The organism is Pseudomonas sp. DCA-1, assembly GCF_046523955.1.
Lineage (GTDB): Bacteria > Pseudomonadota > Gammaproteobacteria > Pseudomonadales > Pseudomonadaceae > Aquipseudomonas > Aquipseudomonas putida_Y.
Genome location: NZ_CP169881.1, coordinates 5,519,057 through 5,962,106, shown reverse-complemented (window position 1 = coordinate 5,962,106; position 443,050 = coordinate 5,519,057). Strand labels below are relative to the sequence as shown.

Sequence of the window (443,050 nt, the reverse complement as noted above, 5' to 3'; positions counted from 1 at the left end):
GCACTGCTGCCAAAGTTCCACTGACACGGATATCCCCTGAGTTTGAAAGCCGGATGAGGCAAAAACAAACCGCCATTGTACCGGTCGAGCGTTCACTTATCCACATGTGGACACGTTAGGAACCATGACAAAACAGCCATTTATCGACCAAAACGGCGCTCCAGCTCTGTGAATAAGGTCTGTGGATAACCATGCCTGAGGTCTATGCACAACCCCAGGCGCAAGCCTGTTGATAACTCACCTGTGGATAACATGCCTTTTCATCCACAGCTTTCGCTCACGATGGGAACAGCCGCAGCACCGGTTCAGAACAAAGTTGTAAAACTCTGTACAGCACGTATTTCATGGCCTAAGGATGGTTATCCACAGAAGGTTATCCACCTAAGATTTATAAGTTCTTCAGAAAAGCTTTTTATATGTCTCTTCTTTTTTTTCATGTTGTCCCCGATGCGGGTGTCCGATCAAGCACCCCGTTGGCACGATCCAGGAGGCACCGTCCATCACAAGCTCTATATGGAATGACTGGTTGGAAATTGACCTATGGGCTTGCTTTCTCTAGAATCGCCGGTCTCTTAAAAAGGGGGCCATCCCGGCCCGTCGTCGACAAACCAGGTAACACGCCATGAAACGTACTTTCCAACCAAGCACCATCAAGCGCGCCCGCACCCACGGTTTCCGTGCCCGTATGGCTACCAAGAACGGCCGTGCTGTTCTGTCGCGTCGTCGTGCCAAAGGCCGTAAGCGTCTGGCCATTTGATTTTTCGGCACAGGTGGTGAGTCAGGACTTCAGTCGGGAAAAGCGACTGCTTACACCCCGGCATTTCAAAGCGGTCTTCGACTCCCCAACCGGCAAGGTTCCAGGGAAAAACCTGCTGATCCTTGCTCGCGAGAACGGCCTCGATCACCCACGCCTTGGCTTGGTAATCGGCAAGAAGAGTGTCAAGCTCGCCGTTCAACGCAACCGCCTCAAGCGCTTGATGCGCGATTCCTTTCGTCTGAACCAGCAATTGCTTGCCGGCCTGGACATCGTGATCGTCGCGCGCAAGGGATTGGGTGAGATAGAAAACCCGGAATTGCACCAACACTTTGGCAAGCTCTGGAAACGCCTGGCGCGCAGCCGGCCGACACCAGCAGTAACCGCCAATTCCGCAGGGGTAGACAGCCAAGATGCGTAAACTGGCACTCGTTCCGATCCAGTTTTACCGTTATGCCATTAGTCCTCTGATGGCCAATCACTGTCGGTTTTTCCCCAGTTGCTCCTGTTACGCGTATGAAGCCATCGAAAACCATGGCATCTGGCGTGGTGGGTGGCTGGCCGTTCGTCGCCTGGGGCGTTGTCATCCGTGGAATGACGGCGGTTTCGACCCCGTTCCACCCGCTCCTTCCTCCCGAACTTCTTCGATAGCCGAGTAATCATGGATATTAAACGCACGATCCTGATCGCCGCGCTGGCAGTCGTGTCCTACGTCATGGTCCTGAAGTGGAACGATGACTACGGCCAGGCTGCCCTGCCGACTCAGAATACTGCTGCCAGCACTGTTGCTCCGGGCTTGCCCGATGGCGTGCCGGCCGGTAACAACGGTGCCAGCGCCGATGTACCGAGCGCCAACGCCGAATCGAGCCCTGCCGAACTGGCACCGGTCGCACTCAGCAAGGACCTGATCCGAGTCAAGACCGACGTTCTGGAACTGGCTATCGATCCGGTCGGTGGTGACATCGTTCAGCTGAACCTGCCGAAGTACCCGCGCCGTCAAGACCACCCGAACATTCCATTCCAGTTGTTCGACAACGGTGGTGAGCGTGTTTACCTGGCACAAAGCGGTCTGACCGGCACCGACGGTCCGGATGCCCGCGCCAGCGGCCGCCCCCTGTATGCCGCCGAACAGAAAAGCTACCAGCTGGCCGACGGCCAGGAACAACTGGTGGTAGACCTGAAGTTCAGTGACAACGGCGTCAACTACATCAAGCGTTTCAGCTTCAAGCGTGGTGAGTACGACCTGAATGTCAGCTATCTGATCGACAACCAGAGCAGCCAGGCGTGGAGCGGCAACATGTTTGCCCAGCTCAAGCGTGATGCCAGCGGCGATCCGTCCTCCAGCACTGCCACCGGTACCGCTACCTACCTGGGTGCCGCCCTGTGGACAGCTTCCGAGCCTTACAAAAAGGTCTCGATGAAGGACATGGACAAAGGTAGTTTGAAAGAAAATGTGTCCGGCGGCTGGGTTGCCTGGCTGCAGCACTACTTCGTGACCGCCTGGATTCCAGCCAAGTCGGACAACAACGTTGTCCAGACCCGCAAGGATAGCCAGGGCAACTACATCATCGGTTACACCGGCCCGGTTATCAGCGTACCGGCTGGCGGCAAGGTCGAAACCAGCGCCATGCTGTACGCCGGTCCGAAGATCCAGTCCAAGCTGAAAGAGTTGTCCCCAGGCCTGGAATTGACCGTCGACTACGGCTTCCTGTGGTTTATCGCCCAGCCGATCTTCTGGCTGCTGCAACATATCCACAGCCTGCTGGGTAACTGGGGCTGGTCGATCATCGTGCTGACCATGTTGATCAAAGGCCTGTTCTTCCCGCTGTCGGCTGCCAGCTACCGCTCCATGGCGCGTATGCGTGCCGTTGCACCTAAGCTCGCCGCACTCAAGGAACGCTTCGGTGACGATCGCCAGAAGATGTCCCAGGCGATGATGGAGCTTTACAAGAAAGAGAAGATCAACCCACTGGGCGGCTGCCTGCCGATCCTGGTGCAGATGCCGGTATTCCTGGCCCTGTACTGGGTATTGCTGGAAAGCGTGGAAATGCGCCAGGCCCCATGGATCCTGTGGATTACCGACCTGTCGATCAAGGATCCGTTCTTCATCCTGCCGATCATCATGGGCGCCACCATGTTCATCCAGCAGCGCCTGAACCCTACACCGCCGGATCCGATGCAGGCCAAGGTGATGAAAATGATGCCGATCATCTTCACCTTCTTCTTCCTGTGGTTCCCTGCCGGTCTGGTGCTGTACTGGGTTGTGAACAACTGCCTGTCGATTTCGCAGCAGTGGTACATCACTCGCCGTATCGAAGCAGCTACCAAAAAAGCTGCTGCTTGACGGGCTAATACGCTAGCCTGTGAATAAAAAACGCCCCCTAGTGGGGCGTTTTTGCTATCTGTCGTTTTGTCGTAGAGGCTTTCGAGCATGAACATTGTGCGTGAAACCATCGCCGCCATCGCCACGGCTCAGGGCCGTGGTGGTGTGGGTATTGTCAGGTTGTCCGGTCCTCTGGCTGCCAAGGCCGGCCAATTGATCACCGGCCGCACCCTGACCCCGCGGCATGCCCATTACGGCCCGTTCCGCGACGATGAGGGGCTGGTGCTGGACGAAGGGATTGCGCTGTTCTTTCCCGGGCCTAATTCATTCACTGGCGAGGACGTGCTGGAACTGCAGGGGCACGGTGGCCCGGTGGTTCTGGACATGCTGCTGCAGCGCTGTGTACAAGTCGGCTGTCGTCTGGCCCGTCCGGGCGAATTCAGCGAGCGCGCCTTCCTCAACGACAAGCTCGACCTGGCTCAGGCCGAAGCCATCGCCGATCTGATCGAGGCCAGTTCCAGCCAGGCAGCGCGAAACGCCTTGCGCTCGCTGCAAGGGGAATTCTCCAAGCGTGTGCACAGCCTTACCGAGGCGTTGATTGCCCTGCGTATTTACGTCGAGGCGGCGATCGATTTTCCTGAGGAAGAGATCGACTTCCTTGCCGATGGCCACGTGCTGTCGATGCTTGATGCTGTGCGCAGCGAGTTATCCACTGTGCAGCGCGAGGCCGGGCAGGGCGCCTTGCTGCGCGACGGCATGACGGTAGTCATTGCCGGTCGGCCGAATGCCGGTAAATCAAGTTTGCTGAACCAGCTGGCCGGACGGGAAGCAGCCATCGTCACGGACATCGCCGGCACCACGCGGGATATCTTGCGCGAACATATCCACATCGACGGCATGCCGCTGCACGTTGTCGATACTGCCGGTTTGCGCGATACCGATGACCATGTGGAAAAGATCGGTGTGGAACGCGCCCTGAAGGCCATTGGCGAGGCAGACCGTGTTCTGCTGGTGGTCGACTCCACTGCGCCCGAGGCCAGCGACCCGTTCGCTTTGTGGCCCGAGTTTCTTGACCAGCGACCCGACCCGGCAAAGGTCACTCTGATACGCAACAAGGCTGACCTGAGTGGGGAGCAGGTGGCGCTGGAGCAGTGCGATGACGGCCACGTGACGATCACCCTAAGCGCCAAGGGCGACGACACAGGGCTGCAACTGCTACGCGACCATCTGAAGGGCTGTATGGGTTACGAACAGACTGCAGAGAGTGGCTTCAGCGCCCGCCGGCGCCATCTGGATGCCTTGCGCCAGGCTAGCGAGCACCTGGAACACGGCCATGCACAATTGACCTTGGCGGGTGCAGGAGAGCTTCTGGCTGAGGACTTGCGTCAGGCACAGCATGCGCTGGGGGAAATCACAGGAGCATTCAGCTCGGATGACCTGCTTGGGCGGATTTTCTCCAGCTTCTGCATCGGCAAGTAATCCACAGCCAGGCAAGGTCAAGCGCCGCTCCTTAGGGAGCGGCTTTTTTTTGCCTGAAATTCATTGCAGAAGATGAGTGCAGGCCGATGACCCAAGCACCTGTGGGAGCGGGTGGGCCCCCGAACAGGCCCTTGCAAGCACTGATTCTCTGCGTATGTACCGGCCTTTTCACGGGCTCGCTCGCTCCAACATTGACCATGGCTGGTCGCCTGCGCGATGAATTTTTCTTACCCAGCGTGAAAACTGTGCTCAGGAGCCCTGTGGAAAACTCGCCTTCAGCTCAGTTGATAAGCAGGCTTTTTTTCTGAGGAAAAACCCCCTTGTGGGTAAATAGCTATTTAATCCACAGGCTAAAAGACGTTATCCATAGCCCTCATGGCACTCCAGCCACAGGGTTTAATTTCTCTCTACATAACGGAAATCGTGGGGTTCAAGACCTTATCCACAGAAAAGCCTGTGCATAAGAATAAACATAAAAACAAAGCTTTTTTAAATTCTTCATCTTTGATTTCTGTTGTCTGCCACTCATCCACAGACTGGTCAAAATTTGCTCAGACGGTTTCTTTACTGGGGGTGAAGTCCCTATACTTGTCCGCTTACCTTCTCTATTCGCAAAAACAGGCACGAGGTGCGTGGTGGATTTCCCTTCCCGTTTTGACGTGATCGTCATCGGCGGCGGCCATGCCGGTACCGAGGCTGCGCTTGCGTCTGCACGCATGGGTGTAAAAACCCTGCTGCTGACCCATAACGTGGAAACCCTCGGTCACATGAGCTGCAACCCCGCCATCGGTGGTATTGGCAAAAGCCATCTGGTCAAAGAGATCGATGCGCTCGGCGGCGCCATGGCGCTGGCCACCGACAAGAGCGGCATCCAGTTCCGCGTTCTGAACAACCGCAAGGGCCCGGCCGTACGTGCCACCCGTGCACAAGCCGACCGCGCCATCTACAAGGCAGTGGTGCGTGAAATCCTGGAAAACCAGCCAAACCTGTGGATATTCCAGCAGTCCTGCGACGACCTGATCGTCGAGCAGGACCAGGTCAAAGGCGTGGTGACCCAGATGGGCCTGCGTTTCTTTGCCGAATCGGTGGTACTGACTACCGGTACCTTCCTCGGCGGCCTTATCCACATTGGTCTGCAAAACCATTCCGGTGGTCGCGCCGGTGATCCACCTTCGATTGCCCTTGCCCACCGCATGCGTGAACTTCCGCTGCGCGTCGGCCGCCTGAAAACCGGTACCCCGCCACGCATCGACGGCCGCTCTGTGGATTTCTCGGTAATGACCGAACAGCCAGGCGATACGCCGATCCCGGTGATGTCGTTCATGGGCAATGCCGAAATGCACCCGCGTCAGGTGAGCTGCTGGATTACCCACACCAATGCGCGCACCCACGAGATCATTGCCTCGAACCTCGACCGCTCACCGATGTACTCGGGCGTGATCGAAGGTGTCGGTCCGCGCTACTGTCCGTCGATCGAAGACAAGATCCACCGCTTCGCCGACAAGGAAAGCCACCAGGTGTTCATTGAGCCGGAAGGCCTGAACACCCATGAGCTGTACCCCAATGGTATTTCCACTTCGCTGCCGTTCGACGTGCAACTGGAGCTGGTCCGTTCGATCCGCGGCATGGAAAACGCCCACATCGTGCGCCCGGGCTATGCCATCGAATACGACTACTTCGATCCCCGTGACCTCAAGTACAGCCTCGAGACCAAAGTCATCGGCGGCCTGTTCTTCGCCGGGCAGATCAACGGCACCACCGGTTACGAAGAAGCCGGTGCCCAAGGTCTGTTGGCCGGGACCAACGCTGCACTGCGTGCGCAAGGTCGCGACAGCTGGTGCCCGCGCCGCGATGAAGCGTACATCGGTGTGCTGGTCGACGACCTGATCACCTTGGGTACTCAGGAGCCGTACCGCATGTTCACTTCGCGCGCCGAGTACCGCCTGATCCTGCGCGAAGACAACGCCGACCTGCGCCTGACCGAAAAGGGCCGTGAACTGGGCCTGATCGATGACCAGCGCTGGGCCGCGTTCTGCGCCAAGCGCGACGGTATCGAGCGTGAGGAACAGCGCCTGAAATCGACCTGGGTTCGGCCGAATACCGAGCAAGGCCAGGCCATTGTGGATAAATTCGGCACTCCGTTGAGCCACGAGTACAGCTTGCTCAACCTGCTGGCGCGCCCGGAAATCGACTACGCCGGCCTGATCGAAGCGACTGGCGGTGACGTAATCGATCCACAGGTTGCCGAGCAGGTCGAGATCCGCACCAAGTACGCCGGCTACATCGACCGCCAGCAGGATGAAATTGCCCGACTGCGCGCCAGCGAAGACACACGCCTGCCTGTGGATATCGACTACACGACGATTTCCGGCCTGTCCAAGGAGATACAGGGCAAGCTGAGCCAGACCCGTCCGGAGACGCTGGGCCAGGCTTCGCGTATCCCGGGTGTGACCCCGGCGGCGATTTCCCTGTTGCTGATTCACTTGAAAAAACGCGGCGCTGGCCGCGAATTGGAGCAAAGCGCTTGAGTTCCCTGGTCACCCCTCAACACGCTGAAGAGTTGTCCACAGGTGCGCGCCAGCTTGGTGTCGAGCTGACTGCCGAGCAGCACGAGAAGCTGCTTGGCTACCTGGCTCTGTTGATCAAATGGAACAAAGCCTACAACCTGACTGCCGTGCGCGACCCGGACGAGATGGTTTCGCGTCATTTGCTCGACAGCCTTAGCGTCATGTCTTTTATCCACAACGACCGTGAAAACTGGCTGGATGTTGGCAGCGGCGGTGGCATGCCCGGCATTCCGCTGGCTATCCTGCATCCACACAAGCGCGTCACCGTGCTGGACGCCAATGGCAAGAAAACCCGTTTCCTGACACAGGTGAAAATGGAACTCAGGCTGGACAACCTCACGGTTATCCACAGCCGGGTCGAGGCCTTCCAGCCGGCACAACCGTTCGACGGAATCATCTCCCGCGCCTTCAGCAGCATGGAGAACTTCACCAACTGGACCCGCCACTTGGGCGACACCGGGACGCAATGGCTTGCAATGAAGGGGCTGCATCCTGCCGATGAACTGGTAGCATTGCCCGCAGACTTCACAGTGGAAAGCGAACAGGCCCTGACCGTTCCGGGTTGCCAGGGCCAGCGCCATCTGCTGATACTGCGCCGCAAGGCATGACTGGGAACACTCGCAACAATGGCTAAGGTATTCGCAATCGCGAACCAGAAAGGTGGTGTGGGCAAGACAACCACCTGTATCAATCTCGCCGCCTCGCTGGCTGCGACCAAGCGTCGTGTCCTGCTGATCGACCTCGATCCGCAGGGCAACGCCACCATGGGCAGCGGTGTGGACAAGCACGAGCTCGAGCATTCGGTCTACGACCTGCTGATCGGGGAGTGCGACTTGGCCCAGGCTATGCACTACTCCGAGCACGGAGGCTTCCAGTTGCTGCCGGCCAACCGCGACCTGACCGCCGCTGAGGTGGTGCTGCTGGAAATGCAGGTCAAGGAGAGCCGTCTGCGCAACGCGCTGGCGCCTATCCGCGATAACTACGACTACATCCTCATCGACTGCCCGCCGTCGCTGTCGATGCTTACGCTCAATGCGCTGGTCGCTTCCGATGGCGTAATTATCCCCATGCAGTGCGAGTATTACGCACTGGAAGGTCTCAGCGACCTTGTGGATAACATCAAGCGCATCGCCGCCCGGTTGAACCCGGAGTTGAAGATCGAGGGCCTGCTGCGGACCATGTACGATCCGCGCCTGAGCCTGAACAACGATGTTTCGGCGCAGTTGAAGGAGCACTTTGGCCCTCAGCTTTACGACACGGTCATTCCGCGCAACATTCGCTTGGCCGAGGCCCCCAGCTTCGGCATGCCGGCCCTTGCTTACGACAAGCAATCGCGGGGCGCGCTGGCTTACCTGGCCCTGGCTGGGGAACTGGTACGCCGTCAACGCCGTCCATCACGCACTGCACAAACAACTTAAGGAATCCGTATGGCCGTCAAGAAACGGGGTCTCGGACGTGGGTTGGATGCACTGCTCAGTGGTCCTTCCGTCAGCGCGCTCGAAGAGCAGGCTGTGAAGATCGACCAGAAAGAACTGCAACACCTGCCGGTCGAGCTGGTCCAGCGTGGCAAGTATCAACCTCGCCGTGACATGGACCCGGAGGCGCTGGAAGAGCTTGCGCACTCGATTCGCAACCATGGTGTGATGCAACCGATCGTGGTACGCCCGATTGGCGACAACCGATACGAGATCATCGCCGGTGAGCGCCGTTGGCGCGCCACCCAGCAGGCCGGTCTGGACACGATCCCGGCCATGGTCCGTGAAGTGCCCGACGAAGCCGCCATCGCCATGGCATTGATCGAGAACATCCAGCGCGAAGACCTCAACCCACTGGAAGAGGCCATGGCCCTGCAGCGCCTGCAACAGGAGTTCGAGCTCACCCAGCAGCAGGTGGCTGACGCTGTGGGCAAGTCGCGGGTGACCGTGGCCAACCTGCTGCGCCTCATTACCCTGCCCGATGCGATCAAGACCATGCTCGCCCACGGTGACCTGGAGATGGGGCACGCCCGTGCATTGCTCGGCCTGGATGAAAATCGTCAGGAGGAGGGGGCGCGTCATGTTGTCGCACGTGGCCTCACCGTGCGCCAAACCGAGGCACTGGTCCGTCAGTGGCTCAGCGACAAGCCTGATCCGGTCGAACCGAGCAAACCTGATCCGGATATCGCACGGCTTGAACAGCGGCTCGCAGAGCGCCTGGGCTCGGCCGTACAGATTCGTCATGGCAACAAGGGCAAAGGCCAGTTGGTTATTCGCTACAACTCGCTTGACGAGTTGCAAGGCGTGCTCGCTCACATCCGCTGAAACAATTCCTGTTGTAGCGCGAAGTCGGAAATCACTACCGAAGAGTTGAATAGGGGTTAATCCACCCCTATACTCTGCGCGCATTTTGTCGGCACAAATTATGCCAAGTCATAGCTGACTTGTTGGTCGACTTCCGAGGAGCAGTTGTGATGGAAATACGCACGCCAAACCGCCTGCCTTTCCATCGCTGGGCGGTTTTTCCGGTACTGCTGGCTCAATTTGTCGTACTGCTGCTGGCAACCTTGGTGTTGTGGCAGTGGAAAGGGGCGGTCAGTGGATATTCAGGCCTTTGCGGAGGTTTGATTGCCTGGCTGCCCAATGTGTATTTCGCCTGGAAGGCTTTTCGCTTCAGCGGGGCTCGGGCGGCACAAGCTATCGTCAAGTCGTTTTACGCGGGCGAGGCAGGCAAGATGATTTTGACGGCAGTGCTTTTTGCACTGACCTTTGCAGGAGTGAAGCCACTGGCGCCGTTAGCAGTATTCGGCGTCTTCGTGTTGACCCTTTTGGTCAGCTGGTTCGCGCCCCTGCTGATGAATAAAAGACTTTCGAGACCTTAGGGCGTTTGAGGCAACCATGGCAGCAGAAACCGCTTCGGGCTATATCCAGCACCACTTGCAGAACCTGACCTACGGTCAACTACCAGACGGCAGCTGGGGCTTCGCCCATTCGGCTGCAGAAGCCAAGGCAATGGGCTTCTGGGCGTTCCACCTGGACACCCTGGGTTGGTCCGTCGCGCTGGGTCTGATCTTCCTGTTGATCTTCCGCATGGCGGCCAAGAAGGCGACTTCCGGCCAACCTGGCGGTCTGCAGAACTTCGTTGAAGTGATGGTCGACTTCGTCAACGGCAGCGTGAAGGACTCCTTCCACGGCCGTAGCCCGGTAATCGCACCGCTGGCGCTGACCATTTTCGTCTGGGTATTCCTGATGAACGCCGTCGACCTGGTACCGGTCGACTGGATTCCTCAGCTGGCCATCCTGATTTCCGGTGACCCGCACATTCCGTTCCGCGCCGTGTCGACCACCGACCCGAACGCGACCCTGGCAATGGCCTTCTGCGTCTTCGCCCTGATCATCTTCTACAGCATCAAGGTCAAGGGACTGGGCGGCTTCATCGGTGAGCTGACCCTGCACCCGTTTGGCAGCAAGAATATCTTCGTGCAGATCCTGCTGATTCCTGTCAACTTCCTGCTGGAATTCGTCACCCTGATCGCCAAGCCGATCTCGTTGGCACTGCGTCTGTTCGGCAACATGTATGCTGGCGAGCTGGTGTTCATCCTGATCGCTGTAATGTTCGGCTCCGGCCTGCTGTGGCTCAGCGGCCTGGGTGTGGTGCTGCAATGGGCGTGGGCTGTGTTCCACATCCTGATCATCACCCTGCAAGCTTTCATCTTCATGATGCTGACCATCGTCTACCTGTCGATGGCTCACGAAGATAACCATTAAGACCGCCTGGCGTGTCTGATAGCCTTCCCTGCCTGTACGGGGGGAGGGCTTAAAAAGTCCGCAAGGGCATGCTGTACCAAACGATTTGTTTTACCGCTTCAAACTAAAAACCTAACCAATACGACGTAAAAGTCGGGAGGAAAGATGGAAACTGTAGTTGGTCTGACCGCTATCGCTGTTGCTCTGCTGATCGGCCTGGGTGCTCTGGGTACCGCCATTGGTTTCGGCCTGCTGGGTGGCAAGTTCCTGGAAGGCGCTGCTCGTCAGCCAGAAATGGTTCCGATGCTGCAGGTCAAAATGTTCATCGTTGCCGGTCTGCTCGACGCCGTAACCATGATCGGTGTTGGTATCGCTCTGTTCTTCACCTTCGCGAATCCGTTCGTTGGTCAGATCGCCGGCTAATCACTCGTCACCACGAGTTGATGGCTGTATGAATTAAGACCGAGCGAGGTGTTGGCGTGAACATTAATGCAACCCTGATTGGCCAATCCGTTGCTTTCCTGATTTTTGTACTCTTCTGCATGAAGTATGTATGGCCTCCGGTCATCACTGCCCTGCAAGAGCGCCAAAAGAAGATTGCCGACGGCTTGGACGCTGCCAACCGCGCAGCTCGCGACCTGGAGCTGGCCCAAGAGAAAGCGGGTCAGCAACTGCGTGAAGCTAAAGCACAGGCAGCCGAAATCATCGAGCAAAGCAAGAAACGCGCTGCTCAGCTTGTCGACGAAGCCCGTGAACAGGCTCGCGTCGAAGCTGACCGTGTGAAGGCTCAGGCTCTGGCCGAGATCGAACAGGAACTGAACAGCGCTAAAGACGCCCTGCGTGCCCAAGTGGGTGCTCTGGCCGTTGGTGGTGCTGAAAAGATCCTTGGCGCCACAATCGATCAAAACGCGCATGCGGAGCTGGTTAACAAACTGGCCGCTGAAATTTAAGCGAGGGCGATCATGGCAGAACTGACCACGTTGGCCCGACCTTACGCTAAGGCTGCCTTTGAGCATGCCCAGGCCCATCAGCAACTGGCCAATTGGTCAGCCATGCTCGGCCTGGCTGCTGCGGTGTCGCAAGACGACACCATGCAGCGCCTGCTCAAGGCCCCGCGACTGACGAGCGCAGAAAAGGCCGCCACGTTCATTGACGTGTGCGGTGACAAGTTCAATGCACAGGCACAGAATTTCATTCATGTTGCCGCGGAAAACGACCGTCTCCTGCTTCTGCCGGAGATTGCCGCCCTGTTCGACCTGTACAAGGCCGAGCAAGAGAAATCCGTGGACGTGGAAGTCACCAGTGCCTTCGCGTTGAACCAAGAACAGCAAGACAAACTCGCCAAGGTTCTCAGTGCACGGTTAGGCCAGGAAGTGCGCCTGCACGCGTCGGAGGATGCCAGCCTGATTGGCGGCGTCGTCATCCGCGCCGGTGACCTGGTAATCGATGGCTCTGTTCGCGGCAAAATCGCGAAACTGGCCGAAGCATTGAAATCTTGAGTTTGAAGGGGCAGCAGAGCAATGCAGCAACTCAATCCTTCCGAAATTAGTGAAATCATCAAGGGCCGCATCGATAACCTCGATGTGAGCTCCCAAGCCCGTAACGAAGGTACCGTTGTTTCGGTATCCGACGGTATCGTGCGGATCCACGGTCTGGCCGACGTCATGTACGGCGAAATGATCGAGTTCCCTGGTGGCGTCTACGGCATGGCCCTGAACCTGGAGCAAGACTCCGTAGGTGCAGTGATCCTGGGTGCATATGACACCCTCGCCGAAGGCATGAGCGCCAAGTGCACCGGCCGCATCCTGGAAGTTCCGGTTGGTAAGGAACTGCTGGGTCGCGTCGTCGACGCACTGGGCAACCCTATCGATGGCAAAGGTCCTCTGGGCAACACCGAGACCGACGCAGTCGAGAAAGTTGCTCCAGGCGTGATCTGGCGTAAGTCGGTAGACCAGCCTGTACAGACTGGTTACAAATCCGTCGACGCCATGATCCCTGTCGGCCGTGGCCAGCGTGAGCTGATCATTGGCGACCGTCAGATCGGCAAGACCGCCATGGCCATCGACGCCATCATCAACCAGAAAGACTCCGGTATTTTCTGTGTTTATGTTGCTGTAGGTCAGAAGCGTTCCACCGTTGCCAACATCGTTCGCAAGCTGGAAGAAAACGGCGCCCTGGCCAACACCATCGTGGTTGTTGCCAGTGCTTCGGAATCCGCCGCACTGCAATTCCTGGCGCCATACGCCGGTTGCACCATGGGCGAGTTCTTCCGCGACCGCGGTGAAGACGCACTGATCGTTTACGATGACCTGTCCAAGCAGGCCGTTGCCTACCGTCAGATCTCCCTGCTGCTGCGCCGTCCACCAGGACGCGAAGCATACCCAGGCGACGTGTTCTATCTCCACTCCCGTCTGCTGGAGCGTGCATCGCGCGTTTCGGAAGAGTACGTCGAGAAGTTCACCAACGGTGCTGTCACTGGCAAAACCGGTTCCCTGACCGCTCTGCCGATCATCGAAACCCAGGCTGGCGACGTTTCTGCGTTCGTTCCGACCAACGTGATTTCCATCACCGACGGTCAGATCTTCCTGGAATCGGCCATGTTCAACTCGGGCATCCGCCCTGCAGTGAACGCCGGTGTTTCGGTATCCCGTGTAGGTGGTGCCGCTCAGACCAAGATCATCAAGAAGCTGTCCGGTGGTATTCGTACCGCTCTGGCTCAGTACCGTGAACTGGCTGCATTCGCCCAGTTCGCGTCCGATCTGGACGAAGCGACCCGCAAGCAGCTGGAGCATGGTCAGCGCGTTACCGAGCTGATGAAGCAGAAGCAGTACGCGCCGATGTCCATTGCGGACATGGCTCTGTCGCTGTACGCCGCTGAGCGTGGCTTCCTGACCGACGTAGAGGTCTCCAAGATCGGCAGCTTCGAGCAAGCACTGATCGCCTTCTTCAACCGTGATCACGCTGAACTGATGGCGAAGATCAACGTGAAGGGTGACTTCAACGACGAAATCGACGCAGGCCTGAAAGCCGGTATCGAGAAGTTCAAGGCCACCCAGACCTGGTAAGCCGCAGCGGGGGCTCAGGCCCCCGCTTGCTAACCTGATAGGTGATACATGGCAGGCGCAAAAGAGATTCGCAGTAAGATTGCGAGCATCAAAAGCACGCAAAAAATTACCAGCGCCATGGAGAAAGTGGCGGTCAGCAAGATGCGCAAGGCACAAATGCGCATGGCTGCTAGCCGTCCTTACGCGGAACGTATCCGCCAGGTGATCGGTCATCTGGCCAACGCCAACCCGGAATACCGCCACCCGTTCATGATCGAGCGCCCTGTAAAGCGCGCCGGTTATATCGTGGTGAGCAGTGACCGTGGTCTGTGCGGTGGCTTGAACACCAACCTGTTCAAGGCCCTGGTCAAGGACATGAGCGCAAACCGCGAACAGGGCGTGGAAATCGACCTGTGCGTGATCGGCAGCAAGGGTGCGACTTTCTTCCGCATCTTTGGCGGCAACGTCGTAGCAGCGATCAGCCATTTGGGCGAAGAGCCATCGATCAACGATCTGATCGGCTCCGTCAAAGTGATGCTGGACGCCTACCTGGACGGCCGTATCGATCGCCTCTCGGTGGTTTCGAACAAGTTCATCAATACCATGACCCAGAAGCCGACGGTCGAGCAATTGGTACCGTTGGTGGCAACCCCGGATCAGGATCTCAAGCATCACTGGGACTACCTGTACGAACCCGACGCAAAAGAGCTGCTGGACGGCTTGATGGTGCGTTACGTGGAGTCGCAGGTATACCAGGCGGTGGTCGAGAACAACGCTGCTGAACAAGCGGCCCGGATGATCGCCATGAAGAACGCCACAGACAACGCCGGTGATTTGATCAAAGAGCTTCAGTTGATCTACAACAAGGCGCGTCAGGCTGCGATCACCCAGGAGATCTCGGAAATCGTCGGCGGCGCTGCCGCGGTTTAACGGTTCACATATTCAGAGGATCCAGCTATGAGTAGCGGACGTATCGTTCAAATCATCGGCGCCGTCATCGACGTGGAATTCCCACGCGACGTCGTGCCGAGTGTATACAACGCGCTTAAAGTACAAGGCGCGGAAACCACCCTGGAAGTTCAGCAGCAGCTGGGCGACGGCGTGGTTCGTACCATTGCGATGGGCTCGACCGAAGGCCTGAAGCGCGGTCTGGATGTCGTCGACACCGGCGCTGCCATTTCCGTTCCAGTTGGTAAGGCCACCCTGGGCCGTATCATGGACGTACTGGGCAACCCGATCGACGAAGCCGGCCCGATCGGCGAAGAAGAGCGTCGCGGTATCCACCAGCCAGCGCCTTCGTTCGCTGACCAGGCAGGCGGCAACGACCTGCTGGAAACCGGCATCAAGGTTATCGACCTGGTTTGCCCGTTCGCCAAGGGTGGTAAGGTTGGTCTGTTCGGTGGTGCCGGTGTCGGCAAGACCGTAAACATGATGGAACTGATCCGTAACATCGCCATGGAACACAGCGGTTACTCCGTGTTCGCTGGTGTGGGTGAGCGTACTCGTGAGGGTAACGACTTCTACCACGAGATGAAGGACTCCAACGTTCTCGACAAGGTAGCGCTGGTCTACGGTCAGATGAACGAGCCACCAGGAAACCGTCTGCGTGTAGCGCTGACCGGCCTGACCATGGCTGAGAAGTTCCGTGACGAAGGTAACGACGTTCTGCTGTTCGTCGACAACATCTATCGTTACACCCTGGCCGGTACCGAAGTATCCGCACTGCTGGGCCGTATGCCTTCGGCAGTAGGTTACCAGCCGACCCTGGCTGAAGAGATGGGCGTTCTGCAAGAGCGCATCACCTCCACCAAGGAAGGTTCGATCACCTCGGTACAGGCCGTATATGTACCTGCGGACGACTTGACCGACCCGTCGCCAGCGACCACCTTCGCCCACTTGGACGCCACCGTCGTTCTGTCTCGTGACATCGCCTCCCTGGGTATCTACCCAGCGGTCGACCCACTGGACTCGACTTCGCGCCAGCTGGACCCGAACGTGATCGGCAACGAGCACTACGAGACCGCTCGTGGCGTTCAGTATGTTCTGCAGCGCTACAAAGAGCTGAAGGACATCATTGCGATCCTGGGTATGGACGAACTGTCCGAAGCCGACAAGCAACTGGTAGCCCGCGCTCGTAAGATCCAGCGCTTCCTGTCGCAGCCGTTCTTCGTGGCAGAAGTCTTCACCGGTTCGCCAGGCAAGTACGTTTCCCTGAAAGACACCATCGCTGGCTTCAGCGGCATCCTCAAAGGTGACTACGACCACCTGCCAGAACAAGCGTTCTACATGGTCGGCAGCATCGACGAAGCGATCGAGAAAGCCAAGAAACTGTAATTCCTGCGCCCCGCAAGGGGCGCTATCAGGTTGAGGCAAGCAGATGGCTATGACAGTCCATTGCGATATCGTCAGCGCGGAAGGAGAGATCTTCTCCGGCCTGGTCGAGATGGTGGTTGCGCACGGTAACCTGGGTGATCTTGGTATCGCTCCAGGCCATGCGCCGCTGATCACCAATCTCAAGCCTGGTCCGATCACGCTGACCAAGCAGGGTGGCGCACAAGAGGTGTTCTACATCTCTGGTGGTTTCCTCGAGGTTCAGCCGAACATGGTCAAGGTGCTTGCCGATACCGTGCAACGTGCTACAGACCTGGATGAAGCTCAGGCTCAGGAGGCCCTCAAGGCCGCCGAGAACGCCCTGAATCTGAAAGGCGCGGACTTCGACTACAGTGCCGCCGCCGCACGTCTGGCCGAGGCCGCAGCTCAGCTGCGTACCGTCCAGCAAATGCGCAGAGGCAAGTAATCGGCCAAGGCTGATAACTGCTGTTGCGATTGAGTAAAAGGGTAGCCTCGGCTACCCTTTTTCTTTTTCTGTTTTCTCCCCACGGTCTTTCACTGACCGCCCAGGATTGGTAGCCAGTAATGTCACTCGATATCGTTATTCTCGCCGCCGGCCAAGGCACCCGCATGCGCTCGGCGCTGCCCAAAGTGTTGCACCCGGTAGCTGGCAATTCCATGCTCGGCCATGTTATCCACAGCGCGCGCCAACTTCAGCCGCAAGGTATTCATGTGGTCATTGGCCATGGTGCCGAACTGGTTCGCGAGCGCCTGGCCGCTGACGACCTGAATTTCGTGATGCAGGATAAACAGCTGGGTACCGGTCATGCTGTTGCCCAGGCACTGCCGGCGCTGACCGCTGACACTGTGCTGGTGTTGTACGGCGACGTGCCGTTGATCGAAGTGGAGACCCTGCAGCGTCTGTTGGCGAAGGCCAACGATCAGCAACTGGGACTGCTTACAGTCACCCTCGATGATCCGACCGGCTATGGCCGGATCGTGCGTGACGAGCAGGGCAAGGTAACTGCCATCGTTGAGCACAAGGACGCCAACGACGCGCAAAAAGCTATCAAGGAAGGCAACACCGGAATTCTGGCACTGCCAGCCGCGCGCCTTGCCGACTGGATGGGCCGCCTGTCGAACAACAACGCTCAGGGCGAGTATTACCTGACCGATGTAATTGCCATGGCAGTGGCCGATGGCTTGGTGGTGGCAACTGAACAGCCGCACGACCCTATGGAAGTGCAGGGCGCCAACGACCGCCGCCAGCTGTCCGAGCTGGAGCGTCACTACCAGTTGCGTGAAGGCCGCCGTCTGATGGCTCAGGGGGTTACCCTGCGTGACCCGGCACGCTTCGATGTTCGTGGTGAAGTAAGCGTTGGTCGTGACGTGCTGATCGACATCAACGTGATTCTCGAAGGCAAGGTGGTCATCGAAGACGATGTGCAGATCGGCCCTAACTGCGTGATCAAGAACACGACCCTGCGCAAAGGCGCGGTGGTCAAGGCCAATAGCCACCTCGAAGGCGCCGTGATGGGAGAAGGCAGCGATGCAGGCCCGTTTGCTCGCCTGCGCCCGGGCAGCGTACTGGACGCCAAGGCCCATGTGGGTAACTTCGTTGAACTGAAAAACGCCCACCTGGGTGAAGGGGCCAAGGCTGGTCACCTGACCTACCTGGGTGATGCCGAAATCGGTGCGCGCACCAATATCGGCGCCGGCACCATCACCTGCAACTACGATGGCGCCAACAAGTTCAAGACCGTGATGGGTGAAGACGTGTTCATCGGTTCGAACAACTCGCTGGTGGCGCCTGTGGAAATCAAAGCCGGCGCGACCACCGCAGCCGGCTCGACCATCACCCAGGTTGTAGAAGCCGGTGACCTGGCTGTAGCTCGTGCACGCCAGCGCAACATTTCGGGCTGGAAGCGCCCTGAGAAGATCAAGAAGAGCTGAGTTATTCACAGCCGTTTCGATCGAAAGCCGACTTATGTGAATAAGTCGGCTTTTTTATTGGCGCTGCCGCGCATAAAGGACCGCGTCAAAGCAGAGGCAAACTATCCACAGGTCAACGACAGCTTGACGGATCGCTCGTCTTAGGTTTTGATTGCAACCATTAACTTTCGAATCGAAACTTAAACGCACATGTCGAAACGAAACACACCACAACGGCGACACAATATTCTGGCTTTGCTCAGCGAGCAGGGCGAGGTAAGTGTGGACGCGTTGGCCAAGCGTTTCGCCACCTCGGAAGTGACTATTCGCAAAGACCTTGCCGCCTTGGAAACCAACGGCTTGTTGTTACGCCGCTACGGTGGTGCGGTGCCGGTGCCGCAAGAGTTGCTCGGTGAACCGGCACAACCCGTCTCTTCTTATAAAAAGGCCATTGCGCGTGCCGCCGTAGGGCGAATCCGTGAACATGCGCGCATTATCATCGACAGCGGCAGTACCACGGCGGCAATGATCCCCGAGCTGGGGCGCCAGCCAGGCCTGGTGGTGATGACCAATTCGCTCAATGTGGCCCGTGCAATCTGCGACCTCGAACACGAGCCGGTGCTGCTGATGACCGGTGGCACCTGGGACCCGCATTCTGAATCGTTCCAGGGCCAGGTCGCGGAGCAGGTACTGCGCTCCTACGATTTCGACCAATTATTCATCGGTGCCGACGGCATCGACCTCGGCCGGGGTACCACTACCTTCAACGAACTGCTTGGGCTGAGCCGGGTCATGGCCGAAGTTGCCCGTGAAGTGATCGTGATGGTCGAGTCGGACAAGGTGGGGCGCAAGATCCCTAACCTCGAGCTGCCCTGGGGCAGCGTACACACCCTTATTACAGATGAACGCCTGCCAGCAGCAGCGCGCGAACAAATTCAAGCCCGCGGCATCAACCTGATCTGCGCCGCGATCAGCCAGGAGCAATAAAACATGTGTGGAATCGTTGGTGCTGTCGCCGAGCGTAATATCACAGCCATCCTGATCGAAGGCCTCAAGCGTCTTGAATACCGCGGTTACGACAGCGCCGGTTTGGCTGTACTCACCCAGACCGGTGAACTGCAGCGCCGCCGCCGCATCGGCAAGGTCAGCGAGCTGGAGGTTGCTGTTGCTGATGAGCCGTTGGCAGGCCAGTTGGGTATTGCCCACACCCGTTGGGCTACCCACGGCGCGCCGACTGAAGGCAACGCCCACCCGCACTTCTCGGGCAATGACGTGGCCGTGGTGCACAACGGCATCATCGAAAACCACGAAGAGCTGCGCGAAGAGCTGAAGGGGCTGGGCTATGTCTTCACTTCGCAGACCGATACCGAAGTCATCGTCCACCTGATCCACCACACCTTGAAGAGCATTCCAGACCTGACCGACGCCCTGAAGGCGGCGGTGAAGCGCCTGCATGGTGCTTACGGCCTGGCGCTGATCAGTGCCAAGCAGCCGGACCGCCTGGTCGCCGCACGCAGTGGCAGCCCGCTGGTAATCGGCCTGGGCCTTGGCGAGAACTTCCTGGCGTCCGACCAGCTGGCGCTGCGTCAGGTTACTGACCGCTTCATGTACCTGGAAGAAGGCGACATCGCTGAAATCCGCCGTGATCAGGTCTCTATCTGGGACCAGGAGGGCAACAAGGTCCAGCGCGAAACCGTGCAGTATCACGAAGGTGCCGAGGCTGCTGACAAGGGCGCTTACCGCCACTTCATGCTCAAGGAAATTCACGAGCAGCCAAGCGTTGTTCAGCGCACGCTTGAAGGCCGCCTGGGCAAGGACAACGTGCTGGTGCAGGCCTTTGGCCCGCAAGCTGCCGACCTGTTTGCCAAGGTGCGCAACGTGCAGATCGTTGCCTGTGGCACTAGCTACCACGCCGGTATGGTTGCGCGTTACTGGCTGGAAAGCCTGGCCGGCATCCCTTGCCAGGTGGAAGTGGCCAGCGAGTTCCGTTACCGCAAGGTGGTGGTGCAGCCGGACACGCTGTTCGTCTCCATCTCGCAGTCCGGCGAAACCGCCGATACCTTGGCCGCACTGCGCAACGCCAAGGAGTTGGGTTTCCTTGGCAGCCTGGCGATCTGCAACGTGGGTATCAGCTCGCTTGTACGCGAGTCGGACTTGACCCTGCTGACCTTGGCCGGCCCTGAAATCGGCGTGGCTTCGACCAAAGCGTTCACCACCCAGCTGGTTTCGCTGATGCTGCTGACCCTGGCCCTGGGTCAGGTGCGCGGTACGCTGGAAGCCGGTGTCGAAGCTGAGCTGGTTGAAGAGCTGCGTCGACTGCCAACCCGCCTGGGCGAAGCCCTGGCCATGGATGCCACCGTCGAGAAAATTGCCGAGCTGTTCGCCGACAAGCACCATACCCTGTTCCTCGGCCGCGGCGCGCAGTACCCGGTGGCGATGGAAGGTGCTCTCAAGCTTAAAGAAATCTCCTACATCCACGCCGAAGCTTACCCAGCAGGCGAGTTGAAGCACGGCCCGCTGGCTCTGGTGGACAACGACATGCCGGTGGTTACCGTTGCACCGAACAACGAACTGCTGGAGAAGCTGAAGTCCAACCTGCAGGAAGTGCGTGCCCGTGGTGGCGAGCTGGTAGTGTTCGCCGACGAGCACGCTGGCATGACCAATGGCGAAGGCACCCACGTGATCAAGGTGCCGCACATTGCCGATGCCCTGGCGCCAATCCTGTACACCATTCCGCTGCAATTGCTGTCTTATTACGTGGCCGTGCTCAAGGGGACCGACGTTGACCAGCCGCGTAATCTGGCCAAGTCGGTGACTGTCGAGTAATGGGTAGTCAGGTGTTGATCAACTTGTGGATTTAGAGAATTAAAACTGTCGCAGGATAATTAAAACTGTCGCAGGAGCCGGTGAGACCTCTCTCCTCCGCTCCTGCGAGCACTGCCCCCTCGCCCAACCCTGCCCCCTTCAGCTATGGACCGGCCAAGTATGCTGTTGAGAATCCAGCCTGATGAATCTCTTCGTTCGTATGTTGAACGACACATTTACCTTGGCCTGAAAAGTAATGAATTAGATATTCTTAAAGGTCTTCATTTTGTTCACTGGAGTGGCTGGGTAGTAAAGTCCATTGCAGACCTTTTGGGTTGGCATGGTTGTTACGGCTACAATAAATTGTTGCATTTGCATACTTCCTTCCCTTTCAGTAGCGTTATAAAAAATAAAAGAGATTTATCGTACTCCGGGAGCAGCTTCATCTCTTTTAACTATATAGATTCTCTCACGAATACGAGATCCTACTGCCCACTGTGTGTGAAAGAAGACATCCTGCGAATAGGTTACTCATACTGGAGACGTCTCCACCATAGTTTAGAAGTCTGCGCCAAGCACGACGTAAAATTGCTTACTTGCTGCCAATTCTGTGATAAGCCTTTCTCGCGCGATGGGCACCTTGGCCGGGTGATGTGGGAGGGCTGCGCCGGCCGTAGCCTTGGTGATGCTGAGCCTACGGTGAACGAGGATCCCCTCGCTCTGCGGCTTGCACAGTTCTTCGAAAAAATTTGCTCGATTGAGCATCATCTCCCCGCGGAAACGGCCTCGCTTCTTTTTACAGAGAAGCTCAAAAATTTCGATTGCTCAGTTTTGGATCAAGAACTCAGACAAGATATAGAGAGCATTGCATTGAAAATTGAGTCGAGCGATCGTAAAAGCAGCGAATATATAGTGTCTGGAGGTCGGACTTACGCGCTGCTTGAATTATTGTCAATCGTTTACGAAAGCTTTTCGCAATTTTTAGATGATCTATTGAATCTAGAGCCTACTCGGTTACCCATCGATTCATTTTGGAGTACTTATACTGTTCGCAGTGGTGGCTTTGATCACTTTGTAGAAGAGGATTATCGTCTTGGCTCAAGCTCATGGATGTGCAGTGATATCGTAGGTTACTTAGGGTATCCATACCTATATTATGCTCGACCACAAATTTATCTCTGCTGTAACCTTCCTTATCCTCGCCGCAAGGGGCATCAATTGCAGCCCGAGCGGGTGAAGGCTGCACTCCCAGCCGTTCCTCGACTGGGGGCGACCGGTTGGGCTCCAGTGGCCAGGCCTATATCCCCGCTAGGCTACCAGTCATCCAGCTCCGGCGCGTGTGACCACGTCTTGCAGTAAGGTTACCCTTAGATTGTGTTGGCATGGTAACGGAGACAGTATGCTTTCGATTGACCTGCTCGGTCCTTGTTCTCCCACACCTAACCATTGCTGGAGCAGTCAGTACCGTTGTTTCGCTGCGCGTCGCAGACAGGTTCTGGGCCAGGCGGCCTACGTTCTCGGCGATGAGCGCCTAGCGGCTGAATGGCTGACGCGGCCTGCGCTCGGCTTAGGAAAACGTACGCCCTACAGCCTGCTGCTGGAGTCGGATGGCTATCGTCAGGTCCGCGTGTTGCTGGTGAGGATTGAGCATGGCGTTTATTGCTGACTCAGAGTGGCGCCCGGTTGTTGGGTGACCCTCCAGGGGCCCCTACGGGTCAGACGCTTGGCCACGCTGTTGGGCACACCAATTTTGCGTGGAACTAAATTGACCGGACAGAGCTATATGCGTTTATAGCATTGATGTTTACGATCTTGTAAGTACTAGGATTTAATATACGGGTAAGCTAAAGCTTGTCCTAACGAGAGGAATTTACAGAGATCGGCAGCTCACGCTGTGAGCTTGCTTTGATACTGTCACAGCACTCTATTAGTAAAAATGATTAAGGAAAAGCTTGGAAAACTAGCAGTCTAGTCTTGGGGTAGTGAGATTTCTGCTGCAGCGAAGAAAAGAGATTAGGCACGATTTGATACAGATCACGTTTACGGATTATCTGCAGATCAGTGGTGGGATTTTCCAAGACCTTCTTAACCAAACTATATAGTTTTTCATCGCGGGCCTCCCAATCCACCGCAACATGATTTCCGCTCCGACCGCTTGGGCGATTCTTTGTCTGCAACATCAGCCATGACCGATCGTTTCGATATAGCCATGCATATACGTTTGGAATTAGCTTTTTGATAGTATTTGCGCTGGCGCTCGGGTGCTGATTCGTAATAGAAAGCCATGCCGACCGCTGCTCTTCACACAGAATGTGGAAGCTATTATTTATGATAAGCAGTTTATGGGCTGGATTTGAGCGGAGCAGTCGATTTACCGTGCTAATAGATAGGTTAAAACGTGAGCAGGCTTCTTCCTTACTGAGGCCAGATACCATTGCATTCAAGATTTCCTCTTTCAAACCATTGAATAGTTTTTTGGGTTTTGGTGCTCCAGGCTGTCTTTTGACATTTGACGACGCGTTGTCAGAATTTGGGGCAAGCATTAATTGGCTATAACACCCATTGTTCGGAGCTTGCAGATCATTCGCATACTGCTTATAGGCGTCCACGAATGACTCCACCTTCCCGAATAGCCACCAAATTAAAGTCAAATGCTTCAGCGGATGGCAGTAACCGCGCGGCTTGCGTCTCATTTGAGAAATGAACCCTATTGCCCACCGCCGCGAGCAGCCTAACGCGGTGAAAGGTGGGAATGGTTGAAGCTCTGAACAACATTGTGCAAAGCAGTCAGCAGCGGATTCGCGCGCTTTCCGCGAAGTCCCCAGCTTACTGAAAGCCTCTTTGTAGACCTGGGCAACCGTCACCGGATCAAAGTGGGCACTGGTGCCCATTTTGCAGAGAGCCACTGCTGAGTCGGACATTGTCTGTAGTGCTGTTAGCGTTGAAGGGTCTATGGAAGTTTGGCCCCTCGTTAGTAGCGAGCCTTGATCTGGAAGCAGCCACTGATAGCGCCTCGACCACTGTCTATTCTCGGTAGATTCCATGAGAAGAGAACCATGTATAGGGCATACGATTACACCAGGGATCTGATGGGATAGATGCCAGTACGTGGTCCCGAAGGTTGATCGATCAGCTCTCATGCATTTCAGACAAGCCTTCAACGGGTGCTCTCCGCCAAACTTACCAGTTACAAGTCCCAGTCTGTATTTTAAAGACCCCAATGATGGGCCTCGCATTGCATCTTTGAAATCTTCAATATGCTCAAATGACTGGAATGGAAAGAATACGGGCGCAATGGTGTGCTTACAAATAATTTCCTCTGAATTACCCCAAGCGGATTTTGCTCCTTCATTTAGAAAGTTGATGTTATTTGGAAGGTCATGCGTGAACGATTTGGCGCTGGCTCCAAAAAGAAAATTCAGCGTTTCTTCCGGGGATTGGTTTCCCAAGAAAATATGTTGGCGGCTACAGATACTGTAAAAGCTTTCGTCCGGTAACCAGTGAAGGAATGGAATCTGCCTGCCGGTGAGGTTCATGTGGGTGAGTTCCAAAGAAACTCAAAATAAACCCTAATTCTTTCGTGCGGAAAGTTCTTTGAGTTATTAAAAAATCTTTCTTAGATTTCAGGTAAATAACCTAGGGCACCTGCTGGGGGCGGCGTGCATTGCCCTGGACCTGGGATAGGACCGGAATCCTGTGTGCGCACCGTATAAGCGGAAATTTGATTGTTGGGCGATTTTGAGGAGTTAGGTGATTGGTGCGCAAACTTGTTGTCAGCTAGGAACAGCCGGCGTTAACATATTCTTTTAACCAATCTCGTAGCGAAGAATGCCTTGTCCGACCTAAGCCTGAATCAAGGCTCGCTGGTGGCAAGGGTTCGCACCGGCGCAGACCACGCCTAAGGTAGATGTATCGAACGAATTTCTGATGTCAGCTAGCCAAACGAGAGAGCTAGAAGTCAGTTAGACAAAGGCCCAAGTGCGACCTTGGGCCCCTGTGGATAAGTCAGATAAGCAGCCTGACGCATCCATTGTCTATCCCATGCATGTGAGACGTCAAGTCTCGCACGGCTTCGCTCATCCACAAGAAGCACCGCGTTATCCACAGCTGGACGCGCGGTTGCCTGCCCGCAGGATAAGGGTTTCGTGGGCATGCTTGTTGTTATCCCCAACACGCATGTCCATAGAAATCCTGATGAGACTGGAATGCTTGGATGAAACCGCAGGAAAGATTTGCCCTGATCATGAGCCGGCAGAGCCGGTTCAAGTGGGGCGGGGAATATGTACCGTCTACGCTGGCGGTTCCCCGAGAGGCGCCAAAGGGGTCGCGCATCAGCCGGCTGCACAGCCAAAGGCTGGGACGGACGCTTCATCTCCTTTCGTGGCCAGAGAAGGTGTTCGCACAATTAGCTCTCTACCACCCTGATTTGTTTGAGATGCATGAGCAGAAAATGCTCTGGCCGATTAATGCAGGTCATCCCCTACGAGGGCATCCGCTGACGAAAGGGACTTTTCCGCCGCCTCTGCGCGGTACTGTCGAAATCGCGGGGGAGATCGGTTTTAAGCACTATGACATCGTAGTGGAAGATGAGAGCGGCAGACATAGAGTCCCGTACCCCTACCAAGGGGATCTTCTACTGTACCTGCTGAATAACCGAGGACAACCTTACGCTGTCAACTGGACAGTTAAGGATCGGGCTGAAGCATTCCGTGAGCGCAGAAGCACATCGCCGAAGACCCTTGTTCAACAACGGGAGGATCGTGAGCATGCCGAGCTCAGGGGTGAGCTGGAACGGCGTTACTACGCCAGCGGCGGCATCAGAACTGTTGAGGTTTCGCGCGATATGGTAACGCCCACGATCCAAGCGAACCTGGATCTTCTGTTTTGCATGCATGACCTAGATTTCACCCTTGAGACGGCCTTGCTGGATGATTTCAGTGGTGAAGTGGTGGATGCGGTGAAGGTTGGCACTCCTGTCGCCTATTTGGCGATCGAATACGGTGCGCGGTGGGGGTTGCGCGACCAGTTCATCGCAAAGATTTATCAGGATATCTGGGACCGTAAGCTTCTCGTCGATTTTAGCGAACCTATCCTGATTGATCGACCGCTCGTCACCGGCGGATGCGATTTGCTTCATGAGTTCAGCTCATTTTTTGAAGAGTCGGCACCGTGAGAGCGGGATCACGGATCATCGCCCCGGAGGGTTTTCTCAACCTCACGCAGAGCACTGTCTATCACTTCCTGGCCAGTGATGGAGCGCGAAATCGAGTTCGTCTGATCGAGTTCAGAGAAGATGGTAAGCGGATAGAAACGCATCTGGTTCAGCTATCCCGCATCGATTTTGAAGAGGCGGTTGAGAATGGATGGCTACAGGAGGATGGCCAGGCAGATTCCTCTCCACCTTGGCTGAAACCTATAGAGGGTATGGGTATCGACTACCTGGAGAATCGTCGGAGCTCGAACAAAGAGAGCTATGAACAAAAGGTCAACAATCGCTTCGCAGCTATCTCAAGCTTGATCAAACGACAAGCTGAGGTTCTCGCCAGTGATAAGCCAGACGCATTCATCAACGCTCACGCTAAGACCCTGCGACCTCATCAGAATGCTGCCCGGGTAAGACTCTGGTTTTATACCTATGTGGTGTTTGGGCAGAACAAATGGTCCCTAATGCCCAACCTTCACCGTATCGGAGCCTGGAATCGTGAAGGGCCTAGTCACAAAAAAAAGCTTGGCCGTCCCTCCCGCAAGGGTAGAAGGCATGGACATCGTTGTGAATCGCCCCTGGTTTCGTAGACACCTCCAAGCCTCATAATGAGGCCCAAATAGGAGGTGCCATGAGTCGTCAGCGTTACCCCGAAGAGTTCAAGATCGAAGCGGTCAAGCAAGTGACCGAGAAAGGCAAACCCGTCGCCGATGTCGCCCAGCGCCTGGGCATGTCCGTACATAGCCTTTACGCCTGGATCAAGGTCTACACCAAGCCCCAAGAGCAGCGTCAGCAAGACGACGATCAGCAGGCCGAATTGCGCAAGCTACGCGCTGAACTCAAGCGCGTGACTGAAGAGCGAGACATCTTAAAAAAGGCCGCCGCGTACTTTGCCAAGGAGTGCGGCTGAAGTACGCCTTCATCAAGAAGCACTCGACTGATTACCCGGTGCGGCGCCTTTGCCAAACCCTCAAGGTGCACCCCAGCGGCTACTACGCCTGGCTGGCCGAGCCTCAATCTGCCCGAGCAAAAGAAGATCAACGTCTGCTTGGCTTGATCAAGCACGCTTGGCTAGAAAGCGGAGGTGTATACGGCTACCGCAAAATTCACGATGACCTACGTGAGCTGGGAGAGGAATGCGGACGAAATCGAGTCGGGCGCTTGATGCAGGCGGAGGGGCTGCGTTCGCAAACGGGCTATCGGCGGCGTCCAGGGTTTTACGGTGGAAAACCAACAGTGGCCTCGCCCAACCACCTCGCGCGGCAGTTCAAGGTCAGTGAGCCGAACAAGGTCTGGGTGACAGATATCACTTACATCCGCACCTATGAAGGATGGCTCTATCTAGCGGTAGTGCTGGATCTGTTCTCACGCCAAGTAATTGGTTGGTCAATGAAGCCAAGGATGTGCAGCGACCTGGCTATCGACGCAATGTTGATGGCTGTGTGGCGACGCAAGCCACAGCAGCAAGTGATGATTCACTCAGATCAAGGTAGTCAGTTCAGTAGCTCAGATTGGCAAAGCTTCTTGAAGGCTAACAATGTAATCAGCAGCATGAGTCGGCGGGGAAACTGCCACGACAATGCCGTAGCCGAGAGCTTTTTCCAACTTTTGAAGCGGGAGCGCATCCGACGAAAGATCTACACAACCCGTGAAGAAGCCCGAAGTGATATTTTCGATTACATCGAAATGTTCTATAACCCTAAACGCCGACACAGCAGTGCTATGCAGCTGTCTCCAATAGAGTATGAGAAACGCTATTTCCTGAGCTTGGAGAGTGTCTAGGAAACCAGGGGCGATTCACTACATGGAGTCGCACTCACCATCGTCTGATCCAAAAAAGCCAAAGTGAATGACACAACTCGAGGTTCCGAGTCAGCGGTCATCCCGGAAAAAGTCATCTTTTGCAGCTAGCCCGAAATTCTCTTCAGATTGCTGCTGATTTTCCTCGAAAAGGTGGACCGTACGCCGCTCTTGCTTGAGGTAGGCAATGGTCGCGAAGAAACAACTCTCGCATAGGTGCACCTCATAGCGTTCGCCGTCGTGAAGGGCACCGTAGCCCCAATGCGCCTGCAGCAGCCCATATTGCAGGTTGCCGTTTGCTAGTCGCGTGGCGGAGTCGCAGACGTCGCAACGTACGTCGATCACAGCTTCAGTTTCTACAAGACCGGTGATTTTCATTCCGACCAAGCCTCAGAGCTTCGAGAGGATGAATGAGAGCGATATCTGTATTCGTCGGGCGAGAATCGTCCATTCAGGCCGAATAGCAGATGAGCTGTAAATTGCTCCAGGTACGTTATGGCTTCCTTCTGGACACAGCTTTCGTAGTAAGCACGTAGGGCGAACGGAATGGCCGCTCGATTTTTCAGGCACAGTACCACCAGCTGCGACAACAGATAGCCGCGAACGTCGTACTTCGCGTCAACCGCCCTGATCACTGTCAAATAGCAATCGGTGTAGGGGGCCGTTGATTGCGGGTGCATCCAGGATTCTTGTTGGCTGCTCATCATGAATTCCTTGAGGCGGCCTTAGGCAACTGCATCATGCTCAGCAGTCTGCGAACGTCGCCTACACTATGGTGAGGTGTACTCAAAATACTGGTCGCTGACTCAGTTCGCCGAACTCTCTTACGCGCGCTGGATTCATGTGCAGAATCTGCATATGACTATTTGGTGAGGCGACCCCGCTTTGGCTTTTTCTTCGCCGCGGCCAACACTCTGTCTGGCGCGAATCGCAGTAGAGCCTTCGGTGCGACACCGCCTAGTGTCGAATTTTCAGTCTGGAACCAAGCTGCCATTGACCATTCGTCCATTCTGGCTGAGAGCTCAGACAAGACATCGGTTAGGCCGATCAGCGGTCGATATCCGCGACTGCCATCCAAGCCGTAGATCGGGAAGTAATTCACCTTGCCTGGTCGGAGCGAGAAGATCTGCTCTTCAGCCAGGAACTGATCAGGGTCAATACGTTCGCCGGTGGAGGATGCAAGCCGCACCCATTGTTTTCCTGATATCCAGTCGCCGCTTTGGAAGACCCTGGCGCGGACTACACCGACAGAAACACCTGTCTCCAAAATACTACGGGGTACCGATTCCGCTGGGAGAAAGCAGTCGATGATGAGGTCGAGTGCTTTCTGGGGATAATCGCTGAGCTTCCACTCAAATAGATCGTTGTACATCTGCAACCCACCGAGGTACGCATCGATCGTCTCACCAGAATTGGCCTCGATCGACAAGGTAGCGATTAAGGCCACCTTGCTCTCCGACGTGCCCGGTTCGACGGCAGTCTCGCGATTAGTCTGGATGCGCGCGAAGGGAGTGGTCATAAGCACCTCCCGCGAAGGGGCTATAGGCGGCTGCAGGTGGGACGGCTCATATCCAGCTGGACTTTTGAAACCGAGGTATCAGTATGCAGCACTCTGCACTCGCCGCTTGGCTTTCCGATCAACCGCGAGAGCTTTGGCTGGGAGGAGTGACCCTTTGAGTGTTTACTGGATGTGAGTAGTTGGCGCGGAGCTGAGGTATGTCGTATGAGCAATATTCAGAGAGCTGCGGATGCTCTGCGCAGGTCCAGGAAGGTTGTCTTTTCCACGGGCGCCGGCATCTCCGCTGAAAGCGGAATACCGACGTTTCGCGACAAGTTGACCGGGCTTTGGTCGAAGCACGATCCTGAGCGTCTCGAAACAGCGGACGCCTTCAGAAAGAACCCGGCTCTAGTGTGGAGCTGGTACCTATGGCGGCGCCACCAGGTGGTCCAGGCCAAACCCAACCCGGCCCACCATTCTATTTCTCAGCTGGCCAACGCCGGGTGGGACGTATCCGTCGTCACTCAGAATATTGATGACTTGCATGAACGAGCCGGCTCCAATCCGGTGTTTCACCTTCACGGCAGTCTGATGGACGTGAAGTGCTTCGCCTGCCATAGGCCTGGGAAGCTATCGCCAGCACAGTTGGAAATTCCCGAAGAAGGACAACTGGTTGAGCCGCCCCGTTGTGCTCGATGCAATGGAAAGCTTCGTCCAGGCATGGTCTGGTTCCGGGAGAACCTTCCGGAAGATGCCTGGCGGTCGGCTGTTCGGGTTGTGAGAAGCTGTGACTTGTTGATTTCAGTAGGTACCTCAGGCGTCGTCATGCCGGCAGCTGCTATTCCGAACATGGCCCTAGCTGCGAGGGCTACCGTGATCCATATCAACCTTGAAGACGTAGGATTAGATGGGGCGGACGAGATAATGCTGATAGGAGGTGCGGGGGTGGTATTACCCGCGTTGCTTGAAGCCGCAGGTATTTCTGGGTAGAGAGCCAAACCTGCCCATCATTCCGCTGAATGACGTGCACATTTTTTTGCGCGGATGTCCTTCCTCGTCACCCCAAGAGATTCGGGTCTTTCACCGCTCTCTTACAGGTTAGTCGCGACTGATTCCTACACATTTTAATGCAGATATTCTTACGTGCTGGTTGGTACTGGCTCTCCCATGAGCCTACAAGGCCAAGCGGGTATGCCATTCAGGACTACCTTGCACTCGCCCCTCGACTGCAACTGGTAGCCTAACCGTCACCCTTCTTGTCACTGCGGCTGAAGATCAACCAGCCATGACCTCGCCGCAGTGAATCTGCTCGATACGCTTGTAGGTCTCGTATAGAGAGATCAGGTCGCCTTGGGCCATGACCTCCAGAGGCGTACGCCCGTTAAAAAACGAATTGGAATTCTTAAAGCCAGGGAACCCACTGACGTTGTCCTGGTTGCTGAATGCCTCCCTCAGAAAACCATGGATTCCGATCACCAATCCGATCCTCTGCTGCTGATCCAGATCAAGCCTACTCCCGCAACGCTCCCCCCGCGCAGCGCGGCGAAAAGTCGATAGAGATATCCGCAAGATGCAACAGGCTTGCCTGGGCGTTGCCCGCCAGGCGTCGATAATTCGAAGCGCGACCTTGAGGCCGACCGAACTTTGTTCACCAGTAAGGTGCTGATTGTTAGCCATGGTCTCGACTCCTCACATTCATACAGCTTACATCCATCCGTTTCTGTAGAACGCCAAGAACCGATGAGAGAACTCCTCGGTTAGCTTCTGTTGTGAGCTTTTGCTAGACCGAATGACAAGGAAGCCCGTATCGACTCTCACAGACAACGGACGTATTTCGAGCCCCTTCCCGACAAAATCCATTGCTGTAGGCGGGTCAACGATACTGACTCCGAGCCCTTGGGCAACGAGCGCGCAAGCGGTATAGGACAAGCTCGTCTCCAGACGCGTGACTCGTGGTACCTGGGCCAAGGCAATCTGCACGCCAGCAGAAAAAATGGTACCAGGTCGGGGGGCAACGAATCTCTGCCCTTCAAAATCTCTCGGCGCCACAACCTCCAACTCGGCCATGAGGTGGCTGCTTGGCATTACTGCAACTGCGTCCATGTTCACAGATTGCATCTCGACACCGTGCGGATTGAGCGGTCCTTCCGCATAACCAATATCGACCTGGCCAGCTGAAACCATTTCTACCACTTGGCTGGATGGGACCCCCAGAATGCTGATCTGAAGGTTCGGTCTGTCCCGAAGAAAATCGGCCAAAAATTTTGGCAGCAACGTGTTCGCCACTGCCGGCATTGCCGCGATTCTTAATGAGCCAGCCGTATTTTCCCTGATCCCAGATGCCAAGCGGCCGATCCGATCCAGACCGATGAACGATCGCTCCACCTCGGGAATGAGAGCTTGCGCTTGAGGTGTAGGGATCAATTGGCTCCCCCGCCTTTCGAATAGCGGTAGACCTACAGCTTCCTCAAAGTCCCTGATTAGACGGGTCACCGCAGGCTGTGTCACTGACATCAGGTTGGCAGCCCCGGTCATGCTGCCCGCTCGCATCACTGCATGGAATGCCTCTACCTGGCGATGGTGGATACGCATGACTCACCTCATAACATTTGCGCATACTGCGAGGGCTTATTATTGATTTTAAATTATGATCCTGGCATGGGAAAGTGCAAAAAAAAAAAACAGAACAAGAAAAAAAACGCGCCTCGATGGCGCCAGTAGCTGCAAGCATCCTGCCGAAAAATCCACCCAGATAAGCGCGCTGTCGCCCGTGGAGTAATACCGTGAATTTTTTAGAAGTAATGAGCTTCGGTGACCAGGGATGGGCGGCCGATATGCTGCTCGCCGCCTTGATGACGTGCGCGATATCGGTTTGCGGATTCCTATGTGGATCGGTCATTGGTTGCCTTGGTTGCTGGGCAAAGCTGTCACGGTCTTACGCCCTGAGATGGATCGCCGACGTGTACACCACCGTGCTGCGTGGGGTGCCAGATCTCTTAGTCATCTACCTCTTCTACTTCGGCAGCAGCATGGTGCTGACCGAGTTGGCTCAGTCCCTCGGACTGAAAGGATTCATGGGGCTACCCGGATTTTTCGTGGGCGTAGTCGCCATCTCTGTAATCAGCGGTGCCTACCAGTTGGAAGTTCTGCGCGGCGCGGTAAACAGCGTTGCAGTTGGCAGCATTGAAGCGGGCCGCTCACTGGGGCTGGGTAAATTCCAGCTGTTCTCACTGATCATCGCCCCTCAAGCGTTAAGGCTCGCTCTACCAGGCCTTGGCAACGTTTGGCTATTGGTTCTTAAAGACTCAGCCCTGATCAGCGTTGTCGGCCTGGTAGAGCTGATGCGCCAATCTCAGATAGGCGCGGGTGCTACCCATCAACCCTTCCTTTTCTATTGCACTGCCGCTGCTCTCTATTTCGTGATCAGCGCCTTCAGCAGCCATTTGATTGCGCGGCTTGAGCACAAGCTCAACAAGCCGATGAGGAGAGCATGATGGACTTCGCATTCTTGCTTGAGTGCTTCGAGCGCCTGCTGTCTGGCGTCCCTCTCACACTAGCTTTATCGCTGTTTTCCTGCGCCATTGGCTTGATACTGGCTTCGGTAATCTGCGCAATGCGCTTGTCCAAAAAGGTGTGGTTGGATTATCCCGCCCGCAGTTTTGTAGCCGTGTTTCGCGGTACACCGCTTCTGGTTCAGCTCTTTGTCATTTACTACGGCCTTGGCCAGTTCGCTTGGCTTCGCGAAAGCTTCGCTTGGCCGTACCTCAGAGAGCCTTACTGGTGCGTCCTTGCGGCACTGGCTTTGAACACTGCTGCCTACACCAGCGAGATTCTTCGTGGAGGTATTAATTCCGTCCAGTATGGGCAGATCGAGTCAGCACATTCTGTTGGGTTACGGAAGGATCAGATCTGGCGCTATGTAATTATCCCGCAAGCCTGGCGACAGATGCTGCCTGCTTACGGAAACGAAATAATCCTACAAATTAAATCTACCTCTCTCGCTTCGATTGTCACCCTGATGGAGGTGACAGGTATTGCGGCGAAGCTGGTATCACAGAGTTATCGGCCTATCGAAGTCTTCGTATGTGCCGGTGCGTTGTACCTGCTGTTCAACTTTATCGTAACTCGTGCAGTGATATTGATGGAATCCCGGCTCACACGGGGTATGCGGCGCTAAAAATTTAGCGGCATAAACCTGCCTAATTTATATTGAGGAAGCTTGCCATGCGATTTAAAAGCCTGACGTTGAGCGCAATTATTCTTTCCGGCGTATGTGCATCGTTTGCCAAAGCCGAGGACTCTCAAGTAATCAGAATTGCCACTGAAGGCGCCTACGCACCGTGGAATTTTGTGAAGCCGGGAGGACAACTCGACGGTTTCGAAATCGAATTGGCTCGCGATCTGTGTGATCGCATGAAAGCTAAATGCGAGATTACTGCGCATGATTGGGAGGGGCTGATTCCATCGCTGAACGGCGGGAAAATTGACGCAATCATGGCTGGCATGAGTATTACGCCAAAACGCCAAGAGGTCATCGGCTTCAGTCGCACATATGCAGCACCACTCAACGGTTTTTTAGTACTCGAAAGCAGCAGCCTTGCCAAATTGCCTGGAGAATCTAAGAGCATCGACCTCGACAAAGATGAGGCAGGTGCCGAGGCCGTTATCAAAGAGATGGCGCCCCTACTGAAGGGCAAGGTTATTGGTGTCCAGGGCTCGACTACCGCATCGGCCTTCGCGGAAAAATACCTTTCAAAAGTTGTGGAAGTCCGCGAATACAAAACTGTTGACTCTCACAACATGGATTTGATGAGCGGTCGCATCGATGCGGTATTGGCCAACGCCGTGGTCCTCAAACTCGCAACTCAAGATGCGTCTTTGAAAGAAGCCAATATGGCTGGCCCGGTATTTTCCGGTGGTGTTTTTGGCCCAGGCATCGGCATTGGATTGCGCAAATCCGACACGGACTTGAAGACAAAGTTTGATGAAGCCATCACGGCTGCGGTCAAGGACGGCACTGTGAAGAAGCTTTCCGAGAAATGGCTGAAATTCGACGTAACTCCACTGGAATAAACCAGATATTCCAGGCTTAGCGGAGCGGCAATTTATGAGTGGTGTAACGATCGTTGTAGGCGGTGGACTGGTCGGCTTGGCGACTGCCTATGGTCTCGCCTGCAAGGGACAGAAGGTTCGGCTTTTGGATCAAGGCGATACTGCCCTTCGAGCAGCGCGAGGGAATTTCGGGCTCGTTTGGGTTCAAGGCAAAGGCTATGGGATGCCTGCCTATGCACGATTGACGCTCCGTTCTGCAGCACGGTGGCCTCGCCTCGCCAACGACTTGCTGGCAGAGACAGGTATCGACGTTCACCTACGCCAACCAGGCGGGTTCACCCTTTGCTTGAGCCAGGAAGACATGGCCGAGGAAGCGCGGCAGCTGCACTGGCTACGTGAAGCGCTGGAGGGCAAGTACCGGTTTGATGAACTTAATCCCGAAGAATTACGACGGCGCTTGCCCGGCATTGGGCCTGATGTGGTTGGGGCTTGCTATTGCCCTGAAGATGGCCACACCAACCCATTGCTGCTCCTAAAAGCACTCACCTCAGCGGTTCAACGACGCGGGGTGAGCTTAGAAACAGGCTGTGATGTCCAGACGATCGAGTCCACGGATTCAGGATACCGATTGACCGGCAACGGGCGAACTTGGGAGGGAGATCAGGTTGTGCTGACTGCAGGACTCGGCAATCAGTCCCTGGCTGAGCAGGTCGGTATATCTCTTGGGCTTTCTCCAAATCGTGGGCAAATCCTCATAACCGAGCGTCTGCCTCAGTTTCTGGATTACCCCACCAATTACGTTCGACAGACCGGTGAAGGTACCGTGCAGCTTGGCTACTCCAATGAATCCACAGGCCTGAATGACGGCGTCAGCGCCAACGTAATGTCTAACATCGCTCGTCGAGCAGTCGCCTGTTTTCCCCGCCTGGCCAATGTTCAGCTGGTCCGGGCGTGGGGTGCACTTAGGGTACTCACTCCCGACGGATTCCCTATTTACCAGCAGTCTCTCAGCATGCCTGGCGTATTTGCGCTCACCTGCCACAGCGGTGTGACGCTGGCAGCGGTACATGCATATGAAGTGGCCCCGTGGATCACGGGCGGGCCGCCACCTTACGAGCTTGATGCATTCAGCGATCAGCGGTTCAAGGATCCTGACTACGAGGTAACCTCCAATGGCCACTAGCCCATTGTTCCGATCTCTGGATGCACGCTCATCCGAGGTTGTCATTGAGTTTGACGGAAAGCAGATAAGTGTCGCCGACGACACGAATTTGGCCGCAGCCCTTCTCGAAGCTGGCGTCGAAGTCACCCGAAAGACAGCCGTGAGCGGTGCCTCTCGTACTGCTTACTGCATGATGGGTGTCTGTTTCGAGTGCCTGGTTGAAATCGATGGAGTCTCCAGACAGGCCTGCCAAGTACGGACTCAAGCTGGCTTAAAGGTCAAAACCCATTGCCCAGCAGCGACCCGAGGTGGCATCCATGGCTAACCACGTGCAAGTAGTAGTTCTCGGAGCCGGCCCTTCTGGAATCGCGGCCGCAATGCGGCTACACGCTGAAGGCGTGAAAGTGATGGTGCTTGATGAACAGGCGACTCCTGGAGGACAGATTTACAGAGAAGTAAGCCTGGCGTCTCCGAAGCGCAAAGAACTGTTGGGCAAAGACTATGCGGCAGGCAACGCATCAGTCGTCGCCTTCATGGAAAGCAGCATCGACTATGTTCCGAATGCCTCCGTGTGGCTGGTAACGGCTGAACGCGAAGTACATTTCCGTGTTGCTGGTCAGACTCGTGTCGTTTCTGCAGATCGCATCTTGTTCTGCAGTGGCGCCTACGAGCGCCCCATGCCCGTTCCGGGCTGGACGCTCCCTGGCGTCATGACAGCAGGCGCAGGCCAGATTCTTCTGAAAACTGGAGCACGCGTTCCCAATGGGGACGTGGTACTCGCTGGCACAGGCCCTTTGCTGTACCTGCTGACCATTCAGTACTTGAAAGCCGGCGTGAAAATAAAAGCTCTCGTGGATACGAGTACCCGCAGCGACTTCATAGCCGCAGCTCGCTACTTGCCTGCTGCGCTGCCGGCCTGGAGACAGCTCTTCAAAGGCATCTCATTGATGGCCCAGATTCGCCAGGCGGGCATTGATTGGTACCAGGGCTCAACCGACATACAGATCGAGGGCAAAGATAAAGCCCAGGCCATTAGTTTCTCCCATGGAGGTTCACAGCACTGGTTGGACTGCGACCTGGTACTGCTGCATCAAGGCGTAGTGCCGAATACTCATCCAACGCTGTCCATCGGAGCGGAGCACCGTTGGGATGAGGGCCAAGTCTGCTGGGTAGCAAAGCAGGATGAGTGGGGAGCACTGAGCGTTCCCGGCTTCTACATTGCGGGGGACGGTGCCGGAGTGAACGGCGCAGAAGCAGCAGCTTTGCAGGGCCGTCTGGTGGGTCTAGGCATCGCGATATCTCTAGAGAAACTGAAGCCCGAAGCAGCAGAACCAGAGGCTCAAAGCATTCGCAGTGCCTGGCATAAATTCCGATGCATCCGCCCGATGCTTGAACGGCTGTATCGCCCCATTCAAAGCCTTCAGGTTCCGGCCAATAACACCATCGTTTGCCGATGCGAAGAGGTCACTGCGGGCGCTATTCGCCAATACGCAGCACTTGGATGTGAGGGGCCAAACCAAACAAAAGCATTCGGCAGATGCGGCATGGGCCCATGCCAAGGTAGGCAATGCGGCCTCTCCGTGACGCAGATTTTGGCTGATGCCCGGCAGGTTCCGCCTTCCGAGGTTGGCTATTACCGAATCCGCCCACCAATGAAGCCGATCACTCTCGCCGAGCTAGCCAATGAAAAATAACCAGGAGCACACCTATATGACTTCCATCAATCGTATAGAAAGCAACGCGCGCTTGAGCCGAGCAGTCGTTCACAACGGCGTGGTCTATCTCGCAGGCATTACCGCCACTGACTGTACTCAGGACATCCGAAATCAAACACGCGACGTGCTGCAAAAAATCGAAGAGCGACTGAGTCAAGCAGGAAGCGATAAAGATCACATCTTGTCCGCTCAAATTTGGCTAGCGAATATCGTTCAGGATTTCGATCCTATGAACGACGAGTGGAGCAACTGGCTTGGATCTGCTGGCCGGCCGGCACGCGCTACATGTCAAGTAGCCTTTGATGATCCTTCATTGTTGATCGAAGTGATCATCACGGCTGCGGTCATCTAAAAGCTGAAAGTTGCTCTGCAGGACCAGGGCAGATCATTTACGTCATCCAGCATTTTCGATGCGCCTAGCAGAATGTGACGTGCGCGAAGATAAAAATAAGGTGTCTTATGTCCATCTCCTCTGAAGCGGCATCCTGGAACTCGAAGAGCAGCAATCAGCCTGCAATAAATGTAGGCGCTGAGGCAAAACTCAGTATCTCAGGCCTCTGCAAGCATTATGGGGAGCACCAAGTTCTCCGCGGCGTATCACTTCATGCTGATAAAGGAGATGTAATCAGCCTTATCGGCGCTAGTGGTTCGGGTAAAAGCACACTTCTGCGCTGCGTGAATTTCCTTGAACAGCCCGACGCTGGCAAGATCAAGCTGGATGACTATTGCTTGGAGATCGGAGGCACTGCTGGTAAACACAGCCTGCCTAAGGCCAAAGAGCTCCAAAAGCTTCGCTCCAGATTGGCGATGGTATTTCAGCACTTCAATCTGTGGAACCATATGACAGTCCTGGACAATGTGTGCTTGGGACCTCAGAAGGTATTGGGCATCTCTAGACAAGAAGCAGTTGCCCGAGCTGAGAAGTATCTGGAAAAAGTAGGTCTGCCTCCCCGCACAGCTCAGCAGTATCCATCGTTTCTTTCCGGTGGTCAGCAGCAACGCGTAGCCATTGCCAGAGCGCTGGCTATGGAACCCGAGGTGTTACTTTTTGACGAGCCCACCTCCGCGCTCGATCCCGAGCTCGTCGGTGAGGTGCTAAAGGTAATTAAGTCGCTCGCGGAAGAAGGCAGAACCATGCTTATGGTAACCCATGAAATGGCTTTTGCTCGCCAAGTTTCAAGCAAGGTTGTATTCCTGCATCAGGGATTAATTGAAGAGCAAGGCAATGCTTCTATTCTTGATGCCCCGCAAAGTGAAAGGCTGCAGAAGTTTTTGGCAAACAACTTAAAGTAAGACTAAGCCAGCCTGGCTTAGCGTGCCAATTCATATTCAAAACCATCAATGAGGTAGGGCTCTGTTATGTCCATCGTGCCGAACTCACAATTTTACGATGCTAGATCCAATAGAGCTGCTAAATCATCGACCAAGCAGGAACTACAGTTCATCAACGGAATGCCATCCCGCTTACTTCTGGTGATCGAGCCTAGGTCGAGCGAGTTTTTAATAGAGAGTGGTGCAACCGTTCGTGTATTGGTTGAGCATCAGTCAACCGAGCAGGCTATAGAGGTTGAATACCTTCCCGGTGGCATGGTGGTCTACACGAGCGATAGTGGGCTGGTAGAGGTGTATCAAAATGGGCGTCGACTCCCGCAAGATAATCAAACTCGGACCATGGCCAATAAACTAAGCCGTTAGCAACAATCCCTTTTTACCGCTACGGTCTAATAATGGCTTGTACCAAGGTAAGAAAATCTGGGGGCAACGGTGATTACGCGATGAGCTCAACGCAGCTCTCCTAACATTCTGATACGAGTGCATTTTTATGCTTCTGAACAAATTCGTATGTACTGTACTCACAGCTGCAGTCTGCGCTTGCAGCACCCTGTCTATAGCCGATGAGAAAGCTCTGCGGATCGGCATTGAAGCCGCCTACCCCCCGTTCGCCTACAAGACGCCAGACAACCAGTTAGCTGGCTTTGACTACGACATTGGTCAAGAGCTCTGCACAAGGATAGCGACGAAATGCGAATGGATTGAGATGGAGTTTGATGGGCTTATCCCTGCGCTCAAGGTCAGAAAAATTGATGCTGCGATCTCATCAGTTTCTATCACTGCTGCAAGAGCCAGGTCCGTCGACTTCACAAATAGCTACTATCTGTTACCCGCCAAGCTGGTCGCACGAAAGGATAGTGGTATCAACGTTGCTCCCGCTGACTTGAAAGGAAAACGCATCGGCGTGCAACGGGCCTCTAACTTTGACCGCTATGCAACTGAAATTTTTGAAAAAGAAGGCGCTGAAGTCGTCAAGTACGGCACACAAAACGAGGTATTCCTCGACTTGGCAGCTGGACGCTTGGATGCGTCGCTTGCCGGTGCCTTAGTCATTGAGGACGGTTTTTTGAAAACGCCTCAAGGCGCAGACTATCATGTGCTTGATCAAAATTTCACAGATGAAACTTATTTTGGTACCGGGGCCGGTATCGCGATACGAAAAAACGACCCACTGGTTGGAAAACTGAATGATGCATTAGCAGCCATCAAAAAGGATGGCACTTATGACAAAATTCAGAAGAGGCACTTTCAATACGATATCTCTGGCGACAATACTCAAGCCTTTCTTATCTACAAGCGCTTAAAGTAGACGTATTGAAGATTGACAAATCATTTGTAGATACGATTGAAACACAGTCGGTTGCTGGGACCGTGACGGCACATATCATAGATATGGCTCACTCATTAGGAGTGGAAATTATTGCCGAGGGTGTAGAAAGTAGACAGCAAGCTGAGTACCTAAAGAATCATGGTGTACAGTACGGTCAAGGATGGCTATTTGGGAAGCCCATGGAGGCGACGGCGCTCAAGGAATATGTAGCCATCAACAAAAACAATACGGCTAGCGAGTTAGAGTCTCGCTAGCCGAGAAGTACCTGCATCCAGAGTTATGATCTCATGGGGTTACAACATTAAACCAAAACGGGAAGTCATCAAGCAAACTGAGAAACTCGGTAAAGGCTTCTCTTTTTCCTTCAATTTCAATTTGCCATTTGCGATTTGTTGTTCGAAAGTGACCTTGCCCATCTGAATGTCATCAAGATCCGACTTGCTTATGCTTAGGTTCGCATCTGCATTGCCCGCGGAGTGAGAACTGTAGTTGAGAACGGCGTTTTCAACTGTCAGAGCATAGGTCTGATCTATGCACGCATGGAGCGGGAAATGGAAAAGCTTTACCACGACTACCGGTTGGTTGAAGACACCCTTGGCGAAACCATGTTGGTACTCGTGGTTGCCAAGGGCTATGTGTCTCGTATGCTGCGCAATCAGACTATCGCAGCTTACTTGGAGCGTTTCGAGCCTGACCTGGTGCGTGAGCTGGCGGGGGTTGTGGAGGCGGTTACCGCCGATGCTCGTAGTCTGGAGCGTGAATAGACCTCTACCGGCTGCGCTGAGTGGGAGGTCATCATTCGTTTCTGGGACATATCGTCAGTGCTATGTTGGCGAGGGCATAGAATCAGGCTGAAATCGTGGCTTCGTCGCACACAGTGGTCGCAATCAGGGGGGACATGGAGACCAAGGCTAGCATTGGCATCAGCTTGTCGCGTTTTGCCGCGAAATCGCAGTGTTGCGCCGTCCTATGGACGCTGAGGTTAAGCAGCGTCAAGTTGCCTAGCATTGGGATGCTCTCATGCCGTTCACGATCAGGAGCTGCCAGAGCGTCAATGTGCCGCGAGAGCGCACTATCACTTCATCTTGAATGCTTCTGAAAGCCGCGTCGTTTGTGGCTGCGACAGTTTTTATTCTCTAGGCCATCTGCTTGGAGGCGCGGTTTCGCCCTGTGCGACAGTTTTGCGTTTTCTCCAAAGGGGCGTGAAAGCCCCATGAAATGGCGCCACTCTGCGACAGTTTTAATTCTCTAAATCCACTTGGTTTCGTTGAATTAAAACAGTCGTCGAACAATTAAAACTGTCGCCGGTAGAGGGGAAGCGCTCGTTTCCCTTCATCGGACGGTTTCAACCGTCTCCCTCGCGTCCCGTCTCCCCCTTGGTCTGGCGTTCGCCTATGCCCCTTCCAATTCAGACTGATGAACCTTTTCTGTCATTACATGAGAAGGAATTTGCTGCTCTCCTGGGCTGATCCCAAGGCAGCAACCTTCGAAATCCTGGCCCCAAGCCATGTGATCAAGAGCTCCGAGTTCCGCATGCTCGCTGCTGAACTCGGGTGACCAGGGTGCTATGGCTTCATCGGCTTGTTCACTGTCACACAATGCACGCCGCGTTCAATGTCATTAAAAGTGATTGGGATATTGCCTATTCAGGGAACGAATATCTTTCTGCAAATGTGCAGTATAGTGAACCGGTTGCTTCGTTCTGCCCTGAATGCGTTAGGGAGGAAACCGCCACTCCAGTGAGCGGATGATAATAAAAATGAGTGGAACCCCTGCCTGTGAAAATCCAGCCTCTTCCGCCGCTCAACAGTCTTCATGCGTTTGAGTCTGCGGCACGCCACTTGAGCTTTACCCTTGCCGCCAAGGAATTGAATGTTACCCAGGGTGCAATTAGCCGTCAGGTTCGCCTTCTTGAGGACTACCTGGGCAAGGCACTATTCACCCGTACCACCCGTAGCATGTCCCTGACCCCCACCGGCGCGCAGTATTACGAAACGGTGCGTGAATGCATGCTTCACCTGGCCCGCGCCACCGGCGATATACGCCAGTGGCAAGGCAACCAACAAGTCACCGTTGCCACCAGTACCGCCATGGCGTCGCTGTGGTTACTGCCCAAGGTGTCGGAATTCCAGAGTGCCCATGAAAACATCGACCTGCGGATCATCGCCCACGATCATGTGAAGGATTACGCCAGGCTCGACAGCGACCTGGCGCTTTACTACTGCAACCCACCGCCCAAGGACATGGCTGTCACGCCGCTGTTCTCGGAAGAAATCTTCCTGGTGTGCAGCCCGGCCTATCTGGCCAGGCATCCGCAACTGAGCAGCATCGAAGGGTTGTCGTCGTGTACCTGGCTCTGGCTTGAAGACTCCCAGCGCGACTGGGTAGGTTGGCCCGAATGGTTCAAGCGCCTGGGATACGAGCCCATGACCCCCAAGCATCGCGTCAATATCAACAGCTACGGTATGCTGATCCAGTCGGCGATCAGTGGCCAGGGCGTGGCCCTGGCCTGGGGCAACCTGGTGGACGATGCGTTGAGCACCGGTGCGCTGGTCAAGCCCAACGATGTGGTACTCCAGACCGACGCCAAGTTCTGCCTGCTGGAGTCGTCCACCGAGCGTGGTCCTCGTGAAAGCGTGCGGCTGTTCCGGGACTGGTTGATGGCCCTGCCTTCGGTGCAGAAATAGCCTGCCCAAAACACAAGACCGACAGCTGATGGCTGTCGGTCTTGTGTCTTCCAGGGTGGCTTTAGGTTAGCTGGCTTTCTTCGCTGTCAGCCCCATATCAAGCCCCTCGCAGGCCAAGGGCCCAGCCACCGGCGTGATGCCTTGCGGGTGAATCCCAGGTATAGGAAGGCGCCCACCCGGCGGCGTATCAAGCAGGCCGTCAGCCATCTCCTGGCGCAAGCTGCGCATCAGGGTGTAACTAATCAGCAGGATGAACCCCGCAATCGGCAATCCCGCCGCAATGCTCGCCATCTGGATCGCCTTGAGCCCCCCCGCCATCAGCAGAGCCATGGCTATAGCACCTTCCAGGATGCACCAGAGCAGGCGGATACTCTGCGGCGGGTTGGCGCTGCCCATGGAGTTCAACGTACACAGCACCTGGGTGCCGGAGTCGGCCGAGGTGATGAAGTACGTCGCCAGCAGGATACAGACCAGCACGCTCAGCACCTTGCCCAACGTACCGGCGTCGATCTTGTGCAGCAGGGTGAACATGGCAGCGGTGGTTTCCTGCTTGGTCGCCAGCAATACCGTGCCACCTTCGAACTTGGCCTTGTCGCCCTGCAGCTCACCACTGGCAACCAGTTCTGCGTGCTGCTGACGATCGAGCTGCTCAGCCTTGAGCGCGGTACCACCGAACACCGACATCCAGATGATCGTCACCAGGGTGGGTACCAACAGCGCGCCGGCGATCAGTTCACGGATGCTGCGGCCTTTGGAAATTCGCGCAATGAACAGACCGACAAACGGGCCCCAGGTCATCCACCACGGCCAGTAGAACGCCGTCCACCAGTTCTGCCAGCCGCTGTCCTTCTGGGTATCGCTCCAAAAGCTCAGACCCACTACATGGCTGGCGTAGTCGCCGGTGCTCTCCAACATCAGGTTGATGATGTAGCGGGTTGGCCCCAGCAGCAGGATCAACACCACCAGCACCACCGACAACAGCATATTCCATTCCGAAAGGCGCTTCATGCCACGCGACACGCCGGCCATCACCGATACGGTAGTAACCAGGGTAATGAGCACGATCAGGGTGATCTGCACCCCCAGGCTGATGGGCAGGTCAAACACCTGGCTCAGCCCGGTGTTCATTTGCACCACGCCCAGGCCCAGCGACTGGGATACACCGAACGCGGTAATCACCACGGCAAGGATGTCCACCACATGTCCGATGGGCCCATAGATGCGCTCACCAATCAGCGGGTAAAGGATCGAGCGCATGCTCAGCGGCAAGCCCTTGCGATAGGCAAAGTAGGCAAGGCCCAGGCCAACGATGGTAAAAATAGCCCAGGGATGCAGGCCCCAGTGGAATAGGGTAATTCGCATAGCTGTGGTGGCGGCTTCGTCGGTGAGGCCGGTGGCGAACGGGTTGCCCGCGTAATGCCACATGGGTTCGGCAACCGACCAGAAGATCAGTCCGATGCCCATGCCGCCACTGAACAACATGGCGATCCAGGAGCCGAAGCTGAACTCGGGTTTGTCGTCGTCTCGCCCAAGCTTCATAGACCCAAACTTGCTGCACATCAGATAGATCAGTAGCCCCAGCACACCCGTGACGGAAATCAGGTAGAACCATTTGAAATTCTGCAGGATGAAGTCGGATGCACGTTGAAAAACCGCTGCTGCATGTTCGGCAAACAGGGCGCAAAACAGCACAAAGGCTACTACGGCCAGTAACGACCAGATCGTCACGGTGGGATTGAGGCCTTTGAGCAGGCCAGATTCGGCACGCATTGGTTATCCCCTATTGTTTTTGTTCAAGGGTTTGATGTCACGGTTTGGGTAGAGCCGCTGCCACAGGCAGGTGCCGGATCCCTGGCGGCGGTCTTCCCGCAGGCCCAAGGCGCGGTACGCTCTCTCGGGCCCTATCAAAATGGGAGAATTACCCGCTCTTCGACAAACCATTTCTAGTCATTAATTGATTACCAAAAGTCATTAATCTGAAAATTCCAGAGCCTGGCAGTTCATCAACGATTATCTACCACTACCGTCATCGACGAATAAATCATTAATGATAAAAACTGATAAATAGCGTTGAAATAAATCGTTTGTCGCGCCCTTCTTCTCTTGCTGAAACTGGCACCAGGCATCAAGGCATTGCCTGCCGTGCATCTAACAAGAGAAAACAAAAAATGACCGTATCGACTGACTCCCGCCTTATTCCCGTCCACGTCTTGGAAACCGTTCTGGCGCCTATCCATGAAGCTCATGGCCTGACCAACGAGTTCTACACCGACCAGCGCTATTTCGAACTCGAGCGCGACGAAGTGCTGGGGCGTAACTGGGCGTGTATAGGTTTTGCAAGCGACTTGCCGACCAACAGCTACGTCAAGCCGGTCGATTTCATGGGCCTGCCGCTGCTGATGATGCGCAACCGTGAAGGCCTGGTGCAGGTGTTTCACAACGTCTGCAGCCACCGCGGCGTGAAACTGGTTCAACAGGCGGGTGAAGTGCAGGGTGTGATCCGCTGCCCCTACCACTCCTGGACTTACGACCTGAACGGAGGTCTCAAAGGCACTCCGCACATTGGCGGGATCAACCAGCACAAAGACGAACGTTTCGCATGCGAGAAACACGGCCTGAAGGCGCTGCGCACCACGATCTGGATGGACATGGTGTTCATCAACCTGTCTGGCGAGGCACCGGCGCTTGAAGAGCAACTGCAGCCGTTGACCGAACGCTGGACTCAGTTCCTGGGCAATGACGGCATGAGTCTGCTGCGTCGTGAAGCGAACGGTGGTGCCATGAGCATCGAGGTCAACTGCAACTGGAAGCTAGCAGTCGAGAACTACTGTGAGGCCTATCACCTGCCGTGGGTGCACCCGAGCCTGAACAGCTACTCGCGCCTGGAAGACCACTACAACATCATGTTCGAGGAATTCGCTGGCCAAGGCAGCCACGCCTACAACCTCTCGGCCGTTGCCGGTACCCATTTGCCGATCTTCCCATCCTGGCCACAGGACCGCCTGCGCACTGCTGAGTACGTGGCGTTCTTCCCCAATGTGCTGCTGGGCATCCAGGCCGACCATGCGTTCGCCATGATGCTCGAGCCTGTGGCGCCGGGTAAAACCATCGAGCACCTGCGCCTGTTCTACGTGGGTGACGAAGCGCTCGACAGCCGTTACGACGCCTCGCGCAAAGCGGTAATGGAATCCTGGCGCGTAGTGTTCGCCGAAGACATCGCCTCGGTCGAAGGCATGCAGAAGGGCCGCTCCTCGCCTGGTTACAGCGGCGGTGCGTTCTCGCCGGAAATGGATCTGCCGACTCACTACTTCCACAAGTGGGCTGCCCGCCAATTGCTTGACTGTGCTCAACGCGCCTGAGGTGATCATCATGCATCCGATAGCTCCGCACTGGCTGAACTTCATCGACGGCCAGTGGACCGACAGTGAGCAGCACCTGAGCATCCACAACCCTGGCACCACGGACCTTGTGGCGACCATCGCCCAAGCCAGTGTGGCCGACGCCGAATGCGCCCTGCAGGCGGCTCGGCGCTGTGCTGACAGCAACGCTCTGAACCGTGTGCGTCCTGCGCAGCGGGTGACCTGGTTGCTTGAGGTTGCCGCGCAGATTCGTGCGATCACCGACGAAGGGGCGTGGGTGCTTTGCCAGGAAAACGGCAAGAGCCTGCGTGATGCCCGTGACGAATTCATCGAGGCCGCGCGCTACTTCGAATACTACGCCGGCATGGCCGACAAGATCGAAGGGAAGTCGATTCCGCTGGGCGACGGCTACATAGATTTCACCGTCTACGACCCCTTGGGCGTGTCGCTGCAGATCGTGCCGTGGAATTTCCCGGTATCCATCTGCGCCCGCTCCCTGGCCCCTGCCTTGGCGGCCGGCAACGCGGTAGTGATCAAGTCGCCGGAACTGTCGCCACTTGGCCTGTGCGTGCTGATGAAGGCCATCGAGCGTGCCGGCCTGCCACAGGGGGCCGTCAATCTGATCTGCGGCCGTGGTCGTGAAGTGGGTGCCTACCTGGCCGGCCATCGCGATGTCGACCAGATCGTCTTCACAGGTTCCGTCGGCACCGGCCAGAGCATTCTGCGCAGTGCCGCCGAACACGCGATTCCCAGCGTCATGGAGCTGGGCGGGAAGTCGGCGGCCCTAGTGTTCCCGGATGCCGATCGTGAGCAACTGATCAGCAGCGTTAAAAGCGGCATCTTCTTCAATGCCGGCCAGGTGTGCTCTGCCATGTCGCGCTTGCTGGTACATCGCTCTATCTACGACGAGGTTGTAGCTGACGTGGTAGCGATGGCCGAGGGGCTGACCGTGGGCCTGGGCCAGGACAACCCTGACCACACACCCGTGATTTCTGCTGCTCAGCTCGAAGGCATCGAGGCCTTGTGCCGACGTGCCCAGCAGCAAGGCGCGGTGGTCGCAACCGGCGGCGAGGCCATCAGCGGCCTGAGCGGGCATTACATGGCGCCAACCGTATTGCGCGATGTGACTGCGCAGATGGAGATAGCCCAGACTGAAGTCTTCGGCCCTGTGCTGGCAGTAATTCCCTTCGACAGCGAAGAGGAGGCCCTCGCCATTGCCAACGGCACCGTGTTCGGTCTGGTGGCCGGCGTATTCACCCAGGACCTCAATCGCGCCCTGCGCTGTGCCCGGCGACTGTGCACCGGCCAGGTGTTCGTCAACGAATGGTATGCCGGTGGCATCGAAACGCCGTTCGGCGGCGTCGGGCTCTCGGGCTTCGGACGGGAAAAAGGCCAGGAGGCGCTCTACAGCTACGTCAGGACCAAGAACCTGGCCGTGCGTATCAAGGGCGAGTGAGGAGGCAGCATAATGAAAACCTGGCTCTGCATCATCTGTGGTCTGATCTACGACGAAGCCAAAGGTTGGCCCGACGACGGCATTGCCCCCGGTACCCGCTGGGAGGACGTGCCCGAAGACTGGCTATGCCCTGAGTGCAAGGTCGGCAAAGCCGACTTTGAAATGATCGAACTCAGCACCCCGATCGCAGCAGTGGCTACCGCGCCGGTTATCCAGGCGCAACCACTGGTTGCCGCTCGTCCCGCCCAACCGGTGGTCATCATCGGTAGCGGCCATGCCGGCTACGGCCTGGCACAGGCCCTGCGCAAGGCCGCCCCGCAGTTGGAGATTCGCGTACTGACCCAGGAGTCGGGCCATCTTTATTCCAAGCCCGCGCTATCCATCGCCCTGGCTCAGGGGCGCACCGCCGCAGCCCTGGCCACCGAAACGCCGCTGGCGATCGAACAGAGGCTTGGCATTCGTATCTATACCGGCTGCAAAGTCGAACGCATCGATGCTCAGGCGCAGCGCTTGTACACCAGCCTCGGCGAAATGGACTACGGCCAACTGGTGCTAGCCAGTGGTGCTTCTCCCGTGCGGTTGCCTATCGAGGGCCGCGCCGAGGCACTGCTCAGTGTCAACAACCTGCAGGATTACCAGGCGTTCCGCCAACGCCTTGATGGCGTGCGCAGAGTGGCCATTCTGGGCGACGGTTTGATCGGCTGCGAGTTTGCCAACGACCTTGCGAGCAATGGCTATCAGGTTCGGGTAATCGGCCTGGGTGCCTGGCCCATGGAACGCCTGCTGCCCGAGGCGGCAGGCCAGCACTTGCAGCAAGCGCTATCGGGGTTGGGGGTGCAATGGAGCCTGCGCACCACCTTGCAGTGCATCGAGCCGGACGGCGAAGGCTACCGACTGACCCTTGCCGACGGTCAGGTCGTCGGTGCAGACCTGGTGCTCAGTGCAGTGGGCTTGCGCCCCAACCTTGAGCTGGCGCTGGAAGCCGGCCTGGACTGTGGCCGCGGGATCAAGGTCGACGCACAACTACAGACCTCACAACCGGGCATCTATGCCTTGGGCGATTGCGTCGAGATCAACGGCCAGTTGCTGCCTTACCTCGCGCCGATCAACGAAGGCATTCGTGCCCTCGCCAAGACCTTGCTGGGCCAACCGACCGCCGCCCACTACCCATTGGCGCCCGTGACGGTGAAAACCCCGGTCGTCCCTCTGTGCCTGCTGACACCTCCCGGTGGTTGCGAGGGCCAATGGCGCTGCGATGCGACCAGCGATGGATTGAGCGCTGCGTTTCATGACCACGCAGGTGCCCTGCGCGGGTTCGTGCTGCTCGGCCGTCAGGCACAAATGCAACGAAATACCTGGCTGCAAAACTGCCAGGACACCCAACAAAATGTGGCCTGAGGCTGAACCATGAACAGTATCGTCAATCTGCCTCATGATGACCGCAATTGCGGCTGGTATGCCGCGCTGCCTGAACAGGCGCCGAGCAAGCGCCTAAGTGGCGAACATAACGCCGATTATGTGGTGATAGGTGCTGGCTTTGCTGGGCTTGCCGCCGCACGGCGCCTGGCCGAGCACCTGCCGCAGTCGCGCATTGTTTTGGTAGATGCCCAGCGAATCGCCTACGGCGCCTCCGGGCGCAACTCGGGTTTCGTCATCGACCTGCCGCACAAATTCGCCCTCGAACATCCCGATCCTCAGCATAAACAACGGCTCTTGGGCCTAAACCGCTCAGCCATCGATCAACTGCAAACATTGATCGGCCGTCACGGCATCGAATGCCAGTGGTCCCATGCGGGAAAATACCAGGGCGCGGTGGGAGAACGTGGCCAGGGTTATCTGGATCACTTTGAAAAACTGATGGCCGACCTAGGTGAGCCCTATCGCGTGGTTGGGCGTGACGAACTAGCCGGTGTACTCGGTAGCCGCTACTACAGCCGCGCCATCTACACCCCCGGTTGCTACCTTATGCAGCCTGCTGCCCTGGTACGTGGCCTGGGTAATTCGCTTCCCGGCAACGTCGAAGTGCTTGAAGAGTCGCCAATCCGCACACTCCAGAAAGACCCCTGCGGCACGTGGCTGGTGCGGGGCGACAACGGGCTGATCCGGAGCCCGCAGGTATTGCTGGGCACGAGCATCTTCACCCAGGAGTTCGGCTACTTGCGCAACCGACTCCTGCCGGTGATGACCTTCGCCAGTTGGACGCGCCCACTGAGCGACGTCGAGATGGCGACGGTTGGTGCCCAGGCCGACTGGGGCCTCACCCCTGCCGACCACGCCGGTACCACCGTACGAATGACCCAGGACCGGCGCCTGATCATCCGCAATACCTACAAGCATGTCCCTCGCTACGGTCGCAGCGTAACCGATGCTACCCGCAACAAGATTCGCGATGACCATCGCAAGGCCTTCGAGGCGCGCTATCCGCAACTGGCCCAAGTGCCGTTTACCCATACCTGGGGTGGGGTCTATGCGATCTCACGAAACTTTACCAACTATTTCGGCCAACTCGATCAGGGTGTTTACGCCACCGCCTGCGACAACGGCGTGGGCGCGGCCTGGGGCACCATTTCCGGAACGCTCCTGGCAGACATGGCGGTGGGGGCGGACTCCCAGCAATTGAGTGACATCCGCGCAGTGACTGGCCTGCCCTCCCGTAACCCGCCTGAGCCGTTCTTGGGTATGGGGGTGCGGGCCCGGATCCGCTGGGCCGCGTTCAACAGTAGGAGCGAAGTATGACCCGCACACTCAGCGGAAAAGGCCCGGTGCGTCTGGTCGACCACCGGAACCTGGACTTTGTCCACCGGGGCGGGCCGCCTGGCGGCGCCTCGGTAGCGCGTGCTGTCAGTAATGAGGTGTCGCCCAACCTGGGTATCGGCTTTGCCCGCTGGGAAGGTGCTGAAGTGGCCTGGACGGTGCTCTATGACGAAGTGATTTTTGTCATTGAGGGCTGTTTTGAACTCCAGGCCAACGGCGAGGTGTACCGCGTGTCGCCAGGTCAGGTGCTGTGGATTCCCGAAGGCACGGAGCTGGTGTACGCAGGCCACGCGCTGTTCGGTTATGTGGTGTACCCGGGTGATTGGAAACAGCGCCACGGCCTTGCCTGACTACCGACCACCCTGGTCTGGGGAATCCAATTGTTCGCATTATCCAAACGTTTCGGCACGATTTATGTCGCTGCCTTGTTGATGCAGCTGGGTTCCAGCCTGCTGATGACCTACCTGGCCCTGCGCCTGAATGCTTCCGGTGTGGCGCAGGTATGGGGTGGTGCGCTTATGGCCGCCAACGCGCTGGGCATGGTGTTGGGAGCCCGCTCCGGTTATTGGCTGATTGGCCTGGTCGGCCATGCTCGGGCCTTTGTGGTGAGCGCCGGGGTGATTGTCACTGCGGTGCTCTCGCACCAGCTCAGTGATGGTTTACTGCTGTGGCTTGCCCTGCGATTTGTCGTTGGTGCGGCAATGATGGGCCAATTGATGGTCATCGAGAGCTGGCTCAATGACTGCGCACCGGTCAGCCGGCGAGGCGGCGCCATGTCGCTGTACATGGTGGCCAGCTATGTCGGTATGATGCTAGGGCAATTGATGCTCAGTCTGGGAGATGGGCTGCACACCTTGGCGTTGACGGGCGTGGCCATCGCTTTTGCCATTGGTTTGATCCCCGTGGCTCTGCACAACGGTACCCAGCCGAGCAACATCAACCAGGCCCGGATCAAACCCATGCTGTACCTGCGTCGACTTCCTCAATCGTTGTTCACGATTCTTGCCTCGGGATTGCTGAACGGTTGCCTGTATGGGCTGACGCCGATCTTTGCTGCGCAACTGGGCTTTAGTCCGGCGCAGGTCGGGCAGTTCATGGCTGTCAGCATTGCCGCCGGGCTTCTAGCACAACTACCGCTGGGTAAACTGTCGGATCATATTTCCCGCATCACCTTGATCCGCGCTACCGCTGCATTGCTGTGCATAGCCTATTTGCCGCTGGCCTTCGGGCTGGCATCAGGGCAGCTGTGGATCATGTTGGCCGGGGCTGCCATCGGCTTCTTGCAGTTCTGTTTGTATCCGCTGGGCGTTGCCCATGCCAATGACAACCTAGAGCCGGAACTGCGTGTATCGCTGGCCGGAGTGCTGCTGATGACCTTTGGTATCGGCGCGACCATCGGCCCGCTGGTTGCAGGGGCGATGATGGAGCATGCCGGTCCACAAGCACTGTATCTGTTCGGCATTGGTGTAACGGCTATGGTTGTTTGCTTTATAAGGAATAAATCCGGCGTTGATGTGTCATTGGCAAGGTTGTCATGAAACGTCGGAGCCCAGGGATATGTCCGCCTCACTCCATTTGATGTCCGAACCAGTCAATTGAGCCCTGTTTTCGCTCTCTATGGTTAAGCGGTGAAGTGCCCCTGGCACTGCACCCTACCCATAACAAGAGCAAAAGCAGGGACCATAATGACTATGACGACGTCTGGGAAAGCCAGCGATCAGTTGGCTCAGGGATTCAAGCCTCGACATGTGACCATGTTGTCGATTGCCGGTGTGATCGGCGCGGCTTTGTTCGTAGGGTCCGAACAAGCGATCGCTGCGGCAGGTCCGGCAGCAATCATTGCCTATGCGCTTGCTGGCGCTCTGATGGTGCTGGTAATGCGAATGCTTGGCGAGATGGCAGTGTCACCGCCGAAAACCATTCGATCATCGGCGGCCTGGGCGAAGCGGTGGCGGGACTGCTGCTGCGCAACGGGGTAACGCCGACATTCCGCCAGATCGCCTTGCCCGATGCCTTCCTCGATGCCGGCGCCTTGCCGACGCGGCATGACCGCTACGGTATCTCCACCGACGCAGTGAGCGCGCAGATCAAGGCTTGGCTGTGACTTGATACCTGAAGATAGAGCCGGCCGGAATTAAAGGCGGCTCTATCCCTGTATGCCCGCCAAGCGAATGCCGAAGGCAAGGGCATGGCCTGAGGCAGCGAATGAGACTCGTCAGATTTGCATGGCCATGCCATCCACATTCATCGCCGCCTGGCGCAGGGCCTCGGAGCGTGTCGGGTGCGGGTGGCAGGTGAGGGCGATATCTTCTGCCGAGGCCGAGAACTCCATAGCCACGCAGAACTCACCAATCATCTCGCTGACGCTTGGGCCCACCAGGTGCACACCCAGTACTTCATCGGTTTCGGCATCGGCGATGACCTTGGCGAATCCTTCGGTCTCGTGGTTGATCTTGGCACGGCTGTTGGCGGTGAAGGGGAACTTGCCAACCTTGTAGGCACGCCCTTCGGCCTTGAGCTGCTCTTCAGTCTTGCCCACGGTGGCCATCTCTGGGCGGGTATAGATCACGCCAGGGATGAGGTTGTAGTTGACCTCGTGGGGCTTGCCGGCGATGCGTTCGATACAGGCCACCGCTTCGTCTTCGGCCTTGTGCGCCAGCATCGGGCCCGAAGTGACGTCGCCAATCACCCAGACACCTGGTACTGAGGTACGGTGGTGCTCGTTGCCGAGCATGCCGCGCTTGTCGGCTTCCAGGCCCACGCTTTCCAGGTTCAGCCCTTTGGTATAAGGGCGACGGCCGATAGCCACCAACACGTAATCGGCTTGCAGCGATTCTGCGGTATCCCCGGCGGCAGGCTCCAGCGTCAGGCTGACGCCATCTGCACCTGCGGTAGCCTGAGTCACTTTACTGCCCAGCTTGAACACCATGCCTTGCTTGGCTAGAGCCTTCTGCAGGGCCTTGGCGGTTTCCGTGTCAGTGCCTGGGCAAATGCGGTCCAGGTATTCGATGACGGTGACCTGGCTACCCAGGCGGCGCCAGACTGAACCCAGCTCAAGACCGATCACGCCAGCACCGATGACGACCAGGTGCTTGGGCACTTGCGGCAGCGACAGCGCGCCGGTCGAGTCAATGATGCGCTGGTTGTCGACGGTCACACCTGGCAGAGGGGTGGGCTCAGAGCCGGTGGCAATGACGATGTCCTTGGCCTGCAACGCTGTTTCGCTGCCGTCTTCGGCCTTGACCACGACCTTGCCGATGCCATCCAGGCGGCCCCAGCCTTTGATCCACTCGACCTTGTTCTTGCGAAACAGGTATTCGATGCCCTTGGTCAGGCCTGCCACGCTCTCATCCTTCTGTTTCATCATCTGGGCGAGGTTGAGGGTAGGCTTGACTTCGATACCGAGGTGGGCGAACTCGTCACCGCTGGCCGCTTCGTAAAGCTCCGAAGCATGCAGCAGTGCCTTGGATGGCATGCAGCCGACGTTCAGGCAGGTACCGCCCAAGGTCGAGCGGCCTTCCACGCAAGCAACGCTCAGGCCCAACTGGCCAGCACGGATGGCTGCGTTGTAGCCGCCAGGGCCACCGCCGATGATCACCACGTCATAGACTTTCATGGGTTCAACTCCAGGATGTAGAAGCGCGAGAGGGGCACAAGGTTAAGCTGAGATGCGGAAATTGTATACAATCTGCTGTGTGGATAAGATCAGTTGGTTCTAGACCATGGTCTTGCTTAGAGGAAACATCCTACAGATGAACTACTCTGATCCGATGACGTTCGAAATATTAGGCGTCGTGGCCAATTACGGACAGGAGGGGTGTTTCATGCTTGCTCAACTTCCACCTGCATTGCAGAGCTTGCATCTGCCGCTGAGGCTGAAGCTGTGGGACGGTAACCATTTTGATCTTGGGCCTAGTCCTCAGGTCACCATTCTGGTCAAGGAACCACAGCTGATCAGCCAGTTGACCCACCCAAGCATGGACCAGCTGGGCACTGCATTCGTCGAAGGCAAGCTGGAGCTTGAAGGCGATATCGGTGAGGCCATCCGCGTGTGCGACGAGCTGAGTGAAGCGCTGCTGGCGGATGAGGATGAAACGCCACCGCAACGTTTGTCTCATGACAAGAGCACCGACGCCAAAGCGATCTCTTACCACTATGACGTGTCCAACGCCTTCTACCAGCTTTGGCTGGACCAGGACATGGCCTATTCTTGCGCCTACTTCCGTGAGCCGGACAATACGCTCGACCAGGCGCAGCAGGACAAGTTCGACCACCTGTGCCGCAAGCTTCGTCTGGATGCTGGTGACTACCTGCTCGATGTCGGCTGTGGCTGGGGTGGGCTGGCGCGGTTCGCTGCCCGTGAGTATGGCGCCAAGGTGTTCGGCATTACCCTGAGCAAGGAGCAATTGAAGTTAGGCCGCAAGCGTGTGCAAGCGGAAGGGCTTGCTGACAAGGTCGACCTGCAGATTCTCGACTACCGCGATCTGCCCCAGGATGGTCGCTTCGACAAGGTTGTCAGCGTGGGTATGTTCGAGCATGTCGGGCATGCCAACCTGGCGCTGTACTGCCAGAAGCTGTTCGGGGCGGTGAGGGAAGGGGGACTGGTGATGAACCACGGCATCACTGCCAAGCACGTCGATGGCCGACCGGTCGGGCGCGGGGCGGGTGAGTTCATCGATCGCTATGTATTCCCCCACGGCGAACTGCCGCACCTGTCGATGATCAGCGCCAGTATCTGTGAAGCCGGGCTGGAGGTAGTGGACGTGGAGAGCCTGCGCCTGCACTACGCTAAAACCTTGCACCACTGGAGCGAGAACCTGGAGAACCAGTTGCACAAGGCAGCAGCGCTGGTGCCTGAGAAGACTCTGCGGATCTGGCGTTTGTACTTGGCCGGGTGTGCCTACGCCTTTCAGAAGGGCTGGATCAACCTGCACCAGATATTGGCAGTGAAGCCATACGCCGACGGGCATCATGACCTGCCTTGGACGCGGGAAGACTTGTACCGCTGAAATCGTAAGCGTCACAGCCCTGATATGGCTTTGCAGGAGCGGCCTTTTTCGCGAAAAGGCCGCTTTCAACGGGTGTGCTCACCCTAAAGAATCGGCGATATCAGTCGCGCAATCCGCATCCCCAATTGCTGTAGTCGATGGGTGTCCTGGGTGTCTTCTGCAGTAATTTCCCGCGCTTGTTCGAAGTCCTCGTGGAGCATGTGCTCGACCTGGTCGGCGAAGCCGCGATCGACTGTCAGCAGGGTAATCTCGAAGTTCAGGCGGAACGAGCGGTTGTCCAGGTTGGCGCTCCCAATGGCGCTGATGTCGTCATCCACCAGTACCACCTTCTGATGCAGAAACCCGGGTTGGTAACGGAACATACGTACCCCCGCGCGAACTGCTTCGAAGGCAAACAGGCTGGAGGCAGCGTAGACGATGCGGTGGTCAGGCCGTGACGGGATCAGCACCCGCACATCGACTCCCCGTAGCACCGCCAGTCGCAAGGCGGCGAACACGGCCTCGTCAGGGATGAAGTAGGGGCTGGTGATCCACACCCTGCGGGTGGCCGAATGAATCGCTTCAAGGAAGAACAGCGAGCAGGTTTCTTGTGGGTCTGCCGGGCCGCTGGCCAAGGCCTGACACAGCACGCCGTTATCCGGGTACGTATCGGGCAGGATCAGCGGCGGTAGCTGGCGCGTGGCCCAGTACCAGTCCTCGGCAAAAGATTCTTGCAAGCAGGCCAGTACCGGCCCGCTGATCTGTACGTGGGTGTCACGCCAGGGGGAAAGCTGTGGATGTTCACCCAGGTACTCGTCTCCCACATTGTGACCGCCGATGAAGCCGAGCAAGCCATCCACCACCACAATCTTGCGATGGTTGCGGAAGTTCACCTGAAAGCGGTTGAACCAGCCGCGACGGGTGGCGAATGCATGGATCTGCACACCACCGTCGCGCAGCACCTGGCTGTAGCTGGCCGGCAGGGCGTGGCTACCGACACGGTCGTACAGCACGAACACCTGCACGCCTTCGGCGGCTTTGCGTAGCAAGAGTCGCTGCAGTGCCTTGCCGAGATTGTCGTCATGAATGATGAAGAACTGCACCAGTACCACATCGCGTGCTTTTTCGATGGCTGCGAAGATGGCATCAAAGGTGGCCTTGCCATTGATCAGCAGTTTCACCTGGTTATTTGCCAGGCATGGCATGCGACCCAGCTTGGGCATGGCGCGCAAGGCTGTGTAGCTTTCGGACTCGCGAGCGGTAAGGGCTTCTTCAACCCAGGGCCGCCAGTTGAGGTTGGCCATGGCCACGTGCATTTCCTGGTTGGCCTGACGCCGAGCCTTGATGTAGGCATAGAACGAGCGGGCACCGAAAATCAGATAGGGGATCAAGGTGAGGTAGGGGATGAAGAGCAAGGGCATCGCCCACGCAATGGCCCCCTGAGCTGTCCGCACCGTGAACAGCGCATGCAGTGCGGCGACCATACCCAGCAGGTGGATCAGGCCGAGTAGGTAACCAAAGAAGTAGGGGCTGTGGTAATCCATATGCATCCTGCTTGCCGAGTACACTTGAGGTAACAGAACACGTTCCCGGTCCGCCTGCAACCTGCAGGTGGATTTGGCGTCTAAGGCTCAGTCCGGCCCGTTTGACCGGCTTTTTTCCAGGAGCGTTCATCCATGAAGATTCGTCTGCCACTGTTGGCGTTGGCCCTAGGCATGAGCAGTCCGCTGGTGCAAGCCCAGATGCTGCAACCGGGTTTGTGGGAGCTGACCACCAGCAACATGCAGGTCGATGGCAAACCGCTACCCGACATGGAATTCATGCTCGGCCAGTTGAAAAACCTGCCGCCCGAGCAGCGCGCAATGATGGAAGGGGTGTTGGCCAAACAAGGGGTCAGTGTAGGTGGCAAGGGTGTGCGTTCGTGCCTGACACCAGAACAGGTGGCAACGAATGACATTCCTCTGCAAGACCCGCAATCGGGCTGCACGCAGAAGATTACCGACCGTACCGGTAACGTTTGGAAGTTCCAGTTCAGCTGCCCGAAGGCGCAGGGAAGTGGTCAGGCTACATTCCTCAGTGATCGGGAATTCACCACCCAGGTCAGTGGCACGTTCAACGCTTCGGGTGTGCAGCAGCAAGGCAGCATGAACACGCGTGCGGTGTGGTTAGGCAATGACTGCGGGGCGGTCAAACCGCGCAGCTGAAGTTCCATTACCAATGGCTGGTGGCAACCCCGTCGTGGGCATGCAGGCCTCTGCTGTCGTTCGAGCAGCCGAGCCTGGGTAGTTCCAGGAGTCGGTCGGGAAACGAATAGTTCCACGTGGAACATTTCATTTTCGGTCCTTGCCTCGATGTGGTTGCGGCTTAGCTTTTCGGCCTGACGGAGAGCTGATCAAGGCCGGCGTTTTCAGCAAGCGCTCGAAGCTGACGTGCAAATAGGCAGCAGAGGAAAAGCCTTCCAAACAAAAGAAGGCGTCAACGGCAACCCTCGATCAAGCTGCAATGCACCTTGAAGCGCTCCCCGCTGGAACTGGATACGCGGTTCAAGGTGGTCCAGCCTACGCGACGGCTGTAACCCACCCAGGTCTCACCATCACTGGCCAAGCCGGTAAAAAAAGTCAACGTGCCATAGCGGCTGTTGGTTTGTGCCCACAGTCGGCGGCTGGTGAAGTCGTAGCCGCGAAGGTAGAAGGTGCTGCCTTCGGTGCGCACGCTGTAGTAGTTGCCTTTGCCGTCCTGGCAGGCGAGTAGCGTCGCGCTTCGCGTACAGAGGGCCAATTTACTGCCTTGCGGCATGGCCAACAGCGAGGCGGGCATGGTGAGCAACAACAATGCCATGACGCGTGGCAGATTCATTTTTCATCCCCTGTGAGCACTCGTCCGTCGAGAACCACTTGGCGAAAGTGTATTGTTATCTTATAACATTATGCAATGCATCGTTTCGAATGCGTCTGCCTGAAGAGGTTCGCCATGTCCAATCGTCTCCCCGTCACCGTGCTGTCCGGCTTTCTCGGCGCCGGCAAGAGCACGCTGCTCAACCATGTGCTGCGCAACCGCGACAACCTTCGGGTCGCGGTTATCGTCAACGATATGAGTGAAATCAACATCGATGCCAGCGAGGTGCAGCGCAATGTGAGCCTCAACCGCGCTGAAGAGAAACTGGTCGAGATGAGCAACGGCTGCATTTGCTGCACGTTGCGCGAAGACCTGCTTGAGGAGGTTGCGCGGCTGGCCGAAGAAGGGCGTTTCGATTATTTGCTGATCGAGTCCACCGGTATCTCTGAGCCATTGCCAGTGGCCGAGACCTTCACTTTCCGCGACGAACAAGGCCGCAGCCTGTCTGATATGGCGCGGCTGGACACCATGGTCACCGTGGTCGATGGCTTGAACTTCCTGCGCGACTATCAGGCAGCAGACAGCCTGGCCAGCCGCGGTGAAACGTTGGGCGAAGAAGACGAGCGGTCGATCAGTGATTTGCTGATCGAGCAGGTCGAGTTCGCAGATGTGCTGCTGCTGAGCAAGATCGACCTGATCAGCCAACATGAGCGCGACGAACTCATCGCCATTTTGCGCAGCCTCAATGCCCGGGCGCAGATCGTACCCATGGTCATGGGCCAAGTGCCGCTGGCACGTATCCTCGACACCGGGCTGTTCGACTTCGATCAGGCGGCCCAAGCACCAGGCTGGTTGCAGGAGCTGCGCGGTGAGCATGTGCCAGAAACCGAAGAGTACGGTATCGCGGCCATGACCTGGCAGGCTCGACGGCCGCTTCATCCACAGCGCTTTTACGACTTTATCCACACGGACTGGAGCAACGGACGGCTGCTGCGTTCCAAAGGCTTTTTCTGGTTGGCCAGCAAATATCAGGAAGCTGGCAGCTGGTCGCAAGCGGGCGGCATGATGCGACAGGGTCTGGCTGGCCGCTGGTGGCGCTTCGTGCCACGCGAGCAGTGGCCACAGGATGTGGATAACACGACCGCGATCTTGAAACACTGGACCGCTGAGACTGGTGACTGCCGCCAGGAGTTGGTGTTTATCGGGCAGAATATCGACTTCGAAAAATTATCCACAGCCCTCGATGCATGCCTGTTGACGGATCAAGAAATGGACTTGGGCCACATGGGCTGGTTGCGCCTACCTGATCCATTTGGCCCATGGCATGAGGAGGCGGCAGCATGAACCTGGCGCACCGGCCTGTGGATATCTTTCAGGTGTTTGGCGAGACGCCTCAGGTGCTGGCCGGAGTGCTGCAGGATGGCGTGAATCTGGCCGTATGGCGGCGGCGCTTGCCTCCACAGTTGGAGGACTTTGCAGCATTGGTGATCAGCCTTGGCCAGCCCTTGGCTGATCAGCGGGTGATCGATGTGGACGAGGAGCAGAAGCCGGTATTGGCAGATCTGCTGCGTGAAGCGGCGGATTTGCATGGATATGAAGCTTTCGTTGCTGATGTGACCTGGTTGGTGGCGGCTTATACCTGTCTGGTTGGCGCCCGACGGATCGGTTTGCGCTTGCGCGTTCTGAACGCTCCGATGTGCCCGCGTTTCCATGTGGATAACGTGCCATTGCGCCTGCTCACCACTTACGTCGGCCCAGGTAGCGAGTGGTTGCAAGAGCAGGATAGCTGTCGTAGTGAGTTACACACAGCTCAGCCATCTGTGGATAACATCCAGCACCTGCAAGCCGGCGAGGTGGCGATACTTAAAGGCGAAAAATGGCGGGGTAATGAAGGGGCAGGCCTGGTTCATCGGTCGCCTTCGGCACAGCAGGGGCGTTTGCTGCTCAGCCTTGACTGGCTGGCCTGACAGCGCATAGTGAGGCATCACCGCCGCCTGAAGCCACGCCATGTTGCAGAACATTCCCACCCATGTAATTGCTGGCCCGCTGGGTGCTGGTAAGACCACTTTGATCCGTAACTTGCTGGCCCAGCGCCCTGCAAACGAGCGCTGGGCGGTATTGATCAACGAGTTCGGCCTGGTCGGCCTGGATGCAGCCTTGCTCAGCCGTGACGAAGACGGCATCGCCATCGGCGAGGTGGCGGGCGGATGCCTGTGCTGCGTCAACGGTATGCCGTTTCAGGTCGGCCTCGGCCGTTTACTGCGCAAATCCCGGCCTGACCGGCTGTTTATCGAACCTTCCGGCCTGGGCCATCCGTTGCAGCTGCTGGCTCAGTTGCAACAGGCGCCTTGGGTTGGAGTGCTGACAATTCAACCACTTCTGATGGTTGTGGATGCCCAGGCCATGGCTCGAAACGAGCCGCTTCCAGAGGCTCAACAGCAGGCTTTCAACGCCTCTGAAAGCGTGGTTTTTAATAAGTCAGAGGCTGTGGATGAAATACATAAATTGTTGATAAGTAATAAATTTAAAGAAAAGAGGATCATGTGGACCGTGCAAGGGCAGCTGCCTTTGGCCGGCCTCCCGACGGTGCCTCCACAGATTGTTGACAGCCCGTTTTTGAAAAGCAGGATTGTCGACAATCCTGCAATCGCCCCAGCAGCACTGTGGGCTGACCCCAGTCAGCCGATTTGCCTTGTCCAGCAAGGGGAGGGCGGTTGGAGTATTGGCTGGCGATGGCACCCTGGCCAACAGTTTTATCCACAGCGGCTAAAGGTTTTCTTATGTGCATGGCCATGGCGACGGGCGAAGGGCGTTATCCACAGCATGGAAGGCTGGTGGTCATTCAATGGGCTGAATGGGGATATGCCCGCTTGGCAGCCCAGCGACTGGCGCAGGGACAGCCGTATCGAGCTGATTTTCGATCAGCCGCAACCGCAACCCGCGTTGCAAGCCGGGTTGAATGAATGTCGCGTCAGTTGATCAGTTGCGCCAGCGGTTGTGTTCCTGGCGCCATTGCTGCATCTCTATGACGTTGTCGGCGCGTGGTGGGGTCTTGATTTCGAACGGGTAGGGCGCCAGTTCGATCTGCACACTGTGGGCGCCGAACTGGGTCGCGGTGCCGGGGTGACGTTGCTCACCCGTGACGGTGAACTCGAAGGCATAGACGCGTGCCAGGCGCTTTCGGCCATTGGCATCCCGGACAAAGGCGATGCGTTTGAGCGCTACGGCATCGTCAAGCAACTCCAGGTCGAGTTTGGCGCAATGCTGTTTGACCCGTTCCAGGGCCTTTTCACGCAACCCATGGTTGTGCCACAACCAAGCGCCTGCCGTGGCTACCAGCATCAGGACGAAGAGGTTCTCCAGGGTCAACATTTGCATATGCTCCAAACAGGTAGATCCAGCTTAACTGCGTTCCTGGCCTGTCGTACAGGTAGCAATCGAGTTCATACTGCGCTGCGCACAATCCTTGAAACAGCTTTGGAAACCTCCCGCATGAAACGTACCCCGCACCTGCTCGCCATTCAGTCCCACGTGGTGTTCGGCCACGCCGGCAACAGCGCCGCGGTATTCCCCATGCAGCGTATCGGGGTCAATGCCTGGCCACTCAATACCGTGCAGTTCTCCAATCACACACAGTATGGCCAGTGGGCGGGTGAAGTGCTTGCCCCAGCGCAAATTCCTGCGTTGGTGGAAGGCATTTCCAACATCGGCGAGCTGGGCCACTGCGATGCAGTGCTTTCCGGCTATTTGGGCAGCGCCGAACAAGGGCGAGCGATCCTGGCCGGCGTCGAGCGGATCAAGGCGGTAAACCCAAAAGCCTTGTACCTGTGCGACCCGGTCATGGGGCACCCGGAAAAAGGCTGCATCGTGCCGCCGGAAGTCAGTGAGTTCCTGCTTGACGAGGCGGCAGCCACGGCGGACATCCTGTGCCCCAACCAGCTGGAGCTGGACAGCTTCTGTGGGCGCCGCGCCCAGTCGCTGGAGGATTGCGTGAACATGGCGCGTAGCCTGCTGCAGCGTGGGCCGCAGGTTGTACTGGTCAAGCACCTGGCGTACCCCGGGCGGGCCGAAGAACAGTTCGAAATGTTGCTGGTGACCGCCGAGCACAGCTGGCACCTGCGCCGCCCGCTGCTGGCGTTCCCGCGTCAGCCGGTTGGGGTGGGTGACCTGACCTCAGGCCTGTTCCTGGCCCGCGTGCTGCTTGGCGACAGCTGGGTGCAGGCATTCGAGTTCACCGCTGCGGCAGTGCATGAAGTGCTGCTGGAAACCCAGGCCTGCGCCAGCTACGAATTGCAGCTGGTACGGGCCCAGGACCGCATTGCGCACCCACGGGTGCGCTTCGAGGCGCAGTTGCTGGCGCTTTAAATGGCGTCGGTTTTCAGGTCCTGGTAGCGCTTTTCCAGTTCCTGGCGGATCTGCCGGCGCTGCTGGCCCTGCAGGAAGCGGCGTTTTTCTTCGCTGCTGTACGGCTGGCGCGGCGGCACCGGCACTGGGCGGCGGTTGTCATCGACCGCGACCATGGTGAAGAAGCAGCTGTTGGAATGGCGCACCGAGCGCTCGCGAATGTTCTCGGTCACAACTTTGATGCCAACTTCCATCGAAGTGTTGCCGGTGTAGTTGACTGACGCCAGGAAGGTCACCAGTTCACCCACATGTACGGGTTCACGGAAGATCACCTGGTCGACCGACAGGGTCACCACATAGCTGCCGGCATAACGGCTGGCGCATGCATAAGCCACTTCGTCGAGGTACTTGAGCAGGGTGCCGCCATGTACGTTGCCAGAAAAGTTGGCCATGTCCGGGGTCATCAGGACGGTCATGCTCAGCTGGGCGTTTCCAGGTTCCATAGTGTGCTCACGGTGAGGTTGCGCTGAATCGGGCGAATGGAGGGCGTTATCTGCTGACACTTCTGTTCCCCTCTTTGAATTTGCCTTGCTGATACGGGACGTTGGCTGGCGCGCTGTCGTCACGCTGATCATGCCATCACGAGCGCTTTTCCAGCCGATCTGTTTCTGCATATTGCACCGACTTTTAGCGGCGGAGTGCGATGTTAACCTGAGTGCGCCCATGCAACATGGGCGTCGCTGCATTCAATACAGTATGTACTTGCTGCTCGCTCAGGGTTGCCTCGGCAGGAGCGGTCTGACCAGGCATTCATAAAAAGACGAGATAAGGAGTATCACGCCATGCATGCCATCAGCTTCATCCAGGACTTGGCAGTCATCATGCTGATCGCTGGCGTCGTCACCATTCTTTTTCACCGCCTCAAACAGCCGGTGGTGCTGGGTTACATTGTCGCCGGCTTCATCATTGGCCCGCACACCCCCCCGTTCGGTCTGATTCATGACGAAGAAACCATCAAGATCCTCGCCGAACTGGGGGTTATATTCTTGATGTTCTGTCTGGGGCTCGAGTTCAGCCTGCGCAAGCTGTTCAAGGTCGGCGCCACGGCATTTATCGCAGCGTTTCTGGAAATCGTGCTGATGATCTGGATCGGCTTCGAGATTGGCCGCTGGTTTGGCTGGAGTACCATGGATTCACTGTTCCTGGGCGCCATCCTGGCCATTTCCTCCACCACCATCATCGTCAAGGCGCTCAACGACTTGAAGATGAAGAACGAGCGCTTTGCCCAGCTGATTTTTGGCGTGTTGATCGTCGAGGACATTCTTGGCATCGGTATCATTGCCCTGCTGTCAGGTATCGCGGTCAGCGGCACGGTCAGCTCGGGTGAGGTGTTCTCCACTGTCGGCAAACTGTCGCTGTTCATGATCGTCGCCCTCGTCATCGGTATTTTGCTGGTGCCGCGGTTATTGGCCTACGTCGCCAGGTTCGAAAGCAACGAAATGTTGCTGATCACCGTTCTGGGCCTGTGTTTCGGCTTCTGCCTGCTGGTAGTGAAGCTGGAATACAGCATGGTGCTAGGCGCTTTCCTGATTGGCGCGATCATGGCCGAATCACGGCAGCTATTGAAAATTGAACGCTTGATCGAGCCCGTACGCGACCTTTTCAGCGCCATCTTCTTCGTCGCCATTGGTCTGATGATTGACCCTCAGGTGCTCCTCGACTATGCCTGGCCGATCGTGGTCATTACGTTGGCGGTGGTACTGGGCAAGATGCTGTCTTGTGGCATGGGGGCGTTCATTGCCGGTAATGATGGGCGCACGTCACTGCGTGTTGGCATGGGGCTTTCGCAGATCGGCGAGTTCTCCTTCATCATTGCCGCGCTGGGCATGACCCTGCAGGTGACCAGCGACTTCCTTTACCCGGTGGCGGTGGCAGTATCGGCAATCACTACGCTGCTGACACCCTACCTGATCCGCGCGGCTGACCCGTTGTCGCAGAAACTGGGCAATGTGGTGCCCGCTCGCCTCGCACGCGTGCTGTCTTTATATGGTGAGTGGTTGCGCAACATCCAGCCGCAGGGCGAGAGTGCCATGCTGGCGGCGATGATCCGGCGCATCCTGTTGCAGGTGGGGGTGAACCTGGCGCTGGTGATCGCCATCTTCTTCAGTGGCGGCTACTTTGCAGGGCGTATCGGCAATTGGCTCAGTGAGTGGGTCAGCGATGTAAGCCAGCAGAAGGCCATCATTTGGGGGGCTGCATTGCTGCTGTCACTGCCTTTCCTGATCGCCGCGTACCGCAAGCTAAAGGCACTCTCGATGCTACTGGCAGAGATGGGCGTGAAGCCGGAAATGGCCGGGCGACATACCCAGCGCGTGCGCCGTGTGATCGCCGAAGTGATCCCGCTGTTGTCGCTGCTGGTGATTTTCCTGCTGCTGTCGGCATTGTCCGCCAGCATTCTGCCCACCAGCGAATTGCTGCTGGTGATTGCCGTGGTGGCTGCGGTGGTGGTGGCGTTGTTGTGGCGCTGGTTCATCCGCGTGCACACGCGCATGCAGATCGCGTTGTTGGAGACGCTGGAGAACAGTCGCGAAAACTCGCACTGAGGGGTTGCGCCCGAGGCAAGATCTCCCGTTCGCCGAGAAGATGGGCTATAGCGATGTCGCCAGGCGTGGAAAGCCTGGCGATTTAACGACCTTGACGCGCTAAGACGTCATTTTTCCTGCCTCAGATCGCGAGCTTCTCTATAGGCTCTAGCGATCAGCTCTCCAGCCAAACATCTCGCGCCCAGTGCCACACCGATTCCCAGCTGTCTTCGCCGACAATTTCCTCTTCGGCATCCCACAGCACCACGGTGCCGTCTTCTTCGACGCAATAGTAATTGTCGCCGTCCTGGCACAGCGGAATCAGGTCACGCGGTACGCCGGCATCCCAGGCATTGGATGCCACATCTGGCAGGTAGGTGTGCGACTGCGGATCAGTGACGGTAACAGGCTCAAGGGAGCCGTAAACCACATCACTTACGGTCAGCAGAAACTCTTTGAACACGAATGGAATATTGATGAACAGCTGCTCTTCGATCTCTACCAGTTGGTCTTCGTCGGGAAGCTCCAAGGGCACCGGTACCGGCTCATTCGCTTCACGGAGTTGTTCGATCACTTCTTCCACGGTTCACTTCCTCTAACCTAGATGACAACGCTGCGCCTTATACCCTAGTAGCCCACTTTGGCAAAAGCAAAAACCCCGGGCAAGCCCGGGGTTCTCTGTTTAGCACGCAGCGATTAGCCGTTTTGACGGATACCGGCTACCAGCCAAGGCTGGTTCTCGCCTTGGGCGCGAACCATGTGCCAGCTTTCGCTGAACACTTCGCCCTGGTCGAAGCGCGAATTCTTCGACACGCCACGGAAGGTCAGGGTAGCGTCGGTGCGGTCGGCGCGATCATCGACACCGTCCAGCTGCACTTCCAGGTTATCGATGTAGGTAGACTGGAAGCCATCACCCAGTTCAGCACGCTCACGCTTGAGGAACTCGAGCATTTGCGGGGTAACGAACTCGCTGATCTTGTCCATTTCGTTGGCATCCCAGTGCTGCTGCAGCGACTGGAAATGGCTACGGGCTGCAGCCAGGAAGCTCTGCTCGTTGAACCAGGCCGGCGCGTTGATCACCGGGGCTGCTGCGGCAGCAGGTGCGGCCGAACCACCGAAAATCGACGGTTGCGCAGGCTGAGCGTGAGCCTCACGCTGCATCGGCGCATGGCCCGGCATGGCCATTTGTGGCTGCTGCTGGCGGCGGCGCGCGGCGATGAAGCGGAACACGAGGAAGGCGATGAGCGCCACGATCAGGAAGTCCATGATCTGGAAGCCTTCGAAACCGTCGCCCATGAACATGGAAGCCAGCAGGCCACCGGCGGCGAGGCCGGCCAGTGGGCCCAACCAGCGCGAAGCACCGCTTGCGGCAGCCGGTGCACGGCCAGGTGCGGTCGGCGCGGCTGCAGGCGTGGTTGGCGTAGCCTGGCGGGTCTGGTGGATAGGCGCGGAGCCCGAGCTCTTGCCGCCGCCGAAACGCTTGGCGCTGGCGTCCAGGCTCAGCGTCAGGCCGACGCAGAGCGCCAGTGCGATGCTAAGAAAACGTTGCATAAGTGGGATATCCCCTGTTGTGGATTGCACGCGCGTCATGGTGCACAGGTTCCCAGGCACATGACCAGCGACATAGTGTTTCGAGCTTTTGCCTGATGTTACAAAGTTGGCAGGCCCGACCCTTGTGGGCTTTAGACAGCCTCGAGCTTGGCATACCCCAGCATCAGCCATTTGCTACCTTCGGCAAAGTTCACCTGCACCCGCGCCTGAGCGCCAGAACCCTCGAAGTTGAGGATCACGCCTTCGCCGAATACTGCATGCTGCACACGCTGGCCAAGGTTGAACGCGGTCTGCGGAATGCTGGCATTGGCGAACAGGTTGCTGTTGGTGGCCGTCTTGGCCCCGCCGAACGGGCGGCTGACACTGTTGGACAGGCGTACTTCCTGAACCAGGCCGGCCGGAATTTCACGCACGAAACGCGACACCTTGTTATACGTCTCGCTGCCATAAAGGCGGCGTGTTTCGGCGTAGGTCATGACCAGCTGGCGCATGGCGCGGGTGATGCCTACATAGGCCAGGCGTCGTTCCTCTTCCAGGCGGCCGGGTTCTTCCAGGCTCATCTTGTGCGGGAACAAGCCTTCTTCCATGCCCACCAGGAACACATAGGGGAACTCAAGGCCTTTGGCGCTGTGCAGGGTCATCAGCTGGATGCTGTCTTCATGCTCGTCAGCCTGAGTATCGCCAGCTTCGAGTGAGGCGTGGCCAAGGAAGGCCGAGAGCGGGGACAGGTCGGCGTCTTCGTCGGTGGACTCGAAGTTGCGTGCGGCACTGACCAGTTCCTCAAGGTTTTCTACCCGTGCCTGGCCCTTTTCACCTTTTTCTTCCTGGTGATAGGTGATCAGGCCGGACTGTTCTATGGCGGTCTGGGTCATGGTATGCAGCGGCATGTCCACGACCTTGGCGGCCAGCCCCTCGATCAGCTCGATAAAGGCCCCCAGGGCACTGGCGGCGCGACCCTTCAGGGCCTTGGCAGCGAGCAGCTGGCACATGGCTTCCCACATGGACAGCTGGCTGTGGCGGGCGTGCTCGCGGATGGCTTCGACAGTTTTTTCGCCAATACCGCGCGGCGGCACGTTGATCACCCGCTCCAGAGCGGCATCGTTGCCACGCCCTTCGATCAGGCGCAGGTACGCCATGGCATTCTTGATTTCGGCGCGCTCGAAGAAGCGCTGGCCGCCATAGATGCGGTAGGGGATACGCTCACGCAGCAGGGCTTCTTCCAGCACTCGCGACTGGGCGTTGGAGCGGTACAGGATGGCGATCTCGTTGCGCGCATTGCCCTGCTTGACCAGGCTCTCGATGGTTTCCACTACATAGCGCGCTTCATCGTGCTCGTTGTAGGCCGCGTACAGGGTCAGTGGTTCGCCTTCGCCCATGTCGGTCCACAGTTCCTTGCCCAGGCGCCCGCTGTTATTGGCGATCAGCGCGTTGGCCGCCTTGAGGATGCCGCCGGTGGAGCGGTAGTTCTGCTCCAGGCGGATCATTTCGGCGTCGGGGAAGTCGGCGGTGTACTGGTGAATGTTTTCGATCTTGGCGCCGCGCCAGCCGTAGATCGACTGGTCGTCATCGCCTACCGCCATCAGGCTGTCGCCGCCGCGTGCCAGCAGGCGCAACCAGGCGTACTGCACGGCGTTGGTATCCTGGAACTCGTCCACCAGCACGTGGCGGAAGCGTCGCTGATAGTGCTCCAGCAGGCCCGGGTGGTCACGCCACAGGTCCAGGGCGCGAAGCAGCAGCTCGGAGAAATCGATGACCCCGGCGCGCTCGCAAGCCTGCTCGTAGGCGGTGTAGACCTCGCGCATGGTCGCCAGGAACAGGTCGCCCCCCGCCTGGATATGCTGCGGGCGCAGGCCTTCGTCTTTCTGCCCGTTGATGAACCACTGGGCCTGGCGTGCCGGCCACTTCTGCTCGTCCAGGCCCAACTCGCGCATCACCCGCTTGATCAGACGCTGCTGGTCGTCGCTGTCGAGGATCTGGAAATTCTGCACCAGCCGTGCTTCCTGCCAGTGGGCCCGCAACAGACGATGGGCCAGGCCGTGGAAGGTGCCGACCCACATGCCTGCCGGGTTGATGCCCAGCAGTTGTTCGATCCGCTGGCGCATTTCTGCTGCGGCCTTGTTGGTGAACGTCACCGACAGGATCGAGTGCGGCGATGCCTGCTCGACCTGGATCAGCCAGGCGATACGGTGTACCAGCACGCGGGTTTTACCGGAACCGGCACCGGCAAGCACCAGTTGACGCCCAAGCGTGGCCGCTACGGCCTGGCGTTGGGCATCGTTGAGGGAGTTCAGCAGGAGAGAGAGGTCGTCTGTGCGCATCGGGCCATTCTAGGGCGATGCCGGGTAAGGGGCAAATATCTACTGTATGAATATTCACCTGGCTGCATCCCGCTCATCGGTCCGGGGTCAGCTACGGCCTGCGCAAGCTGGCTGACGCATGGTCAGTCAATGGCCTTCAAGGCAAAGGACTTCGCCCCTTTGAACTTTATCTGCGCCTGTTTCAGATTGAAGGTAGCGTCAACGCGCAGGTAATTCAGCCATGCCAGTGCCTGCCATGCCTGGCGAGCAGGCTGTTGGCTTGCTCGGGCCCAGAACTGCCAGCCGGGTAGGGGCGGGGCGCCTGGAAGTGCTCTTCACAGCCCTTGATGATTGGATCTACCCAGGCCCAGGCTGCTTCCACTTCATCGCGGCGCATGAACAGTGTCGAATCACCTTCGAGCACATCCAGCAGCAAACGCTCGTAGGCTTCCCAGCGGCGAGTCTGGCTGAACACCTGGGCCAGATTAAGGTCCAGCTCCACGGGCTCCAGGCGCATGCCCTTGCCTGGGCTCTTGGTCATCATGCGCAGGCTGATGCGTTCGTCCGGTTGCAGCTGTATCAGTAGCTGGTTTACCTGGCCGCCACTGAACAGTTCGTGAGGCACTGGCTTGAACTGGATGACGATCTGCGAAGCGCGCCGCGCCATGCGTTTGCCGGTGCGCAGATAGAAGGGCACGCCCGCCCAGCGCCAGTTGTCGATGTGCGCCTCGATGGCCACGAAAGTCTCGGTATCGCTGTCGTTGTCGACATCCTTTTCAAAGTAGTAGGCCGGCACTTCCTGGCCGCCGATACGCCCGGCGCCATATTGGCCGCGTACTGTCTTGTCCTGCACATCCTGGCCAGTGATCGGCTTGAGGGCGCGCAGGATTTTCACCTTTTCGTCGCGTACCGCTTCGGCCTCGAACTGCGCAGGTGGCTCCATGGCCACCAGGCACAGCAGTTGCAGAAGGTGGTTCTGCAGCATGTCGCGAATAGCCCCGGCGCGATCGTAGTAGGCACCGCGGTTTTCTACGCCCAGCGTCTCGCAAACGCTGATCTGGACATGGTCGACCTGGTTGTTGCGCCACACCGGCTCCAGCAGGGCATTGGCAAAACGCAGGGCCATCAGGTTCTGCACGGTTTCCTTGCCCAGGTAGTGGTCGATGCGGAACACCTGGCTTTCTTCGAACACCGTGCCAATCGCTTCATTGATGGCAGTGGCGGATTCCAGCGAATGGCCGATCGGTTTTTCCAGCACGATGCGCGCTTCGGTGTCGGCCAGTCCGGCAATGCGCAGGTGGTTGGCAATCGGCACGAACAGGTTGGGAGCGGTGGCCAGGTAGAAGATGCGCGTCAGCCCACCGGGTTCGCCCAGGTAGCGTGCCAGGCGGCCGAAGTCGGCGCTTTGTGAAGCATCCATCGGGAAGTAGTCGACCCGTGCAGAAAACCGCTGCCACACCTCCTCGTCGAAGTCGCTGCGGGCAATCTGCGCGCGACAATGGCGTTCGGCAAGTTTCAGGTAGTCGAGGCGTGGCAGGTTGCGTCTGGCCAGTGCGATGACCCGCACGGCAGGGTTCAGACGGGCCTCGCGAAACAGGTGGTAGAGCGCCGGAAGCAATTTGTGCAGGGCCAGATCACCGGTGCCGCCGAAGACCAGAATGTCGCAAGGAATAGTCAAACCGCCACTCTCCACGTTCGTTTAACTGGGCGGGTTGGCGTCCATGTAGTATAACTACAAGAAAGCTACAACCCGGCAAGCCGATCATAACCGAGTCCAGCCTGTGAATCTGTTGCAACATATCGCCCAATCGCGCCACCTGCTGCGCAAATCGGAACTGAAAGTGGCCGACCACGTGCTGCTCGACCCGGCTGCCGTCATGCACAGCTCCATGGCCGACTTGGCGCACAGCGTGGGTATCAGTGAGCCGACCATCGTGCGTTTCTGCCGGGCCATTGGCTGCTCGGGTTTCCAGGACCTGAAGCTGAAGCTGGCACAAAGCCTGGCTGCAGGGGCCAGTTTCGGTCAGTTCGCCATCCACGAAGATGACTCGGTCGCCGACTACAGTCTGAAGATCTTCGACACCACCCTGCACACCCTGATGGAAGTGCGCGAGCACCTTGATCCGCAGGCGCTGCAACAAGCAGTGAGCGCCATGGCCCAGGCGCAGCGGGTAGAGTTCTATGGCTTTGGCGCGTCCGGTGCGGTTGCAGCCGATGCCCAGCACAAATTCTTCCGCCTGCTGCTCAGCGCGGCAGCGTATTCCGACCCGCACATGCAAGCGATGTCGGCGGTTACCCTGAAACCGGGTGATGTGGCGGTGTGTATTTCCCAGTCGGGCCGTTCCAAGGACCTGCTGATCACCGCCAACCTGGTGCGTGAGAGCGGCGCCAACCTGATTACCTTGTGCCCCAGCCAGACGCCGCTGGCCGAGCTGTCGACGGTCAACCTGGCGATCGACGTGCATGAAGACACCGAGATCTATACCCCTCTGACCTCGCGTATTGCCCACCTGGTGGTGATCGACGTGCTGGCCATGGGCGTTGCCATGGCGCGCGGGCCTAGCCTGGTCAACCACCTGAAGAGCGTGAAGCGCAGCTTGCGCAGCCTGCGTCTGTCGCCCAAGTCGATCAAGGCTACAGACGACTGAATTCAACCTGTACTGGCCTCTTCGCGGGCTTGCCCGCTTCCACAGGTACTGTGCACCTCTATAAATCGGTGCAATTCCTGTGGAAAGAGGCCGGTACAGGCCGTGAAAATTCACGATTCTGTCACCATTCCACCGCAAAACGGTAAACCATCAAGGCCAGTCTGAAACTCTCGCATCCTATCTGGGAGACAGGCAATGGCTCGTGACTTCGACGGTACGTACCAACCCAACGCCAAGGCTCGCAAGCAGCAGGAAAAGGATCAGCGCCGCATGGAATACCGCCGCGCGATCGAAAGCTATTGCGACCAACGTCAACTGCTCCGCGACCTGGCGGACTACCCTGAGCTGCAAGCACTCACGGTATGGCAGTCATCGGCGGCAACTTCCCCGAAAAACGTTCAACAAGCGCGCTGATCAATGCACGTTCGCCGCGGATGAATGCCAGGAACGCCAAGGCCACCGGCGACTGCCGCTTGGCCTTGGCCTGCACCACGCACCAGCTACGGTACAGCGGCAGTTCCTCGACCGGTAATTCCTTCAGCACACCGGTGGCCAGTTCCAGGTTGACTGCGTGACGGGTCAGCAGGGCGATCCCCAAGCCGGCGATCACGCATTCGCGCTGGGCATCGGCCGAGGCTACCTCAAGCGTCTGGGCGAAATGCACGCGCTTGTCCTTGAAGTACTCTTCGCACGCCTTGCGTGTTCCCGAACCCTGCTCGCGGACTAACAGGGTATGAGGCTCCAGGTCCTGCATGCGCAACTGCTCCAGCTTGCACAGCGGGTGGTTCGGCGGGGCAACCGCAACGATCGGGTTGTTGAGGAACGGCAGAAACTCCAGGCCCATGTCTTGCGGCACCATCGACATGATGATCAGGTCGTCGCGGTTATCGGAAAGGCGGCGGATGGCTTGGGCACGGTTGACTACCGTCAGGGTCAGGTTGACCTCCGGGTGACGCTGCTTGAAGGCGGCGAACAGGTGTGGCACGAAGTACTTGGCACTGGACTCGATCGCCAGTTTCAACTGACCCTGCAATGAGCCCTGCATGTCCGACAGCTGCATGTCCAGGCTTTCCAGGCGCCCGAAGATATCGTGGCTGGCGCGCTGAAGGGCCTCGGCCGCCTCGGTCAGGTATAGCTTCTTGCCCACGTACTCGAACAGTGGCTGGCCGATCAGCTCTTCGAGCTGGCGAATCTGTAGACTAACGGCGGGTTGCGTCAGCGCCATCTCCTCCGCAGCACGGCTGTACGAGCGCAAATCGCACACCTCATTGAAGATCTGGAGTTGACGCAATGTCATACGCATCAAGGACTTACGCATTTTAATCGGCTCTTCGGCAACACCCTGTTACCCAACTATAAGCTTTTACTAATACAGCCTCTAACAAATATTGATTTTTGTTTATCGACCTACAGCGCTAGGGTGAATACGCGACTGGCCAGCAACGTCTGGTCACGCGCCGACCGGTAGAACCGGCTCGACTGTTCCTACGGCTTTGGGAAGACTCCAGTGATAAAAAAAATCCTGATCGCCAACCGAGGTGAAATCGCAGTTCGGATCGTGCGTGCTTGCGCCGAGATGGGCATTCGCTCGGTAGCGATCTTTTCCGACGCCGACCGGCATGCCTTGCACGTCAAGCGCGCTGACGAAGCCCACAGCATCGGTGCCGAGCCGCTGGCCGGTTACCTGAACCCGCGCAAGCTGGTGAACCTGGCTGTGGAAACCGGCTGTGATGCCCTGCACCCGGGCTATGGTTTCCTTTCGGAAAACGCCGAACTGGCAGAGATTTGCGCCGAGCGCGGGATCAAGTTCATTGGCCCGGCCGCCGACGTGATCCGCCGTATGGGCGACAAGACCGAAGCGCGCCGCACCATGATTGCCGCCGGTGTGCCGGTAACCCCGGGCACCGAAGGCAACGTTGCCGATATTCATGAAGCCCTGAGCGAAGGTGACCGCATCGGTTATCCGGTGATGCTCAAGGCCACCTCCGGTGGTGGCGGCCGCGGTATTCGCCGCTGCAATAGCCGTGAAGAACTGGAACAGAACTTCCCGCGGGTAATTTCCGAGGCGACCAAGGCCTTTGGTTCGGCCGAAGTGTTCCTGGAGAAGTGCATCGTCAACCCAAAGCACATCGAGGCGCAAATTCTCGGTGACAGCTTCGGCAACGTAGTGCACCTGTTCGAGCGCGACTGCTCTATCCAGCGCCGTAACCAGAAGCTCATCGAAATTGCCCCGAGCCCACAGCTCACTCCCGAGCAGCGAGCCTACATCGGCGACCTGGCGGTGCGTGCGGCCAAAGCGGTGAATTACGAGAACGCCGGTACTGTGGAGTTCCTGCTCGCCGATGGCGAAGTGTACTTCATGGAAATGAACACCCGGGTGCAGGTGGAACACACCATTACCGAGGAAATCACCGGGATCGACATCGTTCGCGAGCAGATCCGCATTGCCTCGGGGCTGCCACTGTCGGTCAAGCAGGAAGATATTCAGCACCGTGGCTACGCTTTGCAGTTCCGTATCAATGCTGAAGACCCGAAAAACAACTTCCTGCCCAGCTTCGGCAAGATCACCCGTTACTATGCCCCCGGCGGCCCAGGCGTGCGTACCGACACGGCGATCTACACCGGCTATACCATTCCGCCGTTCTACGACTCCATGTGCCTGAAACTGGTGGTGTGGGCGTTGACCTGGGAAGAAGCCATGGACCGCGGCCTGCGGGCCCTGGACGACATGCGCGTGCAAGGGGTGAAGACCACCGCCGCGTACTACCAGGAAATCCTGCGCAATCCGGAATTCCGTAGCGGCCAGTTCAATACCAGCTTCGTCGAAAGCCACCCTGAATTGACCAACTACTCGATCAAGCGCAAACCCGAAGAGCTGGCCCTGGCCATCGCTGCCGCCATCGCCGCCCACGCAGGCCTGTGAGGAACCCCATAATGTCCAAGAAAATTCACGTAACCGACACGATCCTGCGCGACGCTCACCAGTCCCTGCTGGCCACCCGCATGCGTACCGAAGACATGCTGCCGATCTGCGACAAGCTCGACAAGGTTGGCTACTGGTCGCTGGAAGTCTGGGGTGGTGCCACCTTCGACGCCTGCGTGCGCTTCCTCAAGGAAGACCCGTGGGAGCGCCTGCGCAAGCTGCGTGCAGCGCTGCCCAACACCCGCCTGCAAATGCTGCTTCGCGGTCAGAACCTGTTGGGCTACCGCCACTACAGCGACGACGTGGTCAAGGCCTTCGTCGCCAAGGCTGCGGTTAACGGCATTGATGTGTTCCGCATTTTCGACGCCATGAACGACGTGCGTAACCTGCGCGTGGCCATCGAAGCGGTCAAGGCCGCCGGCAAGCACGCCCAGGGCACCATCGCTTACACCACCAGCCCGGTACACACCATCGAAGCCTTCGTGAAGCAGGCCAAGCAGATGGAAGCCATGGGTTGCGACTCGGTGGCGATCAAGGACATGGCTGGCCTGCTGACCCCGTTCGCCACTGGCGAGTTGGTCAAGGCGCTGAAGGCTGAACAGTCGCTGCCGGTGTTCATCCACTCCCACGATACCGCCGGTCTGGCTGCCATGTGCCAGCTCAAGGCCGTGGAAAATGGCGCCGACCACATCGACACCGCCATCTCCAGCTTCGCTTGGGGCACCAGCCACCCGGGTACCGAGTCGATGGTTGCTGCACTCAAGGGCAGCGAATTCGACACCGGCCTGGACCTGGAGCTTCTGCAGGAAATCGGGTTGTACTTCTATGGCGTGCGCAAGAAGTATCACCAGTTCGAAAGCGAGTTCACAACGGTGGACACCCGCGTGCAGGTCAACCAGGTACCGGGCGGCATGATTTCCAACCTGGCCAACCAGCTCAAGGAGCAGGGCGCCCTTAACCGCATGAACGAAGTGCTGGCCGAGATCCCGCGTGTTCGTGAAGACCTCGGCTTCCCGCCGCTGGTCACCCCGACCTCGCAGATCGTCGGCACCCAGGCCTTCTTCAACGTGCTGGCGGGTGAGCGCTACAAGACCATCACCAATGAGGTGAAGCTGTACCTGCAAGGTGGTTATGGCAAGGCCCCGGGTGTGGTCAACGAACAACTGCGTCGCCAGGCTATCGGCAGCGAAGAAGTGATCGATGTGCGCCCGGCTGACCTGCTGAAGCCGGAAATGGCCAAGTTGCGTAGCGACATCGGTGCCCTGGCCCGTTGCGAAGAGGACGTGCTGACCTTCGCCATGTTCCCGGACATTGGCCGCAAGTTCCTCGAAGAACGCGAAGCTGGCACGCTGACGCCTGAAGTTCTGCTGCCGATTCCGGAAGCCGGTGCCGTGGCTGCCCCAGGTGGTGAAGGCGTGCCGACCGAGTTCGTCATCGACGTTCACGGCGAAACCTACCGCGTCGACATCACCGGTGTGGGCGTTAAGGCCGAAGGCAAGCGTCACTTCTACCTGTCGATCGACGGCATGCCGGAAGAAGTGGTATTCGAGCCGCTCAACGAGTTCGTCAGCGGTGGCGGTAGCAAGCGCAAACAAGCTACTGACCCTGGCCACGTAAGCACCACCATGCCAGGGAACATCGTTGATGTGCTGGTCAAGGAAGGTGACATGGTCAAGGCCGGCCAGGCGGTCTTGATCACCGAAGCCATGAAGATGGAAACCGAAGTGCAGGCAGCCATCGCCGGCAAGATCGTGGCCATCCATGTGGCCAAGGGTGATCGCGTGACGCCGGGTGAGATCCTGATCGAGATCGAAGGCTGATTTAAGCCCTCATCTACAAGTGGTTAACCTCTGGGGAGCGGATGCTCCCCTTTTTTTGTGCCGGATTCACTAGCCTCTTCGCGGGTAGTCCACCTCATGACGCGCATCCCCCGCAGGAGCGGGTTCATCCGCGAAAAGGCCAGCTGATTCAGCACACCGTTCAACCTTTGCGGCACACCTCAAGGCTATCCACCTGGCCACCCGGCTGCTGGTTCTCCTCGCTCAGCCATCGCTCAAACCCGGCAGCTACCGCCGGCCATTCATCATCGGTAATCGAGTACCAAGCCGTATCGCGGTTATGGTCCTTGACCACCAGGTGCTTGCGGAACACCCCTTCGTAGACGAAGCCGAATCGTTCTGCCGCGCGTTTGGAGCGGGCATTGGCGTTATTGCACTTCCACTCCAGTCGTCGATTACCCAGCTCGAAGCCCAGCTTGCCCAGCAGATACACCGCCTCGGTACCCTTGGGCGTGCGCTGCATGGCGGCGCCGAAGGCGATGTGCCCGATCTCTATTCGGCCGTGGTCAGGCACGATCGACATCAGGCTGAGAATGCCTTGGGCCTGGCCACTGGCGCGGTCGATGACGGTATAGAAAAGCGGGTCGAGGCCAGCAGCATTGCCTTCCAGCCAGCGGTCAAAGGCGGCACGTTCGGCGAACGGGCCGTAGGGCAAGTAGTCCCACAGCACCGGATCGGAGGCCGGCCCCTGCAGCACCTCCCAGAGGTCTTCGCCATGGCGCTCTGCATCGAGCTTCTCCAGGCGGATGAAGCGACCTTCAATTGGTTCGGCCTTGGGGGTGGCGGCGGGTTTCCAGTTCAATGCGTCTGTCATGTTCGACCTACAAGCCTTTGCGGAATTGGATGAAACCCGAGCGCTCTGCAACCTGCTGGTACAGGCTGATGGCAGTGGCGTTGGTTTCGTGGGTCAGCCAGTGCACCTTGATGCAGTTGTCGGCCTTGGCAGTGGTGTAGACATACTCGATCAGCTGTCGACCAATGCCCAGGCCACGTTGCGTGCTGTCCACATACAGGTCCTGCAGGTAGCAGGAATTCTCGATGCTCCAGTTGGAACGATGGTAGATGAAGTTGACCATCCCCACCGCCTTGCCGTCGACCCAGGCCAGTGCCGAATGGGTTGGCTCGTTGGGGTCGAGCAAGCGTTGCCAGGTGCTCAGGCTGATGGCATCGGCCAGTTTGGTCTCGTAGAAGTGCAAGTAGGCCTGCCACAGGGTGTGCCAGGCGGCGTGATCCTGGGCAGTGACAGGGCGCAGAGTAACGCTGGTCATGGGGCTATTCCTTCAGGCTTGGCGCATGTGCGCCGCGAGTTGTTTGTCCAGTTGATCGGGGCTGGCGGTCAGGCCTTCGCGCACGCCAGCGACGTCTTGCCCGGAGCGGTTCTGGCTGAGCTTGCGTGCACCTTGAAGGCGCGCAATGGGCAGGCGGATGCCGACGATGGCACGCAGCATGCCCTCGATGTAGTCGGCAGGTGCATCGGTGACTTTCCATGGTTCGCTGCGACCCTGTTCGTGGCGGTCGGTCAGGCGGCTTACGATAGCCAGTAGCGGCTCGGCCTCATGGATGACTTCGGCCGGGCCATAAGCGTGCACCGCCAGGTAGTTCCAGGTCGGCACCACCTTGGGGTTATCGGCCTTGCTTGGGTAATAGCTGGGGCTGACATAAGCATCGGCGCCGGGGAATACCAGCAGCGCTTCTGCGCCTTGCTGCAGGTCTTGCCATTGGCGGTTGGCCCGGGCCAGGTGAGCATACACAGTGCCGTAAACGCCCTCGGCGGTATCGACCAGCACCGGCAGGTGTGTGGCCAGAAGGCCCTGCTCGCCTTGGCTGATCAGAACGGCCAGGCGGGTGTCTAGCATGTGCTGGTGCAGGCGGGTGAGGTCGTGTTCCTGGTGGGGCTTACTGGTGTACATGGCGGGATCCTTGTCGAATGGCTCCATCCTAGGCAGGCTATTGGTTCTATGTAAGAGCCATTTATGCCTGTTTTGATAGGTCCAATACCATGAGTGAGTCCCCCCTCATACTGCCTTTCGACCCTGCCGGGATCGCCCTTGATCGCCGCCGCGGGCTTAGCCAGCAGCTGTATCAGGCGTTGCGAGCACGGGTACTGGATGGGCGTCTGAGCAGTGGTACGCGGCTGCCGGCCACGCGCGACCTGGCTGCCATGTTGGCGCTTTCACGCAACAGCGTGGTGCGCGCCTATGATCAGCTGTATGCCGAGGGCTTCATCGAAAGTCGGGTCGGCGATGGCACTTACGTTAGCCTACTGCCCAAACTGTCCACAGAAGTATCCACAGGGTTATCCCTATGCTTATCAACAGGTTTATCCACATTTCCTGAAGAAAATACTGAGGATTTATCCAGCGAGAGACTTTTCCGTGAGCCTCTGCAGCGCCTGAAAAGCAACCATTTACCACCTCCCAGAAGTGGCGCGCCGCGTGCATTTCGAGTCGGCATTCCGGCATTCGACCTGTTCCCGTTTGACGTATGGGCCAAGCTACAGGCGGGTTTCTGGCGCAACCCGTCCCCTGCGCAACTGGGCTATGGTGACCCGGCAGGTGAACCGGCTTTGCGCGATCTGATTGCGGCCTACTTACGCCGCTCGCGGGGGCTGAACTGCACAGCTGAACAAATTGTGATCACAAGCGGTGCGCAGCAGGCCATCAGCCTTTGTGCACAGTTGCTGCTGCAATCGGGCGACGGTGTGGCTGTGGAAAACCCAGGCTATCGGGCGGCCGCGCATGCCTTCACGCTCGCGGGGGGGCGGGTGGTTGGCGTACCTGTGGATGAAGACGGGCTGGACTGCGACCGGCTCGAACAGTTGACGGATTGTCGGCTGACCTATGTCACGCCTGCGCACCAATACCCGACCGGGGTGACCATGAGCCTTGCACGTCGCCTGGCATTGCTGGCCTGGGCTGAACGCAGTGGCGGCTGGATCATCGAGGACGACTACGACGGCGAGTATCGCTACAGCGGTGCCCCGCTGGCCCCGCTGGCGGCGCTCGACCGGCACGGGCGGGTGCTGTATGTCGGTACTTTCGGCAAGATAGCCTTCCCGGCGTTGCGTCTGGGCTACCTGGTGCTACCACCAAGTCTGGTGCAGGCGTTCAGCCAGGGCAAAGCGTTGGCGGTACGGCATTCGGAGGTCAGCAGCCAGTGCGTGATGGCCGAGTTCATGGCGCGAGGGCATTTTCAGCGGCATATCCGCCGCATGCGCAAGGCGGCGTTGAAGCGGCGCGATGTGCTCATGGCCGGTTGGCCTGTGGATATTCCGGGGTTGGGCGCAATGCTGGAAGTGGCGGCTGGGCTGCATGTGAAGGTCGATGTGGATAACTTTGCTCGGGAACAGGAGCTGGTGGCCAAGGCCGAGGCGGTGGGGGTGGAGGTGACGCCACTGAGCAATTTCTGGTTGGCGGACAGCGAGGCGCCTGTGGATAAACGGGCAGGCCTGGTGTTGGGCTTTGCTGCGGTGCCGGAGGGCGAGATAGCCGAGGCCTTGATGAAACTACGCAAAGTCTGGAGAAAATGAAGGGGGCTGCAAAGCAGCCCCCGGTTCAATATCAGGTACCGGACTTTATCCGCGTCCAGGCGCGGGTCCTGGCCCGTTCGGCATTTCGTGTCAAAGGCTTGAGGGTATACAGCTTGGCCATCGCCTCTGCTGTCGGATACAGGTTGGGGTTGTTGCGAATCGTCGGATTCACCTTGTCGGTCGCATCCTTGTTCGGGTTCGGATACCCGACGAAGTCGCTGATCGGCGCAATGACCTCTGGCCGCAGCAGGTAGTTGATGAAGGTATGCGCATCCTCCGGGTTGGCTGCGCCCTTTGGAATCGCCAGCATGTCGAACCAGATTGGCGCGCCTTCCTTGGGCAGGCGCATGTCCACCACCACGCCGTTGTTCGCCTCGCGGGCGCGGTTGGCAGCCTGCGAGAAGCTGCCGCTGTAGCCCACCGCCACGCAGATGTCGCCATTGGCGATATCTGCCATGTACTTCGAGGAGTGGAAGTACGTGATATGCGGACGAATCTTCAGCATCAGCGCCTCGGCCTTCTTGTAGTCGGCCGGTTTGTCGCTGTTCGGCGGCAAGCCCAGGTACTGCAGGGCCACCGGTAGAATCTCCGACGGCGAGTCGAGCAGGGCCACGCCGCACTGCTTGAGCTTGGCGATGTTCTCTTCCTTGAAAATCAGGTCCCAGCTGTCCACCGGCGCGTTGTCGCCGAGTGCAGCCTTGACCTTGGCCGGGTTGAAGCCGATCAGCACGGTGCCGTACATATACGGCACGGCAAACTTGTTGCCCGGGTCATTGGCTTCGATCAGCTTCATCAGCGCCGGGTCCAGGTGTTTCCAATTCGGCAGCTTGCTGCGATCCAGCGGCTGGAACACCCCGGCTTCGATCTGTTTGGCGAGGAACACGTTGGACGGCACTACCACGTCATAACCGGAGTTACCGGTTAGCAGCTTGGCCTCCAGCGCCTCGTTGGTGTCGAAGATGTCGTACACCAGCTTGACGCCACTGTCCTTCTGGAACGCAGTCAAGGTCTGCGGGGTGATGTAATCGAACCAGTTGTATACACGCAGGGTACGCTGCTCGGCTTGCGCATACAGGGCGCCCGCGGACAGGGTGGCAGCGATGAGCGGGGCGAGCAGACGTTTGAGTCGGATCATTATCGGGCTCCTGGCTGGGCGCGCTGGAAGCCTTCCAGCACATTGACCGCGTTGATGCCGATTTCTTCCACAGCGTAGCCGCCTTCCATCACGAACAGGGTCGGCTTGCCGAGTTGGCCGATGCGCTTGCCCATTTCCAGATAGTCCGGGCTGTCCAGCTTGAATTGCGAGATGGGGTCGTCCTTGAAGGTGTCCACACCCAGGGAGATGACCAGCACGTCGGCGTCATAGCTGGCGATGCGCTTGCAGGCATCTTCCAGGGCTGCGCTCCAGGCGGCCCAGTCGCTACCGGCCGGCAAGGGGTAGTTGATGTTGTAGCCCTGGCCTGCGCCTTCGCCGGTTTCATCGGCATAGCCTAGGAAGAACGGGAATTCGTCCTGCGGGTCGCCGTGGATCGAAGCGAAGAACACGTCGTCGCGGCTGTAGAAGATGTCTTGGGTGCCGTTGCCGTGGTGGTAGTCGACGTCAAGGATGGCGACCTTGCTTCGGCCTTGGTCGAGGAAGGCCTGGGCGGCGATGGCGGCGTTATTCAGGTAGCAGTAGCCGCCCATCACTTCACCGGCAGCGTGGTGTCCTGGCGGACGGCACAGGGCGAACGCCGCATGGGCGCCTTGCTCAATCGCTGCCTGTGCGGTCAGGGCAACTTGCGCAGCACTATAGGCCGCCTGCCAGGTACCCGCGGTGATGGGGGCGCCGGCATCGAAGCTGTAGTAACCCAGTTCGCCATGCAGGCCGGTCGGTTTGACCTGGCGCAGTGTGCGGGCCGGCCAGGTGAAGGGCAGCAGGTCACCCTCGTGGCCCAGTGCAGCCCAGCGGGCCCAGGCGCCTTCGAAGAAATTCAGGTAGTCGGCGCTGTGGATGCGCAGCAACGGCGCACGGCCGAAATCGGTGGGGCCCTGGATATCGCCGAGGTCGCGTTTTTTCACCTGGTCGAGCACATGGTCGGCGCGCGAAGGCATTTCGAAACAGGGCATCAGCTTGCCATCGATCAGCTCGCAGCGGCCGTGGTGCAGGCGGTGGTCATCGGAATAGATCGTCAGCATTGTTGTTCTCCGGTGGGGACTGGCGTGGGTCCATTGTTACGGGCTGATCAGCAGGGGAGAACGACGCAAACGGCCAAAAGGGGATCGATGTGGCCAAGGTCTATGGCCAGATGGGCGGTGACCTATCCCAGCCCCGTCGCGGGTAAGGCAGCGGCGGCAACGGTGAACGGCCTTTGGGCATTGGCCGGCAGGTCCGGCCCTTTCGCGGGTGAACCCGCTCCTACAATGGCCACCAAGGCGTCAGGGGTTGTGACGCCCCTGTAGGCGCGGGTTTACCCGCGAAGAGGCCAGAACAGGTCAACCACGAAAATGGCTGGGCGCCACGCCACTCCAGCGCTGGAAGGCATGCCGAAAACTGGCCGTCTCACTGAACCCCAAAGTCTCCGCAATCCGGTAGATCGGCATCTGTTCATCGGCCAGCAACTGCTTGGCCCGCTCGAACCTCAGTTCGTCCAGCAGTTGTTGATAACTGCAGCCCAGCGCCTGCAAATGCCGACGCAGGGTGCGCGACGAGCAGTTCATCTGCCGCGCAAGCCCTTCCAGCCCAGGGGCTGCGTCCAGTTGCTGCGCCAGCAGCTGGCGAATCCGTCCCAGCCATGCCTGGCGACCGGTGAATTCAAGGTTCAGGCGCCGGCAGCGCTCGCTCATGGCTTTGTGAGTAATCGGGTCGGCCAGCGGCAGCGGCATATCTAGCCATCGCCGTTCGAAGGCAAAGGCATTGTCCTCGGCGGCGAAACCGATCGGGCATGGAAACGCTCCGGCATAGAGCGCGTGGTAACCAGGGCGAGGGTGTTCAAAGCGTGCGCCAAGCAGCGGCAACGGACGGCCAAGCAGGTCGTCGCAGATGACTTTCAGCGACACCAGGCAGAACTCGGCGTTGAAAGCGCTCAGCGCCGGGCTGTCCTGGTAATCGCTGGCGCTGAACCAGACACGTTGGCCGTCGTCGAGCAAGCGCAGCTTGAAGACTGTTCCCAGCAGTGCCGGATATTGCAGCGCCAGGCGTAAGGCGTCACCCAAAGTGGCACTGGAGAGCAGCGCGTAACCGAGCATGCCGTAGCACGACACATGCATGCGCTGGCCCAGCTCCAGGCCAATGTCCTCGCGTCGGGCCACCGCATTGGCGCAAACCTGCAACTCCTGCTGTGTGGTGATGCGCGCATCGGCATGCCCCAGGTCTGCCGGGCCAATGCCGCTGCCGGCCAGCAGCGCTGAAGCCTCGCAACCGTCTGCCTGGAAGACGTTGAGAATCAGCGAAACTGCGTTGAGGGTGGTCAGGTGGCTGTGCAGCATGCTGGGTAATCCCGTGGGGCTGGGACGCATTATGGAGCAAGTTGTGTGCCGATATCCGGGGCTGCAGGTAAACCACATACTCTGCAGGCGCGGTCTGGTGTCGCGAAGGCCCGCAAAAGCGGCCCCCAAAACCTTCAGGCAAAAAAAAGGCCCGAAGCAAGCGCTCGGGCCTTGGAAAGGTTGAGAGGTGTCTAGTCCCTCGACCTGGTGAGACTGTTTACAGCGGCCTGATTACGCCTTCAGCGGAACCAGACGTGGAGCGATCATGTTTTCCGGACGCAGGATGTCGTCGAGCATCGCGTCGTCCAGCAGCTTCTCTTCGCGCACCAGTTCCAGTACGCCGCGGCCACTTTCCAGGGCAACGCGGGCGATACGGGTGGCGTTTTCGTAGCCGATGTACGGGTTCAGTGCGGTAACCAGGCCGATCGAGTGCTCGACCAGTTCGCGGCAGCGCTGTTCGTTGGCGGTGATGCCGACGATGCAGTGCTCGCGCAGCATGTCCATGGCGCGTTGCAGCAGGCGGATCGAGTCGAAGATCTTGTAGGCGATCAGCGGCTCCATCACGTTCAGCTGCAGTTGGCCACCTTCGGCGGCGACGGTCAGGGCCAGGTCGTTGCCCATGATGGCGAAGGCCACCTGGTTTACAGCCTCTGGAATAACCGGGTTGACCTTGCCTGGCATGATCGAGCTGCCTGGCTGACGCGCCGGCAGGTTGATCTCGTTGATGCCGGTACGCGGGCCGCTGGACAGCAGGCGCAGGTCGTTGCAGATCTTCGACAGCTTGACCGCTGTGCGCTTGAGCATGCCGGAGAACAGCACGAAAGCGCCCATGTCGGAGGTGGCTTCGATCAGGTCGGCAGCCGGTACCAGCGGATGGCCGCTGATGGTAGCCAGGCGCTGTACGGCCAAGGCCTGGTAGCCAGGGTCGGCGTTGATGCCAGTACCGATGGCGGTACCACCCAGGTTGATTTCGGTCAGCAGTTCCGGAGCCAGCGAGCGCAGGCGCTGCAGGTCTTCGTTCATGGTGGTGGCGAAGGCGCGGAATTCCTGGCCCAGGGTCATTGGTACGGCGTCCTGCAGCTGGGTACGGCCCATCTTCAGTACGTGGTCGAATTCTTTACCCTTGGCAGCAAAGGCCTGGATCAGGCTATCAAGGCTGGCCAGCAGCGCGTCGTGACCCAGCAACAGGCCCAGGCGGATTGCGGTCGGGTAGGCGTCGTTGGTCGACTGCGCCATGTTCACGTCGTTGTTCGGGTGCAGGTACTGGTACTCACCCTTCTGGTGGCCCATGGCCTCCAGCGCAACGTTGGCAATGACTTCGTTGGCGTTCATGTTGGTAGAAGTACCAGCGCCGCCTTGGATCATGTCAACTACGAACTGGTCGTGGTAATCGCCTTTGATCAGGCGGGCGCAGGCTGCAGAAATGGCAGCGTGCTTGGCATCGCTCAGGTGACCCAGCTCACGGTTGGCGTCGGCAGCGGCCTGCTTGACCATGGCCAGGGCCACGACCAGCTTCGGGTAGTGCGACAGCGGAACACCGGAGAGGTGGAAGTTGTTGGCAGCGCGCAGGGTCTGGATGCCGTAGTAGGCATCTGCAGGAACTTCAAGGGTACCCAACAAGTCTTTTTCGACGCGGAACGATGCAGCAGAGGACATGATGTATATCATCTCGATTTTGACCCGGCACCTGCCGGAATGGCGCCAATCCTAGGCCTGAAGGTGTTTTTGCGGCCAATGCTATTGCACGCTAACCTATGCACAAACGGCATAGTGTTTCATGTGACGCCAATTGATATTCGAGCGTGTTCCATTTTGGTGCACGCCGGGAGATGTGCTTTGTGAACCTTGAAAGCAAATGGCTGGAAGACTTCAGCGCTCTGGCCGCTACCCGCAGTTTTTCCCAGGCGGCAGAGCGGCGTTTCGTTACCCAACCGGCCTTCAGCCGGCGCATTCGCAGCCTTGAGGCGGCGTTGGGCCTGCAACTGGTTAACCGCTCTCGCACACCCATCGAGCTGACCGAGGCCGGGCAGCTATTTCTCGTCACAGCGCGTACCGTTGTCGACCAGTTGAGCGAAATTCTCCGTCATTTGCATCATCTTGAAGGCGGGCAGGGCGAAGTGGTGCAAGTCGCTGCGGCGCACTCCTTGGCGTCGGGCTTCTTCCCCCGTTGGGTGGCCCAGTTGCGCAACGACGGTTTGAACATCGCCACCCGCCTGGTTGCGACCAACGTCGGAGATGCCGTACATGCACTGCGCGAAGGCGGCTGCGACCTGATGCTGGCGTTCTACGACCCGGACGCGGCCTTGCAGATGGATGCCGAGATCTTCCCATCGCTGCACATGGGCAACACTGAAATGCTGCCGGTGTGCGCCGTGGGTGCCGATGGCAAGCCGTTGTTCGACCTGGAAGGCGAGGGCAGCGTGCCATTGTTGGCCTATACCGCCGGCGCATTCCTTGGCCGCTCGGTCAACTTACTGCTGCGCCAGCGCAACCTGCGGTATACCACCGTCTATGAAACCGCCATGGCCGACAGCCTCAAGAGCATGGCCCTGGAAGGGATGGGCATCGCCTGGGTGCCGCGCCTGTCCATGCGTGGCGAGCTCGAACGCGGTGAGCTGGCGATCTGCGGCGGTAGCCAATGGCATGTGCCGCTGGAAATCCGCCTGTACCGCTGCGCGCTGGTGCGTAAGGCTAACGTCCGCTTGCTATGGCGCAAGCTGGAGTCGTCTGCAGCACAAGGTGAAGCGTCACTTTGAATTCTCCTTTAGGTAATCAGTGATATTTGCACGATTCCTGTCGCTGTAGCGGTAGCAGTTGGACCGTGCCGGTACACGGGGGTGCGTGTACGTTTCACACACCCAACCATTGAACTTCAGTTCGGCGTCTTCATGGGTGGCGCCTAGAAGATGGCCAATTTCATGAGCTGCAGCACCGTATGCGGCCACAGAGGCAATGGCTGTTTTCTGCTTTAAATAGGCCAAGCCGGCGTTGTAGTTCAGGCCGCTGTGATCGTAGCTGTTGCGGGTGAGCAGGAGATGTTTATCCATGAGGGAGTAGAGTCGGTGTCGCTTTTGTGCATACACCTGCCGGCTGAAAGCATCCAGGAGCTTTTCGGACGGCATTCCTGCATAAGCAATATCGGTTATGTGTTTTATATTGCGTTGAAATATCACTTCGACGGGATGTTGGCTGAAACTGCGCATTTCGTTCAGCCAATGCTGGAAGAAGTCTTCGTTCAATTGCCCGTCGTGCATATCGGCCAGGTCGTCGTGCACATAGACGGTGACGGTGAGCGCTTGGGCTGCCGAAGCACTAGGCAATTGCACGCTGAGTGCCAGACCAAACGAAAGTGCGAAGAAGCATGGAGTTTTCATGTAGACGTACCAAAGTGCTCGAGGAAGGGCTGCGAGCGTGCAGCACTCGTCGACCCCGAGGCAGCAGGAAAAAGTTGTCCCACGAGACAGCTTGCCCTTTGATCCGGCATGTGCTTGTAGGGGTGGGCGGCCAGCCTTTAAATACGTTACAATCCCGCGCCTTCGGCCGACTGGTCGATTCAGAATCCGTATGACAAGCCACGCCGGCCCACCTGCGTGGCTTGTTGCTTTTAGCGCGCCAGAAGGCGCTTGCAGGAGAGGCTCGACGATGAGTGCACTGGTTGGCGTGATCATGGGCTCCAAGTCCGATTGGTCCACCCTTAGCCACACCGCCGATATGCTGGAAAAACTCGGCATTCCCTACGAAGTGAAGGTGGTTTCCGCCCACCGCACCCCGGATCTGCTGTTCCAGTATGCCGAGGAGGCTGAGGGCCGTGGCATCGAGGTGATCATCGCCGGTGCCGGTGGCGCAGCCCACCTGCCAGGCATGTGCGCCGCCAAGACCCACCTGCCGGTGCTGGGCGTGCCGGTTCAGTCGTCGATGCTGTCGGGCGTCGATTCGCTGCTGTCGATCGTGCAGATGCCTGCCGGTGTGCCGGTTGCCACCCTGGCCATCGGCCGTGCCGGTGCAGTCAACGCTGCCCTGTTGTCGGCCAGCATTCTGGGCGCCAAGTACCCGCAGTACCACGCGGCGTTGAAGCAGTTCCGCACGGAACAGACCGACACCGTGCTGGACAACCCAGACCCGCGCCAGGCTTGAGGCTCAACCCATGAAGATCGGTGTAATCGGTGGCGGCCAGCTGGGCCGCATGCTGGCCTTGGCGGGTACCCCGCTGGGCATGAACTTCGCCTTCCTCGACCCGGCACCGGACGCCTGCGCTGCGCCCCTGGGCGAGCACCTGCGTGCCGACTACGGCGACCAGGACCACCTGCGTCAGCTGGCCGACGAAGTCGACCTGGTCACCTTCGAGTTCGAAAGCGTCCCGGCCGAGACCGTCGCCTTCCTTTCGCAGTTCGTGCCGGTGTACCCCAGCGCCGAATCGCTGCGCATCGCCCGTGACCGCCTGTTCGAAAAGAGCATGTTCCGCGACCTGGGCATCCCCACTCCGGCCTTCGCCGACATCCTCTCGCAGGCAGATCTGGACGCCGCAGTGGCCAGCATCGGCCTGCCGGCCGTACTGAAAACCCGCACCCTGGGTTACGACGGCAAGGGCCAGAAGGTGCTGCGCACGCCAGAAGACGTGGTGGGTACCTTCGCCGAGCTGGGCAGCGTGCCATGCCTGCTGGAAGGCTTCGTGCCGTTCACTGGCGAAGTATCGCTGGTGGCCGTGCGTGGCCGCGATGGCGAAACCCGCTTCTACCCGCTGGTGCACAACACCCACGAGAGCGGCATCCTGCGCCTGTCGGTGGCCAGTCAGGCACACCCGCTGCAGGCGCTGGCCGAAGATTACGTCGGCCGCGTGTTGCAGAAGCTGGATTACGTTGGCGTGATGGCCTTCGAGTTCTTCGAAGTTGATGGTGGCTTGAAGGCCAACGAAATAGCCCCGCGTGTGCACAACTCCGGGCACTGGACCATCGAAGGTGCCGAGTGCAGCCAGTTCGAGAACCATCTGCGTGCCGTTGCCGGCCTGCCACTGGGCTCGACCGCCAAGGTGGGCGAGAGCGCGATGCTCAACTTCATCGGTGAAGTGCCGGCCGTGGACAAGGTTCTCGCCATCGGGGACTGCCACCTGCACCACTACGGCAAAGCCTTCAAGGTTGGCCGCAAAGTTGGACACGCCACCCTGCGCTGCGCTGACATGGCCACCCTCGAGCGCAAGATTGCCGAAGTAGAGGCGCTGATCAGCAACTGATCGGGCATCGAATCGAACTTCTGCAAGCGGCACGCCCTCTGAATATGGCAGCAAGCCGAAGCCCGTCTAGGCTTTGGCTTGTTCCAACTTCACTGCAGAGGGATTGCCATGGGTATCATTGGAACCATCTTCATCGGCCTCATCGTCGGCCTGCTGGCCCGCTTCATCAAGCCGGGCGATGACAGCATGGGCTGGATTATGACCATCCTGCTGGGTATTGCCGGCTCCTTGTTGGCTACCTATGGCGGCCAGGCGCTGGGTATATACCAGGCTGGGCAGGCGGCGGGCTTCTTTGGTGCGCTGGTCGGTGCCGTGGTCCTGCTGGTGATCTACGGATTCATCAAGAAACGCTGATTACTGGTTAGAATGCTCGGCAATTCATTCGAGTTGCCGAGCATTTTCATGCGTGCCTTTTTCCTTGTCCCCTTGCTGTTGGCCAGTACGCTGGCCCATGCCGAACTGCCCGAAACCGACTGGCTGGAGCTGATGCCCAGGTCGGACCAGAAGGCGCTGGAACAAATGCCTGAAATCGACCACAACTCACCGGAAGCCATGGGCACTTTTACCGCCAAGGGTGGCCTCAAGCAGAGCGAGGGCCTGCCTGCGGTGATGTATTCGACCAAGACCGTTGCGGCCATGAATGGCAAGGACATCCGCCTAGGTGGCTACCCTGTGCCGCTGGAGAGTGACGCCAAGGGCAACAGCACGTTGTTCTTCCTGGTGCCGTACCCGGGTGCGTGCATCCATGTGCCGCCACCGCCGCCCAACCAGTTGGTACTGGTGCGCTACCCGAAAGGCCTGAAGATCGATGACATCTACACCCCGCTGTGGGTCAGCGGCAAGCTGAAGGTGGAAAAGGTCAGCAATGACCTGGCCGACGCGGCCTATGCGCTGGATGCGGGGAAGGTGAGGGTGGTAGAAGACGCAGACCTTTGATAATTGGCCCGGCCTCTTCGCGGGCTTGCCCGCTCCCACAGGTTCTCCACAAGCCTCGAAAATTGTGGGTTACCTGTGGGAGCGGGCAAGCCCGCGAAGAGGCCGGCAACAAAAGTGCTGGGCTCAGATATTTTCACAACCGATCTGGACGCTCAGCGAATGACTCGCCCCAGGCTTCAACTCCACCAGGTCATCCCACACATTGGCTGTCTCGATGCACAACATCCGCTGCCATCCATCGTCAGCCATGTCCGCCAGCTCCTTGGCCCGCTCGGTCCACGGGTTCCAGATCACCGCTGAGCGCGAGCCGCTGCTGGTCAAGGTAATCCGCCGACTCCAATGCGTGTCGACGATGCTGAGGGTCTGCGGGGTGTTCAGGTAGATCCGGTCCGTCTCCCCGGCAAACGTCAGTGCCCCCAGCTGCTGGCGCTGTTCCCAGCCCGCCAGGGTCTCGATATAACCCAGCCCGTCGACACCCTCGACCCGCGCCTGGCGCACATCGCTGACCGCGAAGTAGCTATGCAGGGCCTGGCTGATGGTCACGGGGGTATTGCCCATGTTGCGGCTGGTCAGGCTCAGTTTTAGCTCTGTGCCCATCTCCACCACCAGTTTCAGCTCGACATCATGAGGCCAACCCGGCAGGTCGCCCTGCGCTTCAGGCAGTTCGAACTCGATCCGCAGGGTTTCGCCCACTTCCTCGATACCCAGCAATTGCCAGTCACGCGTGCGCGCAAGCCCGTGGGCAGGCGCCGGTGTTCCCTGGTACATGGCCTGGACGGCCTGAGGGTTGCGCTGCAGGTTGCCAAACCATGGCCAGCACACTGGTACCCCGGCGCGTACCGACTTGCCCTGGCGGAAGATGGCCTGGTCGCTCAGCCACAGCAGCGGCGGTTCGCCTACCTGCTGGTAGCTGAGGACCTGTGCGCCCTGCTGGGCGATCAGGAGTTCGGCGCGGTCACTGCTGATACGCCAACAGTTGAGTTCGCCATGTTGCTCGGTTACGACCTGAAAGGTAGCCATTGCGTTCGTCCCATTGATTGCCAGTGGGCCTTGGACCCGGGCACATGCAATGAGTTTACCGCCAGCGAGGCTCAGCGACGAGGCACGGAGCGGGTACGGCCACTGCCGTCGATGGCGACGAAGACGAATACCGCTTCGGTGACCTTGCGCCATTCGCTGGACAGCGGGTCGTCGCTCCACACTTCGACCATCATCTGGATCGAGCTGCGGCCGATTTCCAGGGTCTGGGTATAGAAAGACAGCTGTGCGCCTACCGCGACGGGTACCAGGAAGGCCATGCGGTCGATGGCTACGGTGGCTACGCGGCCGCCGGCGACACGGCTGGCCATGGCCGTGCCTGCCAGGTCCATTTGGGCAACCAGCCAACCGCCAAAAATATCGCCAAACCCGTTGGTTTCTCGCGGCAATGCGGTGATTTGCAAGGCCAGGTCGCCTTGCGGGATTGGATCTTCTTGTTCGAGCTCAATCATGCGATGGGGCCTCTGACCCGTGACGCTTTTCGTTGGTGTGGCGCAAAGGCCGGGTAAACGATTCAGCTTGAAACATACTACGCCGATTTCGTTTCACTGGGCGGCCGTAGGGAAACTCTGCGAAACCGCCTGACAATAGTGACCGGCGTTTTCGCACAACATCCCACGTTAGGAGCAACCTAATCCTACGATCTGCCAGTATATAGGGCATAACGGCCAGCGACGACCGCGCATTCATGAATATCTGCGTGGATTTTGTATCGCTTTCGGCGTAGCTCGGCAATTTGCTATCTTCGCCTGTCTCCAATCCAGAAGCCGCGCGCCAAGCGGCCTGCATGCCCTACAAAGAGAACAACGAGCGATGACCTCCGTGCCCAGCAGTATCGAGCAGCCCTCGCGGCCGCTGACCCGCAGCGACTACAAGACCCTCTCACTGTCCGCCTTGGGCGGTGCGCTGGAGTTCTACGATTTCATCATTTTCGTGTTCTTCGCCACGGTGGTGGGCAAGTTGTTCTTCCCGGCCGACATGCCCGAGTGGCTGCGGCTGATGCAAACGTTCGGCATCTTCGCCGCCGGTTACCTGGCGCGGCCGCTGGGCGGCATCATCATGGCCCATTTCGGTGACTTGCTTGGTCGCAAGAAGATGTTCACCTTGAGCATATTCATGATGGCCCTGCCGACCCTGATCATGGGGTTGCTGCCGACGTATGCGCAGATCGGCATGTGGGCACCGATCCTGCTGTTGTTGATGCGCGTCATCCAGGGCGCGGCAATCGGCGGTGAAGTACCGGGTGCATGGGTGTTCGTCTCCGAGCACGTGCCGGCTCGCAACACCGGCTATGCCTGCGGCACCCTGACCGCTGGCCTGACTGCCGGCATCCTGCTGGGCTCGCTGGTAGCGACCCTGATCAACAGCGTGTACAGCGCGGAAGAAGTGGCTGACTACGCCTGGCGTATTCCGTTCCTGCTTGGCGGTGTGTTCGGCCTGTTCTCGGTGTACCTGCGCCGTTGGCTGCACGAAACCCCGGTGTTCGCCGAAATGCAGCAACGCAAGGCACTGGCCGAGGAGCTGCCGCTGCGCGCTGTGCTGCGCGACCACCGTGGCCCGATCATCCTGTCGATGTTGCTGACCTGGATGCTTTCAGCCGGCATCGTGGTGGTCATCCTGATGACCCCGGCGCTGCTGCAGAGCTTCTACCACATCAGCCCGACCGACTCGCTCAAGGCCAACAGCCTGGCCATCGTGTTGCTCAGCTTCGGCTGTATTGGTGCCGGCGGCCTGGCCGACCGCTTTGGTGCGGGCCGCGTGTTCGTGATCGGCAGCCTGCTGCTGCTGGCCAGCTCCTGGACCTTCTACCACAGCCTGCCGACCCGCCCCGATTTGCTGTTCCCACTGTATGCCGTCACCGGCCTGTGCGTGGGCGTGATTGGCGCAGTGCCTTATGTCATGGTCAAGGCGTTCCCGGCGGTGGTGCGTTTCAGCGGGTTGTCGTTCTCGTACAACGTGGCCTACGCCATCTTTGGCGGGCTGACGCCGATGGTGGTGACCGCATTGCTGAAGGTGAGCCCGATGGCGCCTGCCTACTACGTGGCAGGCCTTTGCGCCGTCGGTCTGGCCGTGGGCCTGTACCTGCTCGCCAACAAGCGCTGATCTGCGCTACGGCTACTGGCCTCTTCGCGGCTAAAGCCGATCCTACAGGGGGTTGCACAGGCCTAAAGGCCGACACCGAACCTGTGGGGGGGCTTTAGCCGCGAAGAGGCCGGGCCTGTTTTCAGTGATGGCCTTTCATCCAATTGTCACAATGAAGTCATATCGTATTCATGCGGCCTGCCGATACTTGGGCCCGTTCCATCCAACACCCCAATATTCCTGCTAGGAGCAAGGCATGAAACTGAAGCGTTTGATGGCGGCCCTTACCTTTGCCGCCGCTGGCGTTGCAACCGCCAACGCGGTAGCCGCTGTCGATCCTGCGATCCCGACCTACACCAAGACCACCGGTGTTTCGGGCAACCTCTCCAGCGTCGGTTCCGACACCCTCGCGAACCTCATGACTCTGTGGGCCGAGGCCTACAAGAAGGAATATCCGAACGTAAACATCCAGATCCAGGCTGCCGGCTCTTCTACCGCGCCACCCGCGTTGACCGAAGGCACCGCCAACCTCGGCCCGATGAGCCGCAAGATGAAAGATGTCGAGCTGCAAGCCTTCGAGCAGAAGTACGGCTACAAGCCGACCGCCATCCCGGTCGCCGTCGACGCCCTGGCCGTGTTCGTGCACAAGGACAACCCAATCAAGGGCCTGACCATGGCTCAGGTTGACGCCATCTTCTCCTCCACTCGCCTGTGCGGTGGCAAGGCCGAGATCAAGACCTGGGGCGACGTCGGTGTGACCGGCGACCTGGCCAACAAGCCAATTCAGTTGTTCGGCCGCAACTCGGTATCGGGCACCTACGGCTACTTCAAGGAAGAAGCGCTGTGCAAAGGCGACTTCAAGCCTAACGTCAACGAACAGCCTGGCTCGGCTTCGGTCGTTCAGTCGATCAGCTCCTCGCTGAACGGCATCGGCTACTCGGGCATCGGTTACAAGACCGCCAGCGTCAGGACCGTAGCCCTGGCCAAGAAAGACGGCGGTGAATTTATTGAAGACAATGAAGCCAACGCCCTGAACGGCACCTACCCGCTGTCGCGCTTCCTTTACGTTTATGTCAACAAGGCGCCGAACAAGCCTCTGGCCCCGCTGGAAGCCGAGTTCGTCAAGCTGGTGCTGTCGCAAGCGGGCCAGCAGGTGGTGGTGAAGGATGGTTACATCCCGCTGCCAGCCAAAGTCGTCGACAAGACCCTGGCTGACCTGGGCCTGTCGCACGCCGGTAACGTTGCAAAGAAGTAAGTAATTAAGAAGAGGCCGGTGCCACAGCCCGGCCTCTTCCACGAATTTCCAGTCCGAAGCCAGGTTCCCTGTGCGGCGGGCTTTCGCGCGTCACCACTTTGTAATGTTTTTGTCACACGGGACCGCTAGGGTGTGCGCATGAATGATCTGGCCAATTCCAACATGACCCAAAACTCCCAGCCCGTGCGCATTGATTTCAATACGCCCGAGTTGCAACGCAAGCGTCGCATGCGCGCGCTCAAGGACCGCCTGACCCGCTGGTATGTACTGGTAGGCGGGCTTGCCGTATTGGCGGCAATCACGTTGATCTTCTTCTACCTGGCCTATGTGGTGTTGCCACTGTTCCAGGGTGCCGAGCTGACCAGCAAGAAAGCCCTGGAGCCGACATGGCTGCAGCAGGATGCCGGTAAGCCACTGATGATCGCGCTTGAAGAGCAGAATCAGGTGGGGATGCGTGTTTCGGACAAGGGCCAGGCATTGTTCTTCGATACCAAGACCGGTAACGAACTCAAGCGTGTCGATCTGGCAGTGCCGGCGGACACCCAGGTTACTTCCATCAGTACTGACCAGCCGGGCAGCGCGCTGGTGGTTCTGGGCTTGTCCAATGGTCAGGCCCTGGTGTTCCACCACACCTACAAGATCACCTACCCGGACAACAAGAAAACCATCACCCCTGGCATCGACTATCCGTACGGCGAGCAATCGTTCGTGCTCGACGAGCAGGGGCGTGCGCTGGACCACGTCAGCGTCAACGTCAATGGTGACACTCTGCTGCTGGCCGGCTCTACCGGTGCTCAGCTGCAGGTGGTCGAGCTGACCCGCACGGAAAACATGATGACCGAAGAGGTCACCACCGAGCAGAACCGCATCGAACTGCCGCAAATGACCGAAACGGTGAAGAATATCTTCATCGACCCACGCCAGCACTGGCTGTACGTGATCAACGGTCGCGCCACGGCCGATGTGTTCAGCCTGCGCGACAAGAGCCTCAATGGCCGTTATAAGCTGTCTGAAAGCGCCGACACCGAAATTACCGCCACCGCCCAGCTGGTTGGTGGCATTTCGCTGATCATCGGTGACTCCAAGGGCGGGCTGGCCCAATGGTTCATGGCCCGTGACCCGGATGGAGAATCGCGCTTCAAGCAGATCCGTACCTTCCAGATGGGCAAGGCACCGATCGTGCAGATCGACGCCGAAGAGCGCCGCAAAGGCTTCATCGCCTTGGACGCCGAAGGCAAACTGGGCGTGTTCCACAGCACTGCACACCGAACCCTGCTGGTTGAGCAGGCTGCCGAAGGCCCTGGCACCCTGGCCCTGTCGCCACGCGCCAACCGAATCATTATCGAAGAAGGCGGCAAGTTGTTGCCGTTGAGCCTGCGCAACCCGCACCCGGAGGTTTCGTTCAGCGCGCTGTGGGGCAAGGTGTGGTACGAGAACTATGACGAGCCGAAATACGTCTGGCAATCGACCGCTTCGAACACTGACTTCGAGCCCAAACTGAGCCTGTCGCCGCTGACCTTCGGTACCTTGAAGGCCGCGTTCTACGCCATGATCCTGGCCGCCCCGCTGGCCATTGCTGCAGCCATCTATACCGCCTACTTCATGGCCCCGCGCATGCGCCGCAAGGTCAAGCCGGTGATCGAGCTGATGGAAGCGATGCCGACGGTGATCCTTGGCTTCTTCGCCGGCCTGTTTTTGGCCCCGTACCTGGAAGGCCACTTGCCCGGTGTGTTCAGCCTGTTCCTGCTGATGCCGATCGGTATCCTGCTGGCCGGCTTTGTCTGGAGCCGGCTGCCGGAGTCGATCCGCCTGCGCGTGCCGGATGGTTGGGAAGCGGCGATCCTGATTCCGGTCATCCTGTTTACCGGCTGGTTCGCCCTGACCATGAGCCCGCACCTGGAAAGCTGGTTCTTCGGCGGTGACATGCGCCTGTGGATCACCAACGACTTAGGTATCACCTACGACCAGCGCAACGCCCTGGTGGTCGGTATTGCCATGGGCTTCGCGGTCATTCCGAACATCTACTCGATTGCTGAAGACGCCGTGTTCAGTGTGCCGCGCAGTCTGACCCTGGGCTCGCTGGCCTTGGGCGCGACGCCTTGGCAGACCCTGACCCGTGTGGTGATCCTCACCGCCAGCCCGGGCATCTTCTCAGCGCTGATGATCGGCTTGGGCCGTGCAGTCGGCGAGACCATGATCGTGCTGATGGCCACCGGCAACACACCGGTGATGGAGATGAACCTGTTCGAGGGCATGCGCACCCTGGCCGCCAACGTGGCCGTGGAAATGCCGGAGTCGGAAGTCGGTGGCAGCCACTATCGCGTGCTGTTCCTCGCTGCTTTGGTGCTGCTGATGTTCACCTTCGTCATGAACACCTTGGCCGAGCTGATTCGCCAGCGTCTGCGCAAGAAATACTCGTCGCTTTGATAGAAAGGTAGCGATCCGTGAAAAAGGATTCCCTCAAAGGCTGGTTCAAGAGCGGCGCCCCAGGCGTCTGGATGAGCGGCGGCGCGGTGGCCATGGCCGTGATCATGACCGTCGGCCTGCTGGCGGTGATCGCCGTGCGCGGCCTGGGCCACTTCTGGCCGGCCGATCTTGTCCAGGCCACCTACAAGGTGCCGGGCCAGGCCGATCACGTCGTCATTGGCGAAGTGGTGCAGAAGGAGGAAGTACCCCGGGCTCGTCTGAAGGGGGCTGGCCTGCCGGTGCCTGACCAAGGCCCGGAGTTCATGACCCGGGAGCTTATCAAGGTGGGTAACCGCGACCTCAATGGTAGCGACTTCACCTGGGTGGTCGGCGACTGGCTGGTCGATGAACAGCACCCGGCCGATCTGATGGCCCTGGAGCGCCGCGAGTGGGGCAATTTTTACGGCTACCTGGTCAGCGTCAAGGAAGAAGGCCGCGTAGTCGCCGAGGGGCCTGCCGCCTGGAACGAACTGCAGGCCCGTCTCAAGCGCGCCAACCAACTCAACAACGAGCTGCAAAGCCTCGAGAAGAAGGACATCGGTGCCATCAACCATGGCCTCGAGCGCCTGCGCTTGCAGGCGCGCAAGCTGGAGCTGGACGGCAAGCTGGACGCCGCTGCACAGGCCGATATGGACGCCGACCGTGCCGAACTGAATAGCCGCTACAAGGCCATTGAAGACCGCCTGACCGGCCTGCACCAGGCCTTTGCCCGTGACAGCCTGGTGGCCCGCGATGCCAACGGCCGAGAAGTGGAGATCAACCTGAGCAAAGTGGTGCATGCCATCCGGCCGAACGCGATGTCGGGCTTCACCAAGCTGGGTAGCTACTTCACCAAAGTGTGGGAGTTCCTCAGCGAAGACCCGCGTGAAGCCAACACTGAAGGCGGTATCTTCCCGGCCATATTCGGTACCGTGATGATGACCCTGATCATGGCCGTGATCGTCACCCCGTTCGGCGTGCTGGCTGCTGTGTACCTGCGTGAGTACGCCAGGCAGGGCCCGGTCACCCGGCTTATCCGCATTGCGGTGAACAACCTGGCCGGTGTTCCTGCGATCGTCTACGGTGTGTTCGGTCTGGGTTTCTTTGTCTACGTACTGGGTGGCTCGATCGACCGCCTGTTCTTCCCGGAAGCACTGCCGGCGCCGACGCTGGGTACTCCGGGCCTGCTGTGGGCATCGCTGACCCTGGCATTGCTGGCGGTGCCGGTGGTTATCGTGGCCACCGAAGAAGGCCTGGCGCGTATCCCGCGCACCGTGCGTGAAGGCTCGCTGGCGCTGGGCGCAACCAAGGCCGAGACCCTGTGGAAAATTGTCCTGCCCATGGCCAGCCCGGCCATGATGACCGGCATGATCCTCGCCGTGGCCCGTGCCGCCGGCGAAGTGGCGCCGCTGATGCTGGTGGGTGTGGTAAAGCTGGCGCCGTCGCTGCCCGTGGATGGTAACTACCCGTACCTGCACCTGGACCAGAAGATCATGCACCTGGGCTTCCACATCTATGACGTCGGCTTCCAGAGCCCGAACGTCGAAGCCGCGCGGCCGCTGGTATATGCCACTGCGTTGCTGCTGGTGCTGGTGATCGCGACTCTCAACCTCTCTGCCGTGTGGATCCGCAACCACCTGCGCGAGAAGTACAAGGCGCTGGACAGCTGACCCTGATTGCAAGCGCGCCGCCCGTAAGCCGGGCGGCCCTTTGAAACGACTTGATAGCGTATGGAGTTGACCATGCAGCAAGATTCCCACACCCATGGCATCGACATGTCTGCCTTGGGCCGCAACAAGCAGAGCCTGCGCCTGGCTGAAGAAACCGTGGCCATCGAAGTGCCGGGCCTGAGCCTGTTCTATGGCGACAAGCAAGCGCTGTTCGACGTACAGATGAACATCCCAAAGCAGCGTGTGACCGCCTTCATCGGCCCGTCCGGCTGCGGCAAGTCGACCCTGCTGCGTACCTTCAACCGGATGAACGACCTGGTTGACGGTTGCCGTGTGGAAGGTGCCATCAACCTGTATGGCAACAACATCTACCGCAAGGGCGAAGACGTTGCCGAACTGCGCCGGCGCGTGGGCATGGTGTTCCAGAAGCCGAACCCGTTCCCCAAGACCATCTACGAGAACGTGGTCTACGGCCTGCGCATCCAGGGCATCAACAAGAAGCGCGTGCTTGATGAAGCAGTCGAGTGGGCATTGAAGGGCGCGGCCTTGTGGGACGAAGTCAAGGACCGCCTGCACGAGTCGGCGCTGGGCCTGTCCGGTGGCCAGCAGCAGCGCCTTGTCATCGCCCGCACCATTGCCGTGGAACCAGAGGTGCTGCTGCTTGACGAACCGTGCTCGGCGCTGGACCCGATCTCGACCTTGAAGGTCGAAGAACTGATCTACGAATTGAAATCCAAGTACACCATCGTCATCGTGACCCACAACATGCAGCAGGCGGCGCGTGTTTCGGACTACACCGCGTTCATGTACATGGGCAAGCTGGTCGAATTCGGGGATACCGATACCCTGTTCACCAACCCGGCGAAGAAGCAGACCGAAGACTACATCACCGGTCGCTACGGCTAAGCGCCGCTCGCGAAACAGGCACCTCGGTGTCTGGCACCGGCGTTGCCGGTGTTCGCGAGTGAACCCGCTCCTACAGGGCCGCGCTACCAAAGGACAAAAAGATGATCAACAAAGATAGCCTTACCCATCACATTTCCCAGCAGTTCAACGCCGAGCTCGAAGAGGTGCGTAGCCACCTGCTGGCCATGGGCGGGCTGGTGGAAAAGCAGGTCAACGACGCGGTTACCGCGCTGATCGAAGCCGACTCAGGTCTGGCCCAGCAGGTGCGCGAGGTCGATGAGCAGATCAACCAGATGGAGCGCAACATCGACGAGGAGTGCTTGCGCATCCTCGCTCGCCGACAGCCGGCGGCCTCCGACCTGCGCCTGATCATCAGCATTTCCAAGTCGGTGATCGACCTGGAACGCATCGGTGACGAGTCGACCAAGATCGCCCGCCGCGCCATCCAGCTGTGCGAAGAAGGCGAGTCGCCGCGAGGTTATGTCGAGGTGCGCCACATTGGCGACCAGGTGCGCAACATGGTCCGTGATGCGCTGGACGCCTTTGCCCGCTTCGACGCCGACCTGGCGCTGTCGGTGGCCCAGTACGACAAGACCATCGACCGCGAGTACAAGACCGCGCTGCGTGAGCTGGTGACCTACATGATGGAAGACCCGCGCTCTATCTCGCGGGTGCTGAGCGTGATCTGGGTGCTGCGCTCGCTGGAGCGTATTGGCGACCATGCGCGCAACATCTCCGAACTGGTGATCTACCTGGTGCGCGGCACCGATGTGCGCCACATGGGGCTCAAGCGCATGACGGCAGAGGTGCAGGGCACTGCAGTCGCCAACGGTGAAAAGGCTAATGTTCCGGGCGAATCTGACGATAAGTAAGGTTGCTCCCGAGCATCGACGCCCGGCCTTGGCCGGGCGTTTTCGTTTGCGGTCGAGAGCCGGCAGGCACCCGCGAACGATGTGAAGAAGTCCCGGCGTGACCAGGTTGTAGCAAGTGGCCATCATTGGCAGTAGGCTAGACGGGATTCATAAGGAGTATCGATGAGTAAAGTGAATGTGCTGGTCGTGGATGACGCCCCGTTTATCCGTGATCTGGTCCGCAAGTGTCTGCGCAATGCCTTCCCGGGTATGGCCATCGAAGACGCGGTCAACGGTCGCAAGGCCATGGTCATGCTCGGTAAGGAAGCGTTCGACCTGGTCCTGTGCGACTGGGAGATGCCGGAAATGTCTGGCTTGGAACTGCTGACCTGGTGCCGTCAGCAGCCTGCACTGAAGAACCTGCAGTTCATCATGGTGACCAGCCGTGGCGACAAGGAAAACGTCATTCAGGCGATCCAGGCGGGCGTTTCCGATTTTGTAGGCAAGCCGTTCACCAACGAGCAACTGCTGACCAAGGTTAAGAAAGCCCTGACCAAGATCGGCAAGCTCGACAGCCTGATGGCCATCGGCCCGGCGCGAGCCAACTCGGCGTTTGCCAACGATTCGTTGAACGCGTTGACTGCGGGTAAGCCGGAAGCGGTCAAGGTTGCGGCGCCAGCGCCAGCGTCGGCCAAGCCTTTGGTCGCGGCTCCCGCACCGGCTGCCCCCGCGCCAAGCGGCCGTGGCCAGGGCCAGTTGCGCCTGGCCAGCGGCACGCAGCCATGCGTGATCAAGGCGTTGAGCCTGAAAGAGGCACTGCTGGTGGTACGCCGCAGCGAAGCGCTGCCACAGGTGCTGGAAGGTGCGGTGCTGGACTTGGAGCAGGGCGAAAGTGCCGAAGTCGCTCGCCTGAACGGCTACCTGCATGCTGTCGCGGCGTTGGAGCCAAAACCTGACAGTGACTGGTTACAGTTGACGTTCAAGTTTGTCGACCAGGATGCCCAGAAGCTCGACTACCTTTCTCGGTTGATCGCCCGCGGCACTGCGCAGAAGCACTTCACCCCTGGTGCCTGACCCGGCCCCGCGCCATGCTTTTGGCAGGCGCAGCACAAGGCTGCTCCTGCCAAAAGCCTGCCTCGCCCCATCCGACCAACTGCAATACAGACCGTAAAACCCGCTGCTAGGCTTCGACAGATCATAACTGTCAAAAAGCCACTATCATGCCCGCCCGCCTGCTGCTGTTCTGTGCATTACTCATGGCCTCAGCGTCGAGCCAGGGCGTGACGCTCTACAAGATCACCGACGATTCCGGTGTCATCTCCTATTCTGACCGGCCTGGCCCCGGCGCCAAGCCCTTGGTGCTGCGCGAGCCCATGGTCGAAACGCTCGAAGGCCAAGTGCGGCTGAATGCGAAAACCTTCGACGGTGGTGTGAGCTTTTCCGCACGTAACGAGCTGCACGTGCCGGTAGAGGTAGAGTTGCGGCTGGACAACCTGGTCAACGCACAAGGCGGCGATGCCCCGCGTATTGTGCGTCGGCTGCTGCCGCCGCGCAGCACGCAGATGCTCAGTGTGCTCAGGGGGCGGCCCGGGCTGCTGCTGAACTACCGTTCGACCCTGCTGCAGGCCATGGGTGACCCGGGTAAGCGGCCCCAGGGCTTCCGCTATGCGTTCCCGTGGATTGGCGGGCCGTTCCGCGTCACTCAGGGCCCCAATGGCCGCGTCAGTCATTTTGGACCCAAAGGGCGCTACGCCATGGATGTCGCCATGCCCGAAGGCACCACCATCATCGCCGCGCGGGAAGGGGTGGTGGTGAAGACGGAGAACAGCCAGAGCGGGCGCGGCCCAAACCCCTCGGGCAACTTTGTCAGGATTTTGCACCCGGATGGCACCATGGGCGTATACCTTCACCTGATGCGCGGTTCGGTGGTGGTGGCGGAGGGGCAAAGGGTACGGCAGGGCCAGATGCTGGCCAAGTCGGGCAATACCGGCAACAGCACTGGGCCGCACCTGCATTTTGTGGTGCAGCGCAATGTGGGGTTGGCGCTGGAATCGATACCTTACCGCTTCGCCAGGCCGATCAGCGGGATGCCGGATTTCACTGCCGGCAACCCCTGACCGATTGGACCATCAATCCAGCTTCAGCACCTTGGCCAGTACGATCTTGGGCCCTTTCATCTTCTTGATGATGATGCGCAGCCCTTCGACCTCCAGCACTTCCTCTTCTTCAGGGACGCGCTTGAGCGTCTCGTAGATCAGCCCGGCCAGAGTTTCCGCCTCGATGTGGTCAAGGTCGATACCCAGCAGGCGCTCGACCTTGAACAGCGGGGTGTCCCCGCGCACCAGCAGCTTGCCCGGCTGGTAGGCGAGAATGCCTCGCTCGGTCTTGCGGTGCTCGTCCTGGATGTCGCCCACCAGCACTTCCAGCACGTCTTCCATGGTCAGGTAGCCGATCACCTTGCCATCGGCCTCTTCTACCAGTACGAAGTGCGCCCCGCCCTTACGGAACTGCTCCAGCAACTGGGCCAAGGGCATGTGCCGCGACACGCGTTCGAGTGGCCGGGCAAGGTCCTCCAGGTCGATGGTCTCTGGCAAGTGCTCCAGCTCAGCCAGCTCCAGCAGCAGGTCCTTGATGTGCAGCAGGCCGGTGAATTCTTCGCGCTCGGCGTCGTATACCGGGTAGCGGCTGAACTTGTGGCGGCGCACCAGAGCCAGGATCTGCTTCAGAGGCGCATGGGCGTCGATGCTGATCATGTCCTCACGCGAGTTGGCCCAGTCGACCACTTCCAGCTCGCCCATTTCCACGGCCGAGGCCAGCACGCGCATGCCTTGGTCGCTTGGGTCCTGACCGCGGCTGGAGTGCAGGATCAGCTTGAGCTCTTCGCGGCTGTAGTGGTGTTCGTGGTGCGGGCCAGGCTCGCCCTGGCCGGCAATGCGCAGAATGGTGTTGGCACTGGCATTGAGCAGGTAGATGGCCGGGTACATTGCCCAGTAGAACAGGTAGAGCGGTACCGCAGTCCACAGCGACAGCAGCTCTGGCTTGCGGATGGCCCAGGACTTGGGTGCCAGCTCGCCGACCACGATGTGCAGGTACGAGATGACGAAGAAGGCGACGAAGAACGAGATCCCCTTGACCAGCTCGGCGCTGTCCACGCCGAAATAGGCCAGCAATGGCTCCAGCAGGTGGGCGAAGGCGGGCTCACCCACCCAGCCCAGGCCCAGCGAGGCAAGGGTGATACCCAACTGGCAGGCTGACAGGTAGGCGTCGAGCTGGTTGTGAACCTTGCGCAGGATGTTGCCGCGCCAGCCGTGCTTTTCGGCGATGGCCTCCACGCGTGTGGCGCGCAGCTTGACCATGGCGAACTCCGCAGCAACGAAGAAGCCGTTGAGCAGCACCAGCAGGAAGGCAAAGATGATCATGCCGAAATCGGCGAATAACGAGGTGAGGCTGATACCAGAGGAAGGGTCCATGATGGAGTTTTTACGGGGTCCGTCTTTGAGATAGAGAGAAAAAAAGTGCCAGCTTTTGCTGGCACGGGGAATCCAATGTAGCGGCTGGGGCCGCAAAAGCAAAGGGCAGCGGATTTATTGCGGTCCCTGCGGGAGCGGGCGGGCCCGCGAAGGGCTGCGCATCAGCGCCAATCTCAAGCCTTTTCGTTGGCCAATTGTGCTGGCGCAAAGTGACAGGTAAAGGTGCTGCCATGCCCCGGTACACTGCTGATTTCCAGCTTGCCGCGGTGGCGCATCAGCACATGCTTGACGATTGCGAGCCCCAACCCGGTCCCGCCGGTATTCGATGCACGGCTGGAGTCTACCCGGTAGAAACGCTCGGTCAGGCGTGGCAAGTGCTTGGCATCGATGCCCACCCCCGAGTCCTGCACCGACAGATGAGCGCCCTGGGCATCGACCCACCAGCGGATGCGGATGTTGCCTTCGTCCTGGGTGTACTTGACTGCATTGAACACCAGATTGGAAAAGGCACTGCGCAGTTCCGACTCGCTGCCCTTCAGCTTCACGCCGGGCGCAGCTTCCAGGCTGATGTGCTGGTTGCGCGGCCCGGACAGGGCCTGGGCGTCGTTCTTGATGGCGGCGAGCAGGGCATCGACTGCCACCGGCTGGTTGTCCGATGGGTAATCGGTGGCTTCCAGTTTGGCCAGTAGCAATAAATCGTTGAGCAGGGTTTGCATGCGCGAGCCTTGCTGGCTCATCTGCTGCAGGGCGCGGCTCCACCGCGGGTTCACGTCTTCGACGTTGTCCAGCAGGGTTTCCAGGTAGCCGGTGATTACCGTCAGTGGTGTGCGCAGCTCGTGGGACACGTTGGCGACGAAGTCCTTGCGCATCTGTTCCAGCTGGTGGATGCGGGTGACATCGCGCACCAGCATCAGGTGTTCATTGTTGCCGTAGCGGGTGATGTGCAACTGCACGCGCATGCGGTCATTGATCGGCGAAGGGATTTCCAGCGGTTCGAGGTAGTTTTCCGCCTCGAAGTACTCTTTGAAGAGCGGGTGGCGCACCAGATTGGTCACCTGCTGGCCACCGTCCTGTGGTGTCTTGAAGCCCAGCAGGGTCTCGGCGGCGCGGTTCCACCATTCCAGGTTGCCGTCGCTGTCGAGCATGATTACCGCGTCACGCAGTGCGGCGGTGGACTCCTGCACCCGGTCGATCACTGCCTGTAGGCGGCCCCGCACGCGCTGGTCGCGGCGTTGCAGGTGGTAGATGCTATCGAATACCTCGCCCCACAGGCCGTAGCCATCGGGCGGTGCTTCGTCGGGTTGGTGATTGCGCAGCCAGTCGTGCAAGCGCAGCAGTTGCTTGAGGGTCCAGCCCAGATAGAGCGCCAGGCCAATGGCCAGGCTCCAGCCGTAGTAGCCGCTTACCAGCCCGCCGATCAGGCAGATGGTAATCAGCAACAGCAGATGGCGAATCAGGGTTGCGTGCCAGTTCTGGTTCAATTGACGGTCCTTGTACAACGACGTGCAGCTTGGCGCTCTGGAACTCGATCAGCTCTTGGTCGAGAAGCGGTAGCCAGTGCCCCGGACGGTTTGTACCAGATTCTCGTAAGCCTCACCCAGTGCCTTGCGCAAGCGACGGATGTGCACGTCGACGGTACGTTCCTCGACATAGACGTTGCCGCCCCACACCTGGTCCAGCAGTTGGCCTCGGGTATAGGCGCGTTCCTGGTGGGTCATGAAAAACTGCAGCAGGCGGTATTCGGTAGGGCCCATCTCGGCCGGCTTGCCGTCGATGGTCACGCGGTGGCTGATCGGATCGAGCAGCAGGCCACCGACCTCGATCGGCGCTTCGCTGTCGCTCGGGCCAGTGCGGCGCAGCACGGCTTTCAGTCGCGCGACCAGTTCACGCGGCGAGAACGGTTTGGTGATGTAGTCGTCGGCGCCCACTTCCAGGCCCTGGATCTTGTTGTCCTCTTCACCCTTGGCGGTGAGCATGATGATCGGGATATCACCGGTCAACTCGTCGCGCTTCAGGCGGCGGGCCAGCTCGATGCCGGAGGTGCCCGGCAGCATCCAGTCGAGCAGTATCAGGTCCGGTTTGCGGTCGACGATGATCGCGTGTGCCTGTTGGGAGTTTTCCGCTTCCAGGCAGTCATAGCCGGCCATTTCCAGGGCAACGGCGATCATCTCGCGAATGGGCGCTTCGTCGTCGACGATCAGAATGTTCCTGCCTACCATGCTCAAAACCTCTCCTGGATTCGGTGTCTTGGCCCGCATTAGATAACGGAATTATTGCAGCTGTGTGACAGGGTGTTGGCCGTTCTGGCGACATTCCATGACTGAACTAGGCTACAGAGGGCCGCTTTAATGGCAACCCGAACCCATTTCCCCCCGAAACAATGGTGAATCCAATGACACGACATACGCTGAGCTGGATGGCCCTTTTCACTGCGTTGGCGCTCCCGGGGGTGGCGTTGGCCCACCATGCCATGGAGAAGGATGGCAAGTGGGTCGATCATGCCGGCATGACCCTGTACACCTTTGACAAGGATGCGGGCGGCAAGTCGATGTGCAATGGCGAGTGCGCCAAGAACTGGCCACCTTTGATGGTCAAGAAAGAAGACGAAGCACCTAAGGATAAATGGACCCATGTAACGCGTGACGACGGTTCGATGCAGTGGGCTTACGACGGCAAGCCACTGTATACCTTCATCAAGGACAAGAAGGCCGGTGACATGACCGGTGACGGCATGAAAGACGTCTGGCACGTTGCCAAGCCTTGAGCTAGCCGGGGCTGCACAGCAGCCCCAAACTACTCAGCGCAACGCGTAATCCAGCACCACCCCGATAAACACCAGCATCCCCGCCCAGTGGTTGTGCAGAAACGCCTTGAAGCACGATTCCCGGTCCAGCTTGCGTGTTGACCAGTATTCCCAGGCAAAGCACGCCGCCGCACCCAGCAACCCAAGGTGGAACCAGCCACCCAGGTCGAAGCGGCTACCGGCCAGCAACAGGCAGCCCAGCGACAGCAACTGCAGGGTCAGGATGATGCTGCGATCAGCGTCGCCGAACAGGATCGCAGTGGATTTCACACCAATTTTCAGGTCGTCATCGCGGTCGACCATGGCGTAATAGGTGTCATAACCCACCGTCCACAGCAGGTTGGCGATATACAGCAGCCAGGCGCCGGCCGGCAATTCACCGCCAGCGGCTGTGAAAGCCATGGGAATGCCCCACGAATACGCCGCCCCCAGCACCACCTGCGGGTAGTAGGTGTAGCGCTTCATGAACGGGTAGCAGAACGCCAAGGCCACCGCCCCGAACGACAGCCAGACGGTGCGGCTGTTGGTGCACAGCACCAGCAGGAAACTCACCCCGACCAGAATCGCGAACAGTGTCAGCGCCTCGCGTGGCCGCACCCGGCCACTGGCCAGGGGGCGGTCGGCGGTCCGCTTGACATGGCCGTCAACCTTGCGGTCGGCAAAGTCGTTGATGCAGCAGCCGGCCGCGCGCATCAGCACCACACCAAGGCCGAAAATGAGCACATTGGCCAGGGTTGGTGACCCGTTGCCGGCAATCCACACTGCCGACAGGGTCGGCCACAACAGCAGGTAGATGCCTATCGGTCGGTCCATGCGGCTGAGCTGGACGAAGTCCCAGGCCCGTGGGTGCAGGCGGTTGAGCGACTTGAGCAGTTGCAGGTACATCAGCGGTTTTCCTCCTTGGCCGCTTGCCACAATGCCGGCAGGAACACTTCTGCCACCAGTAGGTCCAGGCCGTTGCGCTCGAAGCGCGAGCGGCGGCCCCAAAGCGCCGCATGTGCTGCTTCGGACGGCAGCCAGGCCTGTGGGTAACTGCACACTTCAAGTGGATGACGGATGAACGCCTGGTCGCAGAACAGCAACTCGCCCAGCGAGCGGCTGCCCAAGCTTTCCAGGTCCAGACCACCACGTTCCAGGGCGCTGCGGCTGGCCACGCTGCGGGCGAATACCCAAGGTTGGCCATGGCCGCGCAGGTACACTTCGCGCACCCAGCCTTCGGAACCGGCAGCGATGCCCAGCGCTTGGCATTCGTCATCGCGCAGCGGCTGCCAGCCCTCGAACAGCGGGGTGACGGAAAAGTGATCAATGGACAGACGGGTCAGGCGGCGGGTCAGCGAGCCCTCGTCGAACAGCCAGTCTAGGGTGGGCTGGTCGATGTCGGTCGCCAGTTGTGAATACGGCAGCCACGCGACAGCGGCTGCTTGCGGGGATTCGTACGACACGTCGGTATGCTTTGTTACTGCCAGAGAGGCGGCGAGCTTAGCATGATTGCCCCAACTGCTTGCATACTGCCGGCAGGGCCGCTACAAAGCCCCCACGCATTGCGTGCTGGCCCCGTTCGCGGGCAAGACCGCCAGGCCCTTCGCGGTCGCTGCAGCAGCGGGCTTGCCCGCGAAGTGGCCATCAGCAGCACAAGCCCCAGCCTGAACCGAGGAAATAGACCTGATGAAAAAGTGGCAATGTATTGTCTGTGGCCTGATCTACGACGAAGCCGAGGGCTGGCCCGACGACGGCATCGCCCCCGGCACCCGTTGGGAGGATGTGCCTGAAGACTGGCTGTGCCCCGACTGTGGCGTCGGCAAAAGCGACTTTGAAATGATCTCCATCGGTTAATCGAGGAAAGCACGACATGACGTCCCCTGTGGTAATCATCGGTACCGGCCTTGCGGGCTACAACCTGGCCCGTGAATTTCGCAAGCTCGATGCGCAGACGCCGCTGTTGCTGATCACCGCCGACGATGGTCGTTCCTACTCCAAGCCGATGCTTTCCATGGGCTTTGCCAAGCAGAAGGACGCCGACGGCCTGTGCATGGCTGAGCCGGGCGCTATGGCCGAGCAACTTAATGCCGAGATCCGCACCCATACCCGCATCAGCGGCATCGACCCGGGGCACAAGCGGCTGTGGATCGGCGAAGAGGCCGTGGAGTACCGCGACCTGGTGCTGGCCTGGGGGGCGCAGACCGTGCAGGTGCCGATCGAGGGTGATGGCGGCCATCTGGTGTTCCCGATCAACGACCTGGAAGACTACGCGCGCTTCCGTGCGGCCGCCGCTGGCAAGCAGCGTGTGCTGATCCTCGGTGCCGGTCTGATCGGCTGCGAATTTGCAAACGACATGAGCCTGGGCGGCTTCGAGGTCGACGTTGTGGCTCCGTGCGAACAGGTCATGCCGACCCTGCTGCACCCGGCCGCTGCGGCGGCAGTGCAGGGTGGGCTGGAGAGCCTGGGTGTGCGCTTCCACTTGGGGCCGGTGCTGACCCGCCTGCAGCAGGTGACCCAAGGCCTGGAGGCACACCTGTCGGATGGCCGCGTGATCGTCTGCGACTTGGTGGTTTCGGCCATCGGCCTTCGCCCACGTACCGACCTGGCTGCCGCGGCCGGCCTGCAGACCAATCGTGGCGTAAGCGTAGACCGCGAGCTACGTACCTCACACGCCAACATCTTCGCCCTTGGCGACTGTGCCGAAGTCGATGGCATCAACCTGCTGTATGTGATGCCGCTGATGAGCTGTGCCCGGGCGCTGGCGCAAACCCTGGCGGGCAAGCCGACGGCCGTTTCCTACGGGCCGATGCCGATCACCGTGAAAACCCCGGCCTGTCCGCTGGTTGTCTCGCCGGCGCCACAGGGCTGCGAAGGCATCTGGCAGGTAGAGGGGCAGGGCAGTGACCTCAAGGTGCTCTGCCTAGATGCCGACGGCAAGCTGCTGGGCTACGCCCTCACCGGAGCGGCGGTGATGGAGAAGCTGGCGCTGAATCGTCAGTTGCCAGCGGTTATGGCGTAAATAGCGCGCGTTCTGTCGGATTTATCCTGTTGTTGCCTGCACAATGGCCGCCCAGATACTGGCGCGGCCCCTGAGCTCGTGCCATTCTCACTCCCGTCTGCCGCAGATTAGAGCCTGCGGTGCCTTGAGCGCTGCTCCCAGAGGCAGCACGGCATAACAACAAGAATTCCGTCAAAGAGGCTTCACTATGCGCAAACCAGAACTCGCCGCCGTCATCGCCGACAAGGCTGACCTGACCAAGGAAAAGGCCAATCAGGTTTTGAACGCGATTCTCGACAGCATCACCGGTGCCCTGGACAAGGACACCGTGACCCTGGTCGGTTTCGGCACCTTCGAAAAACGTCATCGCGGTGCGCGTACCGGCAAGAACCCGCAGACTGGGGAGCCGGTCAAGATCAAAGCCAGCAACACCGTGGCCTTCAAGCCAGGCAAGAACCTGCGCGATGAAGTTAACGAAGCCAAACCTGCCAAGAAGGGCAAGTAATCGCTCCCTGGCAACCCAGTTTCAGCCAAGCGGGCGCCCCGGGGCGCCCGTTGTGCTTTCTGCAGGCAAGATGCTTCTAACTTGCATAAATAGTTCTGGAAAAGGATAGACTGCGCGCCTTAGTCACTTTTCGTTCGAGGCGCGTTGATGAAGTTCCGCTTTCTTCTCTGGGCCATGGGGCTGTTGATGGCCAGGGCCAGCCGTAATAACCCCGCTTTCCAGCAGCAGCTCAAAGGCAAGAACCTGGTATTCCAGATGCAAACCCTGGACGGCAAGGTCGCCCGGCACTTCATCGTCGAGAACGAGCGCATCAGCAGCAAGGGCGGCGCGCACCCCCAGCCGGCGTTCGCCATTGCCTTCAAGGACGCTGCCTACGGCTTCGCCACCATGCAGGCGGGTAACAAGCAGCTGGCCTTCATGCAAGGGATTCAGGACAAGCACATCCAGATCAAGGGCAACCCGGCGTTGGTGATGTGGTTTCAGGGGTTGATGAAATACCTGAAACCGAAGAAGAAAGGTTGAAACCCGACGGGGATGCTGTGGGAGCGGGCGTGCCCGCGAAACAAGCGACGCGGTGCATGGCACCGGCTTCGCCGGTGTTCGCGGGCAAGCCCGCTCCCACAGGGATTGCGCCAGCTTTTAGAAGTTGAGCAAGACAGTTGCTCCCACAGGGTATGCGTTAATGCTTAATGCGGTGCGTGGAACTGCGAAGCCAGCTCACGCAACAGGTTCTCGGCTTCGAGCACCTTGTTCACCACATCCTCAGCCTTGTCCCGGGTAATGCTCAGGCGTTCCAGCAGCTCGTCAGGAATCTCTTCCTGCGGCCCTGAGCCTATGCCTCGCGAGCGCAGCAGACGGGTGGCCAGGCACACCAGGTTGGGGAACGCGAAATATTCGCCTTCGTAGGCCGGGTCGTGCTGAAAGCGCAAGGCAGTCGACAGCTCTTCCGGCATGTCCCACAGCTTCATCAGCCAGGTACCGATCTGTTCGCGGCTGATGCCCAGCAGGTGTTGTTCCACGTAGGTATGGTTCAGATGCGGGTTGACCTCAAGGTGGCGGCAAATCAGCGAGAAGTGAGGCGGGAACACATGCGCCAGCAGCAGATAGCCGAAGTTGTGCAGTAGCCCGGCCAGGTAGGTCAGCCCGGCCTCGGGGCGTTCTGCGCGAGGCATGGCGCGGGTCAGGCCTTCGATGATCGCGGCGGTGTAGATCGACTGTTGCCAGTAGGGCGTGGCCTGCTGTGGGTGGTCTTTTGGCAGGCTCAAGGTCTTGCCCAGCGCCAGGCCCAGGGCCAGGTTGATCACCAGGTCGAAACCCAGCACACGCACGATGGCGTCTTCCACCGAGCGAATCTTGCCCGGCGAACCATAGTAGGGCGATGCGGCCCAGCTCACCACCTGTGCCGCCAGCGCCGGGTCGGTTTCGACCACGCCGGTGATATCGTCGATGCTGGCGTTGGGATCTACCCGCAGCTTGATGATCTTCTGCGCGGTGTCGGCGAGCGGAGGAATTTCGATGGTTTCTTCCAGGCGCTTCTGAATGCGTCGGGCGGTGAAGGCCTGGACGGCATTGGTGATTTCCCGGGTGTCGTCATCGGGGCGGTCGAGGTTGGGGCTGATCGCTTCGACTTGCTGGCCGAAGCTGCTGGCGCTGGCCTTGGCCAGCATGCGCTTGAAGTGTGCGCGTTCGATTTCCAGCAACAGGCCGGCTTCGCCGGACTGGATAAAGACAGTTTCGGTGTCGAGCAGGGCCTTTTCGTACTGACATGGCGAACTGGTCAGCGCCGGGATGCCCGGCAGCGCCTTGAGGTGGTGCTTGTCGAGCATCTGCTTCAGTCGCGGTACCGACACGGCGGTCAGCTTGCGCCCGGTCAGCTCGGCCAGGCGGTTGAGGTCCAGCAGGTGGCTCTGCGGGAACAGCACCATGAGGGCGCCGACCTCGTCGTCGAGAAGGACAGCCTGCACCCGCGAAGCCGCAGGCAGGTGCGGGTGTTCGACCACCTGACGGAAGGGCACGCCAAGTTTGTCGAGCAGCAGCCTGATGACGGAGGGGGCGTGTGGGGTTGCGGTGTCCAGGGCAACTTCAGTCATGGTCCGTATCCACTGATTCTTTTAAACGCGAAGTATAACCAGCCTGCGAGCAAATCTGGATCCATTCTGGGACTGGCGTCACACTTGGCCATATTGTTGGCCATGGCGCAGCCAGCGGTCCAGCAGCGGGCTGACGTGTTCCGGCCAGCGTGATACCAGGGCCTGAGCCGCGTCGCGCACGGCCGGCAGCAGGTCCGCGTCGCGCATCAGGTCGGCGACCTTGAACTGCAGCAGACCGGTCTGGCGGGTGCCGAGCATCTCGCCCGGGCCACGCAGTTCAAGGTCTTTTTCGGCAATGATGAAGCCGTCGTTGGTCTCGCGCATGATCCCCAAGCGCTCGCGGCCTATCTGCGACAGCGGCGGGTGGTACAGCAGCACGCAATGGCTCACGGCGCTGCCCCGACCAACCCGGCCACGCAGCTGGTGCAACTGTGCAAGGCCCAGGCGCTCGGGGTTCTCGATGATCATCAGGCTGGCGTTGGGCACGTCCACACCCACCTCGATGACCGTGGTGGCGACCAGAAGCTGCAGGTTGCCAGCCTTGAACTCGGCCATGATCTCGGCTTTTTCCGCCGGCTTCATGCGCCCGTGGATCAACCCTACCCTCAGCTCGCCAAGCGCGCTGCCAAGCTCCTCGTAAGTGCTTTCGGCGGCCTGGCAGGTGAGTTCTTCGGACTCTTCGATCAGCGTGCATACCCAGTAGGCCTGGCGCCCCTCGGCGCAGGCGGCGCGTACCCGCTCGACCACTTCGAAGCGGCGGCTGTCGGCCACCAGCACGGTGTTCACCGGCGTGCGCCCTGGCGGCAATTCGTCGAGCACCGAAGTGTCCAGGTCGGCGTAGGCGCTCATGGCCAGGGTGCGCGGAATCGGGGTGGCGGTCATGATCAGCTGGTGCGGGCACAACTCGCCGGCCACGCCCTTCTTGCGCAGGGCCAGGCGTTGCTGCACGCCAAACCGGTGCTGTTCGTCGATGATCGCAAGGGCCAGGTGCTTGAACCTCACCTCCTCCTGGAACAGCGCGTGGGTGCCGACCACCATGGGTGCACCGTTGGCGATCTGCTCCAGGGAAGCGGCCCGGGCCTTGCCCTTGAGTTTGCCGGCTAGCCAGGCGACTTCGATGCCCAGCGGTTCCAGCCAGCGCCTGAAGGTAATGTAGTGCTGCTCGGCGAGGATCTCGGTGGGGGCCATCAATGCCACCTGATAGCCAGCCTCCAGCGCCTGCAACGCGGCCAGTGCAGCGACCACGGTCTTGCCGGCACCCACGTCGCCCTGCACCAGGCGCATCATCGGTTCGTGCTGGCTAAGGTCATAGGCAATTTCGTTGGCTACCCGCTGCTGCGCGCCGGTCGGCTGGAAACCCAGGTTGGCCAGGTACTGCGCCTGAAGGTGGGTGGCCTTGGGCAGTACCGGCGCACGCAGGCTGCGCAGGCTTTCGCGCAGGCGTTGCTGCGACAGCTGGTGGGTCAGCAACTCTTCGAAGGCCAGGCGGTGCTGGGCCCAGTGCTGGCCTTCGGCGAGCTCGTCGAGGTCGGCGTCGGCCGGCGGGTTGTGCAGGTAGCGTATGGCTTCGTCCAAGGGTGCCAGCTGGTAGTCCCGGGCAAGTTCGTCAGGCAGCCAGTCGGGCAGGCTGCGCGGGCCAAGCAGGGCAAGGCTCTGCTGGCACAACAGGCGCAGGCGTTGCTGGGTAAGACCTTCGGTGGACGGATAGATCGGCGTCAGTGTCTGTTCCACCGGTGGCGGCGGCTCGCTGCCGTTCAGCGCGCGGTACTCCGGGTGGTAGATTTCCAGGCCGGAAGCGCCGGGGCGGGCTTCTCCATAGCAGCGCAGGTGGGTGCCCCGCTTCAGGCCCTCCTTCTGCGCGTTGCTGAAGTGGTAGAAGCGCAATGTCAGTACACCGCTGCCGTCGCCCAGGCGCACCACCAGGCTGCGGCGCTTGCCCATGGTCACATCGGTACCACTGACCACACCCTCGATAACCGCATCCTGGCCCGGACGCAGCTGGCCGATTGGCACCACGCGCGTGCGGTCCTGGTAGCGCAGGGGCAGGTGGAACAACACGTCCTGCAGGTTTTCCAGGCCGACCTTGGCGAGTTTCTCCGCCATTGCCTCGCCCACACCTTTCAGTACTGTGACCGGGACCTTCGACAGCTCACTCATGACTCAGGCCGGTTGTTCCGCAGGGTTTTTGGCGACCGAGCACAGGCGGATCGAATCGGCGAGGATCTCGATGGCCTTTGGCCGCGGGAAACTGGCGCGCCAGGCGATGGCTACCGTGCGGAATGGTGCCGGTGCCGTCAGCGGGCGCACTTCGATGACGCCGGGGGCGTAGTGATGGCTGTGCACGGCCGACAGCGGCAGGATCGATACGCCAAGGCCCGAAGCCACCATGTGACGGATGGTTTCCAGCGAGCTGGACTCGACCGTGGTGTGCCTTGAGCCTTCACCCCCCTTGTTCAGGGTAGGGCAGGCTTCCAGTACCTGGTCGCGGAAGCAGTGGCCCTCACCGAGCAGCAACAGGCTCTTGTCGTTGAGCATGGCAGTGTCGATGGTCTTCTTCGCCGTCCATGGGTGGTCGGCAGGCATCAGGGCGCAGAACGGTTCGTCGTAGAGCGGTAGCGTCAGCACGTCGGCTTCGTTGAACGGCAGGGCGATGATCACCGCGTCCAGTTCGCCGTTGCGCAGCTTTTCGCGCAGTACGTGGGTGAAATTTTCTTCGATGTACAGCGGCATTTGCGGCGCCACGCGGTGCAGCTGCGGGATCAGGTGCGGGAACAGATAGGGGCCGACGGTGTAGATGGCGCCGACCTTGAGCGGGGCGGTCAGCTGATTCTTGCCGGCCTGGGCCAGTTCACGAATGCCTTGGGCCTGCTCCAGTACCTTCTGCGCTTGGGCGACGATGCTTTCGCCGACCGGGGTCAGACGTACTGCGCTTTTGCTGCGCTCGAAGATCAGAACGCCAAGCTCGTCCTCGAGCTTCTTCACACCGACCGACAGGGTTGGTTGGCTCACGTGACAGCGCTCGGCGGCATGGCCGAAGTGCTGTTCCTGGGCGAGTGTGACGATGTAGCGTAATTCGGTGAGGGTCATAACGTGCGTCCATGAAGTTGCGGGCCCAGCATAGCGGCTGCAATCGATAGACGCACGTTATCAGACTTGCCGAATTGTGACAGAAGCAAAAGTCTCAGCGGCGGTCCAGTGAGTAGACGAACGGTGCCACGACTTCAATCGTGCCATTGTTCAGCAACTCGGGTGGCGGCTTGGGTACCTTGCCGGCCCGACGGATCATTTCCAGGGTCGCCCGATCGAGTGAGGCACTGCCTGAACCACCGGCCATGGAGTACGACACGACCTTGCCTTCGGCGTCGACCACGAAGCGCAGGCGGTTCATGCCTTGCAGGCCGCGACGGCGCGCGTCTTCCGGGTAGCGCTTGTACTTGGCCAGGTGGCGCAGCAGGTCGCTCTGCCAGGTTGGCAGTGCTTTGCTGTTGGACGCAATGCTCGGAGCCGGTGCCGCGGACTTCTGCGGTGGCGTGTTGCTGGGCGGTGCGTCCACCGTTTGCTCGGTGGGTGGCGCTTCCTTCGGCGGCTCAGGCTTTTTCTCGGGCTTGGGCGGCTGGGGCTTGGCCTTCGGCTTGGGCGGCTTGGGGATGGCGATCTTGGGCTTGGGCGCTTCTGCCAGCTTCGGCAACGGTGGTTCCTCGACCGGGGCCGGTGGCTGCGGAGCTGCCTTTGGGGGTGGTGGTGGCGCAGGCTCCGGCAACGGTGCCAGTTCGACCATCATCGCTGCCGGGGGCAGCTCGATGGCCTGGGGCACCGACCAGTTGAGCGTCAGCAGCACGGCGACCACGTGCACGCCCAGCACGATCGCCAGGCTGCCACCGTAGCGCGCCATGTTAGAGCGCGTTTTCATCATTTCTTGGCTGCCGTCTCGAGACCTACAAGACCGACTTTCAGGTAGCCGGCCGCGCGCATGTTGTTCATCACTTCCATCAGGTCGCCGTAATCCACGCCTTTGTCAGCCTGGAAGAAGATGGTGGTTTCCTTGTCACCCTTGGTCTTGGCGTCGAGCATCGGGCCAAGCTGGTCGGGTGCAGCCACCTGGTCGTCTCCGACATACAGCTTCTGGTCGGCCTTGACGCTGACGAACACCGGTTTCTCTGGCCTTGGTGCCGGTTTGGCGGTTGAGGCCGGCAGGTCGACTTTGATGTCGACCGTGGCCAAGGGAGCGGCGACCATGAAGATGATCAGCAGCACCAGCATCACGTCGATGAACGGCGTAACGTTGATTTCGTGGTTTTCGGCGAGGTCGTCGCCACCTTCGTTGAGATGCAGGCCCATGGCTTACCCCACTTTCACCATGTGCGGGGCGGCGCGCTCGCTGCCCTGGTGGTCCAGATCACGGCTGACCAGCAGCAGTACCTGGGCGGAGGCATCGGACACCTGCGCCTTGTAACCGGCAATGGAGCGGGCGAAGACGTTGTAGATGACCACGGCCGGGATTGCCGCGACCAGGCCCAGAGCAGTGGCCAGCAGCGCTTCGGCGATACCTGGGGCAACGACGGCCAGGTTGGTGGTCTGGGTCTTGGCGATGCCGATGAAGCTGTTCATGATGCCCCATACGGTACCGAACAGGCCGACGAACGGCGCGGTGGAACCGATGGTTGCGAGGACGCCGGTGCCGCTGCTCATGGTGCGGCCGCTGGCATGTACCAGGCGCTCCAGACGGAAGCTGACGCGCTCCTTGATGCCTTCTTTTTCGCGAGCGTTAGCCGAAAGGCGCATCTCTTCGAGGGCATCGTGGACCAGGGTATGGGCCAGGGTGCCTTCCTTGTTGGAGACTTCGCTGGCTTCTTTCAGGGTGGTGGACTTCTTCAGCTGGGCGATTTCACCACGCAGGCGGCGCTTGGCGCCCATCAGCTCGAAGCCTTTGGCAATCCAGATGGTCCAGGTGATGATGGAGGCGATGGCCAGGCCGATCATGACGATCTTCACCACGATGTCGGCGTTCTTGTACATGCCCCATGGGGACAGGTCATGGGCCATGCCCAGCGAGGTGTCTTCGACCAGGGCTTGAACGCTCGGGTCTGCTGCGGCCGGTGTATCTGCCGGGGTGGTGGCAGTGGCACCAGGCGCAGGCGCATCGACCGGGGCAGCAGCGGGTGTGGCCGGGGCAGTTGCAGCAGCAGGCGTGGCGGCGTTGGTGGTTGGCTCATCGGCCATGGCCACCGGGGCCAGCACCAGGCTGAGTGTCAGCGCGGCGATGGCGCGCCAGGCGCGCGACGGGGTTGGCGAAGCGGAAGGTTGAGTACGTGTCATGCTGGCCGGACCTGATGAAGAAAAAAGTGAGCGTTCTCCAAGGCCTCGATGCAGGCCGAGAACAATTTGGCGGCCATTATTGCAAGTAATTCTTGTTAACAAAAGTAATATTGTAGCTTTTTTCGCCTATGGTCTAGCCGCCCATCGTGTAGCGTGGCCAGGCTGATCAATTGGTCTAGGGGAGTTTAGAGATGTCAGACCTTTCCGTGATGGTGGTGGGTTGTGGTGATGTGGGTGGGCGTCTGGCCAGGCAGATGTTGGCTAAAGGGTGGAAGGTGAGCGGCCTGCGCCGTTCTGTCGATCAGCTGCCCGCTGGGGTTCAGCCGGTTGCCGCAGACTTGGCCGAACCGTCGATGCCGCTGGCCTGGCCACAGGGCGCGCTGGATTACCTGGTGTACTGCGTGGCGGCCAGCCAGCACGATGAGGCGGGTTACCAAGCAGCCTATGTTGATGGCTTGCGCCATGTATTGGCCTGGTTGGCCGAGCGTGGTCAGCGCCCGCGTCGCCTGTTGTTCGTCTCCAGCAGCAGCGTGTATGCGCAGAAGGATGGCGAGTGGGTAGAGGAGGGCGCTGCCACCGAGCCTGAGGGCTATTCCGGGCGAGTGATGCTGGAGGCTGAGCGGTTGGCACTGGCCAGCGGCATCCCGGCGAGCGTGGTCCGCCTGACCGGTATCTATGGCCCAGGGCGCGAATGGTTGCTGAGCCAGGTGCGTCAGGGTTACCGCGTAGCCGAGGAGCCGCCGCTGTATGGCAACCGCATTCATGCCGAAGATGCCGCCAGCCTGCTGGCGTTTCTGCTGCAGGCCGATGCTGATGGCAAGGTGCTGGACGACTGCTACATTGGCGTTGATGACGACCCCGCGCCGCTGGCCGATGTGGTGGCCTGGCTACGGGCGTATATGGGGGTTACCGAATGGTCCGATGAGCAGCGGGTGCGGCGTACTGGCAGCAAGCGCTGTAGCAATGCCCGGGCGCGGGCGCTGGGCTGGGCGCCTGTATATCCGAGCTACAGGGAAGGCTACGCCGCGATTCTGGCAGGAAAAGCCTAGCTGGCAGGTGGCGCGTTCCCTTGTGGGAGTAACTGTCTTGCTCAATTTCTAAAAGCTGGCGCGACCCTGTGGGAGCGGGCTTGCCCGCGAACACGGGCGAAGCCCGTACCATCCACCGCGGTGTCTTCTTCGCGGGTAAACCCGCTCCTACAGGGACCGCGCATCATCTCAGCTGCGCTCCAGCGCCCACTGACGCTTGCCCGGTGCCAGTTCCGGCATTTCATCCGGCTGCGCACGGTTCACTGCCTGGAAAATCTCCAGCTTGTCGCCATCGCGCTTGATGATGAACGGTGCACCGCGCTGGTTGCGCTCCAGCCACAGGCTGTCATTGCTGCCACCCATGGTCGCACAATCACCCGCCAGGCACAGGGCGAAGCGGTCCGGCCCGGGTAGGCCGGTGACGTTGCCGGTGTCGCTGAAGCGCACGCTGGCACCTTTGCCCTGGCCTTCGACGATCTTCCAGTTACCACCCAGGTAGGCCTGGTACAGCGCCTTCTCGAAGCTGCTGCCCAGTGGTGCATTGGCTGTCGCCGGCACCTTGGCGCGCACGAAGGTTTGCTTGGCGCCACTTTGGTCGACGGCCAGCAGCTCGTCGCCATCGAGCGAAAGCTGCTCGGTCTGGCCGCCATGGAAACGGGCCTGCCATTGCTTGTCATTGGCGCTCAGCTGGCCGTCAGCGGCCTCGAAACCATTGCTATAGCTGGCTTGCTGATTGGCCACATCGAGCTTCCACTCGAACACTGGGCCATGCTCATTCAGGGCCTGGCGCAGGCTGCCGGCTTTGACCGCCGCAGTGATGGCTTCCTGGTTGATCCAGATGCCGTTGAAGTCTTCGGGTTTGTGGCTGGTGCAGCCGCCCAGTAGCAGGGCTGCCAGCGCGAAGGGCAGTGCTTGACGCATGACGGGGTAACCTTGCGGAGTAAGAAGGGTGACGGGCAGGGGCCCGTCACCAGGGCATCATTCGATGACCAGGATGGCGTCCATTTCGACCTGAGAGCCTTTTGGCAGCGCGGCAACGCCGATGGCGGCGCGGGCTGGGTAGGGCTGTTCGAAGTAGCGGCCCATCACCTCGTTGACCTTGGCGAAGTGGCTCAGGTCGGTGAGGAAGATGTTCAGTTTCACGATGTCCTTGAACGAACCGCCAGCGGCTTCAGCCACGGCCTTGAGGTTCTCGAACACCTGCACGGTCTGGGCCTCGAAGCCTTCGACCAGTTCCATGGTCTTCGGGTCCAGAGGGATCTGGCCCGACATGTACACGGTGTTGCCGGCCTTGATCGCCTGCGAGTAGGTGCCGATGGCGGCAGGGGCCTTGTCGCTGTTGATGACGGTTTTGCTCATGATGACTCCTTGCGGTTGGCGGACTACGTACGCATGCGGGTGATGCGGACCACACCGGTCAGGGTACGCAGCTTCTTGATCACACGCGCCAGGTGCACGCGGTCGTGCACGCTGACCACCAGTTGGACCACGCTGATACGGCCGTCGCGTTCGTCCATGCTGATCTTTTCGATGTTGCCGTCGGCGGCGTTGACGCTGCTGGCCAGCAGGGCGATCAGCCCGCGCTGGTGTTCCAGTTCGACACGCAGTTCGACATTGAACTCGCCAGTGATGTCCTTGGCCCAGGAGAGCTGCACACACTTTTCGGGGTTGTGGCGGATTTCACTGATGTTGCGGCAGTTCTCCAGGTGCACGACCATGCCCTTGCCGGCCGACAGGTGGCCGACAATCGGGTCACCCGGGATCGGCGTGCAGCACTTGGCGTAACTCAGCACCAGGCCTTCGGTACCGCGGATCGCCAGCGGGCCTTCTGGCGCCGGCAGCTGTTCGCCTTCGGCCGACAGCAGGCGGCGCGCGACCACGTAGGCCATGCGGTTGCCCAGGCCGATGTCTTCGAGCAGGTCTTCTATCAGCTCCAGGCGGTACTCGGCGAGAATGGACTGGATGCGTTCCTGGGGGATTTTCTCCAGGCTGCTGTCGAAGCCGGTGAGTACCTTGTTCAGCAGGCGCTCGCCCAGGCTGATGGACTCCGAGCGGCGCTGTTGCTTGAGCGCGTGGCGGATATTCGTGCGTGCCTTGCCGGAGACCACAAAGTTGAGCCAGGCCGGGTTTGGCCGAGCGCCCGGGGCGCTGACGATTTCCACGGTCGAGCCGCTTTGTAGCGGTTCGGACAGCGGCGCCAGGCGGCGGTTGATGCGGCACGCGATGCAACTGTTGCCAACGTCGGTGTGCACCGCGTAGGCGAAATCGACGGCCGTGGAGCCTTTTGGCAACTCCATGATCCGGCCTTTGGGCGTGAACACGTAGACCTCGTCCGGGAACAGGTCGATCTTCACGCTCTCGATGAACTCCAGGGAGTTGCCGGCACGTTGCTGCAGTTCGAGGATACCCTTGACCCACTGGCGGGCACGCGCGTGGCTGCCCTTGGGCTGCTCGTCGTCGTTGGACTTGTACAGCCAGTGGGCGGCAATACCGTTGTTGGCCATCTCTTCCATTTCGCGGGTGCGGATCTGGATTTCGATGGGCACGCCGTGCATGCCGAACAGGGTAGTGTGCAGCGACTGGTAGCCGTTGGCCTTGGGGATCGCGATGTAATCCTTGAAGCGCCCGGGCAGCGGCTTGTAGAGGTTGTGCACGGCGCCGAGCACGCGGTAGCAGGTGTCCACCTTGTCGACGATGATGCGGAAGGCATACACGTCCATGATCTCGTTGAAGGCACGGCGCTTGCCGCGCATCTTCTTGTAGATGCCATAGAGGTGTTTCTGCCGACCGCTGACCTCGCCCTCGATGCCGTCGGCGGCCAGGCAGTTGGCCAGCGAGTGTTCGATCTTGGCGACGATTTCTTTGCGATTGCCGCGTGCGCTCTTCACTGCACGGTGAATCAGCGACGAGCGCATCGGGTGCATGGCCTTGAAGCCAAGGTCTTCGAACTCCACGCGCACATTGTGCATCCCCAGGCGGTTGGCGATGGGGGCGTAGATCTCGAGGGTTTCCTTGGCGATGCGACGGCGTTTTTCGCCAGACAGCACTTCCAGGGTGCGCATGTTGTGCAGACGGTCGGCCAGCTTGACCAGGATCACGCGAATGTCGCGGGCCATGGCCATGGCCATCTTCTGGAAGTTTTCCGCCTGCGCCTCGGCCTTGGTCTCGAAGTTCATCTGGGTCAGCTTGCTGACCCCATCGACCAGTTCGGCCACGGTCTCGCCAAACTGCTGGCTGAGGGCTTCCTTGGCGATGCCGGTGTCTTCGATCACATCGTGCAGCATGGCCGCCATCAGGCTCTGATGGTCCATGTGCATGTCGGCGAGGATGCTGGCCACGGCCAGCGGGTGGGTCACGTAGGGCTCGCCGCTGCGGCGGCGTTGCCCATCGTGGGCCTGTTCGGCGTAGAAATAGGCACGCCGGACCAGGTTGACCTGTTCGGGGCCAAGATAGGTCGAAAGCCGTTCGGCCAAGGCTTCTATACCCGGCATGGGTTCACCTCCTGCCGAGGAAGAGGGCCTTGCGCCGTACGACGTCGACCTGGCATCAATCAGACAGCCTCGTTGTTCTCGTCCTCGAACGCGGCGAACACCGGATCCTCGGTGACGATCTCTTCAGCAGCGATGAACTCGTTGGTGACGATGCCTTCAGCAATTTCACGCAGGGCAACAACGGTTGGCTTGTCGTTTTCCCACGCAACGCGTGGCTCTTTGCCGCCGGTCGCCAGCTGGCGAGCGCGCTTGGTCGAGAGCATGACCAGCTCAAAGCGGTTATCCACGTGTTCCAGGCAGTCTTCAACAGTTACGCGGGCCATGGTCTTCCTCAGTAGCAATTGCGGTGGGCGTGCAGCCCATTAGTGGGCAGGCGGACTCGATAGTATAAAAATTCACCAGCCAATAGGGAAGCGCTGTTTTGCCGGGCGGTACCTGCAAACCCTGCGATGCCTTCTTCGCGGGTGAACCCGCTCCTACAGGGACCGCGTAGCTTGTAGCGGCGGGTTTACCCGCGAAAGAGCCGGAACAGACACCCTCAGTGCATGAGCTTGACGATAACCTCAGAGCATCGCGTCACGCAACCGCGGGGTCAGCTCTTCGAACAGGGTCTGCACCGAGCGCAACGCCCGGCAATCCGGCCGGGTCAGCAGCCACAACTGGGTGTCGCAGCCGGCCAGGGGGCCGCTCAGTGCATCCACCCCGGGCAGCGCATGCACCATGTAATCCGGCAGAGCTGCCACGCCCAGGCCGGCCGTGACCAGTTGGGCGATGGTCGACATGCTGCTGCACTGGTAGCGCGGGCTCAGGCCCGGGTATTGTTGGTTGCGCCAGACCACCGTAGGGTGGTCCTGCATCGAGTCGTCAGGTGCGATCCACGGCACGCTGGCAGGCGACTCGCTCAGGCGCTCGCGCCACTGTGGGTGGCCGCAGACTACATAGGAGGTGGAGCCCAGGTTGCGGCCCACCAGGTGCTCCGGTGGCGTGTTGGTCAGGCGCAGGGCAATATCGGCGTCGCGCCGGCTAAGGTTGGCGAAGGTGTTGGAGGTGCCCATCTCCAGCGACAAGGCCGGGTAGTTGGGCATGAACTCGGCCAGCGCCGGCAGCAACAGGCTGTGCATCACCGCCTCGGTGCAGGTCAGGCGCACCGTGCCGCTGACCACTTGCTCGCCACTGGTCATGGCAATGCGCGCCGCTTCGAGCGCCTGCTCGGCACGTTCGGCCTGTTCGGCCAAGGCCTGGGCGGTGTCAGTCGGCAGATAGCCCTTTCGGCTCTTGACGAACAAGGCGGTGCCCAGCGCCGACTCCAATCGGCGGATCGAGCGGAACACGGTCGAAACGTCGACTTTGAGCAGTTCGGCGGCTTTGGCCAGCGAGCGGCCACGTTCCAGTGCCAGGACCAGAGAGAGGTCGGCGTGGGTAATCTGATATTGCATTGATGCACGCTCTGCTTGCCAAATTGCCAATGTCTGTTGCGTCTGGGCCATTTTATAGTGAAACGGCCCCCCGGAATCAATGCGCCCGGTCGGGTAACCAGTCCCCACGATGGGAAAGTGAAAACAACAACAGCTGCAACCATCGTCGCCCGTGAGGCGCCAGCCGTATCCCCACATCGCCGCAGCACATCAAAGGATGTACACCATGACGTCGGTAACCCCGTGCGCCAGTTCTTCCAGCGAGATGAATGACTTCCTCCAGGCCCATCCGGACACGCAGTACGTAGACCTGCTGATCTCCGACATGAATGGCGTGGTACGTGGCAAGCGCATCGAGCGGGCCAGCCTGCACAAGGTGTACGAGAAGGGCATCAACCTGCCCGCATCGCTGTTCGCCCTTGATATCAACGGATCCACTGTCGAAAGCACCGGCCTTGGCCTGGACATCGGCGACGCCGACCGCATCTGTTTCCCGATCCCCGGCACGCTGTCGGACGAGCCGTGGCAGAAGCGCCCCACCGCCCAGCTGCTGATGACCATGCACGAACTGGATGGCCAGCCGTTCTTCGCCGACCCGCGTGAAGTGTTGCGCCAGGTGGTGAGCAAGTTCGACGACCTGGGCCTGGATATTTGCGCCGCTTTCGAACTGGAGTTCTACCTGATCGACCAGGACAACCTCAACGGCCGCCCGCAGCCGCCGCGCTCGCCGATCTCCGGCAAGCGCCCGCATTCAACCCAGGTGTACCTGATCGACGACCTCGACGAGTACGCCGACTGCTTGCAGGACATGCTCGAAGCGGCCAAGGAGCAGGGCCTGCCCGCTGACGCCATCGTCAAGGAAAGCGCACCGGCGCAGTTCGAGGTCAACTTGCACCACGTGGCTGATCCGCTGAAGGCCTGCGACTATGCGATCCTGCTCAAGCGCCTGATCAAGAACATCGCCTACGACCATGAAATGGACACCACCTTCATGGCCAAGCCCTACCCGGGCCAGGCAGGCAACGGCCTGCATGTGCACATTTCATTGCTGGACAAGAAAACCGGCAAGAACATCTTCGCCAGTGACGATCCTCTGCAAAGCGATACGCTGCGCCACGCCATCGGTGGCGTGCTGGAAACCATGCCGGCGTCGATGGCCTTCCTTTGCCCCAACATCAACTCCTATCGCCGCTTCGGCGCGCAGTTCTACGTGCCCAATGCGCCGAGCTGGGGCCTGGACAACCGCACCGTGGCCGTACGCGTGCCCACCGACAGCAGCGACAATGTGCGCCTTGAACACCGTGTAGCAGGCGCCGATGCCAACCCGTACCTGATGCTCGCAGCGATTCTTGCCGGGGTTCACCACGGCCTGACCAACAAGGTCGAGCCTGAGGCGCCGATCGAAGGCAACTCCTACGAACAGCTGGAGCAAAGCCTGCCGAACAACCTGCGCGATGCCCTTCGCGCGCTGGATGACAGCGAAGTCCTCAACCAATACATCAGCCCGGACTACATCGATATCTTCGTGGCCTGCAAGGAAAGCGAACTGGCCGAGTTCGAAGTGTCGATTTCCGACCTCGAGTACAACTGGTACCTGCACACGGTGTAAGCCCATGAGCGCAAATGCGGTCCCCTTGATCGGTGTCAGCGCCTGCCGCCAGCAGGTAGGGAAGAACTCATCGCACACGGTCGGCGACAAATATGTCGAGGCGGCCGGCTTTGCCGGCTTGCCGCTGATCTTGCCGGCCCGTGATGGCGGCAGCGACACCCAAGCGCTGTTGGCTCGCCTGCATGGCATTGTTTTTACCGGCTCGCCTTCAAATATCGAGCCGCATCATTACAATGGCGCCCCCAGTGTGGCGGGTACCCGGCATGATCTGGCGCGTGATCGCCTGACCCTGCCGCTGTTGCAGGCAGCCATTGCCGCCGGTGTGCCCGTATTCTGCATCTGCCGTGGCTACCAGGAACTGAACGTAGCTCTTGGCGGCAGCCTGCACCAGCGTGTGCAGGAACTGCCTGGCTACCTTGACCACCGCGAACCTGAGGACGCCCCCCTGGCGGTGCAATACAGCCCTCGTCACTCGGTCAGTATCGAGCCTGGCGGGTTGTTCGAGCGCCTGGGCCTGGCGGCGCAGTTCGAGGTCAATTCGCTGCACAGTCAGGGCATCGACCGTCTGGCCCCTGGCCTGCGCGTTGAGGCGCGGGCCCCGGATGGCCTGATCGAGGCGGTGTCCATGCCGGCGGCGCCGGGCTTTGTGCTCGGCGTGCAGTGGCACCCGGAATGGCGCTTCAACGAAAACCCGGTCTCGCTGCGTCTGTTTCAGGCGTTTCGCGAGGCCTGCATTGCCTACGCAGTACGGGAGGGCTCACGGCAGGAATGATTCTGACGTCAGCCGAAGGTCTCGGATGACTCGTCCCCGATAGCAAGCTTTCAATGAGTGAAAGCGAGCCTTGTACTCAAGGCTTGTGAAAACAATTCCAAAATCTACGGCAAATACTCATGAGCAATTACACAGAAGCCGGTCGCCCACCCGATGTGGCGGCCGACGCGGGCAGCACTCAGCGCAGCAAAGGCCTGGCCAAGGGCCGCTTGGGCCTGCTGGCCAGCGTGGTGCTGGGCATTTCCACCATCGCCCCGGTCTATACCCTGACCGGCGCCCTTGGCCCTACCGTGCGAGAGGTGGGTGCCCACCTGCCTGCCGTGTTCATCGTGGGCTTCCTGCCGATGCTGCTGGTGGCGCTGGGCTATCGCGAGCTGAACTCGGCGGAGCCTGACAGCGGTACTTCGTTTACCTGGTCGGCGCGTGCATTCGGCCCCATGATCGGCTGGATCGGCGGCTGGGGACTGGTGGTTGCCACCACGATCGTGCTGTCGAACCTGGCAGGGGTGGCGGTGGACTTCTTCTACCTGTTCCTTGGGCAGATCACCGGCAAGCACGAACTGGCGGCGTTGGCCGACAACCTGTTGATCAACATCATTACCTGTTGCGTGTTCATTGGCTTGGCAGTGTGGATCTGCTGTCGGGGTATCGCCACTACAATGACTGTGCAGTACGGCTTGGTGGCCCTGCAGTTGCTGGTGTTGGTCGGCTTTGCTTTCGCCGCGTTCGGCGGCACCACCGCGCCGCCACCGCTGGCGTTCGATTTCGCCTGGTTCAACCCCTTCGGTGTCGAGTCGTTTTCGGCCTTTGCCGCTGGCCTGTCATTGTCGATCTTCATCTTCTGGGGCTGGGACACTTGCCTGACCGTCAGTGAAGAATCGGTGGGCAGCGAAGAGGTGCCGGGCAAGGCCGCTACCTGGACCGTGATGTTGATTCTCGGCCTGTACCTGTTCACCGCCATCGCGACCCTGCAGTTCGCCGGTATCAGCGAGACGGGTCTTGGCCTGAACAACCCGCGCATCCAGGAGAACGTTTTTGCCCACCTGGCCGGCCCGGTCATGGGGCCGCTGGCGATTCTGATGTCCATCGCCGTGCTGGCCAGTACGGCGGCGTCGCTGCAGTCCACCTTCGTGGCGCCGGCGCGCACCCTGTTGGCCATGGGTTATTACGGTGCGGTACCGCAGAAGTTCGCCAGCGTATGTCCACGCTCGCAAACGCCACGCTATGCCACCATCTGTGCTGGCGTGGCCGCAGGCCTGTTCTACGTGACCATGCGTACGCTGAGCGAGAACGTACTGGCAGACACCATCACTGCGCTGGGCATGATGATCTGCTTCTATTATTCGCTGACCGCGTTTGCCTGCGTCTGGTATTTCCGCGACAGCCTGTTCGACAGCCTGCGCCACTTCATCATGCGCGGCCTGTGCCCGCTGGTGGGCGGGGTGATCTTGTCGGTGATCTTCGTGCGTACCGCCATCGACAGCGCCTCGCCGGACTTCGGCAGCGGCTCGCATGTGGGTGGGGTGGGGCTGGTGTTCGTGATTGCCGCGATCATCTCGGTGCTTGGTGTCGGGCTGATGATCCTGTCGCGCATGCGTGCGCCGGCGTACTTCCTCGGGGCTACCCTGCGGCAGCAGGCTACCTTGCCTCTGCAGGAATAAATCATTGGGGCCGCTTTGCGGCCCTTCGCGGGCATGCGCGCTCCCACAGGTACGGCACAAGCCTCAAGTCAGTGATTAACCCGTGGGAGCGGGCGTGCCCGCGAAGGGCTGCAATGCAGCCCCCATCGATCTTTAGCCGATCATTTGCTTCAGCAGCGCCGCATGACGCTGCTGCTGCTTCTTCAACAGCAGCCGATTCGAGCGGAACACCGCTTTCAAGTCTGCCAGCGCCGCGTCGAAATCATCATTGATGATCACGTAGTCATACTCGTCGTAGTGCACCATCTCGCTGACCGCTTCCTTCATGCGCCCGGCGATGATCTCTTCGCTGTCCTGCCCGCGTCCGTCCAGGCGCTGGCGAAGCGCCTCCTGGCTTGGAGGCAGGATGAACACCGACAGCGCCTGCGGCATCAGCCTGCGCACTTGCTGGGCACCTTGCCAGTCGATTTCCAGGATCAGGTCGTAGCCCTGGTCCAGGGTCTGCTGCAACGCGCTGCGCGAAGTACCGTAGAAGTTGCCGAACACTTCGGCATGCTCCAGAAAGTCACCTTGCGCGATCAGCGCCTTGAATTCCTCGTGGACGACGAAGTGATAGTTCACCCCGTGCTGCTCGCCCGGGCGCATGGCGCGGGTAGTGTGCGAGACCGAGACGCGGATCTGCTGGTCGTCCTTGGTCAGGGCGGTGACCAGGCTGGTCTTGCCGGCGCCCGAAGGGGCCGAAACGATGTAGAGGGTGCCGCTGCTGTGGTTCATGGTCGGGGTGGCCTTACTCGATGTTCTGTACTTGTTCACGCATCTGTTCGATCAATACCTTCAGGTTGACCGCCGCTTGCGTGCTGCGTGGGTCGAAGGCCTTGGAGCCGAGAGTGTTGGCCTCGCGGTTGAGTTCCTGCATCAGGAAGTCCAGGCGCCGGCCAGCGGCACCGCCACCCTTGAGCACCCGGCGTACTTCGGTGACGTGGGTGCTGAGGCGGTCGAGCTCCTCTGCCACGTCGCTTTTCTGGGCCAGCAGGACCATCTCCTGCTCCAGGCGCTGCGGGTCGAGCTCGGCTTGCATGTCGCCGAAGCGGTCGAGAATCTTCTGCCGCTGCGCCGCCAGCATCTGCGGCACCAGGGCGCGCAGGGTAGAGACTTCGCTGGCCATGTTGTCCAGGCGTTCGTTGATCAGCCGGGCCAGTTCCAGGCCTTCGCGCTGGCGCCCGGCCTTGAGTTCGGCCAGGGCTTCGTCGAACAGCGCCATGGCTTCGGCATTCAGTGCCTGTGGGTCGCTGGTGTCGGCCACCAGTACGCCTGGCCATGACAGCACTTCAAGCGGGTTCAAGGGGGCCGGCTGCTTGATCAGGCCGGCCACTTCCTCGGCGGCGGCAACCAGTTGCGCGGCGCGCTCATGGTCCACCTTCAGCGGTTTGCCGTTGCTGTCTTCGTTGAGGCGCAAGGTGCATTCCACCTTGCCGCGTGACAGGCCCTGGCGCAGGCCTTCACGTACGCCGCCTTCGAGGTCGCGCAGGGCCTCGGGCAGGCGCAGGTGCGGCTCCAGGTAACGGTGGTTGACCGAGCGCAGCTCCCATACCAGGGTGCCTTGGCTGCCGGCGCGCTCGACACGAGCAAAAGCGGTCATGCTGTGCACCATGGGGAGTACCTCGCGTAGATGAATGAACGGTGGGAGCCTCTCGGCTGCAAGGCGCAGGATTGTAGCGCAGTGTCGCCGTGGCGCCCAATCCACCTATGTTACCGACGGGTGGCTACTGGGGTAGGAAAAGGCGACGGGCTGTGCCGGGCGCGACAATAGGCATGTCTTCCCTGGGCTACGGGCTCTATAATGCTCGGCAGATTCAAAGTCCCAGTACAGGTATCCCAGATGAAACGTCCAAGTGGTCGCGTTGCCGATCAGCTCCGCTCGATCCGCATCACCCGCAACTACACCAAGCACGCCGAAGGGTCGGTACTGGTCGAGTTCGGTGACACCAAAGTCATCTGCACGGTCAGCGTTGAAAACGGTGTACCGCGCTTCCTCAAAGGCCAGGGCCAAGGCTGGCTGACCGCCGAGTACGGCATGCTGCCGCGCTCAACCGGCGAACGTAACCAGCGTGAAGCCAGCCGTGGCAAGCAGGGTGGCCGCACCCTGGAAATCCAGCGCCTGATCGGCCGTTCGCTGCGCGCCGCGCTGGACATGAGCAAGCTCGGTGATATCACCCTTTACGTCGATTGCGACGTGATCCAGGCCGATGGCGGTACCCGCACCGCGTCCATTACCGGCGCCATGGTCGCCTTGTGCGACGCTTTGGCAGTGATCAAGAAGCGCGGCGGCCTCAAGGGCGGCAACCCGCTCAAGCACATGATCGCAGCCGTATCTGTCGGCATGTACCAGGGCGAAGCGGTGCTGGACCTCGACTACCTGGAAGACTCCGCAGCCGAAACCGACCTGAATGTGGTCATGACCAGCGCCGGTGGCTTCATCGAAGTGCAGGGTACTGCCGAAGGCGCACCGTTCCAGCCGGAAGATTTCAACGCCATGCTCGCTCTGGCGCAGAAGGGCATGGACGAGATCTTCGAGCTGCAGCAGGCGGCACTGGCTGACTGAAGCCAGCCCAGGAGGTGCGGGGCATGAGCGATTCGAACCTGTCGGTCCCCCCGCCCAATGCCGAAGTGCGGCAATGGGCGATGCTCTGCCACCTCTCCGCGCTTCTGGGCCTGGTAGTGCCGCTTGGCCACCTGCTGGGCCCGCTGGTGCTATGGCACCTCAAGCGCGAGCAAGACCCTTTTATCGACGCCCAGGGCAAAGAGGCGCTGAACTTTCAGATCAGCGTGACCATTGCAGGGCTCATCTGCTTCCTGCTGATGTTCGTGGTCATCGGGCTGGTGCTGTTTGCCATGCTCGCAGTGGCCGTGATGATCCTGATCATCATCGCGGCGGTGCGGGCGAATGAGGGCAAGCCTTATCGCTACCCGATGATCTGGCGGCCGATCAAATAACCATTGGGGCCGCAATGCAGCCCCAATGGTCTTTTAGATGGTCAGCGTCCAGTCATAGTCGACGATCAGCGGCGCATGCTGGGAGAAGCGTGGCTGACGCGGCAGGCGGGCGTTGCGCACGAAGCGGCGCAGGCCTGGAGTGAGGATCTGGTAGTCGAACCGATACCCCAGGTTGAGCATCTCGGCCTGCTCGTTGTCCGGCCACCAGCTGTACTGGTCACCTTCACGGCTGACTTCGCGCAAGGCATCGACATACCCCATCTCGCCAGTGATTGCATCCATCCAGGCGCGTTCTGGCGCCAGGAAGCCCGGCGACTGCTGGCTGTCACGCCAGTTCTTGATGTCGAGCTTCTGCTGCGCCACGTAGAACGAGCCGCAATAGATGTATTCGCGACGCTTGCGACGCTGCTTGTCCAGGTACTTGGCGAAGTCGTCCATCAACTTGAACTTCTGGTTCAAGTCTTCGTCGCCGTTCATGCCCGAAGGCAGCAGCAGGCTGGCAATACTGACTTTGTCGAAATCTGCTTGCAGGTAACGCCCGTAGCGGTCGGCTGTCTCGAAGCCCAGGCCGGTGATGACTGCCTTGGGCTGCATGCGCGAGTAAAGGGCCACACCACCTTGGGCAGGCACCTCCGCGTCGCAGGCATAAAGGAAATAGCCATCGAGCTGGAAAGCTGGGTCGTCGAGTTCAAAGGCCGAGGCGCGGGTATCCTGAAGGCAGATGACGTCGGCATTCTGGGCTTGCAGCCAGCTGAGCAAACCACGCTCGGCCGCAGCCTGAATGCCATTTACGTTCACACTGATGATCCGCATAAATGGCCCCATAAATCTCGTGCGTGTATGATACCCGAGCTCAACCCATTTAGCTAAATCCGTGGTGTCCGGGACTATTCATGCAGCCGTATCAGCGCGACTTTATCCGTTTTGCCATCGATCGCGGGGTACTGCGTTTCGGTGAATTCACCCTGAAATCGGGGCGTACCAGCCCGTATTTCTTCAATGCCGGCTTGTTCAACACCGGCTCCGCACTGGCTGAGCTGGGGCGTTGCTACGCCGCCGCCATCGTCGACAGCAAGATCCCGTTCGATGTGCTGTTCGGCCCGGCCTACAAGGGTATCCCTTTGGCGGCGACTACCGCCGTAGCCCTTGCCGATCAGCATCAGCTCGACGTGCCATGGTGCTTCAACCGCAAGGAAGCCAAGGACCATGGCGAAGGTGGCAGCCTGGTCGGCGCGCCGCTGGCCGGTGACGTGCTGATCATCGACGACGTGATTACTGCCGGTACCGCCATTCGCGAGGTCATGCAGATCATTAACGCCCAGCAGGCCAAGGCCGCCGGTGTACTGATCGCGCTGAACCGTGAAGAGCGTGGCAATGGCGAACTGTCGGCGATCCAGGAAGTGGAACGCGACTTCGGTATCCCGGTGGTCAGCATCGTTTCGCTGACCCAGGTGCTGGAGTTCCTGGCTGATGACCCAGAGCTGAAACAGCATCTGCCGGCTGTAGAGGCCTATCGGGCGCAGTACGGGATTTGATCCTGGCCTGGAAATGAAAAAGGCGACCTTCACATGAAGGTCGCCTTTTTTGTGTCACCTGTTCCGGCCCTTTCGCGGGTGAACCCGCTCCCACCGGATCTCCACAGCCCTCAAAGGCGGTGCTATCCCCTGTGGGAGCGGGTTTACCCGCGAAGAGGCCGGTGCAGGCTAGCCAATCACTCAGCGTGGCTTGCGGTTGGTAATCAGGGTGCCCACGCCGCTGTCGGTGAAAATCTCCAGCAGCACCGCATTCGGCACGCGGCCATCGATGATGTGCGAGCTGTTCACGCCGCCCTGCACCGCATCCAGCGCGCACTTGATCTTCGGCAGCATGCCGCCATAGATGGTGCCGTCAGCGATCAGTTCGTTGACCTGCTCGGTGGTCAGGCCAGTCAGCACCTGGCCCTGCTTGTCCATCAGGCCGGCGATGTTGGTCAGCAGCATCAGCTTCTCGGCTTTCAACGCCTCGGCCACCTTGCCTGCCACCAGGTCGGCGTTGATGTTGTACGACTCACCATTGGCGCCCACGCCGATCGGCGCGATCACTGGAATGAAATCGCCCTTCACCAGCATGTTCAGCAGGTCGGTGTTCACGCTCACCACTTCGCCCACGTGGCCGATGTCGATAATTTCCGGAGTGGTCATCTCGGGCGTCTGGCGGCTGACAGTCAGCTTGCGGGCGCGAATCAGCTCCGCGTCCTTGCCGGTCAGGCCGATGGCGCTGCCGCCGTGGCGGTTGATCAGGTTGACGATGTCTTTGTTGACCTGGCCGCCCAGCACCATCTCGACAACGTCCATTGTCGCCGAATCGGTGACGCGCATGCCGTCGATGAAGTGGCTTTCGATCGACAGGCGCTTGAGCAGGTCACCGATCTGCGGGCCACCGCCGTGGACCACCACCGGGTTGATGCCCACAGCCTTCATCAGCACGATGTCACGGGCGAAGCCCGTCTTGAGCTCCTCGCTCTCCATCGCGTTGCCGCCGTACTTGATCACCAGGGTCTTGCCGACAAAGCGGCGAATGTAAGGCAGTGCTTCGGACAAAACCTCGGCTACATGGGAAGCGGCATCGCGATCGAGGGTCATGCAGGGCTCCTGTAAGGAACAGATAGTCGGTCAGAACGGCAGTTGCAGCTCAGGCTCTACCCGCAGCAACTGGGTGCGGAAAACATCCTTGATACGTTGTAACTCGGCGTCGCTGTCGGCCTCGAAACGCAGCACCAGCACCGGCGTGGTGTTGGATGCACGAACCAGGCCCCAGCCGTGGGCGTAGTCGACCCGCACACCGTCGATGGTGGTCAGGTTGGCTTCGCCCCAGTCGGCATCGCGTTGCAGTGCATCAATGATGCTGAATTTACCCTCGTCGGTCACATCAATATTGATTTCCGGCGTGGAAATATCGTTCGGGAAGGCGGCAAACAGGTTTTCGGCGCTCTGCTCGGTCTTGCTGAGGATCTCCAGCAGGCGCGCGGCGCTGTAGATGCCGTCGTCAAAACCGTACCAGCGTTCCTTGATGAAGATGTGACCGCTCATCTCGCCTGCCAGCAGCGAACCGGTCTGCTTCATCTTTTTCTTGATCAGCGAATGGCCGGTTTTCCACATCAAGGCGCGGCCACCGTGCTGTTCGATCAGCGGAGTCAGACGGCGGGTGCATTTGACGTCGAAGATGATCTCGGCGCCCGGGTTGCGCGACAGCACATCCTGGGCAAACAGCATCAGCAGGCGGTCGGGGTAGACGATGCTGCCGGTGTTGGTCACCACGCCGACGCGGTCGCCGTCACCGTCGAAGGCCAGGCCGATATCGGCACCGGTTTTCTTGACCTTGGCGATCAGGTCTTCGAGGTTCTCTGGCTTGCCCGGGTCCGGGTGGTGGTTGGGGAAGTTGCCGTCGACCTCGCAGAACAGCGGGATCACCTCGCAGCCCAGGGCTTCGATCAATTGCGGTGCAATCACACCGGCGGCGCCGTTGCCGCAGTCCACCACCACCTTGAGCTTTTTCGCCAGCTTCACGTCGCCGACGATCTGCTGGAAGTAGCGGTCGAGGATCTCGACCTTTTCCACGCGGCCCTGGGCCAGCGTCAGGTCGTTGGTTTTCAGGCGGGTCAGCAGGGCCTGGATCTGTTCGTTGGCCAGGGTGTCACCGGCGATGACGATCTTGAAACCGTTGTAGTCCGACGGGTTATGGCTGCCGGTCAGCATCACACCAGACTTGCCGGCCAGCACGTTGGCGGCGTAGTACAGCGCCGGGGTGGGCACCAGGCCGACGTCGCTGACATGGCAGCCCGCATCGACCAGGCCTTTGATCAGCTGTTCCACCAGCATCGGGCCTGACAGGCGGCCATCGCGCCCTACCGAAACCTGCGGTTCGCCCTGGGCCAGGCTTTGTGCGCCGATGGCGCGGCCGATCCAGTAGGCGGTTTCGGCGTGAAGGGTCTTGCCGACCACGCCGCGTATGTCATAAGCGCGGAAAATGCTGTCGGGCAATGCGGCGGGGACCAGGTGGGCCATGTCGTTCATCTCTGGAAACTCCATTAGTCAAAGGCTTTCTGGGCTGGCGCAAACTGAACGCTTGGACGGTGGTTTCGCCAGAGAGTTCGCCATCCTTGGCCTGAACGGTCATTTGCCGGCTCAGTGGCTACCGGAGTGACCGAAGCCGCCAGCGCCACGCTGGCTTTCGTCGAACGCTTCGACGATGTCGAAGTGAGCCTGTACCACCGGTACCAGCACCAGCTGGGCGATGCGCTCGCCAACCGCGATGGTGAACGGCGTGTTGCCGCGGTTCCAGCACGACACCATCAGCTCGCCCTGGTAGTCCGAATCGATCAGGCCGACCAGGTTGCCCAGCACGATGCCGTGCTTATGGCCCAGGCCTGAGCGCGGCAGGATGACTGCCGCCAGGCCCGGGTCGCCGATGTAGATCGACAGGCCGGTAGGAATCAGGATGGTCTGGCCCGGTTCGAGGATGGTGTCTTCCTTGAGCAGGGCGCGCAGGTCGAGGCCGGCGGAGCCGGGGGTGGCGTACGCGGGTAGCGGGAATTCGCTGCCCAGGCGTGGGTCGAGGATCTTGGCTTGAAGAGCGTGCATGTAACTTATTGAACCTGGTTGAGCCGTTCGGCGATGAAGGCGACCAGTTGCCGGGCGATCTTGCCCTTGCTGGTCTGCGCGAAGAGAGTCTGGTGCTGCTGGCGGTCGATCACGGTCAAGGCGTTTTCTTCGCTGTTGAAGCCGATGCTGGGGTTGGCCACATCATTGGCGACGATCAGGTCGAGGTTCTTGTCCTTGAGCTTGCGCGTGGCGTAATCGAGCAGGTGCTCGGTTTCGGCGGCAAAGCCGACGCTGAATGGGCGGTCGGCGCGGCCAGCAATGGTGGCAAGGATATCGGGATTGCGCACCATCTGCAGCAGCATGCCGTCGCCGGTCGTAGGATCTTTCTTCAGTTTTTGTGTGGCAACCACTTCGGGGCGGTAGTCCGCAACCGCTGCCGAGGCAATGAACAGGTCGCACGGCATGGCCGCTTCACAGGCCGCGAGCATGTCCCGCGCGCTGACGACGTCGATGCGGCTGACCCGGTCAGGGGTTGGCAAGTGCACGGGGCCCGTGACGAGGGTCACCCGAGCCCCTGCTTCGGCGGCCGCTTCGGCCAGGGCGAAGCCCATCTTGCCGGAGCTATGATTGGTGATGTAGCGCACCGGGTCGATGTTTTCCTGGGTCGGCCCGGCGGTGATCAGCACGTGCTTGCCGGTCAGTGCCTGGCGCTTGAAGCTTTCCGCTGCGCACCAGGCCAGGTCGGTGGCTTCGAGCATGCGCCCCAGGCCGACGTCGCCACAGGCCTGGCTGCCGGATGCCGGGCCGAACACCTGAATGCCACGGCTTTTAAGCAGCTCGAGGTTGGCCTGGGTGGCCGGGTCACGCCACATGGCCTGGTTCATCGCCGGTGCCACCGCGACGGTGGCGTCAGTGGCCAGCACCAGCGTGGTCAGCAGGTCGTCTGCCATGCCCTGGGCCATGCGTGCCATGAGGTCGGCGGTGGCTGGCGCGATCAGCACCAGGTCCGCCCACTTGGCCAGTTCGATATGGCCCATGGCTGCTTCGGCGGCCGGGTCGAGCAGGTCCATGTGAACCGGGTGGCCCGACAGCGCCTGCAGGGTCAGCGGGGTGATGAATTCGGCACCACCGCGGGTCATGACGACGCGCACCTGCGCGCCGTGCTCCAGGAGACGGCGAATCAGCTCGGCGCTTTTGTAGGCGGCAATGCCGCCACCCACGCCGAGAACGATGCGCTTGCGATACAGCCGCTGCATAGGCTTGCCTTTTTCCAGTGAGAGCGGGCGACGACGTTTGAAATGCCTGCGGCGGAACGTCGCATGTACGAGGCGAAATAGATTAACACACGGCCGAAAAGGGCCGCAGCAAAGGCAGAGGGGCGGGATGAATATCAGGGAGTGGCCGGCGGAAGAACGGCCGAGGGAGAAGTTGTTGCAGCGTGGGGCAGGGAGCCTGACAGATGCGGAGCTGCTGGCCGTTTTTCTCGGCTCAGGCGTACGTGGGCGTAATGTCGTGGAGCTTTCGCGAGGCTTGTTGGTGAAGTTCGGAAGCTTGCGCCGGTTGCTGGAGGCCGACCGCGAGGCCTTCGTCGGCGAGCTTGGGTTGGGCCCGGTGAGGTACAGCCAACTGCAGGCACTGCTTGAGATTGGCCGCAGGCACCTTGCAACGTCGATTGAGCGGGAGTCTGCCATGGACAGCCCGGCAGCGGTGCGACGCTACTTGAAAGCCATGCTCAGGCATGAGGCCAGCGAGGTGTTCGGGTGTCTGTTTCTCGATACCAAGCACCGGCCACTGGCATTTGAGATCCTGTTCAGGGGCACGATAGATCGGGCGAGTGTCTATCCGAGAGAGGTGGTGCGGCGGGCGTTGGTGCACAACGCTGCGGCATTGATCCTGACGGGTTATGGTGTCAACAGTTTGGTTGCATCGCGCTGAAACATCAGCCGTAGAGCCGAATGAAGCCGATTTCCTAGCTTCCAATGTTGCACTATCAATGTTGCAAATCGTGCCGTCGCTGACGGCCAAGCTGTGATCACTCGGACTCAAATGGTTTGGAACACGCCCATGGGGCCGCGTCCTCACGACTCTCTAGGCAAGGAGGATCAGTAGGCATTTTTGTGTAGTTCTGCGCACCGTCCATGTCCAGGCCTAGGCTGCCTAGAGACGTAAGGGGCATCTAGAGTATCAGATGGACCAGCGTAGGCGTGTACCGCAGCCTTGGTAAATCGACTATGGCGAAATGTGTGTCAACCCAAACGTAATTCGTCCATTTTTAACTAAAATGGTTAATTGTATTAATGCGCTATATCATATTTCCGATAATGACTTGTTATTGACATGCTCAACAAAAAAAGGTGAAATGCCTTGCAATTCCGCCGAACTCCAAGGACGCTTTCGATGCGCCACTCTTTTTCAGGGATCATTGTCAGGTACTTGTCTGATGAGGAGGAGCCCGTTAAGTACGGATCGCCAAAGTCACCGACAACGGCCATCCCTCAGGAAGACCACCAATCCCCATCTAATGTAGAGAATCGAATTAGATATAGGCTGGAGGCTATTAAAGCGCGGAAGGCGAAGGAGGTAGAGAAGCGCAAAAAAACAGGTGAGCTCTGGGAGAGAGAACTTGAAGATGAGTTGCATGTAAACTTGTGGGAAACCGGTCGTGATAGACTGTCTCCCTTCATGGATATCGGGCTTATGATCGGTAAGCGCGACGCTTACTCTGCGGTCGTGGTTGACTTTCCGTGGAAAGTAGAGTTAAAAGACGTAAGCGATCTTGGTTCTAGGCTGAATGGCGAAAAGAGCGTTGCTGCGATTTTTAATGAAGTCGTTCATTATGACGGATTTGGTGAAGGTAATTACGCCAATATAAGTTTTAGGCGAGATGGCGTCGACGAGAAGCCTTTTTCTTTAGTGCGTTTGAATACTCAGCTATTTACAGTCGAACCAATTTTTCTGAGCGACGAAAACGTATGTACTCGCTTGACAATCAGGCTGCCTAGTCGTCCGGCCGGTACATTGACAGAGGATCGTAGAGAGTCCGCTTACATCCGCTTCCGTGTTCGAAATATCCCTCCTACTGTGTACACGATGGATTTCATCCAAAAGGACCGGGCGTTGATCAGCTCCAATACGGAGACTCGGATCATTGATTTTAGGATAAATGTACGACGCGGTGTTCCAGAGGAGCTTCTCAGCGGTAATGATAAGTTGAGATTCCCAAAGTTTCAGAGAATCCACTGTTTTCTGACAACTATTCGAGATGAAGTATGCGTTTCTGATACTAAGGATTATAAGGGCTATCGGTCCCTTATGGACGAAGAGGTATGGAATGAATACATTCGCTTGGACAGTAGTGTGGGTATCTCTGAAGAAACGAGTGTTAAGAACTATTTGGGTTACCAGTGGACCGCTAGCAAGGAGGGTGAATCAGTCAAGGATTTAATCGTTCTTGGGCGCTTTTCAAAAGTTCGATCTGACTACCTTTCAATAGCGCGTTTTGTGACACTCGTTGTGATTTTTGGCGCGTCGGGAAGTGCGTTGTGGGACATCAGCACGACTTGTGTTGCTCTACCGGTACCCGCTGGCTGCGGGTGGAAGGCAATCTGTCTTTCGACATACCTGGTCATCGGTTTCTTTTTGATAGGTGCCCGGCCATTGTTTGAGCACTTGAAGAAAAAAGCTCTCAAGCGGTTAGGTCAAAGAAACTAACTTTCGAGAAAAATTTAAGTTGTTTTCTCTAATGGGCTCAGCTTCGATTAAGCCATTGAAACTGAGCTCGTCTTTCATGGGCCTATAATAATCATGATACTTTTTGGCCAATTCGAAGCCATAGTATTTGAATAATCTGCCGAAAACAGGTTTTTGCTCCTCAGCAATTGATAGCAAAGGCATGCTAGTGCCAAGAGTTTGGAACGAGCGCTCAAACAATTTCAATCCGACCCCAGTATTCTGAAATCTAGGCAAAACTCGTAAGCAGCACAACTTCTTCTCAAGACCATCATTCTTGACTATAGCCAGTCCAGACAAACTACCGCGGTTATGCTCAAGAAGAATGCTTCGCTCACCTGAGAGTAATCCAGGTATTACCTTGTAATCCAACCAAGCGTTGAAGCCAGGATAGTAACCTGAAAGATCGTGAAGATGAGCTATAATAACGGGCAGCACAAGGTCGTGCGCCCAAGGATTGGCGATCAAAAATTTCTGATCAACAGCTTTCAATGAGCTGGTGATCCAGTCTATATCCACCTCTCGCGACAGACTCATCATAATCAATCTATCCTTATCCGAGCTCCAGTTCTCGCTGCTGTTCGCCTTCGTTAGGTTTAATATAGCAGAAAGATTGCGGCGGGGAGATCCCCGCTCCAACTTCAGACAAATTTTTTGGGGATTCATACTGGTGAACAGCTCCAACCGCGATAGCAATCGCTAAATCCTTACCCTTGTAATAGCTGTCAAAATATTTTTTGTCGATGCCTGCCGAGTTTTTGGTCCGCTCCCAAATTTTCGAGGGTGAGTCGCTGTAAATTTTTAAAATCTCAAACTCACCGACTACCTTACCCACAGGTTTAGTAGCATATATAACTACGGTTTTAACGTCGGCATTGGTAAATGAGACCTTTCGGAACTCATATTTTTTCTCGCCGCTAAGAATTTTGCTGGCGTACTCAGGCTTGATGGATAATAAGACTTTCATTAATTTCACCTTCTTTTGCAATCCATCTTAGCTGTTTCTCTGTAAGCTGGGTGAAATCCCACCGAGTACGGGTGCTAATCAGGCATTCCTCGATAAGCCGCTTTCGAATAATTCTTCTTTTCAATGCGGCGTTATACGTAAATTTGATTATATATGATTTCTGCTTATTAGTAAAATAGTCTTTGAGTTGTTCGATAGTAAAGATGCTATAAGGTTTTGTGTATTTTATGAATTGAGATTCGTTTTTAAATGATCTTATCTGTCGTACCTCCTCCACAACGCCCAGTGACGAAACTACGGAACGATAATACGCTTTGCCTTTACCGTCATTTGTTCGATAGATAGCAACAACGTCCCCAGGTTTCAAGCTTTTAGTTCTGTTGATGCCGGAGATATACACCTTGTGTATGCTATTTGTGTGCGACACGTCCTCCAATATGTCGTGACTTTCTCCGTTCAAAATTGAGTCAGGTAAAAATGCTGAGTGATATTCTGGATAAATTGCAAGAAGATAAAAATTTCTATCGGTCAGCTCAAAGTGCGGAAAATCCTTAACCACGTCGCCAGTCACCAGGTGGAGGTCCCTAATGAGGACGTGCTCAGATCCATTTGCCGTAGTTTTAGTGGCGCGCTTTTCGAAACCGTAGCGTTCCAACAAGGCCATAAGGCCTGCATGCTTCTCGAAAACTGTGACATATATGTAGTCGACTTTATGGCTCATTGCATGGTCAAATATTTTTTTAATGAATCTTTCGCCAAGCTTTGTCCCATGAGCATTTATCTTAAGCGTACCTACTTTTAACGCTACGCCAGTTGGAAGGGGAGGGGTGATGCTAGAATCCGGGTTGGTCTCAAGTTTTAGATATAAAAAGCCATCCATCCTCTTACGGCTGTTGTGGAATACATAAGCCTCTTCACCAGTTGCCGCCTTCTTCGCATACCATGCGCAAAACTCACTATAATCTTCCTTTAGTGAGTCAAAAAATGGATCATCTCCATCTGTTTCTGAAAATTTTTTGTATTGCAATCCCTTCATCTGACACTCCTTTATCCATGTATTTTTAAGTGATGATTATTCTTTTTTAGTTAAATATGAGACTATGGCCTGATAATTTTTGTTGTTAAATATTTGTAGAGGTATGCCGGTTTCTTCATGGTAAGCGAGAGCATTATTTCTTTCTGCGTCCATAAGCTCCTTCAAGAGTGGCTCATCCCACTCCATTTTGTCTCGCGTTCTAAGGCGTAACTTTACTTCATGTGTGTCGGACTCAATCAAAATTATTTTATCAATATTTAATTTGCTGAAGACGTTCTTGGGTAGAATGGTTATTTTGGCTTCTGAGTCTATAAGCGCGAAGTGACCATCTAATATAATATTGCTATAGCATGTCTTTAGCTCGGCGACAGCTTCGATCAATATGCTTTGATTGCGCTCAATGTCCTTGGTTTTTTTGGAACTGTTCCAGGTTGCACTCCCTCGACGCGCTCGAATTAACTCACTTGCACTAACGCTTAGATAACCTAAATCTGCTGCCAACCGTGAGCATATGGTAGTTTTTCCAGATCCGTAAACGCCAGCTACAAATATGATCATAGGCACCTACATGGTGATGAAAGCGCAAGCAACATTAAAATATTAACTGCTGAAAGCGCTTGCTGGACGAGACTGCATAGGGTCGTCGAGATGCAGTCAGTCCTTTTTGGACACTACCAATGTGAGCTAGTGCTGTCTACGGCAAGGCTGCTATTACCTGCTTGGCGCCGGAGCGGCGGCAACCCAAACTCCGCGTTGGTCAAAGCGATGAAGCAGCTGCAGTGGTGTCGAAAATTTGTGTGCTCGGGCCGGCTCTGGCCACATATTGTTTGGTCCGCCCAATCTCGTGGGTCCGATCCGGCTCCTCATCGCTCAGGGGAGGGGCGCTCATTCATATTCGGCCCCACCGCTAGGCCATCACTTTAAAGCATGCTCCATTAGCTAAGGCCGCACTAGATCAAGCACGACAACAATGACACGTCCTTCTCGTGATGACTTACTTTCGGTAACAAGAAATTCCCGAAGCTCATCAGCCGTTTGAGGTGTGAGCGCGCCTTTTCCAGGGGGTTTAAGACGCTTATTCGGTGATTTTTGATCGCCAAACCAGAGAACGAGATAGATGCCGCGGCCTTCTGCTCGCCAATCCCGCGTGTAGAGCGCTTCAAGCTGCTTGTCTGCACCTCTCCAGAGTTCCGGGTGCCACTGCCCCTTCACTTCGATGGGCACTCGAAGTGTACCTGCAGAGCAAGCGATATCGACTTCTTTGTCTGCAGCAACGTGTGCCTCCGGATCAAACGTGATCGCTTTGGATCCTTGGCGAAGCAGCCCCAGCAAATGATCACGGCAACGCTCCTCCGCATAAGGAATACCATCGTCGTCATAGAACCCGCGCCACGATTCAGCATCGTCGCTCTTGACCTTCGCTTGGGCGATCAAGAGCTCTTCGAGTACCAACGCCTGCAGATCGGCTGCGGTCACTGGGCGAAGATTGCGCGCAATCGCATTTATCGCCTCAAGTGTAGGAGGGGCATAGACAGCTTCGACACGGATGCGTGATTGCTCGGCAATAACAATCTTGATCGTCTCAGTGTAACCGTCAGTTGGAGCGCTCCTCAAACGCGCCAGCGCAGCGACCGCATCTTCGCAGGTGTCATTTCCTAGGCGATGGATGAGGTGGGTCAAATAGTTGCTCGCGTCCCAAGGATTTGTATCGCCAGAGGTGGTCCCCATTGGACGGTCTACCTTCGGCCAGCGAGGGCGTAACGTAGCGATGATCCATTCAAGCTGCATAGGACTAAGATCGATGATAGCTTCGCCGAAGTGGCCAGCTGTGCGACTCCGCAAATGCCAGAGCAGCTCGGGCTCAATCGAAGAAGCGTTGAGCCGCGCTACAGTCGGCTCATAATCAACAATAAGGCCAATCGCATCCCAGTTTCGCCTTCTCTCATGGTCGGTTAGACCTAAGTGACCTGCCGCTGCACGGCGTAATGACTCGAATCGTCCTGAGCGAACAAGCCGATCGATCAATTCTGCTTCTGGTCCGATCGGCATATTTGGAAAGCGTTCTAACCATTCCGTAGCAAGCTCGACTGCAAGCTCAGCATGGCGCTCGTCTCGCACAAGTGAATAGAGGCCATCTACTGATGTACATCTAGCTTGAAGTTGAGGCTCATGGTAAAGCCGCATTGCATTGCCCCAAATGCCGCGAACCTGGACAGCGGTCTCTATCGCATCCCTTAAGCCAACAATCCCTGCTTGATCGTCGATGTGGGAGCGACGCAGTTCGAACAGTCCTGCCATAAGACGCTCATCAGAAAGGTCATCGAACCCTATACCTTTCCGAAAACGTTCGGCGAGTGCGGCGACGATAATGTAGGCAGCTTCATAGTACCGACCTTGTGCAAGGCTTTCCGCAATGTCGTGCGCCGTGGGATTGGCTGGTTTGAGTACCATGAAGGCTTCAAACCCTACATGCGCCACCTCCCCGATATCGTCTCCAAGCCATTGAGCGACGCGCTTGTGAGCTGGCACATCGTCTCCAATGTCATTAAACAGCTTGAGATAAGCTTTAGCAGGGGCGATGACAGTGCCGTAGTCGCCTGAGCGCATTTCATCGAGATGAAGCGCATAATCGTTTCGCTGTCGTGCGTGCGCAGCTGTTTGCTTTGCTCGGCGAGCGCGCTCCCTTTCATCTTGCTTGGTCTGCCACTCTGACAAAACCGGCGCAACAAGATTTTCGACCCACTCCATTAGCTCAGTGGAGTGCGCAGCGAAGCGTCTTGCGACTGCACGAACCTCAGAGCCATTCTGTTCGTCATGCGGAGTGAGCTGAACCAAATGGCGCCAACGTTCATCGCTGTGATCCGAGTGATCAAGCGTCTCGAGTAACGCAATCACATCAGCGGCGTTCGGCGCAAAAGCGGATGACCGCTCTCTCAACCGCCAGGCTAATTGCCAAAGATTGTGATGACTGGGTCGTTCGAGTAGTACATATCGCTGTACGGCCTGGCGTAAACGATCTTCGCGGCGTATGAGGATCTCGAGCTGCTGGCGAGATTCGCGGTGATATCCGGCGCTAGCATCAAATGGTTCTAGCCAAGACCAGAGCTTTTCGGCGGTGACGCCACCGGTTTCTACGCGACGTGCGGTCAGGTGATATGCCAAATCAGTTAAGACGTCATTTCCGGGACGGTCGTACCGCTTGCCAAGTGTTTCTGCTGCTACGGCTAAGCGGTCAAGTATCCCTTCAATCCTAGAGTCAGGAAGCCGCATTTTTAGGCCTAACAGTACCCCAATCGTACTGCTGTTATTGAGGGCGTGAGCGACCACTAGATCGACGATAAGTCTGTCGTCTACACGCTCGTAACCAATCTCATCAATCAGCTCGATGGCTAGTCGAGTCGAAAGTTCATCTTCATAGCCGTGTAGCGCGTGCAGGATAGTCGACCAATCATCCTCACCATCTATTTCGGAAAGAGCATCACCTGCGGCTCTCCGGATCGCGAAAATGATCTTTGGTTCGAGAATTATCCTTCGCAAATCAACTGTTAACTGTGAAGCAATCTTTTGACCTTTTACTGCTTCGAGCAGAAGGAGGCATAGACCAAATGGCGTGTCCGGCGCTGTAATCAGTCGCCGTATGTCTCCAATGAGCTCGGGTTGTGTGATGCCACGTAACGAATAAGGTTGCCAAGCCCGAAAACGAGGATTGTCGGTAGCCAGTACCTCTAGTGCGGCAAGTAGCGAGCGAGCCTGCTCGACGGTGAGATCGTCTGCATCACCATATTCGATCACGCCCATCGGATCAGTGGAGATTACCGCTTGAGCAAGAGCTGGCTCATGAGCAAGCCACGCATGAATGCCACGTAAACTTGCCGGCACGAGTCCATGGCTGTGAAACATTGAAAGCAGGCGCCTGCGTTTTTGCGGGGTGTCAGCCTGTTTCACGAGCCATTGAGCCCCGAGATATTCGCCGACACGACGATGCACATAGCCAAACCGATCGGCACCATCGGCTTTGAATAACCGTGTGCCAAGCATTTCCCCTATGAACTCTCCGTCAGGAAGGCGAGAAATATCGGCGAGCTGCACCTCGCCTTCAGCGGAGTTGGCTGCGGATGCTCGAACGATGACTTCGCTGCCAGTAAGAATCAAACCAGCAAAGGCAGCGCCTGCGGTGTCAAGACCTGTTTCTCGTGCGAGCTGGATGTGGGCCTTCGCATCCCGGTGCTCGACGCGCAAAACCTCAACTGCTCGACTGAAGAGCTCGCTACGTGTCTCCGGCAGCTTTCCCGATCCGGCGACAGTGGAGATGAGTTTGAGGGTCTGTGGATTGCCAAGTAGCCCGTTGAGCCCGCGCGCGTTGAAATGCTCGACCACCGTTCTGGCGCTCTCGACCCCAAGGGAGACACTTAGAAAGATTGTTGCATCATCTTCATCAAAGGGCTCTAGATGCAGCTCAAGCGGCTCCTCTGGATACTGCTCACGAATAGCCTCTATCCCAGTGGCGCTGCGCCAGTCCGCGACACGGCACGATAGCACGAAGTGCGGGTAGCCAAGTCTTCCAAGCTGGCGTAGCACTAAGTCCACCGCATCACCTTCTTGTTGAGCGTTTACCTCATCAAGTGCATCAATCACCAGCGTCTTGGCGTCGCCCAGTAGTGTTCTCGGGTCATGACGATTGATCAGTTGGCGAGCGGTGCAGCGTGCATAGCCGGGAGCGGTTGCAAGCCATTCGAGCAGATGTGACTTTCCCATTCCCGCTTCCCCGAGAATGAGAAGAGGTTCGTTCCGCTCATGCAGCTCGACTTGAGACAGCTTGGCTCGACCGTTTGGGATTTCGTACCAAAGCGTCCGTTCAACAATCTCGTGCACCGTCAAATTTGCACATTCACTCATGTCTTACCGACGCCTCATCCGGTGCCCAAGCCTGATTCTATCCTGCTGAGATTTAGGGTTGAAAGCTGCCATTCAGCGTGGTGTAACAGCTACCGAGCACCTGTTGATCAATGAGTAGTTCCGCCGCCAATACCTAGGGCTTTCATTTGATAATCGGTTACAGCTTGAAACAGAGACTCTGCAATCAAGCGTAACCTTTCCACTTCGACTGCGGGTGCGCCTGTTTCTTGAGCTACGTGATACCGCCGCATGGCATCAATTGCCTCGGTGTAGGCAGGATGATCGGGAAACAGAATTTTGGGCGGAATGGGCATTTGTGCTCCAGCGTCAGTGCATTGGTTCGGCCAGGCTGTCGGTTTCGATCAACTGGACATTCATCACCACGCTATCGAGAATTTTCGCCAGCAGTCAGAGCCGCGCAAGCCCATATCTAGAGCTTCTCGACGCTCCGTAGCGCTCGAAGGGCCTCGTAAAGCAGCGGCTCCACTGCCATTCAAGGTTCGCTTCTTACTCTTTTGTATAACGCTCTACTACGCCGCGGCGGAATTGAAAGCAGTATCGTAGTGATGGGGGCTGAGCTTTCTTGTACCTGCTCTGTGGCGTCAAGCGCGACGTGTTAACCACTTTTTTGATGTGTTAACCATAGTGCTTTACAGGTCAAAAAAGTGGTTAACAACCAGCGAGTCCAACCCCATGTTCGCATTGCCATCAGTTCTACGGGGAGGGCGGTTTTGGCTGGGAAAGGCTAGCACCAAGATCTAGCTGTTCGGCTTCCATCGCCACCTGCTTGAGCAAATCCGCTACCGATCGATTTTCCTTCAGAGCATAGCTACCTACTAAAAGTGTGACAGGGTGCACGGCTAGGACCGGAGCTATGGAGTCAAGCTTCTCAATCGTGGGTACGTACCTTCCTCTTTCCAGCGTACTGATATAGGTACGGCTGCTGACCGTTGCGAAATCCTCCTGCGTAAGCTTTCGCTTGACTCTCACCCATTGCAGTACCCGACCAAAGGCGCTTTTCAGTTCCACTTTGCATCTTCCGCAAAAGGAAAGATGAGGCACCCGCGAACAGTATATGACTACAATGTATGCTGTTCATTTGAGAGGACGCTGGAATGTTTATCACCAACCGATGGGCAGAGGTGGATCGCTCCCACGCCTGGCTGGCGGAGGATCAGCAGGCTTGGCACTTCGTAGAGCAACGGCTTTCATCGCCCTGGCTCCACATCACGGTTACGAGAGCCCGGGGAGAGGACACGTGTGTCGAAGTCTTCTTTCTGGAGGACATGCGGGGGCTTGAGCATTTCACTCGAATGGCCGCAGGCGGAACAGCTGCGCTATCCCTCCGAATTGTCACCCCTGGATGGATGAATGGTAGCGGGGGGTGGTCAATGGAGCCTCTGGAGGCTATCCATGAAAGCGAGGATGGCTTGCACAGGTGTTACACGGTTCAGAACGGCCGGCGCTATTGCCAGCCTAACAGCACCGATTGCCTGAGCCGGTGTGACTTCAAAGAGCTTTACCGACGAGAATAGGCCTCTTGCTAGGACGTGGCGTCGTCGAAGTACCGCCTAGGGTCAATAGCGTCCTCTGTCATGAGTTGTGCGGCTTTTACAATCGTCTGAATCAATCGATTATTCTCGACCTTCGCTTTTTCGAGCTGCGTTTCGAGAGCGAAAATCCTGGCATCTCTATCCTTTCGTCCTGCCTTTTTTACATCTAAGAGATATGAGTGGGTATCAGCATATAAAGCCCGGATTTCCTGATCCCTCCAGAGAGTTTGGCGACTGACAGCGGTTTTTTGAGCAAGCCCACCTTGTGTGAGCGGCCCCGTAATCCGACCCTCCTTATAATCAGCAAGAATAGACCTCGCAAGCTCCTTCCATTTTTTATCCTGCTTCACGATGACACCTATTTTGATTTTTATATGCATTTAAAGCTGCCTTGCAGCTCTTAACCATATCGCAAACAAACAACACATGCTGATCGAATTCATGGGTGCTGTCGAGTTCAGCCTCGATACTAGCTGTTATATCAATTCGGTTCTCAGAAATCACCTTCATAATTCGCTCATATTCTGTTAGTAAAGTCTCAATGGCGGCCTTTGCTTCTAGATCTTCTGGGTTGAGATGAAAGGATTTGCACCCCGCTTCCGTGCCGAACCCTCTGACGCACATGAGGCCTCTATCACAAGGGCTGATGTACAACTCACGTGAGCATCCGCCCCATGGTGTTAGATTTAAAATGCTCAGCTTCTGGATGATCATTTCTTCAATTAGAACATCAGCGACTTGCTCCTCCCGCCATCGGATGACTAATTTTCCCAAAAAGTCTTCGGGTGGGTGATCGGTCAAGTATAAAGATCTTACATATTCTGCCCGTTCTTTAGCCGTGCGATAGTCATAGTGACGGCTCTGGCGTGGCGTACGCCCCATCCAGAGGTCTACCGCTGTCTCAGAGGGGCCGGCGCGTAGGATGGCCGTGGTAACCCAGCGGCGGATCTGGTGGGGGGTGATGGAAAATATCTTCCCGTTCCGGTCCCTCAGATCAAGGCGTTGAAAAATCGTAGTTTTTGACGAATTGGTAGAAAGGTAGTTGTAAAGGTCCGCCCTGGAAAGCGGGCGCGGGATAATACCTTGCTGTGAGACCGTATTAAATTGGTTCTCCCAGATAACAATCAAATTGTCGCTGAGTTTGTTAGGGTGGCCCTTAGTCGTAAATTTTGCGCTATAAGGTGCTTCTTCTCCGTCATCGGGCATCGAAAATTGTTCGTCAAAGTGGCGTTGCAAATGGGATCTGTACCTTTTTTCTAGAGCCCGCTTGAATAATCTGATGTCTATGGCCAGAGAGGGAACCCCCGCTCCCATCCCTCTTCTAGACAGCATGAGTTTTCTAATGCGGGCCCACTCTCTTTTAATATCGAACAGCTGCACGTATGAGGGCAGGGCACCAGGCTTGAAGAGCCCGCATTTGACCATCCCCTTAAGAAATACTCGAAGCTCGTCATTAAACCACTTGCATTTATTTACCGACGATTTCGATGACTTGGTGTGAACCCCGATGTCTAGCACCGAAACGCTGTAGCGACTCTTTTTGTAACCATTCAGGTATTTAGACCAGTCCCACCTAAGTATTCGTTCGTCTATCCAAACCGCAAAGCGTGCTGCTGTTATTCTAGGAAGTTCAACGGCGCAGCCGTAATATCGCCCGCCGCTGCAAAGCTCTTTGGCTGATATCTCAAAGCAACTCGTTAATTCGTCAACAAAGTAGTGGTGCTCTACGGTTAGGTCCAGCGATGTGAGCTGATCTATAGCTCCGGGCTCTAATGGGTTTTTTTCTCGGTAGATGGTGAGTGCTTTATCTACAAAGGAGAAACCATTTGCTTCGATATCAAGGGCCCGCTCTCTTGCATCATGGCAAAATGCTTGTAAATATTCAAAGGCTTCTGTGAGTGGAGTGCTCCATAAATCTGCGACTGGTACGGCGGCTGGTATAAGATTTTTCTCAACAGGGACCCGCACGAAAGTTGTATGAGTATCATGGTCCTGAAAGAGGCAATTTTTCGGCAAGTTTGTGATTTCACCCACCCTCAAGCCGAGCGCCATGCCGAAACAAGTCGCTTCTAGACGTACTCTGTCGAAGCCATTGATTGGCTCAAGGCTTGGATCATTTTTTATAAGGCATCGGGCTTTCGCGATGCCCTCGTGTAAGTCAGGAGAGAATAGGGTTTCTTCTCTGTGTCTGAATTGTTCAGAGGTGAGCTCAAAGTTGCTGTGTGTCGGGTTAGGTACGCCAGTCTTCCACTTGATGAATCTATCAAGGAACCGAAGCGGTACCCCACTGTTGGTTATGCTGAAGTTGTTGAGGAAATTTAGAAAAGCCCTAAGGGCGTTCGCTCGATGATACACCGTGGCTTCAGAATGATCTTGCCTCATTGAGTCCACGGTGGTGTCAAAAACCTTGCGTGTTATGTCGCTCCATTTGATGTCAGAGTTAAGCATTACGGCTGAGAGCCTTCTGACCGCTGCCATTCGTCCGATGACCAAGGTGGCCGACGGACGCCTAAGCATTTCATGGGCTATGAAACAGCGAGCGAGCTTTCCCGTCACTGTCGGAAGAGCGGGTTGATCTTCATGTCGTTTTTGCACAGAGCCGAGTGACGTAAATGGGATATTACTCGATCTGTATTGCCATACCTTACCCTCAAAATCTCCGGACACGAGGCCACTCGATTTGAGGTCATTGAACTGTTGGCGTGCAAGCTCATAACGTTTATCAAGAACGACCATTGAAACGCTCAATTTTTCAGCTCCTTTACGGCGATAAGAACCGACTTGGCGCCGTGTATAGCTGCTTCGACTTGTTGGACCATGGCGCCACTAGAAGAGCTTCCCAGCATTTGTTTAAATCTAGTGATGTCAGCTAGAGCAGCTTCATGGTCTGCGTGGCGGCTGGGCCTGAATTTAGGGCACGCATAGCAAGTAACTGTAGGGTGAAAAGGGCATGGTTTTTTTGAGCTGCATAATCCCAAGCTGCTTATAGGTGATAATGCAGATCTGTCAGCAGTTTCCTCCATAAACTTTCCACACCACATTTTAACTGCTGCATTGATTTCCGGGCTCGCCATGTGAGTGGTGTTAATGAACTCTTGGAGTTCAAGGTTGTAGCGGAAATAATGCTTTATCGAGTTCAGATTTATATGGTCGAGAGCTTCCGCGACTTCGTCCGGAGACGCCCCAGAAAGGACCATGGAGGTTGCTTTGGTTCTGCGAAGCCGGTACGCGGAAATACGCATAAAAGATGCGCTTTCATTAGCGGTTTTGTGCGGGTCAAGTAACTGGAGTTCCCAAGTAAGCGATCTGAGCTCATAGCTCAAACGATGATTATCTTGATGTAGAGTAAAAGGAGTCAATTTGGGATTGGTTAGATACCGCAGGAGACGAGTTATAGATCTGAAAGGTGCAGGAAACAACGGAATTGGAAGTTCAGGGACGCTGATGCCATGCATTAAGCATAGCTTTTCAATTGCCCCTGATGCAGCCTTGCATTGGTGCTCGGCCAAAACGCACTGTTGCTGAACAGCTTCTGCCGTATCTTTGGAGATGTAGCGTTTCTTCAAATTACTGGGGTGCCTCCTAAGCCTTGAGCGTCGAATCCCTTTCACACTTGGCACCATGACGAAAGCTCCAATTTCGTCAATGCCAAAGTCTGTGATCTGCATAAGAGCCAGCTGGATTGGACGAATTCCCCAATCACGGCACAGGAGAAACATGGTCCGCTGGATGTGCGATACATGCTCACTTGTGGAAATATTCATTTCAATGTGCGTCAGCTGTACCCGAGTAAAGGGCCCGAAGTCATCGTCTCGCATCGTGACCAGGTGCTTGTTATCAAACGCCTTTACAGCCAACTGAGAAAGCTCAAGACTGTCATGCTCATTGAATCCTGAAATTTCTTCGTCTAGGCACCACCGATAGAAAACTCGGAGGGCAACTAACTCGTCATTACGACCGGACGTTTTCAGGTGGATGCATTCGCGTGCAGCAAAGGTTGAGAGTCGATCCCCAATGGTTTCTGCATCCTTGCCCGGAAACTGATGCGCGGCTAGTATTCGCTGCACCAGGATCAGCGGCCTAAGGTCAATATGGGTTTGGACTCGATCTATGAACCATCCTCTGAGAAGCCACTCCACAAACAGATTTTTGTGAAGCGGGTGGCCCCAGGCAATATTCATCGGACCGCACCCAATAATTTCAATGTTTAGATTTTCAAGCCATGCAGTATCGTTGCGAAGCGTTATGGTCTGACCAAAGGTAGATTGCACCCTGAAAGGAAAGTCGTCTGTCTCGATGCCGAATCTACTTTCGATTTTTGCGGTCAATTCAGTCGGCGAACTAATCATCAGTTTTCTCCGCCGGAAGTGTTCTGTCAGATATCCTAAGTATTTCTCCGAGGCGATCTGATATAGCTTGTCGAGAGTATTTTTGCATGCTATCGCTGTTCGGGCTCCATCCGCCCAGATACGCCAGGGCATCTGTTACATTGATGTTGGCAGCGCCGCTTTTTTCAAGTTTTTTGCGAGCTATATTTGCTCCTGTAGCTCTCAAACCATGCGGGTGAATCCGTGTTGAAAAAGTTGGCAGACCGAGGCTGGCTGCAACGGTACGAAGAATGGTGTTTACGGTTCGCGCAGACAACCGCCTTCCATCACGGGAACTCACGAATAGGGCTGTACAGGGTCTTTTAGGTTTGATCAGTTTGTGGCGATGATCGGAAATATATTCGTTCAGTATCGCGGCTACCGACGCGGTAATGGGGACTATCCGACCGCGTGTCTTGAGACTAGCCCCGTCCTGTCTCCGCTCCCTGTTGATATCGCTGGGACGCTTTATGCGAATGGTTGGAGAGGGCCCTAGATCAAGGTCGTCCAACTCAATCAGTACAACCTCGCCACGTCTGGCAAGTGTCTCCAGCATGACCAGAAACAGGCAGTAGTTGCGGACCTGAAGCTGTTCGTTGTGGAACGGATTTCTAAGGTCAGCTGGACGGAGTACGCCTTTGAATAACGCTTGACTCTCGGAATCAAGTGGGGTTGCAGGCATTGGCGGTTCTGATTGCCGCGCAATCTTGATGACCTTTTTTTGAAGATTTCGTAGGTTTTTGGCTTTATTTTTTTCCGCTTGGCTTTGCTCCAGTAGGCCTAGCCGGTTGAGCTCAACGTAGTGCTCGAAGGAAAAATCGATGAATGACTTGACTGCTTCAAGTCGACGGGTACAAGTCGATTGGCTCGCTGCCGCACCGCCTCTGGTGGAGCAGAGGCGCTCGGCCAGCGATGTCAGTTCCGTTGAACTGAACACCGCCAAGCGCTCAAGCTTCGTTTCCAGTGGGGAGTCCCGGCTGAGAGCCCACTCATACGCGATCGCAATGTCACGTAGGTAGTTCTCGACGGTGTTGAGACGCGATCTGTGAAGCAAATCCTCTGCCCAGAGGTTTGCTAGTATCACAGGAACCCCCTCCACCAGCAGATACGGCCTGAGGCCGCTGGAAGCAGTGCGGATCATTCGGATTTCGCAGCAAGGTACGTTCGGCATCGGTATCACCACCTCTGCAACGTTTTCGAACATATACCATAAGTGCCACAACCACCCTTCAGGGATCAGTGAACCGAGTCAGGACGATGTGCATTTGACCCTGTCGTTGAAGCGGGGGCTGGCGTTGATCGATGTGCGGGTGCTGGATCACATCATCATTGGTGATGGGGAGCCGTTGTCGATGGTCGAGCATGGGTGGATTGTGGCGTAGGTAGGTCAATGGGGTCAGGGGTAGCAGGCGCCTGTCTTGAGGTTTGTGGTGCCTGGGAGATCGAGCGCCGCCCGCGCGGCGCATCGCGAGCGAAGCTCGCTCCTACATCTGTTTCGGGCCAGTTATTCCTGGTAGAGAGACGCGCGGCGCCTTGGTGTCCACCTCGATATCGTGCCGGACAAACAAGGCGGTCGCGCACGCTGGCGCAGGCGTTACTGGCCCGAAACAGATGTAGGAGCGAGCTTCGCTCGCGATGCGCCGCGCGGGCGGCGCTCGATCTCCCAGGCGCCACAAACCTCAAGGCGGGCACCCCAGAACTTACTTGCTCACTGTCACCTTGCTGAAATCCAACCGCCCGAACGGGCTCACCTGGTACCCCTCGACGCCTTGGCGCAGCAAGGTCGCCGCCGTCGGGTGCGCCAGTGGCACCCACAGCGCCTGCTGCTGGATCAGTGTCTGCGCCTGCTGGTACAGCCGGCTGCGCACGCTCTGGTCGTTGGTGGTGCGCCCGGCGCTGATCAGCTGGTCGAGGCGGCTGTCGCAGAAGCGTGCGAAGTTGGTCCCTGACTCGACCGCCGCACAGGAAAACTGCGGGCTGAGGAAGTTGTCCGGATCGCCGTTGTCACCTGCCCAGCCCATGAACAGCAAGTCATGCTCGCCGGCCTTGGCGCGGCGGATAAGCTCGCCCCATTCGATCACGCGGATTTCTGCCTTGATACCAATCTTCGCCAGGTCGGCTTGCAGCATCTGCGCGCCAAGGCTGGGGTTGGGGTTGAGCAGGCTACCCGAGGGCCGGGTCCAGATGGTGGTACTGAAGCCTTCGGCCAGCCCGGCCTTGGCCAGCAAGGCTTTGGCTTTCTTCAGGTCCAGCGGGTAGCCAGGCAGGTCCTTGGCGTAGCTCCAGGTGTTGGGCGGATAGGGGCCGTTGGCCGCCACTGCAGAGTCTTCGAACACGGCCTTGAGGTAGGCCTGCTTGTCGAAGGCCAGGTTGATGGCCTGGCGCACTTCCGGCTTGTTCAGGGGTGGGTGCTGGCTGTTGATGGCGACGAAGGCAGTCATGAATGCCGGTGTAGTGGCCACCTTGAGATTACCGTCCTTGCCCGCTTCGGCAATGTCCAGCGGCTTGGGCGACAAGGCAACCTGGCACTCGCCACGCTTGAGCTTCTGCAGGCGAACGTTGGCATCGGTGGTGATGGCGAAGATCAGCGGGTCGACCGCCGGCTTGCCGGCGAAGTAGTCCGGGTTGGCGCGGTAGCGCACCACGGCGTCTTTCTGGAAACGCTGGAACACGAACGGCCCGGTACCGATCGGTTGGCTGTTCAGCTTCTCCGGCGTGCCGGCCTTCAGCAGTTTGTCGGCGTATTCGGCGGAGTAGATCGAGGCGAAGCCCATGCTCAGGGTGGCCAGGAAGGTGGCGTCCGGGTGGCTGAGGGTGAAGCGCACGGTGTTCGGCGCCGGTGCATCGATCGCCTTGATCAGGCTGCCCAGCTGCAGCGACTGGGCGTGCGGGTAGCCGCCCGGCGCAGTCTTGTGCCAGGCATGGGCCGGGTAGAGCATGCGCTGGAAGCTGAACAGCACATCGTCGGCATTCAGCTTGCGGCTTGGCTTGAAATAGGCGGTGCTGTGAAACTTCACGTCATCGCGCAGGGTGAAGTCATACACCAGGCCGTCGTCCGACACCGTCCAGCTGGTCGCCAGGCTGGGCACCACCTTGCCTTGCGCCGCGTCGAACTCCACCAGGCGGTTCATCAGCACGTCGGCGGTGGCGTTGGTGGTGGTGAGCGAATTGTACTGCACCACGTCGAAGCCTTCGGGGCTGGCCTCGCTGCAAACACTCAGCGGAGCGGCCTGGGCAACGCCGGCGGCGAACAGGGAGGTGAACAATAAGGAAAGTGCGGCGGCACGCATGGTGGCTCCTTGGCTGTCAGTGGCCCATCTGCCAGTGCAGTCTGGAAAAAGCCTACCCTAGTGCGCCCGCCGGCAAATGACCACACCCTTTTTTGCAAATCTTGCGACGAGCGGTCGACGACTGGCGGGGCCTGCCGCTATGCTGGCCCGGCGCGTTCTGGAGTGCGGCAATGTGCATCTACTGTTGTTGCAGCCAAGTCTTTCTGGTATAAAGCAGCGCTCTTTTCTAGGGGCTCGGCCTGTCGCATAAGCGGATCCGGTCGATAAGACCTCCAGAATCACGGCGCCCAGGCGCCAAAGACTGAGAGATTAAGCGGCCAACCCATGCCGGGTTGGGCATGTGGTTTTAGAGGGCTGAGTCATGTCGAGAGTCTGTCAAGTTACTGGTAAGGGTCCAGTAACCGGGAACAACATTTCCCACGCAAACAACAAAACCCGTCGTCGTTTCCTGCCGAACCTGCAGCACCACCGTTTCTGGGTTGAATCCGAGAAGCGTTTCGTGCGTCTGCGCGTTTCCGCCAAAGGCATGCGTATCATCGACAAGCGCGGCATCGACGCCGTTCTGGTTGACATCCGTAAAGCTGGCGCCAAGGTTTAAGGGAGAGCATCATGCGTGAATTGATCCGTCTGGTTTCGAGTGCCGGTACCGGCCACTTCTACACCACCGACAAGAACAAGCGCACCACCCCGGACAAAATCGAGATCAAGAAATATGATCCGGTTGTTCGCAAGCACGTGGTGTACAAGGAAGCCAAGATCAAGTAATTGATCGGCGACCTGAAAAAAACCCGCATCCGAAAGGAGGCGGGTTTTTTTATGTCTGCTGCGGGGTCAATTGAAGTCGAAACCCTGGATCAGTAGGTCGGCGCCGGCCCTGATCTGGATGCGCTCGACGTCGTACTCGCGGGTGGACATCTCGTTGGGGCCAACTACCCGGGGGCGGCCGGTGAGGGTGCGGATGGTGTCTTTGAGCGCTGGCGCGTAAGGGGTGCCGACCAGGTGGGCAAGGGTTCGCAGCACTTCTTCGTTGGTCATGGTGTTCTTCCTGATGAAGTTGGATGGCCCGACATGGGCAGGGCCATCCTCACGCATGCCTGCAGACTGCCTGCGCTACATAGATACTTCTGCGGTTACTTCTGCTCGAACATCACATAGATCTTGCGGCACGGCTCCAGCACTTCCCAGGTGCCTTTGAAGCCGGCGGGGATGACAAACCGATCGCCGGCACGCAAGGTTTTCGACCCGCCGTCCTGGTCGCGCAGCACCGAAACTCCATGGATGATCTCGCAGTATTCGTGCTCGGTGTAATTCACCACCCATTGGCCCACCTCACCTTCCCATACGCCGGCGGCAAACTGCCCGCACGGGCTGGAATAATGGTTGTAGACCGCCTGGTCCGGCTCGCCCTTGAGAATTTTCTCTGCAGCCGGGCGGTAGCGTTCGGCTTCGGTGATGACCTGCGCGAAGTCGATGATGCTGTCAATACTCATGGTTCGGCTCCTGTTGTTGTTTAATAAAATGAACATCAGTAGGCTTTTGAGCCTCCCGTGTCAAATATATTGATAGTTTACACCGGCTGGTTTAGGGTATCGCTTGCCAGTGTGCGCTCGGCGCACGGCCAGAATTCTGACAACGCCTGTGAGTCCTCAGTGCGGCGTTGCACCTAAACAAGAGGAGGAGTTTCGTATGACCACCCTGACCCGTGCGGACTGGGAACAACGTGCCCAGCAACTGAAGATCGAAGGCCGTGCCTTCATCAACGGCGAATACACCGATGCCGCATCCGGTGAAACCTTCGAGTGCCTGAGCCCGGTCGACGGACGCTTCCTGGCCAAGGTTGCCAGCTGCGACCTGGCCGATGCCAACCGCGCTGTGGAAAATGCCCGTGCCACCTTCAACTCCGGCGTGTGGTCGCAGCTGGCCCCCGCCAAGCGCAAGGCCAAGCTGATCCGCTTTGCCGACCTGCTGCGCAAGAACGTCGAAGAGCTGGCACTGCTGGAAACGCTGGATATGGGCAAGCCGATCGGTGACTCCTCCAGTATCGATATCCCGGGGGCGGCCAATGCCATCCACTGGACAGCCGAAGCCATCGACAAGGTCTACGACGAAGTCGCCCCGACCCCGCACGACCAGCTTGGCCTGGTTACCCGCGAAGCAGTGGGCGTGGTCGGTGCCATCGTACCGTGGAACTTCCCGCTGCTGATGGCCTGCTGGAAGCTCGGCCCGGCGCTGGCCACCGGTAACTCGGTCGTGCTCAAGCCGTCCGAAAAATCGCCGCTGACCGCCATCCGCATCGCCCAGCTGGCGATCGAAGCTGGCATCCCGGCTGGCGTGCTGAACGTGCTGCCAGGCTACGGCCACACCGTGGGCAAGGCGCTGGCCCTGCACATGGACGTCGATACCCTGGTGTTCACCGGTTCGACCAAGATCGCCAAGCAGCTGATGGTTTATGCGGGCGAGTCGAACATGAAGCGCATCTGGCTGGAAGCCGGCGGCAAGAGCCCGAACATCGTCTTTGCCGACGCCCCGGACCTGCAGGCTGCCGCCGAGGCTGCTGCCAGCGCCATCGCCTTCAACCAGGGCGAAGTGTGCACCGCAGGCTCCCGCCTGCTGGTCGAGCGTTCGATCAAGGACAAGTTCCTGCCGATGGTGGTAGAGGCCCTGAAAGGCTGGAAACCAGGCAACCCGCTGGATCCACAGACCACTGTCGGTGCTCTGGTCGATACTCAGCAGATGAACACCGTGCTGTCTTACATCGAGGCTGGCCACAAGGATGGTGCCAAGCTGCTGGCCGGCGGCAAGCGCACCCTGGAAGAGACCGGCGGCACCTACGTTGAGCCGACCATCTTCGACGGCGTGACCAACGCCATGCGCATTGCTCAGGAAGAAATCTTCGGCCCGGTGCTGTCGGTGATTGCCTTCGACACCGCCGAAGAGGCCGTCGCCATTGCCAACGACACGCCGTATGGCCTGGCGGCGGGTATCTGGACTTCGGATATTTCCAAAGCCCACAAGACCGCCCGTGCCGTGCGTGCTGGCAGCGTCTGGGTCAACCAGTACGATGGTGGCGACATGACCGCGCCGTTCGGTGGTTTCAAACAGTCGGGTAACGGCCGTGACAAGTCGCTGCACGCGCTGGAGAAATACACTGAGCTGAAGGCGACCTGGATCAAGCTGTAATCCAGTAGGTCCTTTTCGCGGGCAAGCCCGCTCCGGCAGGTCTTCGCGACCGTTGCGGGAGCGGGCTTGCCCGCGAATGGGCCTCTAGAAACATTGGCTGGGAGGCTGCAATGCGTTGGGGTACCTACTTCGCCGTACTGGCATCGGTGCTCAGTGTCGGGCTGGCGCTCGGCGTGAGCATGCCGCTGGTGTCCCTGCGCCTGGAGGCCTGGGGCTACGGCAGCTTCGCTATCGGCGTGATGGCGGCAATGCCGGCGTTGGGTGTGCTGGCAGGGGCCAGCCTGGCCAGCCGCCTGGCAGGCTGGGTTGGCGTGCCTTCGGCGATGCGCCTGTGCCTGTGGGGTGGGGCACTGTCGATTGGCCTGCTCGCGCTGCTGCCGAGTTACCCGTTGTGGCTGCTGCTGCGGCTGATGATTGGCATGTCCCTGACCGTGGTGTTCATCCTCGGCGAAAGCTGGATCAACCAACTGGTGGTCGAACAGTGGCGTGGCCGGTTGGTGGCGCTGTATGGCAGCAGCTACGCCCTGAGCCAACTGGCCGGGCCGTTGGTGCTGGGCTTCCTCGGCTCTGATGACGACTTCGGCTTCTGGGCAGCGACCGGCCTGCTGCTGGCCGCGCCGCTGGTTCTGCTGGGGCGTGGTGGAGCACCGAGCACAGAGGCCTGCAGTGTCACCTTTGGCGACCTGTTCGGCTTCTGCCGACGCTTGCCGGTAATTGCCTGGGCCATTGCCCTGTTCGCCTCGTTCGAGGCGATGATCCTCACTTTGCTGCCGGTGTACTGCCTGCAGCAGGGCTTCACCACCGAAATCGCCTTGTTCATGGTAAGTACCGTGGTGGTGGGTGATGCGGTGCTGCAGTTGCCCATCGGCGCGCTGGCCGACCATATGTCGCGACGCACCCTGTTCACTGGCTGTGCGGTGACGCTGCTGGTGTCCAGCCTGGCGATCCCGCTGCTGTTGCACACACCGGTTATCTGGCCACTGTGGGTGTTGTTCGGCGCCAGTGCCGGCGGCTTGTTCACCTTGTCGCTGGTGCTGATCGGTGAGCGCTACCGCGATGATGAGCTGGTGCGGGCCAATGCCCACGTAGCACAGCTGTGGGGTATTGGCTGTTTGCTCGGGCCGTTGTTGGCGGGTGCGGGGAGCCAGTGGATCAGCGGGCATGCGTTGCTGTTCCTGATGGCGGCCGGGGCTGCGGGGTTGGTGGTATTGACCCGACGGCGCGGAGCCTTTGAGCCGGTTTCTGCCTGATGGTTTTTGGGGCTCCAAGGCCCCTCGGCAATCTCAGCTACAGCATCTTCTCCAAGCCAACCGCCTTGCTGATCCAGGCATTGAGCCGCCGCCAGATCCCACCCGGCTCAGACGTCAGCATGTGTCGTTGGCCATTGTCCTCGGTCGCCCACACCAGTTTGTTACCTATCAGTTTCACCTGATAGCTCAGCGCGGGCGCCATACCCTGCTGGGCCAGCTCGCGGGTGTATTCGGCCAGCTCCGGGCTGTCCACCAGTACCCCAACCTCGGTGTTCCACAACACTGAGCGCGGGTCGAAGTTGAATGAGCCGATGAAGGTCTTGCGCCGATCGAGCACGATCGCCTTGGTGTGCAGGCTCGAATCCGAGCTGCCACGGAAACTCAATCGCCCTGCGCTGGGGTCGCCTGGCTGGCGGCGAAGCTCGTAAAGTTGCACCCCGTGCTCAAGCAAGGCACGACGATAGGGTGCATAGCCGCCATGCACCGCCGGCACGTCGGTGGCTTCCAGCGAGTTGGTCAGCAGCTTCACCGAAACGCCAGCGTCGGCGCGGCCGGTCAGGTACAGCAGCCCCGGTTCGCGCGGCACAAAGTAGGCCGATGCCAGGACCAACTCATGGTGCACGTTAGCCAGGTCCGGTGCCAGTTGCTGGCTCAGCAGTAATTGCGGGTCCGGTTCGTCTTCGGCCAACACCTTGCTGGGTGCATCCCATAGCGCCTGGGCGTGAGCCCAGATCAGCTCGTTGCGCCACACGGCCAGGCGCGGCTGCGACTGGTAGGCCATCAAGCGGTCGTACAGGGCCTTGCGCTGGGTTCTGGCTTCGGCCAACGATACTTCCAGGCGATGGCGGCTGGCACGCAGGTCGTTGGCATCCGGGGCCTGCCAGAGGAAGTCGGTGATCGGCCGGCTGAGGGCACTGTTCCAGTACTGGTCGAAGCTGTGCCCCAGCTGCTCGGCCACCGGGCCCACGCCCAGCAGGTCGATGTCGGTGAAGTTGAGGTTGGGCTCGGCATCGAAATACTCGTCGCCAAGGTTGCGCCCGCCGACGATGGCCATGCTGTTGTCCACCAGGAACAGCTTGTTGTGCATGCGCCGGTGCTGGCGCGACAAGTTGAACAGCCGGCCCAGGGCGCGCGTAACGCCGGTACTGCGCCCTAGATGCAGCGGGTTGAACACGCGGATCTGGATGTTCGGGTGGGCATCGAGGGTGCCCATGATGGTGTCCAGGCCGTCGCTGGTGGTGTCGTCGAGCAGGATGCGCACGCGCACGCCACGGTCGGCGGCGCGCAGCAGTTCATGCACAAGGGCGCGAGTACTGAGGCCATCGTGGACGATGTAGTACTGCAGGTCGATACTCGCCTGAGCGTTGCGGATCAGTTCGGCGCGGGCGCGAAATGCCTCGTTGCTGTTGGGCAGCAGGCGGAAGCCCGAGCGGCCGCCATAGGGCGCGGCCTGGCGCAATACCGAGCGGCCAAAGGCCGAGTCGTTGGCAGGCAGCGCCTGACTGGTTTCGCGGGGCGCACTGATGCTTGTGCAGCCGGCAAGGCCGAGCAACAGCACCAGCAGCAGAGGCAAGGCTCGCTGGAGTCTCAAGGGTAGGACCGTCCTGTGCAGCAAGGGCTTTAGGGGTTTGACCGTGACGGGCGGCGCAAAGTTACGCGTCGGCGCTTTCTTCATCCAGTAGACGAAGGGCGGCTTCACCTACCTTGCGTACGGAGGCTTCGATTTGCGGCGTTGGCCTGGCGGCGAAGTTCATGCGCAGGCAGTGGCGAAACTTGCCCGAGGCCGAAAAGATGCTGCCCACGGCAACCTGCACGCCCTGTTCCAGTAAAGCGCGGTTCAGCCGAAGCGTATCGAGATGTTCGGGTAGCTCCACCCACAGCATGAAGCCCCCCTGGGGCCGGCTGACCCGGGTGCCCGCCGGGAAATAGCGGGTCACCCAGTCGCTCATCAGGTCGCGGCCACGCTGGTACTGGCTGCGCATGCGCCGCACATGGGGCTGGTAGTACCCTCCGGCGATGAAGTCAGCGATGGCCAGCTGAGGCTGGCTGGCCGTACTCCCGGTGCTGATGTACTTCATGTGCAGTACTCGTTCCAGATAGCGCCCGGGCGCCACCCAGCCGATCCGCAGGCCGGGTGCGAGGGTTTTAGAGAACGAACTACAGAGCAGCACGCGGCCATCGTCGTCGAACGATTTGAGGGTGCGTGGGCGGGGGTAGGTATACGCCAGGTCGCCGTACACATCATCTTCCAGTATCGCCACGTCATAGCGTTGGGCCAGGCTCAGCAGGGCCTTCTTGCGTGCCTCGGGCATGATGTAGCCCAGCGGGTTGTTGCAGCTTGGGGTGATCTGGATGAGTTTGATCGGCCACTGCTCCAGGGCCAGCTCAAGCGCTTCCAGGCTGATGCCGGTGACCGGGTCGGTGGGGATTTCCAGCGCTTTCATGCCCAAGCCCTTGAGGGTTTGCATGGCGCCGTGGAAGCTGGGCGAGTCGACCGCGACGATGTCGCCTGGCTCGCAGACCGCGCGGATGCTGCAAGACAGCGCCTCATGGCAGCCGGTTGTGATCACCAGGTCGGCCGGCCCCAGTCGGCAGCCGGAGTCGAGCATCAGCCGGGCCACCTGTTCGCGCAGGGCCAGGTGGCCGTGGATGTTGTCGTAGTACAGGCCAGGCATGTCCTGGCGCCGGCTCAACTGGGCGAGGCTGCGCAGCAGCGGCTTCAGGGTAGGGCTGTCGATGTCGGGCATGCCGCGGCCGAGTTGCACCACATCCTGGCGCGGCGTGCTGCGCACCAGTTCCAGTACCTGTTCCCACTGCGAGATGTCCACCGGGCGCTGGGCCGGGCGGCTGACCGCAGGCAGGGCCGGCAGGTGACGGTGGTCGCTGACAAAGTAGCCGGACTTGGGCCGTGGCGAGACCATGCCGCTGTCTTCGAGCATGCGATAGGCCTGCTGCACGGTGCTCAGGCTGACCCCGTGTTCCTCACTCAGTGCGCGCACAGACGGCAGGCGCTGGCCGGGGCGATAGAGGCCCTGCTCGATGCGGGCGCCGAGTATTTCGGCGAGATTCAGGTAGAGGGTCACGGCATACTCCTGCGCTGCATTGGCATAGCGACCGGTACAGTTGGCCCGAAAATACAGCATTCAGTCGGCCGTCGGCCAATTCTGTATGGGAATAATAAGGCTGTATTGGATCTGTATTGCTGACGGTGCCGACGCGCATGCTTTCTCCACGGTAACAACTGAACGGGAGGATGCGGTGATGGGTGGCATGAGCGATGTGCGCTTGCAACTGTTGGCCAAGGAGCTGGAAGCCGGGCAGCAGGCCAAGGTGTTCAACGCGCCGGAGGGTTTGGGGCGTTGGGGGCTGATGCTGCATCGCTGGCATACCCGCAGGGCGTTGCTGCAGCTGACCGATGACGAGCTGCGCGATGTCGGGCTGAGCTCGGAGCAGGCCCGGATCGAAGGGCGGAAAGCCTTCTGGAAGGACTGACAGGGTGGTCGCTGGAGGGCCTGTTGTGCCCCAGACTTGAAACTTGCACCGACCCTGTGTGCGGGCATGCCCGCGAAGCAGGCGTCGCGGAGGATGGCACGGGCTTCGCCCGTGTTCGCGGGCACGCCCGCTCCCTCAGGGGGCTAGTCAGCTTTTAGATTTTAAGCAAGACAGTTGCTGCCACAAGGATGGGGACTTTCAGGCCAGCTCTTTCAGACGATGCCACAGCATCCCCAATGCCAGCAGTGGCGAGCGCAGGTGCTTGCCGCCAGGGAAGGTGATGTGAGGCACCTTGTTGAAAAGGTCGAAGCGCCCGCTTTCCTGGCCACTGATGGCTTCACCCAGCAGGCGCGCGGCCAGGTGGGTGGCGTTGAGCCCATGGCCAGAGTAGGCCTGGGCGTAATACACGTTCGGCTGGCTGGCCAGGCGGCCAACCTGTGGCAGGCGGTTGGCACCAATGCCGATCATGCCGCCCCACTGGTAGTCGATGCGCACGTCGGCAAGCTGCGGGAACACCTTGAGCATCTTCGGCTGCATGTAGGCGGCGATGTCCTTCGGGTCGCGGCCTGAATAGTGGCAGGCACCGCCAAACAGCAGGCGATGATCGGCGGACAGGCGGTAGTAGTCCAGCGCCACGCGCTGGTCACACACCGCCATGTTCTGCGGCAGCAATGCGCGTGCGCGTTCTTCGCCCAGCGGCTCGGTGGCAATGATGTAGCTACCGGCCGGCAGCACCTTGCCGCCCAGTTCGCGGTTGAGGTCGTTGTGGTAGGCGTTGCAGCACAGTACCAGGGTCTTGGCGCGTACTCGGCCTTGTGCGGTATGTACCTGCACTTCAGGGCCATAGTCTATGCGGGTAACCTCGGACTGCTCGAACAGCTTCACGCCCAGACGGCTGGCCACGGCCGCTTCACCCAGCGCCAGGTTGAGCGGGTGCAAGTGCCCAGAGCCCATGTCGATCAGCCCGCCCACATAGCAATCGGCGCCGACCACGCTGTGGATATCGTCCTTGCCGACCAGCCGCAGCTCATGCGCATAGCCCAGGCTGCGCAGTTCCTCTGCGTCTTCGGCAAAGCCCAGCAGCTCGGCGGGTTTGTTGGCCAGGTCGCAGTAGCCCCAGGCCAGGTCGCAGGCGATGGCATGCTTTTCCACCCGCTCGCGCACGATCTGTACGGCCTCCAGGCCCATCAGCTTCAGGGTGCGCACGCCTTCCTCGCCGATGACCGGGAGAAACTGCTCCAGGCCGTGGCCGACCCCACGGATCAGTTGCCCGCCATTGCGCCCACTGGCGCCCCAGCCAAGTTTGCGCGCTTCCAGCAGGATGACCGAGAAACCACGCTCGGCCAGCTCGATGGCGGTGTTCAGGCCCGAGTAACCGCCGCCGATGATGCACACGTCGGCGTTGTGTTCGCCTTGCAGGAAGGCGTGGTCAGGGTGTGGCGCGCTGCTGGCGGCGTAATAGGAGGCGGCGTGCTGCGCGCTGTGGATCATCGGGGCGGCCCTGAAAATTGGAGGGGGGACGAGGATAAGCTTTGCCATCGCGGCCGGGCAACCAGCGAGGGCTGCATCCTCGTTCGCGGGTGGAGCCGCGAATAAGCCTATAATCCAATCACTTTTGTCAGCTTGTATCCCGTCATGTCCTGTAACCGCCACAAGATCCACTTCCTGCGCGAACTCATCCCTTCATTCGAGTGCGAGCCCGGCTGCCATGACTGCTGCGGCCCGGTCACCACCTCGGCGGAGGAAATGGCCCGCCTGCCGCGCAAGTCCCAGGCGGAGCAGGACGCTGCTCTGGAGCGCCTGGACTGCGTGCACCTGGGCCCCAACGGCTGCACGGTGTATGAAGAGCGGCCGATGATATGCCGGCTGTTCGGTACCACCCCGCGCATGGCCTGCCCGCGTGGTCGTGGCCCTGAACCGATGATCGACCCTGCCGCTGAACAGTTGGTCCACCAATTCATTGCCACCACCCGCCAGGTGCTGGTCTAGCCTCAGTCCGGGATCGGCAGGCAGAGGCTTTCCTTCACCTCTTCCATCACGATGTAGCTCTTCGATTCGCGCACGTGCGGCAGTTTCAGCAGGATGTCCCCGAGCAGCTTGCGGTACGAAGCCATTTCCGAAATACGCGCTTTTACCAGGTAGTCGAAGTCGCCCGACACCAGGTGGCATTCCAGCACGTGGGGCAGCTTCAAGACCGCGCGGCGGAACTCCTCGAAGGTGTCGCCCGACTTGTAGTCCAGGCTGATTTCCACGAACACCAGCAGGCTGCCCTTGAGGTGCTGCGGGTTCAGGCGGGCGTTGTAGCCCATGATGATGCCCTCGCGCTCCAGGCGGCGAACCCGCTCGGTGCAAGGGGTGGTGGACAGCCCAACTTTCTCGCCCAGTTCGGTGAAGGAAATACGCCCGTCATTCTGCAGGATACGCAGGATGTTACGGTCGATCTTGTCCAGTTCACGCTTGGTCTGGTGCTGGGTTCTCATAGGGGATGCCCCTCCGTGAAAGGCGTTTTTGCCGAGAATTCTCGCCAATAATAGGCTTTTATATAGTGAATTGCACTGGTCTCAAATTCCTATACTGCGCTCATTCATGCCATTTCAATAAAAGTGTGCGGCGCGCCGCGTGTGAGGGATAAAACGATGCGAGTTCTGGTACTTGGTAGCGGTGTAATCGGAACCGCCAGTGCCTACTACCTGGCCCGGCAAGGTTTCGAAGTCACGGTGGTCGACCGCCAGCCGGCGGTGGCCATGGAAACCAGCTTTGCCAACGCCGGCCAGATCTCGCCCGGCTATGCCTCGCCCTGGGCTGCCCCAGGTGTACCGCTCAAAGCCATCAAATGGCTGCTGGAGCGTCACGCCCCCTTGGCCATCAAGCTCACGGGCGACGTCGACCAGTACCTGTGGATGGCACAGATGCTGCGCAACTGCACCGCCAGCCGTTACGCGGTGAACAAGGAGCGCATGGTGCGCCTGTCCGAGTACAGCCGTGACTGCCTCGACGAGCTGCGCGCCGAAACCGGCATCAACTACGAAAACCGCAGCCTGGGCACCACCCAGCTGTTCCGCACCCAGGCCCAGGTCGATGCAGCGGCCAAGGATATTGCCGTACTCGAACAGTCCGGTGTGCCCTACGAGCTGCTCGATCGCGACGGCATTGCCCGCGTCGAACCCGCCCTGGCCGGCGTGAAAGATATCCTGGCCGGCGCCCTGCGCCTGCCGAACGACCAGACTGGCGACTGCCAGCTGTTTACCACCAAGCTCGCCGACATGGCGTTGAAGCTGGGCGTGGAGTTCCGCTTCGGCCAGGATATCCAGCGCCTGGACTTCGCCGGTGACCGCATCAATGGCGTATGGATCGACGGCAAGCTGGAGACGGCAGACCGCTATGTGCTGGCGCTGGGCAGCTACTCGCCACAGATGCTCAAGCCACTGGGCATCAAGGCCCCGGTGTACCCGCTGAAAGGTTATTCGCTGACCGTGCCGATCACCAACAGCGACATGGCCCCGACTTCGACCATTCTCGACGAGACCTACAAGGTTGCCATCACCCGTTTCGACAACCGCATCCGCGTTGGGGGCATGGCTGAAATCGCCGGTTTTGACCTGTCGCTGAACCCGCGCCGGCGCGAAACGCTGGAGATGATCGTCAACGACCTTTATCCTCGCGGCGGTGACCTGAGCCAGGCCAGCTTCTGGACCGGCTTGCGCCCGGCGACCCCGGACGGTACGCCGATCGTGGGTGCCACGGCGTTCCGCAACCTGTTCCTGAACACCGGTCACGGTACCTTGGGCTGGACCATGGCGTGCGGTTCCGGTCGCTTGCTGGCCGACCTGATTGCGCGCAAGAAGCCGCAGATCAGTGCCGAAGGCCTGGATATTTCCCGTTATGGCAATAGCCGGGAAGTGGCCAAGCACGGGCAAAGCGCGCCGGCTCACCAGCAGTAACAGCCTGTGCCGGCCCATTCGCGGGCTTGCCCGCTCCCACAGGAACACCACAGCTTTTGAAAGCTGTGCACTACTTGTGGGAGCGGGCAAGCCCGCGAAGAATCCACCACCGATTTCAACCCGAACACCATAAGGCAGCCGCCATGCGTCCCGCCCGCGCCCTGATCGACCTCCAGGCCCTGCGCCACAACTACCGTCTGGCCCGTGAACTGACGGGTGCCAAAGCCCTCGCCGTGATCAAGGCCGACGCCTATGGCCACGGCGCCGTGCGCTGCGCCCTGGCCCTGGAGGCCGAAGCCGACGGCTTTGCCGTGGCCTGCATCGAAGAGGCGCTGGAGCTGCGCGCTGCCGGTATCAAAGCCCCGGTGCTGCTGCTGGAAGGTTTTTTCGAAGCCAGCGAACTGGCGCTGATCGCCGAGCACGACCTGTGGTGCGTGGTGCACTCGCTGTGGCAGCTGGAAGCCATCGAGAAAACCCCGCTGCACAAGCCGCTCACCGTCTGGCTGAAGCTGGACAGTGGCATGCACCGCGTAGGCCTGCACCCCAAGGACTACCACGACGCCTACCAGCGACTGTTGGCCAGTGGCAAGGTTTCGCGCATCGTGTTGATGAGCCACTTCGCTCGCGCCGACGAACTGGACGCTGACGCCACCTCCCAGCAGATCGCCGTGTTCGAAGCTGCCCGACAGGGCCTGGCCGCTGAATGCAGCCTGCGTAACTCGCCCGGCGTGCTGGGCTGGCCGCAAGCGCCCAGCGACTGGATACGCCCAGGCCTGATGCTGTACGGCGCCACGCCGTTCGAAGTGGCGCAGGCCGAGGCCGCACGCCTGCAACCGGTGATGACCCTGCAATCGCGGGTGATCAGCGTGCGCGAGCTGCCTGCCGGCGAGCCGGTGGGCTATGGTGCCAAGTTCGTCAGCCCTCGGCCGACCCGCGTGGGTGTGGTTGCCATGGGCTATGCCGATGGCTACCCGCGCCAGGCGCCCAACGGCACTCCGGTGCTGGTGGCCGGCAAGCGCACTCAGCTGATCGGCCGGGTGTCGATGGACATGCTCAGCATTGACCTCACCGACGTACCGGAAGCCGCTGTCGGCAGCCCGGTAGAACTATGGGGCAAGCAGGTGCTGGCCAGTGAGGTGGCCGCGCATGCGGGCACCATTCCGTACCAGATCTTCTGCAACCTGAAGCGAGTACCACGGGACTACATCGGCGAATGACACGCTGAAGCGGACAGGTTGGGGGCGGTGTGTTGTAAATACTGAACGGCATTGCCATGATATCGTTCACAACCACCCCTTTCCCACTGTCTCAGGAGGCTCCAGCTTTGGACGTCGGCGAACGACTGCAAGCCATCCGCAAGCTCAAGGGCCTGTCCCAGCGCGAACTCGCCAAGCGTGCAGGCGTGACCAACAGCACCATCTCGATGATCGAGAAGAACAGCGTAAGCCCCTCTATCAGCTCGCTGCGCAAAGTGCTGAGCGGCATTCCCATGTCCATGGTCGAATTCTTTTCGGTCGAGCTGGAGCCCGAAAGCCCCACTCAGATCGTCTACAAGGCCCACGAGCTGATTGATATTTCGGACGGTGCGGTAACCATGAAGCTGGTTGGCAAGTCGCACCCCAACCGTGCCATCGCTTTTCTGACCGAGGTGTACCCGCCAGGCGCGGACACCGGTGCCGAGATGCTTACCCACGACGGCGAGGAGACCGGTATCCTGCTTGAAGGCCGCCTGGAACTGGTGGTCGGCAACGAGATTTTCGTTCTCGAAGAGGGCGACAGCTACTACTTCGAAAGCACCCGGCCACACCGCTTTCGCAACCCATTCGACCAGCCGGCGCGGCTGATCAGTGCGGCGACGCCTTCAAACTTTTGATCCAGCGCAGTGCATTGAGTCGGCAATACCCCTTTCCTGTGTGGGGTCGTTTCACGGCCTCTGGGTTCCCGCTATACTTTTCAACGCTCGCCGATCCGTGGCCGCGAGCGTGATTAGCCACCATGAGGGTGTTCGCGTGAATCAAATCAAGAAGATGCTGGCCGTACCAGCAGCCGTATTCGCCCTCTGGGCAATGAGCGCAACCGCTGCGACCAATGACGACATCGCCAAACGCCTGGAGCCGGTTGGCCAGGTGTGCGTCCAGGGCCAAGAGTGCAAAGGCATGGAAGTGGCCGCTGCAGCGGGTGGCGGGGGAGCCAAGACGCCGGATGAAATCATCGCCAAGCACTGCAATGCCTGCCATGGCAGCGGGTTGCTCGGCGCGCCTAAAATTGGTGACACCGCCGCGTGGAAAGAACGCGCCGACCACCAGGGCGGCCTGGATGGCATCCTGGCCAAGGCCATTACCGGCATCAACGCCATGCCGCCAAAGGGCACCTGTGCAGACTGCTCGGATGAAGACCTGAAAGGGGCGATCAAGAAAATGTCCGGGCTGTGATTTACAGCTGAATTGCATGAGGCCCGCCGTTGATGGCGGGCTTTGTTTTTTTGTTGTCTGGGCCGGCCTCTTCGCGGGCAAGCCCGCTCCCAAAGGTACTCCACAGGACCTGAAGGTTGTGTTAATCCTGTGGGAGCGGGCTTGCCCGCGAAAGGGCCGGTACAGGCAACCAATTACTTCAGCCCTATGTCCAACCCCTGAACTCGTGGATGTTTCAGGAGGCCCAGATGCACCTCTGCTCCATCGACCAGGCTGTCGAGCAGGTCTTGTCCCGGCTGCCAACCCATATCCATATGGGCCTGCCTTTGGGCCTGGGGAAACCCAACGCCTTCGTCAACGCGCTTTACGCCCGCGTACGCGAGCTGCCCGAACGGCGCCTGACCATCTATACCGCACTTTCCCTCGGCCGCCCGCCACTGGGCAATGGCCTGCAGCGGCGCTTTCTCGAACCCTTCGTCGAGCGAGTGTTCGCTGACTACGAAGAGCTCAGCTACCTCGCAGACCTGCGCAACGACAGCCTGCCGCCAAACATCCGTGTCGAACAGTTCTTCATGCAGCCCGGTAGCCTGCTGCACAGCGAGTCGGCCCAACAGGACTACGTCAGCAGCAACTACAGCCACGCCGCACGCGATATCAACGCCAAGGGCCTGAACCTGATCGCCCAGTTGGTGGCAGCCACCCCTGAAAAGCCCGTGCACCTGAGCCTGGCCTGCAACCCAGACATCACCCTCGACCTGCTGCCGATGATTGCCAAGCGGCGCGCGGCTGGCGAAACCATCCTCATGCTGGGCCAGGTGCATGCCGAACTGCCCTATATGCCAGGCGATTCGGAACTGAGCATGGAGGCATTCGACCTGCTGATTGATGAAGCGGAGCAGCGACGGCTGTTCTCTACGCCGAACATGCCGGTCGGCATCCAGGACCACTGCATTGGCTTGCACGCCAGCACGTTGGTGCGCGATGGCGGCACCCTGCAGATCGGCATCGGGGCCATGGGTGATGCAGTTGCTGCCGCATTGCTGGCTCGCCAAGGTGACAACGCAGGCTACCGAGCCGTGCTTGATGAGCTGGATGTTGGCCCCTGGCATGCGCTGATCGAACGCGAAGGGGGGCTAGGGACGTTTGCCCAAGGCCTGTACGGCTGCAGCGAGATGTTCGTCAATGGCCTGCTGGTGCTGGCCGAAGCAGGGTTGCTACGACGCCCGGCGGACGAGCAGGGCGCAATACTGCATGGCGGCTTTTTCCTCGGCCCGCAAGCGTTCTATCAGCGCTTGCGCGAGATGCCGCTGGAGCAGCGCGCACATTTTGCCATGACCCGCATCAGCTTCATCAACGAGCTATATGGGCAGGAGGAACTCAAGCGCCGCCAACGCCGTGATGCGCGGTTTATCAACACTGCGTTTGCCATGACCTTGCTCGGCGCCGGGGTGGCTGATCAACTTGAAGACGGCCGTGTGCTCAGCGGCGTGGGCGGGCAGTACAACTTTGTCGCCCAGGGCCATGCGCTGGAAGGTGCACGTTCGATTCTGCTTTTGCGCAGCTGGCGCGAGTCAGGCGGGGAGGTGACCTCAAACCTGTTCTGGACCTATGGCCACTGCACCATCCCCCGGCACCTGCGCGATATCGTGGTGACCGAGTACGGTATCGCTGACTTGCGTGGGCAGACCGACAGCGAGGTGATTGCGCGGTTGCTGGCAGTGAGCGATTCGCGGTTCCAGCAGGGGCTCATCGAGCAGGCAAAAGAGGCCGGCAAGCTGGCCAAGGGCTTTCAGCTGGACGCTCGCTTCACCGACAATACGCCGCAGCGGCTGGAAACGATCCGGACGCGGCATGCGCGGCTGTTCCCGGAGTATCCAATGGGCACGGACTTTACGGCCGAGGAGCGGGATCTGTTGCGGGCGCTGAACTGGTTGAAGAGCAAGTTCAAGCTGAGCGAGGTGCTGGAGCTGGGCAAGGCAGCGTTGGATGCACCGGGGCCGGAGGGGTATGAAAGCCACCTGGAGCGGATGCAGTTGGGGCAGCCGCAGGGGCTTAAAGAAGAACTTTACCAGCGCTTGTTGTTGGCGGGGCTGGCGGCAACCAGATAAAAGGGTTGCGGCCATTCGCGGGCATGCCCGCTCCCACAGGTACGGCACAGCGTTCGAGACCTGTGCTGCACCTGTGGGAGCGGGCGTGCCCGCGAAGCAGGTGTCGCGTTTACTCGATGAAGCTGACTACACCACCTTCCAGCGACTTCACCCGGGCCAGCGATTCAACGCGGTAGCCCTGGCTGTCCAGCTCGGCACGGCCGCCCTGGAACGACTTCTCGATCACAATGCCCAGGCCCGCCACGGTGGCGCCAGCCTGCTTGATGATCGAGATCAGCGCCTGCGAGGCCTTGCCGTTGGCCAGGAAGTCGTCGATCACCAGCACGCGGTCGCTGCTGTTGAGGTGACGCGGCGAAATGGCCACAGTGTTCTCGGTCTGCTTGGTGAAGGAATACACCGAGGCGGTCAGCAGGTTTTCGGTCAGGGTCAGCGACTGGTGCTTGCGAGCGAAGATGACCGGCACACCCAGTTTCAGACCGGTCATTACCGCTGGGGCAATGCCCGAGGCTTCGATGGTGACGATCTTGGTCACGCCGGCATCGGCGAACAGGCGGGCAAACTCGTCACCGATCAGCTGCATCAGCGCCGGATCGATCTGGTGGTTGAGAAACGCGTCGACTTTGAGAACCTGATCGGAAAGCACGATGCCTTCTTCGCGAATCTTCTGATGCAGTGCTTCCACTGTGATTTCCTCGATGTAGATAGTGGTCTGTATGGCCGATTTGTGAGCTCAAATCGGCCATACAAACCACCGTGGCCGCTAACAGCGGCAAAGTTAAAGAGTAATGGTTGATCAGCGTTTGAGCATTGCCCGGATATCGGCCAAGGCGTTGTTGCCGCGTGCGGCCTTCACCTCGACCGGCGCATCGTCCAAGCCCTCCCAGGCCAGGTCGTCCGGAGGCAGTTCGTCGAGGAACCGGCTGGGCGTGCAGTCGATGATTTCACCGTACTGCTTGCGCTTGGCGGCGAAGGTGAAGGCCAGGGTCTGGCGCGCGCGGGTGATGCCCACGTAGGCCAGGCGGCGTTCCTCTTCGATGGTGTCGGCCTCGATGCTGGAGCGGTGCGGGAGGATTTCCTCTTCCATGCCCATGATGAACACGTACGGGAACTCCAGGCCCTTGGAGGCATGCAGGGTCATCATCTGCACACCTTCGGCGTTCTCTTCTTCTTCCTGCTGGCGCTCGAGCATGTCGCGCAGCACCAGTTTGCCGATGGCGTCTTCGATGGTCATGTCACCCTCTTCGTCCTTCTCGAGGGTGTTTTTCAGCGCTTCCACCAGGAACCACACGTTGCTGATGCGGAACTCTGCGGCCTTGTCGCTGGCGGTCTGCTGGCGGATCCAGTTCTCGTAGTCGATGTCGCGGATCATCTCGTGCAGCGCGGCAATAGGATCTTCCAGGGCGACCTTGTGGCGTACCCCATCCAGCCAATGCTTGAAGCGCTGCAAGCGCTCGGTGTAGCGGGCGTCCAGATGCTCGCCCAGGCCCAGCTCCTCGCTGGCGGCGTACATCGATATACCGCGCTCAGTGGCGTAATTACCGAGCTTTTCCAGGGTGGTGGAGCCGATTTCCCGGCGCGGTACGTTGATCACACGCAGGTAGGCGTTGTCATCGTCCGGGTTCACCAGCAGGCGCAGGTAGGCCATCAGGTCCTTGACCTCCTGGCGGCCAAAGAAACTGTTACCACCCGACAGACGATACGGTACCTGGTGGTGCTGCAGCTTCAGTTCGATCAGCTTGGCCTGGTAGTTGCCGCGGTAGAGGATGGCGAAGTCGCTGTACGGGCGGTTGGTGCGCAGGTGCAAGGTGAGGATTTCCATGGCCACGCGTTCGGCCTCGGCTTCCTCGTTCTTGCAGCGGATCACGCGGATCTCGTCGCCCACGCCCATTTCGCTCCACAGCTGTTTCTCGAACGCATGCGGGTTGTTGGCGATCAACACGTTGGCACAGCGCAGGATGCGGCTGGTGGAGCGGTAGTTCTGCTCGAGCATGACGATCTTCAGGGAGGGGTAGTCCTCCTTGAGCAGCATCAGGTTCTCAGGGCGTGCACCACGCCAGGCGTAGATCGACTGGTCGTCGTCGCCTACCACGGTGAACTGGTTGCGCATGCCGATCAGCATCTTCACCAGCAGGTACTGGCTGGCGTTGGTGTCCTGATATTCGTCTACCAGCAGGTAGCGCACACGGTTTTGCCAGCGCTCCAGCACCTCGGGGTGCTCCTGGAACAGTTTGACCGGCAGCAGGATCAGGTCGTCGAAGTCCACCGCGTTGAACGCCTTGAGCGTGCGCTGATAGTGGGTGTAGACGATGGCTGCGGTCTGCTCGCGTGGGTTGCGCGCTTTTTCCAGGGCCTCTGGTGGCAGGATAAGGTCGTTCTTCCAGGCACCGATCATGTTCTTGATCTCGTCGATGCCGTCGTCGCCGGAGTATTCCTTCTGCATGATGTCCGACAGCAGCGCTTTGATGTCAGACTCGTCGAAGATCGAGAAACCCGGCTTGTAGCCCAGGCGCTCGTGTTCCTTGCGGATGATGTTCAGGCCAAGGTTGTGGAACGTACACACGGTCAGGCCACGGCCTTCCCCCGGGCGCAGCAAGGTGGCAACCCGCTCCTTCATCTCGCGCGCGGCCTTGTTGGTAAAGGTCATCGCCACGATGTACTGGGCGCGGATGCCGCAGTTCTGGATGAGGTGGGCAATCTTGCGCGTGATCACGCTGGTCTTGCCCGAACCTGCACCGGCGAGCACCAAAAGAGGGCCGCCGACATAGTCACGGGCTTCCTGCTGCCGGGGATTGAGTCGGGACATGCTAGAAACCGGGGGTCGCCAGAAAATAGCCGCGCATTCTAACAGGCATGGGGCCGTTGTGGCGCGACCGTCTGACGTCTGAGTCAGACTTTATGTCCGTCTCACTATTAGTGCCACTAATGCTAGTAGCTGAAAAAATCATATTTGCCGGTTTGTGCCGTTTCGCGCAGGATGCACGACAAAATACGTCGGGATGCTACACCCGAAAAACATGTATAAAATTGAAAATCATTTTCATTGAATACAGTGGCATACCCGCCAGTCTCGTTGCACCGTGAAGCCCTAAGGAGCCCGCTTGTCCACGCCTGTCGAACCTCTGCGTTTGCTGCTGTTGGCCGATGAGCCGGAATGGGCCGCCTTGTTGCACGCCTGCATGCCAGCACTGGGTGGCAGCGCCGTGCTACTGACTGCGCCAAACTGGGAGGCGGTCGACAGCCTGTTCAGTCATGATCGCCAGGCCGTCGTGCTGGCAACGCCAGGCTTGCAGCCCGCCCCCGGGCGTTGCGAGCTGCCGACCATCCTGCTGCTTGACCACGAGCCTGAGGCGGCGCCCAGCGCTGTCAGCGACTGGCTGGTACGCGACCAGCTCAACGCCGATAACCTGCGCCGCTCACTGCGCCATGTGCGAGAGCGCGGTGTGCTGGTCGCCACCTTGCAGCGCCTGGCCGAGCAGGACCCGCTGACCGGCATCGCCAACCGCCAGGGCTTCCAGGCTTTGCTCAATGCGCGCCTGGCCGAAAACGACGGCCGTGGTGTTGCGCTTGGCCACCTGGACCTGGACAACTTCCGCCACGTCAACGACGCCCTCGGCCACCAGTGCGGTGACCGGTTGATCCTGCAGGTGGTGGCACGGCTGAAGCATCAGCTGGAAGCGGGCGACCAGTTGGCACGCCTGGGCAGCGACGAGTTCGCCCTGCTGATCGATACCCGCCGAGATGCCAACCGCGCCGAATGGATGGCCGAACGCATCGTCGAGGCCTTGGCCGAACCTTACTGGATCGACGGCGAAAGCCTGTTGCTGGGCTGCAGCCTGGGCCTGGCCCATGCTCGCGCACAGAGCGGCGCCGATCCGCTGATGTGGCACGCGCATATCGCCATGCGTCAGGCCAAGAGCAGCCAGGGCTGCACCTTCCATGTGTTCAACGAACGCATCAACCGCAACGCCCGCAGCCTTGCCGACCTGGAAGGCGAATTGCGCCGCGCCCTGCGCCGCGACGAGCTGGAGCTGCACTATCAGCCCCGCCTGAACCTGGCCGACGGGCGCATTGTTGGCCTGGAGGCGCTGGTGCGCTGGCGCCATGCCGAGCGCGGGCTGCTGCCGCCCAGCGAGTTCGTGCCACTGGCCGAGCAGAGCGGCCTGATCGTGCCCTTGGGCTACTGGGTTATTTCCCGTGCCCTGCGTGACATGCAGGCACTGTGCGAGCGCGGTCTGGAACCGCTGCACATGGCGGTCAACCTGAGCTTCCGTCAGTTTCAGGACAGCCAGCTACTGGCCACCTTGAGTCGCCTGATCCTTGAGCACGGTGTGGATGCCCGCTGGCTTGAGTTCGAGCTGACCGAGACGGCGGTGATGCGCCGCAACGAGGTGGTGCGCCAGACCATGGACGCGCTGGGTCGCCTGGGCGTGCGCTTCTCGCTCGATGATTTCGGCACCGGGTTTTCTTCGTTCGTGCACCTCAACAGCTTGCCGATCGCCTTGCTCAAGGTGGACCGCAGCTTTGTTGCGGAAATGGAAATGCGTGAAGAGAACCGCAAGCTGGTGCACGCCATGATCAACCTGGCACACAACCTCAGCCTTGAGGTAGTGGCCGAGGGGGTGGAGAGTGAAGAGCAGCTGGCGTTGTTGCGCGGGTTTGGCTGCGACCAGGTGCAAGGTTTCCTGGTCAGCAAACCGCTACCGATAGAGGAATTGATGGCGTATTTGCTGCAGGCGCCCGGCCGCCAGTTGGAGGCTGTCCTGTAGGAGCGGGTTTACCCGCGAATGGACCGGGCCTGCTGGCCAATCTCCACCAGACGTTCACCGTTGCCGCCACCACCGTATTCGCGGGCAAGCCCGCTCCTACAAGGGCCGCGCAATCCTGTAGGCGCGGGTTTACCCGCGAAGAGGCCCCCACGTCAGGCCGAAGCCGTCGCCTTCCCGGCAGCCCAAGCCTTCCCCAACAACCGCTTCATCCGCCACTCAAAGCCAAAGGTCAGCGCCACCGCCGCACATGCCAGCCCCAGCGCCAGCCCCCACCAGATCCCTACTGCACCACCGCCTAGGGTAAAGGTGAACAACCAGGCGCTCGGCGCCCCCACCAGCCAGTAGCACACCAGCCCGATCAGGAAGGTGGTCTTGGCGTCTTTCAGGCCACGGATCGAGCCCATGGCAATCGTCTGCATGCCGTCGAACAGTTCGAACCACGCCGCCACCATCAACAACTGCACGGCCACCTGGAAGATCGCGGCGAAGGCCGGGTCATTACGGTCGATAAACAGCCCCACCAACGCTTCGGGCAGCAGCAGGAACAGGGCGGCGAAGGCAAACATGATCATTGCCCCGAACCCGATGCCCACCCGCCCGGCGCTGCGTGCCGCCAGCAGGTTGCCAGCGCCGTAGTACAGGCCTACGCGCATGGTTACTGCGTACGACAACCCGGTCGGCACCATGAACGCCGTGGACACGATCTGCAGGGCAATCTGGTGCGCCGCCAGCTCGGTGCTGCCCAGTACGCCCATGCACAGCGCGGCGAAGGCGAACAGGCCCACCTCCACCATGTAGGTACCGCCAATCGGCAGGCCCAGCCGCCACAGTTCGCGCAGGGCCGCCAGTGATGGGCGTGACAGGCCCTTGCGCAGCGGGTAGGCGGCATAGGCCGGGTGCCAGCGGATGTACAACGCCAGCGCGATGGCCATGCCCATCGACACCACCGCAGTGACCAGTCCGATACCCATCAGCCCAAGCTTGGGCAGGCCGAACATGCCTTCGATCAGCGCCACGTTGAACAGGTAGTTGAGTACCGTGCCGAACAGGCTGATGACCATCACCGGGGTCGAGCGGCCCAGCGCGCTGGTGAAGCCACGCAAGGCCATGAAGGTCAGATAGCCGGGCAGGGCCAGCGGCAGCAGGGTAAGGAATTGCGCAGCCGACGCCACGTTCTCGGGCTTTTGCCCGAACAGCAGCAGCACCGGTTCAAGGTTCCACAGCACCAGCGCGGCGAACAACGCCAGGCCCCAGGCCAGCCACAGGCCGTTCTGCGCCAGGCGCGTGGCGCCTTCGATGTCGTTGGCGCCCTTGCGAATCGCTACCAGGGTGCCGACTGCGGCGATCACGCCCAGGCAGAAGATCGATACGAACGAATAGCTGGCTGCCCCCAAGCCACCACCCGCCAAAGCCTGAGGGCTGATGCGGGCCATCATCAGGGTGTCGGTCAGCACCATCAGCATGTGCGCCAACTGCGAGGCAATCAGCGGCCCGGCCAGGCGCAGCAAAGCCTTGAGTTCTGTGGTGGGCGCGACGTGCATGGGGCAGTCCTTCATTCTGGGTGATCAACGAACGGCGATTCTGAGGCTTCGGTCAACTTTGCACAAAAGGATAAAAACGATAGTTGGCATGAGTTGAACTCATGTATATAGGTTTCTCGCTGATTTGCTTCACACGCCCATATTGCAGGAGCCTCATGCCACGCCAGCTACCACCGCTGTATGCCCTGCGCGCATTCGAAGCTGCCGCGCGGCTAAGCTCCTTCACCCGTGCGGGCGAAGAGCTTTCTATCACCCAAAGCGCCATCAGCCGGCATATCCGTACGTTGGAAGAGCATTTTGCCTGCCGCCTGTTCGTGCGCAGTGGCCGCAGCCTGCAACTTACCGAAGCGGGGCGGGTACTGCTGCCGGGCGTGCGCGAGGGCTTTGCGGCGTTTGAGCGGGCCTGCGAAACCTTGTGTGGTGAAGACGACATACTGCGTATGAAAGCCCCCTCGACCTTGACCATGCGCTGGTTGCTGGCGTGCCTTAGCCGCTTTCGCCACCTGCAGCCGGGCAATGAGGTGCAACTGACCAGTGCCTGGATGGATGTCGACCATGTGGACTTCAACCAGGAGCCGTTCGATTGCGCGGTTTTGCTCAGTGACGGGGTGTTCCCGGCGGAGTGGGAGGTACGCAAGCTGTTCCCTGAGTTACTGATCCCGGTCGGTGCGCCGGACCTGCTCGACGAGGAGCCCTGGGATGTGTGTAGGCTGGCCTCTGTCGAACTGCTACACCCCACCTTGGACAAGCGTGACTGGCGGGAATGGCTGGAGCGTATGGGGCTTGGCGACAAGGTGTCGCTCAAGGGTGGCCAGGTGTTCGACACCCTGGAGCTGGGCATGATTGCTGCGGCGCGTGGCTACGGAATATCCATGGGCGATTTGCTGATGGTGGCCGAAGATGTGGCGCAGAAACGCTTGAGCCTGCCATGGCCGATAGCGGTGCCCAGCGGCATGGATTACTACCTGGTGTGGCCGCGTACACGCCCGGGTGGCGAGCGTTTGCGGCGATTGAGTGCGTTTCTGGAAGACGAGGTGGCGGCGATGGATTTGCCGGATGTGGAAATCCTGCCGCGTCTTTGATCATCTGCACCGGCCTCTTCGCGGGCTCGCCCGCTCCCACAGGTCTATCGTATGTCTTGACCTGACACGGTACCTGTGGGAGCGGGCAAGCCCGCGAAGAGGCCGCTCCCACAGGTCTATCGTATGCCTTGGCCCGACACGGTACCTGTGGGGAGCGGGCAAGCCCGCGAAGAGGCCGCTCCGACAGGTCTATCGTATGCCTTGGCCCGACACGGTACCTGTGGGAGCGGGCTTGCCCGCGAAGAGGCCGGTACAGTTTTATATCGAACCCAGGTTCAACGCCTGTGCACAGGCCTCCAGCGACCGGCGCTCGCTTTGCGCATACAGCGCCAGCTCATCCTGTACCTGCAACCCCAGCGCGGCTTCGAACGCTTCGCGGTTGGCGTTGCTGCCGTATTCGGCCTGCGCATCGTCGCCCAGGTTGGACTGGAAGATCCCCGCCGCACTCACCGGCAGGAAGTCCTCGTACACCAGCGCCTCGAAATGCACATGGCCCGCGTCGATCAGCCCTTGCAGGGTGGTCGGGCGGCCTTTCTGGTCGCGTGCGGCCAAGCCTTTCTCAGTGGCGAAGTAGCGGAAATATGCAAGACCTTGTTCGCGCATCTGCGCCAGGTCATCCGGGAACTCGGCAAAGTTTGCCTGCAGCAGCGCCATGTAACGCTCGGCATTGGCTTCGGCCGGAGCGCCACCCAGCGCAGCGCGGGTAGCGTCGAGCAACTTGTCGTAGAGCTGGCGACCTTTCGGCGTCAGCGCCGCGCCGCGTTGCTCGATTTCGCCAAAGCGTGCGGTGTGGCTGCCTTTGCTGCCTTGCTGGTCGATGAAGGCGACCGTTTCCTGCAGGGCCTTGAAGCTGGTCTGGCGCAGCAGGATCGGGTGGCGGCGGGTGGGCGGGCCTTCAACCACGGCCTTCGGCGGGATGCCCTTGGCCGGCATGCCGAGCTGGATTGCATCGATATCCAGGGTGCGCGGGGTCAGGTGGTTGATGTGCGGGCCCTTGAAGGCCACCACATCGGCGATCAGGCGGTGTTGGTCGTGCAGCTGCTGGTATTGCTCGGCCGTGACGGTAGCATCCTGGTGCCAGCGGAAGGTGTGCAGCGCCTCCTGCACGAACGTCTCTGCATCCGCGGCGTCAAGACCACCCTCGCGCTCACACTGGGCGATCAGTTCGAGGGCGCGGGCGGTGAAGATCTGGCGCTTGGCCAGGATGCCCTGTGCCAGCTCGCGCAACTGCGGGTTGTCGATCAGCTCCAGGCGCAGCAGCGAGGTGAACACACGGAACGGGCTGACATGCAGCGATTGCTCGTGCACCGCGCGGAAGGCGGTGGAATGCACCGGTACGCCAGCGGAGCTGAGGTCATAGTAGCCGACCGGCTGCATGCCCATGACCGCGAACAGGCGGGCGATGGTGGCCAGTTCTTCGGCGGTGCCGACGCGGATGGCGCCGTGGCGTTCCTGGTCCAGGCGCTCTATTTCGCCGGTCCAGCGCAGGGCCTCGGCCACTTCGGGTTGCTGGGCCATTACCTGCTGGTTGATTTCGCTCACCAGCTCCAGCAGCGTGCCGTACAGCGGCACTTCCTGTTTGTACATAAGCGACATGGCGGCAGAGAACTGCGCGCGGATGCTGTCTGGGCTGACGAAATCGTGGGCTGGCATCGCTAGCTTCCTGGTTGGGTTCGGACGCTTACATGAAAGCTGGGAATGCACTTTGCTCACAAGCGAAAAAAAGTGAGTGTGTCATTCCTTTTTTGATCGACCTCAAGCCTGTAGCTGTTCGTGGATCCACTCCACCAGCGCCCGCACCTTGGGCACTTCCGCCGCATGCTCGGCATACGCCAGGTAATGCGCCCCTGCACTGCGCATCGCGTGGTCCCACGGCACCACCAGGCTACCGTCGGCCAGCTCCTTCGCAGCCAGGTAGCGCGGCACCAGCGCCACCCCGCACCCGGCCTGCGCCGCGCTCAACGCCATATAGAACGTATCGAAGCGCGGCCCGTGGTAGGCGCTGACGCTTTGCAGGCCCTGCTCCAGGAACCATTCATGCCAGGCCTCCGGCCGCGAGGTGCTTTGCAGCAGCACCAGTTCGGCCAGCTCCTCGGCACCGGCCAGCCTGCGTCCGGCCAGCAGCTCTGGCGCACACACCGGCACCACCTCTTCACGGAACAACTCCACGCACGTGGCTCCCGGCCAGGTGCCCTGGCCATAGAAGAACACCACGTCAGCCGAGCCTTGCAGCAGGGCGAACGGCTCCATCTCGTTGCGAATGTCCAAGTGGATATTGCTGTGCCGTTTGCCAAAACCCTTCAGGTGCGGGATCAACCAGCGCACGCCAAAACTCGGTTGAGTGGCTACCTTCAATATCTCGGTCTGCTCGCCGTAGGTGAGTACGTAGCGGCTGGACATGTCCACCTGGGTGAGGATCTTGTTGACCTCGGCCAGGTACAGGCTGCCGGCCGGCGTCAGCTGCAAGCGCCGGCGGATGCGCAGGAACAGGTGGTGGCGCAGCATGTCCTCCAGCTGCGCCACCTGCTTGCTGACCGCGCTCTGGGTCAGGTGCAGTTCTTCGGCAGCACGGGTAAAACTCAGATGGCGGGCTGCAGCTTCAAAGCACTGCAGGGCGGTCATGGAGGGTACCAGGCGTTTTGACATAGCGGTCTCTGCGGCTCAAATCATTACCTGACGGAATGATATGCGGAATAAAGGTCGTTTGTTGTACCTATGTGATCGGATTAATACTGATCCACATCATTTTTCCACCCCATCACCGATGTAGGAGATGCACAAATGGTTGCTGGATTGCTCGAGCGCCTTGGCGTTGCCGCCGAGGCTTACACCCAGGGCGACTACCCTGTTCACACGCCGATCGACGGCAGCCAGATCGCCTCGGTGAAACTGCTCGGCAAGGCCGAGACCATCGCCCGTATCGATCAGGCCCAAAGCGCCTTCGAAGCCTGGCGCAGTGTGCCGGCTCCGCGCCGTGGCGAACTGGTGCGCCTGTTCGGCGAAGTGCTGCGTGAGCACAAGGCCGACCTCGGCGAGCTGGTTTCGATCGAAGCCGGCAAGATTACCCAGGAAGGCCTGGGCGAAGTGCAGGAAATGATCGACATCTGTGACTTCGCGGTTGGCCTGTCGCGCCAGCTGTACGGCCTGACCATCGCTTCCGAGCGCCCGGGCCACCACATGCGTGAAACCTGGCACCCGCTGGGCGTGGTCGGCGTGATCAGCGCCTTCAACTTCCCGGTTGCCGTGTGGGCCTGGAACACCGCGCTGGCGCTGGTGGCCGGCAACTCGGTGGTATGGAAGCCGTCCGAGAAAACTCCTCTGACCGCCCTGGCCTGCCAGGCGCTGTTCGAAAAAGCCCTGAAAGCCTTCGGCGATGCCCCGGCTGGCTTGGCACAACTGGTTATCGGCGGCCGTGAAGCTGGCGAAGCCATGGTTGATGACCCGCGCGTACCGCTGGTCAGCGCTACCGGCAGCACCCGCATGGGTCGCGAAGTCGGCCCACGCGTTGCTGCCCGCTTCGGCCGCAGCATCCTGGAGCTGGGTGGCAACAACGCCATGATCCTGGCCCCGAGCGCAGACCTGGACCTGGCCGTGCGTGGCATCCTGTTCTCGGCTGTTGGCACTGCCGGCCAGCGTTGCACCACCCTGCGTCGCCTGATCGTGCACCGCTCTATCAAGGACGAAGTGGTTGCCCGCGTCAAAGCTGCCTACGGCAAAGTGCGCATCGGCGACCCACGTAAAGACAACCTGGTAGGCCCGCTGATCGACAAGCAGTCGTTCGACGCCATGCAAGGTGCACTGGCCAAGGCCCGCGACGAAGGTGGCCAGGTCTTTGGTGGCGAGCGTCAGCTGGCCGACCAGTACCCGAACGCCTACTACGTTTCACCCGCCATTGCTGAAATGCCGGCGCAAAGTGACGTGGTGCGCCACGAAACCTTCGCCCCGATCCTGTACGTGCTGGCCTATGACGACTTCGAAGAGGCGCTGCGCCTGAACAACGAAGTGCCACAAGGCCTGTCGTCCTGCATCTTCACCACCGACATCCGTGAAGCCGAGCGCTTCCAGAGCGCCTCGGGCAGCGACTGCGGCATCGCCAACGTCAACATCGGCACCAGCGGCGCCGAGATCGGCGGTGCATTTGGTGGCGAGAAGGAAACGGGCGGTGGCCGTGAGTCGGGCTCGGATGCCTGGAAAGGCTACATGCGTCGCCAGACGAACACCGTGAACTACTCGCGCGAGCTGCCGCTGGCGCAGGGTATCGTGTTCGACTGATGTATTGATGCTGCATGGCCGGGGGCCTGGCCCCCGGTTCGCGGGTAGACCCGCTCCTACAGGGTTCGTCCAAGCGACACCGATCCTTGTAGGAGCGGGTTTACCCGCGAATGGGCCGCCCTGCGGCCCCAACAAGAACAAATTGCTGGAGCCGGCCATGTCCGAACTGCGTCAACAATGCTTGTGGGAACACGTCAGCAAACCGACCGTCGCCGCCCAGGCCCTGGCCGGTGAGCACAAGGCCGATATCTGCGTGATCGGCGGCGGTATTACCGGCCTGTCGGCGGCCATCCACCTGCTCGAACAGGGCAAGTCGGTGATCGTGCTGGAGGCCTGGAAGATCGGCCACGGTGGCTCCGGGCGCAACGTCGGCCTGGTCAACGCCGGCACCTGGATCCGCCCCGACGACGTCGAGGCCACCCTTGGCCATAAGCAGGGCAGCCGCCTGAACAAGGTGCTTGGCGAAGCCCCGGCTGAAGTATTCGCCATGATCGAGCGCCTCGGCATCGATTGCCAGGCCCAGCACAAAGGCACGCTGCACATGGCGCACAACGCCACCGGCATCGCCGACCTCGAAGCGCGTCACGAACAATGGCGCCGCCGAGGTGCCGACGTCGAGCTGCTGACCGGCGCCCAGTGCCAGGAATACTGCGGTACCGACAAGATTTCCGCTGCGCTGCTTGATCGCCGTGCTGGCACCATCAACCCCATGGGCTACACCCAGGGCCTGGCGGCTGCCGTGGCGCGCCTGGGCGGCAAGATTTTCCAGCAGTCTTCGGTCGAAGGCCTGGAGCGTGAGGGGGATGGCTGGCAGGTGAAGACTGCGCGTGGCGCTGTGCGCGCCGAAAAGGTGGTCATTTCCACCGGCGCCTACACCGAAGGCGACTGGAGCAACCTGCAGAAGCAGTTCTTCCGTGGTTACTACTATCAGGTAGCCTCCAAACCGCTGCAGGGTATTGCAGCCGACAAGGTGCTGCCACACGGCCAAGGTTCGTGGGACACCCGCACCGTGCTCAGCAGCATCCGCCGCGACGATCAGGGCCGACTGCTGCTCGGCAGCCTGGGCCGGGTAGACAACAAGCCAGCCTGGTTCGTGCGCAGCTGGGCCGACCGCATCCAGAGCCACTATTACCCCGAGCTGGGCAAAGTCGAGTGGGAAATGCACTGGACTGGCTGCATCGACTTCACCCCCGACCACCTGATGCGCCTGTTCGAGCCGGCGCCGGGGCTGGTGGCGGTAACCGGGTACAACGGGCGCGGTAATACCACCGGCACCGTGATTGGCCGGGCGTTTGCCGAGTTCCTGCTCAAGGGCGAGGCTGACAGCCTGCCCATTCCGTTCTCGCCGATGAGCGGTGTGAGCGCGCCTTCGCTGCGGACGGCGTTCTACGAGTCTGGCTTCTCGCTGTACCACGCGGGGCAGTGCCTGAGGGTTGTGTTGTAAGTACTGGCCTATTCGCGGGTAAACCCGCTCCTACAAATTGTTCACCGCCTGAGAGGGCTGTGGTGAACCTGTAGGAGCGGGTTTACCCGCGAAGAGGCCAGCACAGTCTCACTTGTGCAGCCAGCTGAGGAAGCCACCTTTCTTGATCAGGGCCGGCTTTTGCAGCAACAACGACTCCCGGCTCTGCCGCCGGAACCGCTGCAACTTGCTCAACGCCGTCTGCACTTCGCCACGCTGCTGCAAACAGCTCTTCACCTGTTCCTTGTCGATCCGGTACAGCACGCAACTGGTCAGCGTGCGGAATTCGGCCAGCGAGTCTTCGTCGTCGATGATCCCCTCGATCCCAAGCACCTCTCCCGGCCCCATGCGCCCGGCCTCCAGCCGCTTGTCTCCGTCGCGCACCGAGGCCGATACCACACCGCTGGCAATCACCAGCAGATGATCGGAATGCTCGCCCACCCCCAGGATCACCTGGTCCGCCAGGTACTCGACTGCAGTCATGCGCTGGCTCAACGCATCGCGCTCTTCATCACTTAGCGAGCGGAACACTCGAACCTCATTCAGTACCTCGCGCTGGCGGCTGCGCGGCGGCACCGCCAGGTCGACGTTCCACATCACTCCGCTGGCCTCCAGATGCCGGTGTGCCAAGTCGAACAACTGGTTACGTGCATCGCCCTTGGTGCCCGCATCGGCCACGAAGCCGCTAGCCTCGTACTCCACCGATTCCAGAGTCGAGGCCTTTACCGTCACCTTCGGCTTCGGGGTCGCAAGGATGGCACTGACGCCCTGCAAGGCTTTTTCCAGCGCATCGAACACGCGCTTGGGCCGTACCTTGGCCGGGACCACCACGCTGATCGATACCCCGTGCACATCGGCCGGGCGACTGTGGTTGAGCAGCCGCGCCTTGGCCGCCACCGAGTTGGGGATCACCGCCAGGCTGCCGGTACCGGTCAGCAGGCGCGTGGCGCGCCAGTCGATGTCCAGGACCTTGCCTTCGGTGCCGTCGATGGAGATTGAGTCGCCAATCTGATAGGGCCGCGTGGTGTTCAGCACGATGCCGCTGAAGACGTCAGCCAGTGTGCTCTGCAGCGCCAGGCCGATGACGATGGCCATTACCCCGGAGGTGGCCAGCAGGCCCTTCACCGGCAGTTGCAGCACGTAGCCTGCGGCCGCGACCACGGCGGCGAGGAAGATCAACGCCCCCAGCACATCCTGCAGCAAGCGCCCGCCATGGCTGCCACGGGCCACCAGCAACAGGCCGAACACCACGGTCACCGTGCGCGCACCGAACAGCCACCAGCCGATGGCCAATACCGTGGCCATCAGGTTGCGCGAAAGATCGTCGGGCCACGGCGGTGGTTGCAGCGGGCTCATGCCGGCGGCCATCAGCACCGCGCTGAACAGCAGGAAGATCACCAGGCGCGCGCTGATGCGCCAGGCATGGCGCTGAATGGGGATCAGTTGCCAAAGCACGAGGTCGAGCAGGATCAGGGCGCAACCGAGCAACAACGGGGTCGACTGGATGAAGGCCAGCATGGTGGTCTCGGGGGTGAGGGGAGGGCTGTGGGTAGTAATAGAGCAGGTTTGCCGGGCAGGCAATGCAAGCCTGTGCTGGCCCCTTCGCGGGCAAGCCCGCGAAGGGGCCAGCAAAACCAACGCCAATCTATCGTTCCCAAAACAGAACGCTAAAGCCAAAAACTGCTATCTACCGCTCCAAAGGTGATGGTTTTAATCTTCTCCCATCAACGCGAAACACCAACTTACTGAACATCAAAACCCTTAGGAGCTACCCCCATGACCCACTTCAAATACAACCGCCTGAACAAAGACGACGCCGCCGTACTGCTGGTCGATCACCAGGCTGGCCTGCTGTCCCTGGTGCGCGACATCGAGCCGGATGCGTTCAAGAACAACGTGCTGGCCCTGGCCGACCTGGCCAAGTTCTTCAACCTGCCGACCATTCTTACCACCAGCTTCGAGCAAGGCCCCAACGGCCCACTGGTACCGGAGCTGAAAGCCCTGTTCCCGGACGCTCCGTACATTGCCCGCCCTGGCCAGATCAACGCCTGGGACAACGAAGACTTCGTCAAGGCCGTGAAAGCCACTGGCAAGAAGCAGCTGATCATTGCCGGTGTGGTGACTGAGGTCTGTGTAGCTTTCCCGGCCCTGTCGGCCCTGGAAGAAGAGTTCGACGTGTTCGTGGTCACTGATGCCTCCGGCACTTTCAACGCCATGACCCGCGACGCTGCCCACGACCGCATGAGCCAGGCGGGTGCCCAGCTGATGACTTGGTTCGGCGTGGCCTGTGAGCTGCACCGCGACTGGCGCAACGACATCGAAGGCCTGGCCGCGCTGTGCTCCAACCACATCCCGGACTACCGCAACCTGATGACCAGCTACAACGCTTTCAACGCCGGCAAGTAAGCCGACCCGCCCCGGGCGCCGTGAGTCGGTGCCCGCGCAGGGCAGCACACCCATCCAATCCTCCGCCCGTTCGCCGTTGCACAGTGAATGCGGGCAAGCTCATCCCAAGGAACGCCGATGAACACCGCACTCCATGACAACCGCGAAGTGGTGACCGTATGCCTGCAACACAAGGTGCTTGATAGCTCGCCGGGCACCCCGGCAGCGCAACCGCCGCGTTGGAAGCAGGCACTGCTGACCTACCTGGTGATCTGCCCGATGACCATGGTCATCCCGCAACTGCTGGCGCCGCTGTTTGCACGCTTCCCGCAGCTGGGCGGCGTCATCACCGGCAACCTGATCGTCAACCTGTTCGTCATCCTGCCCGTGGTGTTCTACATCATGCCTTGGGTAACCCGCCGCTGCGCCAACTGGCTGCGCGGCTGAGCCGACGCCTTCACCTGGAAACTTTCAAGGAGATACCGTTATGAGTACGTTCGTTACCCGCGATGGCACTTCGATCTATTTCAAGGACTGGGGCAGCGGCAAGCCTGTGCTGTTCAGCCACGGCTGGCCGCTGGACGCCGACATGTGGGATTCCCAGATGGAGTTCCTGGCCAGCCGCGGTTACCGCGCCATCGCCTTCGACCGCCGGGGTTTCGGCCGCTCGAGCCAGCCGTGGAACGGTTACGACTACGACACCTTCGCCGATGACATTGCCCAGCTGATCGAGCACCTCGACCTGCGCGACGTCACCCTGGTGGGCTTCTCGATGGGGGGCGGTGATGTCAGCCGCTACATCGCCCGCCACGGCAGCGAGCGGGTGGCCGGGCTGGTGTTGCTGGGCGCGGTGACGCCAGTGTTCGGCAAGCGTGAGGACAACCCTGACGGTGTCGACCTGTCGGTGTTCGAGGGCATCCAGGCCGGCCTGCGTGCCGACCGCGCGCAGTTCATCGCCGATTTCGCTACGCCGTTCTACGGCCTGAACCATGGGCAGCAGGTGTCCCAGGGTGTGCAGACGCAGACCCTGAACATTGCGCTGATGGCGTCAATCAAAGGCACCCTGGACTGTGTGACGGCATTCTCGGAGACCGATTTCCGTCCCGACATGGCCAAGGTCGATGTGCCGACGTTGGTGATCCATGGCGATGACGACCAGATCGTGCCGTTCGAGACCACTGGCAAGCAGGCGGCGGAGCTGATTCGCGGCGCCGAGCTGAAGGTGTATGCCGGGGCGCCGCACGGTTTTGCAGTGACCCATGCGCAGCAGCTGAATGAGGACTTGCTGGCGTTCCTTCAGCGGTAATTGTGGAAAACATTCGCGGGTAAACCCGCTCCTACAGACGTTGTAGGAGCGGGTTTACCCGCGAAGAGGCCGGCCCAGGCAGCAAAAGGCTTGACCAGGACTAACCTTCTTCAACCCACCGCACATCCATCCAAGCACAGGCCTTGCATCAACCGGCATGCTTTGCAGTCCCCCTGCCGGCCCTAGTCGGAGAAGCCTATGTCCCAGGATCGCAACGACAAGACCCGTCGCCAGTTCCTCGCCACCAGCACTGTGCTCGGTGCTGCCGGCGCGCTCTGGTCCGCATTGCCTTTTACCGGCCAAGCCGGTTTCGCTCACGCATCCACGCAAGGAGGTTCCATGACCGCCGACCTGATTCTGTTCAACGGCAAACTGCACACCGTTGACCGCGAAAAGCCCACCGCGACTGCTGTCGCCATCAAGGACGGCCGCTTCATCGCCGTGGGCAGCGACGCCGAGGCCATGGCCCACAAGGGTGCCGCCTCGCAGATCATCGACCTCAAGCAGCGCACGGTGATCCCCGGCCTCAATGACTCGCACCTGCACCTGATCCGGGGCGGTCTGAACTACAACCTCGAGCTGCGCTGGGAAGGGGTGCCGTCGGTGGCCGATGCCCTGCGTATGCTCAAGGACCAGGCGGCGCGCACGCCTACCCCGCAATGGGTGCGCGTGGTCGGTGGCTGGAATGAATTCCAGTTCGCCGAAAAGCGCATGCCCACCCTTGAGGAAATCAACCAGGCCGCCCCTGACACTCCGGTGTTCCTGCTGCACCTGTACGACCGCGCGCTGCTCAACCGCGCTGCGCTCAAGGCTGTCGGATACACCAAGGACACGCCGAACCCGCCGGGTGGCGAGATCCAGCGCGACAAGTTCGGCAACCCGACCGGCATGCTGATCGCCCGCCCGAACGCGATGATTCTCTACGCCACGCTGGCCAAGGGGCCTAAGCTGCCGCTGGAGTATCAGGTCAACTCCACTCGCCAGTTCATGCGTGAGCTCAACCGCCTGGGCCTGACCAGCGCCATCGACGCCGGTGGCGGCTACCAGAACTTCCCCGATGACTACTCGGTTATCCAGGAACTGGCCGACAATAACCAGCTGACCGTGCGCATCGCCTACAACCTGTTCACCCAGAAGCCCAAGGAAGAGCTGGACGACTTCAAGAAGTGGACGGCCAGCGTCAAGCTGCACAGTGGCACCGACTTCCTGCGCCACAACGGCGCCGGTGAGATGCTGGTGTTCTCCGCCGCCGACTTCGAGGACTTCCTCGAGCCGCGCCCGGACCTGCCGCAGACCATGGAAGAAGAGCTGGAGCCGGTGGTGCGCCACCTGGTCGAGCAGCGCTGGCCGTTCCGCCTGCACGCCACCTACAACGAATCGATCACGCGCATGCTCGACGTGTTCGAGAAGGTCAACCGCGACATCCCGTTCAATGGCCTGCCGTGGTTCTTCGATCACGCCGAAACCATCACCCCGCAGAACATCGAGCGCGTGCGTGCGCTGGGCGGTGGTATTGCCATCCAGGACCGCATGGCCTTCCAGGGTGAATACTTCGTCGACCGCTACGGCGCCAAGGCCGCCGAGCAGACCCCGCCGATCAAGCGCATGCTCGAAATGGGCGTGCCGGTGGGCGCGGGTACCGATGCCACTCGGGTGTCTAGCTACAACCCATGGACCTCACTGTACTGGCTGGTCAGCGGCAAGACGGTCGGTGGCATGGAGCTGTACCCGGAAGGCTTGAGCCGTGACACCGCGCTGCAACTGTTCACCCAGGGCAGCGCCTGGTTTTCCAGCGAGCAAGGCAAGAAAGGCCAGATCAAGGTGGGCCAGCTGGCTGACCTGGCAGCATTGTCGCTGGACTTCTTCAGTGTCGATGAAGAAGCGATCAAGGGCATCGAGTCGGTGCTGACCATCGTTGATGGCAAGGTGGTGTATGGTGCTGGCGAGTTCGACAAGCTAGGCCCGCCGCAGGTGCCGGTGCTGCCGGAGTGGTCGCCGGTGACCAAGGTACCTGGGCACTGGCGTGTCGGTACGCCATCGTTGGCAGCGGCTGTGCACCAGTGCAGCGGGCCTTGCGGTGTGCATGCACACAGCCATGAAAAGGCGCGGCATTCGAGCGTACCGGTAAATGACTTCCAAGGTTTCTGGGGAGCGTTAGGCTGTTCGTGCTTCGCGTTCTAAGCTGAGCTGATGTGAAGAACGGGGGCCAATATCTGGCCCCCGTTCTTGTGCCTCAAGGGCCGCCAAGGCCAGCATCAATGGTGAGCCTTATGCTCCCCGCCAGCCAACAAATGCCGAATTCGCACTTCAATCCCATCGGTCTGCAGCATCCTGACCCGCGCCTCGATCTTCAGCTCACCACGGGTCACCCGGTGGTGATGCCGCAGATGCTCCAGCCACGATTCCTCGAAGAAGAACTCCAGCCACAACGCCGGATCAGCACTGTCCCGCATCAACCCCCACGACAATGCGCCATTGCGCTTGCGCATCGCTTCCAGCTCCCGCGCCGCCTGCTGGAAGGCCTCGGCCTTGGTGGGGGCGATGTGGTACTCGACGGTGACCATCACCGGTCCGACTTCCTTGTCCATGTCATCGCTCAATACCGGCACCGGCCAATGCAGCGACGGCGTCAGCTCTTCTGCCTCGGTTTCCGGCAGCGCCACCTTGCAGGTCAGCAAGGTACCCAGCGCCAGGCCGCCTGCGGCCAGCAGCAGGCTGAAGGTGATCGTTGCATGGCTGGCCAGCGTGCCCCACAGCAGGCCGCCACAGGCCATGGCGCCGAAGAAGATCAGAATGTATACCGACAAAGCCCGCGCCCGTACCCAGGCGGGCACCGAAGTCTGTGCAGCCACCTGCAGGTTGGACAGCACCGCGATCCACGCCGCGCCGCTGAGCAGCATCGCTGGCAGCAGCACATAGAAGTTGCGCACCAGCGCCAGGGCCAGCAGGAACAGGGCATACAGCAGGCTGGCCAGAAACACCAGGCGGTCACGGCTGATGCGTTCACGCAGGCGCGGCAGCAAGGTGGCACCCGCCACTGCGCCAATACCGATGGCCGCCAGCAGCAGGCCGAAGTCCGCTGCGGTGCCGCGCATCTCGCCACGCACGATCAGCGGCAGCAGCGAAGTACCGGCGCTGGCGCAGAAAAAGAACGCCAACGCGCGTAGCATCACGGCCTGCAAAGGCTTGGCGCTGCGGGCAAAGCGCAACCCGGTGCGCATGGCGCCAACGAAGCGTTCGGCCGGCAGCAGTGGTTCCTTCACCTCGCGCTTCCACAGGAACAGCACCAGGATCACCCCCGCGAACGAGATGGCATTCAGGGCGAAGGTCAGCCACGGGCCGACCATGCTCACCACCACCCCCGCCAGTGCCGGGCCGATGGCCCGTGACACGTTGATGCCGACACTGGAAAGCGCCACCGCGTTGGCCAGGTCCTCCTTGCCCACCAGTTCTGGTGTCAGTGCGCTCCACGCTGGCATCATCAGCGCTGTACCAATGCCCAGTGCCAGGGTCAGCACCAGCAGCAAGGTGACGTTCATCATCCCGAGCAACGTCAGGGCCGCCAGCACAACCGCTACACAAGACATCCACAGTTGCACCAGCAACAGGTAGCGGCGTTTGTCGACGATGTCCGCCGCTGCGCCCGCCGGCAGGGCCAGGAAGAACATCGGCAACGAGCCGGCTACCTGGATCAACGCCACGTGCAGCGGGCTGGCCGACAGCGTGGTCATCAGCCAGCCGGCGCCCACCTCGTGCATCCAGGTGCCGATGTTGGAGGCGATGGTGGCGATCCACAGCATGCGGAAGGTGGTGTTACGCAACGGGCTCCAGGCACCTGAAGGGGATGTACTCATGTCAGAAGCTGCCTTTGAGTGGGTATTCGATGATCAGGTAGATGCGGTCGATATCACCGCCCGCCTGGGCCTGGTTGGCGCGGTGGCTGACGTGGGAGAACGACAGGCTCAGGTCCTTGGCAGCCCCCGACTGCACCACGTATTTCAGGTCGATGTCGCGCTCCCAGTGCTTGCCGCCGTCACCGTACTGGTTCACATAGGCGCCGCCCGCAGGCGCATGGCTGCCGTCGATGCCGCGGCCGCTGACATAGCGGCCCATCAGGCTCAGGCCAGGTACGCCAAGGGTGGCGAAGTCCAGGTCGTAGCGCAGTTGCCACGAGTGCTCGCCCGGGCCGTTGAAGTCGGCGTACTTGATCGCGTTGGCCAAGTAGATGGAGTCGCCGCCGACGAAGTCGAACGGGGTGTCGCCCTCGACCTTCTGGTAGGCTAGGCTCAGCGCCTGGGCGCCGAAGCTGTACCTGGCCAGCAGGCTGTAGGCGAGGGTGTCGATCGCCCCTGCGCTGGCGTTACCGGTGTCGCGGGTTTTGTACAGGTTGCCGTCCAGGCGCCAGTTGCCCTTGGCCAGGTTCAGGTTGAGGTAGGCCTGGCGCCAGGTGTTTTCCAGCTTCCCGGCATACAGTGCGGCGCCGAACGGCCCGTTGGGCGCGAAGGTGGCACCGGCCAGGCTGATGGCCCGGTTGTGGGTGCTGGCGCCGTAGCCGCTGAAGTCGTCGTGGGTGGAACTGTTGTCCTGGTTGTTGAAGGCAGTGAAACGCCCGGCCTGCAGGCGCCAGTCGGGCAGGTCGGTGTTTTCCACCAGCCAGCCGGTGGCGTATTCCGGGTGCAGGCGTTTGTCACCGGTGTCGAACACCGGGGTTTCCACCATCATCTCGCCATAGCGCAGCCGGGTGTTGCCCAGGTGCAGTTTGAGCGCGGCACCGGCGCTGGAGTACTCGGACGCGGCGCGGCCATCGCTGTCGCGTGGCAGCAGGCCGGTGCCGCTATGGCCGCGGCCGCCGTCGAGCTTGAGGCCAAGAAAGCCATGGGCATCGATGCCGACGCCGACAGTGCCCTCGGTGAAGCCGGAACGGACCTCGCCGATGAAGCCTTGGGCCCATTCCTGGCGGTAGTTCTGGCCGCTGCCGGAGGGCGAGCGGAAGTCACTGTGCAGGAAATAGTTGCGGCTGAGCAGCGACCAGCCGGGCGCTTCGGCGTGGCTCAGCGCCGGCCAGAGGGCGAGGGTGGCGAGCAGGGCGCGGCCTGGTCCGTGGGTGGCGCGGATCATGAGGGGCTCCGGGGGATGATCCGGGAGTGTGGAAGAAGAGTAGACCCAAGGTCTTGTAAGGGTGTGCTGGGTGGGGATTTGCATTGCCTGTACCGGCCCTTTCGCGGCTAAAGCCGCTCCTACAGGGCCACCACCGGCCCCGAGCCTTGTGCAATACCTGTGGGAGCGGGCATGCCCGCGAAGAGGCCGGCTCAGCCAGTCAGGCACTCAAGCCATGTCGCTGATGGCGAACTCCTCAGCCAGATGATCGATCAGCGCTCGCACCGAAGGCAGCAACCCACGTCGCGATGGGAAGATCGCATGCACGATACCGCAACGCGGGTGCCAGTCCGGAATCAGCTCAACCAGACGTCCCGCCGCCAGATCCTCACGCACCGCCACCCGCGGCAAGTGGGCGATCCCCACTCCGGCCACCACGAAATGGCGCAGGGCAAACAGGTCGTCAGTCACCATGCGTGGTGTATGCGGGATGACGATGCTGCGGCTGTTGTCCTCACCCTGGAACAGTTCCCACTGGTACTCGCGTTGGGCACTGCCCCAATGCACGCTGGGTAGTGTGCCCAGCAGCTGCGGGTCAAACCCGTTGGGCAGTTGTGCCAGATATTGAGGTTGGCCAACCAGGCACTGGGTGCTGTTACTCAGCACCTTCATCACCATGTCAGTGTTCTCCAGCGGCGGAAAGCGCACCCGCAGGGCGATGTCGAAGCCCTCATGCAGCAGGTCGACACGGCGGTTGGTACTTTCGATGAACAGCTCCACCTGCGGGTACTTGAGCATGTAGCGGGTCAGCATCGGCCCGACCCAGGAGTTGAGCAGGGTGGTCGGGCAGCTGATGCGCACCAGGCCGCGCGGTTCGCTGCGGTTGCGCTCGATTATTTCCGCCGCGCCCTCGGCCTCCACGCGCATGGCCAGGCAACGGTTGTAGTAGGCCTGGCCGATCTCGGTCAGCGAGCAGTGCCGGCTGGTGCGGTTCAGCAGCCGCACGCCCAGACGGTCTTCAAGGTCGGCGATTCGCCGGCTGAGCTTTGACTTGGGCATGTCCAGCGCCCGGCCGGCCGGGGCGAAGCCGCCATGTTCGACGACCTGGGTGAAGTAGTAGAGGGAGTTGAGGTCTTCCAATGATCGGTCTCCGGGTATTTGGTTGCCTTTGCCGGCCTCTTCGCGGCTAAAGCCGCTCTTACAGGACACCACAGGCCCGAGGCCTGCGCGGTCCCTGTAGGAGCGGCTTTAGCCGCGAAGAGGCCAGCACAGCCCTTACAAATCCATCGTTCCTAAATCAGAACGCTAAAGCCAGATTCTGCTAACTACCGCCGCAAAGGTGATGATTTTAATCTGTGCCCATCAACGCGAAACACCCCGGATTGCTGAAAAATTCATAACCCTTAGGAGCACAGACCATGAGCAAATTCACCTACAACCGCCTGAACAAAGACGACGCTGCCGTACTGCTGGTCGACCACCAGGCTGGCCTGCTGTCCCTGGTGCGCGATATCGAGCCGGACAAGTTCAAGAACAACGTGCTGGCGCTGGCTGACCTGGCCAAGTTCTTCAACCTGCCGACCATCCTCACCACCAGCTTCGAGCAAGGCCCCAACGGCCCATTGGTGCCGGAACTGAAAGCCCTGTTCCCGGATGCGCCGTACATTGCCCGCCCTGGCCAGATCAACGCCTGGGACAACGAGGATTTCGTCAAGGCGGTGAAGGCGACCGGCAAGAAGCAGCTGATCATTGCAGGTGTTGTGACCGAGGTTTGCGTGGCGTTCCCGGCGCTGTCGGCCTTGGAGGAAGACTTTGACGTGTTCGTGGTGACCGATGCTTCCGGCACCTTCAATGAAATGACCCGTGATGCCGCGCATGACCGCATGAGCCAGGCGGGTGCCCAACTGATGACCTGGTTCGGCGTGGCCTGCGAGCTGCACCGCGACTGGCGCAACGATGTCGAAGGGCTGGCTGCACTATGCTCCAACCACATTCCGGATTATCGCAACCTGATGACCAGCTATAACGCGCTGACTGCGGGTAAGTAATCAACCATCAGCAACGACTCAATTCATGGGCTGTGACTCAATCCCATCCAGCAACGCCTCAACCAAACCTTCTGCCATTTCGAGTGCGTTCAGGTTGCTCCAGAACAGGCTCTTGCCTGTGTCATCCAGATGTTCCAAGGCTTTGTAGCCACAGTCGTAGGCACCGCGCAGGTATTGGGCGACATGCACCAGGGCATCGTGGGCGGAAACGCCTGGGTTTACGGTGAACAATGGGCGATGGCCGGCATCGCAGCGGCTGAAAGAGCGTTGGGTGGTGTTGGGGAGGGGTGGATCGGGGACGATTCTTTTCATGGCAATTCCTTCTCCAGGATTGAACTGCAACCACCCGTTTCCACGCAGAAGGCGGCAGTTGTGCGCGGGGTGGAAAACCGGGGAGAAGGCAAGCCGGTAGGCCAAACGGCCTCACGCGCACAACTGCCATAACGGCAGCCCTTCATCACATCCGGGTTTCCACACCCGATCGCTGAACCGACAGCGACCCGGTTAGCCTAGAGAGCAGGCCTTCCCTGGACAATCAGACGGGCGTCGACACGGTGTGTAGGATAATTCCTTGGGATTGGCGTGAACGTAGGAAATGGTTCGCGGGGAAGTAGGACCCAGCTGATAATTAGGCGATTTGTGATGGTTTTTGTGAGTTCGCGTAATGGCGGCGAGGTGATCGTCAGGAAATTGCAGGATGGCTTCCAGGTGCCTGGCGATAGTTTTTTGGCGCCCATGAGATCGAGCGCCGCCCGCGCGGCGCATCGCGAGCAAGCTCGCTCCTACATTTGTTTCGGGCCAATTATTCCTGGGGCAGACGCGCGCGTCCCCTTGGCGCTCACCTCGATATCGTGGGGGACAAACAGGGCGGTCGCGCGCGCAGGCACAGGCGATACTGGCCCGAAACAGATGTAGGAGCGAGCTTGCTCGCGATGCGCCGCGCGGGCGGCGCTCGATCTCACAGGCACTACAACCCTCAAGGCATGCTCGCCCCTACATTTGTTTCGGGCCAATTATTCCTGGGGCAGACGCGCACGTCCCCTTGGCGCTCACCTCGATATCGTGGGGGACAAACAGGGCGGTCGCGCGCGCAGGCACAGGCGATACTGGCCCGAAACAGATGTAGGAGCGAGCTCGCGATGCGCCGCGCGGGCGGCGCTCGATCTCACAGGCACTACAACCCTCAAGGCAAGCTCGCTCCTACATTTGTTTCGGGCCAATTATTCCTGGGGCAGACGCGCGCGTCCCCTTGGCGCTCACCTCGATATCGTGGGGGACAAACAGGGCGGTCGCGCGCGCAGGCACAGGCGATACTGGCCCGAAACAGATGTAGGAGCGAGCTTGCTCGCGATGCGCCGCGCGGGCGGCGCTCGATCTCACAGGCACTACAACCCTCAAGGCATGCTCGCTCCTACATTTGTTTCGGGCCAATTATTCCTGGGGCAGACGCGCGCGTCCCCTTGGCGCTCACCTCGATATCGTGGGGGACAAACAGGGCGGTCGCGCGCGCAGGCACAGGCGATACTGGCCCGAAACAGATGTAGGAGCGAGCTTGCTCGCGATGCGCCGCGCGGGCGGCGCTCGATCTCACAGGCACTACAACCCTCAAGGCATGCTCGCCCCTACATTTGTTTCGGGCCAATTATTCCTGGGGCAGACGCGCACGTCCCCTTGGCGCTCACCTCGATATCGTGGGGGACAAACAGGGCGGTCGCGCGCGCAGGCACAGGCGATACTGGCCCGAAACAGATGTAGGAGCGAGCTCGCGATGCGCCGCGCGGGCGGCGCTCGATCTCACAGGCACTACAACCCTCAAGGCATGCTCGCTCCTACATTTGTTTCGGGCCAATTATTCCTGGGGCAGACGCGCACGTCCCCTTAGCGCTCACCTCGATCTCACAGGCACTACAACCCTCAAGGCATGCGCCAAAAGGCCTCAACCCGCATCCGATTCAAACAACCGTTCCAGCTCCACCCGCGCCTCCTTGCCCGTCTGCATCACCTTGGCCCGGTCATCACGTACCTGCCCCTGGGCCTCCAGCACCTCTTCGTCATGCTGGGTAAACCGTGCAATGCGGTCCGCCGCCTGTTCATCGCTCAGGCCCAACCCCACCAGTGCCCGGCGGGCCATTTCCAGGCTGGAGTGGTATGTCTCGCGAATCGGCTCGGCGCCCACATCCGCCAGTTTGTGCACGTGCTGGCGGTTACGCGCGCGGGCCAGCACTTTCAGGTGCGGGTACAGGCGTTTCACCCGTTCAGCGCTACGAATGGCGGCCTCCGGGTCATCGATGGTGATGATGAAGTACTCCGCCTCACCCACCTTGGCCGCATGCAGTACTTCGGGGCGCAGCGGGTTACCGTAGAACACCGGCACCTGTTCGAACATACGGGTCATCTCGATGGCATCCACCGAGGTTTCCAGAGCAACGAACGGGATCTTCTGTGCCCGCAGGATACGCGCGACGATCTGGCCCATGCGGCCCATGCCGGCGATTACCACCCGCGGCGTGCCGGCGTCGATGGCCTTGTAATGGTCGGGCACTTCACGCACTGGCTGCGCGCGTTTGAGGGCACGGGCGCAGCCAATCATGAGCAGTGGGGTGATGGCCATCGACAGGGTAATGGTCATCAGCAGCAGGTCGTAGGTCTGGGTATCGAACAGGCCCTGGTCCTTGCCCAGCTTGAACACCACAAAGGCAAACTCGCCGCCAGCGGCCAGCACCATGCCCAGTTGCAGCGCGCTGGCGCCGCTCAGGCCGCCGGCCAGGCGACCGGTGCCGACCAGCAGCACGAGCTTCACGGCCACCAGCAACAGGGTCAGGCCCAGCACCACCAGCGGCATCTCCAGCAGCAGGTGCAGGTTTGCACCCATCCCGACGCTGATGAAGAACAGCCCCAGCAGCAGGCCCTTGAAGGGTTCGATCTGTGATTCCAGCTCGTGGCGGTATTCCGAGTCTGCCAGCAGCAGGCCGGCGAGGAAGGCGCCCAGGGCCATGGAAATACCGGCTTGTTCCATCAGCCAGGCGGTGCCGATCACCACCAGCAGGGCAGTGGCAGTGGACACTTCCGGCAGGCCGGTGCGAGCCACGGTGCGGAACACCGGGCGCAACAGGTAGCGGCCGCCGATGATGACCACGGCGATGCTGGCGAATACCTTCAGGCCATTCTCCAGGCTGTCGCCACTGCTGGTGTCCGGGCCAGTGGCGGCCAGCAGTGGTACCAAGGCGATCAGCGGGATCGCGGCGATGTCCTGGAACAACAGGATGGCGAACGCCAGACGGCCGTGCGGGGCATTGAGTTGTTTGTTCTCGGCCAGGCTCTGCAGGCCAAGGGCGGTGGACGAAAGCGCCAGGCCCAGACCGAGCACGATGGCCGCGGGCAGCGTCTGGCTGAAGCCGAACAGGGCGATGGCGCCGATAACCGCGCCGGTCAGCAACACTTGGGCAGTGCCGACACCAAACACCGACTTGCGCATCAGCCACAAGCGTTTGGGCGACAGCTCCAGGCCGATGATGAACAGCAGCAAGACCACGCCCAGTTCGGAAATGTGCGCCACCCTTTCTGTGTCGTGGACCAGGCCAAGTGCTTGCGGGCCGATGACCACACCGGCGAGCAGGTAGCCGAGCATGGCACCCAGTTGCAAGCGCTTGGCCAGGGGGACGGCGAGGACGGCGGCAAGCAGGAAGATCACCGCAGTTTGCAGAAGGCTGCCTTCGTGTGGCATTGGCTCGTACTCCATGAGCTGCCGGGGCAGCGTTATTACAGGTTGGCCGACGATTCTGGAGGCTGGGGTGGCATTAGACAATCTGATGTCGGGAAGAAACATTGTCCTGAAAAAAGAGACGGTGGCTGTGGTCAGTTGTGTGAGTGGCCCGCGCTCAACCCCCACCAAACTGCGTGCGATACTGCGCCGGCGTCATGCCTATCCGCTCACAGAACACCTTGCGCAAATGCCGGTCGCTGCCAAACCCGCACTGCGCCGCCACAACCTTTAACGGCAGGTCGCTGCCTTCGAGCAGCTTGCGCGCGCGGTCGATGCGCGCATTCTGCAGGTACTGCAGCGGCGTCATTCCCACCTCCCGCAGAAACGTCCGGGCAAAGTTACGCCCGCTCATGGCCACCAGTTCGGCCATTTTCTGCACGGTGAACGCCTGCTCGATGTGGTCGACTATATAGGCCTGCACCCGGGCAATCGGCGAGTCGTCGCGTGGTACCGCAGCCAGCAACGGCCCGTAAGGTGTCTGCCCGCCCTGACGATGACGGGCAACCAGCAGCACCTTGGCCACTTCCAGGGCCAGCGCCTTGCCATGGTCCTCGGCAACCACCGCCAGTGCCAGGTCGATCCCTGCAGTGATACCGCCCGAGGTGATCAGGCAGCGGTCCATCACATAAATCTGCTCGGTCTCCACCTTGGCCTCGGGAAACGCTTGTGCCAGGCGCTCCACGTAATTCCAGTGGGTGGTGCAGCGATAGCCATTGAGTAACCCGGCCCGCCCCAGCAGGAACACTCCGGTGCAGATGGCACCGAAGCGTTTGGCCTGGCGCACGGCCTTGGGTAGCCAGCGCTCGATCCCTGGCAATGCGACGGCATAGGCTCCTGGGCCGCCGGGCACCAGCAACAGGTCGACGGCTTCCGGCAAGTCTTCCAGGCGCCGGTCTGCCACTACCTTAAGGCCGCATGAGCCGCGTACCACCGCTTGTCCCTCGGCCAAGGTCAGCAGCCGATATTGCCGTTCTGCTGGCAAGAATCGGTTGGCGATGGCGAATGCATCCATGGGGCCGGTGACATCCAGCAGTAGCACATCGTTGAACAGCACCATGGCCACGGTGCGGTGGGCGGGTTTTTCCTGCATACCTCTTTCGCCTTGAATGCCGGCCGCTGGTAGCGGCCAAAAGCTGAATACGAAACGCATCTTAAGGTATCGGCAAAACGCTCAGGGCCAGCAGCGCACAATTAACAATAATTCAGGTTTGGCTCAGGACTTCGTCATGTGCCGGGGGCGAGACTTTCTGCATTGAACAGGAGAGTCGCCATGTACCCTGGGACGCCCGAAGCGCCGCTGCAAACCCCCGGCGCACTCACGCCCGCGCGGCTGCGCCGGGCCAAGGAGCTGATGTTGCACAGCCCGTTGTCGATCATTGAGATCGCCGCGGTATGCAACCTTACCCGCAGCCATTTTTCCCGCGCTTTCAAAGTCAACACCGGCCTTTCGCCGCAAGCCTGGCGCCTGCTGGCGCGCATGGAAAAGGCCAAGCGCTTGCTCGCCACTGAGGCACCTATCACCCATGTGAGCCTGGAATGCGGCTTTTGTGACCAGGCCCATTTCACCCGCGCGTTCAGCCGCCTGGTCGGCCAGCCACCCAAGGCCTGGCGGCAGGCGCAGGTACTTTCTTAAGCCGAAGCTATCCACCGGTATAACCCCTGCGGACAGTGCCGGCCCGTTATCCCAACCCAAGGAGTCACCCCCATGAGCCAACCCGATTACAAGCGCCTGAACAAAGACGACGCCGTGGTGCTGCTGGTCGACCACCAGACTGGCCTGATCTCGCTGGTGCAGGATTTTTCGCCCAACGAATTCAAGAACAACGTGCTGGCTTTGGGCGACCTGGCCAAGTTCTTTGGCCTGCCGACCATCCTCACCACCAGCTTCGAGCAAGGCCCGAATGGCCCGTTGGTGCCCGAGCTGAAAGAAATGTTTCCAGATGCGCCGTACATTGCCCGTCCGGGCCAGATCAACGCCTGGGACAACGAAGATTTCGTCAAGGCAATCAAGGCCACGGGCCGCAAGCAACTGATCATCGCTGGTGTGGTGACCGATGTGTGCGTGGCTTTCCCGACCCTGTCGGCGCTGGCGGAAGGCTTTGAAGTGTTCGTGGTGACCGATGCCTCGGGTACCTTCAACGAAACCGTGCAGCAAGCGGCTTGGGTGCGCATGACCCAGGCGGGTGCGCAGATGATGAACTGGTTCTCGGTGGCCTGCGAACTGCACCGCGACTGGCGCAACGATATCGAAGGGCTGGGCAACCTGCTGTCGCAGCGTATTCCCAACTACCGCAACCTGATGAACAGCTACGCAGCGCTCGCCTCGCGATGATGTAAACCTGTATCGGCCTCTTCGCGGGTAAACCCGCCCCTACCATGGCTGCGCCGACTGTAGGAGCGGGTTTACCCGCGAAGAGGCCGGCACAGGTTATGAGTGACTCACAGGCAGAAAGAAGCGAATCCGGCATCCACCCAACTGCGACACCAGCGCCTGCAACTGCCCGCCGTGGGCCTGAGCCACCGAACTGCAGATCGCCAAGCCCATCCCCATGCCACCGGTCTTGGTGGTATGAAACGCATCGAATACACGCTCCCGCTCGTCCGCTACGATCCCCGGTCCGTTGTCGTCCACGCAGATTTCCACCCCATCCTTGACCACCGCCGATCCAATCTTCAGCACCCCGTCACTGCGATACCCAGCCAATGCTTCCAGAGCATTGGTAATCAGGTTGAACACCAGCTGCTGCAACTGCACCGGGTCGGCTGTCACGCAGACCCCGGCCTGTAGCTGCGTCTGCACATTCACCTTGCCCTTGGCGGCATCGGCCGAGGTCAGGCGCACCACCTCGCGGATCAATTCGTCCAGCTTCACTGCCTTGAGTTGCATCGGCGACTGCTTGGCCAAGGACCGTAGCGCCCGCACGATGTTGCCGGCCCGTTCGCTGTCGTTGCGGATATCTTCCAGGCCGGCAATCGCTTCTTCCAGGTCGGGTTTGGCGCGTTTCAGCCAGCGCAGGCTGGCCGCGGCATTGGAGGCGATGCCCAGGAGCGGCTGGCTGATCTCGTGAGCGATGGACGCTGACAGCTCATTCATCGCCTGCAAGTGCGCACTGCGCGCCAGTTCCGCACGCGAGCGGCGCAACTCAGCCTCCATCTGTGCGCGGATCTGGTTCTCCTCGGCCAGGCGCGTGTAGAACTTGGCCGTTTGTAGCGACACCGCCGCCTGAGAGGCGAGGATCTCCAGCATGGCCAGGCGCTGACTGCCGAACAGGTTCGGCACAAGACGGTTTTCCAGGTACACCAGGCCGATCAGCACGCCCTGGATCACCAGCGGCAGGCACAGCACCGAGCGGGCGTTGCGTGCCTGCAGTTGTTGGCGGAAGGCCTCAGGGCACTCATCAAGGGCATCGTTGAGCACCAGCGGTTTGCGGGTGCGCATGGTGGCGTTGATGACTGACAGCGGTGCCTGGGTCATGAACTTCTGGCAGTTGTCCATGCTCACGTGCAGCCCGGCGTCGTCGATGTGGGCCAGGGCAGCCATCTGGAATTCGGCGCCGCTTACAATCAGCAACACGCCGCGATCGGCACCGGAGTGCTGGGTCAGATGGCCCATCAGGGTTTCGATCAGGCCTTCGAGCAGCACTTCCTCGGACAGTGCCCGCGCAGCTTCTATGCCGGCTTCGAGGTCCAGCTTGGCCTGGTGGGTGGCGCGATAGGTCTCCTGAATCGGTTGGGTGCGTAGAAACGGATGCAATGTCTCAAGCTGGTGCACCTTGCCGGTCGCGCCCCAGATATGGAAGCAGTCGCGAGCGATGCGCAGGTGCAGGTTGGCGCCGGAGATCAGGCCGTTGGGGATGCACACCTCGGCCAGCTGTTCATGGGCCAGTGCCTGCTCGTGGATGAAACCGGCAGCGGTGGCGGCAATTTGCGCCTGGTCGAAGCAGCGGATCGCGCCCAGGCCGTCGCCTTCGAGCTTGGCGATGACGCCTTCGATCAGCAACTGCTTGCTGCGGAAGGTGGCCGGGTTGAAGCCGGCCCAGCGGCTGAAGCGCTCGCGCAGGGCCTGTAGCTCGCGCAGCTTGTCGGCAAGGCTGCCGTGGGCTTCGGGGCTGCCCAAGGCCAGGCCGCGGAACAGATGATAGTCGGCCAGGTTGATGTGCGCCGGTGCCGCCCAGCTGTTGTCACCGGCCAATGCCAGGTCGCGCATGGCCTTCGGGATATTGCCCATGTAAAAGGCGCACATGGCGGCGAACAGGTGTTGGAAGAACCGCGTGGTGGGCGACCTGGAGGGGGCGGCCGGGGCCGGGCAGGGCAGGCCACTCAGGTTGGCGACGAACGCTTGCTGGGCCTGCAGGATCTGCTCGACATCGCGGTAGCCGTGGTGACGCACAGTGGCCAGGCCTTGCGCCACTTCCTCGACCACGTCCGGCAGGTAGCGGCCCATGAACAGCGAATCTGATACCAGATGGTTGCAGGCGTAGCAGCTCATCGCCAGGTCGCCGCTCAGGCGCGCCGAGTCGATGGCATCCAACGTGGTACGTCGGGCGAATTCCATGGGTGAGGTCCAGGCGCTGACCTGGTCCAGGGCCAGCAGCGCACTGGTCAAATCAGCTTCGAAACCGTGTCGCTCGATCAGCTTGAGCGCGGCCAGGCAACAGGCATGGCCATCATGGTAAGCGCCGAAACGTTCGGCAATCATCACCCCGTACCAGGCCATGCCGTAGGTGCTACCTGGGGCAACGCCGTGCAGCAGCGACATTTCCATCAGCTTGGCCAGGTGCAGGAAGCAGATGTCATCCTTCACGAAGAACGATGATGACAGGGTGGCCAGCAGGCTGATGGCAACCGTCACTTCCTCCGATTCGGTGCGCGGTAGCGACTCCAGGCAATGCCGACCTTTCTGTTCGACCAACGCCTGTACATGGGCGTGACTGGCCTCGACCTGTTGCCAGTCGACGCCCCGCACCGGGCTTATACCCAGTAAGTCCAGGCCGCTCAGGGCGCTGTCGATGGCTGCCTGATAGTCACCGCGCAAGGTATACAGCAGTGCCTGCAGCCGGCACGCTCGCGCCTGCTCCAACGCCGAGCGGGCACGCTGTCTGCATTCAGTGAGGCGTGCCTCGGCCGCGATCGTTCGTGACAGTTGCATGTCGCACTCCGTCGCCATGCAGGCGATGGCAAAGCCATGCGTGACGCGGCTTTCAAGCGTGGCGCCGTGGTGCAGCAACTGCTCGGCGGTGTGCAGGTAGCCTGCGGCCTGCTCGAAGGCGCCGGCGTCGCGTGCGCGTGATGCGGCCTCGCGTAAAAGCTGCAGGAACGCTTCGCAGTCATCCGCTGTAAACCCGCAGGGGGCGGCACGTTGCAGCTGGCTGGCGAGCTCGAACAGCCCCTCCTGCATGTAGTCTGGCCAAGCCTGGCGCATGGCCAGGGCGATGCGTGCATGCAGCGAGGCGCGCTCGTGCTCGGGCGTTAGTGCATAAGCGGCCTCCATCACCCGGTCATGAGTAAAGCCCAAGCCGTTCTGGCCCGGTTGCACGAAGCCGGCGCCAATCAAGGTTTTCAACGGTTCGCCTGGCGGCTGGGCGAGCAGCTGGCGAAGCAGGCGCTCATCGCAGTGGCTGCCCGCCGCGCTGACGACCCGCACAAGGTCGCGTTGCGGTGCTGGCAGGCGCCCCAGGCGGTGGACCATCAGGTCGGCCACATTGTCGGAATAGCAGTGCCGGGCCACAGCCTGCAGGCACCACGACCAGCGCATGGCCTGGGTGTCGAAGATGAACAGCTGGTCCTCGACCATGGCCCTGAGGATCTGGTTGATGAAAAACGGGTTGCCCGCCGTTTTGTCGTGCACCAGTTCGGCTAGCTGAAATGCCTCCTCGGGGGCAACGTGGTAGCGCTCGCCAATCAGCTCGGCCACCGCTCCAACGGCCAGCGGCCGCAGGTTCAGCGTGGTGCTGCGCACCGTTGCAGGTATGGCCAGCGGTGCGCTGGTGGTGGGCGTATCGTTGCACCGGGTAAAAATCAGCAGCAGGTTGGCCGGCGCTTCAGCCAGCAGTTGGGCCAACAGTTGTCGGGTGGCGTCGTCGGCCCATTGCAGGTCGTCAAAGAACAGCACCAGCGGTTGGCCAGGCCGGGTGAAAACCTGCAGGAATTCAATGATCGCGTGCAGTTCCTTCTGCAGCGCAAGGCGCGTGGGCTTGGCGGGTAATTGGGGCAGTGGGCCGAGAATCAGTTGCAGGTCCGGGGCCAGCTTGCCGAGCAGGCGGCCATGACCTTTGATGCGGCGCAGGATTTCGCGGCGCAGGGTGTCGAGGTCCTGACTGTTCTTGGCCAGCAACTGGGTGGTCAGGGCGCCGAGTACTTCGATCCAGGGCGTGTAGGGCACAGCTTGGGCTTGGCTGTTGCACTTGCCGACGGCCCAGTAACCTTCAGCGTTGACCTTGAGCGCTGCTTCGACAAGGCTCGACTTGCCCATGCCAGCAGCGCCGTTGATGACCAGGGCTTGTGGTTTGCTATGGCGATGCAAGGCCCTGAGCAGCAGGGTAATGGCCTTTTGCTCGGCGCCGCGGCCGTACAGGCGTGCGCGGCCAGGCGCTACCGGGTCGGCGCAACCTGGCGTGAAGGGTGCCAGGATTTTGTGGGCGGCCCACTGCCGCTGGCAGTGAGCCAAGTCCACTGCAAGGGCGCGCGCGCTCTGGTAGCGGGCGTCCGGCTCTTTGGCCAAGGCCTTTGCCAGGATGAGGCTGAGGGGTGGCGGCACGTTGCTGTCCACTTCGCAGGCCGCACGCGGCTTCACACCCGCATGCAGCTGTCGCCAGTGCTGGGTGTCACGCCCGGCCAGTGGCAGCTCGCCCAGCAATAACTGGTAGAGGATCGCGCCCAGGGCATAGATGTCACTGCGTCGGTCGCTGGTGCTACCGTGCGGGCAAACCTGTTCCGGTGCCAGGTAGGCCCAATTGCCGAGCGGGGTGCCCTGTTCGCTGATCCGCTCTGCCGGGTCGGCGCGAAAGAAGCCCAGTCGCACCCGCTGGTGGGCGCCCAGGCACACATGCCCGGGCTGCAGTGTACCGTGCAGCACATTGGCTTCGTGCGCTTGCGCCAACGCGAGGGAGGCGTTCACCGCGATGTCGAGAAACGGCTCCAGCGCCGCAGGGCCTTCCGCGATCAGGTCGGCGACTGAGCGCACGGCCGGGTACACCAGCAATGGGCCCTCAGCCGAGCGCACGAACGCAGAGGGGATCACAGCCCATTGCGGGTCCAGTTGCAGGCGGTAGTCACGTTCCAGGCGCTGACAGGCGGTAGGGGCCTCGAGCGGGGCGCGCACGGCAATCCAAGCCTGATTTGTGGCTGGGTCGCGCAGGCGGAAATAGCTGAGTTCACCTTCCTGGCCCAGCGCGCTGATCTCGCACTGGTTCAGCCAGCCTTCGTCGATTGACTGATCGTAATCGATGGGCCTGTGGGCAAGGCGTTCATCGAGCATAAAGCACCCCCGCTAGCGACATCCTGAGGCGCGAGTATACGCAGCGGGCCCAGCATGAATGCGGGATACAGCCTGCTTGGCAGGAACGGGCACGCTGTTGTCCGTTATCGTCCCCTGAGGGTTGGCGGGCTTTTGTATAGTCCTCAGGCCAACCTATCCCTCGGGATAATTGTCTGAATGCGTATGCTGGCTTAGGCTGCCCATGCAGCGAAAACGCCCGTGCCCGCGCGAGGAAGCCATGATCCGAATAGGCAATGCCCTGGTGTCGCTGGAGCGGCGCGAAGTCTATGTCGACGGCAAGCCGATCCTGTTGGGGGGGCGTGCTTTCGAAGTGCTGGCCACGCTGATCAGGGCCAGGGGCCGCGTGGTCGGCAAGGACGAGCTGTTCAGTCAGGTGTGGGCTGGTACGGTGGTTGAGGACAATAACTTGCAGGTGCAGGTGTCCTTGCTGCGCAAGGCCTTTGGCGACCGCGGCCTGATCCAGACCGTGCCGCGCCGGGGCTACCGTCTGGCCGCGCAGATCAGCCTCGAGGTGCCGGGTCAGGCACTGGGTGGGTCGTTGCTGCACACCATGGCCGAGGCTGTCGAGCCGCTCGATGAGCGCGTGAACGTGCCGGTGCTGGTCGTGGATGACGACCCGTCGGTGCGCACCGCTTTGGGCCGGCTGTTGCGCTCGCAGGACATCCCGCATCACTTGTTTGCCAGCGCCGAGGCCCTGTTCGAGGCCCGCCTGGAAACCCCCTGTGCCTGCCTGCTGCTGGACATGCACTTGCCGGGTACAAGCGGCCTGGAGGTACAGGATGCGCTGTGCCGGCTGGCGCTGCCCTGGCCGATCGTGTTCATGACCGGCTTCGGCACCATCCCGATGACAGTCCAGGCCATGCGCGCCGGAGCGGTGGAGTTCCTGACCAAGCCGTTCGATGAAGACCAGTTGCTGACCTTGTTGCAGACAGTGCGCGCCCGTGCCGTGGCCGAAGGCCGCAAGTGGCTCCATGCGCGGCAGGTCGAGGAAAAGTACCAGCGCCTGACTCAGCGTGAGCGCCAGGTCTTCTCGCTGGTGGTAGGCGGCTTGTCGCACAAGCAGATTGCCAGGCAGATCGGCACCAGTGAGGTGACGACCAAGGTGCACAAGAAGAACATCATGAACAAGATGCAGTCCCGCTCGTTGCTGGAGCTTGCGGCCATGCACAACCTTCTCGGCGCGCGGTCTGAGAGCCTGGGCAGCGCATGAGCAGAGTGGTGTGCATCGTCGACGACGATGCCTCGGTGCGCAAAAGCCTGGCCAACCTGCTGCGCTCGGCGGGGTTCGAGACCTTGTCGTTTTCCGCCGCGGACGCCTTCCTGGCCTCGCCACTGGCGGGCGAGGCGGGCTGTGTGTTGCTTGACCTGAAGATGCCGGGGATGAGCGGGCTGGAGGTACAGCGTGAGCTGGCACAGCGGGGGTGGCGCTTGCCGGTGATTTGCATGTCGGCACATTGGGACGATGGCTCGGTACGGGCAGCGATGGGCCTTGGGGCACTGGCCTGCCTGGGCAAGCCGTTTTCTGAAGAGGTGCTGCTGAAGGTGGTTGAAGAGGCTTTGGCCGGCGGTCAGTGAGGTTAAGCCCGCGAAGAGGCCTTACGCTTTAAGACCCCTCACAGCACACCTGCGCAATCAATCTCTGGATAAATGCGCAATGCTCCGCAGGTTGATCGATTAGCGAGCCCCCTTGCCATGCCACGCTTGAAACCCTTTCTCGACCCCCATCCCCCAACCCTGACCGCCATCGGCCTGCTGTTCATGCGGGTAACGGCTGCCTTGCTGTTGCTGTTCATTCACGGCCTGCCCAAGCTGTTGGACTGGAGCGAGGAATTGCAGCGCATCGAAGACCCCTTCGGCCTGGGCGCGACACTGACCTTGGCCTTGGCTGTGTTTGCCGAGGTGGTTTGCCCACTGCTGCTGCTACTGGGGATCGCTGCACGTCTGGCTTGCCTGCCCGTGCTGGCGGTGTTGCTGGTGGCGCTGGTGGTGGTGCACCCGGACTGGACACTGGAGCAGGGCCAGTTTGCCTGGTTACTGGTGGCGCTTTATGGCGGCTTGGCCTTGACAGGGCCTGGGGTTTACTCAGTTGCCGGATGCATCTGGCGGAACAGGGTTACCTGACCGGTTTCGGGACTGCAAAGCAGCCCGGCAATCTAACTGCTCCCTGGCCGGTACTGCAGGGCCTCGGCCAGGTGCGTCCGGCCAATCGTCTCGCATCCCTCCAGGTCCGCCAACGTCCGCGCCACCTTCAACAACCGGTGCGCCGCCCGTAGCGACAAGGTCAGCCGCTCGCAGGCCCCTTCCAGCCAGACTTGGTCCGCTGCTACCAACCCACAGTGGTGCCTTAAACCTTCAAGGTCTAGAAATGCATTTGCACACCCTTGTCGGCTGTGCTGCAGCTCCCGCGCTTCAGCCACCCTGACGGCGACATCGGCACTGGTTTCACCGCAGGGCTGGTTGTTCAACGTAGTGCTTTCGCGAGCCACGGTCAGGTGCAGGTCGATGCGGTCCAGCAGTGGCCCGGACAGTTTGTTGCGATAGCGCGCGATCTGCTCGGTGCTGCAGCGGCAGCGGCCAGTGGGGTCGCCCAGGTAGCCGCAAGGGCAGGGGTTCATCGCCGCCACCAGCTGGAAGCGCGCAGGAAAACGCACCTTGTCACGGGCACGGGCAATCACGATTTCGCCTGACTCCAGTGGCTCGCGAAGCACTTCCAGTACACGCCGCTCGAACTCCGGAAGTTCGTCGAGAAACAACACGCCGTGATGGGCGAGCGTGATTTCACCTGGTTGCGGTCGGCTACCGCCACCGACCAGCGCCGGGCCGGACGCAGAGTGATGGGGGTGGCGAAAGGGCCGCTGTGGCCAGCTGTTCAGCGGCGCTTTCCCGCTGACTGACTGGATTGCCGCCACTTCCAGCGCTTCGTGCTCGTCCAGCGGTGGCAGCAGCCCGGGCAGGCGGCTGGCGAGCAAGGTTTTGCCGGTGCCGGGCGGCCCGGTGAACAGCAGGTTGTGCGCCCCGGCCGCAGCCAGCAGCAAGGCACGCTTGGCTGCCAGTTGGCCCTGCACTTCGCTCAGATCCGGGTAGGGGCGTTGCTGCAGGATCAGGCCGTTGGCTGCGTAGGGCGGCAGCGGCACCTGGCCGTTCAGGTGGGCGACCAACTCCAGCAGGTGGCCCACCGCATACACCACCAACCCGCCGGCCAGGCTGGCTTCCTCGGCATTTTCCCGTGGTACCACCAGCGCCCGGCCTGCCTCGCGTGCCGCCAGTGCCGCAGGCAGCACGCCCTGCACCGGCCGCAATTTCCCCGACAGCGCCAGTTCGCCCAGGCATTCCATATCGGCCAGGGTGGCAATCGGCACCTGGCCGTCGGCGGCAAGGATGCCCAGGGCAATGGCCAGGTCATATCGGCCGCCATCCTTGGGCAGGTCGGCGGGGGCGAGGTTCTGGGTAATGCGCCGCTGCGGGTACTTCAGCCCGGAGTTGACGATGGCGCTGCGCACCCGGTCCTTGCTTTCCTTGACTGTGGTTTCCGGCAGGCCGACCAGGGTGAGATGAGGCAGGCCGTTGGTCAGGTGGGTTTCGACGCTGACCGCCGGTGCCTGCACGCCTACCTGGGCGCGGCTGTGGACGAGGGCTAGGGACATGAACACTCCGTTGTTGCTGGTAATGCCGCTTCCTGCGGCTGGGCAAAGAATAGCCAGTGCTGCCACGGCAGGCGCAACAAGTGTGCATCGTGGTTTTTCAGGGCAGGGGTTTTCCCTGCGTTTTCATGGGCTTCGGCAAAAATTGATCCAATAGGTTTCGCGCAGGTACCAGCTATGGCTTAGTTTTATGGGCAAATTGCCTTGCGCCGGAGCTTGCGGTGTTCGGCACACCTGTAGCGGTTGAGAAAGGAAATCTGGAACATGATCTGCTTGATGATATACGCCGTTGTGCCCCGGCCATTTCATCGTGTTAGCGCCGGAGGTTGACGAACGAATGAGCTCATTACGGCTTGGCCGCACCGAACACCGCGCTTATCTGGTTAATGCGTTTCGGTACCGGAGCACAGTTCCATCAGTCGCAAGCTAGCTTCTGCTATGGAACTCGTGCGTGAGTCTGATGATTAAAACTCGGCCATTTTCTGTATAGAGCCACACCGAGACACTTAACTGCAAACTATCTTATAGATGTTTTGCAAGTCTTCGTATGGCCCCTTAGCCGAAAGGGGGTATGGTGAAATGACGCAAATAAACCGTGAAAAGGCATAGTTTCGTTTCCAGCATGTTCGCTGCGTCCCACGGATACTGTTCTATAGGTTCCAAATAAAATGTCGCAGTTTAGATTCCCTCATAGCCGCCCTGTTTCTAATTTTGCGCACTGTCGACCCGACCAGTGAACCTAACTTTCGCAGCTACCTAATTATTATCCACTCATGCAGACAAAGATTAAAAACGAGGCTAGCATAAGATTCCACAACACAACCAATAGACACCGCATCGCCATCGGGAACCTATCTACCTCCCTTGAATCAACCAGCCCTCTATACACGAATACCTTTGGCATAGTCAGCAATATCGACACCGTGCAGATCCGCATGACACGCCCAATCAAGCCCGCCCGCGAATACAGATTTTTATTCCCCATCACAAAGCTAGAGTTGGAAAGCATTGTTTCTATAAGCTCTAGGTAACGATACGATAAATACACTAACACCAAGAGCGATAGTGTCGCCAAAACAAAACTACCCAATACAACGAGTTCCGCAATAGTGATTGTCATGGATTTACACTGCGATAAAGTATGTCACCAAAATATTCCCCGCCTTGTCCACCCTTGTCCCCACCAATCTTGCCACCTAAAGTCCCACCCAATACAGCACAAGCTAACGCACCACTACCTCCAGTAGGAATACCCAACACCGCAGTACAAACCACTGTAGCTATAGCACCTCCAACGGCTCCCCCTGCGGCGCTGCCGCCAATGCTGCCTATCAAGGCGCCCCCTTCGACATACCTGGCTTGCACACACTCATCTTCTCGCCCAAGGGTGCACGCTTGATGGATACTCAATCCTGTTGCAGCCACATCTAGCCCGATACCGATATAAGTGCCCTTCTTTATGAGATTAGCAGCCTTGGAAACTCCAGCGATCTTTTCCGCATACCCAACAATTTCACCAGAGTGCAGATAACTCTTCGTGGAAATCCCTAGCGTTCTCTTTGCTTTCCCCTTTTTACGCAATCCCGAACCGTATGCCGCTAGCCTATCCAGCTGCTCCTCCAACCTAATGAACAAAACCATCCGCTTGGCATAAAATTCATCACGCGCTTTGATCGTGCCGCCCCCCAAGTAATCTCGATGAAGCTGCTCAACCTGCCCGAGTGTTTCCTTGATTGCATCGAGATGCCTGCTCCAGCCGTCACTTACTGCGCCTGCCCCCATCGACGCATGAGCAAGAAAACTATTCAACATTTCGTAGTTATCCAATAAAAAATCATCCACCCCAGCACCATTGACCTCGAGTAGATGATGAATCCCTTCTGCCTGAGACATTAAAAATGCTTCATGACTTGTACAGGAGGGCGTGGTTGGATCACCTACAATAACCAGTTCACCACCTACCACCACACTATTGACGATATGCGCATTCAACACATCAAACTTGCCGCGCTGATTGGCCGTCATGGGCGTATCGGCCTTCAGCGAATCATATGACTGCGTGTGCGAATTAATGAAGCTGCGTGCCTCGGACATGGTCGCACCTCACGCATACTTCTTGTTGTTGATACGGTCCCAACCGCCCGTGACGTTGCCGCCCGCGCTGCCGTCGAGGCGCTTCTGCCGCGTGTAGGTGGTTTTGATCCGCCCGTAGTTTAGCTGTACGACTTCCATCGGGACGCCGGAACTGGCGCTCTGGGCGTAGTCGGCGATGATCACTTCTTCGAGAACGACTTCGTAGTACTTGAGCTTGTCGGTACCAGCACGGCATACCACCAGCTTCACTTCCTTTAGGTGCTGGCCGGCACAACTGGCTTCAAGAAGCTTGCAGCTGGCACTGTCCAGGTATTTGGTGAAGGTGAAATTGGTGAGGGTGGTGCGCCCTGAAGATGCACCACCCGCAGAGCTTGCGGTGGCTGAGGTGCTTTGGCTGGCACCGAATTTATAGCCGACGATTTCGATCCAGTTGGCGTATTGCTGGTCCAGCGCTTCGCCAGTGATTTCCGCGATTTGGATATAGGCATCGAAAGCCATGTGTTCCACTCCCTGGTAACAATTGGTCTGAAAATGACAATGACGTTGCTCGGACAGCGTCGTTTAAGGCTTGTTCCTCAAGCACGGCGGATTGGACTGCTTGTGCCGATGGGACTGGTGTAAAATAGTCACACCGAATCGCTGCCGCAAGCAGGCGAGATTAAGTTTGCGAAATTGCCTACAAATTTGCCGATAAATCCCGCTCGATCACATTAGAAGATGTTTCTTGAAAAGTTCTTGGATGGCAGTTCGGCGCTGCGTGGAGCAGGACCCTATTGGGTATGGATATCAAATCGATATCCATTGTTCGAAGGTCTAAATTTTTGGCTTATTGAAGATTTTCTATTCATTGAAAAGTATCGGAGCGTTTGCTAGATGAGAATCTACCTTTGGCAATCTCATGCTCAGCGGTTAGCTCTGTGGAGGATTTGGTGGAGCAGGCTATAGGCTGCTAGCTTTTTGCCTGATTACCATTTTTAAAATGGTCAAGGTGGTATTCAGTTTGATGTGGATGTTGCAGCGTTCTAACTAGTCGTATCTCGTCCGAATTTTCTGCAGCTATTTCGAAAACCTGCTGCCGCCGCCGCCCCGCACCGGGCGCAATTTCCCCGACAGCGCAGGTTCGCCAAGGCATTCCAAATCGGCCAAGGTGGCAATCGGCACTAGGCCGTCGGCAGCTAGGTTCTGGGTAATGCGCCGCTGCGGGTACTTCAGCCCGGAGTTGACGATGGCGCTGCGCACCCGGTCCTTGCTTTCCTTGACTGTGGTTTCCGGCAGGCCGACCAGGGTGAGATGAGGCAGGCCGTTGGTCAGGTGGGTTTCGACGCTGACCGCCGGTGCCTGCACGCCTACCTGGGCGCGGCTGTGGACGAGGGCTAGGGACATGAACACTCCGTTGTTGCTGGAAAATGCCGCTTCCTGCGGCTGGGCAAAGAATAGCCAGTGCTGCCACGGCAGGCGCAACAAGTGTGCGTCGTGGTTTTTCAGGGCAGGGGTTTTCCCTGCGTTTTCATGGGTTTCGGCAAAAATGGATCCAATTGGCTTTGCGCAGTCGTCAGGTATGACTTAGTGTTGTTGGGCAACCGCAGTTGCCATGGGATGGCACTGCTTCTTCTTTCAAATGGATTTGAGGTATTGCTCCGTGCAAACGCTCACCCGCACGCACAAGGTAATTCGCGAACTGGTGCAGGCCAGTGCATTCATTGAACTCAACCGCTTTTTCGACAGGCTCGAGGCTCAGTGGCGCCAAGCCCCGCCCGGCGAGTTCCCGGCCTACCTGGCGGCCATTGAAGGGCACATGCTGCTCGATCAGGAAAACAAGAGTGACAGGGCGCTGAGCCAAGTGCTCAGAGCCTGGATTGACGCCTGCCCCAGGGCTTACCACCCACAAGTGGTAATGGGCATGCACTGCTTCCACCGCGCCTGCCAGGTGCAGGTTGATGGCCCACGCAACGCTGCACGCTTGCTGGCTGTTGCGCAAATTTGTGAATCCGCCACCGCGCACCTGTTGCGTGCAATGGACCGCGCTGCGCGCCCCGTGGCAGCGGCCATTGGCATGCTGCGCATCAGTGCGCAGTTCCATGAGCCAGGTTGGTTGCTCCAACTGTTTCAGGGGGAGCCTGCACGCTTCAGGCCCAGTGCACATGCCGATGTAGAGGTGCAGGAAGCTGCAGCGCCGTTGCTGGTGAGGCATGGGTTGTTGGCCTTGGCCGAGCTGCCACAGGCGCTGCCGCTCTACCTGGGCAAGCGGGTCGATCATGAACACGAAGATCCTCGCCATTACTGGCTGCGCCATGCGCTGATTGCCCGCCCCGGTTGCTTCGAAGCGATCCAGGCCCTTGCTGTGTACCTGCTGCCCCACTGGGGCGGCAGCCTCGATGCGTTCGAGCTGTTGATCAGTGGCCCCTTATGCGCAACCTGGGACGAGCGCTTGCGTAATGCGCTGCGCTGGATGGCCGTCGAAGGCCGCCTGATGCTGCCACACGCTGCCCCGTTGCAGACCGTCACCGACTGGCAGCAGGTGGTCGAAGACTGGTCAGAGCGCCCGTTAAGGCCCAGAGAGCGTACCGTCGTTTTGGCATGGCGGGGGGCGCTGCGCAGCAGGGTATCGGGAGACCATGCTGGCGCTATGCGCGACTTTGCCGCGAGCTTGGCGTGCAATGCCGATCTCGGCGCCATCCGCGCCATGGGCGTGCCTTTTCGCTGTTTGGTCGAGCTGATACTGCGTGATGGTATGGCAGATGAGAAGCAACTGTTACACGGCGCCATTGAGCGCCTGTGTGACGGCCGTTCACATGCTGCTGCCTGTGCATTGCGCGCGGCCGGGCACCGTTTCGGGCTGTGGGCGCTGCCACGCTCGGCCGAGCAGGCAAGGCTATGGTTGCAACGGGCGGTGAATCGCCAGTGCGCGGGTCAGGCACCGGGGTTCGAAGTGCTTGAAGTGGCACGGTTGCTGTGGGCAGCCAACCGCCATGAAGTGGCCTGCTACCTGTATGAACGCTGCGCCGAACTGAACCTGCCGGGTGCTGCCTTAGCCTTGTATGAACTGCACCGTGGCGGCCTGGCCAACACCCCGGCGCATTACCTGGATGACGAGGCAGCCGGGTATTGGCTGCAGCGTGCGGTGGAGGCGGGCAGCAGGCAGGCCAAGTACAACCTCGCCTGCCTGCGCATGGATGGCGATGAGGATTTGAACGAGCGCAGTGCCATGCTGGCGGTCAGGCGACTGCTTGTCGACGCGCTGGGCAACCCGCAGATCAACGCGCGTGCGCGTTTGCATCTGGGGATTCTGTTACGCCGGTTTGGTGAAGTGCAGGAGCGGACCGAGGCGGTTGCTTACCTGCTGAGCCTGGTCGAGCACCCGGACCCGTGGCTTGCCGGGCGTGCCTGCGCCGAACTGGGGCTGGCCTGGATGCAGGGGCGTGGCACCCGCAAGCAAAGCCGCTTTGCCGCCATCGAATGGGTCAACCGAGCGGTCAGCTTGCAGCCACGGGATACGGCCATTGGTGATATCCAGGCCGAGATCCTCAATTCGCACAACCGGGTGAAGACGCTGTTTACTCAGTGCGGGGCGGCGTTGTTCCGCGGCACACTGCATGCAAGTGAGCTACCACCGAAACAGGCCTTCCCCCACACCGGGTCGTTGCGGGTTCAGCCTGCATCGAACCGTCTCAGGCACGTACATAGACCCAGGCTGTCAGGCCCGATGCAAGGGTGACGGCAACGCGCTTGTAGTCGGCAACTTCATAGCGGTCCGCCGCTGCCAGTTCGTCTTCGCTGATCTGGAAGACCATGCCGGCCACGCTGTCGTTGGCCTGGCCGCTGGGGGAAACGATGGGATGATGGGACTTGCCGCTGGTCGCCAGTACGCCAGGGTCGGTGATCTCGACCCAGTCCAGGCGGTAGCCCGGCATACGGTCGGCCTGGCCGTTCAGCTCACGGCCAAAGTTGGCCAGTTGCACGGCTTTATCCTGCAAGGTTCCGTAGGAAAACAACAGTACCGGGTATGCGCTTGAGGGCTGCATTCACTCATCCTGTGAGGTTGGGTTCAGCCGGGCTTCCAGTTCGGCTACCTGTTTTTCCAAGGCCTCGAGGCGTGCGCGGGTACGCGCCAGTACGACCATCTGGCTGTCGAATTCGTCACGGCTGACCAGGTCCAGCTTGCTGAAGGCGCCTTGCATCAACACTTTGAACTGGCTTTCCAGTTCCGCACGGGGCTGGGCGGCATCGCTGCTGAACAGGCGCGAGGCCTGGTCGCTCAGGGCATCGAGAAGGGCTTTGGGCGCGAGCATGGGGCTGTCCACTGAAACGGAGAAATGGCCGCCAGTGTAGCACGCACAAACCTGGCGCCTGAGTGCACATTGGCCTTCGTAGGAGCGGGTTTACCCGCGAAGAAGACACCGCGGTGGATGGCACGGGCTTCGCCCGTGTTCGCGGGCAAGCCCGCTCCCACAGGAATCGCGCCAACTTTTAGAAATTGAGCAAGACAGTTGCTCCCAAAGAATGATCTGCGGTTTCTAATCCGTTGCACATTTTTCGCGCAACTTGCCCCGTTGCTGCGCACCGAAATTGTGCATGTTTCCCATGCTGGCGACTGGCCAATCCCGACCAAATCACATAACGCTCTGTTTTTCGGCGCTTTGTCGGAACTGGCAAGGTTTCTGCAATGACCTGTACGAGCCATGCACTGAAGCAGTTCCTTGTGACCAGGCAGTGCGCACGCGGAGCCGGATGCCGACGACGCGTTACAAAGCCAACCGCTGCGCTTAGACTTGAGACGGGTTTGTTTTCCTGGGGCAAGTCCACCAAATCGGGAGAGAGTTTCATGAAGCTAGTCACAGCCATCATCAAGCCGTTCAAGCTGGACGACGTGCGCGAGTCGCTGTCGGAAATCGGCGTGCAGGGCATCACCGTCACTGAAGTCAAAGGCTTCGGTCGGCAGAAGGGCCACACCGAGCTGTATCGCGGTGCTGAATATGTGGTCGATTTCCTGCCCAAGGTGAAGATCGATGTCGCCATCGATGACAAGGACCTTGATCGGGTAATCGAAGCCATCACCAAGGCAGCCAACACCGGCAAGATCGGTGACGGCAAGATTTTCGTGGTGAATCTGGAGCAGGCAATCCGCATCCGTACCGGCGAAACCGATACCGACGCGATTTAAGCAGCAACAAAGCCTCACCAAACCCAACGCCCCAGGAGAAAACAACATGACTCTGCGTAAGATCGCAGGGCTAGGAGCCCTATTGTCCCTCGTAATGCCCGGGCTTGCCCTGGCAGAGGAAGCTGCCCCAGCGCTGAACTCCGGCGACACCGCCTGGATGCTGACCGCAACGGCGCTGGTGCTGTTCATGACCATTCCGGGCCTGGCCCTGTTCTATGGCGGCATGGTGCGTTCCAAGAACGTGCTGTCGGTGATGATGCAGTGCTTTGCAATTACCGGCCTGATGAGCATTCTCTGGGTCATTTACGGCTACAGCATGGCCTTCGATACCGCCGGTATGGAAAAGGGCGTGCTCAACTTCAACTCCTTCGTTGGCGGCTTCTCCAAGGCCTTCCTCAGCGGCGTCACGCCTGACAGCCTGACCTCGGCCACCGCGCTGTTCCCTGAAGCGGTGTTCATCACCTTCCAGATGACGTTCGCCATCATCACCCCGGCATTGATCGTCGGTGCCTTTGCCGAGCGCATGAAGTTCTCGGCGATGCTCGTATTCATGGGTATCTGGTTCACCCTGGTGTATGCGCCGATCGCCCACATGGTATGGAGCGGTGACGGTGCCCTGATGTGGGACTGGGGCGTACTGGACTTTGCTGGCGGCACCGTGGTGCACATCAACGCCGGTATCGCAGGCCTGGTCTGCTGCCTGGTACTGGGCAAGCGCAAAGGCTACCCGACCACCCCGATGGCCCCGCACAACCTCGGCTATACCCTGATGGGCGCGGCGATGCTGTGGATCGGCTGGTTCGGCTTCAACGCAGGCTCTGCTGCTGCCGCCAACGGCACAGCCGGCATGGCCATGCTGGTCACCCAGATCGCTACCGCCGCCGCCGCACTGGGCTGGATGTTCGCCGAGTGGATCGGTCACGGTAAGCCAAGTGCGCTGGGCATCGCGTCGGGCGTGGTGGCTGGCCTGGTCGCCATCACCCCGGCTGCGGGCACTGTCGGGCCGATTGGCGCGCTGGTGATCGGCCTGGTTTCGGGTGTGATCTGCTACTTCTGCGCTACCACCCTCAAGCGCAAACTCGGCTATGACGATTCGCTGGATGCCTTCGGCGTGCACGGTGTTGGCGGCATCATCGGTGCCATCCTCACGGGTGTGTTTGCAGCCCCGGCACTGGGTGGCTTCGGTACCGTCACCGACATCGGCATGCAAGTCTGGATCCAGGCCAAGGGTGTGATTTTCACTGTGGTCTACACCGCCATCGTCACCTACGTGATCCTCAAGGTGCTGGATGTGGTGATGGGCCTGCGGGTCAACGAAGAAGAAGAGTCGGTCGGCCTCGACCTGGCTCAGCACAACGAACGCGGCTACAACCTGTAACTGCGACGCGGTAAAAACTTGCCCGGCTTGCCGGGCATTTTTTTGCCAGTTTTTCAGCATTTCCCGCACGGCAAACGGTTTATTCGACACGTTCGTGACGTAGGTAAAAAACTTACAAGTCACAGGGCGTTTATGGTGCTTTGCTTTTTCCACGGGCGCGCTAGAATGCGCGCCGAAGGGTGTTTGACGAGTAGTCCACACACTTCGCCAGCCTTTGCTAGGCTTGCCAATAGCGTGTGGCCAGCAGGGGCTAATGGATTTGTCAGGTCCTGCCAGGAGCAGGGCCTGCTGGGTACCGCCTCCCATCAGGAGTGCCGACCCAAGGGCAGTGGCCTAACCCACGGCCAGTTGAATTTTCACTGGTGGCTGCCGGTCTACGGCTGCACTGGTCTATAACCAACCTGCTTTTCGCAAGTCATGAGGTAGAACATGAGCGACGACGATCTGGAAAATGATGACCTCGAAGTAGGCGACGAAGACGAGGGTGATGAGGGCCTCGAGGCGGCGGCTGATGACGGCGTGGAAGACGCTGGCGATGACGACAGCAGCCCGGCACCCGTTGCCAAGGGCAAATCCAAGGCAGCAGTCTCGGTAGACGAGATGCCGAGCATGGAAGCCAAGCAGAAAGAGCGTGATGCACTGGCCAAGGCGATGGAAGAATTCCTTTCTCGCGGTGGCAAGGTGCAGGAAGTCGAGGCCAACGTGGTCGCCGACCCGCCCAAGAAGCCAGACAACAAGTACGGCAGCCGCCCTATCTGAGTGGCTGATCGCAAAAAAGCCCGCCGTCGCTGCGGGCTTTTTTATGCCTGTGGGTTTTGTGTTGCCTGTGCCGGCCTCTTCGCGGGCATGCCCGCTCCCACAGGTTCACCACAGGGTTCAGGACCTGCGCGGTCCCTGTGGGAGCGGGCGTGCCCGCGAAGAGGCCGCAAAGCGGCCCCGTCAGCGCCAGCGCGCGAGCACGTCAGGCAGCTGCGACAGGCGCTGGATCTCGGCATCCGGCGCCTGTTCGCCAGCCCAGGCCTTGCCCTGCGGGTTGAACCACACCGCGCGCAAACCGGCGCGCTGGGCACCGGCAATGTCATCGCCAGGGTGATCGCCGATGTGCACCGCCGCACCCGCGTCCACCTCACCACGGCGTAGCGCTTCGAGGAACGGCGCCGGGTCTGGCTTGCCAATGCCCAGGTCCTCGGCGCACAGGGCAAAGCGGAAGTAATCGGCCAGCCCCAGCCGGCTGACGTCGGCATTGCCGTTGGTGACCACGCCCAGGATGTATTGATGGCGCAAGATCTCAAGCACCGGTTGCACCTCTGGGAAGATCTCCACCTGGTGGCGGGCATGCAGGAACACTTCGAAGCCTTCGTTGGCCAACGCCTGCGCGTGCTGCTCGCTGTAGCCGACCTCTTCCAGGGCATGGAACAGCACACGCCTGCGCAGGGCGCTGATGCGGTGCTTGAGGCCGGGCTCTGCTTGCACCAGGCGCTCGCGGATGGCGAACAGGTGTTCCACCGGCACGCTGCCGAGGGTTGGTGCGTTGGCCTCGAGCCAGTCGCGCAGCACGACTTCCGCGGTGGCAATCACCGGTGCGGTGTCCCACAGGGTGTCGTCGAGGTCGAAGGTGATCAGCTTGATGCTCATGAGTCTGTGCCTTTGCTGCGTTTGGCCCGAGGGTGGGCGCTGTCGTACACCGCGGCCAGGTGCTGGAAGTCCAGGTGGGTGTAGATTTGCGTCGTGCTGATGTCGGCATGGCCGAGCATCTCTTGCACCGCGCGCAGGTCCTGAGACGATTCCAGCACATGGCTGGCGAAAGAATGGCGAAGCATGTGCGGGTGCAGGTGTTGGCCCAGCTCACGCTCACCGGCGGCCTTTACTCGCAGCCGAACGGCCCGGGGGCTGATGCGATTGCCCTGGCGGGTAATGAACACTGCACGGTCGCGCGGGTTGCCGATGCCGCGCAAACGGTACCAGGCCTGCAACGCCTCGCGAGCCTTGCGACCCACCGGCAGCACGCGGGCCTTTCCACCCTTGCCCAGTACCTGCACCAGGCCGGCGGCGAGGTCGAGGTGATCAAGATCGAGGTTGGTCAGCTCGGATAGGCGCAGGCCCGAGGAATAGAACAGCTCGAGGATCGCCTGGTCACGCCGGGCGATGAAGTCGTCGTCCACACCCCCATCGAGCAACTGCAGTGCGCGGTCGGTATCCAGTACTTTGGGCAGCCGACGCTCACCTTTGGGCGCGCTCAGGCCGGTGGCCGGGTCGTGCTGGCACAGGCCTTCGCGGTTGAGATAGCGGTATAGGCCGCGTACTGCCGACAATAGGCGTGCCAGGCTGCGCGGGGACTGGCCATGGTGGTGCAAGCGAGCGACCAGCTGGCGCAGCTGCTGGATTTGCAGCGCCTGCCAGTCGGCAATGCCGTGCTCTTCGCAGTAGGCGATGACTTTTTCCAGGTCGCGACGGTAGCCCTGCGAGGTGTGCTCCGACACCTGGCGCTCGTTGCGCAGGTGTGCGCAATAAGCCTCCAGCTGGCGTTTCATCAGCGTACCGGGCGCAGGGTCTGGGTAACGCGTGGCACAACGCGGCCGAGCACCTCGGCGATATAGCCGAGGAAAAGGGTGCCGACGCTGCTCTTGTAGTGTTGCGGGTCGCGGCTGCCGATGGCCAGCACCCCGTGCAGCCCTTGGTACTCAAGAGCTGCCACGGCGCTGGAGCCCACTTCCTGGCGCTGCTCTTCACCGAACAGGAAAGCCAGCTCGTGCTCGCGCAGGTTGCCACTGACGGTCTTGCCACCGCCCAGCAGGGCACCGATGGCTTGCTGCGCCTCGGCATTGCTGACCCAGCGCCCGACCGGCGCGACGTTATCGCCGAACAGGATCAGGCTGACGAAGGGCACCTGGAATTCCTGGCGCAGGCTGTCTTCGACCGCCATTACCACTTCTTCCAGGCTGCCGGCATCGAGCAGGTCAAGGATCAGCCGGCGGGTCTTGTCGAACAGCCGGTCGTTGTCGCGGGCCACGTCCATCAGTTGCGACAGGCGATGGCGCATTTCGATGTTGCGGTCACGTAGCAGCTTGAGCTGGCGCTCCACCAGCGACACGCTGTCACCTCGCTGGTGCGGGATGTGCTGTTCGATCAGCAGCTCGTCGTGCTCGGCGAAGAAGGTAGGGTGGGCGCGCAGGTAGGCGACCACCGCTTCGGCATCGAGCTCGGCGGACTGCTTGGGTACAATCTTAGGCTGATCGGTCATGGCGGTTACTCGTTTAGAGACGAACCTGTCCTTCGTAGACGCGTACGGCCGGGCCGGTCATCATCACGGGCTTGCCGGGGCCGGCCCATTCGATGTGCAGGCGGCCACCGGGCAGGTCGAGGGACACCGGGGAGTCCATCCAGCCCTGGCTGATCGCCGCCACGGCCGCGGCGCAGGCGCCGGTGCCGCAAGCCTGGGTTTCGCCGGCGCCGCGTTCCCACACGCGCAGGTTGGCGCGGTGGCGGTCGATGACTTGAATGAAGCCGGCATTCACCCGCTGAGGGAAACGTGGGTGGTTTTCGATCTTCGGGCCCAGCTCGTGCACGGGGGCAGTCTGCACGTCGTCGACACGCAGCACGGCGTGCGGGTTACCCATGGATACGGCGGCTATCGAGTACAACTGGCCGTCAACTTCCAGCGGGTAGCTTGGCGCTTGTGCGTCGGCGACAAAGGGAATTTCGGCAGGGATGAAGCGCGGCGGGCCCATGTCGACACTCACCTGGCCGTCGTTCTGCACGTCCAGCACGATGATGCCGCTCTTGGTTTCCACGCGGATGCGCTTTTTCGCGGTCAGGCGCTTGTCCAGCACGAAGCGGGCAAAGCAGCGAGCACCGTTGCCGCATTGCTCGACCTCGGAGCCGTCGGCGTTGAAGATGCGGTAGCGGAAGTCCACTTCCGGGTTGTTCGGCGCCTCGACGATCAGCAACTGGTCGAAGCCGACACCGGTATGGCGGTCACCCCATTGCTTGGCGTGCTTGGGCTGGATGTGCGCGTGCTGGCTGACCAGGTCCAGGACCATGAAGTCGTTGCCCAGCCCATGCATCTTGGTAAAACGCAGCAGCATGGGCTTACTCCGGTAGCAGGCTTTCGCCAGCATACAGTTCGGCGACGGTCTCGCGGCGGCGTACTTCGAACGCCTGGTCGCCGTCGACCAGGATTTCAGCGCAACGGCCGCGGGTGTTGTAGTTGGAACTCATGACAAAACCATAGGCGCCCGCGGACTCTACGGCCAGCAGGTCACCTTCGGCCAGGTTGAGTACGCGGTCCTTGCCGAGGAAGTCGCCAGTCTCGCAGATAGGGCCGACCAGGTCGTAGGCACGGCCTTCGCCTGGACGTGGCTTGACCGCACTGACACCCATCCAGGCCTGGTAAAGGGCCGGGCGGATCAGGTCGTTCATCGCTGCATCGATGATGGCGAAGTCCTTGTGTTCGGTGTGCTTGAGGTATTCCACGCGGGTCAGCAGCACGCCAGCGTTGGCGACGATGTAGCGGCCTGGCTCGAACACCAGGGCCAGGTCGCGTTCACCCACGCGCTCGCGGATGGCCTTGATGTAGTCGGCCACCCGTGGCGGCTGTTCGTCGCGGTAGCGCACGCCGACACCGCCACCCAGGTCCAGGTGGCGCAGGTGTATGCCGCACTCGGCCAGGCGGTCGACCAGCACCAGCAGGCGGTCGAGGGCGTCGAGGAATGGCTCGACGGTGGTCAACTGCGAGCCGATGTGGCAGTCGACACCGACCACTTCCAGGTTCGGTAGCTGAGCGGCGCGCACGTAGATGGCCTCGGCATCGGCAATGGCGATGCCGAACTTGTTTTCTTTAAGGCCGGTGGAGATGTACGGGTGAGTACCGGCATCGACGTCCGGGTTGACCCGCAGCGACACCGGGGCAACCTTGCCCATTTCGGCGGCGACTACTTGCAGGCGCTCCAGCTCGTCAGTGGATTCGACGTTGAAGCAGTGCACGCCAACTTCCAGGGCGCGGCGCATGTCTTCACGGGTTTTGCCAACGCCGGAGAACACCACGCGGTCGGCACGCCCGCCAGCGGCCAGCACACGCTCCAGTTCACCACCGGAGACGATGTCGAAGCCTGCGCCCAGGCGCGCCAGCACGTTCAGCACGCCAAGGTTGGAGTTGGCCTTGACCGCGAAGCACACAAGGTGCTCGGTGCCTTGCAGGGCGTCTGCGTAGCTACGGTACTGGGCCTCGATGTGGGCGCGCGAGTACACGTAGGTGGGGGTGCCGTAACGTTCAGCAATGGCCGACAGGGCCACGCCTTCCGCGAACAGCTCACCGTCGCGGTAGTTGAAAGCGTTCATCTGGTTTCCTTACTGCGCTGGCGACTGCTCGGGCTCGGACTGCAGCTCGGGCTGCTGTTCTTGTTCCGGGGCCGGCTTGGCTTTTGGCTGGTGCTGGTGCGACTTGTGCGCTTTGCCGTTATCGCCATCTTCAGGCAGATACAGCGGGCCTTTCTGGCCACAGGCCGAAACGAGGCAGGCAACAGCGACCAGCGCCGCGAAGGAGGAAATCAGGCGCTTCATGGGTGAAATCCTTAGAAAAATGCAGTATTGCGCCCGAGTATACCGAGCGACCGGCGGCTTGCCTATGCAAGGACCGGTCCGCCGGGCGGGCTATGCTTAGCCTCTGCGCAGCCCCCTGTAGGAGCGGGCTTGCCCGCGAAGAGGCCGGTGAAGGCAACGGCTAAACCTTTGCATTCGGCGGCGAGCGCCCGTATCTTGCCCGGCTTGCCTGTAACGCAGCCAATTTCGAGGTTCCTGCAATGAGTTTGAGTGAAGCGCGTTTCCATGACCTGGTCGACGCGACCCAACAGGCCCTGGAAGATCTGTTCGACGAGAGCGGTCTGGACCTGGACATGGAGAACTCCGCTGGTGTCCTGACCGTCAAGTTCGAGGGCGGCGCCCAGCTGATCTTCAGCCGTCAGGAGCCACTGCGCCAGTTGTGGCTTGCCGACCGCTCCGGTGGTTTCCACTTCGATTACGACGAAGACAGCGGCAAGTGGGTGTGCGAAAAGAGCGAAGAGTTACTGGGTGAAATGCTTGAGCGTATCGTCTGGGAGCGGGCCGGCGAGAAGCTGGACTTCGACGAAATCTGACATGAGTAACGCCCAGGTCCGGCCGCCCAAGCCGCTTTACAGCAACGTCAGCCCGGCAGTGCCGTCACCGTGCATCAGCGTATGCCGGCTGGACGAACAGCGGGTGTGCACCGGTTGCCATCGGCATGTCGAGCACATCCGCGAATGGCGCTCGGCCGATGACGAACGGCGCCGGCAGATCTGCCGCGAGGCCCAGGTCTTGCGCGAGCAGGCTAAGGCACACTGAACGCAGGGGCTTGAGTATTTGCCCGGCTGTGGTAGTGTCGGGTTCTGCGTCGGTGACGCCAAAGCCTTCTCAAACCCCGCCCTTGGGCGGGGTTTTGCTTTATTTGCGCATTGAAAACTGCCTGTTCAAAGGAGTCTGACTGGATCATGAGCACCAAGCCTTCCCTAATCCTCACCCGATTGGACGTACAACGTCTGGAGCGTCTGATCGACAGCCTCGACGAGAGTACGCCGGGTGTGCTCGCCCTGCAGGACGAGCTGGACCGCGCCGAGCAGGTGGTTGGTCACGAGGAAGTGCCGGCGGGCGTGGTGACCATGAACTCGCGGGTGCACTGCCGTGAGGAAGCCAGCGGCAAGGACTACCACCTGACACTGGTGTATCCCAAGGATGCCGGGCCGGAAGGCAAGGTCTCGATCCTGGCGCCGATTGGCTGCGCCTTGCTGGGGCTGTCGGTAGGCGAACAGATCGACTGGCCGGCACCGGGGGGCAAGACCCTCAAGCTGAAGTTGCTGGAAGTGGAGTACCAGCCGGAAGCGGCGGGTGATTTCGACCTGTAAGGGCCAGAGGGCCGCTTCGCGGCCCATTTGCGGCAGAGGGCTAGCCGCCTTGGGCTGCGAATTCACACGGCCTGCGCCAAAACCTGCTGCAGCCCCTCATTCAAAGCCTGCTCCAGTACCCGCTTGTAGCTCAGGTATACCTGCGTTGCCCCCAGCCGGTCATCCAGCAGCTCGGACAAATCCAGGTCGGTGATATAGCACCGGTACTGCTCTGCGCCGCGCCGCTGCCCGATGATCTGTCGGGCCACTACCGCATACAGCTGCTCACCATGTTCCAGCTCGGAAAACTCCTGCTGGTCGCAGTACAGCGTCACATGCGCCACGCCCGCTACACCCGCCTGGATAATCGCCTGTACCTCATAGTAAGGCTGGTCGCTGCCCTCGGCCGGGGCCAGGCGCGGCTCGATGTTGCGTGCCTTGCCTGGGCCAGTGGGCAACAGCTGCGCGTAGTGGATATCCAGCGAGGCGGGTCGCAGGCTATCGAGGGGCAGGCGGGCATCGCGGCGCATCACCACCGAGCGCAGAAAACGTTGCAGTGGCAACAGCAGATGCGCTTCGTCATGCAGCGGTAGGCGTTGTTGCCACAATGCGTTGTATTCATCCAGCACATACACGTCGGCCCAGCCGGCCTGCAGGCGGTAGAACACCTGAATGCAGGCTGGCCGGCCTTGCTCCAGCACCAGGCGCAGGTCGTGGTCCTGCAGCGCATTGGCATCCAGATACAGCGGGCTGTAGGTGCCGCGCTCTTCGCCCAGGTAGGCCAGTAGCGCTTCATGCTCGGCCAGGGTCGTCAGGCTGACATGCTCGGGCAACAGCTCCAGCACATGGGTGTGGTGGGCCACTTGCAGCAGGTAGCGGTGGTGTAGCCCTTGATCCCGCAGCAGCTGCGCAGTGTCGAAAATTTCTTCTACGCGTTGGCCGATAGGCTGGGCGCGGCTTTGGCAGAAGCAGCGTACTCGCACCCGTGGCCGGTGGCCGCGCTGCGCCGGGCTGTTGAGGAAGTCGCGCAGGCAGCGCACCAGCGCGTGTTCGCCGTCATAGCGCTGGACCAGCACCTCGTTCCAGCTGTTGACGGTGACCTGGTCCAGGGTCAGCACCAGGTTTTCGCGCACGCCAGTGTAGCTCAACGCGTCGGTGCGCTCTGTGGTCATCAAAACGTTAAGGTCGCGGTGGTGACGCAGCGGGTCGACGCCGACGTTGACCAGCAACAACACCTCATCGGCAACGCTGGGCTGCAACAGGCGCACTTCGCTGACGGTCGGCAAGGGCAGGGGAATACTTTGCCGCAGACAGCCCAGCAGGTTGAACAGCTCGAATTCCCCGAGGTCGCTGGCCCCTGGATGCAGCGCCATGCGGGTGCTGCTGTCGATCACGCCGTTGCGATGGGCCCAGGTCAGCAGTTCGAGTAGCTCGCGGCAGCGTTTGATCGGGCTGAAGTGCTGCACCTCATGGGTGCTCAGATTGCCGCTGTACAGCTCCCAGTGGTAGCTGCCCGGCTCCTTGCGGTTGGGGGCCTGAACCAGCGTAAGGGTGCCTTCGGCGAGGTCAGGGGCGATGCCGGGGTTGATCACTTCGACCTTGCCGGCGCGGCGCTCGAAGGCGGCGTACAGGCGCCGGCCCAGCACATTGAGGTCGCGCTGGTCGGCGCGGCTGCTGGCGTTCTGGGTGCGGGCGAACTGGCTGAGGAAGCGATAACTGAGGTTAAGCTCGGCCACCAGTTCGCGGCGCTCGACGGCAACCTGCTGCACTTTCCATTGGCTGCGGCTGTCCAGCAGGGCCAGCTGGCGCTGGTCCCAGCCCCACTCGTCGGCCAGGCGCTGCAGCAGCCGGCGTTGCCAGCCTTGGTTGCGGCCTTGGTCGCTGAGCTTCTTGTTCACCTTCAGGTACAGGCTGCGCCTTACCAGCTCCAGGCGCGCGGGTTCGCCGCGTTGCAGCAGGTAACGTTCGATGCGCCGGTAGACCATCACGTAGGGGTCCAGCTCGTCGAGGTCGAGCTGGTTGGCAAACACTGCCTGCTTGTAGTCCAGGCTCAGGCAGCGCACCGCAGGGTGTTCGCCGGCGTAGGCTTCGGTCAACAGCAGTTTGAGCAGCGATTTGTAGGGCGAGTCGATGCCTTTGAACAATTGCCACAGGCCAGCGCCGACGAACTCGCCGGGCGGAATGTGCGCCAGGTTGCCGAGGTCAAGGGCGTCCTGGCTGCGGATGAAGCGCTTGGACAGCAAAGTCTGGGTGTAGCTGTAATAGTTGTGCTCCTCGTACACCGGTACCAGCCACCACAGCGGCGTGCGCCCGGCCAGCCACAGGGTGGTGCGGTAGAACTCATCCAGCAGCAGGTAGTGCTGGGTGGTGCCACAGTCGTCGGAGCCGAGCTGGCCATCGCGCTGACCCTGGGCGAAGCCCTGTGTATCGATCAGGAAAAAGTGTGCTTCGGCCCCCAGGCTTGCCGCCCAGACCTCCAGCAGCTGGCACTTACGGCGCAGCTCACCCAGCAGCTGCTCGGGCAAGCCGGGTGCATGGCACACCCACAGGTCCATGTCGCTTTGCTCAGCCTGCGCCAGCGAACCCAGGCTGCCCATCAGGAACAGGCCGTGGATCGGGCGTGGCGGGTTGCCATGCTGGGCCTTGTAGGTGAACGAGCGGGCAAGCCGTTGGGCATCTGCCACCAGCTCGGCGCTTGGCTCGTAAGCCGATACGCCCGCGGGGGTGCTGCCGGAGACGTAACCCGGCAATAGCGGGTGGTTCACATGAAACAGCAGCGGCAGCAGCGACAGTACCTGTTGCTGGCGTGTTGACAGGCCCTCCTTTGCCCGCTGCAGTCGGCCCTGGTTGAGATGCAGGAAGCGTGCACGCAATGTCGCCAGGACCTTGCGGTCGATGCCTTCGTCCAGGTCAGGGCGTATTTCGTGAGGGTGGTTCATTGCGCGCTCGGGCAGGCCATTGAAACTGTGGCGAGTTTAGCCTGAGTGGCGGGGTCGGATAAGCGGCAATTGAAATTCTGGCGCCATTTTTCCAGCGCCTGCCTGCTCCAGCTTTCGCTGCGCTTCAGGCATGATGGGCGCATTGAGTTCATGTAGAGAGTGTCCAATGCGTGTATGGATCGATGCCGACGCCTGCCCCAAGGCGGCCAAGGATCTGATCGTCAAGTTCGCCCTCAAGCGCAAGTTCGAGGTGGTGATGGTGGCGGGGCAGGCTGTGGCCAAGCCGGCGTTCGCGATCGTGCGCCTGATCGTGGTGCCCAGCGGCATGGATGCGGCCGACGATTACATTGTGGAGCACGCCGTGCCTGGCGAGCTGGTGATATGCAGTGACGTGCCGCTGGCCGACCGCCTGGTGAAAAAGGGCGTAGCCGCACTGGACCCGCGTGGGCGTGAGTTCGACGAGCGCAACATGGGCGACCGCCTGGCGGCGCGCAACCTGTTCACCGAGCTGCGTGAGCAGGGCCAGGTGGGGGGCGGGCAGGCGGCCTATGGCGAACGCGAGAAACAGGCGTTTGCCAATGCACTGGACCGGATCATTGCCCGGCTCTCGAAAAGCTGAGCGCTGACACGGTTCCTGTCGGCGACAGCCCAGCGTGGGGCGGTGGGTGGCACCGGCTTTGCCGGTGTTCGCGGGTAAACCCGCTCCTACAGGCGATCGCGCAGGCTTTTCATAAGTTGCCCCCACAGGTACCGAGTGATCTTGAAGCCTGCGCTGGACCTGTGGGAGCGGGCATGCCCGCGAAGAAGCGAACGCAGTCACTTACTCGTGCGTCAGCTCCAGCACTCTGTCCACCAGCTTGTAGATCCCGCCCGCCGCCTCGCTGATCGACTTGGCCTCCATGTACGCCGGGGTAGTCACGAGCTTGCGCTGGGTGTCTTCGACAATGTCGTGTACATCGCATTCTTCATGGGTGCCGCCCATCTTTTCGACAGCCGCCGCAGTGCCGGCATCGCTCCCGATGGTGCAGACCACGCCCGGCCCGTAGATCTTCGCCGCCAGCGCCGGCGAGATGCAGATCAGGCCAACGGGTTTGCAGGCGTCGGCAAAGGCTTCGGCCAAGGCCAGCACGTCTGGGTTCACGCTGCAGTTGGCGCCTTCCACGGCAAAGTCGGACAGGTTTTTCGCTGCCCCGAAACCGCCCGGCACGATCAGCGCATCGAAGTCTTCGGCCTTGGCCTCACGGATATCCTTGACCTCGCCGCGGGCGATGCGCGCCGACTCCACCAGCACATTGCGCGATTCGGGCATTTCTTCGCCGGTCAGATGGTTGATTACATGCATTTGTGCGATGTTCGGCGCGAAGCACTGCACCTGCGCACCGCGCTGGTCGAGGCGCAGCAGCGTGATCACGCTTTCGTGGATTTCGGCGCCGTCATACACGCCACAGCCGGAAAGAATCACCGCTACTTTTTTTGTCATGCTCATTACTCCAGTGTCGAGGCGCTAAATGTCCTCTAGTTTGGCAGATGTCGCCATAGGGATTCCTGCGGGTGCGGCCTAATCTTGGTGGATAACGCCTGAGGTCGCGCCCATGGACCTGATACTGCTGGCCGTACCGTTCTTTTTTGTGCTGATAGCCGTCGAGCTGGTCGCCGATCGCGTGCGTGGCCAGCGCAATTTCACCCTGGCCGACTCGATCAACAGCCTGAGTACCGGCGCACTGTCGACCAGTACCGGGCTGCTGACCAAAGGCGTAGGGCTGGTCACCTATGCCCTGGCCTTCGAGCACCTGGCGCTGCTGCGATTGCCGGCAGAGGCAGGGTGGGTCTGGTTGCTGGCCTTTGTCCTGTACGACTTCTGTTACTACTGGCTGCACCGCCTGGGGCATGAGCGCAACGTGCTGTGGGCTGCGCACTCGGTGCATCACCAGAGCGAGGAGTACAACCTCACCACGGCGCTGCGCCAGACCAGTAGCGGGTTCATCTTCTCGTGGCTGTTCTACCTGCCGCTGGCGCTGCTGGGCGTGCCGCCACTGGTGTTCATCACCGTGGCCTCGCTCAACCTGCTGTATCAGTTCTGGGTGCATACCCGGCATATCCCCAAACTTGGCTGGCTGGAGTGGGTGTTGATCACGCCATCCAATCATCGCGTCCACCATGCGCAAAACCCTGCTTACTTGGATCGCAATTACGGCGGTGTGTTCATTCTCTGGGACCGTCTGTTCGGCACTTTCAAGGAGGAGGACCCGGCTGAGCCGGTGGTGTTCGGGGTGACCACGCCGCTGGCCAGCTGGAACCCGCTATGGGCAAACCTGCAGTTCTATGCCCAGCTCTGGCACGACGCCCGGCGCACCACCAGCCTGTGGGACAAGCTGCGCATCTGGTTCATGCCTACCGGCTGGCGTCCGGCCGATGTGGCCGCACGCTACCCACAGGCCAAACAGGACCTGGCGCTATTTCGCAAGTTCGAGATTGCCCTGGGGCGCGCGCAGCAAGCCTACGTGGCCGCGCAGTTCGTGGTCTACGTGGCCTTGGGCAGCTACTTGATGGACGTGGCCGAGCACGTGCCGGTCGCCGCGCTGGTGCTCGGTTGGTCACTGATGGCGTTTGGTTTGTTCGTGCTGGGCGCGTTGCTGGAGAACCGGCCCTGGTCTGCACGCCTGGAGGTGGTGCGGCTGTTTCTGAATGCGCCGGCATTGTACCTGGCCGGCGCCTTGGGCTTAGCGGTGGTCGTGCCGCTGGCCTGGCTTCTGCTCGTGGTTTACAGCCTGCTCAGCCTCTGGGGGTTGGGGCTGGCTCGCCGCCCTGCGCTCCGCGCGCAACGCGCGGAAGCGCCGGCGCAGCCAAAGCAGGCCGCCCAGCGCCACCAAACCGCCAAGCACCCATAGCTCGTAACGCTTGACGTTGCCCAGCAAGCCTTCGAGGATGGCGCCGAAGTGGTAGGCAGCGGCGCCCAGGGCCACTGCCCAGATGCCCGCGCCAATCCCGTTCAGCAGCAGGTAGCGGCGTGGCGGGTAACCCGACAGGCCTATGGCCACCGGCATGACCGTGCGCAAACCATAGACAAAGCGGAAGCTCAGCACCCAGATATCAGGATGGCGGCGGATGTGGTCCAGCGCGCGGTCACCCATTGCCTGCCAGCGCGGCTTGCGCGCCAGGATCCTGCGCCCGTGGCGTCGGCCCATGAAGTACCACAACTGGTCGCCCGCGTAGCTGCCGAAGAAGGCCACCAGGCACACCAGATTGATATCCATGTAACCGCGGAACGCAAGGAAACCCGCAAGCACCAGAATGGTCTCGCCTTCAAAGAAGGTGCCTAGAAAAAGGGCGAAGTAGCCGAAATCCTGCAGGAATTGTTGAAGCATTTTCTGAGGTGCTGGCGAAATGAACGCGCAGCCTACCCCTTCGCGCGCGTTCGTGAAAGTGTCCAAATGTGTCTCGACGTGAACAATTTCAGCGCAGACAATGCCAGAGGCCACTTGCCACGGCTTGCCCATGTGTGTAACACGGGCGTCATAATGGGCGCTTATCTTGCCGCTCAATAGATGATAGGGCGTTAACGTCCTCAGGAACGCCAGATGAATAATGAAGTGCTAAGCCCTGTCGCGATCAAGGATGCTCAGGAGCTCCCAGAAGAGATGGTGCAGACCCCGCCCGACCTGCCTCCGGCGGCCGAGCCTGTAGCGGAGCAGGTGGTCGAGCCTGTGGCTCCGGCGCCCGCGCCGTCCCCTGCAATCACCGTCCCTGGCCTGGACGACAGCAGCCTGTATATTCATCGCGAACTCTCGCAACTGCAGTTCAATATCCGGGTGCTGGAGCAGGCACTGGACGAGAGCTACCCGCTGCTGGAACGCCTCAAGTTCCTGTTGATCTTCTCCAGCAACCTCGACGAGTTCTTCGAGATTCGTGTCGCCGGTCTGAAGAAACAGATTAACTTCGCCCGTGAGCAGGCCGGTGCCGATGGCCTGCAGCCGCACCAGGCGCTGGCGCGCATCAGTGAGCTGGTGCACATTGAGGTGGAGCGTCAGTACGCGATCCTCAACGACGTGCTGCTGCCTGAGCTGGAAAAGCATCAGATCCGCTTTATCCGCCGTCGTCACTGGACACCCAAGCTCAAAACCTGGGTGCGCCGGTACTTCCGCGACGAAATTGCCCCGATCATTACCCCGATTGGCCTCGACCCGACTCACCCGTTCCCGCTGCTGGTGAACAAGAGCCTCAACTTCATAGTCGAGCTCGAGGGGGTGGACGCCTTTGGTCGCGACTCGGGTCTGGCGATCATTCCGGCACCACGCCTGCTGCCGCGGGTTATTCGCGTGCCGGAAGAGGTGGGCGGCCCGGGCGCGAACTACGTGTTCCTGTCGTCGATGATCCACGCGCACGCCGACGATCTGTTCCAGGGCATGAAGGTGAAGGGCTGCTACCAGTTCCGTCTGACGCGTAACGCCGACCTGGCGCTGGACTCTGAAGAGGTCGACGACCTGGCTCGCGCGCTGCGCGGTGAGCTGTTCTCGCGCCGCTATGGTGACGCCGTGCGCCTGGAAGTGGCCGATACCTGCCCGAAACACCTGTCGGACTACCTGTTGAAGCAGTTCAGCCTCAGCGAAAGCGAGCTGTACCAGGTCAACGGCCCGGTCAACCTCACCCGCCTGTTCAGCATCACCGGCCTGGACAGCCACCCGGAGCTGCAATACACACCGTTCACCCCAGCGATCCCCAAGCTGCTGGCGAACGCCGACAACATATTCAGTGTGATCAGCAAGCAGGACATCCTGCTGATGCACCCGTTCGAGTCCTTCACACCAGTGGTCGACCTGCTGCGCCAGGCCGCCAAGGACCCGCATGTGCTCGCCGTGCGCCAGACCCTGTACCGCTCGGGGGCTAACTCGGAAATCGTCGACGCCCTGGTGGACGCAGCCCGTAACGGCAAGGAGGTCACTGCGGTGATCGAGTTGCGCGCCCGCTTTGACGAAGAGTCCAACCTGCAGATGGCCAGCCGCCTGCAAGCGGCCGGTGCGGTAGTGATCTACGGTGTGGTCGGGTTCAAGACCCACGCCAAGATGATGCTGATTCTGCGCCGCGAGCAGGGCGAGATCGTGCGTTATGCGCATCTGGGTACCGGTAACTATCACGCCGGCAACGCCCGCCTGTACACCGACTACAGCCTGCTGACCTCTGACGATGCGCTCACCGAGGACGTCGGCAAGTTGTTCAGCCAGTTGATCGGCATGGGCAAGACCTTGCGCATGAAGAAGCTGCTGCATGCGCCGTTCACCCTGAAAAAGGGCATGCTCGACATGATCGCGCGGGAAACCCAGTTTGCCCTCGAAGGCAAGCCGGCGCACATCATCGCCAAGTTCAACTCGCTGACCGACGCCAAAGTCATCAAGGCGCTGTACAAGGCCAGCCAGTCGGGCGTGAAAATCGACTTGGTGGTGCGTGGCATGTGTTGCCTACGCCCGGGCATTCCGGGGGTTTCGCACAACATCCAGGTGCGCTCGATCATTGGCCGCTTCCTCGAGCACACGCGGGTGTTCTACTTCCTCAATGGCGGCGAAGAGCAGATCTACCTGTCCAGCGCCGACTGGATGGAGCGCAACCTCGACAAGCGTGTCGAGACCTGCTTCCCGGTGGAAGGCAAGAAACTGTTGCTGCGGGTGAAGAAGGAGCTGGAAGGCTACCTGACCGACAATACCCACGCCTGGACCTTGCAGCCAGACGGGCGCTACGTGCGCAGTACCCCGACCGGCAACCAGAACCCGCGCAGCGTTCAGGCGACCCTGCTGGAGCGCCTGAGCAACCCGGTCCTCAACGTACGCTGAGGACGAAGCCGACCCGGGCCAGCCACTCCGCCTCGTTGGCGAAGTCGGCCTGGGTCAGCTGATTCTGCTCCAGCCAACCTTCAGGGAAAGCTACATCCAGGCTGTTGTCCCCGCCGTGCAGTTCTACCTTTGGCATTTGCTGGGTGCCGCGGATGTGGTGGAACAGGATGGCAAAGCGCAGTAGCACGCACAGGCGCAGCAGCTTGACCCCTTCATCGCCCAGTTCGGCGTAACGGTCCTTGGGGATGTTGCGGCGGTGGCCGCGCACCAGCAGGGCCATCATCTGCTGATCTTCCCGGGAAAAGCCCGACAGGTCCGAGTGCTCGATCAGATAGGCACCGTGCTTGTGGTAGTGATAATGGGCGATGTCCAGCCCGATTTCGTGCACTTTCGCGGCCCAGCCCAGTAGATCCCGCCAGTTTCCTTCTTTCAGATCCCAGGCGTCGGCCACCTGGTCGAATGCGTGCAACGCCTTGCGCTCGACGCGCGCAGCCTGGCCCTGGTCCACGTGATAGCGCTCCATCAGCGAGTTCAGGGTGCGTTCGCGCACGTCTTCGTGATGGTGGCGGCCGAGCAGATCGAACAGCACGCCTTCGCGCAGGGCGCCGTCGCAATGGTCCATGCGGTTCAGTTCAAGGGCATCGAAGATCGCTTCGAGAATTGCCAGGCCAGCCGGGAAGATGGTGCGGCGGTCTGGCTTGACGCCGTCGAAGTCGATCTTGTCGACCTCGCCCAGCTTGAACAGCTTGCGTTTGACCCAGGCCAGGCCTTCGGCGTTGACCTCGCCATTGCCCAGGCCGCCGGCCTTGATGGCGGCGCCGATGGCGCGAATGGTGCCGGATGAGCCGATCGCCTCATCCCAGGTCAGGCGGTGCAGGGCATTTTCGATGCTCATCAGTTCCAGGCGCGCGGCAGTGTAGGCCTGGGCATAGCGGGCCGGGGTGATCTTGCCGTCGCGGAAGTAGCGCTGGGTAAAGCTGACGCAACCCATCTGCAGGCTTTCGCGCAGCAGCGGCTCGAAGCGCTGGCCAATGATGAACTCGGTGCTGCCGCCGCCGATGTCGGCGACCAGGCGCTTGCCGGGGGTGTCGGCCAGGGTGTGCGACACGCCCAGGTAGATCAGGCGCGCCTCTTCACGGCCGGAGATGACCTCCACCGGGTGGCCGAGGATGGCTTCGGCGCGCTGGATGAATTCGTTACGGTTGCGCGCTTCGCGCAAGGCGTTGGTACCGACGATACGCACGGAGCCTGCCGGCATGCCGTTGATCAGCTGGGAAAAGCGCTTGAGGCAATCCAGGCCTCTTTCCATTGCTTCTTCACTGAGCATGCGTTCTTCGTTGATGCCGGCGGCCAGCTGAACCTTCTCGCCGAGCCGCTCAAGGATGCGGATTTCGGTATGGTGGGCCTTGGCCACGACCATGTGAAAACTGTTGGAGCCAAGGTCGATGGCGGCGATCAGGGACAGGTTCTTCGCGATGGTATGCGGCATGATCTGGTTGTTCTCGGTCGTTAACCTGGCAATCGTGCCACGATAGCAGGCTATCGCCAACGCGTGGCACTCCGCCGTTGTGCTGGCCTTGATGCAAGGCAATGTGCCATTCGATTCTATGACGGTCATATGACAGTTTCGATTCGCGGCGTCTTGCGCAACTATAGTTACACTCAATCGTCCGTGGCTTCCTGTCCGGCGTGGGTGCGGCTATCATGGGCCACGTTTTTTGCTTACGACCCTGGAGATATCCATGAGCAGCGATCTGATCAAACATGTCACCGACGCCTCCTTCGAAGCCGATGTCCTGAAGGCCGAAGGCGCGGTACTGGTCGACTACTGGGCTGAATGGTGCGGTCCATGCAAGATGATCGCTCCGGTTCTGGACGACATCGCTTCCACCTACGCGGGCAAACTGACCGTCGCCAAGCTGAACATCGACGAGAACCAGGAAACCCCGGCCAAGCACGGTGTGCGTGGTATCCCGACGCTGATGCTGTTCAAGAACGGCAACGTCGAAGCCACCAAGGTTGGTGCGCTGTCCAAATCGCAGCTGGCCGCATTCCTCGACGCCCACCTGTGATGTCAGAAGGCCCCGCAAATGCGGGGCTTTTCTTTTCCTGAGCACTAGACGCAGAAAAAAGCAAGTGTTACATTCGGCCTCGCACTGCTTTTCCAGTGCCCTCTACATGCCGTCGCCGAAGCATCCCTAATTCGAATCAGTACGCGATCCTGTCGCCATCCAGCGGCGCGGCCTCATTAAGCCAGAAGCTTAATTCTCCCTTCTTACATGATTACGTCATTCCCCTTATGAACCTGACTGAACTCAAGCAAAAGCCGATTACCGATCTTTTGGAAATGGCCGAACAGATGGGCATCGAAAACATGGCCCGTTCGCGCAAACAGGACGTGATTTTCGCCCTGCTGAAGAAGCATGCGAAAAGCGGCGAAGAGATCTCGGGTGACGGCGTGCTGGAGATTCTCCAGGATGGTTTCGGTTTCCTGCGTTCGGCTGATGCGTCCTACCTGGCCGGCCCAGACGATATCTATGTATCGCCCAGCCAGATCCGCCGTTTCAACCTGCGTACCGGCGACACCATCGTCGGCAAGATCCGCCCACCGAAGGAAGGGGAGCGTTACTTCGCCCTGCTGAAGGTCGATACCATCAACTTCGACCGCCCGGAAAACGCGAAGAACAAGATCCTGTTCGAAAACCTGACGCCGCTGTTCCCGAACAAGCGCCTGAAGATGGAGGCAGGTAACGGCTCCACCGAGGACTTGACCGGTCGCGTCATCGACCTGTGCGCCCCGATCGGCAAAGGCCAGCGCGGCCTGATCGTTGCCCCGCCGAAAGCCGGTAAGACGATCATGCTGCAGAACATTGCGGCCAACATCACCCGCAACAACCCCGAGTGCCACCTGATCGTCCTGCTGATCGACGAGCGCCCGGAAGAAGTGACCGAAATGCAGCGCACCGTGCGTGGCGAAGTGGTCGCTTCCACCTTCGACGAGCCACCAACCCGCCACGTGCAGGTTGCCGAAATGGTGATCGAGAAGGCCAAGCGCCTGGTCGAGCACAAGAAAGACGTGGTTATCTTGCTGGACTCGATCACTCGACTGGCACGTGCCTACAACACCGTGATCCCGAGCTCCGGCAAGGTGCTGACCGGTGGTGTCGACGCTCACGCCCTCGAGAAGCCCAAGCGCTTCTTCGGTGCTGCGCGGAACATCGAGGAGGGCGGCTCGCTGACCATTATCGCCACTGCGCTGGTTGAAACCGGCTCGAAGATGGACGAAGTGATCTACGAAGAGTTCAAGGGCACCGGCAACATGGAGCTGCCGCTGGACCGCCGCATCGCCGAGAAACGTGTGTTCCCGGCCATCAACATCAACCGTTCCGGCACCCGCCGCGAAGAGTTGCTGACCGCTGACGACGAACTGCAGCGTATGTGGATTCTGCGCAAGCTGCTGCACCCGATGGACGAAATCGCCGCCATCGAGTTCCTGGTCGACAAGCTCAAGCAGACCAAGACCAACGATGAGTTCTTCCTGTCGATGAAGCGCAAGTAAGCTTCCCGATCAGGCAGTAATTGGGGCCGCCTTGCGGCTCTTCGCGGGCACGCCCGCTCCCACAGGTTAAATACAATCCTTGTGGGGGCGGGCGTGCCCGCGAAGGGGCGCAAGGCGGCCCCAGTGCATTTTTGCCCCCAAACAGGCCTCGAACGGCGCTACACTCTGCACCCCGACCGATACGGCCAACACGAGGCTCCTGCATGCAGTATCGCGACTTGCGCGACTTCATCCGTGGCCTGGAACAGCGCGGCGAACTCAAGCGCATCCAGGTACCGATCTCCCCCGTCCTGGAAATGACCGAGGTCTGCGACCGCACCCTGCGCGCCAAGGGCCCGGCATTGCTGTTCGAAAAACCCACCGGCTTCGACATTCCCGTGCTGGGCAACCTGTTCGGTACCCCGGAGCGGGTGGCCATGGGCATGGGCGCCGAGTCGGTCAGCGAATTGCGGGAAATCGGCAAGCTGCTGGCCTTCCTCAAAGAGCCCGAGCCGCCCAAGGGCCTGAAGGACGCCTGGTCGAAGCTGCCGATCTTCAAGAAGGTCGTGTCGATGGCGCCAAAAGTGGTCAAGGACGCGGTGTGCCAGGAAGTGGTGGTCGAGGGGGATGATGTCGACCTCGGCGCCCTGCCGATTCAGCACTGCTGGCCTGGCGACGTGGCGCCGCTGATTACCTGGGGCCTCACCGTTACCCGTGGCCCGAACAAGGACCGCCAGAACCTGGGCATCTACCGCCAGCAGGTGATCGGCCGCAACAAGGTGATCATGCGCTGGCTCAGCCACCGTGGCGGCGCCCTCGACTACCGAGAGTGGTGCGAGAAGAACCCCGGCCAGCCGTTTCCGGTCGCCGTGGCGCTGGGCGCTGACCCTGCGACCATTCTCGGCGCCGTGACCCCGGTACCGGACACCCTCTCCGAGTACGCCTTCGCCGGCCTGCTACGAGGCAATCGCACCGAGCTGGTCAAGTGCCGCGGCAGCAACCTGCAGGTACCGGCAACCGCCGAGATCATTCTGGAAGGGGTGATCCACCCGGGCGAAATGGCCCCGGAAGGCCCGTACGGCGATCACACGGGCTACTACAACGAAGTGGACAGTTTCCCGGTGTTCACCGTCGAGCGCATCACCCACCGGCAAAAACCGATCTACCACAGCACCTACACCGGCAGGCCGCCAGATGAGCCGGCCATTCTCGGCGTGGCGCTGAACGAAGTGTTCGTGCCGATCCTGCAGAAGCAGTTCCCGGAAATCACCGACTTCTACCTGCCGCCGGAAGGCTGCTCGTACCGCATGGCGGTGGTGACCATGAAGAAGCAGTACCCAGGCCACGCCAAGCGCGTAATGCTGGGTGTGTGGTCGTTCCTGCGACAGTTCATGTACACCAAGTTCGTTATTGTCACCGATGACGATATCAACGCTCGTGACTGGAACGATGTGATCTGGGCCATTACCACGCGTATGGACCCCAAGCGTGATACGGTAATGATTGACAACACCCCGATCGACTACCTGGACTTTGCGTCTCCGGTGTCGGGGCTGGGTTCGAAGATGGGCCTGGACGCTACTCACAAGTGGCCGGGCGAGACTACACGCGAATGGGGCCGGGTCATCGTCAAGGATGAGGCCGTCACCCGCCGTATCGATGAGCTGTGGGATCAGTTGGGAATAGATTGATGCAGGTAACGTTGCAGCCGTCCGGGGCGGTGCTGGCGCTTGAACCCGGGGAACGGATCCTGGATGGAGCACGGCGGCTGGGCTATGACTGCCCAAACAGCTGCCGCAATGGCAATTGCCATGTTTGCGCCGCGTTGTTGGTTGAAGGACGGGTTCGCCAGGATGGCGAAGTCCGCGACCATGGCGAGTTGTTCACCTGCATTGCCGAACCGCTGGAGGACTGCGTGTTGCTCTGGGACGGTGTGCTTGCCTTGGGCGAGCTGCCAGTGCGCAAGCTGGCGTGCAGCGTCAGTGAGTGCGTCGACGTCGGTGGCGACGTCTGGCGGGTGCGCCTGCGTGCGCCTGCCGGCAAGCCACTGCGCTACCATGCAGGGCAATACCTGATGATCGAACGTGAGGGCGGCAAGCAGGCGGCCTTCTCGCTGGCGTCCGCGCCACATGCCGGGCGCGAGCTGGAGCTGCATGTGCTGGCGCGTGAACCCAGTGCGGTGCAACTGATCGACCAGCTCAGGCGAGATGGCCTGGCGCGCATCGAAATGCCGTTTGGCGACACCCACCTGGCCGAGCTGCCAGACGGGCCGCTGGTGCTGATTGCCGCCGGCACCGGCATGGGCCAGATGCACAGCCTGGTTGAGCACTGCCGGGCCCAGGGCTTCAAGCACCCGGTGCACCTGTACTGGGGAGTGCGCCGGCCTGAGGACTTCTACCAGATCGAGCACTGGGACGAATGGCTGCGCCTGCCCAACCTGTTCCTGCATCAAGTGGTCAGCGACCTGTGCGGCTGGGAAGGCCGCTGCGGCATGCTGCATGAAGCGGTATGCGAAGACATTGCCGACCTCAATAGCGTGCATGTGTATGCCAGTGGCTCACCGAACATGATCTACGCCACACTCGACGCCCTGGTCGAAGCTGGTATGGATGCGCACCGCATGCGTGCCGATGTGTTCGCCTACGCGCCGCGCGGTTAATAACCGAAGTTTGAAAGTATGGGTATAAGGCGGTAATTATTACCGCCTTGGCCAATAACTTTCACCGTTGCTGAAACAGTACTTTCCAGTCGTCGGAGCCGTGCATGAAACGCGTGCTCAAGGGCTTGAGTATTCCTGTAATTCTGGCCTATGGTTACTGCAAGCGCCCTTGGTAAAGCGGCCTCGGGCCGCAGCGTAATCGAATCTCGCTACCTCCGTAGTTCACAGGAATAATGGCGGCAGCTTATGTCGGCTCTTGAAAGTATGTCTTGGGAAGTTTCATACCCTCCAGCACTCGATTTCGGTCAGCAACATACTCGCGAACAGTTGTTCAGCTCCATGAAGACAACCATGTCCAGGCATCAGGGCGGGCCGGTGTGGCTGTTTGCCTATGGCTCGTTGATCTGGCGCCCGGAATGCAATTCGGTGGAGCGTCAGCGCGCGCGGGTACATGGTTATCACCGTGGCTTGTACCTGTGGTCGCATGAACATCGCGGCACCCCGGAAACCCCCGGCCTGGTGTTTGGCCTGGACCGAGGTGGTTCCTGCAGCGGTTTTGCCTACCGGCTGGATGAGCGCAATCTAGACGACTCACTGATGGCCCTGTGGCAGCGCGAGATGCCGTATCCGGCCTACCGGCCGCACTGGCTCCACTGTCGCCTGGGCGATGGTAGCAAGGTGCAGGCCTTGGGCTTTGTGCTGGAGCGGCATTTGCCGTGCTATGCCGGCAACTTGCCGGATACTTTGCTCAGCCAGATCCTGGCCAGTGCCAAGGGGCGTTATGGCACCACGCGCGACTATGTCGAGCAGACCTTGAATGCACTGCGCAGTCACCAGATGCCCGATCGCAATCTGGAAGCGCGATTCAGGCGTTGCCATAATCTGCGCGAAGTGTGAACAACCAGCTCCGGCCTCTTCGCGGGTAAACCCTGCGCGGTCGCCTGTAGGAGCGGGTTTACCCGCGAAGGGGCCGGGCCTGCCGGCCAATTCCACCCGCCGTTAACCGTTGCCGTCACCACCGTATTCGCGGTACTGCCTTACCTGGCCAGCACCACCAACTTACCCACAGCCTGCCGTTGCCCCAGCTTCTCTATAGCAGCCCCGGCTTGTTCCAGTGGATAAGTCTGCGACACCAGCGGCTTCAACTTGCCCTCGGCATGCCAGGCAAACAGCTGGCGGAAGTTGGCGGCATTGTCCTCCGGCTGGCGCTGGGCAAATGCCCCCCAGAACACGCCCAGTACCGCCGCGCCCTTGAGCAGCACCAGGTTGGCCGTCAGCTGTGGAATGCTGCCGCTGGCAAAACCCACCACCAGCAGCCTGCCATTCCAGGCCAACCCGCGCACCGCTTGTTCGAACAGCTCGCCTCCGACCGGGTCGTAGATCACGTCCACGCCTTGGCCGCCGGTCAGACGTTTGATTTCTTCGCGCAGGTTGGCCTGGCTGTAATCGATCAGTTCATCCGCCCCGGCAGCCTTGGCCACGGCCAGTTTCTCGGCGCTGCTGGCCGCCGCGATCACCCGCGCGCCCATGGCCTTGCCGATCTCCACCGCCGCCAGGCCGACCCCACCGGAAGCGCCCAGTACCAGCAGCGTCTCGCCTGCCTGCAACTGGCCACGCTGGCGCAGGGCGTGCATCGAGGTGCCGTAGGTCATGCCGAAGGCCGCAGCGGTGGTGAAGTCCATGCTCGCCGGGATCGGCAGAACGTTATAGAACGGCACCGCCACTTGCTCGGCGAACGCACCCCAGCCGGTGAGCGCCATGACCCGGTCGCCTACCTTGAACGCACCGGCCTTTTCACCGATGGCGGCCACCACGCCCGCTGCCTCTCCACCGGGAGAGAACGGCAGCGGTGGCTGGAACTGGTACTTGCCTTCGATGATCAGGGTGTCGGGGAAGTTGACCCCGGCAGCGTGCACGTCCAGCAGGATCTCGTTTTTCTTCGGCAGTGGGCTGGCCACCTCTTCCAGCACCAGGTTGCGCGCTGGACCCAGGGTTTTGCACAACACAGCTTTCATCGGGGCTATTCCTTTGCGGGTAGTGGCCGATAAGTGTAGGAGGGCCGCTTGGTGGGTCAACGAGCATGGCCCGCCCTGATGGGGCGGCATAAGCCCGGGCTTGGGTTTGAGCGGTGTGCTGGGTAAGCTGGCGCCAATTGTATTGAGGAGCGAATTCGTGAAAGCGTGGATCTTGATGGTGCTGGCGCTGCTGCTGCCGGCTGCGGCCATGGCCGAAGAAGCCAAGGAAGGGGCGCCCAAGGTCGCCTACATCAGTCTGAGCCCGCCCTTTGTTGGCAACTATGCGCTCGACGGCAGCCCGCGGCTGCGCGTGTACAAGGCTGACGTGGCCCTGCGCGTGACGGGTGACGAAGCGGCCAAGACGGTCAAGCACCACGAACCGCTGATCCGTAACCAACTGGTGGCATTGTTCACCCAGCAGACGGTGGACAGCATGAGCAACGTCGAGGCCAAGGAGCATCTTCGCCAAGAGGCGCTGAAACAGGTGCAGCAGGTACTGGAGGCGGAAGAGGGCAAGCCGATCGTTGAGGACCTGCTGTTCAACAACCTGATCGTGCAGTGACCTGAAACAGTGTGAGGTCCATCACTGGTAAGTCGGATTGAATTCAGGCTTACCCCGTGTGTAGGACCCTTCTGTCTTTCCTGTAAGCCATGCTGGGTCAAGTGCGACATGATCTACAGGGTGGCTACCTCCAGATTGGACACCAGCAATTACAGAGCCGGGCAGGTATATGGCGATGACAAGTCGACCTGTCTGTGAGTAGGGCGCCGAAAGGCGCCCTTTGTCTTTGTGCCAGTTTTCCAACTTTCGGCGGACGCTCGCGCATGCCTTCAGGACGCCAGGGTACGGCGGAACCGCGCGAGGGCCACGCTGAAGAACACCAGGCCGATCAGCGTCAGCACCAGGATATCCGGCCATACCACCGCCCACCCGGCATCCCGGAACAGGATTGCGGCACTCAGGCTGACAAAGTGCGTTGAGGGTGACCCCTGCATCACCCACTGCAGCCACTGCGGCATGCTGTCCAGTGGTGTGCTGCCACCGGACAGCAACAGCATCGGGATGATCACCGGGATCGCCAGCAAGCCGAACTGCGGCGTCGAGCGCGCCAGGGTGGCGAGGAAAATACCCAGCGCAGTGCTGGCGAACAGGTACAGCGCGGTCACGGCCAGGAACAGCCCCATCGAGCCAGAAAGCGGCACGCCCAGTGCACCTTTGACGACTACCACCAACGAAATCCAGGTGCAGATCACCACCACCAGCGCGTTGCTGCCGATCTTGGCCAGCATGATCTCCAGCGCGGTCAGCGGCAGCACCAGCAGGTGGTCGAGGGTGCCGTGCTCACGCTCGCGCAGCAGCGCGGTGCCGGTGAGGATGATCGCCAGGATGGTGATGTTGTTGACGATCTGGATCACTGCCAGAAACCAGCCCCCCTCCAGGTTGGGGTTGAACAGCGCCTTGGGGTTGATTAGCACCGGGCTTTGCACGTTGCCACGCTGGCTGTAGTCGAGCAGCTCGCGCTCGAAGATGCGGCCGATGTAGCCGGCGCCCATGAATGCTTGGCTCATGGCCGTGGCGTCGACGTTGATCTGCAGCTCCGGCGAGCGCCCGGCCAGCAGGTCGCTCTGAAAGTTCACCGGTATGTTGATGACGAAGGTGTACTGGCCGCTGTCCATGGCCTGGTCCAGGCGCTGCGGAGGCAGCGGCACGGCTGGCTGGAACTCGGGCGGTTGCAGGGCTTCGCTGAGCTTGCGCGAGAGCAGGCTATGGTCTTCATCCACCACCGCCACGCTGGCGTTGTGTACGCCGATCACCGAGCCGGCTGCCGGCATGTAGATCGCCACGCTGAAGGCATATAGCAGGAACAGCAGCAGTACGCTGTCATGGCGCAGGCTGGTCAGTTCTTTCAGGCCCAGGCGCAGGGTGTGGTTCAGGCGCGACATGTCAGGCCTCCTGTTTCTTCAGCATTGCCAGGCTCAGGCCAGTGAATGCGGCAAAGAAACTGAGCAGGATCAGGCACTGCGGCCACAACTCACGCAGGCCTAACGCCTTGGTGAAGGTGCCGACTGCGATGTCGAGGAAGTAGCCTGCCGGGAACAACTGGCCCATCACCGCTGCCGCGCCGTCTAGCGACGAACGTGGCACGATCAGCCCGGAAAACTGGATGGTCGGCAGGCTGGTAATGATCATGGTGCCGAGAATGGCGGCGATCTGGGTGCGGGTGAATGCCGAGATCAGCAGGCCCAGGCTGGTGGTTGCCAGCAGGTAGGCCATGCCGCCACACGCCAGGGCCAGTACGCTGCCCTTGAGCGGTACGGCGAACAGCCAGCGGTTCATCGCCACCAACAGCGCCAGGTTGACCAGGCTCACAGCCAGGTAGGGCATCTGCTTGCCAAGCAGGAACTCCAGGCGGGTGAGGGGTGTGGCGTAGAAGTTGGTGATGGAGCCGAGCTCCTTCTCGCGCACGATGCCCAGCGCAGTGAGCATGGCCGGAATGAAGGCCAATATCAGCGCCATTACGCCAGGGCCGATGGCGTTCACGCTGACCACATCCTGGTTGTAGCGGAAACGCGTTTCCAGGCGCACCGGGTCCTGGCGTGGCTGCGGTTGTGGGCTGGCCTGTGCCAGTTGCTCCAGGTTGGCCTGGTGCACGGCTTCCACGTAGTTGCGGCTGGTTTCTGCGCGGAACGGCATGCCACCGTCGAGCCAGGCGGCCACCACCGGCTGGCGCCCTGCATACAGGTCGCGGCCAAAGCCGGGCGGAATCTCCAGTGCCAGTTTGATTTCCGAGCGTTGCAGGCGTTGGTGCAGCTCTCTGCTGTCGCGGATTGGCGCTTGTTCAGCGAAGTAGCGTGAGCCACGGAAGGCTTCGAGGTAGGCGCGACTTTGCGGGCTCTGGTCCTGATCGTGCACGGCGAAGGCGAGGTTTTCCACATCCAGTGAAATGCCGTAGCCGAAGATCACCATCATGAACAGTGCACCCAGTAAGGCAAAGGCCAGGCGCACCTTGTCGCGCAGCAGCTCCTTGCCCTCACGGCCGGCCACTGCCAGCAGGCGGCGCAGGCTGAAACCCTGGCGTAGCGGCAGGGTGGGGGTGGACGCCTGTTCCAGCACGCTGCTGTCGGTGGCGGCTGGCGCCAGCTCCTGGGCCTGCTCCAGGCAGCGAACGAACGCGTCCTCCAGCGTGGCGCCCTGGTACTGATGCTGCAGGGCATCGGGTGTGTCGCAGGCCAGCACCCGCCCGGCGTGCATCAGCGAAATACGATCGCAGCGCTGGGCTTCGTTCATGAAGTGGGTGGAGAGGAAAATGGTCACGCCCTGCTCGCGGGACAGCTCTACCAGCAGGCGCCAGAAGTCGTCGCGGGCGGCGGGGTCGACGCCGGAGGTCGGTTCGTCGAGGATCAAGACTTCCGGGCGATGCAGAACCGCCACTGCCAGCGACAGGCGCTGGCGCAAACCAAGGGGCAGGGCGCCAGACGGTTGGTCGGCGATAGCGGCGAGGTCGAAGCGCTCGATCAGCTCATCGATGCGCTGGGCGCTCTCGGCTTTGGGCAAGTCGAACAGGCGGGCATGCAGGGCCAGGTTCTGCCGGGTGCTGAGCTCGCCATACAGAGAGAAACTCTGCGACATGAAGCCGACCCGCTTGCGTGTGGCCAGGTCGCTGGCGTCCACCGGGCGACCCAGCAGGCTAGCGCTGCCCTCGCTGGCCGGCATCAGGCCGGTGAGCACCTTCATGGTGGTGGTCTTGCCGCAACCGTTGGAACCCAGGAAGCCAAAGATCTCCCCTCGGCCAATGGCGAAACTGACCTTGTTCACCGCCGTGAAGTCGCCAAAGCGCAGAGTCAGGTCGTGTGCCTCGATGGCGACCGGGCCGTCCGTGGCTTGGCGCGGCGGGATTGCCAGTGGTTGATGCTGCGCCTTGCCCGCGCCCTGGTAGTGGGTAAAGGCGTCATCCAGCTTGCCGCTGGGGGTTACTGCAGCCAGTTCGTGGCTAGGGCCGGCGGCCAGCAAGTGGCCGCCATCGAGCATCAGGCAATGCTCGAACTGTTCGGCTTCTTCCATGTAGGCGGTAGCCACCAGCAGGGTCAGTTGCGGGCGTTGTGCGCGAACCTGCTCAACCAGCTCCCAGAAGCGCCGCCGCGACAGTGGGTCGACGCCGGTGGTCGGCTCGTCCAGGATCAGCAGGTCTGGCTCGTGGATCAGCGCGCAGCAAAGGCCCAGCTTCTGCTTCATGCCACCCGACAGCTTGCCGGCCGGGCGCTGAGCAAAGCGCTGCAGGTCGGTGGCCTGCAACAGATTGGCCATGCGCTGCTCACACTCGCGGCGGCCCAGCCCGAACAGGGTGGCGAAAAAGCGGATGTTCTCGCTGATCGACAGTTCCGGGTACAGGTTGTTGCCCAGCCCCTGCGGCATGAACGCTACTTTGGGGTATAGCGCGGTGCGATGGCGGCGTTGGCGGATCGAGCCGCCCAGCACCTGCAGCTCTCCCTGCTGCAGGCGTTTTACGCCGGCGATCAACCCCAGCAGGGTCGATTTACCGGCCCCATCGGGGCCGATCAGCGCGCAGCGGGTGCCCACAGGCAGGCTGAAACCTAGCGGGTGCAGGGCTATGAGGTCGCCGTAACGGTGGCTGATGCCTTCGGCCAGCAGCGCCGGGGCGTTCATTGCAGGTTGGCCGGCCAGTCCACCTCAGCCGTGCGTACATAGCCGGCGCCTGGCATGCCTGGCTTGGCTTGCGGCACGGCGCCCGGGTCGCTCAGGCGCAGTTTGACCCGGAACACCAGCTTTTGCCGTTCGTCGCGGGTTTCCACCTGTTTGGGGGTGAACTGGGCCTTGGCTGCGACAAAGGCCACCTTGGCCGGCAGCGCGCGCTCGGGCAGGGCGTCGAGCACGATGCGCGCCTGATCGCCTACGGTCAGTCGGCCGCTGGTGGACGCAGGCAGGTACAGGTTCATGTACTGGTCGCTGGGGTCGATCAGCATCAAGACCCGGCCGCCGGCACCCAGCACTTCACCGGGTTCGGCCAGGCGCAGCTGGATGATGCCGTTGATGGGCGCACGCAGGCTGCTGTCATCGATTTCGCTGGTGAGTTGGGCGACTTGCGCCTCGGCGGCACCGATTGCAGCCTTGATCGCTGCCAGTTGGGCGCGGGCGGCGACTACTGCTGCGTTGGCCGTGTCAAAGCGCGCCTGCTGTTGGTCGAGCAACTGCTGGCTGGCGTACTTGCGCTGGAAAATTTCGCGCACGCGCTTGAGCTCCTGGCTGGCCAGCAGCAGTTCGCTCTGGCGCAGTTGCACGCTGGCCTGGGCGGCGGCGTAGTTTTCCCGGGCGCGCAGCACTTCGGCTTCGGCCTGGCTGCGCTGGGCTTCCATCGTGCGGGTGTCGATGCGTGCCAGTAGCTGACCACGGGTAACGTTGTCGCCTTCATCGACCAGTACTTCGGCCAGGCGACCTGGGATCTTGCTGGCGATCTGCACTTCGGTGGCTTCAAGGCGGCCGTTGCCCATGCTCAGGCCTTCGGGCAACTGGTCGTGGAGCGACTTCCAGTACCCCAGCCCGCCGGCTGCAACGAGCAGTGCGATCAGTGCAGTGGCGAAGATTCTAGGGGCGTATCGGTTCATCGATCTGCATCCTTGCGGTCATGCACAGTCCATCATGCCTGACGGCCATGTATGGCGTGTTGATATTGGTCAAGCCCTTGACCTTAGCTGCGCATTCAGCGCAACGCGACAATCACCGCCCATTGCTCGGGCGTTACCGGCATGACCGACAGGCGGCTGCCTTTTTGCACCAGCGGCAACTCGACCAGCCCAGCCTGCTGTTTCAGCCTCCCCAGTTCCAGCACCCTTGGGAAGGTTTGTACGTGGGCCACATCCACTGCGCTCCACGGGTTCTTGTCGGTCGTGGCCTTGGCATCGTGATAATGGCTTTCCGGGTCCAGCGCGGTAGGGTCCGGGTAGGCCGCGCGGGTGATTCTGGCAATGCCGGCGATGCCGGGTTGCGGGCAGCTGGAGTGGTAGAAGAAAAATTCGTCACCTACGCTCATGGCCCGCAAAAAATTACGCGCCTGATAGTTGCGCACGCCGTCCCAGCGCGCTTCACCCAAGCGTGCGAGGGCTTCGATGGAGAGCTCGTCGGGCTCGGATTTCATCAGCCAGTAGGCCATGAATGCTGCTCCTGAAAAGGTTTGAAATAACCTGTTGCACGAAACCGACAGCCGGTTGGCGTCAAGGTTTGCGTGCGGACGCATGTTGTCGGAAAATGCGCACCGTTTAAAGCGCGTGCACCGGCGGTACCCAGAATATCGCCGAGTACAGAACAGTTTGCCTGGGGGGCAATCTCCGATGAATCAACGTAAAAAGCCGGATCTACTGTGGATCCTGGTGTTCATTTTTGGCCTGGGTGTGGTCACTACCGGTTATGCGCAAGGGTTCTGGGAGCGCAAGCTGGACAGCGCCTATCAGATGCCGGTTGACGCCAGCCAGCCACAACGTTGATATCCCCCGCTGGCGCCGCTCAACGTGGCGCCAGGTACCAGCCACGGTCCGAGACCGTGCCTTGCAGTGGTACGTCCCAACTGGCCTGCGCCAGCCGCTCGACCTTCTGGCATTCATGCGCCAGCCCCAGCAGCAACGGTTTTTTCCAGGTTTGCCGACGCGCCTGGTAGGCCAGGCTGCGATCATAGAAGCCACCGCCCATTCCCAGGCGTCCGCCCACTTCGTCAAAACCGACCAGCGGTAGCAGAATCAGATCCAGCGCCCAGATTGGCCGTTGGCGTTTGCGATCGATTATCGGCTCTGGAATACGGAAGCGATTGGGCTTGAGCTTCTCACCCTGCTCAAAACGCTGGAACACCATGCGCGTGCGCGGCCAGGCGTGCAGCACCGGCAGATAGGTGCGCTTGCCGCGACGCTGTGCTTCGCGTAGCAGTAGGCGAGGGTCGATTTCACCGTCGTTGGGCAGGTACAGGGCGATGTGGCGGGCGCGGCGGAACAAGGGGTGTTGCGCCAACTGGCGGTACAGGCCGAGCGTAGCCTGGCGTTGCTGGGCAGGGGTCAGGGCGCGGCGGGCATTGCGAAGCAGGCGACGTAGCTGGGGGCGGGTGAGCGGCACGGTTTCGGTCATGGCACAGGCGGTCCCAGATGTGCTGCCTTATACGAAAAGTGCCTGCGCGGTGACTATTCGTACAAAGCTTGAATAAAGTCGGCCAAAACGAATTGCCCGCCGGGGAGGGCGGGCAAGAGAATTCAGGCTCCCCGATAAGACCGCTATCGGTGTAGCCCTTGAACCCGAAAGTTCAAGGTGGAGATTGCAGGGGGCGTTAAGGCTTTCCGTCGGGCGGACATGCACACCGGCCCCAGCGTGCAACCCCCGTGGTTGTGCGTATCGGCTCAGGGACATAACCGACTGGCGCATCCCCCAGGGAGTGGCGCCAGTATACCAATCTCAGCCGATTTTGGTATCCGTGTCGTCGGACAAAGCCTTATCTACCCGATCCAGCAGGTCGCGCACCTGTTCGCGGTTTGTGCCGCTGACCGGCGCATCATTGCGGTCTTCCTGGCGGTGCAGCATTTCGTGGGTAATGTTCAACGCTGCCATGACCGCGATGCGGTCGGCACCGATCACCTTGCCGCTGCTGCGGATTTCGCGCATTTTGCCGTCCAGGTAGCGCGCAGCGCTGACCAGGTTGTTGCGCTCTTCCGGCGGGCAGATGATCGAGTATTCCTTGTCGAGGATCTGCACAGTGACGCTATTGCTTGAACTCATGAGTCTTGCTCCAGAGCCTTGAGGCGTAAAATCATCGACTCGACTTTGCGCTTGGCGATCTCGTTCTTTTCGATGAGGTGGGCGCGCTCTTCGCGCCAGGATTTTTCCTGAGCTACTAGGAGTGCATTTTGCCGTTTTAGTTGCTCGATGCGTTCGATCAGCAACTCGAATCGGCTCATCAGTGCCTGCAGGTCGTTCTCTTGCGTGGGTTGCACTCGATTCGCTCCGTCGTTGAGTCCCCTGGCGATGATGCCTCTCCCTGGGCGGCAACGGCCAGTGCCGATAGTCTTGGCGCGCCTGCCGATGCTAGGATACAAGGTCTTCATTCTAGACATTGCGCCGTCTGGCGCCTAGCTGCCCATGCCCAATACTCAATCGCCCTACAACGCCTTCGCCATGCTGCTCTCGAGCAATGGTCATCCCGTCACCCCGGCCGAACTGCACGGCCTGCTGATTGGCCGCAGCTGCGCCGGGGCCGGCTTCGATGCCGATGCCTGGTTGGCCGATGCCGCCCAACTGCTGGAAACCGAGCCTGGTGACAGGGTCCGCAATGCCTTGGTCGGTTTGCAGGAAATGGTCAAGGGCGAGCTGACCAGCGACGACATGGCGATCGTCCTGCTGCTGCCTACCGATGATGCTGCACTGAGCGACCGCGCCACCGCGCTGGGCCAGTGGTGCCAAGGCTTCGTGACCGGTTTCGGCCTGAACGCTGGCGGTAAGGACTTGTCCGACGAGGCCAAGGAAGTGCTGCAGGACCTGGTAGCCATTTCGCAGGTCCAGGAAGCGCTCGAAGAGTCCGAAGACGGCGAGAGCGACTACATGGAAGTCATGGAATACCTGCGCGTGGCGCCCCTGCTGCTGTTCTCCGAACTGGCCAAGCCGGCCGCACCCGCGCCCAAGCCCTCGCTGCACTGATCAACCAGGGGTAGTCTGCCCATGAGCCACATTCCCAAGGCCGAGTATGCCCGTCGGCGCAAGGCGCTGATGGCGCAGATGGTCCCCAACAGCATCGCCATTCTGCCCGCCGCCGCAGTTGCCATCCGCAACCGCGACGTCGAGCACGTGTACCGCCAGGACAGCGACTTCCAGTACCTCAGCGGCTTCCCGGAGCCCGAGGCGGTGATTGCTTTGATTCCGGGGCGCGAGCATGGCGAGTACGTGCTGTTCTGCCGTGAACGCAACCCCGAGCGCGAGCTGTGGGACGGCCTGCGGGCGGGCCAGGAAGGGGCAGTGCGCGATTTCGGCGCTGACGATGCCTTCCCCATCACGGATATCGACGAGATCCTGCCTGGCCTGATCGAAGGCCGCGAGCGGGTCTACAGCGCCATGGGCAGCAACCCGGAGTTCGACCGCCGGCTGATGGATTGGATCAACGTGATCCGCTCCAAGGCACGCCTGGGCGCCCAGCCTCCGAACGAGTTCGTTGCGCTGGATCATCTGTTGCACGATATGCGCCTGTATAAATCGGCGGCGGAAGTGAAGGTGATGCGTGCTGCCGCAGATATTTCTGCGCGAGCCCACGTGCGGGCCATGCAGGCCTGCCGGGCCGGGCTGCACGAGTACAGCCTGGAAGCCGAGCTGGATTACGAATTCCGCAAGGGCGGGGCAAAGATGCCGGCCTACGGCTCGATTGTTGCGGCCGGGCGCAATGGCTGCATCCTGCACTACCAACAGAACGATGCGCCGCTCAAGGATGGCGACCTGGTGCTGATCGACGCCGGCTGCGAAATCGACTGCTATGCCAGCGACATCACCCGCACCTTCCCGGTCAGTGGGCGGTTTTCGCCCGAGCAGAAGGCCATCTACGAGCTGGTGCTCAAGGCGCAGGCGGCGGCGTTTGCCGAAATAGCCCCCGGCAAGCACTGGAACCACGCCCATGAGGCGACCGTGCGGGTCATTACCGCGGGCCTGGTGGAGCTGGGCTTGCTCGACGGGGACGTGCAGGCGCTGATCGACAGCGAAGCGTATCGCGCCTTCTACATGCACCGCGCCGGGCACTGGCTGGGCATGGATGTGCACGACGTGGGCGAGTACAAGGTGGGCGGCGAGTGGCGGGTACTGGAACCTGGCATGGCGCTGACCGTGGAACCGGGGATCTACATTGGCGCCGACAATCAGGCCGTGGCCAAAAAGTGGCGCGGTATTGGGGTAAGGATCGAGGATGACGTGGTAGTGACCAGGCAAGGTTGTGAAATCCTGACTTCGGGCGTGCCGCGTACGGTCGCCGAGATCGAGGCGCTGATGCAGGCTGCCCGCAAGGCCGTGGCATGAGCCGGGTGAACCTGGCGATCATTGGCGGCGGCCTGGTTGGCGCAAGCCTGGCTTTGGCCCTGCAGGCCGGCGCCAAGGCGCGCGGCTGGAAGATCCTGCTGATCGAGCCGTTCGCCCCCGGCGACAGCTACCAGCCCAGTTACGATGCACGCTCGTCGGCGTTGTCATTCGGTACCCAGCAGATTTATCAACAACTGGGCCTGTGGCAGGCCATCGGCCGCCGCGCCGAGCCTATCCGGCAGATTCACGTTTCCGACCGTGGTCGCTTTGGCGCCACCCGCCTGGATGCCCTGGAAGAGGGCGTACCGGCGCTGGGTTACGTGGTGGAAAACGCCTGGCTCGGGCAGTGCCTGTGGCAAGGGCTGGACAGCGAGGTGGTCAGCTGGCGCTGCCCGGCGGAAGTCACCTCGATGCAGGCCACCGAACGCGGTTACCGCCTGCGGCTGAACGACGATACCCAACTGGAATGTGACCTGGCGGTACTGGCCGATGGAGGCCGCTCCGGCTTGCGCGAGCAGTTGGGTATCCATGTGCGCCACACGCCGTACCAGCAGAGCGCGTTGATCGCCAACATTACCCCGGGTGAGGCCCATGGCGGCCAGGCTTTCGAGCGCTTCACCGAAGAGGGCCCCATGGCCTTGCTGCCGTTGCCGGAAAACCGCTGCGCACTGGTATGGACCCGTCAGGGCATGGATGCGCGGCGCCTGGCCGACATCGACGAGCGCAGCTTCCTGCGCGAACTGCAGGGCGTGTTCGGCTACCGCCTGGGCGCGCTGCGCCAGGTGGGCGCACGGCACCTCTACCCGCTGTCCTTGATCGAGGCCCAGGAGCAGGTGCGGCCGCACCTGGTGGTGCTGGGCAACGCAGCACACAGCCTGCACCCCATCGCGGGTCAGGGTTTCAATCTGTCGCTGCGTGACGTGCAATCCCTGGCCGAAGCGCTGCTGGCAGGTCCACAGCAGCCTGGCGACCTGACCACGCTGCAGGCCTATCACCAGCGCCAGCGCCTGGACCAGGCGATGACCATCGGCTTCTCCGACCAGGTCACCCGCCTGTTCGGCAGCAATCAGCCGTTGCTGACTGCCGGGCGCAACCTGGGCCTGCTCGGGCTCGACCTGTTGCCACCGGCAAAAAGCTGGTTCGCCCGCCAGGCCATGGGCCTGGGCACCCGTCCTGATCCGCGGGGCCAGGCATGAGCAACCCGCGTAAACTGGCGCGCCGGGCGCGCATGCTGCGCTGGCTGCTGAACCTCTACCCACCGTACCTGGGTGCCGGTATCCGTGTGCAGCACATCAGCCCGGACCTGCGTAGCGTCAAGGTGGCGATGAAGCTGACCCGCTGGAACCGCAATTACGTCGGCACCCAGTTCGGTGGCAGCCTGTATGCCATGGTCGACCCGTTCTACATGCTGCTGCTGATCGAGCAGCTGGGGCGTGACTACATCGTCTGGGACAAGGCCGCCAGCATCGACTTCATCTCGCCGGGCAAAGGCCCGGTCTATGCCGAGCTTCACGTCGGTGACGCACTGCTGGACGAAATCCGCCAGCAGGCAGCCACCGGCAAGAAATGCCTGCCGCGTTTGCAGGTCGATATCCGCGATGGCGCCGGCGAGTTGGTGGCGCGGGTCGATAAAACCCTATATGTGCGGCTCAAGCCGCAAGCGAGGCTGGCGTAAGGCATGGAAATGCGCGCAGATCTGTTGATTGTCGGTGCCGGTATGGTCGGCAGCGCCCTGGCCCTGGCGTTGCGCCACAGTGGCCTGCAAATCCTGTTGCTCGATGGTGGCCCGCTGACGGTCGTACCCTTCGATGCCCAGGCCCCGTTCGAGCCGCGTGTCAGCGCGCTGTCGGCGGCCAGCCAGCGCATCCTCGAGCGCCTTGGCGCTTGGGACGGCATTGCCCAGCGGCGCGCCACGCCGTACTCCGACATGCATGTGTGGGATGGCAGCGGCACCGGGCAGATTCACTTCTCGGCGGCCAGTGTGCATGCCCAGGTGCTCGGCCATATCGTCGAGAACCGCGTGGTGCAGGACAGCCTGCTGGAGCGCCTGCATGACAGCGACATCGGCCTGCTGGCCAATGCGCGGCTGGAGCAGTTGCGCCGCTCTGGCGATGAGTGGCTACTGACCCTGGCGGATGGCCGGCAACTGCGTGCGCCATTGGTGATTGCTGCCGACGGTGCCAATTCGGCGGTGCGGCGTCTGGCCGGCTGCGAAACCCGCGAATGGGACTACCTGCATCATGCCATTGTCACCAGCGTGCGTTGCAGCGCCGGGCACCAGGCCACGGCTTGGCAGCGCTTCACTGACGAAGGTCCGCTGGCTTTCCTGCCGTTGACCCGCGATGGCCAGCAAGACTGGTGCTCGATCGTCTGGTCGACCACCCCGGAGCAAGCCGAGCAACTGATGGCGCTGGATGAAGCTGCCTTCCGGCAGGCTTTGGAACGTGCCTTCGAGGGCCGTCTGGGCCAAGTGTTGCAGGCCGACCCAAGGGTATGCGTGCCGCTGCGCCAACGCCACGCCAAGCGCTATGTGGGTGAAGGCCTGGCGTTGATCGGCGATGCCGCGCACACCATCCACCCGCTGGCTGGGCAGGGTGTGAACCTCGGCTTCCTCGACGCTGCGGTGCTGGCCGAGGTACTGGTCAATGCTTGCGAGCGTGGCGAGCGGTTGGCGGATGTGAAGGTGCTGAGCCGTTACGAGCGACGGCGTATGCCGCACAACCTGGCGTTGATGGCGGCGATGGAGGGCTTCGAGAGGTTGTTCCAGGCCGATCCGCTGCCGTTGCGCTGGTTGCGCAACAGCGGGTTGAAGCTGGTGGAGCAGATGCCGGAGGCCAAGGCGCTGTTTGTGCGCCAGGCGATGGGTTTGAGTGGTGACCTGCCGGATCTGGCCAAGGCTTGAGAGTGCCGGGGTTGCGTAGCAGCCTTTTGCAACATCCGGTAACGGATAGGTAGATGAGCCGGAAAATGGGATTCACTACCATTCGCACCTCTCATACGATCCGAGGAGTGCTTTTCATGTTGCCACGCAAGCCCCTACTGGCCGCCTTGGCCTTGGCCCTGACCCTGTTCGGCGGCACTGCCCAGGCAGCGGACGAAGTTGTGGTGTACTCCTCGCGCATCGACGAGCTGATCAAGCCGGTGTTCGATGCCTATACCGCCAAGACCGGCGTCAAGATCAAGTTCATTACCGACAAGGAAGCCCCGCTGATGCAGCGCATCAAGGCCGAGGGCGACAACGGCGTGGCCGACCTGCTGCTGACCGTCGATGCAGGCAACCTGTGGCAGGCCGAGCAGATGGGCATCCTGCAGCCGATTGAGTCCGACGTCATCGACCAGAACATCCCGTCGCAGTACCGCGCCTCGTCGCACGACTGGACCGGCCTGAGCCTGCGCGCCCGCACCATCATCTACTCCACCGAGCGGGTCAAACCCGAAGAATTGAGCACCTACGAAGCCCTGGCTGACAAACAGTGGGAAGGCCGTCTGTGCCTGCGCACGGCAAAGAAGGTGTACAACCAGTCGCTGACTGCCACCCTGATTGAAACCCACGGTGAGGCCAAGACCGAGCAAATCGTCAAAGGTTGGGTCAACAACCTGTCCACCGATGTGTTCTCCGACGACAATGCGGTGATCCAGGCCATCGAGGCCGGGCAGTGTGATGTGGGCGTGGTCAACACCTACTACTACGGCCGTCTGCACAAGCAGAACCCGAACCTGCCGGTGAAGATCTTCTGGCCCAACCAGGGTGACCGTGGCGTTCACGTGAACCTCTCGGGTATCGGCCTGACCAAGCACGCGCCACACCCGGAAGCCGCGAAGAAACTGGTTGAATGGATGACCGGCGAAGAAGCGCAGAAGCTGTTTGCCGACATCAACCAGGAATTCCCGGCCAACCCGAAGGTGAAACCATCGGAGGAAGTGGCGGCGTGGGGCAGCTTCAAGGCCGACAGCATTCCGGTGGAAATTGCCGGCAAGCGCCAGGCTGAAGCCATCCGCTTGATGGATCGTGCTGGCTACAACTAAGCGCCAGGCCTTATCCTTCCGGGGCCTGTAAGGGCCTCTTCGCGGGCAAGCCCGCTCCTACAGGATCTGCACTGCCTTTGAAGGTTGCGCAGTCCCTGTAGGAGCGGGTTTACCCGCGAACGACCGCGCAGCGGTCGCAATCGCACTCGAGATTTCAGCCTTGCCCCACACCCCTCAACGCCGCTGGTACCTCCCGGTCTCCCTGATTGCCGCCTTGGTGCTGCTGCCCCTGAGTGTGCTGCTGTTGTCCTGGCAATCCATCGACCTGCAGATCTGGTCCCACCTGCTCGACACCCAGATGGGCCGCCTGCTTGGCAATACCCTGACCCTGGTGGTGGGTGTGGGCATTGGTGTCACCGTGCTGGGCGTCAGCCTGGCCTGGCTCACCAGCCTTTGCGACTTCCCTGGTCGACGCTGGCTGGACTGGGCGCTGATGTTACCGTTCGCCATCCCGGCCTACGTGCTGGCGTTTGTCTTCGTCGGCCTGCTGGACTTTGCCGGTCCGGTGCAAAGCGCCCTGCGTGAGGTGTTCGGGCCAATGCGCCTGCCCCGGGTGCGTTCTACCGCAGGGGTAATCACCGTTCTGGTGCTGGTGTTCTATCCCTATGTCTACTTGTTGGCACGCACGGCCTTCCTGGCTCAGGGCAAGGGGCTGATGGAGGCGGCGCGGGTCCTTGGGTTGTCACCCCTGCAGGCGTTCTGGCGGGTGGCCCTGCCCATGGCGCGGCCGGCGATCGGTGCCGGTATCGCCCTGGCGCTGATGGAAACCCTGGCCGACTTCGGTGCAGTGGCCGTATTCAACTTCGACACCTTCACCACGGCTATCTACAAGACCTGGTACGGCTTCTTCAGCTTGTCCAGTGCGGCCCAGTTGGCCAGCTTGCTGTTGCTGGCGGTGATGCTGGTGCTGTACGGCGAGCGCCGCGCCCGGGGTGCCAGCCGCAGCGGCAACGAGCGACCACGCGTGCAGGCGCTTTATCAACTGCGTGGTCTCAAGGCGCTGCTGGCCAGTGGCTGGTGCCTGCTGGTGTTCGCCTGCGCTTTCGTCATCCCGCTGCTGCAGTTGCTGGCGTGGTTCTGGCAACGCGGCCGGCATGACCTGGATGAGCGTTATGTCGGCCTGGTGCTGCACACCCTGTACCTGGGCAGCATGGCGGCGCTGGTCACGGTAGGCGTGGCGCTGCTGCTGGCCTTTGCCCGGCGCCAGGCACCGACGGGCGGTATCCGCGCCGGGGTTGGCCTGGCCAATCTGGGGTATGCCCTGCCCGGTTCGGTGTTGGCGGTATCGATCATGCTGGCCTTCAGTTATCTCGACAACCACCTGGTCATCCCGCTGTCCAGCTGGATGGGCGGCGCCGGCAAGCCGCTGCTGCTAGGCAGCCTCTCGGCGTTGCTGCTGGCCTACCTGGTGCGCTTCATCGCGGTGGCCTACGGGCCGCTGGAGAGCAGCCTGGAGCGTATCCGCCCGTCACTCCCCGAAGCCTCGCGCAGCCTGGGTGTAGGCGGCGCTAGATTGTTTTTCAAGGTGTATCTGCCGCTGCTGGTACCCGGTGCCCTTAGTGCCGCGCTGCTGGTGTTCGTCGATGTGCTCAAGGAAATGCCCGCCACCTTGCTGATGCGACCGTTCGGCTGGGACACCCTCGCCGTGCGGGTGTTCGAGATGACCAGCGAGGGCGAGTGGGCCCGAGCCTCGCTGCCGGCACTGACCTTGGTATTGGTGGGGCTGCTGCCGGTCATCGGCCTGATTCGCCGTTCGGCACGTCGACCCGGTCACAGTCACTGAGGATGTCAGCTTGCGACCTTGCGGCTACAATGCGCGGCATTCGCGCGGCGGGTGTGAGTAACAAGAAAAGCTGACGACCCAACGTCATCGACCGCCGCCGCTTCGCCACGCCCGGAAGGAGAAACCCATGGGACAGCGCACGCTTTTGTATGACCTGCACCTGGCGCTAGGCGCCAAGACGGTCGATTTCGGTGGCTGGGACATGCCCCTGCACTATGGCTCGCAGGTCGAGGAGCACCACCAGGTGCGCAGCGATTGCGGCGTCTTTGATGTCTCCCATATGACCGTGATCGATGTCGACGGCACTGATGCCACCGTTTGGCTGCAGCGCTTGCTGGCCAACGATGTGGCCCGCCTCGACGATACCGGCAAGGCGTTGTATAGCCCACTGCTGCACGAACAGGGCGGGGTGATCGATGATCTGATCGTCTACCGCACGGAAACTGGCTATCGCCTGGTCACCAATGCCGCCACCCGTGCCAAGGTGCTCGATTGGCTGCAATTGCAGCGTGCCGGTTTTTCCGTGGGCTTCCAGGTCCGGCCTGATCTGGCCATCCTTGCCATCCAGGGGCCGCATGCCCGCGAAAAGGTCGCGGCCCTGCTCAGCGCCGGGCGCGCAGCTCTCATTCGCGAACTGCGCCCGTTTGAAGGCGTTGCCGACGGCGACTGGTTCATTGCCCGCACCGGCTATACCGGTGAGGACGGCCTGGAGATCATCTTCCCAGGCGATCAGGCGGTGGCCTTCTTCAACGACCTGGTCGGCGCCGGTATCGCCCCAAGCGGCCTGGGCGCCCGCGATACCCTGCGCCTGGAAGCTGGCATGAACCTGTACGGCCAGGACATCGACGAAAACCACACCCCGCTCACCTCCAACCTGGGCTGGAGTATCGCCTGGGAACCGGCCGAGCGCGACTTCATCGGCCGTGCCGGCCTGCTTGCGGAAATCGAGCACGGCGTGCAAGAAAAACTGGTGGGTCTGGTGCTGGAAGAGCGCGGTGTACTGCGCGCCCATCAGGTAGTACGTGTAGCCGGTATTGGCGAAGGGGAGATCACCAGTGGTAGTTTCTCGCCTACGCTGAGCAAGTCCATTGCGTTGGCGCGCGTGCCAATGGCTACCGGTGATCGGGCCGAGGTGGAAATTCGCGGCAAGTGGTACCCGGTGCGGGTGGTCAAACCGACCTTCGTGCGCCACGGCAAGATCCTGATCTGAACAATTTATAACCGGCGGGCCTACCGCTGAGCCAATCGAGGAATTCAAGACATGAGCAATATCCCCGCCGACCTGCGTTTTGCCGAAAGCCATGAGTGGGCTCGCCTGGAAGCCGACGGTAGCGTGACCGTGGGTATCAGCGATCACGCCCAGCAAGCCTTGGGTGATGTGGTGTTCGTCGAGCTGGCTGAAGTCGGCAAAGTGTTTGGTGCTGGCGACGCTGCGGGTGTGGTGGAGTCGGTCAAGGCCGCTTCGGACATCTACGCCCCGGTCGGTGGCGAAGTGATTGCGGTCAACGAAGAGCTGGCCGATAGCCCGGAACTGCTCAACGAAGAGCCTTACGGTTCGTGGATCTTCAAATTGAAGCCCAGCAACCCGGCCGAGCTGGACAAGTTGCTGGATGCGGCTGGCTACCAGGCGCTGATTGGCGAGTAAGACCGCGTCGCTTGCTTCGCGGCTAAAGCCGCTCCTACACAGGTACAGCGCTGCATTCGAGACGGGTGCAGCCCCTGTGGGAGCGGCTTTAGCCGCGAAGAGGCCGGGCCTGCAAACAAGTTTCCCCGCACAATCGGCAATCCCTTCCTAGACTTGTAAGTCTCCATGAGGCCTGGTCTAGGAAGAGAGCGTCGTCATGTCCCAGTCGCCATCCCTGCATCAACTGCAAGAGCTCAACCCATTTTTGCGCCGCCACCTGGGCCCCGATGCCACAGAGCAGCAGGCCATGCTCAACGCGCTGGGTATCAACAGCCGCAACGAACTGATCGAGCAAACCGTTCCGCCAGACATCCGCCTCAATCGCCCCCTCGACCTGCCTGCGGCACTGGACGAGCAAGCCGCCCTGGCCAAGCTCGCCGGCTACGCCGAACAGAACCAGGTCTGGACCAGCCTCATCGGCATGGGCTACCACGGCACCATCACCCCCACGGTCATCCTGCGCAACGTGCTGGAGAACCCTGGCTGGTACACCGCCTACACGCCCTACCAACCCGAAATTGCCCAAGGCCGGCTGGAGGCGCTGCTGAACTTCCAGCAAATGGTCATCGACCTCACTGGCCTGGCTCTGGCCAATGCCTCGCTGCTCGATGAAGCCACCGCTGCCGCCGAAGCCATGGCCCTGGCCAAGCGGGTGGCACGCAACAAGAGCAACGCCTTCTTCGCCGACGAGCACTGCCATCCGCAGACCCTTTCGGTACTCAAGACCCGCGCCGAGGGCTTCGGCTTCGAGCTGATCGTCGACTCTGTGGATAACCTTGCCAAACACTCGGTGTTCGGTGCTTTGCTGCAGTACCCCGACACCCACGGTGAAGTGCGCGACTTGCGCCCGCTGATCGACCAGGTGCACAGCCAGCAGGCCTTGGCCTGCGTGGCCGCGGACTTGCTCAGCCTGGTAGTGTTGGCGCCGCCCGGAGAACTGGGCGCCGATGTAGTGCTGGGCTCGACCCAGCGCTTTGGTGTGCCGATGGGTTACGGCGGGCCTCACGCGGCCTACTTCGCCTGTCGCGACGACTACAAGCGGGCTATGCCGGGACGCATCATCGGCGTGTCGCGCGATGCCCGTGGCAACACCGCACTACGTATGGCCCTGCAGACCCGCGAGCAGCATATTCGCCGCGAAAAGGCCAACTCCAACATCTGCACGGCCCAGGTGCTGCTGGCCAACATTGCTGGCTTCTACGCGGTTTACCATGGCCCGGAAGGCCTGCAGCGCATCGCTCAGCGTGTGCACCGGCTGACCTTCATCCTGGCTGCCGGCCTCGAGGCCAAAGGCATCAAACGCCTCAATCAACACTTCTTCGACACCCTTACCCTGGATGTTGGCGGTGCCCAGGCGGCCATCATTGAAAGCGCCGAGGCCGCGCACATCAATTTGCGTATTCTCGGTCGCGGGCACCTGGGGGTGAGCCTGGATGAAACCTGCAACGAACAGACGGTGCTGCGCCTGCTCGACATCTTCCTGGGGGTGGATCATGGCCTGGAAATCACCGCCCTCGACCAGCTGGCCCTGCCTGAAGGTATCCCTGCCAGCCTGGTGCGACGCACGCCATTCCTCGCCCACCCCGTGTTCAACCTGCATCACAGCGAAACAGAGATGCTGCGCTATCTCAAGCAGCTAGAGAACAAGGACCTGGCGCTTAACCAGTCGATGATCCCGTTGGGCTCGTGCACCATGAAACTCAACGCCACCAGTGAGATGATCCCCATCACCTGGCCCGGTTTTGCCCAGCTGCACCCGTTCGCCCCGGCGGCCCAGGCAGCAGGCTACAAGGCGATGATCGACGAACTGGAAAGCTGGCTGTGCGCGATCACCGGCTTCGATGCGATCTGCATGCAGCCTAACTCCGGTGCTCAGGGTGAATACGCCGGCCTGATGGCCATCACGCGCTATCACCGCAGCCGCCATCAGCCGATGCGCACGTTGTGCCTGATCCCGTCGTCGGCCCACGGCACCAACCCGGCGTCGGCACAGATGGCCGGCATGGAAGTGGTGATCGTCGATTGCGACAACGATGGCAACGTCGACCTGGCTGACCTCAAGGCCAAGGCACACGCGGCCGGTGAGCGTCTGTCGTGCCTGATGATCACCTACCCCTCGACCCACGGTGTGTACGAAGAGGGGATACGCGAAATCTGCGAGGTGGTGCACCAGCACGGCGGCCAGGTTTACATGGACGGTGCCAACCTCAATGCCCAGGTGGGCCTGGCGCGCCCCGCAGACATTGGGGCCGATGTTTCACACATGAACCTGCACAAGACGTTCTGCATTCCCCACGGTGGCGGCGGTCCAGGCATGGGGCCGATCGGTATCCGCGCGCACCTCAAGCCGTTCGTCGCCAGCCACCCGGTAGTGCCGGTGCCTGGGTTGGACCCGAACAATAGCGCGGTCAGCGCCGCCCCTTGGGGCAGTGCAAGCATCTTGCCGATAAGCTGGATGTACATCGCCATGATGGGCCCGCAGCTGGCCGACGCCAGCGAGGTGGCTATCCTCTCGGCCAACTATCTCGCCAGCCAGTTGGGCGCGGCGTTCCCGGTGCTCTACCGCGGACGCAACCAGCGTGTGGCGCATGAGTGCATCCTTGACCTACGGCCGTTGAAGGCACTGACAGGCATCAGCGAAGAGGACGTGGCCAAGCGCCTGATGGACTATGGCTTCCACGCACCGACCATGTCCTTCCCGGTGCCGGGCACGCTGATGGTGGAGCCGACCGAGAGTGAATCGAAGGCTGAGCTGGATCGGTTTGTCGAAGCGATGTTGGCGATTCGCGCGGAAATTGACGAAGTACAGCAGGGCAACTGGCCAGCGGAGAACAACCCGCTGAAGCATGCACCGCATACCTTGGCTGATGTGCTGGGGGTATGGGACAGGCCGTATAGCCTGGAGCAGGCGGTGGCCCCCAGTGCTCACGTGCGCCAGCACAAGTACTGGCCGGCGGTGAACCGGGTAGACAACGTGTATGGGGACAGGAACCTGTTCTGTGCGTGTGTGCCGGTGGAGGCTTATCGCTGAGGTTGGTGTTGGATGCTTCGCGGGTTTACCCGCGAAGCAGGCGACGCGGTTACTCGGCTACCGCATTCTTGGCCAGGATGGCATTGGCCAGTTCCATGTCGGATGCCTGCATCCCTGGGTTCTCTGCCCGTGCCTCGCGCATGGCCGCTTCCAGGAACGGCCCGCGGATCTCGCCTTCGCTGGCGACGAAGCTGCTGGCGTCATCCTGCGCGGCCACTACCAGCTTGTGATCCCGCGAGGTCAGGTAGCTCGACGCCGTGGTAGCACCGGACGTCATCACGTTACGCCAGAAGGTATCGGCCATGGCCGAGCCAAGAGGCAGCGAAAGCAAGGTAGCAGCGGCAATGGCGGTTTTGAGACGCATGTTGAAACACCTCGAAGGGTGATGGTTGAAGATGCGCGCTTGGATCTTTTCGGACAAGGCAAGTTCCTTGAATACAAAGGACTTTTCGTCAGTTGCAGACGCGCAGCACTTCCTCGGCACGGGTCTGCCCAGCGGCTACTTTGGCCTCGCCGCAACGGCGCAGGTCAACCAGTCCATCGGCCAGCGCCTGGCGCCGCAAACGGGTCAGGTCGGCATGCGGGCCGATCAATGCGCGCAAGGCATCGCTGGGCTCGAGCAGTTCGAATAATCCCGTGCGCCCCTGAAAGCCGGTACCGCGGCAAGCTCGGCAGGCGGGTGATGAACCTGCCTGGCAGTCGGTGCAGACGGTTCGCACCAGGCGCTGGGCCATCACCCCGATAAGCGTCGCCTTGATCAGGTAGTCGGCCACACCCAGCTCTTGCAAGCGGGTGATGGCTGCGCAGGCATCGTTGGTATGCAGGGTCGACAGCACCAGGTGCCCGGTCAGCGCTGCCTGCACCGCTACCAGGGCGGTTTCGCGGTCGCGGATTTCGCCGATCATGATGATGTCGGGGTCTTGGCGCAGCATGGCCCTGACCGCGTTGGCAAACCCCAGGTCCAGCGCGGGCTGCACCTGCAGCTGGTTGAAGGCTGGTTCCAGACGCTCGATCGGGTCTTCGATGGTGCACAGGTTGACCTGTGGTGTGGCCAGCAGTTTGAGGCTGGTGTACAGCGTGCTGGTCTTGCCGGAGCCGGTGGGGCCGGTGACCAGGATGATGCCTTGGCGTTGACGTAGCAGGCTCTGCCATTGGGCCAGTTGCTGGCCGTGCAAGCCAAGGCGTTCGAAGCCTTCTTGCAACTGTTGCGGGTCGAACAGGCGCAGCACCAGTTTTTCGCCAAACGGGGTGGGCAGGGTCGAAAGCCGCAGCTCCACCTCGCCACCACCGGGCAGGCGGCTTTGCAGCCGGCCGTCCTGCGGCCGGCGCTTCTCTGCAACGTCCATGCGGCCCAGGTGTTTAAGGCGGCTGACGAGGGCCAGGGTGACCCCGGCGGGGAAGGCATAGACGGTGTGCAGCAGGCCGTCGATGCGGTAGCGCAATTGGCCCTGTTCGCGGCGTGGCTCCAGGTGGATATCGCTGGCGCGTTGCTCAATGGCGTACTGCAACAGCCAGTCGACGATATGCACGATATGTGCGTCGTCTGCGCTGGCCTCGGCCTGGCGTTTGCCCAGCTCCAGCAATTGCTCAAGTTCCCCCAGGCTGGCCGACTGCTGGTATTGCGCGCCTTTTACCGACTGGGCCAGGCGGTGGAACGACTGCGCCGACTGACGGATCTGCTGCGGGCTGGCCAGTACGCGACGGATCGACCGGCCGAGGCTGCGGGCCAGGTCGGCTTGCCAGTCATCCTGGAAAGGCTGGGCGCTGGCGACGGTGACGCTGGAGGCATCGGCCGCGACGATGAGGATGCCGTGGCGCTGGGCGAAGGCAGGGGAAATCAGGCCGGTGACCTGGGGCAGGTCGAGTTGCATGGGGTCGATGCGCAGGTAGGGTTGTCCGACCTTGTCGGCCAGCCACTGGCAAAGGTGCTCCAGGTCCAGGGGCTGGCCGGGGCGCTGGCGGCTTTCCAGGCTGCAGGCGGCGATGTGTTCCAGCGGGTGGCTAGCGGGGTGGGTGGCGGCGTGTTCGAGTACTTGCAGGGTATCGCTGGCGTGCAGGTGCTGGTCAGCGAGCAGGGCCTGAAGCACGCGCTTGAGGTCGAGTGCCGGGTTGTCGGGGGTGTGCATGGTTGGCGTCCGTGCCTGATCGGGTAGTGCTGATCAAGGCTAGCCCGGCGGCGGGAGACTATTGGAGGTGAAAGGTTTCGGGATTTTGCTGCGTCTGTACCGGAGCGCTTCGCGGGTGAACCCGCTGCTACTGGGATCGCGCGGGCCTTGAGTGCTATTCGGTACAGGTCCAGCAGAGAGGGTTCAGACCACTGCCAACGCCACCCGCTGGACATTGGTCAGGCTCACCTCACCTACACACACCAGGTTACGCAGTTTTTGTGCAATTACCTCGGCCCGATGCCAGCTCAACCCGCCGATACCGACCTCGATATCCAGCCAGTCATCCTGCTGGCTGACCTGCACGCTATGCGGGGTCAGGAACTGCAAGGCAAACAGGTTGAGCACCCGGCACAGGCTATCGGGCTCGGCCTCGGCCTGCAGGCGATAGTGCACGGTGCTGTGGGCGTTGGTGGCGGCCCAGGCGTCGGTACGGGGCTGTGCGTTCATGCTGGTCTCCGCAAATGAGGGAGAAATTCTTGCACGTTGGTGGCGGTATTTTTTCGCTATGATTGGGTGGTTTCGTCTTATTAGTGAATTCTTTTATTCAAAAAAATCTGATTTGGAGAATAAACAATGCACAGCGAGCTGGACGCCTACGACCGTCGCATCCTCGAACTGCTGCAGGAGGACGCTTCGCTGTCCAGTGCACAGATCGCCGAGCGCGTCGGGCTGTCGCAATCGCCGTGCTGGCGGCGCATTCAGCGCTTGAAGGAAGAGGGGGTGATTCGTGGGCAGGTGACCTTGCTGGACCGCAAGAAGGTCGGCCTGAACACGCAGATTTTCGCCGAAGTGAAACTGAACGCCCACGGGCGCTCCAACTTCACCGAGTTCACCGAGGCGATCCGCGGGTTCCCTGAGGTGCTGGAGTGTTATGTGCTGATGGGAGCTGTGGACTTTCTGCTGCGAATCGTCACGTCGGACATCGAGGCCTACGAGCGGTTCTTCTTCGAAAAACTGTCGAACGTGCCGGGGATTCAGGAGGTGAATTCGATTGTGGCGCTTTCCGAGATCAAGTCCACCACTAGCCTGCCACTATCGCGTTGAGGCCATTCGCGGGTAAACCCGCTCCTACACTGGCCCCACGCCTGGCGCGGATCGTATGTAGGAGCGGGTTTACCCGCGAAGCAGGCGGCGCGGTATCACGCCTTGAGCAGGTGCTTCCAGCCGCGGCTCTGGTCCACCGCCCGAGCCTGTTCGATACGCGCTTCCAGTACTTCATCGCTGATAGGCTGCTCGGCCAGCTCGTGCAGCTTTTTCAGGTCGCCGTACAAGCGGTCCATCTGCGGCGCTTCCAGCACCTGGCGGGCGTGGTGCAGCCAGGCCAGAAGCTGCTCGATACGTGGCAACTGCTCGGCCAGGTCTTCCGGGCGCTGGGTGTACAGCGGCAGCTTCAACGCGCGGCCTTCCTCGCCCAGCAGATGCCCCAGCCAGCTGGCCAGTTGCGCTTTGCCCTGGCGTTCGCCGCGGCCCTTGCGCTCTGCGGTCCAGGTACGGGCCGTCAGCCAGCGTGAGGTTTCCAGCGAGAACTGGCCCCAGCGTACGTCTTCCAGTTCTTCGGCAAACTGCTCGGGTGCGGCGCGACGGATGTCTTCGTCATCGTTGCCGGCCTGCACCAGCGGGCGCCAGTCTTCAAGCAAGGCATCAAGGCTGGTGCGCAGGTCGCGGGTGGTAGCGCGCGGTGCTGCCTGGCCCAGGCTGGCGGTGAGTGCGCGCAGCTCGCTCAGGCACTCGACCCAGTCCTGCAACAGGCGCCAGTGGCCGTTGTGGCGGTACTGCTCGGCCAGGCGCTGGCTGCTGGCCAGCAGCTGCCAGGCGAGGGCGGCATAGGCGTCGTCCAAGGCCATTTCGGCTTCCAACGCGGTGTGCGGCAGGTCCAGCTCGTAGCTGTCCGGTTCCAGCAGGCGGTAACCGCGCTCAGCCTTGCTGATGTCGCACGGCATCAGTGGCAGGCTGGCGGCCAGTTCTGCGGCCAGTTCCAGCAGGGCTTGCGGCTCACCTTCGCGCAGTTCCAGCTCCAGCTCGCAGATCTCTTCCTTGCGCTTGCCGGCGATCACGAAGCCTTGGTCCAGCGCAGCCTCGATCACCACCTTGCTCTTGCCACGGCCCCAGGCGATTTCAGCGTATTCACGGCTGAAATCGGTGGTGAACAGTGGCTTGATGGTTTTCTTGTCCAGGTTGGCCAGTTGCTCGGGCCAGCAGGTGGCGTCCAGTTTCTTCAGGTCGAGCTTGACCTTGTCCAGGTTCCATTCGTACTCGTTGCGCTCGGACAGGCCGGCCACGCTCTGGCCGCGGCACTTGAGGGTTTGAATGATCGCGTCGCCATCGCGGCGCAGGCGCAGGGCGACACGGGCGGCGGACAGTTCACGCTCGGGGGTATCGAAGTACTGGTTGAGCAGTTCACGGGTCTGCCAGCCGGACTTGTTGCGCTTTTTCAGCAGAGGGTGCTCGCGCAGGGCGGCAAGGGTCTCGCGGCTGGCGCGGAGCTTCAGTTCGGTTTCTTTGTGCATCACAGACTCGAAAGAGGGGGCGTGGTTGGCAAGGAGTTTACAGCAGTCGGCTGTCGACTGTTGGATCGTGGTGGCTTCTTCGCGGGCTTGCCCGCTCCCACAGGTAACGCGTAGCACTTGAGGGCAGCGAAACCCTGTAGGAGGGCGAGCCCGCGAAGAAGCCCATGGGGTTGCCCTGCGAACGATAGGCATTGTTATGATGGGCAACGTTTCCGAGGAGTACGCGCATGCCGTTGCCGACGCTGAAAGACCAGTTTGCCGCCTTGATCGCCGCGCCTTCGGTCAGCTGTACCCAACCTGCGCTGGACCAGTCCAACCGCCAGGTTATCGACCTGCTGGCCGGTTGGCTCGGCGACCTGGGTTTCAAGTGCGATATCCAGCAGGTCAGCCCCGGCAAGTTCAACCTGCTGGCCAGCCGTGGCACCGGCCCGGGAGGGCTGGTGCTGGCCGGGCACAGCGATACCGTGCCCTATGACGAACAGCTGTGGGCCAGCGACCCGTTGAAGCTTACCGAGACCGATGGCCGCTGGGTCGGCCTGGGCAGCTGCGACATGAAGGGCTTCTTCGCCCTGGTCATCGAAGCGGTCATCCCGCTGCTGGAGCACGACTTCAAGGAGCCGCTGCTGATCCTTGCCACCTGCGACGAAGAAAGCTCCATGTCCGGCGCCCGTGCCCTGGCCGAGGCCGGCCAGCCTCTGGGCCGTGCAGCGATCATCGGTGAGCCTACCGGGCTGCGGCCGATCCGCATGCACAAGGGCATCCTCATGGACCGCATCGACATCCTCGGTCGCAGCGGCCATTCGTCGGACCCAAGCCTGGGGCGCAGCGCCATGGAGGCCATGCATGCGGTCATGGGTGAGCTGATGGGCCTGCGCCAGCAGTGGCAACAAACCTATAGCAACCCGCAATTCACCGTGCCGACCCCGACCATGAACTTCGGCTGCATCCACGGCGGCGACAACCCCAACCGTATCTGCGGCCAGTGCGCCCTGGAGTTCGACCTGCGGCCACTGCCTGGCATGGACGTGGAGCAACTGCGCGCGGCCATTCGCGAAAAATTGCTGCCGGTTGCAGAGCGCCATGAGGTGCGCATCGACTATGCGCCGCTGTTCCCGGAGGTGCCGCCGTTCGAGCAGGCTGCCGATGTCGAACTGGTACAGGTCGCGGAGCGCCTGACCGGCCATCGCGCTGAAGCGGTGGCGTTCGGCACCGAAGCACCTTATCTTCAGCAACTGGGCTGCCAGACCATTGTGCTGGGCCCTGGCGACATTGCCTGTGCCCACCAGCCCGGCGAATACCTTGAAATGTCACGAATCGAGCCTACCGTGCGTCTATTGCGTGACCTGATCCGGCACTATTGCCTGCACTAAACGTCAATCGAACTGATTCGTTCCTGCCTAGAGGAGACCGCGCGTGACCGCAAGCCTGTTCCGACGATGATCCTGAACGCCCCCTGCATCGCCGTTCTCCGTCCACTTATCCACAGGCTCTGTCATGCCCGATTACGTCAACTGGCTGCGTCATGCATCCCCCTATATCAATGCCCATCGCGACTGCACCTTCGTGGTCATGCTCCCTGGCGATGGGGTGGAACACCCTAATTTCGGCAACATCGTCCACGACCTGGTGCTGCTGCACAGCCTGGGCGTGCGCCTGGTGCTGGTGCATGGCTCGCGCCCGCAGATCGAAAGCCGGCTGGCTGATCGCGGGCTGACCCCGCACTACCACCGGGGCATGCGTATTACTGATGCGGCCACCCTGGACTGCGTGATCGATGCCGTCGGCGCCCTGCGCCTGGCCATTGAAGCGCGGCTGTCGATGGACATCGCCGCTTCGCCCATGCAGGGCTCGCGCCTGCGCGTGGCCTCCGGCAACCTGGTCACTGCGCGGCCGATCGGCGTGCTCGAAGGCGTGGACTACCACCACACTGGCGAAGTGCGCCGGGTCGACCGCAAGGGCATCAGCCGCCTGCTCGACGAGCGCTCCATCGTACTGTTGTCGCCCTTGGGCTACTCGCCTACCGGGGAAATCTTCAACCTGGCCTGCGAAGACGTGGCTACCCGCGCGGCCATCGAACTGGGTGCCGACAAATTGTTGCTGTTCGGCGCCGAGCCGGGCTTGTTGGACGCTGACGGTAGGCTGGTGCGCGAACTGCGCCCGCAGCAGGTTGCCCCGCATCTGCAGCGTCTTGGCAGCGACTACCAGGGCGAACTGCTGGATGCTGCGGCCGAGGCCTGCAAAGGCGGCGTGGCGCGCAGCCATATCGTCAGCTATGCCGAGGACGGCGCGCTGCTCACCGAGCTGTTCACCCGTGGCGGTGGCGGTACGCTGGTGTCGCAGGAACAGTTCGAAGTGGTGCGCGAGGCAACTATCGAGGATGTGGGTGGCTTGCTGGAGTTGATCAGCCCGCTGGAAGAGCAGGGCATCCTGGTGCGCCGTTCGCGCGAAGTGCTGGAGCGAGAGATCGAGCAGTTCAGCGTGGTCGAGCGCGAGGGCATGATCATCGCCTGTGCGGCGCTGTACCCGATTGCCGATTCCGAGGCCGGCGAGCTGGCTTGCCTGGCGGTGAACCCGGAGTACCGCCATGGCGGGCGTGGGGACGAGCTGCTGGAACGGATCGAGAGCCGGGCACGGCAGATGGGCTTGAGCACTTTGTTCGTGCTGACTACGCGCACGGCGCACTGGTTCCGCGAGCGCGGCTTTGCGCCGAGTGGCGTGGAGCGACTGCCGGCGGCGCGGGCTTCGCTGTACAACTACCAGCGCAATTCGAAGATTTTCGAGAAGCCCCTGTAAGCGTGGGCCGCCCACTTCGCGGGCTCGCCCGCTCCCACAGGGTAATTTCGAGGGCTGAAGCCTGTGGCTTACCTGTGGGAGCGTGCGTGCCCCCGAAGCAGGCGACACCGGTCTCAAACAAAAAACGCCGCCCTTGAGGGGCGGCGTTTTTGTTTACACGGTATGCAGGTACCAGTTGTACTCGAGGTCGGAGATCGAGTGCTCGAACTCTTCCAGCTCGCTTTCCTTGCACGCGACAAAGATGTCGATGTACTTCGGATCGATGTACTTGTTCAGGATCTCGCTGTCGTCCAGCTCGCGCAGGGCATCGCGCAGGTTGTTCGGCAGGCTTTGCTCCAGCTGCTCGTACGAGTTGCCTTCGATCGGCTCGCCCGGCTCGACCTTGTTGGTCAGGCCATGGTGTACGCCTGCCAGCACCGCAGCCATCATCAGGTACGGGTTGGCGTCGGCACCGGCTACGCGGTGCTCGATGCGCACGGCGTCCGCAGAACCCGTTGGCACGCGCAGCGCCACGGTGCGGTTGTCCAGGCCCCAGCTTGGCGCGTTCGGCACGTAGAACTGCGCGCCAAAGCGGCGGTACGAGTTGACGTTCGGGCAAAGGAATGCCATGGACGCGGGCAGGGTCTCGAGCACACCGCCGACAGCGTGACGTAGCGCGGCGTTCTGCTCGGGATCCTCGCTGGTGAAGATGTTGTTGCCATCTTTGTCCAGCACGGAAATGTGCACGTGCAGGCCGTTGCCTGCCTGGCCCGGGTAGGGCTTGGCCATGAAAGTGGTGTCCATTTCATGGTCGTAGGCGATGTTCTTGATCAACCGCTTGAGCAGTACCGCGTAGTCGCAGGCCTTGAGCGGGTCGGCCACGTGGTGCAGGTTGACTTCGAACTGCGCCGGGGCGCTTTCCTTGACGATGGCATCGGCCGGGATGCCTTGTTCTTTCGCGCCTTCAAGGATGTCCTGCAGGCAGTCGGCATATTCGTCGAGGTCGTCGATCAGGTACACCTGGGTCGACTGCGGGCGCTTGCCCGAAATTGGCGAGCGTGGTGGCTGCGGGCGGCCGTTCACGTTCTCCTGGTCGATCAGGTAGAACTCCAGTTCGAATGCGGCGCAGATAGTCAGGCCCAGTTCGTCGAACTTGGTCACCACCTGACGCAGCACTTCGCGCGGGTCGGCGAAGAACGGCTCGCCTTCCAGTTCGTGCATGGTCATCAGCAGCTGGGCGGTGGGGCGCTTTTGCCACGGCTCGTTACAGAGCGTGTCGGGGATTGGATAGCAGATGCGGTCAGCATCGCCGATGTCCAGGCCCAGCCCGGTGCTTTCGACGGTGGAACCGTTGATGTCCAGGGCGAAGAGGGAGGCCGGCAGGTTGATGCCTTTCTCGTAAACCTTGTGGAGGCTGGTGCGCTCAATGCGCTTGCCACGCACCACACCATTCATATCTGCAATCAGAAGGTCAACGTAGAGAACCTCAGGATGTTCCTTAAGGAACGCGTTCGCTTCGTTAAGCTGAACGGCACGCGGGGGTACCGACATGATGCAACACCTTTGTTGTTAAAAATATCAATCAAGGGGGGCTTGCAAGACCAGTCAATCGAAAAGCCATACTGATGTCAAGCCAACCCCATGATGCCCTGAAATGGCACATCTACGGCAGATTTGCTGCATATCGGGGCAAACCATTATCCGCTATTTCCTGCGTAAAGGGCTATCTCCGGTGCGCCGTGTTTTATTTTTTACGGAGGTGTTGTGTAAAAAAATGAACAAGGCTAAGCTCGGTCTCAACCCAGAACACAATAATACGAGGGTCACATGGTCCGCTTGCCGCGACCTGAAAGCACTGCCTGCGCAGTGCCAACAGGCACTTCCGTCATTTTTGCAAGCTTCGTCAATGGCGTGGTCGCCCTGGCCGCAATAATTGACGTTTCGCGTTCCCGGACCGGTCCTCGCAGCGGCTTGCCGCCCTTCGCTTCGTCTTCCTGCCTTTTGAACTCATTACGGACACAGCTGATTTCAGTGTATCCACTGTGGCTCTGCGCGTGGGTTTTTGCTTTAGCAATCTACTCCATCCAGAATCAAGTCGTGGACCACCTTACCTCCTGAGGTATTTATGAGTAACAACCTCGACCAGCTCACCGATTGGTTGAAAGAGCACAAGATTACCGAAGTCGAATGCATGATCAGCGACCTGACCGGCATCACGCGCGGCAAGATTTCGCCAACCAACAAATTCATCGCCGAAAAAGGCATGCGGCTGCCCGAGAGCGTGCTGCTGCAGACCGTGACCGGTGACTACGTCGACGACGACATCTATTACGAACTGCTCGACCCGGCAGACATCGACATGATCTGCCGCCCTGACGAGAACGCCGTGTTCCTCGTGCCGTGGGCTATCGAACCGACCGCACAGGTCATCCACGACACCTACGACAAGAAGGGCAACCCGGTCGAACTGTCGCCGCGCAACGTGCTGAAAAAAGTGCTCAAGCTCTACGCCGACAAGGGCTGGCAGCCGATCGTCGCCCCCGAGATGGAGTTCTACCTGACCAAGCGCAGCGAGGACCCGGACTTTCCGTTGCAGCCCCCGGTCGGCCGTTCAGGTCGCCCGGAAACCGGCCGTCAGTCGTTCTCGATCGAAGCTGCCAACGAATTCGACCCGCTGTTCGAAGATGTCTACGACTGGTGCGAGCTGCAGCAACTGGACCTCGACACGCTGATCCACGAAGACGGCACGGCGCAGATGGAAATCAACTTCCGTCACGGCGACGCCCTGCACCTGGCCGACCAGATCCTGGTGTTCAAGCGCACCATGCGCGAGGCGGCGCTCAAGCACAACGTGGCCGCCACCTTCATGGCCAAACCGATGACCGGCGAGCCGGGCAGTGCCATGCATCTTCACCAGAGCGTGGTCGACGTGGCGACCGGCAAGAACATCTTCAGCAATGAAGACGGCAGCATGAGCGAGCTGTTCCTCAACCACATCGGCGGCCTGCAGAAGTTCATCCCCGAGGCGCTGCCGCTGTTCGCGCCCAACGTCAACTCGTTCCGCCGCTTCCTGCCCGACACCTCGGCGCCGGTGAACGTGGAGTGGGGCGAAGAAAACCGCACCGTCGGCCTGCGCGTACCGGATGCCGGCCCGCAAAGCCGGCGCGTCGAAAACCGCCTGCCGGGCGCCGACGCCAACCCTTACCTGGCCATCGCCGCCAGCCTGCTGTGTGGCTACATCGGCATGGTCGAAGGTATCGAGGCCAGCGCGCCAGTGCAGGGCCGTGGTTACGAACGCCGCAACCTGCGCCTGCCCCTGACCATCGAAGACGCCCTGGAACGCATGGAAAACAGCCGTGCGCTGGTGCAGTACCTGGGCAAGAAATTCATTACCGGATATGTCGCCACCAAGCGCGCCGAGCACGAAAACTTCAAGCGCGTCATCAGTTCCTGGGAGCGTGAGTTCCTGCTGTTCGCTGTCTGATCAACCCTGGTGCCGCAGGAGCGCGGCGGTCCAATAACGGAGAAGCACATGAGCGTCAACAACCCGCAAACCCGTGAATGGCAAACCCTGAGCGGGGAGCATCACCTCGCACCCTTCAGTGACTACAAGCAACTGAAGGAGAAGGGGCCGCGCATCATCACCAAGGCCCAGGGTGTGCATTTGTGGGATAGCGAGGGGCACAAGATCCTCGACGGCATGGCCGGTCTATGGTGCGTGGCGGTCGGCTACGGCCGTGAAGAGCTGGTGCAGGCGGCAGAAAAACAGATGCGCGAGCTGCCGTACTACAACCTGTTCTTCCAGACCGCTCACCCGCCGGCGCTCGAGCTGGCCAAAGCGATCACCGAAGTGGCGCCGAAAGGTATGACCCATGTGTTCTTCACCGGCTCCGGCTCCGAAGGCAACGACACTGTGCTGCGCATGGTGCGTCACTACTGGGCGCTTAAGGGCAAACCGCACAAGCAGACCATCATCGGCCGTATCAACGGTTACCACGGTTCCACCTTCGCCGGTGCTTGCCTGGGTGGCATGAGCGGCATGCACGAGCAGGGTGGCTTGCCGATCCCGGGTATCGTTCACATCCCTCAGCCTTACTGGTTCGGCGAGGGCGGCGACATGACCCCTGACGAATTCGGTGTCTGGGCTGCCGAGCAGCTGGAGAAGAAGATCCTCGAAGTCGGCGAAGACAACGTCGCTGCCTTCATCGCCGAGCCGATCCAGGGCGCAGGTGGCGTGATCATCCCGCCGGAAACCTACTGGCCCAAGGTGAAGGAGATCCTTGCCAAGTACGACATCCTGTTCGTCGCCGACGAGGTGATCTGCGGCTTCGGCCGTACCGGCGAGTGGTTCGGCTCTGACTACTACGACCTCAAGCCCGACCTGATGACCATCGCGAAAGGCCTGACCTCTGGTTACATCCCCATGGGCGGTGTGATCGTGCGTGACACCGTGGCCAAGGTGATCAGCGAAGGCGGCGACTTCAACCACGGTTTCACCTACTCCGGCCACCCGGTGGCGGCCGCGGTGGGCCTGGAAAACCTGCGCATCCTGCGTGACGAGAAAATTGTCGAGAAGGCGCGCACGGATACGGCACCGTATTTGCAAAAGCGTTTGCGCGAGCTGCAGGACCATCCTCTGGTGGGTGAAGTGCGCGGCCTGGGCATGCTGGGTGCGATCGAGCTGGTCAAGGACAAGGCCACCCGCAGCCGTTACGAAGGCAAAGGCGTGGGCATGATCTGTCGCACCTTCTGCTTTGAGAACGGCCTGATCATGCGTGCGGTGGGTGACACCATGATCATCGCGCCGCCGCTGGTAATCAGCCATGCGGAGATCGACGAACTGGTGGAAAAGGCACGCAAGTGCCTGGATCTTACCCTTGAGGCGATTCGATAAGCGTTTGCTAGGCTAGCGTTGTGACATTAAGCCGTTACATGGCCCTGCTTTCCTTGATACAGGGCCTTGTAACTTGCCAGACTAGCGGCTGTTTCAGTCGCCGCGCGCTCTGCACCGTGGGTTCTGGCTGCTGGACAGTTGCTAAATAAAAATTCTGGAGCATTACGCATGAATAAAATGGGCAAAACGTTGCTGGCCGCCGCCCTGATGGGCGCCATGGCCTCCGCTGTTCAGGCTGAAGACAAAGTGTTGAACGTCTATAACTGGTCGGACTACATCGCTCCGGACACCATCGCCAAGTTCGAGAAGCAGACGGGTATCAAGGTCAAGTACGACGTCTTCGACAGCAACGAAACCCTGGAAGCCAAGCTGCTGGCAGGCAAGTCGGGCTATGACATCGTCGTGCCGTCGAACAACTTCCTGGCCAAGCAGATCAAGGCGGGTGTGTACGAGGAGCTGGACCGTTCGAAACTACCGAACTGGAAGAACCTTGACCCCGACCTGCTCAAGGCCGTTGGCGATGCCAGCGACAAGGGCAACAAGCATGCCTTCCCTTATATGTGGGGCTCGATCGGCATCGGCTACAACCCGGAGAAGGTCAAGGCTGCGCTGGGTGTGGACAAGATCGATTCGTGGGACGTGGTGTTCAAGCCTGAGAACATCGCCAAGCTCAAGAGCTGCGGCGTGAGTTTCCTCGACGCCCCGACCGAAATGCTCCCGGCTGCGCTGCACTACCTCGGCAAACCGACCGACAGCACCAAGAAAGAAGACCTGAAAGCCGCCGAAGACCTGTTCCTCAAGATCCGTCCTTCGATCACCTATTTCCACTCGTCCAAGTACATTGGCGACATGGCCAACGGCAACATCTGTGTAGCCGTCGGTTACTCGGGTGACCTGGAGCAGTCCAAGGCCCGTGCCCATGAAGCGGGCGACAAGGTAAAAGTGGACTACGTCATTCCGAAGGAAGGTGCCGGTACCTTCTACGACATGGTCGCCATCCCGAAAGATGCCGAGCATAAAGACGCTGCCTACCAGTTCATGAATTTCCTGATGCAGCCGGAAATCATGGCTGAAATCACCAATGCCGTGCGCTTCCCGAACGGGAACGCTGCTGCCACCCAGTTCGTGGACAAAGACATCACCAGCGACCCGAGCATCTACCCGCCTGCCGAAGTGAAGAAGAAGTTGTACGCGATCGCTGCGCCTGACGCTTCTGTGCAGCGAGTGATCACCCGCAGCTGGACGAAGATCAAGTCGGGCAAGTAAGCCTGATGCGACAGCTCTGGGCTGGGTTTCCTGGCCCAGAGCCATTGAAAGGTAATTGATGATTGCGGCATCGAAGCTGCGAAGTTAAGTTGCGCGCCGGTTTTGCGTGTGCGGCAGCATTGTCGCTACCCAGGCACTGATTGTGAGGACCCCCACTTGTCTATTTCTGTATTCCGCAAGGCCTTGATGGCTGGCGCGGGCCTGACGCTGGCATGCAGCGTCCAAGCGGCGCCGACGGTGCACTTCTATAACTGGTCCGACTACATCGGCCCTAACACACTCGCGGACTTCGAGAGCGCCACGGGCATCAAGCCTGTGCAAGACGTGTTCGACTCCAATGAAACCCTGGAAGGCAAGCTGCTGGCCGGTAACACCGGCTATGACGTGGTGGTGCCGTCCAACCATTTCCTCGGCAAGCAGATCAAGGCGGGCGCGTTCCAGAAGCTCGACAAGAACCTGCTGCCCAATTATTCCAACCTCGACCCGGCGCTGATGAAGCGCCTGGAAAAGAACGACCCGGGTAACCAGTACGCGGTGCCTTATCTGTGGGGCACCAACGGCATCGGTTACAACGTCGACAAGGTCAAGGCTGCGCTGGGCGTGGATACCATCGACTCCTGGGCCGTGCTGTTCGAGCCCGAAAACATGAAGAAGCTCTCCAAGTGCGGTGTGGCCTTCCTCGACTCGGCGGACGAAATGCTGCCAGCGGTGCTCAACTACATGGGCCTCAACCCGAACAGCACCGACCCCAAGGATTACGCCAAGGCCGAGCAGAAGCTGCTGGCGGTGCGCCCGTACGTGACCTACTTCCACTCGTCCAAGTACATCAGCGACCTGGCCAACGGCGATATCTGCGTCGCGGCAGGTTTCTCGGGTGATGTGTTCCAGGCCAAGGCTCGCGCTGAAGAAGCGAAGAAGGGCGTGAACCTGGCCTACGCCATTCCCAAGGAAGGCGGCAACCTCTGGTTCGACGTGCTGGCGATCCCCAAGGACGCCAAGAACGTCAAAGAGGCGCATGCCTTCATCAACTATTTGCTGAAACCTGAGGTTATCGCCCAGGTCAGTGATTACGTCGGTTACGCCAACCCGAACCCCAAGGCTGGCGACCTGATGGACCAGGCCGTGAGGACTGACGCTGCGGTTTACCCACCGCAGGAAGTGCTGAACAAGATGTTCGTGAACTCAGAGTTGCCACCCAAGGTGCAACGGCTGATGACCCGTAGCTGGACCAAGGTCAAGTCGGGCAAGTAAAAAATCCAGACCCGCGGCGGCCTTTGCAGGTCTGGCCGCGCGGGCACAAAAATCTTGTTGGGAGTTTCACTCATGGCAGTTGCCTCCGGTGCCTATAAAAAAGCCCTCGAGGGTGACCAGCAACCCAAGCAGGTGCTGGTCAAGATCGACCGGGTCACGAAAAAGTTCGACGAAACGGTAGCCGTGGACGATGTGTCCCTGGAAATTCGCAAGGGTGAGATCTTCGCCTTGCTGGGTGGCTCCGGTTCCGGCAAGTCTACCTTGCTGCGCATGCTGGCCGGCTTCGAGCGCCCTAGCGAAGGGCGGATCTTCCTCGATGGCGTCGACATCACCGACATGCCGCCCTACGAGCGGCCGATCAACATGATGTTCCAGTCCTACGCGTTGTTCCCGCACATGACCGTGGCGCAGAACATCGCCTTCGGCCTGCAGCAGGACAAGCTGCCCAAGGCCGAGATTGATGCGCGCGTGGCCGAGATGCTCAAGCTGGTGCACATGACCCAGTACGCCAAGCGCAAGCCGCACCAGTTGTCGGGCGGCCAGCGTCAGCGTGTGGCGTTGGCCCGCTCGCTGGCCAAGCGCCCCAAGCTGCTGCTGCTCGACGAGCCGATGGGTGCACTGGACAAGAAACTGCGTTCGCAGATGCAGCTGGAGCTGGTCGAGATCATCGAGCGCGTGGGTGTGACCTGCGTGATGGTGACCCACGACCAGGAAGAGGCCATGACCATGGCCCAGCGCATCGCCATCATGCACCTGGGCTGGATCGCCCAGATCGGCTCGCCAGTGGACATCTACGAGACACCTACCAGCCGCCTGGTGTGCGAGTTCATCGGTAACGTCAACCTGTTCGAAGGTGACGTGGTCGATGACGCCGAAGGCTACGCGATCATTGCCAGCCCGGAGCTGGAGCGCAAGATCTACGTGGGCCACGGCATCACCACTTCGGTTGAAGACAAGCACATCACCTACGCCCTGCGCCCGGAGAAACTGCTGGTAACCACCAAGCAGCCCGAGTTCGAGCACAACTGGTCGCGCGGCAAGGTGCACGATATCGCCTACCTGGGTGGCCACTCGGTGTTCTATGTGGAGCTGCCGAGCGGCAAGGTCGTCCAGTCGTTCGTCGCCAACGCCGAGCGCCAGGGTGCTCGTCCTACCTGGGGCGATGAAGTGTACGTGTGGTGGGAAGACGACAGCGGCGTGGTACTGCGGTCATGAAACTGCGCAAGCTCAAGCGAGCCTTCCAGCGTCTGGTCCCGGAGGGGCGGCATCTGGTGATCGGCGTGCCGTTCATCTGGCTGTTCCTGTTCTTCATGCTGCCGTTCTTCATCGTCCTGAAGATCAGTTTTGCCGAAGCTGATGTGGCAATTCCGCCTTATACCGAGATCTACACCTACGTCGAAGACAAGATCCAGCTGGTCCTCAACCTGGCCAACTACGGGCTGTTGACCGAGGATGATCTGTATCTCGCGGCCTATCTGGGTTCGTTGAAGATGGCGTTCTTCAGCACCCTGCTGTGCCTGCTGATCGGCTTCCCGATGGCCTACGCCATCGCCAACGCCAAGAAGGAGACCCAGACGGTCCTGCTGTTGCTGATCATGATGCCAACCTGGACCGCGATCCTGATCCGCGTCTATGCCTGGATGGGTATCCTCAGCAACAATGGCCTGCTCAACGGTTTCCTGCTGTGGACCGGGTTGATCGACCAGCCGTTGCAAATCCTCAACACCAACCTGGCGGTGTACATCGGCGTGGTCTATTCGTACCTGCCGTTCATGATCCTGCCGCTGTTCGCCAACCTTGTGAAGCATGACCCGAGCCTGCTCGAAGCTGCATCCGACCTGGGTTCGAGCACCTTCAACAGCTTCTGGAAGATCACGGTACCGTTGTCGAAAAACGGCATCATCGCCGGCTGCATGCTGGTGTTCATTCCGGTGGTGGGCGAGTTCGTGATCCCGGAACTGCTGGGCGGCCCGGAAACCCTGATGATCGGTAAAGTGCTGTGGCAGGAGTTCTTCAACAACCGTGACTGGCCGGTAGCATCCGCCCTGGCGGTGGTAATGCTGGCGATCCTGATCGTGCCGATCCTGCTGTTCAACCGTAGCCAGGCCAAAGAGATGGAGGGCCGCGCATGAAACGCTTCAGTTTCTCCAAGCTGATGCTGGTGCTCGGCTTGCTGTTCATCTACCTGCCGATGCTGATCCTGGTGATCTACTCGTTCAACGCCTCCAAGCTGGTGACGGTGTGGGGGGGCTGGTCGATCAAGTGGTACGTCGGCCTGCTCGACAACACCCAGCTGATGGGTTCGGTGATGCGCTCGCTGGAAATCGCCTGCTACACGGCGGTGGCAGCGGTGGCGCTGGGTACCCTGGCAGCCTTCGTGCTGACCCGCGTCACCCGCTTCAAGGGCCGCACGCTGTTCGGTGGCCTGGTCACTGCGCCGCTGGTAATGCCCGAGGTGATCACCGGTCTGTCGCTGTTGCTGCTGTTCGTGGCCATGGCGCAGTCGATCGGCTGGCCCCAGGAACGTGGTGTCGTCACCATCTGGATTGCCCACACTACGTTCTGTGCGGCGTACGTCGCGGTGGTGGTGTCGGCTCGCCTGCGTGAGCTGGACCTGTCGATCGAGGAAGCGGCGATGGACCTGGGTGCCAAGCCGTGGAAGGTGTTCTTCCTGATCACCATCCCGATGATCGCACCGTCGCTTGCGGCGGGCGGCATGATGTCGTTCGCCCTGTCGCTGGACGATCTGGTACTGGCCAGCTTCGTCTCCGGGCCTGGCTCGACCACCTTGCCGATGGAAGTGTTCTCGGCGGTGCGCCTGGGCGTGAAACCGGAGATCAACGCCGTGGCCAGCCTGATATTGCTGTCGGTATCGCTGGTGACCTTCTTCGTCTGGTACTTCAGCCGCCAGGCCGAAGAGCGTCGTCGCAAGGCGATTCAGCAGGCGATCGAAGAGGGTGCTGCGGCCAACGCTTCGCAGCCGCAGGTCAAGCGCTCGGCGCAGGTGGCTGCATCGGCCTGAGCCGGCCCTTTCGCGGGCACGCCCGCTCCCACAGTCGTAGTGCACAACCTTTAAAATGTGCGCGGTCGCTGTGGGAGCGGGTTTACCCGCGAATTCCCCCAGCACACATTCAAAGCCAGACTGCATCCCAGTGTGGATAGTCCCTGACACTTCTTGCCAAGCCGGCCCGCAACGGGTTGGCAACTATGTATCTGGCGACATGCACTATGCTTTCCTCCCTTCTCAGTGCCCGGTCCTGATATCCAGGCTGCCATACCGGATGATGCTCAACCCCCGCCTGATGTAACGCGAGACTGGACCTGGACTTGAACCTGCGCATCAAGGTATCCAGCGTTGCTCCTTTCAATTCGATCAGCCAATGCAGATGGTCGGGCATCAACACCCAGGCCAGTGAACGGCAGGCTTGGTCGTGATCGGATTGCCGCAATTGATGAATGACCAAGCGGGCATGGTGGAATTCATCGAATAGCGGCTTGCGCTGATGGGTAATGGTGGTCAGCAGATAGAGTCTGCCGAGCTCTGAATAGCGACCACGACGAAGCAGGTGGGATTGAGCTCTGGGCATCAGGTTCTTCCTTGCAAACAGATGACCTCCCAAAGGTAGTAACTGTGATGCCGGCGCAATGAAGTGGATGGTTTCTGGATATGGCAGAGGTTATATGTACCTGTACCGGCCCATTCGCGGGTGAACCCGCTCCCACAGGTACTGCACAGAATTCAGCATAGGCACGATCTCTGTGGGAGCGGGTTCACCCGCGAAGAGGCCCGCACCGGCTGTGAAAATGCCGGAATGATCCCCGCCAGTGATGTTTATCGAACCCTGAACTACGCTCACAGTCGCATCCCACAAATCATTTGTGCGCAAGCAAGGAGCCAGCATGGCGTTGATGCGTCCGCTGTCGGTCGTCTGTCTGGGGTTGTTGTACATGCTCACCGGCTGTAGCAAGGAAGAGGTCCCCGAGACACTGCCTCGGGTGGGTGTGCAGCAGGTACAACCCACCGATTTCGCTGCCAGGGTCACCCTGACCGGCGACGTACAGGCGCGGGTGCAGACAGATTTGTCATTCCGCGTTGGCGGCAAGATCATTTCGCGTAGCGTCGACGTGGGCGATCACGTCAAGGCCAACCAGGTGCTGGCACGGCTGGACCCGAAAGACTTGCAGAACAATGTCGACTCGGCCAAGGCCGAGGTCTTCGCCGCGCAGGCGCGGGTCACCCAGACCAGTGCGGCCTTCGTGCGCCAGCAGAAACTGCTGCCCAAGGGCTACACCAGCCAGAGCGAATACGATGCTGCTGAAGCCGCGCTGCGCAGCAACCAGAGCGCACTCAAGGCCGCCCAGGCGCAACTGGCCAATGCCAATGAGCAACTCAGCTACACCGCACTGGTCTCCGAGGCCGCCGGGGTGATCACCGAGCGCCAGGCCGAGGTTGGCCAGGTGGTGCAGGCGACCATGCCGATCTTCAGCCTGGCCGTCGATGGCGACCGCGATGCGGTGTTCAACGTCTACGAGTCGCTGCTGGTGGCGCCGCCCAGTGATGCCGGGGTAGTCGTGAGCCTGCTGGACGATCCCAAGGTCCAGGCCCGTGGCTTCGTGCGCGAAATCACCCCCACCGTGTCCGCGCAAAGCGGCACCGTGCAGGTCAAGGTGGGGCTCAAGGACGTGCCGCCCGAGATGCAGTTGGGGGCACCGGTTACTGCCACTACCAATGCCCAGGGCCGGCCCAGCGTCGAGTTGCCATGGTCGGCGCTGACCAAGGCCCTGCATGAGCCTGCCGTGTGGGTGGTGGGCGAGGGCGACAAGGTGGAACTGCGCAAAGTCGAAATCCGCCGCTACCTCACCGGCAAGATTGTGGTCGCCAGCGGCCTGAAAGGCGGCGAGACCGTAGTGGTCAACGGCGGCCAGTTGCTGCACCCCGGCATGCAGGTACAGAAGGTCGACGCCAAGAGCCCAGGGGGTGAGCTATGAAGCGTCTGTTGCTGATGCTCTCGGCCGGTGTGCTGCTGGCGGGTTGTAGTAGTGAAGAAGAGGCACCAGAGCCGATTCGGCCAGTGCTGTCGGTCAAGGTCGAACCTCAGGTGCAGTCGCAGCTGGGCCGTTTCGCCGGCAGTATCCAGGCGCGCTTCGAAAGCACCTTGGGCTTCCGGGTTTCCGGGCGCATTGCCCGGCGCTGGCTGGACGTCGGGGCGCGGGTGAAACCGGGCGACACCTTGGCCACCCTGGACCCGACCGACCAGCAGAACCAGTTGCGCGCTGCCGAAGGCGATCTGGCCAAGGTGCAGGCACAGTGGATCAACGCCCAGGCCGATGCCCGTCGCCAGCAGCAGTTGTATGACCGTGGGGTTGGTGCCCAGGCACAGCTGGATATCGCCCAGACCAACCTAAAAACCACCAGCGCAGCGTTGGAACAGGCCCGCTCCGCCGTCAGCCAGGCCCGTGATCAGCTCGACTACAGCACCCTGCGTTCCGATCACGCTGCCGTGATTACCGCGTGGCAGGCCGAAGCCGGGCAAACTGTAACCGCTGGTCAAGCCGTGGTGACCCTGGCCCGGCCGGACGTGAAGGAAGCGGTCATCGACCTGCCGATCGATCTGGCCGAGCAGTTGAGCAAAGACCTGACCTTCACTGTTGCCTCGCAACTGGACCCGACCATCAACACCACAGCGAGCCTGCGCGAACTGGAGCCTCAGGCTGATGCCACCACCCGTACCCGCCGTGCTCGCCTGACCCTGGCCAGCACACCGGCGGCCTTCCACCTCGGCACCTCCATCAGTGTGACCCTTAGCTCGGAAGTGTCCCCGCGCAGCGAACTGCCCCTGAGTGCCTTGCTTGAGCGTGACGGCAAGACCCAGGTATGGGTGATCGATACGCAGCACAAGACCGTGGCCACCCGTGACGTAGCGCTGATCGACCGCACCGCTGACAGCATCGTACTGAGCTCCGGCGTGCAGCCTGGTGAACGCGTGGTCACAGCCGGCGTCAACAGCCTCAAGCCTGGCCAGAAGGTCACCTTCGACGAGGATGCGCAATGAAAGGAAGCTTCAACCTGTCCGACTGGGCACTCAAGCATCAATCGTTCGTCTGGTACCTGATGTTCGTTAGCCTGTTGATGGGGATTTTTTCCTACTTCAACCTGGGCCGAGAGGAAGACCCGTCGTTCACTATCAAGACCATGGTCATCCAGACCCGCTGGCCCGGTGCGACCCAGGACGAAACCCTGTACCAGGTTACTGACCGCATCGAGAAGAAGCTCGAGGAACTCGACTCGCTCGACTACACCAAAAGCTACACCCGCCCCGGCGAGTCCACGGTCTACGTGTACCTTCGCGACACCACCAAGGCCAAGGACATTCCGGATATCTGGTATCAGGTGCGCAAGAAGATCCAGGATATTCGTGGCGAATTTCCCGCTGGTATTCAGGGGCCGGGCTTCAACGACGAATTCGGTGATGTATTCGGCTCGATCTATGCCTTTACCGCTGACGGCCTGACCCTGCGCCAACTGCGGGACTACGTGGAACAGGCGCGGGCCGAGGTCCGCGATGTACCCAACATCGGCAAGATCGAGCTGGTCGGCACCCAGGACGAAGTGCTGTACCTGAACTTCTCCACCCGCAAGCTGGCAGCCCTGGGCATTGATCAGCGCCAGGTGATGCAGGCACTTCAAGCACAGAATGCGGTGACGCCGGCCGGCATGATCGAGGCCGGCCCGGAGCGCATCTCGGTGCGTACGTCCGGGCAGTTTGCCTCGGAAAAAGACCTGCAATCCGTCAACTTGAGGATCAACGACCGCTTCTTCCGCCTGGCTGATATCGCCGACATCGAGCGCGGCTACGTCGACCCGCCTTCGCCAATGTTCCGTTACAACGGCCAGACAGCCATTGGCCTCGCCATCGGCATGAAGGCCGGCGGCAACATCCAGGTGTTCGGTGCAGCGTTGAAAAAGCGCATGGACCAGGTGGTCCAGGACCTGCCGGTGGGTGTCGGGGTACACACCGTTTCTGACCAGGCCGTGGTGGTCAAGCAGGCGGTCGGCGGTTTCACCAGCGCGCTGTTCGAGGCGGTGGTGATCGTGCTGGCTGTGAGCTTTGTCAGTCTTGGCGTGCGCGCCGGGCTGGTGGTGGCCTGCTCGATCCCGCTGGTGCTGGCCATGGTATTCGTGTTCATGGAGTACAGCGGCATCACCATGCAGCGGATTTCGCTGGGGGCGCTGATCATTGCGCTTGGCCTGCTGGTGGACGATGCGATGATTACCGTGGAGGTGATGGTCACGCGGCTGGAAATGGGCGAAAGTAAGGAGCAGGCGGCGACGTTCGCCTACACCTCCACAGCCTTCCCCATGCTTACCGGCACCTTGGTGACCGTGGCCGGGTTCGTGCCTATCGGTCTCAACGCCAGCTCTGCGGGTGAATACACGTTCACCCTGTTCGCGGTGATCGCCGTGGCCCTGATCGTGTCGTGGGTGGTGGCGGTTTTCTTCGCGCCGGTGCTTGGGGTGCATATTCTCAAAAGCGACAAGATCAAGGCCCACGAAGCTGAGCCTGGCCGGGTCGGGCGGGCATTTGAAGGCGGGTTGCTGTGGTGCATGCGCAACCGCTGGTTGACCATCATCGGCACCGTGGTGCTGTTCGCCCTGTCGATCTTCTGCATGCGTTTTGTGCAGAACCAGTTCTTCCCGTCCTCGGACCGCCCGGAAATTCTCGTCGACCTCAACCTGCCGCAGAACGCTTCGATCGAGGAGACTCGCAAGGTGGTCGACCGCTTCGAGGCGCGGATCAAGGACGACCCGGACCTGGTGCACTGGAGCACCTACATTGGCCAAGGCGCGATCCGCTTCTACCTGCCCCTCGACCAGCAGTTGCAGAACCCGTACTACGCGCAGCTGGTGATCGTCAGCAAGGGCTTCGAAGAGCGTCAGGCCTTGATGGACCGCCTGCAGAAGATCCTGCATGAAGAATTCGTCGGCGTCGGCACCAACGTGCAATCGCTGGAGATGGGCCCGCCAGTGGGCCGGCCGATCCAGTACCGGGTCAGCGGTGCCGACATCGACCAGGTACGCAAACACGCCATCGAGCTGGCCACCTTGCTCGACCAGAACGAGCACATCGGCGAGATGATCTACGACTGGAACGAGCCGGGTAAGGTGCTGCGCGTGGAAATTGCCCAGGACAAGGCACGCCAGCTGGGCCTGTCGTCCGAAGATGTTGCCAATGTGATGAACAGCATCGTCAGTGGCGTGCAGATCACCCAGGTCAACGACAACATCTACCTGGTCGATGTGGTCGCCCGCGCCGAAGACAGCGAGCGTGGCTCGCCTGATACCCTGCAGAACCTGCAAATTCTTACCCCTAACGGCACGTCGATCCCGTTGCTTTCGTTCGCCACCGTGCGCTACGAACTGGAACAGCCGCTGGTATGGCGCCGCGACCGCAAGCCGACCATTACCATCAAGGCCTCGGTCAATGGCGACATTCAGCCCACTGACCTGGTGGCCCAGCTGAAGCCAAAAATTGACGAGTTCGCCAGCAAGCTGCCGGTCGGTTACGAAGTGGCCACGGGTGGTACGGTTGAAGAAAGCAGCAAGGCCCAGGGGCCGATCGCCAAGGTCATCCCACTGATGCTGTTCCTGATGGCGACCTTCCTGATGATCCAGCTGCACAGCGTGCAGAAGCTGTTTCTGGTGGTCAGCGTGGCGCCGCTGGGGTTGATCGGCGTGGTGCTGGCGCTGGTGCCCACGGGGACGCCGATGGGCTTCGTGGCGATCCTCGGCATCCTTGCGCTGGCTGGCATCATTATTCGTAACTCAGTGATTCTGGTGACCCAGATAGACGAGTTCGAAGCCCATGGCCTGTCGCCGTGGGATGCGGTTGTAGAGGCCACCAACCACCGGCGCCGGCCAATCCTGCTGACGGCGGCGGCGGCGAGCCTGGGCATGATCCCGATTGCCCGCGAGGTGTTCTGGGGCCCCATGGCCTACGCCATGATTGGCGGGATCATCGTGGCCACCTTGCTGACGCTGCTGTTCCTGCCGGCGCTGTACGTGGCCTGGTACAAGATTCGCGAGCCTGAAAACAGTACCAAAACCCAGCGCTGAACCCTGTGGGAGCGGGCGTGCCCGCGAATGCGATGGTGGATTCACTGCCGCATTCGCGGGCACGCCCGCTTCCACAGAGGTATTTTGTCGCCTGCAAAATCGTGATCTGATTTTGGTTATATAAAAATGCTTAAACAGTATTTTTAAGAATAACCGCGCCTCACTACTATTGCCCTCAAGCCAGGCGCAAATCCTCTTCAAACCTCTGCCCGGCGCCCTCACTCCAAGGAGAACGAGCATGAGTGCATCTCTGCGTAGCATCGACGGCCAGGACGAAGCCACCCTCTTGCGTGAAATCCAGAGCGCCTTGCGCGACCTGCGTTTCGGTGCGGTGGAGATCACCGTGCACAACGCTCAGGTCGTACAGATCGAGCGCAAGGAGAAGTTCCGCCTGCAACAGCCCGGCAACAAGCCCGGCTGATCGGCGCCACAACATCCAAAACTAGAAAAATGCCAATCGGGAGCTTCACCATGTCCATCCGCCGTTATGCGCTCGCCGCCCTGGCCAGTGCTGTTTTTGCCGGTTCCGCCATCGCCAAGGACTACGAACTGCTCAACGTGTCCTACGACCCGACCCGTGAGCTTTACCAGCAGTACAACGCCGAGTTCATCAAGCACTGGCAACAGGCACACCCGGGCGACAAGGTGAAAATCCAGCAATCCCATGGGGGGTCGGGCAAGCAGGCCCGTGCGGTGATCGACGGTCTGCGCGCTGACGTGGTGACCCTGGCCCTGGCCGGTGACATCGACGAAGTGGCCAAGCTTGGCAAGACCCTGCCCGAGGACTGGCAGACCCGCCTGCCTGACGCCAGCACCCCGTACACCTCGACCATCGTGTTCCTGGTGCGCAAGGGCAACCCGAAAGGCATCAAGGACTGGGGCGACCTGATCAAGAAGGATGTGTCGGTCATCACCCCGAACCCGAAAACCTCTGGCGGTGCCCGCTGGAACTTCCTCGCGGCGTGGGCCTACGGCCTGAAGGCCGGCGGTAGCGAAGAGAAGGCCAAGGCGTATGTGCAGGAGCTGTTCAAGCACGTCCCGGTGCTGGATACCGGCGCCCGTGGTTCGACCATCACCTTCGTCAACAACGGCCAGGGCGACGTGTTGCTGGCCTGGGAAAACGAGGCCTTCCTGGCCCTGAAGGAAGACGGTGGTGCCGACAAGTTCGACATTGTCGTGCCGTCGCTGTCGATCCTGGCCGAGCCGCCAGTGGCCGTGGTCGACAAGAACGCCGAGAAGAAGGGCAATACCGAGATTGCCACCGAATACCTCAAGCACCTGTACAGCCCGGCCGGGCAGAAGATTGCCGCCGAGAACTTCTACCGCCCGCGTGACGAGAAAGTCGCTGCGGAGTTCGGCAAGCAGTTCCCGAAACTGGACCTGGTGACCATCGACAAGGACTTTGGTGGGTGGAAGGCTGCACAACCGAAATTCTTCAATGATGGCGGTGTGTTCGACCAGATCTATCAGGCACAGTAAGGGCCCCAAGATTCAGAAGCCTGCACTTGCCCGGAAACTCTCCGGGCCAAGTGCGTTCAACCAGGGATATTTATGTCACGTCGCATCTCCCCCGTCATACCCGGCTTCGGGCTGACGCTGGGCTACACCTTGGTGTACCTCAGCCTGATCGTGCTGATACCGCTGGCGGCCATGTTCATCCATGCCTCGCAGCTGACCTTCGAGCAGTTCTGGAACATCATCAGTGCGCCGCGGGTGATCGCCGCGCTCAAGCTGAGTTTCGGCACCGCCCTGTTCGCCGCCATCATCAACGGTGTGATCGGTACCCTGCTGGCCTGGGTGCTGGTGCGCTACACCTTCCCCGGGCGCAAGGTCATCGATGCCATGATCGACCTGCCGTTCGCCTTGCCCACCGCCGTTGCCGGTATCGCCCTGACTGCCCTGTACGCGCCGCAGGGCTGGGTCGGCCAGTTCGCCACCGACCTGGGCTTCAAGATCGCCTACACCCCGCTGGGCATCACTCTGGCACTGACCTTCGTGACCCTGCCGTTCGTGGTGCGCACGGTGCAGCCGGTACTGGCCGACATCCCGCGTGAAGTGGAAGAGGCTGCAGCCTGCCTGGGGGCCAAGCCATTGCAGGTGTTCCGCCACATCCTGGCGCCGGCCCTGCTGCCGGCATGGCTCACCGGCTTCGCCCTGGCCTTCGCCCGTGGCGTAGGCGAGTATGGTTCGGTGATCTTCATTGCCGGCAACATGCCGATGAAGACCGAGATCCTGCCGCTGTTGATCATGGTCAAACTCGACCAGTACGACTATACCGGCGCGACCGCCATCGGCGTGCTGATGCTGGTGGTTTCCTTCATCCTGCTGCTGCTGATCAACCTGCTGCAGCGCCGCATCGAAACCCCTTGAAGGAGGCCGGCATGTCCAGTTCATCCCTGAGTGCAAGTGCCGCAGCCAACGCCGCCCGCCGTGGCAGTGCCACAGCGCGGCGTACCCTGATCGGCCTTGGCTGGCTGGTGTTCACCGTGTTCCTGCTGCTGCCGCTGGTGATCGTGGTATCCCAGGCGCTGAAGAACGGTTTTGGCACCTTCTTCGAGGCGATTTTCGAACCCGATGCGTTGTCGGCGCTGAAGTTGACCCTGCTCGCCGTGGCTATCTCGGTGCCGCTGAACCTGGTATTTGGCGTAAGCGCTGCATGGTGCGTGAGCAAGTACACCTTCCGTGGCAAGAGCATCCTGGTCACCCTGATCGACCTGCCGTTCTCGGTGTCGCCCGTGATCGCCGGCTTGGTCTACGTGCTGATGTTTGGCGCGCAAGGCCTGTTCGGTCCGTGGCTGCAGGACCACGATATCCAGATCGTGTTCGCCCTGCCTGGCATTGTCCTGGCGACCATTTTCGTTACCGTACCGTTCGTGGCCCGTGAGCTGATCCCGCTGATGCAGGAGCAGGGCACGCAAGAGGAGGAGGCTGCACGGCTGCTCGGTGCCAACGGCTGGCAGATGTTCTGGCACGTCACACTGCCGAACATCAAATGGGGCCTGATTTACGGCGTGGTGCTGTGCACCGCGAGGGCCATGGGCGAGTTCGGCGCGGTGTCGGTGGTGTCGGGCCACATCCGTGGCGTGACCAACACCTTGCCGCTGCATGTGGAGATTCTCTACAACGAGTACAACTACGTCGCGGCCTTCAGCGTGGCCAGCCTGTTGCTGATCCTGGCGCTCTTCATCCTGCTGCTCAAGCAGTGGAGCGAGAACCGTATTAACCGCCTGCGCCACAGCGCCGCGGAGGAATGATTCATGTCGATCGAAGTTCGTAACGTCAGCAAGCGCTTCAACAGCTTCCAGGCCCTGAACACTATCAACCTGGACATCAACAGCGGCGAGCTGGTGGCCTTGCTCGGCCCGTCCGGCTGTGGCAAGACCACCCTGCTGCGCATCATTGCCGGCCTGGAAACCCCGGACCAGGGCAACATCGTGTTCCATGGCGAGGACGTTTCCGGCCATGACGTGCGTGACCGTAACGTCGGGTTCGTGTTCCAGCACTACGCGCTGTTCCGCCACATGAGCGTGTTCGACAACGTTGCCTTCGGCCTGCGCATGAAGCCCAAGGGCGAGCGCCCGAGCGAGAGCAAGATTGCCGAGAAGGTGCATGAGTTGCTGAACATGGTGCAACTGGACTGGCTGTCCGATCGCTACCCTGAGCAGCTTTCCGGTGGCCAGCGTCAGCGTATCGCCCTGGCCCGGGCCCTGGCGGTGGAGCCGAAGGTGCTGCTGCTGGACGAGCCATTCGGTGCGCTGGATGCCAAGGTGCGCAAGGAGTTGCGTCGCTGGCTGGCGCGGCTGCACGAGGATATAAACCTGACGTCGGTTTTCGTGACCCACGACCAGGAAGAAGCCATGGAAGTAGCCGACCGCATCGTGGTGATGAACAAGGGCGTGATCGAGCAGATCGGCTCGCCGGGCGAGGTGTACGATCAGCCGGCCAACGATTTCGTCTACCACTTCCTGGGGGACTCCAACCGCCTTGCCCTGAGCGAGGGCCACCACGTGTTGTTCCGCCCGCACGAGGTATCGCTGTCGCGGCATGAGACCGAAGGGCACCACGCGGCCGAGGTGCGCGACATTCGGCCGTTGGGCGCGACCACGCGGGTGACCTTGAAGGTGGAAGGGCAGAGCGAGCTGATCGAGGCCGAGGTGGTGAAAGACCATGACAGCCTGACCGGGCTGGCGCGGGGGGAAACGTTGTTCTTCCGGCCGAAGGTCTGGCAGAAGGTAGCGGATATCTGAGTCGCATAAGGTTAAGAGAACCCGGGCATGGTCCCGGGTTTTTCTTACGTGAAAGGTGGACGGGGCGGGTATGCAGCCCTTACGAGAGAGCGACCGCCGCCTGTTATTTATGCCATTAAAGAATTAATAAATATCTTCTTATTCCTTTACGAATATATCGCCCACCCTATACTTGTCTCCAAGCACGCAAACTTACTGGAGGCGTCCCCATGCGCAATGACTCGATTCGCTACCTGATTGTGCCGGGCTGGCGAGGGTCGCCAGACAACCATTGGCAAAGTCACTGGCAGCGCACCCTGCCCAACAGTGCCCGGGTCGAACAGGACGACTGGCTCACCCCGCAGCGGCAGGACTGGGTGCACGCGCTGGAGCAGGCGATTGCCGCCGAGCGCTCGCCAGTGATCCTGATTGCCCACAGCCTTGGTTGCATCACTGTCGCCCATTGGGCAGCGCAGGCAAGCCCGGCCTTGCTGCGGCAGGTGCGTGGTGCACTGCTGGTGGCGCCGGCAGATGTCGAACGGCCCACTTGCGCGTCAGTGCTGCGCAACTTTGCGCCGATCCCTACCGAGGTGCTGCCGTTCCCCAGCCAGGTCGTCAGCTCGGACAACGACCCGGCCGTGAGCGTGCCGAGGGCGCTGTACCTGGCCCAGGCATGGAACGCCGAAGCAGGTTTGCTGAGCAACGCGGGGCACATCAACGTCAAGTCCGGTCATGAGCGCTGGGAACAAGGCTTCGCCTACCTGTATCGCTTGCAGAGCCGGATCGAGCAGCACGCACTGCGCCGCGCCTGATCGACCTTACTGTTCACCCTTTGCCTGACGCCTGGCCATCACGGGCCTGGGGCGGGAGTTCGTCATGACGTTTCACAACCCCTTCGGCCAGCCGCTGCTGACCTTCCCCGAGCTGGACAAGAGCCCGCTGAGCATTCGTGCCAAGGCGCTGGTGTTCATCGACCCGCGCTCGCAGCAGTTGCGCGAGGACCTTGAGCGCCTGGCGCCACAACCTTTGCCGGTGCTGATCCGAGGCGAGACCGGCACCGGCAAGGAGCTGCTGGCTCGGCAGATCCACCGTGCCAGCGACCGTGGAGGGTTGTTCGTGTCGGTCAACTGCGCGGCCATCAGCCCCACCTATGCCGATGCCGAGCTGTTTGGCTATAGCGCTGGCACCCATGGCGGTACGGCCAGCAGCCGCGCCGGCTGGTTCGGTTCGGCCAGCGGCGGCACCTTGTACCTGGACGAGATTGCCGACTTGCCGCTGGCCATCCAGGACAAGCTGCTGGCGGCCCTGGAAAACCGCGAGGTCACTCGGGTGGGTGCGCAGCAGCCACAGCCGGTTGACGTGCGTCTGGTCGCCGCCACCAGCATCGACCTGGCCCGTGTGGTACGTGCAGGGCGCTTCAACGAACGCCTGTACCAGTATCTGCGCGAGGGCGCGCTGGAACTGCCGCCGCTGCGCGAGCGGCCGGGCGATATCCTGCCGCTGGCCGAGTACTTCGTGGGCATCTACAGCGTGCGCCTGCAACGGCCACTGCCCTTGGTGAGCGAGGCGGCGCAGCGGGTGCTGGAGGCGCATTTCTGGCCGGGCAATACCCGCGAACTGGAGAACGTCATCCACTTTGCCTTGCTGGTCAATGACGGCGAAGAGATCCTGCCAGAGGATCTCGAACTGCCTGACCCCGCGCGTTAGACATCGCTCATGGGTAAAGAGAATGCTGGCATTGTGTTTTTGGAATAAGCAGCTAAGTAAAAGATATTGTTGCGGAATAAAAAATTTGGGTATCGTCCGCCTCAAGCCCACTGGTGAACCGGTTGGGCACCCGATTTGCCATCGTCGATGGCCCAGATTCAGAACAAGGACCACCATGAAGAAGACCCTGCTGACCACTGCCCTGGCTGCTGCCCTGTCGTTCTCCGGCCTGGCCGCTGCTGCCGAGAAACTGGTGGTTGCCGCTACCCCGGTACCGCACGCCGAAATTCTTGAACTGATCAAGCCGACCCTGGCAAAAGAAGGCGTGGACCTTCAGATCAAGGTCTTCACCGATTACGTACAGCCGAACGTGCAGGTGGACCAGAAGCGTCTGGATGCCAACTACTTCCAGACTCTGCCGTACCTGCAGAACTTCAACGAAGGCAAGGGCACCCACCTGGAAACCGTGGTGGGTGTACACGTAGAGCCCTTCGGTGGTTACTCGAAGAAGGTCAAGGCCCTGAGCGAGCTGAAAGAAGGCGCAACCGTTGCCATCCCTAACGAGGGCAGCAACAGCGGCCGCGCCTTGCTGCTGCTGCAGAAGGCCGGCCTGATTACCCTTAAAGACCCGAAGAATGCCCTGGCCACCCCCAAGGACATCGCCGAGAACCCGAAGAAGCTGAAGTTCCGCGAGCTTGAGTCGGCGATGCTGCCCCGTGTGCTGGACCAGGTCGACCTGGACATGATCAACACCAACTACGCCCTGGAAGCTGGCCTGAACCCGGCTAAAGATGCACTGGTGATCGAAGGTTCCGATTCGCCCTACGTGAACTTCCTGGTGGCCCGCCCTGACAACAAGGACAGTGAGGCCATCCAGAAACTGGCCAAGGCCCTGACCAGTCCGGAAGTCAAGGCATTCATTGCCAAGAAGTACCAAGGTGCGGTGCTGCCGGCGTTCTGATGCGCTTGCTTCACCTTGCATGACCCGACGCCGACACCTTTGTGTCGGCGTTTTCATTGCTGGGATCTCTGAAAGCTGGCGCGATCCCTGTGGGAGCGGGTTTACCCGCGAAGAATCCAACGCGGTGCATGGCACCGGCTGCGCCGGTGTTCGCGGCTAAATCCCCACAGTGCTCGCGCAAACTTTTGGGTTTTGAGCAAGGCAGCCCCTTACGGCCCTGGCACCAATCGCAAGGTACTCTGCGCCGGAATCACCCCCATCTGCGCCCGCTGATACTGCCCCTGCACATACTCCTCAGCCTGGTCCGCGTAATGTCGGTCGAACGGCACGCCACTCTGCCCGACCGGGTTGATGGTCAGCGCCTGCCCGGCATCGGCAAAGTCGACCAGCCGCCGCGTCGACGGCCCATAGGTCACCGGCCATGGCGCAGAGCTGATCTTCGCCGAGAGGTTGTTCGGCACTTCATGGGTACCGGGTGCGGCGAATGGCCCAACGTTGAACAGCAGGTTCAGCGGTTTTTTCACCCCAAGCGGATGGTTGTGGGTCAGGGTATGGGCCTTGCCCCATTGCCAGCTGGCCGGATCGCGGCCCAGTGTGTCACGCAGATGCTTCAGGCTTTTCTGCCAGGCCATGCGCACGACGGCGGTACGGTCGGTACGCTGGCTGCCGCCACGGGTGTTCCACCAGGGTGAATCGGCTTGCGCTGCCAGGCGTGGCAAGGCGGCGTCGATCACGCGGGTGCTGATCAGCACCGGGAACCAGGTATCGCCCAGCTCGTCATGCAGGGCCGCGAATGCCAGTTCATAGAGGAACTGGTTGAACAGCGTGGCGCTGGTCGAATCGAGCGGGTAGTCCCCAGCCCAAGCTGCCAGTTGCTCGACCAGCTCTTTCTCTTCGTCACCTTCGGCCACTGCACGCAGGGTTGCCAGAAGCGGGGCAAGGGTACGCGGGCCATAGTCACTGGCGGTGTCCAGCTGCAATGCCTGGCTGTTTTGGGTATCCCATTTCACCTCTGGGTTGGCCAAGTGACGATCAAGCTGGCGGCCACGGTCGGGCAGGTTGTAGTAACCCGGTATCGGCACCGCCGCCGGTGGCTGGTAGTTGGCCGAAACGATATAGCCACGGGCCGGGTTCTCCTGCTGCGGGTTGACGCTGAAGGGGTAGAAACCGAGCTTGTCGGCCTGCGCGCTGGCCCCGTCGAGGATGAACGCCGGGTCGACGCCGTCGGGGCGGATTGGCAGCTTTGCCGCTGCCCACCAACCGATATCGCCACGGGCATTGGCCCAGACAAAATTGAGCCCGGGCGCGTGAACCTTGGCGGCGGCCTCGCGCATCTTGCCCAGGGTGTCGGCGCGGTTGAGCTGGTAGAAGCCGTCGAGGATCGGGTTTTCAGTTTCCAGAAATGCCCACCACATGGCGATTGGCGTGGTGCCGGAGGTATTACCCAGCACGTTGTTGACGATCGGGCCGTGGGGCGAGCGGCGCAGGCTGATGGTGACCGGCTGCTCGCCTTTGACGGCAATCTTCTGTTCGGTCGTTTCCAGTGTGTGCCACTGGCCATCGACCATCACCTGATCGGCGTTGGCGGGGTTGGTCTTTTCGGCGACCAGGTCAACGTCATCGTTCTGGAACATGGTCAGGCTCCAGCCAAAGTCACGGTTGTGGCCGAGCAGGGCGAACGGGTTGAGTGCCTGGAAATAGCCGTAGAGGTTGAAGCCGGGCGCTGACAGCTCGGCCTCGTACCACACTGCAGGTACGGCAAAGCTGATGTGCGGGTCGCCAGCCAGCAACGGCTTGCCACTGCGGGTGCGGCTACCCGCGACCGCCCAGGCGTTGCTGCCTTCGAACTGCGGGATGCCGGCGTCGCCCAGCGCCTCATGGCTTAAGCGCGCAAGTGCTTCCAGGCTTTGCCAGTCGGCGGCGGCCAGTGGCGTGCCCAGCGCGCCCTCGGGTTGCCAGCCAAGATCGAATATTTTCAGGTAGTCAGGCCCAAGCTGGTCGCGGATGTAGGTCAGAGCAGGCTCGGTGCGGAACGCGGCGGCAAAACTGTAGGCCAGGTAGCCGGCGATGCTCAGCGTGTCCTCGGCGGTGAACGGGCGCGGGGGGATGCCGAGCAGGTCGAATTCCGTGGGTTTGGGGTGGCTGGCCTGCCAACTGTTGACCCCATCGAGGTAGGCTTGCAGGGCCTGCCATGCCGGCGCCTGCGGATCCTGCCGCTTGGCCATCAGCGCGGCTTGCTCGCGTATGCGCAGGCTGCGGAACAGGGTATCGGTGGGCAGCAGCTTGTCGCCGAGCACTTCAGCCAGTTCGCCCCGGGCCAGGCGGCGCAGGATCTCCATCTGGAACAGCCGGTCCTGGGCATGCACGTAGCCCAGTGCACGGTAAAGGTCCGGCTCGCTCTGTGCCTGCAGGTGTGGCACGCCGCGGGCGTCGTAGCGCACGCTGACCGGGGCTTGCAGACCGGCAACGGCGACCTCGCCCTCGCGCTGCGGCAGCTTGCCCTGCACGTACCAGTAACCGGCGCCAGCGGCCACGGTGACTACCACCGCCAGCAGGGTCAGGCTGCGCTTCATTCAGACTCCTTGTGCATTCAAACGGAAAATGTGGTCCGATCATCGGCGGATTCGCGAACAGAGCATAGCCCCAGGAAGGAGTTTCCATGTCCCTCAGCGAAAAACACAAAATGCTCACCGGTCAGCTCTACCACGCTGGCTGCCCTGAACTGCAGGCCGAGCAGATCGCCAACAAGCACTGGATGCATCGCTACAACAACAGTGTCGAACTGCTCAACGACGCACGCCACGGGCTGCTTGTGGAACACTTTGGCCAGGTTGGCGAAGGCGCGGTGATTCGCCCGCCGTTCTATTGCGACTATGGCTACAACATCAGCGTTGGCCGCAATACCTTCATGAACTTCAACTGCGTGATCCTCGACGTGGTGCCGGTGCGTATCGGCGACGACTGCCAGATCGGCCCCAACGTGCAGATCTACACCGCCGACCATCCGCTCGATCCTGAAGTGCGGCGCAGCGGGCTGGAGAGTGGGCGGCCGGTGACCATCGGCGACAACGTGTGGATCGGCGGTGCGGCGATCATCCTGCCAGGGGTGAGCATCGGTGATAACGCCATCGTCGGCGCCGGCAGTGTGGTGACCCGGGATGTGCCTGCGGGCGCGACGGTGGTGGGTAACCCGGCGAGGGTCCGTCAGCCCGACCAAGGGCAGTAGCAGCCCACCGCCAGGGTATTGGAGGCGCTGACCTGACGGCCGTCGAGCAAAGCCTTGAGGATTGGCTCGATGAAGCTGTTGCTGGCGTTGCACACGGCGCCTTCGCTGTACGGGCCAAAGTAAGCCAGGCGGCCTTGCCGGTCCCAGATGGCCACGGCAGGAGAGGCAGGCAGCTGCTCGCTGCCGGGCAGGTGGGTGATGGGGTGCAAGCTGCCGATATTGGCCGGTAGCTGGCCGTGGCTGCCGGGCTTTTGCAGCACATGGAAGGTAACGTCGTGGCCTGCGAACTGGCTGACAAGGTCGCCCAGGTGCTGCTGGTTGCCGACGTTGCATGGGCAGGCCGGGTCCCAGAAATGCACCACGCGGATAGGGCCAACACCGGCCAGCTCGGCAGGTAGCTGTAATTGGCTACCGTCGAACAGCGTGGCCTGGTTGCCGAACGGGCGCAGGTAGCGAGCCTGAAAGGCGCTGTAGGCCTGCCAGAGGATTACGGCGCCGAGCAACAAGGCGGTTGCCGTGCACAGCGGTTTGATGATTCGGCTATTCATGAAGAGTCGGTGGCCCTTTCGCGACACAAGGCCGCTCCCGCAATTGGATCGATGCTGGTTGTTCGAGGTGAGCAAGCTTGCCATGGCGCCGGCCAGAGCTGAAGATTCCAGATCAATACTTGCTCGATGTGGATGTACCCCGATGCCCCCTGCCTTTCACCCTGACCGCCTGCGCTCCAGCCTGGCGCCGTTGACTGCTCGCCAGCCGCTGTCGGCACAAGCGCAGGACTACCAGCGCTTCTATGGCCTGGACCTGCCGGCACACAGCTGGCTGGGCGGCTTCCAGGCGGCGGGGTTCGACCTGGTCGGGCAGGCCTGGCTACCCGAGCAGCCAAGCGCGACGCTGTTCCTGCTGCACGGCTATTACGACCACATGGGCCTGTACCGACATGTGATCGAGTGGGCACTCAAGCAGGGTTTCGCCGTGATCAGCTGTGACCTGCCCGGCCACGGCCTGTCCAGCGGCGAGCGGGCCAGCATCAATGACTTCGCGGTGTACCAGCAAGTGCTGGAGGCCTTGTTCGAACAGGCGCACACGCTGCAACTGCCGCACCCGTGGCACCTTTGTGGGCAGAGTACGGGAGGGGCGATTGCCGTGGACCATCTGCTGCACCAGGGCGCGCGCAGCCCCGTCGATGGCCAGATCATCCTGCTGGCCCCGCTGGTGCGGCCATGTTCATGGCGCTGGTCGAAGTTCAGTTATTGCGTGCTGCGCCACTTCGTCAATGGCATCGAACGGCGCTTCAGTGAGAACACCAACGACCCGGCCTTCCTGCCGTTCCTGGAGGCCGACCCGCTGCAACCGCGTCGCCTGCCAACGGCCTGGGTAGGCGCACTGATCGCCTGGGTCAAACGCATCGAGGCTGCGCCGCGCAGTGCGCGGCGGCCATTGATCGTGCAGGGGGAGGCGGATGGTACGGTGGACTGGCCCCATAACCTCGAAGTGCTCAAGGCCAAGTTTGCCGAGCCGCAGATACTGATGCTGCCTGAGGCCCGTCACCACCTGGCCAACGAGTTGCCGGGCATCCGTCAGCGCTACTTCGACTTCATCAACCAGCGCCTGGGCTGATCACTTGAGGTCGTTGGCGCTCTGGCCAACCGCCAGGCCGGCGCGCACAGCGGCCAGGGCCGCCTGGTAGTAAGCCTTGCCCTCGGGCGACTCGGCAAAGGTGGCGAACGCTTCCAGCTCGGCATCGGACAGGTCGCGGTAGACGTACAGCAGGGTGTTGTTCAGGTCTTCGCCAATTTGCCCCATCAGCCGCTGGCGCTGGCCATCCAGCAGGCTCTGGGCCTGGCCGCCGCCGAACAGGCCGGGGATCATCGAGCTGAGGCTGTCGGCTGCGACACCGGCGATGGCAAGGCTGACTTCAGCGCCTGCTTCACGCGCAGGCAGGGCTTGGGCCAAGTGGCCGATGACCAGCAGACGATCGTCGCTTGCCTGGATCTTGGGCAGGCCTTTGGCGTTCTTGGCCAGTTCGTCCTTGCGTGTGGCCTTGAGCTCGGCCGCCACCACTTTGCGCCCCAACGGCGACTGGAAGAAGGCCAGGGCCGGTGCCGGGTTGGCCAGGGTGGCACGCAGCTTGGCCTGGGCGCGACGGTCCACTGCCTGGGCCTGGAAGCGCTGGTTGCTGTTGTTGACCAGCGCCTGGTACACGGCAGGAGGCAAACTGTTGCGGTAGCGCTCCTGGGCGGCGGTCAGGGCATCGTTGAAGTGGGCGCGCTGGTCGGGCCAGCCGGCAGCCTTGTACAGTTGATCCAGGTTGTCTGCCCAGACAGGCATGGTACAGATCATCAGCAGAATCAGGGAAAACAGACGGCGCATTCAGGACTCCTGTCGGCAGGGGCCTATTGTCCTTGGCCCGGCGCCGGTTTGTCGAGATATCCGCGTGTTTCTCGGCCAAGTGGCGCTGTGCGGCGACAGGGCGAATGGATATGATGCGCGCCATGCACATCTCCCCTGAATACCCGATGCTTGCGGCCGTCGTCGACGATCTGGCCACCCATGGCTGGTCCCAGCAGGCGCACTTTCTGCCTGCCGACCTGGTACGCGCGCTGGCAGCCGAGTGCCGGCGCCGTGATGCCGAAGGCGAACTTAACCCCGCAGGGGTTGGGCGCGGTGCTACCCAGGAGGTGCGCGAAGCCATTCGCGGTGACCAGATCCAGTGGATTGACCCGGGGCAGGCCGAGGCCTGCGACCAGTACCTGGCGGCCATGGACCAGCTGCGCCTGGCGATCAACCAAGGCCTGTTCCTGGGCCTGGAAGACTTCGAATGCCACTTTGCCCTGTACCCACCGGGGGCGTTCTATCGCCGGCACCTGGACCGCTTCCGCGACGATGACCGGCGCATGGTCTCGGCGGTGCTTTACCTCAATGAAGGCTGGCAGCCGCATGACGGTGGCCAGTTGCGCATGTTCCTGGCCAACGGTGTCGAGCACGATGTCGAGCCAGTGGCCGCTTGCCTGGTGGTATTCCTGTCGGGCGAAGTGCCTCACGAAGTATTGCCGGCCGGGCGCGAGCGGCTGTCGTTGACCGGCTGGTTCAGGCGGCGTGGCAATGACCCGTTCTGATATGCCCAAGGTGCTGGTGAGCGCCTGCCTGTTGGGGCAGCCAGTACGCTATGACGGCCGGGCAAGCGGTCATCCCGATTTGTTGCAGCAGTGGCAGGCCGAAGGGCGCGTGGTGCCGTTGTGCCCAGAGGTAGCCGGCGGCTTGCCGACACCGCGGCCGCCAGCGGAGATACCGGGAGGGCAGGGCAGCGCAGTGCTGGATGGCAACACGCAGGTGCTGACGGTGACGGGGGAAGATGTCAGTGCCGAGTTTCTGGCCGGTGCGCAGTTGGCGCTGGAACTGGTGAACCGGCATGGCATTCGCGTAGCGGTGCTGAAGTCTGGCAGTCCTTCGTGTGGCAACCGGTTGACCTATGATGGCACCTTCAGTGGTGTGAAGGTGGCCGGAGAAGGGGTAACCACGGCGTTGCTGCGGCGGGCGGGGGTGCAGGTGTTCAGCGAGCTGGAACTGGACCAGGCGCAGCGTGCTTTGGGTGATATATCTGTTTGAACCTGTGCTGGCCCTTTCGCGGGTGAACCCGCTCCTACAGGGATCGCACTGTATCCAAGGCGGGCTTACCCGCGAAGAGACCGGTACAGGTTGCAAAGAAGACCTTACTGCCCGGCTGCAGTCTCCTGCACACCCTTGAACCACTTCTGCTCAAGTTCGGCAGTCCGGCCACTGTCTTTCAAGCGCTGCAACGCATTGTTTACGGCGCTTTCAAAAGCTGGGTTGTCCTTCTGGAACGGGATCACCAGTTTCTTCTCGCCAATCGGCCGGCTCACATCGAGTGGGCCGCCGCCTGTGAGCGACTCACTCGACGGGGTGAGTGCGATGTCGTACTTGCCACTCTCGACACCCGCCAGCACTTCGGCAGCTGGAGCTTCGACGAACTCGGCGCGCAAGTCCAGTTCCTTGGCCAGGGCCTGGCCAAATTCGATGTCGAAACCTGTCAGGTGGTCATCTTGTTTAAAAGCGTACGGCGAGTTGTCGGCCTGTACGGCAATGCGCAGTTCGCCCCGGTCGGCGATTTCGTCGATCAGCTCCGCCTGAGCCAATGGACTGATCAGTACTGCCAGCAGTACCCCTATGGTCGAACGCATGTATGCCCCTTTTCTTTTAGCAGATTGAAAACGATCGCCACGGCTTTCTTCCTCGCCGTGATCGAGCGCAGCCTATGACCTTCAAGCCTTGGCATTGTTTAACCCTGACGGAAATATTTCTGTCAGGCAATGTGAACACCTTGGCGATTATTTCAACTAAGGTGAACTACCGCCGCTTTTGGATTACAGGCTGCGGTCAATAAGTGAATCACAGGAGAAGTGAATGAACAGCCTATTTTCGCGTGCTGCCGTTGCCGGTCTGCTGATGGGAGCGTCGGTGTTCGCCAGTGCCGCAGACGCCCTGAAGAGCCAGGAGCCGCCCAAGGAGGCAAAGGTCTTCATCGTTTCCCCCGCCGATGGTGCCACGGTCGACAAGACCTTCACCGTCAAGTTCGGTATCGAGGGTATGGGCCTCAAGCCTGCGGGTGACCAAACGCCGCACACCGGGCACCACCATTTGCTGGTGGATGTCGACAAAGAGCCGGTGGCTGACATGCCACTGCCAACCAGCCTGATGCCAGAGGCCGGCGTCGCACTGCCGGCGGGGGCGCAAGTGCTGCACTTTGGCAAGGCACAGACCGAAACCAGCATTACCCTGACCCCGGGCAAGCACACCCTGCAACTGATTCTGGGTGACCAGTATCATGTGCCGTTCAAGCCTAGCGTCGAGTCGAAGAAGATCACGGTTGAAGTGAAATAAAAAAGGGAGGCCTTCAGGGCCTCCCTTTTTCATGCTGCACCGAGACTTAGAACAGGACGCGGGAACGGATGGTGCCCTTGACCTGTTGCAGTTTCTCTTGCGCAAGGTCCGAGTATTCGGCGTCAACGTCGATTACCACGTAACCGACTTTCTCGTTGGTCTGCAGGAACTGACCGGAGATGTTGATACCGTTCTCGGCGAAGACCTTGTTGATCTCGCTGAGCACGCCGGGGATGTTTTCGTGAATGTGCAGCAGACGGTGTTTGCCTGGATGCGCTGGCAGGGCCACTTCCGGGAAGTTGACCGAAGACACCGAAGTACCGTTGTCGCTGTACTTGACCAGTTTCTCTGCCACTTCCAGGCCGATGTTGGCCTGGGCTTCGGCGGTGGAACCACCAATGTGCGGCGTCAGGATCACGTTGTCGAGGCCGCGCAGCGGGCTCTCGAACTCTTCGTCGTTGGAGCGTGGCTCGACCGGGAACACGTCGATGGCGGCGCCGATCAGGTGCTTGTCCTTGATGGCCGCGGCCAGGTGGTCCAGTTCGACAACGGTTCCACGGGCGGCGTTGATCAGGATCGCACCCTTCTTCATCGAGCGGATTTCCTTCTCGCCGATCATCCACTGGGTGGATGGCAACTCAGGCACGTGCAGCGAGACGATGTCGGCCAGGCCCAGCAGCTCGTTCAGGCTGGTGACCTGCACGGCGTTGCCCAGTGGCAGCTTGGTCAGCGGGTCGAAGAAGTACACCTGCATGCCCATGTTCTCAGCCAGTACCGAAAGCTGGGTACCAATCGAGCCGTAGCCGACGATGCCCAGTTTCTTGCCGCGGATTTCGAACGAGTTGGCAGCGCTCTTGATCCAGCCGCCACGGTGGCAGGAGGCGTTTTTCTCAGGGATGCCGCGCAGCAGCAGGATGGCTTCGGCCAGAACCAGCTCGGCGACCGAGCGGGTGTTGGAGTATGGCGCGTTGAACACGGCGATACCGCGCTCGCGGGCAGCTTCCAGGTCAACCTGGTTGGTACCGATGCAGAAGCAGCCGACAGCGACCAGTTTCTTGGCGCAGTCGAAGATCTCTTCGGTGAGCTGGGTGCGCGAACGGATGCCGATGAAGTGGGCATCGGCGATCTTTTCCTTCAGCTCGGCTTCCGGCAACGAACCAGTGAGGTATTCGATGTTGGTGTAGCCGGCGGCCTTGAGGGTATCGACCGCGTTCTGGTGCACACCTTCAAGAAGAAGGAACCGGATCTTGCTCTTGTCGAGAGAAGTCTTGCTCATCTGCGTAAACCTGTATCCCGGAGATAAAATGGCGAGGGGTGATGCCAGGCGCGAGGGCAGCCTTAGCATGAACAGCGGGAGGGCTATGCTAGCATACGCGACACAATCTGAGCTTATCCCGACAGTTGAAGAGTGCTCAGGGTGACCATGAATAAGTCGAGAGTTCCAGCGATGACCCGCCCCGCTGTTATTGAAGAACTGATGACCCTTGTCGACCCGGGCAAGGTCCTGACTGACCCGGTTTCCCTCGAAGCGTATGGCAAGGACTGGACCAAGCATTACCCGCCCGCGCCCAGCGCCATCGTCTTTCCCAAAACGGTAGAACAGGTGCAAGCCATTGTGCACTGGGCCAATGCGCACCAGGTGGCGCTGGTGCCCTCTGGCGGGCGTACCGGGCTTTCTGCTGGTGCGGTGGCAGCCAATGGCGAGGTTGTGGTCGCCTTCGACTACATGAACCAGATCCTTGGCTTCAATGCCTTCGACCGCACTGTGGTTTGCCAGCCAGGGGTCATCACCCGCCAGTTGCAAACCTTCGCCGAAGAGCAAGGCCTGTATTACCCGGTGGACTTCGCTTCCAGCGGCTCCAGCCAGATTGGCGGCAATATCGGCACCAATGCCGGCGGAATCAAGGTGATTCGCTACGGCATGACCCGCAACTGGGTGGCCGGGCTGAAAGTGGTCACCGGCAAGGGCGAGTTGCTGGAACTGAACAGGGACCTGATCAAGAACGCCACCGGTTACGACCTGCGGCAGCTGTTCATTGGTGCCGAGGGTACGCTGGGCTTCGTGGTCGAGGCCACCATGCGCCTGGACCGCGCACCGCGCAATCTCACCGCCATGGTGCTGGGCACACCGGACTTCGACTCGATCATGCCGGTGCTGCACGCTTTCCAGGGCAAGCTGGACCTGACCGCTTTCGAGTTTTTCTCCGACAAGGGGCTGGCCAAGATCCTTGCGCGCGGCGATGTACCTGCGCCGTTCGCGACTGATTGCCCGTTCTATGCGCTGCTGGAGTTCGAGGCCAGCACTGAAGACGTTGCCAACGAAGCATTGGCTACCTTCGAGCATTGCGTCGAGCAGGGTTGGGTGCTGGATGGGGTGATGAGCCAGAGCGAAACCCAGCTGAAAAACCTGTGGAAGCTGCGCGAGTACCTGTCGGAAACCATCTCGCACTGGACACCGTACAAGAACGACATTTCTGTCACTGTCTCGAAAGTGCCTGCGTTCCTGCGCGATATCGACGCCATCGTCTCAGAACATTATCCGGACTATGAGGTGGTGTGGTACGGCCATATTGGTGACGGCAACCTGCACCTGAACATCCTCAAGCCTGAACATATGAGCAAGGACGACTTCTTCGCTTCGTGTGCCAAGGTCAACAAGTGGGTGTTCGAGATTGTCGAGCGTTACAACGGGTCGATTTCTGCGGAGCATGGCGTAGGCATGACCAAGCGTGACTACCTGGGCTACAGCCGCTCCCCCGAAGAAATCGCCTGCATGAAGGCAATAAAGGCCGTGTTTGACCCTAACGGCATCATGAATCCGGGTAAGATCTTCGCACCTGAATAAAAAGCAGTATCCAGAAGGAGTCGGCCATGAGTTACCAGCACCAGTACGTAGACGGCACGCGCATTCACTTCCCCCTGGGCAAGGTGGTGTGCATCGGCCGTAACTATGCCGAGCATGCCAAGGAACTGGACAACCCGATCCCCACCGAGCCGCTGCTGTTCATCAAGCCAGGCAGCTGCGTGGTGCCGGCCGAAGGTGGCTTCAAGATCCCGGCCGAGCGTGGGTCGGTGCACTATGAGGTTGAAATCGCCGTATTGCTGGGCAAGCCGCTGTCGACCCATCCGAGCGAGGAAGAGGTGCTGGACGCCATTTCCGGTTACGCGCCGGCGCTGGACCTGACCCTGCGCGACGTGCAGGCCAAGCTGAAGGAAAAGGGCCTGCCTTGGGAGCTGGCCAAGTGCTTTGACGGCGCTTGCGTGCTGCCACCGTTCGTCTCGGCCGCCAGCTTCGAGGACGTGACAGACATCCCGGTGCGCCTGACCGTGAATGGCGAAGTGCGCCAGGAGGGTAACAGCGCGATGATGCTTAACCCGATCGTGCCGATGATTCAGTACATGGCAGCGCATTTCTCACTACAAGCGGGGGATGTAATCCTCACCGGTACCCCGGCGGGTGTTGGGCCGTTCAATGTCGGTGACGAGCTGGTGCTGGAACTGCCGGGTGTGAGCCGCTTCGAAAGCCGGGTGCTTTAACTCGAAACCGCGTCGCCTTTTTCGCGGGTAAACCCGCTCCTACAGGGAACGCGTCGCGTTCTTCGCGGGTAAACCCGCTCCTACAGGGATTGCAGCACCTTGGGAGCGGGCATGCCCGCGAATGGGCCGGCACTGTTTACCGATTTTTCACACCCAATCCGGATAATGCGCGCACCTACGCCCATTTCCCCAGGATCACTGCATGCCATCCTCCTCCAGCGCCCCGGTAACCCCCAAGCGTCGCTTCTACCTGCGCTGGCCCTTCGGCCTGGCCGTGGCGGCGGTGATCGGCTATGGCGTGGCGGTGGCCATGCACTGGGATGACCGCGGTGCACTGTGGGTAAAAGAAAGCTTCGAAAGCACCGCCGAGCGTAGCGAGAGCGTTTGGTTGCCGGATTACCAGGTGGACATCGACGCCAAACCGCTGCCGGGCATGGACGATGATGAAGCCTCGGATGTGGCCTTCAACCCGCAAACCCGCACCCTGTTTGCGGTCATGGGCAAGAACCCGATCCTGGTCGAGCTGAGCCTGGAGGGCGATGTACTGCGCAAGATCCCGCTCAACGGCTGGAACAACCCCGAAGGTGTCGCGGTGCTGGAAGACGGCAACCTGGCCATCACTGACGAGCGCCTGCACGATCTGACCGTGGTCAAGGTGGACGCGCAGACCACGGCACTGAATCACGACGACTTCCCGAGCTACGACCTGGGCCCGTCGGTCAAAAGCAACAAGGGCTTTGAGGCCGTCGCCTGGGACCCGCTGCGCCAGCGCCTGATCATTGGCGAGGAGCGCCCGCCCAAGCTGTACACCTGGAGTACCGATGGCCGCAGCCCGCTCCAGGGTGACAAACAGTCGTTGCCGAGCGATGAACTCGACTTGCGCAACCTGTCTGCGCTGGGTGTCGACCCGCGTACTGGCCACTTGCTGGTGCTTTCGGCCGACTCCAACATGCTGCTGGAGCTGGACGAGCAGGGCCAGCAAGTCAGCTTCATGACGCTGCTGGGCGGCTTCAACGGGCTTGAAGACACCATTCCGCGGGCTGAAGGGGTGGCCATGGACGACAAGGGCAACCTTTACATGGTCAGCGAGCCGGCGCTTTTCTATCGTTTCAAGAAGAACTGACAACATCATCAGATTTGCCTGACGCTGGCATTAAGCTTTGCTTCAGCCATTCATGATTAGATTCGCCATCCTTGTGTCGAGTCTGTCCCTATGCGTCGTTTTGTTCGCCTGCTCCTTGTTCTGGCTGCCGTTGGTCTGCTCCTGCTTGGCTGGGCTGGGCAGGAGTTTCGCCTGTTCGAGCGTGGCTGGTTCAATCTGAAGACATGGTGGCAGCCTGTGGAGCGCAGCATTGGCCTGGATCGCTACCGGGTGGTGCTGGAGGCGCAACCGATCGAAGGGCTGGATGATGACATTTCGGCGCTGACCTACGACCCTGACCGCAAAACCCTCTTCACAGTCACCAATGCACGTTCGGAGCTGATCGAGCTGTCGCTGGACGGCCGTATCCTGCGACGTGTGCCGCTGACTGGCTTCGGCGACCCGGAGGCGGTGGAGTACGTTGGGCCAAACAGCTATGTGATTACCGACGAGCGTCAGCAGCGGCTGATTCGCGTACGACTGGAAGACGACACGCTGTTTCTCGATGCCGGTGATGCCGAGCAACTGACCTTGGGCATTGGCCTCAATGGCAACAAGGGCTTCGAGGGCCTGGCCTACGATTCGGCGGGCAAGCGCCTGTTCGTGGCGAAGGAGCGTGACCCGATGCTGATCTATGAGGTGCATGGCTTCCCGCATGACAACCCGGAAAAGCCCTACGCCGTGCATGTGGTGCAGGACCGCAAGCGCGATTCACGGCTATTTGTGAGGGACCTTTCGAGTTTGCAGTTCGATGAGCGCAGTGGGCATCTGCTGGCGCTGTCGGACGAGTCGCGGCTGGTGCTGGAGCTGGATGTACAGGGCCAGCCGCTGAGTACCTTGTCGTTGCGCAAGGGCTTCCAGGGGTTGCAGGCGACGGTGCCGCAGGCAGAGGGTATTGCGATGGATGAAGCGGGGACCATTTACCTGGTCAGTGAGCCGAACCTGTTCTATGTGTTCAAGCAGCCGGCTGACTAATCGCCTGTCAGGGCCTATTCGCGGGTAAACCCGCTCCTACAGGGATCGCCACGGTTCCAGGCTTGTGGGGTACCTGTGGGAGCGGGCTTGCCCGCGAAGAACGTTACTCGGCCTTCAGGCTCTTCACGCCCTCAGCGGTGCCCAGCAACAGCAGATCCGCTGGTCGCGCCGCGAACAGACCATTGGTCACCACGCCGACGATGGCGTTGATCTGCGCTTCCAGCTCCACCGGGTTGGTGATCTGCAGGTTGTACACATCCAGGATCACGTTGCCGTTGTCGGTGACCACGCCTTCACGGTAAACCGGGTCGCCACCCAGCTTCACCAGCTGACGTGCCACGTGGCTGCGGGCCATGGGGATCACTTCGACCGGCAGGGGGAAGGCCCCCAGTACCGGCACCAGCTTGCTGCCGTCGGCGATGCAGATGAAGGTCTTGGCCACGGCTGCGACGATCTTTTCGCGGGTAAGGGCTGCGCCGCCGCCCTTGATCAGGTGCAGGTGTGCGTCGCTCTCATCGGCGCCGTCCACGTAGAACTCAAGCTCGCTGACGCTGTTCAGTTCGTAGACCGGGATGCCATGGCCTTTCAGGCGCTGGGCAGTGGCTTCGGAGCTGGCGACTGCACCGTCGAAAGCGGTCTTGTGCTGAGCCAGGGCATCGATGAAGAAGTTGGCGGTCGAACCGGTACCGACGCCTACGACGCTCTTTTCATCCAGCTTGGGCAGAATGAAGTCGACAGCGGCCTGGGCGACGGCCTGTTTGAGTTGGTCCTGGGTCATGCGGGCTCCGGAAGGGGCAGGGCGGTTTCAAAGTCACCTAGTATAACGGCTCGCACGGCTTTGCTGTGGTCGCCCGACGTAGCGCTAGGGTAGACTCCCAGCCCTCGTCCCGCGGCCCAGTGATGCTTTCCCGATGCTCGAACAGTACGTCAAGAAGATCCTCACCTCGCGCGTCTATGACGTTGCCGTCGAAACCCCGTTGCAGAGCGCCGGGCAGCTGAGCAAGCGCCTGGGCAACCAGATTTTGCTCAAGCGCGAAGACCTGCAGCCAGTGTTCTCGTTCAAGATCCGCGGCGCGTATAACAAGCTGGCCCAGCTGAGCCCGGAAGAACTGGCCCGTGGCGTGGTGACCGCCTCTGCCGGCAACCACGCCCAAGGCCTGGCCCTGGCCGCGCGCGAAATGGGCATCAAGGCCACCATCGTGATGCCCAAGACCACCCCGGAAATCAAGGTCGAAGGCGTGCGCTCGCGCGGTGGCAAGGTTGTGTTGCATGGCGACTCGTTCCCTGAGGCGCTGGCCTATTCGCTGAAACTGGTCGATGAAAAGGGCTTCGTCTACGTTCACCCTTACGACGATCCGCACACCATCGCCGGGCAGGGCACCGTCGCCATGGAAATCCTGCGCCAGCACCCTGGCCAGCTAGACGCGATCTTCGTCCCGGTGGGCGGTGGCGGCCTGATCGCCGGCATTGCCGCCTATGTGAAGTACCTGCGCCCGGAAATCAAGGTAATCGGCGTCGAGCCGGACGATTCCAACTGCCTGCAGGCAGCCATGGCCGCCGGTGAGCGCGTGGTGTTGCCGCAGGTTGGGCTATTCGCCGACGGCGTGGCGGTGGCGCAGATTGGCCAGCACACCTTCGATATCTGCCGCCACCATGTGGACGAAGTCGTTACCGTCAGTACCGATGAAATATGCGCGGCAATCAAGGATATCTACGACGATACCCGCTCGATCACCGAGCCTGCCGGCGCGCTGGGTGTGGCGGGCATCAAGAAGTACGTCGAGCTTTACGGCGTCAGCGGCCAGACCCTGGTGGCCATCGACTCCGGTGCCAACGTCAACTTCGATCGCCTGCGCCATGTGGCCGAGCGTGCCGAGCTGGGTGAGAAGCGCGAGGCGATCATCGCCGTGACCATCCCTGAGCGCCCGGGTAGCTTCAAGGCCTTCTGCGAGGCTATCGGCAAGCGTCAGATCACCGAGTTCAACTACCGCAAGCACACCTCTGACGAAGCGCATATCTTCGTTGGGGTGCAGACCCACCCGGAAAACGACCCCCGCGCGGCGCTGGTGCAGCAACTGACCGAACAGGGTTTCCCGGTTACCGATCTGACCGACAACGAACTGGCCAAGCTGCATATTCGTCATATGGTCGGCGGCCACTCGGCCGGTGCCAGTGACGAAATGGTGCTGCGCTTCGAATTCCCCGAACGGCCAGGGGCGCTGTTCAACTTCCTCAACAAGCTGGGCGGGCGCTGGAACATCTCGATGTTCCACTACCGCAACCATGGCGCGGCTGACGGGCGCGTGGTGGCTGGGCTGCAGGTGCCGGAGGACGAACGTCACCTGGTGCCGGCAGCGCTGGCCAAGATCGGTTACCCGTACTGGGACGAGACCGAAAACCCGGCCTACAAACTGTTCCTGGGCTGAGCGGCTAAGCTAGGGCTGATGGCCCTTTCGCGGGCTTGCCCGCTCCCACAGGTACTGCGCAGGCCTCAAGGCCTGAGATACCTTGGCAGGAGCGGGTAAGCCCGCGAAGAAGCTACCGCAAAATGCCAGTTTAAGGACGACCGAGACATGGAACACCTGACCACGCTCAAGACCTTGCACATCGTTGCCACCGCGCTGCTGTTTCTGGGCGCCCTGGGCCTGGCGATCTGGACCTGGCGCGCCCGCCGCCAGGGCGATGCCGAAGCCTACGCCAAGCTGCTGCGCCGGCCGTTGGTGTTCGTCTGGCTGGTGATGGGCCTGTGCCTGGTGAGCATGCCTTTCACCGGCTGGTGGTTGGTACACCTGGTGGGCTGGCCACTGGGGCAGACCTGGGTGTTGGCATCCAGTGTCATCTATACATTCGGCGCGTTTGCCGTGTGGTGGCTGCTGGTGCGGCTGAACCGGCTGCGCAAGGCCGAGGTGGTGGGGTTGCGGTTTACTCTGGCGCTGGCTGTATTCAGTGGGGTTTGCTTTCTGTCCATTGCCGGGCTGATGGGGGCCAAGCCGGTCTGACAGGCCTGGATTGCCTGTGCCGGCCTCTTCGCGGGCGCGCCCGCTCCCACAGGTACAGCGCAGCCCTCAAGGCCCGTGGTGATTCCTGTGGGAGCGGGCATGCCCGCGAAAAGGCCGGCACGCGAAACCTCAATCCCGCAGCGAGATCACCGGCCACCCGCGCTTATCCGCCTCGACCCGCAGGTCCGGGGCCGGGTCCACTGCCACTGCATGCGTCACCCGCTGCAACAACGGCAGGTCATTCATCGAGTCGCTATAAAAGTAGCTGTCCTCAAGATCAAAGCCGTTCTCCAGCATCCAGCGCTCCAGCCGCGTCACTTTGCCTTCACGGAAACACGGTATATCGGTACTACGCCCGGTATAGCGGCCGTCGCGCACCTCGCATTCGGTTGCCAGCAACACCCGCACCCCCAGGCGCCGGGCGATCGGTGCGGTAACGAAGCGGTTGGTAGCGGTGATGATCACCAGTTGGTCGCCCGCCTCGCGGTGCTGCTGCAGCAAGGCCAGGGCCCTGGGCAGGATGATGGGCTCGATGCAGTCGCGCATGAAGTCGCGGTGCCATTCGTCGAGCTGGGGCATGGGTGTTGCCGCCAGGATTTCCATGGAAAAGGCCAGGTAGGCCTGCAGGTCCAGGGTGCCATTGAGGTAGTCCTGGTAGAAGCTGTCGTTGCGTTGCTTGTAGGCGACCGGGTCGAGAATGCCGCGCTCGCAAAGATAGTCACCCCAGGCATGGTCGCTGTCGCCACCGAGGAGGGTATTGTCCAGGTCGAATAAAGCCAGGCGCATCGCGGTCACTCGCATCAGCCACAGGGTAGGCCCGCAGAATACGGAGTTTTCACGCAGCTGCACATAAGCTTGGCGGGCGCGTTGCTGCGCTCGCAAGCTTTGTGGAACAATGCGTTGACATGCGTTTGCGAGGTTGCTGCCGTGATCGACCCGGATGGTTTTCGCCCCAATGTCGGGATCATTCTCACGAATGATGCCGGGCAGGTGCTATGGGCTCGACGGATCAACCAGGATGCCTGGCAATTCCCCCAGGGTGGTATCAACCCTGACGAGACGCCGGAAGATGCCCTGTACCGCGAGCTGAACGAAGAAGTTGGCCTTGAACGCGATGATGTAGAAATTCTTGCCTGCACCCGTGGCTGGTTGCGTTATCGTTTACCACAGCGGTTGGTACGTACTCACAGCCAGCCGCTGTGCATCGGCCAGAAGCAGAAATGGTTCCTGCTGCGCCTGGTCAGCAATGAACAACGGGTGCGAATGGACCTGACCGGCAAGCCGGAATTCGACGGCTGGCGCTGGGTGAGCTATTGGTATCCGCTGGGCCAGGTTGTGACATTCAAGCGCGAGGTGTACCGACGCGCCCTGAAAGAGCTAGCACCGCGTCTGTTGACGCGCGACTGACGACGGAGTTCGACCCCGAGCCATGCTCAATACGCTGCGCAAGATCGTCCAGGAAGTAAACTCCGCCAAAGATCTCAAGTCGGCGTTGGGGATCATTGTCTTGCGCGTCAAGGAAGCCATGGGCAGCCAGGTCTGCTCGGTCTACCTGCTCGACCCGGAAACCAACCGCTTCGTGCTGATGGCTACCGAAGGCCTGAACAAGCGCTCCATCGGCAAGGTCAGCATGGCCCCCAACGAAGGCCTGGTTGGCCTGGTCGGTACCCGGGAAGAGCCGCTGAACCTGGAAAACGCTGCCGACCACCCGCGTTACCGCTACTTTGCCGAAACCGGCGAAGAGAAATTCGCCTCCTTCCTGGGTGCGCCAATCATCCACCACCGCCGTGTGGTCGGTGTACTGGTCATCCAGCAAAAGGAGCGCCGCCAGTTCGACGAGGGCGAAGAAGCCTTCCTGGTCACCATGAGCGCCCAGCTTGCCGGGGTTATCGCCCACGCCGAGGCTACCGGCTCGATCCGTGGCCTGGGCCGTCAGGGCAAAGGTATCCAGGAGGCGCGCTTCGTGGGTGTGCCGGGGTCGCCTGGCGCCGCCGTGGGGCGTGCGGTGGTAATGTTGCCGCCGGCCGATCTGGAAGTGGTCCCGGACAAGACCGTCGATGATATCGACGCCGAACTCAGGCTGTTCCAGAACGCTCTGGAAGGTGTGCGCGACGACATGCGCAAGCTGTCGGCCAAGCTCGCCACCCAGCTGCGCCCGGAAGAGCGCGCGCTGTTCGATGTGTATCTGATGATGCTTGAAGACGCAGCCTTGGGCGGAGAGGTGACCGAGGTCATCAAGACCGGCCAATGGGCCCAGGGCGCCCTGCGCCAGGTGGTTGGTGAGCACGTCAACCGCTTCGAACTGATGGACGATGACTACCTGCGTGAGCGTGCCTCCGACGTCAAGGACCTGGGGCGGCGCCTGCTGGCGTATCTGCAGGAAGCACGTTCGCAGTCGCTGGTGTATGCCGACAACACCATCCTGGTCAGTGAGGAACTGACACCGGCCATGCTCGGTGAAGTGCCGGAAGGCAAGCTGGTCGGCCTGGTCTCGGTACTCGGCTCGGGCAACTCCCACGTCGCCATCCTCGCGCGGGCCATGGGCATCCCCACGGTGATGGGCCTGGTCGACCTGCCGTACTCCAAAGTCGACGGTATTGAACTGATCGTCGACGGCTACAAGGGCGAAGTGTTCACCAACCCCAGCGAAGTGCTGCGCAAGCAGTACAGCGAAGTGGTCGAGGAGGAGCGCCAGCTTGCCCAAGGGCTGGATGCACTGCGCGAACTTCCGTGCATCACCCCCGACGGCCACCGCATGCCCCTGTGGGTCAACACCGGCCTGCTCGCTGACGTGGCTCGTGCCCAGCAGCGCGGCGCCGAAGGGGTAGGCCTGTACCGCACTGAAGTGCCGTTCATGATCAACCAGCGCTTCCCCAGTGAGAAAGAGCAGCTGGCCATCTACCGTGAGCAGCTGGCGGCCTTTCACCCGCTGCCGGTGACCATGCGAACCCTCGACATCGGTGGTGACAAGGCGCTGTCGTACTTCCCGATCAAGGAAGAAAACCCGTTCCTCGGCTGGCGCGGCATCCGCGTCACCCTCGACCACCCGGAAATCTTCCTGGTACAGACCCGCGCCATGCTCAAGGCCAGCGAGGGCCTGAACAACCTGCGTATCCTGCTGCCGATGATTTCCGGCATTCACGAGCTGGAAGAGGCGCTGCACCTGATCCACCGCGCCTGGGGTGAAGTGCGTGATGAAGGTACCGATGTACCGATGCCGCCCGTGGGTGTGATGGTGGAAATTCCAGCGGCGGTGTACCAGACCAAGGAACTGGCGCGGCAGGTGGACTTCCTGTCGGTCGGCTCCAACGACCTGACCCAGTACCTGCTGGCGGTGGACCGCAACAACCCGCGGGTTGCCGACCTGTACGACTACCTGCACCCGGCGGTGCTGCAGGCGCTGAACACGGTGGTGCGTGACGCCCATGGCGAAGGCAAGCCGGTGAGCATCTGCGGTGAGATGGCCGGTGACCCGGCAGCGTCAGTCCTGTTGATGGCCATGGGCTTTGACAGCCTGTCGATGAACGCCACCAACCTGCCGAAGGTCAAGTGGATGCTTCGCCAGATCAATATGGGCAAGGCCAAGGAACTGCTGGCCGAGGCCTTGAGCCATGACAACCCGCAGGTTATCCACAGCTCGCTGCAACTGGCCTTGAAGAACCTTGGGCTGGCGCGGATGATTGGGCCTGAAGCCAACAAGACCCTCTGACTGAGCGTTTGCCTGTTCGGGCTCTTCGCGGTTAAACCCGCTCCTACGCGCGGAGCGGGGGGCACACATCGGTGGCCCGGCACAGGCCGTTGTAGGAGCGGGTTTACCCGCGAAGAGGCCCGAACAGACAACATCAAATGCTCAGGCCAGCAACTCTATTTCACCCAAATGCCCGCCAAAAGGCCCGAAACTGCGCTCAACCAGCCGCCTTTGCCCCTTTTTATCCACAATCAGCACTGTACTCGCCCGGGTCCCGTAATTCTGGCTGGCGATGAACACGCTCGACAGCAACTTCTCAGTTGCCAACCCCACGCCTGTCTCGGGTAGATCACCATCAGCCGCGGGCTCGTTATCCGCAAGTAATGCCAGCAGCCTGTGCGGCTCCGGTGTGTCCAGCAGGCGCTGCAGCCCGTCACGTGCCTTCACTAGTTTCGGCCACGGTGTATCCAACCCGGCGTTCGAAAGCCCGTAAACCCCAGCCTTCAGCAGGCGCGGCGTGGCCTCACGGGCATGCAGATAACCCAGTTGCTGCCCGTCACCCACCAGCAGGTTGAACCCCGAGTACTGCCCGCTACGGCTGGTTACCTGGTCCAGGTAAGCCTCGACCCCCAGCTCCCCTTGCAGAAACGCCGCCACCAGCTCACCCCGCGAGCGAGGCCCCGGCGCCTGGCCCGGGTCGCGGATGTTGGTCAGCGCGGCAAAGCGCTGCTGTGGGCCTACGCCCAGCCAGGTACCGCCTGCCTCCAGGTCGCGCCCGGCATGCACCCCAGGTGCATCCTCCCAGGCCGCCAAGGGCTGAGTGGGGCGGGCATAGAATTCGTCGCGGTTGGCCGCCACGATCAGCGGCAGGGCGTGCCCCGGCCGCCAGGCAAATACGATCAGGCACATGGGGTGGGCCTCCGTGTTTTTTTGTCACTGTACCCACAGGAGCAGTGCGGATCCATCCTGACACAGAGTTCACTAGAGCCCCGAGCCCGGCTTCCGTTACCATGCCGGATTGATTTTCTAGGGGAAGCCGAATGGAATTCGTGCTCTATCTGTTGTTGGGCGCCTGTGCCGGTGTGCTGGCCGGGCTGTTCGGCGTGGGCGGCGGCATCATCATCGTGCCGGTGCTGGTGTTCAGCTTTACCCTGCAGGGTTTCGACGCTTCGGTGCTGACCCACCTGGCAGTCGGCACGTCGCTGGCCACCATCGTCTTCACTTCTATCAACGCCGTGCTGGAGCACCACCGCAAGGGTGCCGTGCAATGGTCAATCTTCGCCTGGATGACCCTTGGCATCCTGCTCGGGGCGGGTGTCGGCGCCAAGACCGCCTCGCTTATCCAGGGCCCGCTGCTGCAAAAGATCATTGGCGTGTTCGCCCTGGTCATCGCCGCGCAGATGGCGCTGGACCTCAAACCCAAGGCCAGCCGTGGCGTCCCCGGCAAGCCCGCATTGATCGGCGCAGGCGGCGTAATCGGCTGGGCTTCGGCCATATTCGGCATTGGCGGTGGTTCGCTGACGGTGCCGTTCCTCACCTGGCGCAGCCTGCCCATGCAGCAGGCAGTGGCCACGTCCTCGGCCTGTGGCCTACCGATTGCTGTGGCTAGTGCCCTGAGCTTCATGCTGCTGGGGTGGCACGAGGAGCATCTGCCGCCTAACAGCCTGGGTTACGTGTACCTGCCGGCGCTTGTCGGCATTGCCGTGACCAGCATGTTTTTTGCCCGCTTCGGCGCGCGCCTGGCGCACAAGCTGTCGCCCCGTTTGTTGAAACGCCTGTTCGCAGCCCTGCTGTTCTGTGTCGGCCTCAGCTTTTTGATTTGAATCGAGAGGAAGTTCCATGCTGCCTTACCCGCAGATAGACCCCGTGGCCTTGGCCATCGGGCCGCTGAAAATCCATTGGTACGGCCTGATGTACCTGATCGGCATCGGCGGTGCCTGGCTGCTGGCCTCACGCCGGCTGAACCGCTTCGACCCCACCTGGAACCGCGAGAAGCTGTCCGACCTGGTGTTCTGGCTGTCGATGGGGGTGATTGTCGGCGGGCGCCTGGGCTATGTGCTGTTCTACGACCTGCACGCCTACCTGGCCAACCCGACGCTGATCTTCGAAGTGTGGAAGGGCGGTATGTCGTTCCACGGCGGCTTCATCGGCGTGATGCTGGCGGCCTTGTGGTTCGGCAAGCGCAACAACAAGTCGTTCTTCGAGCTGATGGACTTCGTCGCCCCGCTGGTGCCGATTGGCCTGGGCGCCGGGCGTATCGGCAACTTCATCAACGCCGAGCTGTGGGGCAAACCCACCGACGTGCCATGGGCGATGATCTTCCCGCCGTTCAGCGACCCAGCCCAGTTGCCACGCCACCCGTCGCAGCTCTACCAGTTCGCCCTTGAGGGCGTGGCGCTGTTCGTCATCCTGTGGCTGTTCTCGCGCAAGCCACGGCCGACCATGGCGGTGTCGGGAATGTTCTCGCTGTGCTACGGCATCTTCCGCTTTGCCGTGGAGTTTGTCCGGGTGCCGGATGCACAACTCGGTTACATCGCGTTCGGTTGGCTCACTCAAGGCCAGTTGCTGTGCATTCCGATGATAGTCGGTGGCCTCGTCTTGATCTGGTGGGCTTATAATCGCAAGCCCACGGCGAAACCCGCCTGATTAATCCCACGGCAGGGGCGATCCCCCTGCCGTTTTTGCTACAGGTAAGCCATGAAACAGTATCTGGACCTGGTCCGCGACGTCATCGACAACGGCACGTTGCAAGGAAACCGCACCGGCATCCGCACCATCAGCCTGCCGGGCGCGATGCTGCGTTTCGACCTGCAGAAGGGCTTTCCGGCCATTACCACGCGCAAGCTGGCGTTCAAGTCGGCGATTGGTGAAATGGTCGGTTTCCTGCGTGGCGTGAAGAACGCCGGTGAGTTCCGCGAGCTGGGCTGCAAGGTCTGGGACCAGAATGCCAACGAAAACGCCCAGTGGCTGGCCAACCCGTTCCGCCAAGGCCATGACGACCTGGGCGAGATCTATGGTGTGCAATGGCGCCAGTGGCCGGGCTACAAGCGCATCCCGCTGAGCAACCCGGCGGCCATCGAAATGGCCGAGCAAGCCGGTTTCCGCCGCATTGCCCAGGACGAAGAGGACGGCGTCGCGTTCGTCATCCTGTACAAGGCGATCGATCAGGTGCGCCAGTGCCTGGACACCATCGCCAACGACCCGGGTAGCCGCCGCATCCTGTTCCATGGCTGGAACTGCGCGCAACTGGACGAAATGGCACTGCCACCGTGTCACCTGCTGTACCAGTTCCACCCGAATGTCGAGACCAGGGAAATTTCCCTGACCCTCTACATCCGCTCCAACGACCTGGGGCTGGGCACACCGTTCAACCTCACCGAAGGTGCGGCGCTGCTGTCGTTGTTCGGCCGCCTGACCGGCTATACACCGCGCTGGTTCACCTACTTCATCGGCGATGCCCATGTGTATGAAAACCATCTGGACATGCTCAACGAGCAGCTCCAGCGCGAGCCGCTGGAGGCGCCGAAGCTGGTCATCAGCGACCGTGTGCCGGCATTTGCCGAAACTGGCAAGTATGAGCCGGAGTGGCTGGAGAAGATCGAGCCGAGTGATTTCTGGCTGGAAGGTTATGAACACCACGCGCCGATGACAGCGCCGATGGCGGTCTGATAGATCTCCATTGTTTGAACTGGCTTCTTCGCGGGTGAACCCGCTCCACAGGGTACTGCACAGGCCTAAGTCGTGCGCGGTCCCTGTGGGAGCGGGTTCACCCGCGAAGAGTTTGGCTCAATGCCCGTGACTGCGCCCCACATGCGAATGTTCGGTATCCGGCACCGATACCGCCCCGTTCGTCTCCAGTTGCTGCAAGATCGCGCACTCACTCCCCTGCGCATTGCAGCGCCGCCGCAGCTCCACCAACTGCTCTTGCAATGCCACCAAGCCATCGATCCGCGCCTGAACATGCTCGATATGCTCGTCGATCAGCGCATTGACGCTGCCGCACGCGTCGTCGGGGCTGTCGCGCAGGCGTAGCAGGCTGCGAATTTCGTCCAGGGTCATGTCCAGCGTGCGGCAGTTGCGGATAAAGGTCAGCCGCTCCACATGGGCCTGGGTGTATAGCCGGTAGTTGCCGTCGCTGCGCGCTGGCTCCGGCAGCAGGTTTTCACGCTCGTAGTAGCGGATGGTTTCCACCGCGCAGTCGGTGGCTTTGGCCAGTTCTCCGATCTTCATCACGAAATCTCCAGCAAGTGGCTTGACCCTATAGTGGCTACAGGGTGTTCACTTGGCAACAGGCTCAATTTAAGGATGACCCCATGAACCAGCCTGTCAGCCACGAACACAAGCATCCGCACGATCACGATCACGCTCATGGCGATGACGACCATGGCCATGCTGCCCACGGCCACAGCTGCTGCGGCGCCAAAGCCGCACCGCCGCTGGTGCAACTGAGCGAAACGGCCAGCGCCCAGGCGCAACTCAGCCGTTTCCGCATTGATGCGATGGACTGCCCCACCGAGCAGACCCTGATCCAGGACAAGCTGAGCAAGCTGGCCGGTATCGAACAGCTGGAATTCAACCTGATCAACCGCGTGCTTGGCGTGCGCCACACCCTGGATGGCACCGCCGATATCGAGCGGGCTATCGACAGCCTGGGCATGAAGGCCGAGCCGATTGCCGCCCAAGACGATGGCAGCGCCAGCGTGCCACAACCGGCCAAGGCCCGCTGGTGGCCACTGGCATTGTCGGGCGTTGCCGCAATCGCCGCCGAAATCGTGCACTTTGCTGCACTCGCCCCGGAATGGGTGGTGGCGGGCCTGGCACTGGCAGCGATCCTCGGTTGCGGCCTGGGTACTTACAAGAAGGGCTGGATTGCCCTGAAAAACCGTAACCTCAACATCAATGCACTGATGAGTATCGCCGTGACGGGGGCCGTATTGATTGGCCAGTGGCCGGAAGCGGCTATGGTGATGGTGCTGTTCACCGTTGCCGAACTGATCGAAGCGCGCTCGCTGGACCGTGCGCGTAATGCCATCAGCGGCTTGATGCAACTGACCCCGGACATGGCTACGGTGCAGCAGGCCGATGGCCAGTGGCGCGAGCTGGAAGTGCGTGAGGTAGACATCGGCGCACTGGTGCGGGTGCGCCCGGGTGAGCGCATCGGCCTGGACGGTGAAGTGACCAGTGGGCAATCCAGCGTCGATCAGGCACCGATTACCGGCGAAAGCCTGCCTGTGGAGAAGGGGGTGGGCGACAAACTGTTCGCGGGCACCATCAACCAGGCGGGGGCGCTGGAGTTTCGCGTCACCGCCGCTGCCGGGCAGTCGACCCTGGCGCGGATCATCAAGGCGGTGGAGGAAGCACAAGGCGCGCGGGCGCCTACCCAGCGCTTTGTCGACCGTTTTTCGCGCATCTACACCCCGGTGGTGTTCGCCATCGCCTTGGCCGTGGCGCTGATACCACCGCTGTTCATGGCTGGCGCCTGGTTCGACTGGGTTTACCGCGCCTTGGTGCTGCTGGTGGTGGCCTGCCCGTGCGCGCTGGTGATCTCGACCCCGGTGACCATCGTCAGTGGCCTGGCCGCCGCTGCGCGCAAAGGCATCCTGATCAAGGGTGGCGTGTACCTGGAGGGTGGCCGCCACCTTGATTTCCTGGCCCTGGACAAGACCGGCACCATTACCCATGGCAAGCCGGTGCAGACCGACGCCAAGGTGCTGGTGCCGCTGTTCGAAGACCGTGCACAGGCCTTGGCGGCCAGCCTGGGCGAGCGTTCGGACCACCCGGTGTCCCGCGCCATTGCCGAGTTCGGCAAGCAGCAAGGCCTGGCCTTGAGCGAGGTCAGTGACTTCGCCGCCCTGGCCGGGCGTGGCGTGCGTGGCGTGATCGCCGGTGAGGTCTACCACCTGGGCAATCATCGTCTGGTCGAGGAGCTGGGGCTGTGTTCGCCAGCGCTGGAGGCCCAACTGGATGCGCTGGAGCGCCAGGGCAAGACAGTGGTCCTGCTGCTCGACCGCTCCGGGCCACTGGCACTGTTCGCCGTGGCCGACACGGTCAAGGACAGCAGCCGTCAGGCGATCGCCGAATTGCATCAACTGGGTATCAAGACTGTCATGCTGACCGGTGACAATCCCCATACTGCGCAGGCCATTGCCGCCGTGGTGGGGATCGACCGCGCCGAGGGCAACCTGTTGCCGGCCGACAAGCTGAAAACCATTGAGGCCTTGTACGACCAAGGCCATCGGGTGGGCATGGTCGGTGACGGCATCAACGACGCCCCGGCGCTGGCTCGCGCCGAAATAGGCTTTGCCATGGCTGCTGCCGGCACCGACACGGCGATCGAGACTGCCGATGTGGCGCTTATGGACGATGACTTGCGGAAAATCCCGGCCTTCGTCAGGCTGTCGCGCCAAAGTGCGGCGATCCTTATGCAGAACATCGTTCTGGCATTGGGCATCAAGGCGATATTTTTGGCGATTACCTTTGCCGGCATGGCCACGATGTGGATGGCGGTGTTCGCTGATATGGGCGTGAGCTTGCTGGTGGTGTTCAACGGCTTGCGCCTTTTGCGTAAATAGAGGACGTGCATGCTGAGTGCCGAGCTGAAGGCCTTCTACATGGTGGCCCGTCTGGGCAGCATCACCCAGGCGGCGAAGAAGCTTGGCCTCAGCCAGCCCACGGTGACCACCCAGATCCGCAGCCTGGAAGGCCAGTACGCTGTGGAGCTGTTCTACCGCGGCGGGCGGCGCCTGGTATTGAGCGAGGAAGGCCTACGCCTGCTGCCGATGGTCAAGGCGCTGCTGCAGCAGGAAGCCGACATCGAGTTCGAGCTGCGCAACAGTGGCCAGGCCCAGGGCAGCTTGCGCATCGCTGCCACTGCGCCTTACTACATTCTCGACCTGGTCAAGGTCTATCGCGAACGCCTGCCGCAGGTTGAGGTAGCGGTGGAGATCGGCAATTCGCAGCAGGTACTGGAAATGCTTGAGGATTACCGGGTGGATATTGCCGCGTCGTCGCAATGGGTGGAGGACGCACGGTTGGTGCGGCGGATATTGGGCACTGACCCTTTGGTGGTGGCGGTGCACCGTAACCACCCGCTGGCCCATCGCCAGACGGTGTCGATCGAGGTGGTGTCGGGGCATTGCCTGCTGATGCGCGAGAAGGGCTCGACCACACGCAAGCTGACCGAGCAGATGATGCAGGAGGCTGGGGTCAAGGCCAGCGCCATGATGGAAATCGGCAGCCGCGAGTCGATCCGCGAAGCGGTGCTACGCAATATCGGCATCAGCGTGATTGCCCGCCATGAGGTGCCGCACAACCCTGAACTCCGGGTGCTGGCGCTGGAGAATGCGCCGGTGATGCATGAGTACCTGTATTGCCTGAAGGAACGGCGCCAGGCGAGGTTGCCGGCGGCATTCCTGGGGGTGGCGCAGGAAGTGGCCGGTTCGCAGTTCTAGATTCTTCGCGGTCCACTACTAAATCTGCCTATACCACTATCACCGGCTTTTGCCTTAAAGCCACAGAACCTTCGCACAGCCTGCCTAGCATGGCCCCATCTCTTCGATGAGGCCCTGCCATGAACCACACCACCCCCGGCGCACAGATAAAAGTGTGCAATATCCACAAGCGCTTCGGAGCCTTCACGGCGCTCAACGATGTCTCGCTGGACATCGCCGCGGGCGAGCTGGTGTGCCTGCTCGGCCCATCCGGCTGTGGCAAGACCACGCTGCTGCGTTGCATTGCCGGCCTGGAACGCCAGGACCGCGGTACGCTGTACATCGGCGAACGCGATATCTCCGATCTGTCTCCCCAGGCGCGGGACTACGGCATCCTGTTCCAGTCCTACGCGCTGTTTCCCAACCTTACCGTCGAAGCCAATATCGCCTATGGCCTGTCGGGCAGTGCTCGGGAGCAGGCCCGCCAGCGGGTGGCCGAAATGCTCGAACTGGTAGGCCTGTCGGGCAGCGAGAAGAAGTACCCAGGCCAGCTCTCCGGTGGCCAACAGCAACGTGTGGCCCTGGCCCGCGCTCTGGCACCGTCGCCATCGCTGCTGCTGCTCGATGAGCCGATGTCGGCGCTGGACGCCCGGGTGCGTGAGCACTTGTGCACCGAACTGCGTCAGTTGCAGCGCCAACTGGGCATCACCACGTTGATGGTTACCCACAACCAGGACGAGGCCATGTTGATGGCCGACCGCATTGCGGTGATGAACAACGGTCAGGTCGAGCAGTACGCCACCCCGCAGGAAATCTACGACCATCCGGCCACGCCGTTCGTTGCCGAGTTCGTCGGCCAGGGCAACTGGCTGCCGTTCCAGCGCAGCAGCGACAACCATGCTCAGGTCGGCGACATGAACATGCGCCTGGCGCCGGGGTCATCCCAGGCCAGCAGTGGCCGGCTGTTCTGCCGCCCGGAAGCGATCACGGTCAACCCGGTGGTGCACGAAGAGAACCTGTTCCCGGCCATGGTCCGTGAAATTACCTTCCTCGGTAACCGCTGCCGCATGAGCTTTGAACTCAAGGCTCTGCCAGGCCATGCCCTGCTGGCCGAGCTGGCCCCCGAGGCCATGCCGCGCCTGGGCTCGCAGGACATCTGGGTGGCGTTGCCGCCGCAGAGCCTACAGGTGTTTGCCTGAGATGGCCGCGCCAATGTCCCTGCCGTTGAGCCAGGCCAAAGCCACGCCGCGTGCTGGCATCGCCCTGGGTGACCGGTTGTTCGTCATCGGCGGCAAGAGCCTGCTGCTGATTCTGTTGGTGCTGGCCGTGCTGATGCCTTTGCTGGCGATCTTCTGGCGTGGCTTCAGCGGGGAAGCGGGCCAGGGTGGTGGCTTGCTGGCGGCCCGTGAACTGTTCGCCAGCCCCAGCTTCCACTGGCTACTTGGCAACAGTCTGTCGGTGGCCTTCACCGTCGCGGCCATTGTGGTACCGCTGGCCTATTTGTTCGCCTTTGCCCTCCAACGCACGTTAATCCCGGCCAAGGGCCTGTGGCGGGGGATTTCGCTGCTGCCATTGCTGGCACCGTCGATGCTGCCGGCCATTGCCCTGGTCTACCTGTTTGGCAATCAGGGCCTGCTGCGCGGGTTGCTCAGCGACAATATCTACGGCTTCTGGGGTATCGTGCTGGGCGAGGCTATCTACACCTTCCCGCATGCGCTGATGATTCTGCTGTCGGCACTGTCACTGGCTGATGCTCGCCTGTTCGATGCGGCCTCCAGCATGGGGGCAGGCTCGTGGCGGGCGTTCACCAGCATCACCTGGCCGGCCTCGCGCCAGGCGGTATTCGCGGCGTTTTGCCTGGTATTCACGCTGACTATCACAGACTTCGGTGTACCGGTCGTGGTGGGGGGCGACTATCAAGTGCTGGCGCTGGAAGCCTACAAGGCGGTGGTGGGCCAGCAACAGTTCGGTCGTGGAGCGCTGATCGGCATGGTGCTGCTGTTGCCGGCCCTGTTCAGTTTTACCGTCGACGCCTGGCTGCGTAGGCGCCAGGGCGAGGCCATGGGCGGCCGAGCGCAGGTATTCGAACCCAAGCCATCACGCAGCCGCGATGCCTGCTTCCTGACCATTGTGCTGCTGGTGTGCGCGGCGTTGCTGGTGGTGATCGGTATGGCGGTGTACTCCTCGCTGGTCACTTTCTGGCCCTACAACCTGTCGTTGTCGCTGCGCCACTACATGTTCGAAGACACTGCCGGTGGCGGCTGGCTGGCCTACCGCAATAGCGTGACCATGGCCATTGGCACCGCGCTGATTGGCAGCATCGTGATCTTCACCGGTGCCTACCTGATGGAGAAGACCCAGGGCCAACGCCTGCTCAACCATGCGCTGCGCCTGCTCAGCTTCATCCCCATGGCCGTGCCGGGCCTGGTACTGGGCCTGGGCTATGTATTCTTCTTCAACCTGAACGGCAACCCGCTGCATGTGTTGTACGGCGGCATGGGGTTGCTGGTGGTGTGCACCATTGCCCATTACCTGACCACCGCGCAGATGACCGCGACCACCGCCCTGCGCCAGCTCGACGGCGAGTTCGAGGCCGCCGCGCTGTCGCTGAAAGCGCCGCTGTACAGGCACTTCCTGCGTGTGACCATGCCGATCTGCCTGCCGGCGCTGCTGGATATCATCCGCTACCTGTTCGTATCGGCGATGACCACCGTGTCGGCAGCGATTTTCCTGTACAGCCCCGACACCCTCCTGGCTGCAGTTGCCGTGCTGAACATGGACGACGCCGGCAACGTTGGCGGTGCCGCCGCCATGTCCACTCTCATCCTGCTGACCAGTGCCGGCGCTTCACTGTTGCTGGCTGCAGCCTCGCGCGGCCTGCTGCGCCGCTCCCAAGCCTGGCGCCAACGCGCCGCGACCGTCTGACTTCCAAGGAACCTACCCATGCACAAGCACCTTGCCCTTGCCGCTGCCGTTTCCGCCGTGTTCAGCCTGCAGGCGTCGGCCGCCGATACCCAGCTGACGGTCTACACCGCGTTGGAAGCCGAACAGCTGAAAACCTACAAGCAGGCCTTCGAAAAGGCCAACCCGGATATCGAGATCAAGTGGGTGCGTGATTCCACCGGTATCATCACCGCCAAGCTGCTGGCCGAGAAAGACCGCCCGCAAGCCGACGCTGTGTGGGGTCTGGCGGCGTCGAGCCTGGCCATCCTCGACCAGAGCGGCATGCTTGAAGCCTATGCGCCCAAGGACCTGGGCAAGATCTCCGGTAATTATCGCGACGCCGCCAACCCGCCAGCCTGGGTTGGCATGGACGTGTGGGCCGCCACCATTTGCTTCAATACCATCGAGGCCGAAAAACAGGGCCTGAGCAAACCGGTGAGCTGGCAGGACCTGACCAAGCCTGAGTACAAAGGCAAGATTGTCATGCCCAACCCGGCCTCGTCCGGCACCGGCTTCCTGGATGTCAGTGCCTGGTTGCAAACCTTTGGCGAGCCGCAGGGCTGGGCCTATATGGACGCGCTGCACCAGAACATCGGCCAGTACGTCCATTCCGGCTCCAAACCATGCAAGTTGGCGGCGGCGGGCGAGTTCCCGATCGGTATTTCGTTCGAATACCCGGCCGTGCAGCTCAAGCGCCAAGGTGCGCCGTTGGACATCGTGCTGCCGAAGGAGGGTTTGGGCTGGGAGATCGAGGCAACCGCGGTGATCAAAGGCTCGCCCAAGGCGGATGCGGCCAAGCGCCTGGCCGACTTCTCGGCCAGCCCGGCGGCCATGGAACTGTACAAGGAAAACTTCGCCGTACTGGCCGCGCCGGGCATTGCCAAGCCGCAGACCGAACTGCCGGCAGATTATGAGCAGCGGTTGATCAAGAACGACTTTGTCTGGGCTTCGAAAAACCGTGACCAGATTCTGGCCGAATGGCGCAAGCGCTATGACGGTAAGTCGGAGAAGGTGGCAGCGCAGTGATTGGGTGAGGGCTGGTGGGTGTCCGGCTTGAGGTTTTTGTCGCCTGTGAGATCGAGCGCCGCCCGCGCGGCGCATCGCGAGCTGCGCTCGCTCCTACGTTTGTTTCGGGCCAATCATTCCTGCGGGATTTGCGCGCGTCCCCCCTTGGCGCATGCCGCGATATCGCGTCGTACAAACAAGGCGGTCGCGCGCGCCTGTCACAGGCATAACTGGCCCGAAACAAACGTAGGAGCGAGCGCAGCTCGCGATGCGCCGCGCGGGCGGCGCTCGATCTCACAGGCACCACATCCTTCAAGGCATACCCCTCGCAGCCCCTCAAATCTGCGAAACCAGCGCTTCGAGCTGCTCCTGCCGCTCAGCCTGGTTCAGCTTTGCCCCTGAATTGAGGGTGGACCACTGCGGGTGCGCCCGCGCTTTGACCAACGCCTCCGGCAACTTGCCCTCACGCCAGGCCTTTTCATCCAGCTCCACCAGACGAATGCTGTCCTGTGCCGCATGCCCGCGGTTATCCAGCGCCACCATCAACTGCTGCTGACGCAAGGCCAGCAAACGCAATACTGTATCGTCCACGGTCAGCTCGCGCTTGCCCTTGAGCTTGCCCATCAACCGTGACCCATAGTTGCGCGCCGTCTGCAGCGCGCCGCCGGCAATCGCCCCGGCCAGCGCCGCTGCGCCGAGGGTAAGGCCACCAACCAGCAAATCGACCCCGGCACCGGCCGCAGCCCCCGCCGCCACACCGCTTCCCAAGCGCACGCCCAGCAGTTTCAACGTCTCTGGATTGAACAAATCATCGCCCCAGCGGCCATCCAGCAACGGCAGGTCGCTGGCATGGGCATCCTCGCGGCGGAAGGCATACAGCTTGAGCAAGGCCTCGACGCAACGCTGTTCACGTTGGCGTATGTCCTGGCGCAGCGCCTCGATGGCCCGGGCTTCTGCCGCCGGTTCGGCCTCGACACTGCGCCGGCATGCAGCGCAGTCGAGCAGCAGTTCGGCGATCAGGCGCTTGCCGCTGTGCCGGCGTGCCAGGCGCTGCGCCTGCTGGTCGTCGATCAGCCGTTGCAGTGCCGGGCGGGCGCTTTCCAGCAGCAGCGCCAGGCTTTCGTACAAACGGCGTTCGCCATCCTCTGGCGGGGCCACGCTGTCGAACCGCACCAATGCGTGAAGCCCAAGCCGGGCAAGGGCTTCACGCCATTCCGGTTCGCGGTGCTGGCTGCTGGCGACGAAGTTGAGCACCGGCAGCAACGGCTTGCCGCAGTTGGCCAGTACTTCCAGTTCGTCTCGGTACTTGGCCAGCACCGGCTCGCGCGCATCGATCACATACAGGCCGGCATTACTGGCCAGCAGTTGGCGCAATACCTTGGCCTCCTGCTCGAAACGTTGGCGCGCTTCGCTGCCCTGCAGAAAACGCTCCAGGCGGGCCGGGCCGTCCAGGCGCTCGCCCGGGCGTTCCAGACGTTCAAGGTAGTCGAGCAGCGCGATGGCATCTTCCAGGCCGGGCGTGTCGTACAGCTCCAGCAAGGGTTCACCGTCCACAGACAGTCGCGCACCTTCCACATGGCGGGTGGTGCTGGGGCGGTGGGACACTTCGCCAAAACCGACGTCGCGGGTCAGGGTGCGCAGTAGCGAGGTTTTGCCAACATTGGTATGGCCGACCACGGCCAGTTTCAGTGGCTCAGTCATGGCCATGCTCCAGCCAGGTCAGCGGTGAGGTGTCGGCATGTTGCAGGCCAAGGCGGTCAAGGGCCTCGTGCCAATCGCCCAGGCGCTCGGCATCGAGGGGCTGGCCCGGTGCGGCCTGCAGCAGCCAGATACGGGTGGCGCCGGCATTGCGCGCCAGTTCGGCGAGCAGCGCCAAACTGCCTCGGTCGGGCGAGCGGCGTGGGTCGCAGGCGATGGCCAGGCGTGCCGGTGGGAAGCGGCTGAGCTGTTCCAGCAGCCGGTTGCGTGATTCGCGGCTGTCGAGCACGCCGGCATCGGTCACGCTTTTGGGCAGGGCGGGTGGCCAGGGGCGCTGGTCATCCAGCTCCAGGCCCACCAGCAGGGCACCGCTGCTGCCGCTTTCCAGCTGCCCGGCGGCAAATTGTGGCAAGGCTTCCGGTGCGGCGTCCTGCACGCCGATGCGCTCGCTGCGCGGCATCAGTGCCTCGCGCAGTTGCGCGTAGCCAGGCAGGCCCAGGTCCAGCGTCAGGCGTTCACGGCCCTGGCGCCAGCGCCACAGGCATAGCCCGGCCAGCAGCAGGCGGGGCAGCAGGCCGTATACCAGCACCACGCCGAGCAGCCAGCTGGCCCAGGCCTGGCGTGCCATGTCCAGGGCCGGCAGGCTGTCGCCGCTGGCGCGGATCATGGCTTCGTCGGGCACGGCGAAGCCCAGCAATGAGGGCAGGGTGCCCAGCGCTTGGGTCAGGTGAATGAACGGGTCGGCGGCGAGCAAGGTGGTTTCCCAGACAAAGCCATAGCGCCGGGTCGCCAGCAAGGCCAGCAGCATGCCCAGTGCGGTAAGCATCGCCAACAGCCAAAGGCCATGTACCAACAGGCCGAGCAGCCACCGGTTGAGGCGTTGACGTTGCAGCAGCACCAGCAGCGCTGGCGCCAGGTGCGCGGCCTGGGCATCGCGGGCAAAGCGTTCGCTTAGCCACAGCCACAAGCGGCCCAGCCCTGCGCCATGCTCGCCGCTCAGGGCAAAACCCATGGCCCAGCCCAGCAGCATCAGCAGGTTCAGCCCGAGCAGGCTGCCCAGCGCCCAGAACACATTCACCGGGCGCTGCCCGTCACCGAGGGCGGCCAGCCCCAGGCCTGCGCCGCTGAGCACGGCCATCAGCAGCAAGGCCAGCAGCGCCAGGCGCGCGCCCTGCTTCCAATGGCGCAGGGCGCCGGTCATGCCATCGCGCTCGGCGAGGAACAGCGCACGTGTTTCGATGCGCGTGGCCAGGTCGCCACCTAGCTGGCGGGCGTGGCGGTTGGCTTCCTGGTCTTCCAGCGGGCCGGCATGTTCTTCGCGCAGGCGTACCGCTTCGGTGAGCCAGCGCTTGTCCAGTGGCGTGGGTGCAGTCACAAGGTCTTCCATTGCACAGGTCAAGGCAGAAGCATAACCCACACGCCCGGTGCTATCCTCGCTGGCATGAATACATCACTCCCCCTCAGCCTGATCGCGGCGTATGCCGAGAACCGCGTGATCGGCATCGACAACTCCATGCCCTGGCATTTGCCGGGGGACTTCAAGTACTTCAAGGCCACCACCCTGGGCAAGCCGATCATCATGGGGCGCAAGACCTGGGATTCGCTGGGGCGGCCGTTGCCTGGGCGGCTGAACATCGTGGTCAGCCGCCAGCCGGAGCTTCAACTGGCGGGTGCCGAGGTGTTCGCCTCGCTTGAAGAGGCGTTGGTGCGGGCCGAGCAGTGGGCGCGCGAGCAGGGCGTCGGAGAGCTGATGCTGATAGGTGGGGCGCAGCTGTATGGGCAGGCGCTGGAGAAGGGGCTGGTAAACCGCATGTACCTGACGCGGGTTGAGTTGGCGCCAGAGGGGGATGCGTGGTTCCCGGCGTTTGATGAAGGGCAGTGGAGGCTGACTTCTAGCGAGGCACAGGGTGAGGAAGGCAAGCCGGCGTATCACTTCGAGGTTTGGGACAAGGTCTGAGGTTGTCGGGGGGCTGCTTTGCAGCCCTTCGCGGGTGAACCCGCTCCTACGGGGGACCACAGGGTGTTCAGATTTTGAGCAAGACTCAAGCGGTCTTGCCGCGAAAGGGGCGCAAAGCGCCCCGGGCGATCTGTCAGGTGTGGCTCAGCTCGGCATGTTCATCTCCGGCCAGCACTTCCTTGTCTGTCTCTTTCAGCAGCTGGCTGGTGACAACGCCCGCCGTCATCGAACCGTTCACGTTCAACGCCGTACGGCCCATGTCGATCAGCGGCTCCACCGAAATCAGCAGCGCCACCAACTCCACCGGCAAGCCCATGGCTGGCAGCACGATCAGCGCGGCGAAGGTAGCACCGCCGCCCACGCCGGCAACCCCTGCCGAACTCAGCGTGACGATGGCCACCAGGGTGGCAATCCACAGTGGGTCGAAGGTGTCGATGCCTACCGCTGGCGCAACCATCACCGCCAGCATGGCCGGGTAGAGCCCGGCACAGCCGTTCTGGCCAATGGTGGTGCCGAACGATGCGCTGAAGCTGGCGATCGATTGCGGCACGCCCAGACGGCGGGTTTGTGCTTCGATGTTCAGTGGAATGCTGGCGGCGCTGGAGCGGCTGGTGAAGGCAAAGGTCAGCACCGGCCACACCTTGCGGAAGAAGCGCAGCGGGCTTACGCCGGTGGCGGCGAGGATGATGCCATGCACCACGAACATCAACCCCAGGCCCAGGTACGACACCACCACGAAGCTGCCCAGCTTGAGGATGTCCTCCGTGTTGGAGCTGGCCACGACTTTGGTCATCAGCGCCAGCACGCCATAGGGGGTCAGCTTCATCACTACCCGCACCAGGCGCATCACCCAGGCCTGCAGGGTGTCGATGGCCGACAGGGCGCGCTCGCCCTTCTCTGCGTCGTCCTTGATCAACTGCAGCGCGGCCAGGCCGAGGAACACGGCAAAGATCACCACGCTGATGATCGAGGTCGGCTTGGCCCGAGCCAGGTCGCCTACCGGGTTGCTGGGGATGAACGACAGCAACAGTTGCGGGATGTTGAGGTCGGCGACCTTGCCCGCGTAGTCACTGTGGATAACCTGCATGCGTGCGCTTTCCTGGGCACCGGCCACCAGGCCCTCGGCGCTGAGGCCGAACAGGTTGGTCAACACAATGCCGATCAGAGCGGCAATGGCGGTGGTCGCCAACAGGGTGCCGATGCTCAGCACGCTGATGCGGCCCAGTGAAGAGGCATTGTGCAAGCGCGCCACGGCACTGAGGATCGAGGCGAAGATCAGCGGCATGACGATCATCTGCAACAGGCCGACATAGCCGTTGCCGACCAGGTCGAGCCAGGCAATGGTTGCCTTGAGCACGGGGTGGCCAGCGCCGTAGATCGTGTGCAGCACAAGGCCGAAGACCACGCCCAGCACCAGGCCAAGCAGTACCTTCTTGGCCAGGCTCCAGTCTGTGCGGCGGGTTTGTGCCAGGCCCAGCAACAGGGCCAGGAACGCCAGCAGGTTGAGTGACAGCGGCAGGTTCATTGAAGCTCCAGCAGAAAAAGGCAGAAATGGCATCGCCTCTGTGAGCGATTGCGAACGGAAATGCTAACAGCCTGAAAACAAACGAATTTATACCCAAATGGAATTTGCATAGTCGTTTATGGAATAACGAGGTGTCGCAAATTGCAATGAACAAGGCGTTTACAGTTGCCTGGGGGTCGTTATCGAGGGTTTGCAGTGGGGATTGTTGCACTAGCGTTTCTGGGTCATTTCAGGAGATTCGTACATGAAAGTCGCTGTGAAAGCCGCCGCCATCGGCCTGTCCCTGCTGTTCAGTATCGAAACCTTCGCCACCGAGCTCAAACACTGGCCTGCCGACGCAGCCAAGCAGCTCGACAGCATGATCGCCGCCAATGCCAACAAGGGTAACTATGCGGTGTTCGACATGGACAACACCAGTTATCGCCATGACCTGGAAGAAGCCTTGCTTCCGTTCATGGAAAACAAGGGCCTGCTAAGCCGCGACAAGCTCGACCCATCGCTGAAGCTGATGCCGTTCAAGGACACTGCCGAGCACAAGGAAAGCCTGTTCAGTTACTACTACCGGCTGTGTGAAATTGATGACATGGTCTGCTACCCGTGGGTAGCCCAGGTGTTCTCTGGCTTTACCCTCAAGCAGCTGAAGGCGCAGGTGGATGAGCTGATGGCTTCGACCAAGCCGATCCCCAGCACCTATTACGAAGGCGACCAGGTCAAGGCCATCGAGGTTCAGCCGCCCAAGGTCTTCAAGGGCCAGGCCGAGCTGTACAACAAGCTGATGGAGAATGGCATCGAGGTCTATGTGGTTTCGGCGGCCTCCGAAGAGCTGGTGCGCATGGTCGCCTCGGACCCCAAGTATGGATACAACGTGAAGCCCCAGAACGTGATTGGCGTGAGCCTGTTGCTCAAGGACCGCGCCAGCGGCCAGCTGACCACTGCGCGCAAGCAGATCAGCGCCGGGCACTACGATGCCAAGGCTAACGAGGGCCTGGAGCTGACCCCCTACCTGTGGACCCCAGCCACCTGGATGGCGGGCAAGCAGGCGGCGATCCTTACCTACATCGATGAATGGAAGAAACCGGTGCTAGTGGGCGGCGACACGCCGACCAGCGATGGCTACATGCAGTTCCACGGTGTGGATGTGGGCAAAGGCGGTATCCACCTGTGGATAAACCGCAAGGCCAAGTACATGGACCAGCTCAACGGGATGATCGCCAAAAATGCGGCGGCGCAGGCCAAGGAAGGGTTGCCGGTGACGGCGGACAAGAACTGGGTGATCGTCACGCCGGAGCAGATCCAGTAAATCTTGCCCTACCTGTGCGGCCCCTGTGGGAGCGGGCGTGCCCGCGAAGGGGCCGGTGCAGGCATAAAAAAACCGGCGCCCAGGGCGCCGGTTCTTATTTCACGCTAAAAACACCTCAGAGCCCTTCCAGCATCGCTTTGTTACGCACAGCGCCCTTGTCGGCACTGGTGGCCAGCAGGGCATAGGCCTTGAGCGCGGTGGTCACCTTGCGTGGACGGACCTCGGCTGGCTTCCAGCCCTTCTTGTCCTGCTCGACGCGGCGTTCCGCCAGCTCTTCATCGCTGACCAGCAGGTTGATCGAACGGTTAGGGATGTCGATCAGTACCTTGTCGCCGTCGCGCACCAGGCCGATGGCGCCACCTGCCGCTGCCTCTGGCGAAGCGTGGCCGATCGACAGACCCGAAGTACCGCCTGAGAAGCGGCCGTCGGTAAGCAGGGCGCAGGCCTTGCCCAGGCCTTTGGATTTGAGGTACGAGGTCGGGTACAGCATCTCTTGCATGCCCGGGCCGCCTTTCGGGCCTTCGTAGCGGATGATCACGATGTCGCCCGCTTTCACCTCGTCGGCGAGGATGCCGCGCACGGCGCTGTCCTGGCTTTCGAAGATCTTCGCGGTGCCCTCGAACACGTGGATCGATTCGTCGACACCAGCGGTTTTGACCACGCAGCCATCCAGTGCGATGTTGCCGTACAGCACGGCCAGGCCGCCCTCTTGCGAGTAGGCGTGTTCGAAGCTGCGGATACAGCCGTTTTCACGGTCGTCGTCGAGGGTTTCCCAACGGGTCGACTGGCTGAATGCGGTCTGGGTCGGGATACCGGCAGGGCCGGCCTTGAAGAAGGTGTGCACAGCTTCGTCATCGGTCTGGGTGATGTCCCATTTGGCGATGGCTTCTTCCATGCTGCGGCTGTGCACGGTCGGCAGGTCGGTGTGCAGCAGGCCGCCACGGGCCAGCGAACCGAGGATACTGAAGATGCCGCCGGCGCGGTGGACGTCTTCCATGTGGTACTTCTGGATGTTCGGCGCCACTTTGCACAGCTGCGGCACTTTGCGTGACAGGCGGTCGATGTCGCGCAGGTCGAACGCCACTTCGCCTTCCTGTGCTGCTGCCAGCAGGTGCAGGATGGTGTTGGTCGAACCGCCCATGGCGATGTCCAGCATCATGGCGTTTTCGAACGCTTTGAAGTTGGCGATGCTGCGTGGCAGGACCGACTCGTCATTCTCGCCGTAGTAGCGTTTGCACAGTTCGACGATGGTGCGGCCGGCCGTGAGGAACAGCTGCTCGCGGTCGGAGTGGGTGGCCAGGGTCGAACCGTTGCCCGGCAGGGCCAGGCCCAGGGCTTCGGTCAGGCAGTTCATCGAGTTGGCGGTGAACATGCCGGAGCACGAACCGCAGGTCGGGCAGGCGCTGCGCTCGTATTCGGCGACTTTCTCGTCGGAAGCCGTGGAGTCGGCCGCGATGACCATGGCATCGACCAGGTCCAGGCCGTGGCTGGCCAGCTTGGTCTTGCCGGCTTCCATCGGGCCGCCGGAAACGAAGATCACCGGGATGTTCAGGCGCAGGGCGGCCATCAGCATGCCGGGGGTGATCTTGTCGCAGTTGGAGATGCAGACGATGGCGTCAGCGCAGTGCGCATTGACCATGTATTCCACGGCGTCGGCAATGATTTCGCGGCTTGGCAGCGAGTACAGCATGCCGTCGTGGCCCATGGCGATGCCGTCATCGACCGCGATGGTGTTGAATTCCTTGGCCACGCCACCGGCGCGTTCGATTTCGCGGGCCACCAGCTGGCCCAGGTCCTTCAGGTGCACATGGCCCGGGACGAACTGGGTGAACGAGTTGGCGATGGCAATGATCGGTTTCTTGAAGTCTTCGTCCTTCATCCCGGTGGCGCGCCACAGGGCGCGGGCGCCGGCCATGTTGCGGCCTTGGGTGGAAGTCTTGGAACGATAATCAGGCATGAAACACTCCTGGCGGCTTAATCAGGTCACAAATAGGGGAGTGAGCTTCTCTTGTCCTTTGCGCCGCAGGCCGGTTGCCACTGGCACGGATGGGGCCAAGACGGCGCGGGATCGCCGCGTGCTTGACCAGAGCTCATAAACCCGCCGGGGATGACTGGCGATGAATAGGCCGATTCTACACCGCTGGCGCGGTGAGGGAATGCAGATGTGGATGGTTGGCGGGGGGATTGCGGCAGGAAAGGGCCGCTGGGCGGCCCTTTTTGGCAGATTTCAGCTGTTCGGCAGTAACCGGCAGGTGATGCTTTTGATGTAGCGGGTTTCGGCAATGGCCGGGTGTACCGGGTGATCCGGGCCCTGGCCGCCACGCTCGAGCAACTGCATGTTGCGGTCCAGGTGACGGGCGCTGGTCAGGAGGATGTTGTTCAGGTCGTCCTCGGGCAGGTGCATCGAGCACGAGGCGCTGACGAGGATGCCGTCTTTGTTCAACATGCGCATGGCCTGTTCGTTCAGGCGGCGGTAGGCCGCTTCGCCGTTTTTCAGGTCTTTTTTGCGCTTGATGAAGGCGGGTGGGTCGGCAATGATCACGTCGAAGCGTTCTTCGGCTGCCTTGAGCTCGCGCAGGGCTTCGAACACGTCGCCTTCGATGCAGGTCAGCTTCTCGCTGATGCCGTTCAGTGCAGCGTTACGCTCCACGCCGTCCAGGGCAAAGCCCGAGGCATCGACACAGAACACTTCGCTGGCGCCAAAGGCACCGGCCTGCACGCCCCAGCCGCCGATGTAGCTGAACAGGTCGAGTACACGCTTGCCCTTCACGTACGGCGCCAGGCGGGCGCGGTTCATGCGGTGGTCGTAGAACCAGCCCGTCTTCTGGCCTTCGCGCACCGGGGCCTCGAACTTGACGCCGTTCTCTTCCAGCGGCACCCAGTCCGGCACTTCGCCGTAGACGGTTTCGACATAGCGCTGCAGGCCTTCGGCGTCGCGCGCGGCGGAATCGTTCTTGAACAGGATGCCGCTGGGCTTGAGCACCTGCACCAGCGCGGCGATCACGTCATCCTTGTGCGCTTCCATGGTGGCCGAGGCCAGCTGCACCACGAGGATATCGAAGAAGCGGTCGACCACCAGGCCTGGGAGCAGGTCGGAGTCACCGTAGACCAGGCGGTAGCACGGCTGGTCGAACAGGCGCTCGCGCAGCGACAGGGCGACGTTCAGGCGGTGTACCAGCAGCGACTTGTCCAGCGGCAGCTTGATGTCGCGTGACAGCAGGCGGGCGCAGATCAGGTTGTTCGGGCTCAGTGCGACGATGCCCAGCGGCTTGCCGTTGGCTGCCTCGAGAATGGCCTGCTGACCCGCCTGGAAGCCTTGCAAAGGGGTCGCGCTGACATCGACTTCGTTGCTGTAGACCCACAGGTGGCCGGCGCGCAGGCGGCGGTCGGCATTGGCTTTGAGGCGAAGGCTGGGCAGGGACATGACGTCGCTCCGGGAAAAAGAGCGGGATTATAGCGTGTCTGCGGTGCTTTCGCCTTTAGAGGAGTGGTAACCGGGGGCGCTTAGAGGGTTAAAATGCCGCGTCCTAAACGAGTGTGCACGTATGTCCCAAGAACTCAGCGCCGAACAGATCCAGCAAGCCTTGCAAGGCATCACCATCCCGCCTCAACCGCAGATCATGGTCGATCTGCAGTTCGAGCAGTACATGCCTGACCCGGACCTGGAAACCATCGCCAAGCTGATTTCCCAGGACCCGGGCCTCTCTGGCGCCTTGCTCAAGCTGGTCAACTCTCCGCACTTTGGCTTGTCCAACAAGATCGGTTCGATCCAGCGTGCGGTGAACCTGCTGGGTAGCCGTTCGATCATCAACCTGATCAACGCCCAGTCGATCAAGGGTGAGATGAGCGACGAGACCATCGTTACCCTCAACCGCTTCTGGGATACCGCCCAGGACGTGGCGATGACCTGCCTGACGCTGGCCAAGCGTACCGGCATTCAGGCGGCGGACGAGGCCTATACCCTTGGCCTCTTCCATGACTGCGGCGTGCCGTTGATGCTCAAGCGCTTCCCCACTTACATGGAAGTGCTGGAAGAGGCATACGCCAAGGCCGACGAAGAAACACGCGTGGTCGATACCGAAAACCGCACGTTCAACACCAACCATTCAGTGGTCGGCTACTTCACAGCCAAATCCTGGCGCTTGCCTGAGCACCTCAGTGCGGCCATCGCCAACCACCACAATGCCTTGGGCGTGTTCCGCGACGATACTTCGCGCAATACCCAGAGCCAGCTGAAAAACCTGCTGGCGGTGCTGAAGATGGCCGAGCACATCTGCGCGTCCTACCGGGTGCTGGGCAACCAGTCGGTGGACCACGAATGGAATGCGGTCGGCCCTTTGGTGCTCGATTACATTGGCTTGTCGGAATACGATTTCGAAAACCTCAAGCAGAACATTCGCGAGTTGGGCGGACACTGACACATGCCGGAATTGCCAGAAGTAGAAACCACCCGGCGCGGTATTGCGCCACACCTGGAAGGCCAGCGCGTCAGCCGTGTGGTGGTACGCGACCGGCGCCTGCGCTGGCCGATTCCGGAAGACCTCGATGTGCGTCTGTCAGGGCAGCGCATCGTCAGCGTGGAGCGACGCGCCAAGTACCTGTTGATCAATGCCGAAGTGGGGACGCTGATCAGCCACTTGGGCATGTCGGGCAACCTGCGGCTGGTCGAGCTGGGCTTGCCGGCGGCCAAGCATGAGCATGTCGACATCGAACTGGAGTCCGGGCTGATGCTGCGCTACACCGACCCACGCCGCTTTGGTGCCATGCTGTGGAGCCTGGACCCTCTGAACCATGAGTTACTGCTGCGCCTGGGGCCTGAGCCGCTGACGGACCTGTTCGATGGTGAACGGCTGTTCCAGCTGTCCCGCGGACGGTCGATGGCGGTCAAGCCGTTCATCATGGACAACGCGGTGGTGGTGGGAGTGGGCAACATTTACGCCACCGAGGCGCTGTTTGCTGCCGGTATCGACCCACGCCGGGAGGCGGGCGGGATTTCCCGGGCGCGCTACCTGAAGCTGGCGACCGAGATCAAGCGGGTGCTGGCGGCGGCGATCGAGCAGGGTGGTACCACCCTGCGTGACTTCATCGGTGGCGACGGGCAGCCGGGGTACTTCCAGCAGGAACTGTTTGTGTACGGGCGTGGCGGGCAGCCGTGCAAAGTATGCGGCACTGAGTTGCGCGAAGTGAAGCTGGGGCAGAGGGCGAGCGTGTACTGCCCGCGCTGCCAGCGATGAAACGTTCGCTGCAAACCTGTTGAAGCAAAACCTGAACGTTGGCGCGGTCCCTGTGGGAGCGGGCAAGCCCGCGAAGCAGGCGACGCGATGAATGGCACCGGCTGCGCCGGTGTTCGCGGGCATGCCCGTGCCCACAGGGAGCGTGCAGCGAAGTGCAGTGATCAGCCCTTGCCAGTGATCCGGCGATACTTGGCCATCAGCTGTTCTTCGGTTTCCGGGTGCGCTTCATCCAGCGGGATGCAGTCGACCGGGCAGACCTGTTGGCACTGCGGCTCGTCGTAATGGCCTACGCACTGGGTGCACAGGTTAGGGTCGATCACGTAGATCTCTTCGCCTTGGGAGATAGCCTCGTTCGGGCACTCGGGTTCGCAGACGTCGCAATTGATGCAATCGTCGGTGATGATCAGGGACATGGGGGCTCCGGCCGGGGCTCATAGCCCGGGCATGTTCAACGCAATGGGCACAATTGTGCCGCATTCGCGCCCGCAGTGCACGCGGGCGCGACAATCAGGCGTCAGGCTTGCTTCTTGAAGCGTTCAGTCAGCGCGTCGGCCACCACCGGGTGGACGAACTTGCTGATATCACCGCCCAGCGCCGCAATCTCCCGGACCAAGGTCGAGGAAATGAACGAATAACGCTCCGACGGCGTCAGGAACAGGCTCTCGACATCGGGGGCCAGTTGCCGGTTCATGTTCGCCAGCTGGAACTCGTACTCGAAGTCGGACACTGCACGCAGGCCACGCAGGAAGACGTTGGCGCCCTGTTCCTTGGCGAAATGCGCCAACAGGGAAGAGAAGCCGATGACTTCGACATTGGGCAGGTGCTTGGTGACCTCACGGGCGAGCTCAACCCGTTGTTCCAGCGGGAACAAGGGGTTTTTCTTGGGGCTGGCCGCCACCGCGATGATCACGTGGTCGAATAGCCGCGAAGCGCGCTCGACCAGATCGCCATGGCCTTTGGTAATGGGGTCGAAAGTACCCGGGTACAACACTCGGTTCATCGCGTCATCCTGGCTGGAGTGCGTTGGGGAGTCGGATGGTAGCGCAGCGACGGCGCCCCGGCCAAGTCATGCGGCCGACTGATGGCACTATAGACAGGGGCCATATTCGTTGTCATGCGCTGTGTGCCAGGCGGGTGGCCAGTGCTTCACTGAGCCTGGCGCTGATGGCATACACCGACAGTTGCGGGTTGGCGCCGATGCTGGTGGGGAACAGCGAACCGTCGTGAATCGACAGGTTTTCCAGCTGGTGATGGCGTCCCAGGCTGTCGCACACCGCCTGGCGCGGGTCTTCGCCGAGTGCGCAGCCGCCCATCACATGGGCGCTGCCCAAGCGTGTGCGGAAGGGCTCCAGGCGCAGTTTGTCGATCATGGTCAGGGCCTGTTCCAGGCCTGATGCGGCGCTGGCGTCGCTGTGCACTGGGGTCACCTGGGTGGCGCCAGCGGCGAACTGTACTTGCGCCATGCTGCGGTAGGCTCGTCGCAAGCCGTCACGCAGGTAGTCGGTGACCGGGTAATCGAGCACGGGTGAACCATCGCCGCGCAGTTCCACGGTCCCACCCTGGCTTTCGGGGTGAAAACCATCGCGTAGCAGCGCCAGCATCATATGGGTATGGGGCAGCTCGGCCATGCGCTGGGCATTCTCGTGGCCGTGCCCACCCAGCAGGGTGCTGGCCAGGGCCGGGTGCAGCGGCGGTACTTCCAGCTTGTAGCCAACCGGACCGTCTGCGCCGCCTTGCCACTGGAAGTGGTCGCTGTAGATCGACTGCGGGGCGCCATAGTAAGGGTCGATACGCTCGCTGAAGCGTGCCGCACTGAAGTTGACCAGGTGCAGGAAGGTCCGCTTGCCGAGGCGGCCATGCGGGTCGGGCGCGGCAGAGCGCAGCAGCAGGGCCGGGCTGTTGATACCGCCACCGGCCAGGAGGTAATGGCGTGCCCGCACGCTGATCTGCCTGCCGGTTGGGTATATGCCTCGGGCGTCCAGGGCCCGGCATGTCAGGCTCTGAATGCGTTCGCCGTTGTGGGTGAAGCGCTCGGCCCGCGCCAGGTACAGCAGCTCGCCGCCTTGCTCAAGGGTGGCAGGTATACGGGTCACCAGCATCGATTGTTTGGCATTCACCGGGCAACCCATGCCGCAGTAGCCCAGGTTCCAGCAGCCGCGCACGTTGCGCGGGATCACCCCCCAGCGGTAGCCCAGCTGTTCGCAGCCCCGGCGCAGCACATCGTTGTTGGCATTCGGCGGCAAGGCCCAGGGGCTGATGCCCAGCTCCTGCTCCATGCGTTCGAACCAGGGGCGCAGTTCATCCTCGCTCAAACCGTTCACACCGTGGACCGAGGCCCACTGCGCCAGGGTTTGCGGCGGGGTACGAAAGCTCGAGGTCCAGTTCACCAGCGTGGTGCCACCCACGGCACGGCCCTGCAGGATGGTAATGGCGCCATCCTTGCTCATGCGCCCCAGGCCTTCCTGGTAAAGGCTGGCGTAAGCTTCATTCTCCAGCAGGTGAAAGTCGCTGCTGGTCTTCAGTGGGCCTTCTTCAATCAGCAGTACCTTGAAACCGGCAGCGCCGAGCATCTGGGCACTGGTGGCGCCGCCGGCACCACTGCCGATCACGACAATGTCGGCCTCCAGAGACAGGTCGTGCTCCAGGCGCGAGGCGTCGTAGGTGATCCAGCCGCGTTCGAGGCCTTGGCGAAACGGGTCGGGGACAGGCATTGGCGATGCTCTTGTTGTTTTCAGATTTTCGGTGGGCCCGGGTAACCGCAGTCTGCCCAGGATTCGGGGCATTCGTACCAGGCCATTTGCAGTAGTTGCAGCAACGAGGCGTGCCCCATGCGTAGCAGGTTCAGCGAGCTGTCCTGCCAACGCTGCAGGAACGCCGTGACCTGCGTGGCGCCAGCCTGGCCCCAGCTGACCCAGACGCCGGTCAGCGGGCCGCGAGTCAGTGGCAGGCTGAGCACGTCGAACAATTGCCGGGTGAGCTTGAGCATTTCCGGCGACAACGCCGCCAGCTTGTTGTCGAGGCTGCGCATTACCGGCGTCTCGGTGGCCTGCGTGCCGGCCAGCACCACCGGGATCAGCGCTCGCAGCAGTGGCAGGTCGTCGTCGCGGAGTACCTGATAGCCGGTCGCGGCTGTTTGCGCGCTGCACCCCACCAGGCTGGCGCCCGCCAGAAAAGCACTGGCGCCGAGGCTGAAACGCAGCAGTTCGCGGCGGTGCATGGTGCGATCCTCAGCGGATGAACAGTTTGTAGACCAGGCGCTGCAAGGCTTTGCCATAAGGCGGGTAAATCAGCCGTGCGGCGTTGAAGCGTTGCTTGGCAAGTACCGCCTTGGCCTTGCTGAAAGTGAGGAAGCCGTCATGACCATGGTAGTGACCCATGCCTGAAGGACCGATGCCGCCGAAGGGTAGATCGTCCTGGGCAACATGCAGCAAGGTGTCGTTCAGGCACACACCACCGGAGTGGGTGTGACGCAGCACATGCTCCTGGGTGCGGCGGTCATAGCCAAAGAAGTACAGCGCCAGTGGGCGTGGGCGCTGGTTGATGTAGGCCAAGGCCTGGTCGATGCCGTCATAAGGCACTAGCGGCAATAGCGGGCCGAAGATTTCGTCCTGCATCACCTGCATGCTGTCGTTCACATCCAGCAGCAAGTGTGGCGGCAGGCGCCGGCCTTGAGGAGCCTCGCCTGGGTACAAGTCGAGTACTTGCGCGCCTTTGGCCCGGGCATCGTCCAGCAGGTGCTGCAAGCGCTGCAACTGGCGCGGGTTGATGATGGCGGTGTAGTCGGGGTTGTCGGCTATGCGCGGGTACAGTCGGTGCACGGCGCGCTGGTAGGCGTCGCTGAAGGCGGGCAGCCGTTCGCGCGGCACCAGTACATAGTCGGGGGCAACGCAGGTCTGGCCGGCGTTGAGGGTCTTGCCGAAGGCGATGCGCTCGGCAGCGCTGTCCAGCGGCACATCGTCAGAAACAATAGCGGGAGACTTGCCACCCAACTCCAGGGTGACCGGGGTCAGGTTGTGCGCGGCAGCCTGCATCACCTGGCGGCCCACGCTGGTGGCACCGGTGAACAGCAGGTGGTCGAAGGGCAGGCGGGCAAAGGCCTGGCCCACCTCGACTTCACCGAGCACAACGCTGACCAGGTCTGTGGGGAACACACGCTCGAGCAGTTGCTGTAGGGCCAGGCCAGTCGCGGGCGTGGCCTCGCTAAGCTTGAGCATGACCCGGTTGCCGGCGGCCAGGGCGCAGGTCAACGGGCCGATGGCGAGGAACAGCGGGTAGTTCCACGGCACGATGATGCCGACCACGCCCAGGGGTTGATAGCGCACCTGTGCGCTTGCCGGCTGGAACGCCAGGCCGACGCGGCGTCGGCTGCTGCGCATCCAGCGTTGCAAGTGCTTTTCGGCGTGGCGCAGGCCCTGCACCGACGGTAGCAGTTCGGCCAGCAAGGTCTCGTCGGCGCTGCGCCCGGCAAAATCTTGGCTGATGGCATTGATCAGTTCTGCCTGGTTGCCCAGCAAGGCTTCACGCAGGCTTTTCAACCACTGGCGCCGCTGTGCCGCTGGTGGCAGCGGGTTACCGGCAAAGGCCAAACGCTGGGCCGCGAACGTCGTCGCGAGGTCGAGGTCGAATTGCACAGAGGGCAAGGCACTGGGCGAGTTCATGGCGGTGTCGAGTCCGGGCAGGGGTTGCCTAGAGCCTATACTCTAATTTGTACCATGGTGCGAATTTTTACATGCTGTTCCACGGTGCATTCCACCTGTAATACGCCGTAAGATAAACCTTTGATGAAGGCCCGCAGACTGGGAGCTGAGCATGGCCCCGCGCATGAAGACCCGAGAGCGCATCGTGCAGAACAGCCTGGAGCTGTTCAACCAGCAGGGCGAACGCAGCGTCAGTACCAACCACATTGCCGCGCACATGGAAATCTCGCCCGGCAACCTGTATTACCACTTCCCCAACAAGCAGGCGATCATTGCCCTGTTGTTCAGCCAGTACGAAGAACTGGTGGACAGCTTTCTGCGCCCGCCGCAGGGCCGTGCGGCAACCGTGGAAGACAAGCGCTTCTACCTCAAGGCCTTGCTGGCGGCGATGTGGAACTACCGCTTCCTGCACCGTGACCTGGAACATCTGCTGGACAGCGATGCCGAACTGGCCGCCCGTTACCGGCGTTTTTCCGAGCGCTGCCTGCGCCAGGGCCAGGCGATCTACCGCGGCTTCGTCGAGGCGGGCATTCTGGCCATGGTGCCGGCGCAGATCGAGTCGCTGACCATCAACGCCTGGATCGTGCTGACGTCATGGGTACGTTTTCTCAGCACCACGCGTGAACATTCCGCGCACTTGGGTGAAGAAGCCTTCAAGCGCGGCGTCTATCAGGTGTTGGTGCTGGAGCTCGGCTTCGTCACCGACAATGCCCGCACTGCCGTGGACGCGCTGTGCGAAGAATTCCATGTACCGTTCAACCAGGCCCTGGAGCGCTAACCCAGGGCCCTCGTGCCATTGATCAGGAGATTGTCATGCCCCTTGCGCAATTGATCACCCCGCAGCAGTTGGCCGAGCGACTGGACTCGCCCGGGTTGGTGATTCTCGACTGCCGTTTTGCCCTCGAGGATGTGGACTATGGCCAGCGCAGCTATGCCCAGGGGCATATTGCCGGGGCGCATTTTGCCGACTTGGACCGCGACCTCAGCGGGCCGGTGAGCAAGGGGCGCACCGGGCGCCACCCATTGCCCGATCCGCAGCGGCTGGTCGAGCGCCTGCGAGAGTGGGGCCTGAGCAACGACAGCGAGGTGGTGCTGTACGACGACGGCCCCGGCGCCTTTGCCGCCCGGGCCTGGTGGCTGCTGGTCTGGCTGGGCAAGCGCAGCGGTGTGGCGATTCTCGACGGTGGCCTGAAGGCCTGGCACGCGGCGCACCTGCCGTTGAGCCTGGACCCGCCGCCCAAACGTGAGGGCACTTTCAGTGGTGAGCCGGACGCGAAGCTGCTGATTGATGCCGACCATCTGGGCAAGCGCCTTGGTAGTGCAGACCTGACCTTGATCGATGCGCGTGCCTTGCCGCGTTTTCGCGGTGAAGTAGAGCCGATCGACCCGGTGGCGGGGCATATTCCCGGTGCCCAGTGTGCGGCGTTTACCGACAACCTAGGGGCTGACGGGTGTTTTCTGCCGGCGGATCAGCTAAAGCAGCGTTTTGCCGAAAAACTGGGTGGACGGGCGCCGGAGCAGTTGGTGTCTTATTGCGGGTCTGGGGTAACCGCTTGCCATAACCTGTTTGCGCTGGCGCTGGCGGGATACCCGCTGGGCAAGCTGTATGCGGGGTCGTGGAGCGAGTGGATCAACAACCCGCAGCATGCTGTGGCCACCGACGAGTAAGCAGACCGGGTTGAACCCCCGCGGTGGGTGGCACCGGCAATGCCGGTGTTCGCGTGCATGCCCGCTCCCACAGGGGGCGCGCAGCCTTTACCAATTCGCGGGCTAGCTACCGTCCACCAGCCACTGCGGAATCCGTCGTTCCAGGTAGTACCCCGGATTTCGCAGGCTGCCATCGACAAAGCCCACATGCCCACCGCGGCCATGCAGTTCGAAGCGGGTCTGTGGTGACAGTTCACGGGCCGTCGGCAGGCTGTGACTGGACACGAACGGGTCATCGCTGGAATGGATGATCAGCGTTGGCGTGCGGTTCTGGCCAAGGAAGAAGTGGCTGGATGAGCGGCGATAGTAGTCGTGTGCATCGCGAAAGCCATTGAGCGGTGCAGTGACTTTTCCGTCGAAGTCCCAGAATGTGCGCAAGTTGGTGAGTTGGCCCAGACGTTCCAGTGTCGCCAGCTGCTCGTGCTGGCCCCGGGCGTGGAAGTGCCGCTGTTTGAGCTGAACATATGCCAGCATCTCGCGCATGAAATGCGCTTGATACACCTTGGAGAAGCCCTGGCCGATGCGGTCGGCACAGTGGTCCAGGCGAAAGGGTACCGATACTGCAACTGCTGCCTCCAGTTGGCTGGCGACGCCGCTCTCACCCAGGTACTTCAACAGTACATTGCCACCCAGCGAATAACCCACTGCGTACAGCGGTGCCAGCGGGCGCTGGGCGCGAAGATGGCTGACAATTTCCGCCAGGTCTTCGCTGGCGCCGGAGTGGTAGCTGCGCGGCAACAGGTTGGGCTCGCCTGAGCAACCACGCCAGTTCACTGCCACGCTGGCCCAGCCGCGGCTTTGCAGCGCCTGCTGCAAGCCTTTCACGTAAGGCGAGTGAGACGAGCCGGTCAGCCCATGCAGCACCAGTACCAGTGGTGCATGGGGTTGGTGCGGACCGTGCCAGTCCAGGTCGATGAAGTCGCCGTCGGCCAGCCACAGCCGCTCTCGGTCACGCTGCAGCTCAGGCAGCTTGCGCCAGAGTGGCCCCCACAGGGTCTGCAGGTGGGGATTGGATAGGCCGATGGCTGGACGGAATGTGGCGTTGTGGCTGGGCATGCTGGGTGGCTCATGATGTGCCTTGCTAGCTTGCCATGAAACAGCGCCACAGTACCTGCGCTATTGGTCGGGGGCTGGCAGCGGCTGTTGCTGAACGCCTGGTCCGACACTGACAAGCACCTTGCGGCTCAGGGCCAGCCGGCGCTGCATGACGGCTCGGACATCTGCCGGGGTAAGCTCGGCAATACGGGCGCTGTACGTGTCGAGATGATCGGCAGGTTGTCGCTGATGGGTTACTTCCGTCAGCAGTGTTGCGAGTTGCCTGTTCTGCGCGATCCCTCGCAGCAACTGCCCTTCCAGCTGTTTGCGTGCCAGTTGCAGCTCCCGCTGGGTGGGCCCCTCGTCGATGAACGCCTGCAGCAGGGTTTCTACCAGTGCCTGCGTGCCCTGCACATGCTGGGGCGCAACCTCCCATTCCACGGTGAACAGGCCGCCTGCACTCAATGGCAATACATGCGTGTACACGCCGTAGGTCAGGCCGCGTCGTTGGCGCAACTCCACCATCAAGCGCGACTCGAGGCCCTCTCCCAGAACAGCACTTGCCAAGGTCAGGGCCAGAAACTCCGGATCGTTGGCGGGTACGTTCATGGGCAGTGCCAGCAGGACCGCACTGCTGGCACCAGCCTGTTCGACGGCTATCGTCGCGCTGGGGGCCGCCGGGGCCGCCGGTAGTTCAGTGGCCGACCAGCCTTGCGGCAGGGCCTGGCTGATCTGTTGTGAGATGGCTTGGGCTTGTGCAAGGGAAAGGTCGCCTACCACGACCATCTCAAGGTTGCTGGCGCTGTAGGCGCGTTGGTGGAATGCCCGCAAGTCCTCAGGGGTAATGGCCTCGATACCTTGAGCGGTGCTGCCCAGAGGGTTGCCGTAAGGATGCCCGTTGAACAGGTGGCGGAAGACTTCGCTACGTGCTCTGAGGATGGGTAGCCGCTCGCGCGATGCGTGGTTTTGCAGCAACTGGCGCTTGATCTTGGTCAGGGCCATTGGGTGGAAGACAGGGTGGGCCACGAGGTCGGTGAGCAGCGCCAAGGCCGGGTCGAGCAAAGAAGGAGGGCTAAGGCTGCGCAGGCGCAGCGTCGCATGTTCCAGACGTACTTGTTTTTCCATGACCGCGCCCAGGCGCTCCAGGTGTTCAGCCTGCTGGGCAGCCGTGTAGGCCTGGCTACCCTCATCGAGCATGGAGAGCGTCAAGGCTGCCAGGCCAGGGTACAGAGTGTCCTGCGTGCTGCCGGCCTTGAACCGTAGTATCACGTCAACGATTGGCAGTTCCCGTGCTTCAACGAATTTGACGTCCGTGCCCGCAGTCGTCTTCCACGCTTGAACCTGTGTATGGATGGTTTCGAACTGGTCCAGGTCAAGTCCCTGGGCAGAGAGCAGCCCGCCGTAGAGGTTGTTGGCCCCGGCAGGCTGTTGCAGGGTCGTTGAGTCAGTCATGAGCGCTTTCCTTGTGGTGCGTGAACGTGAAGGCTGTACGGGAATCGGTGAGGAATTCATAGGCAGCCAGGCCTACCTGCTCGGCTGTCACGGTCTCGATGGCCTGTTGTTCTTCCTCGAGCGAAATAACCGGCAAGCCACAGGCGGCCTGTTTACCCATGGTTTGGGCCTGCTCGGCAATGTCGTCCCGTTCGAAAATCAGCCTGGCCAGCAGACGAGCCTTGGCACGTTGCAGGTGTTCCTTGGCTGGCGCTGACTGGCGAAACGCTTCGATCTCCTGCATCAGCCGCTCGGCCGCGGTCTCCGGGGTTACGTGTGGGCTGCAGAACGCGTAAAGGGTCAGCAGGCTGTCACCGCGCTGCCAGGGTTCATAGGTCGCTTTCATGTATTGCAGGATTGGTTCGTCCAGCAGCAGCCTGCGCTGGAGGATGCTGCTGTAGCCGTTGGCAAGCAGATCGGGAAGCAGACGTAGCGCGTAGGCCTGCCTGGCAGACTGCGCGGTACGCTGGCTGGGTAGTTTGAAGCTTATGATCGCGCCGTTGTGCAAGCCTGGCAGGCGCAGCGTCTGAAAGCGCCGGCCCTGGGAGGAGGGCCCTGTGGGTAAGGGCTGCATCGGCAAGCGATGGGCGGGAATCGCCGCAAAGTGGCGCGTCACCAAGGTCTGCAGTTGTAGCAGGCTGATGTCGCCGGCCACAGCGAGGGTGGCATTGTTGGGGTGATACCAGGTCTTGTACCAGGTACGCGCTGCGGCTGGAGTGAGGCTCTCCAGATCTGACATGTGGCCAATGACAGGCGTGCCATGGCCACTATTGCCGTAAGCCAGCAGGTCGTGATGCTCCAGCGCCAATGCCCAAGGATTGTTGTCCACTGCCTCGCGCCGCTCAGCCATGACCACTGCCAGTTCCCGAGCAAAGGGCGTATCGCCGAGGGTGGCACTGGCCATGACATCAGCCATGGCCTCCAGGGCAATTTCCAGGTGGCGGGTTGGCAGGGTGAGCGGAAATACCGTGGCATCCGAATAGGTGAATGCATTCGGGTCGCCGCCCAAGCGGGTCATGAGCGTTGAGTACTGGCCAGGCGCCAGTTTGCTGCTGCCCTCGAACAGTAGATGCTCCAAGGCATGGGACAGGCCGGTGTGGCCTTCAGGTTCGTAGCTGGAGCCTACGTGGTACCACAGCTGCACGCTGACCAGTGGCGCACGGTGGTCTTCACGCAGGCAGACGTGCAGGCCGTTGGCGAGGGTAAAAGAACCTTTCGAGCTCGCCATTAGCGGCGGGGAGGGGTGTTCGGCCATGGTTGAACTGCTCCTTCAGGAAATGAAGGTGCAGCTTCAACCATGGCGCAGGTGGGATGCGGTAACTAAGTACATCCAACCCGCGGGTAATCAGCCCCGCTGCCAGAGTGCGTAGTGCACCTGGCCGGTCTTCTTCTCGCGGTGCAGGCGCCAGTTGCCTGGCAACTGCAAGGTCGAGGGTGCCGCTTCGCTTTCGGTGTAGACCCATGCCTGCTCGCCCAGCCACTGATTCTGCTCCAGCAAGTTGCAGGTGTTGGCCAGCAGGTCCTGGTGGAACGGCGGGTCGAGGAACACGACATCGAACTGCTGCTTGGCCGGGCCGTGCAGGTAGCGCAGGGCGTCGGTCTGCAGAATTTGCCCGCGGGGACAGCGCAGGATTTCGAGGTTGTTCTTCAGGTTGGCGATGGCCGCAGGGTTGCTATCCAGCGCCACGGCGTCCTCGGCCCCACGGGACAGGGCTTCGAGCACCAGAGCGCCACTGCCGGTAAAGGCGTCCAGCACGCGGGCACCCTCGATGTAGGGGGCCAGCCAGTTGAATACGGTTTCCCGCACGCGATCAGGCGTTGGCCGCAGGCCTTCGCCTTCCGGCACCGCCAGGCGGCGGCTGCGCCACTCGCCGGCGATGATGCGCAGGTGGCCCTGGCCCTTGCTTTTGCCCGCTTGCGGGCGGGCGGGAGGGGTGGATCTTGGCATTAGTGCTCCGGTACCCCGAGCGGTTGCTCGGAGGGCTTGTCAGTGGGTGCTGGCAGCGGTTTTTGTGGCACTTTCGGGCCAACGGTGACGATCACCAGTTTATCGGCTGACAGGTGTTTGTTCATGGCTGCCTTGACCTGTTCGACGGTGAGGGCCTGGGACTGTTGCATGAAGTCCTCCAGCCAGGTCAGCGGCAAGTTGTAGAAGCCGATCGCGCCCAGTTGGCCGACGATGCTGGCATTACTGGCATTGGACAGCGGGAAGCTGCCGGCCAGCTCACGCTTGGCATCGTCCAGCTCCTGTTGGGTCGGGCCCGTCTTCAGGTAGTCGGCGAGAATGTCTTGCACCAGCTTGAGCGTGCCCTCGCTGAGCTCGGCACGGGTTTGCAGGTTGATCATGAATGGGCCGCGCACCTGCATCGGGCTGAATGCCGAGTAAACGCCGTAGGTCAGCCCGCGCTTCTCCCGCACCTCGCTCATCAGCCGGGTACCGAAGGCACCACCGCCAAGGATCTGGTTGCCCAGCGACAGGGCTGGCCAGTCCGGATCCTGCCGGTCGATCCCCAGTTCGGCCAGCATCAGGTGGGTCTGCTTGGACGGGAAGTCGATGTGGGTCAGGCCGGCCTTGGCGTCCGTGGGTTGGGCCGGTGCGGCCAGCGCAGGGCCCTTGGGCAGGCCGGCAGACACTTGGGCGGCGATGGCTTCGGCCTCTGCACGGCTGAGGTCGCCGACCAGGGCGATTACCGCATTGCCGCCGGTATAGGCCTTTGCGTGGAACGCGCGCAGTTGTGCCAGGCTTATGCCCGCGATGCTCTCTGCGGTGCCGTCGCTTGGGTGGGCGTAGGGGTGGTCGCCATAGAGGTTGCCGAAAAGGGCCTTGCCGGCGATCTTGCCCGGGTTCTGCTTCTCATATTCGAAGCCTGCCAGCATCTGGTTCTTGATGCGCTTGAGGGCATCTTCGGGGAATGTCGGCTTGCCCGCTACCTCTGTAAACAGCTTGAGGGCCGGTTCGCGCTTGTCCTTGGCACTGAGGCTGCGCAGTGATGCCACGGCCATATCGCGGTAGGAACCGTTGCCAAAGTCTGCACCCAGGCCTTCGAAGCCCTCGGCGATGGCGGTGACGTCCTTGCCGGCCACGCCCTCGTTGAGCATGGCGTTGGTCAGAGCGGCCAGGCCTGGCGTGCCGCCATCCTGGCTGCTGCCGGCGGCGAAGGTGACACGCAGGTCGAACATGGGCAGTTCGCGGGCCTCGACGAACAGCACCCGGGCACCCTCGGCGGTGTTCCAGTGCTGGATGTTCAACTGACGCCGGCTGGGTGCCTTGCCATTCAGTTCGGCCAGCGATTGCAAGGTGTTGGCCGGGCGGGCTGCGCTGCTGTCGGCCTTGGCAGCGTTATCGGCCATGGCCGGAGCGGCCAGCACAGCCGCCAGCGCCAGGGCACGAATGCCCGTGGCCAGCAGGGTTGGGCGTGGTGCGCGGCGATCACTCATGAGCGGACTCCTCAGGCAGTACATGGGCAACGCTCAGGCGTTCGCGGGTGAAGTAGGTGCGCGCGGCGTTCTGGATGTCCTGCGGGGTGACGCGCTTGAGCTCGTCCAGTTCGCTGTCGATCAGCTTCCAGGACAGGCCGACGGTCTCCAGCTGGCCGATGGTGGTGGCCTGGCTGCTGATGGAGTCGCGGTCGTAGACGAGGCCGGCGATGACCTGGGCGCGTACGCGCTCCAGCTCTTCGGCGCTGGGTGGCGTGCTCTTGAGTTCGTCAAGCAACTGCCAGATGCCTTTCTCGACGTCGGCGAGGGTTTTCTGCTTCTGCACATTCGGCGTCGCCGAGATCAGGAACAGGCTGTCGCCGCGGGTGAAAGCGTTGTAGCTGGACGAAGCGCCGGCGACCAGTTCCTGGCCACGCTCCAGGCGTGCCGGCATGCGGGCGCTGTAGCCGCCGTCGAGCAGTGCCGAGATCAGGCGCAGTGCATGCACCGTACGTGGGTCCTTGGCGGTGGGCAGGCCGGGCACGTTGAAACCGTAGATCAGGCTTGGCAGCTGGGTTCGTACGTGCAGGGTCAACTGGCGCCAACCTGGTTCGGCCAGCTCCAAGGGCAGCTTGGCTGGGGGTACGGCGCGTTTGGGAATATTGCCGAAATACTTCTGCGCCAGGCCCTTGACCTCGTCGGCGGTGACATCACCGACCACCACCAGGGTGGCGTTGTTGGGGGCGTACCAGGACTCGTACCAATGGCGAAGCTCCTCGACCTTCATGCGCTCCAGGTCTGCCATCCAGCCAATGGTCGGCGTGTGGTAGCCGCTGGCCGGGTAGGCCATGGCGCGGAACAGCTCGAATGCCTTGGCATTGGGCTGGTCGTCGGTGCGCAGGCGGCGTTCTTCCTTGATGACCTCGATTTCGCGGCTGAACTCGTCGGCAGGCAGGCGCAGGCTGGCAAGGCGGTCGGCCTCCAGTTCCAGGGCTACCGGCAGGCGGTCGCGGGCCAGCACTTGGTAATAGGCGGTGTAGTCGTCGCTGGTGAAGGCGTTTTCATCGGCGCCGAGGTCACGCAGAATGCGCGAAGCCTCGCCGGGGCCGACCTTGGCGCTGCCCTTGAACATCATGTGTTCCAGTGCATGGGACAATCCGGTCTGGCCCGGGGTCTCGTAGCTCGAGCCGACCTTGTACCAGATCTGCGAGACCACCACCGGGGCGCGATGGTCTTCGCGGACCACAACCTTCAGGCCATTGTCGAGGATGAATTCGTGGGTGGGTTGCACATCGGCGGCAAATGCCGCGAGCGGCAGGCAGAGCGTGCCGAGCAACAGGCCAGCGGCGCGGCGGGCTAGAGCATTCATACGGTGTTTAACCTGTTCGGCGGCCCGCTGGGTTTAGCGTCGGCGGGCCAGGAGGTGCTAGGATACTGATCCGGTTGCCTGGCGACCATGCCTGTCGCCGTTCTGGCCCACAGGACACTAAGACAAAACGTTGCGCATGAACCAGCCGGCTTCAAGATAGTCTGTTCTGCGTAGAGAGAATTCCTGATTGGCCCTCGCTGGCCCATCGCTACCCTGAGATAGCCGTCTTCCATGTTTGGTTCCAACGACGACAAAAAAGCGCCGGCCGAGGCTGGTGAGAAGAAAGGCCTGTTCAGCTGGTTTCGCAAGAAGCCGCAGCCACCTGCGGGAGCGGGCGTGCCCGCGAATGAACCCCCCGCTGCCGAGCAGTCTGCAGCCGCGCCGGTCGAGGGCTCAACCGCCGAAGTGCCACAGGCCCCCGAACCCGTTCAGGCCCCTGCGGCTCCACAGCTGGCTGAGCCGCAGCCGGTCGCCGCACCCGCCCGGCCCCCGGTAGTCGAGGCCCCCGTCCCTGAACCGGTTGCGTCCCAGCCGTTGCAGGCCCCTGAGCCCGAGCCGGTCGCGTCCCGGCCGCTGGTGGCGCCTGCACCGCAGCCGGTCGCGTCCATGCCCTTGCAGGCGGCCCCTGTCGAGTCTGCCCCTGTCGAGGCCGCAGCGCCGGTCAGCAACCTGGTGCTGCCGGTTGCCGAAGAGCCCGTCGCCCTGGTGCCGGACCTGGAGCCGAAAGCGCCGCCCGCCATCCCGGAACGCGCGGTACCAGTTCCCGCGGCCCCTGTTGCGGCTCCCGCCGAACAGGCCAAGCCCGGCTTCTTTGCGCGCCTCAAGCAAGGCCTGTCCAAGACCAGTGCCAGCATCGGCGAGGGCATGGCCAGCCTGTTCCTCGGCAAGAAGGTCATCGATGACGACCTGCTCGACGAAATCGAAACGCGCCTGCTGACAGCCGACGTGGGTGTGGAGGCTACCTCGGCCATTGTCCAGAACCTGACCCAGAAGGTCGCGCGCAAGCAGTTGGCCGATGCCGATGCCCTGTACAAATCGTTGCAGGAAGAACTGGCTGCGCTGCTGCGCCCGGTCGAGCAGCCGCTGAACGTACAAGCCCAGAACAAACCCTATGTGATCCTTGTGGTTGGCGTGAACGGCGCCGGCAAGACCACCACCATCGGCAAGCTGGCGAAGAAGCTGCAACTGGAAGGCAAGAAGGTAATGCTGGCTGCCGGTGATACCTTCCGTGCAGCGGCGGTCGAGCAGTTGCAGGTGTGGGGCGAGCGTAACCAGATTCCGGTGATCGCCCAGCACACGGGCGCCGACTCTGCCTCGGTAATCTTCGATGCCGTGCAGGCCGCCAAGGCCCGTGGCGTTGACGTGCTGATCGCCGACACTGCCGGTCGCCTGCACACCAAAGATAACCTGATGGAAGAGCTGAAGAAGGTTCGCCGGGTTATCGGCAAGCTCGACGTTGAGGCACCGCACGAGGTGCTGCTGGTGCTTGATGCCGGCACCGGCCAGAACGCCATCAGTCAGGCCAAGTACTTCAACCAGAGCGTCGAGCTGACCGGCCTGGCCCTGACCAAGCTGGACGGCACTGCCAAGGGCGGGGTGATCTTCGCCCTGGCCAAGCAGTTCAACATCCCGATCCGTTTCATCGGCGTCGGTGAAGGCATCGACGACCTGCGTACCTTCGAAGCCGAGCCGTTCGTCAAGGCTCTGTTCGCCGAGCGAGATTGACCATGATCCGATTCGAGCAGGTTGCCAAGCGCTATCCCAATGGTCATGTGGGTTTGCATGAGCTGAGTTTCCGGGCGCGCCGGGGCGAATTCCTGTTCGTCACCGGCCACTCGGGCGCTGGCAAGAGCACCCTGCTGCGCCTGTTGCTGGCCATGGAGCGCCCGACCAGCGGCAAGCTGATGCTGGCAGGGCAGGACCTGGGCCAGATCAGCAATGCGCAAATCCCGTTCCTGCGCCGGCAAATCGGCGTGGTGTTCCAGAACCACCAGCTGTTGTTCGACCGCACCGTGTTCAACAACATTGCCTTGCCGCTGCAGATTCTCGGCCTGTCCAAGGTCGAGATCGCCAAGCGCGTGGACTCGGCCCTGGAGCGTGTGTCGCTGTCCGACAAAGGCGAGCTGTTCCCGGCCGACCTGTCCACCGGGCAGCAGCAGCGGGTCGGTATCGCCCGAGCCATCGTTCACCAGCCGGCTCTGCTGCTGGCCGACGAGCCCACCGGTAACCTCGACCCGCGTCTGGCTGCAGAGATCATGGGCGTGTTCGAGGACATCAACCGCCTGGGCACGACGGTATTGATCGCCAGCCACGACCTGGCACTGATCGCGCGCATGCGCCACCGCATGCTGACGTTGCAACGCGGCCGCTTGATCGGCGATGGGGAGGCCGGGCAATGAACACTACACGTACTCCGAAGGTTTCCGAGCGGGTCGCACCGAAACCGGCCGATCCGCAACCTGCGAAGAAAAAACGCGGGGAAGACGATGATGGCCCGGACTTCCGCACCCTGCTGCATGCCTGGCTGGAAAGCCACCGTGCCAGCCTGGCCGACAGCCTGCGCCGCCTGGGCAAGCAACCGATTGGCAGTTTCTTCACCTGCCTGGTGATGGCAGTGGCGCTGAGCATGCCGATGGGCCTGTCCCTGTTGCTGAAGAACGTCGAGCAGCTTGGCGGTTCGTGGCAGCGCGCTGCGCAGATTTCGCTGTACCTCAAGCTTGATGCTGGCAGCCGTGATGGCGAAGCGCTGCGCGACGAGATCAAGGGCATGCCTGGCGTGGCGGACGCCCAGTATGTCAGCCGCGAGCAGGCGCTGGAGGAGTTCCAGCAGCAGTCCGGGCTGGGCGAGGCCCTGCGCGAACTGCCAGACAACCCACTGCCGGGTGTGGTGGTTGTAACTCCGACCGAGGTCGACAAGCCAGCCCTGGAAGCCTTGCGTCAGCGCCTGTCGGAGCTGCCGCGGGTGGACGTGGCGCAACTGGACCTGGTTTGGGTCGAGCGGCTGGCAGCCATCCTCAAGTTGGGTGACCGCTTCGTCTTCGGTCTGGCCGTGATGCTGATTTCTGCCCTGCTGTTAGTAATCGGTAACACAATTCGTCTACACATTGAAAACCGTCGTATCGAGATCGAAGTGATCAAGCTGGTCGGCGGCACCGACGCCTACGTGCGCCGGCCTTTCCTGTACATGGGCGCCCTGTATGGCCTGGGCGCAGGCCTGCTGGCGTGGGGCATCCTGGCGTTTGGCCTGAACTGGCTGAACGAGGCGGTGGTAGGGCTTTCCGGACTGTATGGCAGTGACTTCGCTCTGGGCGGCGTTCCGGCTTCCGATGGTCTGTCGCTCTTGATCGGAGCAGTGTTGTTGGGGTATATCGGTGCATGGATTGCAGTCGCCCGCCACTTGAACGAGCTGGCGCCGCGATAGTTTTTACGTGTCAGCATTGACATTTTCTTCACTGCGGAACTTGTACCGTCGTTCCAGGTCAATGTTGGCAGCGCCCACAAGGTGCGAGTTTTGTAAGTCGGAGGTTCTTGAATGACCACATCGTTGCAACCTGCCTATGCCCTGGTACCCGGTGCAAACCTGGAAGCCTATGTGCACACGGTCAACAGCATTCCGCTGCTGACGGTCGAGCAGGAGCGTGATCTGGGCGAGCGTCTCTATTATGAGCAGGATGTCGAGGCCGCTCGTCAGATGGTGATGGCCCACCTGCGTTTCGTTGTACATATCGCCCGTAGCTATGCCGGCTACGGGTTGGCTCAGGCTGACCTGATCCAGGAAGGCAACGTCGGCCTGATGAAAGCCGTCAAACGCTTCAACCCGGAAATGGGCGTGCGCCTGGTGTCGTTCGCGGTGCACTGGATCAAGGCTGAGATCCACGAGTTCATTCTGCGCAACTGGCGTATCGTGAAGGTGGCTACCACCAAGGCTCAGCGCAAACTGTTCTTCAACCTGCGTAGCCAGAAGAAACGCCTGGCGTGGCTGAACAACGACGAAGTGCATCGCGTGGCGGAAAGCCTTGGCGTCGAGCCGCGCGAAGTGCGCGAGATGGAAAGCCGCCTCAGCGGCCAGGACATGGCCTTCGACCCGGCAGCGGAAGCGGACGACGACAGCGCATTCCAGTCGCCTGCGCATTACCTGGAAGACCACCGTTACGATCCGGCGGTGCAGCTGGAGGATGCCGACTGGAGTGACAACTCCACCAGCAACCTGCACGAAGCGCTGCAAGGTTTGGACGAGCGTAGCCGCGATATTCTCTATCAGCGTTGGCTGGCGGAAGAGAAGGCCACGTTGCACGAACTGGCAGACAAGTACAGCGTATCGGCTGAGCGTATTCGCCAGCTGGAGAAGAATGCGATGAACAAGGTCAAGGCGTTGATCGCTGCCTGATCGAGTCTTGGTTGTAAAGAAAAGCCGCTGGCCCTGATGGGGTGAGCGGCTTTTTTTGTGCTCGGCGTGAGGGGTGTGGCGCCTGTGAGGTCGAGCGCCGCCCGCGCGGCGCATCGCGAGCTGCGCTCGCTCCTACGTTTGTTTCAGGCCGGTAACGCCTGTGACAGGCGCGCGCGACCGCCTTGTTTGTTCAACGCGAATGGGGGCATGCGCCAAGGCGACCGCGCGCAGATCCCATAGGAATGATTGGCCCGAAACAAACGTAGGAGCGAGCGCAGCTCGCGATGCGCCGCGCGGGCGGCGCTCGATTTGCGCATCACCGCAAAACTCAAAGCTTGTTGCGCGACGTGTCGAGCTGCATCAGGTAGCTGGGCCCGCCCAACTGGCTCATCTGCCGGCGAATCCAGCTGGCCCGGCTGGCCACATACGCACTCGGCCGGCTGGCGCTCCACTTGATCGGACTAGGCAGCACCGCAGCCAGCTGCGCCGCCTGCTGGCGGCTGAGCCGGCTGGCGTCGACACCGAAGTGATAACGCGCCGCCGCCTGGGCGCCAAACACGCCGTTGCCCCACTCGGCGCTGTTCAAATAGACCTCGAGAATCCGTTCCTTCGACCAGAACAACTCAATCAGCGCGGTGAACCAGGCCTCCAACCCCTTGCGAAACCAGCTGCGGCCTGACCACAGAAACAGGTTCTTGGCCACTTGTTGGGTCAGGGTGCTGGCGCCGCGAATGTTGCCGCCGCGCTCGTTGTGGGCCAGCGCCGCCTGAATGGCCGGGATGTCGAAGCCCCAGTGGCTGGCGAACTTCTGGTCCTCGCCAGCAATGACTGCAACCTTGAGCTGATCGGAGATGTTTTCCCATGGCTCCCAGTCGCGCTGCAGGTCGATCGGTTCACCACTCACCCAAGACTGTACCTTGCGCTCGATCATCAGCGCCGTGCCGGGCGGTGGGACCCAGCGGAACACCAGCACCAGTACGATGCTGCAGGCAACGAACCAGAGCAGGGCACGGGAAAGGCGACGGATAAGCGTTGACAGCATGTCGATGGCTTGGCCCTAAGGGTGGAAGGGGCCATTATACAGACCCGATACAAGGAGTCGTCCCATGCTTCGCAGCTTCCTGATGCTTGCCGCCTTTTTTGGCTTTACCGGGGTCGCCCTGGGCGCCTTTGCCGCTCATGGCCTGAAAAACCGGCTGACGGCTGACTACCTGGCGATCTTCCATACCGGCGTGACTTACCAACTGGTCCATGCCTTGGCGATCTTCGGCGTTGCGGTGCTCTCGGCGCACCTGCCCGGGCGCCTGGTGGGGTGGGCCGGCGGCCTGTTTGCGTTGGGCATCGTGCTGTTCTCCGGCAGCCTGTACCTGCTGACCCTCAGCGGCATCGGCAAGCTTGGCATCATCACCCCGATTGGTGGCTTGTGCTTCCTCGGCGGCTGGTTGTGCCTGGGCCTGGCAGCCTGGCGGCTGGGCTGACCGAGTGGTCCACAATCACGACTAATGGCGCGCACCGCCCTTGGGTTGCAGGGCGGTTCGGCGCTAGAATGCTGGCCCCAAAGAACAATGGTGGCCGTGCGCATGCGCATTAAATTGAACGGTGAACCTTACGAACTGCCTGCCGGCGAAAGCGTTGCAGCCCTGCTGGCGCGCCTGGAACTGACCGGGCGCCGTGTTGCAGTGGAACTGAATCTGGATATCGTGCCGCGCAGCCAGCACGACAGCACGCTGCTGAATGACGGCGACCAGGTCGAAGTGGTCCACGCCATCGGTGGCGGCTGACAGCAGCCCGGCGGTTCACAAGCAAGCCCTGCAACCTTTTCCCGAGGAACAACGATGAGCAACGTTCGTAGCGACAAGCCCTTCACCCTGGCCGGGCGTACTTTCCAGTCGCGCCTGCTGGTCGGTACCGGCAAGTACCGTGACATGGAAGAAACCCGCCTGGCCACCGAGGCCTCGGGTGCCGAAATCGTCACTGTCGCTGTGCGCCGCACCAACCTTGGCCAGAACGCGGGCGAGCCGAACCTGCTCGATGTACTGTCGCCCGACAAGTACACCATCCTGCCGAACACTGCAGGCTGCTTTGATGCGGTGGAAGCGGTACGCACTTGCCGTCTGGCCCGCGAACTACTCGATGGGCGTAAATCGCACGAGTCCCGCACGCTGGTGAAGCTGGAAGTGCTGGCCGACCAGAAAACCCTGTTCCCTAACGTGATCGAAACCCTCAAGGCTGCCGAAGTGCTGGTCAAGGAAGGTTTCGATGTAATGGTCTACACCAGCGACGACCCGATCATCGCCCGTCAGCTGGCCGAAGTCGGCTGCATCGCGGTCATGCCGCTGGCAGGCCTGATTGGCACCGGCCTGGGTATTTGCAACCCCTACAACCTGCAGATCATCCTGGAAGAATCCAAGGTGCCGGTGCTGGTCGATGCTGGCGTGGGTACCGCATCCGACGCCACCATCGCCATGGAAATGGGCTGTGAGGCAGTGCTGATGAACTCGGCCATTGCCCATGCCCAGCAGCCGGTGCTGATGGCCGAGGCCATGAAACACGCCATTGTTGCGGGTCGCATGGCCTATCTGGCCGGTCGTATGCCGAAGAAACTCTATGCCAGCGCCTCTTCGCCGCTGGATGGTCTGATCAAGTAAGAGCAACTGATGACTGAATCGCACGATACGCCGATCACCCCCGACGGCGACGCCCGCCCACACCGCCGCATCAAGAGCTTCGTGATGCGTGCCGGGCGCATGACCGAAGGCCAGCAACGCGGCCTGGACCAAGGCGGCCCGCTGTACATCCTGCCACTGGCTGACAGCCCGGTTGACTACGACCAGGTGTTCGGCCGTTCGGCCCCGCGCACCTTGGAGATTGGCTTCGGCATGGGCCATTCCCTGCTGGAAATGGCGGCTGCCGCACCTGAGCAGGACTTCATCGGTGTGGAAGTGCACCGCCCGGGTGTTGGCGCGCTGCTCAATGGCGTGCTGACCCAGGGGCTGAAAAACCTGCGGGTGTATGACTGCGATGCCATCGAGGTGCTGAACCGTTGCGTGGCGGATAACAGCCTCGATCGGTTGATGCTGTTCTTCCCAGACCCTTGGCACAAAGCGCGTCACCACAAGCGCCGCATCGTCCAGCTGGAGTTCGCCGAGCTGGTACGTCGCAAGCTCAAGCCTGGTGGTGTGTTCCACATGGCCACCGATTGGGAGCCGTATGCCGAGTACATGCTGGAAGTGATGAGCGCAGCTCCTGGCTATCGCAACCGTGCGGCAGACGGCACTTATGTGCCGCGCCCCGAAGAGCGCCCGATCACCAAGTTCGAACGCCGCGGTGAGCGGCTGGGCCATGGGGTGTGGGACTTGAAGTTCGAGAAGGTGGATTGAGCGGCTGATACGGCTTCTCGATGTGCCGATGCTTGCAGGAATGCAGGCGAAAAAACCGCCTTGAGAAGGGCGGTTTTTTCTTTGTAGGAGCGGGTTTACCCGCGAATACGGTAGTGGCGGCAACGGTGAACGGCGGGTGGAGATTGGCCAGCACGGCCGGCCCTTTCGCGGGTGAACCCGCTCCTACAAGGGCCCGGGGCCATTGGCTCAGCCTCGGCGATCCGCCACCACGCCAATCAATACCAGCACCACCAGCAACACAGGCGCCAACGCATAGTTGTTGAACTGGCTCAGCCCCTTCACCACCCACGGCGTGGCATAGATCAGCGCGGCACCGCTGCCGATCATTACCATCAGCGCCATGAACGGCACGCGCAGGGCGCCGGCCAAGCCCCCCAGGCGTTGCTCTGCCCAGGCTTTGACATCGGTGCCGAACAGCACCAGCAGGCAGCCTACCAAGGCCAGTGAAATCTCCGACAGGTTGCTGCGGCTCCAGCGGGAAACCGTCGCGAGCAGATCAAGTACCAGATCCATGGGTCATCCTTAGGTCAAGAAATACTGCAGCAGGTCATTGAGGAACAACTGGCCCCTCGGCGTGGCTACCAGTCGATCCGGTTCGACCTGCAAAAGGCCCTTTTGTTCGGCGGCACGGCGTGCCTCATGCAGCTGCGCCAGTGGCAAGCCGGTGCGTTGGGTGAACAGTTCGGCTTCCACGCCATCGGTCAGGCGCAGGGCGTTCATCAGGAACTCGAACGGCAGTTCATCGACTGGCAGCAGCTTCTCGCCGGCCTTGAACGGCTTGGCCAGGTTCAGGTAATCCTTGGGCAGGCGGGTCTTCCAGGTACGCAGGATGCGCCCGTCGGCAAAGGTGAGCTTGCCGTGGGCGCCGGCGCCGATACCGATGAAGTCGCCGAAGCGCCAGTAATTGAGGTTGTGCCGGGCGGCGCGGTCTGCCTGGGCGTAGGCTGATACCTCGTACTGGCGGTAGCCGTGCGCGGCCATCAGCGCTTGGCCGGCTTCCTGAATATCCCAGAGGATATCGTCTTCGGGTAGCTCTGGCGGCTGGTTCCAGAACACCGTGTTCGGTTCCACGGTGAGCTGATACCACGACAGGTGTGTCGGGCCCAGGTCGATGGCCTGGCGCAGGTCAGCCAGCGCGTCGTCCTGCGACTGGTCGGGCAGGCCGTGCATCAGGTCCATGTTGAAATTGTCGAAACCGGCCGCGCGCGCCATGCCAGCGGCCCGAACCGCTTCGTCGCCATTGTGGATGCGCCCTAGTGCTTCCAGCTTGGCTGGCTGGAAGCTCTGCACACCGATCGACAGGCGGTTGATGCCGGTCTGCCGGTAGGCCTTGAACTTGTCCTGCTCGAAGGTGCCCGGGTTGGCTTCCAGGGTAATCTCGATGTCTGGCGCGAACGTAATACGTTGCTCTACGCCGCGCAGCAGCCGGCCGAGGGCCTTGGCACTGAACAGGCTTGGCGTACCGCCACCGAAGAAGATCGAGCTGAGCGGGCGGCCTTGTACGGCAGACAGCTCCTGGTCGAGGTCGTCGAGCAGGGCTGTGACATAGGCATCTTCCGGTAGCTCAGGCCCGGCAGCGTGGGAGTTGAAGTCGCAATAAGGGCATTTGCGTACGCACCACGGGATGTGGATGTACAGCGCCAGCGGCGGCAGGCTGGTAAAGCCCGCCGCGCCGGGGGGCGACAGCATTTCGATCATGCCAGGCCCAGACGTTGGCGCAGCAGGGCCATGGCACGGGCGCGGTGGCTGAGCTGGTTCTTGTCTGCCGGGGCCAGGTCGGCGCTGGAGCAGTTGCGCTCCGGTACCCAGAACAGCGGGTCGTAGCCAAAGCCCTGCTCACCGCTGGCCTCGAACAGGATGCGCCCTTGCCACAGGCCTTCGCACAGGATCGGCAATGGGTCGTCGGCGTGACGCACCAGTGCCAGAACGCAGACGAACTGTGCACTGCGCTCACCTTCAGGCACGTCTTTCAAGGCTTCGAGCAGCTTGGCGTTGTTTGCCGCGTCACCCTGGCCATCGGCATAACGTGCCGAGTAGATGCCCGGCGCGCCGCCGAGGAAATCCACCGCCAGACCGGAGTCATCGGCCAGGGCCGGCAGGCCGGAAATGCGGGCGGCGTTGCGCGCCTTGAGGATGGCGTTCTCGACGAACGACAGGCCGGTTTCTTCCGGCTCTACCTGGCTGAACTCACCAATCGAGCGCAGTTGCACGGATTGGCCGAGCATGGCCTGGAGTTCCTTGAGTTTGCCGGCGTTGTGGCTGGCCAATACGAGTTGCTGGAAATTCATCATTCGCCTGGGAACACTTCCTGGTTGAAGCGGAGAGAGTTGCTGATGCCGCCGGTTTCGATGTTCAGGTCGAAGGTGACGGTTTCTGGCTGGTCGATCTTGAACTGGGCGATGTAGTACACCGCACCCTGTTCGGTAATCTGCTTGAACGACAGCGGGCTGCTGCGCCCGGTCAGGTCCTTGATCGTGCCGCTGACCACCGCTGTGGCCGGTTTGCTGGCCTTGAGTACGGTAATGTTGAGCACGCCCTGGTTCTTGCTGCGAATCAGGCCGGTGGCCGCTGCCACCTCGGGAGTGAGCATGCTCGACGTGAATGCGCTGTAGTGCACCGTCACGTCGCCAAATACCTCCTTGCGCTCGGGGCGTGCGGCATCGGCAGCCAATACTGGCAGGGCCAGGCACAGGCTGATCAGGAACAGGGCTAGGCGGCGCATGGGGCGATTCCTCCGGTGGGCGTCAGACCGCGAGCGGCTGCTCTTGCAGGCCCGGGCTGCTGACGCGGTAGATGCCGATCTCACCTAGAAGATTAGGCCATAGCCGCCCACCCCACCCATTGCGGTGCAAGTGGTCGACCGCCAGGCGGTCGAGTACCTTGGCTCGGCGTTCGTGCACAAGTTCTTCGAAGTCGGCGAAGGTGCAGAAGTGGATGTTCGGCGTGTTGTACCAGGTATACGGCATGAAGTCCGATACCGGCATGCGGCCTTTGGTCGCCAGGTACCAGCGGCAGCGCCAGTGGCCGAAGTTGGGGAAGGTGATGATGCACTGACGGCCCACGCGCAGCATTTCGTCGAGGATGCGGTCGGGGTACTCCACGGCCTGCAGGGCCTGGGTCATGATCACCACGTCGAAACTGTTGCTGGCGAAGTTGCCCAGGCCTTTGTCCAGGTCTTGTTCGATGACGTTGACGCCCTTGGCCACGCAGGCGGCGATGTTGTCGGCGTCGATTTCCAGGCCATAGCCGGTGACCTGTTTGCGGTCACGCAGCGAGGCCAGCAGTTCGCCGCTACCGCAGCCCAGGTCGAGTACCCGGCTGCCGGCGGGGATCCAGTCGTGGATGATTTCCAGATCGGCTCTCATGCTGTCCTCAGATGGCAATGCGGTTCATGTAGTTCGAGAAACCCTGCATGTAGCGAGGTGTGGGGATCAGGAAGGCATCGTGCCCGTAGGGCGAATCGATCTCCAGGTAACAGACGTTCTTGCGCGCAGCCATCAGTGCGTCGACGATCTCGCGCGAACGGGCCGGAGAGAAGCGCCAGTCGGTGGTGAACGACATGATGCAGTAGTCCGCCGTGACGTGGGCCAGGGTGGCTGCCAGGTCACCCCCCTGCTTGGCGGCCGGGTCGAAATAGTCCAGTGCCTTGGTCATCAGCAGGTAGGTGTTGGCGTCGAAACGGCCGGAAAACTCTTCGCCCTGATAGCGCAGGTAGCTTTCGACCTGAAACTCGACGCTGTGGAAATCGTAGTTGAGCTTGTCGCTTTTCAGCTCACGGCCGAATTTTTCACCCATCGAGTCGTCGGACAGGTAGGTAATGTGCCCGACCATGCGTGCCAGCATCAGGCCGCGCTTGGGGATCACGCCCTGGTCCTGGAACGAACCGCCATGGAACTCAGGGTCAGTGAGAATGGCTTGGCGCGCCACCTCGTTGAAGGCGATGTTCTGCGCCGACAGCTTGGGTGCCGAGGCAATGTCGACGCAATGGCGCACACGCTCGGGGTAGCTGATGGTCCATTGCAGTGCCTGCATACCGCCAAGGCTGCCGCCCACGACAGCGGCCCACTGCTGGATGCCCAAGCGCTCGCCCAGGCGCACCTGGCTGTGTACCCAGTCCTCTACGGTCAGTACAGGGAAATCGGCGCCATACGGTTTGCCGGTGGCCGGGTTGACGCTGCTGGGGCCGGTGCTGCCGTTGCAGCCGCCGAGGTTGTTCAGGCTGACCACGAAGAAGCGGTTGGTATCGATCGGCTTGCCGGGGCCGATGCAGCTGTCCCACCAGCCCGGCTTGCGGTCGGTGGCGGCATGGTAGCCAGCGGCATGGTGGTGGCCGGACAGGGCATGGCAGATCAGCACGGCATTGCTCGCGCTGGCGTTCAGGGTGCCATAGGTCTCGTAGACCAGTTCGTAACTGGCCAGTGAACGGCCACAGGCCAGTGCCAGCGGTTCATCGAACCGGGCTGTTTGCGGTACTACCAGACCGACGGAATCTTCGGGAAAGACAGTTGACATCGACCCTGCTCACGCTTGACGGAGGCGTAAGTCTAAAGAGCGCTACCCCCAGCGGCAAGCAAAGGCTTGCGACTGGGGGCAAGCTGGGGCTGGCGAGCCTCAGATCATTCGCCACAGCTCTTGAGGCATGCCGGCGTAGGCGGCCAGAGGGGGCATGACAAACGACTGGATCACCTGGATCGCCAGGAAGGCGAAGATCGGCGAAATGTCCATGCCGCCCAGATTTGGCACCAGCCGGCGGAACGGCGCCAGCACTGGCTCGCTGATCTGGTAGGCCAGTTCGGCCGCCGGGTTGTGACTGTTGGGTGCAACCCAGGAAACGATCACCATGACGATCATCGCCACCCAGAAAATCTTCAGGAACAGCGAGGTGATGCCGATGATTGCCCACATCAGCAGGTGCAGGACGTCGCCGAAAGTACCGTAGGTGACCATCAGCACGAAGCCCATCAGCAGAGCCTGGATGACCACCGCCAGCAGTAGCGACGAGGTATCCAGCCCGCCAACGCTAGGGATGATCCGGCGGATCGGCTTGAGCAGCGGTTGGGTGGCACGAACTGCGAACTGGCACAGCGGGTTGTAGAAGTTGGCCTTGACCAACTGCAGTACGAAGCGCAGCAGGACGATTACCAGGTAAAGGCTTACCAGGGTTTGCACCACGAAAATCGCGGCGCCTGACAGTGCATTCATCTAAAGCTCCTTATTTGCCCAGTTGTTCGGCCAGCTCGGCGGAGCGCGTGGCTGCAGCCTGCAGCGCCTGCTCGACGATGGCTTCGAAGCCGCTAGCCTGGAACGACTTGATCGCCGCTTCCGTGGTGCCGGCGGGCGAGGTGACGCGGCGGCGCAGTTCGGCGGCATCGACATCGCTAGCAACCGCCATGCGCGCGGCGCCCAGGGCCGTCTGCAAGGTCAGTTGGGAGGCGGTTTCGCGTGGCAGGCCGAGTTTTTCGCCGGCCGCGGTCATGGCCTCGATCAGCAGGAAGAAGTACGCCGGGCCACTACCAGACACAGCAGTCACGGCGTCCAGTTGCTGTTCCTGCTCCAGCCACAGGGCGGTGCCCACGGCCGACAGCAGTTGTTCGGCCTGCTGACGCTGTTCGCCGGACACTTCAGCGGTGGCGTACAGGCCGCTCACGCCTTGGCGCAGCAAAGCCGGGGTGTTGGGCATGCAGCGCACTACCGGGCGAGCGCCCACCCAGCTTTGCAGGCTGGCGCATGTGATGCCGGCGGCGATGGAAACGATCAGCTGGCCATCCTGCAGGTTGGGTTGCAGTGCCTGACAGACGGTTTTCATGACTTGTGGCTTGACCGCCAGCACGATGACGTCAGCGCCATCGATGGCCTGGGCGTTGTCCTCGAAGGCTTCAATGCCGTGCTCGGCCTGGATGCGACTGCGGGTCTCGGCGCCCGGGTCGCTGGCGCGGATCTGCGAGGCGTCCAGGCCCTGGGCACGCAGACCACCGATCAGGCTGGCGGCCATGTTGCCGGCGCCGATAAAGGCAATACGTGTCTTGCTCATGTCAGGTCCTTGTGGAAAAGAGTGAGTGAAGCATGGAATCAGGTGTTGCCGTAGTCGCGGGCTCCGAACAGGGCCGTGCCAATCCGTACCCACGTCGCGCCCTGGGCGATGGCCGCTTCCAGGTCGTGGCTCATGCCCATCGACAGGGTGTCCAGGCCAAGCCCCAGGTCTTCCTGCAACTTGCGCAGGCTGGCGAAGGCGGCCTCCTGGGTGTCGCGGTCTTCGGTGGGTTCCGGGATTGCCATCAGCCCGCGCAGGCGCAGGTTGGGCAGTGCGGCTACGGCTTTGGCCAACGCGGGTAGGTCGGCCGGGGTGCAGCCGGATTTACTGTCTTCGCCGCTGACGTTTACCTGCAGGCAGATGTTCAGCGGCGCCAACCCGGCAGGGCGCTGTTCCGACAGGCGTTGGGCAATTTTCAGGCGGTCCACGGAATGTACCCAGTCGAAGTGCTCGGCGATCGCTTTGGTCTTGTTCGACTGAATGGGGCCGATGAAGTGCCAGATCAAGGGCAAGTCGCTGAGGGCCTGCTGCTTTGTCAGTGCTTCCTGTAGGTAATTTTCCCCGAAGTCGCGCACACCGGCGGCATGGATCTCGCGGATAGCGCTGGCGGGCTTGGTCTTGCTCACGGCCAGCAACTGGACGCTGGCCGGATCACGCCCGACTGCCTGGGCAGCACTGGCGATACGGGCGGAAATCGCGGAAAGGTTGTCTGCTAGGGTGGACATGGATCAATGCCGGCAGCTGTAGGGTCTGCGGCATTCTACCTGCTTGAAGGCCTTTGGGGAGTCTCATGGATGTGACCGACCTGTTGGCCCGAGCTGTGGATGCGGGGGCTTCGGACCTGCACCTGGCGACGGGCCAGATTCCAATGCTGCGCCTGGATGGCGAGTTGCAGCGTATGGGCTTGCCGCCCTTGAGCGCGGATGCCTTGATCGAGGGCATGGCGAGCGTGCTGGATGACCACCAGTGCCAGCAGTGGGCCCAAGGCGATGAACTGGACCTTGCGCTGGAGTTGCCGGCGCTTGGGCGCTTTCGGTTGAACCTGTTTCGCCAGTTGAAGGGCCCGGCGGTGACCTTTCGGCTGATTCCGGGGCGCATTGCCACAGTGAGCGAGCTGGACCTTGCGGATGTGTTTCAAGCTGTCGCGCAATGCAGTGATGGCTTGATCCTCGTCGTCGGGCCGACAGGCAGTGGCAAGTCCAGCACCCTGGCAACGCTGCTCGACCAGTTGAACCGCGAGCGGGCACTGCACATCATTACCCTGGAGGACCCTGTCGAGGTCATCCATGACAGCCAGCGCAGCCTGGTCAACCAGCGTGAGATGGGGCGCCATAGTCGCGGCTTTGCTCAGGGGCTACGCAGTGCACTGCGCCAGGACCCGGACGTGATCATGATCGGCGAGTTGCGCGACCTGGAAACCATTCGCCTGGCCCTGCGCGCGGCCGAAACCGGGCACCTGGTGCTGGCAACCGTGCATGCGCGTTCGGCGACCAGCTGCATCGACAGGTTGGTGGAGGTTTTTACTGCCGAGGAAAAGCCGTTGGTGCGGGCGATGCTGGCCGAGTCGCTGCGCCTGGTGGTCGCGCAGTTGCTGGTCAAGCGTGTGGAAGGTGGGCGGGTGGCTGCGCGGGAAGTGCTGGTGGCGACGCCGGCGGTGCGTAACCTGGTTCGGGAGGGGCGGTTGGCGCAGTTGTCTTCGGTGATGCAGGGCGGGGCGGCTGAGGGGATGCGGACGATGGAGGGGGCGTTGCGGAGGCTGAGGGAGCGAGGGTTGATCAAAGGCTTGTAGTACCTGAAAGGCCCTTTCGCGGGCGCGCCCGCTCCCACAGGTATGGCGCTGCCCGCGAGAGCGACGCGGTACCTGTGGGAGCGGGCGTGCCCGCGAAGGGGCCGGTACCGGATAGCGCCGATCAGATTAACGCTTGGCCAGGTTCAGCTGTTGCTGCTCCTTCGGCAGTACCCGCTTTGCCACCACGTAGTGCTTCTGCCAGTAAGGCTTGCTCAAGGTGTCGATACTCACCCGCTTGCCACGGCGTGGCGCGTGGATGAAGCGGTCGTTACCCAGGTAGATGGCTACGTGATTGACCCGACGGCTCTTGATGTTGAAGAAGATCAGGTCGCCGGGCTTCAGATCACCCTTGGCCACCTTCACCCCGTGGCCCTGGGCCATGGCATTGGAGGTGCGCGGCAGGTTGACGTCAGCGACGTCGTTGAAGGCGTATTTGACCAGCCCGCTGCAGTCAAAGCCTTTTTTCGGGCTGCTGCCGCCCCAAACATAAGGGGTACCGAGCACATTGACCGCACGGCTGAGCACGTCGCTGCTTTGCTTCGGCGACATGGCGGCGACATTGGCACCGCGGCTGCTGACGGCGTTGCTTGGGCGGGCGCGCAGCGCGGTCTGCTTGGCGGGTGCGTGTTTCACCGACGCGTTGGTCGTGTAGCCGGTAAAACCATTGGGAAGACGTTGCTCACGATTGGTGGCGTGGGCGGCCAGGGGCAATAATAGGCAGAGGGTCAGCCATGTCTTGATCAAAGGCGGCATAGATGAAGCTCTTATGAATAGTTATGTGTTGGGCGCGCAACTTTATAACAGCTTTTTGATCAATCATTGATCCGTTGGTCGATTGTCCAGGTGCCGTATGTCGGCTTGCGACGAGAAAGTCACATTTTTTCTTAGAAAATTTTCGGATAACCCACGGGGGCTATGAATGAACAGTTATCAACAGGGGGTGCCCTTTCACGACACCCACAGCAAAACCATTGGCTACCTGCTGTGGATTTTCGGCTTCACCGGGTCCCATCGCTTCTATTACGGCAAGCCGATTACCGGGACCATCTGGTTCTTCACCTTGGGCTTGCTGGGCATTGGTTGGTTGATCGACCTGTTCCTGATCCCGTCCATGGACCGTGAAGCCGACCTGAGGTTTCAGTCCGGGCGTATCGACTACAACATCGCCTGGATTCTGCTGACCTTCCTCGGGGTGTTTGGCCTGCACCGGCTGTATCAGGGCAAGTGGATCACCGCGATCATCTACTTCTTTACCGGTGGGTTGTTCCTGGTGGGGGTGCTGTATGACTTCTGGACGTTGAACACCCAGGTGTCCGAGAGGAATGCGGGGCGGGGCTGACGGTGCCGTGGCTGTTTTACAGCCCACTCACGGGTAATGCTGCCTATATAAAAAAGGCCTTGTCGCACCGCTGCGGCAAGGCCTTCTTTGTTACTGGCGGGTCTGCCGCTGTTGCAGCAACAGGTTGCTGAAACCGGCCCCAGCCAGCTGCTTCTGTGCCCCGGTCAATTGCTCGCGGTTGCTGAACGGCCCGACCAGCACGCGGTACCAGGTTTCCTCCTTGACCGTACCCGACTCCACCTTCACCGACTGGCCCAGCAGGATGATCTGTGCCCGTACCTTGTCGGCATCGGCCTGCTTGCGGAACGAGCCTGCCTGAAGGAAGTACTGCGTGGTCGCAGCCGGCTTGATCACAGGTGGTGGCGGTGGCGGGGTTTGGCCGAGCAGTGCTGCCTGGGCCCTCGCCGTGTCGATTTTCGCCGCTTCTGCTGGTGTTACCGGAGCTACCGGCTGGGCCGGCACTGGTGGCGTTTTCTCCGGTACGGCTTCCGGCGGCACGATCACCTCAGACTCCGGCAGCAGCGTGTAGAAGTCGTACTTCGGCTTCACCGGCTGTTGCGGGGTAGCTTGCGCTGGCTTGCCGGCTTCGGCCGTTTTCGCCGGCTTCTGCTGCTCGGGTTTGGTGCGTTTGATGTCGTCGCCACCGGGTTCGAGCTTCATCAGGAACACGATGAACGCGCCTACGGTCAGGCCGACCGCCAGCCATACCCAGCCGGGGATCGGCTGTTTGGCCGGTGCCGTCTGGCGGCTGGCGCCGCGTTTCGGGGCAGGTTTTTTCTTGGCAGCCAACTTACATGCGCTCCAGGGTTTCCAGGCCGAGCAGTTCCAGACCTTGTTTGAGGGTGCGGCCGGTCAGGGCGGCCAGGCGCAGCCGGCTCTGCTGCTGCGAAGGGGTTTCGGCAGCGAGGATCGGGCAGTTCTCGTAGAAGCTGGAGAACAGGCCGGCCAAGTCGTACAGGTAGCTGCACAGCACATGCGGCGTGCCTTTTTCGGCGACGTTGTTGAGAATTTCGCCAAACTGCGCCAGGCGCGCGGCCAAATCTTGCTCGTGGGCAGCTTGCAGCACGATTTTGCCGTCGACTTCGTCAAACCCTTTGCCCAGCTTGCGGAACACGCCGGCTACGCGGGTGTAAGCGTACAGCAGGTAAGGCGCGGTGTTGCCTTCGAAGTTGAGCATCAGCTCGAAGTTGAAGCTGTAGTCGCTGGTGCGGTGCTTGGACAGGTCTGCGTATTTCACCGCGCCAATGCCCACCACCTCGCCGATGTGGCGCAGTTCGTCGTCGGCCAGGCTCGGGTTCTTTTCCTTGACCAGCGCGTAGGCGCGCTCCTTGGCCTCGGTGAGCAGGTCGATCAGCTTCACGGTGCCGCCGTCACGAGTCTTGAACGGGCGGCCGTCGGCGCCGTTCATGGTGCCGAAGCCCATGTGCTCCATTTGCATCGGGTGGCTGACGAAGCCAGCGCGGCGGGCCACTTCGAACACCTGGTTGAAGTGCAGGGCCTGGCGCTGGTCGACGAAGTACAGTGCGCGGTCAGCTTTCAATACGTTGCTGCGGTAACGCACGGCAGCCAGGTCGGTGGTCGCGTACAGGTAGCCTCCGTCGGCCTTCTGCACGATCACCGGCAGGGGGTCGCCTTCGCTGTTCTTGAACTCGTCGAGGAACACACACTGGGCGCCTTGGTCTTCGACCAGCAGGCCCTTGGCCTTGAGGTCGGCCACCACGTTGGCCAAGTCGTCGTTGTAGGCGCTTTCGCCCATCACGTCGGCCATGGTCAGTTTGACGTTGAGCAGCTCGTAGGTCTTCTGGCAGTGCGACAGCGAGATGTCCTTGAAGCGAGTCCACAAAGCCAGGCACTCGGGGTCACCAGCTTGCAGCTTGACCACCAGGCCGCGGGCGCGAGTGGCGAACTCTTCCGATTCATCGAAGCGTTTCTTCGCCGCACGGTAGAAGTTTTCCAGGTCCGACAGCTCGTCGCTGGTGATCGGGTTTTCCTGCAGGTAGGCCATCAGCATGCCGAACTGGGTACCCCAGTCGCCGACGTGGTTCTGGCGGATGACGTTGTCGCCCAGGAACTCCAGCACGCGCGCAACGCTGTCGCCGATGATGGTCGAGCGCAGGTGGCCGACGTGCATTTCCTTGGCCAGGTTAGGTGCCGACATGTCGATCACCACCTTTTGCGCCGGGCCGGCTTTGCGTGCACCCAGGTGGGCGTCGGCCAGGGCGGCATCCAGGCGGCTGGCCAGGGCGTCGGTGTTCTGGAAGAAGTTGAGGAAGCCAGGGCCTGCAATCTCGACCTTGCTGATGTCGGCGCTGGCCGGCAGGGCGTTGATCAGTTTTTCGGCGAGGTCGCGCGGCTTCATGCCGGCCGGCTTGGCCAGCATCATGGCGATGTTGCTGGCGAAGTCGCCGTGGGTCTTGTCCCGGGCGTTTTCCACCTGGATCGCCGGCGACAGCCCTTCAGGCAGCACACCGTCGGTGACGAGTTGGGTGAGGGCTTGCTGGATCAGCTGGCGAATGGTGTCTTTCATGGGGATCTCTTTTCGACCGCAAGCGCGGTGAGCGCCTGGATGCGCAGGTGGAAAAACTGGGCATTATCCGTTGCCGGGAGCAGGTTGCCAACCTTTGGGCGGCAAGCGGGGGGCCACCAGCCGCAAGAAAAAGCGGCATCGCCCCCGCCCGGCGCTTGCTTGTCGCTGGTCACTCGCAGCTTGCAGCTCAATACAGGTCTACCGGGTCGACATCCAGCGACCAGCGCACCTGGCGCCCGCTTGGCATCTGTTCCAACACTAGCAACCAGGCGCTGATCAGTCGATGCAACGGCGCCCGGGTATTGGCCTGTATCAACAGTTGCGCGCGGAATCGTCCGGCGCGACGCTCCATGGGTGCCGGTACCGGGCCCAGCAGTTCGATGCCCGGCAGGCGTTGTTCGGCCACCAGGCGCTCGGCGGCGGCACAGGCTTCGTCGAGGAAACCTTCGGCCTGCCCCGGCTTGTGTGCTTCGGCACGCAGCAAGACCAGGTGCGAGTAGGGCGGCAGCCCGGCGGCCCGGCGTTCGTCCAGGGCCTGTTCGGCGAAAGCGAAGTAGCCTTGCTCGGTTAGCTGTACCAGCAGTGGGTGGTCGGCCAGGTGGGTCTGGATGATGACCTTGCCGGGTTCTTCGGCCCGCCCGGCCCGCCCGGCCACCTGGACGATAAGTTGTGCCATGCGCTCGCTGGCGCGGAAGTCGCCGGAAAACAGCCCGCCATCGGCATCGAGGATGGCCACCAGCGTCACCCGCGGGAAGTGGTGGCCCTTGGCGAGCATCTGGGTGCCGACGAGGATGCTCGGCTGGCCGCGCTGGATGGTGCTGAACAGGTTGTGCATGGCGTCCTTGCGCGCCGTGCTGTCACGGTCCACGCGCAGGATCGGGTAATCCGGGAACAGCACCTTCAGGCGCTCTTCGGCGCGCTCGGTACCGGCACCGACCGGGCGCAGGTCGACGTGGTTGCATTGCGGGCATTGGTGCGGCAGGCGTTCGTCATAGCCACAGTGGTGGCAGCGCAGCACGCCGGAGCGCTGGTGCACGGTCATGCGCGCATCGCAGCGTGGGCATTCGGACAGCCAGCCGCAATCGTGGCACAGCAAGGTTGGAGCAAAGCCCCGGCGGTTGAGGAACACCAGCACTTGTTGGCCGGCTTCCAGCGTCTGCCGAATAGCCTGCTGCAGCGGGCCGCTGATACCGCTGTCCAGCGGCAGGCTCTTCACATCCAGGCGCAGCATGCGCGGCGGGCGTGCCCCCCCGGCGCGCTGGTTCATGCGCAGCAGGCGGTAGCGGCCGGTCAAGGCGTTATGCAGGGTTTCCAGCGACGGTGTGGCGGAGCCGAGCAGGATCGGGACGTTCTCCTGGTGAGCGCGTACCAGCGCCAGGTCGCGGGCGTGGTAACGCAGGCCTTCCTGCTGTTTATAGGAGCCGTCGTGCTCTTCGTCGATGATGATCAGGCCGGGGTTTTTCATCGGCGTGAACAATGCCGAGCGGGTGCCGATGATTATATCGGCCTCGCCGTCCCGTGCCGCCAGCCAGGCATCCAGACGTTCGCGGTCGTTCACTGCCGAGTGCAGCAGGGCAATACGCGCGTTGAAGCGTTGCTCGAAGCGCGCCAGGGTTTGCGGGCCGAGGTTGATCTCCGGGATCAGCACCAGCGCCTGCTTGCCGGCTTCCAGGGTTTCGCGGATCAGTTGCAGGTAGACCTCGGTCTTGCCACTGCCGGTGACGCCGGCCAGCAAGAACGCGCCGAAGCCGCCAAAGCCCTCGCACACGGCGTCGAAGGCATCGCGTTGTTCTTCGTTGAGTGGCAGTTCCGGCTGTGCCAGCCAGTGCTCATGGCGTTGTGCCGGCAAGTGGCGGCGCGTCTCGACCTGCACCAGATCCTTGGCCAGCAGCAGGTCGAGGCTGTCCTTGTTCAGGTTGAGTTTGGCCAGCAGGCTGTGGGCCACGCCGTGCGGGTGCTGGGCCAGGGTCTTGAGGGCGTCGCGCTGGCGCGGCGCGCGGGCAATGCGCGGGTCTTCCAGGCGGGCGCCAGGGGCTATATGCCAGAAGCGTTCCTGGCGCATTTCGGCGGCTTCGCCCTGGCGCAGTAGCGTGGGCAGCGCCCAGCTCAGGGTATCGCCCAGGCTGTGCTGGTAGTACTGGGCGGTCCACAGGCACAACTTGAACAGCGACGCGGGGATGGGGGACACCGGGTCGAGCAGGGCGCTGGCCGGCTTCAGTTTGTCGGCGGGCACTTCGCTCTGCGTGCACACCTCTATCAGCACGCCGATCATTTCGCGGCGGCCAAAGGGCACGCGGATGCGCATGCCAGGGGTCAAGGTCTGGCGCGCCATGCTCGCCGGCGCCTTGTAGTCGAACAGGCGCCGCAGCGGAGAGGGCAGGGCAAGGCGCAGGATGACGTCGGACACGCGGAAAGTCTCGGAGGGCGTTACAAGGACTGGCGAGCCTAGCAGACGACGGTCGGTGCAAGCGACATCTTGCGCTGACGGTGTGCTCTGGTATTATTCGCCGCCTAATTACGTGCGGTATTCAACAATTGGTGTTGGGTGGCGGCACGCAGCTCGAGGAAGTGACCATGAAAGAAGGTATCCACCCGAACTACGAAGTAGTTGCAGTCACCTGCAGCTGCGGTAACAAGTTCGAAACTCGTTCGACCCTGGGCAATGTCCTGTCGATCGACGTTTGCAACCTGTGCCACCCGTTCTACACCGGTAAGCAGAAAGTTCTGGACACCGGTGGTCGCGTACAGAAGTTCGCCGATCGCTTCGGCATGTTCGGTGCCAAGAAGTAATCATGCGCATGGCGAATCCTTCGGGTTTCGCATTGTTGCTGAAGAAGGCGCCCCTTGTGGGCGCCTTTTTTGTGGGCGTTATCTGGCATTTCCCGGTCCTGGCGTTCTGCCCACTGCCGGACAAGCCCCAATGGGTAGCGGTACGACAGGTGGTCGATGGCGACACCTTGCGTCTGGTCGATGGCCGCAGTGTGCGGCTGATCGGTATCAATGCCCCGGAAATAGGCCGCAAGGGGCGTACCAGTGAGCCCTATGCCGAAGCTGCCAGGCGGCGATTGCAGGCCTTGATAAAGGCCAGTGACCATCGCGTCGGGCTGGTGCCTGGTGTTGAAGGCAAAGACAAGTACGGTCGCACACTGGCGCACATCTACAGCCGCAATGGCGACAATCTGGAAGCACAATTGCTTAGCGAGGGCTTGGGCTATCGCGTGGCAATTGCCCCTAATGTGCGCTTCAGCGGCTGCCAGCAGCTTGCCGAACAAGCGGCGCGCCAGGCTGGTGTTGGCCTGTGGCGGCGTTCACCCGTGGTGCCTGCAGGCGATGTCAGGCGGTCAGGTTTCGCTGTTGTACGTGGTCGTATCGGAGGCATTGAGCATAATCGTGGCGGGGTCTGGCTGACCCTGGGCAATACCATGGTGCTGCAGGTTCCCGCTCGTCTGCAGCGCAACTTCCCCGCCAGCTTCTTCGATAACCTCAAGGGACACCAGGTCGAAGCGCGCGGCTGGGTGCTGGATCGTTCCCGCAGGGGAGGCCTCAAGCCCGGGCAGCGACGCTGGGTGTTGCCATTGACCGATCCGAGCATGCTGGCGCGCATTTCAGGCTAAAAGATGTAGACATTTCGATAGTGGATTGTACACACTGTAGGTCGTATGCCCCCGTGGGTTGTAGCGTAAAGTCGTAGGCTAAAGGCCTTGACACAAGTGACCGGCCAGTCTTGTGGCTCCCCGGCTCTTTGCGTATCCTCGGCGGTCCGTCAGAACAGTAAATAGCGGAATGCCCACCATGTCAGACCTGAAAACCGCCGCTCTCGAATATCACGCTCAACCTCGTCCGGGGAAACTGAGCGTTGAACTCTCCAAGCCCACTGCCACCGCCCGTGACCTCGCCCTGGCCTACAGCCCAGGTGTTGCAGAGCCGGTGCGCGAAATTGGCCGTGATCCAGAGCTGGCTTACAAATACACCGGCAAAGGCAACCTGGTTGCGGTGATTTCCGATGGCACTGCCATCCTCGGTCTGGGTGACCTCGGCCCACTGGCTTCCAAGCCGGTCATGGAAGGCAAGGGTGTTCTGTTCAAGCGTTTCGCCGGTATCGATGTGTTCGACATCGAAGTCGAATCGGAAAGCCCGCAAGCGTTCATCGACACCGTTCGCCGCATTTCGATCACCTTCGGTGGCATCAACCTTGAAGACATCAAGGCGCCTGAGTGCTTTGAAATCGAACGTACCCTGATCGAGCAGTGCGACATCCCGGTGTTCCACGATGACCAGCACGGTACTGCCATCGTGACTGCCGCCGGCATGATCAACGCCCTGGAAATCGCCGGCAAGAAACTGGAAGACGCCAAGATCGTCTGCCTGGGTGCCGGCGCTGCTGCCATCTCCTGCATGAAGCTGCTGGTAAGCATGGGTGCGAAGGTCGAGAACATCTTCATGATCGACCGTAGTGGCGTGATCCACGCTGGCCGTGACGACCTGAACCAGTACAAGGCGCAGTTCGCCCACGCGACCGACAAGCGCACCCTGGCCGACGCCCTTGACGGTGCCGACGTGTTCGTAGGCCTGTCCGGCCCGAACCTGCTGAGCCCAGAAGGCCTGAAGTCGATGGCTGCCAACCCGATCGTGTTCGCCTGCTCGAACCCGGACCCGGAAATCTCCCCAGAGCTGGCGCATGCCACTCGCAACGACGTGATCATGGCGACCGGTCGTTCCGACTACCCGAACCAGGTCAACAACGTGCTGGGCTTCCCGTTCATCTTCCGTGGTGCTCTGGACGTTCGCGCCAAGCGTATCAACGAAGAGATGAAGATCGCTGCCGCTATCGCCCTGAAAGATCTGGCCAAGCTGCCAGTGCCGAAGGAAGTTTGCGAAGCCTATGGCGTTGAAGGCCTGGAGTTCGGCCGTGAGTACATCATTCCGAAGCCGCTGGATGCACGCTTGATCACCGTCGTTTCCGATGCTGTGGCCAAGGCTGCCATCGAATCCGGCGTGGCTACCCTGCCTTATCCGAAGCACTACCCGCTGACCAGCGTGGATGAAGTGTTCAACGGCTGATTGCCGCAAGCGACATAAAAAAGCCCCGGCTCGCATGAGCCGGGGCTTTTTGTTGGGGCTTGGGAATGTGTCAGGGCTGCAAGGTGTTCGTCAGGGCACTTGTGGCGCCTATCAGATCGAGCGCCGCCCGCGCGGCGCTCGATTCACGCGCCCACGCAAAACCTGAGTCAGGCGCCCTGCCTTAGAACAGATCCATCGGCGTCGCTTCATCGGCTGGCAGCGGGCTGCCCGGTGCCACGCCATTGCCCAGTTCGTCCACCGACGGCGGCGAGTCTTCGGCTTTGAACAGCTCGAAGTAGGCATTCGGTGTGCTCGGCGATGCTGCGCGACCGCTGATCGGGTCGACGCGCAAGCTGAGAATGCCTTCCGGCTCTGCCGGGGCGTGCGCAGGCTTGTCCTTGAGCGCCGCGCCCATGAAGTTCATCCAGATCGGCAGGGCCGCAGTCCCGCCATATTCGCGGCGGCCGAGGGTTTCCGGCTGGTCGAAGCCGACCCAAACGGTAGTCACGTAATCGGCGTTGTAACCGGAGAACCAGGCGTCCTTGGATTCGTTTGTGGTCCCCGTCTTGCCCGCCAGGTCGGTACGGCCCAAGGCCAGGGCCCGGCGGCCGGTGCCGCGCTTGATCACATCCTGCAGCATGCTGGTGAGGATGTAGGTGGTACGCCCGTCGATGATCCGTTCGGCCACTGCTGGCGTTTGCGGTGCTGCGGCCACCTGGTTGACAGCAGAAGGTGCCTCGCCTGGCATGGCGGCAGTGCTGATTGGCTGCTCGGGGGCGGCCAGGCCCGCCTGGTCCTCGGCACCTTGTGGTACGCGGGGCGGGTTGGCGGTGAACAGTGTCTCGCCGCTGCGGCTTTCGATGCGGTCGATCAGGTACGGGGTGATCTTGTAGCCACCGTTGGCAAAGGTGCTCCAGCCGGTGGCGATCTCCATCGGGGTCAGGGTGGCGGTGCCCAAGGCCAGCGACAGGTTGCGCGGCAGGTCCTGTTTGTTGAAGCCGAACTTGGTGATGTAGTCGATGGTGCGATCCACGCCCATGGCTTGCAGCAGGCGGATCGACACCAGGTTGCGCGACTTGTACAGCGCCTCACGCATGCGGATAGGGCCGAGGAAGGTATTGTTGTCGTTCTTCGGTCGCCACACTTTATCCACCGACTCGTCAACGAACACGATCGGCGCATCGTTGACGAGGCTGGAAGCGGTGTAGCCGCTGTCCAGCGCGGCGCTGTAGACGAATGGCTTGAAGCTTGAGCCCGGTTGGCGCTTGGCCTGCACGGCGCGGTTGTAGTTGCTCTGCTCGAACGAGAAACCGCCAACCAGGGCGCGGATGGCACCGTTGTTCGGGTCGAGGGTGACCAGGGCGCTTTGCGCAGCGGGCACCTGGCTGAACTTCAACGTGCCATCTTCAAGGCGTTGCAGGCGTACCAGGTCACCGACCTGGGCCACATCGGCCGGCGATTGCGGTGTGCGGCCCTGGGCGTTGTTGTTGATGAACGGACGCGCCCATTTCATGGTGTCCCAGGCAACCTGCGCCTCTTGGCCGTCGCGGGTCAGCACCTTGAGGCCGGTTTGTTCCACCTGGGTGACAATGGCTGGCTCCAGGCCGCCAAGGGTGCGTTGCTTGCCCAGCTCCTTCAGCCAGGCTGCCTGGGTGCGGCCCGGGAAACGTGCTTCAGGGCCACGGTAGCCGTGGCGCTCATCGTAGTCGGAGAGCCCTTTGAGGACGGCCTTGTTGGCCATTTCCTGCATGTCACTAGGCACGGTGGTCGTGACGCGGAAGCCTTCGGTGTAGGCGTCGCTGCCGTAGCGGCCGACCATTTCCGCGCGGGCCATTTCGGCGATGTACGGGGCATTCACCTCAGGCGTCGGCACGTGGTAGCTGGCATTGAGCGGCTCGGCCAGGGCGGCCTGGTAGCTGGCCTCGTCGATCTTGCCCAGCTTGTACATGCGTCCGAGGATCCAGTCGCGACGCTCTTTGGCGCGCACCGGGTTGGCCAGCGGGTTGAAGCGTGACGGTGCCTTGGGCAGGCCGGCGATCATCGCCATCTGCGCCAGGCTCACGTCACGAATGGACTTGCCGTAGTACACCTGTGCAGCTGCATCGATACCGTAGGCGCGGTTGCCCAGGTAGATCTTGTTCACGTACAGCTCAAGGATTTCGTCCTTGGTCAGCTCACGCTCGATCTGCAGGGCCAGCAGGATTTCGTTGGTCTTGCGTGAGAAGCTGCGTTCGCTGGTGAGGAAGAAGTTCTTCGCCACCTGCATGGTGATGGTGCTGCCGCCGGTCTGGATATGGCCGGTTTTCACCAGCTGGGTCGCGGCGCGCATCAGGCTGCTGGGGTCGACACCGTAATGGTTGAGGAAATTGTCGTCCTCGGCTGACAGCAGCGCCTGAATGAATTGTGGGGGAATATCCGCGAAGCGGATCGGCGAGCGGCGCATTTCGCCGAATTCGGCAATCAGCTTGCCATCGCTGCTGTACACCCTGAGGGGGATCTGCAACTGGATGCTTCTGAGGGACTCGACCGAGGGCAGGCTGGGGCTAAGATACAGAAACGCACCGCTCACACCGAGTACGAGCGCGCAGATGACTGCGACGGAAGACCACCAGAAGAACTTCAGCAGACGTATCAAGGCTTTTCGGTGTCCAGGTTGGGAGTGGATTGCACGCAGGTCCGGTGGACCAAAAAACGCTGGGCATTATAAGCATTTTTCGCCTCTCCGGGTGACCGGCCAGGCTACCCGTCGACTTGATGAGTAGCCCCGGCCCAGTGTTGCCGCGGGGTTGCGACAGGCAGTTGCGTTTGGCAGCTGCACCAAACAGCAAAGGAGTCGCGATGCTTGGACGCTTCGGCAAGGATGCCGGTTCACTCGTGGGGGTGGAAATTACGCCCGACGCCGTTCGGATAATGCAACTGCAACAGCGCAATCGGCGCTGCCGTGTGATGGGGTCGGCACAAGAGCTGTTTCAGGCGCCGCTGGCCGATGACTGGGCTGCGGAACCTGACGTGGTGGCGGCTGCGCTGCAGCGAGCATACCGGCGCAGCGGCCTCAGGCAACGTCGGGTAGCACTGGCGCTGCCGGCCAGTCAGGTTATTTGCAAGTTGTGCCATCTGCCTGTGCAGCAGGGCGGGGCACAGTTGGAGGCGCAGTTGCTTGCCGATGCAGAGCGGCTGTTTCCGTTCCCGCTGGAAGATCTGGCCCTGGATTTTCAGGTCATGGGCGCTTCCCATGCCCAGCCAGGTTGCTCCGAGGTGATGGTTGCCGCCTGTCGGCAGAGTGCGCTGGCGTCACTCGAAGCCGTCGTCGAGGAGGCGGGCTTGCAGTTGGAAGCCGTCGAGGTCGACAACATTGCCTTGTGCCGCATGTTGCCACAGGGCGGCCTTGAGGGAGCAGCACTGCTGCGTGTCGAAGCCCGCAGCGTAACCCTTCATGACTGGCAGCCCGGCAGGGCCTACCAGCGCTGTGAGCTGCAAACGGCTGGCCCGGACATGCACGGGCAATGGCCAGAGCGCCTGCAGGCTTGGCTTGCCGGGCAGGGCCTGCCTGCGCGGTTGTGGGTTGTCAGCAGCTCATCGGTCAGTCCGGACTGGCTGCAGGGCCTTGGCAGCCGGCTGAATGTGCCGTGCACGTACCTGCCTGGTCTGGCAGGGCTTGAACATGTTGATGGGTCGATGCTCCTGGCCTGCGCCTTGGCCTTGGGAGGGTTGCGTCCATGATGCGGCTGAACCTTCTGCCCTGGCGCGAAAGGCAGCGTCAGGCGGCGCTGCGGCGCTTTCGAGGCCAGCTGGTTGCTGGCGCACTGTTGGCTTTGTGCGCCGTGATGCTGGTTGATCAGCTGGCCCGCCAGCGCGGGCAGCAGCAGGTGTTGGCCAATACCCAGCGCCAAGCGACCCTTGATGTACTGGGTGAGCAGGTGCAACCGCTGGCCGAGGTACGTGCACAGCATGAAGCGTTACTTGCCCGTGCGGTGGCTTTGGAAGGCCTGCGCGCCCATCAGGATGTATTGGCCGGTGTGTTCGCCGACCTTGAAGGGGCGCTGCCTGAAGGTGTGCAGCTACTAGACCTGAGCCTTGATAGTGACCGCTTGCAGATGACAGGGGTGGCTGCGTCTGGTGCTGTGGTTGCGCAGTTCATGCGCGACTTGAACCGCTCGAACGCTTTGCTCGATCTGGAACTCAAGCACATCAAGAGCCTGCCGGACGGCGATGAGTTTTTGCTGACCGCTCGCGTTGCGGCGTTTTGGTCGTGAGTACAGCACAAATGGTCGCTTGGCTGGCGGTGGTCGAGCGCTCAGGCCGCTTCCGACGGCTGGCGCCAGTGCTCGTAGCTATTGTGCTGTTCGGCCTCGGCTGCGCGATACGCCTGCCCCCACTGTTACAGCAGCAGGCGCGGGAGGAGGCCAGGCATGTCGAGCTGAGCCAGCTGCAGGCAGCCAGTGCATCGCAGTTGGCAGAACTGGAGCGGCTGAAGGCTTTAGTGGTGCTTGCCGAGCAACGGTTGCAAGAAGCGCACTGGTATCTGGCAGCCGGGGAAAGCATGAGCGACCTGCTTGAGCGCCTGGCAGTGTCGGGGCATGCGCATGGGTTGCTTGTCGAGCGCCTGGATGTAAGTGAGGGCGAGCAACAGGCCGGATTCAGCAAGGTACCCCTGGAGGTACAAGTGGTAGGGCGTTACCCGGCCTTGCGGCTGTGGCTGGACGAATGGTTAGGGCAGGCGCGGATTCTGCGCAGCGGTGACATGAGCCTGGCAACCGTTGATCGCCAGCCTGGGCTGTTGCGCCTGCGGTTGCGGGTTGATGCCTATCATGCGGCTACGCCCATGAAGGCACCCGCAATGCTGGCGCACCTGCCGGCAAGAGCCGCAATGGCTGCGCCTGAGGTGGACCCGTTTGCCCCTGCTATGGCGCGAGTGGCCAGTGCCGGCTTGGTCGGCGTGCCGTTGGCGCAGCTGGAAATGGTCGGCAGCCTAGCGCGCGGGACGGCACGCGAGGCGCTGCTGATGACGGCAGGCAAGCTCTATCGTGTGCGCCCGGGGGACCGGGTAGGGCGCGATCAGGGGGTAGTGAAGCATATAGACCAACGTCAGGTCGAAGTGCGTGAGCGGCTTTTCATGGCGGGGGTATGGCACGAGCGCACGGCGTTCATCACCCTCGCCAAGCGCCTGGGCAAGGAGGCCTCGGACCCGAATGAAAACGTGGATGAAATACCTGCTGGCAACCCTGCTGTCGATCCCGCTGGCTTCGGCGACGCCTTACCAGGGTGAACCCCTGTCGCTGAACTTTCAGGATGTAGAGGTGCGTGCGGTGCTGCAGGTGCTGGCTGACTACGCCGGCGTCAACCTGGTCGCCAGCGATGCAGTACAAGGCAGTGTCACTTTGCGTTTGCAGGACGTGCCGTGGGATCAGGCGCTTGACCTGGTGCTGCGCAGCAAGGGCCTGTCCCGGCGCCAGGAGGGTAATGTGCTGTTGGTGGCGCCTGCAGCCGAGTTTGCCGCGCAATCAGCAGATGCCCGGGTGAGTCAGTTGCTGGATGCGCACCTGCAGCCATTGCGTCGGGAGCTGCTGCCCATTCACCACGCCAAGGCCGCCGATTTGGCGCAGTTGCTGCAGGCAAGTCTGGAGGGTGACGGCATCTCCACGGGTAGCCTGAGTGTCGATGAGCGCACCAATACGCTGGTGGTGTATCTGCCCGCTGAACGCCTGGCCGAGTTGCGCCAGCTGGTGGCGCAGCTGGATGTGCCGGTGCGCCAGGTAGCGATCGAGGCGCGTATCGTCGAGGCCAACGTCGATTATGAGAAAAGCCTGGGGGTGCGCTGGGGCGGGCCGCTGTACGGCGAGAAGTTGCGGCCCGGCAAGGAACTGTTCGTCGACCTCGGCTTGGAGCGTGCCGGCAGCAGTATCGGCCTTGGTTTGTTGCGCGGTGACGTATTGCTGGACCTGGAGCTCAGTGCCATGGAGAAAAGCGGCAACGGCGAGATCATTTCGCAGCCCAAGGTGGTCACGGCTGACAAGGAAACGGCGAGGATCCTCAAGGGTACCGAGGTGCCTTACCAGGAAACGAGCCAAAGCGGCGCTACCTCGGTATCGTTTCGCGAAGCCTCGCTGTCGCTGGAAGTAACGCCACAGATCACCCCGGACAACAAGGTGATCATGACCGTCAGGGTGACCAAGGACGAGCCGGATTACGTCAATGCCTTGAACAACGTACCGCCGATACGCAAGAACGAGGTCAATGCCAAGGTGCGAGTGGCGGACGGCGAAACGATCGTGATCGGTGGCGTCTACTCGACTTCGCAAAACAATGTGGTCGACAAGGTGCCATTTTTCGGCGATCTGCCGTATGTTGGGCGGCTGTTTCGACGCGATGCATTACAAGAGAAAAAATCCGAGCTGCTGGTCTTCCTGACTCCGCGTATCATGAGTGACCAGGCGATTGCTGTGAGTCGTTGATTCTGTGCGAAATTTGATACTTGTGGGGCCCATGGGCGCTGGTAAAAGCACCATCGGACGCCTGTTGGCCAAAGAGCTGCGCCTGCTGTTCAAGGATTCCGACAAGGAAATCGAACTGCGATGCGGCGCAAACATCCCGTGGATATTCGACAAGGAAGGCGAGCCGGGTTTTCGTGATCGCGAGCAAGCGATGATCGCCGAGCTGTGCGCGCTCGACGGTGTGGTCCTGGCCACCGGCGGTGGCGCGGTAATGCGCGAAGCCAACCGCCAGGCGCTGCATCAGGGTGGCCGGGTGATCTACCTGCATGCTTCGGTCGAACAGCAAGTCGGCCGCACCGCGCGCGACCGCAACCGCCCGCTGCTGCGCACGGCCAACCCCGAGGCGACCTTGCGCACCTTGCTGGAAACCCGCGACCCGCTCTACCGCGAGATCGCCGACCTGGTGGTTGAAACCGACGAGCGGCCACCACGCATGGTGGTGATCGATATTCTCGAGCGCTTGCAGCAGTTGCCGCCCCGTTAACCCGGGACTATTCTCGGCCACCAGCGCCGAGGCGAGGCTCAACGTTACCGCGCAGGTCGCCGGATGGCGCCGCGCCCAAGTACATTGTGGGGATACATGCAGACACTAAAGGTCGACCTGGGCGAGCGTAGCTACCCGATCTACATTGGCGAAGGCCTGCTGGACCAGCCCGAGCTGCTGGCACCGCACATCGCGGGTCGGCAGGTTGCCATCGTTTCCAACGAGACCGTCGCGCCGCTGTATCTCGAACGCCTGAGCAAGGCCCTCGGTGCCTACTCGGTACTGCCAGTGGTGTTGCCCGATGGTGAAGCCCACAAGAACTGGGAAACATTGCAGCTGATCTTCGATGGCCTGCTGACAGCCCGCCATGATCGTCGTACTACGGTGGTCGCTCTGGGCGGTGGCGTGATTGGTGACATGGCTGGCTTCGCTGCCGCCTGCTACCAGCGCGGCGTCGACTTTATCCAGGTGCCAACGACCCTGTTGTCCCAGGTCGACTCTTCCGTGGGTGGCAAGACCGGCATCAATCATCCGCTGGGCAAGAACATGGTCGGTGCCTTCTACCAGCCCAATGCGGTGCTGATCGATACCACCAGCCTCAAGACCCTGCCAGCGCGCGAGCTGTCTGCAGGCCTGGCCGAAGTGATCAAGTACGGCCTGATTTGCGACAAGCCGTTCCTCGCCTGGCTCGAAGACAATATGCAGGCACTGCGTGCCCTCGATTCGGCAGCCCTGACCGAGGCCATCCGCCGCTCTTGCGCGGCCAAGGCCGCAGTGGTGGGCGCCGACGAGCGCGAGTCTGGCGTACGGGCCACGCTGAACCTGGGGCATACCTTCGGGCATGCTATCGAAACCCACATGGGCTATGGCGTGTGGCTGCACGGCGAAGCCGTGGCGGCGGGCACCGTGATGGCCCTGGAAATGTCCATGCGCCTTGGCTGGATCGACCAGGCTGAGCGCGATCGTGGGATCCGCCTGTTGCAGGACGCAGGTTTGCCGGTGGTGCCACCACAGGAAATGACCCCGGCGCATTTCATGGAGCACATGGCGGTCGACAAGAAGGTGCTCGACGGTCGTTTGCGTCTGGTGCTGCTGCGCCAGATGGGCGAGGCCGTGGTGACCGACGACTATTCGAAAGAGATTCTTCAGGCCACGCTGTCGGCGGATTACCGCGCGATCGTGGCCCAGCTTTGAGGTTGTGACAGCGCAATGACAAGTTTGCATGCCGATGAGGCCTTTCTCGACCATTACCAGTTGAGCCATGATCCGTTCGCGCCCCGCGTACCTGGCTTCAAGTTCTTCCCGGCCCAGCGCAAGCCTGTGCTTGGCCAACTGCACCACCTGGCGCGCTATAGCCAGTTGATGCTGGTGGTCAGTGGCCCATTGGGCAGCGGCAAGTCGCTGTTGCGCCAGGCCCTGGTGGCCAGCACCAACAAGCAGGCTGTGCAAAGTGTGGTGGTGTCGGCCCGCAGCGCCAGCGATGCCTCCAGTATGCTCGCGCAGGTCGCGCAGGAGCTGGGTGTGGCCCAGCCCGAGGTACAGGCGATCCTGTCGAAGGTGGTGCAGCTGGCACTGACCGGGCAGGAAGTGTATTTGCTGGTGGACGATGCGGAACAACTCGACGAGTCGGCACTCCAAGCGTTGCTGGAATTGGCGGCGGGGGTACCTGAGGGGCGTCCGCACGTGTTTCTGTTCGGTGAGCCATCGCTGATTGCCGGGCTGGACGAGCTCAATGTCGAGGAAGAACGTTTCCACATCATCGAGCTTGCGCCCTACAGTGAAGAAGAGACCCGCGAGTACCTGGAGCAGCGCCTGGAAGGGGCTGGCCGGGGCATTGAGGTGTTCAGCCGTGAACAGATCGCCGATATCCATGAAAACTCCGACGGCTGGCCTGGCAACATCAACCAGGTCGCCCGTGACACTTTGATCGAAGCGATGATCGCCAGCCGCTCGACGGCCAAGCGACCTACCATGGGGTTCAAGATGCCTAAAAAACATGTGCTCGCGCTGTCCGCTGTGGTCGTGGTTGCCGTTGCGGCCGCGGTATTGATGCCCAAGAAAGGCGACAAGGCCCCCGCCGAAGCGCCGGCCGCCCAAGCCCAGTTGCCGCTGGGTGACGGCAAGCAGGGCGCTGCCATCGAGTTCTCCGGCTCCTCCCAGCCAATGCCGCTGCCACTGGTTGGCCAGTCGCAGCCGGTGATGCGCGAACCGCTGGCCCAAGCCGCAGGCATGGGCGACGGTGAAGAGGGAAGCCCGGCTGGCGACACCGCGCTGCAGCCTGGCAACCCGCCACCGACCGTAACCACCATCGCCCCGCCACAAGGTGTGCCGGCTGGCCCGGCGCCTGCGCCTGCCCAGCCAGTACAGTCGGTTGCGCCTGCGTCGAAGCCTGTTGCAACCCAGCCCGCCAAGCCGGTTGCGCCTGCCAAGCCAGCGCCGACCCAGGTCGCCGTGGCCAAACCGGCCGCCAAAGCTGCCGAAAAGCCTGCCGCCGCCAGCGCTGGCAACGGTGGCTGGTATGCTGGACAGAAGCCGGGCAATTATGTGGTGCAGATCCTCGGAACCAGCTCCGAAGCGTCGGCCCAGGCTTACGTCAAGGCCCAGGGTGGCGACTATCGCTACTTCAAGAAAAACCTGCAGGGCAAACCCCTGTACGTCGTGACTTACGGCAGTTTCGCCAACCGCGACGCAGCGGTTGCAGCAATCAAGAACTTGCCAGCGAAGGTCCAGGCTGGTAAACCTTGGCCACGTACCGTCGCCAGCGTCCAACAAGAGCTGGCTGCGGCCCGCTGATACCTTCCGGGCGGCATCACCCCGCCGCCCAGTAGCTAAGCGAATTCTAGCTTTCGACTAGCCTGCTGCGCCCGAGCGCGGCAGGCTTTTCTGTCCCGGACTGCCGGCCACAAGCCCCTAGTTGCAGTCATGGCTGAAACGCTTCAGACTCGAGTCAAGCCGCTATCACGGCGCATGGCGCAAAAACATTCAAAATTGCGACATAAATTTTCAATGCCGAGACATGAAAATTTGTGGGCATCGCTGTCGCTGTGCAACAATGGTTTTCCATGACCACCGCAAAAAAGCTGGCGTTTGATCGGCGTGGATGGTAAGTGGTTGTTAAAAAAGAGATTTACCTCCGTTGAGAGGTGAACCTGGTGAGAATGTGTCTATGAAAACAGGTCTGTACCATCCCGAAGAATTCAAGGACAACTGTGGTTTTGGCCTGATCGCCCATATGACGGGCGTGCCGAGCCACCACCTTCTGCAAACTGCCATGCAGGCGTTGACGTGTATGACCCACCGCGGCGGCATCAATGCCGACGGCAAGACCGGTGACGGTTGCGGTCTGCTCATGCAGAAGCCCGATCAATTCCTGCGAGCTGTGGCCCAGGAGCACTTCGCTGTCGAGCTGCCCAAGCAGTACGCCGTCGGCATGGTGTTCTTCAACCAGGACCCGGTCAAAGCCGAAGCTGCCCGCGCCAACATGGACCGCGAGATCCTCGCCGCCGGCCTGAAACTGGTCGGCTGGCGCAAGGTGCCGATCGACACCAGCGTCCTCGGCCGCCTGGCCCTGGAGCGCCTGCCGCAGATCGAGCAGGTGTTCATTGGCGGTGAAGGCCTGAGCGACCAGGAGTTCGCCATCAAGCTGTTCAGCGCCCGTCGTCGTTCGTCGGTGGCCAACGCCCACGACGCCGACCACTACATCTGCAGCTTCTCGCACAAGACCATCATCTACAAAGGCCTGATGATGCCGCGCGATCTCGCGGCGTTTTACCCAGACCTGGGTGACGAGCGCCTGCAAACCGCGATCTGCGTGTTCCACCAGCGCTTCTCCACCAACACCTTGCCGAAATGGCCGCTGGCGCAGCCGTTCCGCTTCCTCGCCCACAACGGCGAGATCAACACCATCACCGGCAACCGCAACTGGGCCGTGGCTCGTCGCACCAAGTTCGCCAACGACCAGATCCCCGACCTCGAAGAGCTCGGCCCGCTGGTCAACCGCGTCGGTTCCGACTCGTCGAGCATGGACAACATGCTGGAACTGATGGTCACCGGTGGCATCGACCTGTTCCGCGGCGTGCGCATGCTGGTACCGCCGGCATGGCAGAACGTCGAGACCATGGACGCCGACCTGCGCGCCTTCTACGAATACAACTCCATGCACATGGAGCCGTGGGATGGCCCGGCCGGTATCGTCATGACCGAAGGCCGCCACGCGGTGTGCCTGCTCGACCGTAACGGTCTGCGCCCGGCGCGCTGGGTGACCACCACCAATGGCTACATCACCATCGCCTCGGAAATCGGCGTATGGGGCTATCAGCCTGAGGAAGTGCTGGCCAAGGGCCGTGTCGGCCCGGGCCAGATCCTTGCCGTGGACACCGAAACCGGCCAGATTCTCGACACCGACGCCATCGACAACCGCCTGAAGTCGCGGCACCCATACAAGCGCTGGTTGCGTCAGCACGCTACGCGTATCCAGGCGACACTGACCGACGACCAGGGCGTGGCCAGCTACGACGCTGACCAGCTCAAGCAATACATGAAGATGTTCCAGGTTACCTTCGAAGAGCGTGACCAGGTGCTGCGCCCGTTGGGTGAGCAGGGCCAGGAAGCCGTTGGTTCGATGGGTGACGACACGCCGATGGCCGTGCTGTCGCAGCGCGTGCGTTCGCCATACGACTTCTTCCGCCAGCAGTTCGCTCAGGTGACCAACCCGCCGATCGACCCGCTGCGCGAAGCGATCGTGATGTCGCTGGAAATCTGCCTGGGTGCCGAGCGCAACATCTTCCAGGAGTCCCCGGAGCACGCTTCGCGGGTAATCCTAAGCTCGCCGGTCATCTCGCCTGCCAAGTGGCGTTCGCTGATGAACCTGGAGCGCGAAGGCTTCGACCGCCAGCTGATCGACCTCAACTATGAGCAAAGCGTCGGCCTGGAAGCAGCCATCCGCAACATTGCCGACCAGGCCGAAGAAGCTGTGCGTGGGGGCAAGACCCAGCTGGTGCTGAGCGACCGTTATATTGCCCCGGGCAAGCTGCCGGTGCACGCTTCGCTGGCCGTGGGTGCCGTGCACCACCGCCTGACCGAAAAGGGCCTGCGTTGCGACAGCAACATCCTGGTGGAAACCGCTACCGCCCGTGATCCGCATCACTTCGCCGTGCTGCTGGGCTTCGGTGCCTCGGCCGTTTACCCGTACCTGGCGTATGAAGTACTGGCTGACCTGATTCGTACCGGCGAAGTGCTGGGCGACCTGGATGAAGTGTTCAAGTACTACCGCAAGGGTATCTCCAAGGGCCTGCTGAAGATCCTGTCGAAGATGGGGATCTCCACCATCGCTTCGTACCGCGGTGCACAGCTGTTCGAGGCCATCGGCCTGGCCGAGGAAGTGGTAGGCCTGAGCTTCAAGGGCGTGTCCAGCCGCATCAAGGGTGCGCGCTTCGAAGACCTGGAAAACGACCAGAAGCTGCTGGCGGCCGAAGCCTGGAGCGCGCGCAAGCCGATCCAGCAAGGCGGCCTGCTGAAGTTCGTCCACGGTGGCGAATACCACGCCTACAACCCGGACGTGGTCAACACCCTGCAAGCCGCCGTGCAGCAGGGCGACTACGCCAAGTTCAAGGAATACACCACGCTGGTGGACCAGCGCCCGGTGTCGATGATCCGTGACTTGCTCAAAGTGAAGGTGGCCGACCAGCCGCTGGCGCTTGAGCAGATCGAGCCGCTGGAGGCGATTCTCAAGCGCTTCGACTCGGCGGGTATCTCGCTGGGTGCACTGTCGCCGGAAGCTCACGAAGCGCTGGCTGAGGCCATGAACCGCCTGGGCGCGCGCTCCAACTCTGGTGAAGGCGGCGAAGACCCGTCGCGCTATGGCACCATCAAGAGCTCGAAGATCAAGCAGGTGGCCACCGGCCGTTTTGGTGTGACTCCGGAGTACCTGGTCAACGCCGAAGTGTTGCAGATCAAGGTTGCCCAGGGCGCCAAGCCCGGTGAGGGCGGCCAGTTGCCGGGCGGAAAGGTCAACGGCCTGATCGCCAAGCTGCGTTATGCGGTGCCGGGCGTGACCCTGATCTCGCCACCTCCACACCACGACATCTACTCGATCGAAGATCTGGCGCAGCTGATCTACGACCTCAAACAGGTCAACCCGCAGGCGCTGGTATCGGTCAAGCTGGTAGCCGAAGCGGGCGTGGGCACCATCGCCGCTGGTGTGGCCAAGGCCTATGCCGACCTGATCACCATCTCCGGTTACGACGGTGGTACCGGTGCTTCGCCGCTGACCTCGATCAAATACGCCGGCGCCCCTTGGGAGCTGGGCCTGGCGGAAACTCACCAGACCCTGCGCGGCAACGACCTGCGCGGCAAGGTGCGGGTGCAGACCGACGGCGGCCTGAAAACCGGCCTGGACGTGATCAAGGCGGCCATCCTCGGTGCCGAAAGCTTCGGCTTTGGTACCGCGCCAATGATTGCCCTGGGCTGCAAGTACCTGCGCATCTGCCACCTGAACAACTGCGCCACCGGCGTGGCCACCCAGAACGACAAGCTGCGCAAGGACCACTACATCGGCACCGTCGACATGGTGATCAACTTCTTCACCTTCGTCGCCGAAGAAACCCGCGAGTGGTTGGCCAAGCTGGGCGTGCGCAGCCTTGGTGAACTTATCGGCCGTACCGACCTGCTCGATGTGCTGCCAGGTGACACCGAGCGCCAGCAGTACCTGGACCTGTCGCCGCTGCTGGGCAGCTCGCACATTCCGGCGGACAAACCGCAGTTCTGCGAAGTCGACAAGAACCCGCCGTTCGACCTGGGCGAGCTGGCCGAGAAGATGGTTGATATGGCCATGCCGGCCATCCGCGACCAGGCGGGTGGCGAGTTCAGCCTCGACATCTGCAACTGCGACCGCTCCATCGGTGCGCGTGTGTCGGGCGAAATCGCCCGCCTGCACGGCAACCAAGGCATGGCTGCGGCGCCGATCACCTTCCGCTTCAAGGGGACTGCGGGCCAGAGCTTTGGCGTGTGGAACGCTGGTGGCCTGAACCTGCACCTGGAAGGCGACGCCAACGATTACGTCGGCAAAGGCATGACCGGTGGCAAGGTCACCATCGTGCCGCCAGCCGGCAGCCCGTTCGAAACCCAGCACAGCGCCATCGTTGGCAACACCTGCCTGTACGGTGCCACTGGCGGCAAGCTGTTTGCCGCAGGTACTGCGGGCGAGCGCTTCGCTGTACGTAACTCCGGCGCCCATGCTGTTGTCGAGGGCACTGGCGATCACTGCTGTGAATACATGACCGGCGGCTTTGTCTGCGTTCTGGGCAAGACCGGTTACAACTTCGGTTCTGGCATGACTGGCGGCTTTGCCTACGTGCTCGACATGGACAATAGCTTCGTCGACAAGCTCAACCACGAGCTGGTGGAAATCCAGCGTATCAGTGGCGAAGCGATGGAGGCCTACCGTAGCCACCTGGCGCGTGTCCTTGCCGAGTATGTGGATGAGACCGGCAGTGAGTGGGGGCGTGAGCTCTCGGAGAACCTGGACGACTACGTGCGGCGCTTCTGGCTGGTCAAGCCGAAGGCAGCCAACCTGAAGCAGCTGTTGTCCAGCACCCGTGCCAACCCGCAGTAAAAACAGCTGCAAGTGGCAAGCCTCAAGCTGCAAGTAATGGCAGTACGAGGTTTGCCCGGCTTAAGTGATCGTCTTGCGGCTTGCAGCTTGTAGCTTGCAGCTGCTGTAAAGAGGTTTTGAAAAATGGCTGAACGTCTGAACAATGACTTCCAGTTCATCGAAGTGGGCCGAAAGGACCCGAAAAAAAAGCTGCTGCGCCAGCGCAAGAAGGAGTTCGTGGAAATCTACGAACCGTTCAAGCCGCAGCAGTCCGTAGAGCAGGCGCACCGCTGCCTGGGCTGCGGTAACCCGTATTGCGAGTGGAAGTGCCCGGTACACAACTTCATCCCCAACTGGTTGAAGCTGGTCTCCGAAGGCAACATCCTGGCCGCGGCGGAACTGTCGCACCAGACCAACACCCTGCCCGAAGTATGCGGCCGTGTTTGCCCGCAAGACCGCCTGTGCGAGGGTGCCTGCACCTTGAACGACGGCTTTGGCGCGGTGACCATCGGCTCGGTGGAGAAGTACATCACCGACACCGCCTTCGCCATGGGCTGGCGCCCGGACATGTCCAAGGTCAAGCCAACCGGTAAACGCGTCGCCATCATCGGCGCCGGCCCGGCGGGCCTGGGCTGCGCCGACGTCCTGGTGCGCGCTGGGGTAACCCCGGTGGTGTTCGACAAGAACCCGGAAATCGGCGGCCTGCTGACCTTTGGCATCCCCGAGTTCAAGCTGGAAAAGACCGTGCTCAGCAACCGCCGCGAAGTCTTCACCGGCATGGGTATCGAGTTCCGCCTGAACACCGAGGTGGGCAAGGACGTGACCATGGAACAGCTGCTCGCCGAGTACGATGCAGTGTTCATGGGCATGGGTACCTACACCTACATGAAGGGCGGCTTCCCGGGCGAGGACCTGCCGGGCGTGCATGACGCACTGGACTTCCTGATCGCCAACGTCAACCGCAACCTGGGCTTCGAGAAGTCGCCGGAAGACTTCGTCGACATGCAGGGTAAGAAAGTGGTGGTGCTGGGCGGTGGTGACACCGCGATGGACTGCAACCGTACCTCGATCCGTCAGGGTGCCAAGGCGGTGACCTGTGCTTATCGTCGTGACGAAGCCAACATGCCGGGTTCGCGCAAAGAGGTGAAGAACGCCAAGGAAGAGGGCGTGAAGTTCCTCTACAACCGCCAGCCCATTGCCATTGTGGGTGAGGACAAGGTCGAAGGCGTCAAAGTGGTCGAGACCCGCCTGGGCGAGCCTGATGCCCGTGGCCGCCGCAGCCCTGAGCCCATCCCGGGCTCCGAAGAGATCCTGCCGGCAGATGCCGTGGTGATCGCCTTCGGCTTCCGCCCGAGCCCGGCGCCGTGGTTTGAGCAGCATGGCATTCAGCTGGACAGCCAGGGCCGTGTGGTTGCCCCGGAAAAGGGTAAGTTCAAGCATCAGACCAGCAACCCGAAAGTGTTCGCCGGTGGCGACATGGTGCGTGGTTCGGACCTGGTGGTGACTGCGATCTTCGAAGGGCGTACGGCCGCCGAGGGTATCCTCGACTACCTCGAAGTCTGATTGGCGACCTATTCGCGGGCATGCTCGCTCCCGCAGGTTTGAGCGCAGAACCTGTGGGAGCGGGCATGCCCGCGAAGCTTTTGTATACAAAAACGCTTGATCTGTGGCATCCAATAGACAAAACACATGGCCATGGCCGTGCCTTTTGCGCTGGTGTCTGAGAAAATGCCCGCACTATTTTTCCGGATGCCGACATGACTGCCCTGAAGAACGATCGTTTCCTGCGTGCACTGCTCAAGCAACCTGTAGACGTCACCCCGGTGTGGATGATGCGCCAGGCCGGCCGCTACCTGCCGGAGTACCGCGCCAGCCGCGCCAAGGCCGGTGACTTCATGAGCCTGTGCATGAACCCGCAGTTCGCCTGCGAGGTCACCCTGCAGCCGCTGGACCGCTACCCGCTGGACGCGGCGATCCTGTTCTCGGACATCCTCACCATTCCCGATGCCATGGGCCTGGGCCTGTACTTCGAAACCGGTGAAGGCCCGCGTTTCAAGAAGGTCATCAGCACTCCGGCCGACATCGAAGCGCTGCCAGTCCCGGACCCACAGAAAGACCTTGGCTACGTGATGGACGCGGTCAGCACCATTCGCCGTGAGCTCAATGGTCGTGTGCCGCTGATCGGCTTCTCCGGCAGCCCGTGGACCCTGGCCACCTACATGGTCGAAGGCGGCTCGTCGAAAGACTTCCGCAAGACCAAGGCCATGGCCTACGACAACCCGCAAGCCCTGCACATGCTGCTGGACAAGCTGGCCCAGTCGGTCACCAGCTACCTTAACGGCCAGATCCTGGCCGGCGCCCAGGCCGTGCAGATCTTCGACACCTGGGGCGGCAACCTGTCGGCGGCGGCCTACCAGGAGTTCTCACTGGCCTACATGCGCAAGATCGTCAGCGGCCTGATCCGCGAGCACGAAGGGCGTAAGGTGCCGGTGATCCTGTTCACCAAGAACGGCGGCTTGTGGCTGGAAAGCATTGCCGAAGCCGGCGCCGACGCGCTGGGCCTGGACTGGACCTGCGAGATCGGCGACGCCCGTCGCCGTGTGGGTGACAAGGTGGCGCTGCAAGGCAACATGGACCCGACCGTGCTGTACGCCAAGCCTGAAGCCATTCGCAAGGAAGTGGCGCGCATCCTGGCCAGTTATGGCCACGGCACTGGCCATGTGTTCAACCTTGGTCATGGTATTACCCCGGAAGTCGATCCGGAGCATGCCGGTGTGTTCATCAATGCTGTGCACGAGCTGTCGGCGCAGTACCACCAGTGACTTGATGCACTGCTCAGTAAACCCGGCTTCGATGCCGGGTTTTTTGTGCATTAAGTTTTAATTCAGCGATCGTCGTTAATCTGGTCCCATCGAAACCGAAACAGGACCCGATCCTCATGAAAACCCATTATCTCGCACTGATCCTCGTCCCGCTGTTCAGTACCGCTGCCCTTGCTGGCAGCTATACGGGCCCTGGTGCCCAGCCAGTTTCCACCGTGGCTGCTGCCAATGATGCCGCCGATGATACTCCGGTGGTGCTGCAGGGGTTCGTGACCAAAAAGATCAATAACGACGACAAGTACGAGTTCAAGGATGACACGGGCACCATAACCGTCGAAATTGACGATGAAGATCTCCCGCAGACACCGTTCAACGAAAAAACCAAGGTCAAACTGACTGGTGAGGTGGAGAAGCACCTGATGAGCAGGGAGGTCGATGTAGATGTTGTCGAACTCCTCACCCCGGTTGGGCGATAGCAGCGCGTGTAACGAGCTAATTCCTACATATTGATCCCTGGCGCGTAAATAGACTGGGCCACTCAGTCGGGCTTGCTGGTGCAAGTCCATTACGCCGGGGGGCATCATGAGTACAACAAAGAATGTGCGAAGGCTGTTGGCTACCAGTGTGTGGGTAGCAATGGCCGGTGCGGGTATACAGGGACAATTGGCCTATGCCCATGGTTATACCAGCGAGCCGCCTTCGCGCGCCTACGCCTGTCGCTTGGGGCAAAATACCGAGTGCGGGGCAGCGACGTACGAGCCCCAGTCAGTCGGAGAAACCGTTAAAGGATTCCCTGCACGTGGCCCTGTCGACGGCAAACTCGCCAGTGGTGGAGAGCGAGGTGACTTTGCTCCGCTTGACGAACAGTCTGCCAATCGTTGGCACCTGACCACTATCAAGCAGCGCGACATTACCTTCGAGTGGCATTACACCGAAGGGCACAAGACAACCGGTTGGGAATACTTCATCACCAAGGCCGGTTGGAATCCCAATTCACCCTTGGCGCGCGATGCGTTCGAGTTGACGCCTTTCTGCAAGGTAGATGGCCACGGCAAGCCGGCGCGCGGCGAAGGTCAACCCACCGTCGGGCCATCGCCGGTCAAGCATCAGTGCACCTTGCCGGCAGACAGGTCGGGGCACCATGTCATCATGGGTGTCTGGACTGTCGATGATACGGCCGCCGCGTTTTACAACGTGATGGATGTGGATATCCAAACTGATGGCGGCCCTGTTCCGCAATGGCCACAAGTAGGCGCCATCAATCCACATCGGGACTTGCAGATTGGCGACAAGGTGAAGGCCCGTGCGTTCGTGGCGGGTTCAGAGAGCGCGCCTTACAGCGTGAGTATTACCATCGAGAACGCTGAAGAAGGCCTTGCACCCAACTGGTCGTACAAGCTCGCCACGCGTATCAATGAAAGCCAGTCGCTGGTACAGGCAGGTCAACCCGATCAAGAAGGCAATATCACGCCGGTACAGGGCGCCAACAATATCTATGCAAAGCCTGAGACAGGTATCAGCAGCTATCAGTTGGACTTCGAAGGCGTGCCTTCGGATGACAGCTATCTGCACCTGCATGATCTCAAGTCGGAATATACCCTGACTGATGGAAAGGCGGCGCTGGACTTCACGGTGATGACCAACCGTAACTTGCAGGTGAGTGCGCGGCTGTACGATTCAGCCAACCAGCAGGTCGGCTTCGTCCGTCAGCAAGTGGATGCCACCACCAGCCCGATTTCTCTGCCGGTAGCCAGTGTCGAAGGCGAGCACCTGCTCAAGGTTGTCGGTGTCAATAAAACCGGGCGCATATTGCTTCAGGAGGAGCGCAAGGTTCAGTTGAAGACGGCCGGGGGTGAAGGCTACGACTTCGAATTCCCGCAATCGCTTGCCAGTTACAAGGCAGGAACTCGCGTCCTGCAACCGAAAACTGGCGAGGTGTTCGAGTGCAAGCCATTCCCGTATGAAGGCTGGTGCAAGATCTATTCGGAAAGTGCCAGTCAGTATGAGCCAGGTGTGGGCAGCAACTGGCAAGACGCCTGGATCAAACGCTAAGGAGATCTGGCCTGGCAGCCTGAGTTGGGCTGCCGGGTCAGGCTCGGGACTTTTCGATGTCGCAAGATAAATATGCTTGGCAACAGGTTGTGTTGCACTGGATCTCTGCCCTGATTATCGGTTGGGCGCTGGCGAGTGGTTTCTATGTTTCCCTGGTTGAGGTCCAACCCTCCAGCGCTGACTTCATCGGCTTCGTGAATGTTGGGCTGACCACGCTTTTTATCCCGGTTTTTCTCATGCGTTGGCTGCTTCGCGTGTGCATGGCCAGGCCAGGCGCGGTACACCAGAGTGTCGCCGGGCGCCGGGTAGCTCATTTCGTCCATGAAGGGCTGTACTGGCTCACGGCATTGGTTCTGCTGTCCGGTGTGCTGATGATGGACCGACCGATCGAGGTGTTCGGCTGGTTTGCCATAGCGCCCTTGCTTGTTGACCCTTCATGGCTGGATGCCTGGCGCAAGTTGCACGTTGCAGCAAGTACGTTGCTTGCTGGCGCCATGTTGCTGCATGTCGTAGCGGTGGTAATGCACGAACTTTCGGGTCGACGCATCATTCGGCGGATGTTGCCTTGAGTCGATGAAACGGTTGGGGCATTGGGCCTGGGCGGCGATACCTGTGATGACGATGGTGGCGCTGGGCATCCGCGAAACGGTACGGCCATGGTCATTTGAACCTGAAGTGCCCGAAGGTTTCGCCCACAGCGCACCTTTGGAAAAGCCGCTCTCCACGGCATCACTGGTCCTGGCCTTCGGTCTCAGCTCGCCTGACGGGCAACCTACGGGCCGGGCTGATCTGGTGCTCAAGGCATGCTTCATTCCCAGCCGTGGCGAAGCGCGTGCGCTTGTGGGCAGCCGGGACGGTGACGCCCTCTATCGGGTCGGCGACCGGTTGCCGGACGGGAGCGTTGTGCGCCGTATCGAGGTGCGCAGCATCACGCTCTGGGACGGCAGCGTCGAACAAAGCGTGGCGATGTCCGGCAGCCGCCCCAGTATATTCCTTACCTCTGGCAGCGCGGCTGTGGCTGGCCCTGCTCCAGCAGATCCACCCCGCTTGTTGCGGGAGGTGCAATGACTTTACAACGCTATTTGCAGGTTGCCTTGGTCGGCACTTGCCTGTCTGTGGCCGGCACGTTGGCATTGGCAGATACTGCAACCTGGCAGTTGGCGATGAGCGATGCCGATGTGCGCGATGTCGTACGGGAAGTCGGGGCAATTCTGGATCAGACGATCGTGCTCGACCCTCGCGTGCAGGGGCGTATCACCGTGCTATCGAATGAGCCGCATGATCGCGAGGGCGTTCGCCGGCTGTTTTATTCGGTATTGAATGCGCAGGGTTTTGCAGCGGTGAACGATGGCGACCGCTTGCTGGTGCTTCCAGCCAGCGAAGCCAAGGTCTGGGCGAACCAGCAAGCCGACGCGATCCCTGCTGCCTTCACCACGCGGGTGTTCAGCCTGTCGGGCAGCATTGCCGCCGATCTGGCGGGCTTGCTGCGGCCGCTGGTATCGAGCAATGGCTACATTGGCCCGTCCAGTTCTGCCAATGCCTTGGTGGTTACCGACTCGGCTGCGAACCTGGACCGCTTGCAAGCCTTGGTGGCACAACTGGACAGCGGTCAGCGACATGACTATGAGCTGGTGACATTGCGTACGGCACAGGCTGCTGAAGTATTGCCTGTCGTCGAAGCATCGGCCGGTGGCCCCGATAGCGGTGTACGGGTACTTGCAGATGTGCGCGGTAATCGCCTGCTTGTTCTCGGCCCGGAAAAGTCCCGGCAACGTATGGCGCAGCTGGCCCGTGACCTGGATGTGGCGGCACCGGCCTCTTCGCAAAACTGGCGGGTGGTGCGCCTTCAGCATGGCAATGCCGAGCAGTTGGCCGAGGTACTGAACGATGTAGGCAAGCAACTGGATGGCAAGGCCTATAGCGAGAGCCCGGCCCCGGCGTTGGCGGCTGGGGTAATGGTCAAGGCCGATGCCAGTCAGAATGCGCTGCTGCTGTTGGGGGAGCCACGCATGCTCGACAATGTGGCGCAAATGATCGCGCAGTTGGACCAGCCCCGCGCGCAGGTGCTGATACATGCAGCCATTGTCGAAGTCAGCGGGGATATCAACGAAGCTCTGGGCCTGCAGTGGGGCGTCGATACCGGCAGCCTGAAAGGCGGCGTGACCTTCCCCGACAGCGGGGCTGCTTTCGCTGATCTGTTCGACGCGGACAAACTGTTGCCCAGCGGCGCAGCGCTGGCCATTGGGTCGGACAGGTTTGGCCTGCTGGTGTCGGCTCTGGCCAGCAACAGCCGAAGCAACCTGCTTTCCACGCCCAGCCTGCTTACGCTGGACAACCAGGAAGCGCAGATTCTGGTGGGCCAGAATGTACCGTTCAAGACCGGCTCCTATACCACTTCCGGCAGCGGCGCGGACAACCCGTTTACAACCGTGGAACGCAAGGATATCGGTATCAGCCTCAAGGTTCGCCCGCATATCAATGAGGGCCGGAGCCTACGCCTGGAGGTCGAGCAGGAAAGCTCCGAACTCGCCCCCAGCACCGTCGAAGGCGACCTGATCACCAGCAAGCGAACGCTCAAAAGCACCATCCTTGCCGCCGATGGCGAGATCATCGTGATCGGAGGGTTGATCAAGGACAGCGTGCGTACCGAGCAGCGAGGAGTGCCACTGTTGAGCCGCATACCGCTGATAGGCGGGCTTTTCCGCTGGAGTCGGGACATTCAGGAGAAGACCAACCTGATGGTTTTCCTGCGGCCTACCCTTTTACGTACCCAGGCTGAACTGATCGATTCGGGGCGCCGCGCTTACCGTGATGTGCACTCAGCCGATCCGCAGCGTATGCCTCGGGAGGCCCGCGAGTTGTTCGAAACCCGGCCTGTCCCTACCCGGGAGCCTGGCTCTTGAACCCTGAACTCTCATTCGGCTTTGCCCGGCGCCACGGCATTCTGCTGGACCGGCAGGCGGCAGAACCGGCCGTTTTGATGCGCGACAGCGCCTCGCTGCAGGTGCTTTCTGAGGTGTTGCGCGTGACAGGCAGTCACTGGCCGCTGCGTCTGGTCGATGAAGGGCATTTTGCCGAGCGCCTTGCCGCTTGCTATGGCGGTACTCAGGACGCTGCCCATACCGTCATCCAGGGGCTGGATGAGCAGATTGACTTACCACGCCTGGCGCAAGCCTTGCCGCAGTCATGCGACCTGCTCGACCAGCAAGGGGACGCGCCGATTATCCGCTTGCTCAATGCCTTGCTCAGCGAAGCAGTCAGGTCGCGCGCCTCGGATATCCACTTGGAAACCTTCGAACAACAGTTGCGGGTACGCATGCGTATCGATGGCGTCATGCGTGAGGTCCTGTCGCCGCCACGGGCGCTGGCGGCGCTGCTGGTGTCGCGTATCAAGGTCATGGCGCGTCTGGATATCGCCGAGAAGCGTGTGCCCCAGGATGGCCGCATCAGCTTGCGCCTGGCAGGCCATGAGGTGGATGTGCGGGTGTCGACGTTGCCCGCTGCTCACGGCGAGCGCGTTGTGCTGCGGTTGCTGGACAAGCAGGCAGTGCGCCTGGATATCCAGCACATGCAAATGGAGGCTTCGGTGAGCAAGGCCTTCCTCGCCATGCTGGACAGGCCAAATGGCATCTTCCTGGTTACAGGACCAACCGGGTCCGGCAAGACCACAACGCTTTATACGGCGCTTTCGGTGCTTAACCGGGAGTCCCGCAACATTCTTACTGTCGAGGATCCGATCGAATATCACCTGCCCGGCATAGGCCAGACCCAGGTCAACACCAAGGTGGACATGACCTTCGCCCGAGGTCTTCGGGCGATACTTCGCCAAGATCCGGACGTTGTGATGGTGGGCGAAATTCGTGACCGTGAAACTGCCGATATTGCCGTGCAGGCATCCCTGACCGGGCATCTGGTGCTCTCGACCTTGCATACCAACAGCGCTTTGGGGGCCATCACGCGGCTGGCGGACATGGGCGTTGATACCTGCCTGCTTGCTACTTCCCTTGCCGGCGTCATGGCTCAGCGGCTGGTGCGGGTGCTGTGCCCGCACTGCAAGGCTGCCTGTGTGGTCGATGAAGCCATGGCCAGTGCCCTGGGCTACCCCAAGGAGCTGCCGACGCATGTCTATCAGGCGGTGGGGTGTGAACAGTGTCAGCAGGGCTACAGCGGCCGCCTGGCGTTACACGAAATGGTTGTCGTCGATGAACAGTTGGCCCAGGCGATTCACGCCCGGGCGTCACAAGCGACCATGCGCGAAATAGTCCGTGGCGACTCAGCCAGCCTGTTTCAGCATGGCGTGCAAAGGGTCTGTATGGGACAGACCAGCGCCGCAGAACTTTTGCGCGTGACTGGCCAGGACTGAGCATGGCGGTTTTCAGCTTCATCGCACGGAACAATAGCGGCGTTCGTCAGCGCGGCTGCGTAGAGGCCAGTAGTGCGCAACAGGCCCGGCAGCAGCTGCGTGATCAGGGCCTGTTCGTGCTCAAGGTCAAAGCGGCCAGGCAGTCTTCATTTTCCATCGTGCCCGTGCGCAGGCGATTGACGCTTGCCCGGCGGTGCCTGTTGACGCGTCAACTGTCGACCCTTTTGCAGGCGGGCGTGCCGCTGACCGAGGCGCTACAGGCGGTGGCTGCCCAGAACGGTCAACGGCAGGTCCGGCAGGTGTTGCTCGGGGTCGCTGAGCGGGTAGTGGAAGGCAATACGTTTGCAGATGCACTGGCGCACTACCCATTGGCATTCCCGGTTGTCTACCGCGCAACCATAGCTGCTGCAGAGCGCTCCGGGTACCTGGCTGCCGTGCTTGAACGGTTGGCCGAGCATGGCGAACATCAGCAGGCGTTACGCCAGAGGGTACAGCTGGCGATGGCCTATCCCGCGATCCTGATGGTGGTATCGCTGTTGGTGGTGGGTTTTCTGCTCGGTTATGTAGTACCGGACGTTGTTCAGGCATTCAGTCGTGACCACGCCCAACTTCCGCTGGCGACACGGGTATTGATCGCGCTCAGTGACGCGGCCGGGCGCTATGGGGTGATCGCAGTGCTGGCGCTGGCTGCGTTGATCGCATCGATTGCCCTGGCACTTCACCACCCCGCACGCAAACGGCAATGGCATGCCCTGGCGTTGCAGTTGCCCGGCTATGCCGAATTCGTTCGCACACGTGAAGCCGCCCGCTTCGTCAGTACCCTGGCAATTCTTGGCCGTAGTGGTGTCGTGCTGGTGGAAGCAATGAGCATTGGCGCCGGGGTAGTCGGCAATCTGGTGCTACGGGAACGCTTGCTGACTGCCGTGCGCGAAGTAGCCGAAGGTGCAACGCTGGCCAGCAGTCTGGCGCGCAGTAAAACCCTGCCTGCGCTCATGCTGCACATGATTGCCAGTGGTGAGCGAGCAGGGGAGCTGGACAGCATGCTCGAGCGCGCTGCCGACCTTCAGGAAAAGCACCTGGCAGGTCGTATCTCGTTACTGGTCAGCCTGTGCGAGCCCCTGATGCTGCTGGTGATGGGGGGCATCGTGCTGTTCATCGTCCTGGCCATTCTGCTGCCTATTCTCAACCTCAACCAACTGGTCAACTGACATGCTCAATGGCTCTGCACGTCACTCGCAACGTGGCTTCACCCTTATCGAAATCATGGTCGTAGTCATCATCCTTGGTGTACTCGGAGCATTGGTGCTGCCCAATGTCATGAGCCGCCCGGACCATGCCAAGGTCACGGCGGCGCGCACCGATATTCAGTCCATTTCCACTGCACTGGAGATCTACCGGCTGGATAACGGGCGTTATCCGACCACGGCTCAAGGCCTCGAAGCGCTGGTTCGGCGCCCAAGCGTGGCGCCTCTGCCGCGTCAGTGGAACGCCCAGGGCTACCTCAAGCGCGCTGCGTCAGACCCTTGGGGGGCGCCTTACCGGTACGCAAGCCCCGGAGTGCGCTCGGGCCAGGGCTATGACCTGTACTCGTTAGGTGCCGATGGCCAAGCGGGTGGTGAAGGCTTGGATACAGACATCGGTAACTGGGACGAATGATCCGGCGCCGCTCCCAGGGTTTTACCCTCCTTGAATTGCTGTTGGTACTGGTACTGGCAGGTATCGTCATGGGCATGAGCGGTTTGATGGTCGGGCACGATCCGCAACGGACCGCACGCCAGGAGGCCGGGCTGTTCCTGCAGGTGGTTCAACAGGCCAGGCAGCGAGCAGTGCTCGAGGGGCAGACCCTGGGTATTCGCATCGACACTGACGGCTACCAGTTGATGTTGCGTACGGGGCAAACCTGGATGCCGACGGGGCAGCGCCGTAGTTTGAGCCTGAGCCTGCGGCTGGAGATCGACGGGTTGCCGGCAGGGCTTTCGAGGCACGGCGAAACAGCACAACTCACGTTTGCCAGCAACGATGAGTACACCCCGTTCCTGTTGTATTTCCTTGAGGCAGGTGTGCGGCTTGCCCATGTATCGAGCGATGGCCTGAATGACCCCCACCTTCACCTCTGAACGCGGATTCACGTTGCTGGAAGTGCTGGTGGCGTTGGCGATCTTTGCCGTATTGGCCGCGGCCGTGACTGCCGCCAGCCAGCACGTGTTGGTGCAAACGCAGGGTGCCCATGACCGGTTGTTCGCAAGTTGGATCGCTGATAACCGTTTGACCGAGCTTGGCCTTAACCCACTGCCCGTTGCAGGGCAGCGCGCCGAGACAGTCGTTTTTGGCCAGCGCACCTGGTTCGTGCGGGAGTCGATGCATCACCTGGTCGATGTGGGATTGATCGAAGTATCCATCACTGTAGGGCTGGCTGCAGATCGCACAGTGCTCCACCAGGCCACGGGCTGGCTGGAGGGTGGCAATGCTCTGCCATGAAAGCAAAACAGCGGGCCGCCAGCGGGGCTTCACCCTGCTGGAGCTGTTGCTGGCCATTGCCGTATTTGCCCTGCTGGCTCAAGGGACGAGCCAGTTGGTGGCAGCAGTGTTACAGACGGATACGGTACGTCAGCCCCAGGCCGCTGAACTGCGAGCCCTTGGCCGGGCGATGAGCGTAATGCAGCGAGATGCCTTGCAGGGTTATTGGCATGCGGGCAAGGCAAAGGGCAGCGGTCATGGCGTGACGCTGGAAAAGCATCGGGTGAGCTGGGTACTGGGAGCGGAGCGTGACAGCCAGCCGTTACCACGCAGCGATCTGAGAGTCGTGGAGTATTGGTTGGCGGAAGGTGTGCTGTGGCGCCAACGCCGCGGGCTGGAAAATGGCCAGGGCCAGCCTCAGCGCCTGTTGGAGGGGGTTGTCGAGTTGCGTTGGCGCATGCATGCAGCCGGTGTGGGCTGGCAACCCGAGTGGCCATCGGCCCACACCCGGCAACCACCGCAGGCACTTGAGGTGATGTTGTCGACCAAACGATTGCAGGCGATACGCCGCGTGCTGCCGCTGGCCGGGGGCACTCTGTGAAAAGCGCGCAGCAGCGTGGCCTGGCGCTGGTTACCGTGCTACTGGCCATGGCGCTGTTGTCGTTCCTGGTGGCCGGGATGTTGCGCAGCCATCAGGGAATGCTGGGCAGTGTGGGCCAGCAGATTGACGCATCGCAGTTGCTGAAACTGGCGCTGGCCGGGGAGCGTCATGCGCTGGGGCATTTGAAGCAGCAGGTTGCCACTGTGCTTCAGGTGACCCATCTCGGCCAGCCCTGGGCGCGCAGCCGTCAGCTGAGTCTTGGTGAAGGCCAGCTCCGCTATCGCCTGGAAGACCTTTCAGGCCGGTTCAACCTCGCTGCCCTGACGGTGAACGGGACACCCAATCCAGTCTTGCTCAAGCGCTGGAAACGCCTTTGCCGGTCATTGAAGATCGAACCTCCAGCGCTCGATCCGCTGCTGGGGCAGCCCATGCTCGACCCTTCCCAGCTGCGTGCGCTACCAGGCATGGATGCTCAAGCCGTGGCGCGGTTGCAGCCTTGGGTGACAGCCCTGCCGCGCACAGCAGGGCTGAACATCAATACGGCTTCGGCACGGTTGCTGGCGGCCCTTGAAGGTGTGGAGCTGTCTGTTGCGCGGCAGTTGGTAGGCGAGCGCCCCGAGCATGGCATTCCCACCGTGCAACGTTTTCTGGCACTCCCCTCGTTGGACGGCCTGGGCGTCGACAGTCATGGTTTATCCGTGACGAGCCGATGGTACCGCCTGGAGGTTCAGGCAGAACTGGCAGGCAGGCGGATGTACCTCTACAGCGACCTGGAAATCGATTTGGACACGCACCAAGTGCGCGTCATGCGACGTTCATATTCTGCACAACCGGAGCAAAGGCCAGATGAGTAGGCATTACCTGTTTTTACTGGCCCAAGGCATGCCTGCCGCGGGGCTGCAGTGGCCGGCGCTGCTGTACACGGCGCAAGGCGAACAATGCCGAACCACCCTCGGGGCGCTACCTACTTGGTTGGCGGGTGCTGCCGTGGTACTGGTGTTGCCGATGGAGATGGCCGGATGCTGCAAGCTGGACCCGGTGCCGGGCAGGCGGCCGACGCGCGAGTCGCTGGCTTACGCTGCCGAGGAGCAGCTTGCTGAGGCACTGGAAACCTTGCATTTGGCATTCGGTCCCCCAGACGCAGGTGGTTACCGGCAAGTTGTGACAGTCGCGCTGGAGGAGTATCGACACCTCATGTCGATGTTGCAGGCACAGGGCATCGACCCGGTTGCGGTGCATGTAGACGCCGACCTGTTGGGCACTGAGGAGGCTTGCGCGCTATGGTTCGAGGGTCGCTGGCTGTTGGGTGGGGCGGACGGTACGCGCCTGGCTGTCAGTGAACGGCAGGCTCATGTGTTGTCGCGCCGCTTGGCTCCCCGGCTCTGGCTGGCCGAGCCGGGTTCGCCTGGCGAGGCTTTGAGCGACAAGCATGTCGCCAGTGCTGTTGGCAGGCTGGTGGACGGGGGCGGCACTGCGGTGGACCTGCGCCAGGGCACGATGCGTCGACAGCGTAGCAGCCCGCCCTGGCAAGCCTTGGGCGGTGGCATGCTGGCAGCGCTGCTGCTGGTATGTCTGGCTGGTTACCTGCGTGCCGACTGGCTGCAGCAGCAAGCTTTACTGCAGCATGCCGAAAACGTGCAGATGTTCGCGCGCTGGGCTCCCGGGCAGGTGCCCGGCGCTGACCTGGCCGCTCAGGTCCAGGCTCTGGAGCAACGGCCTGGACCACCGACGGCTGTCGAGCGGTTGGCGATGCTTGCAGACCCGTTGGCGGGTGTTGGCAACGTTACGATCGAGCACGCCGAGGCCAAGACCTCAGAGGGTTGGACCATCGACGTCGTCGCCCAAGGTTTCGATGATCTGGAACGCCTTCGCCAGCGTGCCCCAGGGGTGAGGATGGGGCACGCACGGCAGGTCGGCGAAGGTGTACGGGCAACCATCTCCTGGCTGGAGGCTGAATGAAACGCTTGAACAAAAAGGCGCTGGCGCAGCAGTGGCAGCAGATACCGGCTGCCAGGCGAACGATTTTGACGCTGGCACTTTGGGCTGTGGGCCTGTTGATTGTCTGGCAGCTGGCCTGGTTACCGAGCCAGATCCGTTTGCGTAATGCTGAGGCTCACCTTGTGCAAGAACAAGCGTTGGCTGCGCTGTTGAAGCGTGTTACCCAACGCCAACCTCAGTCGGCTGGCACTTCCGAGCCGCTCACGCCTGCCAGTTTGAGCGAGCGTGCACGGCTTGCCGGCCTGCATGTTGCGGGCCTGGAGGCCAGGGAGGGGCAGCTGGAGGTCAGCCTGCAAGGCCCGCCAGCTGCTGTGCTGAGTTGGTTGCATGCCCTGGAACGGGACGGTGGACAGGTTCAGCGCCTGCAGTTGCAGGCTGTGGATGAACAGTTGCAGGTGCAGTTGGCTATGGCGCTGGCTGAAGGCTGAAGTCCGTATTGCTTGTGCGTTCAGGTTGCTTTGGCCGGCAGGCGGCTCAGGTGCAACGCCACCAGCAATGCCACCGCCAGCAAGCTGCCAATGAACAGCCCTATCCCGTTCCAGCCCCACTGGTGCCAGAACACCCCGCCCGCCGTACCGGCCACGCTGGAGCCGGCGTAGTAGCAGAACAGGTACAGTGACGACGCCTGCCCCTTTGCCTTCAGTGCCCGGCGGCCGATCCAGCTGCTGGCCACCGAGTGCGCACCAAAGAAGCCGAAGGTGAACACCAGCATGCCCACGATCACCATCACCAGGGGACTGGCCAGTGTCATCAGCAAGCCAACCGCCATTACCACGATGCTGGCCCAGAATACCTTGCGCCGGCCCAGCTTGTCCGCCAGGGCGCCGACCTGTGCCGAACTGTAGATGCCCGACAGGTAAACCACCGACAGCAAGCCGACCAGCGCCTGGTTCATGTGATAGGGCTCGGCCAGCAGGCGGTAGCCGATGTAGTTGAACAGGGTGACGAAGGCGCCCATCAGCAGGAAGGCTTCAAGGAACAGCCAGGGCAGGCCGGCGTCCTTGAAGTGCACGACAAAACCGTCCAGCAGGCTGCGTGGGTTCATCGTCTGTGCGCGGAAATTGCGTGACTCCGGCAGCACCTTCCAGAACACCAGTGCGGCCACCAGGGCCAGGCCGCCAATGGTCAGCATCGCCGTGTGCCAGCTGACGAAGTCGATCAGTACGCCAGTGATGAGCCGCCCGCTCATGCCGCCAATCGCGTTGCCGCCGATGTACAGGCCCATGGCCAGGCCAATGTGTTGCGGGTGGATCTCTTCGCTCAGGTAGGTCATCGCCACTGCCGCCAGGCCGCTCAGCGACAGGCCGACCAAGGCGCGGGTGGCCAGTACCAGCTCCCAGCTGGGCATCACTGCGCTGGCCAAGGTGGACAGGGCGGCGCAGACCAGCGCGAACACCATCACGGGCTTGCGTCCGATGCGGTCAGAAATGGGGCCGGTGATCAGCAGGCCGAACGCCAGCATGGCGGTGGACACCGACAGCACCAGGCTGCTCTGCGCCGCGTTGATGGCAAACTCCCTGGATAGCAGAGGCATCATCGGCTGTACGCAGTACAGCAAGGCGAAGGTGGCGAAACCGCCGCTGAACAAGGCCAGCACGGTTTTCATGAAGGCGGGTGTGCCTTTTTCGATCCACATTTCGGTCAGGATGGCAGGCTTTGGCTCAAGGAGGAGGGGGGCTACTGCAGTTTTCACGGACGGGTACCTCTGGCGCAATGAAAAAAGCATATAGCTGGCTAACGATTAGATCCAATATATTGTTCGACCTATTTGAGATGTTTGGCGACTTGTTTGGAGCGGATCATGGAACTGCGTCATCTGCGTTACTTCATTGCTGTGGCCGAAGAGCTGCACTTTGGCCGCGCCGCCCAGCAACTGGGTATTTCCCAGCCGCCCTTGAGTCAGCAGATCCAGGCCCTTGAGCAGGAGTTGGGGGCCCGGTTGTTCGACCGGACCAATCGTCGTGTCGAACTGAGCGAGGCCGGTCGATTGTTCCTCGAGGAAGCGCGCCAGGTATTGGCGCAGGTGGAGAAGGCTGCGGATGTAGCCCGGCGTGCGCAGTTGGGCGAGCTGGGTGAGATGAAAATCGGCTTCACCTCCTCGGCCCCGTTCACCTCGAAAATCCCCAAGGCTATTCATGCCTTCCGTCAGCGCTTTCCGGCGGTGCACCTGAACCTCAAGGAAATGAGCAGCCGTGACGTGGCCGAAGGGGTATTCGACGAGTCCATCGAGGTGGGGTTGATGCGGCCGATGCCGCTGCCGGAGGGGTTGGTGGCCACCGAGTTGTTCCGAGAACCGTTGGTGGCAGTGATCAATGCCTCGCATCCACTGGCTGAGGGCACCGAACAAGGCGTCTACATGGCGGCGTTGGCCCCTGAGCCCTTCGTGTTCTTCCCGCGTAGTTATGGCAGCGGCTTGCATGCACAATTGCTGAGCCTGGCGCGGCATGCAGGTTTCAGCCCCCATTTTGCACAAGAGGCAGGTGAAGCGATGACCATCATCGGCCTGGTCTCGGCGGGGCTAGGGGTGTCGGTGCTGCCGGCGTCGTTCCAGCGCATGCGCATAGAAGGGGTGGTGTACCGTACCTTGCTCGATGAAGAGGCGATGACGGCGGTGTGGCTGGTGCAGCGCGAGCGCGGTCATTCGGTGATGGCCAAGGCATTCGCCGAGTTGTTGACGGGGCAGGTGGTCGGTCAGGCGTGATGCCGGCCAAATGGCGCTGGTCATTGCCCCACAGCCGCCACATACTCGGGCATTCGTTGATACACGGAGGTCAATCATGCGGCGCGTGGTGTTCAATCAGAAAGGTGGCGTGGGCAAGTCGAGCATTGCCTGCAACTTGGCGGCGGTAAGTGCCAATGAAGGTTACCGGACCTTGTTGATCGACCTGGATGCCCAGGCGAACTCGACCCAATACCTCACCGGCCTGACCGGCGAGGACATCCCCATGGGTATTGCCGACTTCTTCAAGCAAAGCCTCTCCAGTGGGCCGTTCAGCAAGAAGAACAAGGTCGATATCTATGAAACCCCGTTCGACAACCTGCATGTGGTCACCGCCACTGCCGAGCTGGCCGACCTGCAACCAAAGCTGGAGGCAAAACACAAGATCAACAAGCTGCGCAAGTTGCTCGACGAGTTGGACGAGGATTACGAGCGTATCTACATCGATACCCCGCCGGCGCTGAACTTCTATGCGGTTTCTGCGCTGATCGCTGCCGATCGCGTGCTGATCCCCTTCGACTGCGACAGCTTCTCGCGACAGGCCTTGTATGGCCTGTTGGCCGAGATTGAAGACCTCAAGGAAGACCACAACGAAGACCTGATGGTTGAAGGCATCGTGGTCAACCAGTTCCAGTCACGTGCCAGCCTGCCACAGCAGATGCTCGACGAGCTGCTGGCCGAAGGGTTGCCGGTGCTGCCGGTGTACTTGGGCAGTTCGGTGAAAATGCGCGAATCGCACCACGCCAGCCTGCCGCTGATTCACCTGGAACCGCGGCACAAGCTGACTCTGCAGTTTGTCGAGTTGCATTCGCTGCTTGAAGAGAACGGTTGAATAGGCCGGAGCGGTTGGCGGGGGATTTTCATCGCTTATGAGATCGAGCGCCGCCCGCGCGGCGCATCGCGAGCTGTGCTCGCTCCTACGTTTGTTTCGGGCCAGTCATGCCTGTGACAGACGCGCGCGACCGCCTTGTTCGCGCAACACGATATCGCGTCGTGCGCCATAACGTTCGCGCGCAAATCCCTCAGGACTGATTGGCCCGAAACAAACGTAGGAGCGAGCACAGCTCGCGATGCGCCGCGCGGGCGGCGCTCGATCTCACAGGCGCCCCCCCCTCAAGGCCTACGCTTGGCCACCCCAACCCAATCACGCGTACTCCCTAATTCCTTGTAGAAGAGGCGTTACTCAGGAAGAGCAACTGATTTCCAGGTGCTTGCCCCACTCCGGCGGTCGCTCGGCGTAGGCTTGCATCCCGGGCTGTTCCTCGAAAGGCCTGGTCAGTGCTTGGTGCAGCCGTCGAACTTCACTGTAGTCCCCCGCCTCGGCCGCTTCGATGGCGTTCTGCGCCAGGTAGTTGCGCAGCACGTACAGCGGATTCACCGCATGCATCCGCTCACGGCGGCCTTCGCCATTACCGGGTTCACGCCCACAACGGGCCAGGTAGTCTGCGCCCCAGGCATCGAAACCGGCCAGGTCGATAAAGTCATCGCGCACTACCTTCAGTGCCTCGGCCACCGGCTGCTCACCCAATTTGCGGAAGAACAGGCTGTAGTCCACGCCACCGCGTTGCATACACTGCAGCAGGCGCTCGACCAGCGCCATGTCGTCATCTTCGGCCGTGGTCAGCCCCAGGCGCCGGCGCATCAGGTCCAGGTAATGGGCCTGGTACAGCGGCAGGAACAGGCCCAACGCTTCCTTCAGTGGCTCAACTTCGATCACGGTGGTCAGTGCCTGGGCCAGCGCGCTGAGGTTCCAGTGGGCGATGGGCACCTGGTTGGCGTAGCTGTAGCGGCCACGGTCGTCGGAGTGGTTGCAGATGAAGTTGGCATCGAAGTCGTCCAGAAACGCGTACGGGCCGAAGTCGAAGGTGATGCCCAGGATCGACATGTTGTCGGTGTTCATCACGCCGTGGCAGAAGCCATACGCTTGCCAGCGGGCGATCAGTTCGGCATTGCGCTCGACGATGGTGCGGAACATGGCCAGGTAGGGCTGCTCGGCGTCACGGCATTCGGGATAGTGCTGTTCCAGCACGTGGTCGATCAACACGCGCTGCTGCTCGGGCTGCTTGGTGTAGTAGAAGTACTCGAAATGGCCGAAACGCACATGGCTCTGCGCCAGACGCGTCAGCATGGCCGCACTTTCACGGGTTTCACGCCACACCGGGGTGCTGGAACCGATTACGCAAAGTGCCCGGCTGGTAGCGATGCCCAAGGCGTGCAGGGCTTCGGAGGCGAGAAACTCGCGAATCGACGAGCGCAGCACGGCGCGGCCGTCACCCATGCGGGAGTAGGGTGTCTGGCCGGCGCCCTTGAGGTGCAGGTCCCAGTGTTCGCCAGCGTCGTTGAGCACTTCGGCCAGCAGCAGGCCACGGCCGTCGCCCAGTCGTGGGTTGTACGAGCCGAACTGGTGGCCGGAATAAACCATCGCCCGAGGGTCGGCCTCTTCCCACAGTTTGTGGCCGCTGAACAGCTCGGCGAACACCGGCAGTTCGGCCTGGGCGGGGTCGAGGTCAAGCAAAGCCATGGCCGACTCGCTCGCTACCACCAGGCGCGGGTCTGCAATGGGCTCGGGCAGCACCTGGGTGGAGAACGCATCGCCCAGGCGGGCGAAGCGGTTGTCGAAGGTGAGTTGGTCGAGGGCTTTCACGGGACTGCTCCTTGGGTTCGGTGCCAATCGGGCCGCTTGGCGGCCCTTCGCGGGTGAACCCGCTCCCACAGCGGCCAGCGCCCGATGTAGGAGCGGGTTTACCCGCGAACGAGGGCGAAGCCCTCGCAGCCATTTTGCACACAATAAAGTATTCGAGCCTATTCAGGCCGAAGCAGTGCCATCCGATTTTGGCTGTTCCATCGGAATCAATTGCTGTTTGCTGCCCTTGGCGTCCATCAGGAATACCTCTACCTGGCGCACCGAGATCTTGATGTTGTGGGCTTTGAACTCGCGGTTGATGTACCGGTTGATCTCGTCCAGCGTCGGGTTGCGGTCGCCCAGGTCACGGACGTGCATGCGCAGTTCGTGGTCCAGCGAGCTTTCGCCGAAGTTGAGGAAGTACACGATCGGTTCCGGATCCTTGAGCACGCGGGGGTTCTCATGCGCGCCCTTGAGCAGCAGGTCGCGCACCAGGTCGAGGTCTGAGCCATAGTCGATGCCCAGCTTCAGCGTCACCCGGGTGACCGTATCGGTCAGCGACCAGTTGATCAGTTGGCCAGTGATGAAGGTCTTGTTGGGGACGATGATGTCCTTGCGGTCGAAGTCGGTAATGGTGGTGGCACGGATGCGGATCTTGCTTACTGTACCCGACAGGTTGCCGATGGTGATGGTGTCGCCAATCCGTACCGGGCGCTCGAACAGGATCATGATGCCGGAGATGAAGTTGGCGAAGATTTCCTGCATGCCGAAGCCCAGCCCTACTGACAGCGCGGCCACCAGCCATTGCAGCTTGTCCCAGCTCACCCCCAGGGTCGACAGGGTACTGACGATGCCGATACCGACGATGGTGTACGACAGCAACGTAGTAGTGGCGTAGGCACTGCCCTGGGCGAGGTTCAGGCGTGACAGCACCAGTACTTCCAGCAGGCCTGGCAAGTTGCCGGCCAGGGCGAAGGTGATGCCGACGATCACCAGTGCGCCGAGCAGGTCGCCGAGGCTGATCGGTACCATGCTGGCGGCGGCGCCGGTGCCGCTGGTGTATTCGTAGAGGACGAAATTGTTGAGGTAGGCGAACACCGAAATCAGGTCGGCCCATACCCAGTACAGGCCGGCGATGAAGCCGCCGAGCAGGGCCAGGCGGATCAGGCGCAGCGACTGCTGGTTGACCTGTTCGATATCCAGCGTTGGCTCTTCGGTGATGACTTCGCCATCCAGCCCTTCCTTGGCCGCCGCACGCTTGCTCAACGCACGCTGGTAGGCCAGGCGTCGTGCAGCTACCGACAGGCCGCGCACGAAGGCGGCTTCGATCACCAGCCAGAACAGCAGCAGGTACAGGGTATAGATCAGACGGTCGGTGAGCTTCAGTGCTGTGTAGTAGTAGCCGAAGCACACGGCGACAAACAGGGCGACGGGCAGGGCGGTGAATGCTACGCCCACGGCCCTGCGAAACAGCGAGGTGTCACGGTGTGCCGGGCTGCTGAGCAGCAGACGGCTGAGCAGCCAGGCCATCAGCGCGTAGCAGGTCAGCACCACGCCGATGCCCAATACGTCGTCTGCCAGTGCCGAAGGCTGGTGCTCGGCCACCGCAACGACGCCGACCAGTGCCAGCACCACGGTGCCCAGGCGGCGAACCCAGCCGCGCAGGAACTCGACCTGCGGTTTGTGCCAGCGGAAGTGGACTTCCGCCACGCCACCGGGTGCGAGGATACGATAGGCGGTGTAGAACACCAGCCAGGCCTGGGCCAGCTGCCAGAGTGCGGCACCCAGGTTGGCATTCTGCCCGCGGGCGTCGATCTGCAGGGCGTAGCTGCACAGCGCCAGGCCAAGGCTGACCGGCATCGCCAGCAGAATGTTGATGAGAATTGCCTGGGGCGTGTGCCATTGGCTGTCACGGCGGAAGTGGCCGATATCCTGGTGCACTTTGCCTAACCGTTGGTAAAGGTATTTGCGCCGCCACAACAGCGCGCCGATCACCAGTAGCAGCGGCAGGAACAGCAACGGGCGCTGGCTCAGGCCATCGGCCAGCTCTTTCAGGCTGGAGCCCCACGGCAGGTTGGCGACCTGGTCGGCCAGGCGCGCTGGCACGTATTGCAGCCAGTCCCAGTCCAGCGGCTTGTTGCTGGGGATCCAGAACATTTGCTCGTCGAGGGTGGTACGCAGGCTCTGCGCGGTGCCCAGCAGTTGCTTCTGGTTGAGTTGCAGGGTGATCGATTCGTTGAGCAGCGCCGACAGCTCGCGGTTCAGCCGCTCCAACAGGTCGCTGCGGGTGATGGCTACATCCAGCAGGGCTTTGCGCAGCTGCGGGGTCACATCTTCCTGGGGTTGCGCCGCCAGCAGCTTGTCGACATAGGTGACCGGGCTGCTCATCTGCTCGCGTTGCTGGTTGACTTCGAACTGGTACAGGCGGGTGTCCGCGATCTGGTCGGCCAGGTCGCGGTCGACCTTCAGGTGCGGCAAGGTCTGTTTCTGCTTATAGAGGATCTTCGACAGCAGCAGGCTTCCCTTGAGCACGTTGATCTGCTCGTCGAGCGCCTGGTCGGCCTGGGTCAGGCTGTCGAGCTGCTGCTTGGTGCGCAGGTTCTGCTGGGTCAATTCGTTAAGGCGATCGGTGCTCTTGAGCAGGTAGTCGGAAAGCTTGAGGTTGACCGCGCTTTCAGTGGCCAGCAGGCTGCTGCCGCCGGCCTTCTGAGCCTCGATCGACTGCTGAGTGACGGCTTCCTGGGACTGGGCCAGGCGTTTGTCGTTGATCAGCGTCTGCAGGTCCTGGATTTCCTGCTCCAGGCGCGCAGCACGCTCGACCAGCAAGTCGTGACGCGCATTGCCGAGGTCTTGCAGCACGCTGTTGCCGGCCAGTTCCTGGCGGCGCAGCAGGGTCAACGCGTTGAGCGAGGCCAGCTCGGCGTTGAGCTGGTTGCGTTGGTCGGCATTGATGGATTTGCCGCCGTCCTTGCCGGTTTTGAGGATGTTGTTGATCTGCTGGGTGCGAGTCTGGCTGCTACTGATCTCGGCCTGGGCGCGTTCGGGGCGAGTTTGCGAGTTGATGATCAGGCTGTTGGCTTCAGACAGCGCCTTTTGCAGTTCGCCCTGCTGCGTGTTGCGTTCGCTGAGCATCTGTTCAAGCTGTGGCACGGTGAGGTTGGCGTAGCGCTGGGCCACCGGTTGTGCCTTGGTTTCCTTGAGCCTGGCCAACTCCTTCTGGCTGTCACTGGTCTCTTTGGGGGCACTGCTCAACTGCTGCTTCAGTGCAGCAAGCTTCTTCTCGCTATCTTCCTTGGCAGCAAGCAGGCTCAACGTTTGTTCGAGCACCTGCTGCAGCGCCTTCTGGTCCGCCTCGGGCAGCTTGCGCTCGGCGATCTTGTCGAGGCTGTTCTGGATGCTGGCGGTGGTCGGGGCTTCTGCCGCAGTAGCCGCAAAAGAAAGGGACAGGCACAACCCGAGCAGGGCTGTGCGAAGGTACACGCGCAGGGACATAGGCAGGCTACTTGTGGATCCGGCTGAAACGAAGTTTAGAGGAACAATCCTGGTCCGGGTCGCGTTCCTTCGGGGAATCTGACGCCTACTTTCTGGATCTTGTTCCCGTCCATGGTTGCCACGGTCCAGATCGTGCCATGCCATTCGACCTGGTCCCCTACTACTGGAGCGCCTCCGACCTTCTGTCGGATGAACTGCGCCAGCGGCATTTTCGCGTCGAGGCCATCGAGTTTCAGGCCGTACAGCGCCGCCACGGCACCCAGTTCGGCATCGCCTTCGAGCACGAAGTCACCGAAGAAACGCAGGTCCAGGCCACGTTGCGGCGCCTGGCTGAACAGTTTGCCCAAGGCAGGCAGGTTGTGCTCGTGGCCGATCACGCAGAGCATGTCGCCAACCTCCAGCACGGTGCTGCCCGACGGGTGCAGCAGTTGCTCGCCACGGAACAGCGCGGCAATCCGCGTGCCTTCGGGCATTTTCAGTTCGCGCAGGGCAGCACCGATGCACCATTTTTCTGCGCCCAGACGGTAGACGAACATTTCCCACTCGCTGGTGATGTGCACCTCAAGGGCGGAACGGGAGATCGGCGCCGGGTCTGGCGGTACCGTCACTTTCAACAGCTTGGCCATCCACGGCAGGCTGGTGCCTTGCACCAGCAGCGATACCAGCACGATGAAGAAGGCCAGGTTGAAGAACAGTTGGGCGTCTGGCAGGCCCGCCATCAGCGGGAACACCGCCAGAATGATCGGTACCGCACCGCGCAGGCCGACCCACGAAATGAAGCCCTTTTCACGGCCGTGGAAAGCCTTGAACGGCAGCAGGGCAGCAACCACCGACAGTGGCCGTGCCACCAGGATCATCCACAGCGCCAGGCCCAGTGCTGGCAGGGCGATGGGCAGCAGGTCGTGCGGCGTGACCAGCAACCCCAGCACCAGGAACATGCCGATCTGGGCCAGCCAGGCCATGCCGTCGAGCATATGCAGGATGCCATGGCGGCTACGGATCGGCCTGTTGCCCAGCACCAGGCCGCACAGGTATACGGCGAGGAAGCCGCTACCATGCAGGGCGTTGGTCAGCGAAAACACCACGAGGCCGCCGGCCACTACCAGAATGGGGTACAGGCCGCCGGCCAGATTGATGCGATTGACCAGTTGCAGCATCAGCCAGCCGCCGCCCAGGCCCACCAGCGCGCCGATACCGAACTCACGCAGCACGTGGCCCAGCAGGCTCCAATGCAGGCCGGTCTCGCCGCTGGCGATCATGTCGATCAAGGTGACCGTGAGAAACACCGCCATTGGGTCGTTGCTGCCCGACTCGATCTCGAGGGTAGCAGAAACCCGCTCGTTCAGGCCTTTGCCGCCGAGCAGCGAGAACACTGCAGCGGCGTCGGTGGAGCCGACGATGGCGCCGATCAGCAGGCCCTGGATCAGGCTGAGCTGGAACAGCCAGGCGGCGACCAGGCCGGTGAGGGCGGTGGTGATCATTACCCCGACCGTGGCCAGCGACAGCGCCGGCCAAAGCGCTACGCGAAAGCTTGCTACCCGCGTGCGCAGGCCACCATCAAGCAGGATGACGGCCAGTGCCAGGTTGCCCACCAGGTAAGCAGTTGGGTAATTGTTGAAGATGATACCGCCACCATCGACACCGGCGAGCATGCCGACGGCGAGGATGATGACCAGAATAGGGATACCCAGGCGCGACGACAGCGAGCTGACCAGGATACTTGCACCCACCAGTAATGCGCCGATCAGGAACAGGCTATTGATGGTGCTTGCATCCAAAGGCAGGTACTCCGAGACAGCGAGGGGGAGGGACTTGGTAGCGCATTTTTCAGCAAAAGCTAGCAGGTCGCGTGCCAATCGATTCTAACCTGAGGCCGACGCAGGCTGTAAAGCGATACCGCATCGTCGTTGCAGCTTGTGGCTGCAATGGTTCGTCCACTGTCAGGCAGCCGAGTAACATGAATGGCAGGAAAACCATTTACCGCGCCTAGATGGCTCAGTGCCTGCTCGGGAAATTTCCTGATTTGCACTATTTGTTGGCGCACCAGGCGGCGGGCCATGTGCTTCGCTACCAGGCCACCGCGACAGCGGGGCGAGAGCGGCTGGTCAGGCAGATCAGTGGCAGGAATGCTTTCTCACGCTGCCCGCCTGAGCAAACGTGAAAGGGGCCGCTGTGCGGCCCCTGATCAAGGTCTCAGCCCTGCTTCACTTCACGCATCGGCTTGCCTTTCACTGGTGCATCCCCTGCCACGTAGTACTTGGCGGTGCTGCGCGGCAGTGGCTTGCGACCACGGATCTTGTCCGAAATCTTCTCGGCAATCATGATCGTGGTGGCATTGAGGTTACCGGTGATGATCAGCGGCATGATCGAAGCATCGACCACGCGCAGGCCCTGCATGCCATGCACGCGGCCTTCACCATCGACCACGGCCATGTCGTCGGTGCCCATCTTGCACGAGCAGGATGGGTGGAAGGCGGTTTCGGCGTGCTCGCGGATGAACTTGTCCAGCTGCTCGTCGGTTTGCACGTCGGCGCCCGGGCTGATTTCGCGGCCACGGTACGGGTCCAGGGCCGGCTGGGCCATGATTTCACGGGTCAGGCGGATGCCGTCACGGAATTCCTGCCAGTCCTGCTCGGTGGACATGTAGTTGAACAGGATGCTCGGGTGTTGGCGTGGGTCTTTCGACTTGGCCTGGATGCGGCCGCGAGCAGGTGAGCGCATGGAACCCATGTGCGCCTGGAAGCCATGTTCCTGCACGCCATTGGAGCCGTTGTAGTTAATCGCAACCGGCAGGAAGTGGTACTGGATGTTCGGCCACTTGAATTCAGGGCGGGTACGAATGAAACCACCGGCCTCGAACTGGTTGCTGGCGCCGATGCCGGTGCCATTGAACAGCCACTCGGCACCGATGGCCGGCTGGTTCCACCACAGCAGCGATGGGTACAGCGATACTGGCTGGGTGCAGGCGTACTGCAGGTACAGCTCCAGGTGGTCCTGCAGGTTTTCACCAACGCCCGGCAGGTCGTGCACAACCGGGATGTCGAGGCTTTCCAGCAGGGCGCGCGGGCCGACGCCGGAGCGCTGCAGCAGCTGCGGCGAAGCGATGGCGCCAGAGCTGACGATCACTTCCTTGCGGGCGCGGGCTTCAACGCGTTCTTCGCTGTCGCCGACCAGGTAGGTCACGCCTACGGCGCGCTTGCCGTCGAACAGCACGCGGTCGGTCAGGGCGTGGGTGACGATGGTCAGGTTCGGGCGTTTTTTGGCCTGGTCCAGGTAACCACGGGCGGTGCTGGAGCGGCGGCCGTTCTTGGTCACCGAACGGTCCATTGGGCCGAAGCCTTCCTGCTGGTAGCCGTTGAGGTCTTCTGTGCGCGGGTAACCGGCTTGCACGCCAGCTTCAACCATGGCGTGGAACAGCGGGTTGTTGCCAGCCTTTGGCGTGGCGACACTGACCGGGCCGTCACCACCGTGGTAGTCGTTAGGGCCGATGTCACGGGTTTCAGCTTTGCGGAAGTACGGCAGGCAGTCGAGGTAGGTCCAGTCTTCCAGGCCTGGCAGTTCTGCCCAGCCGTCGAAGTCCATGGCGTTGCCGCGGATGTAGCACATGCCGTTGATCAGCGACGAGCCACCCAGGCCCTTGCCACGGCCACATTCCATGCGGCGGCCGTCCATGTGCGGCTCTGGGTCGGTCTCGTAAGCCCAGTTATAGCGGCGGCCTTGCAGCGGGAAGGCCAGGGCCGCTGGCATCTGGGTGCGGAAGTCGAAGCGGTAGTCGGGGCCACCGGCTTCCAGCAGCAAGACGGTGACGCCGGCGTCTTCGGTCAGGCGGGTCGCCAGGGTGTTACCGGCCGAGCCGGCACCGACGATGATGTAATCGAATTCTTGGGACATGAAAGTACCCTCGTGTTGGCGGTGATCGGGGAGCGGGTACGCCCGTGCGCGGTGGCACGGGCGTGGCTAGACAGGGTTCAGAAAACCGAGTTGTAGCCGCCCAGCTCGACCTGGACCGACTTGATGCGAGTGTATTGAGCCAGCGAGCTGACGCCGTTTTCACGGCCGACGCCCGACTGCTTGTAGCCACCTACCGGCATTTCGGCCGGCGATTCACCCCAGGCGTTGATCCAGCAGATACCGGCTTCGAGCTTGTGGATGATGCGGTGGGCGCGGGTGATGTCGTTGGTGCAGACGCCAGCGGCCAGGCCGTAGTCGGTGTCGTTGGCACGGCGGATCACTTCTTCTTCGGTTTCGTAGGTGAGGATGCTCATCACCGGGCCGAAGATCTCTTCCTTGACGATGGTCATGTCGTCGGTGCAGTCGGTGAACACGGTTGGGGCAACGAAGGCACCTTTGGCGAAGTCACCGGCAGTCAGACGCTCGCCGCCGCACAGGACGCGGGCACCCTCTTCCTTGCCTTTGGCGATGTAGCCCAGCACGCTTTCCATGTGCTGGAAGCTGACCAGCGGGCCGAAGTTGGTGTTTTCGTCTTCCGGGTTGCCAACGCGGATGCGGGCAACGCGCTCGGCGATCTTGGCTTCGAAGGCCGCCTTCATTTCAGCCGGGATGAACACACGGGTGCCATTGGTGCACACCTGGCCCGAGCTGTAGAAGTTGGCCATCATGGCGATGTCAGCAGCCTTGTCCAGATCGGCGTCGGCACAGATGATCAGTGGCGACTTGCCGCCCAGCTCCATGGTCACTTCCTTCAGCGAAGAGCTGGAGGCGCTGGCCATGACTTTCTTGCCGGTGGTGGTGCCGCCGGTGAAGGACACTTTTTCGATGCGCGGGTGCTCGGTCAGCCAGGTGCCGACTTCGCGGCCGCTACCGGTCAGAACGTTGAACACGCCGTTTGGCAGGCCGGCTTCGGTGTAGATCTCAGCCAGTTTCAGGGTGGTCAGCGAGGTGACTTCCGACGGTTTGAAGATCATCGCGTTGCCAGCGGCCAGGGCCGGGGCAGATTTCCACAGGGCGATCTGGATCGGGTAGTTCCAGGCACCGATACCCACGGTCACGCCCAGCGGCTCGCGGCGGGTGTAGACGAAGGACGATTCACGCAGCGGGATCTGCTCGCCCTCGATGGCCGGCACCAGGCCTGCGTAGTATTCCAGCACGTCGGCGCCGGTGACGATGTCGACGTAGCGGGTTTCGGAGTACGACTTGCCGGTGTCCAGGGTTTCCAGCATGGCCAGCTCATCGTTGCGCTCGCGCAGGATGTCGACGGCGCGGCGCAGGATGCGCGAACGCTGCATGGCGGTCATCGCGGCCCAGATCTTCTGGCCACGCTCGGCGCTTTCAACGGCCTTCTCGACGTCTGCCTCGGTAGCACGCTGTACGTGGGCGAGGACTTCGCCAGTGGCCGGGTTGATGGCTTCGAAAGTGGCATCGCTGCCAGCGTCGACGTAAGCGCCATCAATGTAGAGTTTTTGCGTTCCGAAACGGGCCATAGTGTCCTCGCAAGTGCAGTGTGTGGTTTGGCTCGCGCGTCATGCTCCTGCCGGGTTGGCAAGGGCCCTGCGCGCATGGTCAGCAGCCTGGTCGTTTGTGGCCAGGGTGTGCTGCTTGGCCAGTTGTAGTTCCATGTATTCGTAAGCAATCCGTACCGCCTGGTCGGTGTCGAATGCATCACCCGACAGGGCGCCACGCAGCCACAAACCGTCGATCAGGGCTGCCAGGCCGCGGGCTGCCTTGCGCGCATGGTAGAGCGGCAGGGCGCGGCGGAACTGGCAGCACAGGTTGGAATACAAGCGGTGGTCGTTGATCCGCTGCAACCTGTGCAAATCGGGCTGGTGCATGCTGGAAGCCCAGAAGGCCAACCAGGTTTTCATTGCCGGGCCGTTTACCTGGCTGGCATCGAAGTTGCCCTCGATGATCACTTTCAGGTGAGCGCGCGGGCTGTCGTCTTTCAGGGCCTGGCGACGTGCTCTGACGCCTTCGTTGAGCATGCTCATGATGTAACCCATCGTCGCTGCGATCAGGCCGTTCTTGTCCCGAAAGTAGTGACTGATGATGCCGTTCGACACACCGGCCAAACGGGCAATCAGCGCAATGCTGGCGTCCCCCAGTCCGACCTGATCGACTGCCTGCAATGTGGCTTCGATCAACTGCTGGCGCCGGATGGGTTGCATACCGACCTTGGGCATCTTGCTATCTCCTCAGGCCTGCGAGCAGACGACAGGCGGCTGACTCGGCGAAGGCCAGTCTATTTTGTTTTGATTGAACGTTCAATCAATAAAGAATAAGCTCTGCGACAATTTGTGCCATTGACAGTTTTTCAGGCGGTCGAGAAGGCACGGATTGACACCCCAGGAAATCGTGTAACCCCCGGAAAACAAGGCGTTGACGGGCGTGAGCGATGCGAAATGCAGATTCTGCCGTACGGCCATTGGTCCTGCGACAGGCCCTTGGAGCGGGCGGGGTGACCTGTGACGAATGCGCGCACCTGCGTTGAGGCGTGGCATTTTCAGCGGGCCACCTGTCTGTTTTTGGCAACGTATCGATTCGGGATCACGGTTTCCAGGGTTCATTTATAACACCTGATGCAGTGGGGATATTCCACCAATTGCTCGGGAAAGACTGATTAGCCTCCACAGCCGCACTGCCCGGAGCATTCGTGCAATGAGTTCTGCCTCACTTATCAAGCCCCCCGCCGAGAGGGTACGGGTCAACCGCGTGGTGTTCTTCACCTCTGCGCTGATGATCCTTGTTCTGACTGCCTTGCTGATCGCTGCACCCGAAACCGCCGGCCAGGTGCTGGGCGTGGCCCAGAAGTGGCTGACGCGCACCTTCGGCTGGTACTACATGCTGGTCATTTGCGGATACCTGCTGTTCGTCGTCTACCTGGCTTTCTCCGACTACGGCAGCCTCAAGCTGGGTGGCAAGGACGACCAGCCGGACTTCAGCTATGGCGCCTGGGCCGGCATGCTGTTCTCGTCCGGTATCGGTATTTCGCTGCTGTACTTCGGCGCCTCCGAGCCGTTGGACCACTATTTCAACCCACCGGAAGGCACACCGGCCAGCCTTGAGGCCGCGCGCCAGGGCTTGCAGCTGACCTTCCTGCACTGGGGCCTGCACGGCTGGGCGATCTATGCCCTGGTCGGCCTGGCCGTGGGTTACTTCGCTTACCGCCACAACCAGCCGCTGGCACTGCGCTCGGCGCTGTACCCGCTGGTGGGCGAGCGTTGGGTCAAGGGTGCTGCCGGCAATGCCGTCGACATCTTCGGCATGTTCGTCACCCTGCTTGGCCTGGTGACCAACCTGGGTATCGGCTCGATGCAGGTATCCTCGGGCCTGGAATACCTGTTCGGCATGGACCACAGCAAGACCAACCTGCTGGTGGTGATTCTGGTCATGGCCGGTGTGGCCACCGTGGCTGCGGTCTCGGGTGTGGAGAACGGCATTCGTCGCCTGTCCAACCTGAACATCGTGCTGTTCAGCGGGCTGCTGATTTTCGTATTGCTGGGCGGCGAAACCCTGCACCTGCTCAATGGTCTCGTGCAGAACGTCGGCGACTACCTCAACGGCATCGTGCTGAAAACCTTCGACCTGTATGTGTATGAAGGCGAAGCCGGCAAGTCCGAGCGCTGGTTGGGCCTGTGGACCGTGTTCTACTGGGCCTGGTGGATCTCCTGGGGCCCGTTCGTCGGCATGTTCATTGCGCGTATCTCCAAGGGTCGTACCGTGCGCCAGTTGGTAATGGGCGTGCTGCTGATTCCGCTGGGCTTCACCCTGGCCTGGCTGTCGATCTTCGGCAATACCGCATTGGACCTGGTGATCAACCAGGGCGCTGTGGAGCTAGGCAAGACTGCGCTGGAACAGCCGTCGATGTCGATCTACCAGCTGCTGGAATACTTCCCGGCAGCCAAGATCGTCATTGGTGTGGCAGTGTTCGTCGGTTTCGTGCTGTTCCTCACCCCGGCCGACTCCGGCGCGGTGATGATGGCCAACCTGTCGTGCAAAGGCGGCAAGGTCGACGAAGACGCCCCGCACTGGATGGTGGTGTTCTGGTCCGTGGTTATCACTCTGGTGACCATCGGCCTGCTGTTCGCCGGTAACTTCGAGGCCATGCAGACCATGGTCGTGCTGGCGGGCCTGCCGTTCTCGGTGGTGCTGGTGCTGTTCATGTTCGGCCTGTACAAGGCCATGAAGCAGGACGTGGTGATCGAGCAGGAGCGCGCTGAACTGGCCGCCCGTGGCCGTCGCGGCTTTAGCGAGCGCCTGACCCAGCTGGAACTGCAGCCCACCCAGGCCGTGGTGCAGCGCTTCATGGACAAGCAGGTCAGCCCGGCGTTGAAAGAAGCCGCAGCGCAGCTGCAGACGTTGGGCTTCGAGGTGGAAACCCGTGTCGGCCAGTCGCGCAACCTGATGGGCTTGCGGGTGATGATGGAAGAAGGCAACCCGTTCGTCTACGAAGTGAGCCTTGATGGCTATATGGCCGCGCCGAGCGAGGCGCCGGTCGAGGGTGAGCCTGAACTGCGCCAGCGCTTCTACCGCGCCGAGGTCTACCTGCATGACGGCAGTCAGGAATACGACCTGATGGGCTTTGTCCCAGACCAGATCGTGCGTGATGTGCTCGATCAGTTCGAGAGCCATCGCCAGGTGCTTGGCCGCGTCTATAGCTGAATGCCCGGCAGGCCGCCGCACTGCCAGGTGCCGCGGCCTGCCAGCAGCAATATGTAGCACCTCGTTCGATAACATCTCCAGGACGCTTTGTGGTTCATTCCATAACGAGTCCTGGTCATGCCCGCCACTCACGCGCACAACCTCAAACACGCAGTCGCCACCCAGTTCGCCAGCCGTCCCACGCTCCGCCAGGTTGTAGGCGAACAGGTCATGAAGGTGATCCTGGAGCACTATCCTCTGGTTGGCGTGCATCGCCCTGAAATGGCCTCGGCTGCACCGCTGTACCTGATGTCCCTGCAGCCGGATGGTGTCTGGCACCCTCAGCCGCTGGTGGATGTGGTGCTGCAGGCCCTGCTTGAGGCTAAACCACTGGACCTCACCCCAGCGGGTGACTACCGCCTTAGCCTGAACCCGCCCCGGCGCTTTTTCGCCATCGAGTCGAGCCTTGAAACTGCCGAGGGCGATTTGATCGAGCCCGCGCGCCTGACCGATGGCCTCAACGCGTTGCTGCCGGTGCTGCTTTGGCACTTCCAGCGAGCGCAGATCGACTATTGGAACGGCGACGCCACGATCGACCGCGACCTGTGGTTGCAGCAGTTGTTGCGCGCCAACCTGCTCGATGGCCTGAAAGACGAAGCGCTGGACGACGAACAACGCAAGCTGCTGCGTGACCTGATGATGGGTAACCGTACCGGGCTCGATGTGCAGCTGGTGCGGGTTGCGTTACGTGAGGGCGAAGACACTTTCCATGAGCTGTTGCCCGGTTTGCTGATTACCGCCTCCAGTGAAGTTCGCGAACTGACACTCTGGTGTTCTCCCGAAGGTCTGGTCCGCAGTTACGACCCCCAGGCCGCGTTCGTCACGGCGTTGCAAATGCAGATGGCTGGACGTTACCGGTTTGATGAGTTGAGCTGGCAAGGCCTGACTGTGGAGGGCGACGCTTTCGCCCTGTACAGCGCCTTGTTGCTGGAAATCTTGCTCGAGCGCGTTGCCCGCCTGCGCTGGAGCGCGATCGACAGCGTCGACCAACTGGAGCATTACTGCCATGTGGCCTGCGACCCCGCGTCCTTTTTTGCCGAGTTCAGTGACTATGGCGCCGGTGGGCTGGGCCTGGCGCTCCCCAAGGGTCTGTCGCGAGCCGATACGGATAGCCAGACCGCCTATCTGCAAGCCATGCTCGACTTGTCGCTACTGCAACAGCACAGCCCAGCCCAGGGCATTCAGGACGGTCTGCCGGACTTGCACACCTATGCGGCGACGCGCCTGCGCGAGGAGATGCTGCATGACCACCCGGTAGACGCCAATTACTTCCCTGACGACCTTATCCTCACTGTCGAGACCTTTGTCAGTGACGGTCACGGGCTGGGCTTCGGCCAGAAGACCGGTGAAAAGAAGCTGACCTTGACGCAACTGGCGATCGGCCGCCTGGATGCCACCGCAGGAGGGGTGGTGACACATATCGCGCACCGGGAAAACCAGCTGATCATGAAGTGGATGACTATTGATTACGTCCGTGAGCTGGTGCAGCGAGTCGACATCGGCGGCAGTTATCCACGTCATGTACAGTCGATGCTCGATCGCTCGGCGAGCCGGGCCGAACACATCTCGGCATTTGCCATACGCTGGCGTATCACCCTGATGTTCGATGCTGCGCGGGCGCGGGCAGTCAAGCGGCTCGACAAGTTCGCCTACGGCGCCCTGGCAGAATTCTGCCGTAGTGGCCAGGAAGGTGCAGCGGCTGTGCGGATTGCACCGCTTGCGTTCAAACGCTCGCCGACATCAGAGAGGGTCGACGTGGCGCATGGTTTCTACGTGATCGAACTCATCGAGCTGGGGGCTCATCTGTTGTATTGCCCGCTGTACACCGACAAGGCGCTGATTCAGTTCGACAGCGCTCAGGCGCTGTTGGATGCGATCAGCCGCCCGGGGGCGTTGCAGGACAGCGTGCTGCTGTGGATCGAGCAAGCTCAGCGCGCGGTCTACGACAATGGCGGCTTCCGGGAGCCGCACCTGCCCCAATGGCTGCTCGACCCTTACACCCTCCCGGCGAAACCGCAGCCTGTTCAGTTGGCGCTGCAGTTCTGGGCGCAGGACGTGGATCGGCAGATGTTCGAAGCCAAGGGCCGGATGTTGCTGGAGCTGGCGGATCGCAGCGCCATGAGCAACAGCGAGGTGCGCTGGCGGCTGGTCACGGCATTTTCCTGGGAGCTGCTGAATGTTGTGTTTCCGGTGTTACCGGGGCCGCTCACCTCGGTTGCCTGGCTTTACATCGGCATGCGCAGCCTGATCAACGATGTGCAGGGGCTGGCCAGCCCGCATCTCGACGAGCGAATCCAGGCGATGGTCGATGTGCTGAACAACACCTTGCTGGCGCTGATACACCTGCAGACGCCGAAACTGGCAGCGCCGGCCGTTTCTGGTGACCTGCCGCCATCGCTGCTCCAGGGGCCACCTCCAGGCAACGGGATCGAGTTGGCGAGCCTTTCCACAGCAACGCGGGAGCCCAGTACCACGGTCGACAGGCTGCAGGCGATGGCCAACACCCACCTCGACTTTTCCTGGCGTGGGGCTGGGGGGCTCAACGGCCTGTCGAGTGCCCAGCGCGGTCAAATGCGGGCGTTGGCGACCAGCGTTTCGCTGGCGGGGCGTGAACCGCAGACGCAGGGCGTGGCTGCTGGCCTGGTGCGGATTGGGGATGATTTCTATGTATCTCTGGACGGTGATGTCTACCGAGTCAGCCTTGATAACGCAGCGTTTCGCATCATCGGTCCGGACGGCACGGTTGGGCCATACCTGATGCGCGACGGCAATGTCTGGCACCTCAATAATTCGCGATTGCACGGTGGCAATGATCGCTCCGGCGAGTTGGCCCGCGAGCGACTGCGCAAGAAGCTTAGCGGACCGATCGCCAAGGCTCAGTCCGAGATAGAGCGGCTTCTCTTGGCCGCGGAGGCTGCCACGAAGGATTTCAACGCGTTGAGCGAGCAGGTTGTCGGTTTGCGTGATCCGGTAAAGAAAGTCGAGGATCGGTTGCAAAAGGCGCCACCAACCGACCCGGGCGAACGTGCGCAATTCGAGCAGGCTACCGAGTTGTTCAAGCGCAAACTCCAGCAGTTGCACGAGCAGACGAATGCGCTGCGCACCCGGCGCCTGGCGTTGAACGACAGTCTATTCCAGGGGTATCTCGAGGCTGAACGCAACATTATCTACGTGCTCGACAAGGCGAGCGCTTCGACGCAGGGCGGCAGCGTGAGAGATCAACGGATACTCTTGGGCCAGGTCCGCAAGAACCTGATCAGCTTTGGCATGTTCTTCATTGAGGAGCTCCTGGCCTTGGGTGGGTTCAGGGAATACGACCAACTCACCAATGCGCTCAATGAGGCACCGCCAGAGAAACAGGCCGAGTTGTATGCCAGGTTCCGGACGATGGTGGAGAAGTTGCTTGAAGAGCAGCCCAGGATCATCAATGTCTCCAGCCAGCTGGATCGCCTGTTGGCCATCACCGATATCGACATGCAAGTGCCTTACGTCAATACCACGCTGACCGTTTCGAGCATTATCGCCAGCCGCAAGACGACCACGATCAACATCCGGTTTTTCCAGGCCATGGGCCTGGTCGAGCTGGCCCTGCAGTGGCATAAAGGCACGCCTACCCAGCACTACATGATCTTCCGCCATGCGCTCGCCAGTCAGCGTCTGCGGGTGGCCGCACAAACGCATCATCTGCTGATGTTCTGTGATTTGCCTGTCGCCGAACGAATCGAGGTACTGCAAAGTGCGTGGGACGAATACCTCGCGGCGATTCTCAACGCCGAACGGATCAAGACACTCGGTAGCAAGCTCATCGATGTCCAGCGCCTTGAGGCCTACAAGCAACAGATGGTGGAGCTGAAAAGCATAGCCGGTGAGGCGTTGGTCGAGGCCATGCGCGAGCAGGCGGACGGGCAGGTCCGAGGCACACGTCGTGCGGTCTATTCACGAAAGAGCCTGCAGGTGGCCCACACACGGGCTGGTCAGATAGTCATTGGCAGCGAATCGGTAGTCGACGGGCAGGCTGTGCTGCAAGTTGTAGCGGCTTTCAACAAGAGCGCGCTGCATCGCTTCCAGAAGCAGGGAAACACCTGGGTTGAAGAGGTCGCCGCGGGAGAACCGGAACCGCAGTCGCGGAATTCTACGCCGGACTCCGAAAGGAACAACCGGGAACTGGCCGAGGCCATGCTGGCACAGAACGAAAATGTCATCGCTCAAGCCAGAGCCCTGGTTGCCAAGGATGCTGACGACATGGGCCTGATGTCGATGCTGGACGGCCAGATCAACGAAGTGGCCGAGCTGCGGGCACAGCTCAGCGATGCCGACGCAGAGCACGCGCTGCTGGCAGGCATGGACGATGCGTTGATTCAGTTGCGCCAGGCCCGCCGCGACTGTTTGGTAGCGCTTTACAGCAAGACGCGCTACCCAGGTTCCAGAGGGCTGAATTTTCTCCATCAGCAGGGGTTGCTCGCCGTGGAATATGTCGGGCCTCGGCAGGTGGTCTCCGATGGCTATCTGGACGAGTACCGGATCAGCCTGTTGCGGGCTCCCGGCGAGGCCAAGGGTAGACCCTTGTGGGCCGCGCATTTCCACTTTGCCGACTCGCAGGCGGCGCCCACGGCGTTTGGCAAAGGCCATCTGAAGCTGTGGAGCCAGCGCAAGATGGGGTATCGCGAACAAATGATGGCCGCGAGCGAGGGGCAGGTACTGAGCATCTATCGAGGTAACCTGACCTATGCGCAGGCCAAGGATGTGATCCCGTTCAACCTCTGAACAGTTGCACTTTCAGCCCAGTGGTAACCCGTGATCGGCAACGCTAGCGATTGCTGTAACGGCCATGCTTACCGTGTGCAGGCATGGCCTGGTTGCCCCGTGTGGCGATCATCTGTTGCAGCGTGATCAGTTCGATACCCAATTGCTTGAGCCGTGGAATCTGCCTTTCCAGCACCGCTAGCGTTTGCGGGTAGGGGTGGCCGATCAACACGGCCGAGCCTTGCTTGCGGGCCAGCGCAATACCCTGTTGCAGCTGAGCGTCGATGGCTTCCGGTGTGCGCACGTCATCCAGAAATACATCCCGCGACACATGCGCCACATCGTGTGCTTGAGCCTCGGCCGCGGCGACCGTGGCGGCGCTGGTGCGGCTGTCGACGAAGAACAGTTGGCGCCGCTGCAGCTCGCCCATCAACCACGCCATGGGTTCACGCTGTGCGGTCATGCGGCTGCCCATGTGGTTGTTGATGCCGGCGGCGTAGGGCACCTTGACCAATGCTGCGTCCAGGCGCCGCGCCAGTTCTTCGATGGCGATGCCCGGGTGCCAGGCATAGGGCCCGCTGGCCGGGTCCATGGGCATGTGCAGGATTACCGTCTTGCCGGCCTTGTGCGCCTGGCGTGCGAAGTCGGTGGCATGGGGGGTGTCGGGCATGATCGCCATGGTCACCGGCCCGGGCAGCGCCAGGGTACGGCTGTCACGCTCGGGGCTCTGGCCCAGGTCGTCGATGATGATGCTCATGTAGGCGGTGTTGGCCGGCGCCGCTTGCGCGATTCCGGCCATCAGGCAAAACAACAGACACAGCAGATAACGCATAGGGTAGATCAGTCGCCCTTGGTGATGTTCAGGCCTTTGAGCAGGCTCAGAGCCTGGCTCAACTGGAAGTCGTCATCCTGCGGGCGTTCCTTGCGCTTGCTGCTGCCGGTCGGGCGGTCGGCGCCGCCGTTGCCGTTGCCCAGGTGGCCCTGCAGGTCGGCCTCCTTGAAGCTTTCGGTGTCGGCCTCGGCGGTGAGCTTGGCCTGGCGCACTTCGATGTCCGGGACGATGCCCTGGGCCTGGATCGAACGGCCGTTGGGGGTGTAGTACAGCGCAGTGGTGAGCTTCAGGGCGCGGTCGTTGGCCAGTGGCAGCACGGTCTGCACCGAGCCTTTGCCGAAACTGTCGGTGCCCATCAGCACGGCGCGCTTCTGGTCCTGCAGGGCGCCGGCGACAATCTCCGATGCCGATGCACTGCCACCGTTGATCAGTACCACCAGCGGCACGCCTTCGCTGGCATCGGCCGGGTCGGCCGAGAATCGCAGCTCGGAGTTGGCGATGCGGCCCTTGGTGTAGACGATCAGGCCTTTGGTCAGGAAGTGGTCGGCTACTTCCACTGCCGACTGCAGCACGCCGCCCGGGTTGTTGCGCAGGTCCAGCACTACCCCGCGCAGCTTCTTGCCGTTGTCCTTGCGCAGCTTGGCCAGGGCCTTGCCCACTTCGTCACCGGTCTTGACCTGGAACTGGGTGATACGGATGTAGCCGTAATCGTTCTCCAGTAGCTGGCTCTTCACGCTCTTGACCTGAATGACTGCGCGGCTCAAGGTCACGTCAAACGGGGTGCCGCCGTCGCGCACCAAGGTCAGGGTGATTTTCTCGCCGACCTTGCCGCGCATCTTGTCGACCGCCTCGGTCATGGTCTGGCCGCGGGTCGGGGCGCCATTGATCTTGACGATCAGGTCACCAGCTTGCACGCCGGCCCGCGAGGCAGGGGTGTCGTCGATTGGCGAGACCACCTTGATGAAGCCGTCTTCCTGGCCTACTTCAATGCCCAGCCCGCCGAACTCGCCGCTGGTGCTTTCCTGCAGCTCCTGGAAGTCCTCGGGGCCAAGGTAGGCCGAGTGCGGGTCAAGATTGCTTAGCATGCCCTTGATGGCGTTCTCCAGCAGGGTCTTGTCGTCTACCGGTTCGACGTAGGCGGCCTTGATACGGTCCAGAACCTCGGCGAAGGTGCGCAGTTCTTCCAGCGGCAGTGGCGCCTTGGCGGTCACCTCGGTGGCTGGCACTGCGGCGACCTTGGCCGGCTCTGCGGCGGTGGCCAGGGGCGCGCCGACCGCCAGGGCGATGGACAGGGCCAGCTGGGTGAGACGAGGCGAGTGCAGCATGTCGAACGAACTCCTGATCCTGTAGGTGCTCCTTGGGGAGCATCGGTGCAGCACTCAAGCTGCGCCGTAGAAATTTGACTAGCCTCGGCACCACTGCGAAGGGTCGGTAGGGCGGCCCTGCTGGCGGATAGCGAAGTACAAGCCTGCCGCTTCCTGGCCACCGCTGTTGCCAACGGTGGAAATGGCCTCACCGGCCTTGACGATATCACCGGCATTCTTGAGCAGGCTCTGGTTGTGGCCGTACAGGCTCAGGTAACCGTTGCCATGGTCGAGAATGACCAGAAGCCCGGCGCCGCGCAACCAGTCCGCGAATACCACACGCCCGCCGTGCACGGCACGTACCTGAGTGCCCGGTGTGGCGCTGATCATCACCCCGTCCCACTTGGCGCGGGCGTCGCTGCCGCGGGCATCACCGAAGCGTGCCAGCAGTCGACCATTGACTGGCCATGGAAGTTTGCCTCGCGCAGCAGAAAATGCGCCGCCGTAGTTCGCGCCATCGCTGGAAACCATCGGCCCGAGGGTGGTGCGGGCCTTTTTCGGCGGCTCCGCTGGCTCACGGGCCTGGTCGCGGGCAGCCGCAGCGGCCAGCGCTTCCTGCTTGCGGCGCTTTTCCGCTTCCTGCTGCGCCAGCAGGGCCTTCTTGCGCGCTTCTTCAGCTTCACGGGCCTGGCGGGCGAGTGTTTCCTCGATGGTTTTCAGGACCTTGGCCAGGTCGGCCTGGTCCTGTTCGCGCGCTTGCAACTTTTGACCGCGGTCCTTTACATCGCTGTTGAGCTTGGCCAGTACCTGCTGGCGCTTGGCGCGCTCGGTTTCCAGCTCTTGACGGCGGCTGTCGAGGTCGGCGCGCTGGGCCAGCAGCTGTTGTTGCTGGCTGGAAATTTCCTGTTCGACGTTGGCCAGTTGGCGCAAGGTCTCGTTGAAGGTGCGCAATTGCTCCAGGCGCGCCTTGCTCAGGTAGTCGTAATAGGTGAGGGTGCGGGCGAACTTCTCGGGGTTCTGCTGGTTGAGCAGCAGCTTGAGGTATTCCTCGCGACCGTTGTTCTGGTAGGCCGAGCGGGCCTGAATGGCGATCAGTCGTTGTTGTTCAACGCGGGCGCTCTGGAGTTTTTTTTTCTCGGTATCAAGGCGCTCCAGCTCGCCTTCAGTCTTTTTTAGTTCTTGCTGCAGGGCCTCCACCTGCTTTTCGAGGTTACCGATGTCGGTTTCGGTGGTTTTGAGGTCCTTTTGCACACCGGCCTTTTCTTCCTGGAGCTTGCTCAGCGTCTTCTTGAGCTCGGCAATGTCCTGGCGGGTGGCATCCAGTTGCTGCTGGGTCTGCGCGCGCTCATCGGCGAAGGCCGGGCTGAGCAGGCAAGACAGGGCTAGGAGGATCAGGGCGCGAAGCATGGGGTTTGGCGTACCAAGGATGGAGACTGGCCTAGTATGCCCGCGTGGGCAGGCAAAAAAAACGCCTCGCTGCGGATGCAGGGGGGCGTTTGTCTGGAATTCATGTGCAATTGGGGCTGCAACGCAGCCCCTTTCGACATTCAGGCGTCGACCAGAATCGAGGTGCCGGTCATTTCCACCGGCTTTTCCAGCCCCAGCAGCTTCAGCATGGTAGGCGCCACGTCGGCCAGCACGCCGCCCTCACGCACTTTCACGTTGCGCTTGCCCACATAGATGAATGGTACCGGCTCGGTAGTGTGTGCGGTGTGCGCCTGGCCGGTGCACTCGTCTTCCATTTGTTCGACGTTGCCGTGGTCAGCGGTGATCAGTGCTTCGCCGCCCACCTTGTCCAGCGCGTCGACAATGCGCCCTACACAGGTATCCAGTGCTTCGACGGCCTTCACCGCAGCTTCGAACACGCCGGTGTGGCCGACCATGTCGCCGTTGGCGTAGTTGACCACGATGACGTCGAAGCGCTGCTGTTCGATGGCTTCGACGATGCGATCGGTCACTTCCGGTGCGCTCATTTCCGGTTGCAGGTCATAGGTGGCGACCTTCGGCGACGGGATCAGGATGCGCTCTTCGCCTTCGAACGGCTCTTCGCGGCCACCAGAGAAGAAGAAGGTGACGTGGGCATATTTCTCGGTTTCGGCGATGCGCAGTTGGGTCTTGCCGTTTTTCGCCAGGTATTCGCCCAGCACGTTGTTCAGGCTGGACGGCGCAAAGGCCGCCGGTGCCGGAATCTTCGCCGAATACTGGGTCAGGCCGATGTACGCTGCCATCTTCGGCAGGCGCGCACGGGCGAATTCCGTGAAGTCTGGCTCTACAAATGCACGCGACAGTTCGCGAGCACGGTCGGCGCGGAAGTTCATGAAGATCACGGCATCGCCATCTTCGACCTTGACTGCTTCGCCAATGCGCGTGGCTTTTACGAATTCGTCGCTCTCGTCACGGGCATAAGCGGCTTCCAGGCCTGCCAGAGCCGTGTCAGCGGTGTACTCGGCAGCGCTGTCGACGATCAGGTTGTAGGCGGCGCTGACGCGGTCCCAGCGGTTGTCGCGGTCCATGGCGTAGTAGCGGCCGATCAGGCTGGCGATGCGGCCCTTGCCCAGTTTGGCGAAGGTGGCGTCGAGCAGTTCGATGGACGACTGCGCGCTGCGTGGCGGGGTGTCGCGGCCGTCGAGGAAGGCGTGCAGGTAGACCTTTTCGGCACCACGCTGCGCGGCCAGTTCGGCCATGGCCACCAAGTGGTCCTGGTGGCTGTGTACGCCACCATCGGACAGCAGGCCGAGGATGTGTACGGCCTTGCCAGCACTGGCTGCCTTGTCTACAGCACCGGTCAGCACCGGGTTTTCAAAGAACTCGCCGTCGCGGATGGCCTTGGTCACCCGGGTGAAGTCCTGATAGACGACGCGACCTGCGCCGAGGTTCATATGACCGACTTCGGAGTTGCCCATCTGCCCGTCCGGCAGGCCGACATCCATGCCCGAGCCGGAAATGAGGCCATGCGGCTGGGTGGCGCACAGGCGGTCATAGACCGGTTTATTGGCGGCAAAGATGGCGTTGTGTTCGGGGATATCGCTATGGCCGAAGCCATCCAGGATAATCAGGACCAGAGGTTTGGGCGTGCTCGTCATCAATCAAACTCACGGTTGTTCAAAGATGATAAAGACACGCATTTTAGGGCAAATACGCCACCCGCGGCGAATATTCGTCCCATTCCACCGACCGGCGCACCTGTGCTAGCAACATGAAGGTGGTTTTGTGGCCGGCCCGCCGGGCTTTGGTGGCACCAAGGGGCTGTGTATACTGGCCGGCATTTTCAATCGCCTGGAACACCGCTGATGGTTGCTCACCTGATTCAATTCGCGACAGATCACTACATCCTGGTTGCGATCTTCCTCATTCTGCTGGTCCTGTTGCTCATCAATGAAATCCGTCGTGGTGGCCAGAGCCTGACTAATGGCCAACTGACAGCCCTGGTCAATGCCGAGAAGGCCCTGGTGATCGACATTCGCCCGGCCAAGGAATACTCCGCTGGCCATATCGTCGGCGCGGTGAACATCCCGCAGGACAAACTGGCCAACCGCATGACCGAGTTGGGCAAACATAAAGAGAAGACCCTGATTGTCGTCGACGCGATGGGCCAGCAGTCCGGCACTATTTGCCGCGAGCTGCTCAAAGCTGGTTACAACGCCGCCAAACTGAGCGGTGGCGTTTCCAGTTGGAAAGCCGATAACCTGCCCCTGGTGAAGTGATATGAAGCCTGTCATCGTCTATTCCAGCGACTACTGCCCCTACTGCATGCGCGCCAAGTACCTGCTCGAGAGCAAAGGCGTGGCCTTCGAGGAAATCAAGGTCGACGGCAAGCCGCAGGTTCGCGCCGAGATGAGTCAGAAAGCCGGCCGTACGTCTGTGCCGCAGATCTGGATCGGCAGCACCCATGTCGGTGGATGCGATGACCTCTATGCCCTGGAGCGCGCCGGCAAGCTCGACGCGCTGCTGGCGGCCTGATTTGCACTGCATTCAAAAACATTAGGATAAGGATCTGACATGACTGACCAACAGACCAACGGCGCTGCTGCAGAAGACAACAGCCCGCAGTTCTCCCTGCAACGCATCTATGTGCGCGACCTGTCGTTCGAGGCCCCGAAAAGCCCGCAGATCTTCCGTCAGACCTGGGAGCCAAGCGTTGCCCTGGACCTGAACACCAAGCAGAAATCCCTGGAAGGCGACTTCCATGAGGTCGTGCTGACCCTGTCGGTTACTGTCAAGAACGGTGACGAAGTGGCTTTCATTGCTGAAGTGCAGCAGGCCGGTATCTTCCTGATCGCCAACCTCGATGCGCCTTCGATGAGCCACACCCTGGGTGCGTTCTGCCCGAACATCCTGTTCCCTTATGCCCGTGAGGCCCTGGATAGCCTGGTGACCCGCGGTTCGTTCCCGGCGCTGATGCTGTCGCCGGTCAACTTCGACGCCCTGTACGCGCAAGAAATGCAGCGTATGCAGGAAGCGGGTGAAGCGCCGACTGTGCAGTAATAACTGCCTGTATCCAGAAAGCGCCTCTCGGGGCGCTTTTTTGTTGCCTGTGCGGGCCTCTTCGCGGGTAAACCCGCTCCTACAGGGGATCGCGCCGTTTCCTCGGCTTGTGTAGGAGCGGGTTTACCCGCGAAGAGGCCCGTACGGGCAAAACATCAGCTCCCGGCAAACCCGTTCTGCCGCCACGCCTCATACACCGTCACCGCCACGGTATTGGACAGGTTCAGGCTACGGCACCCCGGCCGCATCGGCAGGCGCAGGCGATGCTCGGCCGGCAGGCTGTCCAGCACCTCGGCCGGCAACCCGCGGCTCTCTGGCCCGAACAGGAAGGCGTCGCCCGGCTGGAAGGCCACTTCGTGGAACGGGTGCGAGCCCTTGGTGGTAAAGGCGAACAGCCTTGGGTTGCCAAGGCTTTCCAGGCATCTGGCCAGGCTCTCGTGGCGCTTGAGCGTGGCATACTCGTGGTAGTCCAGCCCTGCGCGGCGCAGGCGCTTGTCATCCAGTTCGAAGCTGATGGGTTCGATCAGGTGCAGGGCGCAGCCACTGTTGGCGCATAGACGAATGATGTTGCCGGTATTCGGCGGAATTTCTGGTTGAAAAAGGATGACGTGAAACATGCACGGCTCCAAGCGTGAAGATGACGGGCATTCTACCCCTGAACCGGACGTGCGTTCGAAGGCCTTCCCACGGGTGATGCTGTCGTTGGCGATCGTCGGCTTGATGGTGGGGCTGATGATCGGTCGCCTGACTACGCCTGACGAGCGCGAGCTGCAGCAGGTGCAGGTGATGCAGGATGGCCTGGAGCTTTGGTTCAACGAAGAGCCCAAGCTGCATGGCGAGAACGTGGAAGGGACGGTGGCGTTGCTGTTCCAGGCCCAGGGCAAGGCTCAGCAAGGGCAGCTTAGCCTGCTGGGCAAGCCGGTGAGCTGGCGGATACAGCACAGCAAGGAAGGTTTGTTGCTGACGGTGGTGGCCGCGCGCCCCCTGCACGGCGAATGGGCCGGTGCAGAGGACGCTGGGCGCTGGCGGGTGCAAGTGAAACTGCACGAATAAAAGAGGGGATATCCCGGCCTGCCTGTACCAGGGTCCCCGAAAGGGGTACTGCGTATAAAGGGGGGATGTCCCGGCCTGCCTGTACCGAGGTCCCCAAAACGGGCGGTGCTGCGTATAAAAGAGGGGTTCACCCGGCCTGCCTGTACCAGGGCCCCCGAAATTGGAGATGTATTGCTTATTGCAGGGGGCGTGCCAGTTTTGCAAAGCCCGTGAATACTGGGCTTTGAGGACGAATTGGCCGGCTTTTGAGGGGATTTGTGCCTTCGTGAGGTGCATCGGGCACAGGATCGGTGCATCGGGGGGCTGAAATGACTGGGGCCGCAAAGCGGCCCCAGAGGTCTACGGATTAACCCGGAGCTCAGTGGTCATCACCTTCCTCATCATCCCCTCCCGCCACATTCATCCCCAATTCCTTGATCTTGCGCGTCAGAGTGTTACGCCCCCAGCCCAGCAACAGCGCGGCATCCCGCCGGCGTCCGGCGGTATGCTTGAGTGCCGTCTCGATCATGATGCGTTCAAAGCTCGGCACTGCGCTGTCCAGCAGGTTGGTCTGGCCGCGCGTTAACGCCTGGTCGGCCCACTGGCGCAGGGCCTGCTCCCAGTTGGTTACCGGCGCGGCGTCTTGTGGCAGGTTCAGCAGTTCTGGCGGCAGGTCGCCGATCAGCACTTCACGGCTGGAGGCCATCACGGTAATCCAGCGGCAAGTGTTCTCCATCTGCCGCACGTTGCCCGGCCATGGCAGGTTGCGGATGAACTCTTCAGTCTCCGGCTTGAGGATCTTCGGCTCGACTGCCAGCTCCTGGGCGGCCCGGGCAAGGAAGTGGCGGGCGAGGGCGGGGATATCTTCGCGGCGGTCGGCCAGGCGCGGAATATGGATGCGGATCACGTTCAGCCGGTGGAACAAGTCCTCACGGAACTTGCCGGCCTGCACCAGTGACTCCAGGTTCTGGTGGGTGGCGGCGATGATGCGCACGTCGACCTTGACCGGCACGTGGCCGCCCACGCGGTAGAACTCGCCATCGGCCAGTACACGCAGCAGGCGGGTCTGGGTGTCGGCAGGCATGTCCCCGATTTCATCGAGGAACAGCGTGCCGCCATCGGCCTGCTCGAAACGGCCGCGACGCAAGTTGGCAGCACCTGTGAAGGCACCTTTCTCATGGCCGAACAGCTCCGACTCCATCAAATCCTTGGGGATGGCGGCCATGTTCAGGGCAATGAACGGCGATGCTGCGCGCGGGCTGTGCCGGTGCAGGGCGTGGGCCACCAGTTCTTTGCCGGTGCCGGACTCGCCGTTGATCAGCACGGTGATGTTGGAGTGGCTGAGGCGTCCGATGGCGCGGAACACCTCCTGCATCGCCGGGGCTTCACCAATGATTTCCGGGGTGCGCGCCAGGTTCTGTGGCACATCCAGGCCTTGCTGCTCCTGGGCGTGCTGGTTGGCGCGCTTGACCAGCGATACCGCTTCGTCGACGTCGAATGGCTTGGGCAGGTACTCGAAGGCACCGCCCTGGTAGGAAGCCACGGCGCTGTCCAGGTCGGAGTGGGCGGTCATGATGATGACCGGCAGGCGTGGGTGCTGCTCGCGGATCTGCGCCAGCAGGTCGAGGCCGCTGGTGCCAGGCATGCGAATATCGGAAATGATCACGTCGGGTTGCTGGCGTGCCAGGCGCCCCATGACACCGTCTGCGCTGTCGAAGCTCTGGGTGGTCATGCCTTCCTGTTGCAGGGCTTTTTCCAGGACCCAGCGGATGGAGCGATCATCGTCGACGATCCATACGGTTTCACTTCGGCTCATGAGGCGGTGGCTCCTTGTTCCAGAGGCAGGTAAATCGAGAAGGCGGTATGGCCTGCGTGGCTTTCACACTCGATCAGGCCCTGGTGCTGGCTGATGATGTTCTGGGTAATGGCCAGGCCAAGCCCGGTACCGTCCGGGCGGCCACTGACCATGGGATAGAAGAGGGTGTCCTGCAGTTCTGGCGGGATGCCCGGGCCGTTGTCGATGATCTCTACCCGCGCTACCAGGCGGTGACGAACGTGGCCGATGGTGAACTGGCGCAGGGCGCGGCTGCGCAAGGTGATGCGACCCAGGCGCAGTTCATTCTGCGAGCTGATCGCCTGCATGGCGTTGCGCACGATGTTGAGTACGGCCTGAATCATCTGTTCTCGGTCGATCAACACGTCCGGAAGGCTTGGGTCGTAATCGCGCACCAAAGTGATGCACCCCTGGCTTTCGGCATCGACCAGGCTGCACACCCGCTCCAGCACTTCGTGAATATTGGTCATGGCCAGCGACGGCAGCTTGTTCGAGCCGAGCATGCGGTCGACCAGGTTACGCAAGCGGTCGGCCTCTTCGATGATCACATTGGTGTAGTCGCGCAGCCCTTCCTCGGGCAGTTCGCGGGCCAGTAGCTGGGCCGCTCCGCGGATGCCGCCAAGGGGGTTCTTGATTTCGTGGGCCAGGCCGCGCACCAGCATCTTGGTGGTTTCCTGCTTGCTCAGTTGGGCCTCTTCCTTGGTGATGCGCAGCAGCCGGTCCCGCGGATGCACTTCGAGCAACAGCAGGGTCTGGCCTTGATGCAGTATCGGCGTTACCGCGTAGTCGACGGTGATGGTCTGCCCGGTCAGCGATGTGAGCTGCGCTTCACGCTTGGTGAACGGGTGCGCCTGCTCGACCGCCTGGCGCAGCGAGCTGAGCGCTTCGGTCGATTCGGTGAACAGCTCGCTGATGAATTGCCCATGGCTGCGCTGGCCACTGACGGCCAGCAGCATTTCTGCGGCCGGGTTCATGTACTCCAGGCGCAGCTCGGCGTTGAGCAGCAACGTGGCGGTGGTCAGGTTGTCCAGAAGCAGACGGTGCTGTGCATCGCTGATGGTCATAAGGCGTCGTTGACCTCTTTTGGCGCTTGCCTGGCACTGCTTTGGCCAGGGCCGGACGCGGGGTGGATCCACTGATGCGAGACTCTGGAAAAGAAAATGCAAGAAACAAACCAAAGCTCCGAAAAGAAGCGGGATTTGCCGATAAAGGCCTGAATCTGCGCAAATTCGGACCATAAAGTCTTGATGAAACGTTTAAGTTGAACCAGATTGGGGAGCAAATGAGGGCATGGTATGAATTGGTGCACCAAGATAGAGCATAGCGTGACAGGCGGGGTTGCAGTGCTTCTGCTTGGTGCGCAGAAACGAAAACGGCCTCCCGGAGGAGGCCGTTGTGATCATGTCATCGGCGCGAGGCGCCAATCAGATCAGCAGCTGTAGTACAGCTCGTATTCCAGCGGGTGTACGAAGGTGCGGACCTTGATTTCTTCTTCGCTCTTCAGCTCGATGAAGGCATCGATGAAGTCGTCGGAGAACACGCCGCCCTTGGTCAGGAACGCACGGCCTTTATCCAGCTCTTCCAGAGCTTCTTTCAGGCTGCCGCACACTTGCGGGATGTTCTTGGCTTCTTCTGGCGGCAGGTCGTACAGGTTCTTGTCGGCCGCGTCGCCTGGGTGGATCTTGTTCTGGATGCCGTCCAGGCCAGCCATCAGCAGGGCCGCGAAGGCCAGGTACGGGTTGGCCGATGGGTCCGGGAAGCGTGCTTCGATACGGCGGGCTTTCGGGCTGCCAACGTAAGGAATACGGATCGAGGCGGAACGGTTGCGAGCCGAGTAGGCCAGCATTACCGGGGCTTCGAAGCCTGGAACCAGACGCTTGTAGGAGTTGGTCGACGGGTTGGTGAAGCCGTTCAGGGCCTTACCGTGCTTGATGATACCGCCGATGAAGTACAGGGCGGTGTCGGACAGGCCGGCATAGCCTTCACCCGAGAAGGTGTTCTTGCCGTCTTTCCAGATCGACATGTGCACGTGCATGCCCGAGCCGTTGTCGCCGTACAGTGGCTTCGGCATGAAGGTGGCGGTACGGCCGTAAGCGTCGGCAACGTTGTGCACGACGTATTTCAGCGCCTGTACTTCGTCAGCCTTCTTCACCAGGGTGTTGAACTTGACGCCGATTTCGTTCTGGCCGGCAGTCGCCACTTCGTGGTGGTGAACTTCAACGGTCTGGCCCATTTCTTCCAGAGCGTTGCACATGGCAGTACGGATTTCGTGGTCGTGGTCGAACGGCGGAACCGGGAAGTAGCCGCCTTTCACGCCTGGACGGTGGCCTTTGTTGCCGCCTTCCACGTCAGCGCCGGTCATCCACGAGCCCTGCTCGGAGAAGATCTTGAACATCGAGCCGGAGATGTCCGACTGGAACTTCACTTCGTCGAAGATGAAGAACTCAGGCTCTGGGCCGGCGAATACGGTGTCACCGATGCCGGTGCTCTTCAGGTACTCTTCGGCGCGCTTGGCGATTGCACGTGGGTCGCGATCGTAGCCCTGCATGCTCGACGGGTCGACGATGTCGCAGGTAATGATCAGGGTTGGCTCTTCGGTGAACGGATCCAGAACGGCGGTTTCGTCAACCGGCATCAGGATCATGTCGGAGGCTTCGATGCCTTTCCAGCCAGCGATGGAGGAACCGTCGAACATCTTGCCGACTTCGAAGAAGTCTTCGTCCAGCGCATCACGCGACGGCATGGTCACGTGGTGCTGAGTGCCTTTGGTGTCCGTGAAACGCAGATCAATCCACTTGACGTCATGATCTTTGATGAGTTGAACCGACTTCGACATGTTGTCCTCCGGATGGTCTAGAGCGCGGTGGGCCGCTGCCCTGGAAAAAGGGTGTTGCCGGGCGCGGATAGTCGGCCAAGCTTACCTGCCTCACAAGGGAGCAAATTGCATGCCAGTGCCCGAAAATGGCGAGGTTGGGATAAAAGGGGGCGTTTGCGGGCATTTGGCGTTGGGGTAGGCTGAGAAAGTGCACTCTTAAGATGCGAATTTTGGAGGTGGCGCACCATTAGGGTGCACGCCTTGGTTTTTGTGGTGCCCGTGAGACCGAGCGCCGCCCGCGCGGCGCATCGCGAGCAAGCTCGCTCCTACATCTGTTTCGGGCCAATTATTTCTGGGGGATTTGCGCGCGAACGCCTTGGCGCATGGCGCGATATCGCGTCGTACAAACAAGGCGGTCGCGCGCGCCTGTCGCAGGCGTAACTGGCCCGAAACAGACGTAGGAGCGAGCGCAGCTCGCGATGCGCCGCGCGGGCGGCGCTCGGTCTCACGGGCACCAAAAAATCCGGCTCTGACATTTATCTCAAAGCTTCTGATCAAAAGTTGGTCAAATCCTGAGCAATTTCCGATATAATTCGCGCCCCTCATTTTCGGCAGGCCCTGCGCGCGCTGTTAACCAATGAAACTTATCGTCAAAGTCTTCCCAGAAATCACCATCAAAAGCCGGCCGGTGCGCAAGCGCTTCATCCGCCAGCTTGGCAAGAACATCCGCAACGTGCTCAAGGATCTCGACCCTGAGCTCGCGGTAGATGGTGTCTGGGACAATCTCGAAGTGGTTACCCGCGTCGAAGACGAAAAAGTCCAGCGCGAGATGATCGAGCGCCTCACCTGCACGCCGGGTATCACTCACTTCCTGCAGGTTGAGGAATACCCGCTGGGTGACTTCGACGACATCGTCGCCAAGTGCAAGCACCACTTCGGCCACCTGCTGGCCGGCAAGCACTTCGCCGTGCGCTGCAAGCGCGGTGGCCACCATGACTTCACCTCGATGGATGTCGACCGTTACGTCGGCAGCCAGCTGCGCCAGCAGTGTGGCGCCGCCGGGATCGAGCTGAAAAACCCTGAAGTGCTGGTGCGCATCGAAATCCGCGACCAGCGCCTGTACGTGATCCACAACCAGCACAACGGCATCGGCGGTTATCCGCTGGGCGCCTTGGAGCAGACCCTGGTGCTGATGTCCGGTGGTTTCGACTCCACCGTTGCGGCCTACCAGATGATGCGCCGCGGCCTGATGACCCACTTCTGCTTCTTCAACCTCGGCGGCCGTGCCCACGAGCTGGGCGTGATGGAAGTGGCCCACTACCTGTGGAAGAAGTACGGCAGCAGCCAGCGTGTACTGTTCATCAGCGTGCCGTTCGAAGAAGTGGTTGGCGAAATCCTCAACAAGGTCGACAACAGCTACATGGGCGTGACACTCAAGCGCATGATGCTGCGAGGCGCCGCCCATATGGCCGACCGCCTGCAGATCGACGCGCTGGTGACAGGCGAAGCGATTTCCCAGGTGTCCAGCCAGACCTTGCCGAACCTGTCGATCATCGACTCGGCCACCGACAAGCTGGTGCTGCGCCCGCTGCTGGCCAGCCACAAGCAGGACATCATCGACCAGGCCACCGAAATCGGTACCGCGGACTTTGCCAAGCACATGCCGGAATACTGCGGCGTGATCTCGGTAAACCCGACCACCCATGCCAAGCGTCACCGCATGGAGCACGAAGAAAAACAGTTCGACATGGCCGTACTGGAGCGCGCTCTGGAGCGCGCCAAGTTCATTTCCATCGATCATGTGATCGATGAGCTGGGCAAGGACATTGAAATCGAGGAAGTGGCCGAGGCGCTGCCTGGCCAGATCGTCATCGACATTCGCCACCCCGATGCCCAGGAAGACGAACCTCTGGTGCTGGAAGGTATCGAGGTCCAGGCCATGCCGTTCTACGCCATCAACAGCAAGTTCAAGCATCTGGACCCTACGCGCCAGTACTTGCTGTATTGCGACAAGGGTGTGATGAGCCGTTTGCACGCACACCACCTGCTCAGTGAGGGACATGCCAATGTGCGTGTTTATCGTCCGACATAAGATGCCGGGGCTGTATGGCGGCAGTATTCGCCATCGCCCTCCCGACCGCCGGGCCCGCTGAGCCTTAAACAGTACATATTGGCCGCCTACACTGGGCGGCAACCGAATCCTCTGATCGAGATACACTTGTGATCGAAAATCTGCGTAACATCGCCATCATCGCCCACGTTGACCATGGTAAAACCACTCTGGTCGACAAACTCCTGCGTCAGTCCGGCACTCTGGAGCGTAACGAGCTCAACGACGAGCGCGTCATGGACTCCAACGACCAGGAAAAAGAGCGCGGTATTACCATTCTGGCGAAAAACACCGCCATCAACTGGAACGGCTACCACATCAACATCGTCGACACCCCCGGCCACGCCGACTTCGGTGGCGAGGTTGAGCGTGTAATGTCGATGGTCGACTCCGTGCTGCTGCTGGTCGACGCCCAGGACGGCCCGATGCCGCAAACCCGCTTCGTGACCAAGAAGGCCTTCGAAGCCGGCCTGAAGCCAATCGTCGTGATCAACAAGGTTGACCGCCCAGGCGCGCGTCCTGACTGGGTTCTGGACCAGATCTTCGATCTGTTCGACAACCTCGGTGCCACCGACGAACAGCTGGACTTCAAAGTGGTCTACGCCTCGGCCCTGAACGGCATTGCCGGCCTGGACCACACCGCCATGGGCGAAGACATGACCGCGCTGTACCAGTCGATCATCGACAATGTACCAGCACCGTCTGTTGACCGCGAAGGCCCGTTCCAGATGCAGATCTCCGCACTGGACTACAACAGCTTCCTCGGCGTTATCGGTGTTGGCCGCATCGCCCGTGGTCGCGTTAAGCCGAACACCCCGGTTGTCGCCATCGACACCAACGGCAAGAAGCGTAACGGCCGTATCCTGAAGCTGATGGGTCACCACGGTCTGCACCGCGTTGACGTCGAAGAAGCCCAGGCTGGCGATATCGTCTGCATCAGCGGTTTCGATGAGCTGTTCATCTCCGACACCCTGTGCGCCCCGGATGCGGTAGAAGCGATGAAGCCGCTGACTGTTGACGAGCCGACTGTTTCGATGACCTTCCAGGTCAACGACTCGCCGTTCTGCGGTAAAGAAGGCAAGTTCGTCACCAGCCGTAACATCAAGGACCGTCTGGACAAGGAGCTGCTGTACAACGTTGCCCTGCGCGTTCAGGAAACCGATTCCCCTGACAAGTTCAAGGTTTCGGGCCGTGGTGAGCTGCACCTGTCGGTGCTGATCGAAACCATGCGTCGTGAAGGCTTCGAAATGGCCGTGGGCCGTCCTGAAGTGATCATCCGCGAAGTCGACGGCGTGAAGCAGGAGCCGTTCGAGAACGTCACCATCGACATCCCTGAAGAATCCCAGGGCAAGGTCATGGAAGAGATGGGTCTGCGTAAAGGCGACCTGACCAACATGGTTCCGGATGGCAAGGGCCGCGTTCGTCTGGAGTACAACATTCCAGCCCGTGGTCTGATCGGTTTCCGTAACCAGTTCCTGACCCTGACCAACGGTGCAGGCATCCTGACCTCGATCTTCGATCGCTACGACACCATGAAGTCGGGCCAGATGTCCGGCCGCCTCAACGGCGTACTGGTTTCGGTCGAGACCGGCAAGGCACTGACCTACTCGCTGGAAACCCTGCAGGCTCGCGGCAAGCTGTTCGTTGAACACGGCCAGGAGATCTACAACGGTCAGATCATCGGCCTGAACAGCCGTGACAACGACCTGGGCGTGAACCCGACCAAAGGCAAGAAGCTCGACAACATGCGTGCTTCGGGCAAAGACGAAGTCATCGCCCTGGTACCGCCAGTTCGCCACACCCTCGAGCAGGCCCTGGAATTCATCCAGGACGACGAGCTGTGCGAAGTGACGCCTAAGTCGATCCGTCTGCGCAAGAAGATCCTGGACGAAGGCGAGCGTACCCGCGCAGCCAAGAAAGCCAAGAACTGAGTTAGCTCAGGCTGAATAAAAACGCCCCCGGTCGAAAGGCCGGGGGCGTTTTTTTGTCTGCAGGATTTGTGTTGGTCCTTTCGCGGGCAAGCCCGCGAAGAGGCCAGAACCGGCTGACGGTCAGCGCCCAACCACCTTGGGCTTGTAGGCGCAATACCCCGGCCGCGGCCCGACCTTGGGATGGTTGCGGCAGGTATCCGGACGCTTGTCATAAATGGTGCACAGGCGGCTTTTACGATCCAGGTACATGCAGTCGTCGTTGCTCATCCGGGTCAGGGTGAAGATCCCCGACTTCTGGTTGAAGCGCTCGATGATGCCTTCTTTTTGCAGGCGTTTGGCCACGTTCTTGGGTGGTTCGTCTTTTTCGAACTCGTCGACCACGCCGATACG

The 443,050-nt window shown here is 61.0% G+C and carries 392 protein-coding genes, 1 other RNA gene and 11 pseudogenes (1 of these 404 only partly in view); 235 read left to right on the top strand and 169 right to left on the bottom strand.

Going from position 1 to position 443,050, the window contains the following annotated elements:
• The first annotated feature begins 622 nt into the window (after positions 1-622).
• From rpmH to ACE4QZ_RS27825, 23 genes are all read left to right on the top strand, one after another.
• Positions 623-757, top strand: coding sequence for a 50S ribosomal protein L34 (gene rpmH / locus ACE4QZ_RS27935; protein WP_003253163.1), 135 nt, complete (start codon positions 623-625; stop codon positions 755-757).
• Between the two features lie 13 nt (positions 758-770).
• Positions 771-1,175 (top strand): ribonuclease P protein component, encoded by a 405-nt coding sequence (rnpA, locus tag ACE4QZ_RS27930; RefSeq protein WP_003253166.1) that lies wholly within the window; start codon positions 771-773, stop codon positions 1,173-1,175.
• Complete coding sequence (yidD, locus tag ACE4QZ_RS27925; protein ID WP_003253169.1) at positions 1,168-1,413, top strand: membrane protein insertion efficiency factor YidD; 246 nt, start codon at positions 1,168-1,170, stop codon at positions 1,411-1,413. Before rnpA ends, yidD begins: the two co-directional genes overlap by 8 nt.
• Before the next feature lie 2 nt (positions 1,414-1,415).
• Positions 1,416-3,098, top strand: a complete 1,683-nt coding sequence (gene yidC / locus ACE4QZ_RS27920) for a membrane protein insertase YidC (protein WP_021785314.1) — start codon at positions 1,416-1,418, stop codon at positions 3,096-3,098.
• A gap of 87 nt (positions 3,099-3,185) precedes the next feature.
• Positions 3,186-4,556 (top strand): tRNA uridine-5-carboxymethylaminomethyl(34) synthesis GTPase MnmE, encoded by a 1,371-nt coding sequence (mnmE, locus tag ACE4QZ_RS27915; RefSeq protein WP_021785313.1) that lies wholly within the window; start codon positions 3,186-3,188, stop codon positions 4,554-4,556.
• Positions 4,557-5,191: 635 nt separating this feature from the next.
• The gene (mnmG, locus tag ACE4QZ_RS27910; RefSeq protein ID WP_031322773.1) at positions 5,192-7,084 is read left to right on the top strand and encodes a tRNA uridine-5-carboxymethylaminomethyl(34) synthesis enzyme MnmG; all 1,893 of its coding nucleotides are present in this window, start codon (positions 5,192-5,194) and stop codon (positions 7,082-7,084) included.
• Positions 7,081-7,731, top strand: coding sequence for a 16S rRNA (guanine(527)-N(7))-methyltransferase RsmG (rsmG, locus tag ACE4QZ_RS27905; RefSeq protein ID WP_021785311.1), 651 nt, complete (start codon positions 7,081-7,083; stop codon positions 7,729-7,731). The genes mnmG and rsmG overlap by 4 nt, the downstream gene beginning before the upstream one ends.
• Before the next feature lie 18 nt (positions 7,732-7,749).
• Entirely contained in the window at positions 7,750-8,541 is a 792-nt protein-coding gene (locus ACE4QZ_RS27900) for a ParA family protein (protein WP_003253182.1), read from the top strand.
• Positions 8,542-8,550: 9 nt separating this feature from the next.
• Positions 8,551-9,423, top strand: a complete 873-nt coding sequence (locus ACE4QZ_RS27895) for a ParB/RepB/Spo0J family partition protein (RefSeq protein ID WP_003253185.1) — start codon at positions 8,551-8,553, stop codon at positions 9,421-9,423.
• Between the two features lie 149 nt (positions 9,424-9,572).
• Positions 9,573-9,980: a F0F1 ATP synthase subunit I gene (locus ACE4QZ_RS27890; RefSeq protein WP_008092225.1), complete on the top strand. Its 408-nt coding sequence runs from the start codon at positions 9,573-9,575 to the stop codon at positions 9,978-9,980.
• A 16-nt stretch (positions 9,981-9,996) separates the two neighbouring features.
• Positions 9,997-10,866 carry a F0F1 ATP synthase subunit A gene (gene atpB, locus ACE4QZ_RS27885; protein WP_003253188.1) on the top strand — a complete coding sequence of 290 codons (870 nt, stop codon included), beginning with the start codon at positions 9,997-9,999 and terminating at the stop codon, positions 10,864-10,866.
• Between the two features lie 144 nt (positions 10,867-11,010).
• A complete protein-coding gene (atpE, locus tag ACE4QZ_RS27880; protein WP_003097235.1) occupies positions 11,011-11,268 on the top strand; it encodes a F0F1 ATP synthase subunit C in 258 nt (85 codons plus the stop codon).
• 56 nt (positions 11,269-11,324) lie between these two features.
• Complete coding sequence (locus ACE4QZ_RS27875) at positions 11,325-11,795, top strand: F0F1 ATP synthase subunit B (protein WP_010955888.1); 471 nt, start codon at positions 11,325-11,327, stop codon at positions 11,793-11,795.
• A gap of 12 nt (positions 11,796-11,807) precedes the next feature.
• Positions 11,808-12,344 (top strand): F0F1 ATP synthase subunit delta, encoded by a 537-nt coding sequence (locus ACE4QZ_RS27870; RefSeq protein ID WP_003253191.1) that lies wholly within the window; start codon positions 11,808-11,810, stop codon positions 12,342-12,344.
• A 21-nt stretch (positions 12,345-12,365) separates the two neighbouring features.
• On the top strand, positions 12,366-13,910 hold the full coding sequence (gene atpA / locus ACE4QZ_RS27865; RefSeq protein WP_021785310.1) for a F0F1 ATP synthase subunit alpha: 1,545 nt from the start codon (positions 12,366-12,368) through the stop codon (positions 13,908-13,910).
• Positions 13,911-13,958: 48 nt separating this feature from the next.
• Positions 13,959-14,819 (top strand): F0F1 ATP synthase subunit gamma, encoded by an 861-nt coding sequence (gene atpG, locus ACE4QZ_RS27860; protein ID WP_003253195.1) that lies wholly within the window; start codon positions 13,959-13,961, stop codon positions 14,817-14,819.
• Between the two features lie 27 nt (positions 14,820-14,846).
• Positions 14,847-16,223, top strand: a complete 1,377-nt coding sequence (gene atpD, locus ACE4QZ_RS27855; protein ID WP_003253197.1) for a F0F1 ATP synthase subunit beta — start codon at positions 14,847-14,849, stop codon at positions 16,221-16,223.
• A gap of 43 nt (positions 16,224-16,266) precedes the next feature.
• Complete coding sequence (locus tag ACE4QZ_RS27850) at positions 16,267-16,686, top strand: F0F1 ATP synthase subunit epsilon (protein WP_021785309.1); 420 nt, start codon at positions 16,267-16,269, stop codon at positions 16,684-16,686.
• Positions 16,687-16,805: 119 nt separating this feature from the next.
• Entirely contained in the window at positions 16,806-18,173 is a 1,368-nt protein-coding gene (gene glmU, locus ACE4QZ_RS27845; RefSeq protein ID WP_021785308.1) for a bifunctional UDP-N-acetylglucosamine diphosphorylase/glucosamine-1-phosphate N-acetyltransferase GlmU, read from the top strand.
• 189 nt (positions 18,174-18,362) lie between these two features.
• Positions 18,363-19,139, top strand: a complete 777-nt coding sequence (locus ACE4QZ_RS27840; RefSeq protein WP_003253204.1) for a DeoR/GlpR family DNA-binding transcription regulator — start codon at positions 18,363-18,365, stop codon at positions 19,137-19,139.
• 3 nt (positions 19,140-19,142) lie between these two features.
• A complete protein-coding gene (gene glmS, locus ACE4QZ_RS27835; protein WP_021785307.1) occupies positions 19,143-20,978 on the top strand; it encodes a glutamine--fructose-6-phosphate transaminase (isomerizing) in 1,836 nt (611 codons plus the stop codon).
• Between the two features lie 159 nt (positions 20,979-21,137).
• The gene (locus tag ACE4QZ_RS27830; protein WP_279934825.1) at positions 21,138-22,316 is read left to right on the top strand and encodes a hypothetical protein; all 1,179 of its coding nucleotides are present in this window, start codon (positions 21,138-21,140) and stop codon (positions 22,314-22,316) included.
• Positions 22,317-22,356: 40 nt separating this feature from the next.
• The gene (locus tag ACE4QZ_RS27825) at positions 22,357-22,623 is read left to right on the top strand and encodes an MbcA/ParS/Xre antitoxin family protein (RefSeq protein ID WP_279934826.1); all 267 of its coding nucleotides are present in this window, start codon (positions 22,357-22,359) and stop codon (positions 22,621-22,623) included.
• 274 nt (positions 22,624-22,897) lie between these two features.
• On the opposite strand, the gene ACE4QZ_RS27820 is transcribed toward ACE4QZ_RS27825, so the two are convergent.
• Positions 22,898-24,493, bottom strand: coding sequence for a TnsD family Tn7-like transposition protein (locus ACE4QZ_RS27820; RefSeq protein WP_279934827.1), 1,596 nt, complete (start codon positions 24,491-24,493; stop codon positions 22,898-22,900).
• A 677-nt stretch (positions 24,494-25,170) separates the two neighbouring features.
• On the opposite strand from ACE4QZ_RS27820, the gene ACE4QZ_RS27815 reads away from it, so the two are divergent.
• From ACE4QZ_RS27815 to ACE4QZ_RS27805, 3 genes are all read left to right on the top strand, one after another.
• The gene (locus ACE4QZ_RS27815) at positions 25,171-26,130 is read left to right on the top strand and encodes a hypothetical protein (RefSeq protein WP_279934828.1); all 960 of its coding nucleotides are present in this window, start codon (positions 25,171-25,173) and stop codon (positions 26,128-26,130) included.
• Positions 26,127-26,750, top strand: coding sequence for a hypothetical protein (locus tag ACE4QZ_RS27810; RefSeq protein WP_410480270.1), 624 nt, complete (start codon positions 26,127-26,129; stop codon positions 26,748-26,750). The genes ACE4QZ_RS27815 and ACE4QZ_RS27810 overlap by 4 nt, the downstream gene beginning before the upstream one ends.
• A 41-nt stretch (positions 26,751-26,791) precedes the next feature.
• Positions 26,792-27,942, top strand: a protein-coding gene (locus ACE4QZ_RS27805; protein ID WP_087785413.1) for an IS3 family transposase whose coding sequence is annotated in 2 segments (ribosomal slippage) — positions 26,792-27,026 and positions 27,026-27,942 — 1,152 coding nt in all. Because the reading frame shifts where the segments join, the coding sequence is not laid out codon by codon here.
• A gap of 90 nt (positions 27,943-28,032) precedes the next feature.
• Here the strand turns inward: ACE4QZ_RS27805 and ACE4QZ_RS27800 are convergent.
• The 3 genes from ACE4QZ_RS27800 to ACE4QZ_RS27790 all read right to left on the bottom strand — a co-directional run bounded on the left by ACE4QZ_RS27800 (position 28,033) and on the right by ACE4QZ_RS27790 (position 29,479).
• Positions 28,033-28,338 (bottom strand): hypothetical protein, encoded by a 306-nt coding sequence (locus tag ACE4QZ_RS27800; RefSeq protein WP_279935003.1) that lies wholly within the window; start codon positions 28,336-28,338, stop codon positions 28,033-28,035.
• The gene (locus ACE4QZ_RS27795) at positions 28,335-28,664 is read right to left on the bottom strand and encodes a hypothetical protein (RefSeq protein ID WP_279935004.1); all 330 of its coding nucleotides are present in this window, start codon (positions 28,662-28,664) and stop codon (positions 28,335-28,337) included. Before ACE4QZ_RS27795 ends, ACE4QZ_RS27800 begins: the two co-directional genes overlap by 4 nt.
• A 158-nt stretch (positions 28,665-28,822) precedes the next feature.
• Positions 28,823-29,479: a hypothetical protein gene (locus ACE4QZ_RS27790; protein ID WP_279935006.1), complete on the bottom strand. Its 657-nt coding sequence runs from the start codon at positions 29,477-29,479 to the stop codon at positions 28,823-28,825.
• 204 nt (positions 29,480-29,683) lie between these two features.
• On the opposite strand from ACE4QZ_RS27790, the gene ACE4QZ_RS27785 reads away from it, so the two are divergent.
• Positions 29,684-30,448, top strand: coding sequence for an SIR2 family NAD-dependent protein deacylase (locus ACE4QZ_RS27785; RefSeq protein ID WP_279935007.1), 765 nt, complete (start codon positions 29,684-29,686; stop codon positions 30,446-30,448).
• A 285-nt stretch (positions 30,449-30,733) separates the two neighbouring features.
• On the opposite strand, the gene ACE4QZ_RS27780 is transcribed toward ACE4QZ_RS27785, so the two are convergent.
• Positions 30,734-31,135: a hypothetical protein gene (locus ACE4QZ_RS27780; protein ID WP_279935009.1), complete on the bottom strand. Its 402-nt coding sequence runs from the start codon at positions 31,133-31,135 to the stop codon at positions 30,734-30,736.
• A 27-nt stretch (positions 31,136-31,162) separates the two neighbouring features.
• Positions 31,163-32,050, bottom strand: coding sequence for a LysR substrate-binding domain-containing protein (locus ACE4QZ_RS27775; RefSeq protein WP_279935010.1), 888 nt, complete (start codon positions 32,048-32,050; stop codon positions 31,163-31,165).
• Positions 32,051-32,241: 191 nt separating this feature from the next.
• On the opposite strand from ACE4QZ_RS27775, the gene ACE4QZ_RS27770 reads away from it, so the two are divergent.
• The 10 genes from ACE4QZ_RS27770 (at position 32,242) to ACE4QZ_RS27725 (ending at position 40,303) form a co-directional block, all read left to right on the top strand.
• Positions 32,242-32,952: an ABC transporter permease gene (locus tag ACE4QZ_RS27770; RefSeq protein WP_279935012.1), complete on the top strand. Its 711-nt coding sequence runs from the start codon at positions 32,242-32,244 to the stop codon at positions 32,950-32,952.
• Positions 32,952-33,635, top strand: a complete 684-nt coding sequence (locus ACE4QZ_RS27765) for an ABC transporter permease (RefSeq protein WP_279935013.1) — start codon at positions 32,952-32,954, stop codon at positions 33,633-33,635. Before ACE4QZ_RS27770 ends, ACE4QZ_RS27765 begins: the two co-directional genes overlap by 1 nt.
• 47 nt (positions 33,636-33,682) lie before the next feature.
• Positions 33,683-34,531 carry a lysine/arginine/ornithine ABC transporter substrate-binding protein gene (locus ACE4QZ_RS27760; protein WP_279935014.1) on the top strand — a complete coding sequence of 283 codons (849 nt, stop codon included), beginning with the start codon at positions 33,683-33,685 and terminating at the stop codon, positions 34,529-34,531.
• Between the two features lie 34 nt (positions 34,532-34,565).
• Positions 34,566-35,693 (top strand): NAD(P)/FAD-dependent oxidoreductase, encoded by a 1,128-nt coding sequence (locus tag ACE4QZ_RS27755; protein ID WP_279935015.1) that lies wholly within the window; start codon positions 34,566-34,568, stop codon positions 35,691-35,693.
• Entirely contained in the window at positions 35,683-35,997 is a 315-nt protein-coding gene (locus ACE4QZ_RS27750) for a (2Fe-2S)-binding protein (protein ID WP_279935017.1), read from the top strand. Before ACE4QZ_RS27755 ends, ACE4QZ_RS27750 begins: the two co-directional genes overlap by 11 nt.
• A complete protein-coding gene (locus tag ACE4QZ_RS27745) occupies positions 35,990-37,366 on the top strand; it encodes an NAD(P)/FAD-dependent oxidoreductase (RefSeq protein ID WP_279935018.1) in 1,377 nt (458 codons plus the stop codon). Before ACE4QZ_RS27750 ends, ACE4QZ_RS27745 begins: the two co-directional genes overlap by 8 nt.
• A gap of 16 nt (positions 37,367-37,382) precedes the next feature.
• On the top strand, positions 37,383-37,739 hold the full coding sequence (locus tag ACE4QZ_RS27740; protein WP_279935019.1) for a RidA family protein: 357 nt from the start codon (positions 37,383-37,385) through the stop codon (positions 37,737-37,739).
• Positions 37,740-37,846: 107 nt separating this feature from the next.
• A complete protein-coding gene (locus tag ACE4QZ_RS27735) occupies positions 37,847-38,680 on the top strand; it encodes an ABC transporter ATP-binding protein (RefSeq protein ID WP_279935020.1) in 834 nt (277 codons plus the stop codon).
• 529 nt (positions 38,681-39,209) lie between these two features.
• Positions 39,210-40,028, top strand: coding sequence for a transporter substrate-binding domain-containing protein (locus ACE4QZ_RS27730; RefSeq protein WP_279935021.1), 819 nt, complete (start codon positions 39,210-39,212; stop codon positions 40,026-40,028).
• Positions 39,971-40,303 (top strand): EAL domain-containing protein, encoded by a 333-nt coding sequence (locus ACE4QZ_RS27725; RefSeq protein ID WP_279935032.1) that lies wholly within the window; start codon positions 39,971-39,973, stop codon positions 40,301-40,303. The genes ACE4QZ_RS27730 and ACE4QZ_RS27725 overlap by 58 nt, the downstream gene beginning before the upstream one ends.
• Positions 40,304-40,334: 31 nt before the next feature.
• Here ACE4QZ_RS27725 and ACE4QZ_RS27720 read toward each other — a convergent pair.
• Positions 40,335-40,618: pseudogene (locus ACE4QZ_RS27720) on the bottom strand (alkyl sulfatase C-terminal domain-containing protein).
• On the opposite strand from ACE4QZ_RS27720, the pseudogene ACE4QZ_RS27715 reads away from it, so the two are divergent.
• Together ACE4QZ_RS27715 and ACE4QZ_RS27710 are read left to right on the top strand one after the other, a co-directional pair.
• Positions 40,583-40,813 (top strand): annotated as a pseudogene (locus ACE4QZ_RS27715) (chromosome partitioning protein); the annotation flags it as partial. The pseudogenes ACE4QZ_RS27720 and ACE4QZ_RS27715 sit on opposite strands and share 36 nt — an antisense overlap.
• Before the next feature lie 1,014 nt (positions 40,814-41,827).
• Complete coding sequence (locus ACE4QZ_RS27710) at positions 41,828-42,736, top strand: LysR substrate-binding domain-containing protein (protein WP_010955855.1); 909 nt, start codon at positions 41,828-41,830, stop codon at positions 42,734-42,736.
• A 66-nt stretch (positions 42,737-42,802) separates the two neighbouring features.
• Here ACE4QZ_RS27710 and ACE4QZ_RS27705 read toward each other — a convergent pair whose 3' ends face one another.
• A complete protein-coding gene (locus tag ACE4QZ_RS27705) occupies positions 42,803-44,506 on the bottom strand; it encodes a BCCT family transporter (protein ID WP_003253226.1) in 1,704 nt (567 codons plus the stop codon).
• Between the two features lie 398 nt (positions 44,507-44,904).
• Here ACE4QZ_RS27705 and ACE4QZ_RS27700 point away from each other — a divergent pair, with 398 nt between their 5' ends.
• From ACE4QZ_RS27700 to ACE4QZ_RS27660, 9 genes and pseudogenes are all read left to right on the top strand, one after another.
• Complete coding sequence (locus ACE4QZ_RS27700) at positions 44,905-46,095, top strand: aromatic ring-hydroxylating oxygenase subunit alpha (protein WP_003253228.1); 1,191 nt, start codon at positions 44,905-44,907, stop codon at positions 46,093-46,095.
• Between the two features lie 10 nt (positions 46,096-46,105).
• Positions 46,106-47,551, top strand: coding sequence for an aldehyde dehydrogenase family protein (locus ACE4QZ_RS27695; protein ID WP_031322770.1), 1,446 nt, complete (start codon positions 46,106-46,108; stop codon positions 47,549-47,551).
• A 12-nt stretch (positions 47,552-47,563) separates the two neighbouring features.
• Positions 47,564-47,725, top strand: a pseudogene (locus ACE4QZ_RS27690) (rubredoxin); the annotation flags it as partial.
• Complete coding sequence (locus tag ACE4QZ_RS27685; protein WP_230849516.1) at positions 47,714-48,949, top strand: NAD(P)/FAD-dependent oxidoreductase; 1,236 nt, start codon at positions 47,714-47,716, stop codon at positions 48,947-48,949. The pseudogene ACE4QZ_RS27690 and the gene ACE4QZ_RS27685, both read left to right, overlap by 12 nt.
• 9 nt (positions 48,950-48,958) lie before the next feature.
• Positions 48,959-50,287 (top strand): NAD(P)/FAD-dependent oxidoreductase, encoded by a 1,329-nt coding sequence (locus ACE4QZ_RS27680; RefSeq protein ID WP_003253234.1) that lies wholly within the window; start codon positions 48,959-48,961, stop codon positions 50,285-50,287.
• A complete protein-coding gene (locus ACE4QZ_RS27675; protein WP_003253236.1) occupies positions 50,284-50,655 on the top strand; it encodes an ethanolamine utilization protein EutQ in 372 nt (123 codons plus the stop codon). The genes ACE4QZ_RS27680 and ACE4QZ_RS27675 overlap by 4 nt, the downstream gene beginning before the upstream one ends.
• 30 nt (positions 50,656-50,685) lie before the next feature.
• The gene (locus ACE4QZ_RS27670; protein WP_021785304.1) at positions 50,686-51,843 is read left to right on the top strand and encodes an MFS transporter; all 1,158 of its coding nucleotides are present in this window, start codon (positions 50,686-50,688) and stop codon (positions 51,841-51,843) included.
• A gap of 147 nt (positions 51,844-51,990) precedes the next feature.
• Positions 51,991-52,224 (top strand): annotated as a pseudogene (locus ACE4QZ_RS27665) (GABA permease); the annotation flags it as partial.
• A pseudogene (locus ACE4QZ_RS27660) lies at positions 52,209-52,409 on the top strand (transketolase family protein); the annotation flags it as partial. The pseudogenes ACE4QZ_RS27665 and ACE4QZ_RS27660, both read left to right, overlap by 16 nt.
• Positions 52,410-52,520: 111 nt before the next feature.
• Here ACE4QZ_RS27660 and lpdA read toward each other — a convergent pair.
• Positions 52,521-53,921: a dihydrolipoyl dehydrogenase gene (gene lpdA, locus ACE4QZ_RS27655; protein ID WP_021785302.1), complete on the bottom strand. Its 1,401-nt coding sequence runs from the start codon at positions 53,919-53,921 to the stop codon at positions 52,521-52,523.
• 208 nt (positions 53,922-54,129) lie between these two features.
• Between lpdA and cfaB the strand changes: the two genes are divergently transcribed.
• Positions 54,130-55,314: a C17 cyclopropane fatty acid synthase CfaB gene (gene cfaB / locus ACE4QZ_RS27650; protein ID WP_021785301.1), complete on the top strand. Its 1,185-nt coding sequence runs from the start codon at positions 54,130-54,132 to the stop codon at positions 55,312-55,314.
• 83 nt (positions 55,315-55,397) lie between these two features.
• Here the strand turns inward: cfaB and cls are convergent, their stop codons facing one another.
• Positions 55,398-56,837, bottom strand: coding sequence for a cardiolipin synthase (gene cls / locus ACE4QZ_RS27645; protein ID WP_021785300.1), 1,440 nt, complete (start codon positions 56,835-56,837; stop codon positions 55,398-55,400).
• A gap of 132 nt (positions 56,838-56,969) precedes the next feature.
• Here cls and ACE4QZ_RS27640 point away from each other — a divergent pair, with 132 nt between their 5' ends.
• Positions 56,970-57,497, top strand: a complete 528-nt coding sequence (locus tag ACE4QZ_RS27640; protein WP_021785299.1) for a DUF3617 domain-containing protein — start codon at positions 56,970-56,972, stop codon at positions 57,495-57,497.
• 271 nt (positions 57,498-57,768) lie between these two features.
• Here the strand turns inward: ACE4QZ_RS27640 and ACE4QZ_RS27635 are convergent, their stop codons facing one another.
• The gene (locus ACE4QZ_RS27635; protein WP_021785298.1) at positions 57,769-58,149 is read right to left on the bottom strand and encodes a hypothetical protein; all 381 of its coding nucleotides are present in this window, start codon (positions 58,147-58,149) and stop codon (positions 57,769-57,771) included.
• A gap of 114 nt (positions 58,150-58,263) precedes the next feature.
• Here ACE4QZ_RS27635 and zigA point away from each other — a divergent pair, with 114 nt between their 5' ends.
• The 3 genes from zigA to ACE4QZ_RS27620 are packed head-to-tail and all read left to right on the top strand — an operon-like array spanning position 58,264 to position 61,107.
• Positions 58,264-59,472: a zinc metallochaperone GTPase ZigA gene (gene zigA, locus ACE4QZ_RS27630; protein ID WP_028697460.1), complete on the top strand. Its 1,209-nt coding sequence runs from the start codon at positions 58,264-58,266 to the stop codon at positions 59,470-59,472.
• Positions 59,469-60,095: a DUF1826 domain-containing protein gene (locus ACE4QZ_RS27625; protein WP_021785296.1), complete on the top strand. Its 627-nt coding sequence runs from the start codon at positions 59,469-59,471 to the stop codon at positions 60,093-60,095. The genes zigA and ACE4QZ_RS27625 overlap by 4 nt, the downstream gene beginning before the upstream one ends.
• Before the next feature lie 40 nt (positions 60,096-60,135).
• Complete coding sequence (locus tag ACE4QZ_RS27620; RefSeq protein ID WP_021785295.1) at positions 60,136-61,107, top strand: CobW family GTP-binding protein; 972 nt, start codon at positions 60,136-60,138, stop codon at positions 61,105-61,107.
• Here ACE4QZ_RS27620 and ACE4QZ_RS27615 read toward each other — a convergent pair whose 3' ends face one another.
• Positions 61,108-61,500 carry a DUF3301 domain-containing protein gene (locus ACE4QZ_RS27615; protein ID WP_003253259.1) on the bottom strand — a complete coding sequence of 131 codons (393 nt, stop codon included), beginning with the start codon at positions 61,498-61,500 and terminating at the stop codon, positions 61,108-61,110.
• Positions 61,501-61,620: 120 nt separating this feature from the next.
• Here ACE4QZ_RS27615 and pdxY point away from each other — a divergent pair, with 120 nt between their 5' ends.
• A complete protein-coding gene (pdxY, locus tag ACE4QZ_RS27610) occupies positions 61,621-62,493 on the top strand; it encodes a pyridoxal kinase PdxY (protein ID WP_003253261.1) in 873 nt (290 codons plus the stop codon).
• On the opposite strand, the gene ACE4QZ_RS27605 is transcribed toward pdxY, so the two are convergent.
• Positions 62,490-62,975: an acyl-CoA thioesterase gene (locus tag ACE4QZ_RS27605; RefSeq protein WP_021785294.1), complete on the bottom strand. Its 486-nt coding sequence runs from the start codon at positions 62,973-62,975 to the stop codon at positions 62,490-62,492. The genes pdxY and ACE4QZ_RS27605 overlap by 4 nt on opposite strands.
• Positions 62,976-63,314: 339 nt before the next feature.
• Between ACE4QZ_RS27605 and ACE4QZ_RS27600 the strand changes: the two genes are divergently transcribed.
• On the top strand, positions 63,315-65,075 hold the full coding sequence (locus ACE4QZ_RS27600) for a cation:proton antiporter (protein ID WP_021785293.1): 1,761 nt from the start codon (positions 63,315-63,317) through the stop codon (positions 65,073-65,075).
• 154 nt (positions 65,076-65,229) lie between these two features.
• On the opposite strand, the gene ACE4QZ_RS27595 is transcribed toward ACE4QZ_RS27600, so the two are convergent.
• From ACE4QZ_RS27595 to zwf, 4 genes are all read right to left on the bottom strand, one after another.
• Positions 65,230-65,637, bottom strand: coding sequence for an SMI1/KNR4 family protein (locus ACE4QZ_RS27595; RefSeq protein WP_003253266.1), 408 nt, complete (start codon positions 65,635-65,637; stop codon positions 65,230-65,232).
• 113 nt (positions 65,638-65,750) lie between these two features.
• Positions 65,751-66,605 carry a Tim44 domain-containing protein gene (locus ACE4QZ_RS27590; RefSeq protein ID WP_021785292.1) on the bottom strand — a complete coding sequence of 285 codons (855 nt, stop codon included), beginning with the start codon at positions 66,603-66,605 and terminating at the stop codon, positions 65,751-65,753.
• A 131-nt stretch (positions 66,606-66,736) separates the two neighbouring features.
• The gene (gene uvrD / locus ACE4QZ_RS27585; RefSeq protein WP_021785291.1) at positions 66,737-68,923 is read right to left on the bottom strand and encodes a DNA helicase II; all 2,187 of its coding nucleotides are present in this window, start codon (positions 68,921-68,923) and stop codon (positions 66,737-66,739) included.
• Between the two features lie 214 nt (positions 68,924-69,137).
• Positions 69,138-70,580 carry a glucose-6-phosphate dehydrogenase gene (gene zwf / locus ACE4QZ_RS27580; RefSeq protein ID WP_021785290.1) on the bottom strand — a complete coding sequence of 481 codons (1,443 nt, stop codon included), beginning with the start codon at positions 70,578-70,580 and terminating at the stop codon, positions 69,138-69,140.
• Between the two features lie 103 nt (positions 70,581-70,683).
• Between zwf and hexR the strand changes: the two genes are divergently transcribed.
• Together hexR and ACE4QZ_RS27570 are read left to right on the top strand one after the other, a co-directional pair.
• Positions 70,684-71,550 carry a transcriptional regulator HexR gene (gene hexR / locus ACE4QZ_RS27575; protein ID WP_003253273.1) on the top strand — a complete coding sequence of 289 codons (867 nt, stop codon included), beginning with the start codon at positions 70,684-70,686 and terminating at the stop codon, positions 71,548-71,550.
• A 195-nt stretch (positions 71,551-71,745) separates the two neighbouring features.
• Positions 71,746-71,964, top strand: coding sequence for a PA3496 family putative envelope integrity protein (locus tag ACE4QZ_RS27570; RefSeq protein ID WP_061405728.1), 219 nt, complete (start codon positions 71,746-71,748; stop codon positions 71,962-71,964).
• Here ACE4QZ_RS27570 and ACE4QZ_RS27565 read toward each other — a convergent pair.
• The gene (locus tag ACE4QZ_RS27565) at positions 71,906-72,868 is read right to left on the bottom strand and encodes a LysR family transcriptional regulator (RefSeq protein WP_021785289.1); all 963 of its coding nucleotides are present in this window, start codon (positions 72,866-72,868) and stop codon (positions 71,906-71,908) included. The two genes, ACE4QZ_RS27570 and ACE4QZ_RS27565, sit on opposite strands and share 59 nt — an antisense overlap.
• A gap of 189 nt (positions 72,869-73,057) precedes the next feature.
• Here ACE4QZ_RS27565 and ACE4QZ_RS27560 point away from each other — a divergent pair, with 189 nt between their 5' ends.
• Entirely contained in the window at positions 73,058-74,473 is a 1,416-nt protein-coding gene (locus ACE4QZ_RS27560) for an acetyl-CoA carboxylase biotin carboxylase subunit (RefSeq protein ID WP_003253279.1), read from the top strand.
• 11 nt (positions 74,474-74,484) lie between these two features.
• Positions 74,485-76,293 (top strand): sodium-extruding oxaloacetate decarboxylase subunit alpha, encoded by a 1,809-nt coding sequence (oadA, locus tag ACE4QZ_RS27555; protein ID WP_021785288.1) that lies wholly within the window; start codon positions 74,485-74,487, stop codon positions 76,291-76,293.
• 160 nt (positions 76,294-76,453) lie between these two features.
• Here oadA and ACE4QZ_RS27550 read toward each other — a convergent pair whose 3' ends face one another.
• From ACE4QZ_RS27550 to ACE4QZ_RS27540, 3 genes are read right to left on the bottom strand one after another with little or no spacing between them, the layout of a single operon-like run.
• Positions 76,454-77,125 (bottom strand): GNAT family N-acetyltransferase, encoded by a 672-nt coding sequence (locus ACE4QZ_RS27550; RefSeq protein WP_021785287.1) that lies wholly within the window; start codon positions 77,123-77,125, stop codon positions 76,454-76,456.
• Positions 77,126-77,132: 7 nt separating this feature from the next.
• Complete coding sequence (locus tag ACE4QZ_RS27545; RefSeq protein WP_021785286.1) at positions 77,133-77,579, bottom strand: GNAT family N-acetyltransferase; 447 nt, start codon at positions 77,577-77,579, stop codon at positions 77,133-77,135.
• Positions 77,580-77,591: 12 nt separating this feature from the next.
• Positions 77,592-78,221 (bottom strand): FMN-binding negative transcriptional regulator, encoded by a 630-nt coding sequence (locus ACE4QZ_RS27540; RefSeq protein WP_021785285.1) that lies wholly within the window; start codon positions 78,219-78,221, stop codon positions 77,592-77,594.
• Positions 78,222-78,310: 89 nt separating this feature from the next.
• On the opposite strand from ACE4QZ_RS27540, the gene ACE4QZ_RS27535 reads away from it, so the two are divergent.
• Positions 78,311-79,840: a PLP-dependent aminotransferase family protein gene (locus tag ACE4QZ_RS27535; RefSeq protein WP_021785284.1), complete on the top strand. Its 1,530-nt coding sequence runs from the start codon at positions 78,311-78,313 to the stop codon at positions 79,838-79,840.
• A gap of 31 nt (positions 79,841-79,871) precedes the next feature.
• Here ACE4QZ_RS27535 and ACE4QZ_RS27530 read toward each other — a convergent pair whose 3' ends face one another.
• The 4 genes from ACE4QZ_RS27530 to aspA form a co-directional block, all read right to left on the bottom strand.
• Positions 79,872-80,975 carry an extracellular solute-binding protein gene (locus ACE4QZ_RS27530; RefSeq protein WP_021785283.1) on the bottom strand — a complete coding sequence of 368 codons (1,104 nt, stop codon included), beginning with the start codon at positions 80,973-80,975 and terminating at the stop codon, positions 79,872-79,874.
• On the bottom strand, positions 80,975-82,018 hold the full coding sequence (locus ACE4QZ_RS27525; RefSeq protein WP_021785282.1) for a histone deacetylase family protein: 1,044 nt from the start codon (positions 82,016-82,018) through the stop codon (positions 80,975-80,977). The genes ACE4QZ_RS27530 and ACE4QZ_RS27525 overlap by 1 nt, the downstream gene beginning before the upstream one ends.
• Before the next feature lie 297 nt (positions 82,019-82,315).
• Positions 82,316-83,308, bottom strand: coding sequence for an AraC family transcriptional regulator (locus ACE4QZ_RS27520; protein ID WP_021785281.1), 993 nt, complete (start codon positions 83,306-83,308; stop codon positions 82,316-82,318).
• A gap of 231 nt (positions 83,309-83,539) precedes the next feature.
• The gene (aspA, locus tag ACE4QZ_RS27515) at positions 83,540-84,964 is read right to left on the bottom strand and encodes an aspartate ammonia-lyase (RefSeq protein ID WP_028697462.1); all 1,425 of its coding nucleotides are present in this window, start codon (positions 84,962-84,964) and stop codon (positions 83,540-83,542) included.
• A 182-nt stretch (positions 84,965-85,146) separates the two neighbouring features.
• Here aspA and ACE4QZ_RS27510 point away from each other — a divergent pair, with 182 nt between their 5' ends.
• Positions 85,147-86,064 carry a LysR substrate-binding domain-containing protein gene (locus ACE4QZ_RS27510; protein WP_162149607.1) on the top strand — a complete coding sequence of 306 codons (918 nt, stop codon included), beginning with the start codon at positions 85,147-85,149 and terminating at the stop codon, positions 86,062-86,064.
• On the opposite strand, the gene ACE4QZ_RS27505 is transcribed toward ACE4QZ_RS27510, so the two are convergent.
• Complete coding sequence (locus ACE4QZ_RS27505; protein WP_021785278.1) at positions 86,056-86,682, bottom strand: zinc-dependent metalloprotease family protein; 627 nt, start codon at positions 86,680-86,682, stop codon at positions 86,056-86,058. The two genes, ACE4QZ_RS27510 and ACE4QZ_RS27505, sit on opposite strands and share 9 nt — an antisense overlap.
• A 268-nt stretch (positions 86,683-86,950) precedes the next feature.
• On the opposite strand from ACE4QZ_RS27505, the gene purE reads away from it, so the two are divergent.
• From purE to ACE4QZ_RS27485, 4 genes are all read left to right on the top strand, one after another.
• On the top strand, positions 86,951-87,442 hold the full coding sequence (purE, locus tag ACE4QZ_RS27500; RefSeq protein WP_003253304.1) for a 5-(carboxyamino)imidazole ribonucleotide mutase: 492 nt from the start codon (positions 86,951-86,953) through the stop codon (positions 87,440-87,442).
• Between the two features lie 10 nt (positions 87,443-87,452).
• Positions 87,453-88,535 (top strand): 5-(carboxyamino)imidazole ribonucleotide synthase, encoded by a 1,083-nt coding sequence (locus ACE4QZ_RS27495; protein ID WP_021785277.1) that lies wholly within the window; start codon positions 87,453-87,455, stop codon positions 88,533-88,535.
• Positions 88,536-88,643: 108 nt separating this feature from the next.
• Positions 88,644-88,889 (top strand): GlsB/YeaQ/YmgE family stress response membrane protein, encoded by a 246-nt coding sequence (locus ACE4QZ_RS27490; RefSeq protein ID WP_010955824.1) that lies wholly within the window; start codon positions 88,644-88,646, stop codon positions 88,887-88,889.
• A gap of 48 nt (positions 88,890-88,937) precedes the next feature.
• Positions 88,938-89,471 carry a DUF3299 domain-containing protein gene (locus ACE4QZ_RS27485; RefSeq protein WP_373604723.1) on the top strand — a complete coding sequence of 178 codons (534 nt, stop codon included), beginning with the start codon at positions 88,938-88,940 and terminating at the stop codon, positions 89,469-89,471.
• A 123-nt stretch (positions 89,472-89,594) separates the two neighbouring features.
• Here ACE4QZ_RS27485 and ACE4QZ_RS27480 read toward each other — a convergent pair whose 3' ends face one another.
• A complete protein-coding gene (locus tag ACE4QZ_RS27480) occupies positions 89,595-90,491 on the bottom strand; it encodes a D-hexose-6-phosphate mutarotase (protein ID WP_021785275.1) in 897 nt (298 codons plus the stop codon).
• A gap of 71 nt (positions 90,492-90,562) precedes the next feature.
• A complete protein-coding gene (locus ACE4QZ_RS27475; protein WP_003253317.1) occupies positions 90,563-90,961 on the bottom strand; it encodes an acyl-CoA thioesterase in 399 nt (132 codons plus the stop codon).
• Between the two features lie 361 nt (positions 90,962-91,322).
• On the opposite strand from ACE4QZ_RS27475, the gene ACE4QZ_RS27470 reads away from it, so the two are divergent.
• The 8 genes from ACE4QZ_RS27470 to ACE4QZ_RS27435 all read left to right on the top strand — a co-directional run bounded on the left by ACE4QZ_RS27470 (position 91,323) and on the right by ACE4QZ_RS27435 (position 101,835).
• Positions 91,323-92,612, top strand: a complete 1,290-nt coding sequence (locus tag ACE4QZ_RS27470) for an MFS transporter (protein ID WP_021785274.1) — start codon at positions 91,323-91,325, stop codon at positions 92,610-92,612.
• Between the two features lie 235 nt (positions 92,613-92,847).
• Entirely contained in the window at positions 92,848-93,846 is a 999-nt protein-coding gene (locus ACE4QZ_RS27465) for a phosphate ABC transporter substrate-binding protein PstS (protein WP_021785273.1), read from the top strand.
• 138 nt (positions 93,847-93,984) lie between these two features.
• Complete coding sequence (locus ACE4QZ_RS27460; protein ID WP_021785272.1) at positions 93,985-96,273, top strand: ABC transporter permease subunit; 2,289 nt, start codon at positions 93,985-93,987, stop codon at positions 96,271-96,273.
• Positions 96,274-96,344: 71 nt separating this feature from the next.
• Complete coding sequence (gene pstA, locus ACE4QZ_RS27455) at positions 96,345-97,961, top strand: phosphate ABC transporter permease PstA (RefSeq protein ID WP_172402835.1); 1,617 nt, start codon at positions 96,345-96,347, stop codon at positions 97,959-97,961.
• A 72-nt stretch (positions 97,962-98,033) separates the two neighbouring features.
• Entirely contained in the window at positions 98,034-98,867 is an 834-nt protein-coding gene (gene pstB, locus ACE4QZ_RS27450) for a phosphate ABC transporter ATP-binding protein PstB (RefSeq protein WP_021785270.1), read from the top strand.
• A gap of 101 nt (positions 98,868-98,968) precedes the next feature.
• On the top strand, positions 98,969-99,739 hold the full coding sequence (gene phoU, locus ACE4QZ_RS27445) for a phosphate signaling complex protein PhoU (protein ID WP_021785269.1): 771 nt from the start codon (positions 98,969-98,971) through the stop codon (positions 99,737-99,739).
• Positions 99,740-99,901: 162 nt separating this feature from the next.
• Positions 99,902-100,792 (top strand): response regulator, encoded by an 891-nt coding sequence (locus ACE4QZ_RS27440; protein ID WP_021785268.1) that lies wholly within the window; start codon positions 99,902-99,904, stop codon positions 100,790-100,792.
• 146 nt (positions 100,793-100,938) lie between these two features.
• Positions 100,939-101,835, top strand: coding sequence for a peptidoglycan DD-metalloendopeptidase family protein (locus tag ACE4QZ_RS27435; RefSeq protein ID WP_021785267.1), 897 nt, complete (start codon positions 100,939-100,941; stop codon positions 101,833-101,835).
• Positions 101,836-101,847: 12 nt separating this feature from the next.
• Here the strand turns inward: ACE4QZ_RS27435 and ACE4QZ_RS27430 are convergent, their stop codons facing one another.
• The 3 genes from ACE4QZ_RS27430 to phoB form a co-directional block, all read right to left on the bottom strand.
• Entirely contained in the window at positions 101,848-103,188 is a 1,341-nt protein-coding gene (locus tag ACE4QZ_RS27430; RefSeq protein WP_021785266.1) for a hemolysin family protein, read from the bottom strand.
• Positions 103,189-103,361: 173 nt separating this feature from the next.
• Positions 103,362-104,669: a phosphate regulon sensor histidine kinase PhoR gene (gene phoR / locus ACE4QZ_RS27425; protein ID WP_021785265.1), complete on the bottom strand. Its 1,308-nt coding sequence runs from the start codon at positions 104,667-104,669 to the stop codon at positions 103,362-103,364.
• A 48-nt stretch (positions 104,670-104,717) separates the two neighbouring features.
• Positions 104,718-105,407, bottom strand: coding sequence for a phosphate regulon transcriptional regulator PhoB (phoB, locus tag ACE4QZ_RS27420; protein ID WP_003253341.1), 690 nt, complete (start codon positions 105,405-105,407; stop codon positions 104,718-104,720).
• Between the two features lie 173 nt (positions 105,408-105,580).
• Here phoB and ACE4QZ_RS27415 point away from each other — a divergent pair, with 173 nt between their 5' ends.
• Positions 105,581-105,952 (top strand): hypothetical protein, encoded by a 372-nt coding sequence (locus ACE4QZ_RS27415; protein ID WP_028697463.1) that lies wholly within the window; start codon positions 105,581-105,583, stop codon positions 105,950-105,952.
• Between the two features lie 33 nt (positions 105,953-105,985).
• Here ACE4QZ_RS27415 and ubiA read toward each other — a convergent pair whose 3' ends face one another.
• Together ubiA and ACE4QZ_RS27405 are read right to left on the bottom strand one after the other, a co-directional pair.
• On the bottom strand, positions 105,986-106,876 hold the full coding sequence (gene ubiA, locus ACE4QZ_RS27410) for a 4-hydroxybenzoate octaprenyltransferase (RefSeq protein WP_004575206.1): 891 nt from the start codon (positions 106,874-106,876) through the stop codon (positions 105,986-105,988).
• Complete coding sequence (locus ACE4QZ_RS27405; RefSeq protein ID WP_021785263.1) at positions 106,876-107,433, bottom strand: chorismate--pyruvate lyase family protein; 558 nt, start codon at positions 107,431-107,433, stop codon at positions 106,876-106,878. Before ACE4QZ_RS27405 ends, ubiA begins: the two co-directional genes overlap by 1 nt.
• A gap of 223 nt (positions 107,434-107,656) precedes the next feature.
• On the opposite strand from ACE4QZ_RS27405, the gene ACE4QZ_RS27400 reads away from it, so the two are divergent.
• The 4 genes from ACE4QZ_RS27400 to ACE4QZ_RS27385 all read left to right on the top strand — a co-directional run bounded on the left by ACE4QZ_RS27400 (position 107,657) and on the right by ACE4QZ_RS27385 (position 109,995).
• Positions 107,657-107,824 (top strand): rubredoxin, encoded by a 168-nt coding sequence (locus ACE4QZ_RS27400; protein WP_003253349.1) that lies wholly within the window; start codon positions 107,657-107,659, stop codon positions 107,822-107,824.
• A gap of 16 nt (positions 107,825-107,840) precedes the next feature.
• On the top strand, positions 107,841-108,989 hold the full coding sequence (locus tag ACE4QZ_RS27395) for an NAD(P)/FAD-dependent oxidoreductase (RefSeq protein WP_021785262.1): 1,149 nt from the start codon (positions 107,841-107,843) through the stop codon (positions 108,987-108,989).
• 187 nt (positions 108,990-109,176) lie between these two features.
• Positions 109,177-109,473 carry an HU family DNA-binding protein gene (locus tag ACE4QZ_RS27390; protein ID WP_021785261.1) on the top strand — a complete coding sequence of 99 codons (297 nt, stop codon included), beginning with the start codon at positions 109,177-109,179 and terminating at the stop codon, positions 109,471-109,473.
• A 147-nt stretch (positions 109,474-109,620) separates the two neighbouring features.
• On the top strand, positions 109,621-109,995 hold the full coding sequence (locus ACE4QZ_RS27385) for an SCP2 sterol-binding domain-containing protein (RefSeq protein ID WP_021785260.1): 375 nt from the start codon (positions 109,621-109,623) through the stop codon (positions 109,993-109,995).
• 164 nt (positions 109,996-110,159) lie between these two features.
• Here ACE4QZ_RS27385 and ACE4QZ_RS27380 read toward each other — a convergent pair whose 3' ends face one another.
• The 6 genes from ACE4QZ_RS27380 to exbB form a co-directional block, all read right to left on the bottom strand.
• Positions 110,160-111,563, bottom strand: coding sequence for an aminoacyl-tRNA deacylase and HDOD domain-containing protein (locus ACE4QZ_RS27380; RefSeq protein WP_021785259.1), 1,404 nt, complete (start codon positions 111,561-111,563; stop codon positions 110,160-110,162).
• Positions 111,564-111,641: 78 nt separating this feature from the next.
• Positions 111,642-113,720, bottom strand: a complete 2,079-nt coding sequence (gene recG, locus ACE4QZ_RS27375; RefSeq protein ID WP_028697464.1) for an ATP-dependent DNA helicase RecG — start codon at positions 113,718-113,720, stop codon at positions 111,642-111,644.
• 3 nt (positions 113,721-113,723) lie between these two features.
• The gene (locus tag ACE4QZ_RS27370) at positions 113,724-114,650 is read right to left on the bottom strand and encodes a hydrogen peroxide-inducible genes activator (RefSeq protein WP_012274839.1); all 927 of its coding nucleotides are present in this window, start codon (positions 114,648-114,650) and stop codon (positions 113,724-113,726) included.
• A 94-nt stretch (positions 114,651-114,744) separates the two neighbouring features.
• On the bottom strand, positions 114,745-115,476 hold the full coding sequence (locus ACE4QZ_RS27365) for an energy transducer TonB (RefSeq protein WP_021785257.1): 732 nt from the start codon (positions 115,474-115,476) through the stop codon (positions 114,745-114,747).
• Complete coding sequence (gene exbD / locus ACE4QZ_RS27360) at positions 115,473-115,901, bottom strand: TonB system transport protein ExbD (RefSeq protein WP_003253367.1); 429 nt, start codon at positions 115,899-115,901, stop codon at positions 115,473-115,475. Before exbD ends, ACE4QZ_RS27365 begins: the two co-directional genes overlap by 4 nt.
• A 3-nt stretch (positions 115,902-115,904) precedes the next feature.
• Complete coding sequence (gene exbB / locus ACE4QZ_RS27355) at positions 115,905-116,879, bottom strand: tonB-system energizer ExbB (protein WP_021785256.1); 975 nt, start codon at positions 116,877-116,879, stop codon at positions 115,905-115,907.
• Between the two features lie 191 nt (positions 116,880-117,070).
• Between exbB and ACE4QZ_RS27350 the strand changes: the two genes are divergently transcribed.
• Positions 117,071-117,928 carry an SDR family oxidoreductase gene (locus ACE4QZ_RS27350; protein ID WP_021785255.1) on the top strand — a complete coding sequence of 286 codons (858 nt, stop codon included), beginning with the start codon at positions 117,071-117,073 and terminating at the stop codon, positions 117,926-117,928.
• Positions 117,929-118,096: 168 nt separating this feature from the next.
• On the opposite strand, the gene ACE4QZ_RS27345 is transcribed toward ACE4QZ_RS27350, so the two are convergent.
• The 5 genes from ACE4QZ_RS27345 to ACE4QZ_RS27325 form a co-directional block, all read right to left on the bottom strand.
• Positions 118,097-118,828 carry a hypothetical protein gene (locus ACE4QZ_RS27345; RefSeq protein WP_021785254.1) on the bottom strand — a complete coding sequence of 244 codons (732 nt, stop codon included), beginning with the start codon at positions 118,826-118,828 and terminating at the stop codon, positions 118,097-118,099.
• A gap of 57 nt (positions 118,829-118,885) precedes the next feature.
• On the bottom strand, positions 118,886-119,266 hold the full coding sequence (locus ACE4QZ_RS27340) for a RidA family protein (protein WP_003253379.1): 381 nt from the start codon (positions 119,264-119,266) through the stop codon (positions 118,886-118,888).
• A gap of 23 nt (positions 119,267-119,289) precedes the next feature.
• Positions 119,290-121,398 (bottom strand): bifunctional GTP diphosphokinase/guanosine-3',5'-bis pyrophosphate 3'-pyrophosphohydrolase, encoded by a 2,109-nt coding sequence (spoT, locus tag ACE4QZ_RS27335; RefSeq protein ID WP_021785253.1) that lies wholly within the window; start codon positions 121,396-121,398, stop codon positions 119,290-119,292.
• A gap of 59 nt (positions 121,399-121,457) precedes the next feature.
• A complete protein-coding gene (gene rpoZ / locus ACE4QZ_RS27330) occupies positions 121,458-121,721 on the bottom strand; it encodes a DNA-directed RNA polymerase subunit omega (RefSeq protein WP_003253383.1) in 264 nt (87 codons plus the stop codon).
• 240 nt (positions 121,722-121,961) lie between these two features.
• Positions 121,962-122,834 (bottom strand): LysR family transcriptional regulator, encoded by an 873-nt coding sequence (locus ACE4QZ_RS27325; RefSeq protein ID WP_021785252.1) that lies wholly within the window; start codon positions 122,832-122,834, stop codon positions 121,962-121,964.
• A gap of 205 nt (positions 122,835-123,039) precedes the next feature.
• On the opposite strand from ACE4QZ_RS27325, the gene ACE4QZ_RS27320 reads away from it, so the two are divergent.
• The 3 genes from ACE4QZ_RS27320 (at position 123,040) to ACE4QZ_RS27310 (ending at position 126,855) form a co-directional block, all read left to right on the top strand.
• Positions 123,040-124,422 carry a glutamine synthetase family protein gene (locus ACE4QZ_RS27320; protein ID WP_021785251.1) on the top strand — a complete coding sequence of 461 codons (1,383 nt, stop codon included), beginning with the start codon at positions 123,040-123,042 and terminating at the stop codon, positions 124,420-124,422.
• A gap of 4 nt (positions 124,423-124,426) precedes the next feature.
• The gene (locus ACE4QZ_RS27315; RefSeq protein WP_021785250.1) at positions 124,427-125,194 is read left to right on the top strand and encodes a gamma-glutamyl-gamma-aminobutyrate hydrolase family protein; all 768 of its coding nucleotides are present in this window, start codon (positions 124,427-124,429) and stop codon (positions 125,192-125,194) included.
• Between the two features lie 119 nt (positions 125,195-125,313).
• Positions 125,314-126,855 carry an APC family permease gene (locus ACE4QZ_RS27310; RefSeq protein ID WP_021785249.1) on the top strand — a complete coding sequence of 514 codons (1,542 nt, stop codon included), beginning with the start codon at positions 125,314-125,316 and terminating at the stop codon, positions 126,853-126,855.
• A 132-nt stretch (positions 126,856-126,987) separates the two neighbouring features.
• Here the strand turns inward: ACE4QZ_RS27310 and gmk are convergent, their stop codons facing one another.
• Entirely contained in the window at positions 126,988-127,608 is a 621-nt protein-coding gene (gene gmk, locus ACE4QZ_RS27305) for a guanylate kinase (RefSeq protein ID WP_021785248.1), read from the bottom strand.
• Positions 127,609-127,621: 13 nt separating this feature from the next.
• Positions 127,622-128,485 (bottom strand): YicC/YloC family endoribonuclease, encoded by an 864-nt coding sequence (locus ACE4QZ_RS27300; protein WP_021785247.1) that lies wholly within the window; start codon positions 128,483-128,485, stop codon positions 127,622-127,624.
• Positions 128,486-128,713: 228 nt separating this feature from the next.
• Between ACE4QZ_RS27300 and rph the strand changes: the two genes are divergently transcribed.
• Together rph and ACE4QZ_RS27290 are read left to right on the top strand one after the other, a co-directional pair.
• On the top strand, positions 128,714-129,436 hold the full coding sequence (gene rph, locus ACE4QZ_RS27295) for a ribonuclease PH (RefSeq protein ID WP_021785246.1): 723 nt from the start codon (positions 128,714-128,716) through the stop codon (positions 129,434-129,436).
• Positions 129,437-129,459: 23 nt separating this feature from the next.
• A complete protein-coding gene (locus tag ACE4QZ_RS27290) occupies positions 129,460-129,828 on the top strand; it encodes a DUF4870 domain-containing protein (RefSeq protein ID WP_021785245.1) in 369 nt (122 codons plus the stop codon).
• Positions 129,829-129,861: 33 nt separating this feature from the next.
• On the opposite strand, the gene ACE4QZ_RS27285 is transcribed toward ACE4QZ_RS27290, so the two are convergent.
• On the bottom strand, positions 129,862-130,641 hold the full coding sequence (locus ACE4QZ_RS27285; RefSeq protein ID WP_003253401.1) for an exodeoxyribonuclease III: 780 nt from the start codon (positions 130,639-130,641) through the stop codon (positions 129,862-129,864).
• A gap of 80 nt (positions 130,642-130,721) precedes the next feature.
• Here ACE4QZ_RS27285 and pyrE point away from each other — a divergent pair, with 80 nt between their 5' ends.
• On the top strand, positions 130,722-131,363 hold the full coding sequence (gene pyrE, locus ACE4QZ_RS27280; protein WP_021785244.1) for an orotate phosphoribosyltransferase: 642 nt from the start codon (positions 130,722-130,724) through the stop codon (positions 131,361-131,363).
• A gap of 180 nt (positions 131,364-131,543) precedes the next feature.
• Here pyrE and argB read toward each other — a convergent pair whose 3' ends face one another.
• The 4 genes and pseudogenes from argB to coaBC form a co-directional block, all read right to left on the bottom strand.
• The gene (gene argB, locus ACE4QZ_RS27275; RefSeq protein WP_004575216.1) at positions 131,544-132,449 is read right to left on the bottom strand and encodes an acetylglutamate kinase; all 906 of its coding nucleotides are present in this window, start codon (positions 132,447-132,449) and stop codon (positions 131,544-131,546) included.
• Between the two features lie 30 nt (positions 132,450-132,479).
• A pseudogene (locus tag ACE4QZ_RS27270) lies at positions 132,480-133,847 on the bottom strand (phosphomannomutase/phosphoglucomutase); the annotation flags it as partial.
• Positions 133,848-133,991: 144 nt separating this feature from the next.
• Complete coding sequence (gene dut / locus ACE4QZ_RS27265) at positions 133,992-134,447, bottom strand: dUTP diphosphatase (protein ID WP_021785242.1); 456 nt, start codon at positions 134,445-134,447, stop codon at positions 133,992-133,994.
• 5 nt (positions 134,448-134,452) lie between these two features.
• Positions 134,453-135,664 (bottom strand): bifunctional phosphopantothenoylcysteine decarboxylase/phosphopantothenate--cysteine ligase CoaBC, encoded by a 1,212-nt coding sequence (gene coaBC / locus ACE4QZ_RS27260; protein WP_003253409.1) that lies wholly within the window; start codon positions 135,662-135,664, stop codon positions 134,453-134,455.
• A 127-nt stretch (positions 135,665-135,791) separates the two neighbouring features.
• On the opposite strand from coaBC, the pseudogene ACE4QZ_RS27255 reads away from it, so the two are divergent.
• Positions 135,792-136,304, top strand: a pseudogene (locus ACE4QZ_RS27255) (JAB domain-containing protein); the annotation flags it as partial.
• 501 nt (positions 136,305-136,805) lie between these two features.
• On the top strand, positions 136,806-138,119 hold the full coding sequence (locus tag ACE4QZ_RS27250) for a hypothetical protein (RefSeq protein WP_410480269.1): 1,314 nt from the start codon (positions 136,806-136,808) through the stop codon (positions 138,117-138,119).
• Here the strand turns inward: ACE4QZ_RS27250 and ACE4QZ_RS27245 are convergent.
• The 11 genes from ACE4QZ_RS27245 to ACE4QZ_RS27195 form a co-directional block, all read right to left on the bottom strand.
• On the bottom strand, positions 138,102-138,677 hold the full coding sequence (locus tag ACE4QZ_RS27245; protein ID WP_410480268.1) for a GNAT family N-acetyltransferase: 576 nt from the start codon (positions 138,675-138,677) through the stop codon (positions 138,102-138,104). The genes ACE4QZ_RS27250 and ACE4QZ_RS27245 overlap by 18 nt on opposite strands.
• Positions 138,678-138,690: 13 nt before the next feature.
• Complete coding sequence (locus ACE4QZ_RS27240; RefSeq protein WP_410480267.1) at positions 138,691-139,104, bottom strand: ASCH domain-containing protein; 414 nt, start codon at positions 139,102-139,104, stop codon at positions 138,691-138,693.
• On the bottom strand, positions 139,076-140,140 hold the full coding sequence (locus tag ACE4QZ_RS27235; protein ID WP_410480266.1) for an N-acetyltransferase: 1,065 nt from the start codon (positions 140,138-140,140) through the stop codon (positions 139,076-139,078). The genes ACE4QZ_RS27240 and ACE4QZ_RS27235 overlap by 29 nt, the downstream gene beginning before the upstream one ends.
• 36 nt (positions 140,141-140,176) lie before the next feature.
• Positions 140,177-140,698 (bottom strand): ATP-binding protein, encoded by a 522-nt coding sequence (locus ACE4QZ_RS27230; RefSeq protein WP_410480265.1) that lies wholly within the window; start codon positions 140,696-140,698, stop codon positions 140,177-140,179.
• Between the two features lie 381 nt (positions 140,699-141,079).
• Positions 141,080-145,036, bottom strand: coding sequence for an NACHT domain-containing protein (locus ACE4QZ_RS27225; RefSeq protein ID WP_410480264.1), 3,957 nt, complete (start codon positions 145,034-145,036; stop codon positions 141,080-141,082).
• Between the two features lie 107 nt (positions 145,037-145,143).
• Complete coding sequence (locus ACE4QZ_RS27220; protein ID WP_373939458.1) at positions 145,144-145,350, bottom strand: hypothetical protein; 207 nt, start codon at positions 145,348-145,350, stop codon at positions 145,144-145,146.
• A 400-nt stretch (positions 145,351-145,750) separates the two neighbouring features.
• Positions 145,751-146,026: a helix-turn-helix domain-containing protein gene (locus ACE4QZ_RS27215; protein WP_392472869.1), complete on the bottom strand. Its 276-nt coding sequence runs from the start codon at positions 146,024-146,026 to the stop codon at positions 145,751-145,753.
• A 553-nt stretch (positions 146,027-146,579) separates the two neighbouring features.
• Positions 146,580-146,939, bottom strand: coding sequence for a hypothetical protein (locus tag ACE4QZ_RS27210; RefSeq protein ID WP_373939460.1), 360 nt, complete (start codon positions 146,937-146,939; stop codon positions 146,580-146,582).
• Positions 146,926-149,337 (bottom strand): hypothetical protein, encoded by a 2,412-nt coding sequence (locus ACE4QZ_RS27205; RefSeq protein ID WP_410480263.1) that lies wholly within the window; start codon positions 149,335-149,337, stop codon positions 146,926-146,928. The genes ACE4QZ_RS27210 and ACE4QZ_RS27205 overlap by 14 nt, the downstream gene beginning before the upstream one ends.
• Complete coding sequence (locus tag ACE4QZ_RS27200) at positions 149,334-150,938, bottom strand: site-specific integrase (RefSeq protein WP_410480262.1); 1,605 nt, start codon at positions 150,936-150,938, stop codon at positions 149,334-149,336. Before ACE4QZ_RS27200 ends, ACE4QZ_RS27205 begins: the two co-directional genes overlap by 4 nt.
• Positions 150,931-152,160 carry a tyrosine-type recombinase/integrase gene (locus ACE4QZ_RS27195; protein WP_410480261.1) on the bottom strand — a complete coding sequence of 410 codons (1,230 nt, stop codon included), beginning with the start codon at positions 152,158-152,160 and terminating at the stop codon, positions 150,931-150,933. The genes ACE4QZ_RS27200 and ACE4QZ_RS27195 overlap by 8 nt, the downstream gene beginning before the upstream one ends.
• Before the next feature lie 13 nt (positions 152,161-152,173).
• Here ACE4QZ_RS27195 and ACE4QZ_RS27190 point away from each other — a divergent pair.
• Positions 152,174-152,338 (top strand): annotated as a pseudogene (locus ACE4QZ_RS27190) (JAB domain-containing protein); the annotation flags it as partial.
• A gap of 318 nt (positions 152,339-152,656) precedes the next feature.
• Here ACE4QZ_RS27190 and ACE4QZ_RS27185 read toward each other — a convergent pair.
• Entirely contained in the window at positions 152,657-154,246 is a 1,590-nt protein-coding gene (locus ACE4QZ_RS27185) for an ABC transporter substrate-binding protein (RefSeq protein WP_021785240.1), read from the bottom strand.
• Between the two features lie 361 nt (positions 154,247-154,607).
• Here ACE4QZ_RS27185 and rpmB point away from each other — a divergent pair, with 361 nt between their 5' ends.
• Positions 154,608-154,844 (top strand): 50S ribosomal protein L28, encoded by a 237-nt coding sequence (rpmB, locus tag ACE4QZ_RS27180; RefSeq protein WP_003253504.1) that lies wholly within the window; start codon positions 154,608-154,610, stop codon positions 154,842-154,844.
• 11 nt (positions 154,845-154,855) lie between these two features.
• Complete coding sequence (gene rpmG / locus ACE4QZ_RS27175) at positions 154,856-155,011, top strand: 50S ribosomal protein L33 (protein ID WP_003253507.1); 156 nt, start codon at positions 154,856-154,858, stop codon at positions 155,009-155,011.
• A 66-nt stretch (positions 155,012-155,077) separates the two neighbouring features.
• Here the strand turns inward: rpmG and ACE4QZ_RS27170 are convergent, their stop codons facing one another.
• Positions 155,078-155,281 (bottom strand): hypothetical protein, encoded by a 204-nt coding sequence (locus tag ACE4QZ_RS27170; protein ID WP_021785239.1) that lies wholly within the window; start codon positions 155,279-155,281, stop codon positions 155,078-155,080.
• Between the two features lie 95 nt (positions 155,282-155,376).
• Positions 155,377-155,736 (bottom strand): cupin domain-containing protein, encoded by a 360-nt coding sequence (locus ACE4QZ_RS27165; protein ID WP_021785238.1) that lies wholly within the window; start codon positions 155,734-155,736, stop codon positions 155,377-155,379.
• A 196-nt stretch (positions 155,737-155,932) separates the two neighbouring features.
• Between ACE4QZ_RS27165 and ACE4QZ_RS27160 the strand changes: the two genes are divergently transcribed.
• The gene (locus tag ACE4QZ_RS27160; RefSeq protein ID WP_021785237.1) at positions 155,933-157,426 is read left to right on the top strand and encodes an aldehyde dehydrogenase; all 1,494 of its coding nucleotides are present in this window, start codon (positions 155,933-155,935) and stop codon (positions 157,424-157,426) included.
• 110 nt (positions 157,427-157,536) lie between these two features.
• Entirely contained in the window at positions 157,537-158,676 is a 1,140-nt protein-coding gene (locus ACE4QZ_RS27155; protein WP_021785236.1) for an MFS transporter, read from the top strand.
• 37 nt (positions 158,677-158,713) lie between these two features.
• On the opposite strand, the gene ACE4QZ_RS27150 is transcribed toward ACE4QZ_RS27155, so the two are convergent.
• Positions 158,714-160,267 carry a phospholipase D family protein gene (locus ACE4QZ_RS27150; protein ID WP_021785235.1) on the bottom strand — a complete coding sequence of 518 codons (1,554 nt, stop codon included), beginning with the start codon at positions 160,265-160,267 and terminating at the stop codon, positions 158,714-158,716.
• Between the two features lie 61 nt (positions 160,268-160,328).
• Positions 160,329-161,759: a PLP-dependent aminotransferase family protein gene (locus tag ACE4QZ_RS27145; protein WP_162149606.1), complete on the bottom strand. Its 1,431-nt coding sequence runs from the start codon at positions 161,757-161,759 to the stop codon at positions 160,329-160,331.
• A 178-nt stretch (positions 161,760-161,937) separates the two neighbouring features.
• Here ACE4QZ_RS27145 and ACE4QZ_RS27140 point away from each other — a divergent pair, with 178 nt between their 5' ends.
• Positions 161,938-162,168, top strand: coding sequence for a DUF1127 domain-containing protein (locus tag ACE4QZ_RS27140; protein WP_021785233.1), 231 nt, complete (start codon positions 161,938-161,940; stop codon positions 162,166-162,168).
• Positions 162,169-162,366: 198 nt separating this feature from the next.
• On the opposite strand, the gene ACE4QZ_RS27135 is transcribed toward ACE4QZ_RS27140, so the two are convergent.
• The gene (locus tag ACE4QZ_RS27135) at positions 162,367-163,659 is read right to left on the bottom strand and encodes an NAD(P)/FAD-dependent oxidoreductase (RefSeq protein ID WP_021785232.1); all 1,293 of its coding nucleotides are present in this window, start codon (positions 163,657-163,659) and stop codon (positions 162,367-162,369) included.
• 144 nt (positions 163,660-163,803) lie between these two features.
• Between ACE4QZ_RS27135 and ACE4QZ_RS27130 the strand changes: the two genes are divergently transcribed.
• Positions 163,804-164,157, top strand: coding sequence for a YkgJ family cysteine cluster protein (locus ACE4QZ_RS27130; RefSeq protein WP_003253518.1), 354 nt, complete (start codon positions 163,804-163,806; stop codon positions 164,155-164,157).
• A gap of 2 nt (positions 164,158-164,159) precedes the next feature.
• Here ACE4QZ_RS27130 and ACE4QZ_RS27125 read toward each other — a convergent pair whose 3' ends face one another.
• Entirely contained in the window at positions 164,160-164,648 is a 489-nt protein-coding gene (locus tag ACE4QZ_RS27125) for an Lrp/AsnC ligand binding domain-containing protein (protein WP_003253520.1), read from the bottom strand.
• A gap of 156 nt (positions 164,649-164,804) precedes the next feature.
• Between ACE4QZ_RS27125 and dadA the strand changes: the two genes are divergently transcribed.
• From dadA to ACE4QZ_RS27100, 5 genes are all read left to right on the top strand, one after another.
• Complete coding sequence (dadA, locus tag ACE4QZ_RS27120; RefSeq protein WP_010955780.1) at positions 164,805-166,109, top strand: D-amino acid dehydrogenase; 1,305 nt, start codon at positions 164,805-164,807, stop codon at positions 166,107-166,109.
• A 143-nt stretch (positions 166,110-166,252) separates the two neighbouring features.
• Positions 166,253-167,326 (top strand): alanine racemase, encoded by a 1,074-nt coding sequence (gene alr / locus ACE4QZ_RS27115; protein ID WP_021785231.1) that lies wholly within the window; start codon positions 166,253-166,255, stop codon positions 167,324-167,326.
• 107 nt (positions 167,327-167,433) lie between these two features.
• Positions 167,434-167,982, top strand: a complete 549-nt coding sequence (locus ACE4QZ_RS27110) for a cupin domain-containing protein (RefSeq protein ID WP_021785230.1) — start codon at positions 167,434-167,436, stop codon at positions 167,980-167,982.
• A gap of 154 nt (positions 167,983-168,136) precedes the next feature.
• Complete coding sequence (locus tag ACE4QZ_RS27105; RefSeq protein ID WP_033723760.1) at positions 168,137-168,541, top strand: c-type cytochrome; 405 nt, start codon at positions 168,137-168,139, stop codon at positions 168,539-168,541.
• Between the two features lie 227 nt (positions 168,542-168,768).
• Positions 168,769-170,628 carry an acetyl-CoA hydrolase/transferase C-terminal domain-containing protein gene (locus ACE4QZ_RS27100; RefSeq protein ID WP_021785229.1) on the top strand — a complete coding sequence of 620 codons (1,860 nt, stop codon included), beginning with the start codon at positions 168,769-168,771 and terminating at the stop codon, positions 170,626-170,628.
• Positions 170,629-170,737: 109 nt separating this feature from the next.
• Here the strand turns inward: ACE4QZ_RS27100 and ACE4QZ_RS27095 are convergent, their stop codons facing one another.
• Both ACE4QZ_RS27095 and rep read right to left on the bottom strand, forming a co-directional pair.
• A complete protein-coding gene (locus tag ACE4QZ_RS27095) occupies positions 170,738-171,310 on the bottom strand; it encodes a xanthine phosphoribosyltransferase (protein ID WP_003253535.1) in 573 nt (190 codons plus the stop codon).
• A 111-nt stretch (positions 171,311-171,421) separates the two neighbouring features.
• Positions 171,422-173,431: a DNA helicase Rep gene (gene rep, locus ACE4QZ_RS27090; RefSeq protein ID WP_021785228.1), complete on the bottom strand. Its 2,010-nt coding sequence runs from the start codon at positions 173,429-173,431 to the stop codon at positions 171,422-171,424.
• A gap of 295 nt (positions 173,432-173,726) precedes the next feature.
• Between rep and ACE4QZ_RS27085 the strand changes: the two genes are divergently transcribed.
• Positions 173,727-175,394, top strand: coding sequence for a putative bifunctional diguanylate cyclase/phosphodiesterase (locus tag ACE4QZ_RS27085; protein ID WP_021785227.1), 1,668 nt, complete (start codon positions 173,727-173,729; stop codon positions 175,392-175,394).
• A gap of 152 nt (positions 175,395-175,546) precedes the next feature.
• Here the strand turns inward: ACE4QZ_RS27085 and ACE4QZ_RS27080 are convergent, their stop codons facing one another.
• A complete protein-coding gene (locus tag ACE4QZ_RS27080) occupies positions 175,547-176,935 on the bottom strand; it encodes a NorM family multidrug efflux MATE transporter (protein ID WP_021785226.1) in 1,389 nt (462 codons plus the stop codon).
• 155 nt (positions 176,936-177,090) lie between these two features.
• Here ACE4QZ_RS27080 and ACE4QZ_RS27075 point away from each other — a divergent pair, with 155 nt between their 5' ends.
• Entirely contained in the window at positions 177,091-178,017 is a 927-nt protein-coding gene (locus ACE4QZ_RS27075; protein ID WP_021785225.1) for a LysR substrate-binding domain-containing protein, read from the top strand.
• Positions 178,018-178,275: 258 nt separating this feature from the next.
• Here the strand turns inward: ACE4QZ_RS27075 and ACE4QZ_RS27070 are convergent, their stop codons facing one another.
• The gene (locus tag ACE4QZ_RS27070) at positions 178,276-179,670 is read right to left on the bottom strand and encodes a VOC family protein (RefSeq protein WP_021785224.1); all 1,395 of its coding nucleotides are present in this window, start codon (positions 179,668-179,670) and stop codon (positions 178,276-178,278) included.
• A 102-nt stretch (positions 179,671-179,772) separates the two neighbouring features.
• A complete protein-coding gene (locus ACE4QZ_RS27065) occupies positions 179,773-180,663 on the bottom strand; it encodes a LysR family transcriptional regulator (protein WP_021785223.1) in 891 nt (296 codons plus the stop codon).
• 135 nt (positions 180,664-180,798) lie between these two features.
• Between ACE4QZ_RS27065 and ACE4QZ_RS27060 the strand changes: the two genes are divergently transcribed.
• On the top strand, positions 180,799-182,289 hold the full coding sequence (locus ACE4QZ_RS27060; RefSeq protein WP_003253547.1) for an aldehyde dehydrogenase family protein: 1,491 nt from the start codon (positions 180,799-180,801) through the stop codon (positions 182,287-182,289).
• 157 nt (positions 182,290-182,446) lie between these two features.
• Positions 182,447-183,733, top strand: a complete 1,287-nt coding sequence (locus ACE4QZ_RS27055) for an NAD(P)/FAD-dependent oxidoreductase (protein ID WP_021785222.1) — start codon at positions 182,447-182,449, stop codon at positions 183,731-183,733.
• 108 nt (positions 183,734-183,841) lie between these two features.
• On the opposite strand, the gene ACE4QZ_RS27050 is transcribed toward ACE4QZ_RS27055, so the two are convergent.
• Positions 183,842-185,269, bottom strand: coding sequence for a mechanosensitive ion channel family protein (locus ACE4QZ_RS27050; protein WP_021785221.1), 1,428 nt, complete (start codon positions 185,267-185,269; stop codon positions 183,842-183,844).
• 258 nt (positions 185,270-185,527) lie between these two features.
• On the opposite strand from ACE4QZ_RS27050, the gene ycaC (ACE4QZ_RS27045) reads away from it, so the two are divergent.
• The 4 genes from ycaC (ACE4QZ_RS27045) (at position 185,528) to ACE4QZ_RS27030 (ending at position 189,623) form a co-directional block, all read left to right on the top strand.
• On the top strand, positions 185,528-186,157 hold the full coding sequence (gene ycaC, locus ACE4QZ_RS27045; RefSeq protein ID WP_021785220.1) for an isochorismate family cysteine hydrolase YcaC: 630 nt from the start codon (positions 185,528-185,530) through the stop codon (positions 186,155-186,157).
• A gap of 117 nt (positions 186,158-186,274) precedes the next feature.
• The gene (locus tag ACE4QZ_RS27040) at positions 186,275-186,583 is read left to right on the top strand and encodes a hypothetical protein (protein WP_003253554.1); all 309 of its coding nucleotides are present in this window, start codon (positions 186,275-186,277) and stop codon (positions 186,581-186,583) included.
• 40 nt (positions 186,584-186,623) lie between these two features.
• Positions 186,624-187,442 carry an alpha/beta fold hydrolase gene (locus tag ACE4QZ_RS27035; protein ID WP_003253555.1) on the top strand — a complete coding sequence of 273 codons (819 nt, stop codon included), beginning with the start codon at positions 186,624-186,626 and terminating at the stop codon, positions 187,440-187,442.
• A gap of 198 nt (positions 187,443-187,640) precedes the next feature.
• Positions 187,641-189,623: an amidohydrolase gene (locus ACE4QZ_RS27030; protein ID WP_021785219.1), complete on the top strand. Its 1,983-nt coding sequence runs from the start codon at positions 187,641-187,643 to the stop codon at positions 189,621-189,623.
• A 74-nt stretch (positions 189,624-189,697) separates the two neighbouring features.
• Here ACE4QZ_RS27030 and ACE4QZ_RS27025 read toward each other — a convergent pair whose 3' ends face one another.
• The 3 genes from ACE4QZ_RS27025 to ACE4QZ_RS27015 form a co-directional block, all read right to left on the bottom strand.
• Positions 189,698-191,296 (bottom strand): MFS transporter, encoded by a 1,599-nt coding sequence (locus tag ACE4QZ_RS27025; RefSeq protein WP_031322763.1) that lies wholly within the window; start codon positions 191,294-191,296, stop codon positions 189,698-189,700.
• A 1-nt stretch (position 191,297) separates the two neighbouring features.
• Positions 191,298-192,560, bottom strand: coding sequence for an OprD family porin (locus tag ACE4QZ_RS27020; protein ID WP_021785217.1), 1,263 nt, complete (start codon positions 192,558-192,560; stop codon positions 191,298-191,300).
• Positions 192,561-192,767: 207 nt separating this feature from the next.
• Positions 192,768-193,679, bottom strand: coding sequence for a LysR substrate-binding domain-containing protein (locus ACE4QZ_RS27015; RefSeq protein WP_021785216.1), 912 nt, complete (start codon positions 193,677-193,679; stop codon positions 192,768-192,770).
• A gap of 278 nt (positions 193,680-193,957) precedes the next feature.
• Between ACE4QZ_RS27015 and ycaC (ACE4QZ_RS27010) the strand changes: the two genes are divergently transcribed.
• Positions 193,958-194,587, top strand: coding sequence for an isochorismate family cysteine hydrolase YcaC (ycaC, locus tag ACE4QZ_RS27010; RefSeq protein ID WP_021785215.1), 630 nt, complete (start codon positions 193,958-193,960; stop codon positions 194,585-194,587).
• 18 nt (positions 194,588-194,605) lie between these two features.
• Here the strand turns inward: ycaC (ACE4QZ_RS27010) and ACE4QZ_RS27005 are convergent, their stop codons facing one another.
• From ACE4QZ_RS27005 to ACE4QZ_RS26995, 3 genes are all read right to left on the bottom strand, one after another.
• Positions 194,606-194,899, bottom strand: coding sequence for a DUF3077 domain-containing protein (locus tag ACE4QZ_RS27005; protein WP_021785214.1), 294 nt, complete (start codon positions 194,897-194,899; stop codon positions 194,606-194,608).
• Between the two features lie 1,624 nt (positions 194,900-196,523).
• A complete protein-coding gene (locus ACE4QZ_RS27000; RefSeq protein WP_021784864.1) occupies positions 196,524-198,311 on the bottom strand; it encodes a monovalent cation:proton antiporter-2 (CPA2) family protein in 1,788 nt (595 codons plus the stop codon).
• Between the two features lie 154 nt (positions 198,312-198,465).
• Positions 198,466-199,440, bottom strand: coding sequence for a GlxA family transcriptional regulator (locus tag ACE4QZ_RS26995; RefSeq protein WP_021784863.1), 975 nt, complete (start codon positions 199,438-199,440; stop codon positions 198,466-198,468).
• A 180-nt stretch (positions 199,441-199,620) separates the two neighbouring features.
• Here ACE4QZ_RS26995 and ACE4QZ_RS26990 point away from each other — a divergent pair, with 180 nt between their 5' ends.
• Together ACE4QZ_RS26990 and ycaC (ACE4QZ_RS26985) are read left to right on the top strand one after the other, a co-directional pair.
• A complete protein-coding gene (locus ACE4QZ_RS26990) occupies positions 199,621-199,983 on the top strand; it encodes a helix-turn-helix domain-containing protein (protein ID WP_012054076.1) in 363 nt (120 codons plus the stop codon).
• Positions 199,984-200,055: 72 nt separating this feature from the next.
• On the top strand, positions 200,056-200,682 hold the full coding sequence (gene ycaC / locus ACE4QZ_RS26985) for an isochorismate family cysteine hydrolase YcaC (protein WP_003253573.1): 627 nt from the start codon (positions 200,056-200,058) through the stop codon (positions 200,680-200,682).
• A 96-nt stretch (positions 200,683-200,778) separates the two neighbouring features.
• Here the strand turns inward: ycaC (ACE4QZ_RS26985) and ACE4QZ_RS26980 are convergent, their stop codons facing one another.
• A complete protein-coding gene (locus ACE4QZ_RS26980) occupies positions 200,779-205,827 on the bottom strand; it encodes an ATP-binding sensor histidine kinase (RefSeq protein ID WP_021784862.1) in 5,049 nt (1,682 codons plus the stop codon).
• A gap of 238 nt (positions 205,828-206,065) precedes the next feature.
• Here ACE4QZ_RS26980 and ACE4QZ_RS26975 point away from each other — a divergent pair, with 238 nt between their 5' ends.
• The 3 genes from ACE4QZ_RS26975 (at position 206,066) to ACE4QZ_RS26965 (ending at position 207,969) form a co-directional block, all read left to right on the top strand.
• On the top strand, positions 206,066-207,058 hold the full coding sequence (locus ACE4QZ_RS26975) for a response regulator (protein WP_021784861.1): 993 nt from the start codon (positions 206,066-206,068) through the stop codon (positions 207,056-207,058).
• Complete coding sequence (locus ACE4QZ_RS26970) at positions 207,055-207,423, top strand: response regulator transcription factor (protein WP_031322660.1); 369 nt, start codon at positions 207,055-207,057, stop codon at positions 207,421-207,423. Before ACE4QZ_RS26975 ends, ACE4QZ_RS26970 begins: the two co-directional genes overlap by 4 nt.
• 117 nt (positions 207,424-207,540) lie before the next feature.
• Complete coding sequence (locus ACE4QZ_RS26965) at positions 207,541-207,969, top strand: DoxX family protein (protein WP_021784859.1); 429 nt, start codon at positions 207,541-207,543, stop codon at positions 207,967-207,969.
• A gap of 32 nt (positions 207,970-208,001) precedes the next feature.
• On the opposite strand, the gene ACE4QZ_RS26960 is transcribed toward ACE4QZ_RS26965, so the two are convergent.
• The 4 genes and pseudogenes from ACE4QZ_RS26960 to ACE4QZ_RS26945 form a co-directional block, all read right to left on the bottom strand.
• Entirely contained in the window at positions 208,002-209,492 is a 1,491-nt protein-coding gene (locus ACE4QZ_RS26960; RefSeq protein WP_021784858.1) for a YifB family Mg chelatase-like AAA ATPase, read from the bottom strand.
• Positions 209,493-210,605: 1,113 nt separating this feature from the next.
• On the bottom strand, positions 210,606-211,583 hold the full coding sequence (locus ACE4QZ_RS26955; RefSeq protein WP_021784856.1) for a hypothetical protein: 978 nt from the start codon (positions 211,581-211,583) through the stop codon (positions 210,606-210,608).
• Positions 211,584-211,592: 9 nt separating this feature from the next.
• Complete coding sequence (locus ACE4QZ_RS26950) at positions 211,593-212,081, bottom strand: Hcp family type VI secretion system effector (protein WP_028698276.1); 489 nt, start codon at positions 212,079-212,081, stop codon at positions 211,593-211,595.
• 585 nt (positions 212,082-212,666) lie between these two features.
• Positions 212,667-212,966, bottom strand: a pseudogene (locus tag ACE4QZ_RS26945) (magnesium chelatase domain-containing protein); the annotation flags it as partial.
• A gap of 256 nt (positions 212,967-213,222) precedes the next feature.
• Here ACE4QZ_RS26945 and ACE4QZ_RS26940 point away from each other — a divergent pair.
• On the top strand, positions 213,223-215,298 hold the full coding sequence (locus tag ACE4QZ_RS26940) for a DUF4034 domain-containing protein (protein WP_021783506.1): 2,076 nt from the start codon (positions 213,223-213,225) through the stop codon (positions 215,296-215,298).
• Here ACE4QZ_RS26940 and ACE4QZ_RS26935 read toward each other — a convergent pair.
• The gene (locus ACE4QZ_RS26935) at positions 215,252-215,605 is read right to left on the bottom strand and encodes a gamma-glutamylcyclotransferase family protein (protein WP_021783507.1); all 354 of its coding nucleotides are present in this window, start codon (positions 215,603-215,605) and stop codon (positions 215,252-215,254) included. The genes ACE4QZ_RS26940 and ACE4QZ_RS26935 overlap by 47 nt on opposite strands.
• Positions 215,606-215,872: an accessory factor UbiK family protein gene (locus ACE4QZ_RS26930; RefSeq protein WP_003253640.1), complete on the bottom strand. Its 267-nt coding sequence runs from the start codon at positions 215,870-215,872 to the stop codon at positions 215,606-215,608.
• Between the two features lie 533 nt (positions 215,873-216,405).
• Here ACE4QZ_RS26930 and glnK point away from each other — a divergent pair.
• The 3 genes from glnK to sutA all read left to right on the top strand — a co-directional run bounded on the left by glnK (position 216,406) and on the right by sutA (position 218,881).
• Positions 216,406-216,744, top strand: a complete 339-nt coding sequence (gene glnK, locus ACE4QZ_RS26925; RefSeq protein WP_002555808.1) for a P-II family nitrogen regulator — start codon at positions 216,406-216,408, stop codon at positions 216,742-216,744.
• 46 nt (positions 216,745-216,790) lie between these two features.
• Entirely contained in the window at positions 216,791-218,122 is a 1,332-nt protein-coding gene (locus ACE4QZ_RS26920) for an ammonium transporter (protein ID WP_021783508.1), read from the top strand.
• A 429-nt stretch (positions 218,123-218,551) separates the two neighbouring features.
• Positions 218,552-218,881, top strand: coding sequence for a transcriptional regulator SutA (gene sutA, locus ACE4QZ_RS26915; RefSeq protein ID WP_021783509.1), 330 nt, complete (start codon positions 218,552-218,554; stop codon positions 218,879-218,881).
• Between the two features lie 180 nt (positions 218,882-219,061).
• On the opposite strand, the gene ACE4QZ_RS26910 is transcribed toward sutA, so the two are convergent.
• From ACE4QZ_RS26910 to lptM, 6 genes are read right to left on the bottom strand one after another with little or no spacing between them, the layout of a single operon-like run.
• Positions 219,062-219,757 carry an HAD family hydrolase gene (locus ACE4QZ_RS26910; protein WP_021783510.1) on the bottom strand — a complete coding sequence of 232 codons (696 nt, stop codon included), beginning with the start codon at positions 219,755-219,757 and terminating at the stop codon, positions 219,062-219,064.
• On the bottom strand, positions 219,754-220,653 hold the full coding sequence (gene xerC / locus ACE4QZ_RS26905; RefSeq protein WP_021783511.1) for a tyrosine recombinase XerC: 900 nt from the start codon (positions 220,651-220,653) through the stop codon (positions 219,754-219,756). Before xerC ends, ACE4QZ_RS26910 begins: the two co-directional genes overlap by 4 nt.
• Positions 220,653-221,363: a DUF484 family protein gene (locus ACE4QZ_RS26900; protein WP_021783512.1), complete on the bottom strand. Its 711-nt coding sequence runs from the start codon at positions 221,361-221,363 to the stop codon at positions 220,653-220,655. The genes xerC and ACE4QZ_RS26900 overlap by 1 nt, the downstream gene beginning before the upstream one ends.
• Before the next feature lie 13 nt (positions 221,364-221,376).
• The gene (dapF, locus tag ACE4QZ_RS26895) at positions 221,377-222,207 is read right to left on the bottom strand and encodes a diaminopimelate epimerase (RefSeq protein ID WP_021783513.1); all 831 of its coding nucleotides are present in this window, start codon (positions 222,205-222,207) and stop codon (positions 221,377-221,379) included.
• Positions 222,208-222,211: 4 nt separating this feature from the next.
• Positions 222,212-223,459, bottom strand: coding sequence for a diaminopimelate decarboxylase (lysA, locus tag ACE4QZ_RS26890; RefSeq protein ID WP_021783514.1), 1,248 nt, complete (start codon positions 223,457-223,459; stop codon positions 222,212-222,214).
• 9 nt (positions 223,460-223,468) lie between these two features.
• A complete protein-coding gene (lptM, locus tag ACE4QZ_RS26885) occupies positions 223,469-223,681 on the bottom strand; it encodes an LPS translocon maturation chaperone LptM (protein WP_021783515.1) in 213 nt (70 codons plus the stop codon).
• A gap of 239 nt (positions 223,682-223,920) precedes the next feature.
• Between lptM and cyaY the strand changes: the two genes are divergently transcribed.
• The 3 genes from cyaY (at position 223,921) to rnk (ending at position 225,036) form a co-directional block, all read left to right on the top strand.
• Positions 223,921-224,253, top strand: coding sequence for an iron donor protein CyaY (gene cyaY / locus ACE4QZ_RS26880; RefSeq protein WP_004575827.1), 333 nt, complete (start codon positions 223,921-223,923; stop codon positions 224,251-224,253).
• Between the two features lies 1 nt (position 224,254).
• Complete coding sequence (locus ACE4QZ_RS26875; protein WP_021783516.1) at positions 224,255-224,479, top strand: DUF1289 domain-containing protein; 225 nt, start codon at positions 224,255-224,257, stop codon at positions 224,477-224,479.
• Between the two features lie 146 nt (positions 224,480-224,625).
• Positions 224,626-225,036: a nucleoside diphosphate kinase regulator gene (gene rnk, locus ACE4QZ_RS26870; RefSeq protein ID WP_016712630.1), complete on the top strand. Its 411-nt coding sequence runs from the start codon at positions 224,626-224,628 to the stop codon at positions 225,034-225,036.
• Positions 225,037-225,098: 62 nt separating this feature from the next.
• Here the strand turns inward: rnk and ACE4QZ_RS26865 are convergent, their stop codons facing one another.
• Positions 225,099-227,954 carry a class I adenylate cyclase gene (locus tag ACE4QZ_RS26865; protein ID WP_021783517.1) on the bottom strand — a complete coding sequence of 952 codons (2,856 nt, stop codon included), beginning with the start codon at positions 227,952-227,954 and terminating at the stop codon, positions 225,099-225,101.
• A gap of 166 nt (positions 227,955-228,120) precedes the next feature.
• Between ACE4QZ_RS26865 and ACE4QZ_RS26860 the strand changes: the two genes are divergently transcribed.
• Positions 228,121-228,573 carry a YaiI/YqxD family protein gene (locus ACE4QZ_RS26860; RefSeq protein ID WP_003253654.1) on the top strand — a complete coding sequence of 151 codons (453 nt, stop codon included), beginning with the start codon at positions 228,121-228,123 and terminating at the stop codon, positions 228,571-228,573.
• A 201-nt stretch (positions 228,574-228,774) separates the two neighbouring features.
• On the opposite strand, the gene elbB is transcribed toward ACE4QZ_RS26860, so the two are convergent.
• A complete protein-coding gene (elbB, locus tag ACE4QZ_RS26855) occupies positions 228,775-229,434 on the bottom strand; it encodes an isoprenoid biosynthesis glyoxalase ElbB (protein WP_021783518.1) in 660 nt (219 codons plus the stop codon).
• A 112-nt stretch (positions 229,435-229,546) separates the two neighbouring features.
• Here elbB and ACE4QZ_RS26850 point away from each other — a divergent pair.
• Positions 229,547-230,125 (top strand): annotated as a pseudogene (locus ACE4QZ_RS26850) (sterol desaturase family protein); the annotation flags it as partial.
• 549 nt (positions 230,126-230,674) lie between these two features.
• On the opposite strand, the gene ACE4QZ_RS26845 reads toward ACE4QZ_RS26850, so the two are convergent.
• Complete coding sequence (locus ACE4QZ_RS26845) at positions 230,675-231,319, bottom strand: DedA family protein (RefSeq protein WP_162149597.1); 645 nt, start codon at positions 231,317-231,319, stop codon at positions 230,675-230,677.
• 213 nt (positions 231,320-231,532) lie between these two features.
• Here ACE4QZ_RS26845 and ppk1 point away from each other — a divergent pair, with 213 nt between their 5' ends.
• Positions 231,533-233,776, top strand: a complete 2,244-nt coding sequence (gene ppk1 / locus ACE4QZ_RS26840) for a polyphosphate kinase 1 (RefSeq protein WP_021783521.1) — start codon at positions 231,533-231,535, stop codon at positions 233,774-233,776.
• On the opposite strand, the gene ppx is transcribed toward ppk1, so the two are convergent.
• Positions 233,763-235,265: an exopolyphosphatase gene (gene ppx, locus ACE4QZ_RS26835; RefSeq protein WP_021783522.1), complete on the bottom strand. Its 1,503-nt coding sequence runs from the start codon at positions 235,263-235,265 to the stop codon at positions 233,763-233,765. The two genes, ppk1 and ppx, sit on opposite strands and share 14 nt — an antisense overlap.
• Before the next feature lie 253 nt (positions 235,266-235,518).
• On the opposite strand from ppx, the gene trxA reads away from it, so the two are divergent.
• The 5 genes from trxA (at position 235,519) to ACE4QZ_RS26810 (ending at position 240,870) form a co-directional block, all read left to right on the top strand.
• Positions 235,519-235,848: a thioredoxin TrxA gene (trxA, locus tag ACE4QZ_RS26830; protein ID WP_021783523.1), complete on the top strand. Its 330-nt coding sequence runs from the start codon at positions 235,519-235,521 to the stop codon at positions 235,846-235,848.
• Positions 235,849-236,075: 227 nt separating this feature from the next.
• Positions 236,076-237,335: a transcription termination factor Rho gene (rho, locus tag ACE4QZ_RS26825; RefSeq protein WP_003253661.1), complete on the top strand. Its 1,260-nt coding sequence runs from the start codon at positions 236,076-236,078 to the stop codon at positions 237,333-237,335.
• A gap of 203 nt (positions 237,336-237,538) precedes the next feature.
• Positions 237,539-239,005 (top strand): 4-hydroxy-3-polyprenylbenzoate decarboxylase, encoded by a 1,467-nt coding sequence (gene ubiD, locus ACE4QZ_RS26820; protein ID WP_020192776.1) that lies wholly within the window; start codon positions 237,539-237,541, stop codon positions 239,003-239,005.
• Positions 239,005-239,973 (top strand): CDP-6-deoxy-delta-3,4-glucoseen reductase, encoded by a 969-nt coding sequence (locus ACE4QZ_RS26815; protein ID WP_021783524.1) that lies wholly within the window; start codon positions 239,005-239,007, stop codon positions 239,971-239,973. Before ubiD ends, ACE4QZ_RS26815 begins: the two co-directional genes overlap by 1 nt.
• Positions 239,974-240,219: 246 nt before the next feature.
• Positions 240,220-240,870 carry a gamma-glutamylcyclotransferase gene (locus tag ACE4QZ_RS26810; protein WP_021783525.1) on the top strand — a complete coding sequence of 217 codons (651 nt, stop codon included), beginning with the start codon at positions 240,220-240,222 and terminating at the stop codon, positions 240,868-240,870.
• A 140-nt stretch (positions 240,871-241,010) separates the two neighbouring features.
• Here the strand turns inward: ACE4QZ_RS26810 and ACE4QZ_RS26805 are convergent, their stop codons facing one another.
• Complete coding sequence (locus ACE4QZ_RS26805) at positions 241,011-241,988, bottom strand: NADPH:quinone oxidoreductase family protein (protein WP_021783526.1); 978 nt, start codon at positions 241,986-241,988, stop codon at positions 241,011-241,013.
• 157 nt (positions 241,989-242,145) lie between these two features.
• Between ACE4QZ_RS26805 and ACE4QZ_RS26800 the strand changes: the two genes are divergently transcribed.
• Entirely contained in the window at positions 242,146-242,550 is a 405-nt protein-coding gene (locus ACE4QZ_RS26800) for a flagellar basal body-associated protein FliL (protein ID WP_021783527.1), read from the top strand.
• A 269-nt stretch (positions 242,551-242,819) separates the two neighbouring features.
• On the opposite strand, the gene ACE4QZ_RS26795 is transcribed toward ACE4QZ_RS26800, so the two are convergent.
• The 4 genes from ACE4QZ_RS26795 to ACE4QZ_RS26780 form a co-directional block, all read right to left on the bottom strand.
• On the bottom strand, positions 242,820-243,932 hold the full coding sequence (locus ACE4QZ_RS26795) for an ABC transporter permease (protein WP_028698228.1): 1,113 nt from the start codon (positions 243,930-243,932) through the stop codon (positions 242,820-242,822).
• Position 243,933: 1 nt separating this feature from the next.
• Positions 243,934-246,654, bottom strand: coding sequence for a ribosome-associated ATPase/putative transporter RbbA (rbbA, locus tag ACE4QZ_RS26790; RefSeq protein ID WP_021783529.1), 2,721 nt, complete (start codon positions 246,652-246,654; stop codon positions 243,934-243,936).
• Positions 246,651-247,610 carry an HlyD family secretion protein gene (locus ACE4QZ_RS26785; RefSeq protein ID WP_021783530.1) on the bottom strand — a complete coding sequence of 320 codons (960 nt, stop codon included), beginning with the start codon at positions 247,608-247,610 and terminating at the stop codon, positions 246,651-246,653. The genes rbbA and ACE4QZ_RS26785 overlap by 4 nt, the downstream gene beginning before the upstream one ends.
• Before the next feature lie 95 nt (positions 247,611-247,705).
• Positions 247,706-248,155, bottom strand: coding sequence for an EVE domain-containing protein (locus ACE4QZ_RS26780; RefSeq protein WP_010955729.1), 450 nt, complete (start codon positions 248,153-248,155; stop codon positions 247,706-247,708).
• A gap of 178 nt (positions 248,156-248,333) precedes the next feature.
• On the opposite strand from ACE4QZ_RS26780, the gene ACE4QZ_RS26775 reads away from it, so the two are divergent.
• Positions 248,334-248,486: a hypothetical protein gene (locus ACE4QZ_RS26775; RefSeq protein ID WP_021783531.1), complete on the top strand. Its 153-nt coding sequence runs from the start codon at positions 248,334-248,336 to the stop codon at positions 248,484-248,486.
• A gap of 19 nt (positions 248,487-248,505) precedes the next feature.
• Here the strand turns inward: ACE4QZ_RS26775 and ACE4QZ_RS26770 are convergent, their stop codons facing one another.
• From ACE4QZ_RS26770 to ACE4QZ_RS26755, 4 genes are all read right to left on the bottom strand, one after another.
• On the bottom strand, positions 248,506-249,114 hold the full coding sequence (locus ACE4QZ_RS26770) for a 5-formyltetrahydrofolate cyclo-ligase (protein WP_021783532.1): 609 nt from the start codon (positions 249,112-249,114) through the stop codon (positions 248,506-248,508).
• 124 nt (positions 249,115-249,238) lie between these two features.
• A non-coding RNA gene (ssrS, locus tag ACE4QZ_RS26765) (6S RNA) lies at positions 249,239-249,418 on the bottom strand.
• Positions 249,419-249,435: 17 nt separating this feature from the next.
• Positions 249,436-249,756, bottom strand: a complete 321-nt coding sequence (locus ACE4QZ_RS26760) for a cell division protein ZapA (RefSeq protein WP_003253687.1) — start codon at positions 249,754-249,756, stop codon at positions 249,436-249,438.
• Positions 249,753-249,935, bottom strand: coding sequence for a TIGR02449 family protein (locus ACE4QZ_RS26755; protein ID WP_031322377.1), 183 nt, complete (start codon positions 249,933-249,935; stop codon positions 249,753-249,755). The genes ACE4QZ_RS26760 and ACE4QZ_RS26755 overlap by 4 nt, the downstream gene beginning before the upstream one ends.
• Positions 249,936-250,116: 181 nt before the next feature.
• On the opposite strand from ACE4QZ_RS26755, the gene ACE4QZ_RS26750 reads away from it, so the two are divergent.
• From ACE4QZ_RS26750 to gcvP, 10 genes are all read left to right on the top strand, one after another.
• A complete protein-coding gene (locus ACE4QZ_RS26750; RefSeq protein ID WP_021783534.1) occupies positions 250,117-250,671 on the top strand; it encodes a YecA family protein in 555 nt (184 codons plus the stop codon).
• Between the two features lie 21 nt (positions 250,672-250,692).
• A complete protein-coding gene (gene pepP / locus ACE4QZ_RS26745) occupies positions 250,693-252,027 on the top strand; it encodes a Xaa-Pro aminopeptidase (protein WP_021783535.1) in 1,335 nt (444 codons plus the stop codon).
• Positions 252,024-253,223, top strand: coding sequence for a 2-octaprenyl-6-methoxyphenyl hydroxylase (gene ubiH, locus ACE4QZ_RS26740; protein ID WP_021783536.1), 1,200 nt, complete (start codon positions 252,024-252,026; stop codon positions 253,221-253,223). The genes pepP and ubiH overlap by 4 nt, the downstream gene beginning before the upstream one ends.
• On the top strand, positions 253,220-253,702 hold the full coding sequence (locus tag ACE4QZ_RS26735; protein ID WP_021783537.1) for a DUF4442 domain-containing protein: 483 nt from the start codon (positions 253,220-253,222) through the stop codon (positions 253,700-253,702). Before ubiH ends, ACE4QZ_RS26735 begins: the two co-directional genes overlap by 4 nt.
• Positions 253,703-253,711: 9 nt before the next feature.
• Entirely contained in the window at positions 253,712-254,929 is a 1,218-nt protein-coding gene (locus ACE4QZ_RS26730; RefSeq protein ID WP_173401667.1) for a 2-octaprenyl-3-methyl-6-methoxy-1,4-benzoquinol hydroxylase, read from the top strand.
• Positions 254,930-255,045: 116 nt separating this feature from the next.
• A complete protein-coding gene (locus ACE4QZ_RS26725) occupies positions 255,046-256,053 on the top strand; it encodes an extracellular solute-binding protein (RefSeq protein ID WP_021783539.1) in 1,008 nt (335 codons plus the stop codon).
• Between the two features lie 160 nt (positions 256,054-256,213).
• Positions 256,214-257,836 carry an ABC transporter permease gene (locus tag ACE4QZ_RS26720; protein ID WP_021783540.1) on the top strand — a complete coding sequence of 541 codons (1,623 nt, stop codon included), beginning with the start codon at positions 256,214-256,216 and terminating at the stop codon, positions 257,834-257,836.
• Between the two features lie 127 nt (positions 257,837-257,963).
• On the top strand, positions 257,964-259,046 hold the full coding sequence (gene gcvT / locus ACE4QZ_RS26715; RefSeq protein WP_021783541.1) for a glycine cleavage system aminomethyltransferase GcvT: 1,083 nt from the start codon (positions 257,964-257,966) through the stop codon (positions 259,044-259,046).
• Positions 259,047-259,097: 51 nt separating this feature from the next.
• Positions 259,098-259,481 carry a glycine cleavage system protein GcvH gene (gene gcvH, locus ACE4QZ_RS26710; RefSeq protein WP_003253706.1) on the top strand — a complete coding sequence of 128 codons (384 nt, stop codon included), beginning with the start codon at positions 259,098-259,100 and terminating at the stop codon, positions 259,479-259,481.
• Positions 259,482-259,677: 196 nt separating this feature from the next.
• Complete coding sequence (gcvP, locus tag ACE4QZ_RS26705; RefSeq protein ID WP_021783542.1) at positions 259,678-262,551, top strand: aminomethyl-transferring glycine dehydrogenase; 2,874 nt, start codon at positions 259,678-259,680, stop codon at positions 262,549-262,551.
• Positions 262,552-262,600: 49 nt separating this feature from the next.
• On the opposite strand, the gene ACE4QZ_RS26700 is transcribed toward gcvP, so the two are convergent.
• The 3 genes from ACE4QZ_RS26700 to ACE4QZ_RS26690 all read right to left on the bottom strand — a co-directional run bounded on the left by ACE4QZ_RS26700 (position 262,601) and on the right by ACE4QZ_RS26690 (position 265,166).
• Positions 262,601-262,915 carry a DUF2388 domain-containing protein gene (locus ACE4QZ_RS26700; RefSeq protein ID WP_028698223.1) on the bottom strand — a complete coding sequence of 105 codons (315 nt, stop codon included), beginning with the start codon at positions 262,913-262,915 and terminating at the stop codon, positions 262,601-262,603.
• Between the two features lie 88 nt (positions 262,916-263,003).
• Positions 263,004-264,677 (bottom strand): GspE/PulE family protein, encoded by a 1,674-nt coding sequence (locus tag ACE4QZ_RS26695; RefSeq protein WP_021783544.1) that lies wholly within the window; start codon positions 264,675-264,677, stop codon positions 263,004-263,006.
• 183 nt (positions 264,678-264,860) lie between these two features.
• Complete coding sequence (locus tag ACE4QZ_RS26690; RefSeq protein WP_021783545.1) at positions 264,861-265,166, bottom strand: hypothetical protein; 306 nt, start codon at positions 265,164-265,166, stop codon at positions 264,861-264,863.
• Between the two features lie 126 nt (positions 265,167-265,292).
• Here ACE4QZ_RS26690 and ACE4QZ_RS26685 point away from each other — a divergent pair, with 126 nt between their 5' ends.
• On the top strand, positions 265,293-265,763 hold the full coding sequence (locus tag ACE4QZ_RS26685) for an Lrp/AsnC family transcriptional regulator (protein WP_003253717.1): 471 nt from the start codon (positions 265,293-265,295) through the stop codon (positions 265,761-265,763).
• Between the two features lie 95 nt (positions 265,764-265,858).
• Here the strand turns inward: ACE4QZ_RS26685 and ACE4QZ_RS26680 are convergent, their stop codons facing one another.
• Positions 265,859-267,226, bottom strand: coding sequence for an inorganic triphosphatase (locus ACE4QZ_RS26680; protein ID WP_021783546.1), 1,368 nt, complete (start codon positions 267,224-267,226; stop codon positions 265,859-265,861).
• A 227-nt stretch (positions 267,227-267,453) separates the two neighbouring features.
• Here ACE4QZ_RS26680 and argE point away from each other — a divergent pair, with 227 nt between their 5' ends.
• Both argE and argA read left to right on the top strand, forming a co-directional pair.
• Positions 267,454-268,596, top strand: a complete 1,143-nt coding sequence (gene argE / locus ACE4QZ_RS26675) for an acetylornithine deacetylase (RefSeq protein ID WP_021783547.1) — start codon at positions 267,454-267,456, stop codon at positions 268,594-268,596.
• Positions 268,597-268,720: 124 nt separating this feature from the next.
• Positions 268,721-270,019, top strand: coding sequence for an amino-acid N-acetyltransferase (gene argA / locus ACE4QZ_RS26670; protein WP_003253723.1), 1,299 nt, complete (start codon positions 268,721-268,723; stop codon positions 270,017-270,019).
• 153 nt (positions 270,020-270,172) lie between these two features.
• On the opposite strand, the gene ACE4QZ_RS26665 is transcribed toward argA, so the two are convergent.
• Positions 270,173-271,549: a glutamine synthetase family protein gene (locus ACE4QZ_RS26665; RefSeq protein WP_021783548.1), complete on the bottom strand. Its 1,377-nt coding sequence runs from the start codon at positions 271,547-271,549 to the stop codon at positions 270,173-270,175.
• A 574-nt stretch (positions 271,550-272,123) separates the two neighbouring features.
• Between ACE4QZ_RS26665 and ACE4QZ_RS26660 the strand changes: the two genes are divergently transcribed.
• The 7 genes from ACE4QZ_RS26660 (at position 272,124) to ACE4QZ_RS26630 (ending at position 280,431) form a co-directional block, all read left to right on the top strand.
• Positions 272,124-273,482, top strand: coding sequence for a glutamine synthetase family protein (locus ACE4QZ_RS26660; protein WP_003253727.1), 1,359 nt, complete (start codon positions 272,124-272,126; stop codon positions 273,480-273,482).
• A gap of 48 nt (positions 273,483-273,530) precedes the next feature.
• Positions 273,531-274,892, top strand: coding sequence for an aspartate aminotransferase family protein (locus ACE4QZ_RS26655; RefSeq protein WP_021783549.1), 1,362 nt, complete (start codon positions 273,531-273,533; stop codon positions 274,890-274,892).
• A gap of 168 nt (positions 274,893-275,060) precedes the next feature.
• Positions 275,061-276,158, top strand: coding sequence for a polyamine ABC transporter substrate-binding protein (locus tag ACE4QZ_RS26650; protein ID WP_021783550.1), 1,098 nt, complete (start codon positions 275,061-275,063; stop codon positions 276,156-276,158).
• A gap of 156 nt (positions 276,159-276,314) precedes the next feature.
• Positions 276,315-277,409 carry a polyamine ABC transporter substrate-binding protein gene (locus tag ACE4QZ_RS26645; RefSeq protein WP_021783551.1) on the top strand — a complete coding sequence of 365 codons (1,095 nt, stop codon included), beginning with the start codon at positions 276,315-276,317 and terminating at the stop codon, positions 277,407-277,409.
• A 72-nt stretch (positions 277,410-277,481) separates the two neighbouring features.
• Complete coding sequence (gene potA, locus ACE4QZ_RS26640; protein WP_021783552.1) at positions 277,482-278,624, top strand: polyamine ABC transporter ATP-binding protein; 1,143 nt, start codon at positions 277,482-277,484, stop codon at positions 278,622-278,624.
• Positions 278,621-279,541: an ABC transporter permease subunit gene (locus ACE4QZ_RS26635; RefSeq protein ID WP_021783553.1), complete on the top strand. Its 921-nt coding sequence runs from the start codon at positions 278,621-278,623 to the stop codon at positions 279,539-279,541. Before potA ends, ACE4QZ_RS26635 begins: the two co-directional genes overlap by 4 nt.
• Positions 279,538-280,431 carry an ABC transporter permease subunit gene (locus tag ACE4QZ_RS26630; protein ID WP_021783554.1) on the top strand — a complete coding sequence of 298 codons (894 nt, stop codon included), beginning with the start codon at positions 279,538-279,540 and terminating at the stop codon, positions 280,429-280,431. Before ACE4QZ_RS26635 ends, ACE4QZ_RS26630 begins: the two co-directional genes overlap by 4 nt.
• Positions 280,432-280,540: 109 nt before the next feature.
• Here the strand turns inward: ACE4QZ_RS26630 and ACE4QZ_RS26625 are convergent, their stop codons facing one another.
• A complete protein-coding gene (locus ACE4QZ_RS26625) occupies positions 280,541-280,996 on the bottom strand; it encodes an REP-associated tyrosine transposase (protein WP_021783555.1) in 456 nt (151 codons plus the stop codon).
• 313 nt (positions 280,997-281,309) lie between these two features.
• On the opposite strand from ACE4QZ_RS26625, the gene ACE4QZ_RS26620 reads away from it, so the two are divergent.
• From ACE4QZ_RS26620 to ACE4QZ_RS26570, 11 genes are all read left to right on the top strand, one after another.
• Positions 281,310-282,398, top strand: coding sequence for an efflux RND transporter periplasmic adaptor subunit (locus ACE4QZ_RS26620; protein WP_021783556.1), 1,089 nt, complete (start codon positions 281,310-281,312; stop codon positions 282,396-282,398).
• On the top strand, positions 282,395-283,462 hold the full coding sequence (locus tag ACE4QZ_RS26615; protein ID WP_021783557.1) for an efflux RND transporter periplasmic adaptor subunit: 1,068 nt from the start codon (positions 282,395-282,397) through the stop codon (positions 283,460-283,462). The genes ACE4QZ_RS26620 and ACE4QZ_RS26615 overlap by 4 nt, the downstream gene beginning before the upstream one ends.
• Positions 283,459-286,524 (top strand): efflux RND transporter permease subunit, encoded by a 3,066-nt coding sequence (locus ACE4QZ_RS26610; protein ID WP_021783558.1) that lies wholly within the window; start codon positions 283,459-283,461, stop codon positions 286,522-286,524. Before ACE4QZ_RS26615 ends, ACE4QZ_RS26610 begins: the two co-directional genes overlap by 4 nt.
• Positions 286,525-286,762: 238 nt before the next feature.
• On the top strand, positions 286,763-286,945 hold the full coding sequence (gene oscA / locus ACE4QZ_RS26605; RefSeq protein ID WP_021783559.1) for a sulfur starvation response protein OscA: 183 nt from the start codon (positions 286,763-286,765) through the stop codon (positions 286,943-286,945).
• Between the two features lie 50 nt (positions 286,946-286,995).
• Complete coding sequence (locus ACE4QZ_RS26600) at positions 286,996-288,003, top strand: sulfate ABC transporter substrate-binding protein (RefSeq protein WP_028697553.1); 1,008 nt, start codon at positions 286,996-286,998, stop codon at positions 288,001-288,003.
• A gap of 72 nt (positions 288,004-288,075) precedes the next feature.
• Positions 288,076-288,894, top strand: coding sequence for a sulfate ABC transporter permease subunit CysT (gene cysT / locus ACE4QZ_RS26595; protein ID WP_009683704.1), 819 nt, complete (start codon positions 288,076-288,078; stop codon positions 288,892-288,894).
• Positions 288,895-288,905: 11 nt separating this feature from the next.
• On the top strand, positions 288,906-289,778 hold the full coding sequence (gene cysW, locus ACE4QZ_RS26590; RefSeq protein WP_279934617.1) for a sulfate ABC transporter permease subunit CysW: 873 nt from the start codon (positions 288,906-288,908) through the stop codon (positions 289,776-289,778).
• A 3-nt stretch (positions 289,779-289,781) separates the two neighbouring features.
• Positions 289,782-290,771, top strand: a complete 990-nt coding sequence (locus ACE4QZ_RS26585) for a sulfate/molybdate ABC transporter ATP-binding protein (RefSeq protein ID WP_021783562.1) — start codon at positions 289,782-289,784, stop codon at positions 290,769-290,771.
• A 209-nt stretch (positions 290,772-290,980) separates the two neighbouring features.
• Positions 290,981-291,562 carry an alpha/beta hydrolase gene (locus ACE4QZ_RS26580; protein WP_275966661.1) on the top strand — a complete coding sequence of 194 codons (582 nt, stop codon included), beginning with the start codon at positions 290,981-290,983 and terminating at the stop codon, positions 291,560-291,562.
• A 64-nt stretch (positions 291,563-291,626) separates the two neighbouring features.
• A complete protein-coding gene (locus ACE4QZ_RS26575) occupies positions 291,627-292,457 on the top strand; it encodes a sigma 54-interacting transcriptional regulator (RefSeq protein WP_021783564.1) in 831 nt (276 codons plus the stop codon).
• A 175-nt stretch (positions 292,458-292,632) separates the two neighbouring features.
• Entirely contained in the window at positions 292,633-293,418 is a 786-nt protein-coding gene (locus ACE4QZ_RS26570) for a MetQ/NlpA family ABC transporter substrate-binding protein (RefSeq protein ID WP_021783565.1), read from the top strand.
• A 209-nt stretch (positions 293,419-293,627) separates the two neighbouring features.
• Here ACE4QZ_RS26570 and ACE4QZ_RS26565 read toward each other — a convergent pair whose 3' ends face one another.
• On the bottom strand, positions 293,628-295,991 hold the full coding sequence (locus tag ACE4QZ_RS26565; protein ID WP_279934618.1) for a penicillin acylase family protein: 2,364 nt from the start codon (positions 295,989-295,991) through the stop codon (positions 293,628-293,630).
• 86 nt (positions 295,992-296,077) lie between these two features.
• On the opposite strand from ACE4QZ_RS26565, the gene ACE4QZ_RS26560 reads away from it, so the two are divergent.
• Positions 296,078-296,644, top strand: a complete 567-nt coding sequence (locus ACE4QZ_RS26560) for a sugar O-acetyltransferase (RefSeq protein WP_084850185.1) — start codon at positions 296,078-296,080, stop codon at positions 296,642-296,644.
• Here ACE4QZ_RS26560 and ACE4QZ_RS26555 read toward each other — a convergent pair.
• Complete coding sequence (locus tag ACE4QZ_RS26555; RefSeq protein ID WP_103469591.1) at positions 296,623-297,192, bottom strand: DUF6436 domain-containing protein; 570 nt, start codon at positions 297,190-297,192, stop codon at positions 296,623-296,625. The genes ACE4QZ_RS26560 and ACE4QZ_RS26555 overlap by 22 nt on opposite strands.
• Positions 297,193-297,334: 142 nt before the next feature.
• Between ACE4QZ_RS26555 and ACE4QZ_RS26550 the strand changes: the two genes are divergently transcribed.
• Positions 297,335-298,261 (top strand): alpha/beta hydrolase, encoded by a 927-nt coding sequence (locus ACE4QZ_RS26550; RefSeq protein ID WP_021783569.1) that lies wholly within the window; start codon positions 297,335-297,337, stop codon positions 298,259-298,261.
• Here the strand turns inward: ACE4QZ_RS26550 and ACE4QZ_RS26545 are convergent, their stop codons facing one another.
• On the bottom strand, positions 298,262-299,014 hold the full coding sequence (locus tag ACE4QZ_RS26545) for a DUF2059 domain-containing protein (RefSeq protein WP_021783570.1): 753 nt from the start codon (positions 299,012-299,014) through the stop codon (positions 298,262-298,264).
• Between the two features lie 113 nt (positions 299,015-299,127).
• Between ACE4QZ_RS26545 and ACE4QZ_RS26540 the strand changes: the two genes are divergently transcribed.
• A complete protein-coding gene (locus ACE4QZ_RS26540) occupies positions 299,128-299,760 on the top strand; it encodes a 2OG-Fe(II) oxygenase (RefSeq protein ID WP_028697547.1) in 633 nt (210 codons plus the stop codon).
• Positions 299,747-300,250, top strand: a complete 504-nt coding sequence (locus ACE4QZ_RS26535) for a DUF523 domain-containing protein (protein WP_084850188.1) — start codon at positions 299,747-299,749, stop codon at positions 300,248-300,250. Before ACE4QZ_RS26540 ends, ACE4QZ_RS26535 begins: the two co-directional genes overlap by 14 nt.
• Positions 300,251-300,354: 104 nt before the next feature.
• Here the strand turns inward: ACE4QZ_RS26535 and ACE4QZ_RS26530 are convergent, their stop codons facing one another.
• Entirely contained in the window at positions 300,355-300,843 is a 489-nt protein-coding gene (locus tag ACE4QZ_RS26530; RefSeq protein WP_021783573.1) for a transporter substrate-binding domain-containing protein, read from the bottom strand.
• Positions 300,844-301,066: 223 nt separating this feature from the next.
• On the opposite strand from ACE4QZ_RS26530, the gene ACE4QZ_RS26525 reads away from it, so the two are divergent.
• Positions 301,067-301,543 carry a DUF4399 domain-containing protein gene (locus ACE4QZ_RS26525; protein ID WP_103469592.1) on the top strand — a complete coding sequence of 159 codons (477 nt, stop codon included), beginning with the start codon at positions 301,067-301,069 and terminating at the stop codon, positions 301,541-301,543.
• Positions 301,544-301,589: 46 nt separating this feature from the next.
• Here the strand turns inward: ACE4QZ_RS26525 and serA are convergent, their stop codons facing one another.
• The gene (serA, locus tag ACE4QZ_RS26520; protein ID WP_014592761.1) at positions 301,590-302,819 is read right to left on the bottom strand and encodes a phosphoglycerate dehydrogenase; all 1,230 of its coding nucleotides are present in this window, start codon (positions 302,817-302,819) and stop codon (positions 301,590-301,592) included.
• 171 nt (positions 302,820-302,990) lie between these two features.
• Here serA and ACE4QZ_RS26515 point away from each other — a divergent pair, with 171 nt between their 5' ends.
• The 4 genes from ACE4QZ_RS26515 to ACE4QZ_RS26500 all read left to right on the top strand — a co-directional run bounded on the left by ACE4QZ_RS26515 (position 302,991) and on the right by ACE4QZ_RS26500 (position 307,196).
• Positions 302,991-304,388, top strand: a complete 1,398-nt coding sequence (locus ACE4QZ_RS26515) for an FAD-binding oxidoreductase (RefSeq protein ID WP_028697546.1) — start codon at positions 302,991-302,993, stop codon at positions 304,386-304,388.
• 26 nt (positions 304,389-304,414) lie between these two features.
• Positions 304,415-305,080, top strand: coding sequence for a fumarylacetoacetate hydrolase family protein (locus ACE4QZ_RS26510; RefSeq protein WP_012054022.1), 666 nt, complete (start codon positions 304,415-304,417; stop codon positions 305,078-305,080).
• 202 nt (positions 305,081-305,282) lie between these two features.
• Positions 305,283-306,203, top strand: a complete 921-nt coding sequence (locus ACE4QZ_RS26505; protein ID WP_021783575.1) for an SdiA-regulated domain-containing protein — start codon at positions 305,283-305,285, stop codon at positions 306,201-306,203.
• Positions 306,204-306,293: 90 nt separating this feature from the next.
• Positions 306,294-307,196 (top strand): SdiA-regulated domain-containing protein, encoded by a 903-nt coding sequence (locus ACE4QZ_RS26500; protein WP_021783576.1) that lies wholly within the window; start codon positions 306,294-306,296, stop codon positions 307,194-307,196.
• 103 nt (positions 307,197-307,299) lie between these two features.
• On the opposite strand, the gene rpiA is transcribed toward ACE4QZ_RS26500, so the two are convergent.
• Positions 307,300-307,974: a ribose-5-phosphate isomerase RpiA gene (gene rpiA, locus ACE4QZ_RS26495; protein ID WP_003249004.1), complete on the bottom strand. Its 675-nt coding sequence runs from the start codon at positions 307,972-307,974 to the stop codon at positions 307,300-307,302.
• A 133-nt stretch (positions 307,975-308,107) separates the two neighbouring features.
• Between rpiA and ilvA the strand changes: the two genes are divergently transcribed.
• Positions 308,108-309,622, top strand: coding sequence for a threonine ammonia-lyase, biosynthetic (gene ilvA, locus ACE4QZ_RS26490; protein ID WP_003249006.1), 1,515 nt, complete (start codon positions 308,108-308,110; stop codon positions 309,620-309,622).
• A 147-nt stretch (positions 309,623-309,769) separates the two neighbouring features.
• On the top strand, positions 309,770-310,195 hold the full coding sequence (locus ACE4QZ_RS26485) for a DUF2269 domain-containing protein (protein ID WP_021783577.1): 426 nt from the start codon (positions 309,770-309,772) through the stop codon (positions 310,193-310,195).
• 129 nt (positions 310,196-310,324) lie between these two features.
• Here ACE4QZ_RS26485 and ACE4QZ_RS26480 read toward each other — a convergent pair whose 3' ends face one another.
• Positions 310,325-310,981, bottom strand: a complete 657-nt coding sequence (locus ACE4QZ_RS26480) for an HAD family hydrolase (protein ID WP_028697544.1) — start codon at positions 310,979-310,981, stop codon at positions 310,325-310,327.
• A 141-nt stretch (positions 310,982-311,122) separates the two neighbouring features.
• On the opposite strand from ACE4QZ_RS26480, the gene ACE4QZ_RS26475 reads away from it, so the two are divergent.
• Both ACE4QZ_RS26475 and ptsP read left to right on the top strand, forming a co-directional pair.
• Positions 311,123-311,602, top strand: a complete 480-nt coding sequence (locus tag ACE4QZ_RS26475) for an RNA pyrophosphohydrolase (protein WP_003249017.1) — start codon at positions 311,123-311,125, stop codon at positions 311,600-311,602.
• 22 nt (positions 311,603-311,624) lie between these two features.
• Positions 311,625-313,904, top strand: a complete 2,280-nt coding sequence (gene ptsP / locus ACE4QZ_RS26470) for a phosphoenolpyruvate--protein phosphotransferase (RefSeq protein WP_021783579.1) — start codon at positions 311,625-311,627, stop codon at positions 313,902-313,904.
• A gap of 141 nt (positions 313,905-314,045) precedes the next feature.
• Here the strand turns inward: ptsP and ACE4QZ_RS26465 are convergent, their stop codons facing one another.
• Positions 314,046-314,792: an NRDE family protein gene (locus ACE4QZ_RS26465; protein ID WP_021783580.1), complete on the bottom strand. Its 747-nt coding sequence runs from the start codon at positions 314,790-314,792 to the stop codon at positions 314,046-314,048.
• Positions 314,793-314,923: 131 nt separating this feature from the next.
• On the opposite strand from ACE4QZ_RS26465, the gene ACE4QZ_RS26460 reads away from it, so the two are divergent.
• Genes ACE4QZ_RS26460 through ACE4QZ_RS26450 form a run of 3 tightly spaced genes read left to right on the top strand, consistent with a single transcriptional unit; the run spans position 314,924 to position 317,552 of the window.
• Positions 314,924-315,706: a sulfite exporter TauE/SafE family protein gene (locus tag ACE4QZ_RS26460; protein WP_021783581.1), complete on the top strand. Its 783-nt coding sequence runs from the start codon at positions 314,924-314,926 to the stop codon at positions 315,704-315,706.
• Positions 315,707-315,722: 16 nt separating this feature from the next.
• Positions 315,723-316,529: a prolipoprotein diacylglyceryl transferase gene (gene lgt, locus ACE4QZ_RS26455; protein WP_010955678.1), complete on the top strand. Its 807-nt coding sequence runs from the start codon at positions 315,723-315,725 to the stop codon at positions 316,527-316,529.
• A 51-nt stretch (positions 316,530-316,580) separates the two neighbouring features.
• The gene (locus ACE4QZ_RS26450) at positions 316,581-317,552 is read left to right on the top strand and encodes a thymidylate synthase (protein WP_028697543.1); all 972 of its coding nucleotides are present in this window, start codon (positions 316,581-316,583) and stop codon (positions 317,550-317,552) included.
• A 117-nt stretch (positions 317,553-317,669) separates the two neighbouring features.
• Here the strand turns inward: ACE4QZ_RS26450 and cadR are convergent, their stop codons facing one another.
• Positions 317,670-318,113 (bottom strand): cadmium resistance transcriptional regulator CadR, encoded by a 444-nt coding sequence (gene cadR / locus ACE4QZ_RS26445; protein WP_021783632.1) that lies wholly within the window; start codon positions 318,111-318,113, stop codon positions 317,670-317,672.
• Between the two features lie 83 nt (positions 318,114-318,196).
• On the opposite strand from cadR, the gene ACE4QZ_RS26440 reads away from it, so the two are divergent.
• The 5 genes from ACE4QZ_RS26440 (at position 318,197) to ACE4QZ_RS26420 (ending at position 325,282) form a co-directional block, all read left to right on the top strand.
• Positions 318,197-320,455, top strand: a complete 2,259-nt coding sequence (locus ACE4QZ_RS26440) for a heavy metal translocating P-type ATPase (RefSeq protein ID WP_279934622.1) — start codon at positions 318,197-318,199, stop codon at positions 320,453-320,455.
• 9 nt (positions 320,456-320,464) lie between these two features.
• The gene (locus ACE4QZ_RS26435) at positions 320,465-321,334 is read left to right on the top strand and encodes a LysR family transcriptional regulator (protein WP_021783634.1); all 870 of its coding nucleotides are present in this window, start codon (positions 320,465-320,467) and stop codon (positions 321,332-321,334) included.
• 119 nt (positions 321,335-321,453) lie between these two features.
• On the top strand, positions 321,454-322,512 hold the full coding sequence (locus ACE4QZ_RS26430; protein ID WP_021783635.1) for a putative 2-aminoethylphosphonate ABC transporter ATP-binding protein: 1,059 nt from the start codon (positions 321,454-321,456) through the stop codon (positions 322,510-322,512).
• Position 322,513: 1 nt separating this feature from the next.
• Positions 322,514-324,238: a putative 2-aminoethylphosphonate ABC transporter permease subunit gene (locus tag ACE4QZ_RS26425; protein WP_101196382.1), complete on the top strand. Its 1,725-nt coding sequence runs from the start codon at positions 322,514-322,516 to the stop codon at positions 324,236-324,238.
• A gap of 18 nt (positions 324,239-324,256) precedes the next feature.
• Positions 324,257-325,282, top strand: a complete 1,026-nt coding sequence (locus ACE4QZ_RS26420; protein WP_021783637.1) for a putative 2-aminoethylphosphonate ABC transporter substrate-binding protein — start codon at positions 324,257-324,259, stop codon at positions 325,280-325,282.
• A 315-nt stretch (positions 325,283-325,597) separates the two neighbouring features.
• Here ACE4QZ_RS26420 and ACE4QZ_RS26415 read toward each other — a convergent pair whose 3' ends face one another.
• Together ACE4QZ_RS26415 and ACE4QZ_RS26410 are read right to left on the bottom strand one after the other, a co-directional pair.
• Positions 325,598-326,962, bottom strand: a complete 1,365-nt coding sequence (locus ACE4QZ_RS26415; protein ID WP_274101969.1) for a GTPase/DUF3482 domain-containing protein — start codon at positions 326,960-326,962, stop codon at positions 325,598-325,600.
• Positions 326,955-328,346 (bottom strand): DUF2868 domain-containing protein, encoded by a 1,392-nt coding sequence (locus tag ACE4QZ_RS26410; protein WP_274118885.1) that lies wholly within the window; start codon positions 328,344-328,346, stop codon positions 326,955-326,957. The genes ACE4QZ_RS26415 and ACE4QZ_RS26410 overlap by 8 nt, the downstream gene beginning before the upstream one ends.
• A gap of 54 nt (positions 328,347-328,400) precedes the next feature.
• On the opposite strand from ACE4QZ_RS26410, the gene ACE4QZ_RS26405 reads away from it, so the two are divergent.
• Positions 328,401-328,916: a dihydrofolate reductase gene (locus tag ACE4QZ_RS26405; protein ID WP_274101973.1), complete on the top strand. Its 516-nt coding sequence runs from the start codon at positions 328,401-328,403 to the stop codon at positions 328,914-328,916.
• A 133-nt stretch (positions 328,917-329,049) separates the two neighbouring features.
• On the opposite strand, the gene ACE4QZ_RS26400 is transcribed toward ACE4QZ_RS26405, so the two are convergent.
• Positions 329,050-330,441 (bottom strand): L-cystine transporter, encoded by a 1,392-nt coding sequence (locus ACE4QZ_RS26400; protein WP_021783641.1) that lies wholly within the window; start codon positions 330,439-330,441, stop codon positions 329,050-329,052.
• Between the two features lie 244 nt (positions 330,442-330,685).
• On the opposite strand from ACE4QZ_RS26400, the gene ACE4QZ_RS26395 reads away from it, so the two are divergent.
• Positions 330,686-331,741 carry a haloacid dehalogenase-like hydrolase gene (locus ACE4QZ_RS26395; protein WP_135192885.1) on the top strand — a complete coding sequence of 352 codons (1,056 nt, stop codon included), beginning with the start codon at positions 330,686-330,688 and terminating at the stop codon, positions 331,739-331,741.
• Between the two features lie 115 nt (positions 331,742-331,856).
• Here ACE4QZ_RS26395 and ilvD read toward each other — a convergent pair whose 3' ends face one another.
• Together ilvD and ACE4QZ_RS26385 are read right to left on the bottom strand one after the other, a co-directional pair.
• On the bottom strand, positions 331,857-333,698 hold the full coding sequence (ilvD, locus tag ACE4QZ_RS26390; protein WP_003249056.1) for a dihydroxy-acid dehydratase: 1,842 nt from the start codon (positions 333,696-333,698) through the stop codon (positions 331,857-331,859).
• 270 nt (positions 333,699-333,968) lie between these two features.
• Positions 333,969-335,165 (bottom strand): class I SAM-dependent rRNA methyltransferase, encoded by a 1,197-nt coding sequence (locus ACE4QZ_RS26385; RefSeq protein ID WP_004575470.1) that lies wholly within the window; start codon positions 335,163-335,165, stop codon positions 333,969-333,971.
• 175 nt (positions 335,166-335,340) lie between these two features.
• Here ACE4QZ_RS26385 and ACE4QZ_RS26380 point away from each other — a divergent pair, with 175 nt between their 5' ends.
• Together ACE4QZ_RS26380 and mutM are read left to right on the top strand one after the other, a co-directional pair.
• The gene (locus tag ACE4QZ_RS26380) at positions 335,341-336,159 is read left to right on the top strand and encodes an HDOD domain-containing protein (protein WP_172402782.1); all 819 of its coding nucleotides are present in this window, start codon (positions 335,341-335,343) and stop codon (positions 336,157-336,159) included.
• Between the two features lie 3 nt (positions 336,160-336,162).
• On the top strand, positions 336,163-336,975 hold the full coding sequence (gene mutM, locus ACE4QZ_RS26375; RefSeq protein ID WP_004575471.1) for a bifunctional DNA-formamidopyrimidine glycosylase/DNA-(apurinic or apyrimidinic site) lyase: 813 nt from the start codon (positions 336,163-336,165) through the stop codon (positions 336,973-336,975).
• Positions 336,976-337,136: 161 nt separating this feature from the next.
• Here the strand turns inward: mutM and ACE4QZ_RS26370 are convergent, their stop codons facing one another.
• The 5 genes from ACE4QZ_RS26370 to ACE4QZ_RS26350 form a co-directional block, all read right to left on the bottom strand.
• A complete protein-coding gene (locus ACE4QZ_RS26370) occupies positions 337,137-337,388 on the bottom strand; it encodes a YfhL family 4Fe-4S dicluster ferredoxin (protein WP_003249063.1) in 252 nt (83 codons plus the stop codon).
• Between the two features lie 101 nt (positions 337,389-337,489).
• Positions 337,490-337,975: a pantetheine-phosphate adenylyltransferase gene (gene coaD, locus ACE4QZ_RS26365; protein WP_010955660.1), complete on the bottom strand. Its 486-nt coding sequence runs from the start codon at positions 337,973-337,975 to the stop codon at positions 337,490-337,492.
• Positions 337,976-338,087: 112 nt separating this feature from the next.
• On the bottom strand, positions 338,088-339,686 hold the full coding sequence (locus ACE4QZ_RS26360; RefSeq protein WP_279934624.1) for a GMC family oxidoreductase: 1,599 nt from the start codon (positions 339,684-339,686) through the stop codon (positions 338,088-338,090).
• A 20-nt stretch (positions 339,687-339,706) separates the two neighbouring features.
• The gene (locus ACE4QZ_RS26355) at positions 339,707-340,192 is read right to left on the bottom strand and encodes a twin-arginine translocation pathway signal protein (RefSeq protein ID WP_084850198.1); all 486 of its coding nucleotides are present in this window, start codon (positions 340,190-340,192) and stop codon (positions 339,707-339,709) included.
• A gap of 10 nt (positions 340,193-340,202) precedes the next feature.
• On the bottom strand, positions 340,203-341,633 hold the full coding sequence (locus ACE4QZ_RS26350) for a coniferyl aldehyde dehydrogenase (protein WP_021783647.1): 1,431 nt from the start codon (positions 341,631-341,633) through the stop codon (positions 340,203-340,205).
• 151 nt (positions 341,634-341,784) lie between these two features.
• Here ACE4QZ_RS26350 and ACE4QZ_RS26345 point away from each other — a divergent pair, with 151 nt between their 5' ends.
• Both ACE4QZ_RS26345 and ACE4QZ_RS26340 read left to right on the top strand, forming a co-directional pair.
• Positions 341,785-342,450, top strand: a complete 666-nt coding sequence (locus ACE4QZ_RS26345; RefSeq protein WP_103443672.1) for a TetR/AcrR family transcriptional regulator — start codon at positions 341,785-341,787, stop codon at positions 342,448-342,450.
• 35 nt (positions 342,451-342,485) lie between these two features.
• Entirely contained in the window at positions 342,486-343,340 is an 855-nt protein-coding gene (locus ACE4QZ_RS26340) for a sulfurtransferase (protein WP_021783649.1), read from the top strand.
• Between the two features lie 102 nt (positions 343,341-343,442).
• Here ACE4QZ_RS26340 and ACE4QZ_RS26335 read toward each other — a convergent pair whose 3' ends face one another.
• The 6 genes from ACE4QZ_RS26335 to ACE4QZ_RS26310 form a co-directional block, all read right to left on the bottom strand.
• Positions 343,443-344,435, bottom strand: a complete 993-nt coding sequence (locus ACE4QZ_RS26335) for a hydrolase (RefSeq protein WP_021783650.1) — start codon at positions 344,433-344,435, stop codon at positions 343,443-343,445.
• Positions 344,436-344,495: 60 nt separating this feature from the next.
• Entirely contained in the window at positions 344,496-345,866 is a 1,371-nt protein-coding gene (locus tag ACE4QZ_RS26330) for a M16 family metallopeptidase (protein ID WP_021783651.1), read from the bottom strand.
• Positions 345,859-347,160, bottom strand: a complete 1,302-nt coding sequence (locus tag ACE4QZ_RS26325) for a M16 family metallopeptidase (protein WP_021783652.1) — start codon at positions 347,158-347,160, stop codon at positions 345,859-345,861. Before ACE4QZ_RS26325 ends, ACE4QZ_RS26330 begins: the two co-directional genes overlap by 8 nt.
• Before the next feature lie 90 nt (positions 347,161-347,250).
• A complete protein-coding gene (gene rsmD / locus ACE4QZ_RS26320) occupies positions 347,251-347,853 on the bottom strand; it encodes a 16S rRNA (guanine(966)-N(2))-methyltransferase RsmD (protein WP_021783653.1) in 603 nt (200 codons plus the stop codon).
• Positions 347,853-349,343, bottom strand: coding sequence for a M16 family metallopeptidase (locus tag ACE4QZ_RS26315; protein ID WP_021783654.1), 1,491 nt, complete (start codon positions 349,341-349,343; stop codon positions 347,853-347,855). The genes rsmD and ACE4QZ_RS26315 overlap by 1 nt, the downstream gene beginning before the upstream one ends.
• Entirely contained in the window at positions 349,336-350,691 is a 1,356-nt protein-coding gene (locus tag ACE4QZ_RS26310) for a M16 family metallopeptidase (protein ID WP_021783655.1), read from the bottom strand. Before ACE4QZ_RS26310 ends, ACE4QZ_RS26315 begins: the two co-directional genes overlap by 8 nt.
• Positions 350,692-350,922: 231 nt before the next feature.
• On the opposite strand from ACE4QZ_RS26310, the gene ftsY reads away from it, so the two are divergent.
• The 4 genes from ftsY (at position 350,923) to rpoH (ending at position 355,078) form a co-directional block, all read left to right on the top strand.
• Positions 350,923-352,416, top strand: coding sequence for a signal recognition particle-docking protein FtsY (gene ftsY / locus ACE4QZ_RS26305; RefSeq protein WP_021783656.1), 1,494 nt, complete (start codon positions 350,923-350,925; stop codon positions 352,414-352,416).
• Positions 352,417-352,418: 2 nt separating this feature from the next.
• Positions 352,419-353,090: a cell division ATP-binding protein FtsE gene (ftsE, locus tag ACE4QZ_RS26300; protein WP_003249079.1), complete on the top strand. Its 672-nt coding sequence runs from the start codon at positions 352,419-352,421 to the stop codon at positions 353,088-353,090.
• Entirely contained in the window at positions 353,087-354,112 is a 1,026-nt protein-coding gene (ftsX, locus tag ACE4QZ_RS26295) for a permease-like cell division protein FtsX (protein ID WP_021783657.1), read from the top strand. Before ftsE ends, ftsX begins: the two co-directional genes overlap by 4 nt.
• A gap of 111 nt (positions 354,113-354,223) precedes the next feature.
• On the top strand, positions 354,224-355,078 hold the full coding sequence (gene rpoH / locus ACE4QZ_RS26290; RefSeq protein ID WP_003249083.1) for an RNA polymerase sigma factor RpoH: 855 nt from the start codon (positions 354,224-354,226) through the stop codon (positions 355,076-355,078).
• Between the two features lie 328 nt (positions 355,079-355,406).
• Here rpoH and mtgA read toward each other — a convergent pair.
• Positions 355,407-356,155, bottom strand: a pseudogene (gene mtgA, locus ACE4QZ_RS26285) (monofunctional biosynthetic peptidoglycan transglycosylase).
• A gap of 29 nt (positions 356,156-356,184) precedes the next feature.
• On the opposite strand from mtgA, the gene ACE4QZ_RS26280 reads away from it, so the two are divergent.
• From ACE4QZ_RS26280 to trmB, 4 genes are all read left to right on the top strand, one after another.
• Entirely contained in the window at positions 356,185-356,556 is a 372-nt protein-coding gene (locus tag ACE4QZ_RS26280; protein ID WP_021783659.1) for a DUF423 domain-containing protein, read from the top strand.
• A 102-nt stretch (positions 356,557-356,658) separates the two neighbouring features.
• Positions 356,659-356,859 (top strand): sulfur carrier protein ThiS, encoded by a 201-nt coding sequence (thiS, locus tag ACE4QZ_RS26275; RefSeq protein WP_003249090.1) that lies wholly within the window; start codon positions 356,659-356,661, stop codon positions 356,857-356,859.
• Between the two features lie 54 nt (positions 356,860-356,913).
• Positions 356,914-357,726 (top strand): thiazole synthase, encoded by an 813-nt coding sequence (locus ACE4QZ_RS26270; protein WP_003249091.1) that lies wholly within the window; start codon positions 356,914-356,916, stop codon positions 357,724-357,726.
• A gap of 9 nt (positions 357,727-357,735) precedes the next feature.
• A complete protein-coding gene (gene trmB, locus ACE4QZ_RS26265; RefSeq protein ID WP_019097204.1) occupies positions 357,736-358,458 on the top strand; it encodes a tRNA (guanosine(46)-N7)-methyltransferase TrmB in 723 nt (240 codons plus the stop codon).
• Positions 358,459-358,665: 207 nt separating this feature from the next.
• Here trmB and ACE4QZ_RS26260 read toward each other — a convergent pair whose 3' ends face one another.
• The 9 genes from ACE4QZ_RS26260 to ACE4QZ_RS26220 form a co-directional block, all read right to left on the bottom strand.
• Complete coding sequence (locus ACE4QZ_RS26260; protein ID WP_003249095.1) at positions 358,666-358,992, bottom strand: DUF3392 domain-containing protein; 327 nt, start codon at positions 358,990-358,992, stop codon at positions 358,666-358,668.
• A 9-nt stretch (positions 358,993-359,001) separates the two neighbouring features.
• Positions 359,002-360,177: a radical SAM family heme chaperone HemW gene (gene hemW / locus ACE4QZ_RS26255; protein ID WP_101196378.1), complete on the bottom strand. Its 1,176-nt coding sequence runs from the start codon at positions 360,175-360,177 to the stop codon at positions 359,002-359,004.
• A complete protein-coding gene (rdgB, locus tag ACE4QZ_RS26250; protein WP_101196377.1) occupies positions 360,174-360,770 on the bottom strand; it encodes an RdgB/HAM1 family non-canonical purine NTP pyrophosphatase in 597 nt (198 codons plus the stop codon). The genes hemW and rdgB overlap by 4 nt, the downstream gene beginning before the upstream one ends.
• Positions 360,767-361,201 (bottom strand): DUF4426 domain-containing protein, encoded by a 435-nt coding sequence (locus tag ACE4QZ_RS26245; RefSeq protein ID WP_101196376.1) that lies wholly within the window; start codon positions 361,199-361,201, stop codon positions 360,767-360,769. Before ACE4QZ_RS26245 ends, rdgB begins: the two co-directional genes overlap by 4 nt.
• Positions 361,202-361,223: 22 nt before the next feature.
• Positions 361,224-361,844 carry a methionine biosynthesis protein MetW gene (gene metW / locus ACE4QZ_RS26240; protein ID WP_021783664.1) on the bottom strand — a complete coding sequence of 207 codons (621 nt, stop codon included), beginning with the start codon at positions 361,842-361,844 and terminating at the stop codon, positions 361,224-361,226.
• Between the two features lie 7 nt (positions 361,845-361,851).
• Positions 361,852-362,991: a homoserine O-succinyltransferase MetX gene (locus ACE4QZ_RS26235; protein ID WP_021783665.1), complete on the bottom strand. Its 1,140-nt coding sequence runs from the start codon at positions 362,989-362,991 to the stop codon at positions 361,852-361,854.
• A 99-nt stretch (positions 362,992-363,090) separates the two neighbouring features.
• The gene (locus tag ACE4QZ_RS26230) at positions 363,091-363,681 is read right to left on the bottom strand and encodes a YggT family protein (protein ID WP_012053960.1); all 591 of its coding nucleotides are present in this window, start codon (positions 363,679-363,681) and stop codon (positions 363,091-363,093) included.
• 10 nt (positions 363,682-363,691) lie between these two features.
• A complete protein-coding gene (gene proC, locus ACE4QZ_RS26225; protein ID WP_004575483.1) occupies positions 363,692-364,510 on the bottom strand; it encodes a pyrroline-5-carboxylate reductase in 819 nt (272 codons plus the stop codon).
• 38 nt (positions 364,511-364,548) lie between these two features.
• Positions 364,549-365,235 (bottom strand): YggS family pyridoxal phosphate-dependent enzyme, encoded by a 687-nt coding sequence (locus ACE4QZ_RS26220; RefSeq protein WP_021783666.1) that lies wholly within the window; start codon positions 365,233-365,235, stop codon positions 364,549-364,551.
• A 65-nt stretch (positions 365,236-365,300) separates the two neighbouring features.
• On the opposite strand from ACE4QZ_RS26220, the gene ACE4QZ_RS26215 reads away from it, so the two are divergent.
• Entirely contained in the window at positions 365,301-366,299 is a 999-nt protein-coding gene (locus ACE4QZ_RS26215) for a type IV pilus twitching motility protein PilT (RefSeq protein ID WP_028697537.1), read from the top strand.
• 126 nt (positions 366,300-366,425) lie between these two features.
• On the opposite strand, the gene ACE4QZ_RS26210 is transcribed toward ACE4QZ_RS26215, so the two are convergent.
• On the bottom strand, positions 366,426-367,052 hold the full coding sequence (locus tag ACE4QZ_RS26210) for a C40 family peptidase (protein WP_028697536.1): 627 nt from the start codon (positions 367,050-367,052) through the stop codon (positions 366,426-366,428).
• 166 nt (positions 367,053-367,218) lie between these two features.
• Between ACE4QZ_RS26210 and ACE4QZ_RS26205 the strand changes: the two genes are divergently transcribed.
• The gene (locus tag ACE4QZ_RS26205; RefSeq protein WP_028697535.1) at positions 367,219-367,638 is read left to right on the top strand and encodes an NINE protein; all 420 of its coding nucleotides are present in this window, start codon (positions 367,219-367,221) and stop codon (positions 367,636-367,638) included.
• A 90-nt stretch (positions 367,639-367,728) separates the two neighbouring features.
• On the opposite strand, the gene ACE4QZ_RS26200 is transcribed toward ACE4QZ_RS26205, so the two are convergent.
• From ACE4QZ_RS26200 to ACE4QZ_RS26190, 3 genes are all read right to left on the bottom strand, one after another.
• A complete protein-coding gene (locus ACE4QZ_RS26200; protein WP_053870424.1) occupies positions 367,729-368,427 on the bottom strand; it encodes an SPOR domain-containing protein in 699 nt (232 codons plus the stop codon).
• Between the two features lies 1 nt (position 368,428).
• Positions 368,429-370,165 (bottom strand): arginine--tRNA ligase, encoded by a 1,737-nt coding sequence (argS, locus tag ACE4QZ_RS26195; protein WP_021783671.1) that lies wholly within the window; start codon positions 370,163-370,165, stop codon positions 368,429-368,431.
• Positions 370,166-370,352: 187 nt separating this feature from the next.
• Complete coding sequence (locus ACE4QZ_RS26190) at positions 370,353-372,572, bottom strand: primosomal protein N' (protein ID WP_053870425.1); 2,220 nt, start codon at positions 372,570-372,572, stop codon at positions 370,353-370,355.
• 167 nt (positions 372,573-372,739) lie between these two features.
• Between ACE4QZ_RS26190 and rpmE the strand changes: the two genes are divergently transcribed.
• From rpmE to ACE4QZ_RS26175, 3 genes are all read left to right on the top strand, one after another.
• Positions 372,740-372,955, top strand: coding sequence for a 50S ribosomal protein L31 (gene rpmE / locus ACE4QZ_RS26185; protein ID WP_003249127.1), 216 nt, complete (start codon positions 372,740-372,742; stop codon positions 372,953-372,955).
• Positions 372,956-372,957: 2 nt separating this feature from the next.
• Positions 372,958-373,779, top strand: coding sequence for a thermonuclease family protein (locus ACE4QZ_RS26180; protein ID WP_028697533.1), 822 nt, complete (start codon positions 372,958-372,960; stop codon positions 373,777-373,779).
• A gap of 178 nt (positions 373,780-373,957) precedes the next feature.
• Positions 373,958-375,226 carry a malic enzyme-like NAD(P)-binding protein gene (locus ACE4QZ_RS26175; protein WP_003249133.1) on the top strand — a complete coding sequence of 423 codons (1,269 nt, stop codon included), beginning with the start codon at positions 373,958-373,960 and terminating at the stop codon, positions 375,224-375,226.
• Positions 375,227-375,407: 181 nt separating this feature from the next.
• Here ACE4QZ_RS26175 and ACE4QZ_RS26170 read toward each other — a convergent pair whose 3' ends face one another.
• Positions 375,408-377,858 carry a penicillin-binding protein 1A gene (locus ACE4QZ_RS26170; RefSeq protein ID WP_373939455.1) on the bottom strand — a complete coding sequence of 817 codons (2,451 nt, stop codon included), beginning with the start codon at positions 377,856-377,858 and terminating at the stop codon, positions 375,408-375,410.
• Between the two features lie 206 nt (positions 377,859-378,064).
• Between ACE4QZ_RS26170 and pilM the strand changes: the two genes are divergently transcribed.
• The 24 genes from pilM to gspM all read left to right on the top strand — a co-directional run bounded on the left by pilM (position 378,065) and on the right by gspM (position 404,513).
• The gene (gene pilM, locus ACE4QZ_RS26165; protein WP_101196374.1) at positions 378,065-378,946 is read left to right on the top strand and encodes a type IV pilus biogenesis protein PilM; all 882 of its coding nucleotides are present in this window, start codon (positions 378,065-378,067) and stop codon (positions 378,944-378,946) included.
• The gene (locus tag ACE4QZ_RS26160) at positions 378,943-379,479 is read left to right on the top strand and encodes a PilN domain-containing protein (protein WP_021783676.1); all 537 of its coding nucleotides are present in this window, start codon (positions 378,943-378,945) and stop codon (positions 379,477-379,479) included. The genes pilM and ACE4QZ_RS26160 overlap by 4 nt, the downstream gene beginning before the upstream one ends.
• An 11-nt stretch (positions 379,480-379,490) precedes the next feature.
• The gene (locus ACE4QZ_RS26155) at positions 379,491-380,492 is read left to right on the top strand and encodes a pilus assembly protein PilP (RefSeq protein WP_275966802.1); all 1,002 of its coding nucleotides are present in this window, start codon (positions 379,491-379,493) and stop codon (positions 380,490-380,492) included.
• Positions 380,416-381,678, top strand: coding sequence for a type IV pilus secretin PilQ (locus tag ACE4QZ_RS26150; RefSeq protein ID WP_279934636.1), 1,263 nt, complete (start codon positions 380,416-380,418; stop codon positions 381,676-381,678). Before ACE4QZ_RS26155 ends, ACE4QZ_RS26150 begins: the two co-directional genes overlap by 77 nt.
• A 4-nt stretch (positions 381,679-381,682) precedes the next feature.
• Positions 381,683-382,201, top strand: a complete 519-nt coding sequence (gene aroK / locus ACE4QZ_RS26145) for a shikimate kinase AroK (protein WP_010955625.1) — start codon at positions 381,683-381,685, stop codon at positions 382,199-382,201.
• Between the two features lie 96 nt (positions 382,202-382,297).
• Entirely contained in the window at positions 382,298-383,395 is a 1,098-nt protein-coding gene (gene aroB / locus ACE4QZ_RS26140) for a 3-dehydroquinate synthase (RefSeq protein ID WP_003249149.1), read from the top strand.
• A 15-nt stretch (positions 383,396-383,410) separates the two neighbouring features.
• Positions 383,411-384,994 carry an SPOR domain-containing protein gene (locus ACE4QZ_RS26135; protein ID WP_021783679.1) on the top strand — a complete coding sequence of 528 codons (1,584 nt, stop codon included), beginning with the start codon at positions 383,411-383,413 and terminating at the stop codon, positions 384,992-384,994.
• 373 nt (positions 384,995-385,367) lie between these two features.
• Entirely contained in the window at positions 385,368-389,813 is a 4,446-nt protein-coding gene (gene gltB, locus ACE4QZ_RS26130) for a glutamate synthase large subunit (protein ID WP_021783680.1), read from the top strand.
• Positions 389,814-389,936: 123 nt separating this feature from the next.
• A complete protein-coding gene (locus ACE4QZ_RS26125) occupies positions 389,937-391,355 on the top strand; it encodes an FAD-dependent oxidoreductase (protein ID WP_003249156.1) in 1,419 nt (472 codons plus the stop codon).
• A 194-nt stretch (positions 391,356-391,549) separates the two neighbouring features.
• The gene (gene hemE / locus ACE4QZ_RS26120) at positions 391,550-392,614 is read left to right on the top strand and encodes a uroporphyrinogen decarboxylase (protein ID WP_021783681.1); all 1,065 of its coding nucleotides are present in this window, start codon (positions 391,550-391,552) and stop codon (positions 392,612-392,614) included.
• 116 nt (positions 392,615-392,730) lie between these two features.
• On the top strand, positions 392,731-393,090 hold the full coding sequence (locus ACE4QZ_RS26115) for a YgiW/YdeI family stress tolerance OB fold protein (RefSeq protein WP_021783682.1): 360 nt from the start codon (positions 392,731-392,733) through the stop codon (positions 393,088-393,090).
• A 106-nt stretch (positions 393,091-393,196) separates the two neighbouring features.
• A complete protein-coding gene (gene gbpA, locus ACE4QZ_RS26110) occupies positions 393,197-394,666 on the top strand; it encodes an N-acetylglucosamine-binding protein GbpA (protein WP_103443679.1) in 1,470 nt (489 codons plus the stop codon).
• A 56-nt stretch (positions 394,667-394,722) separates the two neighbouring features.
• Entirely contained in the window at positions 394,723-395,235 is a 513-nt protein-coding gene (locus ACE4QZ_RS26105; RefSeq protein WP_021783684.1) for a cytochrome b/b6 domain-containing protein, read from the top strand.
• Positions 395,236-395,281: 46 nt separating this feature from the next.
• The gene (locus ACE4QZ_RS26100) at positions 395,282-395,734 is read left to right on the top strand and encodes a hypothetical protein (protein ID WP_021783685.1); all 453 of its coding nucleotides are present in this window, start codon (positions 395,282-395,284) and stop codon (positions 395,732-395,734) included.
• Positions 395,731-397,569: a type II secretion system secretin GspD gene (gspD, locus tag ACE4QZ_RS26095; RefSeq protein ID WP_103443680.1), complete on the top strand. Its 1,839-nt coding sequence runs from the start codon at positions 395,731-395,733 to the stop codon at positions 397,567-397,569. Before ACE4QZ_RS26100 ends, gspD begins: the two co-directional genes overlap by 4 nt.
• On the top strand, positions 397,566-399,029 hold the full coding sequence (gene gspE / locus ACE4QZ_RS26090; protein ID WP_103469600.1) for a type II secretion system ATPase GspE: 1,464 nt from the start codon (positions 397,566-397,568) through the stop codon (positions 399,027-399,029). Before gspD ends, gspE begins: the two co-directional genes overlap by 4 nt.
• 2 nt (positions 399,030-399,031) lie before the next feature.
• Positions 399,032-400,237 carry a type II secretion system inner membrane protein GspF gene (gene gspF, locus ACE4QZ_RS26085; protein ID WP_103443681.1) on the top strand — a complete coding sequence of 402 codons (1,206 nt, stop codon included), beginning with the start codon at positions 399,032-399,034 and terminating at the stop codon, positions 400,235-400,237.
• Position 400,238: 1 nt separating this feature from the next.
• Entirely contained in the window at positions 400,239-400,685 is a 447-nt protein-coding gene (gspG, locus tag ACE4QZ_RS26080; RefSeq protein ID WP_021783689.1) for a type II secretion system major pseudopilin GspG, read from the top strand.
• Entirely contained in the window at positions 400,682-401,146 is a 465-nt protein-coding gene (gene gspH / locus ACE4QZ_RS26075) for a type II secretion system minor pseudopilin GspH (RefSeq protein ID WP_021783690.1), read from the top strand. The genes gspG and gspH overlap by 4 nt, the downstream gene beginning before the upstream one ends.
• Positions 401,124-401,507, top strand: coding sequence for a type II secretion system minor pseudopilin GspI (gene gspI, locus ACE4QZ_RS26070; protein ID WP_021783691.1), 384 nt, complete (start codon positions 401,124-401,126; stop codon positions 401,505-401,507). The genes gspH and gspI overlap by 23 nt, the downstream gene beginning before the upstream one ends.
• Positions 401,494-402,087, top strand: a complete 594-nt coding sequence (gene gspJ, locus ACE4QZ_RS26065; protein WP_021783692.1) for a type II secretion system minor pseudopilin GspJ — start codon at positions 401,494-401,496, stop codon at positions 402,085-402,087. Before gspI ends, gspJ begins: the two co-directional genes overlap by 14 nt.
• Positions 402,084-402,941, top strand: a complete 858-nt coding sequence (locus tag ACE4QZ_RS26060) for a general secretion pathway protein GspK (protein WP_021783693.1) — start codon at positions 402,084-402,086, stop codon at positions 402,939-402,941. The genes gspJ and ACE4QZ_RS26060 overlap by 4 nt, the downstream gene beginning before the upstream one ends.
• A complete protein-coding gene (gene gspL / locus ACE4QZ_RS26055) occupies positions 402,934-404,046 on the top strand; it encodes a type II secretion system protein GspL (protein WP_021783694.1) in 1,113 nt (370 codons plus the stop codon). The genes ACE4QZ_RS26060 and gspL overlap by 8 nt, the downstream gene beginning before the upstream one ends.
• Entirely contained in the window at positions 404,043-404,513 is a 471-nt protein-coding gene (gspM, locus tag ACE4QZ_RS26050; RefSeq protein ID WP_021783695.1) for a type II secretion system protein GspM, read from the top strand. The genes gspL and gspM overlap by 4 nt, the downstream gene beginning before the upstream one ends.
• A 20-nt stretch (positions 404,514-404,533) precedes the next feature.
• Here gspM and ACE4QZ_RS26045 read toward each other — a convergent pair whose 3' ends face one another.
• Positions 404,534-405,721, bottom strand: coding sequence for an MFS transporter (locus ACE4QZ_RS26045; protein ID WP_223271109.1), 1,188 nt, complete (start codon positions 405,719-405,721; stop codon positions 404,534-404,536).
• Positions 405,722-405,886: 165 nt separating this feature from the next.
• Between ACE4QZ_RS26045 and ACE4QZ_RS26040 the strand changes: the two genes are divergently transcribed.
• On the top strand, positions 405,887-406,786 hold the full coding sequence (locus ACE4QZ_RS26040) for a LysR family transcriptional regulator (protein WP_010955618.1): 900 nt from the start codon (positions 405,887-405,889) through the stop codon (positions 406,784-406,786).
• A 76-nt stretch (positions 406,787-406,862) separates the two neighbouring features.
• Positions 406,863-407,636 carry a ParA family protein gene (locus ACE4QZ_RS26035; protein ID WP_021783698.1) on the top strand — a complete coding sequence of 258 codons (774 nt, stop codon included), beginning with the start codon at positions 406,863-406,865 and terminating at the stop codon, positions 407,634-407,636.
• A gap of 351 nt (positions 407,637-407,987) precedes the next feature.
• Here the strand turns inward: ACE4QZ_RS26035 and selO are convergent, their stop codons facing one another.
• The 6 genes from selO to betI form a co-directional block, all read right to left on the bottom strand.
• Positions 407,988-409,448 carry a protein adenylyltransferase SelO gene (gene selO, locus ACE4QZ_RS26030; RefSeq protein ID WP_103469601.1) on the bottom strand — a complete coding sequence of 487 codons (1,461 nt, stop codon included), beginning with the start codon at positions 409,446-409,448 and terminating at the stop codon, positions 407,988-407,990.
• 162 nt (positions 409,449-409,610) lie between these two features.
• Entirely contained in the window at positions 409,611-412,919 is a 3,309-nt protein-coding gene (gene mscK / locus ACE4QZ_RS26025; RefSeq protein WP_021783700.1) for a mechanosensitive channel MscK, read from the bottom strand.
• Positions 412,920-412,954: 35 nt separating this feature from the next.
• Positions 412,955-414,697 (bottom strand): potassium/proton antiporter, encoded by a 1,743-nt coding sequence (locus ACE4QZ_RS26020; RefSeq protein WP_021783701.1) that lies wholly within the window; start codon positions 414,695-414,697, stop codon positions 412,955-412,957.
• A gap of 415 nt (positions 414,698-415,112) precedes the next feature.
• Positions 415,113-416,810 (bottom strand): choline dehydrogenase, encoded by a 1,698-nt coding sequence (betA, locus tag ACE4QZ_RS26015; RefSeq protein WP_279934641.1) that lies wholly within the window; start codon positions 416,808-416,810, stop codon positions 415,113-415,115.
• 77 nt (positions 416,811-416,887) lie between these two features.
• Positions 416,888-418,360: a betaine-aldehyde dehydrogenase gene (gene betB / locus ACE4QZ_RS26010; RefSeq protein ID WP_021783704.1), complete on the bottom strand. Its 1,473-nt coding sequence runs from the start codon at positions 418,358-418,360 to the stop codon at positions 416,888-416,890.
• A gap of 39 nt (positions 418,361-418,399) precedes the next feature.
• On the bottom strand, positions 418,400-419,056 hold the full coding sequence (gene betI / locus ACE4QZ_RS26005) for a transcriptional regulator BetI (protein ID WP_021783705.1): 657 nt from the start codon (positions 419,054-419,056) through the stop codon (positions 418,400-418,402).
• Positions 419,057-419,588: 532 nt separating this feature from the next.
• Between betI and ACE4QZ_RS26000 the strand changes: the two genes are divergently transcribed.
• Both ACE4QZ_RS26000 and ACE4QZ_RS25995 read left to right on the top strand, forming a co-directional pair.
• Positions 419,589-421,535 carry a BCCT family transporter gene (locus tag ACE4QZ_RS26000; RefSeq protein WP_232786958.1) on the top strand — a complete coding sequence of 649 codons (1,947 nt, stop codon included), beginning with the start codon at positions 419,589-419,591 and terminating at the stop codon, positions 421,533-421,535.
• A 117-nt stretch (positions 421,536-421,652) separates the two neighbouring features.
• On the top strand, positions 421,653-426,338 hold the full coding sequence (locus ACE4QZ_RS25995; protein ID WP_279934642.1) for a dermonecrotic toxin domain-containing protein: 4,686 nt from the start codon (positions 421,653-421,655) through the stop codon (positions 426,336-426,338).
• Positions 426,339-426,381: 43 nt separating this feature from the next.
• Here the strand turns inward: ACE4QZ_RS25995 and ACE4QZ_RS25990 are convergent, their stop codons facing one another.
• The 4 genes from ACE4QZ_RS25990 to gpmI all read right to left on the bottom strand — a co-directional run bounded on the left by ACE4QZ_RS25990 (position 426,382) and on the right by gpmI (position 431,536).
• On the bottom strand, positions 426,382-427,149 hold the full coding sequence (locus ACE4QZ_RS25990; RefSeq protein WP_274118724.1) for a divergent polysaccharide deacetylase family protein: 768 nt from the start codon (positions 427,147-427,149) through the stop codon (positions 426,382-426,384).
• 8 nt (positions 427,150-427,157) lie between these two features.
• Complete coding sequence (locus tag ACE4QZ_RS25985; protein ID WP_021783709.1) at positions 427,158-428,474, bottom strand: S41 family peptidase; 1,317 nt, start codon at positions 428,472-428,474, stop codon at positions 427,158-427,160.
• Positions 428,475-428,552: 78 nt separating this feature from the next.
• The gene (locus ACE4QZ_RS25980) at positions 428,553-429,860 is read right to left on the bottom strand and encodes a murein hydrolase activator EnvC family protein (protein ID WP_021783710.1); all 1,308 of its coding nucleotides are present in this window, start codon (positions 429,858-429,860) and stop codon (positions 428,553-428,555) included.
• Positions 429,861-430,000: 140 nt separating this feature from the next.
• The gene (gene gpmI, locus ACE4QZ_RS25975) at positions 430,001-431,536 is read right to left on the bottom strand and encodes a 2,3-bisphosphoglycerate-independent phosphoglycerate mutase (protein WP_279934643.1); all 1,536 of its coding nucleotides are present in this window, start codon (positions 431,534-431,536) and stop codon (positions 430,001-430,003) included.
• Between the two features lie 207 nt (positions 431,537-431,743).
• Here gpmI and ACE4QZ_RS25970 point away from each other — a divergent pair, with 207 nt between their 5' ends.
• From ACE4QZ_RS25970 to secB, 3 genes are read left to right on the top strand one after another with little or no spacing between them, the layout of a single operon-like run.
• Positions 431,744-432,157 (top strand): rhodanese-like domain-containing protein, encoded by a 414-nt coding sequence (locus ACE4QZ_RS25970; RefSeq protein WP_010955605.1) that lies wholly within the window; start codon positions 431,744-431,746, stop codon positions 432,155-432,157.
• 1 nt (position 432,158) lies between these two features.
• Positions 432,159-432,413 carry a glutaredoxin 3 gene (gene grxC / locus ACE4QZ_RS25965; protein ID WP_003249204.1) on the top strand — a complete coding sequence of 85 codons (255 nt, stop codon included), beginning with the start codon at positions 432,159-432,161 and terminating at the stop codon, positions 432,411-432,413.
• 39 nt (positions 432,414-432,452) lie between these two features.
• Positions 432,453-432,938 (top strand): protein-export chaperone SecB, encoded by a 486-nt coding sequence (secB, locus tag ACE4QZ_RS25960; RefSeq protein WP_003249206.1) that lies wholly within the window; start codon positions 432,453-432,455, stop codon positions 432,936-432,938.
• 155 nt (positions 432,939-433,093) lie between these two features.
• Here secB and trmL read toward each other — a convergent pair whose 3' ends face one another.
• Entirely contained in the window at positions 433,094-433,555 is a 462-nt protein-coding gene (trmL, locus tag ACE4QZ_RS25955) for a tRNA (uridine(34)/cytosine(34)/5-carboxymethylaminomethyluridine(34)-2'-O)-methyltransferase TrmL (RefSeq protein WP_021783712.1), read from the bottom strand.
• Here trmL and ACE4QZ_RS25950 point away from each other — a divergent pair.
• Positions 433,554-433,991, top strand: coding sequence for a hypothetical protein (locus ACE4QZ_RS25950; protein ID WP_021783713.1), 438 nt, complete (start codon positions 433,554-433,556; stop codon positions 433,989-433,991). The two genes, trmL and ACE4QZ_RS25950, sit on opposite strands and share 2 nt — an antisense overlap.
• A 358-nt stretch (positions 433,992-434,349) precedes the next feature.
• On the opposite strand, the gene ntrC is transcribed toward ACE4QZ_RS25950, so the two are convergent.
• The 3 genes from ntrC to glnA all read right to left on the bottom strand — a co-directional run bounded on the left by ntrC (position 434,350) and on the right by glnA (position 438,640).
• Positions 434,350-435,786, bottom strand: coding sequence for a nitrogen regulation protein NR(I) (gene ntrC / locus ACE4QZ_RS25945; RefSeq protein ID WP_021783714.1), 1,437 nt, complete (start codon positions 435,784-435,786; stop codon positions 434,350-434,352).
• A complete protein-coding gene (gene glnL, locus ACE4QZ_RS25940; protein ID WP_003249215.1) occupies positions 435,783-436,868 on the bottom strand; it encodes a nitrogen regulation protein NR(II) in 1,086 nt (361 codons plus the stop codon). Before glnL ends, ntrC begins: the two co-directional genes overlap by 4 nt.
• 365 nt (positions 436,869-437,233) lie before the next feature.
• Positions 437,234-438,640, bottom strand: a complete 1,407-nt coding sequence (gene glnA / locus ACE4QZ_RS25935) for a type I glutamate--ammonia ligase (RefSeq protein ID WP_021783715.1) — start codon at positions 438,638-438,640, stop codon at positions 437,234-437,236.
• Between the two features lie 616 nt (positions 438,641-439,256).
• Between glnA and thiI the strand changes: the two genes are divergently transcribed.
• Positions 439,257-440,711 carry a tRNA uracil 4-sulfurtransferase ThiI gene (thiI, locus tag ACE4QZ_RS25930; RefSeq protein WP_021783716.1) on the top strand — a complete coding sequence of 485 codons (1,455 nt, stop codon included), beginning with the start codon at positions 439,257-439,259 and terminating at the stop codon, positions 440,709-440,711.
• Between the two features lie 128 nt (positions 440,712-440,839).
• Positions 440,840-442,660: a translational GTPase TypA gene (typA, locus tag ACE4QZ_RS25925; protein ID WP_021783717.1), complete on the top strand. Its 1,821-nt coding sequence runs from the start codon at positions 440,840-440,842 to the stop codon at positions 442,658-442,660.
• Positions 442,661-442,780: 120 nt separating this feature from the next.
• On the opposite strand, the gene ACE4QZ_RS25920 is transcribed toward typA, so the two are convergent.
• Positions 442,781-443,050 carry the 3' portion of a YkgJ family cysteine cluster protein gene (locus ACE4QZ_RS25920; RefSeq protein ID WP_049870388.1) on the bottom strand. It continues 135 nt past the right edge of the window, so 270 of the gene's 405 nt are visible here — the last part of the coding sequence; the start codon falls outside the window, past its right edge; its stop codon occupies positions 442,781-442,783.

Coding starts and splice junctions, on each gene's coding strand:
- ACE4QZ_RS27620 (WP_021785295.1), top strand. CDS start 60,136: ATGTTGCAGAACATTCCCACCCATGTAATTGCTGGCCCGCTGGGTGCT.
- ACE4QZ_RS27005 (WP_021785214.1), bottom strand. CDS start 194,899: ATGAAAAGAATCGTCCCCGATCCACCCCTCCCCAACACCACCCAACGC.
- elbB (WP_021783518.1), bottom strand. CDS start 229,434: ATGACAAAAAAAGTAGCGGTGATTCTTTCCGGCTGTGGCGTGTATGAC.
- gbpA (WP_103443679.1), top strand. CDS start 393,197: ATGAGTACAACAAAGAATGTGCGAAGGCTGTTGGCTACCAGTGTGTGG.
- ACE4QZ_RS27020 (WP_021785217.1), bottom strand. CDS start 192,560: ATGATCCGCGCCACCCACGGACCAGGCCGCGCCCTGCTCGCCACCCTC.
- glnL (WP_003249215.1), bottom strand. CDS start 436,868: ATGACCATCAGCGATGCACAGCACCGTCTGCTTCTGGACAACCTGACC.
- gspH (WP_021783690.1), top strand. CDS start 400,682: ATGATCCGGCGCCGCTCCCAGGGTTTTACCCTCCTTGAATTGCTGTTG.
- ACE4QZ_RS27430 (WP_021785266.1), bottom strand. CDS start 103,188: ATGGACCCTTCCTCTGGTATCAGCCTCACCTCGTTATTCGCCGATTTC.
- dadA (WP_010955780.1), top strand. CDS start 164,805: ATGCGAGTTCTGGTACTTGGTAGCGGTGTAATCGGAACCGCCAGTGCC.
- ACE4QZ_RS27795 (WP_279935004.1), bottom strand. CDS start 28,664: ATGAGCAGCCAACAAGAATCCTGGATGCACCCGCAATCAACGGCCCCC.
- ACE4QZ_RS26910 (WP_021783510.1), bottom strand. CDS start 219,757: ATGAGCATCAAGCTGATCACCTTCGACCTCGACGACACCCTGTGGGAC.
- ACE4QZ_RS26340 (WP_021783649.1), top strand. CDS start 342,486: ATGCCCCTTGCGCAATTGATCACCCCGCAGCAGTTGGCCGAGCGACTG.
- ACE4QZ_RS27105 (WP_033723760.1), top strand. CDS start 168,137: ATGCTGGCCGTACCAGCAGCCGTATTCGCCCTCTGGGCAATGAGCGCA.
- ACE4QZ_RS26450 (WP_028697543.1), top strand. CDS start 316,581: ATGAAACAGTATCTGGACCTGGTCCGCGACGTCATCGACAACGGCACG.
- ACE4QZ_RS26930 (WP_003253640.1), bottom strand. CDS start 215,872: ATGCTCGCGCCCAAAGCCCTTCTCGATGCCCTGAGCGACCAGGCCTCG.
- pilM (WP_101196374.1), top strand. CDS start 378,065: ATGCTTGGACGCTTCGGCAAGGATGCCGGTTCACTCGTGGGGGTGGAA.
- gspI (WP_021783691.1), top strand. CDS start 401,124: ATGACCCCCACCTTCACCTCTGAACGCGGATTCACGTTGCTGGAAGTG.
- secB (WP_003249206.1), top strand. CDS start 432,453: ATGACTGACCAACAGACCAACGGCGCTGCTGCAGAAGACAACAGCCCG.
- ACE4QZ_RS26235 (WP_021783665.1), bottom strand. CDS start 362,991: ATGTCAACTGTCTTTCCCGAAGATTCCGTCGGTCTGGTAGTACCGCAA.
- ACE4QZ_RS26565 (WP_279934618.1), bottom strand. CDS start 295,991: ATGAAGCGCAGCCTGACCCTGCTGGCGGTGGTAGTCACCGTGGCCGCT.
- lysA (WP_021783514.1), bottom strand. CDS start 223,459: ATGAACGCTTTCAACTACCGCGACGGTGAGCTGTTCGCGGAAGGCGTG.
- ACE4QZ_RS26330 (WP_021783651.1), bottom strand. CDS start 345,866: ATGACTGACTCAACGACCCTGCAACAGCCTGCCGGGGCCAACAACCTC.
- ACE4QZ_RS27800 (WP_279935003.1), bottom strand. CDS start 28,338: ATGAAAATCACCGGTCTTGTAGAAACTGAAGCTGTGATCGACGTACGT.
- ACE4QZ_RS27570 (WP_061405728.1), top strand. CDS start 71,746: ATGGCTCGTGACTTCGACGGTACGTACCAACCCAACGCCAAGGCTCGC.
- ACE4QZ_RS27525 (WP_021785282.1), bottom strand. CDS start 82,018: ATGCTGACGATCTATTCCGATGACCACCGCCTGCACCACGGCCGCTGC.
- aroB (WP_003249149.1), top strand. CDS start 382,298: ATGCAGACACTAAAGGTCGACCTGGGCGAGCGTAGCTACCCGATCTAC.
- thiS (WP_003249090.1), top strand. CDS start 356,659: ATGCGCATTAAATTGAACGGTGAACCTTACGAACTGCCTGCCGGCGAA.
- ACE4QZ_RS25990 (WP_274118724.1), bottom strand. CDS start 427,149: ATGCGTTATCTGCTGTGTCTGTTGTTTTGCCTGATGGCCGGAATCGCG.
- gspD (WP_103443680.1), top strand. CDS start 395,731: ATGACTTTACAACGCTATTTGCAGGTTGCCTTGGTCGGCACTTGCCTG.
- ACE4QZ_RS27485 (WP_373604723.1), top strand. CDS start 88,938: ATGCGTGCCTTTTTCCTTGTCCCCTTGCTGTTGGCCAGTACGCTGGCC.
- ACE4QZ_RS27350 (WP_021785255.1), top strand. CDS start 117,071: ATGTCAGACCTTTCCGTGATGGTGGTGGGTTGTGGTGATGTGGGTGGG.
- dapF (WP_021783513.1), bottom strand. CDS start 222,207: ATGCTGCTGCGTTTTACCAAGATGCATGGGCTGGGCAACGACTTCATG.
- ACE4QZ_RS26630 (WP_021783554.1), top strand. CDS start 279,538: ATGAAACGCTTCAGTTTCTCCAAGCTGATGCTGGTGCTCGGCTTGCTG.
- ACE4QZ_RS26405 (WP_274101973.1), top strand. CDS start 328,401: ATGAATACATCACTCCCCCTCAGCCTGATCGCGGCGTATGCCGAGAAC.
- mscK (WP_021783700.1), bottom strand. CDS start 412,919: ATGTCCCTGCGCGTGTACCTTCGCACAGCCCTGCTCGGGTTGTGCCTG.
- ACE4QZ_RS27025 (WP_031322763.1), bottom strand. CDS start 191,296: ATGAGTACATCCCCTTCAGGTGCCTGGAGCCCGTTGCGTAACACCACC.
- ACE4QZ_RS27075 (WP_021785225.1), top strand. CDS start 177,091: ATGCCACGCCAGCTACCACCGCTGTATGCCCTGCGCGCATTCGAAGCT.
- ACE4QZ_RS25995 (WP_279934642.1), top strand. CDS start 421,653: ATGCCCGCCACTCACGCGCACAACCTCAAACACGCAGTCGCCACCCAG.
- ACE4QZ_RS26230 (WP_012053960.1), bottom strand. CDS start 363,681: ATGAATGCACTGTCAGGCGCCGCGATTTTCGTGGTGCAAACCCTGGTA.
- ACE4QZ_RS26385 (WP_004575470.1), bottom strand. CDS start 335,165: ATGTCCCTGCCCAGCCTTCGCCTCAAAGCCAATGCCGACCGCCGCCTG.
- ACE4QZ_RS27050 (WP_021785221.1), bottom strand. CDS start 185,269: ATGCTGGCCTTCATCCAGTCGACCCCGTTGTTGCTCGGTTGCGCCCTG.
- ACE4QZ_RS26155 (WP_275966802.1), top strand. CDS start 379,491: ATGGTCGCTTGGCTGGCGGTGGTCGAGCGCTCAGGCCGCTTCCGACGG.
- ACE4QZ_RS26550 (WP_021783569.1), top strand. CDS start 297,335: ATGCCCCCTGCCTTTCACCCTGACCGCCTGCGCTCCAGCCTGGCGCCG.
- ACE4QZ_RS27340 (WP_003253379.1), bottom strand. CDS start 119,266: ATGAGCAAAACCGTCATCAACAGCGACAAGGCCCCTGCCGCCATCGGC.
- gcvH (WP_003253706.1), top strand. CDS start 259,098: ATGAGCAATATCCCCGCCGACCTGCGTTTTGCCGAAAGCCATGAGTGG.
- dut (WP_021785242.1), bottom strand. CDS start 134,447: ATGCACGCTCTTCAAGCCAAGATCCTCGACCCACGCCTGGGCAGCGAA.
- ACE4QZ_RS26270 (WP_003249091.1), top strand. CDS start 356,914: ATGAGCAACGTTCGTAGCGACAAGCCCTTCACCCTGGCCGGGCGTACT.
- exbD (WP_003253367.1), bottom strand. CDS start 115,901: ATGGGCCTGCATCTCAACGAAGGTGGCGACGACCTCGCCGAAAACCAC.
- ACE4QZ_RS26335 (WP_021783650.1), bottom strand. CDS start 344,435: ATGCCCAGCCACAACGCCACATTCCGTCCAGCCATCGGCCTATCCAAT.
- ACE4QZ_RS27820 (WP_279934827.1), bottom strand. CDS start 24,493: ATGAACCTCACCGGCAGGCAGATTCCATTCCTTCACTGGTTACCGGAC.
- ACE4QZ_RS26500 (WP_021783576.1), top strand. CDS start 306,294: ATGCGTCGTTTTGTTCGCCTGCTCCTTGTTCTGGCTGCCGTTGGTCTG.
- ACE4QZ_RS26845 (WP_162149597.1), bottom strand. CDS start 231,319: ATGCTTCAACAATTCCTGCAGGATTTCGGCTACTTCGCCCTTTTTCTA.
- ACE4QZ_RS27890 (WP_008092225.1), top strand. CDS start 9,573: ATGGAAATACGCACGCCAAACCGCCTGCCTTTCCATCGCTGGGCGGTT.
- ACE4QZ_RS27400 (WP_003253349.1), top strand. CDS start 107,657: ATGAAAAAGTGGCAATGTATTGTCTGTGGCCTGATCTACGACGAAGCC.
- ACE4QZ_RS27060 (WP_003253547.1), top strand. CDS start 180,799: ATGGTTGCTGGATTGCTCGAGCGCCTTGGCGTTGCCGCCGAGGCTTAC.
- ACE4QZ_RS27530 (WP_021785283.1), bottom strand. CDS start 80,975: ATGATCCGACTCAAACGTCTGCTCGCCCCGCTCATCGCTGCCACCCTG.
- potA (WP_021783552.1), top strand. CDS start 277,482: ATGGCAGTTGCCTCCGGTGCCTATAAAAAAGCCCTCGAGGGTGACCAG.
- ACE4QZ_RS26245 (WP_101196376.1), bottom strand. CDS start 361,201: ATGCGCCGCCTAGCCCTGTTCCTGATCAGCCTGTGCCTGGCCCTGCCA.
- ACE4QZ_RS26160 (WP_021783676.1), top strand. CDS start 378,943: ATGATGCGGCTGAACCTTCTGCCCTGGCGCGAAAGGCAGCGTCAGGCG.
- ACE4QZ_RS26430 (WP_021783635.1), top strand. CDS start 321,454: ATGAACCACACCACCCCCGGCGCACAGATAAAAGTGTGCAATATCCAC.
- ACE4QZ_RS27065 (WP_021785223.1), bottom strand. CDS start 180,663: ATGTCAAAACGCCTGGTACCCTCCATGACCGCCCTGCAGTGCTTTGAA.
- ACE4QZ_RS27755 (WP_279935015.1), top strand. CDS start 34,566: ATGAGTGGTGTAACGATCGTTGTAGGCGGTGGACTGGTCGGCTTGGCG.
- ACE4QZ_RS27250 (WP_410480269.1), top strand. CDS start 136,806: ATGCGCCACTCTTTTTCAGGGATCATTGTCAGGTACTTGTCTGATGAG.
- trxA (WP_021783523.1), top strand. CDS start 235,519: ATGAGCAGCGATCTGATCAAACATGTCACCGACGCCTCCTTCGAAGCC.
- ACE4QZ_RS26540 (WP_028697547.1), top strand. CDS start 299,128: ATGCGCGCCATGCACATCTCCCCTGAATACCCGATGCTTGCGGCCGTC.
- ACE4QZ_RS27035 (WP_003253555.1), top strand. CDS start 186,624: ATGAGTACGTTCGTTACCCGCGATGGCACTTCGATCTATTTCAAGGAC.
- ACE4QZ_RS27625 (WP_021785296.1), top strand. CDS start 59,469: ATGAACCTGGCGCACCGGCCTGTGGATATCTTTCAGGTGTTTGGCGAG.
- ACE4QZ_RS26695 (WP_021783544.1), bottom strand. CDS start 264,677: ATGCACACCCCCGACAACCCGGCACTCGACCTCAAGCGCGTGCTTCAG.
- ACE4QZ_RS27600 (WP_021785293.1), top strand. CDS start 63,315: ATGCATGCCATCAGCTTCATCCAGGACTTGGCAGTCATCATGCTGATC.
- ACE4QZ_RS26220 (WP_021783666.1), bottom strand. CDS start 365,235: ATGTCCACCCTAGCAGACAACCTTTCCGCGATTTCCGCCCGTATCGCC.
- ACE4QZ_RS26035 (WP_021783698.1), top strand. CDS start 406,863: ATGCGGCGCGTGGTGTTCAATCAGAAAGGTGGCGTGGGCAAGTCGAGC.
- ACE4QZ_RS27730 (WP_279935021.1), top strand. CDS start 39,210: ATGCTTCTGAACAAATTCGTATGTACTGTACTCACAGCTGCAGTCTGC.
- ACE4QZ_RS27235 (WP_410480266.1), bottom strand. CDS start 140,140: ATGAAGGGATTGCAATACAAAAAATTTTCAGAAACAGATGGAGATGAT.
- ACE4QZ_RS27545 (WP_021785286.1), bottom strand. CDS start 77,579: ATGACCAGCGTTACTCTGCGCCCTGTCACTGCCCAGGATCACGCCGCC.
- ACE4QZ_RS27345 (WP_021785254.1), bottom strand. CDS start 118,828: ATGCGTCAAGCACTGCCCTTCGCGCTGGCAGCCCTGCTACTGGGCGGC.
- ACE4QZ_RS27550 (WP_021785287.1), bottom strand. CDS start 77,125: ATGACAGACGCATTGAACTGGAAACCCGCCGCCACCCCCAAGGCCGAA.
- gspJ (WP_021783692.1), top strand. CDS start 401,494: ATGCTCTGCCATGAAAGCAAAACAGCGGGCCGCCAGCGGGGCTTCACC.
- ubiH (WP_021783536.1), top strand. CDS start 252,024: ATGAGCCGGGTGAACCTGGCGATCATTGGCGGCGGCCTGGTTGGCGCA.
- ftsE (WP_003249079.1), top strand. CDS start 352,419: ATGATCCGATTCGAGCAGGTTGCCAAGCGCTATCCCAATGGTCATGTG.
- ACE4QZ_RS26360 (WP_279934624.1), bottom strand. CDS start 339,686: ATGCCTGTCCCCGACCCGTTTCGCCAAGGCCTCGAACGCGGCTGGATC.
- ACE4QZ_RS26610 (WP_021783558.1), top strand. CDS start 283,459: ATGAAAGGAAGCTTCAACCTGTCCGACTGGGCACTCAAGCATCAATCG.
- ACE4QZ_RS26685 (WP_003253717.1), top strand. CDS start 265,293: ATGCACAGCGAGCTGGACGCCTACGACCGTCGCATCCTCGAACTGCTG.
- ACE4QZ_RS27055 (WP_021785222.1), top strand. CDS start 182,447: ATGTCCGAACTGCGTCAACAATGCTTGTGGGAACACGTCAGCAAACCG.
- ACE4QZ_RS26125 (WP_003249156.1), top strand. CDS start 389,937: ATGGCTGAACGTCTGAACAATGACTTCCAGTTCATCGAAGTGGGCCGA.
- ACE4QZ_RS27290 (WP_021785245.1), top strand. CDS start 129,460: ATGAGCGATTCGAACCTGTCGGTCCCCCCGCCCAATGCCGAAGTGCGG.
- ACE4QZ_RS26310 (WP_021783655.1), bottom strand. CDS start 350,691: ATGAATGCTCTAGCCCGCCGCGCCGCTGGCCTGTTGCTCGGCACGCTC.
- gspG (WP_021783689.1), top strand. CDS start 400,239: ATGCTCAATGGCTCTGCACGTCACTCGCAACGTGGCTTCACCCTTATC.
- ACE4QZ_RS27850 (WP_021785309.1), top strand. CDS start 16,267: ATGGCTATGACAGTCCATTGCGATATCGTCAGCGCGGAAGGAGAGATC.
- zigA (WP_028697460.1), top strand. CDS start 58,264: ATGTCCAATCGTCTCCCCGTCACCGTGCTGTCCGGCTTTCTCGGCGCC.
- ppx (WP_021783522.1), bottom strand. CDS start 235,265: ATGCCGCATACCATCGCGAAGAACCTGTCCCTGATCGCCGCCATCGAC.
- ACE4QZ_RS27040 (WP_003253554.1), top strand. CDS start 186,275: ATGAACACCGCACTCCATGACAACCGCGAAGTGGTGACCGTATGCCTG.
- ACE4QZ_RS27160 (WP_021785237.1), top strand. CDS start 155,933: ATGACCACCCTGACCCGTGCGGACTGGGAACAACGTGCCCAGCAACTG.
- ACE4QZ_RS25985 (WP_021783709.1), bottom strand. CDS start 428,474: ATGCTGCACTCGCCTCGTCTCACCCAGCTGGCCCTGTCCATCGCCCTG.
- atpE (WP_003097235.1), top strand. CDS start 11,011: ATGGAAACTGTAGTTGGTCTGACCGCTATCGCTGTTGCTCTGCTGATC.
- pdxY (WP_003253261.1), top strand. CDS start 61,621: ATGAAACGTACCCCGCACCTGCTCGCCATTCAGTCCCACGTGGTGTTC.
- ACE4QZ_RS27675 (WP_003253236.1), top strand. CDS start 50,284: ATGACCCGCACACTCAGCGGAAAAGGCCCGGTGCGTCTGGTCGACCAC.
- rdgB (WP_101196377.1), bottom strand. CDS start 360,770: ATGATGAATTTCCAGCAACTCGTATTGGCCAGCCACAACGCCGGCAAA.
- ACE4QZ_RS27390 (WP_021785261.1), top strand. CDS start 109,177: ATGCGCAAACCAGAACTCGCCGCCGTCATCGCCGACAAGGCTGACCTG.
- ACE4QZ_RS27135 (WP_021785232.1), bottom strand. CDS start 163,659: ATGATCCACAGCGCGCAGCACGCCGCCTCCTATTACGCCGCCAGCAGC.
- ACE4QZ_RS27685 (WP_230849516.1), top strand. CDS start 47,714: ATGATCGAACTCAGCACCCCGATCGCAGCAGTGGCTACCGCGCCGGTT.
- ACE4QZ_RS27520 (WP_021785281.1), bottom strand. CDS start 83,308: ATGCTGCACAGCCACCTGACCACCCTCAACGCAGTTTCGCTGATTCTC.
- ACE4QZ_RS26350 (WP_021783647.1), bottom strand. CDS start 341,633: ATGAACTCGCCCAGTGCCTTGCCCTCTGTGCAATTCGACCTCGACCTC.
- ACE4QZ_RS27325 (WP_021785252.1), bottom strand. CDS start 122,834: ATGCAATATCAGATTACCCACGCCGACCTCTCTCTGGTCCTGGCACTG.
- ACE4QZ_RS27365 (WP_021785257.1), bottom strand. CDS start 115,476: ATGATGAAAACGCGCTCTAACATGGCGCGCTACGGTGGCAGCCTGGCG.
- ACE4QZ_RS26875 (WP_021783516.1), top strand. CDS start 224,255: ATGAGTAACGCCCAGGTCCGGCCGCCCAAGCCGCTTTACAGCAACGTC.
- rpmB (WP_003253504.1), top strand. CDS start 154,608: ATGTCGAGAGTCTGTCAAGTTACTGGTAAGGGTCCAGTAACCGGGAAC.
- ACE4QZ_RS26515 (WP_028697546.1), top strand. CDS start 302,991: ATGACCCGCCCCGCTGTTATTGAAGAACTGATGACCCTTGTCGACCCG.
- ycaC (WP_003253573.1), top strand. CDS start 200,056: ATGAGCCAACCCGATTACAAGCGCCTGAACAAAGACGACGCCGTGGTG.
- ACE4QZ_RS27505 (WP_021785278.1), bottom strand. CDS start 86,682: ATGAAAACTCCATGCTTCTTCGCACTTTCGTTTGGTCTGGCACTCAGC.
- ACE4QZ_RS27825 (WP_279934826.1), top strand. CDS start 22,357: ATGCTTTCGATTGACCTGCTCGGTCCTTGTTCTCCCACACCTAACCAT.
- ACE4QZ_RS26955 (WP_021784856.1), bottom strand. CDS start 211,583: ATGTCCGAGGCACGCAGCTTCATTAATTCGCACACGCAGTCATATGAT.
- ACE4QZ_RS26400 (WP_021783641.1), bottom strand. CDS start 330,441: ATGAACCTGCCGCTGTCACTCAACCTGCTGGCGTTCCTGGCCCTGTTG.
- ACE4QZ_RS26510 (WP_012054022.1), top strand. CDS start 304,415: ATGAGTTACCAGCACCAGTACGTAGACGGCACGCGCATTCACTTCCCC.
- glnK (WP_002555808.1), top strand. CDS start 216,406: ATGAAGCTAGTCACAGCCATCATCAAGCCGTTCAAGCTGGACGACGTG.
- ACE4QZ_RS26460 (WP_021783581.1), top strand. CDS start 314,924: ATGGAATTCGTGCTCTATCTGTTGTTGGGCGCCTGTGCCGGTGTGCTG.
- ACE4QZ_RS27815 (WP_279934828.1), top strand. CDS start 25,171: ATGAAACCGCAGGAAAGATTTGCCCTGATCATGAGCCGGCAGAGCCGG.
- ACE4QZ_RS26725 (WP_021783539.1), top strand. CDS start 255,046: ATGTTGCCACGCAAGCCCCTACTGGCCGCCTTGGCCTTGGCCCTGACC.
- ACE4QZ_RS26580 (WP_275966661.1), top strand. CDS start 290,981: ATGCGCAATGACTCGATTCGCTACCTGATTGTGCCGGGCTGGCGAGGG.
- ACE4QZ_RS27830 (WP_279934825.1), top strand. CDS start 21,138: ATGCTGTTGAGAATCCAGCCTGATGAATCTCTTCGTTCGTATGTTGAA.
- ACE4QZ_RS26625 (WP_021783555.1), bottom strand. CDS start 280,996: ATGCCCAGAGCTCAATCCCACCTGCTTCGTCGTGGTCGCTATTCAGAG.
- ACE4QZ_RS27140 (WP_021785233.1), top strand. CDS start 161,938: ATGGGTGGCATGAGCGATGTGCGCTTGCAACTGTTGGCCAAGGAGCTG.
- argE (WP_021783547.1), top strand. CDS start 267,454: ATGCCGTTGCCGACGCTGAAAGACCAGTTTGCCGCCTTGATCGCCGCG.
- ACE4QZ_RS27165 (WP_021785238.1), bottom strand. CDS start 155,736: ATGAGTATTGACAGCATCATCGACTTCGCGCAGGTCATCACCGAAGCC.
- ACE4QZ_RS27735 (WP_279935020.1), top strand. CDS start 37,847: ATGTCCATCTCCTCTGAAGCGGCATCCTGGAACTCGAAGAGCAGCAAT.
- metW (WP_021783664.1), bottom strand. CDS start 361,844: ATGAGAGCCGATCTGGAAATCATCCACGACTGGATCCCCGCCGGCAGC.
- rpiA (WP_003249004.1), bottom strand. CDS start 307,974: ATGACCCAGGACCAACTCAAACAGGCCGTCGCCCAGGCCGCTGTCGAC.
- betB (WP_021783704.1), bottom strand. CDS start 418,360: ATGGCCCGTTTCGGAACGCAAAAACTCTACATTGATGGCGCTTACGTC.
- ACE4QZ_RS26440 (WP_279934622.1), top strand. CDS start 318,197: ATGAACCAGCCTGTCAGCCACGAACACAAGCATCCGCACGATCACGAT.
- ACE4QZ_RS26115 (WP_021783682.1), top strand. CDS start 392,731: ATGAAAACCCATTATCTCGCACTGATCCTCGTCCCGCTGTTCAGTACC.
- pyrE (WP_021785244.1), top strand. CDS start 130,722: ATGCAGCCGTATCAGCGCGACTTTATCCGTTTTGCCATCGATCGCGGG.
- cls (WP_021785300.1), bottom strand. CDS start 56,837: ATGGATTACCACAGCCCCTACTTCTTTGGTTACCTACTCGGCCTGATC.
- ftsX (WP_021783657.1), top strand. CDS start 353,087: ATGAACACTACACGTACTCCGAAGGTTTCCGAGCGGGTCGCACCGAAA.
- uvrD (WP_021785291.1), bottom strand. CDS start 68,923: ATGCGCACAGACGACCTCTCTCTCCTGCTGAACTCCCTCAACGATGCC.
- glmU (WP_021785308.1), top strand. CDS start 16,806: ATGTCACTCGATATCGTTATTCTCGCCGCCGGCCAAGGCACCCGCATG.
- ACE4QZ_RS26040 (WP_010955618.1), top strand. CDS start 405,887: ATGGAACTGCGTCATCTGCGTTACTTCATTGCTGTGGCCGAAGAGCTG.
- ACE4QZ_RS26785 (WP_021783530.1), bottom strand. CDS start 247,610: ATGAACCGATACGCCCCTAGAATCTTCGCCACTGCACTGATCGCACTG.
- ACE4QZ_RS26775 (WP_021783531.1), top strand. CDS start 248,334: ATGAATCAACGTAAAAAGCCGGATCTACTGTGGATCCTGGTGTTCATT.
- ACE4QZ_RS27565 (WP_021785289.1), bottom strand. CDS start 72,868: ATGCGTAAGTCCTTGATGCGTATGACATTGCGTCAACTCCAGATCTTC.
- ACE4QZ_RS26180 (WP_028697533.1), top strand. CDS start 372,958: ATGCGCATGGCGAATCCTTCGGGTTTCGCATTGTTGCTGAAGAAGGCG.
- ACE4QZ_RS25970 (WP_010955605.1), top strand. CDS start 431,744: ATGGTTGCTCACCTGATTCAATTCGCGACAGATCACTACATCCTGGTT.
- cyaY (WP_004575827.1), top strand. CDS start 223,921: ATGAGTTTGAGTGAAGCGCGTTTCCATGACCTGGTCGACGCGACCCAA.
- ACE4QZ_RS26585 (WP_021783562.1), top strand. CDS start 289,782: ATGTCGATCGAAGTTCGTAACGTCAGCAAGCGCTTCAACAGCTTCCAG.
- ACE4QZ_RS26545 (WP_021783570.1), bottom strand. CDS start 299,014: ATGCGCCGTCTGTTTTCCCTGATTCTGCTGATGATCTGTACCATGCCT.
- ACE4QZ_RS26865 (WP_021783517.1), bottom strand. CDS start 227,954: ATGAACCACCCTCACGAAATACGCCCTGACCTGGACGAAGGCATCGAC.
- ACE4QZ_RS26135 (WP_021783679.1), top strand. CDS start 383,411: ATGACAAGTTTGCATGCCGATGAGGCCTTTCTCGACCATTACCAGTTG.
- ACE4QZ_RS26345 (WP_103443672.1), top strand. CDS start 341,785: ATGGCCCCGCGCATGAAGACCCGAGAGCGCATCGTGCAGAACAGCCTG.
- argB (WP_004575216.1), bottom strand. CDS start 132,449: ATGACCCTCGATCGCGATGCCGCTTCCCATGTAGCCGAGGTTTTGTCC.
- rph (WP_021785246.1), top strand. CDS start 128,714: ATGAAACGTCCAAGTGGTCGCGTTGCCGATCAGCTCCGCTCGATCCGC.
- yidD (WP_003253169.1), top strand. CDS start 1,168: ATGCGTAAACTGGCACTCGTTCCGATCCAGTTTTACCGTTATGCCATT.
- ubiD (WP_020192776.1), top strand. CDS start 237,539: ATGCAGTATCGCGACTTGCGCGACTTCATCCGTGGCCTGGAACAGCGC.
- ACE4QZ_RS26735 (WP_021783537.1), top strand. CDS start 253,220: ATGAGCAACCCGCGTAAACTGGCGCGCCGGGCGCGCATGCTGCGCTGG.
- gpmI (WP_279934643.1), bottom strand. CDS start 431,536: ATGACGAGCACGCCCAAACCTCTGGTCCTGATTATCCTGGATGGCTTC.
- ACE4QZ_RS27590 (WP_021785292.1), bottom strand. CDS start 66,605: ATGCAACGTTTTCTTAGCATCGCACTGGCGCTCTGCGTCGGCCTGACG.
- trmB (WP_019097204.1), top strand. CDS start 357,736: ATGACTGAATCGCACGATACGCCGATCACCCCCGACGGCGACGCCCGC.
- ACE4QZ_RS27895 (WP_003253185.1), top strand. CDS start 8,551: ATGGCCGTCAAGAAACGGGGTCTCGGACGTGGGTTGGATGCACTGCTC.
- sutA (WP_021783509.1), top strand. CDS start 218,552: ATGAGCGACGACGATCTGGAAAATGATGACCTCGAAGTAGGCGACGAA.
- ACE4QZ_RS26660 (WP_003253727.1), top strand. CDS start 272,124: ATGAGTAACAACCTCGACCAGCTCACCGATTGGTTGAAAGAGCACAAG.
- ilvD (WP_003249056.1), bottom strand. CDS start 333,698: ATGCCTGATTATCGTTCCAAGACTTCCACCCAAGGCCGCAACATGGCC.
- ACE4QZ_RS27740 (WP_279935019.1), top strand. CDS start 37,383: ATGACTTCCATCAATCGTATAGAAAGCAACGCGCGCTTGAGCCGAGCA.
- rho (WP_003253661.1), top strand. CDS start 236,076: ATGAACCTGACTGAACTCAAGCAAAAGCCGATTACCGATCTTTTGGAA.
- ppk1 (WP_021783521.1), top strand. CDS start 231,533: ATGAATAATGAAGTGCTAAGCCCTGTCGCGATCAAGGATGCTCAGGAG.
- rpmE (WP_003249127.1), top strand. CDS start 372,740: ATGAAAGAAGGTATCCACCCGAACTACGAAGTAGTTGCAGTCACCTGC.
- ACE4QZ_RS26995 (WP_021784863.1), bottom strand. CDS start 199,440: ATGCAGGAAAAACCCGCCCACCGCACCGTGGCCATGGTGCTGTTCAAC.
- spoT (WP_021785253.1), bottom strand. CDS start 121,398: ATGCCGGGTATAGAAGCCTTGGCCGAACGGCTTTCGACCTATCTTGGC.
- ACE4QZ_RS27125 (WP_003253520.1), bottom strand. CDS start 164,648: ATGAGAACCCAGCACCAGACCAAGCGTGAACTGGACAAGATCGACCGT.
- rbbA (WP_021783529.1), bottom strand. CDS start 246,654: ATGAACGCCCCGGCGCTGCTGGCCGAAGGCATCAGCCACCGTTACGGC.
- ACE4QZ_RS27435 (WP_021785267.1), top strand. CDS start 100,939: ATGCCCGCCCGCCTGCTGCTGTTCTGTGCATTACTCATGGCCTCAGCG.
- ACE4QZ_RS26465 (WP_021783580.1), bottom strand. CDS start 314,792: ATGTGCCTGATCGTATTTGCCTGGCGGCCGGGGCACGCCCTGCCGCTG.
- ACE4QZ_RS27640 (WP_021785299.1), top strand. CDS start 56,970: ATGAAGATTCGTCTGCCACTGTTGGCGTTGGCCCTAGGCATGAGCAGT.
- ACE4QZ_RS26100 (WP_021783685.1), top strand. CDS start 395,282: ATGACGATGGTGGCGCTGGGCATCCGCGAAACGGTACGGCCATGGTCA.
- ACE4QZ_RS27705 (WP_003253226.1), bottom strand. CDS start 44,506: ATGCGTGCCGAATCTGGCCTGCTCAAAGGCCTCAATCCCACCGTGACG.
- mutM (WP_004575471.1), top strand. CDS start 336,163: ATGCCGGAATTGCCAGAAGTAGAAACCACCCGGCGCGGTATTGCGCCA.
- ACE4QZ_RS27635 (WP_021785298.1), bottom strand. CDS start 58,149: ATGAATCTGCCACGCGTCATGGCATTGTTGTTGCTCACCATGCCCGCC.
- ACE4QZ_RS26575 (WP_021783564.1), top strand. CDS start 291,627: ATGACGTTTCACAACCCCTTCGGCCAGCCGCTGCTGACCTTCCCCGAG.
- cysT (WP_009683704.1), top strand. CDS start 288,076: ATGTCACGTCGCATCTCCCCCGTCATACCCGGCTTCGGGCTGACGCTG.
- ACE4QZ_RS26655 (WP_021783549.1), top strand. CDS start 273,531: ATGAGCGTCAACAACCCGCAAACCCGTGAATGGCAAACCCTGAGCGGG.
- ACE4QZ_RS27285 (WP_003253401.1), bottom strand. CDS start 130,641: ATGCGGATCATCAGTGTGAACGTAAATGGCATTCAGGCTGCGGCCGAG.
- ACE4QZ_RS26815 (WP_021783524.1), top strand. CDS start 239,005: ATGCAGGTAACGTTGCAGCCGTCCGGGGCGGTGCTGGCGCTTGAACCC.
- ACE4QZ_RS26615 (WP_021783557.1), top strand. CDS start 282,395: ATGAAGCGTCTGTTGCTGATGCTCTCGGCCGGTGTGCTGCTGGCGGGT.
- ACE4QZ_RS26780 (WP_010955729.1), bottom strand. CDS start 248,155: ATGGCCTACTGGCTGATGAAATCCGAGCCCGACGAGCTCTCCATCGAA.
- ACE4QZ_RS26755 (WP_031322377.1), bottom strand. CDS start 249,935: ATGAGCCGATTCGAGTTGCTGATCGAACGCATCGAGCAACTAAAACGG.
- ACE4QZ_RS27760 (WP_279935014.1), top strand. CDS start 33,683: ATGCGATTTAAAAGCCTGACGTTGAGCGCAATTATTCTTTCCGGCGTA.
- ACE4QZ_RS26205 (WP_028697535.1), top strand. CDS start 367,219: ATGAACAGTTATCAACAGGGGGTGCCCTTTCACGACACCCACAGCAAA.
- ACE4QZ_RS27195 (WP_410480261.1), bottom strand. CDS start 152,160: ATGTTCGAAAACGTTGCAGAGGTGGTGATACCGATGCCGAACGTACCT.
- ACE4QZ_RS27790 (WP_279935006.1), bottom strand. CDS start 29,479: ATGACCACTCCCTTCGCGCGCATCCAGACTAATCGCGAGACTGCCGTC.
- ACE4QZ_RS27395 (WP_021785262.1), top strand. CDS start 107,841: ATGACGTCCCCTGTGGTAATCATCGGTACCGGCCTTGCGGGCTACAAC.
- ACE4QZ_RS26770 (WP_021783532.1), bottom strand. CDS start 249,114: ATGACCGAAACCGTGCCGCTCACCCGCCCCCAGCTACGTCGCCTGCTT.
- ACE4QZ_RS27465 (WP_021785273.1), top strand. CDS start 92,848: ATGAAACTGAAGCGTTTGATGGCGGCCCTTACCTTTGCCGCCGCTGGC.
- ACE4QZ_RS26215 (WP_028697537.1), top strand. CDS start 365,301: ATGGATGTGACCGACCTGTTGGCCCGAGCTGTGGATGCGGGGGCTTCG.
- gltB (WP_021783680.1), top strand. CDS start 385,368: ATGAAAACAGGTCTGTACCATCCCGAAGAATTCAAGGACAACTGTGGT.
- ACE4QZ_RS26535 (WP_084850188.1), top strand. CDS start 299,747: ATGACCCGTTCTGATATGCCCAAGGTGCTGGTGAGCGCCTGCCTGTTG.
- ACE4QZ_RS26860 (WP_003253654.1), top strand. CDS start 228,121: ATGCGTGTATGGATCGATGCCGACGCCTGCCCCAAGGCGGCCAAGGAT.
- phoU (WP_021785269.1), top strand. CDS start 98,969: ATGATCAACAAAGATAGCCTTACCCATCACATTTCCCAGCAGTTCAAC.
- ACE4QZ_RS27320 (WP_021785251.1), top strand. CDS start 123,040: ATGACGTCGGTAACCCCGTGCGCCAGTTCTTCCAGCGAGATGAATGAC.
- ACE4QZ_RS27100 (WP_021785229.1), top strand. CDS start 168,769: ATGCACCTCTGCTCCATCGACCAGGCTGTCGAGCAGGTCTTGTCCCGG.
- ACE4QZ_RS27775 (WP_279935010.1), bottom strand. CDS start 32,050: ATGCGTATCCACCATCGCCAGGTAGAGGCATTCCATGCAGTGATGCGA.
- ACE4QZ_RS27480 (WP_021785275.1), bottom strand. CDS start 90,491: ATGGCTACCTTTCAGGTCGTAACCGAGCAACATGGCGAACTCAACTGT.
- ACE4QZ_RS26260 (WP_003249095.1), bottom strand. CDS start 358,992: ATGGATCTGGTACTTGATCTGCTCGCGACGGTTTCCCGCTGGAGCCGC.
- ACE4QZ_RS27840 (WP_003253204.1), top strand. CDS start 18,363: ATGTCGAAACGAAACACACCACAACGGCGACACAATATTCTGGCTTTG.
- atpD (WP_003253197.1), top strand. CDS start 14,847: ATGAGTAGCGGACGTATCGTTCAAATCATCGGCGCCGTCATCGACGTG.
- ACE4QZ_RS26410 (WP_274118885.1), bottom strand. CDS start 328,346: ATGGAAGACCTTGTGACTGCACCCACGCCACTGGACAAGCGCTGGCTC.
- glnA (WP_021783715.1), bottom strand. CDS start 438,640: ATGTCGAAGTCGGTTCAACTCATCAAAGATCATGACGTCAAGTGGATT.
- ACE4QZ_RS26395 (WP_135192885.1), top strand. CDS start 330,686: ATGAAAGTCGCTGTGAAAGCCGCCGCCATCGGCCTGTCCCTGCTGTTC.
- ACE4QZ_RS26920 (WP_021783508.1), top strand. CDS start 216,791: ATGACTCTGCGTAAGATCGCAGGGCTAGGAGCCCTATTGTCCCTCGTA.
- aspA (WP_028697462.1), bottom strand. CDS start 84,964: ATGTCCTCTGCTGCATCGTTCCGCGTCGAAAAAGACTTGTTGGGTACC.
- alr (WP_021785231.1), top strand. CDS start 166,253: ATGCGTCCCGCCCGCGCCCTGATCGACCTCCAGGCCCTGCGCCACAAC.
- ACE4QZ_RS26420 (WP_021783637.1), top strand. CDS start 324,257: ATGCACAAGCACCTTGCCCTTGCCGCTGCCGTTTCCGCCGTGTTCAGC.
- ACE4QZ_RS26760 (WP_003253687.1), bottom strand. CDS start 249,756: ATGAGTTCAAGCAATAGCGTCACTGTGCAGATCCTCGACAAGGAATAC.
- rep (WP_021785228.1), bottom strand. CDS start 173,431: ATGTCCCGACTCAATCCCCGGCAGCAGGAAGCCCGTGACTATGTCGGC.
- ACE4QZ_RS26690 (WP_021783545.1), bottom strand. CDS start 265,166: ATGAACGCACAGCCCCGTACCGACGCCTGGGCCGCCACCAACGCCCAC.
- rpmH (WP_003253163.1), top strand. CDS start 623: ATGAAACGTACTTTCCAACCAAGCACCATCAAGCGCGCCCGCACCCAC.
- ACE4QZ_RS26900 (WP_021783512.1), bottom strand. CDS start 221,363: ATGACCGATCAGCCTAAGATTGTACCCAAGCAGTCCGCCGAGCTCGAT.
- ACE4QZ_RS27245 (WP_410480268.1), bottom strand. CDS start 138,677: ATGATGAGTCTGTCGCGAGAGGTGGATATAGACTGGATCACCAGCTCA.
- ACE4QZ_RS27000 (WP_021784864.1), bottom strand. CDS start 198,311: ATGCCACACGAAGGCAGCCTTCTGCAAACTGCGGTGATCTTCCTGCTT.
- ACE4QZ_RS27495 (WP_021785277.1), top strand. CDS start 87,453: ATGAAGATCGGTGTAATCGGTGGCGGCCAGCTGGGCCGCATGCTGGCC.
- yidC (WP_021785314.1), top strand. CDS start 1,416: ATGGATATTAAACGCACGATCCTGATCGCCGCGCTGGCAGTCGTGTCC.
- ACE4QZ_RS26600 (WP_028697553.1), top strand. CDS start 286,996: ATGTCCATCCGCCGTTATGCGCTCGCCGCCCTGGCCAGTGCTGTTTTT.
- ACE4QZ_RS27900 (WP_003253182.1), top strand. CDS start 7,750: ATGGCTAAGGTATTCGCAATCGCGAACCAGAAAGGTGGTGTGGGCAAG.
- ACE4QZ_RS25950 (WP_021783713.1), top strand. CDS start 433,554: ATGCACGGCTCCAAGCGTGAAGATGACGGGCATTCTACCCCTGAACCG.
- ACE4QZ_RS27870 (WP_003253191.1), top strand. CDS start 11,808: ATGGCAGAACTGACCACGTTGGCCCGACCTTACGCTAAGGCTGCCTTT.
- ACE4QZ_RS26700 (WP_028698223.1), bottom strand. CDS start 262,915: ATGCGTCTCAAAACCGCCATTGCCGCTGCTACCTTGCTTTCGCTGCCT.
- ACE4QZ_RS26935 (WP_021783507.1), bottom strand. CDS start 215,605: ATGCAGCCCTCAAGCGCATACCCGGTACTGTTGTTTTCCTACGGAACC.
- ACE4QZ_RS26810 (WP_021783525.1), top strand. CDS start 240,220: ATGTCGGCTCTTGAAAGTATGTCTTGGGAAGTTTCATACCCTCCAGCA.
- ycaC (WP_021785220.1), top strand. CDS start 185,528: ATGACCCACTTCAAATACAACCGCCTGAACAAAGACGACGCCGCCGTA.
- ACE4QZ_RS26280 (WP_021783659.1), top strand. CDS start 356,185: ATGCTTCGCAGCTTCCTGATGCTTGCCGCCTTTTTTGGCTTTACCGGG.
- atpA (WP_021785310.1), top strand. CDS start 12,366: ATGCAGCAACTCAATCCTTCCGAAATTAGTGAAATCATCAAGGGCCGC.
- ACE4QZ_RS27240 (WP_410480267.1), bottom strand. CDS start 139,104: ATGAAAGTCTTATTATCCATCAAGCCTGAGTACGCCAGCAAAATTCTT.
- ACE4QZ_RS26665 (WP_021783548.1), bottom strand. CDS start 271,549: ATGTCGGTACCCCCGCGTGCCGTTCAGCTTAACGAAGCGAACGCGTTC.
- thiI (WP_021783716.1), top strand. CDS start 439,257: ATGAAACTTATCGTCAAAGTCTTCCCAGAAATCACCATCAAAAGCCGG.
- ACE4QZ_RS26620 (WP_021783556.1), top strand. CDS start 281,310: ATGGCGTTGATGCGTCCGCTGTCGGTCGTCTGTCTGGGGTTGTTGTAC.
- ACE4QZ_RS26650 (WP_021783550.1), top strand. CDS start 275,061: ATGAATAAAATGGGCAAAACGTTGCTGGCCGCCGCCCTGATGGGCGCC.
- ACE4QZ_RS26315 (WP_021783654.1), bottom strand. CDS start 349,343: ATGAGTGATCGCCGCGCACCACGCCCAACCCTGCTGGCCACGGGCATT.
- lpdA (WP_021785302.1), bottom strand. CDS start 53,921: ATGAAAGTCTATGACGTGGTGATCATCGGCGGTGGCCCTGGCGGCTAC.
- grxC (WP_003249204.1), top strand. CDS start 432,159: ATGAAGCCTGTCATCGTCTATTCCAGCGACTACTGCCCCTACTGCATG.
- ACE4QZ_RS27130 (WP_003253518.1), top strand. CDS start 163,804: ATGTCCTGTAACCGCCACAAGATCCACTTCCTGCGCGAACTCATCCCT.
- ACE4QZ_RS27200 (WP_410480262.1), bottom strand. CDS start 150,938: ATGATTAGTTCGCCGACTGAATTGACCGCAAAAATCGAAAGTAGATTC.
- ACE4QZ_RS27605 (WP_021785294.1), bottom strand. CDS start 62,975: ATGGAACCTGGAAACGCCCAGCTGAGCATGACCGTCCTGATGACCCCG.
- cysW (WP_279934617.1), top strand. CDS start 288,906: ATGTCCAGTTCATCCCTGAGTGCAAGTGCCGCAGCCAACGCCGCCCGC.
- coaBC (WP_003253409.1), bottom strand. CDS start 135,664: ATGCAGCGGCTGTATCGCAAGCGCATCGTTCTCGGCGTGGGTGGCGGC.
- ACE4QZ_RS27695 (WP_031322770.1), top strand. CDS start 46,106: ATGCATCCGATAGCTCCGCACTGGCTGAACTTCATCGACGGCCAGTGG.
- ACE4QZ_RS26435 (WP_021783634.1), top strand. CDS start 320,465: ATGCTGAGTGCCGAGCTGAAGGCCTTCTACATGGTGGCCCGTCTGGGC.
- ACE4QZ_RS26680 (WP_021783546.1), bottom strand. CDS start 267,226: ATGCACAAAGAAACCGAACTGAAGCTCCGCGCCAGCCGCGAGACCCTT.
- gspF (WP_103443681.1), top strand. CDS start 399,032: ATGGCGGTTTTCAGCTTCATCGCACGGAACAATAGCGGCGTTCGTCAG.
- pstB (WP_021785270.1), top strand. CDS start 98,034: ATGCAGCAAGATTCCCACACCCATGGCATCGACATGTCTGCCTTGGGC.
- ACE4QZ_RS27470 (WP_021785274.1), top strand. CDS start 91,323: ATGACCTCCGTGCCCAGCAGTATCGAGCAGCCCTCGCGGCCGCTGACC.
- betI (WP_021783705.1), bottom strand. CDS start 419,056: ATGCCCAAGGTCGGTATGCAACCCATCCGGCGCCAGCAGTTGATCGAA.
- ntrC (WP_021783714.1), bottom strand. CDS start 435,786: ATGAGCCGAAGTGAAACCGTATGGATCGTCGACGATGATCGCTCCATC.
- ACE4QZ_RS26105 (WP_021783684.1), top strand. CDS start 394,723: ATGTCGCAAGATAAATATGCTTGGCAACAGGTTGTGTTGCACTGGATC.
- ACE4QZ_RS26530 (WP_021783573.1), bottom strand. CDS start 300,843: ATGCGTTCGACCATAGGGGTACTGCTGGCAGTACTGATCAGTCCATTG.
- ACE4QZ_RS26555 (WP_103469591.1), bottom strand. CDS start 297,192: ATGAATAGCCGAATCATCAAACCGCTGTGCACGGCAACCGCCTTGTTG.
- rpmG (WP_003253507.1), top strand. CDS start 154,856: ATGCGTGAATTGATCCGTCTGGTTTCGAGTGCCGGTACCGGCCACTTC.
- ACE4QZ_RS27700 (WP_003253228.1), top strand. CDS start 44,905: ATGACCGTATCGACTGACTCCCGCCTTATTCCCGTCCACGTCTTGGAA.
- gcvT (WP_021783541.1), top strand. CDS start 257,964: ATGGGACAGCGCACGCTTTTGTATGACCTGCACCTGGCGCTAGGCGCC.
- ACE4QZ_RS26045 (WP_223271109.1), bottom strand. CDS start 405,721: ATGTGGATCGAAAAAGGCACACCCGCCTTCATGAAAACCGTGCTGGCC.
- ACE4QZ_RS26355 (WP_084850198.1), bottom strand. CDS start 340,192: ATGCACCGCCGCGAACTGCTGCGTTTCAGCCTCGGCGCCAGTGCTTTT.
- rnk (WP_016712630.1), top strand. CDS start 224,626: ATGAGCACCAAGCCTTCCCTAATCCTCACCCGATTGGACGTACAACGT.
- atpG (WP_003253195.1), top strand. CDS start 13,959: ATGGCAGGCGCAAAAGAGATTCGCAGTAAGATTGCGAGCATCAAAAGC.
- atpB (WP_003253188.1), top strand. CDS start 9,997: ATGGCAGCAGAAACCGCTTCGGGCTATATCCAGCACCACTTGCAGAAC.
- ACE4QZ_RS27780 (WP_279935009.1), bottom strand. CDS start 31,135: ATGGCTAACAATCAGCACCTTACTGGTGAACAAAGTTCGGTCGGCCTC.
- coaD (WP_010955660.1), bottom strand. CDS start 337,975: ATGAACCGAGTGTTGTACCCGGGTACTTTCGACCCCATTACCAAAGGC.
- ACE4QZ_RS27225 (WP_410480264.1), bottom strand. CDS start 145,036: ATGAGTGAATGTGCAAATTTGACGGTGCACGAGATTGTTGAACGGACG.
- ACE4QZ_RS26560 (WP_084850185.1), top strand. CDS start 296,078: ATGTCCCTCAGCGAAAAACACAAAATGCTCACCGGTCAGCTCTACCAC.
- argA (WP_003253723.1), top strand. CDS start 268,721: ATGCCCGATTACGTCAACTGGCTGCGTCATGCATCCCCCTATATCAAT.
- ACE4QZ_RS26175 (WP_003249133.1), top strand. CDS start 373,958: ATGTCAGACCTGAAAACCGCCGCTCTCGAATATCACGCTCAACCTCGT.
- ubiA (WP_004575206.1), bottom strand. CDS start 106,876: ATGTACCTGCAACTGCTCAAGTCGCTCAACCGCCTGCACCCACGGGCC.
- ACE4QZ_RS26325 (WP_021783652.1), bottom strand. CDS start 347,160: ATGGCCGAACACCCCTCCCCGCCGCTAATGGCGAGCTCGAAAGGTTCT.
- ACE4QZ_RS26990 (WP_012054076.1), top strand. CDS start 199,621: ATGTACCCTGGGACGCCCGAAGCGCCGCTGCAAACCCCCGGCGCACTC.
- ftsY (WP_021783656.1), top strand. CDS start 350,923: ATGTTTGGTTCCAACGACGACAAAAAAGCGCCGGCCGAGGCTGGTGAG.
- ACE4QZ_RS27415 (WP_028697463.1), top strand. CDS start 105,581: ATGACACGACATACGCTGAGCTGGATGGCCCTTTTCACTGCGTTGGCG.
- ACE4QZ_RS27745 (WP_279935018.1), top strand. CDS start 35,990: ATGGCTAACCACGTGCAAGTAGTAGTTCTCGGAGCCGGCCCTTCTGGA.
- ACE4QZ_RS26750 (WP_021783534.1), top strand. CDS start 250,117: ATGCCCAATACTCAATCGCCCTACAACGCCTTCGCCATGCTGCTCTCG.
- ACE4QZ_RS26635 (WP_021783553.1), top strand. CDS start 278,621: ATGAAACTGCGCAAGCTCAAGCGAGCCTTCCAGCGTCTGGTCCCGGAG.
- ACE4QZ_RS26505 (WP_021783575.1), top strand. CDS start 305,283: ATGCCATCCTCCTCCAGCGCCCCGGTAACCCCCAAGCGTCGCTTCTAC.
- serA (WP_014592761.1), bottom strand. CDS start 302,819: ATGAGCAAGACTTCTCTCGACAAGAGCAAGATCCGGTTCCTTCTTCTT.
- ACE4QZ_RS26795 (WP_028698228.1), bottom strand. CDS start 243,932: ATGTCGCGCCTGAACCACACCCTGCGCCTGGGCCTGAAAGAACTGACC.
- ACE4QZ_RS26425 (WP_101196382.1), top strand. CDS start 322,514: ATGGCCGCGCCAATGTCCCTGCCGTTGAGCCAGGCCAAAGCCACGCCG.
- betA (WP_279934641.1), bottom strand. CDS start 416,810: ATGTCCCAAGAATTCGATTACATCATCGTCGGTGCCGGCTCGGCCGGT.
- ACE4QZ_RS27380 (WP_021785259.1), bottom strand. CDS start 111,563: ATGACTGAAGTTGCCCTGGACACCGCAACCCCACACGCCCCCTCCGTC.
- rpoH (WP_003249083.1), top strand. CDS start 354,224: ATGACCACATCGTTGCAACCTGCCTATGCCCTGGTACCCGGTGCAAAC.
- ACE4QZ_RS26965 (WP_021784859.1), top strand. CDS start 207,541: ATGCCACGCTTGAAACCCTTTCTCGACCCCCATCCCCCAACCCTGACC.
- recG (WP_028697464.1), bottom strand. CDS start 113,720: ATGAGTGAGCTGTCGAAGGTCCCGGTCACAGTACTGAAAGGTGTGGGC.
- ACE4QZ_RS27070 (WP_021785224.1), bottom strand. CDS start 179,670: ATGCCAGCCCACGATTTCGTCAGCCCAGACAGCATCCGCGCGCAGTTC.
- ACE4QZ_RS26415 (WP_274101969.1), bottom strand. CDS start 326,962: ATGACTGAGCCACTGAAACTGGCCGTGGTCGGCCATACCAATGTTGGC.
- rsmD (WP_021783653.1), bottom strand. CDS start 347,853: ATGCCAAGATCCACCCCTCCCGCCCGCCCGCAAGCGGGCAAAAGCAAG.
- proC (WP_004575483.1), bottom strand. CDS start 364,510: ATGAGCAAGACACGTATTGCCTTTATCGGCGCCGGCAACATGGCCGCC.
- gspL (WP_021783694.1), top strand. CDS start 402,934: ATGAGTAGGCATTACCTGTTTTTACTGGCCCAAGGCATGCCTGCCGCG.
- ACE4QZ_RS27185 (WP_021785240.1), bottom strand. CDS start 154,246: ATGCGTGCCGCCGCACTTTCCTTATTGTTCACCTCCCTGTTCGCCGCC.
- ACE4QZ_RS26950 (WP_028698276.1), bottom strand. CDS start 212,081: ATGGCTTTCGATGCCTATATCCAAATCGCGGAAATCACTGGCGAAGCG.
- hemW (WP_101196378.1), bottom strand. CDS start 360,177: ATGATCGAAATGCTGTCGCCCCCCGGCGCGGCGGGCTTTACCAGCCTG.
- ACE4QZ_RS27540 (WP_021785285.1), bottom strand. CDS start 78,221: ATGTACACCAGTAAGCCCCACCAGGAACACGACCTCACCCGCCTGCAC.
- gcvP (WP_021783542.1), top strand. CDS start 259,678: ATGTCCCAGTCGCCATCCCTGCATCAACTGCAAGAGCTCAACCCATTT.
- purE (WP_003253304.1), top strand. CDS start 86,951: ATGAGTGCACTGGTTGGCGTGATCATGGGCTCCAAGTCCGATTGGTCC.
- trmL (WP_021783712.1), bottom strand. CDS start 433,555: ATGTTTCACGTCATCCTTTTTCAACCAGAAATTCCGCCGAATACCGGC.
- ACE4QZ_RS26730 (WP_173401667.1), top strand. CDS start 253,712: ATGCGCGCAGATCTGTTGATTGTCGGTGCCGGTATGGTCGGCAGCGCC.
- ACE4QZ_RS26485 (WP_021783577.1), top strand. CDS start 309,770: ATGGAACACCTGACCACGCTCAAGACCTTGCACATCGTTGCCACCGCG.
- ACE4QZ_RS27080 (WP_021785226.1), bottom strand. CDS start 176,935: ATGCACGTCGCGCCCACCACAGAACTCAAGGCTTTGCTGCGCCTGGCC.
- ACE4QZ_RS25980 (WP_021783710.1), bottom strand. CDS start 429,860: ATGCTTCGCGCCCTGATCCTCCTAGCCCTGTCTTGCCTGCTCAGCCCG.
- ACE4QZ_RS27535 (WP_021785284.1), top strand. CDS start 78,311: ATGAGTGAGTCCCCCCTCATACTGCCTTTCGACCCTGCCGGGATCGCC.
- lptM (WP_021783515.1), bottom strand. CDS start 223,681: ATGAAGCGCCTGATTTCCTCCTTCGCGGCGCTGGTCGCTGTTGCCTGC.
- ACE4QZ_RS27170 (WP_021785239.1), bottom strand. CDS start 155,281: ATGACCAACGAAGAAGTGCTGCGAACCCTTGCCCACCTGGTCGGCACC.
- ptsP (WP_021783579.1), top strand. CDS start 311,625: ATGCTCAATACGCTGCGCAAGATCGTCCAGGAAGTAAACTCCGCCAAA.
- ACE4QZ_RS26975 (WP_021784861.1), top strand. CDS start 206,066: ATGATCCGAATAGGCAATGCCCTGGTGTCGCTGGAGCGGCGCGAAGTC.
- ACE4QZ_RS27785 (WP_279935007.1), top strand. CDS start 29,684: ATGAGCAATATTCAGAGAGCTGCGGATGCTCTGCGCAGGTCCAGGAAG.
- hemE (WP_021783681.1), top strand. CDS start 391,550: ATGACTGCCCTGAAGAACGATCGTTTCCTGCGTGCACTGCTCAAGCAA.
- oscA (WP_021783559.1), top strand. CDS start 286,763: ATGAGTGCATCTCTGCGTAGCATCGACGGCCAGGACGAAGCCACCCTC.
- ACE4QZ_RS27230 (WP_410480265.1), bottom strand. CDS start 140,698: ATGATCATATTTGTAGCTGGCGTTTACGGATCTGGAAAAACTACCATA.
- ACE4QZ_RS27750 (WP_279935017.1), top strand. CDS start 35,683: ATGGCCACTAGCCCATTGTTCCGATCTCTGGATGCACGCTCATCCGAG.
- ACE4QZ_RS26480 (WP_028697544.1), bottom strand. CDS start 310,981: ATGCGCCTGGCTTTATTCGACCTGGACAATACCCTCCTCGGTGGCGAC.
- ACE4QZ_RS27300 (WP_021785247.1), bottom strand. CDS start 128,485: ATGGTGCACAGCATGACCGCTTTTGCTCGTGTCGAGCGCGCCGGCAGC.
- ACE4QZ_RS26210 (WP_028697536.1), bottom strand. CDS start 367,052: ATGCCGCCTTTGATCAAGACATGGCTGACCCTCTGCCTATTATTGCCC.
- ACE4QZ_RS26150 (WP_279934636.1), top strand. CDS start 380,416: ATGAAAACGTGGATGAAATACCTGCTGGCAACCCTGCTGTCGATCCCG.
- exbB (WP_021785256.1), bottom strand. CDS start 116,879: ATGACACGTACTCAACCTTCCGCTTCGCCAACCCCGTCGCGCGCCTGG.
- ACE4QZ_RS27765 (WP_279935013.1), top strand. CDS start 32,952: ATGGACTTCGCATTCTTGCTTGAGTGCTTCGAGCGCCTGCTGTCTGGC.
- ACE4QZ_RS27370 (WP_012274839.1), bottom strand. CDS start 114,650: ATGACCCTCACCGAATTACGCTACATCGTCACACTCGCCCAGGAACAG.
- ACE4QZ_RS26960 (WP_021784858.1), bottom strand. CDS start 209,492: ATGTCCCTAGCCCTCGTCCACAGCCGCGCCCAGGTAGGCGTGCAGGCA.
- cadR (WP_021783632.1), bottom strand. CDS start 318,113: ATGAAGATCGGAGAACTGGCCAAAGCCACCGACTGCGCGGTGGAAACC.
- ilvA (WP_003249006.1), top strand. CDS start 308,108: ATGCTCGAACAGTACGTCAAGAAGATCCTCACCTCGCGCGTCTATGAC.
- lgt (WP_010955678.1), top strand. CDS start 315,723: ATGCTGCCTTACCCGCAGATAGACCCCGTGGCCTTGGCCATCGGGCCG.
- ACE4QZ_RS27615 (WP_003253259.1), bottom strand. CDS start 61,500: ATGTTGACCCTGGAGAACCTCTTCGTCCTGATGCTGGTAGCCACGGCA.
- cfaB (WP_021785301.1), top strand. CDS start 54,130: ATGCTTGCTCAACTTCCACCTGCATTGCAGAGCTTGCATCTGCCGCTG.
- pstA (WP_172402835.1), top strand. CDS start 96,345: ATGAGCGGCGGCGCGGTGGCCATGGCCGTGATCATGACCGTCGGCCTG.
- rpoZ (WP_003253383.1), bottom strand. CDS start 121,721: ATGGCCCGCGTAACTGTTGAAGACTGCCTGGAACACGTGGATAACCGC.
- ACE4QZ_RS27315 (WP_021785250.1), top strand. CDS start 124,427: ATGAGCGCAAATGCGGTCCCCTTGATCGGTGTCAGCGCCTGCCGCCAG.
- ACE4QZ_RS26805 (WP_021783526.1), bottom strand. CDS start 241,988: ATGAAAGCTGTGTTGTGCAAAACCCTGGGTCCAGCGCGCAACCTGGTG.
- ycaC (WP_021785215.1), top strand. CDS start 193,958: ATGAGCAAATTCACCTACAACCGCCTGAACAAAGACGACGCTGCCGTA.
- ACE4QZ_RS27155 (WP_021785236.1), top strand. CDS start 157,537: ATGCGTTGGGGTACCTACTTCGCCGTACTGGCATCGGTGCTCAGTGTC.
- ACE4QZ_RS27460 (WP_021785272.1), top strand. CDS start 93,985: ATGAATGATCTGGCCAATTCCAACATGACCCAAAACTCCCAGCCCGTG.
- ACE4QZ_RS26980 (WP_021784862.1), bottom strand. CDS start 205,827: ATGCTCGATGAACGCCTTGCCCACAGGCCCATCGATTACGATCAGTCA.
- glmS (WP_021785307.1), top strand. CDS start 19,143: ATGTGTGGAATCGTTGGTGCTGTCGCCGAGCGTAATATCACAGCCATC.
- ACE4QZ_RS26370 (WP_003249063.1), bottom strand. CDS start 337,388: ATGTCCCTGATCATCACCGACGATTGCATCAATTGCGACGTCTGCGAA.
- mnmE (WP_021785313.1), top strand. CDS start 3,186: ATGAACATTGTGCGTGAAACCATCGCCGCCATCGCCACGGCTCAGGGC.
- ACE4QZ_RS27030 (WP_021785219.1), top strand. CDS start 187,641: ATGTCCCAGGATCGCAACGACAAGACCCGTCGCCAGTTCCTCGCCACC.
- ACE4QZ_RS26570 (WP_021783565.1), top strand. CDS start 292,633: ATGAAGAAGACCCTGCTGACCACTGCCCTGGCTGCTGCCCTGTCGTTC.
- gspM (WP_021783695.1), top strand. CDS start 404,043: ATGAAACGCTTGAACAAAAAGGCGCTGGCGCAGCAGTGGCAGCAGATA.
- ACE4QZ_RS27490 (WP_010955824.1), top strand. CDS start 88,644: ATGGGTATCATTGGAACCATCTTCATCGGCCTCATCGTCGGCCTGCTG.
- xerC (WP_021783511.1), bottom strand. CDS start 220,653: ATGAAACGCCAGCTGGAGGCTTATTGCGCACACCTGCGCAACGAGCGC.
- ACE4QZ_RS27440 (WP_021785268.1), top strand. CDS start 99,902: ATGAGTAAAGTGAATGTGCTGGTCGTGGATGACGCCCCGTTTATCCGT.
- ACE4QZ_RS26970 (WP_031322660.1), top strand. CDS start 207,055: ATGAGCAGAGTGGTGTGCATCGTCGACGACGATGCCTCGGTGCGCAAA.
- ACE4QZ_RS27680 (WP_003253234.1), top strand. CDS start 48,959: ATGAACAGTATCGTCAATCTGCCTCATGATGACCGCAATTGCGGCTGG.
- ACE4QZ_RS27475 (WP_003253317.1), bottom strand. CDS start 90,961: ATGATTGAGCTCGAACAAGAAGATCCAATCCCGCAAGGCGACCTGGCC.
- gmk (WP_021785248.1), bottom strand. CDS start 127,608: ATGAACCACAGCAGCGGCACCCTCTACATCGTTTCGGCCCCTTCGGGC.
- pepP (WP_021783535.1), top strand. CDS start 250,693: ATGAGCCACATTCCCAAGGCCGAGTATGCCCGTCGGCGCAAGGCGCTG.
- ACE4QZ_RS26525 (WP_103469592.1), top strand. CDS start 301,067: ATGAACAGCCTATTTTCGCGTGCTGCCGTTGCCGGTCTGCTGATGGGA.
- phoB (WP_003253341.1), bottom strand. CDS start 105,407: ATGGTAGGCAGGAACATTCTGATCGTCGACGACGAAGCGCCCATTCGC.
- oadA (WP_021785288.1), top strand. CDS start 74,485: ATGTCCAAGAAAATTCACGTAACCGACACGATCCTGCGCGACGCTCAC.
- argS (WP_021783671.1), bottom strand. CDS start 370,165: ATGAAAGACACCATTCGCCAGCTGATCCAGCAAGCCCTCACCCAACTC.
- ACE4QZ_RS27385 (WP_021785260.1), top strand. CDS start 109,621: ATGAAGTTCCGCTTTCTTCTCTGGGCCATGGGGCTGTTGATGGCCAGG.
- ACE4QZ_RS27310 (WP_021785249.1), top strand. CDS start 125,314: ATGAGCAATTACACAGAAGCCGGTCGCCCACCCGATGTGGCGGCCGAC.
- ACE4QZ_RS27220 (WP_373939458.1), bottom strand. CDS start 145,350: ATGCCCATTCCGCCCAAAATTCTGTTTCCCGATCATCCTGCCTACACC.